323 protein-coding genes, 6 tRNA genes, 4 pseudogenes and 1 riboswitch (1 of these 334 running past the window's edge) are annotated in these 353,967 nt (G+C 45.3%); of the genes and pseudogenes, 134 read left to right on the forward strand and 199 right to left on the reverse strand.

Annotated features, from left to right (window positions below):
* Positions 1 to 181, reverse strand: the start of a protein-coding gene (gene folK, locus ATB78_RS03100; RefSeq protein WP_005436045.1) for a 2-amino-4-hydroxy-6-hydroxymethyldihydropteridine diphosphokinase. Its footprint begins 302 nt before the window's first position; the window shows 181 of its 483 coding nt (coding positions 1-181); the start codon lies at positions 179 to 181; its stop codon lies beyond the left edge, outside the window.
* Positions 178 to 537, reverse strand: coding sequence for a bifunctional dihydroneopterin aldolase/7,8-dihydroneopterin epimerase (gene folB, locus ATB78_RS03105; protein WP_005436044.1), 360 nt, complete (start codon positions 535 to 537; stop codon positions 178 to 180). Before folB ends, folK begins: the two co-directional genes overlap by 4 nt.
* A 265-nt stretch (positions 538 to 802) precedes the next feature.
* Between folB and plsY the strand changes: the two genes are divergently transcribed.
* Positions 803 to 1,414 (forward strand): glycerol-3-phosphate 1-O-acyltransferase PlsY, encoded by a 612-nt coding sequence (gene plsY, locus ATB78_RS03110; protein WP_009707765.1) that lies wholly within the window; start codon positions 803 to 805, stop codon positions 1,412 to 1,414.
* 39 nt (positions 1,415 to 1,453) lie between these two features.
* Here the strand turns inward: plsY and ATB78_RS03115 are convergent, their stop codons facing one another.
* On the reverse strand, positions 1,454 to 2,269 hold the full coding sequence (locus ATB78_RS03115) for an alpha/beta fold hydrolase (RefSeq protein WP_061007784.1): 816 nt from the start codon (positions 2,267 to 2,269) through the stop codon (positions 1,454 to 1,456).
* A gap of 186 nt (positions 2,270 to 2,455) precedes the next feature.
* On the reverse strand, positions 2,456 to 3,472 hold the full coding sequence (tsaD, locus tag ATB78_RS03120; RefSeq protein ID WP_009707767.1) for a tRNA (adenosine(37)-N6)-threonylcarbamoyltransferase complex transferase subunit TsaD: 1,017 nt from the start codon (positions 3,470 to 3,472) through the stop codon (positions 2,456 to 2,458).
* A 230-nt stretch (positions 3,473 to 3,702) separates the two neighbouring features.
* Between tsaD and rpsU the strand changes: the two genes are divergently transcribed.
* From rpsU to ATB78_RS03145, 5 genes are all read left to right on the forward strand, one after another.
* Complete coding sequence (gene rpsU / locus ATB78_RS03125) at positions 3,703 to 3,918, forward strand: 30S ribosomal protein S21 (protein ID WP_001145625.1); 216 nt, start codon at positions 3,703 to 3,705, stop codon at positions 3,916 to 3,918.
* Positions 3,919 to 3,946: 28 nt separating this feature from the next.
* The gene (locus ATB78_RS03130; RefSeq protein WP_061007785.1) at positions 3,947 to 4,390 is read left to right on the forward strand and encodes a GatB/YqeY domain-containing protein; all 444 of its coding nucleotides are present in this window, start codon (positions 3,947 to 3,949) and stop codon (positions 4,388 to 4,390) included.
* A 148-nt stretch (positions 4,391 to 4,538) separates the two neighbouring features.
* Complete coding sequence (gene dnaG / locus ATB78_RS03135) at positions 4,539 to 6,299, forward strand: DNA primase (protein ID WP_005436030.1); 1,761 nt, start codon at positions 4,539 to 4,541, stop codon at positions 6,297 to 6,299.
* Positions 6,300 to 6,398: 99 nt separating this feature from the next.
* The gene (gene rpoD / locus ATB78_RS03140; protein WP_061007786.1) at positions 6,399 to 8,261 is read left to right on the forward strand and encodes an RNA polymerase sigma factor RpoD; all 1,863 of its coding nucleotides are present in this window, start codon (positions 6,399 to 6,401) and stop codon (positions 8,259 to 8,261) included.
* 144 nt (positions 8,262 to 8,405) lie between these two features.
* Positions 8,406 to 8,481, forward strand: a tRNA-Ile gene (locus tag ATB78_RS03145).
* A 122-nt stretch (positions 8,482 to 8,603) separates the two neighbouring features.
* Here ATB78_RS03145 and ATB78_RS03150 read toward each other — a convergent pair.
* Positions 8,604 to 8,876 carry a hypothetical protein gene (locus tag ATB78_RS03150; protein WP_061007787.1) on the reverse strand — a complete coding sequence of 91 codons (273 nt, stop codon included), beginning with the start codon at positions 8,874 to 8,876 and terminating at the stop codon, positions 8,604 to 8,606.
* Positions 8,877 to 9,105: 229 nt separating this feature from the next.
* Positions 9,106 to 9,825 carry an SIMPL domain-containing protein gene (locus ATB78_RS03155; RefSeq protein ID WP_009707771.1) on the reverse strand — a complete coding sequence of 240 codons (720 nt, stop codon included), beginning with the start codon at positions 9,823 to 9,825 and terminating at the stop codon, positions 9,106 to 9,108.
* Between the two features lie 164 nt (positions 9,826 to 9,989).
* Here ATB78_RS03155 and ATB78_RS03160 point away from each other — a divergent pair, with 164 nt between their 5' ends.
* The 6 genes from ATB78_RS03160 to ATB78_RS03185 all read left to right on the forward strand — a co-directional run bounded on the left by ATB78_RS03160 (position 9,990) and on the right by ATB78_RS03185 (position 17,359).
* The gene (locus ATB78_RS03160) at positions 9,990 to 10,280 is read left to right on the forward strand and encodes a hypothetical protein (protein WP_061007788.1); all 291 of its coding nucleotides are present in this window, start codon (positions 9,990 to 9,992) and stop codon (positions 10,278 to 10,280) included.
* Positions 10,281 to 10,421: 141 nt separating this feature from the next.
* Positions 10,422 to 12,185 carry a GNAT family N-acyltransferase gene (locus ATB78_RS03165; RefSeq protein WP_061007789.1) on the forward strand — a complete coding sequence of 588 codons (1,764 nt, stop codon included), beginning with the start codon at positions 10,422 to 10,424 and terminating at the stop codon, positions 12,183 to 12,185.
* Between the two features lie 591 nt (positions 12,186 to 12,776).
* Entirely contained in the window at positions 12,777 to 14,729 is a 1,953-nt protein-coding gene (locus ATB78_RS03170; RefSeq protein WP_061007790.1) for a PTS mannitol transporter subunit IICBA, read from the forward strand.
* 113 nt (positions 14,730 to 14,842) lie between these two features.
* The gene (locus tag ATB78_RS03175) at positions 14,843 to 15,991 is read left to right on the forward strand and encodes a mannitol-1-phosphate 5-dehydrogenase (protein WP_042599767.1); all 1,149 of its coding nucleotides are present in this window, start codon (positions 14,843 to 14,845) and stop codon (positions 15,989 to 15,991) included.
* Between the two features lie 84 nt (positions 15,992 to 16,075).
* Complete coding sequence (locus ATB78_RS03180) at positions 16,076 to 16,606, forward strand: MltR family transcriptional regulator (protein ID WP_005437418.1); 531 nt, start codon at positions 16,076 to 16,078, stop codon at positions 16,604 to 16,606.
* 108 nt (positions 16,607 to 16,714) lie between these two features.
* On the forward strand, positions 16,715 to 17,359 hold the full coding sequence (locus tag ATB78_RS03185) for an HAD family phosphatase (RefSeq protein WP_061007791.1): 645 nt from the start codon (positions 16,715 to 16,717) through the stop codon (positions 17,357 to 17,359).
* Here ATB78_RS03185 and ATB78_RS03190 read toward each other — a convergent pair.
* The 6 genes from ATB78_RS03190 to ATB78_RS03215 all read right to left on the reverse strand — a co-directional run bounded on the left by ATB78_RS03190 (position 17,313) and on the right by ATB78_RS03215 (position 24,040).
* Complete coding sequence (locus ATB78_RS03190) at positions 17,313 to 18,707, reverse strand: heavy metal sensor histidine kinase (protein WP_061007792.1); 1,395 nt, start codon at positions 18,705 to 18,707, stop codon at positions 17,313 to 17,315. The two genes, ATB78_RS03185 and ATB78_RS03190, sit on opposite strands and share 47 nt — an antisense overlap.
* Positions 18,700 to 19,389, reverse strand: a complete 690-nt coding sequence (locus tag ATB78_RS03195; RefSeq protein ID WP_061007793.1) for a heavy metal response regulator transcription factor — start codon at positions 19,387 to 19,389, stop codon at positions 18,700 to 18,702. Before ATB78_RS03195 ends, ATB78_RS03190 begins: the two co-directional genes overlap by 8 nt.
* 94 nt (positions 19,390 to 19,483) lie before the next feature.
* Positions 19,484 to 19,861, reverse strand: coding sequence for a DUF3316 domain-containing protein (locus tag ATB78_RS03200; RefSeq protein ID WP_061007794.1), 378 nt, complete (start codon positions 19,859 to 19,861; stop codon positions 19,484 to 19,486).
* A gap of 131 nt (positions 19,862 to 19,992) precedes the next feature.
* Positions 19,993 to 21,108, reverse strand: a complete 1,116-nt coding sequence (locus tag ATB78_RS03205) for a DUF481 domain-containing protein (protein ID WP_038893925.1) — start codon at positions 21,106 to 21,108, stop codon at positions 19,993 to 19,995.
* A gap of 222 nt (positions 21,109 to 21,330) precedes the next feature.
* Positions 21,331 to 23,163, reverse strand: a complete 1,833-nt coding sequence (gene glmS / locus ATB78_RS03210; RefSeq protein ID WP_005437406.1) for a glutamine--fructose-6-phosphate transaminase (isomerizing) — start codon at positions 23,161 to 23,163, stop codon at positions 21,331 to 21,333.
* 115 nt (positions 23,164 to 23,278) lie between these two features.
* On the reverse strand, positions 23,279 to 24,040 hold the full coding sequence (locus tag ATB78_RS03215) for a DeoR family transcriptional regulator (RefSeq protein WP_005437403.1): 762 nt from the start codon (positions 24,038 to 24,040) through the stop codon (positions 23,279 to 23,281).
* A gap of 432 nt (positions 24,041 to 24,472) precedes the next feature.
* Between ATB78_RS03215 and pykF the strand changes: the two genes are divergently transcribed.
* Positions 24,473 to 25,885, forward strand: coding sequence for a pyruvate kinase PykF (pykF, locus tag ATB78_RS03220; protein WP_033005533.1), 1,413 nt, complete (start codon positions 24,473 to 24,475; stop codon positions 25,883 to 25,885).
* Positions 25,886 to 26,036: 151 nt separating this feature from the next.
* Positions 26,037 to 26,714, forward strand: a complete 678-nt coding sequence (locus ATB78_RS03225; protein WP_081096552.1) for a GntR family transcriptional regulator — start codon at positions 26,037 to 26,039, stop codon at positions 26,712 to 26,714.
* A 92-nt stretch (positions 26,715 to 26,806) separates the two neighbouring features.
* Here ATB78_RS03225 and ATB78_RS03230 read toward each other — a convergent pair whose 3' ends face one another.
* The 9 genes from ATB78_RS03230 to ATB78_RS03270 all read right to left on the reverse strand — a co-directional run bounded on the left by ATB78_RS03230 (position 26,807) and on the right by ATB78_RS03270 (position 40,944).
* Positions 26,807 to 28,687 carry a diguanylate cyclase gene (locus ATB78_RS03230; RefSeq protein ID WP_061007796.1) on the reverse strand — a complete coding sequence of 627 codons (1,881 nt, stop codon included), beginning with the start codon at positions 28,685 to 28,687 and terminating at the stop codon, positions 26,807 to 26,809.
* A 112-nt stretch (positions 28,688 to 28,799) separates the two neighbouring features.
* Positions 28,800 to 29,294: an acetolactate synthase small subunit gene (gene ilvN / locus ATB78_RS03235; RefSeq protein WP_009707783.1), complete on the reverse strand. Its 495-nt coding sequence runs from the start codon at positions 29,292 to 29,294 to the stop codon at positions 28,800 to 28,802.
* A 1-nt stretch (position 29,295) separates the two neighbouring features.
* On the reverse strand, positions 29,296 to 31,020 hold the full coding sequence (locus ATB78_RS03240; RefSeq protein ID WP_005437398.1) for an acetolactate synthase 3 large subunit: 1,725 nt from the start codon (positions 31,018 to 31,020) through the stop codon (positions 29,296 to 29,298).
* Between the two features lie 448 nt (positions 31,021 to 31,468).
* Positions 31,469 to 33,277: a long-chain fatty acid--CoA ligase gene (locus ATB78_RS03245; RefSeq protein ID WP_061007797.1), complete on the reverse strand. Its 1,809-nt coding sequence runs from the start codon at positions 33,275 to 33,277 to the stop codon at positions 31,469 to 31,471.
* A 299-nt stretch (positions 33,278 to 33,576) separates the two neighbouring features.
* Positions 33,577 to 34,536 carry a LysR family transcriptional regulator CalR gene (calR, locus tag ATB78_RS03250; protein ID WP_005437396.1) on the reverse strand — a complete coding sequence of 320 codons (960 nt, stop codon included), beginning with the start codon at positions 34,534 to 34,536 and terminating at the stop codon, positions 33,577 to 33,579.
* A gap of 531 nt (positions 34,537 to 35,067) precedes the next feature.
* A complete protein-coding gene (locus ATB78_RS03255; RefSeq protein WP_061007798.1) occupies positions 35,068 to 36,114 on the reverse strand; it encodes an MJ1255/VC2487 family glycosyltransferase in 1,047 nt (348 codons plus the stop codon).
* A gap of 3 nt (positions 36,115 to 36,117) precedes the next feature.
* A complete protein-coding gene (locus ATB78_RS29275) occupies positions 36,118 to 36,666 on the reverse strand; it encodes a phosphatase PAP2 family protein (RefSeq protein ID WP_009707787.1) in 549 nt (182 codons plus the stop codon).
* A gap of 200 nt (positions 36,667 to 36,866) precedes the next feature.
* Entirely contained in the window at positions 36,867 to 37,658 is a 792-nt protein-coding gene (locus ATB78_RS03265; protein WP_061007799.1) for an SH3 domain-containing protein, read from the reverse strand.
* A 217-nt stretch (positions 37,659 to 37,875) separates the two neighbouring features.
* A complete protein-coding gene (locus tag ATB78_RS03270; RefSeq protein ID WP_061007800.1) occupies positions 37,876 to 40,944 on the reverse strand; it encodes a thrombospondin type 3 repeat-containing protein in 3,069 nt (1,022 codons plus the stop codon).
* Positions 40,945 to 41,524: 580 nt separating this feature from the next.
* Here ATB78_RS03270 and leuA point away from each other — a divergent pair.
* The 5 genes from leuA (at position 41,525) to ATB78_RS03295 (ending at position 47,263) form a co-directional block, all read left to right on the forward strand.
* On the forward strand, positions 41,525 to 43,072 hold the full coding sequence (gene leuA, locus ATB78_RS03275; RefSeq protein ID WP_005437391.1) for a 2-isopropylmalate synthase: 1,548 nt from the start codon (positions 41,525 to 41,527) through the stop codon (positions 43,070 to 43,072).
* Between the two features lie 94 nt (positions 43,073 to 43,166).
* Positions 43,167 to 44,258: a 3-isopropylmalate dehydrogenase gene (leuB, locus tag ATB78_RS03280; protein WP_005430431.1), complete on the forward strand. Its 1,092-nt coding sequence runs from the start codon at positions 43,167 to 43,169 to the stop codon at positions 44,256 to 44,258.
* Between the two features lie 73 nt (positions 44,259 to 44,331).
* The gene (gene leuC / locus ATB78_RS03285; protein ID WP_038893917.1) at positions 44,332 to 45,732 is read left to right on the forward strand and encodes a 3-isopropylmalate dehydratase large subunit; all 1,401 of its coding nucleotides are present in this window, start codon (positions 44,332 to 44,334) and stop codon (positions 45,730 to 45,732) included.
* A gap of 11 nt (positions 45,733 to 45,743) precedes the next feature.
* Positions 45,744 to 46,346 carry a 3-isopropylmalate dehydratase small subunit gene (leuD, locus tag ATB78_RS03290; protein ID WP_061007801.1) on the forward strand — a complete coding sequence of 201 codons (603 nt, stop codon included), beginning with the start codon at positions 45,744 to 45,746 and terminating at the stop codon, positions 46,344 to 46,346.
* Positions 46,347 to 46,480: 134 nt separating this feature from the next.
* Positions 46,481 to 47,263, forward strand: a complete 783-nt coding sequence (locus tag ATB78_RS03295; RefSeq protein ID WP_061007802.1) for a DUF547 domain-containing protein — start codon at positions 46,481 to 46,483, stop codon at positions 47,261 to 47,263.
* A 141-nt stretch (positions 47,264 to 47,404) separates the two neighbouring features.
* Here the strand turns inward: ATB78_RS03295 and djlA are convergent, their stop codons facing one another.
* Positions 47,405 to 48,265 (reverse strand): co-chaperone DjlA, encoded by an 861-nt coding sequence (gene djlA / locus ATB78_RS03300; RefSeq protein ID WP_009707793.1) that lies wholly within the window; start codon positions 48,263 to 48,265, stop codon positions 47,405 to 47,407.
* 269 nt (positions 48,266 to 48,534) lie between these two features.
* Here djlA and lptD point away from each other — a divergent pair, with 269 nt between their 5' ends.
* The 6 genes from lptD to apaH all read left to right on the forward strand — a co-directional run bounded on the left by lptD (position 48,535) and on the right by apaH (position 55,295).
* Positions 48,535 to 50,880: an LPS assembly protein LptD gene (lptD, locus tag ATB78_RS03305; RefSeq protein WP_061007803.1), complete on the forward strand. Its 2,346-nt coding sequence runs from the start codon at positions 48,535 to 48,537 to the stop codon at positions 50,878 to 50,880.
* A 60-nt stretch (positions 50,881 to 50,940) separates the two neighbouring features.
* Positions 50,941 to 52,224 (forward strand): peptidylprolyl isomerase SurA, encoded by a 1,284-nt coding sequence (surA, locus tag ATB78_RS03310; RefSeq protein ID WP_005437385.1) that lies wholly within the window; start codon positions 50,941 to 50,943, stop codon positions 52,222 to 52,224.
* Positions 52,214 to 53,212 carry a 4-hydroxythreonine-4-phosphate dehydrogenase PdxA gene (pdxA, locus tag ATB78_RS03315; RefSeq protein ID WP_061007804.1) on the forward strand — a complete coding sequence of 333 codons (999 nt, stop codon included), beginning with the start codon at positions 52,214 to 52,216 and terminating at the stop codon, positions 53,210 to 53,212. The genes surA and pdxA overlap by 11 nt, the downstream gene beginning before the upstream one ends.
* Positions 53,209 to 54,018, forward strand: a complete 810-nt coding sequence (rsmA, locus tag ATB78_RS03320) for a 16S rRNA (adenine(1518)-N(6)/adenine(1519)-N(6))-dimethyltransferase RsmA (protein WP_009707797.1) — start codon at positions 53,209 to 53,211, stop codon at positions 54,016 to 54,018. The genes pdxA and rsmA overlap by 4 nt, the downstream gene beginning before the upstream one ends.
* Before the next feature lie 77 nt (positions 54,019 to 54,095).
* Positions 54,096 to 54,476 carry a Co2+/Mg2+ efflux protein ApaG gene (gene apaG, locus ATB78_RS03325; protein WP_005437382.1) on the forward strand — a complete coding sequence of 127 codons (381 nt, stop codon included), beginning with the start codon at positions 54,096 to 54,098 and terminating at the stop codon, positions 54,474 to 54,476.
* 12 nt (positions 54,477 to 54,488) lie between these two features.
* Positions 54,489 to 55,295 carry a bis(5'-nucleosyl)-tetraphosphatase (symmetrical) ApaH gene (gene apaH / locus ATB78_RS03330; protein ID WP_061007805.1) on the forward strand — a complete coding sequence of 269 codons (807 nt, stop codon included), beginning with the start codon at positions 54,489 to 54,491 and terminating at the stop codon, positions 55,293 to 55,295.
* Positions 55,296 to 55,362: 67 nt separating this feature from the next.
* Here the strand turns inward: apaH and folA are convergent, their stop codons facing one another.
* The 6 genes from folA to rplU all read right to left on the reverse strand — a co-directional run bounded on the left by folA (position 55,363) and on the right by rplU (position 59,218).
* The gene (gene folA, locus ATB78_RS03335; protein ID WP_061007806.1) at positions 55,363 to 55,842 is read right to left on the reverse strand and encodes a type 3 dihydrofolate reductase; all 480 of its coding nucleotides are present in this window, start codon (positions 55,840 to 55,842) and stop codon (positions 55,363 to 55,365) included.
* A 9-nt stretch (positions 55,843 to 55,851) separates the two neighbouring features.
* Positions 55,852 to 56,325 (reverse strand): threonine/serine exporter family protein, encoded by a 474-nt coding sequence (locus tag ATB78_RS03340; RefSeq protein ID WP_005437379.1) that lies wholly within the window; start codon positions 56,323 to 56,325, stop codon positions 55,852 to 55,854.
* Positions 56,325 to 57,125 (reverse strand): threonine/serine exporter family protein, encoded by an 801-nt coding sequence (locus ATB78_RS03345; protein ID WP_061007807.1) that lies wholly within the window; start codon positions 57,123 to 57,125, stop codon positions 56,325 to 56,327. Before ATB78_RS03345 ends, ATB78_RS03340 begins: the two co-directional genes overlap by 1 nt.
* Before the next feature lie 116 nt (positions 57,126 to 57,241).
* Entirely contained in the window at positions 57,242 to 58,417 is a 1,176-nt protein-coding gene (gene cgtA, locus ATB78_RS03350; RefSeq protein WP_061007808.1) for an Obg family GTPase CgtA, read from the reverse strand.
* Positions 58,418 to 58,628: 211 nt separating this feature from the next.
* The gene (rpmA, locus tag ATB78_RS03355; protein WP_005383095.1) at positions 58,629 to 58,886 is read right to left on the reverse strand and encodes a 50S ribosomal protein L27; all 258 of its coding nucleotides are present in this window, start codon (positions 58,884 to 58,886) and stop codon (positions 58,629 to 58,631) included.
* A 20-nt stretch (positions 58,887 to 58,906) separates the two neighbouring features.
* Positions 58,907 to 59,218 (reverse strand): 50S ribosomal protein L21, encoded by a 312-nt coding sequence (rplU, locus tag ATB78_RS03360; RefSeq protein WP_005437376.1) that lies wholly within the window; start codon positions 59,216 to 59,218, stop codon positions 58,907 to 58,909.
* 257 nt (positions 59,219 to 59,475) lie between these two features.
* Between rplU and ispB the strand changes: the two genes are divergently transcribed.
* A complete protein-coding gene (gene ispB / locus ATB78_RS03365) occupies positions 59,476 to 60,447 on the forward strand; it encodes an octaprenyl diphosphate synthase (protein WP_045482144.1) in 972 nt (323 codons plus the stop codon).
* A 75-nt stretch (positions 60,448 to 60,522) separates the two neighbouring features.
* Here ispB and ATB78_RS03370 read toward each other — a convergent pair whose 3' ends face one another.
* The gene (locus ATB78_RS03370) at positions 60,523 to 60,714 is read right to left on the reverse strand and encodes a hypothetical protein (RefSeq protein ID WP_020196546.1); all 192 of its coding nucleotides are present in this window, start codon (positions 60,712 to 60,714) and stop codon (positions 60,523 to 60,525) included.
* A gap of 133 nt (positions 60,715 to 60,847) precedes the next feature.
* The gene (gene mdh, locus ATB78_RS03375; protein ID WP_061007809.1) at positions 60,848 to 61,783 is read right to left on the reverse strand and encodes a malate dehydrogenase; all 936 of its coding nucleotides are present in this window, start codon (positions 61,781 to 61,783) and stop codon (positions 60,848 to 60,850) included.
* Between the two features lie 358 nt (positions 61,784 to 62,141).
* Here mdh and argR point away from each other — a divergent pair, with 358 nt between their 5' ends.
* The 4 genes from argR (at position 62,142) to ATB78_RS03395 (ending at position 67,323) form a co-directional block, all read left to right on the forward strand.
* Positions 62,142 to 62,612, forward strand: a complete 471-nt coding sequence (gene argR / locus ATB78_RS03380) for a transcriptional regulator ArgR (RefSeq protein ID WP_005430583.1) — start codon at positions 62,142 to 62,144, stop codon at positions 62,610 to 62,612.
* Positions 62,613 to 62,996: 384 nt separating this feature from the next.
* Entirely contained in the window at positions 62,997 to 63,965 is a 969-nt protein-coding gene (locus tag ATB78_RS03385) for a TAXI family TRAP transporter solute-binding subunit (protein ID WP_005437372.1), read from the forward strand.
* A 295-nt stretch (positions 63,966 to 64,260) separates the two neighbouring features.
* On the forward strand, positions 64,261 to 66,840 hold the full coding sequence (locus tag ATB78_RS03390) for a TRAP transporter permease (RefSeq protein ID WP_061007810.1): 2,580 nt from the start codon (positions 64,261 to 64,263) through the stop codon (positions 66,838 to 66,840).
* Between the two features lie 45 nt (positions 66,841 to 66,885).
* A complete protein-coding gene (locus ATB78_RS03395) occupies positions 66,886 to 67,323 on the forward strand; it encodes a universal stress protein (protein WP_005437370.1) in 438 nt (145 codons plus the stop codon).
* A gap of 94 nt (positions 67,324 to 67,417) precedes the next feature.
* Here ATB78_RS03395 and thiQ read toward each other — a convergent pair whose 3' ends face one another.
* The 5 genes from thiQ to mpl form a co-directional block, all read right to left on the reverse strand.
* A complete protein-coding gene (gene thiQ / locus ATB78_RS03400) occupies positions 67,418 to 68,122 on the reverse strand; it encodes a thiamine ABC transporter ATP-binding protein (RefSeq protein WP_009707804.1) in 705 nt (234 codons plus the stop codon).
* Positions 68,122 to 69,708 carry a thiamine/thiamine pyrophosphate ABC transporter permease ThiP gene (gene thiP, locus ATB78_RS03405; RefSeq protein ID WP_081096553.1) on the reverse strand — a complete coding sequence of 529 codons (1,587 nt, stop codon included), beginning with the start codon at positions 69,706 to 69,708 and terminating at the stop codon, positions 68,122 to 68,124. The genes thiQ and thiP overlap by 1 nt, the downstream gene beginning before the upstream one ends.
* Positions 69,709 to 69,722: 14 nt before the next feature.
* Complete coding sequence (gene thiB / locus ATB78_RS03410; RefSeq protein ID WP_061007812.1) at positions 69,723 to 70,715, reverse strand: thiamine ABC transporter substrate binding subunit; 993 nt, start codon at positions 70,713 to 70,715, stop codon at positions 69,723 to 69,725.
* 68 nt (positions 70,716 to 70,783) lie between these two features.
* Positions 70,784 to 70,933: riboswitch (TPP riboswitch) on the reverse strand.
* A gap of 32 nt (positions 70,934 to 70,965) precedes the next feature.
* Positions 70,966 to 71,604: a flavin prenyltransferase UbiX gene (locus ATB78_RS03415; protein WP_005450501.1), complete on the reverse strand. Its 639-nt coding sequence runs from the start codon at positions 71,602 to 71,604 to the stop codon at positions 70,966 to 70,968.
* A complete protein-coding gene (gene mpl / locus ATB78_RS03420) occupies positions 71,604 to 72,962 on the reverse strand; it encodes a UDP-N-acetylmuramate:L-alanyl-gamma-D-glutamyl-meso-diaminopimelate ligase (protein ID WP_045415359.1) in 1,359 nt (452 codons plus the stop codon). The genes ATB78_RS03415 and mpl overlap by 1 nt, the downstream gene beginning before the upstream one ends.
* Positions 72,963 to 73,275: 313 nt before the next feature.
* On the opposite strand from mpl, the gene fbp reads away from it, so the two are divergent.
* Positions 73,276 to 74,292, forward strand: a complete 1,017-nt coding sequence (gene fbp, locus ATB78_RS03425) for a class 1 fructose-bisphosphatase (protein ID WP_005430527.1) — start codon at positions 73,276 to 73,278, stop codon at positions 74,290 to 74,292.
* A gap of 125 nt (positions 74,293 to 74,417) precedes the next feature.
* The gene (gene ppa, locus ATB78_RS03430) at positions 74,418 to 74,948 is read left to right on the forward strand and encodes an inorganic diphosphatase (RefSeq protein ID WP_061007813.1); all 531 of its coding nucleotides are present in this window, start codon (positions 74,418 to 74,420) and stop codon (positions 74,946 to 74,948) included.
* A 65-nt stretch (positions 74,949 to 75,013) separates the two neighbouring features.
* Here ppa and ATB78_RS03435 read toward each other — a convergent pair whose 3' ends face one another.
* The 5 genes from ATB78_RS03435 to ATB78_RS03455 all read right to left on the reverse strand — a co-directional run bounded on the left by ATB78_RS03435 (position 75,014) and on the right by ATB78_RS03455 (position 81,822).
* The gene (locus ATB78_RS03435; RefSeq protein WP_061007814.1) at positions 75,014 to 75,373 is read right to left on the reverse strand and encodes a DUF2799 domain-containing protein; all 360 of its coding nucleotides are present in this window, start codon (positions 75,371 to 75,373) and stop codon (positions 75,014 to 75,016) included.
* Between the two features lie 30 nt (positions 75,374 to 75,403).
* Entirely contained in the window at positions 75,404 to 75,742 is a 339-nt protein-coding gene (locus ATB78_RS03440; RefSeq protein WP_020196538.1) for a DUF2799 domain-containing protein, read from the reverse strand.
* Positions 75,743 to 75,806: 64 nt separating this feature from the next.
* Positions 75,807 to 76,154, reverse strand: coding sequence for a gamma-glutamylcyclotransferase (locus tag ATB78_RS03445; RefSeq protein WP_061007815.1), 348 nt, complete (start codon positions 76,152 to 76,154; stop codon positions 75,807 to 75,809).
* Between the two features lie 32 nt (positions 76,155 to 76,186).
* Entirely contained in the window at positions 76,187 to 80,113 is a 3,927-nt protein-coding gene (locus ATB78_RS03450) for a translocation/assembly module TamB domain-containing protein (protein ID WP_061007816.1), read from the reverse strand.
* On the reverse strand, positions 80,110 to 81,822 hold the full coding sequence (locus tag ATB78_RS03455; RefSeq protein ID WP_061007817.1) for an autotransporter assembly complex family protein: 1,713 nt from the start codon (positions 81,820 to 81,822) through the stop codon (positions 80,110 to 80,112). The genes ATB78_RS03450 and ATB78_RS03455 overlap by 4 nt, the downstream gene beginning before the upstream one ends.
* A gap of 166 nt (positions 81,823 to 81,988) precedes the next feature.
* On the opposite strand from ATB78_RS03455, the gene msrA reads away from it, so the two are divergent.
* Positions 81,989 to 82,627 (forward strand): peptide-methionine (S)-S-oxide reductase MsrA, encoded by a 639-nt coding sequence (msrA, locus tag ATB78_RS03460; protein WP_020196535.1) that lies wholly within the window; start codon positions 81,989 to 81,991, stop codon positions 82,625 to 82,627.
* Between the two features lie 49 nt (positions 82,628 to 82,676).
* On the opposite strand, the gene ATB78_RS03465 is transcribed toward msrA, so the two are convergent.
* A complete protein-coding gene (locus tag ATB78_RS03465; RefSeq protein ID WP_009707816.1) occupies positions 82,677 to 82,877 on the reverse strand; it encodes a DUF1107 domain-containing protein in 201 nt (66 codons plus the stop codon).
* 216 nt (positions 82,878 to 83,093) lie between these two features.
* Here ATB78_RS03465 and ATB78_RS03470 point away from each other — a divergent pair, with 216 nt between their 5' ends.
* The 7 genes from ATB78_RS03470 (at position 83,094) to ATB78_RS03500 (ending at position 88,725) form a co-directional block, all read left to right on the forward strand.
* Positions 83,094 to 83,645, forward strand: a complete 552-nt coding sequence (locus ATB78_RS03470; protein ID WP_009707817.1) for a YtfJ family protein — start codon at positions 83,094 to 83,096, stop codon at positions 83,643 to 83,645.
* Between the two features lie 176 nt (positions 83,646 to 83,821).
* Positions 83,822 to 84,121 carry a DUF2607 family protein gene (locus ATB78_RS03475; protein WP_005437348.1) on the forward strand — a complete coding sequence of 100 codons (300 nt, stop codon included), beginning with the start codon at positions 83,822 to 83,824 and terminating at the stop codon, positions 84,119 to 84,121.
* A gap of 99 nt (positions 84,122 to 84,220) precedes the next feature.
* Complete coding sequence (locus tag ATB78_RS03480) at positions 84,221 to 84,943, forward strand: DUF2796 domain-containing protein (protein ID WP_061007818.1); 723 nt, start codon at positions 84,221 to 84,223, stop codon at positions 84,941 to 84,943.
* 52 nt (positions 84,944 to 84,995) lie between these two features.
* Entirely contained in the window at positions 84,996 to 85,724 is a 729-nt protein-coding gene (locus ATB78_RS03485; RefSeq protein WP_020196532.1) for an ABC transporter ATP-binding protein, read from the forward strand.
* Positions 85,721 to 86,980, forward strand: a complete 1,260-nt coding sequence (locus ATB78_RS03490; RefSeq protein WP_061007819.1) for an ABC transporter permease — start codon at positions 85,721 to 85,723, stop codon at positions 86,978 to 86,980. Before ATB78_RS03485 ends, ATB78_RS03490 begins: the two co-directional genes overlap by 4 nt.
* A 5-nt stretch (positions 86,981 to 86,985) precedes the next feature.
* Entirely contained in the window at positions 86,986 to 87,480 is a 495-nt protein-coding gene (locus tag ATB78_RS03495) for a DUF3299 domain-containing protein (protein ID WP_009707821.1), read from the forward strand.
* A gap of 339 nt (positions 87,481 to 87,819) precedes the next feature.
* On the forward strand, positions 87,820 to 88,725 hold the full coding sequence (locus ATB78_RS03500; RefSeq protein WP_061007820.1) for a TIGR03899 family protein: 906 nt from the start codon (positions 87,820 to 87,822) through the stop codon (positions 88,723 to 88,725).
* A gap of 90 nt (positions 88,726 to 88,815) precedes the next feature.
* Here ATB78_RS03500 and cysC read toward each other — a convergent pair whose 3' ends face one another.
* From cysC to cobA, 5 genes are all read right to left on the reverse strand, one after another.
* Positions 88,816 to 89,433: an adenylyl-sulfate kinase gene (cysC, locus tag ATB78_RS03505; protein WP_061007821.1), complete on the reverse strand. Its 618-nt coding sequence runs from the start codon at positions 89,431 to 89,433 to the stop codon at positions 88,816 to 88,818.
* A 24-nt stretch (positions 89,434 to 89,457) separates the two neighbouring features.
* Complete coding sequence (locus ATB78_RS03510; protein WP_061007822.1) at positions 89,458 to 91,182, reverse strand: SLC13 family permease; 1,725 nt, start codon at positions 91,180 to 91,182, stop codon at positions 89,458 to 89,460.
* A 210-nt stretch (positions 91,183 to 91,392) separates the two neighbouring features.
* Positions 91,393 to 92,823, reverse strand: coding sequence for a sulfate adenylyltransferase subunit CysN (cysN, locus tag ATB78_RS03515; RefSeq protein ID WP_005528550.1), 1,431 nt, complete (start codon positions 92,821 to 92,823; stop codon positions 91,393 to 91,395).
* A gap of 18 nt (positions 92,824 to 92,841) precedes the next feature.
* The gene (gene cysD / locus ATB78_RS03520; RefSeq protein ID WP_005430587.1) at positions 92,842 to 93,750 is read right to left on the reverse strand and encodes a sulfate adenylyltransferase subunit CysD; all 909 of its coding nucleotides are present in this window, start codon (positions 93,748 to 93,750) and stop codon (positions 92,842 to 92,844) included.
* Between the two features lie 59 nt (positions 93,751 to 93,809).
* Positions 93,810 to 94,685, reverse strand: a complete 876-nt coding sequence (gene cobA / locus ATB78_RS03525) for a uroporphyrinogen-III C-methyltransferase (RefSeq protein ID WP_061007934.1) — start codon at positions 94,683 to 94,685, stop codon at positions 93,810 to 93,812.
* Between the two features lie 275 nt (positions 94,686 to 94,960).
* Here cobA and cpdB point away from each other — a divergent pair, with 275 nt between their 5' ends.
* From cpdB to ATB78_RS03540, 3 genes are all read left to right on the forward strand, one after another.
* Positions 94,961 to 96,922 carry a 2',3'-cyclic-nucleotide 2'-phosphodiesterase gene (gene cpdB, locus ATB78_RS03530; RefSeq protein ID WP_061007823.1) on the forward strand — a complete coding sequence of 654 codons (1,962 nt, stop codon included), beginning with the start codon at positions 94,961 to 94,963 and terminating at the stop codon, positions 96,920 to 96,922.
* Between the two features lie 97 nt (positions 96,923 to 97,019).
* Positions 97,020 to 97,595 carry a Crp/Fnr family transcriptional regulator gene (locus tag ATB78_RS03535; RefSeq protein ID WP_061007824.1) on the forward strand — a complete coding sequence of 192 codons (576 nt, stop codon included), beginning with the start codon at positions 97,020 to 97,022 and terminating at the stop codon, positions 97,593 to 97,595.
* 205 nt (positions 97,596 to 97,800) lie between these two features.
* A complete protein-coding gene (locus ATB78_RS03540; RefSeq protein ID WP_009707828.1) occupies positions 97,801 to 98,148 on the forward strand; it encodes a hypothetical protein in 348 nt (115 codons plus the stop codon).
* A gap of 60 nt (positions 98,149 to 98,208) precedes the next feature.
* Here the strand turns inward: ATB78_RS03540 and dbpA are convergent, their stop codons facing one another.
* Entirely contained in the window at positions 98,209 to 99,588 is a 1,380-nt protein-coding gene (gene dbpA / locus ATB78_RS03545; protein WP_061007825.1) for an ATP-dependent RNA helicase DbpA, read from the reverse strand.
* Positions 99,589 to 99,734: 146 nt separating this feature from the next.
* On the opposite strand from dbpA, the gene ATB78_RS03550 reads away from it, so the two are divergent.
* Positions 99,735 to 100,187, forward strand: a complete 453-nt coding sequence (locus ATB78_RS03550) for a GNAT family N-acetyltransferase (protein WP_061007826.1) — start codon at positions 99,735 to 99,737, stop codon at positions 100,185 to 100,187.
* Positions 100,188 to 101,048, forward strand: a complete 861-nt coding sequence (locus tag ATB78_RS03555; protein ID WP_061007827.1) for a DMT family transporter — start codon at positions 100,188 to 100,190, stop codon at positions 101,046 to 101,048.
* 62 nt (positions 101,049 to 101,110) lie between these two features.
* On the opposite strand, the gene ATB78_RS03560 is transcribed toward ATB78_RS03555, so the two are convergent.
* Entirely contained in the window at positions 101,111 to 101,707 is a 597-nt protein-coding gene (locus ATB78_RS03560; protein WP_009707832.1) for a LysM-like peptidoglycan-binding domain-containing protein, read from the reverse strand.
* A 231-nt stretch (positions 101,708 to 101,938) separates the two neighbouring features.
* Here ATB78_RS03560 and ATB78_RS03565 point away from each other — a divergent pair, with 231 nt between their 5' ends.
* Both ATB78_RS03565 and ATB78_RS03570 read left to right on the forward strand, forming a co-directional pair.
* Positions 101,939 to 102,559 carry an FKBP-type peptidyl-prolyl cis-trans isomerase gene (locus ATB78_RS03565; RefSeq protein ID WP_005437303.1) on the forward strand — a complete coding sequence of 207 codons (621 nt, stop codon included), beginning with the start codon at positions 101,939 to 101,941 and terminating at the stop codon, positions 102,557 to 102,559.
* Between the two features lie 151 nt (positions 102,560 to 102,710).
* Positions 102,711 to 103,190, forward strand: coding sequence for a DUF2780 domain-containing protein (locus ATB78_RS03570; RefSeq protein ID WP_061007828.1), 480 nt, complete (start codon positions 102,711 to 102,713; stop codon positions 103,188 to 103,190).
* Between the two features lie 157 nt (positions 103,191 to 103,347).
* Here the strand turns inward: ATB78_RS03570 and rplQ are convergent, their stop codons facing one another.
* The 29 genes from rplQ to rpmE form a co-directional block, all read right to left on the reverse strand.
* A complete protein-coding gene (gene rplQ / locus ATB78_RS03575; RefSeq protein ID WP_005383141.1) occupies positions 103,348 to 103,728 on the reverse strand; it encodes a 50S ribosomal protein L17 in 381 nt (126 codons plus the stop codon).
* A gap of 26 nt (positions 103,729 to 103,754) precedes the next feature.
* Positions 103,755 to 104,747: a DNA-directed RNA polymerase subunit alpha gene (rpoA, locus tag ATB78_RS03580; protein ID WP_005383143.1), complete on the reverse strand. Its 993-nt coding sequence runs from the start codon at positions 104,745 to 104,747 to the stop codon at positions 103,755 to 103,757.
* 24 nt (positions 104,748 to 104,771) lie between these two features.
* Positions 104,772 to 105,392, reverse strand: a complete 621-nt coding sequence (rpsD, locus tag ATB78_RS03585) for a 30S ribosomal protein S4 (RefSeq protein ID WP_005383146.1) — start codon at positions 105,390 to 105,392, stop codon at positions 104,772 to 104,774.
* A gap of 27 nt (positions 105,393 to 105,419) precedes the next feature.
* The gene (rpsK, locus tag ATB78_RS03590) at positions 105,420 to 105,809 is read right to left on the reverse strand and encodes a 30S ribosomal protein S11 (protein WP_001118870.1); all 390 of its coding nucleotides are present in this window, start codon (positions 105,807 to 105,809) and stop codon (positions 105,420 to 105,422) included.
* Positions 105,810 to 105,827: 18 nt separating this feature from the next.
* A complete protein-coding gene (gene rpsM / locus ATB78_RS03595) occupies positions 105,828 to 106,184 on the reverse strand; it encodes a 30S ribosomal protein S13 (RefSeq protein ID WP_005435100.1) in 357 nt (118 codons plus the stop codon).
* 149 nt (positions 106,185 to 106,333) lie between these two features.
* Positions 106,334 to 106,447, reverse strand: a complete 114-nt coding sequence (rpmJ, locus tag ATB78_RS03600) for a 50S ribosomal protein L36 (protein ID WP_000868186.1) — start codon at positions 106,445 to 106,447, stop codon at positions 106,334 to 106,336.
* A gap of 38 nt (positions 106,448 to 106,485) precedes the next feature.
* Positions 106,486 to 107,820: a preprotein translocase subunit SecY gene (secY, locus tag ATB78_RS03605; RefSeq protein ID WP_005435093.1), complete on the reverse strand. Its 1,335-nt coding sequence runs from the start codon at positions 107,818 to 107,820 to the stop codon at positions 106,486 to 106,488.
* A gap of 20 nt (positions 107,821 to 107,840) precedes the next feature.
* Complete coding sequence (gene rplO, locus ATB78_RS03610; RefSeq protein ID WP_005435092.1) at positions 107,841 to 108,275, reverse strand: 50S ribosomal protein L15; 435 nt, start codon at positions 108,273 to 108,275, stop codon at positions 107,841 to 107,843.
* Positions 108,276 to 108,281: 6 nt separating this feature from the next.
* The gene (gene rpmD, locus ATB78_RS03615; RefSeq protein ID WP_000201159.1) at positions 108,282 to 108,458 is read right to left on the reverse strand and encodes a 50S ribosomal protein L30; all 177 of its coding nucleotides are present in this window, start codon (positions 108,456 to 108,458) and stop codon (positions 108,282 to 108,284) included.
* Positions 108,459 to 108,465: 7 nt separating this feature from the next.
* Positions 108,466 to 108,969 (reverse strand): 30S ribosomal protein S5, encoded by a 504-nt coding sequence (gene rpsE / locus ATB78_RS03620; RefSeq protein WP_005435090.1) that lies wholly within the window; start codon positions 108,967 to 108,969, stop codon positions 108,466 to 108,468.
* 14 nt (positions 108,970 to 108,983) lie between these two features.
* The gene (rplR, locus tag ATB78_RS03625) at positions 108,984 to 109,337 is read right to left on the reverse strand and encodes a 50S ribosomal protein L18 (RefSeq protein WP_005435088.1); all 354 of its coding nucleotides are present in this window, start codon (positions 109,335 to 109,337) and stop codon (positions 108,984 to 108,986) included.
* 9 nt (positions 109,338 to 109,346) lie between these two features.
* Entirely contained in the window at positions 109,347 to 109,880 is a 534-nt protein-coding gene (gene rplF / locus ATB78_RS03630; protein WP_005435087.1) for a 50S ribosomal protein L6, read from the reverse strand.
* Positions 109,881 to 109,892: 12 nt separating this feature from the next.
* Entirely contained in the window at positions 109,893 to 110,285 is a 393-nt protein-coding gene (rpsH, locus tag ATB78_RS03635) for a 30S ribosomal protein S8 (protein ID WP_009707834.1), read from the reverse strand.
* A gap of 29 nt (positions 110,286 to 110,314) precedes the next feature.
* Positions 110,315 to 110,620, reverse strand: a complete 306-nt coding sequence (rpsN, locus tag ATB78_RS03640; RefSeq protein WP_004410442.1) for a 30S ribosomal protein S14 — start codon at positions 110,618 to 110,620, stop codon at positions 110,315 to 110,317.
* A gap of 17 nt (positions 110,621 to 110,637) precedes the next feature.
* Positions 110,638 to 111,177, reverse strand: coding sequence for a 50S ribosomal protein L5 (gene rplE, locus ATB78_RS03645; RefSeq protein WP_004745887.1), 540 nt, complete (start codon positions 111,175 to 111,177; stop codon positions 110,638 to 110,640).
* A gap of 23 nt (positions 111,178 to 111,200) precedes the next feature.
* A complete protein-coding gene (gene rplX / locus ATB78_RS03650) occupies positions 111,201 to 111,518 on the reverse strand; it encodes a 50S ribosomal protein L24 (RefSeq protein WP_005435084.1) in 318 nt (105 codons plus the stop codon).
* Positions 111,519 to 111,531: 13 nt separating this feature from the next.
* Complete coding sequence (gene rplN / locus ATB78_RS03655) at positions 111,532 to 111,903, reverse strand: 50S ribosomal protein L14 (protein WP_004410450.1); 372 nt, start codon at positions 111,901 to 111,903, stop codon at positions 111,532 to 111,534.
* A 164-nt stretch (positions 111,904 to 112,067) separates the two neighbouring features.
* Positions 112,068 to 112,322, reverse strand: a complete 255-nt coding sequence (rpsQ, locus tag ATB78_RS03660; protein WP_005435082.1) for a 30S ribosomal protein S17 — start codon at positions 112,320 to 112,322, stop codon at positions 112,068 to 112,070.
* A complete protein-coding gene (gene rpmC / locus ATB78_RS03665; protein WP_004410456.1) occupies positions 112,322 to 112,513 on the reverse strand; it encodes a 50S ribosomal protein L29 in 192 nt (63 codons plus the stop codon). Before rpmC ends, rpsQ begins: the two co-directional genes overlap by 1 nt.
* Positions 112,513 to 112,923 (reverse strand): 50S ribosomal protein L16, encoded by a 411-nt coding sequence (gene rplP, locus ATB78_RS03670; protein ID WP_005379577.1) that lies wholly within the window; start codon positions 112,921 to 112,923, stop codon positions 112,513 to 112,515. The genes rpmC and rplP overlap by 1 nt, the downstream gene beginning before the upstream one ends.
* 11 nt (positions 112,924 to 112,934) lie before the next feature.
* Complete coding sequence (gene rpsC / locus ATB78_RS03675; RefSeq protein ID WP_005435080.1) at positions 112,935 to 113,633, reverse strand: 30S ribosomal protein S3; 699 nt, start codon at positions 113,631 to 113,633, stop codon at positions 112,935 to 112,937.
* A gap of 18 nt (positions 113,634 to 113,651) precedes the next feature.
* On the reverse strand, positions 113,652 to 113,984 hold the full coding sequence (gene rplV / locus ATB78_RS03680) for a 50S ribosomal protein L22 (RefSeq protein ID WP_005383164.1): 333 nt from the start codon (positions 113,982 to 113,984) through the stop codon (positions 113,652 to 113,654).
* Positions 113,985 to 113,994: 10 nt separating this feature from the next.
* The gene (gene rpsS, locus ATB78_RS03685; protein WP_005435078.1) at positions 113,995 to 114,273 is read right to left on the reverse strand and encodes a 30S ribosomal protein S19; all 279 of its coding nucleotides are present in this window, start codon (positions 114,271 to 114,273) and stop codon (positions 113,995 to 113,997) included.
* A gap of 21 nt (positions 114,274 to 114,294) precedes the next feature.
* Positions 114,295 to 115,119 (reverse strand): 50S ribosomal protein L2, encoded by an 825-nt coding sequence (gene rplB / locus ATB78_RS03690; protein WP_005435076.1) that lies wholly within the window; start codon positions 115,117 to 115,119, stop codon positions 114,295 to 114,297.
* A gap of 15 nt (positions 115,120 to 115,134) precedes the next feature.
* Complete coding sequence (rplW, locus tag ATB78_RS03695; protein WP_004398471.1) at positions 115,135 to 115,437, reverse strand: 50S ribosomal protein L23; 303 nt, start codon at positions 115,435 to 115,437, stop codon at positions 115,135 to 115,137.
* Positions 115,434 to 116,036 carry a 50S ribosomal protein L4 gene (gene rplD / locus ATB78_RS03700; RefSeq protein ID WP_005435074.1) on the reverse strand — a complete coding sequence of 201 codons (603 nt, stop codon included), beginning with the start codon at positions 116,034 to 116,036 and terminating at the stop codon, positions 115,434 to 115,436. The genes rplW and rplD overlap by 4 nt, the downstream gene beginning before the upstream one ends.
* Positions 116,037 to 116,053: 17 nt before the next feature.
* Positions 116,054 to 116,683, reverse strand: a complete 630-nt coding sequence (rplC, locus tag ATB78_RS03705; RefSeq protein WP_005435072.1) for a 50S ribosomal protein L3 — start codon at positions 116,681 to 116,683, stop codon at positions 116,054 to 116,056.
* Between the two features lie 14 nt (positions 116,684 to 116,697).
* Positions 116,698 to 117,009 (reverse strand): 30S ribosomal protein S10, encoded by a 312-nt coding sequence (gene rpsJ, locus ATB78_RS03710; RefSeq protein WP_004410492.1) that lies wholly within the window; start codon positions 117,007 to 117,009, stop codon positions 116,698 to 116,700.
* A 446-nt stretch (positions 117,010 to 117,455) separates the two neighbouring features.
* The gene (gene rpmE, locus ATB78_RS03715; RefSeq protein ID WP_005435070.1) at positions 117,456 to 117,677 is read right to left on the reverse strand and encodes a 50S ribosomal protein L31; all 222 of its coding nucleotides are present in this window, start codon (positions 117,675 to 117,677) and stop codon (positions 117,456 to 117,458) included.
* Positions 117,678 to 117,972: 295 nt separating this feature from the next.
* On the opposite strand from rpmE, the gene priA reads away from it, so the two are divergent.
* The 7 genes and pseudogenes from priA to rraA all read left to right on the forward strand — a co-directional run bounded on the left by priA (position 117,973) and on the right by rraA (position 125,985).
* Positions 117,973 to 120,174 (forward strand): primosomal protein N', encoded by a 2,202-nt coding sequence (priA, locus tag ATB78_RS03720; RefSeq protein WP_061007829.1) that lies wholly within the window; start codon positions 117,973 to 117,975, stop codon positions 120,172 to 120,174.
* Between the two features lie 203 nt (positions 120,175 to 120,377).
* Positions 120,378 to 121,388 (forward strand): annotated as a pseudogene (gene cytR, locus ATB78_RS03725) (DNA-binding transcriptional regulator CytR); the annotation flags it as partial.
* A gap of 151 nt (positions 121,389 to 121,539) precedes the next feature.
* Positions 121,540 to 122,091, forward strand: a complete 552-nt coding sequence (locus ATB78_RS03730; protein ID WP_020196517.1) for an SPOR domain-containing protein — start codon at positions 121,540 to 121,542, stop codon at positions 122,089 to 122,091.
* 290 nt (positions 122,092 to 122,381) lie between these two features.
* Entirely contained in the window at positions 122,382 to 122,933 is a 552-nt protein-coding gene (gene hslV, locus ATB78_RS03735; protein ID WP_005435051.1) for an ATP-dependent protease subunit HslV, read from the forward strand.
* Between the two features lie 29 nt (positions 122,934 to 122,962).
* On the forward strand, positions 122,963 to 124,294 hold the full coding sequence (hslU, locus tag ATB78_RS03740; protein ID WP_020196516.1) for an HslU--HslV peptidase ATPase subunit: 1,332 nt from the start codon (positions 122,963 to 122,965) through the stop codon (positions 124,292 to 124,294).
* A gap of 176 nt (positions 124,295 to 124,470) precedes the next feature.
* A complete protein-coding gene (locus ATB78_RS03745) occupies positions 124,471 to 125,388 on the forward strand; it encodes a 1,4-dihydroxy-2-naphthoate polyprenyltransferase (protein WP_061007830.1) in 918 nt (305 codons plus the stop codon).
* A 75-nt stretch (positions 125,389 to 125,463) separates the two neighbouring features.
* The gene (rraA, locus tag ATB78_RS03750; protein WP_039841359.1) at positions 125,464 to 125,985 is read left to right on the forward strand and encodes a ribonuclease E activity regulator RraA; all 522 of its coding nucleotides are present in this window, start codon (positions 125,464 to 125,466) and stop codon (positions 125,983 to 125,985) included.
* A gap of 109 nt (positions 125,986 to 126,094) precedes the next feature.
* Here the strand turns inward: rraA and zapB are convergent, their stop codons facing one another.
* Positions 126,095 to 126,337, reverse strand: a complete 243-nt coding sequence (gene zapB / locus ATB78_RS03755; RefSeq protein WP_005435037.1) for a cell division protein ZapB — start codon at positions 126,335 to 126,337, stop codon at positions 126,095 to 126,097.
* A gap of 346 nt (positions 126,338 to 126,683) precedes the next feature.
* Between zapB and glpX the strand changes: the two genes are divergently transcribed.
* From glpX to ATB78_RS03770, 3 genes are all read left to right on the forward strand, one after another.
* On the forward strand, positions 126,684 to 127,691 hold the full coding sequence (glpX, locus tag ATB78_RS03760) for a class II fructose-bisphosphatase (protein WP_039984690.1): 1,008 nt from the start codon (positions 126,684 to 126,686) through the stop codon (positions 127,689 to 127,691).
* A 146-nt stretch (positions 127,692 to 127,837) separates the two neighbouring features.
* Entirely contained in the window at positions 127,838 to 128,452 is a 615-nt protein-coding gene (locus ATB78_RS03765; protein WP_005443691.1) for a metalloregulator ArsR/SmtB family transcription factor, read from the forward strand.
* A gap of 120 nt (positions 128,453 to 128,572) precedes the next feature.
* A complete protein-coding gene (locus ATB78_RS03770) occupies positions 128,573 to 128,935 on the forward strand; it encodes a DUF3135 domain-containing protein (protein ID WP_081096555.1) in 363 nt (120 codons plus the stop codon).
* Here ATB78_RS03770 and ATB78_RS28185 read toward each other — a convergent pair.
* From ATB78_RS28185 to ATB78_RS03780, 3 genes are all read right to left on the reverse strand, one after another.
* Positions 128,932 to 129,219 carry a GIY-YIG nuclease family protein gene (locus ATB78_RS28185; RefSeq protein WP_081096556.1) on the reverse strand — a complete coding sequence of 96 codons (288 nt, stop codon included), beginning with the start codon at positions 129,217 to 129,219 and terminating at the stop codon, positions 128,932 to 128,934. The two genes, ATB78_RS03770 and ATB78_RS28185, sit on opposite strands and share 4 nt — an antisense overlap.
* Positions 129,220 to 129,447: 228 nt before the next feature.
* Positions 129,448 to 129,870, reverse strand: a complete 423-nt coding sequence (locus ATB78_RS03775; protein ID WP_005442827.1) for a DUF805 domain-containing protein — start codon at positions 129,868 to 129,870, stop codon at positions 129,448 to 129,450.
* Positions 129,871 to 129,933: 63 nt separating this feature from the next.
* Complete coding sequence (locus tag ATB78_RS03780) at positions 129,934 to 130,281, reverse strand: 5-carboxymethyl-2-hydroxymuconate isomerase (protein ID WP_061007831.1); 348 nt, start codon at positions 130,279 to 130,281, stop codon at positions 129,934 to 129,936.
* Positions 130,282 to 130,552: 271 nt separating this feature from the next.
* Between ATB78_RS03780 and tpiA the strand changes: the two genes are divergently transcribed.
* Entirely contained in the window at positions 130,553 to 131,323 is a 771-nt protein-coding gene (tpiA, locus tag ATB78_RS03785; protein WP_005428123.1) for a triose-phosphate isomerase, read from the forward strand.
* A 488-nt stretch (positions 131,324 to 131,811) separates the two neighbouring features.
* Positions 131,812 to 133,161, forward strand: coding sequence for an MBL fold metallo-hydrolase (locus ATB78_RS03790; RefSeq protein WP_061007832.1), 1,350 nt, complete (start codon positions 131,812 to 131,814; stop codon positions 133,159 to 133,161).
* Between the two features lie 74 nt (positions 133,162 to 133,235).
* Here ATB78_RS03790 and ATB78_RS03795 read toward each other — a convergent pair whose 3' ends face one another.
* The gene (locus tag ATB78_RS03795) at positions 133,236 to 134,402 is read right to left on the reverse strand and encodes a nucleotide sugar dehydrogenase (protein WP_061007833.1); all 1,167 of its coding nucleotides are present in this window, start codon (positions 134,400 to 134,402) and stop codon (positions 133,236 to 133,238) included.
* 173 nt (positions 134,403 to 134,575) lie between these two features.
* On the opposite strand from ATB78_RS03795, the gene wecA reads away from it, so the two are divergent.
* Positions 134,576 to 135,655, forward strand: coding sequence for a UDP-N-acetylglucosamine--undecaprenyl-phosphate N-acetylglucosaminephosphotransferase (wecA, locus tag ATB78_RS03800; protein ID WP_061007834.1), 1,080 nt, complete (start codon positions 134,576 to 134,578; stop codon positions 135,653 to 135,655).
* Positions 135,656 to 135,710: 55 nt separating this feature from the next.
* Here wecA and ATB78_RS03805 read toward each other — a convergent pair.
* From ATB78_RS03805 to ATB78_RS03895, 16 genes and pseudogenes are all read right to left on the reverse strand, one after another.
* Positions 135,711 to 136,868 (reverse strand): annotated as a pseudogene (locus ATB78_RS03805) (IS3 family transposase).
* 164 nt (positions 136,869 to 137,032) lie between these two features.
* Positions 137,033 to 138,086 (reverse strand): annotated as a pseudogene (locus ATB78_RS28190) (ISAs1 family transposase).
* A 162-nt stretch (positions 138,087 to 138,248) separates the two neighbouring features.
* Positions 138,249 to 139,520 carry a hypothetical protein gene (locus ATB78_RS03825; RefSeq protein ID WP_061007836.1) on the reverse strand — a complete coding sequence of 424 codons (1,272 nt, stop codon included), beginning with the start codon at positions 139,518 to 139,520 and terminating at the stop codon, positions 138,249 to 138,251.
* The gene (locus ATB78_RS03830) at positions 139,520 to 140,230 is read right to left on the reverse strand and encodes a WecB/TagA/CpsF family glycosyltransferase (RefSeq protein ID WP_061007837.1); all 711 of its coding nucleotides are present in this window, start codon (positions 140,228 to 140,230) and stop codon (positions 139,520 to 139,522) included. The genes ATB78_RS03825 and ATB78_RS03830 overlap by 1 nt, the downstream gene beginning before the upstream one ends.
* Positions 140,215 to 141,291 (reverse strand): glycosyltransferase, encoded by a 1,077-nt coding sequence (locus ATB78_RS03835; RefSeq protein ID WP_061007838.1) that lies wholly within the window; start codon positions 141,289 to 141,291, stop codon positions 140,215 to 140,217. The genes ATB78_RS03830 and ATB78_RS03835 overlap by 16 nt, the downstream gene beginning before the upstream one ends.
* 33 nt (positions 141,292 to 141,324) lie before the next feature.
* Positions 141,325 to 142,584, reverse strand: a complete 1,260-nt coding sequence (locus tag ATB78_RS03840; RefSeq protein WP_061007839.1) for a glycosyltransferase family 4 protein — start codon at positions 142,582 to 142,584, stop codon at positions 141,325 to 141,327.
* Positions 142,585 to 142,586: 2 nt separating this feature from the next.
* Complete coding sequence (gene wecB, locus ATB78_RS03845) at positions 142,587 to 143,681, reverse strand: UDP-N-acetylglucosamine 2-epimerase (non-hydrolyzing) (protein WP_061007840.1); 1,095 nt, start codon at positions 143,679 to 143,681, stop codon at positions 142,587 to 142,589.
* 1,393 nt (positions 143,682 to 145,074) lie between these two features.
* On the reverse strand, positions 145,075 to 145,992 hold the full coding sequence (locus tag ATB78_RS03855) for a glycosyltransferase (protein WP_061007842.1): 918 nt from the start codon (positions 145,990 to 145,992) through the stop codon (positions 145,075 to 145,077).
* The gene (locus ATB78_RS03860; protein ID WP_061007843.1) at positions 145,979 to 147,220 is read right to left on the reverse strand and encodes an FAD-dependent oxidoreductase; all 1,242 of its coding nucleotides are present in this window, start codon (positions 147,218 to 147,220) and stop codon (positions 145,979 to 145,981) included. Before ATB78_RS03860 ends, ATB78_RS03855 begins: the two co-directional genes overlap by 14 nt.
* An 8-nt stretch (positions 147,221 to 147,228) precedes the next feature.
* Entirely contained in the window at positions 147,229 to 148,296 is a 1,068-nt protein-coding gene (locus ATB78_RS03865; RefSeq protein ID WP_061007844.1) for a DegT/DnrJ/EryC1/StrS family aminotransferase, read from the reverse strand.
* Between the two features lie 8 nt (positions 148,297 to 148,304).
* The gene (locus ATB78_RS03870; RefSeq protein ID WP_061007845.1) at positions 148,305 to 148,886 is read right to left on the reverse strand and encodes an acyltransferase; all 582 of its coding nucleotides are present in this window, start codon (positions 148,884 to 148,886) and stop codon (positions 148,305 to 148,307) included.
* A gap of 46 nt (positions 148,887 to 148,932) precedes the next feature.
* Positions 148,933 to 150,207: a Vi polysaccharide biosynthesis UDP-N-acetylglucosamine C-6 dehydrogenase TviB gene (gene tviB, locus ATB78_RS03875; RefSeq protein ID WP_061007846.1), complete on the reverse strand. Its 1,275-nt coding sequence runs from the start codon at positions 150,205 to 150,207 to the stop codon at positions 148,933 to 148,935.
* 15 nt (positions 150,208 to 150,222) lie between these two features.
* Entirely contained in the window at positions 150,223 to 151,263 is a 1,041-nt protein-coding gene (locus ATB78_RS03880; protein WP_061007847.1) for a Gfo/Idh/MocA family oxidoreductase, read from the reverse strand.
* Between the two features lie 153 nt (positions 151,264 to 151,416).
* Positions 151,417 to 152,409: a Wzz/FepE/Etk N-terminal domain-containing protein gene (locus ATB78_RS03885; protein WP_061007848.1), complete on the reverse strand. Its 993-nt coding sequence runs from the start codon at positions 152,407 to 152,409 to the stop codon at positions 151,417 to 151,419.
* A gap of 305 nt (positions 152,410 to 152,714) precedes the next feature.
* Complete coding sequence (locus ATB78_RS03890) at positions 152,715 to 155,408, reverse strand: SLBB domain-containing protein (RefSeq protein ID WP_061007849.1); 2,694 nt, start codon at positions 155,406 to 155,408, stop codon at positions 152,715 to 152,717.
* A 68-nt stretch (positions 155,409 to 155,476) separates the two neighbouring features.
* Positions 155,477 to 155,992: a porin family protein gene (locus ATB78_RS03895; protein ID WP_061007850.1), complete on the reverse strand. Its 516-nt coding sequence runs from the start codon at positions 155,990 to 155,992 to the stop codon at positions 155,477 to 155,479.
* Positions 155,993 to 156,644: 652 nt separating this feature from the next.
* Between ATB78_RS03895 and ATB78_RS03900 the strand changes: the two genes are divergently transcribed.
* The 9 genes from ATB78_RS03900 to ATB78_RS03940 all read left to right on the forward strand — a co-directional run bounded on the left by ATB78_RS03900 (position 156,645) and on the right by ATB78_RS03940 (position 165,894).
* Entirely contained in the window at positions 156,645 to 156,866 is a 222-nt protein-coding gene (locus ATB78_RS03900; RefSeq protein ID WP_005535462.1) for a hypothetical protein, read from the forward strand.
* Between the two features lie 69 nt (positions 156,867 to 156,935).
* Positions 156,936 to 157,610: a YjbF family lipoprotein gene (locus ATB78_RS03905; protein WP_061007851.1), complete on the forward strand. Its 675-nt coding sequence runs from the start codon at positions 156,936 to 156,938 to the stop codon at positions 157,608 to 157,610.
* Positions 157,607 to 158,362, forward strand: coding sequence for a capsule biosynthesis GfcC family protein (locus ATB78_RS03910; protein WP_061007852.1), 756 nt, complete (start codon positions 157,607 to 157,609; stop codon positions 158,360 to 158,362). Before ATB78_RS03905 ends, ATB78_RS03910 begins: the two co-directional genes overlap by 4 nt.
* Before the next feature lie 2 nt (positions 158,363 to 158,364).
* A complete protein-coding gene (locus tag ATB78_RS03915) occupies positions 158,365 to 160,557 on the forward strand; it encodes a YjbH domain-containing protein (RefSeq protein ID WP_061007853.1) in 2,193 nt (730 codons plus the stop codon).
* Between the two features lie 158 nt (positions 160,558 to 160,715).
* Complete coding sequence (gene rfaD, locus ATB78_RS03920; protein WP_061007854.1) at positions 160,716 to 161,657, forward strand: ADP-glyceromanno-heptose 6-epimerase; 942 nt, start codon at positions 160,716 to 160,718, stop codon at positions 161,655 to 161,657.
* Between the two features lie 112 nt (positions 161,658 to 161,769).
* Positions 161,770 to 162,759 carry a lauroyl-Kdo(2)-lipid IV(A) myristoyltransferase gene (gene lpxM / locus ATB78_RS03925; protein ID WP_061007855.1) on the forward strand — a complete coding sequence of 330 codons (990 nt, stop codon included), beginning with the start codon at positions 161,770 to 161,772 and terminating at the stop codon, positions 162,757 to 162,759.
* Positions 162,756 to 163,814, forward strand: coding sequence for a lipopolysaccharide heptosyltransferase II (gene waaF, locus ATB78_RS03930; RefSeq protein WP_061007856.1), 1,059 nt, complete (start codon positions 162,756 to 162,758; stop codon positions 163,812 to 163,814). Before lpxM ends, waaF begins: the two co-directional genes overlap by 4 nt.
* A complete protein-coding gene (gene waaA / locus ATB78_RS03935) occupies positions 163,808 to 165,052 on the forward strand; it encodes a lipid IV(A) 3-deoxy-D-manno-octulosonic acid transferase (protein ID WP_061007857.1) in 1,245 nt (414 codons plus the stop codon). The genes waaF and waaA overlap by 7 nt, the downstream gene beginning before the upstream one ends.
* A 2-nt stretch (positions 165,053 to 165,054) precedes the next feature.
* Positions 165,055 to 165,894 (forward strand): glycosyltransferase family A protein, encoded by an 840-nt coding sequence (locus tag ATB78_RS03940; RefSeq protein ID WP_061007858.1) that lies wholly within the window; start codon positions 165,055 to 165,057, stop codon positions 165,892 to 165,894.
* An 81-nt stretch (positions 165,895 to 165,975) separates the two neighbouring features.
* On the opposite strand, the gene ATB78_RS03945 is transcribed toward ATB78_RS03940, so the two are convergent.
* The 12 genes from ATB78_RS03945 to ATB78_RS04000 all read right to left on the reverse strand — a co-directional run bounded on the left by ATB78_RS03945 (position 165,976) and on the right by ATB78_RS04000 (position 175,751).
* Positions 165,976 to 166,563 (reverse strand): galactoside O-acetyltransferase, encoded by a 588-nt coding sequence (locus tag ATB78_RS03945; protein WP_045402565.1) that lies wholly within the window; start codon positions 166,561 to 166,563, stop codon positions 165,976 to 165,978.
* A gap of 11 nt (positions 166,564 to 166,574) precedes the next feature.
* A complete protein-coding gene (locus ATB78_RS03950) occupies positions 166,575 to 167,297 on the reverse strand; it encodes an SDR family oxidoreductase (RefSeq protein WP_061007859.1) in 723 nt (240 codons plus the stop codon).
* The gene (locus ATB78_RS03955) at positions 167,297 to 168,652 is read right to left on the reverse strand and encodes a class I adenylate-forming enzyme family protein (RefSeq protein ID WP_061007860.1); all 1,356 of its coding nucleotides are present in this window, start codon (positions 168,650 to 168,652) and stop codon (positions 167,297 to 167,299) included. The genes ATB78_RS03950 and ATB78_RS03955 overlap by 1 nt, the downstream gene beginning before the upstream one ends.
* Positions 168,633 to 168,878: a hypothetical protein gene (locus ATB78_RS03960; protein WP_045402736.1), complete on the reverse strand. Its 246-nt coding sequence runs from the start codon at positions 168,876 to 168,878 to the stop codon at positions 168,633 to 168,635. Before ATB78_RS03960 ends, ATB78_RS03955 begins: the two co-directional genes overlap by 20 nt.
* A 195-nt stretch (positions 168,879 to 169,073) precedes the next feature.
* The gene (locus ATB78_RS03965; RefSeq protein ID WP_045402573.1) at positions 169,074 to 170,000 is read right to left on the reverse strand and encodes a hypothetical protein; all 927 of its coding nucleotides are present in this window, start codon (positions 169,998 to 170,000) and stop codon (positions 169,074 to 169,076) included.
* Positions 170,001 to 170,002: 2 nt separating this feature from the next.
* Complete coding sequence (locus tag ATB78_RS03970) at positions 170,003 to 171,094, reverse strand: DegT/DnrJ/EryC1/StrS family aminotransferase (protein WP_061007861.1); 1,092 nt, start codon at positions 171,092 to 171,094, stop codon at positions 170,003 to 170,005.
* Positions 171,091 to 171,654 (reverse strand): dTDP-4-dehydrorhamnose 3,5-epimerase, encoded by a 564-nt coding sequence (gene rfbC / locus ATB78_RS03975; protein ID WP_061007862.1) that lies wholly within the window; start codon positions 171,652 to 171,654, stop codon positions 171,091 to 171,093. Before rfbC ends, ATB78_RS03970 begins: the two co-directional genes overlap by 4 nt.
* Complete coding sequence (rfbD, locus tag ATB78_RS03980; RefSeq protein ID WP_061007863.1) at positions 171,651 to 172,535, reverse strand: dTDP-4-dehydrorhamnose reductase; 885 nt, start codon at positions 172,533 to 172,535, stop codon at positions 171,651 to 171,653. The genes rfbC and rfbD overlap by 4 nt, the downstream gene beginning before the upstream one ends.
* Complete coding sequence (gene rfbA / locus ATB78_RS03985; protein ID WP_061007864.1) at positions 172,528 to 173,409, reverse strand: glucose-1-phosphate thymidylyltransferase RfbA; 882 nt, start codon at positions 173,407 to 173,409, stop codon at positions 172,528 to 172,530. Before rfbA ends, rfbD begins: the two co-directional genes overlap by 8 nt.
* A gap of 19 nt (positions 173,410 to 173,428) precedes the next feature.
* On the reverse strand, positions 173,429 to 174,487 hold the full coding sequence (gene rfbB / locus ATB78_RS03990) for a dTDP-glucose 4,6-dehydratase (protein ID WP_061007865.1): 1,059 nt from the start codon (positions 174,485 to 174,487) through the stop codon (positions 173,429 to 173,431).
* Positions 174,488 to 174,642: 155 nt separating this feature from the next.
* Positions 174,643 to 175,347, reverse strand: coding sequence for a 3-deoxy-D-manno-octulosonic acid kinase (locus ATB78_RS03995; RefSeq protein ID WP_061007866.1), 705 nt, complete (start codon positions 175,345 to 175,347; stop codon positions 174,643 to 174,645).
* A gap of 8 nt (positions 175,348 to 175,355) precedes the next feature.
* Positions 175,356 to 175,751, reverse strand: coding sequence for a diacylglycerol kinase (locus ATB78_RS04000; RefSeq protein WP_061007867.1), 396 nt, complete (start codon positions 175,749 to 175,751; stop codon positions 175,356 to 175,358).
* 177 nt (positions 175,752 to 175,928) lie between these two features.
* Here ATB78_RS04000 and ATB78_RS04005 point away from each other — a divergent pair, with 177 nt between their 5' ends.
* Positions 175,929 to 177,053, forward strand: a complete 1,125-nt coding sequence (locus tag ATB78_RS04005) for a glycosyltransferase family 4 protein (RefSeq protein WP_038893823.1) — start codon at positions 175,929 to 175,931, stop codon at positions 177,051 to 177,053.
* Between the two features lie 60 nt (positions 177,054 to 177,113).
* Here the strand turns inward: ATB78_RS04005 and ATB78_RS04010 are convergent, their stop codons facing one another.
* Both ATB78_RS04010 and ATB78_RS04015 read right to left on the reverse strand, forming a co-directional pair.
* Entirely contained in the window at positions 177,114 to 178,160 is a 1,047-nt protein-coding gene (locus ATB78_RS04010; protein WP_061007868.1) for a glycosyltransferase family 9 protein, read from the reverse strand.
* Between the two features lie 28 nt (positions 178,161 to 178,188).
* Positions 178,189 to 179,103 (reverse strand): glycosyl transferase family 90, encoded by a 915-nt coding sequence (locus ATB78_RS04015; protein ID WP_061007869.1) that lies wholly within the window; start codon positions 179,101 to 179,103, stop codon positions 178,189 to 178,191.
* A gap of 122 nt (positions 179,104 to 179,225) precedes the next feature.
* Between ATB78_RS04015 and coaD the strand changes: the two genes are divergently transcribed.
* The 3 genes from coaD to ATB78_RS04030 are packed head-to-tail and all read left to right on the forward strand — an operon-like array spanning position 179,226 to position 181,520.
* Complete coding sequence (gene coaD, locus ATB78_RS04020; RefSeq protein ID WP_045415483.1) at positions 179,226 to 179,726, forward strand: pantetheine-phosphate adenylyltransferase; 501 nt, start codon at positions 179,226 to 179,228, stop codon at positions 179,724 to 179,726.
* A gap of 27 nt (positions 179,727 to 179,753) precedes the next feature.
* Complete coding sequence (locus ATB78_RS04025; protein ID WP_061007870.1) at positions 179,754 to 180,734, forward strand: glycosyltransferase; 981 nt, start codon at positions 179,754 to 179,756, stop codon at positions 180,732 to 180,734.
* Positions 180,735 to 180,755: 21 nt separating this feature from the next.
* On the forward strand, positions 180,756 to 181,520 hold the full coding sequence (locus ATB78_RS04030) for a glycosyltransferase family 25 protein (RefSeq protein ID WP_061007871.1): 765 nt from the start codon (positions 180,756 to 180,758) through the stop codon (positions 181,518 to 181,520).
* A 6-nt stretch (positions 181,521 to 181,526) separates the two neighbouring features.
* On the opposite strand, the gene mutM is transcribed toward ATB78_RS04030, so the two are convergent.
* From mutM to ATB78_RS04060, 6 genes are all read right to left on the reverse strand, one after another.
* Positions 181,527 to 182,336, reverse strand: coding sequence for a bifunctional DNA-formamidopyrimidine glycosylase/DNA-(apurinic or apyrimidinic site) lyase (gene mutM, locus ATB78_RS04035; protein WP_061007872.1), 810 nt, complete (start codon positions 182,334 to 182,336; stop codon positions 181,527 to 181,529).
* Between the two features lie 126 nt (positions 182,337 to 182,462).
* Positions 182,463 to 182,939 carry a hypothetical protein gene (locus ATB78_RS04040; protein WP_061007873.1) on the reverse strand — a complete coding sequence of 159 codons (477 nt, stop codon included), beginning with the start codon at positions 182,937 to 182,939 and terminating at the stop codon, positions 182,463 to 182,465.
* A 177-nt stretch (positions 182,940 to 183,116) separates the two neighbouring features.
* Entirely contained in the window at positions 183,117 to 183,287 is a 171-nt protein-coding gene (gene rpmG / locus ATB78_RS04045; RefSeq protein WP_004410866.1) for a 50S ribosomal protein L33, read from the reverse strand.
* Between the two features lie 13 nt (positions 183,288 to 183,300).
* Positions 183,301 to 183,537: a 50S ribosomal protein L28 gene (gene rpmB / locus ATB78_RS04050; RefSeq protein WP_005384783.1), complete on the reverse strand. Its 237-nt coding sequence runs from the start codon at positions 183,535 to 183,537 to the stop codon at positions 183,301 to 183,303.
* 303 nt (positions 183,538 to 183,840) lie between these two features.
* Complete coding sequence (radC, locus tag ATB78_RS04055) at positions 183,841 to 184,515, reverse strand: DNA repair protein RadC (RefSeq protein WP_009707940.1); 675 nt, start codon at positions 184,513 to 184,515, stop codon at positions 183,841 to 183,843.
* 113 nt (positions 184,516 to 184,628) lie between these two features.
* Positions 184,629 to 186,302: a methyl-accepting chemotaxis protein gene (locus ATB78_RS04060; protein WP_005428591.1), complete on the reverse strand. Its 1,674-nt coding sequence runs from the start codon at positions 186,300 to 186,302 to the stop codon at positions 184,629 to 184,631.
* Positions 186,303 to 186,509: 207 nt separating this feature from the next.
* Between ATB78_RS04060 and coaBC the strand changes: the two genes are divergently transcribed.
* The 3 genes from coaBC to ATB78_RS04075 all read left to right on the forward strand — a co-directional run bounded on the left by coaBC (position 186,510) and on the right by ATB78_RS04075 (position 189,416).
* Positions 186,510 to 187,709 (forward strand): bifunctional phosphopantothenoylcysteine decarboxylase/phosphopantothenate--cysteine ligase CoaBC, encoded by a 1,200-nt coding sequence (gene coaBC, locus ATB78_RS04065; RefSeq protein ID WP_061007874.1) that lies wholly within the window; start codon positions 186,510 to 186,512, stop codon positions 187,707 to 187,709.
* 160 nt (positions 187,710 to 187,869) lie between these two features.
* Positions 187,870 to 188,460: a nucleoid occlusion factor SlmA gene (slmA, locus tag ATB78_RS04070; protein ID WP_005434407.1), complete on the forward strand. Its 591-nt coding sequence runs from the start codon at positions 187,870 to 187,872 to the stop codon at positions 188,458 to 188,460.
* A 5-nt stretch (positions 188,461 to 188,465) separates the two neighbouring features.
* Complete coding sequence (locus ATB78_RS04075; protein ID WP_061007875.1) at positions 188,466 to 189,416, forward strand: Kdo(2)-lipid IV(A) acyltransferase; 951 nt, start codon at positions 188,466 to 188,468, stop codon at positions 189,414 to 189,416.
* 70 nt (positions 189,417 to 189,486) lie between these two features.
* Here ATB78_RS04075 and pyrE read toward each other — a convergent pair whose 3' ends face one another.
* A complete protein-coding gene (pyrE, locus tag ATB78_RS04080) occupies positions 189,487 to 190,128 on the reverse strand; it encodes an orotate phosphoribosyltransferase (protein WP_005379384.1) in 642 nt (213 codons plus the stop codon).
* A 104-nt stretch (positions 190,129 to 190,232) separates the two neighbouring features.
* Positions 190,233 to 190,949 carry a ribonuclease PH gene (rph, locus tag ATB78_RS04085; RefSeq protein ID WP_005430192.1) on the reverse strand — a complete coding sequence of 239 codons (717 nt, stop codon included), beginning with the start codon at positions 190,947 to 190,949 and terminating at the stop codon, positions 190,233 to 190,235.
* Positions 190,950 to 191,123: 174 nt separating this feature from the next.
* Between rph and ATB78_RS04090 the strand changes: the two genes are divergently transcribed.
* The 3 genes from ATB78_RS04090 to ATB78_RS04100 all read left to right on the forward strand — a co-directional run bounded on the left by ATB78_RS04090 (position 191,124) and on the right by ATB78_RS04100 (position 194,199).
* Positions 191,124 to 191,990, forward strand: coding sequence for a YicC/YloC family endoribonuclease (locus tag ATB78_RS04090; RefSeq protein ID WP_005434413.1), 867 nt, complete (start codon positions 191,124 to 191,126; stop codon positions 191,988 to 191,990).
* Positions 191,991 to 192,117: 127 nt separating this feature from the next.
* The gene (locus ATB78_RS04095; RefSeq protein WP_061007876.1) at positions 192,118 to 193,536 is read left to right on the forward strand and encodes a winged helix-turn-helix domain-containing protein; all 1,419 of its coding nucleotides are present in this window, start codon (positions 192,118 to 192,120) and stop codon (positions 193,534 to 193,536) included.
* Positions 193,537 to 193,722: 186 nt separating this feature from the next.
* Complete coding sequence (locus ATB78_RS04100; RefSeq protein ID WP_009698961.1) at positions 193,723 to 194,199, forward strand: hypothetical protein; 477 nt, start codon at positions 193,723 to 193,725, stop codon at positions 194,197 to 194,199.
* Between the two features lie 54 nt (positions 194,200 to 194,253).
* Here ATB78_RS04100 and ATB78_RS04105 read toward each other — a convergent pair whose 3' ends face one another.
* The 8 genes from ATB78_RS04105 to ATB78_RS04140 all read right to left on the reverse strand — a co-directional run bounded on the left by ATB78_RS04105 (position 194,254) and on the right by ATB78_RS04140 (position 202,208).
* Complete coding sequence (locus tag ATB78_RS04105; RefSeq protein ID WP_061007877.1) at positions 194,254 to 195,207, reverse strand: DMT family transporter; 954 nt, start codon at positions 195,205 to 195,207, stop codon at positions 194,254 to 194,256.
* Between the two features lie 198 nt (positions 195,208 to 195,405).
* The gene (locus tag ATB78_RS04110) at positions 195,406 to 195,783 is read right to left on the reverse strand and encodes a hypothetical protein (RefSeq protein WP_061007878.1); all 378 of its coding nucleotides are present in this window, start codon (positions 195,781 to 195,783) and stop codon (positions 195,406 to 195,408) included.
* Between the two features lie 167 nt (positions 195,784 to 195,950).
* Complete coding sequence (locus tag ATB78_RS04115) at positions 195,951 to 196,376, reverse strand: phosphate-starvation-inducible PsiE family protein (protein WP_005434423.1); 426 nt, start codon at positions 196,374 to 196,376, stop codon at positions 195,951 to 195,953.
* Between the two features lie 153 nt (positions 196,377 to 196,529).
* Positions 196,530 to 197,369 carry an ABC transporter ATP-binding protein gene (locus ATB78_RS04120; RefSeq protein WP_009707948.1) on the reverse strand — a complete coding sequence of 280 codons (840 nt, stop codon included), beginning with the start codon at positions 197,367 to 197,369 and terminating at the stop codon, positions 196,530 to 196,532.
* 36 nt (positions 197,370 to 197,405) lie between these two features.
* On the reverse strand, positions 197,406 to 198,263 hold the full coding sequence (locus ATB78_RS04125) for an ABC transporter ATP-binding protein (RefSeq protein ID WP_009707949.1): 858 nt from the start codon (positions 198,261 to 198,263) through the stop codon (positions 197,406 to 197,408).
* A 9-nt stretch (positions 198,264 to 198,272) separates the two neighbouring features.
* Positions 198,273 to 200,099, reverse strand: coding sequence for an extracellular solute-binding protein (locus tag ATB78_RS04130; RefSeq protein ID WP_061007879.1), 1,827 nt, complete (start codon positions 200,097 to 200,099; stop codon positions 198,273 to 198,275).
* A 38-nt stretch (positions 200,100 to 200,137) separates the two neighbouring features.
* Positions 200,138 to 201,181: an ABC transporter permease subunit gene (locus tag ATB78_RS04135; RefSeq protein WP_005434430.1), complete on the reverse strand. Its 1,044-nt coding sequence runs from the start codon at positions 201,179 to 201,181 to the stop codon at positions 200,138 to 200,140.
* A 1-nt stretch (position 201,182) separates the two neighbouring features.
* Positions 201,183 to 202,208, reverse strand: a complete 1,026-nt coding sequence (locus ATB78_RS04140; protein WP_061007880.1) for an ABC transporter permease subunit — start codon at positions 202,206 to 202,208, stop codon at positions 201,183 to 201,185.
* A gap of 818 nt (positions 202,209 to 203,026) precedes the next feature.
* On the opposite strand from ATB78_RS04140, the gene ATB78_RS04145 reads away from it, so the two are divergent.
* The 13 genes from ATB78_RS04145 to ATB78_RS04210 all read left to right on the forward strand — a co-directional run bounded on the left by ATB78_RS04145 (position 203,027) and on the right by ATB78_RS04210 (position 218,887).
* The gene (locus ATB78_RS04145) at positions 203,027 to 205,621 is read left to right on the forward strand and encodes a TonB-dependent receptor (RefSeq protein WP_038893796.1); all 2,595 of its coding nucleotides are present in this window, start codon (positions 203,027 to 203,029) and stop codon (positions 205,619 to 205,621) included.
* Between the two features lie 65 nt (positions 205,622 to 205,686).
* On the forward strand, positions 205,687 to 206,451 hold the full coding sequence (locus tag ATB78_RS04150; RefSeq protein ID WP_061007881.1) for a DUF3450 domain-containing protein: 765 nt from the start codon (positions 205,687 to 205,689) through the stop codon (positions 206,449 to 206,451).
* 3 nt (positions 206,452 to 206,454) lie between these two features.
* Positions 206,455 to 207,816, forward strand: a complete 1,362-nt coding sequence (locus ATB78_RS04155; RefSeq protein ID WP_061007882.1) for a MotA/TolQ/ExbB proton channel family protein — start codon at positions 206,455 to 206,457, stop codon at positions 207,814 to 207,816.
* A 9-nt stretch (positions 207,817 to 207,825) separates the two neighbouring features.
* On the forward strand, positions 207,826 to 208,353 hold the full coding sequence (locus tag ATB78_RS04160) for a MotA/TolQ/ExbB proton channel family protein (RefSeq protein WP_009707952.1): 528 nt from the start codon (positions 207,826 to 207,828) through the stop codon (positions 208,351 to 208,353).
* Between the two features lie 25 nt (positions 208,354 to 208,378).
* Positions 208,379 to 208,786 (forward strand): biopolymer transporter ExbD, encoded by a 408-nt coding sequence (locus ATB78_RS04165; RefSeq protein WP_005430119.1) that lies wholly within the window; start codon positions 208,379 to 208,381, stop codon positions 208,784 to 208,786.
* 4 nt (positions 208,787 to 208,790) lie between these two features.
* Entirely contained in the window at positions 208,791 to 209,423 is a 633-nt protein-coding gene (locus tag ATB78_RS04170; RefSeq protein ID WP_010650172.1) for an energy transducer TonB, read from the forward strand.
* A 9-nt stretch (positions 209,424 to 209,432) separates the two neighbouring features.
* Positions 209,433 to 210,656 carry a tetratricopeptide repeat protein gene (locus ATB78_RS04175; protein ID WP_045415512.1) on the forward strand — a complete coding sequence of 408 codons (1,224 nt, stop codon included), beginning with the start codon at positions 209,433 to 209,435 and terminating at the stop codon, positions 210,654 to 210,656.
* A gap of 354 nt (positions 210,657 to 211,010) precedes the next feature.
* A complete protein-coding gene (gmk, locus tag ATB78_RS04185; RefSeq protein WP_009707953.1) occupies positions 211,011 to 211,634 on the forward strand; it encodes a guanylate kinase in 624 nt (207 codons plus the stop codon).
* A gap of 163 nt (positions 211,635 to 211,797) precedes the next feature.
* Positions 211,798 to 212,070 carry a DNA-directed RNA polymerase subunit omega gene (gene rpoZ / locus ATB78_RS04190; protein WP_005379346.1) on the forward strand — a complete coding sequence of 91 codons (273 nt, stop codon included), beginning with the start codon at positions 211,798 to 211,800 and terminating at the stop codon, positions 212,068 to 212,070.
* A 39-nt stretch (positions 212,071 to 212,109) separates the two neighbouring features.
* Positions 212,110 to 214,230 (forward strand): bifunctional GTP diphosphokinase/guanosine-3',5'-bis pyrophosphate 3'-pyrophosphohydrolase, encoded by a 2,121-nt coding sequence (gene spoT, locus ATB78_RS04195; RefSeq protein ID WP_005434453.1) that lies wholly within the window; start codon positions 212,110 to 212,112, stop codon positions 214,228 to 214,230.
* A gap of 53 nt (positions 214,231 to 214,283) precedes the next feature.
* Entirely contained in the window at positions 214,284 to 214,967 is a 684-nt protein-coding gene (trmH, locus tag ATB78_RS04200; protein ID WP_061007883.1) for a tRNA (guanosine(18)-2'-O)-methyltransferase TrmH, read from the forward strand.
* A 212-nt stretch (positions 214,968 to 215,179) separates the two neighbouring features.
* A complete protein-coding gene (recG, locus tag ATB78_RS04205) occupies positions 215,180 to 217,261 on the forward strand; it encodes an ATP-dependent DNA helicase RecG (protein ID WP_061007884.1) in 2,082 nt (693 codons plus the stop codon).
* A gap of 234 nt (positions 217,262 to 217,495) precedes the next feature.
* Entirely contained in the window at positions 217,496 to 218,887 is a 1,392-nt protein-coding gene (locus ATB78_RS04210; protein ID WP_039985618.1) for a uracil-xanthine permease family protein, read from the forward strand.
* Between the two features lie 78 nt (positions 218,888 to 218,965).
* Here ATB78_RS04210 and envZ read toward each other — a convergent pair whose 3' ends face one another.
* Together envZ and ompR are read right to left on the reverse strand one after the other, a co-directional pair.
* Positions 218,966 to 220,258: a two-component system sensor histidine kinase EnvZ gene (envZ, locus tag ATB78_RS04215; protein ID WP_005430094.1), complete on the reverse strand. Its 1,293-nt coding sequence runs from the start codon at positions 220,256 to 220,258 to the stop codon at positions 218,966 to 218,968.
* A 125-nt stretch (positions 220,259 to 220,383) separates the two neighbouring features.
* Positions 220,384 to 221,103, reverse strand: coding sequence for a two-component system response regulator OmpR (gene ompR / locus ATB78_RS04220; protein ID WP_005430151.1), 720 nt, complete (start codon positions 221,101 to 221,103; stop codon positions 220,384 to 220,386).
* Positions 221,104 to 221,317: 214 nt separating this feature from the next.
* Here ompR and greB point away from each other — a divergent pair, with 214 nt between their 5' ends.
* A complete protein-coding gene (greB, locus tag ATB78_RS04225) occupies positions 221,318 to 221,803 on the forward strand; it encodes a transcription elongation factor GreB (protein ID WP_009707958.1) in 486 nt (161 codons plus the stop codon).
* A 72-nt stretch (positions 221,804 to 221,875) separates the two neighbouring features.
* On the opposite strand, the gene ATB78_RS04230 is transcribed toward greB, so the two are convergent.
* Positions 221,876 to 223,759: a RimK/LysX family protein gene (locus ATB78_RS04230; RefSeq protein WP_155647746.1), complete on the reverse strand. Its 1,884-nt coding sequence runs from the start codon at positions 223,757 to 223,759 to the stop codon at positions 221,876 to 221,878.
* A gap of 210 nt (positions 223,760 to 223,969) precedes the next feature.
* Here ATB78_RS04230 and ATB78_RS04235 point away from each other — a divergent pair, with 210 nt between their 5' ends.
* Positions 223,970 to 226,291 carry a Tex family protein gene (locus ATB78_RS04235; RefSeq protein ID WP_061007886.1) on the forward strand — a complete coding sequence of 774 codons (2,322 nt, stop codon included), beginning with the start codon at positions 223,970 to 223,972 and terminating at the stop codon, positions 226,289 to 226,291.
* 124 nt (positions 226,292 to 226,415) lie between these two features.
* Here ATB78_RS04235 and ATB78_RS04240 read toward each other — a convergent pair whose 3' ends face one another.
* Together ATB78_RS04240 and bioH are read right to left on the reverse strand one after the other, a co-directional pair.
* Positions 226,416 to 226,880, reverse strand: coding sequence for a hypothetical protein (locus ATB78_RS04240; protein WP_061007887.1), 465 nt, complete (start codon positions 226,878 to 226,880; stop codon positions 226,416 to 226,418).
* A 135-nt stretch (positions 226,881 to 227,015) separates the two neighbouring features.
* Entirely contained in the window at positions 227,016 to 227,780 is a 765-nt protein-coding gene (gene bioH / locus ATB78_RS04245) for a pimeloyl-ACP methyl ester esterase BioH (protein ID WP_039985659.1), read from the reverse strand.
* Positions 227,781 to 227,864: 84 nt separating this feature from the next.
* Between bioH and ATB78_RS04250 the strand changes: the two genes are divergently transcribed.
* From ATB78_RS04250 to cysQ, 4 genes are all read left to right on the forward strand, one after another.
* The gene (locus ATB78_RS04250; protein ID WP_061007888.1) at positions 227,865 to 228,590 is read left to right on the forward strand and encodes a ComF family protein; all 726 of its coding nucleotides are present in this window, start codon (positions 227,865 to 227,867) and stop codon (positions 228,588 to 228,590) included.
* 97 nt (positions 228,591 to 228,687) lie between these two features.
* Complete coding sequence (gene nfuA / locus ATB78_RS04255; RefSeq protein WP_005430072.1) at positions 228,688 to 229,272, forward strand: Fe-S biogenesis protein NfuA; 585 nt, start codon at positions 228,688 to 228,690, stop codon at positions 229,270 to 229,272.
* Between the two features lie 175 nt (positions 229,273 to 229,447).
* The gene (gene nudE, locus ATB78_RS04260; protein ID WP_005430103.1) at positions 229,448 to 230,014 is read left to right on the forward strand and encodes an ADP compounds hydrolase NudE; all 567 of its coding nucleotides are present in this window, start codon (positions 229,448 to 229,450) and stop codon (positions 230,012 to 230,014) included.
* Between the two features lie 47 nt (positions 230,015 to 230,061).
* The gene (gene cysQ / locus ATB78_RS04265; protein WP_005430183.1) at positions 230,062 to 230,889 is read left to right on the forward strand and encodes a 3'(2'),5'-bisphosphate nucleotidase CysQ; all 828 of its coding nucleotides are present in this window, start codon (positions 230,062 to 230,064) and stop codon (positions 230,887 to 230,889) included.
* 290 nt (positions 230,890 to 231,179) lie between these two features.
* On the opposite strand, the gene ATB78_RS04270 is transcribed toward cysQ, so the two are convergent.
* The 12 genes from ATB78_RS04270 to gspC are packed head-to-tail and all read right to left on the reverse strand — an operon-like array spanning position 231,180 to position 242,577.
* The gene (locus ATB78_RS04270; protein ID WP_050914435.1) at positions 231,180 to 231,941 is read right to left on the reverse strand and encodes a type II secretion system protein N; all 762 of its coding nucleotides are present in this window, start codon (positions 231,939 to 231,941) and stop codon (positions 231,180 to 231,182) included.
* A 1-nt stretch (position 231,942) separates the two neighbouring features.
* Complete coding sequence (locus ATB78_RS04275) at positions 231,943 to 232,434, reverse strand: type II secretion system protein M (protein ID WP_005430160.1); 492 nt, start codon at positions 232,432 to 232,434, stop codon at positions 231,943 to 231,945.
* Positions 232,435 to 232,441: 7 nt separating this feature from the next.
* Positions 232,442 to 233,644, reverse strand: a complete 1,203-nt coding sequence (gene gspL / locus ATB78_RS04280; RefSeq protein ID WP_061007889.1) for a type II secretion system protein GspL — start codon at positions 233,642 to 233,644, stop codon at positions 232,442 to 232,444.
* The gene (gspK, locus tag ATB78_RS04285) at positions 233,613 to 234,623 is read right to left on the reverse strand and encodes a type II secretion system minor pseudopilin GspK (RefSeq protein WP_005529099.1); all 1,011 of its coding nucleotides are present in this window, start codon (positions 234,621 to 234,623) and stop codon (positions 233,613 to 233,615) included. The genes gspL and gspK overlap by 32 nt, the downstream gene beginning before the upstream one ends.
* Entirely contained in the window at positions 234,616 to 235,332 is a 717-nt protein-coding gene (gene gspJ / locus ATB78_RS04290; RefSeq protein ID WP_155647748.1) for a type II secretion system minor pseudopilin GspJ, read from the reverse strand. The genes gspK and gspJ overlap by 8 nt, the downstream gene beginning before the upstream one ends.
* A gap of 22 nt (positions 235,333 to 235,354) precedes the next feature.
* Complete coding sequence (gene gspI / locus ATB78_RS04295) at positions 235,355 to 235,750, reverse strand: type II secretion system minor pseudopilin GspI (RefSeq protein ID WP_061007891.1); 396 nt, start codon at positions 235,748 to 235,750, stop codon at positions 235,355 to 235,357.
* A complete protein-coding gene (locus ATB78_RS04300) occupies positions 235,731 to 236,345 on the reverse strand; it encodes a prepilin-type N-terminal cleavage/methylation domain-containing protein (RefSeq protein ID WP_179946990.1) in 615 nt (204 codons plus the stop codon). The genes gspI and ATB78_RS04300 overlap by 20 nt, the downstream gene beginning before the upstream one ends.
* A gap of 22 nt (positions 236,346 to 236,367) precedes the next feature.
* Complete coding sequence (gene gspG / locus ATB78_RS04305; RefSeq protein WP_005434493.1) at positions 236,368 to 236,811, reverse strand: type II secretion system major pseudopilin GspG; 444 nt, start codon at positions 236,809 to 236,811, stop codon at positions 236,368 to 236,370.
* A gap of 60 nt (positions 236,812 to 236,871) precedes the next feature.
* Positions 236,872 to 238,092 carry a type II secretion system inner membrane protein GspF gene (gene gspF / locus ATB78_RS04310; protein ID WP_005430086.1) on the reverse strand — a complete coding sequence of 407 codons (1,221 nt, stop codon included), beginning with the start codon at positions 238,090 to 238,092 and terminating at the stop codon, positions 236,872 to 236,874.
* Positions 238,092 to 239,594: a type II secretion system ATPase GspE gene (gene gspE / locus ATB78_RS04315; protein ID WP_038890212.1), complete on the reverse strand. Its 1,503-nt coding sequence runs from the start codon at positions 239,592 to 239,594 to the stop codon at positions 238,092 to 238,094. The genes gspF and gspE overlap by 1 nt, the downstream gene beginning before the upstream one ends.
* The gene (gene gspD, locus ATB78_RS04320; protein ID WP_061007893.1) at positions 239,587 to 241,617 is read right to left on the reverse strand and encodes a type II secretion system secretin GspD; all 2,031 of its coding nucleotides are present in this window, start codon (positions 241,615 to 241,617) and stop codon (positions 239,587 to 239,589) included. The genes gspE and gspD overlap by 8 nt, the downstream gene beginning before the upstream one ends.
* Positions 241,618 to 241,653: 36 nt before the next feature.
* Positions 241,654 to 242,577, reverse strand: a complete 924-nt coding sequence (gspC, locus tag ATB78_RS04325; RefSeq protein ID WP_005430158.1) for a type II secretion system protein GspC — start codon at positions 242,575 to 242,577, stop codon at positions 241,654 to 241,656.
* 255 nt (positions 242,578 to 242,832) lie between these two features.
* Here gspC and hslR point away from each other — a divergent pair, with 255 nt between their 5' ends.
* The 4 genes from hslR (at position 242,833) to ATB78_RS04345 (ending at position 248,361) form a co-directional block, all read left to right on the forward strand.
* Positions 242,833 to 243,219, forward strand: coding sequence for a ribosome-associated heat shock protein Hsp15 (hslR, locus tag ATB78_RS04330; RefSeq protein WP_027726637.1), 387 nt, complete (start codon positions 242,833 to 242,835; stop codon positions 243,217 to 243,219).
* A 31-nt stretch (positions 243,220 to 243,250) separates the two neighbouring features.
* A complete protein-coding gene (hslO, locus tag ATB78_RS04335) occupies positions 243,251 to 244,126 on the forward strand; it encodes an Hsp33 family molecular chaperone HslO (protein ID WP_005434505.1) in 876 nt (291 codons plus the stop codon).
* 337 nt (positions 244,127 to 244,463) lie between these two features.
* Positions 244,464 to 246,092 carry a phosphoenolpyruvate carboxykinase (ATP) gene (gene pckA / locus ATB78_RS04340; RefSeq protein WP_061007894.1) on the forward strand — a complete coding sequence of 543 codons (1,629 nt, stop codon included), beginning with the start codon at positions 244,464 to 244,466 and terminating at the stop codon, positions 246,090 to 246,092.
* 160 nt (positions 246,093 to 246,252) lie between these two features.
* A complete protein-coding gene (locus tag ATB78_RS04345) occupies positions 246,253 to 248,361 on the forward strand; it encodes an AsmA family protein (protein ID WP_061007895.1) in 2,109 nt (702 codons plus the stop codon).
* A 60-nt stretch (positions 248,362 to 248,421) separates the two neighbouring features.
* Here ATB78_RS04345 and ATB78_RS04350 read toward each other — a convergent pair whose 3' ends face one another.
* The 3 genes from ATB78_RS04350 to ATB78_RS04360 form a co-directional block, all read right to left on the reverse strand.
* Entirely contained in the window at positions 248,422 to 249,339 is a 918-nt protein-coding gene (locus ATB78_RS04350) for a bifunctional GNAT family N-acetyltransferase/hotdog fold thioesterase (protein ID WP_005448516.1), read from the reverse strand.
* Positions 249,340 to 249,447: 108 nt separating this feature from the next.
* Positions 249,448 to 249,882 carry a D-aminoacyl-tRNA deacylase gene (dtd, locus tag ATB78_RS04355; RefSeq protein WP_005434513.1) on the reverse strand — a complete coding sequence of 145 codons (435 nt, stop codon included), beginning with the start codon at positions 249,880 to 249,882 and terminating at the stop codon, positions 249,448 to 249,450.
* On the reverse strand, positions 249,854 to 250,798 hold the full coding sequence (locus tag ATB78_RS04360) for a virulence factor BrkB family protein (protein ID WP_005434515.1): 945 nt from the start codon (positions 250,796 to 250,798) through the stop codon (positions 249,854 to 249,856). The genes dtd and ATB78_RS04360 overlap by 29 nt, the downstream gene beginning before the upstream one ends.
* 35 nt (positions 250,799 to 250,833) lie before the next feature.
* Between ATB78_RS04360 and ATB78_RS04365 the strand changes: the two genes are divergently transcribed.
* Entirely contained in the window at positions 250,834 to 251,475 is a 642-nt protein-coding gene (locus ATB78_RS04365) for a DUF2959 domain-containing protein (protein ID WP_038893771.1), read from the forward strand.
* Positions 251,476 to 251,565: 90 nt separating this feature from the next.
* Here the strand turns inward: ATB78_RS04365 and ATB78_RS04370 are convergent, their stop codons facing one another.
* Both ATB78_RS04370 and typA read right to left on the reverse strand, forming a co-directional pair.
* Positions 251,566 to 252,120 carry an AAA family ATPase gene (locus tag ATB78_RS04370; protein WP_061007896.1) on the reverse strand — a complete coding sequence of 185 codons (555 nt, stop codon included), beginning with the start codon at positions 252,118 to 252,120 and terminating at the stop codon, positions 251,566 to 251,568.
* 73 nt (positions 252,121 to 252,193) lie between these two features.
* A complete protein-coding gene (typA, locus tag ATB78_RS04375) occupies positions 252,194 to 254,023 on the reverse strand; it encodes a translational GTPase TypA (RefSeq protein WP_005434522.1) in 1,830 nt (609 codons plus the stop codon).
* Positions 254,024 to 254,552: 529 nt separating this feature from the next.
* Here typA and glnA point away from each other — a divergent pair.
* The 6 genes from glnA (at position 254,553) to add (ending at position 263,197) form a co-directional block, all read left to right on the forward strand.
* On the forward strand, positions 254,553 to 255,962 hold the full coding sequence (glnA, locus tag ATB78_RS04385) for a glutamate--ammonia ligase (protein ID WP_061007897.1): 1,410 nt from the start codon (positions 254,553 to 254,555) through the stop codon (positions 255,960 to 255,962).
* A 197-nt stretch (positions 255,963 to 256,159) separates the two neighbouring features.
* On the forward strand, positions 256,160 to 256,741 hold the full coding sequence (locus tag ATB78_RS04390; protein ID WP_061007898.1) for a DUF4124 domain-containing protein: 582 nt from the start codon (positions 256,160 to 256,162) through the stop codon (positions 256,739 to 256,741).
* Positions 256,742 to 256,871: 130 nt separating this feature from the next.
* Positions 256,872 to 257,918 carry a nitrogen regulation protein NR(II) gene (gene glnL, locus ATB78_RS04395; RefSeq protein WP_009707979.1) on the forward strand — a complete coding sequence of 349 codons (1,047 nt, stop codon included), beginning with the start codon at positions 256,872 to 256,874 and terminating at the stop codon, positions 257,916 to 257,918.
* A 60-nt stretch (positions 257,919 to 257,978) separates the two neighbouring features.
* Positions 257,979 to 259,382, forward strand: coding sequence for a nitrogen regulation protein NR(I) (gene glnG / locus ATB78_RS04400; RefSeq protein ID WP_009707980.1), 1,404 nt, complete (start codon positions 257,979 to 257,981; stop codon positions 259,380 to 259,382).
* A 112-nt stretch (positions 259,383 to 259,494) separates the two neighbouring features.
* Entirely contained in the window at positions 259,495 to 262,041 is a 2,547-nt protein-coding gene (locus tag ATB78_RS04405; RefSeq protein ID WP_061007899.1) for an EAL domain-containing protein, read from the forward strand.
* Positions 262,042 to 262,192: 151 nt separating this feature from the next.
* Entirely contained in the window at positions 262,193 to 263,197 is a 1,005-nt protein-coding gene (gene add, locus ATB78_RS04410; protein ID WP_039841133.1) for an adenosine deaminase, read from the forward strand.
* Between the two features lie 68 nt (positions 263,198 to 263,265).
* Here add and hemN read toward each other — a convergent pair whose 3' ends face one another.
* The 5 genes from hemN to ATB78_RS04435 all read right to left on the reverse strand — a co-directional run bounded on the left by hemN (position 263,266) and on the right by ATB78_RS04435 (position 267,930).
* Positions 263,266 to 264,657, reverse strand: coding sequence for an oxygen-independent coproporphyrinogen III oxidase (gene hemN, locus ATB78_RS04415; protein WP_061007900.1), 1,392 nt, complete (start codon positions 264,655 to 264,657; stop codon positions 263,266 to 263,268).
* Between the two features lie 185 nt (positions 264,658 to 264,842).
* Complete coding sequence (locus ATB78_RS04420) at positions 264,843 to 265,331, reverse strand: DUF2489 domain-containing protein (RefSeq protein ID WP_005430018.1); 489 nt, start codon at positions 265,329 to 265,331, stop codon at positions 264,843 to 264,845.
* A gap of 7 nt (positions 265,332 to 265,338) precedes the next feature.
* Complete coding sequence (gene yihI / locus ATB78_RS04425) at positions 265,339 to 265,881, reverse strand: Der GTPase-activating protein YihI (protein WP_038893765.1); 543 nt, start codon at positions 265,879 to 265,881, stop codon at positions 265,339 to 265,341.
* Positions 265,881 to 266,519, reverse strand: coding sequence for a class I SAM-dependent methyltransferase (locus tag ATB78_RS04430; RefSeq protein ID WP_038894009.1), 639 nt, complete (start codon positions 266,517 to 266,519; stop codon positions 265,881 to 265,883). Before ATB78_RS04430 ends, yihI begins: the two co-directional genes overlap by 1 nt.
* A 793-nt stretch (positions 266,520 to 267,312) precedes the next feature.
* Positions 267,313 to 267,930 carry a c-type cytochrome gene (locus ATB78_RS04435; RefSeq protein ID WP_005430024.1) on the reverse strand — a complete coding sequence of 206 codons (618 nt, stop codon included), beginning with the start codon at positions 267,928 to 267,930 and terminating at the stop codon, positions 267,313 to 267,315.
* Positions 267,931 to 268,089: 159 nt separating this feature from the next.
* Here ATB78_RS04435 and yihA point away from each other — a divergent pair, with 159 nt between their 5' ends.
* Positions 268,090 to 268,749, forward strand: coding sequence for a ribosome biogenesis GTP-binding protein YihA/YsxC (gene yihA, locus ATB78_RS04440; protein WP_061007901.1), 660 nt, complete (start codon positions 268,090 to 268,092; stop codon positions 268,747 to 268,749).
* A 757-nt stretch (positions 268,750 to 269,506) separates the two neighbouring features.
* Here yihA and polA read toward each other — a convergent pair.
* The 3 genes from polA to hemB all read right to left on the reverse strand — a co-directional run bounded on the left by polA (position 269,507) and on the right by hemB (position 274,541).
* Complete coding sequence (polA, locus tag ATB78_RS04445; protein ID WP_061007902.1) at positions 269,507 to 272,299, reverse strand: DNA polymerase I; 2,793 nt, start codon at positions 272,297 to 272,299, stop codon at positions 269,507 to 269,509.
* Positions 272,300 to 272,919: 620 nt separating this feature from the next.
* On the reverse strand, positions 272,920 to 273,354 hold the full coding sequence (locus ATB78_RS04455; protein ID WP_061007903.1) for a GNAT family N-acetyltransferase: 435 nt from the start codon (positions 273,352 to 273,354) through the stop codon (positions 272,920 to 272,922).
* Positions 273,355 to 273,479: 125 nt separating this feature from the next.
* Positions 273,480 to 274,541 (reverse strand): porphobilinogen synthase, encoded by a 1,062-nt coding sequence (gene hemB / locus ATB78_RS04460; RefSeq protein ID WP_009707990.1) that lies wholly within the window; start codon positions 274,539 to 274,541, stop codon positions 273,480 to 273,482.
* A gap of 186 nt (positions 274,542 to 274,727) precedes the next feature.
* Between hemB and ATB78_RS04465 the strand changes: the two genes are divergently transcribed.
* On the forward strand, positions 274,728 to 275,492 hold the full coding sequence (locus tag ATB78_RS04465; RefSeq protein ID WP_061007904.1) for a TatD family hydrolase: 765 nt from the start codon (positions 274,728 to 274,730) through the stop codon (positions 275,490 to 275,492).
* A 1,044-nt stretch (positions 275,493 to 276,536) separates the two neighbouring features.
* Here ATB78_RS04465 and tatC read toward each other — a convergent pair.
* From tatC to rmuC, 7 genes are all read right to left on the reverse strand, one after another.
* The gene (gene tatC / locus ATB78_RS04470; protein WP_005429982.1) at positions 276,537 to 277,286 is read right to left on the reverse strand and encodes a twin-arginine translocase subunit TatC; all 750 of its coding nucleotides are present in this window, start codon (positions 277,284 to 277,286) and stop codon (positions 276,537 to 276,539) included.
* A 68-nt stretch (positions 277,287 to 277,354) separates the two neighbouring features.
* A complete protein-coding gene (tatB, locus tag ATB78_RS04475) occupies positions 277,355 to 277,753 on the reverse strand; it encodes a Sec-independent protein translocase protein TatB (protein WP_005430029.1) in 399 nt (132 codons plus the stop codon).
* Positions 277,754 to 277,756: 3 nt separating this feature from the next.
* Positions 277,757 to 278,005, reverse strand: coding sequence for a Sec-independent protein translocase subunit TatA (gene tatA, locus ATB78_RS04480; protein WP_005429959.1), 249 nt, complete (start codon positions 278,003 to 278,005; stop codon positions 277,757 to 277,759).
* Between the two features lie 48 nt (positions 278,006 to 278,053).
* Positions 278,054 to 279,688 carry a ubiquinone biosynthesis regulatory protein kinase UbiB gene (ubiB, locus tag ATB78_RS04485; protein ID WP_038890193.1) on the reverse strand — a complete coding sequence of 545 codons (1,635 nt, stop codon included), beginning with the start codon at positions 279,686 to 279,688 and terminating at the stop codon, positions 278,054 to 278,056.
* Positions 279,685 to 280,320: an SCP2 domain-containing protein gene (locus tag ATB78_RS04490; protein WP_061007905.1), complete on the reverse strand. Its 636-nt coding sequence runs from the start codon at positions 280,318 to 280,320 to the stop codon at positions 279,685 to 279,687. The genes ubiB and ATB78_RS04490 overlap by 4 nt, the downstream gene beginning before the upstream one ends.
* An 11-nt stretch (positions 280,321 to 280,331) precedes the next feature.
* Positions 280,332 to 281,111 (reverse strand): bifunctional demethylmenaquinone methyltransferase/2-methoxy-6-polyprenyl-1,4-benzoquinol methylase UbiE, encoded by a 780-nt coding sequence (gene ubiE / locus ATB78_RS04495; protein WP_005434558.1) that lies wholly within the window; start codon positions 281,109 to 281,111, stop codon positions 280,332 to 280,334.
* A 78-nt stretch (positions 281,112 to 281,189) separates the two neighbouring features.
* The gene (gene rmuC, locus ATB78_RS04500) at positions 281,190 to 282,722 is read right to left on the reverse strand and encodes a DNA recombination protein RmuC (RefSeq protein ID WP_061007906.1); all 1,533 of its coding nucleotides are present in this window, start codon (positions 282,720 to 282,722) and stop codon (positions 281,190 to 281,192) included.
* 169 nt (positions 282,723 to 282,891) lie between these two features.
* On the opposite strand from rmuC, the gene ATB78_RS04505 reads away from it, so the two are divergent.
* From ATB78_RS04505 to ATB78_RS29305, 4 genes and pseudogenes are all read left to right on the forward strand, one after another.
* Entirely contained in the window at positions 282,892 to 283,800 is a 909-nt protein-coding gene (locus ATB78_RS04505; RefSeq protein WP_061007907.1) for a DMT family transporter, read from the forward strand.
* 196 nt (positions 283,801 to 283,996) lie between these two features.
* Positions 283,997 to 286,445: pseudogene (locus ATB78_RS04510) on the forward strand (EAL domain-containing protein).
* Positions 286,446 to 286,585: 140 nt separating this feature from the next.
* Positions 286,586 to 287,026 (forward strand): hypothetical protein, encoded by a 441-nt coding sequence (locus ATB78_RS04515; RefSeq protein WP_050908305.1) that lies wholly within the window; start codon positions 286,586 to 286,588, stop codon positions 287,024 to 287,026.
* Positions 287,027 to 287,858: 832 nt separating this feature from the next.
* Complete coding sequence (locus tag ATB78_RS29305; protein ID WP_155647749.1) at positions 287,859 to 288,014, forward strand: hypothetical protein; 156 nt, start codon at positions 287,859 to 287,861, stop codon at positions 288,012 to 288,014.
* A 95-nt stretch (positions 288,015 to 288,109) separates the two neighbouring features.
* On the opposite strand, the gene ATB78_RS04520 is transcribed toward ATB78_RS29305, so the two are convergent.
* The 13 genes from ATB78_RS04520 to ftnA form a co-directional block, all read right to left on the reverse strand.
* Positions 288,110 to 289,090 (reverse strand): hypothetical protein, encoded by a 981-nt coding sequence (locus ATB78_RS04520; protein WP_061007908.1) that lies wholly within the window; start codon positions 289,088 to 289,090, stop codon positions 288,110 to 288,112.
* Between the two features lie 145 nt (positions 289,091 to 289,235).
* Entirely contained in the window at positions 289,236 to 290,357 is a 1,122-nt protein-coding gene (locus ATB78_RS04525) for a hypothetical protein (RefSeq protein ID WP_061007909.1), read from the reverse strand.
* Positions 290,357 to 292,072, reverse strand: a complete 1,716-nt coding sequence (locus ATB78_RS04530; RefSeq protein WP_061007910.1) for an AAA family ATPase — start codon at positions 292,070 to 292,072, stop codon at positions 290,357 to 290,359. The genes ATB78_RS04525 and ATB78_RS04530 overlap by 1 nt, the downstream gene beginning before the upstream one ends.
* A gap of 240 nt (positions 292,073 to 292,312) precedes the next feature.
* Positions 292,313 to 293,716, reverse strand: a complete 1,404-nt coding sequence (locus tag ATB78_RS04535; RefSeq protein ID WP_061007911.1) for a restriction endonuclease subunit S — start codon at positions 293,714 to 293,716, stop codon at positions 292,313 to 292,315.
* Positions 293,713 to 295,266: an N-6 DNA methylase gene (locus ATB78_RS04540; protein ID WP_061007912.1), complete on the reverse strand. Its 1,554-nt coding sequence runs from the start codon at positions 295,264 to 295,266 to the stop codon at positions 293,713 to 293,715. The genes ATB78_RS04535 and ATB78_RS04540 overlap by 4 nt, the downstream gene beginning before the upstream one ends.
* Positions 295,267 to 295,332: 66 nt before the next feature.
* Positions 295,333 to 298,854 (reverse strand): type I restriction-modification system endonuclease, encoded by a 3,522-nt coding sequence (gene hsdR / locus ATB78_RS04545; protein WP_061007913.1) that lies wholly within the window; start codon positions 298,852 to 298,854, stop codon positions 295,333 to 295,335.
* Between the two features lie 78 nt (positions 298,855 to 298,932).
* A complete protein-coding gene (locus ATB78_RS04550; RefSeq protein WP_061007914.1) occupies positions 298,933 to 300,504 on the reverse strand; it encodes a TnsD family Tn7-like transposition protein in 1,572 nt (523 codons plus the stop codon).
* Between the two features lie 34 nt (positions 300,505 to 300,538).
* Positions 300,539 to 301,966 (reverse strand): ATP-binding protein, encoded by a 1,428-nt coding sequence (locus ATB78_RS04555; RefSeq protein WP_061007915.1) that lies wholly within the window; start codon positions 301,964 to 301,966, stop codon positions 300,539 to 300,541.
* Entirely contained in the window at positions 301,963 to 304,101 is a 2,139-nt protein-coding gene (locus ATB78_RS04560; protein WP_061007916.1) for a DDE-type integrase/transposase/recombinase, read from the reverse strand. Before ATB78_RS04560 ends, ATB78_RS04555 begins: the two co-directional genes overlap by 4 nt.
* Positions 304,088 to 304,915: a TnsA endonuclease N-terminal domain-containing protein gene (locus ATB78_RS04565; protein ID WP_061007917.1), complete on the reverse strand. Its 828-nt coding sequence runs from the start codon at positions 304,913 to 304,915 to the stop codon at positions 304,088 to 304,090. The genes ATB78_RS04560 and ATB78_RS04565 overlap by 14 nt, the downstream gene beginning before the upstream one ends.
* Before the next feature lie 131 nt (positions 304,916 to 305,046).
* Complete coding sequence (locus ATB78_RS04570) at positions 305,047 to 306,240, reverse strand: NAD(P)/FAD-dependent oxidoreductase (RefSeq protein ID WP_061007918.1); 1,194 nt, start codon at positions 306,238 to 306,240, stop codon at positions 305,047 to 305,049.
* Between the two features lie 154 nt (positions 306,241 to 306,394).
* Positions 306,395 to 306,718, reverse strand: coding sequence for a universal stress protein UspB (gene uspB / locus ATB78_RS04575; RefSeq protein WP_005448571.1), 324 nt, complete (start codon positions 306,716 to 306,718; stop codon positions 306,395 to 306,397).
* Between the two features lie 90 nt (positions 306,719 to 306,808).
* Complete coding sequence (gene ftnA / locus ATB78_RS04580; RefSeq protein WP_005434576.1) at positions 306,809 to 307,336, reverse strand: non-heme ferritin; 528 nt, start codon at positions 307,334 to 307,336, stop codon at positions 306,809 to 306,811.
* Positions 307,337 to 307,757: 421 nt separating this feature from the next.
* Between ftnA and uspA the strand changes: the two genes are divergently transcribed.
* Positions 307,758 to 308,183: a universal stress protein UspA gene (gene uspA / locus ATB78_RS04590; protein ID WP_005434578.1), complete on the forward strand. Its 426-nt coding sequence runs from the start codon at positions 307,758 to 307,760 to the stop codon at positions 308,181 to 308,183.
* 70 nt (positions 308,184 to 308,253) lie between these two features.
* On the forward strand, positions 308,254 to 309,132 hold the full coding sequence (locus tag ATB78_RS04595; protein WP_005434580.1) for a carboxylate/amino acid/amine transporter: 879 nt from the start codon (positions 308,254 to 308,256) through the stop codon (positions 309,130 to 309,132).
* A gap of 71 nt (positions 309,133 to 309,203) precedes the next feature.
* On the opposite strand, the gene ATB78_RS04600 is transcribed toward ATB78_RS04595, so the two are convergent.
* The 3 genes from ATB78_RS04600 to ATB78_RS04610 form a co-directional block, all read right to left on the reverse strand.
* Positions 309,204 to 309,803 (reverse strand): hypothetical protein, encoded by a 600-nt coding sequence (locus tag ATB78_RS04600; protein ID WP_061007919.1) that lies wholly within the window; start codon positions 309,801 to 309,803, stop codon positions 309,204 to 309,206.
* 207 nt (positions 309,804 to 310,010) lie between these two features.
* Positions 310,011 to 310,790: a class I SAM-dependent methyltransferase gene (locus ATB78_RS04605; RefSeq protein ID WP_009705451.1), complete on the reverse strand. Its 780-nt coding sequence runs from the start codon at positions 310,788 to 310,790 to the stop codon at positions 310,011 to 310,013.
* 103 nt (positions 310,791 to 310,893) lie between these two features.
* Positions 310,894 to 314,019, reverse strand: a complete 3,126-nt coding sequence (locus tag ATB78_RS04610) for an EAL domain-containing protein (protein WP_061007920.1) — start codon at positions 314,017 to 314,019, stop codon at positions 310,894 to 310,896.
* 115 nt (positions 314,020 to 314,134) lie between these two features.
* On the opposite strand from ATB78_RS04610, the gene asnC reads away from it, so the two are divergent.
* Positions 314,135 to 314,599 (forward strand): transcriptional regulator AsnC, encoded by a 465-nt coding sequence (gene asnC, locus ATB78_RS04615; protein ID WP_005430014.1) that lies wholly within the window; start codon positions 314,135 to 314,137, stop codon positions 314,597 to 314,599.
* 85 nt (positions 314,600 to 314,684) lie between these two features.
* Here the strand turns inward: asnC and prlC are convergent, their stop codons facing one another.
* Positions 314,685 to 316,727 carry an oligopeptidase A gene (prlC, locus tag ATB78_RS04620; RefSeq protein ID WP_033004906.1) on the reverse strand — a complete coding sequence of 681 codons (2,043 nt, stop codon included), beginning with the start codon at positions 316,725 to 316,727 and terminating at the stop codon, positions 314,685 to 314,687.
* Between the two features lie 424 nt (positions 316,728 to 317,151).
* On the opposite strand from prlC, the gene ATB78_RS04625 reads away from it, so the two are divergent.
* The 3 genes from ATB78_RS04625 to gorA all read left to right on the forward strand — a co-directional run bounded on the left by ATB78_RS04625 (position 317,152) and on the right by gorA (position 320,440).
* On the forward strand, positions 317,152 to 317,991 hold the full coding sequence (locus tag ATB78_RS04625) for a 23S rRNA (adenine(2030)-N(6))-methyltransferase RlmJ (protein ID WP_005434590.1): 840 nt from the start codon (positions 317,152 to 317,154) through the stop codon (positions 317,989 to 317,991).
* Between the two features lie 147 nt (positions 317,992 to 318,138).
* Positions 318,139 to 318,843, forward strand: coding sequence for a glutathione S-transferase family protein (locus tag ATB78_RS04630; protein WP_179946991.1), 705 nt, complete (start codon positions 318,139 to 318,141; stop codon positions 318,841 to 318,843).
* 241 nt (positions 318,844 to 319,084) lie between these two features.
* Positions 319,085 to 320,440 (forward strand): glutathione-disulfide reductase, encoded by a 1,356-nt coding sequence (gorA, locus tag ATB78_RS04635; RefSeq protein WP_061007921.1) that lies wholly within the window; start codon positions 319,085 to 319,087, stop codon positions 320,438 to 320,440.
* A 121-nt stretch (positions 320,441 to 320,561) separates the two neighbouring features.
* Here gorA and ATB78_RS04640 read toward each other — a convergent pair whose 3' ends face one another.
* The gene (locus ATB78_RS04640) at positions 320,562 to 321,173 is read right to left on the reverse strand and encodes a bifunctional 4-hydroxy-2-oxoglutarate aldolase/2-dehydro-3-deoxy-phosphogluconate aldolase (RefSeq protein WP_005430025.1); all 612 of its coding nucleotides are present in this window, start codon (positions 321,171 to 321,173) and stop codon (positions 320,562 to 320,564) included.
* Positions 321,174 to 321,182: 9 nt separating this feature from the next.
* The gene (locus ATB78_RS04645; protein ID WP_005434597.1) at positions 321,183 to 322,559 is read right to left on the reverse strand and encodes a GntP family permease; all 1,377 of its coding nucleotides are present in this window, start codon (positions 322,557 to 322,559) and stop codon (positions 321,183 to 321,185) included.
* Between the two features lie 152 nt (positions 322,560 to 322,711).
* On the opposite strand from ATB78_RS04645, the gene ATB78_RS04650 reads away from it, so the two are divergent.
* Complete coding sequence (locus ATB78_RS04650) at positions 322,712 to 323,233, forward strand: gluconokinase (protein ID WP_005434599.1); 522 nt, start codon at positions 322,712 to 322,714, stop codon at positions 323,231 to 323,233.
* Entirely contained in the window at positions 323,230 to 325,026 is a 1,797-nt protein-coding gene (edd, locus tag ATB78_RS04655) for a phosphogluconate dehydratase (protein WP_061007922.1), read from the forward strand. Before ATB78_RS04650 ends, edd begins: the two co-directional genes overlap by 4 nt.
* A gap of 177 nt (positions 325,027 to 325,203) precedes the next feature.
* Here edd and ATB78_RS04660 read toward each other — a convergent pair whose 3' ends face one another.
* From ATB78_RS04660 to ATB78_RS04675, 4 genes are all read right to left on the reverse strand, one after another.
* Positions 325,204 to 325,533 carry an SMR family transporter gene (locus ATB78_RS04660; protein WP_061007923.1) on the reverse strand — a complete coding sequence of 110 codons (330 nt, stop codon included), beginning with the start codon at positions 325,531 to 325,533 and terminating at the stop codon, positions 325,204 to 325,206.
* Between the two features lie 2 nt (positions 325,534 to 325,535).
* Positions 325,536 to 325,913 (reverse strand): SMR family transporter, encoded by a 378-nt coding sequence (locus ATB78_RS04665; RefSeq protein WP_005430013.1) that lies wholly within the window; start codon positions 325,911 to 325,913, stop codon positions 325,536 to 325,538.
* A gap of 203 nt (positions 325,914 to 326,116) precedes the next feature.
* Positions 326,117 to 327,043, reverse strand: a complete 927-nt coding sequence (locus ATB78_RS04670) for a LysR family transcriptional regulator (RefSeq protein ID WP_045413954.1) — start codon at positions 327,041 to 327,043, stop codon at positions 326,117 to 326,119.
* A 48-nt stretch (positions 327,044 to 327,091) separates the two neighbouring features.
* Positions 327,092 to 328,099, reverse strand: a complete 1,008-nt coding sequence (locus ATB78_RS04675) for a LacI family DNA-binding transcriptional regulator (RefSeq protein WP_047512689.1) — start codon at positions 328,097 to 328,099, stop codon at positions 327,092 to 327,094.
* A 231-nt stretch (positions 328,100 to 328,330) separates the two neighbouring features.
* On the opposite strand from ATB78_RS04675, the gene ATB78_RS04680 reads away from it, so the two are divergent.
* The 5 genes from ATB78_RS04680 to ATB78_RS04700 all read left to right on the forward strand — a co-directional run bounded on the left by ATB78_RS04680 (position 328,331) and on the right by ATB78_RS04700 (position 335,882).
* Entirely contained in the window at positions 328,331 to 329,683 is a 1,353-nt protein-coding gene (locus ATB78_RS04680; RefSeq protein ID WP_061007924.1) for a serine/threonine-protein kinase, read from the forward strand.
* A 31-nt stretch (positions 329,684 to 329,714) separates the two neighbouring features.
* Complete coding sequence (locus ATB78_RS04685) at positions 329,715 to 331,190, forward strand: hypothetical protein (protein WP_061007925.1); 1,476 nt, start codon at positions 329,715 to 329,717, stop codon at positions 331,188 to 331,190.
* A 2-nt stretch (positions 331,191 to 331,192) separates the two neighbouring features.
* Positions 331,193 to 331,765: a sigma-70 family RNA polymerase sigma factor gene (locus tag ATB78_RS04690; protein ID WP_005429961.1), complete on the forward strand. Its 573-nt coding sequence runs from the start codon at positions 331,193 to 331,195 to the stop codon at positions 331,763 to 331,765.
* A gap of 4 nt (positions 331,766 to 331,769) precedes the next feature.
* Complete coding sequence (locus ATB78_RS04695) at positions 331,770 to 333,314, forward strand: hypothetical protein (protein WP_061007926.1); 1,545 nt, start codon at positions 331,770 to 331,772, stop codon at positions 333,312 to 333,314.
* Positions 333,315 to 333,557: 243 nt separating this feature from the next.
* On the forward strand, positions 333,558 to 335,882 hold the full coding sequence (locus tag ATB78_RS04700; protein ID WP_061007927.1) for a hypothetical protein: 2,325 nt from the start codon (positions 333,558 to 333,560) through the stop codon (positions 335,880 to 335,882).
* 207 nt (positions 335,883 to 336,089) lie between these two features.
* Here ATB78_RS04700 and ATB78_RS04705 read toward each other — a convergent pair whose 3' ends face one another.
* From ATB78_RS04705 to ATB78_RS04725, 5 genes are all read right to left on the reverse strand, one after another.
* On the reverse strand, positions 336,090 to 337,079 hold the full coding sequence (locus ATB78_RS04705) for an SPOR domain-containing protein (RefSeq protein WP_061007928.1): 990 nt from the start codon (positions 337,077 to 337,079) through the stop codon (positions 336,090 to 336,092).
* 160 nt (positions 337,080 to 337,239) lie between these two features.
* Positions 337,240 to 338,196: an ABC transporter permease gene (locus ATB78_RS04710; protein ID WP_005533496.1), complete on the reverse strand. Its 957-nt coding sequence runs from the start codon at positions 338,194 to 338,196 to the stop codon at positions 337,240 to 337,242.
* Between the two features lie 2 nt (positions 338,197 to 338,198).
* Entirely contained in the window at positions 338,199 to 339,176 is a 978-nt protein-coding gene (locus ATB78_RS04715) for an ABC transporter permease (protein WP_020196664.1), read from the reverse strand.
* 146 nt (positions 339,177 to 339,322) lie between these two features.
* Positions 339,323 to 340,876: an ABC transporter substrate-binding protein gene (locus tag ATB78_RS04720; RefSeq protein ID WP_038877076.1), complete on the reverse strand. Its 1,554-nt coding sequence runs from the start codon at positions 340,874 to 340,876 to the stop codon at positions 339,323 to 339,325.
* A gap of 105 nt (positions 340,877 to 340,981) precedes the next feature.
* Positions 340,982 to 342,697 (reverse strand): ABC transporter ATP-binding protein, encoded by a 1,716-nt coding sequence (locus tag ATB78_RS04725; RefSeq protein ID WP_039841159.1) that lies wholly within the window; start codon positions 342,695 to 342,697, stop codon positions 340,982 to 340,984.
* A gap of 685 nt (positions 342,698 to 343,382) precedes the next feature.
* On the opposite strand from ATB78_RS04725, the gene ATB78_RS04730 reads away from it, so the two are divergent.
* Positions 343,383 to 344,108 (forward strand): HAD family hydrolase, encoded by a 726-nt coding sequence (locus ATB78_RS04730; RefSeq protein ID WP_061007929.1) that lies wholly within the window; start codon positions 343,383 to 343,385, stop codon positions 344,106 to 344,108.
* A gap of 872 nt (positions 344,109 to 344,980) precedes the next feature.
* On the opposite strand, the gene ATB78_RS04735 is transcribed toward ATB78_RS04730, so the two are convergent.
* From ATB78_RS04735 to ATB78_RS04755, 5 genes are all read right to left on the reverse strand, one after another.
* Positions 344,981 to 345,057 (reverse strand) — tRNA-Pro (locus tag ATB78_RS04735).
* A 64-nt stretch (positions 345,058 to 345,121) separates the two neighbouring features.
* Positions 345,122 to 345,197, reverse strand: a tRNA-His gene (locus ATB78_RS04740).
* A gap of 48 nt (positions 345,198 to 345,245) precedes the next feature.
* A tRNA-Pro gene (locus ATB78_RS04745) sits at positions 345,246 to 345,322 on the reverse strand.
* Between the two features lie 76 nt (positions 345,323 to 345,398).
* Positions 345,399 to 345,474: transfer RNA gene (locus ATB78_RS04750), tRNA-His, on the reverse strand.
* 34 nt (positions 345,475 to 345,508) lie between these two features.
* Positions 345,509 to 345,585: transfer RNA gene (locus tag ATB78_RS04755), tRNA-Arg, on the reverse strand.
* 361 nt (positions 345,586 to 345,946) lie between these two features.
* Here ATB78_RS04755 and ATB78_RS04760 point away from each other — a divergent pair.
* Positions 345,947 to 346,360, forward strand: coding sequence for a cytochrome c5 family protein (locus ATB78_RS04760; protein WP_061007930.1), 414 nt, complete (start codon positions 345,947 to 345,949; stop codon positions 346,358 to 346,360).
* Positions 346,361 to 346,432: 72 nt separating this feature from the next.
* Here the strand turns inward: ATB78_RS04760 and rep are convergent, their stop codons facing one another.
* Entirely contained in the window at positions 346,433 to 348,448 is a 2,016-nt protein-coding gene (gene rep / locus ATB78_RS04765; protein WP_009705430.1) for a DNA helicase Rep, read from the reverse strand.
* A 170-nt stretch (positions 348,449 to 348,618) separates the two neighbouring features.
* On the opposite strand from rep, the gene ATB78_RS04770 reads away from it, so the two are divergent.
* The 4 genes from ATB78_RS04770 (at position 348,619) to ATB78_RS04785 (ending at position 353,842) form a co-directional block, all read left to right on the forward strand.
* Complete coding sequence (locus ATB78_RS04770; RefSeq protein ID WP_009705429.1) at positions 348,619 to 349,200, forward strand: TetR/AcrR family transcriptional regulator; 582 nt, start codon at positions 348,619 to 348,621, stop codon at positions 349,198 to 349,200.
* An 18-nt stretch (positions 349,201 to 349,218) separates the two neighbouring features.
* A complete protein-coding gene (vmeC, locus tag ATB78_RS04775; protein ID WP_038893733.1) occupies positions 349,219 to 350,325 on the forward strand; it encodes a multidrug efflux RND transporter periplasmic adaptor subunit VmeC in 1,107 nt (368 codons plus the stop codon).
* A gap of 11 nt (positions 350,326 to 350,336) precedes the next feature.
* Positions 350,337 to 353,459, forward strand: coding sequence for a multidrug efflux RND transporter permease subunit VmeD (gene vmeD / locus ATB78_RS04780; RefSeq protein WP_005434659.1), 3,123 nt, complete (start codon positions 350,337 to 350,339; stop codon positions 353,457 to 353,459).
* Positions 353,460 to 353,590: 131 nt separating this feature from the next.
* Complete coding sequence (locus ATB78_RS04785; RefSeq protein WP_005427244.1) at positions 353,591 to 353,842, forward strand: accessory factor UbiK family protein; 252 nt, start codon at positions 353,591 to 353,593, stop codon at positions 353,840 to 353,842.
* Positions 353,843 to 353,967 lie beyond the last annotated feature (125 nt).

A 353,967-nucleotide genomic window follows, 5' to 3' on the forward strand; every position in this document is an offset into this window, starting at 1 on the left:
ACTCCGTGGAAAAACTAATCACGAAGTTGTAGAAGTTTTGGCTGCTAAAGCCGATTGGCTCGCATTCGTATATCGGCGAAACTCTCAGATCACATCCAAGCTTTTGCAGCTCTTGATAAGCCACAAGTGCGTGATGTTCTCGGTCAATATTGGTCCCTACACCGATATACGTTTTGATCATGCCTGACCTCGCTCAATCACAACGCCAACAGCGCGTGCTTGAGGAACAGCACCAGGTTTCGCTAAACGGATCTTCACCCAAGGAACAGAGAAACGTTGCATGATAAGCTCTGCGACTTCTTCTGCCACGCGTTCCACCAACAAGAAGCGACCATTTTCGATGTGATTCAACACCGCTTCGCTCACTTGTGAGTAATCCAACGCATCTTGAACATCATCACTCTTGCCCGCCGGCTTGTTGTCGTGCGCCATTTCGATGTCCAGAACCAGCTTCTGCTTGATTTGCTGTTCCCAATCGTAAACGCCGATGGTGGTGATCACTTCTAACTGTTCAATAAAAACTTTATCCAGAGCCATCTTATGTCCTTCTATTACAGAGGTCGGATACCCGATTTGGGCATTTTGATCGTACTATTCTATACCCAAGCAACCTGCTGCGGCCTTTAACCACGTCAATTGGTGGCAAATGTCGCTTGGGTATAAACTGCGAAGACTCTTTATATACAAGAAATCCCATAATGCAAGCTCTATCGCAGAGAGTATTTTTGCTCGCAGCCGAATCGCGGTATGATAGCAATTACTCAGGAACTGAGCATTAAATTCCAATCCATCAAGGACTTCTATGGACGCACTGGCACTAATAATGACAATGGCCGCCTATTTGCTGGGTTCGATCTCCAGTGCGGTTCTAATTTGTCGTTTGCTGAGACTGCCAGATCCACGCAAAGTTGGCTCGAATAACCCAGGCGCCACCAACGTATTACGTATTGGTGGTAAAGGGGCTGCGATTGCCGTATTGCTTTGCGATATGCTCAAAGGCACCATTCCAGTTTGGGGTGGCTACTTCCTTGGTATCGACCCAATAATCCTTGGTGTTATCGCCATCGCGGCCTGTCTTGGCCATATGTATCCGATCTTCTTTCACTTTAAAGGTGGCAAAGGTGTTGCAACGGCACTGGGCGCAATAGCACCTATTGGTTTGGATTTAACTGGGCTGGTGATGCTCACTTGGCTCTCTGTTGCGGCTCTATTCCGTTACTCTTCCTTGGCTGCCTTGGTGACGGTTCTGGTTACTCCTTTTTATACTTGGATGTTCAAACCCCAATACACTCTGCCTGTGGCCATGTTGTGTTGTTTAATCGTCTTTAAGCACCATCAAAACATCCGCCGCTTACTGTCCGGTGAAGAGCCTAAGATTGGCGAGAAGAAACTGATAGAAAAAAACTCGGCTTAGTGCCGAGTTTTTTGTATTTGAATCATGCCGTACAAGATTTTATGCATGTACTTTATTGAGGAAGTTCAACAGCATTTGGTTAACGAACTCTGGCTGTTCTAAAGAGCTGATATGTCCCGCTTCAGGAATCTCCACTAACTCACTGCCCGTAATGCAATCATTCATTAAGTAAGATTCAAACACTGGACGTGGCTTATCCTCACGACCAACCGCAATCAACGTTGGCAATGCAAACATCTCAGAATCTTCAATCACATCACGACGGCCAAACACCATACGTCCAATACGAGCAACTTCGACTGCACGCTCACCTTGTAGAGCTTCCAGACTTTGTTTGAATGAAGCCACTAACTCTGGATTCACTTGCTCGGCATTATTGGCAAAAAACAGCGGAGTGACAGCCTCAATAATTGGCGCTGGCACGGCTTGTACTTGGCTAATCGTATCTAACATCGCAAAGTACTTCTTGTGCGTCACTTCAGGCTCAAGCCCAATGAAGGTATCAATCAACACCAATGACTTCACACGCTGCGGCGCTTGAGAAGTCAACTCTGCACCCCACATGCCACCGACAGACAAACCAACAATAGAGAATTGTTCGATCTCCAAATGATCCATCAATGCCAGCATGTGCTGAGCGTAATCCACCAAAGAACGGGTTGAAGCTGGCGCAGAATCTGACTCACCATGTCCCCAAAGGTCTGGCACAATACAACGGTACGATTGGCTCAACACTTCAATTTGTGGAGCCCACATTTGGCAATCCCAAAGGTAGCTGTGACCAAACAGAAGTACAGGACCTTCGCCCTTGTCTAAGTAAGCAAGTTCTTGGCCTTCAATTTCAAACTTATTCATTGTTATATCCATTTCTTATTCTTGCGCATCATCCTATCACCAAAACAATATAGAACTGCTCGCATCAGTCAGACTTTCACATTAATTACACGAAGCCTTTCAAGTCGTTAGCTAAAAATAAAGGCCTCTGATGAGCAGAGACCTTTATTGTCGTGAATCTATTTCAAACCTTCAGCAGAAGTTTGCTTACGCGATTGGCGTCAGTTGGTCGATTGGCCAACGTGGGCGCGCTTCCACGGCCATGTCTGACACTTCGCCATTCTTCAGGCGCTGCATACCAGCGTAAGCGATCATCGCACCGTTGTCGGTACAGAATTCCGTGCGTGGGTAGTAAACTTCACCACCGACTTTCTTCGCCAGCTTCTCAAGCTCAGCACGCAAACGACGGTTAGCACTTACACCGCCAGCAATAACGATGCGCTTCATGCCTGTTTGCTCTAGTGCACGCTTACATTTGATTGCGAGTGTTGCACACACGGCTTCTTCGAATGCTAAAGCGATGTCCGCGCGTGTTTGCTCGTCATCACCGTTTGCCGCAATAGTATTAGCAGTAAAAGTCTTTAGACCAGAGAAGCTCATGTCCAAACCTGGCACATTGGTCATTGGACGTGGGAATTTAAAGCGACCCGGTGTGCCTTTCTCTGCCAGTTTAGATAGCAGTGGACCACCTGGGTAATCCAAGCCCATTAGCTTGGCAGTTTTATCGAACGCTTCACCCGCTGCGTCATCAATCGATTCGCCTAGGATTTTGTACTCGCCGATGCCTTTCACTTCCACCATCATTGAGTGACCACCTGATACCAATACCGCCACAAACGGGAACGGTGGTGGGTTATCTTCTAACATAGGTGCAAGAAGGTGACCTTCCATATGGTGAACAGGTACCGCAGGTACACCCCAAGCGTAAGCGATACTGCGACCAATCGTTGCACCAACAAGCAAAGCACCAACAAGACCAGGGCCTGCCGTGTACGCCACACCATCAATGTCTTTCGGGGTTAGGTTTGCTTCCTTTAGCGCCTCTTTAATGAGAGGAATGGTTTTCTTAACGTGGTCACGTGAAGCCAACTCAGGCACCACGCCACCGTAATCCGCGTGAAGTTTTACTTGGCTGTAAAGCTGGTGTGATAGCAGACCTTTTTCATCGTCGTAAATCGCGATGCCAGTCTCGTCACATGAGGTTTCAATACCGATAATGCGCATGGTTTTCTCAGTGGGCTTTCTATATAGAGGAAATTTGGGCGTCATATTACCTTGCCTTGGTGCTTCAAACAAATTTTGTACAGACAATAAGCGATAAAAGGCTTTACAAAGCTTATGTGATCGGATTAAAATTCCGCACCATTTTTGATCAAGCTGGTAATAGACCAAACAATTGTGATTTGGTTTACTGAAATCCAGCGTTAACGAATAACCCCTGAGGTGAAAGGCATATGCCAGTAGTTAAAGTACGTGAAAACGAACCGTTCGACGTTGCTCTACGTCGTTTCAAGCGCTCTTGCGAAAAAGCAGGTATCCTTTCTGAAGTGCGTCGTCGTGAGCACTACGAAAAACCAACTACAGTTCGCAAACGCGCTAAAGCAGCAGCTCAAAAGCGTCACGCTAAGAAGCTTGCTCGCGAAAACGCTCGTCGCGTTCGCCTGTACTAATAACTGAGCTCCGGAAAGGAATTTAGTTATGGCTCTGATTGATAAACTCAAAGAAGAGCAAAAATTAGCGATGAAAGCCAAGGACAAATTGCGCCTTGGTACTATTCGTTTAGCTCTATCAGCAATTAAGCAACGTGAAGTTGACGAACAGATCACTCTGGGCGACGACGACATTCTTGCTGTATTGACTAAGATGGTTAAACAACGTCGCGACTCTGTAACGCAATTTGAAGCAGCGGGTCGTCAAGATCTAGCTGATGCGGAACAAGCTGAAATTACGGCTCTTGAGGACTTTATGCCTCAACCACTGACAGACGAAGAAGTTGCAGCTCTTATCGAGAATGCAATTGCGGAATCTGGTGCAGCTGGCATGCAAGACATGGGCAAAGTAATGGGCGTTCTGAAACCGCAAATTCAAGGGCGTGCAGATATGGGTAAAGTAAGCGGTCTAGTTCGCGCTAAATTGGCTTAATACCCCACCCAATTGCAGCAAGCCGTGCTATCCTTTGGAACGCACGGCTTGTTTGTATCTGGCAGAATGGAATAACAAAAAGCCGTACACATGCTTTTCTCTGTAACCCATTCACACCAATCATGATTTTCTTTTTTTGTTAGGTTTTATGGCTGGACACATCCCTCGCAGTTTTATTGATGACCTCCTAGCTCGACTCGATATTGTCGATATTATCGACGCGCGCGTAAAACTTAAGAAAAAAGGCAAAAACTACGGTGCTTGCTGCCCTTTCCATAACGAAAAGACCCCTTCTTTCAGCGTTAGCCAAGAGAAACAGTTTTATCACTGCTTTGGTTGTGGCGCGCACGGCAATGCCATCGACTTCATTATGGAGTTCGAACGTTTAGAGTTTGTCGAAGCGATTGAAGAACTGGCGTCTTACCTTGGTTTGGACGTACCACGCGAACAGCGCAGTGGTGGCGGTGGTCAGTTTAAATCTGGCCCTCAAGCAAGCAGCAGTGAAAAACGCAGTCTTTACGATTTGATGGGCAGCATTGCTCAGTTCTATCGTAACCAACTCAAGCAGCCAGCAAGCAAAGTGGCGATTGAGTACCTGAAAGATCGCGGTCTATCTGGCGAAATCGTACAGAAGTTTGGCATCGGCTATGTGGCTGATGAATGGGATTTAGTTCGTAAGAACTTCGGCCAGAACAAAGACAACCAAGACATGCTTGTGACTGGCGGCATGTTGATCGAGAACGACAAAGGTAACCGCTATGACCGCTTCCGTGGTCGTATCATGTTTCCGATTCGTGATCGTCGTGGTCGAGTGATTGGATTTGGTGGTCGCGTTCTTGGCGACGGTACTCCGAAATACCTAAACTCACCAGAAACGCCTATCTTCCATAAAGGTAAAGAGCTTTACGGCCTTTATGAAGTTTTACAGGCATATCGTGAACCACCACGAATTTTAGTGGTTGAAGGTTACATGGATGTGGTGGCTTTGGCGCAATATGGCGTAGATTACTCTGTCGCTTCATTGGGCACGTCAACGACCGGTGACCACATTCAAATGCTGTTCCGACAAACCAACACCGTTGTGTGTTGTTATGACGGTGACAGAGCAGGTAAAGAAGCCGCATGGCGCGCGTTAGAGAACGCACTTCAATACCTAAAAACAGGTAACACATTGAAGTTCTTGTTCTTACCTGATGGTGAAGACCCGGACAGCTACGTTCGCAAATACGGCAAACAAGCCTTCGAACAACAAATTGAACAAGCGACACCGCTTTCGAGCTATCTTTTCGATAACCTGATTGAATTGCACCAAATCAACTTGGGCAACAATGAAGGTAAATCCGCACTGCGTGCCTACGCGAGTGCCTTAATCGACAAGATACCAGATCCCTACTTTCAGGAATTGCTCGAAAAGCTGCTTGATGAACGCACGGGCTTTGATAACCGCTTACGCCAGCCGCGTAAGAAGACGAGCGAAACTCGACCTCAGCCGCACAAAGAGATCAAACGAACTCCAATGCGCGAGGTAATCGCTCTACTTATTCAAAATCCGAGCTATGCTCAAATGGTACCTGATTTGTCTTCGGTAAGAGATTTATCAATACCAGGACTAAGTTTATTTGTTGATGTACTTGATAAATGTCAGGCACATCCCCATATCAACACAGGCCAATTATTAGAGCATTGGCGAAATAGCCAAAATGAGACCCTTCTGTCTCGTCTAGCGAGCTGGGATATACCCCTCGTAGAAGACAACCTAGAAGAAATATTTTTAGACTCACTGGATAAAATTATTGCCCAGTGCGTAGAAAAGCAAATTGAAAACCTGCAGGCCAAAGCAAGAAGTGTCGGTTTATCAGCCGAAGAGAAAAGGGAGCTGCTAGCTTTAATGCTAGATTTAAAAGCGTAACCCTGATTAATTAGTCAGCAACAATTAAATTTGCTATAGTAAGTGGTTTGCATTTCGCATACTAATTCCTTCACCAGATTACGAAGTTGGATACCGTCTATGGATCAAAATCCGCAGTCACAGCTAAAGTTACTTGTTATTAAAGGCAAGGAACAAGGCTATCTGACCTACGCCGAAGTAAATGACCACCTGCCTGCTGAAATCGTAGATTCAGAACAGGTAGAAGACATCATTCAGATGATCAACGATATGGGTATCAAGGTAGTAGAAACTGCCCCTGATGCCGATGATCTAGCACTGAACGATGACACAAACATTACCGATGAAGATGCAGCAGAAGCTGCAGCAGCAGCACTTTCTAGCGTAGAAAGTGAAATTGGTCGTACAACAGACCCAGTACGTATGTACATGCGTGAAATGGGTACTGTAGAGCTGCTGACTCGCGAAGGCGAAATCGACATCGCAAAACGTATTGAAGAAGGTATTAACCAAGTTCAATCGTCTGTTGCTGAATACCCTGGCACTATCCCATACATTCTTGAGCAATTTGACAAAGTTCAAGCAGAAGAACTTCGTCTAACAGACCTAATCTCTGGATTTGTTGACCCTGATGCAGACGACACAGCTGCACCAACAGCAACGCACATCGGTTCTGAACTGACTGAATCTCAGCTAGAAGAAGAAGATGAAGAAGACGTTGATGAAGACGAAGAAAGCGATGACGATTCAGATGATTCTGAAGAAGATGTTGGTATCGACCCAGAGCTAGCGCTTGAGAAATTCAACCAGCTACGCAGCACATACCAAAACCTTCAGCTTGCAATCAACGAGCACGGTTACGAGAGCCCGAAAGCAACAGTAGCTAACGAGTTGATGCTAGACGTATTCAGAGAATTCCGTCTAACGCCAAAACAGTTTGATCACCTAGTGAATGAACTGCGCACGGCGATGGATCGCGTTCGTACTCAAGAACGTTTGATCATGAAGGCTGCTGTTGAATACGGCAAAATGCCGAAGAAATCATTCATTGCACTGTTCACAGGCAACGAATCAAGCGAAGCATGGTTGGATGAAATCCTATCATCTGACAAGCCATACGCTGAAAAAATCAAACGTAGCGAAGAAGAAATCCGTCGTTCAATCACTAAACTAAAAATGATTGAAGAAGAGACTTCTCTAAACGTTCAAAACATTAAAGACATCAGCCGTCGTATGTCTATCGGTGAAGCAAAAGCTCGCCGTGCGAAGAAAGAGATGGTTGAAGCGAACTTACGTCTAGTAATTTCTATCGCGAAGAAATACACCAACCGTGGTCTACAGTTCTTGGATCTAATCCAAGAGGGTAACATCGGTCTGATGAAAGCGGTAGATAAGTTCGAATACCGTCGTGGTTACAAGTTCTCGACTTACGCAACGTGGTGGATCCGTCAGGCAATCACTCGTTCAATCGCGGACCAAGCACGTACGATTCGTATTCCGGTACACATGATCGAAACGATCAACAAGCTAAACCGTATCTCTCGCCAAATGCTGCAAGAGATGGGTCGTGAGCCGCTACCGGAAGAACTGGCAGAGCGCATGCAGATGCCAGAAGACAAGATTCGTAAAGTACTGAAAATCGCTAAAGAGCCAATCTCTATGGAGACACCAATCGGTGACGACGAAGATTCGCATCTAGGTGATTTCATCGAAGATACTACGCTAGAACTACCGCTAGATTCTGCAACTGCGACAAGCCTGAAAATGGCAACAAAAGACGTACTTGCAGGCCTAACGCCACGTGAAGCAAAAGTTCTTCGTATGCGCTTTGGTATCGACATGAACACTGACCACACTCTAGAAGAAGTTGGTAAGCAGTTCGACGTTACTCGTGAACGTATCCGTCAGATCGAAGCGAAAGCACTACGTAAACTACGTCACCCAAGCCGCTCAGAAACACTGCGCAGCTTCCTAGACGAGTAATCGAAGCGATTAAAATCAAAAAAGGTGACCAACGGTCACCTTTTTTATTATCCGTGAAGCTAAGTGAATAAAAACTAAGCGCAATTGCCCTACCTAGTGGCTAGACACCTTGCAACGCTTCCCCTATAATCGTTGACCTATTAAGGCCCCTTAGCTCAGTGGTTAGAGCAGTCGACTCATAATCGATTGGTCCCCAGTTCAAGTCTGGGAGGGGCCACCAAATTCAGAAGGCTCGTAGAGAAATCTACGGGCCTTTGTTGTATCTGGAAGGCAGAAATTCCATACAATACCAACGACTCACACCAACTTTAGAGGTAGTTTAGAACTGAGGTTTGTTTAGAGCTAAGGGCGATCTAACTCAAGCTTGCTGACTTGGTAATCCTCTGTCGCTGCAACTAAGTCAGGACGATTAATGACTTTCCACAAGAAATAAGGCGGGATCAGAAACGCGACGAAGTAAAACGATTCGTGGAAGAAGATATGCGCGATATTTTCTTGATGCTCGCACAGTGCCGCAAGGGCGCAGAAATCCAATAAGATACTCAAAACCCCGAACACCACAGAGACCACGATGGTCAAACCCAGTAACTCTCTGAGGTAATGTTTAAATGCCATTCTAGTAATTCCTTCTAGCTAATCAGTGCGGTCAAAATTACGCCTCTAACTCCTTCTCTGAATTGACTTTTATCAACTTCATCGCCAAACAAATAAGAACTTAGTTTTATAAAAGATCACTTGCACAAATCAGAAAAAGAGCGGCAATTAAAATGCAATTAATTGAACATTAAAAAAGCCAATCAAATGACTGACTTCTACTGTTATTCAGGGTTAGCAAGAAATAGAGTTAATCCGACAAGTAATACTGAACAGTTGAAACAACGCGTACTTTCTTAATATAAGGCGTGTTGCTATCACGATCATAAATAGAGAACTGGCCTTGCGTCGCACGCTTGATTTTACCAAGCGAGCTTTGCGAATCTTTGGCGAACTTCTCTGCCACTTCACGAGCGTTCTTGGTCGCTTCCTCAATCATATCTGGCTTGATGTCATTGAGCTTAGTAAAGCTGTACTCAACACGATTAGCATAAGGGTCTTGGTTAAGCAAAACGCCCTGTTTACCTAGCTCACCAATTTCATTGATCGCCGCTCTGACGACATCAATATTCTGGCTATAAACCGTCACCGTTCGATTGGCTAAGTAACGATACTCAATGTCCTGTTCATTGCCGTATTGCTGCGCTTTGCGGTCTGTTACAGCAGGAGAGGAAAGAGAAAAGTTTGATTCATCCAACCCTTTAGCAGCCAGAAAATCGAGCACCAATTTGGTTTGCTGATCAATCTCATCAAACATCGTCGGCATATCATTACTCGCAACAGTAAACTGAATTGGCCAAATCACCGTATCCGCTGGGTACTCACGCTCAGATAAACCCTTTACCGTCACGACGCGTTCATAAGCTTTGTATTTTACCGCGGTCTGTTGAATGAAAAAGCCCAACACACCTAACCCGATGATTAAGCACAACCCTAGCCACAGTGACGACTTATTGGAAATCCGCTCCACTCATCCTCCTAATTTCGTTAAACCAATCAATTTGTTATCTAGATAACATAGCCTAGATACCGCAGGAAAATAGCGACTGAAAGCTAAGTTTTTGTCATATCGCTCGAAATGATAAGCGCAATAGCATAAAATCGAACAGTGTTTTATTTTCGAGTTTCATTACTATGTTAAAAACAAAGTTGATGGTGTTGCTCAGTGGCCTACTCGTCTCTGCGTCTTGTTTGAGTGCTGACGAGATTTCCTCTGAAGAGATGAGTGAAGAACAAGTGGTCGAAAGCGCAGCTCTAGACGAGTCAGCGATTGCTTGTACTGAGGAACATTGCGAAGGCAAGGGCTTTGATGGGCGTATTCTGTTAGACAACGAGCCAACCAAGCAGGTATTGAGCTCTCTCGAAAGCCTGGGGGAAACACTGAACTCGTTGAGTTTCTTAATGTTCGCTGGAGATAAAACCTAACGCAACCATTAGGAACTCTCGCCTCAATGCCTTTGGTCAATAAAGCTTCATTGGTTTGTCACCAAAGGCTCATGCTTTTGCCTCTTAACTGTCATCTGTAATTTCTACTATCCAATCAGCAACTTGTACGCTGAGGTAAATATGGATAGTTCGCCCCCTTTTCGTCTCCCACGTAAAACGCCGTTTGGCATTGGTGAAAACGTTGCTGAATGGGCAACCGGTTTAAACCAACTTGATAAGTTCTACGCCCAACGCCCCGTTAATGCCGATACCAAAACTTTTCTTCGCTTCACGCTGGATATCTTAGGTATCGACTATCGCATTGCCCATGGTTCACTCGATTCAGTTCCTAAACAAGGAGCTACCGTCATTGTGGCGAACCACCCGCTTGGTTGTGTGGAAGGCGTGATCTTGGCTGAATTACTGTTGATGGTCAGAGGCGATATCCAAATCCTAGCCAATCAATACCTTAAAACCGTGCCGGAGTTAGATCAGCTCTTTATTGGTGTCGATGTGTTTGAAGGCAAAGACGCCGTCAAATCGAATATGAAAGCGCTCAGAGCGGCCAATAAACACCTCGCAAGTGGCGGCTTATTGCTTGTCTTTCCTGCTGGTGAGGTTTCCCAGTTAGTCGATGCCAAACAGCAACGCTTGGAAGACAAATCGTGGAGTCGAAGCGTAAGTAGCCTAATCCGCAAAAACAAAGCAACGACAGTTCCAGTATTCATCAGTGGTCAGAACTCGAAACGCTTCTATATGGCAGGGAAAATCCATCCACTTTTGCGTACCTTAATGCTTGGGCGAGAACTGCTGAATAAACAGGCGCAAACCATCGACTTATCTTTTGGCCAAGCAATCAAATTCAAAGAGCTCAGCACACTTAACGATGATCAAGTGGTGAACTATTTACGGCTCAACACTTACTTGCTCAATCGAGAGACCCAATCGGTGAAACCCTCTTCCTCATCAGAACGGCTCTCTCCAATAGCGGCAGGGTTACCCGTAGGCGAATTGCTTGAAGAGCTGAACAACTTACCAAAAGAGTCCAAGCTGCTAACAAGTGGTGAGTTCGATGTTTACTGCACGGAGTCGCAGAATATCCCTTCCCTACTGCATGAAATTGGTCGCCTACGTGAGCTCAATTTTCGACAGGTTGGCGAAGGGACGGGACTAGCAATAGACATTGACCATTTCGATCATGATTACCTGCATCTGTTTGTGTGGGACAGAGAGAACCAATGCTTGGTGGGCGCGTATCGTTTAGGTCTGGTTGATCAACTGATTGAAAAGTGCGGCGTAGCGGGTCTGTATTCACGAACCTTGTTTAACTATGACCAACGCTTTATCGCCCAAATGGGTAAATCCATTGAAATGGGACGCTCAGTGATTGCGCAGCAATATCAGAAGAGCATGAGCGCGCTACTGCTGCTGTGGAAAGGCATCGCAACCTTCGTACATCAAAACCCAGATTACACTCACCTATTTGGTCCGGTAAGCATTAGCAACGACTATAGCGATACTGCACGCCAACTGCTGGCTCAATCAATGACACTGCATCACTACGACAACAATTGCGCAGAGTACGTCACGCCTTCTAACCCACTTCCCGAGCACCACCGTAACTGGAACACCAGCATGCTTACTGCTCTGGGAGATTTACAGTTACTATCACGCGTAATTGCCAGAATCGATGAAGGAAAAGGTGTGCCCGTTTTACTGCGTCAGTACTTAAGCCTCAATGGCAAACTGGTGTGCTTCAATGTCGACCCTGCATTCAATAACGCGCTGGATGGATTGATTACGGTGGATTTGCGCGATGTTCAAGAAAAGACGTTGGCAAGGTATATGGGACGCGAACAAACTCATGAGTACCTCACCTACCATGCAATTAGCAGCCATAAGTAAGAACATTGAGTAAGAAGGGAGTTGTGAGTCAATAAAAAGCAGTGTAACGACTCTCTTTTACTTTTCTATCAATTAGATAAGAGCACTTCGTGAAGTTCGCCTAAAAGACTCTTATAAATACATCCTATCGAAGAGTCGCAATGACATTGATCACACCAATTCCGTCACAAACTTTCACAAAACACCAAAGCCGACTCAGATCACACTTTATATTCAGACCAAACCAACACAAAATGTGACATTGATCGCCACTGGTATTTAATTTGAATTTCAAAAGAAATCAAAAGTGATCAAAGTCACAAATTATTTTGATTTTAAATTTGTCAGAAGATCGAATTGATCACTAAGATTTTTATTGACAGATTTGAAAGTGGCTTTTTGTTATTAAGTTACAAGTTAATAAGTTGAACTTGGTCACTTAAAAACCGTTTCTCAGCCTAAGAAATGCGGGCGTAGATCACGAAAAACCCGTTGTCAGTTCCAATTGGAAAATGTGTGGTAAATTGATTGGGTACTAAGCAATCAAACAAACGGTTTTGGCGAACCGTTTACTACAACAAGATTCATCAGAACATCGAACGGGGAATTGTTATGATATCACCAGATGCCAAGATCAAGATACAAAATTTTGGTCGTTTTCTGTCAAACATGGTAATGCCAAACATCGGCGCGTTTATCGCGTGGGGCTTTATCACTGCTCTATTTATCCCAACTGGATGGCTACCAAACGAAACGTTAGCCTCTATGGTTGGCCCAATGATTACCTACTTGCTGCCACTACTTATCGGTTACACCGGTGGTAAATTAGTTGGTGGCGATCGTGGTGCGGTAGTCGGTGCAATCACAACAATGGGTGTGATTGTCGGCACAGACATCCCAATGTTTATGGGGGCAATGATGGTCGGCCCAATGGGCGGCTGGGCTATCAAGAAATTCGATAACTACATCGATGGTAAAGTAAAAAGTGGCTTCGAGATGTTGGTTAACAACTTCTCTGCGGGCATCATCGGCATGCTATGTGCGATCCTTGCTTTCATCTTTATCGGTCCATTCGTAAAAATTCTTTCTGGTGGCTTGGCGGCTGGCGTTAACTTCCTAGTTTCTGCTCACCTACTACCACTGACTTCAATCTTCGTTGAACCTGCGAAGATCCTGTTCCTAAACAACGCGATCAACCACGGTATCTTCTCTCCGCTAGGTATCCAACAAGCGTCTGAGACAGGTCAATCGATCTTCTTCCTAATCGAAGCAAACCCAGGTCCTGGTCTAGGTATCCTGCTAGCTTACATGGTGTTTGGTAAAGGTACGGCTCGTCAAACTGCAGGTGGTGCATCAATCATCCACTTCTTCGGCGGTATCCACGAGATTTACTTCCCATACATCCTAATGAACCCTCGCCTAATCCTTGCGGCTATCGCAGGTGGTATGACTGGCGTATTCGTTCTAACTATCTTTAACGCAGGTATCGTTTCTCCAGCATCACCAGGTTCAATCTTTGCAATCTTGTTGATGACTCAGAAAGGCTCAATCGTTGGTGTTCTAGCGTCTATCGCAGCAGCAACAGGTGTGTCATTCGCGGTAGCAGCACTACTAATGAAGACACAAACGTCAACAGAAGAAGACGGTGATGAAGCAGCACTAGAAAAAGCAACATCACAAATGAAAGACATGAAATCTGCATCTAAAAACGATGCGGTGGTAAACAGCCAAAGCAAAGGTGACGTAGACCTAGCGACAGTACAAAGCATCATTGTCGCTTGTGATGCGGGCATGGGCTCGAGTGCAATGGGCGCGAGCATGCTACGCAAAAAGGTTCAAGACGCAGGTCTGAACATCCACGTAACTAACCTTGCCATTAACAGCTTACCAGAGAGTGCAGATATCGTGATTACTCATAAAGACTTAACGGATCGTGCACGTAAGCATGCTCCAAACGCACACCACATTTCATTGACTAACTTCCTAGACAGCGAAATGTACAACCAGCTAGTCACTAAACTACTAGCAGCACAAAACCAATCCGCAGCCAATGACGACCAAATGGTAAAAGTGTCAGTCATGGCGGCGAACGACGACAGCTTTGAGCCACAACAACCATCGGTATTCCAAATCCAACGTGAGAACATTCACCTAGGTTTGAAAGCAGCCAACAAAGAAGAAGCCATTCGCTTTGCAGGCAACAAATTGGTTGAACTTGGCTACGCAGAACCAGAATACGTAGACGCGATGTTTGAGCGTGAAGCGTTGGTTTCAACTTACCTAGGCGAATCTATCGCAGTACCTCACGGTACGGTAGAAGCGAAAGACCGCGTGAAGAAAACCGGCATTGTAATCTGCCAATACCCATCGGGTATCCAATTTACTGAAGACGACGATGATGTAGCGAAACTGGTTATCGGCATTGCCGCTAAGAACGATGAGCACATCCAGGTGATTACCACCATTACAAACGCGCTCGATGAGCCGGAGGCAATTGAGAAGCTAACTAGCACCAAAGATGTAGAAGAGATTCTGAACATCCTTGGCGGCCAGCAAGCGGCTTAAACACTCCCTTTAATTTGCTCCTGAGCAAACCGAGGTCAGCTGTCACCCCCTATGCGGTTGGCCTCACCCTAAATTCGTTTAGTCAACATTTCAGACATTGGTAGGTAAGAATTATGAAAAACGCAGTTCATTTTGGCGCAGGTAACATTGGTCGTGGCTTCATCGGTAAACTATTAGCAGACGCAGAAGTCGAGGTGACATTTGCAGACGTTGACGCTCCACTCGTCGATCAGCTGAGCCACAAGCAAGAATACAAAGTAAAAGTGGTCGGTACTGAGTGCCAAATCGACACAGTAACTCACGTTACCGCGGTTAACTCAGCCAGTGAAGATGTCATCGACCGCATTGTAAAAACCGACTTGGTAACAACAGCAGTGGGCCCTAACGTACTGGACATCATTGCAAAAACCATCGCTACCGGCATTGCTAAGCGCTTTGCAGCAGGTAACGATAAACCATTGAACATCATCGCGTGTGAAAACATGGTTCGTGGCACCACACACCTAAAAGGTGAGGTGTACAAACACTTAGATGAATCATTGCACGCAAAAGCAGACGAGTTGGTTGGCTTTGTCGATTCAGCGGTTGACCGTATCGTCCCACCAGCAGAAGCGGCGAACGATGACCCACTAGAAGTGACGGTAGAAAGCTTTAGCGAATGGATTGTGGATGAACAGCAATTTAAGGGCGAAATCCCTGACATAGCTGGCATGGAAAGAACCAACAACCTAATGGCATTCGTAGAACGCAAGCTGTTCACTCTCAATACTGGTCACTGCATTACCGCTTACCTAGGTTGCTTGAAAGGCCATCGCACTATTCGTGAAGCGATCGAAGACCCAAGTATTCATGCTGAAGTAAAACAGGCGATGCAAGAGAGTGGTGAAGTGCTGATCAAACGTTACGGCTTCGACCGTGACATGCACAACGCTTACATCGAGAAGATTCTGGGACGCTTTGCCAACCCATACTTGGTGGATGAGGTTGATCGCGTAGGTCGTCAACCAATTCGTAAATTAGGTGCAAACGATAGATTAGTGAAGCCTTTACTCGGTACAATTGAGTATGGCACTGAAAATAAAACACTTTTGAAAGGCATTGCCGCTGCGTTGAAGTACACTAACGACACTGATCCACAAGCTGTAGAGCTACAAAACTCATTAAAAGAAGTGGGTGTGAAGAAGACGCTAGCGACATACACAGGTCTTGCAGAAAACAGTGCTGAAGTGACTCAAATCGAGACACTTTACAACCAACTTTGATTTACCTGGGGGAGCTTGGCTCCCCTTCTATATCCATCTCCATGAAGAGTTGGGATAGCTAATAATTAGAAATGTATTCAGTATATGGCAGATAACATCAACGAAACCGAGATCATTGAGCGATTAAACAGCGCACCATCGGTACGAGGCTTTTTCATTGCAGCAGTCGACGTTTTTAACGATTCGATCGACGGGTTAGTGCAAAGAATTTTTCGTAAAGATAACTTCGCTGTTCAATCGGTTGTCGGTCCGCTGTTACAAGACTCGGGACCGCTGGGCGATCTGTCTGTTCGTTTGAAGTTATTGTTTGGCTTGGGTGTGCTTCCCGATGATATTTACCACGACATCGAAGACATCATTAAGCTCAAAAACCATCTCAATAGTGACGCTTCTGACTACGAGTTCACTGACCCTAATATTCTAGATCCAATCAAAAAGCTGCATTTGGTGAAGAAGATGGGCATGGTGCAACTGGAAGTCAACGAACCAGATGACGACATCGACCTTGAGTTTTATCAGCTACAACTGCAACGTCAACAACAAATCATTAAGTCAGGGCTCTCGCTTGCGATTGTCGAGATCTGCAATGAACTCGGCAAAGAGAGCCCATTCTAACGCCACATTTTATACCCAAGCTACCTTCAAAAGGATTCGAGGTTGCTTAGGTATAACAAAATAACAATGTCAGCCGCTCTACACCCAAAAACGTAGGAGCCCTACCCAATGTTAAAAGCTGTACTTTTTGATATGGATGGACTGATTTTCGATACCGAATCCATCTACAAGCAAAGTTGGCAATACGCCGCGACCGAGCAAGGCTTAACCATCACCGATGATTTCTACCAACAGTTCATCGGTGTCCAAGATCCTGAGTGTGAAAGAATACTCGCCGAGCATTTTCAAGACACCATCGATATGCCTCGCTATAAAGCCGTGCGAGATGAACACTTCCATAATCTAAGAAATCAAGGCATTGCGCTCAAACCCGGGTTCGACGTGCTGTTTTATGCCATCAAACAACATGGCTTATTAACCGCGATTGTTACCTCTTCTCACCTTCCTGAGGTAAAACACAATTTCTCAGGCAGCGAGTACCTTGCACAGTTCGATTTAGTAATTACCGCCGAAGATGTAGAACGCGGCAAACCAAACCCTGATTGCTATCAAATGGCTTATCGCCACTTAGGTGTGGGCGCCAAGCAATGCTTAGTCTTGGAAGATTCGAACAACGGCATCAAAGCTGCACTCGCTGCGAAATGCCAAGCTGTAATGATTCCGGATTTACTTCCACCTCTGCCAGAGCTCGAAGACAAAGTCATCATTAAAGCGTCTCTTGAGGAAGTGATTCCACTGCTGAGTCAGCTTTAGCCGCTGGTAGTATCAAACAAAACTGGGTTTGGCCATCTTCTGAAGTGACGCTGATGCTTCCATCGTAGGCGTGAACAATCGACTGAGTGATCGACAAACCCAGCCCGGCTCCCACGCTACCTGAATGTTGGCGAGACTTGTCGACCCGATAAAAGCGGTCAAACAGATACGGCAGGTTTTGCTTGGGAATCGCCTCACCAACGTTGCTGACGGTTATCTTCACAAGTTCACCAACCTGCTCAATATCAACCGAAATAGTCGTCTCGTCATACGCATGGCGAATCGCGTTGGACAATAAGTTACTGATAGCGCGCTCAAACATGTTTCGGTCCATATACAGCATCGCCTCACCTGAAGTGGTAATGGCCAACGCTGAATCTTCCGCCAGTATTTCGAAGTACTCGATCAAATGAGCCACTTGCTCATGAGCCGCGAAGCGCTCGTTGTGTCGGTGAATCAGTTTGTTTTCCGCTTTGGCGATATACAGTAAGTCATTGATGGTCTTGGTTATCCGTTCAAGCTCTTCCAAAGTAGAAGCAATCGCTTCTTGATACTCCTCAGAACTGCGGGCAGCGCCAAGGATTACTTGGTTTTGAGTGGTGATGTTAGTCAGCGGCGTTTTAAGCTCATGAGCAATATCGGAGGAGAACTCACTCAAACGATGAAAGCCGGTTTGTAATCGATCCAACATCGCATTGTGCTTTATCGCTAACTCTCTTAGCTCGATCGGCAACGTCTCAGGGTCAATACGAATATCTAACTGTTCAGGGGTAATATGTTGGATGTGTTTGTTTAAGGTAAGAATCGGCCTCAAACCTCGATTTACTATGCTTCGGCTATACAGAGCAGAAGCTAAAAACGCAAAGCCCAACGACCAGAATAGAATCCACCCCAGTTTATTGAGGAACAATATATGATGGTTAATGCTGGTGCCTATCACCACAGTGACATCTTTAGCTTTAAAGGCGAAGGCTCGAATATCCAAAGAATCTTCATGCCATTCAATCGCATTGTTTTGATTCAAAATCTGCGGCGAACTCAAGGTGAGAGACAGTTTATTAGGAATAGAAAGCGTTGAATTTTTGTAGGTCTGCTTTCCCTCCTCAAACGCCCACATGTAAGCGGAGCTGTTGTCGATAAGCAGATAAGCCGACTCAGGAGAAACCATCATGGTCTTCTCTATCGCATTATATTTGCTGACCATTTCGTTATAGTCTTGAGTAAAGAAATGGCGCTCGATGGTGTAATAGAGGATAAAGGCTAAAGCGAGGTACACCACCAGCGTCGTGCCGACAAACATCAGCACGAGTTTGTTTTGCATGGATAGGTTGGCTGGGCGTTTAAACATCTGGCGCTTCCAGCTTATACCCCATCCCTCTAATGGTATGAATTAGAGGCGTTTCAAATGGCTTGTCGACTTTATTGCGCAGTCGTTTGATGGCGACATCAATCACGTTCGTATCGCTATCAAAGTTCATGTCCCACACCAATGACGCAATGGTGGTCCGCGATAACACCTGACCTTCTTTGCGCATCAGCAGCTCAAGCAGCGCATACTCCTTTGCCGTTAGCGTAATACTTTGCCCGCCTCGAGTTACCACTCGCTTCATCATATCGAGCTCTAAATCGGCAATTTGCAGTGTCTGAGGAGAGGTCTGTACACGAGAAGAAGTATGATGACGAAAGACATTCTGAATGCGCGCCAGCAGCTCAGCAAACGCATAAGGTTTTACCACGTAGTCGTTGGCTCCTAACTCAAAGCCACGCACGCGATCTTCTATCTGCTCTTTGGCAGTAAGCATAATAACTGGGGTATGAATGTCACTACTGCGCAGCGTATTGAGTACTTGCCAACCGTCAAGTTTGGGCAGCATGATATCGAGAAGAATAAGATCATAAGGTTCACTGGTAGCGTGATACAAACCATCGACACCGTCGCGAACCCAATCAACAACGTAGCCCGATTCCACTAGCCCTTTTTGCAAGTATTCCCCTGCTTTAACTTCATCTTCTACAATCAGTAGTTTCAATGTCAGCCCTCTATCTCAACGGGATGTACTCAGCATTGACGATCGCAAAAAGAGTACGACACAAATTGCATCATACTCTTTTCATTCAATGTTTTTATCGATTACTGTCGCGCTGTGCGTAGTTCACTTTCACGTTCACAGTACCCAGATATTCCAACTGTCCCTGCTCGTTCATGCGCTCTTGTACAGTAACAAAACCACCGTCCTGTAAGTGCGTGCTGTTTCTCGCGACATCGAAAGTCACGATGTTCAACTCTTTATTAAGCTCATGAGAAGACATGTCTTTTAAAGAGTTTAGTTCAGCTAACGCTTGTTGATAAGCTGCATCCGAGGTTGCCGTTGGCTCAACAGAAATGGTCTTCATTTCTTCACGGCTAATGTATTTTCCACTAGTGAAAGTCGGTTGAGCGAATGCTGATGCGCTAGTGATTGCCATTGTCGTTACAAGGAGAGCGGTTTTCAGTACTTTCATGTTGATGACCTTTGAGTGTGTTTGTTTTCAATGGCTTCATTATTCAACAACACACCTGACACCAACCTATCCAGAAGATGACATTTTTGTCATAAACCAAAATAGCGATTGATTACCGATAACCACCCAAACTACAGCTCGTAAGTCAGACCAAAATGGAACTTATAGTCGTCTTTCTCTGGCACCACACCTTCCGCATCGGCTTTGGTATCCGAAACATGATCCCAAATCGCTTTAATGCTTAGATCAAGATCATCGACAAGATCGATATCAAAACCGAGCTCGTTGGTATGTCGAGTACCGCCAGCATCGTTGCTCGCCCAGTTGAGGTTATAGGTATGACTGAAATCGATGTCATCGGTCAGTTCATACTCAAAGTTAGATTCGAAGGTTAAGGTGTTACTGGTCGCATCGCCAGATTCCCCTTCCTCTACCGTTTTAAAATCGGTGTACTGGTAACCCGGACCGATGGAGACATCCCATTCTGTCTGTGAATTAGCAATGATGAAGTAACCCATCTGCATCGAGGCATTAACTTGATAATCAATGTTTTGGAACTCATCCCTGAGCAACGAGAGCTTAAGTGGCCTAAAGAAGAGTCGGTTACTTAGATAAATGTCGTAGGAGCCATCAAACGAACTGTTGTTCGCTGTGGTCTCATCATTCGTCTTGGAGTTTTCGTGTTTGGCTTTCAGTTTAGTCCGCGAGCCCACGGTATTCCTTTCCGCTTCTACTTCACCAAGGAGTGAGAACTCATCAGTGTTGCCTTTGCTGATGTCCAAGCCCAAAAAGATCTCAGTCGTCCAGTGGTCTGAGTCTGTCTCTGAACCACGATAGATCGACACGACTTCTGTCACAGGGAATGCGATCTCTTCACCATCATTGCTGAGGTATAACTTGTCTTCGCGGATCGATAAATAACCATCGTAGATATCGCCACTGGAAGTTCGGATGGTAAAGAAACTTGCTGTCTCTAGCACCGCAATGTCTTCCAGTTCGATCTCTTGATCGCCAAGATCATCACTATCAAATTCAACTTCTTGATCGAACGAGTTAGTTTCTTCCTTGATCGTACCAGTCAGTTCCCCTTTGATCACTTCACCAGATTTGAGTTGTAACCAGTCATCGCTTTCATCGATGAATACTGTTTGGCTTTTGCGCTCTTCTGTTTGTGTTTCTTCCTCTGCCATCACTGATGGATGGTAAAGCGAGGACGCGATACATAAAGCCAAGAGTTTGATTTTCATAGTGACCTTTTCAGTTCAATGGAAACCACATCCGTTGGGCTTACGATAGTGATGCTCACCGCTCGGCGTGTCAGAAAGTAAACAATTGAATGTCAACGTATTGCGCATCATAACCATGTCTACAGACATAAAAAAAGCGAAGTCATGTGACTTCGCTTTAGGTTCTCGCTACTTACATAGCGCAACATAAACAAGTGTAATCTTAATCACACCTTGCGTTGCTTACTCTACCGTTACCGCTTTCGCTAGGTTACGAGGTTGGTCTACATCCGTACCTTTGATCAACGCTACGTAGTAAGACAGTAGCTGCATTGGGATGGTGTAGTAGATCGCCGCCGTGATTTCACTAACGTGTGGCATAGTGATGATCTTCATGGTCTCATCGCCTTCGAAACCTGCATCAGCATCTGCGAATACGTAAAGCAGACCGCCACGCGCACGTACTTCTTCAACGTTTGATTTCAGTTTCTCTAGAAGATCGTTGCTTGGTGCAACCACCACAACTGGCATATCTGCATCGATCAACGCTAGAGGACCGTGTTTCAGTTCACCCGCTGCGTACGCTTCTGCGTGAATGTAAGAGATCTCTTTCAGTTTTAGAGATGCTTCCATCGCGATTGGGTAGAACTCGCCACGACCTAGGAATAGTGTGTGGTGCTTATCAGCAAAGTCTGGTGCTAGTGCTTCGATTTCTTTTTCGAAAGACAGCGCTGCGTTGATTTGCTTCGGCAGAGCGTGAAGCGCTTCTACGATCTCTTTTTCTTTCTCTTTGCTGATGCGGTTTTGTTGCTTACCAAGAGCAGTTACTAGCATCAATAGCGCTGAAAGCTGTGTCGTGAATGCTTTAGTTGATGCCACACCGATTTCCACACCAGCACGGGTCATAAATGCAAAGTCAGACTCACGAACCAAAGAAGAACCCGCTACGTTACAGATGGTCATTGCCGCCATGTAACCTTTCTCTTTTGCTAGGCGAAGGGCTGCTAGCGTATCGGCAGTTTCACCAGACTGAGAAAGCGTGATCAATAGGCTGTTTGGACGCGTCACAAACTTGCGGTAACGGAATTCAGAAGCGATTTCCACGTCACAGCTTACGCCTGCAATGTCTTCGAACCAGTAACGTGCTGTCATACCTGCGTTGTAAGACGTACCACATGCAACGATCTGTACGTGCTCAACTTTGCTTAGGATTTCTGCCGCGTTAACACCGATTGCCTCAGTAACAACAGAATCAGCCGTGATACGACCTTCCATTGTGTTGATCAGCGCAGTTGGTTGCTCGTAAATTTCTTTCTGCATGAAGTGACGGTATTGGCCTTTATCGCCTGCGTCGTGTTCCGCGTTTGATTCTGTGATTTCGCGTTCTACGCGCTCACCTGTAGCATCAAATACAGTCACGTCACGACGAGTGATTTCTGCCACGTCACCTTCTTCTAGGTACATGAAACGACGTGTCACGTTAAGAAGCGCAAGTTGGTCAGAAGCAAGGAAGTTTTCACCCACACCAAAACCAATGACGATTGGGCTGCCTGAGCGTGCTACGACGATGCGTGAAGGATCTTTACGATCCAACGCTACCGTGCCGTATGCACCATCCAATTGTTTTGCTGTCTTTTGTACCGCTTCTAGTAGCGTTTCTGAAGTGCGAAGTTCCCACTCAACCATGTGAGCGATAACTTCAGTATCCGTTTGAGATTCAAACACGTAACCACGAGATTGAAGTAATTCACGTAGCTCTTCGTGGTTTTCGATGATGCCATTGTGTACCACTGCGATGTCACCTGACATATGTGGGTGTGCATTCACTTCTGAAGGTTCACCGTGTGTTGCCCAACGAGTGTGCGCAATACCAGTACCACCGATCACTTTTGCTTCGTCTACTGCGTCTGCCAGCTCTTGTACCTTACCTAGACGACGAATACGCGTTAGGTTTGTCTCACCATCAACAATCGCAACGCCCGCAGAGTCGTAACCGCGGTATTCCAAGCGACGTAGGCCTTCAACTAAAATTTCTGCAACATCTCGTTGTGCTACTGCACCTACGATTCCACACATGTGTTTATCTCCGTTTGTAGTTTTGTTCTTCCCTGACCATGATTTCAAATAGAGGCAGCAAGCAAAGGCCTTTATCCAGAGGGAAGTGAAATATGAAACTGTTTACATTATTAGATTAGGCGCAAATGACTTTAACGCCATGTTGTTCAATCTGTATTTTGTGTTCTGGCTGTAACTCTGCATCAGTAACCAACACATTAATTTGGTCCCAAGCGAGTTCTAAATTCGGGATCTTGCGTCCTACTTTTTCTGACTCAATCATGACGATGACTTCACGAGACACTTCTGCCATGACCTTGCTTAAGCCAACTAATTCGTTAAACGTGGTGGTACCGCGTTCTAAATCGATGCCATCAGCACCAATAAACAGCTGGTCAAAGTCGTAAGCTCTTAATACAGATTCGGCTACTTTGCCTTGGAAGGATTCTGAGTGCGTATCCCAAGTTCCGCCTGTCATTAACAGGGTTGGTTCGCTCTCTAATTCGTTAAGTGCATTGGCGACATGCAACGAGTTGGTCATAACAACCAAGCCTCGTTTGTCATTTAATTGCTGAATCAGCGCAGCCGTTGTACTGCCACTGTCGATCACAATTCGGTTATGTTCTCGGATCAGTGATGCTGCTGCTTTTGCCAGACTTAACTTTCGACTCGAAACATTCGGACTCATTTCTTCGTGGATAACTTCCGTTGGAATCGCAATTGCACCACCGTAACGGCGCAAAAGTTGTCCGTTTTTCTCTAAAGAAGCTAAATCCTTTCTAATCGTGACCTCTGAGGTTTCAAATTTCTGCGCTAGCTCATCTACGCTAACTTCCCCAAGCTCATTTACTAGGTTAGAAATGGCGTGTCTTCTTAGTTGAGTGTTTCGTTTCGACATTTAAATTTTGATTTTAAGTTTCGGTTTGAAATTTATTATAGTCAAAACGAAACTTTTAAGTCCATTTATTTCGATCCAAAAAATTAATATTTCTCGATAAAACCTTGTCCTAAGACAATTCTTAAACAGTGATATTGGATTCATTCGGTGGTAGAATTCGCCACCGAAAAGAAAAAAAATTACAGAATTGACGGTTATTTTTTTGCAACTTTCTGCATATAAAGTGGGATTAGTCACAAAAAGGTAACCATAATCGCCGATCTTTTAGTCATAAAATGACTAAACTTGGTGAAAGACTTTCAGAATCTGAAGTTCCAATAATGCGGCGGAAAATCGGTGGGTGGCAGGCACTAAATGTCATCAAAGCGCCCTAACTTCAGAGTAAACAACCGACTTTCAAATTGTAACTATACTTACCGGAGAGTATCTTCCATGAAAAAGACCAAAATCGTATGTACGATTGGCCCTAAAACTGAATCTGTAGAGAAGCTAACTGAACTAGTAAACGCTGGCATGAACGTTATGCGTCTTAACTTCTCTCACGGTGACTACGCAGAGCACGGCACTCGTATCGCGAACTTCCGCCAAGTAATGGAAGCTACAGGCAAACAACTTGCAATCCTTCTAGACACTAAAGGTCCAGAAATCCGCACTATCAAACTAGAAGACGGCAACGACGTTGATCTAGTAGCTGGTCAAGAATTCACTTTCACAACTGACATCTCAGTTGTAGGTAACAAAGACAAAGTTGCAGTAACTTACGCTGGTTTTGCTAACGACCTAAACGTTGGTAACACTATCCTAGTAGACGACGGTCTAATCGAAATGGAAGTTCTTGCAACTTCTGAAACTGAAGTTAAGTGTAAAGTTCTTAACAACGGTGCTCTAGGCGAAAACAAAGGTGTTAACCTTCCTGGCGTTTCTGTAAACCTACCTGCACTATCTGAAAAAGATAAGAACGACCTTAAATTCGGTTGTGAGCAAGGCGTTGACTTCGTAGCTGCTTCTTTCATCCGTAAAGCTTCTGACGTTCAAGAAATCCGTGAAGTACTTGCTGCAAACGGCGGCGAGAACATCCACATCATCTCTAAGATCGAAAACCAAGAAGGTGTTGATAACTTCGACGAGATCCTAGAACTTTCTGACGGCATCATGGTTGCTCGTGGTGACCTAGGTGTTGAAATCCCAGCTGAAGAAGTAATCTTCGCTCAGAAAATGATGATCGAGAAGTGTAACCGCGCTCGTAAGATGGTTATCACTGCAACTCAAATGCTTGATTCTATGATCAACAACCCACGTCCTACTCGTGCAGAAGCTGGCGACGTTGCTAACGCTGTAATGGACGGTACTGACGCAGTAATGCTTTCTGGTGAAACTGCTAAAGGTAAGTACCCAGTTGAAGCAGTAACTATCATGGCTCAAATCGCGAACCGTACTGATTCAGCTCTAAAAGCTGAGCTAGGTTCTCGTCTAGACAGCCCACGTCTACGCATCACTGAAGCAGTATGTAAAGGCGCAGTAGACACAGCTGAGAAACTAGCTGCTCCACTTATCGTTGTTGCAACTGAAGGTGGTAAGTCTGCGCGTTCAGTACGTAAGTACTTCCCAACTGCAAACATCCTAGCACTAACTACTAACACTAAGACTGCTGCACAGCTAGTTCTAACTAAAGGTGTTACTCCAGTAGTTGTTGACTCTATCTCGAACACAGACGCGTTCTACGTAGCAGGTAAAGAACTTGCTCTAGAATCTGGTCTAGGTAACAAAGGCGACATCGTTGTTATGGTTTCTGGTGCTCTAGTAGCTTCAGGTACAACGAACACTGCTTCTGTACACGTTCTATAAGACTGACGTATTCAATCATCAGTTAAATAAAAAAGAGGGCTTCGGCCCTCTTTTTTTATATATTTTATCTTGCCCTCATAATCAGTACGCTGTATTATCAACCACAACCGAACTACGTACTGTTTAGTTGTCGTCACGATAATAAAATTTCATGAGGTTGCTTGTGTCTAGTCCTACCCTAACCGATAAAGTTGCAAAAATGATCTGTCAGGACATCCTGACTGGTGAACTCAAACCAGGCCAAAAGCTTGTGGTTGCTGACCTGAAAGAGAAATACAACGTTGGTGCATCACCTATCCGCGAAGCCCTTGTGCAACTGTCTTGGAGCAAGTATGTAAAACTTGAGCCACAAAAAGGCTGTTGGGTTGCACCCGTGTGCAAAAAAGAATTGAACGACCTATACGAAAGTCTTCGTGTGGTTTCTTCTGTATTGCTTAAGAAAGCAATCTTGGCGGGTGATGAAAGCTGGGAGTTGGATGTACTGACCTCTTACCACAAGCTATCTCGTCTGAACTTTGATGAAACTTTCTGCTGGCAAGAGTGGGAAGAGCGTCATCACCAGTTCCATGTTTCTCTGCTTGAAGGCGCGGATTCAAAGAACATGTTTGAGTTCTTTAGTGACCTGATTACCCAGATCAAGCGTTACCGTTACTTTGCAATGCAAACGTTAAACTCAGAAAAAGACGCCTTGTTCAACATTGATGAACACGAGATGATCATGAAGCTTGTTCTTGCCAAGAACAGCGAAGAAGCAATGGACTTACTTGATAAGCACTTGTTGAGCTCAATGCAACGCATCGAAACAGCGTTAGAGCTAGAAACCGCTTAATTCGATTCAACAGCGAATAGAAAAAAATCGGGGTTATCCCGATTTTTTGTTTTGTAGAAAAGCTTCAGCCTATCTGCTTATCGCAACAATCTCTAAGCAATGTCATCGAAACTGTGACAAATCGACACTCGGTTGCGCCCTGCACTCTTTGATTCGTACAGGGCGATATCCGCACACTTATAGCTGCGTGTTCGGTCTCCAGTGAGATCACTGTAACCCACACTCACTGTCACTGCTTTTTCACTGTTTAACTCTACGGCAACTCGAAGTCGATTCAATACTACTTCCGCTTCTTGCGTCGTCGTGTGTGGCATGATCACGGCAAATTCTTCTCCGCCGACACGAGCAACAAAGTCGGTATTTCTTACCCCATTCGACAACGTGTTTGCCACGCCGCAAATCACTTTATCACCCTCATCATGACCCATTTCATCATTAATGCGTTTGAAATGGTCGATATCAAACAGTGCAAGACAAGTCGTTGGCGTATCCGGATAACGTTCAACCATATTGGCATATTGCGCGAGCTGCTCTTCAAACTTACGACGATTCCATAAGCTGGTTAAGCCGTCTTTCTCACTCAAGTTTCGCAGTTTCTCTTCTAGCTCTTTACGCTCAGAAATATCCACCAGCGAAGTAATGTAGTAGCTAACTTTGCCAGACTTCGCCATGATAGCCTGAATGCGCATGATAGCGGTAAATACGTGGTTGAGCTTAGTGCGACAACGCACTTCTCCTTCCCACACTTGCTCAATACCAAGCTTATTCCAAATCGCTAGAATCTCTTCAATGTCTTCAGGAATGAAGATTAGGTTATGTGCATTCCAACCACGCAATCGCGAAGAGGTATAGCCCATCATGTTTTCAAACTCTTGGTTCACCATCATGATTCGATGTGACGTATCCGAAATCATCACCGCCGTCATGCCATCCAATGCAGCACGAGCGAGCTTAGATTCAATACTATGACGACGATAATGCAGTGCCAGCGAAGTAATAGGCAGAGCAAACACCAACATTAAGCTCAGCACAAAGAAGGCTTCTTGGACTAAGTCATCGATATCTCGGTCAGCTCGCTCCAACAATTGCTCTTGAGAGAGGTCAATGAGTAAGTGAAGAGGCTCGCCAGGCACAAATTCAATCGTGTTGAAAGCAATCAGGTGTTTACCATCATACTTATAGCCCATCTTCTGTGAGCCTACGTTTTGCCAGACATCAGGATGGAGCAAACCAAAGTTAAATCGAGCGCGATCAGGGATAATATCGCCGTAAAGCTTGTCGCTGTGAGAGCTTGCTGCGTAATAACCCGATTGGTTTATCAGCTCGATGTTGAAATCTCTGACTGGGGAATAATTCAAACGAGAAGAAAGGTATTTTACGTCGATATTGAGGATCAAATAACCTTCACGAATATCATCCATCGCCACTGGCATCATAATGCGAACAGAAGGGCTGTACGGATAAACGAGATTGCCGTTCTCTTGCTCGAGTTCAATTCCCCAAGAACCGATTTGGTCATTTTTTAAATTCTGAGCATACTGGAAATACTCGCGCTCTGATTTGTCTTGCAGAGTACGAGCTGCAGCTGCAGTGCCAGTTTTGAAGTCGTAGTTGATTCTGACATTCTCTTGCCCATTGACGTTAAGGAAGCGAATCTGTCGATACCATTTCTGGTTAACCGCAACAGAACTCCACACCTCTTCTAAAATGGCGAGATTCTTTGGATTTGGGTGGCGCAGGTAGTCGTAAAGGCTTTGGCTATGGCCGAGCAGGTCACTGATGGAAGAGATTTGGTCTTGAACGTTGTTGTATTCACGCTCAGAGTAAGCCAGTTGATGAAGGGCTTCTTTCGCCGTATTTTCTACATTAGCTGCTAACAGAGTCTGGTATTTCTGGTAGTAGTAGGTAGAGATGAGCGCGCTAAAAAATAGCGTGGTTGCCAGCAAAGCGCTGACCAACTTCCTTACTTTCACGCGTCCTACTACCCAATTTGTTTACGAAAGCAGCAATTATATCATTAATTGTTATTTTCTAAACAAAAAGCCATCGATGAACGATGGCTTTTCTTAAATGTATTCAGTGTAATTACGGTTTGAGGCAACGCTCTCCTCGTGCAACACCCACTACACCACTTCGGGCTACTTCGACCACTTCGGTGACTTCAGAGATTGCTTGGATAAACGCATCCAGCTTTTCACTCGTACCTGCAAGTTGAACCGTATACTGAGCAGCCGTGACATCAACGATCTGACCACGGAAGATATCCGCCGTGCGCTTTACTTCTGCACGCGCAAAACCGCTCGCTTTAACCTTCACCATCATCAACTCACGTTCGATGTGATCAAACTCTGTCACCTCTTGCACTTTCAGTACATCAATCAGTTTGTGCAGTTGCTTTTGGATCTGCTCAAGCTGCATTTCATCCGAGTTCGTTGTGATGTTTAAGCGCGATAGCGTCTCATCATCGGTTGGTGAAACGTTCAGAGACTCGATGTTGTAACCACGCTGAGAAAACAGACCAACAACGCGAGACAAGGCACCAGGTTGGTTTTCCATTAACAAAGAAATAATGTGTCTCATATTAAGTACGCTCCGTTTTGCTTAGCCACATCTTGTCCATACCCTCGCCTTTGATCTGCATTGGGTATACGTGTTCGGTTTCGTCTACGTTGATGTCAACAAACACCAGACGATCTTTCATGTCTAACGCTTTTTGTAGACCCGCTTCAAGCTGATCCGGCGTTTCAATACGAATACCGACGTGACCATAAGCTTCTGCAATCGCTGCAAAATCAGGAACAGAACTCATGTATGAGTTAGAGTGACGGCCTTGGTAAATAATGTCTTGCCACTGTTTTACCATGCCTAAGAATCGGTTGTTCAAGTTGATGATCTTCACTGGAATGTCGTATTGCATTGCTGTCGACAGTTCTTGGATGTTCATCTGAATACTGCCGTCACCAGTTACAACTACTACTTCTTCTTCTGGCATTGCGAACTTCACGCCCATACCAGCAGGCAGACCGAAGCCCATCGTGCCTAGACCACCAGAGTTAATCCAACGGCGTGGCTTATTAAATGGGTAGTAAAGCGCAGCGAACATTTGATGCTGGCCTACATCCGACGCCACATAAGCATCACCATTAGTCAGTTTATGCAGTGTCTCAATAACCTGTTGAGGCTTAATACGTTCAGGCGACGTTTCGTATGCAAGACAGTTACGTTCACGCCAAACTTGAATGTCGTCCCACCATTGACCAATTGCTTCTTGGTCATTGTTGCTGCCCTGCTCATTCAGCAAGCCAACCATAGTCGCTAGCACTTTATCGGCTGAACCTACAATAGGCAGATCCACTTTCACGTTTTTAGAGATTGAAGATGGATCGATATCGATGTGCATAACTTTCGCGTTAGGGCAATACTTCTCAAGGTTGTTGGTTGTACGATCATCAAAACGAACACCAATACCGAAGATAAGGTCAGCTTCATGCATTGCCATATTGGCTTCATATGTGCCGTGCATCCCGAGCATACCCAGAGAGTTTTTGTGTGTGCCCGGGAATGCCCCCAAGCCCATCAAAGTACTCACAACGGGTAGATTCAATTCGTCTGATAGCGCTTGAATATGTTCATGGGCACCAGAAATAACGGCACCGCCACCGATGTACAAAACAGGCTTCTTCGCCTCAAGCAAGGCTTTAAGTGCTTTCTTGATTTGGCCTTTGTGGCCAGACGTGGTTGGCTTGTAGGAACGCATTGAGATGCTTTCCGGATACTCGTAAGGGAGCTTGATTTGCGGATTAAGGATATCCTTTGGCAAATCAATCACAACCGGACCTGGTCGGCCAGTCGTCGAGATGTAAAACGCTTTTTTGATCGTCTCTGGAATGTCTTCCGCTTTCTTAACTAAGAAGCTGTGTTTCACCACTGGGCGAGATACACCCACGATGTCACACTCTTGGAATGCATCATTACCGATGAGATTGTTTGGTACGTTACCAGAGATAACGATCATTGGGATTGAGTCCATGTACGCCGTAGCAATACCTGTGATGGTGTTGGTTGCACCTGGACCCGAACATACTAGTACCACCCCCGGCTTACCCGTTGCTCGAGCATAACCATCTGCCATATGCGTAGCAGCTTGCTCGTGTCTTACTAATACGTGTTTGATTTGGTCTGTTTTGGCGTGCAGGGCATCGTAGATATCTAAAACGGAACCGCCTGGGTAACCAAAGATTTGTTCTACGCTCTCTTCGATCAGAGATTGCACAACCATCTCTGCGCCTGACAACATTGCTGTCATAATTGCTCTCCTTACCAGTGTTCCTCACCGTAAGGCCAACGGTTTGGTCTGGTTTTACATAGTCTAGGTCTTATTCGTAGCCTAATCGAAATACTTCCACTTTTTCAGCTATGTCTTGCGTCTGTCATAACAAAACGCAAGGTAACACAACAAATGTAACGTTTTATTATCAACGGGTCTAATGAGATTTGAATCAAATTTTAAACAAGATGCTGTAAATCAGAACAAAGGTAGGGTTTGACGCTATCAAGCGCGTTCAATTTGGAATCAATAAAAGAAAGAAGAAGAAAATAAAGTGAATAATTTCACTCAAAATAGCCACTTCGAGTGATTATTTCTCTTTATCAAGGGGAAATAAGTGTGAAAGACAGTCATAAAAAATCCCCAGCAGCACAATATTAGGCAACTGGGGATAATTTCATCAATCTGAAATCTAAGTCAGCTTAAGTTACTTTTTATCTGACTTTTCGTTGTACATTTCTTCGATTTCATCTTGGTATTTGTCATTAATGACTTTACGACGAAGTTTTTGCGTTGGGGTCAACTCACCATCATCCATCGAGAACGCTTTTGGTAACAGTTTGAATTTCTTAACTTGTTCAAACTTAGCCAGTTCTTTTTGCAGGTCATTTACGCGCTTTTCAAGCATCTCAACGATTTGGTGGTGTTTGATCAACTCCACACGATCGTGATACTTGATGTTCAGCTCTTTCGCGTACTCTTCTAGCGAGTCATAACACGGAACAATAAGCGCTGATACAAACTTACGTGTATCGGCAATAACCGCAATTTGCTCGATGAAGTGGTCCTTACCGATCGCACCTTCGACAACTTGAGGAGCAATGTACTTACCGTTTGAGGTCTTCATCAGCTCTTTAATACGGTCAGTAATGAACAGGTTGCCATTTTCATCAATGTAACCTGCATCGCCCGTCTTCAAGAAGCCGTGCTCGTCGAATGTCTTCTCGGTTTCTTCTGGCATTTTGTAGTAGCCACGCATCACCATTGGGCCACGCACCAAGATCTCGTTGTTTTCGCCGATCTTAACTTGTGCACCTGGCATCGCCATACCGATAGAGCTTGGGTCAAAACACTGGTCATCCCAACAAGAAACCGTTGCCGTGGTCTCCGTCATGCCATAACCAAGCTTCACGTTGATGCCAATCGCATGGAAGAAACGACCAATGGTCTCATCCAACTTCGCACCACCACATGGCATGAAGTTAATGCGGCCACCCAGCAATGCACGTAGCTTGCTTAGAACCAGTTTATCCGCCAGAGCGTATGACTTACGCAGCATCAACGATGGTTTACGACCTTCTTGATGACAAGCCGCCATCTTGGCGCCCATGTTAACGGCCCAAGTGAACATGATCTTACGGTGAACAGGTGCTCGTGATACTTTCTCATGAATTGCTGAGAAGATTTTTTCGTAGAAGCGAGGTACCGCACTCATGACTGTAGGGCGTACTTCACTCAGGGCATCACGCACTTGCATGGTGTCTTGTAGATAGCAGTTCGTCGCGCCTTTGTAGAGCACGTAGAACGTCCAAGCACGCTCAAATACATGTGATAGCGGAAGGAAGCACAAAGACACGTCATCTTCAGTCAAACTTAATCGCTCATCGTGGCCTTCAAGCTGAGCCGAAATGTTCGCGTAATCCAACATCACGCCTTTTGGCTGACCCGTTGTACCAGAGGTATAAATCAACGTGAGAAGGTCTTCTTCTTGCGCCTGCTCTAAACGAGAAGTTAACTCAAGCTGCTGACTATCATCACCTTTGGCAATGAAATCATCCCACGTCATTACAAACGCGTGTTCGCCGAGTTCAATGTCATCCGACATCGCAACGATCAGTTCTAGCTGCTGGCATTCGTCAAAAATGCTAACGGCTGCGTCAAATTGAGGTTGCTCACCGACAAACAGCACTTTTACGTCTGCGTTATCGATGATGTAAGCAGACTGCGCTGCTGTATTGGTTGGGTAGATCGGAACGGTTACACCACGTAACTGCAACGCTGCAAAGTCAGCGATAGTCCACTGCGGCATGTTGTTTGAGAAAATACCGATCTTATCTTGAACGCCCAATCCTTGAGCCAAAAGTGCAAGCGACAAAGCATCCACTTGCTGACCAAATTGCTCCCAAGTAATACCTTGCCATGCGTCGCCTACTTTATGTTTGAGCGCAACACGAGTACCACCCTTCGCAATTTGTTCACGAATACGTTTAACGATATGAAAATCTAACTTGGCCATTCTTTACATTACCTTTTGGCTTACAGGCGTAAGCTATTTGAGCGCACAAGTGTAACCTCGACGCTTAAAAACGCAACTGACCATTATCAAACTTATCATTATTAAGAGAGCACTATCACTAATGAGAGCATAGCTCATGTTTAACTGATGAAGGTTTAATCAACTTAAGTCGCTGTTTCAGCTGTTATTTAGCGGATATAAAAAGACCCCGAGAGACGGCAATCTCTCGGGGCCAAGGAATTGTAAAAATTGATGATTACAAATCCAGTCTGACCAGTTAGTCAGGCTAAAAGTTAGGCTTATTTAAGCGCTACAACTTCACCACAAGTGATCATTAGTTGATCACGTAGCCAGATGTGGCCTTTGTCTTTCTCACTTGATTCGTGCCAGCTTAGGTAGCCGCTGATTTCTTTGTTTTCAAATGGGAAATCTAGGATTTGTAGCTGATCGCTGTTTACTGCGTTTTCAGCCATCCAACGTGGTGCGATAGTCACAAGCTCAGACTGGCTTACTACGTATAGTAGGTTGCTTAGGCTTGAACCTTCGTATGCCGCTTGGCAATCAAGCTCACGGTAAGCTTGCTCAGAGAAGCTACGTTGACCATGTACACGTGATAGTTTCGCGTGTTTCTCGTTGATCAGTTGCTCTGCAGATACACCACCTTGGATGCGAGGGTGTGTCTTAGATGCAATCACAACTAGCTCATCTTTGAAGATTTCAGTGCTTGAGAAGCCTTGGTCATCGAAACGAGCGTAGTCGATTACGAAGTCGATTTCTTGGTAGCGCATGCGCTCAGAAAGAAGACGATCAAATTCCGCATCTAGGTGAAGCTGTACGCTTGGCGCTTGCTCATTGACGTTAGCCATGATGCGAGGTGCAAAACGCATGTCACATGGGCTACAAATCGCTAGCTTAAATAGACGAGTTGAAGACTCAGGTTGGAATACTGAGCTTGGTAGTTCGTTGCGAATAAGCTGTAGTGCTTGGCGGATTGGGCCAAACAGTTGACGAGCGCGTTGAGTTGGTTGAATACCACGACCCTGACGCATGAATAGCTCATCATTAAACATTACTTTTAGGCGAGCAACCGCGTTACTTACCGCTGGTTGAGACATGCCTAGGTTGTGTGCTGCACGAGTGATATTTTGCTCTTGCATCACAGCATCAAATACAGTCAATAGGTTTAAATCTACACCACGCAATGTGCTTTCCATACGGTAGCTAGCAATTGCGCTCATCGCGTCTTTTTTATCTAACATGGAGTGCGCCTCTTATGTAATCGTCAACTTGGTTCAATGAATTCTTAACGAATAGAATCCCTTTGCGCACAAACGACCGTGGCTGGATTCAAATCATTTTTGAAGGAATAGAAAACCGAATTTGTATTATATTTATCGTCCGGATGTTTCCGGCTTGAACTGTACTATCAACTAATCAATCAAGGTTTCGCAACTAGATTGATATTTAATCATTAAATTTTAGCCAATTAGGTATTTAATCCATACTTATCATGACGTTAAGAAAAACATAAAAAAGTATAAAACAACTAAATCAGAGATTTCTGACAACCTATTTAGCACGTTAATGACAATCTACAGGGGTTATACAATCCATTTGCGGAAATTATTGTTTTCATTTCACTTCAAAAACCAGCATCAATAGTTCCGTTCACAAAACACACAAATCAGTTAAAGAGGCAGCAAAATCGCAGTGAATAGAAATGATTTTGAGGGCATAAAAATGCAGCCAATCAGGTCATGAATGACTGCAAGAGAAATATGGGGTGAGAGTTAAATATTGGCTACGTAACTTGGAAAATCGACTTGTTCCCAAAGTTGTTCAGATAGCTTCTCCGGCGCGTCCCATGCACCTTGTAATACCCAACTTGCGATGGCTTTGGCTACATCGGGATACTTTACGCTTTCGGCATGTTGCTCCTTCAGCCACTGACGTACGATAGAAATGTCCAGATTATCCATAGAAGTCGCCAAACCAAGATCTTCTAACGTGGCGACATTACTCTGTTGCTCAAATTGTCCCGCAAGTGGTTTAAGCAGTAACTTCTTACCAAGCGACAGAGCCTCTGAAGGAAGCTCAAACCCACCGTTGGCAATCACGCCACTACAACGCTGCAAATGATATTGGAAATTGGTGTGACACAACGGACGCAATTCAATGTTTTCGATACGCTCACACTCAATCACGTTTGGGTGGTAACAGACGAAAGATTGTTGATTAAGATGAAACAGCAAATCACTGATGTCTTCAATTGACTCAAACGGCAGGTACACCAGAACAAAATCTTCACTGCCTGAGGCGTGGTCAAGTGTATGAACAATAGGAGGAAGGATCGGCTGATCAAAGTGGTACCAATGCAAGCCTAGGTGATGTCGCGAAGGAGCAAAGTGTTCAATCACCGATTTATCAAACCAACTCGCTCCTTTCAATGGAACCGGATAGCGAAAAGCATTTTGATGACTGATACCAATACATGGCTTGTTTTGCTTGCGAGCCGCCCAAGCCGAAACGGGTTCAAAGTCATTGATAATTAAATCATAAGAAGAAAGATCAAGCTGCTTCACTTCTTTGAAAAACTGAATGAGATTATTGTTCAAAGCGGTTTTGGTGTAGTTCACCGATCCTTTTTCCGTCACAAAAGTGAATCCACGACGTGTCTGATAGTCCCCAAATGCTTCCATGGAAAAGTACTTTTCTGGCTCACGTCCTGAAAAAAGAAAATCGACCTGCACATCGTGCTCTTTGAATGCTTCACTCATGGCTCTTGCCCGAGCGATGTGACCATTCCCCGTACCTTGAACACCGTAAAGGATTTTCATCCACTAGCCTCCTACTATAGCAATTGCTAAAGAACCACAAAGGCTGCCCAACAAGGCGCCAATAATGATGTCCGTAAAGAAATGCACGCCGAGCAAAATTCGTGACGTGCCAATTAAGCTCGCCCATACAAAGGCGAAAGTTCCAAGCTCTGGGTAAAAGTGATTGATGATGGTCGCCATAACAAAACCGGCAGCGGTGTGACCAGAGGGTAAGCTATAGCGATCAGACGGCGTGATAAATGCAGGTAAAAGTGCACTCAATTCTTCAGGACGACGACGCTTGAAACTGTTCTTAAGCATCCAATAGATCGGCAGTTCAAACGCAAACGCGGTAAGCCCTGCGAGTAAAAACCATTGCCCATGCTGCTTATCAAGGAACCAAGCCAGTAAACCTAACACCAAGTAAAGGTGCCCATCCCCACTGTGGGAAACGCCTTTACTGATATTTGCGACTTGTTGGTTAAAGCGGTGCTGTAAGCACACACTAGAAAACGCCAAATCAAATTTAGCGATGCTTGCCATTGGCTGTGAAATTGTCTCTAAAGCTCGCATGTGACTTCCCTATACTTTGACAACGCCCTTGTATGAAAAGTAGGCGCAGAAAGTGACAGCTACATGACGAGAATTTGGACAATTAATGACACGTGATGGCTTAGGAGAAAGAGAGAAATAACCAATGATTAAACAGTACTAAAAAGCTCGGTGACAAATACATTGTCGACCGAGCTTGATCATTGAGAGGAGGCGGTGACTTAAGATCGGTTCGAGCTTGCCATCGGAACATCGATATACCAGACCTTTCTTTTTTTACGGCATGCCCTGAGTGAGCCTGCGGTAATATGGCCGTCTTTCGTCAGCTCATAACTCAAATCACGGCAGGTGTAGTTACCGAACAGCTCACTTTCGGCTGGCTCTACTGGCGCAGGCTCATCACCACATAATAAAGGGTTTGGCTTGATAGAAAGAATATCGTGATTGACCTGGTTAGTGCGCGCATAGTCCTTATGAACATAACCTCGAACCATGCCCTTTTGCTCGACTAACAGCCAAGGTTCACCCTCAACTTTTGCAATCGCATTAAACTCTTCATCCTTATTTAGCTCCCCGAGCTTTTCTCCGTCTAAGCTTGGCTTTGAGCGTAAATTCAGCGTGGCTTTAGAGCGGTATGACACATCCATAAACTCTAGTGTTTTGGAGGTGTCCACTCCGTCGACGATTGGGCGACTGACTTCCGCCTCTTTCCATTGGTTAGGCTGAACTCGGATCTTCCACCAAGAATATGTATCGGGGTCTTTGCCTTTGAACTTGTTACGGTTGTCAGACTCCAACGCCACCAGCATCTGATTCAGAAATGATGCTCGTCCATCTTCACTCAGGTACTGATCCATCTGTTGATTGATCACCATAACGCTTTCAGCATGATCATCCATCATCACAGAAGAAACCGTATGGGGCTGAGAACCAAACTGCAACAGTTGGCACCCAGATAAAGAAACCACAGCGATTGCCAGCGCAGAACGTCCAAATTGTTTTGCTAAATCCATTAATCCCTGACCTATTTACTTTGAAACTCTATAAATGCATCCGCTCTACTATAAAACGCTCTGATGGAATTATGCCAACCAATTGACCCCTTTGTGTGATACCTCGCAAAGCGTGCGGTATAAAAAGTCATCTCAACCGTGCTCCGCTTTCTTGTTCACCCAAGAAACAACTCGTTCTATAAAAAAGCGGCTACCGAAGTAACCGCATTCAGACTTATTAATGGTTGGTGGATGTTCGATTCCACACTTCTGTTGACCAGGTGTTATTGCTTCGCTCTCGCTGTACGATACCCTTGCTATCGTAGCTATCGATCTGTCGTTGCCACTCAGTCATATCGTTTAACTTTGTGCCTGATTCATCAAAGTATTCCGATGTGCTGTAGCTAAACTGTTGGCATACCTCAGCCTGATATTGCTGGCCGTCCACATCGTAATTAATCGTTTTCTTGCCCGCGTAGGTTTGGCTGTACATCACGTTACCAGTGCGCCAATCTACTAGCTTGTCGTCATCATTATCGCTGCCATACTGAGTGGAAGGATCATGGATGGAGAATTGACTGTACGTGACATTAGGAATTCGATAATAAGCATTTTCGCTCCACGCTAGTTGCTTAGTCGTTCGAGAACCCCATTTAATATCAACGTCACTATTCGGCTCATACCCTTCTACGCCCAGCCAATCTCCGTTTTGACTAGTGTGATAGTGCTCTTTAAACCAGGCAGAACTATCGAGTAACGTAGCAAACAGTTGCTCCAGACGAACATTCATGTCATTCCACTGATAGTTTTTATTCACTAACAGGTGCCACTCGTAATTCGCCTCTTGTTCAACATACTCATCAAACTCATTGAAGCGAGAGCGCTGCATTCGGTAGATGTTGATATCGCCAACCTCTGCGGCATATTCACCCTCTTCTAGAGATGCCAAACATTGATCGAAAGTCGCGAACTCACCTTCTGGGACTCTAGAGAGTATCGGGTCTTTACCATAAGCTTGATTATTGATGGTAAAGCCTTCCAATTGCTTGACGTAGTTACTCCATCCCCAGACAGGCGTCACTTTTGCCTCGTCTGCATACTCCATGTATGAACGTTCACTTTTCACCACAAGATTTTGGCCAGCGGTGTAGTTTGTCGTTGTCTCTGAAATATATACTGGCGCAGGCTCGCTGCTGCCATCGTTGTCTGCAAAGGCATAGTTGCCCTCATGTCCTGAAATACACACTTCAACTAGAGTGCCATCCACATTTAAAATATCTTTTCCTTTGTAGAACAAAGTGGTGGCATCTTGATTAAAGGTTGGAGACTCGGCATCGGTGTTCCATTTATGGATGCGAGTGTAATCAACAACTAGTGGAGTATTGAGTACCACGTCGTGCTCTTGCTGAATCGTAGGGACAAAACCCCACCAGCGGTAGTAGGTATCATGGAAGCCGTAATACATACCGCTTACCGCGTCGGTATACTCTAATTCTGCAATCGGGTCCCATTCGCTGACAGCACCACCAAAATCAGGAGTCACTTGGGTAACATGGAAAGTTCGCTCCGACAGTAATCCATTAGGTAACCCTGATTGCTGGCCAAGTAAGATTTCGGTTTGAGAAAACTGTTGGGTGTCGCCATTGTTCATTTCTCGCGTAATGGAATAAAGCTTACTGTCTCGCCTTTCATCAATCCCTACTGTAGAGAACTGATTCTCAGGTAAAGAAGCAACACATTGCGCTAACGTATTCGGTATGTTGAGGGCTTCAAGTGGTTGGTTATCTTCAGCATCTAAGTAACCATCACCATCATCATCTGTGTCAGCATTGTTACCTATTCCATCCCCATCGGTATCGAGTGTTTCCGTCGGGTCGTTTGGCAAAGCATCAGCATTGTCGCCTACACCATCTTTGTCACTGTCTTTCGATTCTGAGGCATCACTTGGGAAGGCATCATTGTTGTCACCAACACTGTCCTTATCGCTGTCTGTCGTTTCTGATGCATCAGTTGGGAAAGCATCGCTGTTGTCGCCCACGCCATCTTTATCGCTGTCTTTAGATTCTGTCGCATCAGATGGGAAAACATCGCTATTGTCACCAACACCATCTTTATCGCTGTCTTTAGATTCTGATGCATCAGTTGGGAAAGCATCACTATTGTTGCCGACACCGTCTTTATCGCTGTCTTTAGATTCTGATGCATCAGTTGGGAAAGCATCGCTGTTGTCGCCCACGCCATCTTTATCGCTGTCTTTAGACTCTAATGGATCATTTGGAAACGCATCGTTATTGTCACCAACACCATCCGTGTCACTGTCTTTAGACTCTGAGGCATCATTTGGGAAGGCATCGCTGTTATCACCGACACCATCTTTATCACTGTCTGTCGTTTCTGATGGATCGTTAGGGAAAGCATCAGCATTATCGCCAACAGCATCCTTATCCGTATCTTTGCTCTCACTTGGGTCGAGAGGGAAAACGTCTTGATTATCCCCAACTTTATCACCGTCGGTGTCGTACCATTCAGTATCATCATTAGGGAAGGCATCAAGCGCATCAATAATAAGATCCCCATCGCTGTCATGAATGGAAACCAGCATCAGCTCATTCGTTTCAGGATCTTTAATCACGATATGATCATCACTAGCATTCTCGACCAAAAGGGTCACTTGCTCAGAATCTGCGATAATATTTTGGGCTTGTTCAAGCTCTTGAACGGAGGCAGGCATAGCGCCAGAAGCAACTAAAGAGACCGCACTTTTTTGTACTTTCTTCGCCTCTTCTGTTTGAGATGCAATATAGTCAGACACTACCGATGCTTCACTTACCCCAAGTGCTTGTGCAACCTCGCTTACTGCCTGCTGATAAGCATCCGCTTCACTAGCGTTGGTAACGCCCATACGCATTTTAGCTTCAACCAATGTCGTTAATGGCGTAACAACCTTACCCTGATAAGCGACCATCAGCAGATCTTCAGCAATGGGTTTACCATGATCTAAGTCGATCGCGACACCTGCTTCTGCAAAGGTGATCAGTTGGTAGTCGTTAATGTCATCGATTTGAGTGAGATCCAGAGACACCGCACCTGTTTCATCAGTGGTACCACTTACCTCTCCGTCTTCCAAAATGTAGTTAACGCTGTCTTTTCTTTCTAACCACACTTTTGCATTTTGAATGTAACCATCTATCACCTTAACGGTTAACACATTGTCGGTAACCGTTGGCTGATTGGAATCGTCACCGCCACAGGCAGAAAGAACCAAAGCACTACTGATCGCCAATGCAACTCGGGATTTATAAAACATAACTCACCATCCTTGATTAATTTGCCCTCCATTTTAAATATCTCTCCGCTAGCCGTAAGGCATTCACCCAACTAATAACAAGAACTCGATCGAAAACAATTAAGAAATATTACGTAACTAAAACGCAGTAAAACAAACGGTTACATTTAGTATCAAAGTGCAATAAACACCTGCATTTAAAGCTATTATGAGACTGAAAAGTCGCACCCTCTGAGCAAAATAAAAACAATTCACGCTGCGAATGATCACCGAAGCTTGAGTCCTCCTAAAAACCATTAACAGAAATCCACTCATCCGATATGAATAAAAAATCGACTTTAGGGTTGACGTGTTCCATTGAGTGCGGTACTAATTTGTTAACTTAATTTTGTGGAATGCTTAACAACTATGTCAGCACGTTTTTCTATCCTGCTTAGCCTCCTCCTGATCGTGACCAATTCGCGCGGGTAGGCTGTGGAAGAAAAATAACCACACCAATTTCTAAGAAACCCGCATGCAAATGCGGGTTTTTTTATATCTAAATACCGGAAGTAAACGATTAAATTGCACGAAAAGTGCAGAAATCATGAAGGAAGCAAACATGAACGATCAGGTCATTATATTCGACACCACATTGCGTGATGGCGAACAAGCGTTGTCAGCAAGCTTGACGGTTAAAGAAAAACTGCAAATTGCCTATGCGCTGGAAAGGCTAGGCGTTGATGTTATCGAAGCGGGTTTTCCTGTTTCTTCTCCTGGTGATTTCGAATCCGTACAAACTATTGCAAAACACATTAAAAACAGCCGAGTTTGTGCCCTTTCGCGTGCCGTTGCGAAAGACATCGATGCTGCCGCTGAAGCGCTAAAAGTCGCAGACGCATTCCGAATCCACACTTTCATTTCTACCTCTACCGTCCATGTTCAAGACAAATTGCGCCGTAGCTACGACGATGTTGTAGAAATGGGCGTGAAAGCCGTAAGACACGCACGTAATTACACGGACGACGTTGAGTTTTCTTGTGAAGACGCAGGTCGCACGCCAATCGACAATCTATGTCGTATGGTTGAAGCGGCCATCGATGCTGGCGCAAGCACCATCAACATTCCAGACACCGTTGGCTACACCGTACCAAGCGAGTTTGGTGGCATCATTGAAACCCTATTCAACCGTGTACCAAACATCGACAAAGCGATTATCTCTGTTCACTGTCACGATGACTTGGGCATGTCTGTTGCGAACTCTATCGCAGCGGTTCAAGCAGGTGCTCGACAAGTAGAAGGCACCATCAACGGTATTGGTGAGCGTGCGGGTAACTGTTCTCTTGAAGAAATCGCGATGATCCTAAAAACCCGCCAAGAGTTCATGGGTGTGCATACCGGTCTAAAACACGACGAAATCCATCGCACCAGCAAGTTGGTGAGTCAGCTATGTAACATGCCAATCCAGAGCAACAAAGCGATCGTTGGTGCTAACGCGTTCAGCCACTCTTCAGGTATTCACCAAGATGGCATGTTAAAGAACAAGAACACTTACGAGATCATGACGCCTGAGTCGATTGGCCTTAAGAACCAAGCATTGAACCTAACCAGTCGCAGTGGCCGCGCTGCGGTTAAGAGTCACATGGACGCAATGGGCTACAAAGAAGAAGAGTACAACCTAGATGCGTTGTACGAGGACTTCTTGAAACTTGCTGACCGCAAAGGTCAGGTGTTCGACTACGATCTAGAAGCGCTAATGCACTTCTCGAACTTGCGCGAAGAAGACGACTTCTACAAGTTGAACTACCTAAGCGTGCAATCTGGCAGCGTAATGGCAACCACCAGCGTCAAAATGCAATGTGGCGATGAGGAAATGTGTGAAGCTGCCGTCGGTAATGGTCCAGTTGATGCGCTATACCAATGTATCTACCGCGTGACAGGTTACGAAATCGTCCTAGACAAGTTTGACCTAACCGCAAAAGGCGAAGGTGAAGACGGTCTTGGTCAAGCAGACATCATCGCTAACTACAAAGGCCGTAAGTACCATGGTACCGGCGTTTCTACCGATATCGTAGAAGCATCAGGCCAAGCGCTATTACACGTCATCAACAGCATTCATCGTGCCGATAAGATTGAAGAGATGAAGCAAAAGAGAATTGCGACGGTTTAATGATTAATTCATTGGAGCTTGAGCCTCACAGCTCAGGCTCCAACCAAATTCGTTTTAGACAAGCTCAAAAATTTAGAAAACTTAAAGGATTACCATGACAGACAAATCATACAAAATCGCCGTTTTACCAGGCGACGGCATCGGCCCAGAAGTAATGGCGCAAGCACACAAGGTGCTAGATGCAATCGAGAAGAAACACGGCATTGCGTTTGAGCGTGACGAACATGATGTGGGCGGCATTGCGATTGATAATCACGGTTGCCCACTTCCAGAAAGCACAGTAAAAGCGTGTGAAGAGTCTGATGCAGTCCTATTCGGTTCAGTTGGCGGCCCTAAGTGGGAACACTTGCCACCAAATGACCAGCCTGAACGCGGTGCCCTACTGCCGCTACGTAAACACTTCCAACTATTTTGTAACCTTCGCCCAGCGCAAATCCACTCAGGTCTTGAAGCTTTCTCACCACTACGTGCAGACATCTCCGGTCGCGGCTTTGACATCGTTGTTGTCCGTGAACTGACGGGCGGCATCTACTTCGGCCAACCAAAAGGTCGTGAAGGTGAAGGTCCAACAGAGAAAGCGTTCGACACTGAGGTGTACCACCGTTACGAAATCGAACGTATTGCAAAAATCGCTTTTGAGTCTGCTCGTCTACGTCGCAAGAAAGTGTGCTCTATCGACAAAGCAAATGTTCTACAAAGCTCTATCTTATGGCGTGAAGTGGTCGAAGAAATCGCAAAAGACTACCCAGATGTCGAGCTATCACACATGTACATTGATAACGCGACTATGCAGCTTATCAAAGACCCTGCTCAGTTCGACGTAATGTTATGTTCAAACATCTTCGGCGACATCATTTCAGATGAGTGCGCGATGATCACTGGCTCTATGGGTATGTTGCCTTCAGCGAGCCTAAACGAAAGCAAATTCGGTCTGTACGAGCCTGCAGGCGGCAGTGCACCAGATATCGCAGGTAAGAACATTGCTAACCCAGTGGCGCAAATCCTATCTGCGGCACTGATGCTACGTTACAGCCTAGGCGAAGAAACTGCGGCACAAGACATCGAAACGGCCGTTTCAAAAGCACTATCAGCGGGTGAGCTAACGGGTGACCTTGCTGGTGATAATCCAGCACTTTCGACGTCTGAGATGGGCGATAAGATCGCAGAGTACATTTTAAACTCTTAATACCGCACGAATTGATAATAATTATTTGCTCCTGATAAGCCGTTGTCGGGAGCTATACACGAGATAGCAAACAATGGGCAAAACACTATACGAAAAAGTCTACGACGCACACGTTGCCGTCGCAGCAGAAGGGGAAAACCCAATCTTGTACATCGACCGTCATTTGGTACACGAAGTGACGTCTCCGCAAGCATTTGACGGCTTGCGTGAAAAAGGTCGTAAAGTGCGTCAGGTCAGCAAAACTTTTGCAACCATGGACCATAACGTTTCGACAACCACCAAAGACATCAACGCATCCGGTGAGATGGCTCGAATCCAAATGGAAACGCTATCGAAAAACTGTGAAGAGTTTGGCGTTACGCTTTACGACATTAACCACAAATACCAAGGTATTGTGCACGTTATGGGCCCAGAGCTTGGTATTACCCTACCGGGCATGACCATTGTTTGTGGTGACTCGCACACGGCTACACACGGTGCGTTCGGCTCTCTAGCTTTTGGTATTGGTACATCAGAAGTTGAGCACGTATTAGCGACTCAAACGCTAAAACAAGCGCGCGCTAAAACGATGAAGATCGAAGTGAAAGGCAAAGTAGCTCCGGGCATCACAGCGAAAGATATCGTGCTAGCGATCATCGGTGAAACGACAGCTGCAGGCGGTACAGGCTACGTAGTTGAATTCTGTGGTGAAGCGATCACAGACCTTTCAATGGAAGGCCGCATGACCGTATGTAACATGGCAATTGAGCTAGGTGCGAAAGCCGGTTTGATTGCGCCAGATGAAACCACGTTCGAATACATCAAAGGCCGTAAATTCTCACCTCAAGGTGCCGATTTTGATGCAGCAGTAGAATACTGGAAGACATTAAAAACTGACGATGACGCTCAGTTTGATGCGGTTGTGACGCTAAACGCAGCAGACATTAAACCACAAGTCACTTGGGGTACTAACCCAGGCCAAGTTATCGCAGTAGACCAGCCGATCCCAGCACCAGAAAGCTTTGCCGATCCAGTAGAAAAAGCTTCTGCTGAAAAAGCGTTGGCTTACATGGGCCTAGAGGCAGGCAAAGCACTTTCTGATTACAACGTCGATAAAGTTTTCGTTGGTTCTTGTACTAACTCACGTATCGAAGACATGCGCGCAGCCGCTGAAGTAGCGAAAGGTCGCAAAGTCGCATCTCACGTTCAAGCGCTAATCGTTCCTGGCTCTGAGCAAGTAAAAGCGCAAGCGGAAGCAGAAGGCTTGGACGTTATCTTTAAAGAAGCGGGCTTTGAGTGGCGCCTACCAGGTTGCTCAATGTGTCTAGCAATGAACAACGACCGTTTGGGTCCTCATGAGCGCTGTGCATCCACATCAAACCGTAACTTTGAAGGCCGCCAAGGTCGTGATGGCCGCACCCACCTAGTGAGCCCTGCGATGGCAGCGGCAGCAGCAATTGCTGGTCACTTTGTAGATATTCGTGAACTAGACTAAGGAGCAAACAAATGTCAGGCTTTAAACAACATACAGGCTTAGTTGTTCCTCTAGATGCAGCGAACGTAGATACTGATGCCATCATTCCAAAGCAGTTCCTACAAAAGGTCTCTCGCCTAGGGTTTGGTAAGCACCTATTCCATGACTGGCGCTTCCTAGATGATGCTGGCGAACAACCGAACCCAGAGTTCGTGATGAACGCTCCGCGCTACCAAGGTGCATCTATCTTGCTAGCGCGTGAAAACTTCGGTTGTGGTTCATCTCGTGAACACGCACCATGGGCACTAGCGGATTACGGCATCAAAGCGATGATCGCACCAAGCTTTGCCGATATTTTTTACGGTAACTCGATCAACAACCAAATGGTGCCAGTTCGTTTGACTGAGCAAGAAGTGGATGAAATCTTCCAGTTTGTTGAGGCGAATGAAGGCGCAGAAATCGAGGTCGACCTAGAAGCGAATGTGGTTCGTGCCAACGGCAAAGAATATGGTTTTGAAATCGATTCGTTCCGTCGTCACTGCTTACTAAACGGTTTGGACAATATCGGTCTTACCCTTCAACACGAAGATAAGATTGCTGAGTACGAGGCGAATATCCCAAGCTTCTTAAGCTAATTAAAATCGCAATTTAAACAAATAAAAGGTTGGCTTATGCCAGCCTTTTTTCTTTTATTTTCATTGCCTCAAGAAAGAAACTTCGCCTTATGCAGGTCTACAATATCAATAAGGTTTAACCCAAAGGTATCTCTATGAAGCGTCTGTTATTACTCTTGTGTGCGCTCGTTTCTTTCTCGACATTTGCCGCACCTAAATCCGACTTATGGCCGTATTGGAAACAATCGAATCAAGCCAATCAAAGTCAAGTCTCTCATCAAGATTGGCAGCAATTGCTCGATGCTTATTTAGTTGAACAAGGTGAGAATACCTTGTTTCGTTACAACCAAGTCACCTCAGCCGATAAAACTAAGTTGAAACAATACATCCAACGTTTGGCAAAACTCGACCCTCGACAATATAACCAAGCAGAGCAATACGCCTACTGGGTAAACCTTTACAACGCCATCACTGTAGACTTAATCCTAGATAATTATCCTGTCGAATCGATTACCAAACTTGGTGGGCTATTTAGCTTTGGCCCTTGGGGAGACGATGTGGTCGTGGTCAACGGGAAAGAGCTGAGTTTAAACGATATTGAACATCGCATTTTACGTCCAATTTGGAATGACCCGAGAACACATTACGCGGTTAACTGTGCCAGCTTAGGATGCCCTAATCTGCAGTCTCAAGCATTCACTACTGACAACACGCAAGCTCTACTGGATAGTGCAGCTAAAACATTTATTAACAGCAGTAAAGGCGTATCTATCCAAGGTAACACGGCACAGCTGTCTTCTATTTATGATTGGTTTGCAACGGACTTTGGTGGAGAAAAACAAATCTTCAACCACATCGCAAAGTACGCACCGCAATACAAAAATTTCTCTGGTAAAGTGAAATACGAATACGATTGGGACTTGAATCAAGCCAACTAAACTTCGGAGATTTGAGGTCAATTAGCGTTAGGATCATGATAGGCCAAAAGCTAAAGACATCGGCAACTCAAAGACTAAGACATGAAAAAAAGGGCACTCTGTGCCCTTTTTTAAATCCAATACCTGATAGAAAACGTCCGACTACTTAAAGCCTTTGACTTTCTTAATAAGATCGTAAGCGTTTTGAATCTCTTGAGACTTCTCTTTCGCGACGTTCATCATCTCTGGTGGCAAACCTTTTGCCATCAATTTATCTGGATGATGCTCATTCATTAATTTACGGTAAGCACGTTTGACCGTTTTGCCGTCCGCATCTGAAGAGACATCAAGGATTTTGTAGGCATCCGCCAGTTGATCCGCTTGTGAAGCTTGCTGCCAACCTGCCCCTGAAGATTGATATTGCCCTTGTTGCTGACCATGGAAACCACCTTGGCTTTGAAAACGGAACGCCGCTTCTTGCATGTTCAGGCGACGTTCTAGTTGTTCAGAAGAGAATCCTAAACCACGGGCAATTTTGTGCAATACACTGCGTTCACTTGGGTGGATTGAGCCATCAGCAAATGCCGCTGAGATTTGTAATTCCAAGAAGAACTGCAACAAGTCAAAACGCCCTGCTGAAGAGATTTTCACGCGAACCAGTACATCTTCAAGTGGGAAATCACTCTCTTTACCATCACGGAACGCTTCTTGTGCTGCACGACGTTGATCGCCATGCAAACTCATGCGGTCCATCATTGCAGACGCAAGTTGAATCTCTTCTTTGGTCACTTGACCTTTGGCTTTTGCCACATGTCCCATAACTGCGAATGCAGCCTTAAAAAATTCTTCTTGGCGCTGGGCTTGGCTTGGACCTTTGCCAAAGCCTCCGGTAGAAAACCCTGCTTGACTTAAACGACGTGCTTTATCGAATTGGTGACCGATAAATAGGCCAAACAACAAACCGAATGGACCACCGAGTAACAAGCCAAAAAAGGCACCCAAAATTTTGCCAAAAATATGCATTATGTGTTCTCTATCAATGAATTTTTATCGACGACGGCGGTCTTATAGTGCCGGACGCAACGATTTCCTTTATGATAATGGAATTAGTTTTTTTATGATCAGGCTATTTCGCCTGCTTATCTTTGCAGCTATTTTATATCGGCATTATGCCACAGCGAATCCATGCTCTGGGATAATTGCAAACTATAGTTGATTCATTTGGCTATAAAGCGAGGGTACAACAAGCCCTATAGCCATCGAGTAGTAGTGACACAGGAAAGTTCAATTCAATGCAACATTTCTCCCGCACATGTTTAGCGGCCTCTATCAGCACCGCCTTGTTTGTACCCACCACTCAAGCTGAAGCGAATATCAATGATAGTGTGCAGGAAATGCCCACCACAGATCAATGTTTGGTCGAAACAAGTGGTGAGGAGGACGCGCTTAACTCCGAAGTCGTAGTACAAGCAGACCGCCTACAAGCCATCAATGGTGACAAAGCTCAGTACTCTGGCAACGTAGAAGTCACGCAAGGTCCGAAGAAAATCACCGCGGATAGCGTAACGCTTCACCAACAAGACAATGTCGTTGTCGCTGAAGGTAACGTAACCTTCAACGATGGCAAAGTAAAAGCACGCTCAGATCGCGTCACCAACGACATTAATCAAGATACTTTCTCGCTAGAAAACACCGATTACCAATTCCTCTGCCAACAAGGTCGCGGTACAGCTGCGTACATTGCACGCACGGGCCAATCTGTTTACGAACTAGAAGATGGTTCCATTACCTCTTGCCCACAAGGTGATAACTCTTGGCGATTAGTGGCATCAGGAATCGATGTTGATCAAGACGAAGAAACGGCAACCCTGCACCACCCTCGTTTTGAGGTGTTGGATGTACCAGTGTTCTACGTACCTTACTTGACCATGCCAATCGGCGATACGCGTAAAACAGGTTTCCTCTTCCCTTCTATGTCGTACGGTTCAAGTGACGGTCTGGAAGTCGAACTTCCATTTTACTGGAACATTGCACCTCAATACGACATGACAATTACGCCTCTGTACATGCAAAAGCGCGGTACTAAGCTAGATACTGACTTCCGCTACCTAACCAATGGTTGGGGTGACGGTGAGGTCAAAGGCGAATACATGGGCAGCGACAAAAAGTACGATGACGAGTCGCGTTGGGGTTACCAGTTTAAACACGATGGTATCATCAATAAACAATGGGTGGTCAGCCTTGATTACTCCAAAGTAAGTGACATCGACTACTTCCGAGATCTCGACTCTGATATTGGTAACCGCGAAGATGGTCAATTGCTACAAGAAGGCGAAGTTCAATACCGCTCTGACTTCTGGGATGCGTCATTGCGAGTGCGTGATTTCCAAATCCTACTGCAAGAAGATAACCAACCATACCGCTTGCTGCCTCAACTTGATCTTAACTACTACACGCCACTTTGGGGCAACTACGTTAACTTCGATGTGAAGAGCCAAGTGAGTAGTTTCGATACCGATGACACCGCGAAACCAAACGCAACTCGTGTTCACGTTGAGCCAGGTATTACGATCCCGCTGTCAAACTCCTGGGCAACTTGGACAACAGAAGCTCGCGTCTTGTCAACATACTACTCGCAAGACTTAGAGGGATTAACTGATACCGACTTGCGTAACACACTGGATGAAAACGTGTCACGTGTGATCCCCGAGTTCCGCACACATGCTCGCATGTACTTAGAGCGTGATACCAGCTGGATCGAAGGTTACACACAGACGTTAGAACCACAGTTACAGTACTTGTATGTACCTGATGAAGATCAGAGCAACATTTACAACTACGACACCACCTTGCTTCAAACCGACTATTACGGTCTATTCCGCAGTCGCAAATACAGTGGCATCGACAAAATTGCTTCAGCAAACCAGTTAAGCTACGGTGCAAGTACTCGCTTTTTTGATGATGACTACAAAGAGCGCTTGAACGTCTCGTTTGGTCAGATCTATTACTTCGATAAGAAGACTAAGATCAGTAACAACCCAAGCTTGCCAGATGAAACATCAAACTACTCATCGTGGGCGGTTGAGACTGACTTCAACTACAACGATTACCTGTTCTACCACGGTGGTATCCAGTACGACATCGACTTGAGCTCGATGCAGCTTGCAAACAGCACATTGGAATACCAATTTAATGGTGGCTTTATTCAAGGTAACTACCGTTATGTAACGCGTGAATACATTGAAGATACGATCATTGTCGAAAACCTAGATACGATCACTCGTAAAGGTATTTCACAAGCAGGTATCGTGGCGGCATACGAGTTCAACCCGAACTGGTCTGCAAGTGGCCAGTACTACTACGATCTGAATGAAAACATTGATATGGAATGGCTTGCTAGCGTTCGTTACCAATCAGATTGTTGGTACTTTGGTCTGACTTATTCGAACCAACTACTGGGTTGGGATGACAGAGCAATCGGCAGTGATGGTGCATCACCAGAATACGAAAACAACATCAGTGTGAACTTCGGTATTCAAGGCTTTGCAACCAACCAACGCGCAGATTCGGCCGCGAAAGAGCTTGATGGCTCAGACAACGCGATTAAATACGGTCGTCCATTCTATTTGAACAATTAATTGAATTAAGCGTCTTACCTATAACAAGACGCTTAAACACCATTACTGACGGAATTTTTAATGAAAATTTGGAAATCACTCTTATTCACCACCCTACTATCTTGTGGTGTAACAGCAGCGCCAGTAGAGCTTGATAAGGTTGCAGTCATCGTTAACGATGGTGTAATTCTACAAAGCGACATCAATACCGCGATGAAAACGCTGCAAGCTAATGCTCGCCAAAGTGGCAAGAGTCTCCCTTCAGCAAGTGTGCTGAAAGACCAAGTGGTAGAGAAACTGATCATCGACACATTGCAAGGCCAAGAGGCGGAGCGTATCGGTGTTCGTATTGATGACAACCGCCTGAACCAAGCGATCGCAGAAATTGCTCGCAACAACAATCAAAGCGTGGAGCAGTTAGCTGCGTCTGTTCAAGCAGAAGGTCTCAGCTACCCAGAATTCCGTGAGCAGATTCGTAAAGAGATTGCGGCTTCTGAAGCGCGTAATGCACTGGTTCGTCGTCGTATCAACATTTTGCCAGCTGAAGTCGATAGCCTTGCCGACCAATTAGCGACCGAAACTAACGCTACAGTTCAATACAAGATTGGCCACATTCAACTTCGTTTCTCTGACGATAAAGACAAGTCAGAAGTTGAAGCAGAAGCCAATGCATTGGTTAAGAAACTAAAAGACGGTGCAGACTTCTCTGAAATGGCATACACCTACTCAAAAGGTCCTAAAGCACTACAAGGTGGTGATTGGGGTTGGATGCGTAAAGAAGAAATGCCAACCATCTTTGCAGACCAGATCAAGATGCAAAACAAAGGCAGTATCATTGGTCCATTCCGCAGCGGCATCGGCTTCCACATCCTAAAAGTAGAAGATGTGAAAGGTCTTGAGACCGTAGCGGTAACAGAGGTAAATGCTCGCCACATTCTGATCAAGCCAACCGTTATCTTGAGTGATGAAGGTGCACAGAAAGAACTAAACGAGTTCATCCGTCGCATCAAAGCAGGTGAAGCAACCTTTGCTCAACTGGCAACACAGTACAGCCAAGACCCTGGTTCAGCGGCTCAAAATGGTGAGCTAGGTTACCAAACACCTGATTTGTACGTACCAGAATTTAAGCACCAAGTAGAAACACTACCGGTAGGCTCAATCAGTGAACCTTTCAAAACGGTACACGGTTGGCACATTGTTGAAGTTCTAGACCGTCGCCAAGTCGACCGTACAGACTCAGCAATGAAGAACAAAGCTTACCGCATTCTATTTAACCGTAAGTTTAATGAAGAAGCTGGCGCATGGATGCAAGAGCTACGCGCAAGCGCATTCGTTGAAATCGTGGATGACAATGATGGCAACTAATTCGATTCGCAGAATCGTCGTGACCGCAGGGGAACCTGCGGGTATCGGCCCGGATTTGGTACTGGCTCTGTCTAAGGAAGACTGGGCTCACCAAATCGTCGTCTGCGCAGACAAAAATATGCTGTTGGAACGTGCCAACTTGCTTGGCATTGATGTTCAACTGACTGATTACAATCAAGAAGAAGTACCAAAGGCCCAAAAAGCAGGCACCTTGATCGTTGACCATATCGAAATGGCAGAAAGTGTCATCGCGGGTCAACTCAATGAAGCCAACGGCCACTACGTGTTAAAAACACTAGAAAGAGCCGCTTTGGGCTGTATGAATGATGAATTTGATGCTATTGTCACCGGCCCTGTACATAAGGGGGTGATCAATCGCTCTGGTGTTGCGTTCAGTGGGCATACTGAATTCTTCGCTGAGAAGTCCAACACACCGTTGGTCGTGATGATGCTAGCCACCGAAGGGCTGCGAGTTGCTCTAGTAACAACGCATATTCCTTTGGCTTACGTATCTAAAGCCGTCACGGAAGAGCGATTAGAAAAAATCATCGATATTCTTCATAAAGATCTTGTAGAAAAATTTGCCATCTCCCAACCAAACATCTATGTTTGCGGGCTAAATCCACATGCGGGAGAAGATGGCTGTTTGGGTCGCGAAGAGATCGAGACCATCACTCCGACATTGGAAAAGATTCGACAAGAAAAAGGAATCAATCTGATCGGTCCATTACCGGCAGACACCATTTTCAATGAAAAGTATTTAAACGATGCTGATGCTGTTTTAGGCATGTACCACGATCAAGTATTGCCAGTTTTAAAATACAAAGGCTTTGGTCGTTCAGTAAACATTACTCTTGGTCTACCTTTTATAAGAACCTCGGTGGATCACGGTACTGCATTAGAACTGGCAGGGACAGGTCAAGCGGATACAGGGAGCTTCCGAACAGCGCTCACGCATGCGATAGAATTGGTAGAGAAGAAACAATGAGAAATGATGTCCATTTAGGACACAAAGCGCGTAAACGTTTTGGTCAAAACTTCCTGAACGACCCATACATTATTGATGGCATCGTATCAGCAATTAACCCAAGACCGGGGCAAAACCTGGTTGAAATCGGCCCTGGTCTAGGTGCAATCACCGAGCCTGTTGGTCGTGAAGTCGACAAATTCACGGTTATCGAATTGGACCGTGACCTAGCAGAACGTCTACGTAACCACCCTGAATTGGCAGACAAACTTACGATTCATGAAGGCGATGCAATGCGCTTTGACTTCACGCAGTTAGTGAAGCCAAACAACAAGCTACGTATCTTCGGTAACTTGCCATACAACATCTCTACACCATTGATGTTCCACCTATTTGAATTCCATAAAGACATTCAAGACATGCACTTTATGCTTCAAAAAGAAGTGGTAAATCGCTTAGCGGCAGGACCTGGTAGCAAAGCTTACGGCCGTCTAACCGTAATGGCACAGTACTACTGTAAAGTGGTACCAGTACTAGAAGTACCGCCAACGGCATTTGTTCCGCCACCGAAAGTAGATTCAGCCGTAGTACGCTTAGTTCCTTACGAAGAGCTGCCACACCCAGCAAAAGATCTACGTTTGTTGGAGCGTGTATGTCGCGAAGGTTTTAACCAACGCCGTAAGACTGTACGTAACTGCTACAAGTCGCTACTAAGTACTGAAGTACTAGAAGAACTGGGTATCAACCCTAGCATGCGTCCAGAGAACCTAACGCTACAACAATTCGTCGCCATGGCGAACTGGCTCGCGGACAACCCGCAGCAATAAAGAACTCAAACGATAAGCCAAACCCTTGCCGGTTTGGCTTATTATTATTGGGATACAACGTTTCTCGAGGAGTGCACATGGACGTCATTCAACCTTGCATTAAAATCCAAGTTCATACCAAATACATTGAAGAACAGTCCAACCCAGAACTACAGCGATACGTCTTCGCTTATATCATCACAATAAAAAACCTCAGCCAACAAACTGTCCAATTAGTTAGCCGTCGCTGGTTAATCACCGATTCAAACGGTAAACAAATGACGGTCGAAGGTGAAGGTGTGGTTGGTCAACAGCCTTTTATTCCGGGTAACGACGAATACACTTACAGCAGCGGAACTGCGCTTGAAACACCGGTTGGTGTTATGCAAGGACACTACATGTTGTTGGATGAAAAAGGACAGCAATTTATCACCGAGATTGATCCATTCCGTTTAGCGGTTCCAAACGTCTTAAATTAATCAGGAGATTCAGTGGCGACTTATATTGTTGGTGATATTCAGGGCTGTTTTGATGAGCTTCAGCAGCTACTGGAACGGGTTAGTTTCTCTTCACAACACGACCAGCTTTGGCTAGCGGGAGATCTCGTCGCTCGCGGACCTAAATCTCTAGAAACATTACGTTTTGTTAAGTCTCTGGGGGACAGTGCCAAAGTGGTACTTGGTAATCATGACCTACACCTCATGGCAGTGTCGCAAGGACTGAAAAAAGTCAAAGACAAGGACAAGACTGCACCTATTTTTTCCGCTCCGGATAAACAAGAGCTGCTTACTTGGTTGGCTCAGCAACCTCTTATGGCCGAGCATGACGAGTTCGTTATGTGCCACGCTGGTATCTCTCCACTATGGGATCTTGATACTGCAAGAGCGTGCGCACGTGAAGTTGAAAGCATCATACAAAGTAAAGAGCTACCTTGGCTGCTAGAAAACATGTACAGCAACCAACCCGATCTTTGGGATGAGTCCTTGTCGGGTCTCGATCGTTATCGCTACACCATCAATGCGTTTACTCGCATGCGTTTTTGCTTTACTGATGGTCGCTTAGACATGGACTGTAAACTGCCACCGCAAGAAGTGTCTGAAGATGAGCTTGTGCCTTGGTTTAAGCTGCCACAACGAGTCCCACTAGAAAAAGCAGTGCTATTTGGGCACTGGGCAGCACTACAAGGTCATATCGATGAAAGCATAATTGGTCTTGATACAGGCTGCGTTTGGGGCGGTTCATTAACCATGATTCGTTGGGAAGACAAGCAAGTCTTCACTCAAGAAGCACTCAGTTAACGGCTCTGATTGCCGGACGAGAAAACAAAAAGCACCGCATTTGCGGTGCTTTTCTCATTCCATCCGATTACTTTTCGAGGACAGTAAAACGCATGTTGTAAGCGTTTTTCTCATCCGCTTGATATGCTTCAGAGTACGTTTCTTTGAACTCACTTCCCCAATCTGGGAACTGAGTATCTCCATCAATTTCAGCTTCAATATGGGTAACATACAGCTTGTTAGCCATGGGTAGGCACGCTGCATAAATCGCCCCGCCACCAATGATCATGACTTCTTCTACTTCACCAGCAACCTCAAGTGCTTGCTCAATTGATGTGACCGTCGTAACACCTTCAATGGAAAGTGAAGCATCACGGCTGATGACAATGTTCAAACGACCAGGTAAAGGACGCCCAATAGACTCATAGGTCTTACGCCCCATCACAACTGGTTTGCCCATGGTGCAACGCTTAAACCATGCAAAATCGGCAGGAAGGTGCCAAGGCATCTGATTGTCTTTACCGATGATTCGGTTGTCTGCCATCGCGGCAATCATGCTGATGATCATATTGGATCCTTATACTATGGGTCTGCGGCGATAGAATAACAGCCCCGGAACCGCCAAGCCAACCGCTAAGCCAGCAATAATAAACATCGCCTTAAGAAAGTTTTCCATGCACGTAGCAATAAGTTCAGGTGAGTAGCCTAAGTGGTTTATCTCCACCATAGCGATCATCGCCTTATATGCGAATACACCCGGAACCATAGGAATCAAAGCAGCCACAGTGAAGACTTTAGGGTGAGCCAGAAAACGATGGGACCAATGCACACCAATCAAACCGACTAACGTCGCTGCAAAAAACGTTGCCCATTCAATTGGCAAGCCAAAGTGCATCATTAGGTAGCGACTGCCATGACCAATTGCACCACCTACCGCGCAGTACTTGAGTGCTTTTTGCGGCACATTAAACACCATAGCAAAACCAACGGCAGGAATAGCGGCGAAGAACATATCGTTCAACAGCCCTAAGATGAGTTCAAAGACGCTCATTAGCTCATCCACCCCCAAATCCCCGTCACTTCCATTGCCGCAACAATACCGAGGCAAGTCGCTAAGGTTAATAAGCTCGCCATGGTAAATCGCGCAATGCCCATGTTGATATGGCCTTTCAGCATATCGGCTACTGAGTTAATCAGAGGGAAACCGGGTACTAGCATCAATACCGATGATGCCATCGCAACGGTTGGCAGGTTACCAATATCAAAAATCACCGCTTGAGCAGAGATTAGTGTGGTCACAAACGCCGTGACAGCGAAGTTGAGAAGAGGATTAAAGTGGCGGTGGCCAATTTCTTGTCGGGCGGGCATACCGCCAGCAGAAGCAAGAAACGTCATGACAAACACACCTAAGTCTCCACCCGCCAAATGGCTGAAGGCCGCACAAGAAAGGCCGATCATGAACACTACTAACCAACGGTTATAGCGCTCAGGGCTAATGGTGTTGAGTTTCTTCTGCGCCATTCTCACATCGAGTAAGCCGCGCTCCATCATGATACAAATTCGTTGGATCTGGGTGATCACTCGCATATTGATCCCGCGATCGGCGCAACTTCTGGTCGTTGTAATGCAATGATCATCTTTGACTGTCGTGACAACCAAAGCATTCGCAGATAATGCGACTGCCACTTCGCTGACACCACAGGCAATACCAATGCGCTGCATGATGTCACTCACAAGCGTACTTTCTGCCCCGTGGGCTAAGAGCATTTGCCCTGCTTGGGCTACGAGCCGAGAAATGGCCCTTTGGTTGGATGCCGTCGTTGCACAAGACGGTATAACTTCCGATGTCATAAATACTTCCTAAGTCCGTTAAGCTCATTATTGTGCCGCAAATCACATCGTCTAAACATGATTTAGATACAAAAAAAGCCGCAATAAACATTGCGGCTTAATGAATTAGCTAGCGATTAGTCGCGGACGTAAACAACGTGACCGTCGTCTTCTTCATCGTCCCAATCATCCCAATCGTCGTCATATTCTTCAGTGATAACGTCTTTACCAGCGATTGCATCTTTATGGTAATCATCCCACATGAAGTTCACTTTATCTTCTTCAGCAACTTCTTCCTCTTCGCGAGGTAGGTTTTCCATAAAGTCAGCTAGCTTGTAGCAAAGCTCTTTTGTACCGTTACGGTTGATCGCTGAGATCTTAAAGAACTCGTCTTCCCAACCTAGCGCGTCCAAGATCTCTTGGATCTTTTTATTCGCTTCTTCTTCTGGCATCAGATCCGTTTTGTTGAAAACTAGCCAACGCGGTTTACCTGCTAGTTTCTCACTGTACTGCTCTAGTTCATCAATGATGGTTAGGGCATTTTGAATTGGATCTGACTGATCGATAGGCATGATATCAATCATGTGTAACAGTACGCGGCAACGCTCTAGGTGCTTAAGGAAGCGAATACCTAGACCAGCACCGTCAGCTGCGCCTTCGATTAGACCAGGAATGTCTGCAACCACAAAGCTCTTCTCAGGAACCACACTCACCACACCCAAGCTTGGGATTAACGTAGTAAATGGGTAATCTGCTACTTTTGGTTTTGCTGCTGATACTGCGCGGATAAAGGTTGATTTACCTGCGTTAGGTAGACCAAGCATACCAACGTCAGCCAATAGCAATAGCTCTAGACGGATTTCACGGATTTCACCTTTAGTACCTAGCGTTCTCTGACGAGGCGCACGGTTTACTGAAGATTTAAAACGCGTGTTACCAAGACCGTGCCAGCCACCTTTCGCGACCATCACTTTCTTACCGTGTTCTGCTACTTCTGCTACGATTTCGTTAGTGTGGATATCAACTGCGCGAGTACCTACTGGTACGCGAAGTGTGATGTCTTTACCACGTTTACCAGTACAGTTACCACCGCGACCGTTTTCACCGCGTTCTGCTTCGTAAAAGCGTTGGAAACGGTAATCGATCAGGGTATTTAGGTTTTCATCGGCTTGGATGTATACATCACCACCATCACCACCGTCGCCGCCATCAGGGCCACCTTTAGTGATGAATTTTTCACGCCAGAAACTTACAACGCCGCTACCGCCGTCACCAGCCTGAACTTTTACTACCGCTTCATCTACGAACTTCATCTTTTACTCCGACTACTTCGTGCGTGGATTAAATCTGATTTGCCATCAAACAATTTTAGCAGATGACAGATCTAAGCTCCCAGATTCCAACCGCTCAGGGATAAAACGAGAAACTTGAATATGTCGACTGCTACAAATAAAAAACCCCGCCGAATCGGCAGGGCTTTTGAATTCAGCTATAAAGCTTTAGTAATTAACCTAAAAGGTAAAATTACTCAGCTTCGATGCTTACAAACTTACGGTTCTTTGGACCTTTAACCTCGAACTTCACCTTACCTTCAGTAAGAGCGAATAGAGTGTGGTCTTTACCGATACCTACGTTGTTACCAGCGTGGAACTTAGTACCACGTTGACGAACGATGATGTTACCTGCAAGAACAGATTCACCACCGAAACGTTTAACACCTAGACGTTTGCTTTCTGAATCGCGGCCGTTACGAGTAGAACCACCAGCTTTTTTGTGTGCCATTGTTAAACTCTCCTAATAGATTAAGCGTTGATACCAGTGATCTTCACTTCAGTGAACCACTGACGGTGACCCTGTTGCTTACGAGAGTGCTTACGACGACGGAACTTAACGATTTTAACTTTATCGCCACGACCGTGTTGTACTACTTCAGCAACAACTTTGCCGCCCTCTACAAGAGGTGCGCCAACTTGGATTTCTTCGCCGTTAGCAACAAGAAGAACTTTATCAAATTCAACAGTTGCGCCCGTTTCAACGTCTAATTTCTCTAAACGAAGAGTTTGACCTTCGCTTACACGGTGTTGTTTACCACCAGATTGGAAAACAGCGTACATATTTTACTCCGCTTTTTCCGCACAGCCTTTTCATGAGGGTGTGCGCTAAACTAATCATCAATAGGGCGCAGATTCTACAGAAGAGATGCCCCTATGACAAGCCATATTTTGAAAAAATTGGCGAAAAGCTAATCGCCAAAGAAAAGTGCGGCAATCATGCCCTTTAGTAATGTATTAATCAACGTTTTTTAGTGTATTATTCGACAATTATATAAATCGAATAAGCCTTGCAGGGTCTAACTTCAGCCGGATATACGATGGATTTTAAAACTATCCAAGCGCTTACTGCCGATGACATGGCAAAAGTGAATGAAACAATTCAAGCCCAACTAAATTCTGATGTCTCTTTAATCAACCAACTCGGTTTCTATATCGTGAGTGGTGGAGGCAAACGCTTAAGACCACTTCTGGCGATATTGTCAGCACGTGCTCTTGGTTACCAAGGTAACGGCCATACAATGGCAGCTGCGTTTATTGAGTTCATCCATACGGCAACCTTGTTGCACGATGATGTGGTAGACGAATCAGACATGCGCCGTGGTAAAGCGACAGCAAACGCTGCGTTTGGTAATGCCGCTAGCGTGTTAGTTGGGGACTTTATTTATACTCGCTCATTCCAAATGATGACTGAGCTAGGATCAATGAAGATCCTTAAACTGATGAGCGACGCAGTTAATGTGATCGCTGAGGGTGAGGTTCAGCAGTTAATGAACTGCAATGATCCTGACACGACAGAAGAAAGCTACATGCAGGTCATCTACTCTAAGACCGCACGTTTGTTTGAATCCGCTACACAGATTGGGGCGATTCTTAACGATGCGCCAGAAGAAGTAGAAGTGGCATTCCAGAACTACGGTAAATATTTGGGCACAGCATTCCAACTGATCGACGACGTGATGGATTACACGTCTGACGGTGAGGATATGGGTAAGAATGTTGGTGATGATTTGGCTGAAGGCAAACCAACGCTTCCTCTACTTCATGCAATGCGCAATACCACGCCAGAGAATGCGCAGATGATTCGTGAAGCGATTGAGAAGGCCAATGGCATGGATCGACTAGAAGACATTCTAGCGGTAATGCAGGAAGCTGGCTCGCTAGAATACACCACACAAAAAGCGATGGATGAAGCAGACAAGGCGATTGCAGAACTCGCAATCCTTCCAGAATCTGACTACAAGCAAGCGCTGGTTACTCTAGCCCACATGGCGGTTAAGCGTACCAGCTAACAAAAGAAGACCCTGATGAAAAGGAAGAGTAGTACTCTTCCTTTTCATTATGTTTGGCGCTCAAGCGATGTTTCGTTAGTAATAACGGTCACAACTGTCGTGAAGCTGTGGATTGTCTTCTATTTCATCGAAACTAACCGCAAGTTGCTCTTCTGAACCTTGCTTAGCAAGCAGCACTGTCTCTGCCTCTTGGTCGATGACTAAAATCGTACCGACACCTTGCTGACACTCAACGACCATACCTTTACGGATTCGATTTGCTTCCATCACCCTCTCCTTCACAAAGTTACCCGATTCAGACTCTGTTACGCGAGATAAGGTGAAAGGATCAAAAAAGCCGATCATCAGATCGGCTTTCAATTAAAATTGTCTTCTTTATATAACGTATATAAAAAGACGCTTATTTCGCAAATTCAACACCAATGGTGATATCGCCATTTAGTGTTTCTAGCATGCCATCTAATGCTGATTTCTCGTAGTCACTTAGCGCACCGTAGCTTAGAACTTCCTCTACGCCGTCTTTACCTAGCTTCACAGGTTGTGCGAAGTATGGTGCATGTTCGCTGCCACCGTCTACATAAGCACACTCCACTACGCCTTCTTCACCTTGAAGAGCACGTACTAGCGCTAAGCCAAAGCGACATGCAGCTTGGCCCATAGATAGAGTTGCACTACCGCCACCCGCTTTCGCTTCTACTACTTCTGTACCCGCATTCTGGATACGTTTCGTTAGCGCTTCAACTTCTTCAGCAGTGAACTCAACACCTTCTACTTGAGATAGAAGAGGAAGAATTGTCACACCAGAGTGACCACCGATAACAGGAACGCGAACGTCACCTGGATCTTTGTCTTTTAGTTCAGCCACGAAGGTTTCTGAGCGGATAACGTCCAGCGTTGTTACACCAAACAGCTTGCGCTTGTCGTAAACGCCTGCTTTTTTCAATACTTCAGCAGCGATTGGCACTGTTGTATTTACTGGGTTAGTGATGATACCAACACATGCTGTTGGACATACAACTGCGATCTTTTCCGCTAGCGACTTAACAATGCCAGCGTTTACGTTGAACAGATCCGCGCGATCCATACCAGGTTTACGAGCTACACCAGCTGAAATTAGGACAACATCCGCACCTTCAAGTGCAGGTGTTGGATCTTCGCCAGCGTAACCTTTAATAGAAACCGGAGTTGGGATGTGGCTAAGATCTGCAGCCACACCAGGAGTTACTGGAGCAATATCGTATAGGGCTAAATCTGAACCTGCAGGAAGACGGTTCTTAAGTAGAAGGGCCAGAGCTTGACCGATGCCGCCAGCGGCACCAATAACGGCTACTTTCATGTAGTTCTCCTTGAGAGTATTTCTCTTATAAACGTATTCGTAGGGTATTTTGTAACCAGCTGAAACAAAGCTATCGGAATCACAACTTGATTACAATCAATTAACGCCAGCTTTGCGACCTCGCGCAACTCGCTGTTACCGTGCTACAAACAAAGGCTTGATTATTCGTTTATTCTGTTGAAATGACAAGAAATTCAGTGCAATAAATAGGTCAACAATTTCATACTTAAAGAACCCTATCCTGTTTAGGGTTTACAGTGATGGAATTAACATAATGTCGTGACTTTTTGGCACTGCATGAATATCTATGCGAGAATATGCAAAATTGCTGACCCTTGATAAGAGAATCATAACGACTATGCGCAATTCAGAAAAACAAGATAACTTAGTTCGCGCTTTTAAAGCCTTATTAAAAGAAGAGAGCTTTGGCTCACAGGGTGAGATCGTTGATGCACTAAAACAACAAGGTTTTGAAAGTATCAACCAATCCAAAGTTTCTCGCATGTTGACTAAGTTTGGTGCCGTACGTACACGTAATGCAAAAATGGAAATGGTTTACTGCCTACCAGCAGAGTTAGGCGTACCAACAGTTAGCAGCTCTTTGCGTGAACTGGTGTTAGATATCGACCATAACGCAGCTCTTGTCGTTATCCACACTGGCCCAGGTGCCGCTCAGTTGATTGCTCGCCTACTGGACTCATTAGGTAAATCAGAAGGCATCTTAGGTGTGGTTGCTGGTGATGACACCATCTTCATTACCCCGACAATGCCAGTTTCTACAGAACAATTGTTCAAATCTGTGTGTGAGCTTTTCGAGTACACAGGCTAAGTAACTGTTTGTGGGCTATGAAATTAGTTGAGTTTTGTAGCCCATGAAAAATGTAAATTTTTTGATTTTTTAGCTTATTTTTTACCCATCCTATTTGTGATTTACATCACGCTATTGGTTTTTTTAATACCCTCGCCAGCATGCAAGATAAGTAATTGTTCTAAAAAGAATTAGTCTACGAATTTATCCCCACATACCAATGCACGCTTTAGACTTATTCGCTATAGTTTTTAACAATCGGATAATTTTCTGCCAATTTTTTGTTATGATTCGCTCGCTTTTTCAAACGATTGGATTGGAAAAGATGCCGTTTCCAAATAGGAAACTCCTGAAGTAATTTTTGGTTATTTCCGGGTTAATAATGAATATAAGGAAGGGAAATTCATGGCATTTAACAAACTTCTTAAAGTAGGCGCTATCGCTGCAGCAGTTATGGGCGCAGGCGCAGTTAACGCTCAAGAGTTTATTACTATCGGTACTGGCTCTGTTACAGGTGTTTACTACCCTACTGGTGGTGCTATTTGTAAATTGGTGAACAAAGGTCGTAAAGATCACAACATCCGTTGTTCAGTAGAATCGACTGGTGGCTCAATTTACAACGTCAACACAATCCGTGCTGGCGAGCTAGACTTTGGTATCGTGCAATCGGATTGGCAGTACCATGGCTACAACGGTACGAGTAAGTTTGCTGAACAAGGCCCGTACAAAAAACTACGTGCAATGTTCTCTCTTCATACCGAACCTTTTAACATCATCGCACGTGCAGATTCTGGCATCGAAAACGTTCAAGACCTTAAAGGTAAGCGTGTAAACATCGGTAACCCTGGTTCTGGTGACCGCGCGACAATGGGCGTAGTGATGGACGCAATGGGCTGGACTAACGACAGCTTCAAACTTGCATCAGAACTAAAAGGTTCAGAACGTTCTCAAGCACTATGTGATAACAAGATCGACGCGTTTATCTACATGGTTGGTCACCCGAACGGTTCAATCAAAGAAGCAACAACCTCTTGTGATGCGAAGCTAGTTCCAGCGACTGGTCCAGAAATCGAGAAGATCGTTGCTGATAACCCTTACTACGCATTCAGCACAGTCCCTGCTGGCATGTACCGTGGTACAGACAAAGACGTAAACAGCTTTGGTGTTGCGGCAACAATGGTAACGACATCTGATGTTTCAGATGACGTAGCTTACAACGTTGCAAAAGCGGTATTCGAAAACTTCGATACCTTTAAGCGTCTACACCCTGCATTTGCAAACCTGAAGAAAGAAGACATGGTGAAAGCTGGCCTTTCAATCCCTCTTCACCCAGGTGCAGAGAAATACTACAAAGAAGTAGGTCTGCTTAAGTAAGCAACTACTAACTTCAAGCTCAGACAGAAAAGGATGGTTTTCTGTCTGATTGAGTATGCTGGTCGAGCACCTTCAACCAGCATACTTTGTTCAATTTTGCCGATTTCTCTCGGAAGTCGCGCTCACACACCTAAGAAAAAGAAAACGCACTTTTCCATACCTATGAATCAATGGGTTGAAGGATTGTAGCGATTCACTCGAAAGCAAACTTCGCTCTATTCACTACACTGTTATAGCGAAGCGCGGTTCTCGATACACAATACAGACAGGACCATCAATAATAAGGAAAAAGTACATGGCGACGAACAACACTCCGTCACAAGATGTGCAAGAGATGGTGGCTCAGGCAGATACAGGTGCGCGTAACCCAATGGGCATGCAAGGTCGAATCTTATGGTTCGTTCCGCTGTGCTGGTCGCTATTTCAATTATGGTATGCCTCTCCGCTACCATTTATTTTTAATTTTGGCGTACTCAACGACACTGAAGCGCGAGCAATTCATCTAACTTTTGCCACTTTTCTCGCTTTCACTGCTTACCCAGCAATGAAGAACTCTCCGCGTGATCGTATCCCACTCATCGACTGGGTATTAGCGCTCGCGGGTAGCTTTGCTGCGGCTTACATTTATATTTTCTATACCGAGTTAGCAGGGCGTTCCGGAGCACCTACGACGGTAGATATCGTCGTTTCGGTTACTGGTATGGTCTTGCTACTTGAAGCAACCCGCCGTGCATTAGGTCCACCGCTCATGGTGGTCGCAGCGGTATTCTTAACTTACACCTTTGCTGGCCCATATATGCCAGACGTCATTGCCCATAAAGGCGCTAGCTTAAACAAAGCGATGTCGCATCTATGGTTAACGACAGAGGGTGTATTTGGTGTTGCACTTGGCGTATCAACGTCGTTTGTATTCTTGTTCGTACTCTTCGGTGCGATGCTTGAACGTGCTGGGGCTGGTGCTTACTTCATTAAAGTCGCTTTCTCATTGCTTGGTCATATGAAGGGGGGGCCTGCAAAAGCGGCGGTTGTTGCTTCTGGTCTATCGGGTTTGGTTTCTGGCTCATCGATTGCCAACGTAGTAACTACAGGTACCTTTACGATTCCGTTGATGAAGCGAGTTGGTTTCCCTGGCACAAAAGCCGGTGCGGTAGAAGTTGCAGCTTCAACTAACGGTCAGCTTACACCACCGATCATGGGTGCCGCGGCCTTCCTAATGGTGGAATACGTTGGTATCTCGTACGTAGAGGTCATTAAAGCGGCCCTACTTCCTGCGCTTATCTCCTACATCGCTCTGATTTACATCGTTCACCTTGAAGCATGTAAAGCCGGTATGACTGGCCTTCCTCGTCGCCATAACCCAACCATGCTACAAAGCCTGTTGTCATTTACTGGCACTATTCTCGGCTTATGCGTGATTAGTGCTTTGGTATACTACGGTGTGGGTTGGACGAAAGATGTATTCGGTGATGCAGCAACGCCTATCGTAACCGTAGCACTACTCATTGCTTACATCGGCCTGGTGAAAATTTCAGCCAACCACGCCAAAGATGGCGCAATTGAAATTGATGCAGAACTCACTGAGGTTCCTGATCCAGGTCCAACGATTAAATCTGGCCTGCACTATCTGCTACCAATCGTTGTGCTGGTTTGGTGTTTAACCGTTGAGCGCTTCTCTCCGGGGCTATCGGCATTCTGGGCAACCGTGTTCATGATCTTTATCTTGCTAACCCAACGCCCATTGATTGCTTTGCTATCCAAACAAGGTGACTTGGTTGAGCAAACTAAAGATGGCTTTGTTGACCTAGCAGAGAGCTTAGTATCTGGTGCGCGCAACATGATCGGTATCGGTGTGGCAACGGCTGCGGCCGGTACGGTTGTTGGTGTAGTAACACTCACCGGTATTGGTCTGGTGATGACAGACTTCGTCGAGTTCATCTCTGGCGGCAGCATCATCCTAATGTTGTTGTTTACTGCAGTGATCAGCTTGATCCTTGGTATGGGTCTGCCAACGACGGCAAACTACATCGTGGTATCAACTCTGATGGCTCCAGTTATCGTAACTCTGGGTGCAGCTCATGGCTTGATCATCCCACTGATCGCGGTGCACTTGTTCGTGTTCTATTTCGGTATTCTAGCTGATGATACCCCTCCGGTAGGTTTGGCGGCCTTTGCGGCGGCAGCTATTGCTAAGTCAGACCCAATTCGAACGGGTATTCAAGGTTTTACCTACGATATTCGAACCGCAATTCTGCCATTCATGTTCGTCTTCAACACCCAACTCTTGTTGATGGGTATCGACAGTTGGTGGCACCTTGCTCTCACCGTTATCTCCTCAATCATTGCGATGTTGATCTTCTCAGCGGCCACGCAAGGTTGGTGGTTTACACGTAACAAGTGGTGGGAAACCATCTTGTTGCTTGTACTGACGTTCTCTTTCTTCCGTCCAGGATTCTGGTGGGACATGATCTACCCTGCAAAAGTTCTTTCCCCTGGGGTTGAGATAGCTCAAATCACGGAAGCGCTAAATGTAGGAGAATCCATTGAGCTACGAGTCGCAGGTGAAAACCTAGAAGGTGACTACGTAGAGAAAACGGTACGTCTTCCGTTCGAAGATAAAGCAAAAACTGCAGAAGAGCGCATCTCTTCTATGGGTCTAATGCTAACCGAGAACGACGGCAAAATGATCGTAGACATGGTCGAGTTTGGTAGTCCGGCAGAATCGTCCGGCGTCGACTTCGACTGGGAGATCAAATGGATTGTTCAAGACGCAGAGCGCCCAATGAAAGAATGGGTATTTGTGCCTTGCTTAATGATCTTGCTGGTACTTGCCATGAACCAAAAACGTCGTGCTCGTAGGGAACAGTTGAGCGCATAACCGATTAGGCCTCGAGGACAAAGGGGCCATGATGAGAGACACTGAATGTATAAACAAATTCTTGTTCCGGTTGATCTAAATGACCAAGGCTTCTCTGACCGAGCTGTTGAGCTGGCCGTTTGGCAAGCAAAACAAGCCAACGCGGAAGTTCACTTACTGACGGTACTGCCTGGCATCCATATGTCGATGGTCGCGACTTACTTCCCGAAAGATGCGGCAGCGAAGATGAAGCAAGACGTGAAGCAACAACTCAAAACGTTTGCAGACCAACACATCGATGATGAAGTGATTTACAAAGTACACGTTGCAGAAGGCAAAGCGTATGCAACCATCCTTGATTACGCTGAGCGCTTAGGTGCCGATCTTATCATCATGCCAAGCCACAAACGCTCAAAGATCAACAAAGTGATGTTAGGCTCTGTAGCGAGCAAAGTGGTAGAGAACTCCCCAATCAATGTGATGGTAGTGAAGCCACAAGGCTAACGTACTCATTCAAACTCCCAAAATAAAAAAAGGTTGATGCTCGCATCAACCTTTTGTTTTTCTTGCGCCTTATTCATCAAAGATAAACGGCGCTCTACCCTGCCGCTCGCACAAACGCTGTTAAAACATCGCTAGAGTGCGATACCGCTAATTCATCAATGTCACCTGACGCTTCGACCTGACCACCAGCAACAAAAGCAAAATGACTCGCAATCGCTCTTGCATCACTCAAGTGGTGCGTCACCATTAACACGGTAATACCACGATCAGTCGCAAGCTGTTTCACCAGTGTCAGCATCTCTTCGCGCAGCACGGGATCAAGTGCAGAGAAAGGTTCATCAAGTAGCCACATTGAATGCGGCTGAACAAAGCAACGAGCGAGTGCCACACGCTGCCGCTGACCACCAGAAAGGTGTTCAGGTAAGCGATCTAAATACTCAGCAACGCCGACTTGCTTCGCTGCTTGCTCGACAAGAAGCTTTTGGTCTGCCGTAAGCTTTAACCCCGGATGCAACCCTAAACCAATGTTGTCCCTCACTGACAGGTGAGCAAACAGATTGTGTTCTTGGAACAGCATTGAAAACGGGCGCTGGTACGGCTCTTTACTCACGATAGATGTGCCATCAACCAAGATATCGCCTAGGTCAGGGTTAATGAATCCAGCAACCAAAGCGAGCAACGTGGATTTACCTGCACCGCTCGGTCCCATCAGCGACACGATTTGTCCGCGCTTAATCTCTAAATCAAAGCGAAATAGCTCACGTTGATAGGTGTACTGAACATCATCCAACACTAACATTATGCTTTCCCCTTTGTTTTTAATACTTTTTCAATCACAGCAAAACAGCCTACGCTGAGTAACAGCAAGGTAACCGACACAACCGCTGCTGCATCCATTTGATAACTGCCGAGCAGCTGGAATAGGTATAGCGGCAAGGTTCTAAATTCTTGCCCGCCAAACAAGGCGATCGCACTTAAGTCACCAATCGCAAACATAAAACTAATAGCAAAAGCATGGGCAAATGGTTTACTTAGTGCTTGCCATTCCACGACTTTAAATCGTTGCCAACCACGCATGCCTAAACTGGCGCACACATACTGATATTGCTGCTCAATGTGCAACATGGGTTGAGATAAAGTTTTAATGACATAAGGCAATGCCATCAAGCCGTTAACCAAAATAACGACAAAAAACGCCAAGCTGAATACATCGGTAAACGAACGCAGCAGTAAAAACAGTCCGGTGCTAATCACCAAACCTGGCGTCACTAAAATGATGGTTCCGATAAGCTCAATTTGATCGGCGCGAGTATTTTTATACTGCAATCGCCAACGTCGACTTGTCAGCAAAATCGATACGCCTGCTGCAACGGTAAGAGAGCTCGCCAGTACCGCAACTTTGAGTGAATTAAGCAGTGCAGACCAAAAACGCTCATCGGTCAGTACCGACCAAACTTGCTGGTTGATACCACTGAACACCACCATCACAAGCGGCGGTATGACTAGTAAAAAGGCACCCATGATCCAAAAGCTATCCCAAGCTTTTGACCACCCATGATCCTTCGTTAAATATTGCTGTACCGATGTGCTACCAGCGCTTACGGAGACTGGCTTCGTCAACTTCTGTACGCCAATTGCTAACAAGCCACATAGTAGCATTTGCCACAGTGCCAAAAGCGCTCCAGCCTGCAGATCAAAATCGAACTTAATCGCCTGATAAATGGCGAGTTCAATGGTGGTCGATTTCGGTCCGCCGCCTAACGCCATCACGGTGGCAAAACTGGTAAAGCAAAGCATAAACACCAAGCCGCTTACGTGCGGTAATTGCTGCCTTAGGCGTGGCCATTCCACCCAACAAAACTTGTCCCAATGGCTCATTCCAAGGTGTGCACACAGTTTATGTTGTTCTGCAGGTATCGACTCTAATGCCTGCAAAAGGAGTCGCGCTGCATAAGGCATATTGAAGAACACATGCGCAAGCAAAATACCGTTCAGACCATAGATGGAAAACGGCAGCTCAGCATCGATACTTTTCAGCCATTGCGCTAATAAGCCGCTGTTACCGTAAATCGCCAATAAGCCAAATACACCAACTAACACCGGCAGAACTAAGGTAGACGCAAACAACTTGAGTAATAGAGACTTCCCAAAGAACTCACGTCGAGAAAGTGCATGAGCAACAGGAATAGCAAAGCCAACACTCAAAAGTGTAGAAAGGAAAGCTTGGTAGAAGCTGAATTTGGTGACGTGCTGATAGTACGGGTCTCCCCACACCATAGACACATCAAGTGAAGGCGCTTGAACAATCAAAGCACCTAGGGCAGAAACAACAAAGGTCGCGATAATCATCGCGACCCCTAACCCTATTTTCGGAACAGAACTCAAAAGTAGAACCTATATTAGAACGTCAATGCGCTTTGCCACTCGCGAATCCAAGTCTTGCGCATTTTCGCTACTTCGTCTGCACTAAAGCTAAGTGGTTTACTTGGTACACTCAGAGTTTCAAAACCTTTTGGCAACTCAACGTCAGTCACTGGGTACATCCAGTTACCAGTTGGCATTGCCGATTGGAACTCATCACTCAAAACAAAGTTCATGAACTCATCTGCTAGCTCAGCATTCTTTGAGCCTTTAACCTTAGCTGCTACTTCCACTTGCATGTAGTGCCCTTCAGCAAAATCTGCGCTTGCGTATTTCGCGTCATCTTCTGCAATCAAATGGTACGCGGGAGAGGTCGTGTAAGACAGCACTAAATCTGACTCACCGTTCAAGAACATCGAGTAAGCTTCTGACCAACCTTTTGTAACCGTAACCGTTTTAGTCGCCAGTTGCTTCCACGCTTGAGTCGCATCATCACCGTAGATGGACTTCATCCACAACATCAAACCTTGTCCCGGCGTCGAAGTACGAGGGTCTTGGTAAATCACTTTCAGATCATCACGCTCTTCCACCAGTTCTTTCATGCTCTTTGGAGGGTTCGCCAACTTCTCTTTGTTGTACACAAACGCGAAGTAGCCGTAATCGTACGGTACAAAAGTCTTATCGTCCCAACCATTAGGCAAGGTCGTCTTCGATGTATCAACGTTGTGCTCAGCCAGAAGCCCAGTCTTTTTCGCTTCCGCCATCAGGTTATTATCCAAACCTAACACGATATCCGCTTTGCTGTTGCTTCCTTCCAAACGAAGGCGGTTAAGGATTGAAACACCGTCATCCAGCGCAACGAAATTAACGTCGCAACCGCATTTGGCTTCGAACGCTTTTTCAACTTTAGGACCCGGTCCCCAATCGGCAGCGAAAGAGTCATAAGTGTAGACAGTTAGGGTGTTTTCAGCAGCAAACGCTGAAGTAGAAGTGATGGTTGCAAGGGCAATCAGACTAAGAGTGGTTTTCACTGCTCGCTCTCCATTTGCATTATTAACATGAGTTGAGCGGCACAGGGTTGAGGTGGTATTTAGGACTTCCAATATCCAGACTCAATTCCTACGCCAGCATTATCTGGTTCAGGTAATACGGGTCCCTGTCTGCTCAACAATGTTAAACAATTAGGTCTCAGCGCCCCTTGGCATTGATAAGGTCAATACCTGATGGGTTTGCTCCCCGATGAGTTGGATGGATTGTAAAGGTCTTTTATTGATTACACAATCAACGTTGGTCATAACCCCAACGTGGCACCAAGCCTTGCTCAATACCAAGGTGATCGAGAATTCTTGCCACCATAAAGTCAACCAAGTCTTCAATGCTCTTAGGCTGATGATAGAAGCCCGGTGCTGCCGGCATTATGGTGACGCCCATTTGCGAGAGTTTGTGCATGTTTTCAAGATGTAGCGTAGAGAAAGGCGTTTCACGCACCACAAGTAATAACTGTCCGCGTTCTTTCATCACCACGTCGGCAGCACGTTCAATCAAGTTATCCGACATGCCGTGTGCAATGGCCGCGACACTGCCCGCAGAACATGGACAAACCACCATTTGCTTTGGTGCCGCAGAACCAGAGGCCACTGGCGAGAACCAATCGTCTTTACCACAAACGGTGATGTTATCTGGATTGCAATTAAGGTGTTCAACCAGCGCCTTTTGCGCCGCTTCAGGGCCGCTTGGTAGTTTCAGGTCATGTTCGGTCGCCATTACCACTCGCGCAGCCGAAGAGATCAGCACATACACGTGGTAATCTGCGGCAACAAGACATTCAAGAAGACGGAGCCCATACGGGGCACCAGAGGCGCCCGTTAGTGCTAATGTGATGGCTTTTTTAGGGGTTACTTTTTGCTGCATAGATGTCATTAAGCTTTTTGTTTCAGTTGTTCTAGAAGCTTGCCGTGGATACCACCAAAGCCACCATTACTCATTACGAGGATTTGGTCACCCGGCTGTGCTTGTTCTACGATTTTTGCGACAAAGCTGTCCATCTCTGCGTCAACAAAAGCAGGTTGTTTACACTGGTCTGCAATCTCTTGTACCGACCAATCAATGTTATCTGGTTGGAAAAGGAACACCTCATCAGCACTGTGCAGAGAAGCCGCCAAAGTATTCTTATGAACACCGCGCTTCATCGTCGCAGAGCGTGGCTCCAAAACGGCAAGAATACGTTTTTCGCCAACTTTGTTACGTAAACCGCCCAATGTCAGTTCAATCGCCGTCGGATGATGAGCAAAATCGTCGTAAACCGTCACGCCCTGCTCTTCACCTTTCAGCTCTAAGCGGCGTTTGGTATTGATAAAACGACCGAGAGCCTGACAGGCTAACTCTGGAGCCACACCAACATGACGTGCAGCTGCAATGGCCATCAAAGCGTTATCTACGTTGTGGTCACCAACAAGATCCCAATCTACGATGCCCACTTTCTCGCCTTGCAACGACACTTCAAATTTAGAACCATCGATAACCAGTTTGTGTGCTTGCCAATCACCATCAACACCAGAGAACTGCTTTTCTGTCCAACAACCGCGCTCGATCACGTCTTGCAACGACTGATCTTGCTTCGGTGCCAAGATCAAACCGTTCCCCGGAACAGTGCGCACTAAGTGATGGAATTGACGCTTAATCGCCTCAAGATCGTCGAAGATGTCTGCATGATCAAATTCAAGGTTATTCATGATCAATGTGCGTGGATGGTAGTGAACAAACTTAGATCGTTTATCGAAAAAAGCACTGTCGTATTCGTCCGCTTCAACGACGAAAAACATACTTTCACCCAAGCGTGCCGACACACCAAAGTTACCCAATACACCACCGACAAGGAAACCAGGCTGGTAGCCACAGTCTTCCAAGATCCAAGCTAGCATGCTTGAAGTGGTGGTTTTGCCATGGGTACCCGATACCGCCAGAACCCAGCGATCATGCAATAAGAACTCTTGTAACCACTGTGGGCCAGAGGTGTAACGCATATTGGTATTCAACACATGCTCAACACATGGGTTACCACGGCTCATTGCGTTACCAATCACGACAAGATCAGGTTGAGGGTCAAGTTGAGAAGGGTCAAAGCCTTCAATAATTTCAATACCTTGAGACTCCAACAGGGTGCTCATTGGTGGATAAACGTTGGCATCCGAACCCGTCACTTTATGACCTAGCTGACGCGCTAAAATTGCCGCACCGCCCATAAACGTGCCGCAGATACCCAAGATATGAATGTGCATAAACTTAACCTTGTAATGCTTTCTTTAATCCTTTCATTATCGTGATAACCACCAGAAAAGCGAGTGCCTTTCGCCCTGTTCGTGCAGTCTCTTTCACAAATCTGACAGGGCTTAGTACTGACTGACCAAGCATTAACCAAGTGACAGACTTCTTATGCAATAAGACAAATAAATTGAGATCTCAGTCGGTTACTTCATTACCATTAATAAGATCCGCGTCATAAACTTACATCTAGCGCAATCGTTTAACATCCATAAAGAGATGACCCATTGCGCGACACCCCCAACGAAATGAAAAATGTAAGGATAAACCATGTCAGGACTGCGCACCCTAGGCGAATTCATTGTTGAGAAACAAGCGGATTTCCCCCACGCTAGCGGTGATCTTTCATCTCTCTTAGCTTCCATTCGTTTAGCTGCAAAAATTGTTAACCGCGAAATCAACGCGGCAGGTCTTGGTGATATCACCGGCGCTGTAGGTACGGAAAACGTACAAGGCGAAGATCAGCAAAAGCTTGATGTATACGCGAACGACAAGTTCAAAGCAGCACTTGAAGCACGTGACCAAGTGTGTGGCGTTGCAAGTGAAGAAGAAGATGAAGCGGTTGCGTTCAACAAAGAACTCAACCAAAACGCAAAGTACGTTGTACTAATGGACCCACTCGATGGCTCATCAAACATCGATGTGAACGTATCAGTCGGTACGATTTTCTCTATTTACCGTCGAGTTTCTCCTATTGGTACCCCGCCAACAGAAGAAGACTTCCTACAGCCTGGTCACAAACAAGTGGCGGCGGGCTACGTGATTTACGGCTCATCTACTATGTTGGTTTACACCACAGGTAATGGCGTAAACGGCTTCACTTACGACCCATCGATTGGCAGCTTCTGTCTTTCTCATGAAAACATGATGATCCCAGAAGATGGCAAGATCTACTCGATCAACGAAGGTAACTACATCCGCTTCCCGCAGGGCGTGAAGAAGTACATCAAGTACTGTCAGGAGAATGTGCCGGAAGATGGTCGCCCATACACTTCTCGCTACATCGGCTCACTGGTGGCTGACTTCCATCGTAACCTGCTTAAAGGCGGCATCTACTTATACCCAAGTACGCAAAGCCACCCTCAAGGCAAGCTGCGTCTGTTGTACGAGTGCAACCCAATGGCATTCTTAATTGAGCAAGCTGGCGGTCTGGCGTCTGACGGTGTAAACCGCATTATGGATTTGAAACCGACCGAACTGCACCAGCGTGTGCCTTTCTTTGTGGGTTCAAAGAACATGGTCAACAAAGTCGAAGAGTTTCTTGAGCTGAATCGCGAAGAAGACTAATTTCAGACCTTTGTCCAACGCGGCAGGTGTTTACCTGCCGCGTTTTTGTCGTTAAAGTGAACTGCGTAAATGTTAGCCAGATTAAGCCTCTAAACGCTTAATCCTCAATGAAAAGGAATATTCAAATGAGCTTAAACAACGTACCAGCAGGTAAATCACTGCCTGACGATATCTATGTCGTTATCGAAATCCCTGCTAACGCGGATCCAATCAAATACGAAGTAGATAAAGACACTGGTGCTGTATTTGTCGACCGTTTCATGTCTGCGCCAATGTTCTACCCATGTAACTACGGCTACGTGAACAACACCCTTTCTCTAGATGGTGACCCAGTTGACGTACTGGTTCCTACTCCTTACCCATTGATGCCAGGTTCTGTGATTCGTTGTCGCCCAGTTGGCGTATTGAAGATGACGGATGAATCAGGTGAAGATGCGAAAGTCTTCGCTGTCCCGCACTCTAAAATCTCAAAAGAGTACGAAGGCATTCAAGATGTGGACGATATTCCAGAGCTACTCAAAGCCCAAATCACACAGTTTTTTGAGCGTTACAAAGAGCTTGAAGCAGGTAAATGGGTGAAAGTGGATGGTTGGGCAGATGTTGCTGCCGCAAAAGCAGAAATCCTAGAATCTTACGAGCGTGCGCAAAGTAAATAATCGCGAACGTTAAAAAGCGAAAGAGCTGCACACAGGCAGCTCTTTTTTGTTTTCACGATATACCGTTAGTAACCACCAGCCGTCGATAGCCTGCCTGATTCATAATCGTTGTGAAAGAATGGATCAACATCATCGCAGATGCCAAAGTAAGGCGCGCCTTGTACACCAAGAATGTAAGCACTCTGCTCGCAATATTCTTGTTTGCCTTCTTGATAGCCAGTTTTGTATGCCGTGATGAGTTCAGGAGTAGCACGATTAGTGTCGTCTAACTTGGCGATGCGCTCCTCCGATAATTCAATCGCTCCATCTAACGCTGATTGCTTACCAAAAGCCTGCCAGTCTGTCACGCTCACAGAGGTTGGTAACGTTGTCTGAGCACAAGCGTTGAGGAAAAGTAACATAGCGCCGACCACGAATAATCTCATAATCACTCCTTACATCTTACTGATTGCTTGCTAGTAACGTTTACTGCCCTTTGCTGTGCGACCCAACTCGTATTCACGACGGAATCGGTCGTCTAGGTCATCACAGATACCACGGTAATAACGCCTACTTTCACCGAGTGTAAAAGCATCTTGAGCGCAGTAATTAGCTCGACCACTTTCGTAACCATTACTGTAAGCCATGTATAGCTCATCGTCTTTATTGAACTCTTGCATAGACAGTTTGGTATCGCCCGCTTCTGCACGCTGCATACCATATTGCTTCCATTCCATGCTGTCGTTGCCACTAGGTGGCGCGGTATTTGAACAACCGACCAGTAGCAGCAGTATGATTGGTGAAAGATATTTCATCGCAGACCTCCCAAGTCTTTGTTGTATATATCGTCAATGCATACGTTACTGGTCTAAGTATAGTTCACACGCGTTGGCACCAATCGCCAGATGCTATCTCTTCCGTAAGTTGTTCTGTGTCTTGATATAAGTAGATCCAAGCTTGGCCAAATGGTGTCGCAATGGTTTCTCTTCGATACTCAACCGGCACATCTTCCAGCTTATCTAGCTCAACCAAGGTGTCATTCTCAGTCAAGTACACTTCGCCTTGTATGACTTGCTGCCCCATCGACAAAGCGGGGTAAGGCCCCAAGTCATAAAGCGCGAACTGGGCATCGGTTTGATGATGCCCAAGAAATTCGGCAGTACTCAAAAAGTGATGGTTTTGCTCTCCTTTGCGCAAGGTGCCATACACAAAAACCAAATGCTGCATAACCACTCCTTAGTTATGTTTAAAAGCTAAGCTTAGTTGAATTCAAATTGGTAAAGCAGATCAACCGCACTATCGACACCGGATACCGCTTCTAAGTACAAATCTTTCATCAAACGGTAACGAACGGTGAATTCGCCTAAAGAGGTAAAGATACCCACGCCGTATTTCACTTGAAGACCCGGTAGAATGTAACCACTCACCGTCACCTGAGAGTCGTCCCCCGAACCTGCCGTATCCAATTGCAGGTCTTGTACACCAAAGGCTTCACCGATTTCACCCACGACTTTACCGCTCTTCGCCAAGCTGAGACCGATCAAGGTTGTGGTCATCGCGTTACCGCCCGACTCCGCATCGATATCTTGACCACGCAATAGGTAAGACAGCGCGTTTGCTTGTGGCATTGCAGGATCCGAGAAGATTTCTACTGTTGGATCACTCGCAGGGCCAGTCACTCGAACACCAGCCGTCACATCATCTTGCGTGTTGTCTGGGTTACGAATCGCTTTAATCGATACGTAAGGCTGATCCGCTGGACCATTCATCATGATCTTACCTTCTTCAATCACCAAGTCTTGGCCGAATGAACGGTAAGAACCGTCGACGATATTCACTTCACCGACAATGAATGGACCTTTGTCTTTTTGCGTCACGTTCAAGTTACCTTGCAAGTCGCCTTTTAGGCCAAATGCAGATAACTGGAAGTCATCGCCAATCTTAATGTTGATGTCGGTTTCGACATTAAACGGCAGCGCTGGCTCACCATCGACAGGCTGCATATCTTTGTTCAAGATAACCGTATCACTCGAGACACCAACTGCGCTTGGCGGTAATTCATCCACCAAAATACGGCCCCATGGTAGATTGATATTACCTTCTACCTTGGCAAGCTTCGGAGTGACATCAATAGTCATGTCTGGCTCGACTTTGATTCGCACCATTGGCGGCATATCAACTTTTAGCTCTTTAGCAAACACACGGGCTTTGGTGTGCCAGTTTTCTAAATCGCGCCAATCTGCGTCACCGTTAATTTCCAACTTGCCATCCGGCGTAATAATGCCAGCGTCTAAATCCGCTTGGTGACCTTTGAAGTTAATCGCGACTTGGCCAGAGTTGATATCGATTGGCGTCACGTCACCTTGCAGCTTCATTTGATCGATCAAGAATTGGCCGTTGACTTTCGGATGCATGACATCACCCGACAGAGTCAGATCCGTATTCATGTTCGCTTTGAATAGGCTGTATTCACCAATCAATGGGGCTAAGAAATCAAGATGGAACGTCGATAGCGACACTTTACCGTCGATAGTTGGCTTTTCTGACGAGACATCATTCAGGGCGACCTTACCAGACAAATCACCGTTATTCGTTACATCAAGCAACCACTCAGCATCTAGCTTGTCTTGTGCCAACTTGGCTTTAAAACTCACGCTTTCCCAACCGACCTTGATTGGTTGCTCTAACGTTTGCTCAACCTGACCTTTTGGCATATCCACATTCGCCGTGACTTCCGGTTTCATGTCTGGTGCCCATTTCGCAAACGCGTTCGCATTCACCGAACCTTGCAGTTTGGTTTCTGCAGGTAAGAATTGTTTGATTTGGTCAAAGTCAAAGTTGGTGATGGCTAACTTCGCTTCGCCGCTCTTACCAACGCTAATGTCTTCACTCAAACACACACTCGACTTAGACTGTAACCAACAGTGCGCTTGTACATCAGCTACTTGTTTGTCGATGTTCACTTTCACTGCTGTCGACTTCTGCAGCGCCCAAGGGCCTTGTGGCGTGCTTAGAGTAAGTCGGCGTAAGGCACCATCCCAGATCATTTCAGGTTTCTGCTTAAACGTCCCTTCAATTTCTAAGCTGCTTGAAACGATGTCTGATACCACATCCAATGTCAGTTGGTGCAACTTCTCATCGCCCGTCACTTCAAGATCTGCGCTGTCGATTTTGATGTCATCGTAAGTGATGTTTTTCGCAATCAAACTCACATCAGCTTTCGGCGCAGGCAGAGGTGTCACATCACCCTTCAGGGTAATCATCTCGACCTTCGCTTGTTGTTGCCAATTCACTTGGTTAAGCGCGAGATCTAAGTTGATGTCTGGCTGTTTCAGGCTACCGCGAAGTGCGATATTACCATTCATATTACCGCCAAGATCCGGCACGCTTTTCGCGAAATCAGGGAAATTAACCTCAACATCCATTAAGATTTGCTTGTCGATCTTACCTTTCGCTCGCAATGAGTTAGGGCCATGCGACAAGACTAAACCTTGAGTGTTCAGTTGAATGTCTTCGCCTTTGCCAGTCTTGTCCGCGGCATCTAATTGGCCTTCAATATTTAATGGGTAGCCACGTAGAATACCGTCGATATCCAGTTTAGGCAGACTCACTTGCCAGCCACCTTGATCGGTTAGTGAGCCTGAAGTCGATAGACTACCGCTGATATCACCTTCGGCTTCTGGCCACTGTAAACCAGGTTGAATGCTCTTCAGGTTCAGATCGGCTTGCCAATTGATTGGCGCCGCCCAGTTAGCCATGACCTTACCCGCTAACTCACCACCTAGCGTTTTGACTACAATGCTGTCTAAATCAATCTGCTCAAGCGTACCTTTGCCGTTCAACGCTACATCGACTGCTGGGATATCTTTACCCGATGCCTTCGTTTCTAGCGCAACGGTGTAGCCATCTAGTGAGCCTTTCGTCTCTAAACTCGGCACAGAGACTTGATAGTCACTTTTTCCACTTAATGGCCATTGTGCTTCGACATCTTTCAGTTTGATATCAAATGGTAACTCAGATTTAAGCGGTTGAACTCGGCCTTCAATCTTGGCTTTAACAAGATCAGAAAGCGTTGCTTGTAATGACAAATCTCCCACAGAACCAGAAGCAGATAACGATAACTTCTGGCCTTTTACGTCCGCTTGTTTAACCAAGGCATCAATCTGTGCTTGAATTGGGTAATCAGCCGATAATGTCACTTGCGTGCTGAGCTGACCTTCCACTTCCGGCATATCAAGTTCGAGCGTTTTAACATCGACTTTATCACCGCCTGCCGTCGCTTCGAGTCCTAAGTGATGAACGATAACCGGCGTGTCACCAGATAATTTAAAGTCATGGATATCAAGACGCTGCGCGTCGATGGTCAGTGGAATCCATACCTCTGGTAAAACAATACCTTCAGGCTCATATTCTGCCGTTGCTTGAGGCTGTGCCTTATCTTGTTGTTTTGCAGCAACCTCTTGAGTTGAGGCTTGTTCTGATGGTTGCGTTTTTTCTGTCGCTTCAGATGCTGTATTTGCTGACTGTTGAGCCACCTTGGTTTGTGACTCGCCTTTCTCGTCTGCAGCTTTGGCCTCTGTTGCTTGTGCAGATTGCTCTTCTGTCGCCTCTTCACTTGGTGCAAGAGCCACATTGATGGCTTTCAATGCCGTTGGTGCAATGACTAAACGGTCACCCTGCATCGACAACGCCGTCGAGAAATCTTGCCAGTCAATTTTGTTTCCTAAGATGTTTAGGTTGATGTCGTTAAAGCTGACTTTATTGACAAAGATTGGCACAGGAGTGCTGATGGAACGCAGTGGCGGGGTTTCTTCTTCCGGCTCTTCACTTGCAGGAGGCAGTTCCGGCATTTGGAAGTTCACACCTTGCAGAGCCAGCTCATCCACACACACTTTCGGATCAAAGAAACAACGGAAGTTGATCGCGAGTGTTAAGCTCTCAACCTTTGCATCAATATTCAGCGACTCGTCAACAAAGCTGACGTTGCGTAAAGCAAATCGAGGGAACAATGAACCTTGAATTTGCTCAACTTTAAGTTGTGGTAAAGCTTTCTCTGCGCCCCAAAGCGCCAGCTTTAAACCTGGATGCGTAAATAGAATGGTGCCGACGAAGATCGCCAGCAAAAGAATTAGACTCAGCAGACCGATTGAGAACCATTTCGTCCACTTCAAGGTAGTTTTCATCATAGCTCAGGCCCCAATGAGAAGTGGATGCGGAATTCAGGATCTGGCTCAGAGTCTAGACCCCAAGCAAAGTCAAAGCTGACCGGGCCAACAGGAGATGCCCAGCGAATGCCCACACCCGCGCCTGATTTCCAGACTGGGGTTTCATTAAATGCGTCACCGATATCGTAGAAGACTGCGCCCCACCAGTTACCAGTTACGCGATATTGGTACTCAAGCGTACTTGTCACCATGTACTTTGCACCGGTCAATGCGCCACTAGAGTCTGTTGGCGAGATCGATTCGTAGCCGTAACCACGAATGTTGTTGTCACCACCAGCGAAGAAACGCAAAGATGGCGAGAGTTTTTCAAATTCATCAGTGATGTTGGCGCCACCCTCTAGGCGGAATAAACCACGATGGTTCTGACCAATCCCACGAATCCAAGACGTACGTCCAAGAAGACGAAGAACGCGCGTTTCAGACAGCAATGCAGGGTCGCCGTATTCAACGGTCACACTCTGCTTATCACCCCACATCGGCATGTTGCCGCCACGAGTTCGTGTACGAGAAAACGACGCACCCGGCAGAACAAATTGCACACCATCTTCTTGCAAACCTTGCGAGAAGTTTTCGTACAAGTGGCGAACATACAGAGTCTTGTGCCAACCACCATCGGTGATCCAGTGACGCTCTACCGCAAGATTCGATTCCAAACTCTCCGTATCGCGGTTATCAAGGTGCTTCAAACCGAACTGAAGTTGGTAGTACTCATGCAGTACATCATCAAGTGGGATTTTGTAGCCAGCAGTGATGGTCTGCTCAGGTTTAGACAGAGAAAGGGCGGTATCAAAACTGTGGCCACGTGCGCTTACCCATGGTTTTTTCCATTTCAGCGTACCGCGCACACCGGTATCGGTAGAGTAACCAATACCCGTTTCTAATTGGTTTTTCGCAGCAGGAGCAAGAGAGACTTTGATTGGCAAGTCACGACCGTCATCCAACTTACTCAGATCCGGCTCGACAAAAACCGAAGAGAACCAATCGGTGTTAGAGAGATTTTGGTTGTATTCGCCAACTTCGGAAACCAAGTAAGGCTCACCAGTTTTAAATGGACGCAGAGAGTCCACGCGATCTTCCCAGATCTGACTGCCCAGAATTTCAACCGTACCAAAGTGATAGCGAATACCACTGTCATAGTGCAGACGGACATTCGCTTCGTTTAGTTCTGGTACCACCTCTAAACGGCTCAGTTTAAAGTCGCCATTGAAGTAACCACGTTGCAGCGCTAAGTTGCGAATTCCTGATTTTAGAGCGTCGTATTCCCCTTGATTGAGGATGCGACCTTCTTTCAATCGTGATTTATTGATGAGATTCGTGAACTCTTCATCTTTCTCGGCTTCACCCGAAATCACCACGTCCATCTTTTTTATTCTGACCGGCTCGCCAGGTTTGACGTTGACGATCAGTTCATCATTATCTTTCGTAATAGTGTATGAAATTTTCGCATGATAATAGCCGAGCGCATTCAACGCTTCAGTGATACTTTGTTCCAATCGCGCCTGAAAGCGCAAAGACGTAGAGTAGTCGTCTTCAGGAATTGAAGACAAATAAGCGTTCACATTATCTTCTAGCGCGCCATCGATGCCCTTGATCGTCAGGGAAACATCGGCGTAAGCGCTATGAGAAAAGGCAAGGAGGCTAGCAATTATCGGGGTAGCTTTTCTTATCATGCTTTTTAGCTGGACGAGGTTAAATAAACGTAAACAATAATAACGCCAATTAAAGGCTAAGTCTGTAATATTAATAGGTTTACTACGGTCTATGTCATCACAACATCATATTCAGACTGAATAAAATAATTCGCAAAATTAAGACACGTATTGAAGGACAAATACCATGCTCAACAAACAGACAATGATCAGTATAGAAGATGCACTGCCTGGTCGAGAGGCATCAATGCAAATCGATGACACTCATTTTGTAAATCAATCGAGTTTAACGGCTCAGCCACAATCTCACCAACAACAAATTTTATTCGGAATGGGCTGCTTTTGGGGCGCTGAACGCCTGTTTTGGCAACTTGAAGGCGTTGTATCAACATCCGTCGGCTACGCAGGTGGCTACACGCAAAATCCCACTTACGATGAAGTTTGTACAGGCAAAACTGGCCATACCGAAGTGGTTCGCGTCGTATTCGACGAGCGCATAATATCTCTGGAGCAATTACTGGCAACGTTTTGGGAAAGACACGACCCTACGCAAGGAATGCGCCAAGGTAACGATTTAGGAACTCAGTACCGTTCTGCGATTTATACCTACTCGCCAGAACAACAAGATGCGGCAGAAAAATCAAAAATCCAATATCAACAAGCGTTGCAAGAAGATCAGCGAGCGGCAATCACGACAGAAATCCAAGCAGCGGGCCCTTACTACTTTGCAGAAACCTACCACCAGCAATATCTAGCAAAAAATCCAAACGGTTATTGTGGATTGGGCGGCACAGGTGTTTGCTTCCCACCGAGCCTTCAAGGTTAATCCGAAACGAAAAAGAGCGACGAAAGTCGCTCTTTTACAAATCTTGTCATTATACCGGGAGCGATAATATCGCTTGGTTTACTTCTCTAAATACAGAGAGTTGTTTGGGGTTTTTGACGTCAGGTAATAGTACTTTGCCGTTATCAAAACGGAACTCACCCACACCTGCAATTGAAAACTGACCTTTGAATAAAGTCTTTACGAAACGCGCCACCTGACGTGGACGGTAAACAGCAAACTCACGTAGCATAACCAACCTCAACATCCTTTTGAGAAAACACTGATTGCTCTTTCCTTGGCAACCTTTTATGCGCAATTTGCGACGTGGTTCATTCTATCAAATTTCAACGTTAACGCAACAATATTAGACATCATACGTTAAAGAATTGTTATAAACGGTTCTACATTTTTATTCACTGTAAGTATATACTTGGGAAGTCTCACAACACATATGGAACATAACAATATGAAAACTAAGACTCTCCTCCCTCTTTTCCTTGCTCTTACTCCGGGTCTAGCGCTTGCTCACAACCTGTCTCTTGGAGAGAGTGTACCCGCAGCAAAAGTTGATGCTTACGGTGAAATCGTACTGCAAGGTGAAGGTGTGGCTTACCAACCTTGGGCAACTCAACAGATGCTAGGTAAGGTCCGAGTTATTCAGGCTATTGCAGGACGCAGCAGCTCAAAAGAAATGAATGCACCATTGATGGTCGCACTTACTGACGCAAAATTCCCAGCAGACGCTTACCAAACCACAACCATCATCAATCAAGATGATGCAGTTTGGGGAACAGGTTCGTTTGTGAAGTCTTCAGCACAAGACAGCAAACAAGAATTTCCTTGGTCTTCTATGGTTCTGGATGAAAACGGTGTAGTGGCAAGCTCTTGGGCCCTAAAAGAAGAAAGCTCTGCAATCATTGTGCAAGATAAACAAGGTAAAGTGTTGTTCATCAAAGAAGGCGCGCTAACTCCTGATGAAATAACTCAAGTACTTGGACTTATCAAACAAAACATCTAGCTGTTTTACGCTCCTTGCCACACTTGGCAGGGAGCCACTTCCTTATCTCTCCCAGATTACTCTTCTCATAAGCACTTCTTTCACCAAAGATAATTTGCTCTGCACTAACAAAAGAGTGAACTTTTAGCGAAAATGGATGTTATATTATAACACCAAGTATCATTTCGGGCTTTAAGATGCACTATCGCTGGCTAGCAACCACACATCATTGGCGTCGCACTGTTGTCTTGCTCAGTGTTGCGTTACTGATCGTATGGAATTTCGCTACCATTGCCCATGAACTTGACCTAATTCCAGAACATCACAGCCACCATCACTGCCAAATGTTTGCAGGAGCTCATCATGGTCTGGTTAAGGCTCTACCAGAAATTCTCGCTCCAACGTATCAACGTTCAACGCATTCTGACGTTATCGAAAAGCACTTAAATGTCAGTGATGTGCGCTACACAGCACGTGCGCCGCCGATATTTGCTTAAACTTAAGAAGTCCCCATACTAGAAACAAAACTGGTTGCTAACCTCATGATTTAATTCAGCAACCACAGCAAAATAATTAAGCAAATTAGGAAAAAGAAAATGCCATCTAAACACGCTCTAGCTCTTGTTATCGGCCTATCACTAGCAGCAACTGCTAACGCAGAAGAATACCGTCAGCACGAAGCGCACGTTCACGGTCACGTAGAATTCAATATTGCTCAAGACGGTAAAGACCTATTGATTGAAATCACTTCTCCAGGCGCTGACGTAGTGGGCTTTGAACACGCACCAGAAAATGCAGAGCAAGAGCAAGCACTTAAACAAGCGATTGCTGCGCTAAAAGATACAGACAAGCTATTTGCTATCAACCAACAAGCAAAATGTGTGATTGAAGATGTTCATGTCTCTCACACACTAGGCCAAGATTCTCACGAGGGTCATGACCACCATGATCATGAAGGCCACGACCACGATAAGCATGACCACGAAGGTCACGATCATGACAAACATGACCACGACCATGATCACGAACACAAAGACCATGATCATGATGAGCATGCGCATGATGACCATGACGGCCATGAGCACCACGATCACGAAGGTCACGACCATGAAGGCCACGATCATGAACACGGCGGCCACGGTGAGTTTACTGTTGAATACCGTTACCACTGTGATTCAGTCGCAGACCTAAACAGCATTGATACAACTTGGTTCAAGCAGTTCCCAGCGACAGAATCAATCAGCGCAAACCTATTCACTGACACCACTCAGTCAGCGACAACGTTGAACAAAGGCAACACAAAGATCGCAATTAAATAACTCACATGGCGTGTGAGTGCTTACTCACACGCCATTGCTTTGGTAATTTATTATGACTGAAACCACGTCAAACGTTGTTGAGCTTGCTAACGCCCAGTTTGTCTGGCCCGGCTCTGAAAACGCGACCATTAATATTCCACACTTACACATCGCTCAAGGTGAGCATGTCTTTATCAAAGGCCCTAGCGGCTGTGGTAAATCGACTCTGCTTGCCCTACTAACTGGAATCAATACTCTTACATCGGGTTCTCTGTCTGTACTTGATACCGATCTTGCAAGTTTAAGAGCAAGTCAAAGAGACAAATTTCGTGCCGATCACATTGGTTATATCTTCCAACAATTCAATTTGTTGCCTTACTTGAATGTGATCGAAAACGTCCTAATTCCATGCCAATTCAGCAAAATTCGTCGAGATCGCGTTGCACCAAACGCTTCGACTGCAACGCTTGAAGAGCAAGCAACATCACTGCTAGAACGTTTGCATCTTCCGAAAGCACTGCACAATAAGCCTGTCTCTGAGCTGAGTATTGGTCAGCAACAACGCGTTGCAGCTGCCCGCGCACTGATCGGCCAACCTGAACTGGTTATCGCTGACGAGCCAACTTCAGCCTTGGATCATGACAACCGCAAAGCGTTTATTGAGTTATTGATGGAACAAGCCAATCTTGCCAACGCCACATTGGTTTTTGTTAGCCATGATCCAACTCTGGAATCTCTCTTCCACAGAACACTAAACTTGCCTGAAATCAATCAAGCGCAAACCCTAGGAGCCGCATCATGAGTGCCGTAGTAAAGCTCGCTTGGAAAAGCCTGATGAACCGCAAAGCGACGGCGATTCTTACCATCATGACCGTCGCGATTTCTGTTGTCCTTCTGTTAGACGTAGAGCGAATTCGCACTCAAGCCAAAGACAGTTTTGCCAACACCATTTCTGGTACTGATTTAATTGTCGGCGGGCGTTCAGGGCAGGTAAACCTGCTGTTGTACTCGGTTTTCAGAATCGGCAACGCAACCAACAACATTGACTGGAAAAGCTATGAAGAATTTGCCAATCACCGAGCCGTTGACTGGGCGATTCCTATTTCATTGGGTGATTCCCATAAAGGCTTCCGAGTCATGGGGACCAATCACAGCTATTTCGAACATTACAAGTACGGAAGTAAGCAACCACTAACTTTCTCTGAAGGTCGAGAATTCAACGGTTTATTCGAAACGGTTCTAGGTTCTGATGTCGCCAAAAAGCTGGGCTATAAAATCGGTAGTGAGATCATCATTGCCCATGGCATCAGTGATGTTGGCTTTAGCCGCCATGACAATTTGCCGTTTAAAGTCGTCGGTATTCTTGCACCAACAGGCACACCCGTCGACAAAACCGTCCACGTCTCATTGGAAGCAATTGAAGCGATACATGTCGGTTGGGAAAGTGGCGCTCGTCTTGGTCCAACACCGAGCGCAGAAGAGCTCAAGGCAAGAGACTTCCAGCCTAAGCAAATTACTGCGATGTTGATCGGCTTGAAATCGCGCATTCAAACCTTCGCCTTACAACGACAAATTAACACCTATCCGCAAGAGCCGCTTAGCGCCATCATGCCGGGTGTCGCCCTACACGAATTGTGGGGAATGATGTCTATTGCTGAGCAAGCGCTAATGGCGGTATCAGGGTTTGTCGTGGTTGCAGGTTTATTGGGGATGCTGAGCAGTCTACTCACCAGCTTACAAGAACGTCGCCGAGAAATGGCCATCCTACGAGCAATGGGAGCAAGACCAAAACACGTGTTCTCTTTGCTGATCAGCGAAGCAAGCTTACTGACATTTGCAGGCATCATTGTTGGGGTCGCAGGCTTGTATTCTATGCTTGCCCTCTTGCAACCGATAATCCAACAAAGTTATGGTATACACCTAACATTAACGGCACTGTCGCCGTATGAATGGATGTTGCTTGGTTTTGTGCAGTGCGCAGGCATTGTGATTGGCTTCATCCCTGCATTCCGTGCTTACCGACAATCGCTCAGTGATGGAATGACAATTAGGATTTAGTAAAGATGTGGAAAAAGATACTCGCTAGCTGCTTGCTACTGATTTCGTTCACTGCGCCAGTATTGGCAAGTGATGAACCGTTGAAACTCGACTGGATTGATCTAGTCCCTGAGAATGAACGCAAGATGTTCGACAGCGTAGGCATGCCTGCGACTGACCACACCGGTGGAGCAGCATTACAGTCAAAGATTGGTAATGTTCGTCCAGAACTGAACGGCAGCAAGGTAAAAATCCCTGGCTTTGTGATCCCATTAGAGGGTGATGCGAATACAGTGACGGAATTTTTGCTGGTGCCATATTTTGGCGCTTGTATCCACGTTCCACCGCCGCCACCAAACCAGATCATCTACGTGAAGTTTCCGAAAGGAGCGCCAGTACAAGAGTTGTGGGATGTCATTTATGTAGTGGGTACATTAAAGACCGAGACCATAGAACATGAACTGGCAGAAACGGCCTACGTGATTGATGGCTCAGCAATTGAAGCCTACGATGACATGTAGCTTGAAGCTCAATGAGCTCGTATAGCTGATTAAGTAGATACACCAAGGCGTCGATTCGGCGCCTTTTTTCTTTCTGTTAGTTAAACAATGTAGCGCGACAAATACGCTAATACACCAACATATAAAACCAAAAGTAGCGCTATCGACAGGTGCTTTCTCAGTTTGCTTACGTCTGAATATTTCATCACCCCTCCAAAATAACGATAACAATTTTAACAACTCATTATCATTTTGAATAGCCTTTATTCTGTCAATTTCAAGACATGCCTCTCTGGTCGAGAAAACAGGAAAGGTGTAAATTTAAGCAAGCGCTAATCGCCAGTCTTGGTAGGAAATGAAATGGCAGAACCAACAAAGCAACCTGTTGTTATCGAACACGAACCCACACAACAAAAACATACTCAGCATGAAAAGAAGTCTGGCTACATTAAAGACAGTGCGAGCCGTGTTCAAAGCATTGCCCAAATCTACGGGTTAGACGCATTGTTGCAAAGTGATCCTCCAGCTAAAACCGCACTTGAGCGAGCCCAATTAAGAGAACAACGCCGCCAAGAACAAAGACAGAAGAACTTAGAGCAGATCCTCAAACTGGCGCACAGTTCATGTCGAGATGAGACCGCAGGTGAACCTGATCAAGACTGGTTGTATCGCTTTTTCGATATGGCTCAGGACATCCACAACAGCTCGATGCAAAAACTCTGGGCTCAAGTTATGAAACGCGAAGTCACCAACCCCGGTTCAACTTCGATGAAAGCACTTAAAGTGCTGAAAGACATGTCGCCGAGAGAAGCCCAAACTCTGCAACGTGCCGCGACGTTAGCGTGCAGTTTTGGTGGTGATTCAAGTAGAAAACTTTTGATTGGCTACAAAGCGCATGGCGGAATATTCAGTTTTGGCAAACGCGATACCACCAGCAATCTCAACATGGGTAGCTTCCAACTTCCTTATTCAAGTTTGTTAGTGTTGATTGAATTGGGGCTGCTACACAGTACCGAATTAGAGTCTGGCGAAATTGGTATTGAAACGCCTCTGATGCTCAGCTACCAAGGTAAGAATTTGTCCTTGCAGGTGAATACAAAGGGCGTGCGTCTGCTTTACTACCGCTTTACTCCAACAGGTAATGAGTTGTGTAAGCTGCTTGGTAACAAGCCTAACAATCAATACTACGACCAGATGCTAGCGCTTCTAAATCAAAGATTTAGCGTTCATAGTGAAGCAAAAACCACAGTAAACCACACCGTTTAGTACATAAAAAAGAGCTTTTGGTCACCTATGATCCAAAAGCTCTTTTAACTGCTCAGTGACTTTTTGGCCACCCATGATCCAAATGCTTTTTTATCGGATCACACCACGTTGTTTAAGGTCGATTAAACACAACTCCACCAGCTCTTCGACACTCTTTTCGCCCGCTGGCAAATCAATTTCTGGGTTTGCTGGAGCTTGGTATTCAGAGTCAATACCGGTGAAATTCGGGATTTCTCCTGCGCGTGCTTTCTTGTACAAGCCTTTCGGGTCACGGTTTTCACACACTTCTAAAGACGCATTTACGAACACTTCAATAAACTCCCCCTCAGGCAGTAGATCACGCACCAATTGACGCTCTGCGCGATGAGGAGAAATAAATGCCGACAGCACAATCAAACCCGCGTCTGCCATCAGCTTCGCCAGTTCACCAATGCGCCGAATGTTCTCGCGACGGTCTTGCTCTGAAAAGCCTAAGTCGCTGCACAAGCCATGACGCACATTGTCGCCATCGAGCAAATAAGTGTGGTAACCCAGTTCTGCTAAGCGATTTTCCAATGCACCAGCCACCGTTGATTTGCCCGCGCCAGACAGCCCAGTAAACCAAAGTACTGCTGGCTTCTGTTTTTTTAATCCAGCACGAAACTGTTTATCAACCGAGTGCTGATGCCAAACGATGTTTTCATCTTTTACCGGAGTTTCGGCAGTCATAACGTATCCTTGTAAATTTACAGATTAAAACGGAAAGAAGACCGGAATCAGCGTCAGTACTAGCACTGAATACACGATAGAAATCGGCACGCCAATTCGCACATAATCGGTCAATTTGTAATTCCCTACACTGTATACCAATAAGTTTGTTTGGTATCCGTAAGGAGAAATAAAACTGGCACTGGCGCCAAACAGCACCGCCATAATGAAAGGCATTGGGTCAACGCCATAACCTACCGCCATGCTATAGCCAATAGGGAAAGACAGCGCTGCCGCCGCATTGTTGGTCACGAGCTCGGTTAACACCAACGTCATGATGTAAGTGGCGACCAGCGCACCAAACACACCCCACCCATTAAAGGCTTCAATAAACATATCGCCCATTCGCACCGATAAACCAGACGAAATCATCAACTGTGCAATAGATAACGCTGAGCCGACAATCACCACAATATCAATTGGGAAACGACGACGAAGCTCTGACAGTTGAATCACGCCAAAGGCAAGCAGTGCTATCAAATAAGCTGCCAAACCTTTGATAATAGGGACAAGCTCCAACAACGCACAGCCAATCACTGCCGCAAAACCAAACAGAACTAAAGCGGATTTATTCGAGTCCAAGCGCGCGCTGGAATCCAGATCGTTGACTAAAACAAACTCTTTACGGTGCGCACGTCGCTCTGCCTCAAATCGTTTGCCGGGAACCAAAACCAATGTATCACCCGCCGCTAAAGTGATATTGCCTAAGCCACCTTCAAGGCGTTCATGACCACGACGAATCGCTACGACTACCGCATCAAATCGGTCACGGAAACGGCTTTCTTTAAGGGTTTTATGACAGAAGGTCGCCGATGAACTGACTACCACTTCAATGAAATTCTGACCATTGAGATGTTGATGACCAAACAGCGTTAACCCGGGAATCTCTTGTAATGTCGCCACGCTTTCTACATCACCACAAAATAGCAATCGGTCCTTGGCATTCAATACAAAGTCTGGACCAACAGAAGAAACCGTCACACCATCGCGAATCACTTCAGCAAGGAACAATTTTCTCAGTGCGCGTAAGTTATTTTCGGTAATGGTACGACCGACCAAAGGTGAACCAGGCTCAACACGAGACTCTAAGAAGTAAGGTAAGTCCTCTTGGTTTTGGTCATCGTAATTAGGTAATAGATAGCTCAGCGGGATGAGGATAAGCACACCGCCCACCAACACCGCTAAGCCAATCATGGTTGGAGTAAAGAAGCTCAAGCTTGGCAGGCCGGCATCTTCAACAAAACTGTTGATGATTAAGTTGGTCGAGGTACCAATCAACGTCAACGTACCACCAAAAATCGCCGCATAAGAGAGTGGAATCAGAAGCTTAGAAGGCGCATGTTGTTGGTTGCGTTTAATCGCACCAATTAACGACACCACAACCGCCGTGTTGTTCGTGAAAGAGGAAAGTAAAGCGGTAGAAAAGCCCAACTTGGCAATTACACTACCAAGATGACCTTCAGAAATACTGCGACTGACCCAGCTGATCAATAAGGTTTTTTCTAATGCGCTCGATGCGAGGATCAGCAGCACTAGGGTCAAAAGTGAAGAATTAGTAAAGTTTGCCGCAATGCTATTGAGCTCAATCATCCCCGCCATAAAGGCGATGAAAGCAGCTCCTGCAAATACGTAACTTGGTTTAATTTTGGTTACGAGTAAACAAGTGATAATGCCAAGCAAAATCGCTAATACAAATCCTTGTTCCCACATAGCCAATCCTTACCAATAAACCCGATACGGGCACAACAACGACTCGTGCAAACTTAGTTGCACGGAGTGACAAACGAGTAACCAGACAAAAAAGCAAAGCAAGCGAAAAAGAACGCCAGAATGCTCGGTTTCTTGGGCTTCCGGAGCATTCTGGATTCGGGGGAAATCAGCCTGATGGGTTTCGCAACCCCATCAGGCTAGGTGAACCAATTACTTCTTCAATAACTGGCTCAGGTCCTTAGCTTCCCAATGCGGGAAGTGCTTACGAACCAAAGCATTAAGTTCAAGTTCGAACGCTGAAACATCCGCAAGACCACGCTCAACAGCCGCTAGGCTTTCTTTCACCATGCCCGCACCAACCGTTACATTGGTTAGACGATCGATGATGATAAAGCCGCCGGTATCGGCACAATCTTGGTAGTTATCCAACGCGACAGATTCGTTCAGCGACCACTCACACAAACCAATGCCGTTGAGCGGCAATTCAGCTGCACCGTGAGTCGAAAGATTGTTGATGTCGTACTGGTGACGAATCGCTTCAACGTGACCAACCGTCTTCTTACCAGCAATCTTAATGTCGTAATCACGACCCGGTTGCAGCGGTTGCTCTGTCATCCAAACTACGTCAGCCAACAAGTGGTTAGTTGACTCCACTTGCGCATTTTCTAGCACCAGCAAATCACCACGACTGATGTCGATTTCGTCATTCAGCGTCAACGTCACAGCCAGACCTGCTTGTGCTTCCTGTACATCGCCATCGAAAGTCACGATACGTGCAACAGTTGAGGTTTTGCCTGATGGCAGCGCCTTAATCGCATCGCCTACTTTCACCGAACCCGATGAAATCGTGCCAGCAAAGCCGCGAAAGTCGAGGTTAGGACGGTTTACATACTGAACAGGGAAACGGAAGTCACCTTCGCCTTTCTCGTGGTCAACATCCACAGTCTCAAGTAGCTCAAGCAGAGACGGACCTTCAAACCAGCTTAGGTTTTGTCCTTTCTCTACTACGTTGTCGCCTTCTAGCGCTGACAACGGAATAATTTGGATATCCGTCTCACCCGCTAGGTTTTCTGAGAACTGTAGGTACTCATCACGGATCTCTTCAAAACGTTCTTGTGAGTAATCCACCAAGTCCATTTTGTTGATAGCAACAACGAAGTGTTTCAAGCCCAATAGGTTAGAAATGAATGAGTGACGACGCGTTTGGTCCAACACACCTTTACGTGCATCAACCAGAATCACAGCCAAATCACAGGTCGATGCACCTGTTGCCATGTTACGCGTGTACTGCTCATGCCCTGGCGTGTCAGCAATGATGAACTTACGTTTCTGCGTCGAAAAGTAACGGTAAGCCACATCAATGGTGATGCCTTGCTCGCGTTCTGCTTGTAGACCATCTACCAGCAATGCCAAATCTGGCTTTTCACCCGTGGTGCCTACGCGTTGGCTATCCGAGTGAACTGCTGCTAGCTGATCTTCATAAATTTGTTTTGAGTCATGGAGTAAGCGACCGATTAGGGTACTTTTACCGTCATCTACCGAGCCACAAGTCAGGAATCTAAGTAACGACTTGTACTGGTGTTGTTTTAAATAGCCTTCAATACCAAGCTCGGCTAATTGAGCTTCAACTGCACTGTTCATTATCTTTCCTTAGATCCTTTAGAAGTAACCTTGACGTTTCTTAAGCTCCATCGATCCTGACTGATCGTGGTCGATCGCACGACCTTGGCGCTCACTTGAGGTTGCCACCAGCATTTCTTCGATGATGCCTGTTAGCGTGTTGGCTTCAGACTCAATCGCGCCAGTCAGTGGGTAACAACCCAAAGTACGGAAACGCACACTCTTCTCTTCAATCACTTCACCTGGTTCTAGCTTCATGCGGTCATCATCTACCATGATCAGCATGCCATCACGCTCAACAACAGGTCGCTTGTCTGCAAGGTACAGAGGCACGATCTCGATGTTTTCTAGGTAGATGTATTGCCAGATATCCAGCTCAGTCCAGTTTGAAAGTGGGAACACACGAATGCTCTCCCCTTTGTTTACTTGACCGTTGTATGTTTTCCAAAGCTCCGGACGTTGGTTTTTTGGATCCCAGGTATGGTTCTTATCGCGGAATGAGTAAACGCGCTCTTTTGCACGTGACTTCTCTTCATCACGACGCGCACCACCGAATGCCGCATCAAAACCGTACTTGTTCAGAGCCTGCTTCAAACCTTGAGTCTTCATGATGTCAGTATGCTTTGAAGAGCCGTGCACAAATGGGCTACAACCCATTGCTAGACCTTCTGGGTTCTTATGAACCAAAAGCTCAAAGCCGTATTTCTCAGCGGTACGATCACGAAACTCGATCATCTCGCGGAATTTCCAATCCGTATCTACGTGCAGTAGTGGGAATGGAATTTTGCCTGGGTAGAAGGCTTTACGCGCAAGATGCAACATGACTGATGAATCTTTACCAATCGAATACATCATGACTGGGTTATCGAACTCAGCAGCAACTTCGCGGATGATATGAATACTCTCCGCTTCGAGTTGTTTAAGGTGAGTTAAACGTTGTTGGTCCATGTTTTGTCTTTCCTTTTTAAGCTTGAAGGCTCATTACGTCCCTAATCTTTGGTCTGAAATTATATGGAGCTGGCAATAGCACTTTTGTTGAATTCAGTACTAGACAAAAACCAGTCCAACTTTTGAGACAGACGCACAACTTCGCCGACAACAATCAAAGACGGAGCTTGAGCTTCTTTAGATAATTCAGATAGTTGAGAAAGTTTTCCGGTGAAAACTTTTTGCTGGATTTGCGTACCGCGTTCGATGATGGCGATAGGGGTTGAGGCTGCCCTACCATGTTTGATGAGCTGATTCTGAATATAGTGTGATTTCATCAGTCCCATGTAGATCACTAAAGTCTGATTCCCGCGCGCGAGCGTCGACCAGTCCATGTCGTCACTTTCTTCTTTAAGATGACCCGTAACAAACAGTGCTGATTGCGCGTAATCACGATGCGTCAGCGGGATACCTGCATAAGCGGTCGCACCTGCAGCAGCAGTAATGCCCGGAACCACTTGAAAACGCACACCAGCATCAGCCAAAACTTCCAGCTCTTCACCACCGCGACCAAACACAAATGGATCGCCGCCTTTAATGCGCACCACTTTGTAACCTTGCTTAGCAAAGTCCACCAGCAATTGGTTGGTCTTCTCTTGCGGTACACTGTGGTGCCCGGCACGTTTACCCACGCACACCAAAATGGTTTCGCTTGGGATTAACGCCATGATCTCGTCAGACACTAGGTAGTCGTAAAGCACGACGTCAGCTTGTTGTAGGCAGTTGAGTGCTTTCAGCGTTAATAGCTCAGGGTCACCTGGGCCGGCACCAACAAGGGCAACTTCACCTGGCTGAAGAGGTTGCTTACTGAAACGCGGAAGATCGGCAGCTTGGTTATCCGAAACCAGCCGAGGCTTATTGATTGGGAAATTCGTTACTGAATCGTTAACTGCCATGTGCTTGCTCATCATCCATTGATATCGTTATGGATGGCATTATGGCGGTGGGTTTATATTACCGGAAATTCTAAAATTTCATTTTTTATTCAAAAAACTGCTAAGAAGCTTTTGTTAGGTCTCATTCAAAATGGTGAAAAAGGCATCAGTCTGACACTTTCCTCCGCATTTAATTGCCTAATGTTCACAGTTTTCTGCATCTTAGCCTGAGCTTGCACTAATATTTGTTACATTACGCTGTACGACCCCTCTATCCCATTTAATTGGAGCACCTCATGAAAATGGCAGTTAATCCCGTATCCGTCGCAGTTTTAAGCGGTATGTTGACGCTTGCAGGTCCAGCAATGGCGGACACTATCAAGCTACGTATTATTGAAACCACCGACATTCACACCAATGTGATGGATTACGACTACTACAAAGATCAGCCTTCTCAGCAAATCGGTCTTAGCCGTGCGGCGACACTGGTTAAGCAAGCTCGTGAAGAAGCAGTGAACAGTGTTTTGGTCGACAATGGCGACTTGATTCAAGGCAGCCCAATGGGCGATTACATGGCAGCGAAAGGGATTAATGCTGGCGAAATCCATCCGGTATACAAAGCGATGAACCAGTTGGATTACGATGTGGGTAACATTGGTAACCACGAATTCAACTACGGTCTTGAGTTCCTGAAAAACTCTATCGACGGTGCAAACTTCCCTTATGTTAGTGCTAACGTTTTCGACAAGAAGACAGGTGAGCACTACTTCAAACCTTATCTCATTAAAACGCACACGTTCAAAGACATTGATGGTCAAAACCACGAAATCAAAGTGGGTTACATCGGCTTCGTACCACCGCAAATCATGGTATGGGATAAGAAAAACCTAGAAGGTAAAGTCTTCGCTGAAGACATCACTGAGACAGCGAAAAAGCTGGTTCCTCAGGTGAAGAAAGAAGGCGCAGACGTGATTGTGGCGATCCCACACTCAGGCATTTCGACTGATCCATACAAGCTAGGCGCTGAAAACTCGGTTTACTACCTCACAGAAGTTGAAGGTATTGATGCGATTGCCTTTGGTCACTCTCACGCTGTATTCCCGGGTAAAGACTTTGCCAAACTGCAAGGTGTCGACAACGCCAAAGGCACAATTAATGGCGTAACCGCAGTCATGCCAGGTCGCTGGGGTAGCCACGTTGGCGTAATGGACTTGATGCTGAAAGAAAAAGACGGCAAGTGGCAAGTGGTTGAAGGTCAATCTGAAGCGCGCCCTATCTTCGATAAAGCTAACAAGAAATCTTTGGCAGAAGCCGATAAAGGCATCGTGGATGCACTTGTTGATGACCATAAAGGCACGCGTGAATTCGTCAACCAACCAATTGGCAAAGCAAATGACGTGATGTATAGCTTCCTAGCGCTTGTACAAGATGATCCAACGATTCAAATCGTAAACCTAGCGCAGAAAGATTACGTGGAACGCTTTATCCAAGGCGACCCAGACCTTGAAGGCATTCCAGTATTAAGCGCAGCGGCACCATTTAAAGTCGGCGGACGTAAAGACGATCCAAATGGTTTCACCGAGGTCGAATCGGGTCAGCTGACTTTCCGTAATGCCGCGGATCTTTACTTATACCCGAATACGCTGGTAGCAATGAAGGTTAAAGGCAAAGAAGTTCACGAATGGCTAGAGTGTAGTGCAGGTCAGTTCAATCATATTGATGTTAACAGCACCCAACCTCAGTCTTTGATCAACTGGGATAGCTTCCGTACTTACAACTTCGACGTGATTGATGGTGTGAACTACCAAATCGATGTTACTCAACCGCCGAAGTACGATGCGGATTGTAAAGTGATCAACCCAGATTCACAGCGTATCGTGAACCTGACTTACAACGGTAAGCCAGTAGATCCAAAACAAGACTTCATCATCGCTACTAACAACTACCGTGCTTACAGCGCAACCTTCCCAGGCACTGGTCCGGACTTCATCGCGTTTGATGCTCCAGATGAGAACCGCTCTGTAGTGGCCGCTTACATCTCTCGCATCAGTAAAGAGCAAGGCGAAGTGACACCAAGCGCGGATAACAACTGGTCTTTCGCACCAATCAAATCGGATAACAAACTTGATGTTCGTTTTGAAACCTCACCAAGTGATAAAGCTGCGCAGTTCATCAAAGAGAAAGGGCAATACCCGATGAAACGTGTCGCCACTGACGAAGTTGGTTTCGCGATTTACCAAATTGACCTGAATAAGTAAGGCAAGTTTGGCAATGATTTCAAGCGGCTCTCATGAGCCGCTTTTTTGTTGTCAGTAAAAACCGTTAGAATGAGAAAAACCGTTTCTGAGTTATCACATGCACAGCGATCTTTTTTCTGACTTAATCAATCATGGCTTCCTCGAAGATGAAGCGAATCAGCTAATTGAACATGGGCAACAGCTAGAGTTGCCGACACGCCATATTCTCAATCACCAAGGTGAATCCAGTTCGCACATCTACTTTGTGTTAGAGGGTTTATGCCATGCCAGTTATCTAACCGATAAAGGGAAGGAGTTCAGTAAAGAGTTCTACTGGGAAAAGGATTGGGTGATTGGCTTTGAAGGGCTTATTAAGAATCAGCCCTCGCCGTACTTATTAGAAACGCTGACACCTTGTCATCTGTTTTGCTTGCCGATTGAAGTGCTACACCAATGGCGTGAAGAAAAGCATCCTATTTACTTAAAGCTGCTCGAAGCGCAATTAATGCATAAAGAAAACAAAGAACGCTTTATGTTGCTCTACTCACCAGAAGAGCGTTACCAACTATTTTGTCAGCATTACCCAGCCTTAGTACAGCGTATTACCGATAGCCAGATTGCCGCTTACTTGGGGATTACCGCGATCAGTTTAAGTCGAATAAAAACCCGTTTGAAGCAGCATCACGAAAAGTAAAACTAAAATAATATTGACAAAAAACAATCACTTTCAGTAGTCACACTCTTATTATTAACTAACGCTATTTGTTTGAAGTATAAGAAAAAATCTCAAATCCCATCTGGATATGCATAAGGATATACCACACCCTGCATAGCCAAATTTCATATCATTCGCCTCACATTGTGGGCGAGTGTTTCATCATGAGTTAAGGGAAAAGATTATGTTTGGAAAACTGAAAGCCGCCGCCGGTGATGCCGCAAACAATAAAGCAGCAACACTCATAACGACACACGTAGAACCCGTAATGGAAGAAATCCAAGGCTACTCTCCGGCAGTTATCATGGAAGATGAGACCTACCAGAGCCAAGTGATTGAGCCGACGCTCGTTGCACTTCAAGCGGCTTCGTCAGGCGTGACCTCAATGCTGCCAAACTTTAATGAGAAATTTAGCGCCTGCATGTTCCACCTTCGTGGCGAACTGCTCGAACTATCAGAAGATAAAGTCGCACTGATCGACGACTTCAAACAGCAGCTACCTGCAGCTGTTATGGAAGGCTTAAAGCTATAGCGGTGTACAAAAACAAAAAAACGGCTAAATCGTTAGCCGTTTTTTGCTGTATTGCTGATATTACTTCAATAAACGGGCACGGAACTGACGACCTTTCATCTTGCCGTTACTGATAGTTTGTAGCGCTTTCTTCGCCACTGACTTTTCTACCGCAACATAAGCACGCATTGGGAACAGGTGAATCTTACCCACTTGCGCGCCTGTAATGCCATTTTTACCCGTTAAGCAACCCAGAATGTCGCCTGCGCGCACTTTCTGCTTCTTACCGCCATCAATGTTAATCGTCACCATCTTCGCTTGATATGGCTGCTGATTTGATTTCGCTGGCAGTGTTGCCGGTACTACGTCCATATCTAGATACTCTTCGATACGAGCCACACGTAAGCCGTCTTTTTCACCAAAGAAGCTGAATGCTAAGCCTTTGCTGCCAGCACGACCGGTACGACCAATACGGTGAACGTGGACCTCTGGGTCACGAGACAATTCGAAGTTAAATACCGCATCTAGATTGTCAACGTCCAAACCGCGTGCCGCCACATCTGTTGCAACAAGGATCGAAACACTCTTGTTAGCAAACTGAACCAAGGCTTGGTCACGTTCGCGTTGTTCTAGATCCCCATGAAGATCGATAACACTGAACCCTTTGTGATGCAGTTCATCTGCTACATTCTGAACTTCTTTCTTCGTGTTACAGAACACCACTGCCGACTCTGGCTGGTGAGTCAGTAGTAGGTTAGCAAGGGCTTCATCGCGCGCTTCTGAACCTTCCACGTTGTAAAAGTACTGCGCAATGCTCGACGTATCGTGAGTGGATTCTACTTTGATCATCTCTGGCGATTGCATAATACGTTGAGCGATCTGTTCGATCTTTTCAGGGAACGTTGCACTAAATAGTAAAGTTTGACGCTGCTTTGGTGCAGCTTCAATGATCGCATCGAGTGCATCTTGGAAGCCCATATCTAGCATACGGTCCGCTTCATCCAGAACCAGCGTGTTTAGCTCTTCTAGGTTAATGCGACCTTTCTCTAGGTGATCAAGGATACGACCTGGCGTACCAACAAGAATGTGAGCGCCATGTTCTAGTGAACCGATTTGCGGTCCCATTGGCATACCACCACACAATGTCAGTACTTTAATGTTGTGAATGCTACGGCCCAAAGTACGAATTTCTTTTGCCACCTGATCAGCCAGTTCACGCGTCGGACAAAGCACCAAAGATTGTACACGGAAGCGCTTCACGTTTAGGTTGGACAATACGCCCAGACCAAATGCTGCCGTTTTACCTGAGCCAGTTTTACCCTGACCAATTACATCACGCTGATTCAAAATCGCAGGTAAGCTCAACGCTTGAATTGGCGTCATATGGGTGTAGTTCAATGATTCAAGCGTCTCTAGTAGCGCTGAAGTAAGCCCTACTTGGTCAAAAGTTTGTTTGCTCACAGGGAAATATCCTCAGGTGGGATGAAAAAGAGGGCACATTATCGCCAGATTTGTCACGAAGACCAGTGAAAATTAACCATTGTTAATGAGTAATAGCAGAAAACGACGTAAAGTCAGCTGCATTCGCTTATTAATGGATATTGGAAATGATCAACTGGACTGCCCTACCTTTCTCTCAACTGACAACAACACAACTCTACGAGATGCTGCGCCTGCGCGTTGATGTATTTGTGGTAGAACAAACCTGTCCATATCCAGAGCTGGACGGCAAAGATACGTTAGAAGGCGTGTATCACCTATTGGGCTATCAGAGCGATGAGCTGGTTGCCTGCGCTCGATTATTGCCTGCTGGTACCACTTACGACAATGTGAGCATCGGCCGTGTGGTAACCAAACAAAGCGCTCGCGGTGGTGGTCTTGGACATGAACTGCTTGAGCAAGCTTTACAACATTGCCAACAGTTTTGGACAGGCCAAACGATCGATATCGGAGCACAAGAACACCTAATGGCTTTCTATGCGAGCCATGGCTTTGAAGTGATTTCTGAAAGCTACCTTGAAGATGGTATCCCTCATGTCGATATGCGCCGAGTAAGCTAAATGTCGCCTCACCACCTGGCACTACTCTTACTGGTGATCGGAAATTTGGCGGCATCACTCTCCGATGTCGCCGTCAAACTGATTGAAGGCGGCATTAGCCCGTTCCAATATATGTTTGTTCGCCAACTGGCTTCACTGCTGCTCATCTTACCTTTCTATCTCAGACAACAACCGGATAAACGTAGCCTGAAGCAAGCGCCTATAACGATTTTACGTGCGCACCTGATATTGATTGGCAGTGGTTGTATGATGGTTGCGGTGACTCACCTCCCTCTGGCAACTGCCAACGCGGTATTTTACGCCGCCCCTATTCTAATGCTACCACTATCGATATTGTTTCTTAACGAGCACCCACCTCTGAGCAAAATTCTACTAACTTGCTTCGGGTTCCTTGGTGTCTTAGTGGTATTACGGCCGGATCACTTTCATTGGGCAGCACTGTTTGCACTCGGCACGGCGACCACACTGGCGATGTTCAATATATTGGTAAGAAAACTACCGAGCGAACAATCAGTCGTGACCACACTTTGGTGGACTACGCTGTTCTCGTTACCTATATCCGCAATATTAGCTGGGGTTTACTGGCAATCAATAACGTGGCAAGAACTGGCATTGGTTATCGCGAGCGCGGTTTGCATCTTAAGTTATAACGGATTGGCAGTATTGGCCTATCAAAAAGCGCCAGCGGGAGAGATTGCATTAGCTGAATACTCAGGCTTAGTGTTTGTCACACTCTTTGGGATATGGTGGTTTGATGAAATTCCAGATTGGCTGACTGCTGTTGGGATAATAATGATCGTATTACCGCTTTTACCATGGAATAAAAGAAAAACACTCGCTGGAAAACAAATTAAACGTTAACAAATCAACAGACATAAAAAAGGCGCGAATCATCGCGCCTTAAGAATAATGGTTATCTAACGTTATTTGTTGCGACCAAATGTGCCATCAGATAAACGGAAGAACATCACCGACTCGCCACTTTTCTCTAGCTGAAGCATATCTAATTTACCATCGTCAGCAAGCTTAAAGCGCACTAATTGACCTTGCTTAATGCGACTCAAAGGCTTGTCGCTGCCTTCAATTTTAACTAGGGCGTTTAAGTCTGCCATCGGCAATTGGTTACTGCGGAATACTTGGGCTAGTGTATCGCCGTTCTTCACCGTGTACTCTTTCCACTGCTCAGACTTAGGCTCTGAGTTTTGTGCAGAGCGCTGCTCACTTAAGCTTTGCGCGTTCAACTGAATCGCAACACGTTGATTCTCTACTTGGGTGTCTTCAAGTAGCACTTCTGTATCTTTTGGTACTGGGATGATCAAAAGCACCAACACCACTGGCACCAATACCATCAGTGCACGTTGATGTAGTTTTGGAAGACGATGCCAAAACTGAGTCACAGGCTGTAATCTTTCCTGCCACTTCTCTTTATTGAATGGCTGCTTCCAATCGATAGCAGCGAGCTTTTGTTTCATCAATTCGACATGGTCGACTTGCTGCTTTTTCTTTCTGCGACGATTCATTCTGATGAGTCCCTTAATACTTCTGATGTCAGTATAAAAATACCAGCGCGGAGAGTATATGTTTTTCGCCAAAGTAAAATGTAATTTGGCGTAAATTAGCAGAAATTTCACTTGGAGTAAGAGATAAGTCACACCCTCTACTCCTCATAGAGACATTCGAGCGCAATCATTTAAACCTAGCCTCGAACCTGATATCCTGTGCCTTTATCACTCCTAATAAGAGCGACATTCATGTCTGAAATTAAATTTGAAACTGCAGAACAAAAAGCAAGCTACGGTATTGGTCTGCAAATGGGTCAGCAACTTGCTGGTTCTGGTCTAGAAGGTCTTAGCGTTGACGCTATCGCTGCTGGTATTGCAACTGCACTAACTGGTGACATGCCTTCTATCGAAATCGACGAAATCAACAACGCACTGCAAGAGCTACACACTCGTGCAGAAGCAGTTCGTCAAGAAGCAGCTAAAGCTGCAGCGGCTGACGGCGAAGCGTTCCTAAAAGATAACGCTCTACGTCCAGAAGTAAACGTTCTTGAGTCTGGTCTTCAGTACGAAATCATCACTGAAGGTACTGGTGAAATCCCAACTGCTGCATCTCAAGTACGTGTTCACTACCATGGTGAGCTAACTGACGGCACTGTATTCGACAGCTCTGTATCTCGCGGTCAACCTGCTGAGTTCCCAGTAACTGGCGTAATCAAAGGTTGGGTTGAAGCTCTTCAACTAATGCCTGTTGGTTCTAAGTGGAAACTATACATCCCACAAGATCTAGCATACGGTGAGCGTGGCGCAGGTGCTGCTATCCCTCCATTTGCTGCTCTAGTATTCGAAGTAGAACTACTAGACATCCTATAATTGAGACTCTCCTCAATACAAATTCGAAGCGGCGCTCACTAGCGCCGCTTTTTTTGTCTAAAATAAACAGACTTAAGCTCAACAACCTTAATGTCTCTGTTATCTTAAGTAGTGAATAAACAATAATAATCGCAAGCCACACGGAGGTATTATGCGTAAAACACTTCTCACCTTAACGCTGCTTTCAATGAGCATTGGTACAGCCCACGCTTTTCTCGATGCTGTAACCGATAAGGAAAGCCAAGAAGGCTTAATGGACATGGTCAGCCAAGGTATGAATGCGGAATCATCTCCACTCACCGATTTACTCACTAGCCAATTGCCCGTGTCAACCGAGCAAGCAGCAGGTGGTACGGGAGCCTTGTTAGCACTTGCACAAAGTCAGTTATCAGACCAAAACAGCAGCGAGCTGAAATCCCTAATTCCAGGCATGTCGAGTCTAGATGGTGCGCAAAGCTTATTAGGTAATATTGAAAGTTTAAGTGCAGTACAAAGTACTTTTGATAAATTAGGACTAGACCCATCGATGATCAGTCAGTTTGCGCCAGTGATACTTGGCTATCTAGGTGACCAAGGCGCAAGTGAAGGCTTGCTGAATTCGTTAAGCGGATTGTGGGGTTCAGGCAACTAGACGTTTCGCCTAAACATAAATTAAGACTCAATATTCGATTATCGAAGATTAGCTTCGAGAGGGGAGACGGAAAAGTAAGTGTGTTTTCCCTTTCAAATACAACAGATACAAAAAAGCCGAGCTAATGCTCGGCTTTTTTTGTTCTTACGAACTGAGATTACTCAGCAGCTTCTTCAGCAGCTGGGCGATCTACAAGCTCAATGTAAGCCATTGGAGCTTTATCACCAGCACGGAAGCCAGCTTTTAGGATACGAGTGTAACCGCCCTGACGAGCAGCAAAACGTGGACCTAGTTCGTTAAACAGTTTTGCAACTACTTCGTTATCACGAGTACGTGCAAATGCTAGACGACGGTTAGCAACACTGTCAGTCTTAGCTAGTGTAATCAAAGGCTCAACTACGCGACGTAGCTCTTTTGCTTTTGGCAAAGTAGTCTTGATAACTTCATGACGTACTAGAGAGCTAGCCATGTTGCTGAACATCGCTTTACGATGTGAGCTGTTGCGGTTGAGTTGACGACCACTCTTACGATGGCGCATGACCTAATCCTTCTAACTAGTATCGATTAATCTTCAGCGATTGATGCAGGTGGCCAGTTTTCTAGGCGCATGCCCAGAGACAGACCACGTGACGCAAGTACGTCTTTAATCTCAGTAAGAGATTTTTTACCAAGGTTAGGCGTTTTAAGTAGCTCAACCTCAGTACGTTGTACTAGATCACCGATGTAGTGAATCGCTTCTGCTTTCAGACAGTTAGCAGAGCGAACTGTTAGTTCAAGATCGTCTACAGGACGCAGTAGGATCGGATCGAATTCTGGCTTCTCTTCCTTCTCCTCAGGTACACGTACATCACGAAGATCTACGAACGCATCCAATTGCTCAGCTAGGATAGTAGCTGCACGACGGATTGCTTCCTCAGGTTCTAGAGTACCGTTTGTTTCCATATCGATAACAAGCTTGTCTAGATCAGTGCGCTGTTCTACACGAGCTGCTTCTACAGCGTAGGCAATTTTGTCTACAGGGCTGTAAGTAGCATCTACTAGTAGGCGACCGATTGGACGCTCGTCTTCTTCGTTATGGATACGCGCAGAAGCTGGAACATAACCACGACCACGTTCAACTTTGATACGCATTGCGATCTCAGCGTTGTCATCCGTTAGGTGACAAATTACGTGTTCAGGGTTAGCGATCTCTACATCACCATCATGGGTGATGTCACCTGCAACCACAGGGCCCGAGCCTGATTTGTTCAAAGTAATGAACACTTCATCTTTGCCTTCGGCAACGCGCACAGCCAAACCTTTAAGGTTTAGAAGAATTTCAAGAATATCTTCTTGAACGCCTTCTTTCGTGCTGTACTCATGAAGTACGCCTTCAATTTCTACTTCTGTTACAGCACAACCTGGCATAGAAGATAGAAGGATGCGGCGAAGTGCATTACCCAGAGTATGACCAAAGCCACGCTCTAATGGCTCAAGAGTTACTTTTGCGTGAGTCGAGCTGATTTGTTCGATGTCAACTAGACGTGGCTTAAGAAATTCTGTTACAGAACCCTGCATTGTGTCCTCTCTTTAGTTTAAACCTTACTTAGAGTAAAGCTCGACGATCAATTGTTCGTTGATGTCAGCTGATAGATCAGAACGCTCAGGCATACGCTTGAATGTACCTTCCATCTTGCCACCATCTACTTCAATCCAAGTTGGTTTTTCACGTTGTTCAGCAACTTCTAGAGCTGCTTTGATACGAGCTTGCTGTTTAGCTTTCTCGCGGATAGAAACAACGTCATTAGCCGCTACTTTGAAAGAAGGAACGTTTACAACTTTACCGTTAACTAGGATAGCTTTGTGGCTAACTAGCTGACGTGCTTCTGCGCGAGTTGCGCCAAAGCCCATGCGGTAAACTACGTTATCAAGACGACCTTCAAGAAGCTGAAGCAGGTTCTCACCTGTGTTGCCTTTAAGACGTGCAGCTTCTTTGTAGTAGTTACGGAATTGTTTTTCTAGAACGCCGTACATACGACGAACTTTTTGCTTCTCACGAAGCTGAACGCCATACTCAGATAGACGACCGCGACGAGCGCCGTGTACACCTGGTGCGTTATCAATTTTACACTTGGTATCGATCGCGCGAACACCAGACTTAAGGAATAAGTCAGTGCCTTCACGACGGCTAAGCTTCAGCTTAGGACCCAAATATCTTGCCATGATCTTTCTCCAGTAATCTAAAAAACGTTATACGCGACGTTTCTTAGGTGGACGACAACCGTTATGAGGGATTGGTGTAGCATCAACGATGTTTGTGATGCGGAAACCAGCAGCGTTCAGTGCGCGAACAGTAGATTCACGACCTGGACCTGGACCCTTAACCATAACTTCCAAGTTCTTTAGACCGTATTCTTTAGCCATTTCAGCACAACGCTCAGCAGCAACCTGTGCAGCGAACGGAGTAGACTTACGAGAACCACGGAAACCAGAACCACCTGCAGTAGCCCAAGCTAGAGCATTACCTTGACGGTCAGTAATGGTTACGATTGTGTTATTGAAAGAAGCATGGATGTGCGCAACGCCATCTGCAACTTGCTTGCGTACGCGCTTACGAGCGCGAGTTGGTTGTTTAGCCATTGTACTCTACCTTCCCGATTATTTCTTGATCGGCTTACGCGGACCCTTACGGGTGCGAGCATTGGTTTTAGTACGCTGTCCACGTAGTGGTAGACTGCGACGATGACGAAGACCACGGTAACAGCCAAGGTCCATAAGACGCTTGATGTTCATAGATACTTCACGACGTAGATCACCTTCTACAGTGTACTTAGCTACACCATCACGCAGTTGATCGATCTGCTCTTCAGTTAGTTCACTGATCTTAACATCTTCAGCAATACCCACTTCAGCTAGGATAGCTTGAGAGCGAGTTTTACCGATGCCGTAGATTGACGTAAGTGCAATCACAGCATGTTTTTGATCAGGAATGTTAATGCCTGCTATACGGGCCATTATTCACTCCTAAGTGTTTCTATAAAAGAATTAGCCGCAGCAAAGCCCGTTATGGATACGCTGCGGAGTACTACTTCTTTTGCACGCAAAAGGTAGGCCGAGGAATATACTCGACCTAACCTTCGTTTTCAAGTAAAAATTTCTGCTAATTAGCCTTGGCGCTGTTTGTGCTTTGGCTCACTGCAAATCACGCGAACGACACCGTTACGCTTGATTACTTTACAGTTACGGCAGATTTTTTTAACGGAAGCACGAACTTTCATTGCTAAACTCCGTAATTGAAACTGAGTCTACCGCCGTATTAACGACCGTAGCCTTTCAGATTCGCTTTCTTCAACACAGAATCATACTGTTGAGACATCAGATGAGTCTGTACCTGTGCCATAAAGTCCATGATAACAACAACTACGATAAGTAGTGATGTACCGCCGAAGTAGAAACGTACGTTCCACGCGACCATCATGAACTCGGGAATCAGACAGATAAAGGTAATGTACAGTGCGCCCGCTAGGGTTAAACGTGTCATTACTTTATCGATGTACTTCGCTGTCTGCTCACCTGGGCGGATACCGGGTACGAATGCACCGGACTTCTTCAAGTTATCCGCTGTTTCACGCGGGTTGAAAACCAACGCCGTGTAAAAGAAACAGAAGAAGATAATCGCTGCTGCATAAAGCATTACATACAGAGGCTGACCTGGGCTAAGAGCCAAAGACACGTCAGTTAACCAACCGAACGCGCTGCTCTCACCGTTCTGACCAAACCACTGAGCCAGTGTTCCTGGGAACAGGATAATACTTGATGCAAAAATCGCTGGAATAACACCTGCCATATTAATTTTAAGTGGCAGATGCGAGCTTTGTGCAGCAAATACTTTACGACCTTGTTGACGCTTAGCGTAGTTAACGACGATTCGGCGTTGACCACGTTCCATGAAAACAACGAAGTAAATTACTGCGAAAGCTAATACCGCGATTAACAGTAGAAGAAGTACATGCAATTCACCTTGACGCGCTTGCTCGATTGTTTGACCGATTGCAGAAGGCAATCCAGCAACAATACCTGCAAAAATCAGAATGGAAATACCATTACCGATTCCTCGCTCTGTAATTTGTTCACCTAACCACATTAGGAACATGGTACCGGTTACTAAACTTACGGTAGCAATTAGCGTAAACATGGTTTGGTTCATTACAACCAGATTGTCGACCATGTTTGGTAAGCCAGTTGCAATACCAATAGCTTGGAATGTTGCAAGTACAAGCGTGCCGTAGCGTGTATATTGGCTGATCTTACGACGGCCTGCTTCACCCTCTTTCTTGAGTTCCGCTAACGCTGGATGAACTACAGTTAGCAATTGGACAACAATAGATGCCGAAATATACGGCATGATGCCCAATGCTAATATAGATGCACGCTCAAGAGCACCACCGGAGAACATGTTAAACATTTCAACGATGGTACCTTTTTGCTGTTCGAACAAATCGGCAAGTACAGCAGCGTCAATACCAGGAATCGGCACAAATGAGCCGGCTCGGAATACTAAAAGTGCACCAATTACGAATAACAAGCGCGACTTTAGTTCACTTAAGCCGCTCTGAGCACTACGAAAATCTTGTCCTGGTTTCTTAGCCATCTGTACCTCGTTCCTCGAGATTATTCCTCGATTTTACCGCCTGCAGCTTCGATTGCAGCTTTAGCGCCTTTAGTCACACGTAGACCTTTAACAGTCACTGCTTTATCGATTTCACCAGATAGAACAACTTTTACGAATTCGATGTTCTTAGTGATGATGTTAGCAGCTTTAAGGCTGTTTAGATCAACCACGTCACCAGAAACTTTCGCTAGTTCACCTAGACGAACTTCAGCAGACACTAGGCTCTTACGAGAAGTGAAACCGAATTTTGGTAGACGTTGTTTCAGAGGCATCTGACCGCCTTCGAAACCTGGACGAACTTTACCGCCAGAACGTGATTTTTGACCTTTGTGACCACGGCCACCAGTTTTACCTAGGCCAGAACCGATACCGCGACCTACACGCTTAGGAGCATGCTTAGAGCCAGCAGCCGGTGCAAGAGTATTCAAACGCATTTCTGATTACTCCTCAACTTTAACCATGTAGTAAACCTTGTTGATCATACCGCGTACGCACGGAGTATCTTCAAGTTCTACTGTGTGGTTGATTTTACGAAGACCTAGACCACGCAAAGTAGCTTTGTGCTTTGGTAGGCGGCCAATTGAGCTTTTAGTTTGAGTTACTTTAATAGTTGCCATGGTGTTCTTACTCCGAAATAGCTTCAACAGTTAGACCACGTTTAGCAGCAACCATTTCTGGCGACTTCATGCTACCTAGTGCATCGATCGTTGCACGAACGATGTTGATAGGGTTCGTAGAACCGTATGCTTTAGATAGTACGTTGTGTACGCCAGCAACTTCTAGTACTGCACGCATCGCACCACCTGCGATAACACCAGTACCTTCTGCAGCAGGCTGCATGTAAACTTTAGAGCCCGAATGGCGACCTTTCACTGGGTGGTGAAGAGTGCCTTCGTTTAGCGCGATAGTAGTCATGTTACGACGCGCTTTTTCCATTGCTTTTTGAATCGCTGCAGGTACTTCACGAGCTTTGCCGTAACCGAAACCTACACGACCGTTACCGTCACCAACTACTGTTAGTGCAGTGAAGCTCATGATTCGACCGCCTTTAACCGTTTTAGAAACACGGTTAACTGCGATTAGCTTTTCTTGCAAATCATTCGCTTGAACTTGTTGTTCTTTAGCCATCTTCCAACCCTACCTTAGAATTTCAGACCAGCTTCGCGAGCAGATTCTGCTAGCGCCGCTACTCGACCGTGGTATTGGAAACCAGAACGATCAAATGCAACTGCAGTTACGCCTTTTTCAAGAGCGCGCTCAGCAACAGCTTTACCTACTGCTTTAGCTGCATCAACGTTACCAGTGTATTTCACTTGCTCACGGATCGCTTTTTCTACAGTAGAAGCTGCTGCGATAACCTCAGAGCCATTAGCCGCGATAACCTGTGCGTACACGTGACGAGGAGTACGGTGTACAACTAGGCGAGTCGCACCCAGTTCTGCAATCTTACGACGTGCGCGTGTAGCACGACGGATGCGAGATGCTTTCTTATCCATAGTGTTACCTTACTTCTTCTTAGCTTCTTTAGTACGCACATTTTCATCTGCGTAACGAACACCTTTACCTTTGTAAGGCTCAGGTTGACGGTAAGAACGAATGTCAGCCGCAACTTGACCAACTAGTTGCTTATCACAACCAGTGATGATGATTTCAGTTTGGCTTGGACATTCAGCTTTAATACCCGCTGGCAACTCGTGCTCAACTGGGTGAGAGAAGCCTAGTGTTAGACCTACAGCGTTGCCTTTGATAGCAGCACGGTAACCAACACCTTTAAGAGTTAGCTTCTTAGTAAAGCCTTCAGTAACACCAACAACCATGTTGTTAACTAGAGCGCGAGCTGTACCAGCTTGTGCCCATGCGTTAGCAGCACCTTCTTTAGGACCGAAGGTTAGGTTGTTTTCTTCCTGAGCGATAACCACAGCGCTGTTAAGAACGCGTGATAGTTCGCCTTTAGCACCTTTTACAGTGATTTCTTGGCCGTTTAGTTTCACCTCTACGCCAGCTGGAATAGCGACAGGTGCTTTAGCAACACGAGACATATTCTACTCCTATTAAGCTACGTAGCAGATGATTTCACCACCAAGACCTGCTTTACGTGCAGCGCGGTCTGACATAAGACCCTTGGAAGTAGAAACGATAGCAATACCAAGACCACCCATTACAGAAGGAAGATCATCTTTCTTCTTGTAAACGCGTAGACCTGGACGAGAAACACGTTTAAGTTGCTCGATTACTGGTTTAGCTTGGAAGTACTTAAGTGTAACTTCTAGCTCAGGTTTTGCTTCGCCTTCAACAGCGAAGTCAACGATGTAACCTTCAGCTTTTAGTAGTGCAGCAATTGCAACTTTAAGCTTTGAAGAAGGCATTTTAACAGCAACTTTGTTTGCTGCCTGACCGTTACGAACACGGGTCAGCATATCCGAAATCGGATCTTGCATGCTCATATGATTTACTCCAAATGATTAAGTGGCAATTACCAGCTAGCCTTACGAAGACCCGGAATCTCGCCTTTCATGCAAGCTTCACGAACCTTAATACGGCTTAGACCGAACTTACGTAGGTAACCGTGTGGACGACCAGTTTGGTTACAACGGTTGCGCTGACGTGATGCACTTGAATCACGTGGAAGAGATTGCAGTGTAAGAACCGCATTCCAACGATCTTCTTCAGATGCGTTTACATCGCTGATGATAGCTTTTAGCGCTGCACGCTTTTCAGCGAACTTAGCTACTAGCTTCGCACGCTTTGCTTCACGTGCTTTCATTGAATTTTTAGCCATAACAGTAACCCTTCACCTTACTTACGGAATGGGAAGTTAAAGGCAGCCAGCAGAGCACGGCCTTCCTCATCAGTACCAGCAGACGTCGTAATAGTGATGTCTAGACCGCGTACTCGATCAACTTTATCAAAGTCGATTTCCGGGAAGATGATTTGCTCGCGAACGCCCATGCTGTAGTTACCGCGACCGTCAAAAGACTTAGCGCTAACACCACGGAAGTCACGTACTCGTGGAAGAGCGATGTTAATCAAACGCTCAAGAAAATCCCACATACGTTCGCCACGCAAGGTTACTTTACAACCGATAGGGTAGCCTTCACGGATTTTGAAACCTGCAACAGATTTACGAGCTTTAGTGATAAGTGGCTTTTGACCAGAGATCGTTGCCATATCAGCAGCTGCGTTTTCTAGCAGTTTCTTATCGTTGATTGCTTCACCAACACCCATGTTTAGGGTGATTTTCTCGATTCTAGGGACTTGCATGACGCTTGTGTAGCTAAACTGTTTGGTCAGTTCAGCGACTACAGACGACTTGTAGTAATCATGCAGTTTCGCCATAGTAGAACTCCAAATTACTTCTATTAGTTAGAAACGATTTCGTTGTTAGACTTAAAGAAACGAACTTTCTTACCATCTTCAAAACGGAAACCGATACGGTCAGCTTTACCAGTAGCTGCGTTAAAGATCGCCACGTTAGAAACATCGATAGCTGCTTCTTGCTCTACGATACCGCCTTGGATACCTAGTGCAGGAACAGGTTTCTGGTGTTTCTTAACAAGGTTGATACCTTCAACGATAACTTTACCAGTTGCTAGGACCTTAGTTACTTTACCTTTCTTGCCTTTGTCTTTACCAGCAAGAACGATTACTTCGTCATTACGACGGATTTTAGCTGCCATTTCTACGTGCTCCTTACAGAACTTCTGGAGCCAGTGAAACGATCTTCATGAACTTATCGCCACGAAGTTCGCGTGTCACAGGACCAAAGATACGTGTACCGATTGGTTGCTCAGTGTTGTCGTTCAACAATACACAAGCATTTCGGTCGAAGCGAATGACAGAACCGTCAGGACGACGTACGCCTTTACGGGTGCGCACTACCACCGCCTTCAGAACGTCACCTTTTTTAACTTTACCGCGAGGAATTGCTTCCTTAACAGTAACTTTGATAACGTCACCGATATGTGCATAACGGCGGTGAGAGCCACCCAGAACCTTAATACACATTACGCTGCGTGCGCCTGAGTTATCAGCTGCGTCCAGCATACTTTGCATTTGGATCATGTTAGTGCTCCGCTAAATAATAAAAAAACTAGACCCTCTCGGGTCGGGCTGCCTCTTTAAAAGGGACGCGAATTGTACCACCCTTTTTTCAGATTGGGTAGTCAAAAAATAAACGGCTCCAAAAATTATTTTTGGAGCCGTTTTTAATCATAGAATAAAGAAGATTAGATCTTCGCTTTTTCTAGGACTTTTACCAATGTCCAAGACTTAGTCTTAGACAGTGGACGACACTCAGCGATTTCAACTGTGTCGCCTAGGCCACACTCGTTGTTCTCGTCATGTGCGTGTACTTTAGTCGTGCGCTTTACGAATTTACCGTAAATTGGGTGTTTAACCATGCGCTCGATAGCAACTACGATAGACTTGTCCATCTTGTCGCTAACAACACGACCTTGTTGAGTACGTTTTACTTCGCTCATTATGCGCCTGCCTTCTCAGTCAAAACAGTTTTCACACGTGCGATATCACGGCGTACAGCTTTCAGAGTATGAGTTTGCTGTAGCTGACCAGTTGCAGCTTGCATGCGCAAGTTGAACTGTTCGCGTAGCAAATTCAATAGCTCAGCGTTAAGCTCTTCAACGCTTTTCTCGCGTAGATCTTGTGCTTTCATCACATCACCTGCTTAGTTACAAATGTAGTTTTGAATGGCAGTTTACGAGCCGCTAGGCGGAACGCTTCACGAGCCAATTCTTCAGGTACACCACCCATTTCGTACATAACCTTACCAGGTTGGATTTGGGCTACCCAGTACTCAACGTTACCTTTACCCTTACCTTGACGAACTTCAAGTGGTTTTTCTGTGATTGGTTTGTCTGGGAACACACGGATCCAGATTTTACCTTGACGCTTAACGTGACGTGTCATTGCACGACGTGCCGCTTCAATTTGACGAGCAGTTAGACGACCACGGCCAACAGCTTTAAGACCGAATTCGCCGAAGCTTACATCAGTACCTTTAGCTAGACCACGGTTACGACCTGTCTGAACCTTACGGAACTTAGTACGTTTAGGTTGTAGCATCTGTCGACTCCTTACTTACGGCCTTTACGCTGCTTCTTAGGCTTGTCGCCTTTAGGCTCTACAGCGTTAGCTGCTGGCATACCACCTAGGATTTCACCTTTGAAGATCCAAGTTTTAATGCCGATCACACCGTATTGAGTGTGAGCCGAAGAAGTTGCGTAATCAATGTCTGCACGTAGAGTGTGTAGAGGTACACGACCTTCACGGTACCACTCAGAACGTGCGATTTCAGCGCCGCCTAGACGACCGCTTACTTCCACTTTGATGCCTTTAGCACCTAGACGCATTGCGTTTTGTACCGCGCGCTTCATAGCACGACGGAACATAACACGACGCTCTAGTTGAGACGCGATGCTGTCACCAACAAGCTGTGCATCAAGCTCAGGCTTGCGTACTTCAGCGATGTTAATTTGAGCTGGTACACCTGCAATTTTAGCTACAGCTGCACGTAGTTTCTCAACGTCTTCACCTTTCTTACCGATTACAACGCCTGGACGAGCAGTGTGAATAGTCACACGGATGCTCTTAGCAGGACGCTCGATAACGATACGTGAAAGAGATGCTTTTTGTAGTTCCTTAGTTAGGAACTGACGTACCTTGAAGTCGCCGTCTAGGTTGTCAGCGAAATCTTTGGTGTTAGCAAACCATGTAGCATTCCAAGGCTTAACGATGCCAAGACGAATACCATTAGGATGTACTTTTTGACCCATTGCTTACTCTCCTAGTCTCTAGCGATCTGCTACAACAACAGTGATGTGGCTTGAACGCTTCAAGATACGATCCGCACGACCTTTAGCACGAGGCATAATACGCTTCATGGTTGGGCCTTCATCTACAAAGATTTTTGCGACATTCAGATCGTCAATATCTGCACCTTCGTTGTGCTCCGCGTTAGCGATAGCAGACTCTAGAACTTTCTTAACTAGAGCAGCAGCTTTTTTGTTGCTGAACGTTAGAATTTCTAGAGCTTGGTCAACAGATTTACCACGAATTAGATCCGCAACTAAGCGAGCTTTCTGAGGCGAAATGCGAGCAAAGTTATGTTTAGCAATAGCTTCCATTATTTACTCCTTAACGCTTCTTAGCTTTCTTATCCGCAGCGTGACCGCGGTAAGTACGTGTTGGTGCGAATTCACCTAGTTTGTGACCGATCATTTCTTCGGTAACGAAAACTGGTACGTGCTGACGACCATTATGGACAGCGATGGTCAAACCGATCATCGTAGGGATGATCATTGAACGACGGGACCAAGTCTTAATAGGCTTTTTGTCTCCGCTTTCCACCGCTTTCTCTACCTTCTTCAGCAAGTGTAGGTCAATAAAAGGACCTTTCTTGAGAGAACGTGGCATGGCGATTCCTCTTTATATAGATTACTTGTTACGACGACGTACGATGTACTTGTCAGTGCGTTTGTTCTTACGAGTCTTGAAGCCTTTAGTAGGCATACCCCAAGGAGATACTGGGTGACGGCCACCAGAAGTACGACCTTCACCACCACCGTGTGGGTGGTCAACCGGGTTCATTACTACACCACGTACGGTTGGACGTACGCCGCGCCAGCGTGAAGCACCAGCTTTACCAAGTTCACGTAGCATGTGCTCAGAGTTACCAACTTCACCGATTGTTGCACGGCCTTCAGAAAGAACTTTGCGCATTTCGCCAGAACGTAGACGGATAGTTACGTACGCACCGTCGCGAGCAACGATTTGAGCGTAAGCACCAGCCGAACGAGCTAGCTGACCACCTTTACCAGGTTTTAGTTCAACGTTGTGTACAGTTGAACCTACTGGGATGTTACGCATTGGTAGAGTGTTACCCGCTTTAATCGGTGCATCAACACCAGATTGGATAACATCACCCGCGTTAACACCTTTAGGTGCTAAGATGTAGCGACGCTCACCGTCTTTGTAAAGAACTAGAGCAATGTTTGCGCTACGGTTTGGATCGTATTCTAGACGCTCAACTTTCGCTGGGATGCCATCTTTAGTACGTTTGAAGTCAACTACACGGTAGTGGTGCTTGTGACCACCGCCGATGTGACGTACTGTGATACGACCGTTGTTGTTACGACCACCGTTCTTAGAGTTTTTCTCTAGAAGAGGTGCGTATGGCTTGCCCTTGTGTAGGTCAGCGTTAACAACTTTAACAACGTGACGACGACCAGGGGAAGTCGGCTTACATTTAACAATAGCCATTCTTAACTACTCCTGTTATTCCGCGCCGCCAACGAAGTCAAGATCTTGACCTTCTTTCAAAGTAACGTACGCTTTCTTAACGTCGCTGCGGCGACCTTGGCGTAGACCTTGACGTTTGGTCTTACCCTTAGTGATAAGAGTATTTACAGACTTAACTTCAACTTCAAAAAGCTTTTCTACAGCTGCTTTGATCTCTTTTTTAGTTGCATCTTTAGCTACTTTGAAAACGATAGTGTTCGCTTTCTCAGCTGCCATAGTTGCTTTTTCAGAGATGTGCGGAGCACGTAGAACTTTTAGGATACGCTCTTCAGTGATCATGCTAGCATCTCCTCAACTTGCTTAACTGCTTCTGCAGTCATTACAACTTTGTCGAACGCGATTAGTGAAACTGGATCGATACCAGCAACGTCACGTGCGTCAACTTTGTATAGGTTACGAGCAGCTAGGAATAGATTCTCATCTACTTCGCTAGTCACGATTAGAGCGTCAGTTAGCTCAAGCTCTTTAAGCTTAGCAACTAGCTCTTTAGTCTTTGGCGCTTCAACTGAGAAGTTATCAACAACGATTAGACGCTCTTGACGAACTAGCTCAGAAAGAATGCTCTTCATAGCACCGCGGTACATTTTTTTGTTTACTTTTTGGCTGTGATCTTGTGGTTTCGCAGCAAAAGTAACACCACCTGTACGCCAGATTGGGCTACGGATTGTACCAGCACGCGCACGGCCAGTACCTTTTTGACGCCATGGCTTAGCGCCACCGCCAGAAACTTCTGAACGTGTTTTTTGAGCACGAGTACCTTGACGAGCACCTGCTGCAAATGCAACAACTACTTGGTGTACAAGAGCTTCGTTAAACTCACGTCCGAAAGTAGTTTCGGAAACAGTTAGTGCATCAGCACCTTTAACCATTAGTTCCATTACTTACTCCTGAGACGTTATGCTTTAACAGCTGGTTTAACGATCACGTTGCCACCTGTTGAGCCTGGTACTGCACCTTTGATAAGAAGCAGATTGCGCTCAGCGTCAACACGTACGATCTCTAGGTTTTGAGTCGTTACACGCTCAGCACCCATGTGACCTGCCATTTTCTTGCCTTTAAATACGCGACCTGGAGTTTGACATTGGCCAATTGAACCCGGTGCACGGTGAGACAATGAGTTACCGTGAGTCATATCTTGAGTACGGAAGTTCCAACGCTTAACAGCGCCTTGGAAACCTTTACCTTTAGATGTACCAGTAACGTCTACTTTCTTAGTTTCGTTGAATAGTTCAACTGTTAGCTCAGCGCCAACTGCAAACTCTTCACCGTTTTCCAAACGGAATTCCCAAAGACCACGACCAGCTTCAACGCCAGCTTTAGCAAAGTGACCTGCTTCAGCTTTGTTTACGCGGTTAGCTTTCTTAGAACCAGCAGTTACCTGGATTGCAGCGTAGCCATCTGTCTCAAGAGTTTTAACTTGAGATACACGGTTTGCTTCAACTTCAACAACTGTTACTGGGATAGAAACGCCGTCTTCAGTAAATACGCGGGTCATGCCCACTTTACGACCGATTAGACCAATCATTCTTCTAATCTCCCTTAACCTAGGCTAATTTGAACGTCAACGCCCGCAGCAAGGTCTAGACGCATTAGAGCATCAACAGTTTTGTCTGTTGGCTCAACGATGTCGATTAGACGCTTGTGAGTACGAATTTCGTACTGGTCACGTGCTTTCTTGTTAACGTGTGGAGAGATAAGAACTGTGAAACGCTCTTTACGAGTAGGTAGTGGGATTGGACCACGAACCTGTGCGCCAGTGCGCTTAGCTGTTTCAACGATTTCCGCTGTAGAAGCATCGATTAGTTTGTAATCGAAAGCTTTTAGGCGGATACGGATACGTTGGTTCTGCATGAGACAGAGCTCCAATATTAAAAATTACACAAACAATATCGCCACTCAGACTCGTCAAGACGAGAGAATGCCGATTGATTTATGTGAAACCGTAGCGTCCAAGATTAGGACACATTGTCAGTTAATTTTCGATTAACTACCCCTATATGCCAGAGTCACGTCTGGGGATAGTTTTTCCGAAGAAAAGATAGCTAATTGTATTAACCGCGAACATAAGCTGAGTCTACATTACCTTGTAAATCCGAAGATTTACTCGCTCCTCACTGCTCATTGGTTCACAACTGGCTTAACCAGTGCGCTGCATTATACAGATCACACTTTAGGATGCAATAGCTGGATGAAAAATAATCGAACAAAAATTAACCATTCAACTTCTTCGTTGAGCCATAAACAAAAAGGACGCCGAAGCGTCCTTTTCTAAACTGTAATCGTAATAGCGTCTGCTATTATTTCTTACCGCTTGATAGTGCACCGAAACGCTTGTTGAAGCGATCAACACGGCCGCCTGTATCAACGATACGTTGCTTACCAGTGTAGAATGGGTGACACTTGTCACATACGTCTAGGTGGATAGAATCTTTACCTAGAGTAGAGTTGAACTCGAAAGAGTTGCCGCAAGAACAAGTAGCAGTTACTGCTTTGTATTCTGGGTGGATACCAGCTTTCATGGGATAACCTCAATTGTAGGCCGTGTCGCTATACGAATCTAAGCCGCACACCACACGTAATTAATAATAAAATGCGATACCGCATCGACCATTTGCCGAAGCCATATCTCAAGGCGCAGTATACTAATGAATCACTAGGCTAGGATCAACACATTTGGCAACTTTTTCGCCACTTTTTTCACCAGTACTTTAGTACTGAGAGTAATCACTTCCCCAAAAATGCGCAGCGCTCGAATTTTTCACTGCGTTTTAATAGACTATACCTCTCTTCCCTCTTTTATATAGTAAAGATTCTATGCGTCCATCCATCGCCCGAGTGGCACTACCGGTCCCTCTAGACAAGCAGTTTGACTATGTCATTCCTGGGCACCTGTTTCCGGTGATTGGAGGGCGTGTTTCTGTTCCTTTCGGCCGACAAACCTTGGTTGGCGTTGTCACAGCGATGGTTAATCATTCAGATTTTCCTAAAGAACAACTAAAACCAATTAAAGCCGTCTTGGATGCCCAACCTGTTTGGCCAGAGAAACTTTATTCTTTATTAATGTGGTGTAGCCAATTTTATCAGTACCCTCTTGGGGACACTTTGCACAATGCTATGCCAGCCGCTCTGCGAAAGGGTAAGCCCGCGGATTTCGCCACATTACAAGAGTGGCAAATCACCGCATCGGGCAAAGACAAGTTAATGCAGGGACTTGGGCGTGCGGTCAAACAACAACGCGCTTTGCAGATGTTGGTCAACGGTGCCGTCCCACATCAAGAGTTTATTGATCAAGAAATAGGCTCTGCGGTACTTAAGTCTTTGGAAGAGAAAGGCTGGGTTGAACGCATAGAGAAAAAGCCGACGGTAACTAAGTGGAGCACTCAGGTTGAACGTGACGTCGAAAAACCAAAACTCAACCATGAACAAGCACTTGCTATTGCCAGCGTAAACAGCCAAACCGGTTTTGCCTGCTATTTATTAGAAGGTGTGACAGGCTCAGGTAAAACAGAAGTTTACTTGAACCTAATCAAGCCAGTTCTTGAGGAAGGCAAACAAGCTTTGGTTTTAGTACCTGAAATCGGCTTAACCCCGCAGACCATCAACCGCTTTAAACATCGATTTAATGTGCCTGTTGATGTCATCCACTCTGGGTTAAATGACACCGAACGTCTTAACGCTTGGCTATCAGCACGAGATAAAGCAGCTGGTATTATTATTGGTACCCGCTCTGCCCTACTCACTCCCTTTGCGGATCTGGGCATCATTATTGTCGATGAAGAACACGACTCGTCTTATAAACAACAAGATAGCCTGCGTTACCATGCTCGTGATGTCGCGGTCATGCGTGCGCACAAAGAGCAAGTGCCTATTGTTCTTGGCTCAGCGACCCCTGCTTTAGAAACGCTGCATAATGCGCTATCGGGCAAATACCACCACTTAACATTGACTCAGCGTGCTGGCTCTGCGGTACCTACTACCAACAAAGTACTCGATGTTAAAGGGCTTTATTTAGACAGTGGCTTGTCCGCACCTTTAATTGCTGAAATGCGTAAACACCTTAAAGCTGGCAACCAAGTAATGTTGTTCCTAAACCGTCGCGGCTTTTCCCCTGCCTTAATGTGCCATGAATGTGGTTGGATTGCGGAATGTAAACGTTGCGATGCTTATTATACGTTCCATCAATACAGCAATGAGATTCGCTGCCATCACTGTGGCTCACAACAACCGGTAATTCATCAATGTCAGGGCTGCGGTTCTACTCAGCTAGTGACGATTGGCGTAGGTACTGAACAGCTTGAACTGCAATTGGCAGATCTGTTCCCTGAATACAAAGCAATTCGTATTGATAGAGACAGCACTCGCCGTAAAGGCAGCTTGGAAGATGCGCTCGAGTCCATTCGTAAAGGTGAATACCAAATTCTGATAGGGACCCAGATGCTGGCGAAAGGCCACCACTTCCCTAATGTCACCCTTGTTGCACTACTGGATGTCGATGGCTCTCTATATAGTAGCGACTTCCGCGCCTCCGAAAGGCTCGCTCAGCTATTTATTCAAGTTGCGGGCCGTGCAGGCCGCGCAAGCAAACCCGGTGAAGTGATTCTTCAAACTCACCATCCTGAACACAGCTTACTGCAAGCCCTGCTTCAGAAAGACTATCGTCACTTTGCTATGACAGCGTTGGAAGAGCGCAAACTGGCTCAGCTTCCACCCTATAGTTTCTTAACGCTGTTTAAGGCAGAAGCCAACCAAAGCGAGGTGGTTGAAGACTTTTTGCGTCAGGTTCGTTTTACTCTGGAATCACACCCGCTGTTCGATGATTCTTGTATGGTGTTAGGCCCAACACCATCACCTTTGGCTAAGCGTGCCGGTAAGTATCGTTGGCAGCTTTTACTGCAAACTCAACATCGCTCATTGATGCAAAAGTTATTAACCAGTGCCAAACCTGCTATTGAGTTGTTGCCAAATGCCAAGAAAGTCCGCTGGAATTTAGACATAGAACCACAGGATCTCAGCTAGCAAACGTTTAACTATGTAATGAATTACCTTTTAATGTGATGGAGTTCTCATTAGGATTGCAATTTTTGTTAAACAGACCGTAACTTTCCCTTTAGAAATGAATAGACTATTCAAATTAGTAAAGTCTAAAGTGGATCAGTCACATAGACTTCAATTAGAAAAATGATGAACGTCATCTTGGCAATTATTTTAAGAGGGTAAAAACTATGGCGACAATGAAGGATGTTGCCCAGCTTGCAGGGGTATCTACTGCTACGGTATCGCGAGCATTGATGAATCCAGAAAAAGTCTCTTCATCGACAAGAAAGAGAGTGGAAGATGCCGTACTAGAAGCTGGTTATTCACCGAATTCATTAGCTCGTAACTTACGCAGAAATGAATCAAAGACCATTGTCACTATCGTCCCAGACATTTGCGACCCGTACTTCTCTGAGATTATTCGCGGCATTGAAGACGCAGCAATGGAACACGGTTACCTTGTTCTACTTGGTGATAGCGGTCAGCAGAAAAAGCGTGAAAGCTCATTTGTAAACTTAGTCTTCACCAAGCAAGCTGATGGCATGCTGCTTCTCGGAACCGACCTGCCTTTTGATGTCAGCAAGCCAGAACAAAAAAACCTACCACCTATGGTGATGGCGTGTGAGTTCGCACCAGAGCTTGAACTGCCAACGGTACACATCGATAACCTCACCTCTGCGTTCGAGGCTGTAAATTACCTGACTCAACTTGGCCATAAGCGTATTGCTCAAATCTCTGGTCCTGACACTGCGGTACTTTGTCAGTTCCGCCAGCAGGGTTACCAGCAAGCACTTCGTCGCGCAGGCATTAATAAAGAAGAGCAATACAGCGTGATCGCAGACTTCACTTTTGAAGGCGGCGTGCAAGCAGTCCGTAAACTTCTTGAGTTACCGGAACCGCCAACCGCACTCTTCTGCCACTGTGACACCATGGCGATAGGTGCCATTCAAGAAGCGAAACGTCTAGGCTTACGTATTCCTCAAGATTTATCGATCGTTGGCTTTGATGACATTCAGTTCGCACAATACTGCGATCCACCGTTAACGACTATCTCCCAACCTCGTTATGAGATCGGTCGTCAAGCAATGTTGATGATGCTTGAACTACTAAAAGGTCATGACGTTCATTCCGGCTCTCGTTTACTAGAGACTAAGTTGGTTGTTCGTGGCAGCGCAGCGCCACCGCCATTGCGTTAATCGGTAAATAAACATGAAAGCGATGCTTCTGGCGTCGCTTTTTTATGCCTACTTTCCTGTACGTAGCTAACAAGAATGTTCGAATAGGGTGTTTTCTCATTGCGTTCTGGATTAACATATTTGCCAGAATCCTTGATGACCTGAAGTAACCGTGGCAAATAGAGATTATGTAAGACGCGGACGCGGCGCTCCGAAAAAGTCTACAAAAAAACAACCTTCAAGAAAAAAACCTTGGCGTAGTGGTCTACTGGCAATCTTGCTCGTGGGCGGCTTTGGCTATGGACTGTATTTGTTAAGCTCAGATCCAGAACCTGAGCAAACTGTTGTGGTTGAAAAGCCCGTAACGAACACCACCAGCAAACCAAAAGCGAAGAAAGACATCCCACCTCCACCAGAAGAAAAGTGGGAGTACGTGGAATCTTTACCGCAGCGTGAAGTGGAAGTCGTTGCGAAAGAAATTCAAGTATCCAAAGTACCTTACGTGATGCAGTGTGGCGCTTACAAAAAGCAAAGCCAAGCCGAAGAACGTAAGCTGGCTATCGCCTTCCAGGGCATGACGAGCCGAGTCATTAAGAAAGAAGGCAGCTCTTGGTATCGCGTTGTTCTTGGTCCATACAAGTTCAAACGAGATGCAGAAAAAGATCGTCACAAACTGCAACGCGCGAAGATCGAGCCATGTGCTATTTGGAAAGAGAATCTATAATTCTCACAGTTCGATGAAATACGGAGACCAACCGAGCGATCGGTTGGTCTTTTCTTTTAGCTAAAGGGCAGAAAAGCGAGATTCCCTACTCGATTATGCTTCACTCTAGGGAGTGACACAGATAACACGTCACTAGCACGCCTTATCTCCCCCAACGCCATCGCTCTCATTCTTGTTCAAAAAGACAAAACACACTGTCTATCATCGAAAAACAACTTCCCCTTGAATCCACAATTCATTTGCCCCATATACTTAATTAAATCCAAAGAGAAATAATTAAGAGGTCGACTGTGACTACCATTGTATCTGTACGTCGAAACAATAAAGTCGTCATCGCGGGTGATGGCCAAGTGTCGCTAGGCAATACCGTAATGAAAGGCAACGCGCGCAAAGTTCGCCGCCTATACAACAACCAAGTGCTTGCAGGCTTCGCTGGCGGTACAGCAGATGCCTTCACCTTATTCGAGCGCTTCGAAAGCAAGCTGCAAATGCACCAAGGCCATTTAACAAAGGCAGCTGTGGAGCTAGCAAAAGATTGGCGTAGCGACCGCGCACTTCGCAAACTAGAAGCCCTACTGGCAGTAGCAGATGAAACCGCTTCTTTGATCATCACGGGTAACGGTGATGTGGTGCAGCCAGAAAACGATCTGATCGCAATTGGCTCTGGCGGCGCGTACGCACAAGCTGCAGCAACAGCCCTATTAGAAAACACAGACCTAGATGCGCGTGAAATTGCGGAAAAAGCATTGAACATTGCTGGCGACATCTGTGTATTCACCAACCATCACCACACTGTAGAAGAACTAGAATCTACAGTAGAGCTCCCTAAGCCAACAGCTTAAGAGCAATCGTAACGAAGTAAGGAAAGAATATGTCTGAAATGACTCCTCGCGAAATCGTTCATGAACTGAACCGCCACATTATTGGTCAAGACAAAGCAAAACGTTCGGTTGCGATTGCATTACGTAACCGCTGGCGCCGCATGCAGCTTGAAGAAAGCTTGCGTGTTGAAGTAACGCCAAAGAACATTCTAATGATTGGTCCAACGGGTGTTGGTAAAACTGAAATCGCTCGTCGTCTTGCTAAACTAGCAAACGCACCATTCATTAAAGTAGAAGCAACTAAATTCACAGAAGTGGGTTACGTAGGTAAAGAAGTGGAAACCATCATCCGCGACCTTACCGATGTTGCCGTGAAGATGACTCACCAACAAGCGATGGAAAAAGTAAAATTCCGCGCTGAAGAGCAAGCGGAAGAGCGTATTCTTGATGCTCTACTTCCACCAGCTCGTGATGCTTGGGGTCAATCTGAGCAAAAAGAAGACACATCGAACACGCGTCAAATCTTCCGCAAGAAACTGCGTGAAGGCCAACTTGATGACAAAGAAATCGACATCGACGTAGCTGCACCGCAAATGGGTGTTGAGATCATGGCGCCTCCTGGTATGGAGGAAATGACCAACCAGCTACAGGGCATGTTCCAAAACCTAGCCGGTGACACGAAGAAGAAACGCAAGCTGAAAATCAAAGACGCAATGAAAGCGTTGGCAGAAGAAGAAGCGGCGAAACTGGTTAACCAAGAAGAGCTGAAAGAGTCTGCCATCTTCAACGTAGAGAACAACGGCATCGTATTCATCGACGAAATCGACAAGATTTGTAAGCGCGGTGAAAGCTCTGGTCCTGATGTTTCTCGTGAAGGTGTTCAGCGTGACCTACTACCGTTAATCGAAGGTAGCACGGTATCAACGAAGCATGGCATGGTGAAAACTGATCACATCTTGTTTGTGGCATCTGGCGCATTCCAAGTAGCGAAGCCTTCTGACCTGATCCCAGAACTGCAAGGTCGTCTACCAATCCGCGTAGAACTTGAAGCGCTGAGCAGCAACGACTTCAAACGCATCCTAACTGAGCCAAAAGCATCTCTGACAGAGCAGTACATTGCACTGATGAAAACAGAGAGCGTAGATGTTGAGTTCACAGAGGACGGCATCACGCAAATCGCGGAAGCGGCATGGACGGTAAACGAAACCACTGAGAATATTGGTGCGCGTCGTCTACACACTGTGATGGAGCGTCTGATGGATGAGATTTCTTACGACGCGACTGAAAAAGCCGGAGAGAAGTTCGTCATTAACGCGGCATACGTGAAAGATCGCCTAGGCGATACGATTGAAGATGAAGATCTAAGCCGCTTTATTCTTTAAGCGAGCTTCGACTCTCATCAAGGCTGCCATATTGGCAGCCTTTTTATTGCCTCAAATATGGAAACTGTGTTCCTTCTCCGTAACCCTTTGACTCTTAATTGACTTGCTTTAGGTCAATAGCGTATTGAGCGCTTTGTGCTTATACTGGGCACATTGGTTACTAGCACGAAATATCCATGAAACAATCATTGCAGATCTGGCTTGAAGCCGCTCGCCCAAAAACATTACCCCTCGCACTGGTGTCTATTTTGACCGGTAGCGTACTCGCCTACTCTGCGGGACACTTCTCTCTGACGATTGCCATTATGGCGTTTGTCACGGCAACCCTACTGCAAATTTTATCGAACCTTGCGAACGACTACGGCGATGCAGTGCAGGGCACGGATAACGACAACCGTTTGGGCCCTCAGCGCGCAATGCAGTCTGGCGCAGTCACAGCACAGCAAATGAAAATCGCGATCATCTTCAACATCATTCTGACTGCAATTGCTGGCTTAACTCTGGTGTTTTATGCGCTGAGCTCTTTTGAAAGCATCATTACCTTTATCGGCCTAGGCATTCTGGCCATTATCGCGGCGATTGCTTACACCATGGGTAGCAAACCATACGGCTACGTTGGTTTGGGCGACCTGTCTGTCTTCATCTTCTTTGGTTTACTTGGTGTGTCTGGTACCTACTTCCTGCATACCGGTCATGTGGATGCGACATTGTTCTTACCTGCATTGGGCTGTGGTTTGTTAGCGGTAGCAGTGCTGAACATCAACAACATGCGTGATATCGAGAACGACAGCGAATGTGGTAAGCGCACCATGGCTGTTCGACTTGGCCAACGTAAAGCAAAGCAATACCACTTCATTTTACTTGGTGGTGCGCTACTGGCTTTCGCAGCTTACCTGCTTATTCAAGACAAGCCAGTATGGATTAGTCTGCCCTTCTTGATCAGCATTTACGTGGTGGCTCATCACGGCAAAGCGGTTTGGGATACCGAAAAGCCAGCACAAATCGCACCTATGATGCCAGTTGTTGTGAAGTGCTCATTAGTGACTAACGTTTTATTTGCAACAATTGTGGTAGCTCAAACTCTGATGAGTTAAAAAAGGATTGTCATTGCATTGACTTAATGCCTAGATATACTCAAAGACAACAGTTTCTGTTTAGAAAGGTACGCTATGGAATACAATACCTCAGCACTCTGTGATATCTATCTTGATCAGGTAGATGTAGTTGAACCAATGTTCAGTAACTTTGGCGGCCGAGCGTCGTTTGCCGGGCAAGTGACGACAGTTAAGTGCTTTGAAGACAACGCACTGATCCGCGAAACGTTAGAACAAGACGGTATCGGACGAGTATTGTTGATTGATGGTGGCGGTTCCCTACGCAGAGCCTTAATCGATGCAGAAATCGCAACGCTTGCAGAAGAAAACGAATGGGAAGGGATTGTGGTTTACGGTTGCGTCCGTGAAGTGGACGAACTAGAAGACATGAATCTTGGCATTCAAGCACTCGCGTCTATCCCTGTAGGGGCAGCAAACCAAGGTATCGGTGAAATCGACGTGCCAGTTAACTTCGGCGGTGTTAGTTTCCTACCCGAAGATTACATCTACGCAGACAGCACTGGAATCATTCTCTCTCCTGAGCCTCTCAATGTAGATTTAGAGCTCGATGAAGAAGACGAAGGTGAGGAAGGTTAAACTAACCTCACTCCATGATTAGCGACTAACTCCAGCGCTAAAAAAACCATCGCCAAATACGCAAACACCCGCCGAAGCGGGTGTTTTTGATTCTGGATACTTAAGTGGATTATTCCACTTCGTCCATCTTGCCAAGTAGTGCACGAATGCGCTCTTGCCACTGAGCATGCTCTTGTTGAGCTTGCTGAGATTTTTGCTCAAGCTCTTCACGTTGAGAACGCATTTCGTTAGCTTCAGCTTCTAATTTCACTTTGTCTTCTTTCAGCTCTTCAACTTCCATCTGAAGAAGAGTGATTGTGTCAACTGCAGTTTGAATTTTCGCTTCTAGTTGTTCTAGTACTTCAAAAGACATCTTGGCCTACCTATTGTTATTCCGTGGGACGATGCGCGAGCGTTCGCTTGCACCTTACCTATGAGGTTCATTCTACTCAGCGTAGCGATGAGAAACACTTACTATATTCGATATTTTGCATCATTCGGTTAAAAAATCAGCGCAATCTCACTAAACGCTGACTTTTCTTATCCTCGAAGCATTTTTGAGCAATGTATTTTCCCATCACTACCCCATAAACTCACCCAAGTATTGATCAAATTCAACTTAGTTAAAGTAAAAGCTCAGCAAAAAGGCAAACGTTTAACTGACGATGTGATAAAATCGCCGCGCAAATTATTCTTCCCTCTTGTTACTTGGAGACATCATGAAACGCGATTTAGCAATGGCATTTTCCCGTGTTACTGAAGGTGCCGCTTTGGCTGGTTACAAATGGCTTGGCCGTGGCGACAAAAACGCAGCGGACGGTGCTGCAGTTGAAGTGATGCGCACCCTACTGAACAAAACAGACATCAGTGGTGAAATCGTTATTGGTGAAGGTGAAATCGATGATGCACCAATGCTGTACATCGGTGAGCAAGTAGGTATTGGTGGCGACGAAGTCGATATCGCGGTAGACCCAATCGAAGGCACACGCATGACCGCGATGGGTCAATCTAACGCACTAGCAGTATTGGCAGCGGGTGAGAAAGGCAGCTTCCTTAAAGCGCCAGACATGTACATGGAAAAATTGGTTGTCGGTCCTGGCGCAAAGGGCGTTATCGACCTAGGTAAGCCACTTAAAGAAAACCTAGAAAACGTAGCAAAAGCACTAAACAAGCCTCTTGATACGCTAGTCGTTATTACGCTTGCGAAGCCTCGTCACGATAAAGTGATCGCAGAGATGCAAGCAATGGGCGTTCGCGTATTCGCGGTGCCAGACGGTGACGTAGCTGCATCTATCCTAACTTGTATGCCAGACAGCGAAGTAGACATGATGTACTGCATCGGCGGCGCACCAGAAGGCGTCGTATCAGCAGCAGTGATTCGTGCACTGGACGGTGACATGCATGGTCGTCTTCTTCCTCGTCATGAAGTAAAAGGCGATACGGAAGAAAACCGCATCTACGGCTCAGCTGAACTACAACGCTGTGAAGAGATGGGTGTAAAAGCGAATGTAGTGTTGAAGATGGAAGACATGGCGCGCAGCGACAACGTAGTATTCTCCGCAACAGGCATTACTAAAGGTGACCTACTAGAAGGCATCTCTCGCCAAGGCAATATCGCAACAACAGAAACCCTACTGATCCGTGGCCGTTGTCGTACTATTCGCCGCATCAAGTCTACGCACTACCTAGAGCGTAAAGATCCAGAAGTACGCGATATTATTCTTTAATCTCGACGTAGATTAATTCCCAAGGGTTGGCTAAGTGCCAACCCTTTTTGTTTGTGATTCAACAAATCCATACACAAACTAAGTCAACACTTTTCTTTACTAACCCTATCGCGCATAATATGTACTGACGTATAAATGGTGGGTATATGAAGACCGTAGATAGGATTTTGCAAATCGTTAAGCGTGATGGCTCTGTCACCGCGAAACAACTCTCTTCTGAACTGGGTATGACAACCATGGGTGCGCGCCAGCATCTGCAAGGTTTGGAAGATGACGGCGTCCTGTCGATTCATGATGTAAAAGTCAAAGTTGGTCGCCCAACTCGTCATTGGTCTCTGACACAAAAAGGTCATGAGCAATTTGCTGATCGCCATGGTGAACTGACCATCCAGTTTATTGAGGCTGTAGAGCACATCTTCGGTAAAGACGGATTGGAGAAAGTCACGTCCGAGCGCGAGAAACTCACCTTACAAAACTACCAACAGCATCTTGAGCAGTGTGACTCTCTAGAGAGCAAACTAAAGACATTGGTTACTCTGCGTGAACAAGAAGGCTACATGGCCGAATTAGAGAAAGATGAGCACGGGTTTATTCTCATCGAAAACCACTGTCCTATCTGTAAAGCCGCGACTCGCTGCCCAAGCTTGTGCCAATCTGAGCTCAACGTCTTCCAGTCACTTCTCGGCCGTGACACCAAAATAGAACGAGCTGAGCACATCATCAGTGGTCAACGTCGCTGCGTGTACCGCATTCAAGCCTAATATCTCAACTCTCTTCTACTTCATTATGAACATACGCTCTTATTAATGAGACGATGTTGTAATTCTTTCTATCTCCGTTTCTGTATGGATTAAGCTTTTATCAACTAGGAGCAACATCCAATGGATTTGGAGATAGCCATGCCAAGCACCCACAAACCGCAAGTTTTGCCCTCATTCGATGAAATGGTAAAAATGGCGGAACGCGATCCCGAAGCCTTTGAACAGTTTCGTCATGACATGGCAAAAGAGATGATAGAAGGTGCCTCAGAGCAGATGCAGCCAAGGTTATGGGCGCAACAAAGCCACATAGATAGGGTCATCCACAACTGCAAAAACCCAAACCACACCAATGTCGTATTGATGAATGAGCTACAAAAACAGGTGGTGAAATTTAGAAAGGCATTACAAGGAGAGTCAGCACCAACTCAAAAAGCCGATGTAGTTGAGTTGAGAGCGTTTAAAGATAGGGGTGATTTTTACTAGAACTCATTGGATAAATCGAGAAAGTCAGGATTCGTTTTTCTTACTAAATCTAACTTCCACTCTCGCTTCCATTGTTTAAGCTGCTTTTCTCGGTTTATGGCAGTTGCCATATCTTCGAACTGTTCAAAGTAAACGAGCTTGTGAACGTGATATTTCTTGGTAAAACCTTCAACGACTCCGTTTTTATGCTGCCATATTCTATGGGGCAGTTGACTGGTAACACCAATGTAGAGAACAGAGTTATTTTTAGAAGTTAGGATGTAAACGCAAGGTGTTTTGTCGATGGTTCATTCTCCTTAATGAGTTGTTTTAGTTTCCTATTGTGGGCCACCAGCACAGCTAGCTTACTTCAAACTCGGAGCACTCGGTGAGTAGATTCTGAATCACGCTCGTCCCTCGCTGTTCAGAATGACGGTTAACTTAACTTACTATTAAGTAAAAGAAATCCGTCATTCTAGCGAGCCTCAGCGAGACTAAGAATCTACGTCCAACGAGTTCGGAACCCAAGGACCTTACTTCGGCTCAGGGCCGTAGTTGTTTTGGCCTGCCGTGCCTTTCAAGAAACCACACTCCACCAGAATCCACAGGCCACAAATCAGAGAAATCGAAGCGATCATCATTTGCGGTGTTGATGGGTCTTGTGCTGCTGGGTTCGTCATTGGCGTTGCAACTCGGCCAATGATCAACGGGATGTTTAACGCCAACCAGTAAATCGACTTATTTCGGTCGTGCCAGCGCTTAGTGGTGATCGCTAAGTCTGGGATAAGAAGAATCAATAAGAAGATAGGTAGAAGAATATAAGAAAACGCAGGGAACAACTTACTGATGCCCGCGCCGAAACCCAAGATCATGATGTAGTAGATGATATTCCACATCCAGTAAGTTTTACGGCCTATACGACCTTGGAAAGAAAACAGTAATTCTTTAATCGACATCGAAACACTCAACATATTGAAAGTGCGACAACTCCTTGGCCGCACTAAGTAAATCTAGTGTGTCTAATTTACCACCTTCTGGAAGCAATCAATATCCATATCTCGAACATTCACGGTCAAACTGCGTACATGACTCGCTTGTTCTTGCAGTACTACCATCAGTGCTCTTGATAATTCCCGCTTCTGTTCTGCACTTCTTCCTGCAAGCAAATCAAAGTTGATGTGAATAAAGTCCACACTATCGCCCTCTTCACCGACCAGCCAGTTGTGGCAGCGAAGCGCACGAGATTTTACGGACGCCTGCTCAAACAAACCACTGTCTAAAGTCACTTGGTGTAAGTCTTCTAATAGGCCTTGAACATTCACGCGCTCATCGACCGAGTTGGAATATTCTAAAACTAAGTTTGGCATTTTGATTCCTTTCTTATTACGGCTAACTTTTAACCCGTAGTAATACCAATCTAAGCGGCAATTTCCGAGGAATGGACTATCATTCTGTCTACGCGATCACCAATCGATTGCTTTTGACAAAAATAACAGAACAAATGCAGCGCCGACCAGATGAAGAAAGCCGAATAAGACATGACGCCAATCATGATCTATTCACATTATTCTGTTATATTCCTACGTAGATTTTTTACATTAATAGACTATTTACATTAAAGATAAGGGAGATATTCCTATGCGTCGTCCTGTAGTGATGGGTAACTGGAAACTAAACGGTAGCAAAGCAATGGTAACTGAGCTACTAACAGGTATTAACGCTGAGCTTGAAGGCGTTGAAGGTGTAGACGTAGCAGTAGCTCCACCAGCTCTTTACATCGATCTAGCTGAGCGCGTAATCGCTGAAGGCGGTAACAAAGTTATCCTAGGTGCACAAAACACTGACCTAAACAACAGCGGTGCTTTCACTGGCGACATGTCTCCAGAAATGCTGAAAGACTTCGGTGCTTCTCACATCATCATCGGCCACTCAGAGCGTCGTGAATACCACAACGAATCTGACGAGTTCATCGCGAAGAAATTCAACTTCCTAAAAGAAAACGGTCTAACGCCAGTTTTCTGTATCGGTGAATCTGAAGCTCAAAACGAAGCTGGCGAAACTGAAGCAGTATGTGCACGTCAAATCAACGCAGTTATCGACACTTACGGTGTTGAAGCTCTAAACGGCGCAATCATCGCTTACGAACCAATCTGGGCTATCGGTACTGGTAAAGCAGCAACAGCTGAAGATGCACAACGCATCCACGCTTCTATCCGCGCACTAATCGCAGCGAAAGACGAAGCAGTTGCAGCACAAGTAATCATCCAATACGGCGGTTCTGTTAAGCCAGAAAACGCAGAAGCTTACTTCTCACAACCAGACATCGACGGTGCTCTAGTTGGCGGCGCTTCTCTAGACGCTAAAAGCTTCGTAGCTATCGCTAAAGCAGCGGCAGCAGCTAAAGCTTAATTTCGCTTTTTATTAAGCAGAAATAACAAAGGGATGCATCACGCATCCCTTTTGTTTGCTTACGATCTAATGAGTTTTGTCATTCCGAGGAGCCTAAGCGACATCAGGAATCTACTCTCCGCACGCACCCAAATCAAACCAGCAAAACAACAAACATAACCTATAAGAATCCCGTCATTCCGAGGAGCCTAAGAGACGTCAGGAATCTACTCTCCGCACGCACCCAAATCAAATCAAATCAGCAAAACAACAGACATAACCTATAAGAATCCCGTCATTCCGAGGAACCTAAACGACATCAGGAATCTACTAACCGCATGTGTCAAACCCAAAGTTAAGTAACGAAAAATGCCTTACATCAAAACAAAGAACCTAATCGCACTTCCAGTTATTCCTACTTAATTCCATCCAACCAACGAACTCTATTCACTTACCCTACCCTCAAGATTTAGTATTGACCTATGCTTGTTCAAGGAGGAGCAATCGACATGACAACCCCAATATCAGACATCGCCAATGTGATTCACCATGGTGGGAAACATACCGTCACTGGCTCTTGTCATGAATTGAAACTGCCACACGGCAGCATCTTGATCGATTGCGGACTCTTTCAAGGCAAAGACATCCATTTTGGCAACCGCAAGGAGTCACTGGATATTGAGTTCCCGGTTAGAAACGTCAAAGCATTAGTCCTGACTCATGCTCATATCGACCATATTGGACGCCTACCTTGGTTACTGGCTGCTGGATTTAAAGGCCCCATCTACTGCACCAAAGCAACAGCCGAACTAGTACCGCTCATGCTAGAAGATGGATTAAAGCTGCAACTGGGTTTGAACTTCCACCAGCGTCAACAAGTCCTCAATGTTATTAAAAAACAGCTAAGACCCCATGACTACCAACAATGGCTGCCACTTGGTAAACAATATTACCTACGCTTTCAACCTGCAGGACACATTCTTGGCTCTGCTTATGTGGAATTCAAACTCCCCAATCATGAAATCATCGTGTTTTCCGGCGATCTAGGCCCGTCCAATACCCCTCTCTTACCCGATCCAGAGCCGCCAAAGCGTGCCGACTATTTGTTCATAGAGTCCACATACGGCAACAAAGAGCATGAAGACATTGCCACTCGAACTGAGCGCTTGAACGCCATTATCGATCACGCACTGCAAGACGGTGGTGTTATTCTGATCCCAGCTTTCAGCGTAGGACGTACACAGGAACTGTTATTCGATATTGAACAGCTGATTCACCAACGCGACTTGTCGTCTTCTTTGCCAATTATCCTAGACTCACTGCTTGCGAAAAGAGTCACGAAGACCTACCGCCGTTTCAAAAAACTGTGGGGAAAAGAAGCAAAACAAAAGCTCAACAATCATCGTCATCCCCTCGCTTTTGAACAATGCATTACTGTGGAAAGCCATAGAGAACATCAAGCATTAGTGAATCGACTAGCCTCCACCGATGAGCCTGCGATTGTCGTCGCGGCATCCGGTATGTGCGAAGGAGGAAGAATCGTCAATTACTTAAAAGCACTCTTGCCAGACAAAAGAAATGATGTGTTGTTTGGGGGCTATCAAGCGCAAGGAACCTTAGGCCGAGAGCTCCAATCAGGTAGCCACACGGTGGATATCGATAACCAACCAATCGAAGCCAACGCACAGATCCATACCATCTCTGGATATTCTGCACATGCAGACCAAAGCGATGTATTGAAGTTTGTTACTGGGGTTCCAACACAACCAAAAGCCGTGCATTTGATACATGGAGAGAAAGAAGCAAAAAAAGAGTTAGGAGAGAAGTTGGAAGCAGAAGGAATTGAGGTGGTTTATTGATTAGAGCGAAGTAAATACTTTAGCAAAAGCAAAGAGAGAAGGTCCTAGCAAGCTCGGACCTTATCGGATATTGATTAGTCGCTACCAAACAAGTCACGCGTGTAAACTTTATCCGCTACGTCGACTAACTCTTCCACCATGCGGTTAGAAACAATCACATCCGCACTTTGTTTGAACTCATTCAGGTCTTTAATCACTCGAGAGTTAAAGAAATCTTCTTCTTTGAGCACGGGTTCGTAAACTACGACCTCAACACCTTTGGCCTTGATTCGCTTCATGATGCCTTGAATAGAAGAAGCACGGAAGTTGTCAGAGCCAGCCTTCATGATAAGGCGGTAGATACCCACAACTTTTGGCTCACGCTTAAGGATTGATTCCGCCACAAAGTCTTTACGAGTGCGGTTTGCATCCACAATCGCGCCAATGATGTTATTCGGCACTTCTTGGTAGTTTGCAAGTAATTGCTTAGTATCTTTTGGTAAGCAATAACCACCGTAACCAAATGACGGGTTGTTGTAATGATTACCTATACGAGGATCTAAACCAACGCCTTCAATGATCTGACGCGCATCCAGGCCATGTGCTTCTGCGTAAGAATCTAACTCATTGAAATACGCAACACGCATTGCAAGGTAAGTGTTAGAGAACAGTTTAACCGCTTCCGCCTCTGTAGAGTCAGTAAAGAGCACTTGAATATCTTCTTTCACTGCACCTTCAACAAGCAGACCAGCAAACATTTCTGCACGCTCGCTACGCTCACCGACGATGATACGTGACGGATGAAGGTTATCGTAAAGCGCTTTACCTTCACGAAGAAACTCTGGAGAGAAAATTACATTCTCACAACCAAGCTCTTCTTTAATACGAGCCGTGTATCCCACTGGTACGGTAGACTTAATCACCATCACCGCATCAGGGTTAATTGTCATCACATCTTTAATAACTGCCTCAACTGAAGAAGTGTTAAAGTAATGCGTAACGGCATCGTAGTCAGTGGGCGTAGCAATCACAACGTATTCTGCATCTTGATAAGCTTTCTGCTTATCCGTTGTTGCAATGAAGTTCAGTTCCTTATTCTTAAGGAAATCTTCAATCTCAGCATCAGCAATTGGAGATTGTTTTTTGTTTAGTAATTCAACTTTTTCAGGAACAATATCTAGTGCAACCACTTCATGGTTTTGAGCTAGCAACATAGCGTTGGAAAGCCCTACGTAGCCTGTACCAGCAACAGCAATTTTCATGAATATCCCCTTATAAAAGTGACGCTAGAATACTCTTCCTCTTTGGTGACATCAACTCTAGTCGCACTTCTGTGAACACAGTAAACTATAAATATCCTATCACTAACTTTTTCATGCCTTAAGTTTGCGTTAGAATCGCACAGATTAAATTTAATATTACAGTTGGCTAATGTATGGTACTCGAACTCAGTTTTATCTTTTTCTCTTCTTTTGCCACTCTCTTTTTAATGCGAAAAGTAGCAAAAAGAGTAGGCTTAGTTGACAAGCCTAACGCTCGAAAACTACATAGTGGAGCAATCCCATTGGTTGGTGGAATCTCTATTTGTCTAGTTCTAGCACAGTACCTTACATTCAACCCCGAAACTATAGAATATAGCTGGCTATATCTGACTTGTATCTGCACCTTAACCATTATTGGAGCCGTTGATGACAAGATCGATCTGAGTTTCAAAATTCGTATGGGTATTCAAGCAGCGCTTTCTATTGCAATGATGAAAATCGCAGGTATTGAGCTACATAGCCTAGGAAACATGTTCGGTTTCGGTGAAATATCTTTAGGTTGGTTTGGAGGCATAATTACCGTTTTGGCCGTAATTGGCGCAATAAATGCGTTTAATATGGTAGATGGTATAGATGGTCTGTTAGGCGGCCTTTCTATTGTGACATTTGGTGCATTGGCATTCTTACTCCAAGTCGATAGCCAACACGGCCTTGCCTACCTGTGCGTCGTAATAATTGTTGCTATGCTGCCATATATATTTATGAACCTAGGAATTCTTGGAAGAGAGAGAAAGGTATTCATGGGGGATGCAGGAAGTATGATGATCGGCTTTACCGTCATTTGGCTACTTCTTGGCGTAAGTCAAACAGAACAAACGGAGCCATTAATGCGCCCAGTCACCGCACTTTGGCTTATTGCATTGCCCCTTATGGATATGGCCGCGATTATGATTCGTCGAGTACGCCGTGGTAATTCACCATTTAAACCGGACCGGGAACATTTGCACCATATATTCCAACGCTTAGGCCTTGGCCCACGCCAAACTCTAGTCGCCATCTGCACTATTGCCTTAGCATTTGCCTCTTTTGGTATCTACGGTGAAAGTTCCAACTTACCTGAAGTAGTGATGTTTGCTTTGTTTATTGGATGTTTTGTGGGTTACGCCACAACGCTGGCCTATGTGTGGCGTATTACTAGCTATTTAAGAAGCAAATTTGGTAAATCAACTCAAGCGCAAGGTTCAAGCACTTAATCTGCTTAAAGGGCGAAAAGTTCAACCAGTTAAATCACAAATTAAAATGTAGTGGTCAACAAATATCGGACACAGATTTAGGTCGATTTTCTGCATCGACTGGCGATAGCCCATCATTGACTTGATGAGGCCGCTGCCGATTGTAATAAGACATCAGTAATGGCTGATATCTCTTCTTGCTTGAGTTCGAGTAAGATATCCCGTTGTGGGTATCCATACGGTTTTTAAACTTCTAAATAGCCGTTCCATTGGTGCGTTATCCCAGCAGTTACCGCGTCGACTCATACTCTGAGTGATTCGATAGCGCCAAAGCCTCTGCCGATATTTGCGACTGCTGTATTGACTGCCTTGGTCTGAATGAAACATGACATTCTTAGGTCACCCTCGTTGCTCCCAAACCATTTCTAAGGCTCTGCAAGCCAAGTCAGCGTCAGGTTTGTCTGATAAAGACCAGCCCACAACGCGTCGGCTGAATAGGTCGAGAACAACGGCTAAATAACACCACTTCGAACCTGACCAGATGTAAGTAATGTCGCCACACCAAACTCTATTGGGCGCTGCCACTGAGAACTCTCGTTTCAACAAGTTTGGAATATCTGGTCGCTCTGATTTTGCATGCTTATATTTATGGGAGCCCGGTTGTTTGCTCACTGAGCCAGCTTCATGCATGATTTTCTGCACTTTAAATCGACCTACGTTGATATTTTCGGAGCACAGCATCGATACAAGGCTTCGACTTCCTGCTGAACCTCGGCTCATGCTAAAGAGCTCTTTTATTCGGCTAATCAGTCGGAGCCGTTGAGCATCTGGTTTACGCTGTTTAGACGCGTAGTAACAGGATGAGGCGACACTAAACAGTTCGCAGGGCATTTTGACCGATTCATATTCCCTCAATTGGTCAATTAACGAGAACGTTCGAGTTCGTCCGACATTAAGAGAGCTGTGGTCTTTTTAGTATGGACTTTTCTCTTTCTAAGCGACTAATTCGCGCTTCCAACTGTTGGATTTTCTGTTGCTCAGAAGTCAATGCTTTACTCATTGGTGTGGTACCAACACGTTCGAGTCTGAGTTGCTCGACCCAACGTCTCAAAGCCGTCTCTCCAACATCCATGGAGCGCGCAGCTTCAGGTATCGAGTATTTTTGGTCAAGAACTAAGCTTGCCGCTTCCATTTTAAATTCAGACGAAAATGTTCGTCGTTGTCGTTTTGTCATTGAACACCTCATTTATGGTGGAAACTTTACCACCTAACTTGGTGTCCGGGATCATTAAACCACTACAAAAAGACCTCTAACAAAATATTTAGAGATCTTTTTATTTCAACTACTGTAAGGTAAGCGCGCATATCGCAACAACGGAAATCGCATGAACATCCTCCTCATTCAAGGGTTTCGAGAACCTTACTTAAGTAGTTTACATCCATCGAACACTTCTTCGTTTACGCTGAATGCCTCCTTTAAAGCTCGTTTCTTGCTTTAAAAGGTTCAAACACGCCTGTCTGATCCTTGACAAAGCCTCTGCACGATCATCGGCTCGAATGCGACATGCAGCTCTTTCGTACTCAGTTTTTTCGAACTGACGTAGAAACGAACAGACATATCTTGCACTGCTGGATGCTCTTCTGTTTTACGCATGTTGACCTTGATGCCGACACTTTGCAGGTTTGGCCATTCAAGCTCTAAATCACTAAAAATGACAACTCATTTGTCGTTAATGCACAGTGTGTTTCCTCGTGACCATACGCTTTTTCTTGACACGCATAGCTATCTCCCTCTGCAAATTCCAGTAACATCGAAGGGCAATAAAACTCACCGATCGCTTTCTCTAACGAGCCTTGATTTCCCTTTACAGCAAGTAAGTATTCGGCATTTATATCAACTATCTTTTGGGCGATTTTCCTGTGACAACCCATTACATCAATAGTCACTAAGCAACCAGATATATTTAGCAACTCCAACAACTTGGGGATCTCTGTGATTTCATTTGTTTTGCAATCAACTTTAGATTACCCAAGACAAAGACTTTACGCCGCTGCAAAGGCGTTCACCATATGGATCGCAGAGCGCTCTTCAGATTTATTGTAAGAACCTCAAACAGTTTTCCGATCAATGGCAATGACTTCACCCTCTGTAATTTCATGGTAATCTTTCATCCAGTTGATGAATAGTCTTTGCATCGCAGACGGACTCACCATACCCATGACGCAAGCGATAGTATCTGCGATGGAATGCCATTCTCAAAGCTCCCCAGAAGCTTAAGAAAATCGGTACGGCTTTCTCCGAAATCACAGATACCCTCCCAAGTATCAAAACCCGATAGCACACCACAAATTGTCAACAAATAAGGCCTGACAATTTGTTTTCTACCTTAGCGCCTTGACGGTAATCTTTAATCACTTCGAAATGCATAAATGGGGTCGTTAATTGCGTCATAATTTGGCTCCGTTTAAGTACGGAACCATTAAAAATCACTCAAAATGATCTACAAATTGATCCTTAATGAGTTTCCAATGTTGTGATGAAAATAGAAGAAACACCTTGTACATTAGAAGGTACTAATTTGACGAAAGCACTTCAAAATTGGGCATGTACATGTCATTTCCCTGAAGAGACCATTTTTTCGGAAAAACGTACAGAATGACGAACGTACTCTTTGCAACTAACAGCAATAAAACTACCATATACAAAATAAAAAAAGTAAGATGCTTTGTTCGCATCTGTCGGAGATGCACCAAGGGCAAAAATAAAAACAGAAGCTGTAAAAGCGACCATTCCTATACCTAGTGCAACACCCAAAGAGTCATTCTGAGACATGCTCATTTTTAATCGAAAACACGAATCCCCAAAAAAACATAATGCTGAAAAAAAATAAACCAACATGCCAACGAAACCATAATTATAGAAGTAGTGCACGTATGCGTTTTCGATTACTAAATATTTAATGGGATAGCCCATCAGAAGGTTGTAGTCAAGAGTATACTCAGCGAACTGGAATTGCTTAATTCTAGTTGATGTGGAAGCATCTACTTCGCCAACGACTATTTTCTCGATAAATCCTATGATATGAGAAAACATATCCCAATACGTGGCGACTACTATAGAAGAAAAACAAAGTACAACTATAATTCCAAAAATCAACCTAAAGTTATTCTTATATACGAAAAGACAAAAACAGCACCAAATCATAGATAATGTTAACAGTGCAATATAAGCGGCTTTGGACTGGGAGAGAAGATACGTTGATAATACTAAAATCGTAATGCAATATACTAAAAGAGACCCTTCCCCTCTTACAAAGCTATGCATTCCCATAAATATAGTTGAGATCATACAAAAACAAAATATATATGACCATTCAAATGGTCCACCTATTCTGAAACCTAAGTGGTCAAGAGCAGGTTTTTGAGAAAGAAGCTCAACAATTGGGGAATTAGGAAATATAAGTTGAAGAACTACAAAAACAAACGAGAAAAAGGCAACAACATATAGTGAAGTCGCTAAATCTTTATTTCGAGCATTCATTTTGTAAGCTAAACCATAGCTCAAAGTTAATACTGTTGCATATGCAAAATATCGAAGATGATTTATAAACAGTGAACCGTTAATGAATGCTACCTTAGAGGCTAGCGTAAACAAGAATATACTACCAGCTCCAAACATTACTGCACCTAAAACTGGCATATTCAGTTTATAGTTTTTCTTAAGAGCAGATATAAGAATCCAAAGTATCAATAATATTACTGGAAACAAAAAAAATTGAACGACCTGGCCTTTTGCGGCATTATCCCCAAACAAATAAGTAGGGAAAAAAGCAATAACGCAAAGTAAACAAATGCATATAGTTTTATAGGAGATTTTTGTATTCATTATCCACGAATTTTTGCAAAAAGATAATTAAGTAGAAAGACAGGATAGTCTTTAACAACGCGTCGCCTTACATGACCGTGCATTATAACTCGTTGCAACCATCTGACACCTAACCGCTTGACAATTGGATGATAATAGTCTTTTTTGATTGATGTTTGAGTCAAAAATCCACCACATGTTATGACCAAAGATGTAGTCTCTAAAGACTCTTTCAATACTAGTGCCATTTTTTCTTGATTTGGCGCCCCCATGCCTAACAATACAACGTCAGGTCCAATTTTATTTAAAGAGGATACAAAATATTTTTGATCATCAATGTAGCCATCACGAAAGTAGACAACATTTAATCTAGGGTACAACTCCTTTAAATTAGAAACTGCTACTTGAACCTCTTGCTCTGTAGCACCAACAATTGCTAAAGAAAGTCCTTTGTCAGAAAGAAAAAGCAAAAAATCATTTGCGATTGAACTAAAGTCGAAACTAGCTCTTTCAACTTTGGTATAAAAAATACTATGTAACATAGAAAGCAAAGCCCCGTCAGAGAAAAAATAATCTACACCTCTGACCAAACTATCGTACTTTAAGACTTCTAAATATGAAAATGGGTTAACAAAAGAAATTGCACGACATTCCTTTTCGGCAACTATTTGCGACACGGTATCTAAAAATATAGAACCACAAAGTATTTTTTTATCTAGTTCGTTTTGCATAGTAATTTTTCAAATAGTGTATTATATCTATGACAGGAGTATGGCAAGGTAAACTCTGTAACATCAGCAGAGGGCAGAGTATAATTTCCTTCCAAGCTAATTATACAATCAGAGAATCTATTAACATCTCCAGTATCAACTAAGTAGCCATATTTGCCGTTCGAAGTTAATTCAAAAGGACCGTAGCGACAATTAAACGCAACAATCTGAGTTCCCAAAAAGGCAGCCTCTACAAGAACCGTTGGAAGACCTTCCCATCGAGAAGGCAGCAGAATTGCCTTCGCATTCTTTATATAAGGGTAAGGATTTTTGACTGAACCCAAAAGAATTATATTACTACTAAGCCCACGTTGCTCTATTCTTTCTTGTAATTCGGTCTTCCTTTCACCATCGCCTAATATTAGGATTTTTACATCTGGAACACTTTCTATTATTTTCGGCACAATATCAATCAAATAATCATACCCTTTTTGATAGTGAATGCGTCCAACACATATGTAATAATCACTATAATCCAAGTTCTCGTTTGAGAGCTCTCTAATCTCATCGTCAACAACAGGATTATAAATGGTTTCTAGTTTGTTTTTTGATAAGTAAATTCTTTCAACCAAATTCTGAGCGATTCCTTTTGATACACAAACTACACGATCCATTCGTCTGTAAAGAAATGCAGCGCCAAACCTTCTGATTAGGTTTTTAAATTTATTAGTCTCTGGCAGGTCTATTGGAACATGTTGAATGGCGACATGACTGATGGAGTTATAACTTTTAGAAAAAGGTTTATATTTAGAAAGCCCTCCTTTAGTGTAAACTACAATATTTGGTGAGACTTTATCTAATAAAACTTTGAACCTTGCTTTCTTTTCCCAATAATTTCTTCCATCCATATGATAGCAATCAAACGAACTAGTATACGCTTTTCTCAAGTCTCCCAAGTCACTCTCATAAACCACATGAAGCTCAATACATTGATAGATATCTTGTAAACCTTTAAGCAGTTGATATGTTACACGCTCAACCCCACCAAGTTCGAACGTCTCAAGAACAAATAGTATTTTCATTTACAACCCAATTTATAACAAAATCTCATTTATTTAAAAAAGAGAAGCAAAACGCTTAGCTAATGCAGACCGAGTATAATCACCTATGGGACCGAGATCTTGCCTACGAATCTGTGAACCTTTTTTCTTCTTCAATTTAAAGTAATATTCAATCGTATTTGCAAGTTCTATATCACACTTAAGTGAATAGGTATCCTCAAACTGCTTCAATAACTTTGCTAATTCACCGTTATCTGAAACGCCAATTGCGACTACCGGTAATCTTGTCGTTAGATATTCAAATACTTTTGTAGTTAAAACACCAGCTTCCTTAGAACTATCTATTAAAAACAACATATCAGATCGATTCTGTAGGGTTGCAACCTCACTCCTGCTTACACTTCCTTTAAATGAGATACAGCCAGAAAGACCATATTCACTGGCTCTTTCAGCGACCAGGTGCTCTCCGCTACCATAGAAATCAACTTGGAGCTCTGCTTTGTTTATCCGATCTTCATCGATCAACCGCTTTACTGCCTTACATAACACCTCCGGATCCCTGTAAGTTGGATAGAGAGCACCAAAATAAGACAATGTAAACTTGGTCTCAGCATAGCTTGACTGCTCTGTCTTCCGTGTGGAGAGTTCACTTTCCTCATAACCATTCTCAATTACAAAGACGTTATTAGCCCCCAAAGATCTTAACTTATCAGCTAAAGGACTACTAACTGTTACTACTGAATCCGCAAACTTCAAATATTTTCTTTCTGTAGTTCGCTCAAAGTATTTGAAAAAAGGTAGCCCCTGATACATATAGTTATCGCTCCACAAATCACGATAGTCCATAATCCACTTTTTTCCGATGCCTTTCTTCATGAGCCGATATGCTATGTGGTGGCATGTATAGGGACCATGACTAGAAACAATAACGTCAAATTTCTCTTTACCATTCAAGTCTTCGTAATTGATAAAAAATGGCCAGAGCGACGTAATATCAGGAAACCTGATCGAAGAAAAGGCGCCATAATCATTAATGAAATTAAATAAACTTTTCTTAATGCTAACTTTTGTTTGGCCATTTCTGAGTAAAACTTCACTTTTTACTTTTTGTATACGTTTGGCAGCTAAAGTGGGTAAATACTTAGTTTCAATTAAGTTGCAATAGTCTGGCTGAGACTCATTATTGCCTTTCTTTGTTGTCAAGACAGTAACTTGATGCCCACTCTCAGACCAATATTTAGCAAAACTCTTAATTCGTTGAGACGCAATAGCATTAGAGGGCGGGAAAAAATGAGAAATTAATAGTATCTTCATACTCAGTAAAACTCTTTAGATATTATTTCTATAATTTTAGATCCGGCTTTGCCGTCACCATATAAAGCACTAACTTCGAATAAATTCGGGTCAAAGTTACACATACCTTGAATATTTTGTATAATTTCTCGCCTATCAATTCTCACCAACTTGTTAACACCTGCTTCCACGAGTTCCACCCACTCCGTTTGATCTCTAAGCGTTAAACATGGTTTCCTAAAGAAGTATGCCTCTTTCTGCAACCCTCCACTATCAGTCATAATGAACTCACAGTTCGTTATCAACCACAACATTTCAAAGTAACCAACAGGTTCAATGATATGTGCTTTAATCTCAAGTCCTAATGTTTCTATGGCTTTCTTAGTTCTAGGGTGGATAGGACAAATAATTTCAAACTGTTCACTAACCTCGTTCACGGCGGATACTAACTCTGTTAGTTTTACTGGATCATCGGTGTTTTCCGCCCGATGAATAGTCATTAAAGCAAAAGGTTTATTAATATTTGACAATTGAGTTGGTCGACGAGCTTTAGGCTTATAATAGAAAGCAGCATCGAGCATGACATCTCCAACTTTTTCGATCTTACATGCTTTATCGCTGAACCCCTCACGATCAAGGTTAGCTAAAGCAGTATCAGTTGGACAAAATAACAAGTCGCTAACTTGGTCAGTAAGTATTCGGTTCACTTCCTCAGGCATCTTCATGTTAAAACTTCTAAGTCCTGCTTCTACATGAGCTACTGGTATGTGCATTTTAGCGGCCGCCAAAGCCCCTGCTAAGGTTGAGTTTGTGTCACCATATACGAGAATGTAGTCAGGCCTTTCTTCCATTAATACCGCTTCGATTTTTTCCAATTGACGACCTGTCATTGCACCATGAGTACCGCCACCAACACCCAGGCTATAATCAGGTTTAGGAATTTCCATTTCATCAAAAAATATATCACTCATATTTACATCGTAATGCTGACCAGTATGAATAATTATTTCGGTAATCTTTTTAGTTGGATTAATATTATTGTGTTCAACAATAGCTCGACTAACTGCCGCAGCCTTTACAAATTGAGGTCGTGCCCCAACAACAGTTACAATTTTCATAAGTGCTTTCCATCACTTGATAATTTTAGATCTAACAAACTTTCTCTCTTTTATAATAACATATGAAAGAAGCAGCGTAATTAAAGTGAAATATAGAGCTTGCGCACTATAAAACTCGTTTACCAACAATGTTACCACACCTACGAGGGTCATCAGATGTACACTTTTAACATCCAACTTTTTCCAAATATACTGTGACACATAGAGGCGAAGATAAAAGTAAACAACAAATGTTATCGCCGTTGAGATTGCAGCGCCCTTTGCCCCCAAAATTGGTATTAGAGCAAAGTTAGACGTTATATTAACTATAGCCGAGAAGAAAGATATTGGAACTAAATATTTTGTCTTTCGAGCTATCGATATACCAAAAGTCGATACTTCTGACGCAATATAGTATATTGGATAAATCAAAAGATATGGGAATATATCGATTGCATTTATATACATATCCCCTAACAATCTAATAAGAACATCTTTAGATAATATAGCTACTAGAAAGCAAACGCATAGAATCATTATTGCAAAAAATATAGAGCGCTCATAATATATCAACGCTCTGCCTTCTTTTTCCCATTTATAGGTTAAAGGCACCCAAAATGTCGACACAATTGTCTGCAGTAGTAATAATGGCGCGCATAATTTATACGACGCAGCATAGAGACCCAACTCCTCAAGATTACTTAAGTACCTTAACATATACTGGTCAGAGGAGTAAAGGACCCACATTAAAAGGCTCGAAAATAATAATGGTAAAGAATACTCTGTAAGTTGTTTAAATAATAATGGGTCCAGTTCGACCTTACTAAAATCGAACCGCCTTAACTTAGTAATAGATATTATTAACACTATGGAAATAGACAATAAATTGCTGGAGAGTACACTATGAAGAGCATTGCAGTCAAAAAATAGTATAAGGGCTAAGATTGACGTTAAATTAGTAATGGCCTGAATAATAAGAAAAATTGAGTAGGTTAGCCCCTTCTGAGCCATTCTTAGTGTCACATGTACATATCTAAGAATAACTGATACAACTACTATAGATAGGAGTAAAACAAAAGAGAGTTTATCAACTCGACCAAATATATAAGTAGATAGTTGCTCTGAATATATATAAAGAATAGATATTGCAAGCATTGTAATGGCCATGTTAAATACCATAGTATGAAGCAACAACTTTCGATTATCACTTACATTCAAGAATTCTCTTGCGTAGGCTTGATCATAACCAGCTAGGCAAAAGAATAAGAACAACTGAATAGTGACCTGAGCGAGCGAAACTAAGGCATATAGATCTGGGGCTACTAGCCTTGTCAACAATGGTACGCTAATAAAACCTATAAGTGCAGTTATAATCGGGCCCAAAGAGAAACCCAATATATTTTTGTATCGCATGCTAATTAGAAAAAAGTGACTTTAAGTTATTCTCGGACAGCTTGGAATTTACAAAGTTATCCTTAATAAAATCACTCCCTTTATGATTTATTATGTCTTCACCATTCTTCTTTTTATTAACGTATTTTTTTAGTATTTCTGCAAGATCATCTTTCGTAGAAACTCTATTTGTGTTTGGATAGTCATAAGTAAATATGACTTGCATTTTACGAGACATAGCCTCTAGTACGCTATATGACAAACCATCATGACTTGTCATTCTTACGAAGACATCTGTATTATCATAAAGATTATTCAGGTCTGACTTATCTAACCAACCATGAAATTTGACAGAGTCTGATTTATCAAAATTTTCACCATCATGAGCAACAACATTCAATTCCATATCAGACTGTCCTTTGAATGTATCTATAATTAAATCTAAGTTATATAAACGCTCGTTTCCTTTAGGTGCATACGTTGTTACGATAAGCTTCCCTGGTAAAGTCTCTTTCTCTTTTTCTGTATTGAATAATGAAGAAAACGTTATATAAGGCCCTACCTTTGAATCAACTGAAAGCTCTCTCAACTCGCGTTGTATCCAATCACATTCACATAAGTTTGTCGCAAGTTTTGATATCAAACGTGCTCTACATTTAGAATAGAACTTTCTTAAATCAATAACATCAGAACCTATCCATTCTATATAAACCTTTCTCCTTAACAAAAATAATGGAAGTAAAAACATAAATATAAACTTGTAGGAACTTCGTCCATAAGTAATAAAATAATAATCGTATCTAATAAGCAACTTAATATAACTAAGTATACTCACATTAATACGTTCATACGTTGCTTCTATACCCATCGCTTTCAATTCTTGCTCTATCTTAGCTGAATGATATTCAGTTCCAAGTAAAGCAACTTTACTTTTTCTCATTTTCTTTAACCAGATTCTTAGCTTCAATTATATTATCTTCTATTGAGCAATAGGTCCATGAACCATATCTACCTATAGAGTATACAGATCTGTCTTCCAAGTATTTTTTCTGTACAGTTTTATCTTTTTCACTATCACCATTAATGTGGACGTATGCGGGATCCATTTTTATAAATTGCCAGTCAACTAAGTTTTGTGTAGTAACGATACCTAGTTCCTTCAAGTCAGCCATAACTAAGTTCAATAAATCATTTTTGTTAACTTCAATATTGGATTTAGCACCTAGTTCAATATATAGACTCATATTGTCATCAGATAGTATGTTGTTATAATATCCTATTCTGTAAAATGATATATCTTTGCTAGGGAAATATACCCAATGATGATCGAAGTTTGCAGGTGCGTCAAAGCCTAAATTAAAAACAAGTACAGAGTTAGCAGTATATATACGTTTATCGTAGTCAATTTTTGCCATATCGAACAAGTTAGTAATCGGAGAAGTATTAATCAACTTGTCATACTTTATTTTTTCTCCCGTAGACAACTCTACAGTCTTTTCATCTAAGTCTACCGAAAGCACTTTAGTATCTAGCCTTACTTTCGTCATATCGACTTCGGACGCAATAGCTTTAACAAACTCTATAGCACCACCTTCCGGGTACATAAACTTACTATTATACGATTCATTTTTTGAAGCCTTCGCATTTAGAATTATTGACTTTACGTCCGCGTATGGAAAAAATCTACCCATTGCATTTGCATCTAAGCTATTAAGGTCTGTAGAGTAAAGTTTTTCGTTGTATGGAATCAAAAACTTATCAGATATTGGCTGACCAAACTTTCCGACGACCATTTCTTTAAACGATTGATAGCTATCTTTCTCATCCTTTTCGATCAATCCAACGAGACACTCAATATATTCGGACTTTTCCAATTGATGAATATTTTTTTGAAATGGAAAGTCGATATAATCATCTTTATATTTTATCTTTGTGATTTTATCTACTGAATAAATTTTTTGACTAGCCATTCTGTCAAATACATAGTTTTTAATTTCTATATCGTTAAAATGAAAGAAATGACCGGCATAGTCCCAAACAAAACCATTTCTTTTAGTCGTTTTGCAATACCCTCCAACTTCACTTTCAGCTTCGATAATCAAGTAATCTTCATTTGAAAAAGCAGCATAGCTCAACCCGCTAATGCCAGCACCAATAATAATATTCATTTTTCTCTCTACTTTAAATAACCATGCATAGGTAAACTAAGAACTTGCTTTGAAAGCATCTCAGCAACTGGAAAACTTCCTTCATTGTACTCTAAATGCGCAAAAGCCGTTTGTTGGTGCATACAAGTGCGGTAGTACACCATGGTTGGAATTCCTTGCTCAGAAAAACCTTGAATTGATGCATCGCGATCCTCACTTCGCACTGTATATTGTGCCCAAGAACTGGTATACCCTTGAGGTAATGTCGGTACAATAAATTGACCCGCGTACTGTGTAGCATATTCACCGGCTAATCGATTGCGAGCATCTAACTCCACTGGAAACTCCGCCAGTTTCTCTAATAGCACCGCTGCTTGAATGGTATCTAGTCGACTGTTTACACCAATACGCACGTTGTCATATTTATCTAAACCTTTACCGTGAATTCTTAGCGAGCGAAGTAACTCAGCATAATCATCATTGTTGGTAAAAATCGCACCGCCATCTCCGTAGCAGCCTAATGGTTTGGCTGGAAAAAAGCTCGTCGTCGCGATGTCACCAAACGCCCCCGCCATTTTGCCATTAAGCGAGCCACCAAAACCTTGAGCAGCATCTTCAATCAACTTTAAGTTGTACTTCTCAGCAATCGCTTCAATCTCAACGTAGTTTGCAGGTAGACCAAACAAATCCACAGACACAATCGCCTTCGGTACTAATTTACCTTCAACAATCACTTGTTGAATGCGCTTTTCTAAATCTACTGGACAAATATTGAATGTGCTTTCTTCTGAATCCACAAATACTGGCGTTGCATTCGCGAAAGCTATCGTCTCGGCTGTGGCAAAGAAAGTAAACGTTGGGCAGAAAACCGCATCACCCTCTTTAATGTCCAATACCATCATCGCCAGTGTTAAAGCATCGGTACCATTGGCGCAAGTAATGGCGTGTTTTACACCAACATACTCGGCTAGTTGTTCCTCAAGCTCGAAAACTTCAGGTCCCATAATATAATGACCATGGTCGAGTACTTTATGGATGCGAGCATCAATCTTAGTTTTTAGATGTTGGTACTGTGCAGCTAAATCAATAAATTGCATTGTTATTTTTACTCTTCAACAACAGTTAATATCGAACCATCAAGCTGATAAACAGTTTGAGTGTGAGGGCAGGTAGTGGTTAAGTGACCTTCTAATGGCAAATCAAGTTGTTCACCATATTGGCTCATCCAGCCGATTTGCTTGGCTGGAACACCCACCATTAGAGCAAAGGGCTTTACATTTTTGTTCACGACAGTACCAGCACCAATGAAGGCGTACTCACCAATCGTAATACCGCACACAACCGTACAGTTCGCACCCAAAGTGGCGCCCTTTTTCACGATAGTGTCACGGTACTGGTCTTTACGTTCAATAAGGGAGCGAGGGTTATAAACATTTGTAAAAACCATGCTAGGTCCACAAAAAACGCCCTCTTCTAAATGAACATTGTCATAAACAGAGACGTTGTTTTGAATTTTACACTGATCACCAATGGTCACCTTATTACCAACAAAGACATTTTGCCCCAGAGAGACACCACGACCAATTTTAGCTCCGGAACACACATGCGCCCAGTGCCATACTCGTGAACCTTCGCCGATGTTAGCACCATCATCTACAATGGCAGTTTCATGCTGAAAGAAGCTCATAGCTACTCCAAATGATTAAAGGGAGCATTCGCCCCCTTATTATGGATTAAAGACGGATGTCTGCTTCGCCGACACTTAAGACATGTTTCACATCGTATAAAACGTGGCTGCCTTTTCCGAAACGGCGTAAAGCCTCTACGCCCATCGCCTTCGTCTCACTATGGTCAACCGCCAGTACGATACCGTCATAATAACCTTCTTTCAGCTCATCAATGAGCTCAATACCATATTCATGGCGAACTTCTTCTTTTGACGCCCAACTATCGTATACATCAACCGACATATTAAAGTCTTGCAGCTCTTTGACGATGTTGATGATTTTTGTGTTACGAACATCAGGACAATCCCCTTTAAAGGTAAAACCTAATATCAGTACTTTTGCTTCATCAATATGGATTTTTTTACTCGCCAGCTTTTTCACTAATTGTGTCGCGACATATTCGCCCATACCATCATTGATACGACGCCCTGCCAAAATAACTTCTGGACGGTACCCCACCTCTTGGGCTTTATGAGTTAGATAGTACGGGTCAACACTAATACAATGCCCACCAACCAAACCAGGCTTAAATGGTAGGAAGTTCCACTTGGTACCAGCCGCTTTCAACACTTCTTCAGTATCAATGTCTAAGCGGTTAAAAATCTTCGCGAACTCATTAATTATGGCAATGTTCAAATCACGCTGAGTGTTTTCAATAACCTTAGCCGCTTCAGCAACTTTGATGGAAGAAGCTTTGTGCGTACCAGCCGTCACAATTGACGCGTACACTGCATCAACAAAATCAGCAACAGCATCTGTAGAACCTGACGTAATTTTCGTGATAGTCGTGAGCCGATTCACTTTATCGCCTGGGTTGATACGCTCAGGGCTGTAGCCAGCAAAAAAGTTTTGGTTAAAAACCAATCCTGACATCTTTTCAATGATAGGAATGCACACTTCTTCTGTCGCCCCTGGATACACTGTTGATTCGAAAACAACAATGTCCCCTTTTTGAATGACTTGAGCCAATGCTTCAGAAGCTTTCTTTAATGGAGTCAAGTCGGGCGTATTTTCTTCTGTGATTGGCGTTGGCACCGTAACCACATAGAAATTACATGCTTGCAAATCTTTCAATTGATGGGTGTATTGTAAAAGAGGTGCGCTTGCCAACTCTTCTGGCGAACACTCTAGAGTAGAATCTTTACCACTCTCAAGCTCTTGAACACGAGCTTTATTGATATCAAAGCCCAACGTTGGGTATTTCTTACCAAACTCAACCGCAAGTGGTAAGCCGACATAACCTAGACCGACGATACCGATATTCAAATTATCTAATTTCATTTGTTATCCAAAGTATTATAAATTCAGTGGCAAACCGATTTCTTTACCGTCACGAGCAGAGCGATAAGTGCTAATAAGCAGCTCTAGTGATTTTAAGCCTTCACGTCCATCGGTTTCTGGCTCCGCTTTACCTCGTAAAACGTCAGCCACATTTTGGAAATAAGGTGGGTGGCCAAAACCGTAAACTGATGTGGTCTGATAGTTCGCGCTGTGAATATCTTTGTCGTAGTCGCGCTCATCTTCAAACGTCCATTCTTGAATATCATTAACCGCAACACCACCGATTCTTACCGTGCCTTTTTCACCAAGAATAGTTATCGAACCTTCAAGGTTTTTCGGATAAGTACACATAGTCACAGCCATAGAGCCCAGCGCACCATTACGCCACTTAATATTCACCACCCCCGTATCTTCAACATCAATGTCGCGGTGGGTCGACGTCATGGCGTGGACTCTCTCTACCGGACCAATTAACCAATGCATTAAATCCACATAGTGTGTAGCTTGATTCATAAAGGCACCGCCATCCATATCCCAAGTACCAGACCAAGCAGCACGGTTGTAATATTCTTGGGGGCGGGTCCAAAAGACGTTGAGATGAACCATATGAATTTGACCAAAGCGCTTTTCGGTCACCGCACGTTTTAGCAATTGAAGTGTCGAGTTACGGCGATTTTGTTTCACAACAAATAGGCGAACACCTTCTTCGTCACAAGCGCGTACCATATCAAGACCATCTTGCCATTTTGTTGCCATTGGTTTTTCCGTCACCACATGCACTTTGGCTTTAGCTGCTTTAATGGTTTGCGAAGCATGCAAGCCACTTGGCGTGCATAACGTTACTAAATCAATTTGTTCAGATGTGAGAAGTTCGTCTAGAGATAGATAGCCCGGAACATTATATTGTTCAACATGTTCTGACAATACTCTAGGATCATTATCACATAACGCTACTAATTCAAATTCCGAGTCTAATTGTTCAATTGAACCAAAATGATTCTTAGATATTCTCCCACAGCCTACGACTGCAATTCTTATCTTTCTGTCCTTTATCATTGCTTATCCAACTCTTATTAAGTCCGCTCGCCTCAGTTGTTTACAGTCTGAGACATTTTTCATTCAAAACGAGACAGACAAAACTCACTATCTCATTGTAAGTAATTGATATCGTCTATCTTGCCAAACCGCCCCAATAGTTTTTTCAACAAACTAGGTTCTAGGTTCTAGCTCCTCTGTATCTTCTTTTCGAAACGCAAAACGTACCAAAACGAATACTACGCCTAGGATTCCACCAAGTAATGTCCCCAATACACAAATCAAGGCGCGCTTAGGGCCATCTTTCAGCTCTGGTACAACCGCTGGATCTACTACCTTGAAAATAAATTCTTCTTGTACTTCTGCCAACATCAAACTTTTGGTTTGCTCTTCAATCAACTTGTAAAACGTGCTTTGCATATCTGCGACTGCCGTTTTCTGTAGTTGAGTATTCAGGTAAGCTAGGTTTTGAGACGTTTCTGCAATCGTGCGCTCGCGCATTACTTTGTTGATGTCTTCAATTAGCCAGTTCACCCATTGCTGAGCTACATATGGTGAGTAATGTTTTACTGAAACGGTGTATAAGCCGCTCTCTTTGTCTTGGCTAATGCTTAAGACTTCTTTGTTGAATACTTGAAAGGCTTCTTGTGCGGTTGGTGTAGCACCTCGTAGGCCTTTTGCCTCACGCAGCCATTCACCCGTGTTTGGGTTATAAATTTCTTCATCTAAGATGAGTTTGTTATTTGCTAAATCCCAATCTTTTGCAGCCATAAGCGGAACAAGTAAGTCATGCTTGCTAATGAATGCTTCAATAAATTGGCGCGATTTCATTACTTGTACAGCTAACTCAGTTTGAGAAGACTCACTTCCCCCAAGGTTAACACCCGCCAAAGCAGCTAATCCGCCAAGCTGACCTGCCATTTTTGACAAACCACCACCATTTGAACTTTCTGTTGGAGCGAGTAACGCATCTGCTTTATAGGTATTTGAAAGACTCAAAGCATAAATAACAGAACTAACAGCAAAGACAAATGTGGTTACGATGATTATCCACTTCCCTTTCCATAGTGCTTTGAAAAGCTCACGCAGATCGATTTCATCGCCACCTTGTTGTGGGTTGGGCGGATATGGTAGGTAGTTTGGATTAGGTTCTTGTTGTGGTTCCATTAGTATTTAATCCTAAGCTCTAAGGTTCTTTATATTGGACTCAGAGATTGGTGAAATTTGAGAGATTATTCTCCGACATTCAAAACACAACCGCGCTGTGACAAGGTTCCTAGTCTCGCTTCGGATCGCTGGAATGACGGGCTACGGCTGAATAATGCCACTATTGGTGTTCAGAGTAGTATTTGCCGTTTTGATTAATAATGTTCATAAAATTGAGCTTATGTAACTTCAATCGTTACATAAGCTCTTACTATTATTGTATTTCTAACCTTGTTTTAAGCTGATTAGAATGACCTTGTCGTTCCTTACTTCAACGCGTTGATCGCTACACCAGTTTGGTAAAGGATCTGCGTTGCAGCTGTCCAAGTGCTTAACGCATCACGGTAGTCAGTATCGATTGGCACAACAATTGTATCGCCCGCTTTTAACTCTTCATGATTGTTACCGAACCAGTAACCAGACGTTGGTTTGTAAACTGAACCGTCTGCGCGTACAACGAATATACGGTCCTCATCTGCCTGCTTCTTCGCACCACCGGCTTTGTTTAGATAGTCATTTACGTCTAGCTTGTTATCTAGCAAGTAAGTGATTGGAACCTGAACTTCGCCCATGATTGAAACCGTATTACGGAAGGTCGGTACGAACAAGAAGTCTCCATCTTCCAACATAAAGTCAGCTGAGCGCTCATCTTTCAAGATGCGATTAAGCTGCACAACCATGCGACCAAGCGCTTTGCTCTTACTTGCTTCTTCTACAAACGCCAAAGTTTTTTCTGGGTCAGAAATAACCGAGCCTAAATTACTGTCTGCACGGAAGGTCTTCTTAGCGGTTTCTGCACGCATATCTGCAGCGTATTGGTTTAATAACTTCTGCTCTTGTAGACGAAGCGCTTCACGGGTGAAGATCGCACCTTGAGGGTGAGCAAATTCCGTCAAGCCACCAGCACGCTCAAGTAACTCGCCTAAGGTCTCCCCTTGACGAACCGTGTACGTGCCAGGGAAACGAACTTCGCCTTGCAGAGTTACTGTGCTTTGTAGTTTAACATTCGGTTTTTCAAGAATATTTAGACGGTCACGACCAACAAGGATTGCGTCATCTGCTCTGCTTCCCTGAATCGCTTTACGTAAGTCAATGCGTTCTACATCGATAGATGCACGTTCATCCTTGCTGCTAATCACAGTACGAGCCAACTCTGCATTAATGGTAAATGCATTGTACGTTAGGCCACCCGCCGCTTCGATTAGTGTAGATACCGACATACGTGGCGTGAGTGGGTAGCGACCAGGGTGTTTGACCTCACCAAATACTTCAGCTATTTGCGGTGCTAAGCCCAAGCGAGATTGCTGCTGGAGCTGCAAAAGTACTGGAGCAAGTAAAGTTCGACGAGTGTTTTGCTTCAACGCATCAAAATCTTCTTTCGTGATTTCTTTGCCACGGAATATGATTTTCGGCTGTTCTGGCTCTTCAGTTGAAGATTGGCCCATAGACATATTGTCTGTTGCTGAAGATATTGCAACAGAAGAGCTCATCACTTCTTGCTCTTTTTGTTGATCCAGTTCGGCTTTAAATTGTGCTTGCTCAAGCGTTTTCGCTTTCGTCACCGTATCTTGATCTGCAAGGGTATCTAAATCTTCATTATTGAAACGGTTAAATACCAGCACTCGGTCACGCGAGTTTAGCTTTAGGTTATCTTTACTGCTTGGAGAAAGAATCGCGTTAGCGAGGTTAACTTGATAAACCTCAATGTCACGCTGTGGATTAATCTCACGGACAACGACAGCATAGTTAACATCTGCAGTAGAGTTAAATGACGTATCTACAGATTGGAACAAATCAGCAATGCGTAGGCCATTCTTCCATTCGATAAAGCCAGGATGGCGTACGTCACCTTCAATCTGCACGTAACGGGTTAGTTCTTCACTCTTCTTCAGTACATTAACGGCGTCGCCATCTTTGACTTTAGTTTGTTGATCGTGTGGCTGACTGAAGTTAAGGGTTAATGCATCGCGAGCACCTTTTGCTGCATAACGTTTGACTTCAATTTGATCACTGTAAGCGTTAGCAGTAAAACCACCTGCCATTTGAATCGCTTGCTTGTAGGTTTCACCTGATTTCACTTCATAGATCGCAGGGCGATTTACCTCACCATCAATAGCGATGGTATTGCCGACAGCACCAATAAAGACCACATCGCCAGGTAACAGTCGAACATCGTTGCGCGCGTCGCCTTTCAGCAATAAGTCATACATATCAAGCTTGCGAATCACCTGACCATTGCGTTTTAACTGCACGTTACGCAATGCACCGCTCTCACCAAAACCACCACTGTAATAAATAGCTTGAGAAATGGTGGTTAGCGCACTGACCGTGTAAGCTCCTGGCTTGTAGGCATCCCCCATAACAAACACTTGCATGGTTCGCATTTCACCTAACGAAATATCGCTGCGCACACCAATCATTTGCTCTTTTACACGTTGGTTTAGTGAATCACGAACGTCAGAAAAGCTCATGCCTGCCACTTGAACTGGACCAAGAGATGGAAAGTTGATGGTACCCGCGCGATTTACTCGCAAACGGTGGGTAGTGTTCTCTTTACCAAAAAGCTGAATAACAATTTCGTCACCAGCGCCGACTGTGTAATCAGCAGGGACAGGTACATCGCTCACTGGGGCAAATGTTGTTGGTGAACCCGCAAACAGATCCAAGCCGAAGCGTTTTAACTCTTCGTCTTCTTTCGCTAAATCCATTTTATCCGTTTGATTGGCATTACTCACCTCTGGGCGAGGATCGATCACTTGAGGGTTTTGATAGTTACTCGGCTGAGAAGAAGAGCCAGAAGGGAGAGAAATGCCGTACTTACTTGCTAGTGCTTGTTGTTGATCAGCAGGTAGGCTTTGGAACATTTGCATTTGTTCCGGGGTTGGAGTTTGCGCATGACTGAATGGCGCAAAAACACTTGCCAATACACAAGCGGCAATCGAGAAATATCCTTTAAGCATGATAATTCGCTATTTAAATCGAGAGTTAAAAAATCCTAGTTACTAAAACTAGGCACTAGGTCTTTTAATTAAAATCGGTGCTGAAAGCCGAGTGTTAGGGCGTTCAGGCGAACTTGGTCTTCTGACGTACTGTCAACAAACTCGAAAACAACCGCATTGTGCTTATCTAGAGCGTAATGCATACCTAAGCCAAAGCTAAAGCCTTGGTCTTTGTTCGAACCTACGTTTTGTTGATCGATCTGGACACTGGAGTAACCCGCCAGTCCGTAAATTGCGAAACGTTCAGAAACCGGCATGTTCAACTTAACAAAACCACTTGCTAAGCTGTCTACTGCAAGTCCGCTTTCGCGCTGTACTGAGGTGCCGTAACGCGCTTCTAATGCGATATAATCGTTAAAGAAATAGCCTGCTTGCGCTTGAAGAAGGAATGGATTGCCTTCGGTTACGGAAGAAATAGAAGAGTGGTGGTATTCGGCATTAGAATAGCTCACTAACGCACCTGCATAAAAATCTGCTGAGGCCGTAAATGAGCACAAGCCTAAGCTGATTGCACTCAACGTCCCTAGCCATGGTCGTTTGTTCATCACGTAAGTGTTCCTTGGGTATTGACTGACCGCTGCACATGAATGACGCACGCAGTGAATGTCTGTTAACTCTTTAGCCTGTTTGCTTGTGCGTTTTCACGCTACCGCCCTGCGGCATTACGCGTAGCCACTGTTCGCTGATTACCGATTTGCTCGGCTTATTGATATAAGTGCTTTTTTCAAGCATCGCTTTTGTGACAAGATAATCAAAAAATCATACTTGAAAAGCACAGCATAAAAGCTGGCAAATTATGCATGGATTAGCGCAAAACGGCAAGGGGGCTCACTCTAAGGTTTGAGAATGGGCATTCTTGTTTTTGAGAGCAATGGCACTCTAGGCATCATTCCTCTATGTGTCACAAAGCGTAACGTTATACTTATCTCAAATGTCAATTCACTACTTACTTCGATATTTACGGGTTAGTGTTAGTTATTGTCGAGGTATCCTTCATTACTCCAAAGGGCTCTAGTTAAAAACACTAAAATCACCTGCAAATAAATTGTCTTTCCAATGAGACGTATTCTTTAGAAGTTGGTAAAATTCCATAGGAAACTATTTACATGCTGATTGTTTTTTAACTAAAATGAGAGATGGTATGTTCTAAACAGACCAAACATCGATGTTTTAAAATCTGAAATACAAGGATTAATAATGAAGAACACAGCTCTAGCTATTCTTATGGCTCTAAGCGCATCAACTGCATTCGCAGCTGAAGAAGCAGGTTCTGCTGGTGCAGCATCTGCATCTGCAACTGGTACAACTGCAGTAGCAGTAGGTGCAGCAGCAGCAGTAACTGTAGTAGCAGTTGCAGCGTCAGACAGCGATTCAACTTCAACGTCTACTTCTACTTCTACTTCTACTTCTACGAACTAATTCGTTTAAGCTGAACTAGATAAATCGCCCTGAACTGTTTCAGGGCGATTTTATTTGTACGAGGGAATAATGAATACCTTTCTATCACAAAAATGGATGCGCTTACTTGTTGTTTTACCTGTATTAAGCCTCACTTTTGGGTGTACTCAGAAATTCAATGATGTCTCGGCGACCGTTCAAGAAGCTTATGGCAACTACATCGATGTTGAACTGACACCAGAAGAAATTGAAGCCGTTCCTTATGCCAGCGCTTATCTAAAAATCGGCAGCCAAAAGCAAGTCTTTGTTGTTCTAGCCTTTGCAGAATCAAACCCACTAACGGGTCAAACCCAACTCAAATGGGTCAGTGCCGATAAAGCGATGGTGGTAACAGAGAATGGCCATATTGTTAAAACCATTGGATTACAAACCACTAACCTAGCCGGTGTCTACGGTGACGTGCCTGCTTACTCAAAATCATCTGCTCAATATGCTCTGTCTTACGATTGGTCTGAGCAATACCGTTACGGCTTTCAAGCTCAGGTAGAGCGATCACGTCAAGGCAAAGAGACGATAACCACTCCTATTTCATCGACAGAAACCAACGTTTATACTGAGCTCGTCACTTTTCCAAGCCTAGAGGAAAGCATAGAGAACACCTACTGGGTAGACAGTAATGGACAAGTGGTGAAAACACGTCAGCACTTGGGACCAAACATGGTGCCAGTTGAATTGACAATTTTGAAAGGGTACAGAAAATCATGAGTAAGCGACTGCTCTCTTTACTAAGCTTAGTGGGTGTTGTCGGTATTACCGCCGTACCTGCTTTAGCCCAGAACCAAAGTTTACCGCCACTACAAGTTGAATTAGTGGGTACTGGAAAAGCCTTACAATTTGAACAGCCAACTCGTTTAGACAACATCCTGAAACTCGCACAAGAGCAGAACCTTGTCTTGCAATATCCTCTTGCGATTAGTTTGTTTGATGATTCAGAACAGGCACAACAAGAAAGTTGGGCTTTAAAAAACGCCGTGTTGAACCAAATGATTCAATACAACCTCGTTGACCATCCATTTTACAAATTTATTCAGCAAAGTCAGTTTGCGCCTCGTGTTCTTTCCGCCGTTGATGTTGATCAAATTCGCTTAGACAAATTTGATAACCCGCTTTTAAAAGGTCAGTTTGCCTTAAGTGCGCCTCAGCGAGCTGAAAAAGTGTTGTATGTGGGCAATGTGGACAAGGTTTATGCGATCAAAAATCTAGCTGGTATCCCCCTACACGAACAGGTCGATAGCCTAAAAAGCAGTGAGGTTGGTGAACTGGCTCAGCCGCCTATTTTAATCTATCCAAATGGTGAGGTTGCTACCCCACATCATGGCAGTTGGTTACCCAAACAATATTATTTACCACCTTTGACCATGGTCTATATCCCATTTGACGATTTTGAACAGTCGCCAATGGATCAAGATATCGTCAAACTGTTATCACAACGTAAGCCAACCTCGTCGAAGAATTAAATATGAACCTGATAAGAACCAGTTTATCGCTTTCTTTAATGGGTCCAGCGTTGGTTTGGGCCCAAGATATGCCTTTTGAGGCGCCGCCACTGCAACCTTCACAGATGGATTTTGGTGGCGTGGGCTTAATGCAAATGCCAACTGGCCGCATGGCACCTGAGGGCGAGTTTAACTTTGCGGTCACTGGCAGCGATGAGTACCTATTTTACAACGTGTCTCTACAAGTGATGCCTTGGCTAGAAACAACGATTCGCTACACCATGGTGAATGATCTTTTCTATAGCAACGACCCGAACTTCTCTGGTGATACCAAATACACCGACAAAGGCATCGATTTTAAAATTCGCATGCTTGAAGAATCTGAATACTTACCAGAGCTTTCTGTTGGTATTCGTGACTTCGCAGGTACTGGCCTGTTTGATGGTGAGTTTGTTGCTGCAACAAAACGCTACTCTAACCCTAACCTTGGTACCTTTGATTTTACCTTAGGTATGGGCTGGGGTTACCTTGGAACGCGTGATAATATCAGTAACCCCGCTTGTAAATTGTCAGACAGTTTCTGTGAACGACCTTCTGATTATAAAGGTCGTGGAGGCAGCGTAGATTTTGAACGTTGGTTTAAAGGACCGGCGGCTCTATTTGGTGGTGTGGAATATCAGACACTTCATGCCCCACTACGCTTCAAGCTTGAATACGACAGTAATGACTATAGTGAAGATTTCCCAGTGGTACGCGGTGGCATAGACATGACGCCCCACACCCCTTGGAACTTCGGCGTGCTTTACCGTTTAGGCCACATGGCGGACTTGCGTGTGAGTTATGAACGAGGTGATACGTTAGTAGCAGGCGTAAGCCTTTACACAAACTTCAATGACATGCCGTCTTTCTGGCGTGATACACCAACGCCAGAAGTTGAAGACAAGCAACCAGAGCAACTGTCTGATGTAGATTGGGAACGAGTCACTGAAGAGCTTGATAAAATCGCTGGCTACCAAAATACGCAGCTTTATGTTGAAGACAACACTGTCTCCGTTGTTGGTGAGCAGAAGAAATATCGCGACCGCAACGAAGCTCATGAAAAAGCAGCTGCAGTTCTTTACAACGAGATGCCAGACAACATTGATACCTTTACTATCAATGAACGAAGCCGTGGTTTGCTCGGCGATCAAACGGTTATCTCTAAAGATAAATACCGTGATTTTGCTGAAGTCAATTACATAGACCCGAACATTGAAGATGCGACGTCTACATCAAGCAACAAGCCTCAGGGCAAACCTGCTTACGATGGATTTGAGCGTTTTGATTGGGGCTTTGCACCAAAACTTGCACAGACTTTGGGTAACCCAGAAGACTTCTACTTGTTCAGTGTTGGCTTAAGTGGCAACGCTTCTTACTGGCTAACGGACAATCTAGAAATCGGCGGTTCGCTGTACTGGGATTGGTACAATAATTACGACAAGTTTAACTACGTAACACCGCCAGATGGCACAAGTGTTCCTCGTGTACGTACTATGTTCCGTGCTTATCAGAATGAACACGCAGTAACTATGTCGAACCTTCAATTGACTTGGTTCCAAGAGTACTCCGATACCATGGACCAGCAATTCTACGCTGGTTACCTAGAAAGCATGTTTGCGGGTGTAGGTACGGAGTTCTTGTACCGTCCAAAAGGTGCAAACTGGGCAATTGGTGCTGATGTTAACTTAGTTTCTCAGCGTGACCCTGAAAGCTACTTTGGTGTTTACGATGAAAAGTGGCAGCATATCCCTGAATACGGCCGTCCATTCCAAGTGGTAGACAAAGGTTTTACTGGCTTCGTTTCTGGTTACTACTACCCTCAATGGGATTTCCTACAAGATTTGATGATTCAAGTCGATGTGGGTCAGTTCCTAGCAGGCGATGTCGGTACGCAAGTGAACGTGTCTAAGCAATTCAAAAGTGGCGTGATCGCTGGTGCGTTTGCATCGATTAGTGACTTGTCTGCAGATGAGTTCGGCGAAGGTAGCTTTACGAAAGGTTTCTACATTTCGATTCCATTCGACATCATGACGGTGAAACCAAGCAACAACCGTGCGAACTTTAGCTGGCAGCCATTGACTCGCGATGGTGGCCAGAAGCTAGGTCGTAAATACAGTTTGATTGAGCTGACGGATGAGCGTAATCCTTGGTACCAACGCCCAAATACGTCAGATTAAAAGTAATCTAACCATTAATAGATTATCTATCTAATACAAAGGAAGCTTCGGCTTCCTTTTTGTTTGTCTAATGACAACGGTTTCCCCCTAGTACTAGCACCTAAAGGCTTAACTCTGCTAAACTTCCTGAGAAAATTTTAATCTATGGTGGAAGTCTTATGATCATCGTAACTGGTGGTGCTGGCATGATCGGCAGTAACATTGTTAAAGCTCTGAACGAAGCAGGTATTAACGATATTCTGGTTGTCGACAACCTAAAAAATGGCAAGAAGTTTAAAAACTTAGTTGATCTTGATATCACAGATTACATGGATCGTGATGACTTCCTTACTCAAATCATGGCAGGTGACGACTTCGGCCCTATCGAGGCCATCTTCCATGAAGGCGCTTGTTCTGCAACAACAGAGTGGGACGGCAAGTACATGATGCTAAACAACTATGAGTACTCAAAAGAGTTGCTTCATTACTGTCTAGATCGTGAGATTCCATTCCTATACGCGTCATCAGCAGCAACATACGGCGAGACAGAAACGTTTGTTGAAGAACGTGAATACGAAGGCGCACTTAATGTATACGGTTACTCAAAACAGCAATTTGATAACTATGTGCGTCGCTTATGGCAAGATGCCCAAGAGCATGGTGAACAGCTTTCTCAAATCACTGGTTTCCGCTACTTCAATGTGTACGGTCCGCGTGAAGATCACAAAGGTAGCATGGCATCGGTAGCCTTCCACCTAAATAACCAAATCAATGCAGGTGAAAACCCTAAATTATTTGCAGGCAGCGAATCATTCAAACGCGACTTCGTTTACGTTGGTGATGTGTGCAAAGTTAACCTTTGGTTCCTAGAAAATGGTGTTTCTGGCATCTTCAACTGCGGTACTGGTCGTGCAGAATCTTTTGAAGAAGTGGCAAAAGCAGTGGTCAAACATCACAACAAAGGGGAAATCCAAACCATTCCATTCCCTGAACACCTAAAGGGCGCTTACCAAGAATTCACTCAAGCTGACCTTACTAAGCTTCGTGCTGCTGGCTGCGATGTAGAATTCAAGACGGTAGCTGAGGGTGTTGCTGAATACCTTGCGCTTCAGAATCGTTAATACTTGTCAAAGGTGGTAGTGAAGCCTCTACCACCTTTACTCTGATACATTTACGAGTATCATTTCTAAACGTCTCCAGTTCTCTCTTCCGAAAATAGGTGCTTAAAACTTCATGACTGTTCAACGTGATGATTTCGATCCAAAAGCTTATAACCCTGAATTTGAGCGTCACTTTCTTGCGCCTAAATACTGGGGAACTTGGCTCGGCGCCCTACTATCGATGCCGTTGGCGCTTCTTCCATTAGGGGTGCAAAAATGGCTAGCCAAAGCAATTGCAAAAAAATTGGCTAAATCACGCAAAGGTCCAGCCCACAGAGCTCGGGTTAACTTTGAGCTATGTTTCCCAGACAAAACCTTTGAAGAGCGTGAAGCACTCATCGAAAAGACGCTTTACACAGCCGCTTTATTCTTTTTCCGCTTTAGCCTACTTACCTTACGTTCTCCAAAGTGGTTACAGCAACGCTGCCAAATTCGCGGTTTAGATATTTTGCAGAAGCATATCGAAAATGATGAAAAAGTCATTTTGATGGTACCGCACTCATGGGCGATCGACATTCCAGCTATTTTGTTGGCCTCTATGGGAATGCCGGTTTCTGCAATGGCTAAAAAGCAGAAAAATGAAGTCGGCGATTGGTTGATGCACAAGCAGCGAGTGCAGTATGGCGGTCGAGTCTATGAACGCTCTGGTGGTATCAAGCCTTTCTTAAAGTCTATTCGAGATGGTTATATTGGTTACTACTTACCAGACCAAGACCATGGTCCAGAGCACAGTGTGTTTGTGGACTTTTTTGCCACTCGGAAAGCAACCCTTCCTGGTCTTGGAAAAATTGCAAAGCTATCACGCTCTAAAGTGCTCCCTATGTTTGCTTCTATGAATACAGAAGATGGGTCGTTCGATATCGAAATTTTGCCAGCCTTTGAGCTAGACAAAGGCGAAGAGCAAGACGCACGCACTTCGAATGAAACGATTGAGTACTTTGTTTCCACTAAGCCTGAGCAATATATGTGGGTGTTACAGCTATTACACTCTCAAGAAGATGGCAATAACTATTACAATCTCTTCAAGCCGAGATATGACACTGACTGGCAAGTAGAAAAATGAAAAAGATCTTAATTATCGGCCCATCTTGGGTTGGCGATATGGTGATGTCACAATCACTGTACATCGTTTTAAAGCAACAACATCCAGAAAGCCAAATTGATGTGATTGCTCCAGGCTGGTGTAAACCGATCCTCGATCGTATGCCTGAAATCCATCAAGCAATTGAGATGCCTCTTGGCCATGGTGAGTTCAATCTTCTTGGCCGCAGAGAGATTGGTAAGTCACTGCGTGAAAAGCAATACGATCATGCTTACGTACTGCCAAACTCAGCTAAGTCTGCTTTGATACCTTGGTTTGCAAACATCCCACAGCGTACGGGTTGGAAAGGAGAAATGCGTTATGGGCTACTCAATGATCTTCGCCCTAACAAAAAGTCTTTTCAATACATGGTAGAGCGTTATGTCGCTTTAGCCTACCCTGAGGTTGAAATGTTGAATTCGTCCTCCTTGGGAGGCTTAGAAACACTTCCTAGACCTAGCTTGTCTATCGATAAAAAGACTCAGCAAGGGACGCTTAACAAATTCTCTCTCGACCAAACGCTCCCAGTCATAGGCCTGTGTCCAGGTGCCGAATTTGGCCCTGCTAAAAAGTGGCCAGAAACACATTATGCTGAAATCGCTACTCAAATGGCGACGAGCGGCCATCAAGTATGGCTATTTGGTTCTCAGAAGGACCTTGATACCTGTAATAACATTAAGCAGCTCGTGCCGGCTGAACTTCAACAGAGAATTCACGTTCTCGCTGGTCAAACCAGCTTGATTGAAGCCGTTGATCTGCTGGCGGCATGTCAGACTGTTGTAGCCAATGACTCTGGTCTTATGCACGTAGCGGCCGCTGTTGGCTGTAATGTTGTTGCAGTCTATGGCTCAACGTCACCAAAGTACACACCACCGCTTGCGGAAAAGGTAGAAATTGTTCACACCGATATTGACTGCCGCCCATGCTTTAAGCGTGAGTGTGAGTTCAAGCACCTTAAGTGTTTAACTGCCTTATCACCAAAACAGGTGCTAGATAGCATCCAAAAACTTGAAGCGATAACGGTAAGTTCATGCTAATTCGCATTTTTTACACATTGCTGCTTGCCCTTGCCTCCCCTTTCCTATTGTTTGGTTTATATAAAAGCAAACCAAACAAGCCCAAGTTTGGTCAACGATGGAAAGAGCATTTTGGTATCACTCCAAAGCTAGACAAAACTGAACGCCCCATTTGGATTCATGCGGTTTCAGTAGGCGAAAGCATCGCCGCTATCCCCCTAATTAAAGAGTTGAAAAAGCAAAACCCAGCTCTACCTATTTTGGTCACCACCACTACCAGCACTGGTGCAGAACAAATTGCTAAGTTGGGCGAGTTAGTTGAACACCGTTATATGCCTATCGATTTCGGTTTTGCAGTAAAAGGTTTTCTAAAAGCAACACGACCAAAGCAAATGTTGATCATAGAAACTGAGCTTTGGCCGAACACTCTTCGTACTGTCCATGACTCAGAAATACCGATTACTGTTGTTAACGCTCGCCTTTCTGAAAAGTCCTGTAAGAACTACGCAAAAGTGCAGCCTCTATTTAACCTATTAGTTCCTTGCTTGGATAAAGTACTTTGTCAGACGGAGTCTGATGCAGAACGCTTCGAGCGCTTAGGTGTAGATAAGCACCGACTTTTTGTTACTGGCTCAATAAAGTTTGATATTCAGATATCTGACGACGTAAAAGAAAAGGCTAAAGCGCTAAGGGATGCCATTGGATTAGAGCGCCCCATTTGGATTGCTGCCAGTACTCATAAAGGCGAAGATGAGCAGGTATTAGAAGCTCACAAGAAAATCTTAGAACCTCACCCAACTGCACTTCTAATCCTTGTTCCTCGCCATCCGGAGCGATTTGATAATGTATTTGAGCAGTGCCAAAAGCTCGGCTTTGACGCCGCTCGACGCACAAGTCAAACAGAAGTAACGGAATCGACCCAAGTTTACCTTGGAGACACCATGGGTGAGATGTTGGTCTTGATGGGCGCTGCGGATATCTGCTTTATGGGTGGTAGCTTAGTTGGCGATAAAGTTGGTGGACACAATGTTTTGGAGCCTATCGCTCTAGGGCTACCTGTCATAAATGGCCCAAGCTACTTTAACTTTAAAGACATTGTAGAAGAATTTCGCTCTCTTAATAAAATCCATGTTATTGAAAACAGTTCAGTACTGGCAGAGCAGGTAACTGATTTACTGCGTCATTCTCAAATTGAGAGTAACGTTACATTCGATAACAATGCACTTCACCTTACTATGACTCACATAGGTAATTTCTAGAAATGAATGAACAAGGCACACTGTTAGTTGTTTTATATAACAAGCCAATTTCGGACTCGATAACACTTAATTCCTTGATGAGTCACCCTAATGACTTAGGTCATCTCGATTTATTGATTTGGAATAATGGCCCTCAACTAGTGGATAGCGAACTTGCTGATAAATACCATAAAAAGTTTGGCAGCATCACCGTGCACCAAGACATTAGTAATGCTGCGTTGTCTAAAGTTTATAACCATGCTTTAGGGCATAACAACAATGGTTATTGTGTCATTCTTGATGATGACTCTACCGTCTCTGACGACTACATATCTGCTATTAGTGAAATTACGAGCAACTCGTGCCTTGTACCTATTTTGACAAATAATGGCGAAGTACAAAGCCCTTTAATCAACAAGAAAAAGGTAGAATCACCAGACCACGTTGAGCCATGTCAAAAAATAAGGGCTGTCGGTAGTGGTATTGTCTTAGGAAGAGAGTTTCAAAATACGCTCAAGAAAGCTTATGGTAGCGTTTTTGATGAGAGATTTTTACTTTATGGTGTAGACGCAACCTTTTTCACTCGAGTTGAAACTGCAGGTCTATTGGACAACATTAAAGTAATACCCGGCTTTGAGCATTCCTACTCTAGACTTGAATCTGGCAAAGATTCGCTGTCTGAATTCAGAAAAAAAGAACGAGCATACGATAAAGGATTACGAATCCGTTACTATAAGTCTAAAAGTAGTCTTTTCGTATACGTGCTAAAGCTACTAAAGAATATATTGTTAAAATCAGACAATCAAAAAGAGAAGTACATATTAGATGCTATTATAACTGGCAAGCACTATAGGGATATTTAAGCTCCTCCCCTATTCAACAAACTATTAATCTAAATAAATCATAATTATAGCTTTCAATTTGAATAGGGGAATCTCACTCTCTTAATATTGGTCAAACTTAACATCTTTGAAGGATGCTTTTAACTTTTCTTCATGTTCCAATAACTTTTTAGAACGTCGGACTAGCTTTTTGACTGGATTCCCCATATAAACGAACCAACTCTCAAGAGAAGAAGATACGACGGACATAGCACCAACTGAGACCCCTTCCCCCAAAGTAGTTCCAGGTAAGAGAACAGAGTGCGCTCCTACAAGAGAATGTTTTTTTAATACTACTGGTATAGATTTCACTCTTTTATACTCATCAGGTACCATCGGATTTGTCATGCCATACCCTAAATAGTCATCAGATGATGAGAAAATAGACACCTTAGATGATATACCGACAAAATCCTCTAACTGGATTAACTCCGCCCCCATTAAACTAGAGTAAGCTGACATATGCACAAAATTACCCATTTTTATGCCCGACGCTCCAGCTGATAATATACAAAAATCATCAATTCTGACATGAGAACCAATTGAAATATTACCTGCATTATAAATACTAGCCTTATCTGAAATCAGAACGTTATCGCCTACTTCTTTAAAACCAATATTTTCAACTTCTTGTTTTGTTAGAAAAGCCATTTCCTTTCCTTTTAGGCCGTACTTCCGGCATCAACAGTAAAGATAGCTCCGGTGATACCAGAAGCATCTTCAGATAATAGAAACAATGCCATACCCGCCGCATCTTTGACGTTAGCAAGACGGCCTAAACAACTACGCCTTTTAATCTTTTCAAGCTTATCGCCAACTAACCCCTCAGTCATATTTGTTTCCATATAACCAGGAGCGAGAGTATTAACTGTTATTTGTGATTTGCCTAGTTCTCTTGCCAATGATTTGGTAAAACCTCCTAGCGCAGATTTAGTTGCACCGTACACACTCAAACCATTAAAACCTGTAGAGCCAATAATTGAACCAACATTTACGATACGCCCACTTCGATTTAATAGCATGGAACGAGAGACATACTTTGTCAGTAAAATAGGCGCTTCAATATTAACCTTAATCAGTGATGAGATATCAGACTCATGCATCGTAGCTAATACACCATCATGTCCAAGGGCGGCATTATTAACTAAACCAAAAATACGCCCATGCTCCTTAGTAATCAGCTTGACTAATGCTGATATACCCTTAACCTCAAAGAAGTCATATTGATAAAAAAACACGCTCTCTGGATAGGTTAATTGTAATTGTTGATATTCACCCGTTAGTGTTCTACTAACACCGAGCACCTTATAACCTGCCTCAGCAAGCATTTTGGAGATTTCCAGACCAAGCCCTTTTGCACAACCAGTAATAATGATATTTTTCATTAGTTTCTAACCTTTTTACCCGTTGCATTGGTTGTTATAGACTCAACAACTTTGAGCAAAGCAGGCACTTCAAATGATTGAAGCTCTTTTTTACAGAATAATAGTACGTCGCGTTTTATTTCTTTGTGAGATAAGCCCCTTGAACTATCCGCAATTACTACTTCACAAGCAACAAGAGAACCAAGGACGGGGTTTGCCTTGGAAAAGACTCTTGCCATAACAATGGACGAATGCTTTTCAAGTACCGACTCGACTTTTTCAGGCATTACTTTATTGCCACCGACATTGATTGAGCCACTTTCACGGCCGAGAAAAAGGACTCGATCTTTTATGAGACTGACCATATCTCCAGTGTTAATAAAACCTTCATCATTGATTTCTAAGTTGCCTTTCACAAACTTATTGCAACCATTGCTACTTTTTATCCACAAGGTGCCATCAATGATTTTTAGTTGGCATGCTAGGTTAGATTCACTTGTAAGATATGAAGAAGGAAACCCTTCTTTTTTATCCTTAACCACAAAGCCCACACCAGCTTCAGTCGACGCGTAAATATGGATAATTGTCGCTGCAGGATATTGAAAATCCAATGCTGAAAGCACATTTTGGTTGCTAATCTCGCCCCCCAATGTGATTCGTTTTAAAGAAAGGCGAGAATGTTCAGGTTCCATCAAAAGCTTACGCCAAAAAGATGGTGTTGCTGATATACAGTTCACTGAAGAATTTGCAAACAATGAGATGCTCTCAGCCATTGTTGCCAAATTTGACGGTACTGAAAGTGCAGAACCAGAAGCTAGAGCTTGAAGATATACCTGTAACCCAGCGAAGCGATTGACATCGTAGGTTAGGCCCCAAGTAAATTCTTCACCTCGTTCAATATCGTTTTTCGTTGTGACGAGTAATGTTGGCAATGAGTAACTAGCCAATTTTGGCGTACCCGTTGTCCCTGATGTCGCAAGGATATAGGCCCTTCCCATCTCATTTTCAGTATGACATTGATCTGGAAGCACCTTAATATCGCGAACTTGTCCTGCTGATAAATAGATAACGTAATGGATATTAGCAGAGCGATAGAATGCGTCTTCATGCCCTTCAGCATCTCTAGGCAACAGCAGAATACTGTGACAAATGCTGTCGATTGCAGGAAGAAGCAACGCCAAAGATTCACGATCATCAGAAATAATGGCACAGTTTTTATCGGCTAATTGAGGGTAGCTTAAACAAAAATTCTTACTGAGCTCAACAACGTCGTTATAGGTGTAAAACGACGTACATGTCGAAAGAAAACGTCTTTCTAATGGCACACGCTTTACAAGGCTAATCAAGCGTTCTTGTTCAAGCTGACTGTTTTTCATAAATCGCTACAAATTCACCAAAAGTTGTTGGATATACTGCATCTTCCATTTGTTGGAATGGGTCGAAATCTAGCTCCTCTTCAAGCAAAGCAACAAGGATTGCAAAACCTAACGAGTCCAATCCGCTTTCCAAAAGAACTTGCTCATCTCTGATATCTTCATAACGTTGATCTACATCCGTTTGCTCTAAAGCTTCATTGAATTTTTCTAAAATAATTTTTTTCATTTCAATACCCATTTATTATGATTTCGTAAGTAGCAGTTTAATGCTCTCACAAAAGGCGGTTTTCAAGGTGAACGCTATCTTTTACTCAAAAATTCACAATTTTGATTTTTAACAGAGCCAAAATCAAGCTACGAGACCACAAGCTGTCTACTCATAAACCAGTTAAGCTTTTACACATAATTACGTAAGAAAGCGCTAACTACCATTAGAGAAAAAATAGTTTTCTGTTTCTTGCACAAACTGACAAACTAGCTTAGTTGATTCATCGTTCAGTGACTCAATTCTCTCCTTCAACATAGGGACCGTCTCGCGTGCCCACTCCAGCTCGGACTCATCGGTACCGTAAGCAATACCATACCTCGAGACCTCATCTGGAAACCAAGCCTCTTTAGATACGCCGTCTTCGGGAACAACAATAGATTCAGCGCCACTCAACACAGCAAAGTGTGAGTATGCTGTATAATCGTCATAGCAAATAAAACGCTTAGAGCGCTTTAATAGTTTTGCTGTCTCTATATGGCTAAGACCATCAACACAAACAAAACTAGGGTCATGGATAAAAGGCTTTGATTTACCCTTCCTTACCATATAAGTAGAGATATCTCTATCTACTTCTTTATCTATCTCGTAAATGTCAGTAGGGAAGTACATAACTTTCAGAATCGTTTCAGACAACTTTGACTCAGGGTAAGTAAAATCACTAATAGCTGAGTGATAGCGAAAACAAAGTTCACCCTTCGTATAAAAGATATCTTTAATAATGTGTCCGGGGTGATGTAAATACCATCGTACAATATTTTTGGCGTTCAATGGATTGCCAAAGGCAATTTCTGAATAGACAACGACACTAGATTTATTCTTAATTAAATTTTTATCTCTCAGCACTGGCGTATTCCATGCTGGATTAACATGGAACTTCTTCAGTTTAGCTCGAGTTGCTTTAATAAACGAAGATAAGATTTTTCTAGGAGAATCAAGATTTACCTTTTCCATTACTCGCGGATGAAGAAAGGCTTGATGGTCTGTGTGCTCATTTATAAGGTGAACTAAGCGATGTAGTACAACACATCCTCCTGAGTTCTCATTATAACTTGGAGCATAAATAATAAAGTTAACTTTCATACTTAGTCATCCAAATTAATAACACTTACAATTTCTGCTAGTTTTTCATCTTCTAAATCATGATAAATAGGTAAACAAAGGATACGTTTACTTATGTCTCTGCTCACATCACACTGGATATTTAAGCTATTCAAAGCGTCAACCATATCTAAACTGGGGTAGAAATATCTTCTCGTTAATACCCCAAGGTTATCTAATCGACTCTTCACTTCTAATAACAGCTCTTCGTTATCAAATAGAACTGGCATATAAGCACCTAGATTTAAGGATTGCTCATGCCATGACTGGTATTTTACACTCGGCAACTTTAATTTTTCTTTATATAAAGAGATGATTGCTTTTCTTCTATCAATGATATTGTGTACATCATCAAGAACACATAAACCCATCGCAGCTTCAAACTCATTCATTTTAGCATTTGTCCCTAGCCCTTCAATTGTATCTGGACCAGTGATACCAAAGTTAATTAAGTTCCGAACCTTTTCGGCGACCTCATCATTTTCAGTAATAATCGCTCCCCCTTCAATAGAGTGAAATAGTTTCGTAGCATGAAAACTTAAAGTACTAATATCACCACATTTCAAGACACTTTGTCCTTTATATTGGACTCCAAATGCATGAGCTGCATCATAAATAACCTTGAGATTATGTTTATCAGCAATACTTTTTACGATATCAATTTCACAAGGATTACCAAAAACATGAACAGGCACGATCGCTGAGGTGCTATCTGTGATTAGGTCTTCTATACGCTCTGGATTTATATTGAACGAGTCATCTTTAATATCAGCATAGACTGGCGTTAAGCCTTCCCACATTATCGTGCTCGCCGTTGCTGCAAAACTAAAAGGAGTAGTAATCACCTCTCCTTTTAAATCCAAAGCTTTGTACGCGACCTGAAGGGCGAGTGAACCATTAGCGACAACAATGACGTTCTTTACACCTAAGAATTTTGCTAAGCGCGCTTCAAGCTCCGATACAAGTGGGCCCCTGTTCGTCAACCACCCAGCCTCATAGATTCTATCTATGTAACCTTTATACTTATCTCGGGAAGGTAAGTAAGGCTTTGTTACTGGTACAACATCTTTATTCATAACACAACGTCCAACGGTTGAATCTTACCAAACTGCTTACCATCGCTGTCTTTTGCAGAAAGCGAGGGAATGAAGCCATCTCGCAGCGGCCAATCAATACCTAACTCAGGGTCATTCCAAGCAATAGAAACCTCTGCCTCGGGGTTGTAGTAGTCGGTACATTTATATACAAATTCGGCTTCTGGACTAGTGACATAAAAACCATGCGCAAAACCAGCAGGTACCCAGAGTTGACGTTTATTTTCCGCAGACAGATATTCACCAACCCATTGACCATAAGTCGGAGAGCCTTTGCGGATATCGACAGCAACATCAAAGACTTCTCCAGATATCACGCGTACCAGTTTTCCTTGTATGTTCGCAGTTTGAAAATGCAGCCCTCGAAGGATACCTTGCTTTGACTTTGAGTGGTTATCTTGAACAAAAGGAGTGGATTGACCCGTAACTAGCTCTTCAAATTGCTTCTGGTTCCACGTTTCCATAAAAAAACCACGCTCGTCACCGAACACCTGAGGCTCGATAAGTTTCACATCAGGAATTGCAGTCGAAATTACCTTCATTCTTGGAATGCCTTTATATTTTTCAATGCGTTTTGCCACAAACTAGGGGTAATGGAGAAAACTTTCTCTATCTTTCTACAATCCAACCTTGTGTCTGGTGGCCGTTTCGCTGGTGTTGGGTATTCATGAGTAGGAATCGGGTTTACTACCATTTTTTTATCAGAACAAATTTGAGATGCGACATTAGAGAAAATTTCTTCTGCAAATTGAAACCAGCTTACATAAGGAGCGCCTGAGTAATGATAGATACCGGAGAGGTCATCATCGGACCTCAACATCTTATCCATCATAGTAATTAACACACTCGCTATATCTCCTGCATAGGTTGGTGCTCCGACTTGATCGTCCACGACACCAATTTCATCTCGTGTACTGGATAATCTAAGCATAGTCTTTACAAAGTTATTACCAACTTCACCAAATACCCAAGACGTCCGAAGAACAGCATATCGAGAACAAAAAGCGACGACATTTTTCTCGCCTTCAAGCTTGCTTTTGCCATAAACACTCTGAGGGTTTTCAGCATCGAGCTCCTTATATGGTTTGTCGCTTTCACCATCAAACACATAATCCGTTGAGATATGTAGCATAAGTGCATCCACTTTGGACGCAGCTTTAGCAAGGTTTTCAACAGCATCGGCATTAACGGCATAACACTGCTGCGAATCTTGCTCGGCTTTATCTACCGCAGTATAGGCTGCCGCATTAATTATCACATGTGGCTGCACGGACTCAACACAAGAAGTCACGCTATTTGAGTCTGTGATATCAAGCTCTTGCCGAGCAAACGTAAACAGCTCAACATCTGCTCTCTGCGTTAATTGAGATGCCAAACACGTCCCGACCTGCCCACGACTACCAATAACAACGACTCTAATCATCTTTGTTAGACTCCGATGCTAAACGTAATAGATACTGACCATATTCATTTTTAGACATCGGTGTTGCAATACGTACAAGGTCTTCACTAGATAACCAACGGTTACGCCAAGCAATTTCTTCCAAGCAGGCAATTTTTAGCCCCTGAACTTCTTCAATCGTTTGAACAAACGAAGAAGCTTGATGCAAACTCTCGTGGGTACCAGAATCCAACCAAGCAAATCCTCGGCCCAATAACTCAACATTAAGAGAGCCATTTTCTAGGTACATCTGATTTATCGCCGTGATTTCTAGCTCACCACGTTCAGAGGGCTCGATTGTTTTTGCCCACTCGACAACCCGATTATCGTAAAAATACAATCCTGTAACCGCGAAGTTTGACTTAGGCTCTTGAGGCTTCTCTTCAATAGAAAGTGCTTTCATATTTGCATCAAACTCAACAACCCCAAAACGTTCCGGATCTTTTACTTGATAACCAAAGACAGTCGCTCCAGATGTTTGGTTAGCGGCACTTCGTAATGTCTGAGAGAAAGATTGACCATAGAAGATATTGTCGCCTAACACCAAGCAAACCGAATCATTTCCGATAAACTCTTCGCCGATAATAAATGCTTGTGCTAATCCCTCCGGTTTTTCTTGAACTGCGTAGGTCAATGCAATACCAAAATCAGATCCATCACCAAGTAGACGCACAAAACCCTCTTGATCCTCCGGAGTCGTGATAATTAATATTTCTCGGATACCCGCTAACATCAAAACCGATAATGGGTAGTAAACCATTGGCTTGTCATAGACTGGGAGGAGTTGCTTTGAAACACCACGAGTAATTGGATATAAACGCGTTCCAGAACCACCAGCAAGGATAATACCTTTCATTTTCTTACCTTATTCTAAATTATTGACCAAGACGCTCTAAGCTGTAGGAGCCGTCTAAAACACGTTGCCACCATTCTTTATGCGCTAAATACCACTCAACAGTTTTGCGCAGACCAGTCTCAAAGGTTTCTTCTGGTGTCCAGCCTAATTCACGTTCAATTTTAGAAGCATCGATAGCGTATCGAACATCATGCCCTGGTCGATCTTTTACATAAGTAATTAAATCTTGGTAATGCGAAATGCCTTCAGGCTTATTTGGTACAAGCTCTTCTAGGATCTCGCAAATTGACTTCACAACATCAATGTTTGCTTTTTCATTGTGACCACCAATATTGTATGTCTCCCCAATAACGCCTTCTGTCACGACTTTGTAGAGCGCTTTGGCGTGGTCTTCTACAAATAACCAATCACGGATCTGCATACCATCACCATATACTGGCAGTGGTGAGCCTTTTAATGCATTTAAGATCATTAAAGGAATCAGTTTTTCAGGAAAGTGGTATGGACCATAGTTATTGGAACAGTTAGTTACAATGGTCGGAAAGCCATACGTTCTTAACCAAGCTCGAACAAGGTGATCACTCGACGCTTTCGATGCTGAATACGGTGAAGATGGTGCGTACGAGGTTTCCTCTGTAAACAAATCATCTGTTCCCTCTAAGTCACCATATACCTCATCTGTTGAGATATGGTGGAAACGAAAGGCCGCTTTGTTAGCGTCATCAAGCTGACTCCAATATCCACGAGCCACTTCTAATAGGGTATAAGTACCAACAATGTTAGTTTCAATAAAAGCAGCAGGGCCATCAATAGAGCGATCGACGTGAGACTCTGCCGCTAAGTGCATAACTGCGTCTGGCTGGTGTTCTGAAAACACACGCTCTAGTGCGGCACGGTCGCAGATATCCACTTGTTCAAAAGCATAGCGCGCGTGACTGGACACCTCGCTTAGAGATTCAAGATTACCTGCGTAGGTCAGTTTGTCTAAGTTAATCACCGAGTCTTGCGTATGATTAATAATATGGCGCACAACAGCAGAGCCAATAAACCCTGCACCACCTGTCACTAAGATTTTCATTTTAAATTTATATCCACATTTACGGGCTATCAGCTCCTTATCTTAAATCCTCCTAAAAAATAAGGAGGCAAAAATAAGACAAATCCCTATCGAAACGAATCTCCAACGGAAAACAGAGAAGTTTCGACACTCTTACTATAGCCCCGTTGTTTCACTTAAGACTGATTGTAACCTAACATCAGAGATTCAAAGTCACCTTCAGACCAATGAATCTCACGTTTAGCGAGTTCTTTTCTAAATGAGCGAAGCAGACGATCTAAGTTTCGTTCTTTCCATTGATTCCCAGATTGCTGCTTACACTTGTCAAAATCGATAATCCAGACCTTGCCTTCACTATCAAGCAGGATGTTATGAATATTCAGATCGGTATGATTAACACCAACATCGTGCATTTTACGGACTTCTACACCAATTTTTTGGTAGTCATCACTGGATAAGCGCTCTGCCTGTAATTTATCAACGAGATCGCTTGCTCCAGATATTTTCTCACTCAATAAATCTGCTCGATATAAGAAGCCGGTCTGCTCTACTTTAGCGGCAACAGGACGAGGAACATTAACGCCAGCGCTACGTAATTTTTGAAGCAGAGAGAACTCGGCGTAACTGCGAGTTCTCTCTAAGCTTAGGAACAAGTATTGGTCCCGGACGATCTTTCCGAACAAGCCACCTCGGTGGTAGTGTCGTAGCGCTGCAATCGTACTTTGAAGCTTGATAAACCACGTCGTACCTCGCCCACTAGCACTACCAACAATGGCATTACAACTGCGCCAGTAGTTGATATCAAACAAACTCTCAATGGGCTCAGTGATCAAGCTTTCGTCGTACCATACATGCGTATTGTTTTCTTGATAGTGCTTCATCACGCCCCTCAGAAAAAGAGAATATAAGACCATGTAAAGGCAGCAAATAGTAATGCTACAAAAACAGCAGCAGAACCAATATCTTTTGCTCGACCGCTTAATTCGTGTTTTTCCACACCAATCCTATCCACAACCGCCTCAATCGCAGAATTAATCAGTTCAACAATCAACACCAAAACAACAGTACCGAGCATCACGATACGTTGTATTTGCGAAACGTCTAACCAGCAGAGCAGCAACACAGCGGCCATCAGCAAAGCTAATTCTTGTCGAACCGCGGCTTCATGTTTCACTGCAGCCTTCAAACCTTGAAGTGAATAGACGCTGGCTTTTAAGATCCTTTGAATGCCCGTATTTCCAGGCTTTCCTGAAACGGTTTCTGTTTTCTTCTTGTCCTTATTCACTTGAATTTCTCGTGCTTACATCATAGCGCCATTTTACATTGTTCTATTGGGGGAACAATCCAGTAAGGAGCTTTTGCTGCTCTTCGTCGGTGCAAGACCTCGTCAACTGACTTCTTTCAGAAAATGAAGGCTTCAAGTAACATAACAGCCAATACCAAACGAATTACTGGATTACTTATGAAGATTGCATTGGTCCATTTAAGACACGCATACTCTGGCGGAGTTGAGCTGTACCTCAATCAAATGGCGAGATACATGGCAGAGAAAGGAGAAGAAGTCACCATTATCTGCCGCTCTCATGCCGATACACCTCCGCACCCTAATGTTAAGTTTGTGAAATTGCGCGGTTTTAGTATTGGTAAAAGCCATCGCCTTTGGAAGTTTGCGAAAGCGGTAGAAAAGCACGTCAATGAATCTGACTATGATCTGGTGTACGGCTTAGCTCACGCGTGGACACACGATGTATTAAGAATTGGAGCAGGTACAAGCCTTCATATGGCACGCTCCTTAAATAAGCCAATGCGAATTAAAGATAGAGTGACACATCTGATTGAGCAAAAAGCAATGGCCCCCGGAGCCTACTATCATGTCATAAGTAATTCATATAAAAGTGCTCAAGAAATCCAAGAAGCGCATCACGTGCCTAAAGAAAAAATCACGGTAATCCACAACTTTGTCGATACGAACCGCTTTGATGCACAACGAATCGAAAAAGGGGCGTTAGAGCTTAAGCAACAAATGGAGCTTGATCCTAACAAGCCAATTTTCTTATTTTTAGGTACTGGCTATGAGAGGAAAGGGCTAAAGCAAACCCTCACTGCATTTTCCAAACTGAACATTGATGCTCAATTGGTGATTGTTGGTCGAGAGACTCACGAGGGCGAGTACATTAAATTTGCGGAAAACCTTGGGATACAAGACAAATGTAAGTTTATGGGAGAAGACAAACGACCAGAGCTCTACTTTACGCTGGCTGATTGCTACGTACTACCAACTCTCTATGAACCTTTTGGCTTTACGGTGATCGAATCTCTCGCATGTGGCACACCGTCTATTACCACTGAAAACTGTGGTGCGAAGGAGGTCCTCAATCCAGAAGTGTCGAGCGTCATTGGAGCTGACGTGAACCCAGATGAACTAGCAAAAGCTATGGCGTTCTGGGCTGATAAAAAACGTACGACCAATGTTAGTGAACAATGCAGAGCATTGGCCTTAACAATGGATGTCGAGACTGTACTGGAGAAAAACTACCAACAGCTGTTGGCGGTATACAAAATGAAGCAGCAGTCAGCGAACACCTAATTTAGGGTTTAGCTGACGCACCTGTAAAATCGTATTACTCTCTTAGCCTATTATTGTTGGCTAAGAGAGATTCTCTAACATCTTATCGAGCTTTTCTTGCACCTGCTCAACGGTAATTGCAGCCATTAAGTTATCCCCTTTCGCACGCGTGCCCCACGTGAGTGAGTCTACGGACTGGCCTTTTTGTTCTTCAACGTGTTGTTGGTAAACACTTACGACGTCCTCTAAATCGTTATAAGGCCCAGTGCGTCTCGGATCACTATGCGCATATAAACCAATCACAGGTGTCATTTGAGTCGTTGCCAAGTGAGCAGGACCAGAATCAGGGCTAATGACAACCGTGGCTTCACGCAATACAGCTGTCAGTTGCTTTAAGCTTGTGTCACCGACAATATTAGTGACCGGTTGCTCACATAGTGACTCAATCTTATGTGCTAATTGCTTTTCTCTTTCCGCAGGTGAGCCACATAGGATCACATGAAGTCCCAAAGACGATGCATAATCGGCGATGGCCGCATATCGCTCCACTAGCCAGTTACGAGAGTCCTTGCTCGCTGCAGCAGAAATCACAATACACTTTCTACCTTGGGTAATGCTTTTCGCGTAATCGACTGATTCACTGGGTAATGGGATATTCCACGCTGGGTGGCTGAATGGAACACCAATGTACTTAGCAAATTCAGCCATGTTATCTAACACGTGCATTGCAGCTGTGTTGGGTAAGTGACGATTAGTGAACCACCACTGCCCTTCTCTCGTCCTATTCTTGCTAAAACCCACTTTATATTTTGCTTTGATCCCTAAAGACAAAACACTCGACCTCAAGGCTGCCTGCATGTGCAGCAAAACATCAAACTTAGTGCCTTTTAGTTGCTTCCACACGGCCTTCATTCCTTTAAGACCTTGTGACTTATCAAAAACAATCACGTCAATATTGGGCAGATCACTAATCAGTTGCGCCTCTATTTTGCCTGTAATCCAGGTTATCTTGGTTTGCGGCCAATGCTTTTGAATCGCCTGAACCACTGAGATCGCATGGCAAACATCGCCAATAGCCGACAAACGCAATACACACAAATGAGACGGAGGTGAAGTGAATAAACTCATGATAATTTAGGCTTTTGGTTTAAGAGCGTTACTGACATAGCTTGAAGTACTTCTCGAGCGTCTTGATACAAATTAAGCTTTCCAATTGTTCATCCTGAAATTGGGCCACATGTCGATGCGCATTTTCAATCATAGCTTCAGCTTTATCAGGGTTTTCAAGGTAATAATTAATTTTCTCGTCAAAGTCAGACCAATCATCTTTCACTTCAACATAATGAACTCCTGGTTGTAATGTGCCTTCCATAAACCACGTTTCAAAACGCATCTTAGGCGTCACTACGACAGAATTCGAAGACATTGCCCACTTTAAATTGGTTGCAACATCGTTACCTTCAAGACAAATGATAAACTTGTACTTCAATTGTTCTTGAATGGACATAAAGTCTTTTTGCCACTCAGGGTGCTCTTGAGAAGAATTGGATTGACCAGCATCCATCATCGGGTTATCAAACATGGCTTCCATAAAGCGAATTCGATGAACCCGTTTTACAAAACCACGGAAAACCGCCATATCTTTCTTATCGTGAAAGCCTAATGCATCGTTTACAAACTGGAAGTGCCTGCGTTTGTTAAGTTTGAATAGAACCGAATTATCGTTGTTACCCTCAATCGGCCTAGCCTTGTAAAGCGTTGGGCAGTCTTCTACGGCGACTTCGTCCCCAAAGTAATAACAAAACGGATTAGTATCAGGGAAGTAACGGAGGAACTCTTTAAGATCATACGTATATGCACTTTGCCCTTTGTGTGAGAAACGACTCAAACTAGTCGATTTACTGGAATCCAGCTCGCTCGGAGTATTTACCTTACAATAGTAATCCACTCGTTCTTGAACCAACTCCGTTTGACCTCGAAACTTCTTTTCTAGTTTGTTTTTGTTGTAAGCAAAATACGCTCGTGGAGCAATGGTCAACAGCAGGTTTTTTATATAGTAAAAAAGTTTCATTAAAACGTTATGCTCTTATCAAACCTATGTTTGTAGGTGTTATCTATTCTCGATTCGATGATGTATCATATTACTACTTTTAAGCGCTTTTTGACACTTTTGACAAACACAACGAGCTGCATATGAAACAACAAGGTCATAGTGCCACACACGTCATTTATCCGGGAACCTTCGACCCTATCACAAACGGCCACCTTAACCTCATAGAACGAGCAGCCCAAATGTTCGACTCTATCACTATTGGGGTTGCCGCTAGCCCTTCAAAGAAGACGATGTTCACACTGGAAGAACGAGTACAGCTGGTAGAGTGCTCTATTAGCCACCTTTCAAATGTCAATGTAGAGGGCTTTACTGGCCTACTCGTCGATTTTGCAAAAGTGCAAAACGCGAACATTTTAATTCGAGGCCTGAGAACTACTGTTGACTTCGAATATGAGTTTGGCTTAACCAGTATGTATAGAAAACTGCTACCTGGCCTAGAAAGTGTCTTTCTCACTCCGGATGACGAATACGCATTCTTATCCTCAACTATCGTGAGAGAAGTTGCTTTACATGGTGGTGAGATTAGCCGATTTGTTCCAGCTCCTGTTGAACTCGCACTTGCTCAAAAAACAAAGAAATAATTACTCGAATAAGAGAAAAGAATTGTTATGAACGTCTTAATTGTGTGCAAAGGCACGCTACCACCAGTGACATATGGCGGCACAGAGCGTGTTGTTTGGAGCCTTATCAAAGCGCTTCACCAACAAGGACATGGAGTTTTTATTCTTAACCCTGAACCTGTTGAATGCCCGTGGGCAACATGCATTACTCAACAGCCAAACCTGTCTATTGATGAACAAATTCCTGATGAAGTGGATATCGTTCACTTCCATGTTGGTGGTAGCTGCACTAAAAAGCCTTATGTTATTACCCGCCATGGTAATAACACTGTTACCAAGAAAAACGATCCCAACTCAATTTTCGTTTCTCAAAAACATGCCCTAAACCATGGTTGTGAGGCTTTTGTATATAACGGCTTAGATTGGAGTGATTATCGCCAGCCAAACCTAGATCCTAACAAGCGAATCAACCGTTATCATTTTTTAGGTAAAGCAGCGTGGCGCTTAAAAAACGTTCAGGGAGCGATAGACATTACGAGAAAAGCCAATGTCGCTTTAGATGTGCTAGGCGGACATCGCTTGAATTTCAAAATGGGCTTTCGTCTCACATTAGATCGCCATGTTAAATTTCACGGCATGGTAAATAACGAAGATAAATGTGACGTATTAGAAAAGTCTAAAGGGCTTGTGTTCCCTGTCACTTGGGAGGAACCATTTGGGCTAGCCATTACTGAAAGTCTGTTTATGGGGACACCCGTTTTTGCTACACCGTATGGTTCACTATCAGAGTTAATTAGTACACCTGATTTTGGCTCACTATCAAATATTGAAGATGAACTTGCAGACGCTATCCAACATGGTGATTACAATCCAACATTGTGTCACGAATATGCTCGAGATACTTTTGATCATATTTCGATGGCCAAGGCTTACATAGAGAAGTACGAAAAAGTACTCAATGGAGAGGCTCTAAATAAGTTTCTTTCTAAGCCAGCAAAACAAGTTAAAAAGTTACCGTACTTTAGATAGCACACCAATTTTTGAGTCAACATGAAAGCATTTTGTATCACTTTAAAAGGCTGTGAAGACAGGCAAGAAACAACATTAAACACCCTAAAGAGAATCGGTTTAGACTGTGAAGTTTTCTATGGTGTCGATGCACGCAAAGACACTCACCCATTGTTAGATCACTTAGATCGACGTCAATTTGAATTCAACATGGGACGCCCATGCATCATCGGTGAAGCGGGCTGTTATGCGAGCCATTATCTACTATGGCAAAAATGCGTTGAATTAAACGAACCTATTATCATTTTCGAAGATGATCTAAGCATTGAAGACGAGTTATTCCTAAACACATTAAAGATCGTTAAAGAGAATATAGAAAATTGTGGTTATATTCGCACCGAAAACACCAGTAGTCGCGGTATGTTCTACGATGTGAAACAATATGGTTCTCAAAGACTGGTTAAGTATCTAAAAGTACCACAATGTACAACCTCTTATGCCATAAGTCCCGAGGCGGCCCAAGCGTTTATCGAAGCAAGTAAGTCGTTCCAATTCCCTGTTGACGTATTTTTACGCAATACTTGGCTGCATAAACAAGCGATGTTCGGAGTAAGACAAGCAGGCTTACGTGGAGGCAATAAGCCATCGGTTATTGGTAATAGAAAACGCCAAGGCGATAAAGATTACCTCGTTGCTACAATGAAACTGCTTAATAAAGCAAAAAGTATGACGCTAAATTTAGTGATGAATGGTTATCACCTCATAAAAATGGGCCGAGAGTACGGCCCAAAGAAATTTAATGGCTAACACATTCTACTTCTGACATTCCCCGCAAAAGAAGGTATTACGTTGGCCTATCTTTTGTTCTTGGAGAGCTTCGCCGCATTCTGGGCATGGCTCTCCGGCTTTTCCGTAAACTAATAACTCTTGTGCGAAGTAACCCGGTTTGCCATCTGCTTGGGCAAAGTCTTTCAGTGTGGTTCCGCCTTGTTGGATGGCGATCTCTAGCGTGGCTTTAATGTTCTCCACCAGCAATTGCCACTCTTTCTTGGTTAGCTTACCTGCAGGGCGAGTGGGATGAATGCGTGACTTAAACAAAGATTCGTTGGCGTAGATGTTTCCGACGCCAACGACGATTTTGTTGTCCATGATGAACTGCTTAACCGCAACACGCTTACCTTTGGCTTTCTCTGCTACGTAGTCCGCGTTGAACTCTCCAGTTAAAGGCTCTGGTCCCATATGACCTAAAACTGCATGTGGCTCATTGGGCGCGCTCCACAGCCATGCTCCAAAACGGCGTGGATCGTTATAGCGCAGCACTTTGCCATTGCTCAGTTTGAGATCCACATGATCGTGCTTTGCTGGAGGAAAATCAGCATCAAGCACACGCAGTGAACCCGACATACCTAAGTGAACAATCGCAGTTCCTTCGTCTGTTTCTATCAACAGATACTTAGCGCGGCGACTGATATTACGAATCACCTGCCCTTCTAGCTTTTTAAGTTCTTGCGGGATATCCCAACGCAGTTTCGGGGTTCTGAATACAAATGCCTTGATCGTTTGGCCAATCATATGTGGGCTGATGCCCATTCGGCTTACTTCAACTTCAGGTAATTCAGGCATTTGATTCTCCTTACAACGCTAAGAACTTTGATACTGGGTGGCTAGCATAATCGAAAAAAGCCGAGACAAATACTGGTTATGCAAAGGGTTATTGGCAATAACGTTACTTGGTATCAAGCGACTAAATTACTTGGGCATGATGTAATTGCCATCGACAGAAATCGCAATCCATTTCCCTTGCCAGTTTTTAAACAACCAAAAATCTTCAAGGCGATAGAAAGTCACTCGCTGTGGCTCTTCCAAACCTTGATACCAAATTTCGATGCTTTCCGGTGATGATAAGCGCGGCTTTAACTGCTCGTATTGCTCTGGTGTCAGCTCAGTACCTTCCAATGACTGCCAACGAGTCACAAGCTCTTGTACGGGAATCTTGGCTTTAATGTTCGATTGCCATTGGCCATTCTGCTTATCTAATTCCCAACCCGCATAGTAGATAGCACTGACGTCATGATCAGAGCGCAGCAAGTTTGGATAAGGATCCGCCGGTTCTTCAATAAGATAAGATTTGATCCATGTTGGAGCATTGAGGATCAGCATAAATACGATGATGCCTAGGATAAGAATATTATTCCAACGACGGCGGCGAGCCGGACTTACACGCATAGTGGTTCCTAATCTCAAGTAGTTAGAGACAAACTATCAAAGCTCATCAATCTTGACTAGAACATCTGTATGCAAACGTGGTGAGGATGGAAATGAAGGAGAGTTGGAAGAATTTTAGGTAATAAAAAACCCAACTCGAAAGCTGGGTTTTTCAAATCATCAAAGAGATAAAACCAATTATTTGATTTTAGCTTCTTTGTACATAACGTGCTGGCGTACAACTGGATCAAATTTCTTGATCTCAAATTTGCCTGGCATGTTACGCTTGTTCTTATCAGTTGTGTAGAAGTGGCCTGTACCTGCTGAAGATACTAGACGGATTTTCTCACGAACGCCTTTCTTTGCCATTGCCTATTTCCTCTTAAACGTTTTCGCCACGTGCACGCATATCAGCAAGAACAGTATCAATACCCTTCTTGTCGATGATACGCATACCTTTTGCAGATAGGCGTAGTTTAACAAAACGTTTTTCGCTCTCTACCCAGAAACGATGAGTTTGTAGGTTCGGCAGAAAACGACGCTTAGTAGCATTTCGTGCGTGTGAACGGTTGTTACCCGTTACTGGACGCTTACCAGTTACTTGGCATACTCGTGACATGAATGTCTTCTCCAAAATCGTTTCAGCTCGATATCAACCTTGGTGGCCGAACCTCTCTATTTCTTGGAAAGAAGTTAGAGGTTAAGAACCGCTATGGAAAATCCATACAAGGCTATCAAAGGTCGCGCATTATACTAACTTGATATGCATTGCTCAAGACCCGAACAGATCCTTTTTACAGGTTTTCGTGATCTTTTTTTAGACAGCAGGTTTTTTCTAGCAGTCCAAGCTGAATTCAGTTAAAAATTTAGTGGCGAGGATGATAGCAGATTTTTAGCAACTAACAACCTAAAAAACGCACAGTTATATCCAACCTCTTTCGGCAAAAGAGACGCTTTCCCCATCTCCGATAACGAAATGGTCCAAAATTCGAATATCCACCAGCGCTAAAGCGTCGATTAAACGCCGGGTAATCCTTCTATCTGCTTGGCTAGGTTCCGCCACACCAGACGGGTGGTTGTGAGCCAAAATCAATGCAGCGGCGTTGTGGTGCAAGGCGCGTTTGACGACTTCTCTCGGATAAACCGATGCAGCATCGAGTGTTCCTTCAAATAAAATCTCATCTTTTATTACCCGATGTTGGTTATCTAAGAAAAGAATGTAAAAAGCCTCTCTTTGTCGGTCTCTTAATATAGAAGAAAGATAAAGTTTGGTTTGTTCCGGGCTGGTTAACGCGTCACCACGTTTTAATGTCTCGGCTAAATAGCGTTGTGTCATTTCCAAAACGGCTTGTAACTGGACGTATTTCGCTTGCCCCAACCCTTTATGTTGGCAAAACTCTTTCTCTGAGGCAGAAAACAACTGGCGAAGCGATCCAAAATCTTGGATCAGAAAGTCCGCTAATTCGATGACGTTCATACCTTGCGTGCCAGTGCGCAGGAAAATAGCCAGTAATTCGGCATCCGACAACGCTTGTGGTCCGCGTTTAAGCAATTTCTCTCTGGGCATGGACTCGTTGGGCAAGGTTTTCAGTGTCATTAGGCCGCTCTCTCTATATGTGAGCGCCTATTGCACAAAATAAAAAGCGAAAGTCGAACCTGACTTTCGCTTTTTTCGTTAACCACTGCTTTTCTATGTAATCGAGCGATCCATCAAAGCTTGAAGTTTCCAACCAGATCGTGAATTTCAGATCCTGACTGCGACAACTGAGTACTGATGCCTTCCGCATGCTGAAGCGTGTCATTAATGCGATTCACGATTTGCTGAATCGCCACTAGATTCTGGTTGATGTCCTCAGCGACCGCACTCTGCTCTTCTGCTGCAGAAGCAGTTTGGATACCCATATCTCGGATCGTACCAATAGAATGGTGCACGCCAGACAGCGATTGCTGAATCATAGAGGATTCTTCAACGGTCTTAGCTCCACGCTCCTGGCTCGCCGCCATGGTAGTGACCGCTCTTGATACGCCGGTTTGTAGCTGCTTGAGCATATCGCCAATCTCATGAGTACTGTTCTGCGTTCGGCTTGCTAGCGAGCGAACCTCATCAGCCACCACTGCAAAACCACGACCTTGCTCGCCGGCACGCGCAGCTTCTATCGCTGCATTCAATGCGAGTAAGTTGGTCTGCTCGGCAATTTCTCCAATCACATCGAGCACCTTGGTAATTTGCTCGGTTTGTTGGCTCAGTTCGGCAATCGCCTCAGAGGTACTGTTCACTTCATCGACTAACTTGCTAATGCCATCAATCGCTTGATCGACTTCGCGCTGCGCTTCGGTAACTTGTCCGTTCGCATCATCAATTGCCTGCGCAGTAGCATTGGTATTACTCGCAACCTCTTTTGCCGTCATGCTCATTTGCGTTACGGCCGTCACCACCTTATCGGTTTCTAGACAATGGTTTTGCATTTGAGCACTGGCTTGAGAGGTTTGCTGATCCAATTGTCCTGAGACGCTTTGTACTGTATCGGCAGAGCGCTGAATGTCCTGCATTAGCGGATGCAGCTTATCCATGAACTCATTAAATGCCGAGGCAACCTCACCGACTTCATCTTTACTTTCGATTTTCAGACGAGCCGTCAAGTCACCGCCACCCGCAGCCACATCTTGTAATGACGCCGCAATGTGTTGCAATGGTTGAATACCTTTCGACACGATAATACTGGTAAGCACGCTAGTGATAATAAGGCCAATGACCGAGATGGTTACCGCAGAGAGCGTATGTTCATTCAACTCTTGTGTACGCAGTTCACGCTGCATCGCCACTTGCTGATCAATATCATCAATATAGATGCCCGTACCCAGCACCCAGTCCCACTTAGACAAGTACTCGGCATAACCTAATTTTGGAGCTTGCGCATCGATGGTTGGTTTATGCCAAGAGAAATAAAGGAAGCCATCGCCATTCTTAGACGCATCAATCAATCCGCCAATTACTGCCACGCCATTTTCATCTTTCAAACCGATAAGGTTTTTACCTTCTAGAGACGGCTTAATCGCATGCAGCGTGTTAACCCCTTTCGAATCATAAGCGAAGAAATAACCGTCACTTTCAAAACGCATCGCTTTGAGAATTTCTTTTGCCGCTTGTTTGTTATTGCCGTTTACGTCCGTATCGTAAAGCGGCTTTATCGCTGTAACCCCCATCATCATGTAGGCTTGCAGCTCTTTCTTGCGTGTATCAATTAACTCTTGTCTATCCCGAGCCAATTCAGCTTCTAAGCTATTACTGCCGTTGATGTAATAGACCACCGAGATCAATGTGGTGATCAACAACAAAGGGATCAGAGTCACCAGCAGCAATTTACTTCGACTTTTCAGCACCATCTTATTCCACTACCTCATTATTGTTATTTTTCCTCCTCTATCTTGCAGAGCGGGCAAAGATTGTCTGTGAAGTAAGCAAAAGTTTTATATAAGGCTCAGCAATTAATATTCTGTAGTTTGATATGGATTAGCTTCTCATCAGATTTGCTTGGGCGATGAGAGATTCAGTTGTGCTAAACTCGTCGCCAGAAAAATTGGAGATCTCACATGCAAACACTAGCAGGAAAGAAAATTCTACTCGGCATCAGTGGCGGTATTGCCGCGTATAAATGTGCGGAGCTAACCCGTCGCCTAATAGAAAGAGGCGCGCAAGTTCAAGTAGTGATGACCAAAGCGGCGAAGGAGTTCATTACTCCCTTAACCATGCAGGCAGTCTCTGGGCGTCCGGTGTCGGACAGCTTGTTAGACCCAGCAGCAGAAGCGTCGATGGGTCACATTGAACTGGCAAAATGGGCAGATTTGGTTCTTCTTGCACCTGCAACCGCAGATTTGATTGCACGTATGTCGGCAGGCATGGGTAATGATTTGCTCACCACGTTAGTACTTGCGACAGATTCACCAGTAGCGGTATCTCCGGCAATGAATCAACAGATGTACCGCAATGTCGCAACTCAAGAAAACATCGCCACACTGGCACGCCGTGGTATGCACATTTGGGGCCCTGCGGCCGGTGAGCAAGCATGTGGTGATATTGGTCCTGGTCGAATGTTAGAGCCAATGCAATTAGTGCACCTGTGTGAGCAGTTCTTCCAACCGAAACTGTTGGCAGGAAAATCGGTATTGATCACCGCAGGTCCAACTCGTGAAGCGATCGACCCAGTGCGTTACATTTCTAACCACAGCTCAGGAAAGATGGGCTTTGCACTAGCAAATGCAGCTGCACAACTAGGTGCGAAAGTCACGCTAGTCAGTGGGCCTGTCAGCTTGAATACGCCAGCAGGTGTTGAGCGTATCAATGTTGCAAGTGCACAAGAGATGCATGATGCAGTAATGGCTCACGCGCCTAGCCACGATGCTTTCATTAGCTGCGCCGCCGTAGCCGATTACCGTCCAGAAAACGTGGCGTCTCAAAAGTTGAAAAAGACGGAAAACAACGATCAGATGACCATCAACATGGTCAAAAATCCTGATATCGTAGCGACCGTCGCCAATATGACAGAGCAACGTCCATTCACAGTTGGTTTTGCAGCAGAGACCAATGACGTAGAAACCTACGCTCGCGGTAAACTGGTAAAGAAAAACCTCGATATGATTTGTGCGAACGATGTTTCTGTTGAAGGCCAAGGTTTTAACAGTAACGACAACGCCATCACTTTATTCTGGCCAGAAGGCGAGCAGGCGTTGGCACTAGAATCCAAAGAAGCGCTAAGTTTCAGAATTTTGGAAAAAATGCACGAATTGATGTAATTGCCATTCGCTTTTCATAGAAAACTGGCACAAATTTGGTACAAACATGACAAGTGAGGGTGTTAAAGCTCCCATTACCTCCTCACTGGTCTAGTTTGATGCCAAAGAGCGTCTTATAATCCCCTCCGCTCAACTTTGTATTTTGAAAGGAAGTAACTAAATGGCCGGCAGTAAAAAATCCAATCGTCGTGAAGAAATCTTGCAAGCTCTCGCGCAGATGCTTGAATCTACAGAAGGTGCTTCACGCATTACTACGGCAAAATTGGCGAAACAGGTCGGTGTTTCAGAAGCGGCACTTTACCGCCACTTCCCAAGTAAAGCTCGCATGTTTGAAGGCTTGATTGAGTTTATCGAAGAAGCACTCATGACACGCATCAACCGCATTTTGGATGATGAGAAAGACACGCTGGAGCGTATTCGTATGGTAATGCACCTTATCTTGGCATTCTCAGAACGTAACCCAGGTCTGACACGCATTCTTTCTGGCCATGCTCTAATGTTTGAAAATGAGCGCCTACGCGATCGCATCAACCAACTGTTTGAACGCATTGAAACACAGCTTCGTCAGATCCTTCGTGAACGTAAGATCCGTGAAGGCAAATCGTTCCCAGTGGAAGAGCGCATTTTGGCGGCTCAAATCCTAGGACAAGTTGAAGGCAGCTTGAACCGCTTTGTTCGTAGTGATTTCAAATACCAACCAACCGCGAACTTTGACGAATATTGGGCACTTCTTAGCGCACAAATTAAGTAGAGATTATGAGTAAAGACAAATTCACTAAGCCGGAGTTTTCTCTTTCCCTTCTCCACCCTCGTAACTGGGGTGTTTGGCTCGGCTTTGGCTTTTTGGCTATCGTGGTCAATATCCTTCCATATCGCATGTTGCTGTCGTTAGGTCGCACACTTGGCCATATTGGTATGCGTTACGGCAAAGGTCGTGTCCATGTTGCGACACGTAACCTTGAGTTGGCTTTCCCAGATAAAACGCCTGAAGAGATCCAGCACATCGTTGAAGAGAACTTCAAGAACACCGGTATGGCGCTGATCGAAACCGGCATCACTTGGTTCTGGCCAACGTGGCGTTTCAAAACTCTGATTGTCGAGAAAGACCTAGGCGCTCTGCGTGAGAAAAATGCAGAAGGCAAAGGCGTACTGCTGTGCTGCGTGCACGCACTTAATCTTGAAATCACGGCGCGTGCCTTTGCAGTGCTTGGCGTGGCGGGTTACGGCGCATTTCGTCCGCACAACAACCCTGCGTACAACTTCATTCAGTACTGGGGGCGCACACACAACGGCAACAAGCTGATTGATCGTAAAGACGTTAAACAGATGATTCGCGTTCTACGTAGCGGTGAGCGTTTGTTCTACTTACCAGACCACGATTATGGTCGTAACAAGTCGGTATTCGTGCCTTTCTTCGCAGTTGAAGACGCTTGTACCACGACAGGCACCAGCATTCTGGCTTACACGTCTAAGTGCTCGATTATTCCGGGCTCTGGCTTCCGTAATGAAGATGGCAAGTATGAAATCATCGCTGATAAGTGCATTGAAGCCGACTACCCGAAAAAAGACGAAGTTGCGGCAGCGGCTTACATGAACACCTTTGTGGAAGAAGTGATTCTGCGTGCACCAGAGCAGTGGATGTGGCTGCACAAGCGCTACAAGACCATGGCTGATGAAACTGCGCCAAAAGGCATTCGCTACAAGTAAGTGATAAAGATAAAAGAAAGGGACTGATGGATATCTACCAGCCCCTTTTTCTTTAATGATGAAAGAACAATTAAATGCCGTATTCTGCGCGGTACGCTTTTACTGCTTCTAGGTGCTCTTTGTCTGTACCTTTCTCTTCAAGGAAAGTCACAAGGTCAGTCAGGCTTACAATTGAGATGATTGCACAACCAAAGTCACGCTCTACTTCTTGAATCGCAGACAGCTCACCTTTACCTTTTTCTTGACGGTCAATCGCAACCAACACACCTGCTAGGTCTGCACCGTTTGCTTGGATGATTTCCATTGATTCGCGAATCGCGGTACCTGCTGTGATTACGTCATCTACTAGCATGATACGACCTTCAAGCGCCGAACCTACAAGGTTACCGCCTTCGCCATGGTCTTTTGCTTCTTTACGGTTGAAGCAGTAAGGCGTGTCGATGTCGTGGTGATCCGCTAGCGCTACTGCAGTTGTCGTCGCGATGGGGATACCTTTGTACGCAGGGCCAAACAGTACATCAAACTCAATGCCTGAATCTGCAAGTGCTGCTGCGTAAAAACGACCAAGACGCGCTAGGTCACGACCAGTATTGAAAAGACCAGCGTTAAAGAAGTACGGGCTTTTACGGCCAGATTTCAAAGTAAACTCACCAAACTTAAGAACTTCTTTCTCAAGTGCAAACTCAATAAATTCACGCTGGTATGCTTTCATTATTTTCTCTCTATGTCCTTGGTTTCTTGTGTCTCTTCTCGACAACCATTCATTTCTCTATTGTCGAGATAAAAAAATAGCCCCCATAATGGGAGCTATTAAAATCAATTGGCTAACGCCGCCTTCTGCGCTGCGACAATTTCCGTAATGCCGACTTTCGCCGACTCTAGTAGAGCCATCAGCTGCTCGTGACTGAACGGTTCACCTTCTGCGGTGCCCTGAATTTCAATCATCTTGCCTTCTTCTGTCATCACAACGTTCATGTCTGTGTCTGCCGCTGAATCTTCAACGTACTCAAGGTCACACAGAACATCATCACCTAGCAAACCAACTGAAACTGCCGCTACGTGGCCTTTCATTGGGTTTGCTTTTAGCTTGCCGCTATCCACTAGGTGTTGGAACGCATCTGCCATTGCAACGCTTGCGCCGCTGATAGATGCAGTGCGAGTGCCGCCGTCAGCTTGGATAACATCACAGTCAACTGTGATCATAAACTCACCCATCGCTTGCAGATCAACCACAGCGCGTAGGCTGCGTGCGATCAAGCGTTGGATTTCCATTGTACGACCGCCTTGCTTACCGTTCGCTGCTTCACGACGCGTACGAGAGTGAGTCGCACGAGGTAGCATGCCGTATTCAGCCGTTACCCAGCCTTTACCTTGACCTTTTAGCCAACGAGGCACAGATTCTTCAACGGTCGCATTACACAACACTTTGGTGTTACCAAATTCAACTAACACTGAGCCTTCAGCGTAAGCTGTGTAGTTACGAGTAATTTTGATTGGGCGAACTTGATCCGCCTTGCGATCGTTTGGACGCATGGGCATCTACCTTAAGTAATGAGGAGAAGACGATTTGGTTGGGCGCAGATTATAACGGAATCGATTAAATAAAGCTATCTGGACAATCTCGACTCAGAATAGCAAAGCCACTGCCATCTTGCTGTGCTACTATTGCGGGGTAATTTTCAGCAAATTAGAAGACAGGAAAATTCAATGATTTACAGTATGACAGCGTACGCGCGTAAAGAAGTGAAAGGCGATTGGGGCAGCGCAGTGTGGGAAATCCGCAGTGTAAACCAACGCTACCTAGAAACTTACTTCCGTATGCCAGAGCAGTTCCGTGCTCTTGAACCAGTACTGCGTGAGCGTTTTCGTAAGCGCCTAGCACGCGGCAAAGTAGAATGTAGCCTGCGTTTTGAAGCGAACCCAGCAGCAAAAGCTGAACTAAGCATCAATGAAACACTGGCAAACCAAGTGATCAAAGCCGCTGAGCAAGTGATGCACATGACTGGCGAGCTAAGCCGCATCAACCCATTCCAAGTAATGCAATGGCCTGGCGTGATGGAAACTCCAGAGCAAAACATGGATGAAGTTAACAAAGAACTGCTTGGCGCTTTTGACGAAGCAATCAGCGAGTTCATCGAAGCGCGTGGTCGTGAAGGCGACAACATGAAAGCGCTTATCGAGCAACGCCTAGAAGCGATCACATCAGAAGTTGTGAAAGTGCGCGCACGCATGCCAGAAATCCTAGAGTGGCAACGTGAGCGTCTGTTCTCGAAATTTGAAGATGCGAAAGTAGAGCTAGACCCATCTCGCGTTGAGCAAGAGCTTATCCTTCTGGCACAGAAATCAGACGTAGCAGAAGAGCTAGATCGTCTTGATTCTCACGTGAAAGAGACCACAAACATCCTGAAGAAAGGTGGCGCAGTCGGTCGTCGTCTAGATTTCATGATGCAAGAGTTCAACCGTGAATCGAACACGCTAGCGTCAAAATCTATCAGCACAGACATCACTGCGTCAGGTGTTGAACTGAAAGTTCTGATTGAGCAAATGCGTGAACAGATCCAGAACATCGAATAATAAAAGACCTCGATGAGATATCTAAAGAGCCTCGCACTGCGGGGCTTTTTATTTGCTGATGCTTCACTTGCTTCCTATATATAAAACCAATAGTCTTGTGTGGTTACTTCTAAACCATTGAATCGCTATGACTCGTCCGCATTGCTTTGTCCTGCAACATGACTCCCCTATTTCTTTCTATCCTGACAAAAATCAGTTGATGATTGATAGTGAGAAGATTCATTTAGAGCCATTGCAAGCAAGATTGCTGAGCTACTTTATCGAGAACCGTGGGAAAGTACTGAGTCCCCAGCAAATCGCCGATGATGTCTGGCAAAGGACGCAAGTTTCCGACAACTTGGTAAGACAAGTCATTAGCTTGCTGCGCAGTCAGCTTCAAGATAAAACGCGTCCGTATCGCATCATTCAGACCATTCCTAAGCAAGGTTACTTATTTGATATCGAAGTGACTGAGCAAAACATAACGCACACTCCAATCCCTGAAGAATCTACTCCTCTTACTCGTACCGCCAAGCCTAAAAACAAGCGTATGGGTTTAGCTGTAGCGGTAATCCTGACGGTTGGACTTATTGTGGCTTGGACAGTACAAAATGGTGACACCATTGATGACACAACGGTGATAACAACACAACAAAGTGACGTAGTGCCCGTTTATATTCATGATATTACGCTTGACTCCACCAGCGACTTTGAAATGGCAGAAAGCGTATATAACTATCTCTTCTATGGGCTAAATTCAGACAAAAACCTATCCGGTTATCACTATTCTCAGTTATCCAAACAAAGTAAGCAGTCTCTTGCCAACCACGGTGTTGAGCTCAAAAGTTGGATTAAGAAAGCAGATGGCAATTATGTGCTTAGCGTCTTGGTGCAAAACAACCATCAACCCAACCAGAGCCAAAAGGTTGAAAAGACCTTTAACCAAGATAATTTCTTCGATGCTATAGGCGATGTGATTTTAGAAATCAAAGCCATCATTGCACCAATGAGTTCCGATTACGAAGTGGCTAGCCACCGCGTGACGTCCATCAGTAACTATGACGATTGGAAAGTGATCTCTGAAGGGATTTCTCTTTTCTATCAAGGTAAGGGTGGTCCCGCTTTTTCGGATATTGCTCAGCAGTTAAATACGATTCAACAGCAAGGGCGAGACAGCTATTTGGTTAGCGCTTTGTTGTCTTACTCTGAATCTTTAGCTTACTTACGCGAGCACAAACAAGAAGACCGAGAACAGGCACTTCACTCAGCTAAGCAGGCGTTCGAACTGAACCCACGTTGTGATATTGCCAACCTCACTTTGGGGCTCGCTTTGCTTATCAACCAGCACCCTAATCAAGCCTTCCCGTACTTGTTTTACGCAGCAGAAAGCACGCCAAGCCCAATCAGTTTTTACTTACTCAGTGTGGCGGATAAACTCGCAGATAACCCGAAAGGCTCGCAATACAATTACCAACGCTATACTGAGATGAAAAAAGAGAATAACGGGCAACTGTTTGATCTTATTGAATCTTCACAAAAAGCAAACCTATTCCAAACAGCCAAATAGCCTCTAATAAGCCAGAGCGAAAAACCGCTGCTCTCACCGATTGTTCGGTCAACCTCCTCAATGCTGATGGGTATTCTGGATGTTTGATTTTTGTTTGGAGTTCAACTCGCTTGCCTTGCATCAAGCGTAAAAAACACGCCTTCCACATACTTGTAAACCAAATCATTCATTTCTTGGGATACACACATGTTGAAGAAGTTTGCCTTTCAGATCATTCCAATCCAGATCTTTCTGTTCGTCTTTTGGTTCAAAAATGGCTTTATCGATAAAGTGATGGGCGTGCTACTTGGCATCATTACACCTGATACCGCCTATGCCGGTGATACTTGGGCTGGCTGGAAAGGTTATATCGTTGGAACGTGGGATAAGAGCCAAGTCGGTCATGCACTACTAAGCCCAACGTTTGACTTTATGTTCCCGATTCTCATTGCTTTGCAGTGCTTACCGTTTTTATTGGTGATTCGCTCGGTACTGGCAGGTGAGTTTATGGCTGGTAAAGAACGTCCGTGGCTACTCTATGCGGCTTTTGCATCTCTGTTCGTAACGGGTTGTATGGCTTTCACCCAAACCATTACAGGTGCAAGTGATGGACAATATCTATGGCAATTTATTGGCTTTAGCATGGTTGCCATCATGTATCTGCGTAACGAGCAAGGTAAATAGCATTACGTCAAAAGCCCCAATCAAATGGGGCTTTTTCATGGTGTTTCGTCGGTGTTAAGCGTTGATGTTCTTCATACAATGCTCACATAGCACAGGCTTTTGCTCTGCAGACTTGAGGCGAAAACGCTGCCAGAATGCAGGCTCAGCTTTGGTCACAAGAATACCTCCGAGCAATGGCAGCAGCAGAGCGACAGAAACCAACGACAAACTGTTACCCGCAATCCATATTGAAAGACTCAGCGCAATCAACGGGAAAAACAGAAAACAGATCGAGGCAGTAAACGGAGTCGACACTTGTCCAAGCTTAAAGTACGCCACGATGCCACCGACGCTAGCAAACATACCGAGATAAATCACAGCGGTAATCGAATCCATCGAAAACTGAGAGAGATCCGGCTGCTCGACAATCAATGAGGTCATAAAGAGTAACGCCGAGGCAACAAAGCTTGGAAAGGCGTTATAAGTCAGCACTGGAATGCCTTTACAGAACTTTTCAACAAACACGTACATCACCGAATGAATCGCGACCGCCCCACCTAAAGCGAGAAAGCCCAGCAGGTAATCCTCTCCACCCAAACTCATCTCTTTCGCTAAAATCAAAACTAAGCTCAACACCGCGACTAAAAGACCAGCAATCTGAGATTTACGCAACCTAAGCCCAAGGAACAGGCTTGATGTCACCATCACCGCAATCGGCATGTTGGCGAAGATGATCGAAGCAAGACCCGATGAAATGTATTGTTCACCAAAAATCATCAAGGTAAACGGAATCGCGAAATAGAAAATCGCGACGACAAACATCCAGAACACTTTGCCTTTCGGGAAGAACAGAGGTTGTTTGAGGTGTTTCGCCAACATGATTAATAGCGGCGCGGCAATCAGAAAACGCAGTCCGGTCGCAAAGATAGGCGGAATAGTTTGCACTGCCACTTCCATCGCAAACCACGTGGTGCCCCAAATCAAGCACACAGACACAAACAAGATAATAGGTAGATGCTTATACGTCATGGCGACCTCCCGCTTGTCGGTTGATAACAAGGTTTGGTAGGCACGCAGCAAGATGCTCGGTACGAGCAATTAGATTAGTTTTCATTTTTCATTCCCATCACAGGATGGTGCAAATAGAGAGCTATTTACACACGTAACAAATTCGCACGGCAATTCGTGCAGTAACATTGTTGGCAGCGAAACGCTGCGAGATAGGAATTAAGCTATCGGAGGACGATAGTGAGAGTGCATGTCTGCACTGGTGTAGAGCGCGGCTTTGCTTACCGCCAACTCATCTCGAAATGGAGCTTCGTAAGATCTTGGCTGGGTCTCAACAACAGCCGTACCCGATGCGTGACCATGGGAACAACACTGCTTCTCAAAGCATGTTCCGCCCGGTTCGCAACACCCCGGCTCACTCTTTTCTGCCGAGCTAAAGGTCAAATCACAATAACTGATATGCAAAGGCTCTGTTGCTGATATCATGTGATTTGCTGCGATTGATGGCATTTCTGCACGAGCAATACCACTTGAAAGCACAAATGCAATCAAGACACTCAGCAGAAAATACATTGTCGATGTGCGTTTCGCTAGCATCACAATCTCTCATCAAAGCAGTTAAAAAAGGTTAGCGTGAAGATACTCATCAATAAGGCAAGAAACAAGATGGCATGAGATGACTTTACACTTTTTTACCCCCGAGCTATTGGGATGTGATTTCCCTTCACACAAAAACAAAGCCTCGCACTGGGCGAGGCTTCATACTATTCGTCTTTTTCAGCGGTTTGATTATCTATATACGGCCAATAATGATGGCCGACTCGAATAACCAAGGTTGCCGCCGCCAAGATAAATGCGGCTAACGAGAGCCATACTATCATCACCGAATCGAGCTCTTTCATACCAAGCGTGATATAGCGAGCAATCGCCATCATGGCAATGTAGATCGGGTATCGAACCGGTATCTTACCGTTCATCACGAACTGCCCAACCATCGCGAGCACTTCCAAGTAGATAAACATCAATAAGATGTCATCAAGTGAAACACGCTTCTGGACGTAAATGTGGACAAACTCTTCCACCATCGCCCACACAGTCGCCAAAGTAATGGCCACCAAAAGTACGGCTTCAAGCAGATGAAAAAGTTTCAGAAAGGGACGACTAAATGATTTAGGTAAATGCGACGGCATGGTCAACTATCCAAACAAATCAAAGGAATAAGTTTGCAGTGTAGCACGCTAATTTGAATTAGCTGAATATAGAAAGTCTCTCCTACAACAAAAAACGCACCAACAAAGTGGTGCGTTTTTATCTTATAAGTTGGTTTTATTTGGGTGGTGGCGTTACGCCACTTGCTGCTTTTTTTCTGCCAAGCGCTTTTTCTTACGATACTTAGGATGCGTAATTGGAATCGCCGACAACAGCTTCTTGGTATAATCGTTCTGAGGGTTCGCGTAAATTTCTTTCGCGTTACCCGCTTCCACGACTTTACCAAAGTACATCACTGCAACTTTATCAGACACATGTTTCACGACAGACAAGTCATGCGAGATAAAGATAATCGCAAGGTTCATCTCTTGCTGCAGTTGCAATAGCAGGTTTAGGATTTGCGCTTGAACCGATACGTCCAACGCTGATACCGACTCATCACAAATCAGCAATTTAGGCTTAAGGGCAATCGCACGAGCAATACCAATACGTTGGCGCTGACCACCGGAGAACTCATGCGGATAGCGGTTTACCGCGGTTTCTGGCAAGCCAACTTTAACAAGTAGCTCTTTCACCCACTGTTTGCGCTCTGCAGACGTACCGATGTTGTGAATCACGTACGGCTCTTCGAGAATCATGCCGATAGTATGGCGTTGGTTTAGCGATTCCATTGGGTCTTGGAAGACAATCTGCATGTCTTTACGCAATGAGCGCATTTGCTTCACAGACAATTTGGTGATGTCTTTGCCTTCAAAGAAAATCTTACCTTCAGTTGGCTCGTACAATTTCAAAATAGTACGACCTAGGGTACTTTTACCACAGCCTGATTCACCTACTAGGCCAAGAGTTTCCCCCTCACCTACTGATAGCGACACACCATCAACGGCTTTAATGGTGTAGCCTTTCTTAAACAGTCCCTTACCAGATACAAAGTGCTGCTTAAGATCTTCAATTCTTAATACTTCTTTTGCCATAACATCCTCTTTTATGACTTGTTCACTTTGCACCAGTTAGCTAGCAAACATACTGGCATCGATCGGTTTAATATCGATCATCTGCTTAGGCTCATTATCTAAGCTTGGCATCAAACCCATCAAACGCTCTGTATATGGGTGCTGTGGGTTGTCAAACAGCTCGAAAATCTCGGCCTTTTCAACAATACGACCACCGTACATCACGGCTACGTCATCACACACTTCTGCAACCACACCAAGATCGTGAGTGATGAAGATCATCGCCATGCCCGTTTCTTCTTGAAGCTCATTCATTAATTCAAGAATAGACGCCTGAACCGTTACATCCAGTGCAGTGGTTGGCTCATCACAAATCAAAATGTCAGGTTTACACGCCAATGCCATCGCAATCATCACACGCTGACGCATGCCGCCGGATAGATTATGCGGGTACTCGTTCAAGCGTTTCTCCGGCATCGGAATTTTTACTTTCGCCAGCATTTCAACAGCGTAAGATTCGCGCGCTTTTTTATCCAACTCAGGGCGGTGCAGCTCTAGCACTTCGCAAAGCTGACGACCAATAGAATGCACTGGATTCAGCGCGGTCATTGGATCTTGGAAGATAATTGAAATGCGATCACCGCGCATGGCGTACATTTCTTCTGCTGGTAGCGTGACCAAGTTCGTGCCACGGTAATCAATCTCGCCATTGACGATATTACCGTAAGGTTTCGGCAACAAACCCATGATGGACATGGAGGTGACACTCTTACCACTACCGGATTCGCCTACAAGACCAAGGGTACGCCCAGCGCGAACATCAAAGTTCACGCCATGCAGCACTTTTACCGGACCATCGTCCGTGGTGAACTCAACTTCTAGATCTTTAACACTCAGGATTACATCGTTTTCCATAACACATCCTTACAACTTGTACGTGTCATCAACGACAACAACCGGTTCAAAAGTCTTACCCGACTTCATTGCCTTTTGGGTTTCTTTCTTGATGTCTTTATCAATCCAGTACGTACCATCACCAATAATACCGCCGCTAAATAGTGCTTCGGTCATACGGTTCATTGGTTTCTCTGGCAACTTCAACCAACGCCAATGGCCGTAACGAACGTAAGGCACCATGTAACCCGGAACAATCACATGTGCATCAATGATGTCACGTTGGATTTCATGACCCAGTTGGATCTTCTTATCCATATCCATGTTGAAACGGTACTCAATGATTTTCTCATCAAGCTCTGGCGTGCTGTAGTTTGTGAAAGAGTTAGTTTGTGGCTTGTTGGCATTCACTGAGTGGAAGTATTCCCAATACGTTGGGATCTCAGAAGTACCCATATCTAGGAACGCTAAATCGTGCTTTTTCTCACGTACGTATTTAAACATTGATGAGCCATCGATCAGCTTAAGTTCAATGTCCAAACCAGCCAACTTCGCTTGTTCACGCACAAATGCAATACGAGGCGTGTGCACTGGCGTTGCATAGGTCAACTCGAAGCTCAAACGCTGGCCTTTGTCGTTAACACGGATACCATCTGAACCAATCTTATCGAAACCAGCTGCTGCAAACGCCTCTGCCGCTTTTTCTGGATCAAACTTTGGTGCTTTCGCATCTGGCAGGGTGTACTTACCATGCCCGTAACCTGTTGGATTAGGTTTACGACTGTAGTCACCACGCATGATGTTTTCGATCATGCCATCAAAGTCGATCGCGTAAGTGATGCCTTTACGAATGTTTAGGTCATCCAATAATGGCATCGCGGTATTCATCCAAACGCCGCCAGCACCTACAGGGTATTGGTTGTAGCCCCAAAACTTCTGAATGTAGCCCTTTTGGTAAGGCGCAGTATCAGACTTGTCGTGCCAAAGGTTAGGTAAAACCAAGCCAAAGGAATCTAGGCTACCTTTTTCAAAGTGCTTCTTAGCAATGTCGTTGTCACGAATAACCGTGATACGAATCTTGTCGACGTTATAACGATTCTCGTAGTACTTATTGGTGTATCCCCACCAATCTTCACCAACGTGCTTAAAGGTAACACTCTTACCTTTCTTAATATCAGCTAGATAGTAAGCGCTAGTGGTTGGCTCACTTTTGAAGTTGTAATAGCGAACGAAGTTGTCATGAATGCCATCGCCGTTTTCATCTTTCTTAGGGTTGGCATAGAAGTGAGCAGGACGAGGACGCAGCGCCCCCATTCTTAACAACAGTTCTTCAGGGTTAAGTTCTTTCGCTGCTTTCACCGCAAACGTTAGGTCATCGAACTTAATCACATCTTCAACAGTCTTGTTGTAGTAATCGTTGTACCAAGGCTCGAGAATGTCTTTCGAGCGGTAAAACTTCAACATAAAGACAAAGTCGTCGGCAGTAACAGGTTTACCATCCGACCATTTTGCTTCTGGATTCAGTTTGAAATAAACGGTTTTGTTATCACCCGCTAACGCCCACTCATTCGCTAACTCAGGGATGAATTCCAGAGTATCCGGGTGACGCACCACCAAGCCCGGCGTTTCATCCAAGATATAAGAACGTAAACCTGAGTTCGCATCAGGACCAACGCTGCGCAAAGTCTGCGGAAAGCTCGACATGTACGCTCGGAAAGTGCCACCGCGTTTTGCTTCGGGAGAGCCGTATTGTGGCTCATCCCAGTTTGTTTGCCAGTTTAAGTCAGTCGGAAGCGTTGCTGACATCGCACCAAAACTCAGGGCGCTCAGCGTTGACGCTAGTAATAATTTTTTCATAAAACTTCCCTTTTTTATGTTTTGCTCACAATGCTTGCTTAAACATAGCGTGTGAATTTTTTCGGGTCGAATGCCGCTCGGATCGCTTCACCAATGAAGGTCACCATCACCAATACCAATACGATAGAGCTTACTACTGAAGAAACAATCCATGGCGAGTCTAAGTTTGACTTACCTTGTTGTAGTAACTCACCCCAACTTGGCGTTGGTGGCATCAAACCAAGACCTAGGTAATCAAGAGCGGTCAGAGCGGTGATGTTGGCTGCAATGGTAAACGGTGCGAGTGTCACGATCATTACCATGGTGTTTGGCAGGATGTGGTTAAACAAGATACGCCCAGTCGATGCACCTAATGCACGCGCTGCCATTACGTATTCACGCGCCGACTCTTTGTAGGTCATGGTACGCATGTACCAGGTCATCCCCATCCACCCAAAGAGTACGTTAATACCGACGAACAGAGTAAAGGTTGGTTGCACTATCGAGACGAGGATCATGATGACGTATAAAAAAGGCACCATTGACCAGACCTCGATCAAACGCTGAACAAATAAGTCGAACTTGCCACCCCAGAACCCCATCGCACAACCAACAGCAGTACCAATCGCGTACGAGATCGCCATTGTAAGTAGCGCGAATCCCATCGCAGTACGGAAGCCGTAAACCAATCGAGCTAAGATGTCTCGACCAATCACATCAGTGCCTAGGTAGTGCTTATCTTCGGCACTTGGCGCTGTCGGTGGGAAATCACCGCTAAAGTCTTGCTCATATGGGTTCCAAGGAACAATCGGTAGAATAACGAAGTTATCGCCGCCTTCCGCTTCAAATACTTTCTGCAGCTCTCGGTAATCCGCTTCACTTGAAGACGCTTGTCCAAACTCGCTACCTAGACGTACATCGCTTACGACCGGAAAGTAATAGCTGCCATCGTATTTAACGACCAAAGCTTTACTGTTGATCAACAGTTCAGCAAAGAGAGACAAGATCAACATGGTTGATAAGATCAAGAACGACCAGTAACCACGTTTGATTTCTTTAAAGTGACGGATTTTCTTTTGAGTTAACGGGCTCACTTTAATCATATTACGCTCCAAACTTCACACGTGGGTCGACTAAAGCAACACAGATATCTGAAATGATATTGCCGATCAGTAGCAATACCGCGTTGATAGCTACGATCCCCATTACTACTGGGTAATCGCGCTCCATGATGGATTCATAACCAAGCAGACCGATACCATCAATATTAAAGATTACTTCGATAAGGAAAGCGCCCGTCATGAAGAACAGCAGCGAGTTACCAAAGTGGGAGGCAATCGGAATCAAGCTGTTACGCAGGGCATGTTTACGCACTGCTTTCTTAAATGGCAGACCTTTAGCAATCGCGGTTCGGATGTAATCAGATGACAAGTTTTCCATTAGGTTATTTTTCATTGTCATCGTTAGCGTAGCGAAGTCACCAATGAGGTAACAGATCAACGGCAATACAGCGTGCCACATGATGTCTTTTGCGCGCTCGAAGAAGGTTTCATAGTCATCAAAGTCGTCTCCGACAAAGCCCCCCATCGGGAACCACTCTAGGTGGTAACTGAACAAGGTAATAAGCAGGACACCAACGACGTATCCGGGTAATGCGTACCCAACAAAGATGAGGATAGAAGAGGCGGAATCAAATACGGAGCCGTGTTTAAGCGCTTTATAGTAGCCGAGCGGAATCGAAATAAAGTAACTGATAAAGAAGGTCATTCCGCCATAGAACAAAGACACCGGTAAGCGCTCTGCGATCATGTCAGATACAGGCTCGTAGTATCGAGTCGATTCACCTAAATCTAACGTCACCAAACGGCTTAACCATTCTACGTAGGCTTCCATCACGGGTTTATCCAGTCCGTAAAAAGCGTTTAGCTCTGCAATTTGGTCATCAGATAAGGCGGTGTTGCCACCAGCTGATGTCATAGACGCGGCACCATCACCTTGCACCTGCATTTGTGAAAGCATGCGCTCAACCGGCCCACCAGGCACGAATCGAGTGATAGCAAAGATAAGAATGGTAATCCCGAGAAACGTTGGAATAACCAACGCTAAACGGCGTAAAAAGTACGACAGCATATACAACTTGCTCCTTGTCTACTGTCCATTATTAGGCGGCGTTGGAGAGGAGAATTCCGGCCCAAAATGGTGCATCTCTATCCCGTAGTAACTAAAGCTGTTGAAACACACTCCCTGAGTTTCAAAAGCTAGTTTTTTCCACTACTGCAATAATTTCAGCGTCATATTTATCTTGAATCCAAGTAAGCTTCAAGTGTTTGAATCCAAAACATGACAAACTTCCTCCGATGTCCAAAAACAGAAATGTTTTTGTAAATAATTATAAAAAACCACAAAACCAATTCATACAGAATATCAATCTAGGCACTTTAGAGCCAAAACCCTATATAAACATGCATATATGCAGAATAATTAGACAAAACACCCCCACTACCATTTGACCTCAAAATACGAGTGAGCCCTTTTATAACGGTGGGTATCATATTCTGATACCACCTTGTGCGATCGAGTTAACATGCCCAGCATTCCATAAAAACCCTCAAGCAGAACAATTATCTAGATTTACACTTAAATTCAGTGCCAATCGCCCACTTAAAAAGCATAGGCGATATAAGTCATTAGACTTTACAAGAAACACAAAATACGGTGTTTTATTAAAATTTAATCTCAATTTATAAACGTCATGCAGTAAATTATTCTGTGATTTATGTCACTTTTGGTTTTTTACATCTTTTTTACATTTCTTTATCTCTGTTTACCACTGGTTTGACTTCCTTTTTTCATCTCAGGTATACATGTCCGGAACGTTAACGAAATATTAACGTCATAATTGGCCGTTATGGCCAGACATAGGAATAATAATAATCGGAGCAACAAGGATGTATAAAAACACAACCGCTTTATCTGTTGCGATCAGCCTTGCACTGGGGACGGCAGCAGTGGCCCCTCTAGCAGCGCAGGCAGAAGAGCAGCAAGTTGAACAACTTCAGAAGATGAAGGTAACAGGTTCACGAATCTCCACGACGGATATGGAAGGTCCATCGCCAGTAACAGTAATCAGCAGTAAAGATATTGAATCGAAAGGTTTCAATAGCGCTCAGGACGTTTTAAATAGTTTGACTCAAAACACCGGTGGTGTGATGGCGCAAACGAACTCATTCTCTTTCACTCCTGCAGCTCAATCGGTAAACCTGCGTGGCCTTGGGGCTTCTCGTACGTTGATTTTGATTGACGGTCGTCGCTTACCTCAATACCCATTAGCAGAAAACGGCACTTCAAACTTCCAAGACATTGGTCAAATCCCTGTGGCAGCTATCGAAAGAGTCGAGGTTATGACTGACTCAGGTTCTGCAATCTACGGTTCTGATGCGATCGGTGGTGTTGTTAACTTCATCCTGAAAAAAGACTTTGATGGCGTCTCTGTCAAAGTTCGTGCTGGTGATGCAACAGACGGAGGTTACCAAAATGGCCGCCTAGATGTTGTTGCTGGTAAAGATTACGAAGATAAACGCATCTTGTTTGTCGGCCAATTCGCGGGCAACGAAATGCTAAAGCAATCCGATCGCGACTGGGCGGGTAATGATGCTTCAAATCGCTCACAGCTAAGCGGATACTCTAGCTACGGTTCTAACTTTTACGGTGATGACGGCACACATCTAACGCCGGCAGATGTAGGCTCATCATGTAAAGAAGTCGTTGGTGAACACGGTGTCGATCGTGCTGATGGTAAGTGTGGTTTCAACCGCTCTGCATACCGAACTTTGAAGCCAGAAAACAAACAAGTTGACCTACTAGTCCGTGGTGAACTTGATGTGAATGATGATGTTACAGCTATGGCTGAAGCGCGTTTTGGTTACAAATCAACAGAATCTGAGTTCGAACCAAATCCATACAACGTTGTTGTTGATGACACACACTTCCGTGGTGCAGGTGAGTACACGCGTCGAATGGTTGAGTTTGGTCCACGTGAAAGCAACACAGAAGCAGATTCTTACGGCCTAACAGTAGGCCTAACTGGCTTATTAGCTGACGCTTACGATTGGGATGTTTACGCTAGTTACTCTGAACAAACAGTTGAAACTGATAACCCAGCAATTTACACAACTCTAGATGAAGCTGTTCAAAACGGTGATGTAGACCTACTAGGTCCGATTTCTCAAGATGTTGTAAATAAGTACTCAGGTACGTCAACCAAAGAAGCATACTCAAAACTTTACTCTCTTAACAGCTCACTTTCTGGTGATCTAGTAGAACTTCCTGCGGGTATGTCTGGTTTCGCTGTTTACGGTGAGTGGAACCGTACAGACTACAACGAAAGTATTGATGCTACGACTGCAGCAGGCGGATTCTCTGGCCTTGGTGGTACATCTGGTGGTGGCGAACGTGATCAGATCGGTCTTGGTGTAGAAGCATTGATTCCTATCATTGAAGATCTAGAAATGACTATCGCAGGTCGTTACGACCACTACTTTGATGATTCAGCGACTGGTGGTGCTTTCACTCCTAAAGTAGCTCTAGCATACCGTCCAATCGACACACTTCTACTTCGTGGTAGCTACGGTCTAGGCTTCCGTGCTCCGGACCTAAAACGTCTATTCGGTCAAGAGACTCGCGGATTTGGTTCTGGTTTTGACCCAGTTCTTTGTGCAGCAGCTGGCGGTAGCGGTCCTCAAGACAAAGACAAGTACCCAGAGTGTGATACTCAATACTTCGATACAGTAAACGGTCCAAACTCAGAGCTCAAAGAAGAGACAAGTACCAACATTAACTTAGGTCTTGCTTGGGAGCCTGTTGATGATCTTGGTCTAACGGTTGATTGGTACCACATCAAAATGGAAGACGTCGTAACAGCGCCTAGCTACCAGGATGTAATCAACGATCCAGGCAAATACCCTGGTACAGAAGTGGTTCGTAATGCAGACAACACTATCGCATCTGTTTCATACGGCCCTGTAAACCAAGCATTTGAAGAGCGCTCTGGTATTGACCTAGCAGTATCTTATGCATACGACACTGATGCGTACGGCTCTTTTAACTCGCGTCTTGCTGTTACAAAGATCCTAGTTGCGGAATACCAAGAAAACGATGCTGAGCCTGTTGTTGATGAAACAGACTTCCTACCTGAGTACACAGCAACGCTAAACCTAGGCTGGGCGTACGAAGATGTAGCAGTAAACGTGTTCGGTAAATACCGTGACCGTATGTGTTCAAGCTTTGCAAACCGCTACTACTTCGACGACTGTGATGCAGCAAAAGATGCTGGTTACAAAGCAGAAATTGCAAGTATGACTACTTGGAACCTAACTGCGTCATACCAGTTCACTGAAAGCGGCCGAGTAACACTTGGCGCAATTAACGTCTTTGACAAAGTTCCACCTGCGGATCCTCTAAGCGACACATCTCCGTTCTACGCAAGTGGTTACGATGACCCAATCGGTCGCCAACTATACATCGAAGCATCATACGACTTCTAAAAACTATTTGGCGCGGAAATTTCCGCGCCCTTTTCGACTGACTTAAACACTGACAAGGATGCAACATGAAATTTAAGGAATTTGGCCTTAGTGCCATAGCTGCAGCATTGCTCACGATCAGTAGCAGCTCTTTAGCAGCAAACTCAGGAGCAGTTGTTTCAACACAAGCAAAAGCAAACAAATCCTCAGAAGTTTCACAACAAAAAATCGACACCTATGCTGAAAGCACTGAAGGCATGTTGGCTGAATACAAAGGCCTACTGCGCCAAATCGACAGCATGAAAGTCTACAACGAGCAAATCAATCGTATGGTTCAATCGCAACAAGGCGAATTGGATTCATTAAACAACCAGATTGCTCAAATCGACCAAACAGCGACTGAGGTTGTGCCTTTAACGCTGAAAATGATCGATGCACTTGATGAATTCGTCGTGCTTGACCTTCCTTTCCAAAAAGAAGAGCGTACCAAGCGTGTCAATGAACTGCGCGACTTAATGGACCGTGCGGACGTAACGACTTCAGAAAAATTCCGTAAAGTGATGGAAGCGTATCAAATCGAAGAAGGCTTCTCTCGCTCGATTGAATCTTACAAAGCTAGCCTAGAGCGCAACGGCGAGACCGTGACTTACGACTTCCTACGTATTGGTCGTACTGCGCTTCTATTCCAATCTCCGGATGGCGGTGAAACAGGTATGTGGAACCAACAAACTCGTCAATGGGAATCACTACCTGAAAACTATCGTATCGCTGTACAGCAAGGCCTTCGTATCGCTAAGAAACAAGCACCACCAGCGCTGATCAAACTGCCTGTATTTGCTGGGGAGGAATAAGAAATGAAAGGATTCAAAACTCTAGCCGCTGGTTTGCTAGCGAGCTTATTCATGATTTCTGGTGCGCAAGCTGAAGCACCTCAGAACCTATCTGAGCTACTGAAAAACGTAAAATCAGAAAGTATCGTCGAATCAAAAGAGAACAAAGCTCGTGAAGCTGAGTTCAAAAACAACCGTGACCAACAAGCTGCACTTCTTGAAAAAGCTCGTGCAGAACTTGCTGCGCAACAAGCACTTGGTGATGAACTAAAAGCCACGTTTGACGAAAACGACAAACAGCTAACCGAACTGACAGAAACACTGCGAGTTCGTTCAGGTACTTTAGGTGAGATGTTTGGTGTGGTTCGCCAGTATGCTGGTGAGTTTAAAGGTCTATTTGCCGCTTCGCAAAATGCCGTTCTTTTCCCTGAGCGTGATGCACTGCTGTCTAAACTAGCAGAAAGTAAAGAGCTGCCATCAACGCAAGAGCTTGAAGCATTTTGGCACACCATCCTACAACAGGTAGTTGCATCAGGTGATACAACTACAGCTGAAGCAACAGTTGTTTACGGTGAAGGTAAAGAAGCGGTCCGTGACGTAACCCTAGTTGGTGAGTTTAACGCAATTGCAGATGGCAAATACGTCACTTACGTACCTCAAACAGGTAAGTTCGAAGAGCTATCACGTCAACCAAGCAAAAACATCACTCGTCTTGTGGGTGGTTTTGAATCAGCAGACGGCACATACGAACCACTGTTTATCGACCCATCTCGTGGTGTGATTCTGTCTCTATTAGTACAAAGCCCTACTGTTCAGGAGCGTATTGACCAAGGTGGTATCGTTGGTTACGTCATCCTAGGTATGGGTGCAATTGGTGCACTTATCGCTCTCGTTTGTTACCTACGTCTATTGGTTATCGGTGGCAAAATGCGCAAACAAGCGAAATCTGACACTGTTATCCCTGGTAATCCATTGGGTGAAGTTATCCAAGCTTACCAAGAACATAAAGGTGACAACCTTGAAGATCTTGAAGCGAAACTGGATGAAATCATCCTGCGTAACGCACCGAGCATTGAACGCTTTATCAGCTCAATCAAACTGTTCGCTTCTGTAGCACCGCTTCTAGGTCTACTGGGTACGGTTATGGGTATGATCGGTACGTTCCAAGCAATCACACTATTTGGTACAGGTGATCCGAAGCTAATGGCTGGCGGTATCTCAGAAGCACTTGTTACTACGATGCTTGGTCTGGTTGTCGCAATTCCTCTGCTGTTCCTATACACAATCGTACACAGTAAAGGTCGTCGTTTGGTTCAAACTCTTGAAGAACAGAGTGCAGGCTTCATCGCTCGCTATCAGGAAAAACTGCATAAAGCCGAAAGCTAAGGAGGCGTTATGTGGTGGTTAGTTGGAGAACTTGAATCAATTAGGCGCTTCTTGGGAATGGGTGGTGATGTACTTGTCGCCATCTTTATCCTCAGCTTCATGTTATGGGCAGTCTTACTAGAACGTTGGTTTTACTTCGCTGCCGTCGCTCCCAAAGCAATGAAAAAAGCCGTTAGCTTTTGGGAAGAGCGTTCAGAACATAAAAGCTGGAACGCAAAGATGATCCGACAAGAAATGGTTTCTCGTCAGGATATTGAGAATAAAAAGGGACTGCCAATCGTCAAAGTATTGATTGCACTTTGTCCCCTACTTGGCTTGCTCGGCACCGTTGTCGGCATGATTCAAGTATTCGACATCTTAGCGGTAACAGGAACAGGAAGCCCTCGAGCAATGGCCTCGGGGATCTCAAAGGCAACAATCCCAACACTAGCGGGAATGGTGGCTTCACTATCAGGACTTTTCTTTAGTACACGTCTTGATCATTTAGCCAAAGTCACCACGCAGAAGCTTGAAGACAAGCTAAAGCACATTGCCTGAGTAAACGGAATTAGAGGTATAGGTCATGAAGAGACGCTATAGCAATGACAGCAGCGACGAAGCTGCTATCGATATGACCCCGATGCTAGACATCGTGTTCATCATGTTGATCTTCTTTATCGTAACAACATCGTTTGTTAAAGAAGCAGGTCTTGAAGTAAATCGTCCGACGGCGAGCTCAGCGCAAACCGTTAAGAAAGGTAACATCATGGTTGCCATCGGTGCTGCGGGTGATGTTTGGGTTGATAAACGTCGTATTGAAGTTGACGCCGTACGTGCCAACATCGAACGTCTACGTGCAGAAAGCCCAGATGGCGCGGTTGTTATCCAAGCGGATACAGAAGCTAACGCTGGCGTAGTCGTGAAGGTTATGGACCAGATTAAGATGGCAGGTGTAGAAAGCATCTCCATTGCCGCAACCAATAAGGATTAAGCCTATGCGGTATCTGGCCTCAATTGCACTGGCGCTCATTGTCTCCCTCGGATTGTTCTGGGGGATGGACAAGCTAGTAAACAAAGAGCGCCACGAGCTAGTGTCGAATGATGACCTACGTATGGTTGAATTCATTCGCATTAAACCGGACGAAAAAATACAGGAGAAAAAACGCGAACTTCCGAAACCGCCACCACCGAAGCGTCCGCCACCACCTCCAGAAATGAAGGTGACGTCAACGGTAAAACCGGTGATGGATCAAATCCCGATGGACATGCCAAAACTTGATCTTCCAGTTAACGTAACTGGTGGTTCAGTACTTGGACACTATTCTCAAGGCGGCGGGGCACAAATGGCTGGTAGCGGCGGTCCAACACCGCTTGCAACATTCCAACCCCAAATGCCAAGAAAAGCGGCTAAAGCTGGTATTGAGAAAGGCGTGGTTTTACTTGAGTTCACAGTAAACGCGAGAGGCGCCGTTGAGGATATTAAAGTCCTTAAAGAAAAGCCTCGTCGTTTAGGGCTAGGAAAGGCTGCAAGAAAAACGGTTTCTAAATGGACTTTCAAGCCAAAACTGGTTGATGGAAAACCTGTCAGCACGCGCTTGTCGCAAGAAATAGAGTTTTCAACCAACTAAGGAGTCACCATGAAAAGTTTATGGAAAAGCAATGTGGCTTCTTTAATTCTCCTTGTTGGGGTGGCAGCTGCCACTCCTTCAATGGCGAAGGAAGCACCACAATTATCGGATCGCACATTTCGTACCGTAAATAAAGTACAAGAGTTAATTGCGACCGAGAAATACTCAGCTGCGAAAGAGAAGCTTACTAGTGCTTTAAACAGCACAAAGTCAAAAAAGTACGACAGAGCAGTACTACTTCAACAAACGGGTTTTCTCTATTCTTTACAGGATAATTACACGCAGGCAGCTAAGTATTTTGCTGAGGCACTCAAGCAGGACGCCCTGCCCGTCCCCGTTGCTCAGCAAGTTCGATACAGCTTGGCGCAGTTATACTTGGCTGAAGAGAAGTTTAAGTTATCAGTAAAAACAATGAATGAGTGGTTTAAAGTTGCAGAGACAACCAAAGAAAAACCACAAGCTCATGCTTACATCACTCTAGCTAGTGCATACATTCAATTGGAAGATTACAGAAATGCAATTCCTCCAACGAAGAAAGCAATCTCGATGACGAAGAATCCAAGTGAATCTTGGTACTTGATTCTGGTCGCTTCTCACTATGAACTAGGCCAACTGAAGAGTGTTGCAAGCGTACTGAAAACGCTAACCTCTAAATACCCAGAGAAAAAGCGTTATTGGATGCAGCTTTCCGGCGTATATATGGAGCTTGGCCAAGAGCGTAACTCTTTAGCAGCCCTAGAAGCTGTATATAAAATGGGTAAGCTCGAAGGCGAAAAAGAGTACTTGAGACTTGTTAACTTCTTGGCATACCAAGGCATTCCTTATAAAGCAGCTAAAACGCTTGAAAAAGAGATGGCTTCTGGAAATATCGAGAAAACAAAGGCGAATTACGACCGCTTAGCAAGTTTTTGGCAGCAAGCGAAAGAGCTAGACGAATCGATCATTGCATACAAGAAATCGTATGAGATGGCACCATCAGCAAAAACCCAGATTCAGATTGCTCGCTTAATGATTCAAGATAAACAGTATTCACAAGCAACAAAATTTGCTCAAAAAGCAGCCTCAAATGCGACGAGGGAGCAACAAGCAGAACTCGAATACATACGTGGTATGGCTTTCTTCGAGCTTAAACAACCTCAAAAAGCACTGCAGGCAATGAAAGGGGCGGCAAAATCACCAACCTTCAAGCCTACGGTGAGCCCTTGGATAAACTTCTTAGAGTCACAAGGCTAGTCACTGAAAAGCAGTAACGTGCAACGCTAAAGTTGCTCCGAAGATTAAGTGTGAGTCAGTCGCACGCCTGGGGAAGTGAAAGCTTCCCCTTTTTTCGCCTCTATATATAAAGGGAGAAGTCATCCCACACGTCAAAGATCAAAAAGATCGGCTAGCAACCACAGGGAGTTCATGATACTCTTCGCCTCCATTTTTCTGGCGGGTTTATCACCAATCCTGAGTGGTTTGGTGGAGAAATCATCAACGTCAGTGCTATCGTTATACCAATCTCGCTGATAAGCATCATTGGCATAACTACAAGGTCGAGACTTCTTTTCGGCATTCACTCAATCCAACCAAAAGTGGAACAGTACAATGGGCAAAGGTACTCTCTATATCGTATCTGCACCTAGCGGCGCAGGTAAATCTAGCTTGATCTCAGCAATGTTGGAACGTAACCCAACATACGCAATGAAAGTGTCTGTGTCTCATACTACTCGTGGCATGCGCCCTGGCGAAGAAAACGGTATCCACTACCATTTCGTCGCAAAAGAAGAGTTCGAAGCTCTGATTGCACAAGGCGACTTCCTAGAATACGCGGAAGTGTTTGGTAACTACTACGGCACATCACGTGTATGGATTGAAGAAACGCTAAACAAAGGCATCGACGTTTTCCTAGACATCGACTGGCAAGGCGCGCGTCAAATCCGCGAGCAAATGTCAGAAGCGAAAAGCATCTTTATCTTGCCGCCATCAAATGGCGAACTTGAGCGCCGCCTAACCACTCGTGGTCAAGACAGCGATGACGTTATCGCAAAACGCATGGCAGAAGCAAAGTCAGAAATCTCGCATTACAACGAGTACGATTATGTGATCGTAAACGACGATTTCGATACTGCATTGATGGACTTTAAAGCCATCCTACGTGCGGAAAGATTGAAGGAAGAAAAGCAAGCTGCTAAATATAAAGGTATGCTTGACGCACTTCTAGCAGAGTAATTCTGCGCAGAAACACAAATTTTCGCTTCTTTATTACGGTAAGGAAGCTTATATTGCTTATATAGAAAGTCATTGTTGTTGCACGTCTTATCGCTAGTAAATATTACGCTGAGACTGTATACTTTCTCGTCATTCAAAATTTAGTTAACTATTTGGAGTCCTCATGGCACGCGTAACTGTTCAAGACGCTGTTGAAAAAGTTGGCAACCGTTTCGACCTAGTACTGATTGCGGCTCGCCGCGCTCGTCAAATGCAAACTGGCGGTAAAGATGCACTAGTGCCAGAAGAGAACGATAAGCCAACGGTTATCGCTCTACGCGAAATCGAAGAAGGTTTAATTACTAAAGAGGTTCTAGACGCTCGTGAACGTCAAGAACAGCAAGAGCAAGAAGCGGCAGAGCTAGCGGCAGTAAGCAGCATCGCTCACAACCGTTAATTCTGACTTTAGAATTCAACAACCTCCCGGGCCTATAATTTGTATCTATTCGATAGCCTCAAAGACGTTGCCCAAGAATACCTAACAGAGCCTCAAATTGAGGCTCTGCGTCAATCTTATGTGGTAGCAAGAGATGCCCATGAAGGGCAAACCCGCTCAAGCGGTGAACCATACATCATCCACCCAGTCGCTGTGGCTCGAATCTTGGCCGAAATGCGCCTCGATATCGAAACCCTCCAAGCTGCTTTGCTGCATGACGTCATCGAAGACTGTGACGTTACAAAAGAAGATCTCGAAGAGAAATTCGGCAATACCGTCGCTGAGCTGGTTGATGGTGTATCTAAACTGGACAAACTCAAATTCCGCGATAGGAAAGAGGCTCAAGCCGAGAACTTCCGTAAGATGGTTCTGGCGATGGTGCAAGACATCCGCGTTATCCTGATCAAACTGGCTGACCGTACGCACAACATGCGCACGTTAGGTGCCCTGCGCCCTGACAAAAAACGCCGTATTGCTCGCGAAACACTGGAAATCTACGCGCCACTGGCTCACCGTCTTGGTATTCACAATATCAAAACGGAACTTGAGGAGCTTGGCTTCGAAGCGCTTTACCCGAACCGCTACCGCGTTCTAAAAGAAGTGGTAAGAGCGGCACGTGGTAATCGTAAAGAGATGATCCAACGTATTCACAGCGAAATTGAAGGTCGACTCGAAGATGTTGGCTTGAATGCGCGCGTGTTAGGTCGTGAAAAAAACCTGTTCTCCATCTATAACAAGATGAAAACCAAAGAACAGCGTTTCCACACCATCATGGATATCTACGCTTTCCGAGTGGTTGTTGATACTGCCGATACTTGTTATCGCGTTCTAGGCCAAGTACACAGCTTGTATAAGCCGCGTCCTGGTCGTATGAAAGATTACATTGCGGTACCAAAAGCGAACGGCTACCAATCGCTACATACTTCTATGGTTGGCCCACATGGCGTGCCAGTTGAAGTTCAGATCCGTACCGAAGATATGGATCAAATGGCGGACAAAGGTGTCGCTGCGCACTGGTCATACAAAGACAAGGGCGATAAGTCTGGCACAACAGCGCAAGTGAAAGCTCAGCGTTGGATGCAAAGCCTGCTTGAGCTACAACAAAGCGCTGGTAACTCATTCGAATTCATCGAAAACGTAAAATCGGATCTTTTCCCAGATGAGATTTACGTCTTTACACCAAAAGGTCGTATCGTTGAATTGCCATTAGGCGCAACGGCTGTCGACTTTGCCTATGCCGTACATACTGATGTCGGTAACTCTTGTGTTGGTGCTCGTGTTGACCGCAACCCTTACCCACTAAGTAAGGCACTGAAGAACGGTCAAACAGTAGAAATCATCAGTGCACCTGGCGCTCGTCCAAACGCGGCTTGGTTAAACTATGTCGTGACTTCTCGCGCTCGCACTAAGATTCGTCAAGTATTGAAGACCATGCGTCGTGAAGAGTCGATTACCTTAGGTCGTCGTCTACTGAATCACGCTTTGGGTCGTCATTCGATTGATTCAATCTACCCTGAAAACATCCAAGAAGTGCTGACTGATCTGCGCCTAGAAAGCGTCGATGATCTGTTAGCAGCCATTGGTTTGGGTGAATTGATGAGTATCGTCATCGCACGTCGCTTATTGGGTGACACTGATGAATTAACCACCACAAGCTCAATTCCAAACGAGTCTAACAAGAAACTGCCAATCCGTGGTGCAGAAGGTCTGCTACTGACTTTCGCAAATTGTTGTCACCCTATCCCGGATGACCACATTATTGCTCACGTATCGCCAGGTCGTGGTCTTGTGGTTCACCGTGAAACGTGTCCAAACGTTCGCGGATACCAGAAAGAACCAGACAAATACATGGCTGTCGCTTGGTCTGAAGAGTACGACAAAGAGTTCATTGCTGAACTGAAAGTCGATATGCTCAACAACCAAGGTGCGCTAGCGGAATTGACCAATGTGATTTCGAAAACCGGTTCGAACATTCACGGTCTTTCAACCGAAGAACGCGACGGTCGCTTATACACCGTTACCGTTCTGCTAACCACCAAAGATCGTGTTCACCTTGCTGGCATCATGCGTAAGATTAAGACCATGCCACAGGCGACTCGAGTCAGACGAAGAAAGAACTAAACTCTATCGCCACCCACACTCTGGGTGGCGATTTTTTTATATCCCTATTTATTATGAATTTAGAACGTTACAACCGCATTCATCAGGTGCTAAAAGCACGCCAAACCGACCTCACTCTGTGTCTTGAAGAAGTTCATAAGCCGAACAACGTTTCCGCCGTGATCCGCACAGCAGACGCAACAGGCTTACACAAAGTTCATGCGATTTGGCCCGACAAAATGCGCACACTGACCCACACCTCAGCAGGTGCTCGCAATTGGGTTGAAGTGGATACTCACGATTCAATTGAAACTGCGATTACCGAGCTCAAAGCACAAGGCATGCAAGTTCTGGTCACTAACCTTTCGGACACCGCGGTCGACTTTCGTGAAATCGACTACACCAAGCCAACGGCAATCATTCTGGGTAGCGAAAAAATTGGTGCTTCAGAGCAAGCGAAGAAACTCGCAGACCAAGACATCATTATTCCAATGATCGGTATGGTGCAGTCTTTGAATGTCTCAGTCGCCAGTGCTGTGATTCTTTATGAAGCGCAGCGTCAGCGTGAAGCCGCTGGTATGTACGAACGTGAAGAGAGCGCTCTACCAAAAGAGACCATCAACCGCATTTTGTTTGAGCGTGGCCATCCAGTCTTAGCAAAGGTAGCGAAACGCAAAGGGCTAGAATATCCACAACTTGATGAAGAAGGCCAAATTATGGCTGACGAATCATGGTGGAAAGAGATGCAGAAGAAATAAATAGCCTCGAGAGGCGAGAACGCTTTGCTTCGAGATAACATTATATCGTCAATCGATATGGCTCTTTCTCGCCTCACTGGTTAAGTTTGTTTCCGCGTTCTCGAATCTCAGAGCGTAAGCGTTCCCATATCCCTTTCTCTAACTTAATCCTGTACAAAAACACAGCTTAGTGGTTAACATACTGCTATGTTAACTATTTTCTTGAGCCCACTATGTCTGCCCAAATGTTATCTGCTGTTCCTTTAACCTCTCTGTCTGGAGTTGGCGCCAAAGTCGCAGAAAAACTCGCCAAAGTTGGCTTGCATAGCGTTCAAGATCTGCTGTTTCATCTTCCTCTTCGTTACGAAGATCGCACTCGCATTTACCCAATCGCCAAACTGCATGCCGGACTTTGGGCGGCAGTACAGGGCAAAGTCATGGCTGTCGATACTACTTTCGGCAAACGCAAAATGCTGACGGTAAAAATCAGCGACGGCAATGGCACCATTACCCTACGTTTTTTTAACTTTACTGCCGCGATGAAGAACAATTTCTCGAATGGTAAGTTAGTACACGCTTACGGTGAAATAAAGCGTGGTGGTATGGGCTTAGAGATTGTTCACCCTGACTACAAGTTTTATGTAAGTGAACAAAAGCCGGATGTGGAACAAAGCTTAACCCCCGTTTATCCAACCACCGATGGATTACGCCAAATCACTTTGCGTAACCTGACGGAACAAGCTTTATCACTCCTCGATAAAGCTGCTGTACAAGAGTTGCTGCCTTCTGGTTTGTACAATCACCAGATCACCATGTCGCAAGCATTGCATACGATTCATCGACCGCCTCCAACCATTAATTTGGATGAGTTTGATGAAGGTAAACACCCAGCTCAAATTCGTTTGATCATGGAAGAGTTACTGGCGCAGAACCTCTCTATGTTGGCAGTGCGCAGCAAAGGACAACAAGATGTTGCATTGCCTTTAGCGTCGTGTGACTCATTGAAAAAGCAGCTACTGGCTCAATTACCTTTCTCACCGACCAATGCCCAAGCACGAGTCGTCAAAGAAATTGAAGCTGACTTAGAGAAAACACACCCAATGATGCGCCTTGTTCAAGGTGACGTAGGCTCGGGGAAAACTCTAGTTGCTGCGCTTGCTGCCGTCAGAGCCATTGAACACGGCTATCAAGTCGCTTTAATGGCACCTACCGAATTGCTCGCCGAACAGCACGCGATTAATTTCGCCAATTGGTTCGAGAAAATGGGTATTCAGGTCGGTTGGCTTGCGGGTAAATTGAAAGGTAAAACCAAAGAAGCCGAACTAGCCCGAATTGCCAGTGGTGAAGCGAAAATGGTAGTGGGCACTCACGCTCTTTTCCAAGAGCATGTTGAGTTTCATCATCTTGCTTTGGTCATTATTGATGAACAGCACCGCTTTGGTGTCCACCAGCGCTTAGAGCTGCGCGAGAAAGGCGCGAAACAAGGCGCTTATCCACATCAGCTCATCATGACAGCAACGCCAATTCCGCGAACGTTAGCCATGACAGCTTATGCTGACTTAGAAACGTCGGTGATTGATGAATTACCGCCAGGTCGAACACCAATTCAGACGGTCGCAATTCCAGACACCAAACGCGATGATATCGTCGAACGAGTGCGCAATGCCTGCTTAAACGAAGGCAAACAAGCTTATTGGGTATGTACCTTAATTGATGAGTCTGAAGTCTTGGAGGCTCAAGCCGCCGCCGATACTGCAGAAGAGCTGCAACGTAAACTGCCTGACGTAAAAATTGGTCTCGTGCATGGACGAATGAAGCCCGCAGAGAAACAGGCGGTGATGCAAGATTTCAAAGACAACAAGCTGCATTTGCTGGTCGCAACTACGGTGATTGAAGTGGGCGTGGACGTGCCCAATTCCAGTTTGATGATCATCGAGAACCCAGAGCGCTTAGGTTTAGCTCAGTTGCACCAGCTTAGAGGTCGTGTTGGTCGAGGTTCAGTGGCGAGCCATTGTGTGTTGCTGTATCACTCACCACTATCAAAAACCGCCCAAAAACGTTTAGGCGTATTACGTGAAAGCAACGACGGCTTCGTGATTGCACAGAAAGACTTAGAGATTCGTGGACCGGGTGAGCTTCTTGGTACCAAACAAACTGGCTTGGCAGATTTTAAAATTGCCGACTTAGTGCGAGATCAGCGCTTAATTCCGGAAGTTCAACGCATTGCGCGTTACATTCATGACAACTACCCAACGAATGCGACAGCAATTATTGACCGTTGGTTAGGTGAGCGTGACATTTACTCTAAAGCATAAGAGATTAAGGCGAACAATTTAGTTCGCCTTTTCTTTTTAGCTCAAAGCAAACGTTTGCTTTTTGAATAAATCCCTCTATAATCGCGCTCAAAATTTATGGTGTGCACCTTGTCACATCAAACCAACCTGAGTTGACACTGATTAACAGCAATCACAGGTCATAACGTCAACTCCACCCAGCACTCCCATTCAGCGAGCTCTGGGGCAAGAATTATTGCGACTAGCGAGACAAACATGACAACTTCAAACCGAACTTCGGAACTGGTCTATCAGTTAAACGATCGTCCACCACTACCTCAGACCATTTTTGCTGCACTTCAGCACTTATTGGCGATGTTCGTAGCCGTTATCACCCCTTCTCTGATCATTTGTCAGTCTTTGGGTGTGCCTGCTGACCAAACCAACACCATCATCAGCATGTCACTGTTTGCATCTGGCGTGTCTTCCTTTATTCAAATCCGTACCTTTGGCCCTATCGGCTCTGGTTTGCTTTCAGTGCAAGGCACTAGTTTTAACTTCTTAGGTCCAATCATTGGTGCGGGTCTTTCTCTTAAAGCAGGTGGCGCTGATCTTAGCACCATGATGGCAGCGATTTTCGGCACTATCTTGGTGGCGTCTTTTGCTGAAATCCTGCTATCTCGCGTCCTAGAACACGCACGCCGCATCATCACGCCATTGGTATCTGGCATTGTCGTGACGCTTATCGGTCTAACACTTATCCAAGTAGGTTTGGTGTCAATGGGCGGTGGCTACGCGGCAATGAGCGACGGATCTTTCGGTAGCCTAGACAAGTTAGCTCTCGCTGGCACAGTACTTGGCTTGATCGTAATTCTTAACCGTTCAAAGAACCCTTACCTACGCGTAGCTTCTATAGTGATTGCAATGCTAGTTGGCTATGTCATGGCGTACTTCATGGGCATGGTCGACACCTCAACACTGGGCGAAACTGACCTCATCGCGCTGCCAATCCCAATGCAATACGGCTTAAGCTTCGACTGGTCGCTGTTTATTCCACTGGTTCTGATTTTCTTTATCACGGCACTAGAAGCGATCGGTGACATCACCGCGACGTCTGAAGTTTCCGGTGAGCCAGTGAAAGGTCCGGTTTACATGAAGCGCATCAAAGGTGGCGTATTGGCTGACGGTCTGAACTCAGCGATTGCTGCGGTATTCAACAGCTTCCCAAACTCTACCTTCAGCCAAAACAACGGCATCATCATGCTCACTGGCGTAGCAAGCCGTTACGTGGGTTACTTCATCTCAGGAATGTTGGTGATTCTGGGTCTTTTTCCGGGTGTAGCAAGCTTTGTTCAGCTGATTCCTGAGCCTGTACTGGGCGGCGCAACTATCGTGATGTTCGGTACCATTGCCGCTGCAGGCGTGCGCATCATCTCTCGTGTCGATCTCGATCGCCGCGCAATCCTTATTATGGCGCTGTCGTTCTCGATGGGTTTGGGCATTGCACAAAAACCAGAAATTCTGCAATTCATGCCTGAGTTTATTAAGAGTATTTTCTCAACGGGCGTGGCAGCAGGCGGCATCACCGCTATCGTACTGAACCTACTGCTTCCAGAGAAGCTGGAAGAGGAAGACGAGCTGGTTGCTCAAGAGGTAAAAGAATCCTAACCTTGCACTAGGATGATCGGAAAGCCCAACCAAACTTTGGTTGGGCTTTTTTATTGGAATCAATTGGACAAAGAAAGCTTACTTGGTTGGGAAGCTGATTTGTGCGCTTAACCCGCCTTCACTGCGGTTACGTACCACAACCGAACCAGAATGTTGGCTGACGATACGCTTCACAATGGCTAAGCCCAATCCGGTCCCTTCACTGCCTCGCGCCGTGTCACCACGAGTAAAAGGTTCAAACAGCTTGGCGATTTGCGACTGCTCGATGCCCGGGCCGTTGTCTTCAACGCACACCCACACCAACTGTTTGTCGGCAGTGACGCCCGTACTGATTTTCACCCAGCCATTACCATAACGCAGAGCATTGACCACGAGGTTACTCACCGCACGTTTGATCGCGATTGGGCTGCCTTTTGCGGTTGGCATCGTTGGGTTGAGATCCGTTTCAATTTCGACTTCATAACCCCCTTCCGACGTTGCGACATCGCTAGTGATAGTATTGATGTCCACCTGCTCAAACGACTCTTTATTTACTGGCTTGAGGTAGTCCATAAACTGACTGATGATCTCGTTACACTCTTCGGTATCACTGATGATACCTTCGGCTAAGTAACTGTCTTCAGGTGACATCATTTCTGTCGCAAGGCGAATACGCGTCAGTGGCGTACGCAAGTCGTGACTGATGCCTGCCATCAGTAGCGCACGATCTTCTTCCAGTTCTTGAATGCCTTTCGACATCTGGTTGAATGCGCGAGTTACAGAGCGGATTTCTGAAGCACCTTTCTCCGGTAACGGCGGCGGAATTTCACCTCGACCGACTCCTTTCGCAGCTTTTTCTAGCGCAATCAAAGGTCGGTTTTGTAAACGGATAAACAACCAGCCACCAGCAATGATCAGAAGCGCCATGATCAAGCTATTACGGAACAGCGGAGCAAAGTCTTCTTCTTGCAGTTCAGAAAGCGGAATACGGATGATGGAGTTAGGTAACTGATCGATGCGCATCCACAGAATGTAGCTTTCACTGCCAAGCAGCAAACGCACTTCTGTTGGTGAGCCGAGCTCTTGCGTCATCTCTTCCGACATCAAATCAATCGACATCGCATGATTGAACTCATTCATCATCTCGCTATCAACGCTGTGTACCGTCACACCCAAGTTTTCCAGCAGTTGGTGGCGCAGCGGAGCATCAGCTTTGAGTAGACCATCTTCATCGAGTACTAGATTCAACTCGTGGGCGAGAATTTTGTTGAACTGCTGCAAACTTGGCATCAACGCGTAGTTAAAAACGGCGTAGTAAGAAAAGACTTGGCTAGCGAGAAGCAAAGAGATGAACAGCAAAATGGATTGTGTAAATGAACTTCGGATTCGCATGGAGGATCCCTAATGGACTGTTCCTAGTGAACAACATTAATTGCGAGTTTCCAGCCCTCAAACAGGAAGGAGGCTTGAGGGTGGAATATGAGCAGCCGAGTATTATCGGCAGGCCTTAGAAGGTATTACGCTTCTTTGCCGTCTGGGACGAACACGTAACCCAAGCCCCATACCGTTTGGATGTAGCGTGGCTTGCTTGGGTCGTCTTCTAGCATGCGGCGTAGACGTGAGATTTGAACGTCGATAGAACGTTCCATCGCTGAGTACTCACGACCACGAGCCATGTTCATCAGCTTATCACGCGACATCGGCTCACGAGCGTTGGTCACTAGCGCTTTCAGCACTGCGAATTCACCCGAAGTCAGTGGCATCGCTTCATCACCACGGAACATTTCACGCGTACCTAGGTTCAGACGGAAGTCACCGAATTCAACCACTTTCTCTTCCGTGCTTGGCGCACCTGGCAGTTCAACCGTTTGTCGGCGAAGTACTGCTTTAATACGAGCCAGCAGTTCACGCGGGTTGAACGGTTTTGGTAGGTAATCGTCTGCACCCACTTCAAGGCCAACGATACGATCGACTTCATCGCCTTTCGCTGTCAGCATCAGAATAGGTAGCATGTTGTTAGCATGACGTAGACGACGACAAATCGATAAGCCATCTTCGCCCGGCAACATTAAATCCAACACCATAAGGTGGAAGTTTTCACGGGTCAGAAGACGGTCCATCTGCTCGCCGTTAGCGACACTTCTCACTTGAAAACCTTGCTCAGAAAGGTAACGCTCCAACAGAGCACGCAAACGAGCATCGTCATCAACCACTAATATTTTATGATTTTCCTGCATTGAAACATCCTTTCAGAGGCATCTATAGTCAAAAATGTATCACTGTTTTTTCAAACGTGCTTGTTCAAATTGTTACTCTTTTTATCTTAGCCACGGTTTTGATGAATTATTTCGATGTTTCGCATTATTTTTCTCCTCATCACAATAATTTACAGTCAGACAAAATCAAGGCTAATATGATCAACAGAATCCAATAACGGCTGATTTGCTTCTAATGAAAACCAATTTAATTACCCGTGAAGGCTACAATCGCCTAAAAACAGAACTCGACTTTTTATGGCGAGAAGAACGCCCAGAAGTCACCAAAAAAGTCACTTGGGCAGCAAGCTTGGGCGACCGAAGTGAAAATGCAGATTACCAATACAACAAAAAACGCCTGCGTGAAATTGACCGTCGTGTCAGATACTTACGAAAGCGTCTAGAGCAAGTCAAAGTGGTGGATTACTCACCTCAGCAAGAAGGCAAAGTGTTCTTTGGCGCTTGGGTGGAAATTGAGAATGAAGCGGGAGATGTGAAGAATTTCCGTATCGTTGGTCCCGATGAAATCTATGGTGATGCAAAAGGTTATATCTCGATTGATTCCCCAATGGCGCGTGCACTACTAAAAAAAGAAGTCGATGACGAGTTCGCAGTGAGAACGCCGGAAGGCTACAAAGAATGGTTTATCAATAGTATTCGCTACCAAGCCGAAGAAAACTGATTGAGTGACCCGATAAAAAGAAAGCCGCACTCTTTAGTGCGGCTTTTACGTTTTGGATATCAACCTTGAAGGTTACTCTTCGTAGTCAGGCTTCTCGGTCACAATGTAGTTGGTATCGCTGGCAACGATCGCACCGTGCTTCAAGAAGTTCTTACCCAGAATCATGCTGTAATGGAAGCGGCTACGGTCTTGTAAGTTAACGCGAATCTTCTTCTCTAGTTCGCCAAGCTTGACGTGCATTTCTACTACAGGGCGTACGTTGGCTTTCTCACCTTTCTTGGCTTTAATGCGCATCACGTCGACAACGGGCTTGGTAAACTCTTTCTTCATACCGCTGTCATTCTCGTAGGTGAAGCTCACCATGTCTTTGCCATCTTTCTTGAACTGTTTGATGTTCTTGGCATTAATTGAGCTCACATCCGCGCCTGTATCCAATTTCACAGGGAAAGACATGCCTTCCACTTCTGCCACTTCAATGTGACCAGCTCTGAACAGTGGACGCGCATCAAGTAAGTGGTCAGCGCGAGTATTCAGCAGCACTCCGCCTTTGGCCATGTTGTGGCCGAATACAAAGAACGGCTGCTCTTGGTCGTCTTTCTCTAAAACATCAATCGCGAAGTCGATGGTCTTCTCTTCGTCACCAAACAGGAATTCCCCCTCAACAACTGGGCGAACCGAATCACCGACTTTAAGCTTCTTCAGTACGCGTTTGGTAATTTTCTCTTCCTTGCCTTTCGAGCTTGGCAGGTAGAAGGTCACAACTTCTTTTTTGTCTTTCTCGGTCAGTTCAAAACCATCCACACGCAGCAACGGAGTCTTCACCGCAAATGTCGGATAAGCAGATAACACGTGACCATCGATATTCACTGTCTCTTCAGGAGAGATAACAAGAGGCTTCGATTTAAGCGCGCTCTTGAATGATTTCTCGACCCCGCCTAGCAAGTTCTCTTTATCGGTATCAATCACGAAGTGCTGACTTGCCACGTCTTTGCCCAAACGGATTTGCGAACTAAAGCCGCTGCGATCACGCAGATAGACCAGCCATTGTTGAGTCTCGGTTTCACTCACTTGCACTGGAAGGTAAACCAAAGGACGCTCACTCTTGCTGGTTTTCAGCATGCGAACAAGTGGCAGTGTCATTGGGTGACGCTTACCGTTTTCGCCTTCAAGGGTGAAAGAGACTTGTTTTTTCTTCTTATCGACCTTGATGTTCAGCGCATGGACGTTGGTGTAGCGACTGGTAGTAGAAATACTGATGCGATATGGCACGCCTTCAACATTCACCGTTTCTTTCTTACCGATCATTTGTGCATTTGGCTGCTCTTGCAGGTAATCATAACCAGCAAACACCCACGCGTTGTTATCGAGGTAAGTTTTACCAATCAAAATCGGCGCTGAAAATTGAGTACGCTTGGTCAGGTTGACTACGGTATCGACAGTGTGTCCTGCAATGGTCATCGGCATTTTTACCGTCGGGCGCAAAATTGGTTTTTCACTGGTACGGCTACGGATCGCACTGATGCGTTCAAGATCATCGGTGATCTTAATTTCTTTACCTGTGTACGGATGATGAATCGTAAAGCTCACGGTCACTTGGTAAGGTTTGAAGCTGTCTGAATCCCACTTGGCTTTCGTCCCACCAAGGTCATCGATGATCGCCCACATCAATTTGTCGTCTTTCAGACTTTTGTATTCAGGTTTGCTACTGCTCACGTGGATGTTTTCAGCGTGCATTGACGTGGTATCGGCGCCAGTATCAATCTTACCGATAAATGGCACATCGCTTAGCTCAGGAATGTCGCTGTAGTAAACACTTTCTACACGACCTAAAACCAGTTTGTCATCAAGTTGATAGATAGGATCTTGAGTGGTCGCAGAAAGGGGTTGCGACCAAGCGAACGGCGTCGCTAATAAGGCACTAGAGAGCGCCAAAGCCAAAGACATTTTCTTCATCATTGTTTTCCGTATGAGCTAAGGTACAGGGGTTAGTCGATAACCAAATGTATAAGTTCTCAATTTAATTACAGTTTTGACACAAATCTGACTGATGTCCACCAGCGCTCGGTAAATTTTTGAGTTACTAGTTTAAAACATTGCAAATTCCATGAATGACCCCAATGTTCTATACACAACCAATACCCAAACAGAATTAAAGAGAATACACGGATGAGCCAAGCTATCTGTCGCATGATTGCTCAAGAGCTGAATGTTCGCCCTGAGCAAGTCAACGCTGCTGTAACCCTTATTGATGACGGTAACACGGTCCCATTTATTGCACGTTACCGTAAAGAGGTGACGGGCGGCCTTGATGATACCCAACTGCGTACTCTAGACAGCCGTCTGTCTTACCTTCGTGAACTGGACGATCGCCGTCAGACCATCCTGAAATCGATCCAAGAGCAAGGCAAACTTACGCCAGAGCTAGAACAAGAGATCACTCAGGCAGACAGCAAGACTCGTCTTGAAGACTTGTACCTACCTTACAAACCAAAGCGTCGCACCAAAGGTCAGATCGCGATTGAAGCCGGTCTTGAGCCGCTCGCAGACCAGCTTTGGAATCATCCGCAAACTGAGCCAGAAAGCGAAGCAAGTAAATACCTTGATGCAGACAAAGGCGTGGAAGACACCAAAGCCGCACTGGATGGCGCTCGCGCGATCATCATGGAGCGCATCGCGGAAGACGCAAACCTGCTAGAAAAAATTCGTGGTCACCTAAACCGCAATGCGGAAATGGGTGCTCGCGTCGTTGAAGGCAAAGAGCAAGAAGGTGAGAAGTTTAAAGATTACTTCAACCACAACGAGCCATTAAGCAAAGTACCATCGCACCGCGCACTGGCGATGCTACGTGGTCGTAACGAAGGCTTCCTGACATTGGCAATGAATGCCGATCCAGAACAGGAAGAAGGCGCTCGTCAGTCTTACTGCGAAACAATTATCGCTGACCACTATGGCGTGACACTTAGCAGCGCACCTGCGGATACATGGCGTAAGCAAGTGATCGGCTGGGCATGGCGCATCAAAGTATCGATGCACATGGAAACCGAGCTAATGGGCGCAATGAAAGAGCGCGCAGAAATCGAAGCGATTGAAGTATTTGCCACCAACCTAAAAGACTTGTTGATGGCTGCGCCTGCAGGTCCTCGTGCAACACTTGGTCTCGATCCGGGTCTGCGCACGGGCTCTAAAATCGCTATTGTCGATCCGACTGGTAAAGTGCTTGCAACCGAAACCATCTACCCTCACCCACCACAAAAGCAATACGACAAATCAGCGCAAATCGTTGATCACTTGGTGCGCAAGTACAACGTGGATTTGATTGCGATCGGTAACGGTACGGCTTCACGTGAAACCGACAGTTTTGTCGCAGACGTCATCAAACGTGGCAACCTGAAAGTTCAGAAGATCATTGTGAGTGAAGCGGGTGCATCGGTTTACTCAGCATCCGAGCTTGCAGCGAGAGAATTCCCAAATATGGACGTGTCTCTGCGTGGTGCAGTGTCGATTGCTCGTCGTCTGCAAGACCCACTGGCTGAGCTAGTGAAAATCGATCCTAAGTCGATCGGTGTGGGTCAGTACCAGCACGATGTTAGCCAATCAATGCTAGCAAAACGCCTAGATGCGATTGTGGAAGACTGTGTAAACGCGGTCGGTGTTGATGTGAACACCGCTTCTGCGGCGCTACTGACGCGCGTAGCGGGCTTGTCGAGCACCATCGCGCAGAACATTGTCGACTTCCGCGATGAAAACGGTCGCTTCGAAGCTCGTACAACCTTGAAGAAAGTACCTCGTTTAGGTCCTAAGGCATTCGAGCAGTGTGCAGGCTTCCTACGAATCATGGATGGTAAGAACCCTCTTGATGCGTCTGCGGTTCACCCAGAAGCGTACCCGGTGGTAAAAGCAATTTCTGAAAAGAACAACAAAGACATCAAAGCACTGATTGGTGATTCAAGCTTCCTAAAAGGTCTGCATGCGGTCGATTACACCGACGATAACTTCGGTGTGCCAACCATTACAGACATCATCAAAGAGCTAGACAAGCCGGGTCGTGACCCGCGTCCAGAATTCAAAACGGCAACGTTCGCAGAAGGCGTAAACTCAGTTTCTGACTTGGAACCGGGCATGATTCTAGAAGGCGTGGTGTCTAACGTAGCCAACTTCGGTGCCTTTGTTGATATCGGCGTTCACCAAGACGGTCTCGTACACATTTCTGCACTGACAGATCGCTTTGTGTCGGATCCACGTGAAGTGGTGAAAGCAGGCGACATAGTCAAAGTCAAAGTAATGGAAGTGGACGTGCAGCGTAAGCGTATTGGTCTATCGATGCGTATGAACGACGAACCGGGTCAAGACAACCGTAGCCAACGCTCATCAGCAGCGCCGCGTCGTAATGACCAACCGCAACGTCGTCAGCCTCGCCGTGATGACTCGTCATCTAACAGCTCAATGGGCGGTGCTTTTGCGGCGGCGTTTGCTAAAGCGAAAAAGTAATCTCGTCTAAGCTTCACCACTAATAACGAGGCTTCACCGCTAACTCGTGTTCATAGCTAAAAAGAAAACGCTCCAATCAGTTGATCTGCTTGGAGCGTTTTTATTTGAGTAGGATATTGAGTCGTCATAATACTGCTATCACTTCTGACGGTGTATGGGGCGCGACCGAGTGACCATAATGAAACTTAATCACCTTCCTGCGCTTTTCCATCAATCCCTCTTTGACCGCAGCATCCAAAATGCGCTTAGGTAATCGAAAGCGTATCGCGTAACCCTTACCCTGATCTTCGCTGTAACTCTTGAGCGCAAGCAAACCGAACAGACGTTCTAGCGTGTCTTCCGGTTCTTCGTGATAACGGGTATCCACCTCGGGTTCCACTTCGTAGTCTGGATGCTCCGATGGGTCCCACGAGGATTGGCGTCGCCGCTTCTCATCACTTTTTACTTTGCGCTCCGCATTGGTTTTCGCCAGTGCGACTGTTGGCGTCACAGGTTCTCGGACTTTATTTTCACGAGCAGCTTGTTCCGTCTGCACATTAACGGATGGGGCGATCAGTGGCACGCTTACGTTAGCCGATGACACAATCATTGCGAACCCTCCTCAGAGTCGCCCAACTCGTCAATACAGCAAACTCCTCCCACAAGAAGAGTTCGCTAAAACTTATATCGACCAATTTTTAAGCAGCTTTAGGGTTTTATTCGCTTAGATTTGTAGGCTCGCTAATTAAGCAGCAAATTCTCGCACTTGGAGACAAAACGCTTCATGTTCGGTCATGAACGGCGCATGAGAAGATTGGTTGAAAACAAACTGCTGAGTACTCGGCAACTGCTCACTCAAGTCACTTGCCACTTTGATTGGTACTAAACCATCAAGTCGACCATAAAGGCGCAGCATCGGCATCGAAAGAGAGGCCAAAGCATCGCGCAAATCCACATCGGCAAGAATATTCAAACCAACCAACAAGGAATCAGGGTTTGGCTGCGGACGCGATAGTACGGCTTGTTTGAGTTGTTTTACGTCTTTGCGCGCAGACGGACTGCCCATCGCTTGCAGCGCCATAAAACGCTCAATAGTGACAGAGAAGTCTTCCAGCAATTGATCGGTGAATGCGGTTAACACGTTAGGTTGAATGCCACGCCAAGGACGTTCAGCAGCAAATTTTGGTGAACTGGCTACCGTGATTAACTTACTTACACGCTGCGGAGCATTAAGTGCAATGTGGGTTGCCACCAAGCCACCTAATGACCAGCCAAGCCAGACTGCTTTCTCTGGTGCGTCTTGCAGAACAAGGTCAGCGATTTTTGCTAAGTCTTCGGCGTGGGATTCTGCGCTGTGTCCGTACCCCGGAAGATCGACCACATGCACTCGGAAATAAGGTTGAAGAGACTCGACGGTCTGCTGCCATACCGCACCATTCATACCCCAACCATGAAGCAACACCAAATCTGGTCCTTGACCAAATGACTGCCAGTGTAAATTCGTGCTCATGCTCTCGTTCTCTCCCACTTATCTTATTCCTTACCACGCAATCCAAGCTTTAGTCTGGTGACTCGCTCACCTCGGATGGATTGTATGTTATCTCATCAATGGCAAAACATCATGCATCGCGTACTTGGCAGCCAATGTGGTTTGTGTCGATTTCCCATGCCTCACCGCCAAACGCCCAACCTAATGCGTTGGTGTGACAGCTGTTTTGACCACCTCACACCAATTGAGCGCTGTATGCGTTGTGGTTTAAAAATGACAGAAAAGGAATCACAAGCCGCAACAGAGTGTGGAGAATGCCTGAAAGAACCACCACCATGGCAGCGTTTGTATACCTTGGGTGATTATGACTTCCCGCTCTCTCAACAAGTACAGCGTTTTAAAGATCACGGCGAAGTCTGGCATGTGGGCGCGCTCACTCAATTATTAGCAGAGCGAGTTGAGCAGCCTGCCCCAGTGATTACAAGTGTGCCCGTTCACTGGCAGCGCTTCTTAAAACGAGGTTTCAACCAGAGCCACATCTTGGCCAAACACCTCGCCCATCATTTAGATGTGCGCTATGAAAACAAGGTATTTAAACGCGTCAAAAACGTCCAATCACAACGAGGAAACAAAAAAGCCAGTCGCGAGCAAAATTTGCAAGGGGCATTTGCCCTACAAGGTGAGGTGGACTTTTCCCACGTCGCGATTGTGGATGATGTGGTTACAACAGGTAGTACGGTCCGACAATTATGTCATTTACTACTTGAAGTTGGCGTAGAAAGCATCGATATTTACTGCATCTGCAGAACTCCTGCGCCCGGTTCGCTCTAGATCGCTTCGCCATGTCTTAGCATCAAAAAGACTAGACCGAGGCGTTAACAGGAGTAGAATAGCAGCAATAGCCTACAAATTTACTCAGGTATTCGTCGTGTCAAATATTACTATTACAGAAACTGCGCAAACGCATTTCGCCAACCTTTTAGGCCAACAACCTGAAGGCACTAACATCCGAGTTTTCGTTGTTAACCCAGGAACCCAAAACGCAGAGTGTGGCGTATCTTACTGCCCACCAGAAGCGGTTGAAGGCACTGACACAGAAATCCCTTACAGCGGTTTCTCGGCATTCATTGACGAGCTAAGCCTACCGTTTCTAGAAGACGCTGAAATCGACTTTGTGACAGACAAAATGGGCTCTCAGCTAACGCTAAAAGCGCCAAACGCAAAAATGCGTAAAGTGTCTGACGATGCACCGCTTGTAGAGCGTGTTGAGTACGTAATCCAAACTCAAGTGAACCCGCAACTTGCAGGTCACGGTGGTCATGTAAACCTAGTTGAAATCACAGACGATGGCATCGCAATCGTTGCATTTGGCGGTGGTTGTAACGGCTGTTCAATGGTCGATGTGACACTAAAAGAAGGCATTGAAAAAGAGCTTCTTAATCAATTCGTTGGTGAACTGACAGCAGTTCGCGATGCAACTGAGCACGATCGTGGTGATCACTCTTACTACTAAGTCGTTCATGGCTTGCTAGTAATGCATATCGACGAGAAATGGGAGGCGTTTGCCTCCCATTTTTGTTTTCAATTGAGTTAAGCTGAATCATCACGCTAGAAACTCGAGCTTTCTTCTCATATATTAAGAAATCTCATTTCCCTCGATGAGTTAACGACACTAAGGAGCCAGCGTTATGTCGAAAAGGACCCCACCAGAGATTCTCTCTTGTCAGACGGTCGCACAATCTAAGCTGTTTGCTGTGGAAGCCCTCGACCTTCGCTTCTCTAATGGCGAGCTGCGTACTTATGAACGCATGAAACCAAGTGGTCGCGATGCCGTGATGGTTGTGCCTGTCACTGAGCAAGGTGACTTACTGTTAGTACGCGAGTACGCGGCAGGCACAGAACGCTACGAACTGGGCTTTCCGAAAGGTCTTATCGACCCAGGAGAGACACCATTACAAGCGGCCGATCGAGAGTTAAAAGAAGAAATTGGTTTTGGCTCTCATGAGCTAACGCCATTAAAACAGGTGATCCTTGCACCTTCTTACTTCTCCAGCAAAATGACACTGTTCTTAGGACAGAGCCTATACCCTGAGAAACAAGAAGGTGACGAGCCAGAACCATTAGAAATCGTTCGCTGGCCATTAGCGCAAGCGGAAGAACTATTAACGCACTTAGATTTTTGTGAAGCACGAAGCATCACAGCGTTGATGTTGGCACTGAAACACTTACAAAACACCACTCACAAACAAAACTAATCGCAGCCGAAGAGCTGGACCATAATTGTGAGAAAGGACCATTACTTATGCCAATGACAAAAGATTTATCTCACCTGCTCCCGCAAGTCATCGAAATTGCTCGCAGCGCGGGACAATTGATTCTCGATATTTACGAGAAAAAGCAGTACGAAGCTTACACCAAAAGTGACGAGACCCCAGTCACCAGTGCTGATATCGCAGCGCACAAATTGATCACCGAGCGTTTAAGCGAACTTACGCCAGATATCCCCGTGCTTTCTGAAGAAGCCGCGGACATCAGCTTAGAGCAACGTGCGCAATGGGAACGCTACTGGTTGGTTGACCCACTTGATGGTACACAAGAGTTCATCGCGCGCAGCGGTGACTTCGCGACCATTATCGCCCTTATCGACAACAACAAGCCAACCATGGGTGTGGTTTACGGTCCGGTTTCTGGCGTGACTTATTATGCATACAACGGCAAGGGCGCGTGGAAGATTCCAGACATGTCTGAGAGCGTGAAAATCCACACTCACAAACATGAACAACCTGGGCAAAACATCGCTATCGCAATCAGCCGTCGCCAAGACATCAACCGCATCACGAGCCGCATGAGTAGCGCTTGGAACTATGATTTAATTCCACTCGGCTCTGCCGCACTTAAAGCGTGCCTTGTCGCTGAAGGTGCAGTGGACTGTTACTTACGTCTAGGTCCAACTGGCGAGTGGGATACCGCTGCTACACAATGCATTGTAGAAGAAGCGGGCGGGCGAATTCTTAGTACGCAACTTGAACCGCTGTCTTACAATGAGCGCGAGACGTTGGAGAACCCGAACTTCATCGTACTGGGTGACGCGGATTTACCTTGGGATGAGATTCTCCAGCGCAAAGATTAACCCCAATCCAATCAGCCCCATTGCTAGATTTTAAAAGGCCACGAATCGAGTTCGTGGCCTTTCTTTTTTCTTCTTGTACAGCGATAGAAGTATTTGGCCTACTATGATCTAAATACTTCCTTAGCTGTACACACTTAAATTATTCAATTAAAAATCAATAATTTACTCCAAGACCCATAATCAGCTGGATTTCTTGTACAGCGAATAGAGGGTTTGGCCTACCATGATCCAAAAGCAAAAAGAGCTGCACACTGGCAGCTCTTTGATAATGTTCTGAATGACAGATTTGGCTAGAAACGCCCTTTGTAATCAAACTCGTATTGCCCTTGAGCGTTTGGATTACCTAACCATTTCAGCTGGTCACTCATGCCTGATGGGAACTCTGCTCCTGGCTTAAACCACGCTTTGGTAGAGTAACGTTGATTTGGCATTAGCTCAGCAGAAAACGCCGCCGATACTTGCTTGCTCTTTTGCTCACCCGATGCCGAAAGCACACTGTCTTTACAGTTTAAATCAGCAATGACAGGGCCTAGTTCAAGACTGCCAAGTGGGCTTTGAATACCACTTGCGCTCCAAACTAGCGTGCCTTCAGCCGTCTTACACCAAGGTGCCGCATACGTCGCATGACGGATGTTCAACTCAAGCTGCCCATCCACACCAACAGGTACAGGAAGGCGAGCTTGCTCCACCACTCTGGCTGCTGGAATCGACGCCACTAAGTTTTCTGCGTATGGACCGCTGGTAAGACTGTAGCCAACCAAGCCACGTCCACGCACGTCCATATCGCTCCCACGACCAAAACGTACCGCGAATTCTGCTTTACCAGTAAATAGACCTGAAAGTTGGAAGTCCCAGTTCACTTCACCTAAGTTTTGACGCTGCCAACGCACATTGGATGCACTGCCTTGCCAAACCGTGCCTTGCGCACCTTGAATATCCAAACCTCTTACCGTCGGCACTTGTTGCAATACCCAAGAGATTGGCAAGCCAGCGATCAAACTGGTCGAGAAAAAGGCAATAAAAATCACCACATAAAGAACGGCTTTCTTCACCTTAACCTCGCTTAAATTGCAGGCGGTTTACGTCAATCATACCGGCTTGGTCGGTACGGTCGATGTCTAGGAATTCCACCTCAATCCCTTGTTGTTCTTTTAGATAACGCAACCAATCCACCATCTGGTTAAACGCCAATGGTTTGATCCACACTTGGACACTGTCATTACGCGGCTGTACGCGAATGAGCTCAACTTTGTAACGGCGAGCCGATGAGGAGACTACTTGGTTCAATGGTTGATTAGAGAAGCTGACACCACCGCTTTTACGTAGTGCGGTAATATCATCGGCTTTGTTTTGCACCCACGTTAATAGCTGCTTTTCACTTTGAATTCGAGACTGCGCTAGCTCTGCACGTTGATTCATTGGCTGCAAGATGCCCCAATAAATGATACCTAGCACAGCAATTGCGCCACAGCCCATCACCAAACGTTGTTCACGCTGTGAGATGCTACTCCACCAAGTTTGAGCTTGTGCGATTAAGTTTTTCATCATCACCTCACTGACGCTTCAACACGAAGCTGCCCATCACAACATTGCCGTTGCGGTTCAGCTGACCTTGTTCAACGTTAAACTTCTCTGCCAATTTCACACGAGCTTGCTCGAATGGCTGGAAGTCAGAGCTGCTCGCTTGAATACGAACTTCGCCACGTTGACCATCATATTTGAAGCTAGTGATCTGAAGATCATTAACCTGACCTAATGTCGAAGGCAGTGCCGCGATCCAAGATAGCATCGCCACATCACTCGAACCACCAGACAGACGACGCTCTTCATCGGTCATCTGACGCTTCAAGTAACTAACGGTAGGAATGCGTTTTTTATTCGGGAAAACTTGGCGGAAGATACGTTCACTCTCTTCACGATACGCTTGGGCCTGTGCTTCGTACTTATGCACCATCAACAACTGCTGACCAACCAACACGACAAGTAATACACCCGCAGCAATCGCGGCCTTTTGCCAAACCTTAACGTACTTACCCCAAGAGGATTTTGGCTTGAAAGTACCAGTCAGTAGGTTGACCTTGCTTTCTGTCGTTCCTTTCGCCAGAAGCGCCATCGCCATTTCTTCTGGCTTAGCGATCCAAATGTCTGACACTGCAGATTCAGGCACAGAACTGTAGCAATCGAGCTTCCAGCCTTCATGACTTTGTAAGTAAGAGGATAAGTACAGGTCAAGCCAAGACGCATCGACAACCGCACCTTGATTTTGAGAATGACGAATCAGCCATTGCTCGCCCAGTTGGACGGCAGAACTGCTTTCTTCGTCAACAGGCATCGCAAGAACATCAGGCAGCATGCGCTTGATAACAAGGCCTTGGCTGGAGAAACGCTGCAAAATGGTTTGAATCCAAGCACGCTCGACAGCACACACTCGTGCTGCTTCCGCTTGCTTGTCTAATACTGTGAAATGCAGGTTGTCCACGTCTTGCGCGACTTCATCTTCCACCAAATAAGGCAGCATGCTGTCAAACTGACGCGCAGCACCTGGCGGAATATCCACTTTTGTTAACACAACATCATTACTCGCCAGTAGCGCCACAATTTGTCGCTGATCGGCGTAAGCAACCAGTTCGTCCAGATGTTCCCATCCGGCAAGCTCACCACTGGCAATCACTTCTTGCTGTTGTGTCGACCATACCAACCATGGAATGGTACTTTGTTGTTCGCTACTCAGCCGAACGGTCAGAAACTCGCTCACTGATTCCTCCAAAACGACGGCGAACGACAGTCACCGTTTCTCTATCTGTACTTTGTAAAAGGCTACGGAGGCGTACTCGGGATTCATCCACCAGTACTTGAACATCCAGCTCAAAGAAAGCGCTGTCGACTCCTAAGTAACCTTTGGCATTTTTCTTTACGTCATCGCTTAAGCCAGCTAATTCTGACTCAGACAAAAATTCATCTACGCTGTCCCAACCATCAAAAGGACGCTTTTCTATCAACTGCACCGCATCGCTGCTGCTAAGGCCCGGCGTGAACATTGCCACCAAAATAGGCGCTTGTTCGACTTCAATGGTATTGATGTTCAAGCGCCAGTCATCGCTAGGGAGCGCACAGACCATTGGGGCTATCTTCTGGTAAATATCCCCACTCACTTGGTAAACCGCTCGCAGTTCACTGGCATCGGCCATCCAACCATTCGGTGGCAGGTATTGCGGTTTCATCGCTTCATAAGTGCTGTCTTCAACACCAGCCGTAGAGCGCACCGTGCTGTCACTATCCACGTATTCCCACGTCGAGTCTGCAATCACTTCAGCTTGATAAGGTTCAACGTCTTTCTCTTCCATCAATCGTTGGAAGACTTGTACTAAGTATGGACGATTTGTCGAATCCCCGGAGGGTTGTACACTCGCTAACACGTTCAAATTGAAGCAGGCTTGTTTATCGATGATGCGGCCAGCGGCTTGACCATAATCCAACGGGTAGACCTGCTCTTTTATCGCCCAGGGCTGACTTAAGTTGATGTTATCGTCGTCTTCATAGCTCTGTTCGATACCAATCTCAGCCAACGCTTCTACCCCCAAGCTATACCAGTAAGCTTGTTGGTAATTAATTTGATTCGAACCACGCTGAAACTGCAGAAACAATCGCTCTGACATGCTTGCGGCTATCGTGGTCATGATGGCAAGTAACATCAGCACGATAAGGAGCGCGACCCCACGTTGACGACTAGCCATTACTGCCTCCAGATGAATCGTTCCCATCAGATGAACTGTTACCACCGGATGAGTTGCTGTCTCCTGATGAATTGCCACCACCAGAGTTATCTTGACCACTTGATACCAGTTTTCCATTTGGTGTCAGGTAAGTACGAGAGATCTCTCCGTAGTCTTTCAGCTTCAATATCACAGACACAGCTTTGGGTAACTCACTGCCGTTTTCCCACGTTTTCTTCCATGATTTTCCATCAAAGAAGCGCATATCGAATTCTTCGACATTGGTAAGCAATGGCGTCACAATGCCTTCTTGCCCTGTTGGCGTATCTGGGTAGCGCCACCACACACGTTGCAGCACTTCATCTTTAATGCGGTAGCCCACTTTCGTGACTTCACCACGTGGAAATTGCTGTTGTGGGTTGTGCCAACCCAAACGCGCAAACAGCACGCCTTTCGCATCCGAATCCAGCAGGTATTCGGACCAAAACAGCAGCTGCTTTGATGGCTCTTCACCATTGGTGCGCACCTGGCGCATGGCCATCTGACGGAAGTCATTATCCATCATCACCATCGCACGCTGCAGTTCATTCAAGCGTTGGGTGCGTTCTTGCGACAGAACATTACTGCGCTGCACTTGCGATACGACTTGGTAAGCGGCCACGCTCATGCTGGCAAAAATCGCAATCGAAACCAGTACCTCAATCAAGGTAAAACCTCGATTTGATTTCATTGTTGGCGCCTTATATCGCTTATTACTCAGCAACATAACTTCTCACCGTGACAACAGGGCTCGCTTCTTTCTCAGTTGCGACGCTGACATCAAATGCTTTCAGCAATGGCTGCGCGGTGGCAACAGGAGTGACCTTCCAATACCAAGTACGCCCCGCCAACTCTTCAGTGCCTTTTTTGGCTTTGAGTTTTTCCGTCGAGAGCATCACATTGGCCATTTGGTTATCCACAACCATGGCTGCAAACATTTTTTCTTCTAAATAACTGACGGTATTGATGTGCTGGCTCACTGAGCGAATCACACTGATCGCTGCCGTTGCGAAGATCGCTAGAGCGACCAACACTTCAAGTAATGTCATACCTCGCGTGTTGCGGTGCGACGAGCCAATACGGCTTGGCTTAGAATATCGAATTGTCATCGTCTTCCGCTTCTTCCCCAGGCGCTAACAATTTGATTTCGCCTGTTTCTTTACCAATGATTCGCCAACCATCGTTGAATGCATCTCCTTCTTCAGGAAAGAAAGATAGGGTGAATGGCGTAATCTCAGCACTTGAGAAAATGAACACTTGAGGTGGTTTCACTTTCTTCTTCTCTTTGTCCTCTTCCTCGGCAAACATGTCTTCATCAAACAGAGAGCCAGGTTCGAACAATCGATCGTCTTTATCCCAAGCACCACCGCCTAAATCCAATTGCAATGAAATATCCCCTTCGAGTTTTGTCTCACTTGGGATTTGCTTTAACTCAAGTGGTTGCCAACCATCTTGGGTCAAGCTCAACAAGGTGTAGGTGGATTTAACATCATCAACGCGCAGACCAAAGTCTTTGCCACTTAACACGGCTTCTTCATTGAGCAGTTGTAAGCGTTGAAAAAAACTGTGCGCGTATTGTTTGGAAAGGTCTTTCTGACTAGTAGGCAAGGTAGCGATCACCGCCACGGCGGTAAGAGATAACAAAACCAGCACCAATAGAATTTCTATCAATGTAAAACCGAGATGTTTTTGCATTTGCTTCATTAGTGCTGGTTTCAGCTAGCGCTTATTGGAAATCTTGCATGTTCCAGTTGCCGATATCTGCAGCTGGACCTTCACCGCCCTCTTGGCCGTCAGCGCCTAGAGTAAAGATATCAATCGTGCCATTGTCCCCAGGGCTTAGGTATTGGTACTCGTTACCCCATGGATCAGATGGAAGACGTTTGATGTAACCACCGTCACGGTAGTTGCGCGGCTCTGGGTTAGATGGTTTGTTCACCAATGCATCTAAACCTTGGTCAGTCGTTGGGTAAACGCTGTTATCCAACTTGTACATGTCCAACGCGTTTTCCAATGCCACGATGTCTGTGATCGCTTTCTGTTGGTCTGCTTTTTCTTTGTTACCTAGCAAGTTAGGAACAACAACACTCGCCAAAATACCTAGGATAACCACAACAACCATCACTTCTAGAAGTGTAAAGCCTTGTTGCTTACTGCGTTTAAATTTCATTATTTTCTCCGAAAGTTAGATTCAAGCCATGCCTTCAATAGACACGTCTTAACTCGAATTCTATCCGCTCATTAAGTTATTCATTTCCAACATTGGCATCAATGTCGCCATTACGATGAAAAGTACCAAACCCGCCATCAGTGCAATCAATACTGGAGTAAAAATGCCAAGTGCAATGTTGACCGTCGATTCAAAGTTTTGGTCTTGGTTATCCGCCGCTCGCGTCAACATGCTTTCAAGCTCACCACTTTGCTCACCACTGGAAATCATGTGTAGCATCATTGGTGGGAACAAGCGAGTTTGGTCGAGCGCTTTACGCAGACTTGCCCCTTCACGTACGTTGTCTGCCGCCACTAACACTTGTTGTTTCACATAACGGTTCGACATAACGTCAACTGCCACACGCATGCCTTCAAGAATAGGAATCGCACTTGAAGTACAAATCGATAAGGTGCGAGCAAATCGCGATGTGTTCAGACCGCGAGAAATCTTGCCAATTAGCGGTAAGCTAAGAATTTTTTGGTCCCAAGCCAAGCGAAAATTTGGTTTCTGTAGTGCCAGTTTTAAACCGTAAAAGAACACCACAAAGACAACAAAAATGATTAAGCCCCATTCTTGGACAAACTCACTCGCAGACAATAGCATTTGCGTAGACTGTGGTAGCTCTTGCCCCATTTGAATGATTGGCTCAATGATTTTCGGCACCACTGAAGAAAGCAGCAACGACACAATGCCCACCGCAAACACCACCAGCACCACTGGGTAAATCATGGCTTGAAGCAGTTTAGAGCGCATCTTTTGGCGGTTTTCTACATAATCCGCCAAACGCTCTAGTACCGCGTCTAAATGACCGGACTTTTCACCAGCCGCCACCATAGATCGAAATAGCTCGTCAAACACATGTGGGTAATCACCCAAACTGTCTGCAAGCGGATAACCCTCAGTGACTTTCGAGCGCACGGCCGCAATCATTGAGCGAATACGTGGCTTTTCAGCCTGCTCTGAAACGGCTTTCAAACACTCTTCCAATGGCATGCCAGATTGCACAAGCGTTGATAGCTGACGCGTAATTAGGGCAAGCTCTGCGGTTTTGATACCACGTTTGAATCCAACTGATGCACCTGAAGACTTCGCAGCTTTGGCTTTGGCTTCCATCACCTCTACAGGGATCATGCCCTGTTCTTTTAGGCGTTGGCGCACCTGACGAGCATTATCCCCTTCAATGGTGCCTTTCTTTTGTTTGCCTTTCGCGTCTAGCGCTTTGTATTCAAATGCTGCCATTACGCTTCCTTGGTCACTCGCATCACCTCTTCAAGAGAAGTGATACCACGACTGACTTTGCTTAGGCCATCACTACGAATGCTTGGCGTGTGCGCTCGTACGGCTTTTTCAATTTCTTGTTCACCCGCTTCACTGTGGATCAGTTCTTGAACTTTCTCATCCACCATCAGCAGTTCGTGAATACCAGTACGACCGCGGTAACCTTTTTGGTTACACACTTCACAGCCTTTTGCACGATGCAGAACCAGCGATTCGTGCTCTTCCAGACCGAACAGTTTCTTCTGTTCTTTATCCGCTTCGTATGGCTCTTTACAGTCAGAACAAAGGGTACGAACTAGGCGCTGTGCTAGCACGCCCAATAGCGAAGAAGAGATCAGGAAGGGTTCAATACCCATGTCACGCAGACGAGTTATTGCGCCAACCGCGGTGTTGGTGTGTAACGTTGACATCACTAAGTGACCAGTCAAAGAGGCTTGCACGGCAATTTGTGCAGTCTCCAAGTCACGGATCTCACCAACCATCACTACATCCGGGTCTTGACGAAGAATCGCACGTAGACCACGCGCAAAGGTCATATCAACCTTAGGGTTTACCTGTGTTTGGCCGATGCCATCGATATCGAATTCGATAGGATCTTCAACAGTCAGAATGTTGCGTTCGTTGCTGTTGATCTCTTGCAAGCCCGCGTACAAGGTCGTCGACTTACCCGAACCTGTCGGACCGGTTACCAAGATAATGCCGTGAGGGCGACCAATCAAATGACGGAAGTTGTCATGCACTGAAGGGGTCATACCCAAACTATGCAGATCAAGACGAGTCGCGTTCTTATCCAGTAGACGCATTACCACACGCTCACCATGCGATGAAGGCATGGTCGATACACGCACGTCCACCGCACGACCACCGATACGCAGTGAAATACGACCATCTTGAGGTACGCGTTTTTCCGCAATATCCAGCTTCGCCATAACCTTCACACGAGAAACCAGCAAAGGTGCTAGCTTGCGGCTCGGGGTTAAGACTTCACGCAATACACCATCGACACGGAAACGAATCGAAAGGGTTTTCTCGAACGTCTCAATATGGATATCCGACGCCCCTTCTTTGATCGCTTCACCCAACATGGCGTTAATCAATTTGATGATTGGCGCATCATCTTCCGATTCCAACAAATCTTCGTCGTGAGGCAGTTCTTCTGCTAATGAGAAGAAGTCATCACTGTCTGCGCCAATGTCTTCCATCAACTGACGGGCTTCAGAAGAATCACGTTGATAAGCTTCAGTGAGCTTTTTATCGAACGCTTCTTTGTCCATCACTTGAGGAATAAAGTTTTGTTTCAGTACTCGACGTACTTCAACCAGAGCCGCAGGGTTAAGCGGCTCTACGTAATACAGAATTGGAGGGCGCTCAGGGTGCTCCGTCTCCAAAACCAGTTTAAAGCGATTGGCAAAACTGAATGGCAGACGGCGCATACTTGGCGCTGTGTCTAACATATCAACCATTATTCTTTACCATCTGATCAATGAACGCTTGGATTTCAGCAGGATGCTTACGATCTTGACCAAACTCAGGAATCACTGGGATATTTGAGTCGTCCATTAGCTTCAAGCCTTCTTGCGCTTTGTATAACTGCTCTGCACGAATGAAGTTGTATTTACGCTGAGTAATACCATCTGCCGTCATACCATCACGGATGATGGTTGGTTTGATGAATACCATCAGGTTGCGCTTCTCAGTTTGCGTACTGGTTGATTTGAACAGTTGACCAATCACTGGGATATCACCCAGTAGCGGTACTTTAGATTCACTCTCCAGAGCACGTTCATCGACGAGACCACCAAGCACAAGCATTTGGCCATCTTGGATCATCACAGAGGTGTTTAGCTGACGCTTAGCAAAACGTACGTCAACCGCACCATTTGCACCCAAAACGTTAGACACTTCTTGCTCAATGTTTAGCTGAACTGAGTCACCTTCGTTGATTTGAGGAACCACTTTCAGTTTAATACCGACTTCTTTACGATCGACCGTTTGGAATGGGTTATCGTTGTTTGAGCCAGCTGTCGAGCCTGTAATTACAGGCACCTCTTCACCAACGATGAAGGACGCTTCACCGTTATCCATCACTGTAATGCTTGGAGAAGATAGGATGTTTGAGTTTGAATCCGATGACACAGCGGTAATCAACGCCGTCCAGTCACCCATCATGATGCTCATTGCCGCACCATTAACACCACCAAGTGCAGCGGCTAGTGTCGAATAGTCGCCCTCTTCCGTGTAGTTTCGGGTTTCCCATTTATTGGTGTCACTATTCCAATAACTCTCTTCTTTAGTTGTGTCTTTCGCTTCTTCAAGACCAACCATGACATTACCGATTTGTGCGCCAGTGTTGCCGTATTGGATCACTGCGCCGGTTTCTAGGTTACCCCATTGGACACCTAGGTTGATGCCGTCACCTTCTGACATTTCCACGATGAGCGCTTCAATCAGAACCTGTGCACGACGAATATCAAGCTGAGCGATCACATCTTGCAGTGCCATCATAATATCTGGCGGCGCAGTCAAAACTAGCGAGTTGGTTGCTTCGTGAGCGGCAATCACCACTTCACCACGCTGTGCACTTGATGCGCCTTTTTGACCTGCTTGCTTCTCAGCCTGTAGGTTGTCAGATACACCTTTTAGTACATCAACTAGGTCTTCCGCTTTCGCGTACTTTAGGTAAACCACGCGGTTATTGCCTTTGGTCGCCATTTCAACGTCAAGTTGACGAATCAAACGCTTCAGACGTGCACGAACTTTAGGGTCACCAGAAATCAGGATGGAGTTAGTACGCTCATCCGCTACGATTTTTGGTTCTAGGAATTCAGGCGTACTCTTTTGGTTGGTCGTTTTGTTCAGGGCATCAACGATACGCACCATCTCAGAAGCAGACGCATTGCGCAGCTCTACGACTTCAATTTCTTTGTCACCCGCTTGGTCAACGCGCTTGATGATTTCCGCTAGGCGGTTTACTACCGCAGCGCGACCCGTGATCAAGATGATGTTAGCTGGATCGTAGTGCACCACGTTACCGGCACCTGCGTTATCAATCAGTTGACGCAGTAGCGGAGAAAGTTCACGAACCGACACATTACGCACCGCAACCACACGGGTAATCACGCTGTCGCCTTGCGCACTGTCATCACCCAAAACCGGGATTGCTGACGTTTTTGAATCTTTCGCTTTGATGACTTTCAACACACCATTGTCCATTTCGACAACGGCATAACCGTACACTTCCAGAACGTTCAAGAAGAAGCTGTAGTACTGCTTTTCGTTAAGAACGTCGTAACTACGTACGTCAATCTTACCGCGTACAGACGGGTCAACGATGATGGTCTTCTCTAGATTGCGACCAACAATATTGATGAATTCTTGAATATCAGTGCCTTTGAAGCTGGCACTAAACTCGTTCGCCATCGCACCCGGAGCGCAGAGTAGTGTCCCTGCAAGTAACCAAGTACTTTTGCTAAACCAATGTTTCACGTATGTCTCCCTGAACTTACGCAGCTTGCCTAAGTATTACAATTGGATATAGATGTCGTACTGCTGGCCATCGCGCTCAACAGTCAAATTCAGTTCTTGCGGATCGTTCATCACTTGCATCAGTTCTACTGAAGATGAAGGATCACTTAAATCGATCCCATTTAATTGCACCGCAATATCACCAGGTTTTAGACCGACATCATTAAACAACGCCGCATCACGACCTGGTGAGACGCGATAACCGACGATTCCTCCATCCTTTTTGACTGGAGAAATGTTGATGTACTTGAATACGCTTTGCGGATCTTTGGAAATCTCCGCACGAATTTGGTCGACCTTCTCACTCACCGCTGATGATTTATCCGCTTTCGCCGCTTGCGGGCGGGCTGCTGGACGTGTTTCAGACAGTTTGCTGTACTCGATACCTTCGAGCATTAGGGTTTCATCACGGCCTTGGTTGTCAATGATCACACGATCGACCAATACCGCTTTTAATTCTGCACGTGTGCCATCAATTTCTTCGCCGATCCCATAAGTGGCTTGCTTGCCTCGATTGGCGATCACCGCTAGGCTCGTTTTTGCGTTGCTGCTCGCAACTGCACCAACAAGTGTTAGGTTTAAGCGAGTTTTAGGCGCATCTTGCACAACAGGTTGTTCTACTACGACCGGCTTTTGCTCGGTGTACTTTCCGAACAAGTTCGCATTTTGAAGGGCGTTGAAATCAATCGCGTCCTTTTTATTCGTAGACGCAACAGCACCTGCTGATGGCTTCCATTGAGTCACATCAGAAGTTTGAGGCATTGCTAGCCACACCACTTTACCCAATATCCAACCTGTCATTGCTATGAATAGACAAGTTAAGAACAAACTGAGTTTCGCTTGTATGGTGTGATTGTTGGACTTAATCTGAGCCAGTAGCGGGCTGCTTGCTAATCCTGCACTTAGCTCTAAACGCTTCACTGAATTGATTCCTTTATTCTGACGTCGGCCGACCTTAAGTATAAGTAAAGATTGTCGACTCTATCTTGCTAAAATTGCAATAAAATTACTACTCAACAAAGAGCAGTGAACTATATCACAAGTTCCTTTTCATACCTTTTTCTTATGCAGTTTTTGCCAACTCCCTTGAAAAAAAACAGCCTTGGCTCCATCTGTAGGTGAATAATCCACCAGTCACTGCATCATTCTTGCAGTGATTAGATAGTGTAGAGTCGTATGAGTTCCACAAATGAAGCCGTAAGGCTAGATAAATGGTTATGGGCTGCCAGATTTTATAAGACCCGTTCCATCGCACGCAATATGGTCGATGGCGGTAAAGTCCACTATAATGGGCAACGAAGCAAACCAAGCAAAATCGTTGAGTTGGGTGCTGAGATTCGTCTTCGCCAAGGTAATGAAGAGAAGACGGTGATCATCGAGAAAATCTCTGATCGTCGAATGGGCGCGCCAATCGCTCAAACGCTCTATCGCGAAACTGACGAGAGCGTTAGCCAACGCGAAGAGTTCGCGAAACAGCGTAAACTCAACGCCCACAACCCTAGTCCGGAACGCCGCCCAGACAAAAAGCAGCGCCGCGACATCATTAAGTTCAAACACCAATAAAAGCCGGAATTACCGACGAGGAAAGCACTCCATGGCAAATAATGTTTTAAACCGCTACCTATTTGAAGATCTTTCTGTACGTGGCGAGTTGGTTCAATTGGATGAAGCATACCAACGTATTATCTCCAGCAAGGAATATCCGGCAGCACTGCAAAAACTGTTGGGTGAGCTACTCGTTTCAACCACACTTTTAACTGCAACTTTGAAGTTCGAAGGCTCAATCACTATCCAACTACAAGGTGATGGCCCTGTATCTTTGGCAGTCATCAACGGCGACCACGATCAGAAGATCCGTGGCGTAGCTCGTTGGGAAGGCGATATTGCTGATGACGCAACGCTGCATGAAATGATGGGTAAAGGTTACCTAGTGATCACCATCGAGCCGAAAAAAGGCGAACGCTACCAAGGCGTGGTTGGCCTAGAAGGTGAAACACTGGCTGACGTTATCGAAGGCTACTTCGCAAACTCAGAGCAGCTAAAAACGCGTTTGTGGATCCGCACTGGTGAGCACGAAGGCAAAAAGCATGCGGCAGGTATGATGATCCAGGTAATGCCAGACGGTACAGGTACACCTGAAGACTTTGAACACCTAGAGCAACTAACAGCAACGGTTAAGAACGAAGAGCTGTTCACGCTACCAGCAAATGAACTGCTTTACCGTCTATACAACCAAGACTCAGTTCGTCTATACGAGCCACAACCTGTGGAATTCCACTGTGGTTGTTCTCGCGAGCGCAGTGGCGCGGCGATCATCACAGTTGATAAAACTGAAATTTATGACATTTTGGCAGAAGAAGGCACAATTTCTTTACATTGTGATTACTGCGGCACGTCATACACGTTCGACGAACCTGAAATTACCGAACTGTATACGCAAGCAACTTCCGGCAATAAAACCGTGCATTAATTTTCATAGCTTAACAAGCATGTAATTTACCCATCAAAAGGCCAGCATCACGCTGGCCTTTTTGTGATCAAACCCTCGTATAACTTAGCCTCCCACGTAATAAAGCAACCGCTTAATTTTAAATAATTAATAATTCTTTTGCCCTAGCGCAAAGGTTTGCGGCCACGATAAACTATTCGCACCAATATGTGACGGGTTACCTAAAACCACACTGAAATCATGGATAATTTTTGAACTATATCCCTGTTTTCTCCCCGCCCCGTTGCTAGCATGGTGAGCAGATAAAAATTAAAACATTCTTACAAAATCCCTACAAAAATCCTTATAAGGAGCACCTATGACCGTTATGGAACATACAAAGGCTGCAACACTTGATCTAACCAAACACGGACTGCACAACGTTAAAGAGGTTGTTCGCAACCCAAGCTACGAAATGCTGTTTGAGGAAGAGACCCGTGCTGACCTAACAGGTTATGAACGTGGTGTGGTTACAGAACTCGGCGCGGTTGCCGTAGACACTGGTATCTTTACTGGTCGCTCACCAAAAGATAAGTACATTGTTAAAGATGCAACGACAGAAGAACACATGTGGTGGACTTCTGACGCAGTGAAAAATGACAACAAACCAATCAACAAAGAAGTATGGGACGACCTAAAAGAGCTAGTGACCAACCAGCTTTCAGGCAAGCGTCTATTTGTGATTGACGGTTATTGTGGTGCAAACCCAGACACTCGTTTGAGCATTCGAGTGATCACCGAAGTAGCGTGGCAAGCACACTTCGTGAAAAACATGTTCATTCGCCCAACAGAAGAAGAGTTGGCAACGTTTGAACCTGATTTTGTGGTAATGAACGGTGCGAAGTGCACCAACGAGAAGTGGGAAGAGCATGGTCTGAACTCTGAAAACTTCACTGTGTTCAACCTAACAGAGCGCACTCAGTTGATCGGTGGTACTTGGTACGGCGGCGAAATGAAGAAAGGCATGTTCGCAATGATGAACTACTTCCTTCCGCTAAAAGACATCGCATCAATGCACTGTAGTGCAAACATGGGTGAAGAAGGCGATGTTGCGATCTTCTTCGGTCTATCTGGCACAGGTAAAACTACCCTATCTACCGATCCTAAACGTGCACTAATTGGTGATGACGAGCACGGTTGGGATGACGACGGCGTGTTCAACTTCGAAGGCGGCTGTTACGCGAAAACCATCAAGCTATCGAAAGAAGCTGAGCCTGATATCTACAACGCCATCCGCCGTGACGCACTACTAGAGAACGTAACGGTTCGTAGCGATGGTTCTATCGACTTTGATGACGGTTCTAAGACTGAAAACACTCGTGTGTCTTACCCACTGCATCACATCGACAACATCGTTAAGCCAGTATCGAAAGGCGGTCACGCAAACAAAGTGATTTTCCTATCGGCTGATGCATTCGGCGTTCTTCCTCCGGTTTCTAAACTGACTCCTGAGCAAACTAAGTACCACTTCTTGTCTGGCTTTACCGCTAAGCTAGCGGGTACTGAGCGCGGCATCACTGAACCAACGCCAACCTTCTCAGCATGTTTTGGTGCAGCATTCCTAACTCTACACCCAACTAAGTACGCAGAAGTGCTAGTGAAACGTATGGAAGCAGCAGGCGCAGAAGCTTACCTAGTCAACACCGGCTGGAACGGCAGCGGCAAACGTATCTCTATCCAAGATACACGCGGCATCATTGATGCGATCCTTGATGGCTCGATTGAAGAAGCGAAAACTAAGCACATTCCAATCTTCAACCTAGAAGTGCCAACTTCGCTACCAGGTGTGGATCCAGGCATCCTTGACCCACGTGATACCTACGTTGACCCACTACAATGGGAAAGCAAAGCGAAAGACCTAGCAGAGCGCTTCATCAACAACTTTGATAAGTACACTGACAACGCAGAAGGTAAATCACTAGTGGCAGCTGGCCCTCAGCTAGACTAAGCCACTCGCTAAGCCTTCGTGACTTAGCTACAAAAATAATCTTCAAGCCCCTCTTTTGAGGGGCTTTTTATTGAATCCAACCTGAGATTGATACAAGCTTAAGCCTATCTAAGTAAGTCGATACTCACTTACTCCAATTTACAGACAGGTTTTGGCAGGGATGAAAACAGCAGGTCGAATTCTACTTCTTATCGTCATACTGGCGATCGCGATTCCAGCCGTCTTTGTGGGCATGCTGACCACCTCTTATTCTCGCCAAACGTGGAACCTGTTTTCCGATCTAGTCGACTTGCCACTGCAAGCAGACAACGTTCAATACGAGTTTCCTTACCACCTAACCCTTAGTGGGATAGCGATCAAACAAGACAAATTACCCTTCATCGAGCAAGTCGATCTATGGCTAAACCCTGATGTTCGTCGCGATGGAAAATGGATTGTCGATAGCCTGTTGATTGATGGACTGAGCCTGCAGCAAGGTATGCCAACAATGCCAAAGCTCAACAATGTCTACTTCCACCAAATCGCCTTAAAGAACATCGATTACGCCGATGATGCATTCAGCATTAATGGCTTGAACGTCCAAATCCAAGACCCTACTTGGTCAAGTGACACGCAGCAAATGCCTTATGGCGAGGTTCAACTCTCTGCCGAACAATTGTATTGGAATGGTGAAGCTTTCAATAAACTGCTTGTCGATGCGGACTACAAAGCGCAAGACAGCACACTTTATGGCGCATCGTTTAAATGGCGTGGCAGTGAAGTCTCTGGTCAAGGCGAACAATACCCACAAGGTTGGTCGTTGATTAACGTGACCGTTGATAAGCTGAAAATCGACAATCTACAACTGCAATCCTTACTTGCCAAACCATGGCAAGCGTTGCCCGTTAATATCAACCATATAAACAGCCTCGATCTGCTCAATGCAGATATCGAATACGGAGACTGGCATTGGCAAAACCTTGAGTTATCGGTAGAAAACGCCTCGCTCCCGTTGTCATTGTGGAGCACAACGGCACAGATTTCTCTGCAAGCTGACAGTGTCAGTTTCCAAGACCAAACCGCGGTTGAGCCTCGTTTAAACGCCCAACTCAAGCCAGGGGCTGTCAAATTGCAAGAACTGAGCTTGGATTGGCAGCAAGGTAGCGTTCAGGTATCTGGCGACTTCGAACCTGACCATTGGAAAATCAACAATGCGACCATCAGCGGCTTAAAATGGGCTATCCAACCAGATGACAAGACCGACTGGTGGCAAAAAGCCACAGAGAAGCTCCAGCAAGTCGATGTGAAGCAGTTAGAGATAGAACGCAGCCAAGTTATCCAGTTATCCAAACAACCTTACTGGCAGCTTTCTGGCTTGAATTTGGAAGGTGACCAGCTCGAAGTTAAACACAGCAATGGTCACTGGGGCATTTGGAGCGGCAAGCTTGATGCCAGCGTCGTCAACGCGAGTTACGACCAAGTCATCACCTCACACGCAGCGATTTCAACCCAGAGTGACAATGGCTTCTGGCAACTGACACGCTTATTTGCCCCGTTAGAGCAAGGCTATATCGAAGGCCTAGGGCAAATCGATCTCAGCACCACCAGCCAACCTTGGGCGCTTAACCTCAATGCGGATGGTATTCCACTGCAGTTACTTCATCCATACTTACCAACGGCACTAGCGGTCAATGGCTTCTCTGACTTAAGTCTTGATTTAAAAGGCTTGGCAGGCGATCAAAACATGCTTGCTTACAGCTTATCGGGAGAAGTGGAAGCTAACCTACGCGATACCACCTTGAAGTCACAAGCAAATGAGTCGCTCAAGGCAATCACCTTCAGCCCATTGCGCTTAAAGGCTCAGCGCGGCGAAGTGAAGCTAGAACCCGTGACCATTTCCGGCAAAGCTATCTCAGGTAAGCTATCTGGAGAGTTTGATATGGCGAACAACCCACTGAGCGGCGTGAGCTATCAACTTAGAGAATCGTGTGGAATGCTCAAAGGTGATGTGCTGAGTGGCGAAGTTGCAACAAATGAGTGCCTAAACAAACCAAAGCAGACAGAGCCAGTGGAACCAAAACAGAGCGCTCCCGAAGCAACCGGCGTGACAAACATCGACGCAATCAACATCGAACAACCTGAAGAAGAGTTAAGTGAGGAAGTGGCAGAAGAAAAAGAGTCGACCACAGCTGCGCACTCTGAAGAGCAACTTATCACAGAACAAAAAGGCTCAGACCTTGTAGAAAAATCATCGAAAGAAAGCGAGAACTCAGCTATCGATGAAACCTAGGCAGAACAAGGCGCATCTGAAAACCAAGATGCGCCGCAAGAAATACCAAAGTCTGAGAATCTAACAGCTGAGTAGCTTAGAGTAATTTGGCAGCAGCATGTACGTACCGACAAAATCCACCGCTGGCACATCTCCACTGTAAATCACTACGTGGATAACAATACGCGCTTTACGACCTGAAGCGAGCCTATCCAAGTCGCCACTGATACCATCTAATGACGTGCTTGCGACTGGGTTCTCTTCAACAGGATGGCGATAACGAATCGAGCTATCCGCCAACACAATATCACCGTGTAAACCGCGTTCTTTCATCAGCAACCACGTCATGCCCCAGCCAGTTAGCGTTGCTAAGGTAAACGCAGAACCAGCAAACATGGTGTTGTGCGGGTTCAGGTTAGGGTTGAGCTGCGCGCTGCATTCAAACTGATAACCAGTGTACTGGTTGATTTTGATGCCCATTTTATCCGCAATCGGGATCTGCGCTTCCCAACGTTGTTGCAACTCGGTACACCAATCTGGGCGACGCAATACATCGGCCATTGGATCAAGCTGTTTGACCATTTGTTGGTGGCGCACGGGGCCGCGCTCGTCGGTCAGTTCGCCGCGACGCTCAAAGCCATTTTTCTCATAGAACGCAATCGCGTCTTCACGAGCATTACATACCAGACGCTTCGCCCCTTCCTGACGAGCTAACGACTCAAGCGCCACCAGCACTAATGAGCCCATGCCTTTGCTACGACGATTGTTCTTCACCGCCATGTAGCGGATCTGACCATCATTATCAGGGGTAATGTATAAACGCCCAATCGCCATCGGACGACCACGACTGTCGGTAATCATGCGGTGATGGCTCATGCCATCGTACTCATCACGCTCGGAGCCTACTGGCATACGCCAAGGTTCGCGCAGCAACTGCCAACGAAATTGATAGTACTTGTTGAGCTGATTTTCTGTTTTTGGAGTTATGAGTTTGAACATATCAATCCTTTGAAAGTACAAATCAAATGAAAGCCTTAGAGGAAAATACCCAAGCAAATTCAATTCACTTGGGCTTAAAGCTTAGACCATGATGTTGTGGTTGCCAGATTAGACCTGTAGCCAAAAAGTCACTGGACCGTCATTAATTAATGACACTTTCATATCCGCTGCGAAGCGGCCGCGTTGTGTTGGCAGTTCTTGCTCACACAAGTCAGAGAAGTAGTCATACAGACGTTCTGCATCCGCAGGGTGCGCACCACGAGAAAAGCCTGCGCGAGTGCCTTTTTTGGTATCCGCTGGTAACGTAAATTGAGACACCACCAAAACCTTACCGTTCACTTGTTTGACGTTAAGGTTCATTTTGCCTTCATCGTCTTCAAACACACGATAGGTGGTTACGCGCTCCATCAAACGTTTTGCTTTTGCTTCATCATCGTCCTTCTCTACGCCAAGTAGGACAAGTAGACCTTGGTCGATTTCACCGACAACTTCACCGTCTACACGAACGGCGGCTTCACTGACTCGTTGAATTAGCGCTATCACGACTCTCGCTTCCTTCATCTGTTAATTGCAATTCAGCGGTCGAGTGTATCATTTCTAGGTCGTCACTCCAGTGCTCTCTTTCGCCCAGAGCAGCAGTGACTTCCGCGCCAATCAATACGATCAGCCAGCACAGATACACCCACACAAACAGGATCGGAATCGCAGCGAGCGCACCGTAAATCAGCTGATATGACGGAAATTGAGTAATGTAGAAGGCAAAGCCTTTCTTGCTCAATTCAAACAGCACAGCGGCAATGGCAGCACCAACCGCACCATGGGATAGATAAACCTTTTTATTTGGTACTAAGAAGTACAGCCCCATGAACGCAAAGAAGGACAACAATAGAGGCAACCAGCGTAAAAACAGGTTATATGCGCCCGATAAGGTTTCGTTTTCAATCAGCTTTAGCGATGTCACATAGGAAGTTGCAGCAATACTCGCGCCCACTAAGATAGGGCCAAGCGTCAACACCATCCAATACATAGAGAAAGAGAACACAGGACGACGTTTGTCTTTCACTCTCCAAATGTAGTTTAAGTTTTTGTCGATATTCGAAATCAGCATCAAAGCGGCAACAAACAAAAATGCACCACCCACGGCGGTCATTTTGCCTGTGTTTGAGACAAACTCTTGTAGCGCAGTTCTTACTGCATCTCCAGAAGCTGGGACAAAGTTATCAATGATGTAACCTTGCAAGGTTTCACCCACATTCTCAAACACCGGAAACTTCGACAATATCGATAAAAGTACCGTCAACATTGGCACAATAGACAACAAAGTGATGTAAGCTAGATAGCCTGCATTAACGTTAACGCGATCGTGCGTCATACGCTTGAGCAAATATTTGAAAAACGCGACGCTCCCCGGCACGAGCTTGCTCAATCTCACCTTGTAACTCTCTGATAACTGGTTCATAGTTCATCCCATAAATTAGCGTCGAGGACATAAGAATGCCTTATTTATTAGCAATTGTACTATCAATTTTCACTTTGACAGGATGTCAGTCCGCATATTATTCAGCAATGGAACAAGTGGGTTACCACAAACGTGACATTATGGTTGATCGCGTAGAAGACGCCAAAGAATCGCAACAAGACGCACAAGAAGAGTTCACCAGTGCTTTAGAAGCCCTTTCTGCTCTAACCAACTTTGACGGCGGTGAACTAGAAAGCGTCTACAACAACATTAACGATAAATACGAAGACAGCGAAAAAGCGGCGCAAGATGTGCGTGACCGCATTGCTGCAATTGAAGATGTATCGGATGCTCTGTTTGAGGAATGGCAAGGCGAATTAGACCTGTACACCAGTGCCAAACTACGTCGCTCTAGCGAACAGAAACTGCGTGAGACAAAAGCATCTTACAAAACCATGCTTAGCGCGATGAAGCGTGCGGAAGACAAGATGACGCCAGTATTGAACACACTGCGTGACAACACGCTTTATCTAAAGCATAACTTGAACGCAAGCGCGATTGGCTCATTGAAAGGTGAATTCTCTAGCCTAGAGAAAGACATCCAATACGCGATTAAGCAGATGAATGCTGCGATTGCTGAGTCAGATAAGTTCTTGCAGCAACTGAATCAAAAGTAATTCGATAAAGCCTCCTCCTCGTGAGGAGGTTTTACTATCTAGCGACCAAAACTCATTTCTTCGCTAGGTGTGCTGAATACCTACCGAGCTCTAATCACCTTTCTCACCTTCCACCTCGGCCACTAAGCCCATTACTTGTCGAACAAACGCCACTCGTTCTTCCACACTTCCCCATGGTACTTCGACTACTTCGTAACCCAGTTCCACATAGGTATCGACTAGGGTTTGATGGATTTGTAGCGCCTCTTCAAAGCTATGTGGACGCACATCGTCTTGAACATAGATTGATGCCTCAGGCCGACAAGTAAGCACCTTACTCTGGTACCCAGCACTCTCAGTCAAGAATGCCTGCTCAACAGGACAACCGCCTACTTGTAGGTATGCCACGATGTCTGGGATAGCACGGTCAACGAAAGCGACCGGATGATTCAGCGCTTCTTGCTTTTGCTTGCCCATTAACTCAAGGCATAAGTTGGCAAACTCAGGTAGGTTGGTCCAAGACAAGACGCCGTTGTCCAACTGACTTTGCTGCTCGATCAAGGTACGAGAACCTTCTGAGAAGGTGGCGTAACCCAACTCTCCCAACGCGTTCAATAAGGTAGTTTTGCCCGCACCAGGGCCACCGGTAATCACAATTGGCTTCATAGCCTCATTCCTTTAGATACAAAAAAACCCGAGCGAAACTCGGGTTTTTCTTAATAGAATCCGTTACAGCAGATTATTTTGCTGAACGTGAAGCACGCTTACGATCGCTTTCCGTTAGGAATTTCTTACGGATACGGATGCTTTCAGGTGTTACTTCTACTAGTTCGTCATCATCGATAAACTCTAGTGCTTGCTCAAGAGTCATCTTGATTGGCGGAGTAAGAACCTGTGCGTCATCTGTACCAGATGCACGAACGTTAGTTAGCTGCTTACCTTTCAGTGCGTTTACTGTTAGGTCGTTGTCGCGGCTGTGAATACCGATAACCATGCCTTCGTAAACTTCAACACCGTGACCGATAAATAGACGACCACGTTCTTGTAGGTTAAACAGTGCGTTTGTTAGCGCTTTACCCATCGCGTTCGCGATTAGTACACCGTTAACACGTTGACCGATGTTACCGCCTTTGTGTGGGCCGTAGTGGTCAAATGTATGGTATAGAAGACCAGAACCTGAAGTCAGTGTCATGAATTCAGTTTGGAAACCGATAAGACCACGTGATGGCATTTCGAAGTCCATACGTACACGGCCTTTACCATCTGGAGACATGTCTTTCAGCTCACCTTTACGTAGGCCGATGTTCTCCATGATGCCGCCTTGGTGCTCTTCCATAACGTCGATCGTTACAGTCTCGAACGGTTCCATTAGCTGACCATCTTCTTCTTTGATGATTACTTCTGGACGAGATACAGCAAGCTCGAAGCCTTCACGACGCATGTTTTCGATCAGGATAGAAAGGTGAAGTTCACCACGACCTGATACGCGGAATTTGTCTGGATCGTCTGTTTGCTCAACGCGTAGTGCAACGTTGTGTACCAATTCTTTCTCTAGACGCTCAAGGATGTTACGTGAAGTCACGAACTTACCTTCTTTACCAGCGAATGGAGACGTGTTTACTTGGAACGTCATCGTTACTGTTGGTTCATCAACAGAAAGCGCAGGTAGTGCTTCTACTGCGTTTTGTGCACAGATAGTGTCAGAGATTTTTAGCTCACCAAGGCCAGTGATTGCAACGATATCACCCGCGTTCGCTTGCTCAACTTCGTGACGATCTAGGCCTAGGTAGCCCATTACTGTGCCCACTTTACCGTTGCGAGTTTTACCGTCAGCACCGATAACTGTTACTTGTTGGTTTGGCTTAACGCTACCACGAGTTACACGAGCAACACCGATAACACCAACGTAAGAGCTGTAATCTAGCTGAGAAACTTGCATCTGTAGAGGACCGTCTAGGTCAACTTGAGGTGCAGTTACTTCTTCAACGATAGTTTGGAACAGTGGTTCCATGTTCTCGCCAGTTTCGCCTTCTTCTAGTGCAGCCCAACCGTTAAGTGCTGAAGCGTAAACTACTTTAAAGTCTAGCTGTTCGTCAGTTGCACCTAGGTTGTCGAATAGGTCGAATACTTGGTCCATAACCCAATCAGGACGAGCACCAGGACGGTCAATCTTGTTGATTACAACGATTGGCTTAAGACCGTGAGCGAATGCTTTTTGCGTTACGAAACGCGTTTGCGGCATTGGGCCGTCAACTGCGTCAACGATAAGTAGTACTGAATCTACCATCGACATGATACGTTCTACTTCACCACCGAAGTCCGCGTGTCCCGGAGTATCTACGATGTTGATGCGGTAGTCATTCCAGTTAATTGCTGTGTTTTTAGCAAGAATGGTAATGCCACGCTCTTTCTCAATGTCGTTCGAGTCCATGACTCGCTCTTCAGCTTCACCGCGAGACTCTAGCGTGCCTGATTGTTGTAGCAGCTTGTCAACCAACGTTGTTTTACCGTGGTCAACGTGCGCGATAATCGCGATATTTCTTAATTTATCAATCTGTGGAGTAGCCATGGATATTGATTCACTTAGATAGATGAAATGCCCCCATGCCGAGAACGGGTGCTCTCTGGCGACATTTGCTGATTAAAAAAACGGCCATAATGTACCAGATTTTAGCAAAAAGCCTAGAAATATGTGATCTACTCCTTAGCTTTTCTATCAATTTTACGCTTAGCGCCCACTTTCTTCCGTTACTCGAATTGATTCAACGCAATTTTATTCCAATCGTTGCTTATTACAAATTGACTCTTGCTCAAAATCTGGGCTAGATAAGCAACGTGATTGTCACATTGTGGTGCAATAATTTAAATTAGCACCAATATGGTGCAATCAGAGATCATTTTGGTGCAAACGTTTGCACCAAACTAGTATCTAAAAACTTAATTCCTTGAAATTAATGGAATAATTTTTTTGGCACGGTTTTGGCTTTAGAGAAACCAGCATCGATTAATAAAATGTCAAACAGATTAATCAATGCTGGATTTAATCAAATTTTCATAAATCGAGCTTACCGCTTTATTAACACTGGAGGTTATCCAAGATGTCAGTAGAAAACGTTTTATCACTGATCCAAGAAAACGAAGTTAAGTTTGTTGACCTACGCTTCACTGATACAAAAGGTAAAGAGCAGCACATCTCTATCCCTGCTCACCAAATCGACGCAGACTTCTTCGAAGAAGGTAAAATGTTCGATGGTTCATCAGTTGCTGGCTGGAAAGGCATTAACGAATCAGACATGGTTATGATGCCAGACGCATCTTCTGCAGTGCTTGACCCATTCACTGAAGATGCAACGCTAAACATCCGTTGTGACATCCTTGAGCCTGCAACAATGCAAGGCTACGACCGTGACCCTCGCTCTATCGCTAAACGCGCTGAAGACTTCATGCGTTCTACTGGTATTGCAGACACAGTACTTATTGGTCCTGAGCCAGAGTTCTTCCTATTTGACGACGTTAAGTTCGCGACTGACATGTCTGGTTCTTTCTTCAAGATTGACGACGTAGAAGCAGCATGGAACACAGGTTCTGATTACGAAGAAGGTAACAAAGGTCACCGTCCAGGCGTTAAAGGTGGTTACTTCCCAGTAGCTCCTGTAGATTCATCTCAAGACATCCGTTCTGCTATGTGTCTAGTAATGGAAGAGATGGGCCTAGTTGTTGAAGCGCACCACCACGAAGTAGCAACTGCGGGTCAAAACGAAATCGCAACTCGCTTCAACACGCTAACAACGAAAGCTGACGAAATCCAAATCTACAAGTACGTTGTACACAACGTTGCCCACGCGTTTGGCAAGACGGCAACATTCATGCCTAAGCCACTAGTTGGTGACAACGGTAGCGGTATGCACGTTCACCAATCTCTAGCAAAAGACGGTGTAAACCTATTTGCTGGTGACAAGTACGGCGGCCTATCTGAAACTGCACTTTACTACATCGGCGGTATCATCAAGCACGCTCGCGCAATCAACGCATTTGCTAACCCAGCAACTAACTCGTACAAGCGTCTTGTACCAGGCTTCGAAGCACCAGTAATGCTAGCTTACTCAGCTCGTAACCGTTCTGCTTCTATCCGTATCCCAGTGGTACCAAGCCCTAAAGCGCGTCGTATCGAAGTTCGTTTCGGTGACCCAGCGGCTAACCCATACCTATGTTTCGCAGCAATGCTAATGGCTGGTCTTGACGGTATTAAGAACAAGATCCACCCAGGCGAAGCGATGGATAAAGACCTTTACGACCTACCAGCTGAAGAAGCAGCAGAAATCCCAACAGTTGCATACTCACTGAAAGACGCACTAGATGAACTAGATGCTGACCGTGAGTTCCTAACAGCAGGCGGCGTATTCTCTGATGACTTCATCGATTCTTACATCGGTCTTAAGTCTCAAGATGTAGAGAAAGTAAACATGACAACTCACCCACTTGAGTTCGAACTTTACTACTCTGTATAAGGTCTCAACTGTGTAAAATGTAAACACAGAAACAAAATATTAGGCTCGCCTCGCAGGCGGGCCTTTTTTGTATTCGCTCGCCCTATATGGGCGTTTAACATGGAGGGATAACTAAAATACGCTCAAACTCTTTTACTTGATAAGTCAAAGAGCTAAGCAATCCAAACGTGAAATCATCTATCAAAAGAAGGTGAGCAATGAAAGTTCAGCTTTTACCATCGCTATGCGCCTTAAGTGGCTTACTGATCGCCGCAACAGCCTCTGCTCAAGTCGCTTACACTTGGGTCGATAAAGACGGCGTTGTGCATTTTAGCGATACTCCAAACCAAGGCGCAAAAGCCATTTCGCTACCTAATCTAGAATCCAGTGCGCCAGCACCAAAAGTAGAAAGTACCGAGTCTCTGGCACCACAAGCAAAAACGACATCAGAGCCGACAACAGATGAGCAAACAAAGGCAGAAAAGCCACTGCCTCTTTCCCTTTCTATGCTCACGCCACAGCATGATGAAACCATTCGCAGCAACCCTGGCTCCATCAATATCCAACTCGAAGCCAACCGCAAACTGGGCATTGGTGAGCAGCTACAACTCTTCCTTGATGGTAAGCCATATGGTGCGCCACAAAGCCGTTTAACTTGGCAATTGAAGAACATCGATCGTGGTACACACACCCTTGCAGTACAAGCCAAAAGAAGCGGCAAGCTTATTGCATCTACTAGCCCTATAACGGTGCATTTACATAGAGCGAGTATCAAGCCGACCATTAAAGGGGCAAAGTAGAATATTAAGTGAAAAAAACCGCACTCTGATGGCGCTTTTCACTTTTTCTTCTGAGGTTTATTCGCCATACTTACGTTCTATTGCACCAATATAGTGCAGCGCACAATCACAACGCAAACAAGGACGTAATGTGGATACTAGTCTCTCCAGTGCCATTCTCAATAACATGGTGACAGCGACGCTGATTCTCGATGATGGATTAGCCGTGCGCTACGCCAACCCAGCGGCTGAACTCTTGTTCTCGCAAAGTGCTAAGCGCATTGTTGAGCAGTCGTTGTCTCAGTTGATTCAGCATGCGTCACTGGATCTCGCCTTGCTCACTCAGCCATTGCAGAGCGGACAAAGTATCACTGACAGTGACGTAACCTTTGTGGTTGATGGCCGCCCTTTGATGTTAGAAGTGACTGTCAGCCCGATCACATGGCAGAAGCAGTTAATGCTGTTGGTTGAAATGCGTAAGATTGACCAACAACGCCGGCTTACTCAAGAGCTTAACCAACATGCCCAACAGCAGGCGGCGAAGCTTTTGGTGCGTGGTTTGGCGCATGAAATCAAAAACCCACTTGGCGGTTTACGCGGCGCAGCACAGTTACTGGAGAAAATGCTGCCCGATCCTTCTTTGACGGAATACACCCACATCATTATTGAACAGGCCGACCGCTTGAGAGCATTAGTCGATCGCTTGCTAGGACCTCAAAAACCGGGCAAAAAGACCCAAGAGAACCTACACCAAGTGCTTGAAAAAGTGCGTCAATTGGTTGAGTTAGAATCTCAACATTCGGTTGTGATTGAGCGCGATTACGATCCGAGCTTGCCAGAGATTTTGATGGACGCTGACCAAATCGAACAGGCGATGCTCAACATTGTTAGCAATGCGGCGCAAATCCTCTCTCATCAAGAGCATGGCAAAATAACCATACGCACCAGAACGGTGCATCAAGCCAATATTCATGGTCAGCGTTGCAAACTCGCGGCGCGTGTTGAGATAACCGACAACGGTCCGGGGATCCCGCCAGAACTACAAGACACGCTTTTCTACCCGATGGTCAGTGGCCGTGAGGGCGGAACGGGACTTGGCTTGTCTATTTCACAAAATTTGATCGACCAGCACAACGGCAAGATTGATGTCGAAAGCTGGCCAGGTCACACGACTTTTACAATTTATCTGCCAATCTGACTTGATTAAATGGCTTTTCGATTCGTCAGTTTTTAGGCTTTTGCTGCAAGGATTTATTACATGAGTAAAGGATATGTTTGGGTCGTCGATGACGACAGTTCGATTCGCTGGGTAATGGAGAAAACCCTCTCCTCTGCCAACATAAAATGCGAAACCTATGCGGACGGAGAAAGCGTGTTAATGGCGCTAGAGCGTGAAGTACCAGACGTTTTGGTCTCGGACATTCGCATGCCGGGTATCGATGGCTTGGAGCTGCTAAAGCAAGTTCAGCGTGATTACCCCGACCTACCCGTGATCATCATGACCGCGCATTCCGATTTGGATGCGGCGGTGAACGCTTACCAAAAGGGCGCTTTCGAATACCTGCCAAAGCCATTTGATATTGACGAGACGCTAACGCTTGTCGAACGTGCGATAGCTCATAGCCAAGAGAACAAGCGCGAGCAGCTTCTACCAGATGATATTCCAACCGACACACCTGAAATTATCGGTGAAGCCCCTGCGATGCAGGAAGTGTTTCGCGCCATCGGTCGTTTATCGCGTTCTTCGATCTCTGTTCTGATCAACGGTGAGTCCGGTACTGGTAAAGAGCTGGTTGCTCATGCCCTACACCGCCACAGCCCGCGCGCCAACAAACCTTTTATAGCCCTCAATATGGCCGCGATCCCAAAAGATTTGATTGAATCGGAACTGTTTGGTCACGAAAAAGGCGCGTTTACTGGTGCGAATAGCGTCCGCCAAGGTCGTTTTGAGCAAGCTAATGGCGGTACCCTGTTTTTGGATGAAATTGGTGACATGCCGCTGGATATCCAAACGCGTTTATTACGTGTTTTGGCGGACGGTCAGTTCTATCGAGTCGGCGGCCACTCACCAATTCGTGTTGATGTTCGCATCGTGGCGGCAACCCACCAAAACCTAGAAAAGCTGGTTCATGAAGGCGATTTCCGTGAGGATTTATTCCACCGTTTAAACGTCATTCGAGTACAAATCCCAGCACTTAGAGAACGTAAGCAAGACATCGAAAAGCTGACGCAGCACTTCTTGGTTCGAGCTGCTGATGAGCTTGGTGTCGAAACCAAAACACTGCATCCTTCTTCTGTCGAAATTCTTAACCGTCTCGATTGGCCGGGTAACGTACGTCAGTTAGAAAACATCTGTCGTTGGCTGACTGTGATGGCAAGCGGTAGCGAAGTCTTGCCAAGTGACTTGCCTGCAGAGCTGCTGGAAGAGAAGAAAATCGTCACCGAAGCCACCAGCGGCAGTTGGCAAGAACAATTAGCGGATTGGGCACGCCATGCGCTAGAAGCTGGGGATAAAGAACTGCTTTCCTACGCTTTGCCAGAATTTGAACGCATTTTATTGGAAGCGGCGTTAGAACACACTAAAGGTCACAAGCAAGATGCCGCTAAAGTACTTGGATGGGGACGCAATACCCTAACCCGGAAATTAAAAGAATTGTACTGATCTCGAGCGGTTACGAGTTTGACAAATGGTTATCAAGCGCACACTTTTTCGCTCGCTTGATAACCTAAGTGTCAGTACAATTATGGTACGACACCCCTTATGTGACTAGGCAATGTCAAACGCGACGACTCAAATTACACTACGCACTGCTGTTCTCATCCCATTTGTGATGATTTTTTTGCTGGCTATCAGTGTGATTGTCTACGTCCAAAAACAGAGCTACGAAGAAGTCGTCACCGACATCAGTGACAAACAGCTTTCTGTCCTCACGGAGAGTGTTCACGACCACCTTAATGACTACCTGCGCAAGCCTTTCACTGCCGTTAATGCTCTAGGGCATAATGTCAGTTATCACAACCTTTACCACCCAAACGACACCAAAGACGTTCAAGCTTATCTGCTTAGTGCCTTCAAAGACTTGTACCACTCGATGCCGCAGCTGGATGTGATTGCCTTTGGCTCAGAAACGGGTGACTTTACCGGCTTTCGACGTGAGTCAGCTGACACCTATACCCTTATGGTGCAAGACCACCGAACCGATGGCAATTTAGTGATTTACGGCAGTGAAGAAATCAGTGACGACATTCGCACGGTTATTGCGTCGTATGACCCTCGCACTCGCCCTTGGTATCAGCCTGTTGCTCAAGATAAAAAGCCACATTGGTCACCGATTTACGCCAATGCTGACGAGCGCCAAGACATTACGCTATCTGCCATGACTCCGGTTTTTGAGCAGGGCAAATTTGCTGGTGTGTTGGTAACCGATGTGCGCATTAATACCTTCAATCAGTTTCTACAAGAGCTCAAACAAGAGACCAACGCCTCTGTTTACATCATGGACCAAGCACATCGCTTAGTCGCTCATTCAGGGCAAGGCAGCGTGATTTCATGGGGAACAAAGTTTTCAGACAAAGGGCAGCGCCTGCTAGCAGAAGAAAGCATCGATCCGATTATTCAAATGAGCGCTGCTCGTGTAAGTGGACAATCACTCACTTACAGCGACCAACCCTATACATTCGAATTCGATTTTAATGGCCAACGTACCTTTAGCCGCATCACACCGTACTATGATGCCAATGGCTTAACTTGGTTTATTGGCACTTCAATCTCAGAAACAGAGCTACTCGGTACGCTTCCGAAAAGCCAACAAAAGAGTTGGATAGTCGGCTTTTTAGTCAGTTTGTTTGGCATCGTTATTAGCATGCTGATATTTAATCGGGTTACTCGCCCGATCAATGCCACCGCAACAGCCGCACAGCATTTAGCCAAAGGGGATTGGGATAGCACCATGCCTAAGCCGGGCTACGTGTACGAAACTACCGTCCTGGTACAAGCCTTTAATGAAATGAAGGGAAATCTAAAAGCCTCATTTAAAGCGCTACGTGAACAGCTTGAATTTGATTCTCTTACCCGCTTATACAGTCGCCAAGGTTTGATAGAAGTGAGCGAAACGTTGACTCACTCGGGCCAAGGTAGTTTGTATCTTATTGGGATCAACAAATTTAGGGATATCAACGACAGTATCGGCCATCACAACGGCGATCAGTTGCTGATTCATATTGCAGAGCGACTCAAACAGCAACTTCATGACGAAGCGACACTCGCTCGAATTGGTGGTGATGAATTTGCGGTATTCATGCCAACGACACACTCAGATGAAGACATCAGTTTAATGGAGCGACGCTTACAACAGCTGCTGGCAGCCCCATTCATGCTTGATGGTGAAACCGTTGTCGTCAAGATTTCTGTTGGTGTCGTTCGCACACAACCAGAGCAAACCATGTCGCTATGGTTGCGTAACGCCAGTATTGCGCTCAGCTATGCCAAACAGGATTCCCGTACCAGCGTTTGCCATTACAGTCCTGAGATGGCGAGTGCTTCTAAGTTCAGAACTCAGATGTTGGCGAAGATCCAGACGGGTATTGATAACCGAGAGTTTGTACCTTTTTATCAGCCGATCATTGACCTCGCAACGGGCAACATATGCGGAGCAGAAGCTTTGGCACGCTGGCACAGTGAATCAGGCATGATTTCACCACTCGATTTCATTCCTATCGCAGAAGAAAGCGGTATGATCAAAACCATTGGTCAGCAAATCCTTTTCCAAGCTTGTAGTGACACTCGCAAAGCCATCGACAATAAGCAATGGCCGCAAGACTTCCAACTGCACGTGAATGTGTCAGTTCATCAGTTGTCGAGCCCTAACTTCGTTGAGTCCGTTGCGAAAGTTCTGCGCACAACTGGCCTTGCAGCAAACAACGTGACGTTAGAGATTACCGAGTCGCGCATCATCGACAGTGCACCAACAACGTTGGATAACCTTCTCAAACTAAGAGAGATGGGGCTGGGTATTGCGATTGATGACTTCGGTACAGGATATTCGTCATTAGCTTACTTACATGCGGTGCCGTTTACCTGCTTGAAGATAGATCGCACCTTCATCAATCGCCTCACTAAAGAGAATCTAGACAGCTCTGTAGTTGCAGCGATCATCAACATTACCAAGGGCATGAAGACTAACGTTGTGGCAGAAGGGGTAGAAACCGCTGCGCAAGCACAATTGCTCAGCTCGCTTGGATGTAATCAAGTGCAAGGCTTCTATTACAGCCGTCCTATGCCGATGGAAGAGTGGCCAACACATTTGGTTAACATGAAGTAGAAAACAACGGAAATCGTTGAATTCCTAGTCATCCTCTACTGACAATCTACCTAACTGTTATTTATACTTAACTGCAAATCTTCCCCATGTATTGTCATTGATAATGTTTGGGCTGAGTTCCTGTTCACAACAAACAACCCGGATCGACATAATGATAACTAAGAATCTTCCCCTAACTGATTTGCACCGTCACCTTGACGGTAACATTCGTACTAAGACTATTCTTGAGCTTGGTCAGCAATTTGGTATTGCTCTGCCTGCTTACGATATCGAATCGCTAACACCACACGTTCAAATTGTTGAAGCTGAGCCATCTCTTGTAGCCTTCCTTTCTAAGCTTGATTGGGGTGTGGCGGTGCTGGGCGATCTAGACGCATGTCGCCGCGTTGCTTACGAAAACGTTGAAGACGCACTGAACGCGCAAATCGACTACGCCGAACTTCGCTTCTCACCTTACTACATGGCAATGAAACATAAACTGCCAGTAGCAGGCGTGGTGGAAGCCGTGGTTGATGGCGTGCAAGCGGGTATGCGCGACTTCGGTATCAAAGCAAACCTAATCGGTATCATGAGCCGTACTTTCGGTACTGATGCTTGCCAACAAGAGCTAGATGCAATCCTTAGCCAAAAAGACCACATGGTCGCTGTTGACCTAGCTGGTGATGAGCTTGGCCAACCGGGTGATCGTTTTGTTTCTCACTTCAAGCAAGTGCGCGACGCAGGTCTGAATGTGACTGTCCACGCTGGTGAAGCTGCGGGTGCAGAAAGCATGTGGCAAGCGATTCAAGAGCTAGGTGCGACGCGTATCGGTCACGGCGTGAAAGCAATTCACGACCCTAAACTGATGGACTACCTTGCAGAAAATCGCATTGGTATTGAATCGTGCCTAACGTCTAACTTCCAAACCAGCACGGTTGAGTCATTGGCAAACCACCCACTGAAGCAGTTCCTAGATCACGGTGTACTTGCGTGTCTGAACACGGACGATCCAGCAGTGGAAGGTATTGAACTGCCTTACGAATACGAAGTAGCTGCACCAGCAGCAGGCCTGACTCAAGAACAGATTCGCCAAGCACAAATCAACGGCCTAGACATCGCTTTCCTATCAGACGCAGAAAAAACTGAGCTGAAAGAAAAAGTGAAAGATCGCGTTTAATTGCCGCTAAAGACATAAAAAATGCCAGCATCTGCTGGCATTTTTTGTATTCGAAATCTGCTTAGAGATTAGATAACGCGAGAAAATTGCTGCTGACGCGCTTTTGCTCGTAGGTACTTATCGAAACACATACAGATGTTGCGAATAAGAAGGCGGCCACGCAGGGTAACGCGAATTTCGCTGTCATCCACTTCTACCAACTGATCATTGATGAAGGTTTGCAGTAGACCTAAGTCTTCTTTGAAGTATTGATCGAACTTCACACCAAACTCAGGCTCAATGGCCTTCTTGTCCAACTTGAAGTTACAGATAAGCTGTTTGATCACTTCACGGCGTAATAGGTCATCCGCATCCAGTGATACGCCTTTCCACAATGCATGGCGAGATTCATTCACTTGTGCGTAGTATTTCTTCAACTCTTTTTGGTTTTGCGCGTACGCATCACCAATCATTGAAATCGCCGAAACACCAAAGCCAACCAAGTCGCATTCACCTTGTGTAGTGTAGCCTTGGAAGTTGCGGTGCAAAATGCCTTCACGCTGAGCCACAGCAAGCTCGTCATCAGGCATAGCAAAGTGATCCATACCGATAAATTGGTAGCCAGCGCCCGTTAGCGTTGCGATGGTATCTTGCAGAATCGCCATCTTCTCTTCCGCTTTTGGCAGATCTTCATCTTTAATCTTACGCTGCGCAGCAAACAGTTGTGGCATGTGCGCGTAGTTAAACACCGATAAACGACCCGGCTGCATTTCTAGCACTTGCTCTAGTGTCTTCGCAAAAGATGCCTTGGTCTGCTTCGGCAAGCCGTAAATCAAATCAAGGTTAGTAGAGCGGAAGCCAAGCTCTTTTGCACGAGCAACCATCGCAAAGATAAATTCCTCATCTTGCTCACGGTTCACAAGCTGCTGAACTTCTTTGTTGAAGTCTTGCACACCAATACTTAGGCGGTTAAAGCCTTCACTGCGTAAGTGATCCAGCATAGTGAGCTCAATCTCACGTGGATCAACTTCAATACTGATTTCCGCATCGGCACTGAAAGTGAACTCTTGGCGCAACAAGTCCATCACACGCGTAATCTGCTTCTCAGATAGGAAAGTTGGTGTACCACCACCAAAATGCAATTGAGTCACTTGGCGTTCACCCAATAGTGACGCGCGTTGGCGGATCTCGTGCTCAAGTACATCCAAATATTCGTCAGCTTTGTGCGAATGGCGAGTAATCACTTTATTACAGCCACAGTAGTAGCAAAGCTTATGACAGAACGGAATGTGAACGTACAGAGACAGCGGACGATCTGGGTACTGAGTGCATGCCATATCGTAGTCCGAAATGGTAAACGCTTCATGAAACTCCAGTGCTGTCGGGTACGACGTGTAACGCGGACCGGAATAGTTGTACTTATCCAATACCGCTTGATCCCAGACGATTTGCTGTTTCGATTCAGTATGTTGATTCGACATGGTGGTACTTTCCGTAAAATGCGAGGGAGACGAAAGCCGTCCCCCAATATTCAGAAACCGTTATTCTGCCATACGACGATGACAACTACGGCAGCCACAGGCGGCTTTTTAAGTATAAAACTAAAGAAGTGCTAGCGTGATCACGATACCCCTAATAGTTATAAGGAAACCATTAGGGGCAGCAATTAGATCATCTGAATATTGATTTGGTTATTCAGTGGCTTAACGTTTTTTTGCAACACTTTGAGCTCTTCGATGATCGCGTCTGTTAAGCGCTGTTCTGCTTTATGACGCGTCAGGTTCTGCTGCATACGTTCTTTCTTGGCAAGCTGCTGACGATCTTCGCCACGCGCCATATCTTTCACGACATGGTAAAGCTCTGAAATCGCAGGATATGTGGCGTCAAAATCAACACGGTCTTCACCTTGAACATAGTCCATGATGTTGTAAACACGAATACTGATTTCCGACAAATCACACTGGCCTTGGATGCCCGCCTGACACAAGGTATGCACGTTCTCAAAAATGTTGGCGTTACGCTTATCGATCGCCAATTTTTGATGCTTCAGCTGCAATTCCTTTTGCTTTTTCAATTGAAGCAGAAGGTAACCTGCATAAGAAGCCAGCGCGATAATGATCACTGCACCCGCAATCGCTAATAAGGTTACGTTCATGAATTACTTATCCTTTGTAGTCGTCGAAGTTGATATCGTCGAAGTCTGCTAGCAGATCATCGTCGTTACGAGTACCTTTAGCAGCCGGAGCGGTAAAGTCTTCCTCTTCTTCCGGCTCAAGCAGACCCAGTTGATCCATCAGTCTTTCGATACGATCTAGCTTCTCATCTACGTATTTCTGTAGACCTGTGCCTAGGTTCTCACCCGCTTCAATGCGATCCAACAATACGTTCAATTGCGCATCGTTTTCTAGCATCTCTAGCTCTTGTGCAGCTGATAGACGACGCTCTTGCTTCGTTTGCTTCTTCACAGGCTCAACGATCAAAGGAATCTTCTTCTTGCTACCTAAACGCGGATCGCGATTTTGTGCAGCAGATTGCTTCTTCTGTTCGTTTACTTCTGAGTTACGGTTACCGGTCTTCAAGCCTTTACGCTTTTTAGCGCGCTTGCGCAGACGGCCTTGAACGTCAGATTCTGTACGGTTACGAGTTACAACAAACTCAGGTGCGCCAGCGGCACCTGGCTTTCTAGATTTTTTACTACGGCTCATTACTGGGCTTTCCTCAGTAAAATTACATCATTACCAATAAATTCGAGTTCGAGCTTATCCCGCTCAGCTAGGAACTGGAACGTTTCACGGCTAAAGAACACCACATGAGTTGGATCGTTCTTGTAGTGCCATGATTGAAAGGCTTCAACATCGATGACCATTTTCGTCATCAGGCCTATCCAGCCACCTGGCTTAACTAAATTCAACCATTGCTTCCACACCATATCAGGGTGGTAGAGGTGTTCGATCACCTCTGTTGCTGTCATGAAGTCATACTGCCTTTCTAGCACCGATGTATCAGGGTGATAGTAAAGATCATACAACGCCATGTTGTGCCCCGCCTCTTCTAACATTAATGAAAGCGTTGGGCCTGGACCACAACCAAAGTCGATTCCGTTCGATTGTGGTGAAATTCGCTCTGCGATTGGGTCAGCAATTCGCGACAAAAAATGTCGATATCCCATATCTTCGGGATTGTTCTCATGCAGATCATAGTGAGCTTTTTCAGTTTCCGCATCCAAACGTTGGTCTGGATTGACGAACACCAAACTGCACTGCTCACACTGAAGATACTCGCGTCGCTTGTCTTCAAAAAAGTGGTGAGTGCGCTGATTCTGGCATAAAGGACAGGTGTGCATGCTGACTTCCTCAAACAGGGATGCGAAACATACCAGAAAGTGGACACAGATTGGAGTGTTGTTGGATACTTTTTCAGCAGTTTTTGTTAAAAAACTTTGATTGGCAAAAATGAATATAAAAAAAGCGACAGTGAGACTGTCGCTTTCTGAATGCCACCGATAAGTGGCGAAACTGTGTTGCACACATCGGGTGCACCAAGAATCCTTTTGTTTTTCGAGCTTTCCCTGCCAAAAAGTGTTGTTCTTCATCGTCCTGATGAGTTTTGGCTATCCTTTCACTTCCTGTTTACTGAGCTACTTCCTGAAGCCTGATCCGTTTCGCTGTCTTAACCGTTAGACTAGATGACCATCCATATCTGATAGGCTCCTTGCCTATCTAAGTCCCTTTTCCGACTACCAAACGTCCTTCGTTTGCGTCCTTGGAGACCTTATATCCATGGTCTAAATTCCTGAGATTCACTCCTTGTGAACAGCTTCTACTTTACGGATTGGATAAAAACCAACAAGTCATTGAAAGAAATTATTGATAGGATTTTTTTCGTCAAAAATAATTAACTATTTTTATCAATAACTTAAAAACAAAAGAGAGAAATAGTATCGACCAAGTATGGCAAATGTCTCACAAAGCACCGAGCTAACTATCTCTTCATACCCAAAAACCATGTGTGATTGATATCACTAATAAATAGGTATTAAGAAAATAAGACCGTGATTAAGTAAGGTCACTAACAAAAATGCCCCAGCGAAAGCGCTAGGGCATTTTTGTGTAACTGTGCTCGAACTTTGTAGGGGTTTAGTGCAGACCGCCAACGTATTTCGACAGAACTTCGATGTCTTCGTCTGTCATTTTCTTCGCGATGTCACGCATCATGGCATTCATGTCGTTACCACGGTTACCATCACGGAACTTCTCTAGCTGAGCTTTGATGTAGTCAGAGTGCTGACCAGAAATTTTAGGGAAACCTGAAAGCTCAGTGCCGTTACCACGAGGGCCGTGACATGCGATACATGCGGTTAGACCGCGCTCTGCATCACCAGCGGTGTACAGTACTTTACCTTTCTCAACAACGTCTTCTGGTGTTGAGCTCTCTGAGATTGGTAGAGAGGCGTAGTATGCAGACAGATCAGCGATATCTTCATCGCTCAGTGGCATTGCCATACCACTCATTACAGGGTCGTAACGACCTTGTTTACCACCACTAGTCATACCTAGTTTTAGATCTTTTAACTGCTTCTCAAGATACTTAGCGTGTTGGCCTGCAAGTTTCGGGTACATTGCGATTGCACTGTTACCGTCCGCTCCGTGACAGGCGACACAAGTTTGTGATTTTGCTTTACCAGCTTCAATATTACCTTGGGCCCATACTGAGCAACTGGCTAAAAGACTCAAAATTAGCGCTAATTTCTTCATGACATTCCATTATAATTATCAAGCTTCCAGTACCACGGAATGTGAACATACCGCGTACACTCATGGTACAATAGGCGACCTTATGCCGAGCACGGTTATTTTACACAATTTCACAAAAAAGTAATCAATCGACTACACAAAGTCGAGATGGAGTTAACAGTGAGCGTAAAAATTCATTACCAAAACACGCATTTCATCACCAGCGCACCCGATATTCGTCACTTACCTGAGGACGAAGGTGTCGAAATTGCGTTTGCAGGACGCTCAAACGCTGGTAAATCGAGTGCACTTAACCGTCTTACTAACCAAAAAAGCTTAGCGAAGACATCAAAGACCCCAGGTCGCACTCAATTGATCAACCTTTTCAAAGTGGAAGAAGGTTGTCACATTGTCGATTTGCCAGGATATGGCTTCGCTCAAGTACCGATTGAGATGAAGAACAAATGGCAAAAATCATTAGGTGAATACCTACAGAAACGCGAGTGCCTAAAAGGCTTGGTGGTTCTGATGGATATCCGTCACCCAATGAAAGATCTCGACCAGCAAATGATTTTCTGGGCGATCGACAGCCGCATCCCTGTTCAAGTTCTTCTGACTAAAGCAGACAAACTGAAAAGCGGTGCTCGCAAACAAACGCTACTGAAAATCCGCAAACAAGTAGAAACTTTTGGTGGTGACGTATCGGTTGATGTGTTCTCTTCGCTAAAAGGTCTAGGCGTAGATCAGCTACGTGCCAAACTCGACACATGGTTTGCACCAGCATTTACGCACTTGCTTGAAGAAGACGAGCAAGACGCTCACGAGAGCGGCGAAGAATAATTAACAAAATTTGTTAAATTTTTTCGACACAGCCCTGCCTTTTGGTGGGGCTTTTGTTTATTCGTCATCCAAAACCGTGAATTTCAGGCAATAAAAATCCCCACCTTCCTGGCAGGGATAACGGGAGAGAAAAATTGGTAATTATTGTTATGTGGCGAAGCATTACTGAACTGAGATTCGATTTCAATAGGTTAAAAAGCAATCTTATTTCCTGCCCACCGACAAATAGTTACTCCCACATCTCTCAATAGCTTTAATATTCAGATAGTTAAGTTAAATAAAGCATCAAAAAGAAGTAACTTAGTTTCTTTCAAGAAAAAATAATAGTGTGACTGGCGTAAATTTACAGGATGAATAACGCAATAAATTTGAAGGAAAAATCGAGATTTTGCAGTGACTTAGAGAGGTCAAAAGAGAAGATTTTTGAGGGTTTATTTTAACTTACTGATCTAAAAGAAAAATTTTCTTTCGCCCAATAAAAAACGCCCCAGTCAAAAACTGACTGGGGCGGCTGAATCAGCCTAATCCAATAACGTGAAACAAAAGGTCTGAAAGATAGAACATCTTACCTCTGTACCCTACGAGAGATAATGTACAACAATTGGTCAGATTTGCAAAGAACTTTTGTAGTTTTTTTTCATGAAGGTTTTATTAAGCAACATTAAATCTCAGATGTGATTTGCTTTTTTAATGACACAAAAAAGCCAGCGTTTGTGCGCTGGCTCATACTAAATAGGCTAAATTGGCTTAAAAATGACTAGTGTGCTTGATCCCAGTTGTCACCGTGACCCGCTTCCGCCACTAGAGGCACTTTCAGTTCTGCTGCAGATTCCATCAAATTCTGTACTTTACTTTCAATTTCGGACAAAGACGACTCTTCAACTTCAAATATCAGTTCATCGTGTACTTGCATCAGAAGTTTCACTCGACCATTGCCTTCTTCTTGAATCCACTGATCAACTAACAACATCGCTTTCTTGATGATATCCGCAGCGGTGCCTTGCATCGGTGCGTTGATCGCTGCACGTTCTGCCGCCTTACGACGCATGCCGTTACGAGATTGAATTTCAGGAAGGTGTAGACGGCGACCAAAGATAGTCTCGACGAAGCCTTGCTCTGAAGCCGCACTGCGCGTGTCTTCCATGTACTGCATCACGCCAGGGTAGCGCTCGAAGTACTTGTCCATGTACGCTTGTGCTTCACCACGAGGAATACCCAGTTGCTTCGCCAAGCCAAACGCACTCATGCCGTAGATTAGACCGAAGTTAACCGCTTTCGCACGACGACGTTGCTCACTTGAAACGTCCTCAATAGAAACGCCCATGATTTCTGCTGCCGTTGCCGCGTGGATATCTTTGCCGTCACGGAACGCATCAAGCAACGCTTGGTCACCAGATAGGTGCGCCATAATACGCAGTTCAATCTGAGAGTAGTCGACTGCCAGAATCTTATAACCCGTAGGTGCAACGAATGCCTGACGAATACGACGACCTTCTTCATTACGAATTGGGATGTTCTGCAAGTTAGGATCGGTTGAAGATAGACGACCCGTTGCAGTCACCGCTTGGTGGTAAGAAGTATGCACACGACCCGTTGATGGGTTGATCATCTTCGGTAGTTTGTCGGTGTACGTTGATTTTAGCTTCGCCAGACCACGGTATTCCAAAATCAGTTTTGGTAGTGGGTAATCCAGAGCCAGCTCTTGCAGCACTTCTTCATTAGTAGAAGGTGTGCCTGATGGCGTCTTCTTGATAACTGGTAGACCCATTTTTTCAAACAGAAGCGCTTGCAGTTGCTTCGGTGAGTTCATATTGAACTCTTGTTCTGCAATCTCGTACGCCTTTTGCTCAAGCTCATCCAGACGTGCCGCGATCTCTACCGACTGCGCGCTAAGCTTCATGTCATCAATCAATACACCAGTACGCTCAATACGAGACAGCACTGGCACGAGTGGCATTTCGATTTCTTCATATACCGTTTTTAGCTTTTCATCTTGTTCGATGTTGGCAAACAAACGGTTATGTAGACGAAGTGTCACGTCCGCATCTTCTGCAGCATATGGTGAAGCTTCATCCAGATCGATTTGGTTGAAGGTCAGTTGGTTTTTACCTTTACCTGCGATTTGCTCGAATGAAATGCAGCTGTACTGTAGGAAGCGCAGTGCCAAGCTGTCCATATCATGTTTGCCACCTACACTGTTGTAGACGTAAGAAGCCAGCATGGTGTCATGCTTGATGCCTTTCATCTCGATACCGTAGCGAGCCAGCACAGACGCATCGTATTTTAGGTTTTGACCGACTTTCGCCTGAGCATCATCTTCAAGAATCGGCTTAAGCTGTTCAAGTACCCAATCACGATCCAACTGCTGAGGCGCATCTAGGTAGTCGTGAGCCACAGGTACATAAGCTGCAATACCTTCATCAGTTGCAAATGACAAACCAACCAAGTTTGCCACCATGTAGTCTAGGCTGTCTGTTTCAGTATCAAACGCAAATAATTCAGACGCTTTTAGTTTGTCTAACCAAGCATTAAATGAAACTTCATCTAGTATGGTTTCGTACTGGCTACGGTCGATTTTTACTGCTGAGGTGTCCATATCTGCTTTAGATGAAGCAGAACCTCCACGCGCTGCGCCGGTTGATTCATCCGCTTCCACTACACCTGTGCCACCTTCTAATAGCTCATTCAACCAAGACTTAAACGTCAACTGACCGTACAGTTTGATCAGTTCATCTGTGCTTGGTTCTGCTTTTAGCAATGATTCTGGCGTCTCTTCCAGCTCCACATCCAGCTTGATGGTCGCTAGCTCGTAAGACAGCATTGCGTTGTCTTTGTTATCCACTAACTTCTTCGCCATGGTTTTTGAACCACGAAAGCCAAGCGCTGCAATATCGTCGAGGTTTTCATACAGCTTTGTCAGACCGCCAATACCTTGTAGCAAAGCAGTTGCTGTTTTATCACCCACACCCGGAACGCCAGGAATGTTATCGACTTTATCGCCCATCAACGCGAGGTAGTCGATGATCAATTCTGGTGGGATACCAAACTTCTCAACCACGCCTTCGCGATCCATCACGACGTTCGTCATGGTGTTGATCAACGTAACGTTGTCATCCACCAACTGCGCCATATCTTTATCGCCAGTACTGATCAAAACAGGCATGCCTTGTTGCGATGCTTGATAAGCCAGAGTGCCAATTACGTCATCGGCTTCTACGCCTGGAATACAGATCAATGGCAGACCCATCGCACGAATAACGTTATGCAGAGGTTCAATCTGGCAACGAAGATCGTCCGGCATTGGTGGACGATTCGCTTTGTATTCCGGGTACATATCGTCACGGAAGGTTTTACCCTTCGCATCGAAAACTACTGCGATACGATCAGAAGCAAACTGACGCATCATGCTGCGTAACATGTTCACTACACCGTAAACTGCGTTAGTTGGAATTTCACCGTTACTCATCGTGCCTGGGTAAGCGTGAAAAGCGCGATATAGGTAAGAAGAGCCGTCGATCAGAATCAACGGATTTTCAGGAATACTTGCCATAATTGTCTGTATCCAAATCAGTACTTAATAGATCTGCTTAGAATGCCATGACTGCTGATCCGAATCTATCTTGTTCGCTCGATCGAGGTCGCGGAAATTTTCCGATGTTATTCACGAAATTTGCACCTTCTTGTGGATAACTCTGTTTATAGAAATTATCCACTGGTTATCCAACGGAAATAAAACCTTCAAACAACAAACATAAGATACTGTTATTAAAGAAAATAAATACCAACAGGTGAGAAGATCAACGATCCTGAAATGATCATGACATGTGGAAAAGTTGCCAAGAGAGGCGTCAATTAGAAATCTCAGAAAAGAAAAAAGCGACCCAATTGGGTCGCCTAGCAGAAGTGGTGAAGCTATTTCCATTTGTATGGCAGCTTTACCAAGAAGCTATAAATTACACTGGAAGCAATGTGAGCAATGTCGTGTCAAAAAGAATTCGTGCAAGTTCTGGGGAAAATGTTTCATTACCTTCTCAACACTCAGTTAATAAACCGCAGTTAATTAGCAATTCAACGTCCTTGTGAACTATCCTCATTCCCTAAGACAGACTTAATAATAATGATTCTCATTTAACAGTCAACACCTAAATGAGAAAAAATCTCATTTATTTTTTATAGTGCCTTAATGAAGTGCACACGAGATTCACGTAGGTTCGGTTTTTCTTCAAACTTTTCAATGATGTATTCATTTCTTAGCAACAAGCGAAGCATAGCTGGAAATTGGTTACGAGATTTCACTTTTAACGTTTTGTAGCCTTGCTCAGCGACCCAATCTTCTTGTGCTTCCAACAACATCTGTGCCACACCTTCATTACGCGCTTCTGGGGCCACGCCACCAAACCAGCTGTAGAAGGTGTAATCATCTAATTCGTAGCCAATTTTAAAACCAAGGATCGCCCCAGCTTTCTCAGCCACTAAGATTAGGCTCTTTTTCTCTCCAAGGCGCTCCGCCATGGATTCAATCGTCTCACCACGTGCAAACTCAGTAACACGAGCCACCACTTGGATCGCTTCTTCCAGCGTGCCTTCACGAATCAGCATTGTCATTGTCTTACTCTCCAGAAATAAATATACCCAAGTAACTTCAAGCCGTGTGTATTCCGTCTTGAGGTTACTTGGGTATATTCAGACCGACAACAATTGTCGGTCTGGTTTTTCTCATTGAGCGATAATTACTCGTCTGTCGCTTCTTGAGTCTTTACTAGGTGCTCTGCAGTTTGTGCGTTTTCTTCCGCTAACCACTCTGCTACATCTTTCGCGAAGTAAGTCAGGATGCCATCCGCACCGGCACGTTTGAAGCAAAGCAGAGATTCCATCACGGTCTCACGCTCTTTCAGCCAGCCATTCATGATGGCTGCTTTATGCATCGCGTACTCACCAGAAACTTGGTAAGCGAACGTTGGAACTTGAAGCTCAGTCTTCACGCGGCGAACCACATCAAGGTAAGGCATGCCTGGCTTAACCATGACCATATCCGCGCCTTCATTGATGTCGAGAGCCACTTCATGCAGCGCTTCATCCGTGTTCGCAGGGTCCATTTGGTAGTTTTTCTTGTTGCCACCTTTAAGGTTCGCTGATGAACCAACTGCGTCACGGAATGGACCGTAGTAGTTTGATGCGTACTTCGCAGAGTAAGCCATGATTTGAGTATGGATGTGACCCGCTTCTTCTAGTGCTTCACGGATTTTACCAATACGACCATCCATCATGTCTGATGGTGCAACCACATCTGCACCCGCTTCTGCATGAGACAGCGCTTGTTTTACAAGTACTTCAGTTGTCTCATCATTCATCACGTAACCATCTTCATCAATGATGCCGTCTTGGCCGTGAGTCGTGAACGGGTCGAGTGCCACATCTGTGATCACACCGATTTGAGGCACGTGCTCTTTTAATGCACGTACTGCGCGCTGAACCAAACCTTCAGGGTTGTAAGCTTCAGCAGCACATAAGCTTTTAGCGTCTTGGTTTACGACAGGGAAAAGCGCGATTGCTGGTACGCCTAGGTTTGCTAGGTATTGTGCTTCTTCTAGCATTAAATCAATCGACAAACGTTCTACACCCGGCATCGATTCAACACTTTCACGACGATCTTTACCCATCAGAATGAACATTGGGTAAATCAAATCGTTTACTGAAACTTGGTTTTCAGCCATCAGACGACGACTAAAATCGTGCTTACGCATACGACGCATACGGCGTGCAGGGAATGGACCTTGAATTGATACAGACACCACTTTCTCCTTGTCTGGAAGGTTACGATGATCAAATCATCTGGTGGCAAAATCATATCACTCTTGATGCACCTTGCGAGCAGCAATATGGAAAAACGGCATGAAAAAAACCGAAAATGACCCAGCACTCACACTCAAGTATACTTCTCACTAATTCCATGCACCGATAACCCATAGAGACCAACCATGATCGATACTCACGCTCATATTTACGCTAGCGAATTTGATAACGACCGCGACGAGGTGGTGAAGCGCGCTTTAGAACAAGGCATTGATAAAATTCTGCTGCCGAACATCGATCTTGAATCTATTGAGCCGATGCTAAAAACCGAGGCGGCTTATCCTGAGATTTGTCGTTCTATGATGGGTTTGCATCCATGTTACGTAGATGGCAATGTCGAGCAAACACTAGCAATCATTCGTGGCTGGTTTGAAAAGCACAACTTCATTGCAGTGGGTGAAATCGGTATCGATCTGTACTGGGATAAAACCTTCCGCGCAGAACAAGAGATGGCGTTTGTGACTCAGTTAAACTGGGCAAAAGAGATGGATTTACCTGTCGTAATCCATACTCGTGATTCGATTGAAGAAACGCTGACCTTACTTAGTCAAGAACAAGACGGCAGCTTGCGTGGTGTATTCCACTGTTTTGGTGGCAGCGTAGAAGAAGCGCAAGCGATCAATGAGCTTGGGTTCCACTTAGGTCTGGGTGGTGTCTCTACGTTTAAAAATGGCGGTATGGATAAGGTTATCCCGCATCTGGACATGAATTGGGTGATCCTAGAAACAGACTGTCCTTACCTTGCACCGGTACCGCATCGTGGTAAACGCAACGAGCCGGCTTACACTTCTCTGGTGGCAGCGCGAGTAGCGGAATTACGCGGAGAGAGCGTTGAAGCAATTGATGCGATTACAACCAAAAACGCTGAGGCATTGTTTAACCTAAGCTAATACCCGCACTTATATAAGTTACAATCAAACAACTTCTTATATTTCATGGCATTATATTTGAAAGTATAAATAATGTGCTATTGAGATGTAACACTTGCCCTTCCTAAAATATTGCCCACACATTCAACACAGTGGGCAACCTATGAATACTTGCCAGCATGGTATTTACCTAAAACGTCAAAAGCGCACGCTACTGCAAAGACTGATAGGCATTAAAGAGATCTACATTTGCACTAAATGCGGACATATCATTAAAGTGAAACCATAATGAGATGGCAGTTCAAATTTGCAACTCAAGTTACTGACAAACAAAACATTTACACAAAATTTTTATAAACATCGCATACGTTAAGATGAACGTTTAACAAGTTTTTCAATCTCAAAAACAAGACAAAATCTCTGCCTATACTTGTTGACGCATACTCATAAAAATGAATATGGAAGTCATAAAATGTGTGAACACGGAATCTATTTACAACGTCGGCAACGAACTTTTTTTGAAAAAATCTTAGGCATTAAGGAAGTGTATGTCTGCTCGAAATGCGGCCACGTCCTTAAGCTGAGATAATTGGCTCAGTCCAATCCAACCGCAATAAGGCGACTCTTTATGGGTCGCCTTTCCCCTCATCGTTAACTCAACAAGTCACAAGTCGTTACACAGTTGAAATTGCTTCACTTTCCCTCGATTTAAACCTCACTCCGAAATTTCAACATTCTCTTCCTACGCTTAATCAGAATTTTATTCCTCTCAATTTTGCCGTATTAATTTGACCTATAAGCTGTTGAATTTCATATCGAGAGAGCATTTAACATAGAGAGCAGCATTACTTAAGGTCATACCAAATAAACAACAAAAGTAGGGACACTTGTGTGTAACCATGGAATTTACTTGCAACGCCGGCAGCGTCATTGGTGGGAGAAACTACTGGGAATTAAAGAAGTGTATGTCTGTTCTCGATGCGGGCACATCAGACGAATCAGGTGATGATTGAAGTTAAACAAAAAAGCGGCTGTACGCCGCTTTTTCAATATTGATGTTTGGAATTACTCTTCCACTTCTTCTTGTTCGTCGTCTTTACGTGTGTAGAAACGCGCGAAGAACAACCCCACCTCAAACAGCAAACACATCGGGATTGCCAGTAGAGTTTGCGAGATCATATCCGGCGGCGTGAGTAGCATACCGACAATAAACGCACACACGATGATGTATGGGCGCTTCTCTTTCAGATCTTGTGGTGTGGTCGCGCCAGTCCAACATAGCAAGATGATCGCCACAGGTACTTCAAACGCAATACCAAACGCCATAAACAGCGCCAGTACAAAGTCGAGGTAACTCGAGATGTCGGTTGCGAATTCCACCCCACCAAGAGAGATGGCGGTAAAGAAGCCAAACACCAGTGGGAATACCACGAAGTAAGCAAACGCCACACCGCAGTAGAACAACAGTGAGCTAGAAAACAGCAATGGCATGATCAATCGACGTTCATGCTTGTATAAGCCCGGTGCAACAAATGCCCACACTTGGTACAAGATAAACGGCACCGCAATAAACACCGAAGCAATCAAGGTTAGCTTCAAAGGCGTGAAAAACGGTGAAGCCACATCTGTTGCAATCATCGTGGCACCTTCAGGTAGACGCTCTACCAAAGGCGCTGAGACAAACTCATAGATGTGGTTAGAGAAGTAAATTAGTCCAACAAACACCACCAATACTGCAGCAATGGCTTTAAGCAGTCGGTTGCGAAGTTCTAATAAATGACTAATTAAAGGTTGTGTCTGCTCGACGGTAGACATGGCAAACCTCTTTTTTAAAACCTGATCAAAAAGGAGCTACCAATCACTAGTAGCTCCTCCTAATGAGACTATTCGGCTTTCTTATCTGCCGCTGTAACCTTAATCTCTTCCGCTTTCTCAACGGTTTCAGTCGCAGGTGCCTCTTGTTTAGGCTCCGCTTCTGATTTGGTTGGCTCCGCGTAAGGGCGGTTTACAGATTGCGCCGCTTTCTTCAATTCTTCGACCGAAGATTTCAGCTCAGGAGACAGATCATCCATCCCCATTTGCTCAGCTTTGCGCAAGTTTTCTTGCAGTTCTTGAACTTTCAGCTCGTGTGACAACTCGTCTTTGACGCTGTTTGCCATACTCTTCGCTGCACCGACAAAACGAGAGACACTGCGGATGGCATGTGGCAAACGCTCGGGACCAAGAACAACCAGACCAACAACAGATATTAATACCAGTTCCCAAAAACCGATATCAAACACGTTTTACGCCTGCTCTTTGTCTTTTTTCGATTCAGGAGCTGCTTCTTTCTTTTGCTGCTCTTCTAGACTTTTTGGCTCGAAGTCTGCGTCTTTGTCGTCTTTCTTCGCAGGCTCATCTTCGCTCATTGCTTTTTTGAAGCCCTTAACGGCACCACCCAGATCGCCACCGATACCGCGTAGTTTCTTAGTTCCGAATAGCAATACAACAATTACAGCAATGATTAGAAGTTGCCAAACACTGATACCACCCATTCTTTTTACCTCGGGTCTTTAAACAAAATTATTTCAAGAGTTTAACGTCTATCGACGATAAGCTCGCCAACTAAGCAGCCAAAATGTGACCCCTGCGATACCGCTAGCGATCGATAGCTGCTCATAAGCGTTATCCACCAATATTGCCGAGCATACGACTAAAGTGGCTCCAACGCCAAATAAAAACTTTCCTGTCGCCTGCTGACGCTTGCTGTGACGGTAACCTTGATAAAGCTGATCCATGCGTTGATTCATGGCTTTACCTTGTCTCAGGCTATCGTAAAGCAGCTCCGGCAGTTCCGGTAACTTTTCTGCCCAAAACGGCGCGCGGTCTTTAATGGCATTCACTAAAGCTTGCGGACCAACTTGGTTCATCATCCATTCTTCAAGGAAAGGCTTCGCGGTCTCCCACAAATCAAGTTGCGGGTATAACTGGCGGCCCAGACCTTCGACGTACAACAGCGTTTTTTGTAGCAATACAAGCTGCGGCTGCACTTCCATATTGAATCGACGCGCTGTGTTGAATAGGTTCAACAATACGTGACCGAAAGAGATCTCACACAGTGGCTTGGCAAAGATTGGCTCACACACAATGCGAATCGCAAATTCAAATTCATCGACATTGGTATCAGCAGGTACCCAGCCCGAATCAACGTGCAATTCCGCTACGCGGCGGTAGTCACGATTGAAGAAAGCGAGGAAGTTTTCCGCCAGATAGCGTTTGTCTTCACTATTAAGTGTACCAACGATCCCGCAATCCAGCCCAATCCACATCGGATTCTCTGGATGCTCCGGTTTAACGAACACGTTGCCCGGGTGCATGTCGGCATGGAAAAAGCTGTCTCGGAACACCTGAGTGAAGAACACACTCACACCGCGTTCCGCGAGCAATTTCATATTGGTGCCATTCGCTTCCAAGCCTTCAATATCAGAGACTTGGATGCCATATATTCGCTCAGAAACCATGACAGTTTCATTACTAAAGTCAGGAAAAACTTCTGGTACGTAAAGCTCTTCGCTGCCTTCGAAGTTGCGACGCAGTTGAATCGCGTTCGCCGCTTCACGACGCAAATCGAGTTCATCAAGTAAGGTTTTTTCGTACTCACGAACCACTTCAACTGGTTTCAAACGACGTGCTTCAGGCATCGCTCCGGCGACTATACGCGCCATTCGGTGCATCAGTTTTAGATCTGAATCAATGACCGGACGAATATCTGGACGGATGACCTTTAATACCACTTCTTGGTTAGTGTCTTTTAATCGAGCCGTATGCACCTGAGCAATCGACGCAGACGCTAACGGTTTGATATCAAATTCAGTAAACCAGTTTTCTAATGGACCGCCCAGAGCGAGTTCCATTTGTTCTTTCGCTAACTGCCCATCAAATGGCGCAACTTGGTCTTGCAAAAGAGCAAGAGGATCAGCGATATGCGGAGGGAAAAGGTCACGGCGAGTCGACATCATCTGACCGAACTTAATCCAAACCGGACCAAGTTCTTGCAGAGCGAGACGAAGGCGCTCACCCAGCGGTTTCTCTGGGTGCTTGTTCTTAATCCAGAATAGGCTTTTGCGCATCAAAAGCGGCGCTTTGGTCAGTTGATGATCAGGTAACAACTCATCCAAGCCGTATTCCAGCTGAACTTTAATGATTTGGTATAAGCGCTTTATTTCTGCTGGCGTCATGAGTTCTCCAGCGCAGACTTATCCGAGTCGAATTTGTTTAGTAGTGCGTTTAGGCGCGCTTCAACGCTAGAAGCTTGGCTGCGAACGTCATCCACTTGGTCACAGAAGTGGGCGATTTCCAGCGGTGCTGGCGCCAGTTTCCACTCTTCTGTTACTACTTGAGCAAGATGGCGTTGATGTTTTTCTGCTTGAGAAGCAAAGAAGCCGCCGACGTTTTTGGTGCCTTGCACAAAAGTATGCGCCACAACATCGCCTGTCACGCGAGATAACCACTCTTCGATGTCGGGTTTGCAATCCACCATCAATTGAGAGAACTTCTGCGCCAATTGGATATCACCTTCAAGCTCAAGCTTATCTTGCTTGATAAGGCGAGTGATGTTGGCTTGATCGCGCAGCTCAGGCAGTACACTTAGATTCAACGACAGATAACAATCTGGCTGACCTTCGTAGTTGCCCAAAACATCGATTTGCTGGCTGAAGATGAACGTCAGTGTCTTATTGATTTCTTTCAGATGAATTTGAATCACCTGACCTTTAAGACGTGACAAACGACGACCCAATTCAGGATCGTCTTTAATCAGCGTATTTAATGTCGTTTCAATAACGGCAGTGATAAGAGGTTCAAATGGCATACCGCTTATCCTTAGAATTTGTAGCCGCGGTGCAGCGCCACAATACCACCCGTTAGATTGTAGTATTTGGTGTTTTCGAAGCCCGCTTCTTTCATCATGCCTTCCAGCGTGTCTTGGTCTGGGTGCATGCGGATAGATTCGGCTAGGTAACGGTAGCTGTCTGCGTCATTCGCCACTAGTTCACCCATTTTTGGCAATAGGTGGAATGAGTACGCGTCGTACACTTTGGATAGGGGGTCTAGGATTGGTTTTGAGAACTCAAGCACCAACAGACGACCACCTGGCTTCAATACGCGGAACATAGAGCGCAGCGCTTTGTCTTTATCAGTGACGTTACGTAGACAGAAGCTGATAGTGATCACGTCGAAGTAATCATCTGGGAATGGCAGTTCTTCTGCGTTCGCTTGAACGTAATGTACGTTACCAACAATGCCGTTGTCGCGTAGTTTGTCACGCCCCACATTTAGCATTGAGTTGTTGATGTCCGCTAAGATCACGTGACCTTGGTCGCCAACAATGCGCGAAAACTTCGCCGTTAAATCGCCAGTACCACCACCTAGGTCAAGAACACGTTGTCCCGGACGAGCGCCACTGCAATCAATAGTAAAACGCTTCCAAAGGCGATGAACGCCGCCGGACATCAAGTCATTCATGATGTCGTATTTTGCTGCCACTGAGTGGAAAACTTCGGCAACTTTGGTCACTTTTTCGTCTTTTGCCACTGTGGTAAAACCAAAGTGGGTAGTGTCGTTATCTAACGCTGTATTTGATTGCACACTTGTGTCCGTCATTCTGATTCCTCTTGGGCAGCACTTTCTCACTTCGGGGCGGTTGATAACAAATAGGGTCGCCCACTGTACTGCGGGCGATTAGTTTACTTTATCCTCAGCCGGATGTCTTTCTACTAAAGAAGCATTTTCCGAAAATGACTCTGTCTGCGCCAACTGAGCAAGATCTGGCGAGATTGGACGTTTTACTTCCACTCCTAGTTGCTTGAAGCTTTCCGCTTGACGGATCACGTTGCCACGTCCTGTCGCTAGCTTATTCATCGCCCCTTGGTACGTTTGGTTGGCTTTGTCTAATGCACCGCCCAGTCCTTCCATATCGTCAATGAACAAACGCAATTTGTCGTACAGCTTCGCCGCTCGCTCCGCGATCAATTGGGCGTTTTCGTTTTGGCGTTCGTTGCGCCACAAGTTATCTATCGTACGTAGCGCCACCAGCAAAGTGGTAGGGCTGACCAAAATAATGTTTTGTTCCATCGCATCTTTAACCAAGCTCGGGGCAGCTTGAATTGCGACTTGGAATGCAGGCTCCACCGGAATAAACATCAACACATAATCTAAACTCTGGATGCCTTTTAACTGGTGGTAATCCTTAAGGCTCAAGCCTTTGATGTGCGCGCGCAGCGCGGCTAGGTGATCACTCAGCGCCCGCTCTCGTTGAATGTCGTTCTCTGCGTTGAAGTAGCGCTCGTACGCCACCAGCGCCATTTTCGAATCGACCACCACTTGTTTGTTTTGCGGTAAGTGAACTATCACATCCGGCTGATAGCGTTTTCCTGCTTCGTTTTGCAAGCTCACCTGAGTTTGGTACTCGTGCCCTTCACGCAAACCAGATTCTGCCAATACACGAGCCAGAACCACTTCACCCCAGTTGCCTTGCTGCTTGTTGTCACCTTTCAGAGCTTGAGTCAGATTGACCGCTTCTCGGGTCATATGTTCGTTCAAGCGTTGCAGGTTCTTCAACTCATGCACCAAGGTGTGACGCTCTTTGGCTTCTTGGCTAAAACTGTCGTTAACTTGTTTTTTGAACCCTTCCAGCTGCTCTTTTAGTGGAGACAGCAAACCTTCCAAGCTCTGACGGTTTTGCATATCGACTTTGGCGGTTTTCTCTTCAAACAACTGATTCGCTAAGTGTTCAAATTGCTGCTTCAAACGCACTTCTGCTTGCTCAAGAATTTGCAGCTTTTCTGCATTAGCTTGGTTAATTTGCTCGTGGCGCGCTTGCTGCTCACCAAGTTGTGTTTCAAGGCGCGATTTGTGCTCTCGCATCTGCCCTAGCTCATCAAAATACTGCTGACGCTCCTGTTTCACTGCTTCGAAATAGCGCAGTTTTTCCATCGCCGCCATCAATTTACCGTGAGTTTGGCGCACCTCGAATGCCGCTTTATCGCGCTCGTCATCAAGCTCATCCAATTCTTGCTGTGCTTCAGCGAGGCTTTGCTTCACTTGTTCAAGTTGTTGTTGATGAAGCTGTTTTTCAGAGGAGAGCTGTTGTTCGAGCAATTGAGTTTGCGTGGCAAAGCGTTGTTTAACCCACCAACCCACTGCAACACCGCTGATGGTCGCGGTAAAAAGAGAAGACAGAATGAGAGATTGATGCTCAAGAATCCATTGCATAATAGCGAGTTAGCCTGTGTTTTTTATCTTTAATAATGGTATTTACATACTGGATAAATGTCCAGTTTGTTGGATGAAAAATCCTCGCATACACTAGGCGCTCCGTACAACATACTCACACCTGCTCAAACCAACAGCGATGAGCGGTACATCATCAAACAGAGGCATCATGAACGAGCGTCGCGCCCTAGGATTTGGGCTATCAGCGGTATTACTTTGGTCAACAGTAGCGACCGCATTTAAATTGACTTTGGCGGAATTCTCACCGATTCAGATGCTGACCATGGCGAGTATTGTCTCGGCTATTGCGCTCATCGTGGTATGTGGCGTGCAAGGCAAGTTGAATCAGCTCAGTTCAACGTTTCTTGCCAATCCTTGGTACTACTTACTGCTCGGATTGATTAACCCACTGGCGTACTACCTCATCTTGTTTAAAGCATACGACTTATTGCCAGCCTCCCAAGCGCAGGCGATCAACTACAGTTGGGCGATCACGCTCACCTTGATGGCGGCGGTTTTCTTGGGGCAGAAGATCCGCAATAAAGACTGGATTGCTTGCGGCTTTAGTTACTTGGGTGTCATCGTAATTGCCACCAAAGGTAACGTGTTAGGAATGGAATTCGAAAGTCCGCTTGGGGTGGGATTAGCGCTCCTTTCAACATTACTTTGGGCAAGCTACTGGATTCTCAACACCAAAAACAAAGCCGATCCTGTAGTAGGCGTATTATTAGGATTTCTGGTTGCGATTCCGTTTGCGATTGGCTTAAGCGTTTATGAAGGCGCAGACTGGAGCCAAATCACCGCGAAAGGTTGGGCAGCAGTGACTTACGTTGGCCTGTTTGAGATGGGCGTAACTTTCGTGTTGTGGCTAACGGCACTCAAACTCACCGAGAACACCGCACGCATCAGCAACCTGATTTTCGCTTCACCATTCATCTCGCTCATGCTGCTTGCCACCATCATTGGCGAAGAGATTCACCCATCCACTTTGATTGGGTTAGTGCTGATCATCAGCGGCTTGGTGATTCAACAAGTGAAGTTCGGCAAAAAGCAAAAACAGACGAATACCGCTCAATGATGACGTCCGAAACTATTGCAAAAATGAGACACGATTTATAAAAAAGAGAGCTAGCTAACAGTTTACTCGATTAATGAAGTTTTCCTTGCTTGGATTTGTTCGGGCTTTGGATACGATATAGCCAAAGCCCGATATGAACGCTGAGTCAGATGTTCACCATACTATTCCAAGGGCGTTTCAGGATGCTTTATTAATTATGTTTCGCTTCGCTATCTCCCCTGCATTGATGACAGACTGGAAACAGGCTCTGCAACAATGCTGTGATGCCACACAGGCGCACGGTCAGCTTTATACTTTCAGCTACACTCGCCAATGGCGCTTGAGTGAGGTGGCGACATCGCCGCAACATCATCGTGAAATCGTCGCGATTCTCGAACCTGCCACTGAGCACTTTATCTATCCTCAGCTTGTTGTTGAACAAACACCCTTTCAAAACCAAACCTTGAGTTACTGCCCGATATGGCTCCCAAGCGGTGAGCTGTTTGCTGCCTTTGCATTGGTTCATCCAGTCGAGCAAGATACTGTCATTTCTGGATGGTTAAGCGCATTGGCTGGACGTGTCGGCTTTGATGTTGCTCAAACTTACCATAATGAGCAGCAGCGTCACGATGTTCAATTGCCAGACTTACTGCCATCCCTGCAAGAATTCATTGATTGCTTAGAAGACCACACGTGGATAAAAAGCACCGATGGTCGCTACGCGATGACCAACCGAAGCGTTGAAGACTCTTGGCAAATGACCGGCAGTGAAATCGTCGGCAAGAATGATTTCGAGTTGTTCAACAGCCGTCGAGCGAAGAAGTTCATTGATACCGACCAGTTGGTGATCGCTACGGGCAGCCAAAACACGGTCGAAGAGTGCACTCTCATTGATGACAACAACAACCCAACCTGGTTGGAGACCATCAAGTCACCAATCCGCAATCAAACCGGAGAGCTGATTGGTATTTTGGGTATGACACGCAACGTTACTCGCCGAAAAATGGTGGAGACTCAGTTGTCATTGGCGTCGAAAATCTTCGATAACTCCCACGAAGGGATGGTAATCACCGACCGCAAAGCCAACATTCTCGATGTGAACAGTGCCTTCACCCACATCACCGGTTACGCAGCAGAGGAAGTGCTCGGTAAGAATCCGAATATCTTGCGTTCTGGGCATCACGACCGCGAATTTTATCAACAGTTGTGGCGTCAGCTAGAAAGCAAAGGTCAGTGGAAAGGCGAATTCATCAACCGCAAAAAAGATGGCAGCATTTACCCACAGCTCGCCACCATCAGTGCGGTGATGGACGATAAGAACCATCTGATCCAACTATATCTGTGTTTTTGAAGACATCTCGGTACGTAAAGCGCACGAAGAAAAGCTACAACGCATGGCGTTTTACGATCCATTGACCAACCTTCCTAACCGTACTCATTTGATCAGCTTGCTAGAACAGCACATTGAGAATGGTCAGAAGCATCAACACGCCTTTGCTACTCTCTTCCTCGATATCGACCACTTCAAGCACATCAACGACAGCATGGGGCACTTCTGTGGCGACCAGCTCCTGACTAAGCTCGCTGAACGTCTGCAAGATGTGTTGCACTTACGCGCTCATGTAGCACGTATTGGTGGCGATGAGTTTGTGATTATATTGCCGAATATCGAGTCGGATTCGCAGCTGATCGACACTATTGAGGACATACTCTGCCTGTTCAACCGTCCTTTTGAAGTCAGTAAGAGCGAATCTTTACGTATCTCCACCAGCGTAGGCGTGGCACGTTATCCTCAAGACGGACAAGACAGCGAAACCTTGCTCAAGAATGCCGATACCGCCATGTATTTAGCGAAGAAAAACGGTCGTAACGGCTATGCGTTCTACTCACCGGATTTGACCGATAAATCCGTGTCTCACGTGCGTATGCAGTCTGCTCTGCATGAGGCGATTGAGAAGAACCAACTTCATTTAGCTTACCAACCGCAATACAACTTAAGCGCTAACGAACTGGTGGGCGTAGAAGCCCTGCTACGCTGGCAACATCCTGATCTTGGAATGATTTCTCCGGCAGATTTTATCCCGATTGCAGAGAAAACGGGCCTGATTCAAAGCATTGGTAAATGGGTCTTGGAACAAGCTTGCTTGCAAGGTCGCGCATGGCTGGATAACGGCATTGAATTTGGCAAGCTCGCGGTGAACGTATCGGCTCTTCAGCTACAACAATCAGACTTCATCAGCAAACTTGGGGTGATTCTCAAAGAGACCGGATTCCCGGCGCACCGTCTAGAGCTAGAAATCACCGAAAGCTTCCTACTGATCGACCCACAACAAGCCATCGCATCACTCAACTTGCTGCGCGAGCTTGGCATTGAGATCTCTCTTGATGACTTTGGTACTGGTTACTCGTCACTGTCTTACCTCAAAGGTTTGCCAATCAACAAATTGAAGATCGACCGCTCTTTCGTAAGCGATGTTCCAAGCAACACCGACAGCAATGCGATCGTGAATGCCATCATCGCGATGGGACAAACCCTGTCATTGAAAGTGGTCGCAGAAGGCATCGAAACCGACGAGCAAGCCCAATACTTATTCGAGCGTGGCTGTATCTACGGACAAGGCTTCCGCTTTAGTGCCCCAGTTCGTGCCGAGAAGTTGTTTCGTTAGAGATCGCTCTCAAAAGTAATCTGCTCGGATAAAACATCAGCATGTTTTATCTGGGCTTTCTCGAAACTTCTTCTGATTAATTCGACATCCAAGCCCAAACTGCACAGGCTTGTTGAATTGCGAAGGGGAAGAAGCAAAAAATGAAGAACTCAATATTACTCTTGCTCAGTATCATGGGCTTTACCATTGTGCACGCCCAACCAACACCGCCCTCATTACTCGCAACCTATGCTAACTATTTGGCAAACGCATCAGAGGAAAATATCTCAGAGACTTATTGGCAGTATTTCTCGAAGGAGGCACTCACAGGTATCGAGGTAAGCTCTCCAACAACAAAAGAGCAGTTACTGTTCAAACACTTGATGAGGTCAACAAGCAGTGTCTATGAGGTGCATTTCAACGACTATGGCTGCCTTAGCGTGAATGGCAAAAACTCGAACGATGAGCCCATCACGTTCAATATTGAATATGAGATAGAAAATAGCCGGGCGTTGATATCACACATCGATGTGCAGCTGCATAACTCAGAAAAAGAGTTCCCGACCAAAGCAACATGCCCACGAGACTATATGGTGTTTTGAAGTGAAGGATAGGCTGAGCTGAGACAACGCTCAGCCTGCAGAAAATTTTGCTTATGTGCAGCAACAATAAAGATTGCCCGTAAGAATATTTTTAGACAATAAAGTTGGCCCATAGTAACAACTCTACCTGAAAGCATCTCCTTTCTTAGGCTTTCTCCAATTTGGCGCCCACAGTGAGGCATATGAAAAATTGCGATGACCAATGCTTTCTACTGCTAAAAATACATTTAGCTGAGTGTCGGCAGCATGGGATGGGACAAGGCTAGTTTACGAAATGACTTGTTCCGCAATTGTGCAATAGCCTCTTGCACAATTGAGTACTAGAGTTTGCCCAACAGATTGTTGGACAGTTAGGAAGCAACTTGTCTCGCGAATAAGCGCACCCTGATTTTAGCCAAAATAACCGCAGACTTTCCTAATGGAAGTTATTGACTGCTCAAACACGTTTAGAGGGAAAGTTTACTTTAGCCCCCACAATTTTGAGGCCAAAGTTTTTCAGTAAGAACGTAGTCACTAAGGCAACTTACAACGGTCAATTGTCGTGCACTTTTTCAAACTATCGTTTATGTTGGGGGGTAGTGTAACGTTCATGGTCCGTGGCATGATACTGACTCTACCGAAAATCAATCACCTTCAGTGGTCTCGGGTATACTCAACAAACTTCAGCTAGCACAAAAGCTTGTTGTACTAGTAGCTCAAATCACCGATCCTTAATAGTAATCACTTCTAGAAACTCGATATTATCAAAAAGAGCTCTCGAGAAGAAAGTCATCTCTAATCAGTAACTAATCATTATACTGCCGTAAATAGATGAAGTGTAAGGATACCTATTATGAAAAAGTTCGAACTTGCAGATGCTCCAAAAATCAATGTTGAAGAGGTTATCGAGAAGCGTAGACTTAGCAAAGCAAAATTGCTCAAAAAGAAGAACAAAACCTCTCTCACAACAAGATCCCAAATAATAGTCAAGAGAATGAATCTGAATTAGAACCTTTGCTTTATTATTTTAGTCAACATCAAACTCTGAATAGTTCTCATTATTTTTCTAAATAAACTAACTAAAATATATTATATTTTTAAACTTTACCTAAAAAATAATTTTTCGCATATGTTATTAACTTTACTTGAAGATATTTTACTCTCACCTAAATAAAAGGTTTGAATAATAGAATCTAAAATACAATCTTCAGATAAAAACATACATTTTGAACAATTATGCCGCTCACTCTTCAATATTCTTTCTGATAAAGAGTAAGGTTGACTTATGCCAAACCGAAAGTTTTTTATTTCTACCCTATCTAATAAAAAATCAAAAAACTGGCTTGAAAGATCTTCTCTAAATTTTTCAAAGAAATATTCAATTCTTTCATTTGATAGTTCTTTCCTGACTCCATTGTTTTTATAGAAAATAGTATGACTAAATTCCAAATAGTCATCTTTTCTAATCATCGAAGCCCACCAATAAAAATCATCTAATAGGCAAGGCATTATATGAAAAGAGCCTTCCTTATTGTAACTCTTTTTAAGGCTCATATATTGTGTAGGACTTTCAATTCTGTTTATTTCGAGAGGACGAGCTGACATTATGGATTTTAAGCTATCTAAAGCCTCATTATATGTTACTGCCTTAATCTGTATAAGATTTATATTATGATGATTACATCTTACACTATAAAGCCATGCCGACTTAAAATATGCGAACCCAAACTCTTCAATAGATATTTTAATACAAAGAGGGCAGTAGCGAATAAAAAGACTTCCTTTTACACCATTACCATAAGTATGGTGTTTGAAAATCCGGTCAACACATGATAAATGATCTATTGGATTATCAAACTCTCCCGCAGTTTTAATTGCGACTCCAGATTTTCTTAAAAAAATCAATAGGTCAACATCATCGAATTCATCTAGTTCAATATGACATTGACGAGTAAATTGCGGTTCCGCAATCCATTGTCCATTTTTCCCAATAACAGAAGAAAAACTTAAACTGCCAGATACTATTAAGTTTCGGAGAATCCAACTATGGACTGACTCATCACTTAAGTACTTCAACGCAAGCATCGATTTACTATTAATCCGTACTCTATATAAAATACAAAAACATATCTATTTTAAAATCAATATAAAGATAGATACCCACGGGTAAACCCGTAGTACTTACTGTTACAACACTTAAGTGTTGACCAAAATAACAAACAGATAGAGCTTAATGGTTCAGAATGTACTCTCCGCCTTCGACTGCTTGCTGCTGCACAAAGTCCCATTTAGCAACAAAGGGGCTCATATCTACTTGTTCAAGCGCCGAAAATAGCTTCTGATACCAAAACGCCCACTCTTTTCTTTTTAGCGTATCAATCGACTTGGGGCGTGCTTCATCTCGTATTCTCATTTCAAGATGCGTTTGATCCATTGGATTAATTTCATCTTCAATGATTGCTTCAAGCGAACGAAACTGACCTTCCACTCGATTTCGTATTTCATAAACCTCGTCCCACGTTTCAAGTTTGTTTAGTTGTTCATGATCACCTGTTGCCCACCTGACTTTGATAGTAGGCTCAGGATCTCGCAAGTTTTCAAATTGAACTTGTATCAATCCCTTTGCCTCTTCCTCGAATGGATAGAAGGCAAGTCGCTCAGCATTATTTGAATCTCTAAATAAATCCTTTGCTTTTTTGGCATCTTGGTTGCAAACATCGCATAAAGGGATCAGGTTATCTGGATGAACAGCAAAAATCGGGTATTTGGACTTGCAAAGCTGATGGTCATAATCCGCACGCCACTGGTCGCCATCTGCTACTCCAGCCCTGAAAGCAGCAAGCTTCTCCATCCCACAAGCCTTACAGATATTTCCATTCACATCATGTGCGCGAAACACATTGAAGTGGGCCGTAATATCATTGCCACCACATGCTGTAATTACTGGCCCCAAATCTTTCGTTGCACAGTAAAGGTGAGTTGCCACATTTCTCAATTCATTAAAGCAAGGTTTTGGAAGAAAAATCAGAAGGTCTCTGTTCGGGTTTAAGAAGAAGTCACGCATGTTTTGATGGTCACGTACTGCTTCGACCAGTTGTTGTTTAACCGCTTCTCCTGAATTGTTTAAGGCGATAAATAGCTTTTCAAACTTATCCCTAGTTAAGTCGTTTGTTGCTCTAACATTGTTCGCCCTCGCGTTATCCCAGCAGGATTGACCAATATCACCACCAGAGAACAGAGTTCGGTCAAAGTCATTCCTATTTAATGAATGTTCAAGGAAGTGAAACAATTCAGCATTCAGCTGCCTGAACACATCGAATTTAGGTGTATTGGGTGACAAACGAAATAACATTACTGGCTTAATTTCCTAATCAAATAGGCTTTTTCAGCGGATAACCCTAAGTTTTCTTCTATCCATTCTGCGGCGTGCCTATCACCATGTTTTAGCTGCTCTCGGATCTCATCTATCACACTCTGAGAAATGAGTGAGCGAAGCTCAAACAAGTCTTTAATCAACACATCAAATGAAGCACCGTAGGTCTCATTTCTAGCCATGTTCATATCTATCGAACCATTTTCAGCTCGATGAAATTGATAGACATTGCTTCTCTTCAGTGAAGAGACCATGAAGGGTGAGTGGGTTGATATGAATAGCTGACCTTTCTCATTATCTTCGCCTACAACACCTTCTACAAAAGAGTGGAAGTACGTGCGCCAGGATGGATTGAGGTGGGTTTCTGGCTCATCAAGTAAAAACAGTGCTCTACTGTCTTTGTAGATATAAGCCATAGATAAAATCTGAATCAGCTGAGCTTCACCATCGGATAAGTCATCAAATTCAATACACTGGTGACCATCCGTCAACTTTAGAGATAGAGCATGAATGGGCGATTTCCACTTTTGTGGCCTTTTTGCTGAACGGTCGAAATTATCTTGTCTAAGCTCTCGTTTGGTTTCACCCTTCCAAAAATCTGCTGCCAGTAGATGTAAGCGATACAGCTTTTCAAACAACACTTGTGAAGTAAAAAAGCTGCTTTCCAAAACATCTCGCACACGATGATCGCTAAAATCAATCGTGAGTTCGCCCGCCAAGTAGTCCAACTCGAACTGGTCAAAGAACTCTTCTGAGGTTTTACTCACCATTGGCAACGGCTGAAAATTACAAGATGACAAATCCGCTAAACATTCAATCAATTTAGCGATGTCCAACAGTGCACCTGCATCGTGAGTGAACTTGCGCAGATCATAACGAAACTTAACGGAATGAATTTTGTTGAAGCGCTGTTTGCCTTTCCAAATATCTAACTGCACTTCTTCAGGCAACATCCCCATGCTTGCCAACATTAAGGCTGTTGTATCTTGGTCAAAATATTTAAGACGTGGGAGGGGGGTAGCCCTCAGACCAATATCGGTAATATCTGCTATGGTTGAGCCTTGCGGTAAAAGGGGAAATATAGCAGGGTATCGAGTTTGATAGTAATCATATGCCTCTGAAGATTGACGACCAATTAAATCGATATCCTCTTCGGTTAGATACTTCCCTTTTTCATCTCGAGATTGATTAATCGAAGAGAGTCGTCGCTCCCAAGCCCGCTTAACATTCATTACGTCTAAGTATTGCACCGTATTCTTCATGAAAGCACGCTGCAAATTTTCGTTTAAACCTGATGAATAACCAATAATTTGGCTTGGTAAAATCTGTTCTTCTATCCCTGAGTTTTCGTCACTATCCACATCAATCAAGATGTCATCGCGATAGACAGTTACAGTACCGTGCTCATTGATGTTGACAGAATAACGGTTAACTTGACCTTCAGCGTCATAGGGTTGGTTTGTATAACAAATTTCGATAGCTAGTGATGGGAACCAATTGCGACACTTAAAATCTTTGCGTAAATCACGCTCTAAGTAGCCAAATATTTCCGCCACTAACTCAAGTAACTGGGACTTACCAGAGCCATTTAAACCAATGAACGCAACTATATTCCCCTGAGTCAGGGAGAAATCAAAACTTTGATCTTTAAGGCCTTTGTACTGGCCGTTCAGATTTAACGAGAGTAACTTCACAAGTATTATCCTAAGCACTTTCTCAATCTTTCCTCAGAAAGGAAGGAAAGTGCTTCTTATATAATATGGAGCCTGAGCCGTCTCAAAATCGCCTCATTGCACGTTTGTTAATGGGTATAAGGAGTCTGGACGAGGCTAAAGCCCCCAAAGCGAAAACCAAGGATGCATTGAACCACAGTAGACCGTACCCATGACCACCTTTAGATTGCCATCTTAAAAAACACTGTATTGGGTTCTCTGTCATGCTCTGGCTTTACCTGCTTTGCGCTTGGGCTTTGCAGCCGCTCGCTCTGCTTTAATCTTTTTCAGCAGCGCTTCTGCTGAGTTTTCACCAGAAATTAGATCCGGATTTTCTTTGCGCCATTGTTCCGTTAGTTCACCGCGGAAAGCCTTGGCAAGTATAGACTGGGTGAGGTTATTAACTCGCTTTAAAGCTTGATTAACTTGTTGTTCGGTAGTGTCGGCACCAGCCAATAAATTTTCAACACGACGAATAATTGTGTCCACCTCTTCAGAGGTAGTCGGCTTAGCAAATTCAACATCTTTTATGTTTTGCAAATTTAAGCCAGGTTTTCCACCACCATATGCCATTGCTTGGAGCTTTTTTCTACCGGCATTTTGAGCTTTCAAAACAAGTTCAAAGAAAGCTGCTTCACCTGAAGACTTTAACCTAACCAATGCAACATGTTGGCTAATGTATGCATCCTCAAGATTACATTTTATGCGCGCACATTTTGTAACATTTGCACCAGTTATAGTAATGAGCAAATCATCTATTTGAACCTTTGTTCTTTGGCCTTCGACTTTCTCAGGTAATCTCACATAAGCAGCATCTTGGATTTTAAGTTCATCAGAGTTTATATCCTGAGAACGAATAAAAAGAGACCCGCTTTCGGAGTAATATTTTGCCCACCCACGGGAACCACTTGTTACATACTCACATTCTTTGCCAATAGAGCTTTCAAGCCAAGATGAAGGAACCATATAACCAGCAAACTCAGTGTACTTATCTTTCGGACTTCGCAAATCCTCAGTCAGCTTGCCACTCACTGCGGCAGCCAAAACCGATTGACGGAACTGCTTGAGCGTTTCAAGCGCACTTTCTAGTCGAGCTTTGGTCGCTTCAACTTGTGCTAGCAGAGTATCTAGCTTTTCCGCGATGATTTTTTGTTCGGCGAGAGATGGAAGAACAATTTCAATAGCCTCAATGGCTTTACCAGAAATGTTAGGTTGTGCACCACCATAGGCTATATCTAATATTTGCTTGCTTAATGCTGATATCAGATAGTTGCGATAGTTAGTATTTCCATATTCTTCAGAATGTAATTTAATATTGCCAACTCGCTGATTCTGATAGGCTGGTTCTTTGCCTCTATATATACCGACTTTGCCAGTAGTTGCTCCTGACATTGCAATTAACAAGTCATTTTGATGAACCTCAAAACCGTCAATACCGTTTAAAACATGGGCGGCATTATCATCAGAAGCAATATTACCGTTCAGGTCGGATATTCGAATAATTGGGACAGATTGGTTAGACGCCTCAACATAATCCTTACTCTTGAACGCATAACCATTTTTCAAGTACAAGTAATCACCAATAGTTGCACTAACCCAACCTTGGTCAAAAAGTTCATTACTCATCTTTCAGCTCCAACATCCAGCTCAACGAGTAATTTATCTAGCTCTGACAAAGCATCATTCAATTGCTGCTTGGCTTCTTTTGCCAACACACTAGGCTCAGGAAGACTTGAGGCATCGACACTGTCTTTGTCTTTTAGCCAGATAATATCAAGAGAATCGCCTTTACTTTGACGAATCCAATCACGGCTAAAACAACGCCAACGACTGTGCGCTAAATCATTGTCAACGTTTTGGTTTTCTTCGCTAGCGGACTTATCTACTTCAATTTCAAATGCATCGAATGACCATTCCCCTTCTTGACGCGGACTTTGACCATTGGCAACTTCACCATAGACCTTTTCAAAAGGCGCAAGATGGCTGTCATTAAATGGGTTGCGCTTACCAAAACTCGGCATATTAGTGCGAAGATCGTATACCCACACATTCTCTGTGCAGTTTTCTTCTTGCAACTTGTCCTTTGCGCTGCCCTTGGTAAAAAAGAGCACATTGGTTTTAACGCCTTGAGCATAGAAAATGCCGGTTGGTAGTCGCAGAATAGTATGAAGGTTACATTTGTTCATCAGGTCTCGACGAACATCTGTTCCTGTGCCTGATTCAAATAACACGTTGTCAGGCAGCACAACCGCAGCACGTCCGCCTGGCTTCAAATTGCGATAGATATGCTGTAAGAAAGCCAGTTGTTTGTTGCTCGTTGGGTAGGTCAAATCATCGCGGGTGATAGATGCCTCACCACCTTTGCTGGTACCAAATGGTGGGTTGGCCAGAATCACATCCGCTTTTTCTAGGTTTGCACCCACCAGACCTAAGGCGTTACCCAAGTGAACCACACCTTCATCATCACCTTCCATACCATGCAGCAAACAGTTCATTAGCGCTAAGCGACGAGTCGACGGCACAAGTTCCACACCAATAAATGCCTTGTTTTTTTGGAACGCTTGCTGCTTTGTATCGAGGTCGAAATACTCATCGGTCAGCTCTTTCATGTAGCGATCAGCGGCAATCAAGAAGCCTGCTGTACCTGCTGCTGGGTCTTGAATCACTTCTCCTGGCTGAGGTTTGATACAGCGCACCATAGAATCAATCAGGCTTCTTGGTGTGAAGTATTGCCCTGCACCAGATTTAGTTTCATTGGCGTTCTTTTGTAATAAGCCTTCATATAGGTTGCCAAGGCCATCTTTTTCATTGCTAAACCAATCTTTAATCTGATCGAGTGACTTAACGAGCTGCTCTAGATGGCGAGGCTCACGCAGGCGGGTTTGTGCATCGGCATAAATCGCGCTGATCAGCGGATCTGTGTCTTTAGAGAGGTCGAGCAACATTTGCTTGTAGTGGTTGAGCAAGTTAATACCTGACTTGCTGTTCAAATCCGTCCAACGACAACCCTCTGGTAGAGTATGCTTATCCAACGTTTCGGCTTCGGTATTCTCATGCACCATTTTAATGAACAGCAGCAGTACTAGTTCAGTTACATAGTCCGAGTAGTTGATACCGTCATCACGCAGCACGTCACAGAGGTTCCAGAGTTTTTGTACGATGTTATCGTCAGTCATGTTGTTTCCTAGTTCTCTTTCTTAGCTCATCGATAAAATGTGCCAAGTGATTTAATTTGTTTCTGATTAACTGGCGCTTTGTAATGGCCACATAGCTTCACTGAGCTCAGAGAGTACGGTATCCAGTCGGTTTACCAAAATTTTGTCTAATTGTTTAGCACCACCATGATCCGCAAAGCGCAGATTCACAAATTCACGGTCGACGATGACTTCATGAACAAGCTGTTTGGCAAGCCGGTCAAGCCATTTTCGCTGTGCTGGTGTCCACTGATGATTGGTATAAATCCGGTCCATCGCCAGGGCAACACGTTGTTCAAATGGTAATAATGGTTCACCAAAAGCTGCACGGCGAATGTGTCCAATGATACTGGCTGCAATGTCTTGGTTGGTTTGGTTACGCACTGCACTTTGTAGTTTCGCTTCGGCGTAACCGGCTCCATCCAGAAGTAAGCGCACTTCTTTAAGCTGCTCTCGCGTTAAGTCTCTAGGCTTATTGACCACTACCGCTAGCGCAGCAGATTGATTTAACTGTTCTTTAATGAACTGGTTAAAACTATCGAGATAATCTTCAGGGCGTTGGTAAGCACCATAGCTTTGATTGCGCTCTCGTAATTCATCTTCATGGTTAGAGATCACAGGTTTACGTTCACTGCCAATCAGCACTGACACTTCCGCCAGTTGATTCAGCATGCCGCTTTGCTGAGTTACAAACTGCGCCGCCTGTTTGGGCCCCAACTGATGCAAGTGTTTATGCAGCAATTTAGGTTCAACACCCCATAGCTCCTGTAATTCCCCTAGCTTCTCTTTCAGTTTTGGGTTTGATTCGGATTTTTTCTCGGCCTTGCGCAACACTCGCATAAGCTTTTGGCTTAGTTGGCTAAGAATGACGTCCGCGTGCGATTCACCTTGTTGCTCACCAGGACTATTTAGCGCTTTATCCAACGTTTCGGGATCCGTCAGCTCATCCACTAACTGCTCGATAGTGACATTCGGATCTTTCACCAAAGGCTTCATGGTGTTGACCTCGCTCAACGCTGCATAAATATCGACGGGGTCATAAATCCGAAATACGGTTTTACCGATCTCGTCACAACGGCGAGTAGCGCGCCCAATCATCTGCTCATATAAGATGCGTGATTTTACGCGACGAAGAAAAACAAGGTTAGCTATTTTGGGAACATCGATGCCTGTCGTCAGCAAATCAACTGTAATGGCAATGTTGGGATAACGTTCATTCTTGTATTGGCGGATGAGCGTATCGACTTTGTCACTTTGGCCGGTAATCTTAGCGACTGCAGCTTGATTATATTCGCCGTTGTAAAGCTCTTTGAATGCGTTGTCCAACAGACGTTTCACCATATCGGCATGCAAGTCCGTCGCACAGAAAACCATGGTTTTTTCATCACCAAATGGATCAAGTTCCTGTACCAGCTGCTCACAGATGACTCGATTAAAGTTCTCATTTATGACTCTGCGGTTAAACGCATCAACCTCAAACTTAAGCTCATCTTCCAGTTCAGAGGATTCAATCTCACCTGTTTGGGTATTGATAGCTGAGACTTGAGACCCTTTATCAAAGGCAATGCCATTCTGGGTTAGCAAAGTTTCATAACGAATTGGCGGCTCGTGGTCAATTAGCCAGTCATCTGCGACCGCTTCACGATAGGAATAGGTATAAACGGGCTTACCAAAAATCTCACTTGTATGTTTCGCTGGCGTGGCTGTTAAGCCAACCTTAACAGCATCAAAGTAGTCGAGTACTCGACGGTAACTAGACAGATACTGACTTGCATCTCTTGTTGCTAATTCACCCTCGCTCATCTCTTGATCTAGGGTATAGCCACGGTGGGCTTCGTCGACAATTATACAATCATATTGATCGATTGACGGTGGGTTATCCGACATGAATATACGCTTCACCATAGCCTGAACTGTTGCAACTTGAATTCGTGTTTCAGCCTCCGCTGCCATATCACCCAATTCTGCGATATCGTAATTATTAAAAAGGGTTTTATCTTGCTCCAGTTTAGTTTCTCTGAACGAGCCAATTGCTTGATTACCTAGAGCTGTTCGGTCAACCAAAAACAGAATACGTTTGAAACGTTCAGCTTTCAAAAAGCGGTACATCAAGCCAATAATAGTTCGAGTCTTGCCGGTACCAGTCGCCATGGCCAGTAGCGCACTGCGAACATTTTTCGCCAAGGTGCTTTCTACCGCAGTAATAGCCTTTACTTGATAACTACGCAGCTTGAGATAGGCAAACCCTTCTTGTTGTAGAACTTGCTCCGCTTCCTGCTTACTTCGCTTCAGTAAGTCAAATAAACCATCAGGTGTGTGGAACTGCTCTAAAGCACGCTTAGTATTACTAGAGTCACGAACATCTCGGAACCAAGTGCCGGACTGTTCAGCAAGCTGCGGTATATATGGGCGACCATTGCAGGAGTAAACGAATGGAACTTTGTATTGGTCATCGAGCTCGCCTGACCATGCAACCGTTTGCCCTTCAATTTCCCAAGCGCCTAGCATTTGTCCTTCGAGCTTAAAACCTTTGCTGTAGCGCTCAGCTTGAGGGATCTTACCCGCGACATTGGTATTTTCTTTTTTTGCTTCTACTACAGCTATTGGTATCAGACCATGGAATAATACATAGTCAGCTCTGCCGCCTTCTCCATTGTATTTTGTTGGCCATTCTGCAATCGCTTTATTAACGCCTTTTTCTGGACGGGCCCCGTTTTGGTATGTTTGTTCTTGGCTATCAGCAGGCCACCCCGCTTCTGTAAGCTGTTGGTCAATCAGAATACGTGTGAGCTCTTCACTTAAAGCTATGTGCTGACTTGCTTTGCGCGTATTGGCGCTTACTTTTTGCTTTTGAGATACCGAGGCTTTTTCATCCTGCTGCTCTAACTTTTTCTGAAGAGCGCGCAGCTTGGATTCGTATTCTTTTTTTTGTACAGTTAACGCCAACTCGTGCTCTTGGGCAAGTTCGGCAAGTTGTTGAGATTCCTCATCCATAGCCAAAGCCAACGCTTCAAACTCCACTTTTTCTTGTTGGATAAGGTCATTTAATTGCTTGCTGGAATCCAACTCAACGTTGGCATTGGTGAGGTCAGCCTTGAGTTTCTCAATTTCAGACTGCAGCTGACGCAACTGGCTACTAGGGTCTTGTGGTAAAATGAACGGCCCAGGTTTAAAGCTTGAGCCTTGCTTTCCAAAAGATTGATGAAACCAGATCGCGAGTGCTCTCGCCACTTTAAGACCGTCAAGAGCTTCTCGGTGTTGAGTTCTGAACTGGTGAGTCGCTTTGTTGCCTTCAATACGGAGAGTATGGAAAAGCTCACGTACAACAGGCTCAAACTTCAGTTCGCGATTAAGACGGTATAACAGATCGGCTTGATTGGTTTTTTCATCATATTCAACACCAATTAGCACCGCGATATGTTGCGCTAATGCTTCACCTAGCTGTCTGAGCTTGATTAACGTTGTATTGGGATCACTGGAAAAAACACGCTCAGCTCCCAAAGCTAACTCAACGAAAAGTGGGTCGTGTTCTGCAAGAAAAGAGAAGCTACTTGTGTTTTTTATATCCATGAGCGATATCGGTCCGTTATTCAGCAACACCGGACATATTATCATGAATCGATTTTATCGGTAGGTGACCAGCATTAACTATTTAAACAGATAAAACTTCTGCTTAAGTAATTCTTTAGTCTTCGGCAATTTGTCTATCTTGGATGTCAGCCAGCCATGTCCTCCTAAGAGCTTATCCAACTCAGTACGAGATGGCTTGCGGTCGGAATTAGATAGTATTTTTACCACTTGCTTCGAAAGCTCGTTATCTCGTTGTTCCCAATCAACTCTATCAACATGTTGCGTCTTACTTGCAGTTGGAAGCACAGTTTCAAACCACGTATACTCGTGATTATACAGCCAGTAATAAGCAGCTTCATGGGCTCTCTTTATCTCTTGTCGACTCACATTAGGGTTCACATTAATAAACCGTACTATCTGGCAACGATATTTGCGCCTTAGAGACTCAACTTTGCATTGCTTACGCCGCTCAACAAGACCAGTTGTCGTCGATATAATCTGTTCGACACTGCCAGAAGAGATATAATGCTTTTTTGCTATAACGTCTCTATGAAAGCCTTTTAACGCCAGTTGTACTACCAATTCCTTGATACTTTCCGTGATTTTCCTAGGCTTCAAATTGACCGAAATATCATTCTTCAGAGCAACGCTTTTGACATAACAACGACTCTTACCAACCTCGCGACTTACAGCAGCCATTGATAAGCCCGACTTCAATAAATCGCAGCATTGTTTTTCTCTGTTTATAGCAGTTCGAGGGCTTAGATTCTTGCTTGTCACTCCTTTGAAGGATCGGCAACGAGATAGGAAAAACTCAAAAAGTAAGTGCTTAAATGGATGCTGAGGGTACTGACCAGAGAGCAATGTCGATACAAAGCTGAAATCTGAATTTGATCTGACAGACAGAAGTGTTGGTGAGAGAAATAAGCCTTCGGATAACTCATACAGCCCCTCTAAGATACTCTTTCTTCTCACCCGACCAGTTGCCGTCAAAAAACCACTCAAGCCTAGCTGATTTTTGTAGTCCTTTCTCAATTGGCTATCGTCTTGACTCCGAGTCTGTAACACTAGCACTCGTTGAGTAGCAAAAGATGCGAAGTCAGCTGCGACATCAGTGCAATGCAAATGCATAAGTATCGTATTTTGGTTAGGCAGAAAATGACAACACACATGACTGCGACCAGGCAACTCTTGATGAATTAGCCACGTTTTATGTGTTGAACATGCCTCCACGCCTGGAATCTGATGATTCAGGTGCCAATAAGCAACGCCATACTCATGCAAATCATTTTGTGCGCACACAGGGCAGTACTTAGCAGATAAGGTATCTTTTCCACGAAAGGTTGAAAGCTGGCTCGCTCTTATAACCTCATTTGTGCTGGCAGCTACATCTTCAATCGTGTTTCTATATTGTGGCAGATAATAGGAAAACAATGGACGCAGTGTTTGTGAGGATAAGAGTGTCTTTGATGATTCATCAGCTGATTGAGCGAGAAAGTGTAAGTTTGATGTGAGGTACGGATGAACAGTTGCTCTCTTATCGCCCAAAAGCAGCTCTAAAGCTAGCCCAGTAGAATGCTCACAAACTGATAAGTAACGGCATATCCGGCTGTGTAAGGACTCATCAGGGAGTGCGTTTGGCAACTGCATGATGAGCCTCCTATATATTGAGAGTTCCTGTATCTTAACTATAGGATAATTCTGAAAGAGGGTCGTCTAGCATAACATTGCGAGTCCTTAAGTAGCCCATAGGGTCTTCTAGGCCCGCCGCTTGTTGAAATAAGTCAGGGTCTTTAATCCTATCTAGCAAATCTACAGCTCCAACCAACTCGACAAGCTTAGTCGCAAACTCTGGATGCTGTGGTTTGGTAACATCACCTGTTTTATCGACTGCCTTAACAATCGGCACTTCTTTGTTCTGGGGGATACGGTGCTTGCCTTTCGGTAAAGGAATAAGAACAGCCTTTAAGCTATCCACTTCCTCTGTTTGTCTAGAAAGGCCACAAGCAACTGCATTACCGGCAGATAAGGTTGCAGGCGTAATGCGTTCATCATCTGAGCCAATAACCAGACGTTGGGCTTCTCTATAGGTGCGACTTGCCATATCGATATTACCAACAGACAAAGAATGAAGAGCATCATTCAGCTCTTCTGTAAGATCTGTATATACGTTGGTCCATTGGTATTGCCAGAGTTGGTCTATAAACGCATTCCACGACACACTGTCCCTTGTTAAAACAGACATAGTGTGGTGATAACCACTCTCAGCGCGTCGGGCTGCTTTGAGCTCTTTAATCAGAGACTGATCAAACGGAGGATTTGCTACGAAGAAAAGAGGAACCCCTAGTTTGTTCATTAGTCGATGCAAAAACCTCAATAAATTATTCTCGCCACCAGTTCTTTTAAACTTTAAGTTTTGCATTTCATCAATCACGAGCATGCCCAGAAAACTCGATTTGATTGAACGCTCTAACTGCCTAATTAGTTGCCCGATGGTCCCAGCAGGCTTTGTTCTTTCTCTGTCTAAAGTTAAATCAAGTGTTGAAAGTATCTCTTCACAAAGATCCCTCACGCTAGAATTGCTGGGGCAGTCCACTTTTATCCAGACAACTTGTTTTCTTAGCTCAAGTGGTTGGCCTTTATAAGACTCGTGCACAATTACAGTCGGAAAATATCCCAGAACTTGCTCAACCATTGAGGTTTTACCAACACCACTTTCACCGATTAGAGTCAGTCCATCCCCTTTAGGTTGAAAGTACCCTGTTCTCGGTTCAATATCTGGCCTTTCATCAACCAAATAATGCAAATACTGAGCAGTTGTAGGACTCAGTGGATTCTTGGCCGAGTAACCCTTTTTGATAGCCCTTTCAACAGCGCGGAAACATGCTTCATAGTCAGTCAGTGGCTGTCTAATCTCTTCAATGCGATTTAGGTATTCATCACGAACTAATGGATCGGGATGATCAGCGATTTCTTCTGAGTAATCTGGATAGTTACTAAACTCCTCCATAACGCTTACCCATGCTTTTTTAGCTGGAAGGGCCTCTATTATTGGATTACCGCGATGCTCAGGAAGAATTGCATCTTGATACACTGCGGGTTCAATTCTCATGACTCACCTCTACTCACTCTTCTCTTGGGACCTTTTGGTAATGGAATTACTTTATCGCTAACGGGCGCAGTATCAGCCGTATCATTACCACCTGAAGCTAGTGACTCTGGTGTAATCATATTTGTTGTCGTTTCTAACTCGTCATTGCGTCGCTGACGGGTGTTTTTCGTTCTATCCTGTAAAGAAAGTTTACCCGCTTCTTTATTTCTGTGTTTAGCTTGTCGAGTAACATCCTGTTGATGCTTATGATCATCAATAGAAGTTACTGAAATTGGTGTTAGCTCTTTTTTGGAGTCGAGCCAGTCTTGGATAAAATTAGACTCAAATATCGATTTATCACTGAACATCCTGCTGCGAGGTAGAAGATCACATCTAACAAAACCTTTATTTTTGTCCAAACGGACATAGATGTAATTGGTTGTATTTTCGTCAATTCTCGCTTCAAGCCTCCAACGACCTGAAGACCTAGCTACAGAGGCGAGGCTTAGCTCTTCGACCTCTGCACATGAGTAGTACAAACCATTAAAATATATACCACTTCGAGTCATACTTACTTCTGCTGAAGGTAACAACCTAGCGATAACTTCATCACTTCTAGCAAACTGAAGGTCGTGTCTATGTTTCGCAAGGTGTATTTTCCAGTAGTTCAGAGGTGTTGGGGATAGATCATGCTCAATGAGTAAAGGGCTGGCAAAAGCCAAGTCATCGAAAATTGAACGGTTATGCTCTAGGACAGTTTTAATTAATTCGGCAGTTACTTCTTTCAGGGTATAAAGTGCAACTTTTCTTGGGTCTTCATTACCTCTAACAACTGGCCCACCTCTTGTTGAACCTAGCAGATCATGAAGTAGTTCTTTATTAAGAATATCAAAACGTTTCTCCACAACCCCTTTGCAATCAGGCCTATATGGTGGGGTAAATGATAATTTCGTCATTGGAGTCAGCGCTTTTCTGGGCTGCACTCCAATCATTTCACCATTGTCGCAAACCAACTCTTTAGGGATGTGGGCACAAGGCCACTCTGAGTCTTCTATGTCGATCCCGAAGCTCTTACAGTAATCAGATTTAGGTAAGAAAGCATTGGTTAATGCCTGTCGAGCTGCACGCCATGAAGCATGATATAGAGATACATGCATACCAACTATCATTCGGCTTGCTCTATCCGCTACAATGTAAATCGTCGGTCGCCCTAAGACCTCTTCTGGCTTAAGCTCAGATACGATATGCACGTCAGCAACAGTCGCATCTATTTCAAAGTGAGTACCAGGCAAATAGCTTCGATCTGTAATGCTGCCTAGGACTCCTCTTTTATTTCTGAGGTAGTCATTTTCTGACGTTCGTTGCTTAATTATCTGCTCTTTACTAAATAGCTTTGTACGCCAGTAGCTGAACTGTTTTTCTGTTGGCACCAAAGGAGGTCTACCCATAACCCCTGCTTGCCTGATTTCTTTTGAATAACTATCTTTAAGCAGATTTTTATAAGTTTTTGCCAACGTGAGGCCAGCTTCTTTAAGGTAGTACTTCTTTAAAGCTTTCTTGAATTTCTTCTTGTCATCATTGCACACAATATACTTAGCCGCTCGATCTACAGCTATCGTTCTAGGTTGTTTCGGTGCACCTAATGGTTTCGTTGTTGGAACTTTCTCCCTCCCAAAGCCGCCACTATTTGCAAATGCCGGTAACAGAGCCATCTTATCCTGACCATTTCTCCAATATAAAGTGAGCAATCTGGCTAAAGATTTGCGATCCACTCCCAACTTCCGCGCATGTTCGCTTAACTTAGGAAAGCGCTTCTTGGTCGCGTAGTCGAAAATAAAGCTCTGATCGAATATTACACCTTCGATTAAATCGTAATTTTTATCTCGACGAGCGATGTACTCTTCTGAAAGATTTTCTTCATCGACCATTAAATGAGCTGGCAATTTATATTGTGTTTTTTTCGCTTCATGACTAGAAATGGACTCAAGGAAACCCTCCAAGGAAACTGCTACAGGTCTTACTACTGTAGAAGAATCCTCTAGTGAGAATAAAATGACAGACTCAACATCATGTAATAAATCCAACAATCGATAGAGGCCGTCTTCAAGCAAGTTCGAATTACTCACTCTCCAAACACTGTTTTTAGGAAGCTCCATATAGGATACCTCCCCGTTGTTCAGTTACATACGTTATGTCAATAAGCCCTGATTCAACAATGTTTTTAGAAAGATCTACTTCAATATATCTATCAGCGATTAGGAAACGAATTAGTAATAGAGCATCTTCATGCGTAGTAACATTCAGTGAGATTAGTTGATTACAAATGTCTTCAATAAAGTACTGCCGAACAGTTAAAATAGAGAGCGCACAATTAACCTGCTCGGTCGAAAAGCTCACCGGGTTCTTACGGAACGGTGACGTAGCCCATAGAAGGTTACTACTTTGAACTCTTGTTAATTCATTCCCAGTAAAGTAACTAAATTTAATCCCAAGCAACTCCCAACAAACCCTCTCGATATCATTTTTTTCCAGTACACGTGGATCACTAGAATCATCTTCAGATTTAACAGAAATAGCATGGTATGTTGTGCCTTGAGAAGAGTCTATCGTGAGCAACTGATCTGTTGTCATGATAATCGGTTCTTTTGTATGAGGATGGGTAGGGTGTTGTACCCCAAGGGTTTTAGCTACTTTCTGCGTAAAATTTAGAGGGAAGAGGGGAAATTGCTCCCTGATATCAACAACACGGTTCGAAAACTCAGCAAGATAAAAGTGCTCACTTTCTATAGAAGACATCATATGGTGGTCTCTTTGAGACTTCCTACCATAAATCAGTGAGCGTGTACCTTTAGATTTTACATCCTGAATCCTAAGCCAAGGTTTGTAGTTAGCACCTTGACCCAGCCCATATTTGTTCCGCAAGTGCCGTTGATAGTCATCTAACGACTCGATTTTTCGGCCACGTCCCATACTTAATCCAATAAAGCTTCACTGTATAAAGCATAGTAGTACGCCTCACTATGGGCAAACTTTATTGTCTAAAAATGTCGTTGTGGGCAAACTTTATTGCTTATGGGCGAACTTTATTGTTTCTACACAGCTTACACCCACTGACCAGCAACAAAACCGCTCGACCAGCACCATTGGAAGTTATAGCCACCCAACCAACCAGTTACGTCCATCACTTCGCCAATGAAGTACAAGCCTTTGATGTTCTTACATTCCATGGTTTTTGAAGACAGGTGATCGGTATCTACGCCGCCTAGGGTCACTTCTGCAGTGCGGTAACCTTCTGTGCCGTTCGGTGCGACTGCCCAGTTTTCTAGACGCTCAACGATGGTTGCCATTTCTTTCTGGTTGAACTGCTTAAGAGGTTTGTCTGCCAATTCTTTACGCTCAATCAGCACTTCAACCAAACGCTTTGGTAGCACTTTTGCTAGCGTGTTCTTCAACGATTGGTTTGGATGCTTCTCGCGGCTGCGTTCTAGTAGCTCGGCGATGTCGTCGTTTGGTACAAGGTTAATCGTAACCCTCTGACCCGCTTTCCAGAATGACGAGATCTGCAGAACCGATGGACCAGACAAACCGCGATGAGTAAACAGCAACGCTTCTTTGAACATAGTACCGTCTTGCGCGGTGATTTCCGCCGGGATCGCAATGCCCGATAATTCAGCGAAATCTTCTTTGTCTTCTTTGTGCAGCGTAAACGGCACCAAACCTGCTGTAGTCGCAATCACCGGAAGCTCAAACTGCTCAGCAATCTTGTAGCCGAATGGCGTCGCACCCAATTTAGGCATCGACAGGCCGCCCGTTGCTACCACCAAAGATTCACATTCGATATTTTCAGTACCAGCATGCAAACGGAAACCCGCATCGGTTTTCTCAATCGAATGTACATCACATTGGTAGCGTTGTTGGATGTTTGGCATATCGCATTCTGCTAGTAGCATCTTAACGATGTCTTTTGCAGTAAACGCATCAACACAGAACAACTGTCCGTGATCGCGCTCTTCAAACTCGATGCCATGTTTGCTGACCATCGAGATAAAGTCCCAGTTGGTGTACTGAGACAACGCCGATTTCACGAAGTGTGGGTTTTGGCATAAGTAGTTGCTCGCTGAGACGTCGTAGTTAGTGAAGTTACAACGACCACCACCTGAGATAAGGATTTTACGTCCTGGCTTTTTCGCATGATCCAGCACGAGCACACTGCGTCCGCGTTTGCCTGCTTCTGCTGCACACATCAAACCCGCCGCACCTGCGCCGATTACAACAACATCAAATTTCTTACTCATGGGTAACGCTCAATTACTTATTTAGATTGGTTTGTCCAAAATCCAAAAATAAAAAAGGATGTGCGTAATGCACATCCTTGCTTTCTGCGGGCGCTATTCTAACGACAAAAGTCGAGCGGGAAAAGCGCTTAAATTCCAAGCACAGCTTGCTGGCTTAAAGAATGAAGGCAGCCAGTAGGGTCACACCAAGTAAAGCGGTCGATAAAATGAATAACCCGCGCACCCTTTCGCATTTGCCAGTAAAGATCTCATCGTGATGATGGTGATACTCTTTACTCTTAATGTAATGGTAGAGCCGCACCTGTTTGGTGACGTTACCATGGGTGGTGAAAAATCCATTGCCATCCACTTGCTGATAAAGCAAAGGATGCGCTTCACGCATGATGTAAATTAAAGAACGAAGAGCGGTGAGATAACGGACCATGTTTACTCCCGTTACTACCATTAGCGCAAATAAGATTGTGTCTCCACTGATCATCTTTTCCTCCCTACATCTTCAACGATGCTCAAGAGATAAAGACGACCAATGCTTCGTCCTTAACCCGCTGCTTACCGCGTCGGGAACACGTTATGCAGCTGGAGCACCCATAATTGAAGATGAACCTTCTTTTGCCATTTGTGCTAGATCTTTATCGATGAAGAACAATGCTTTACCGTCTTCACCAACTAATTCGATCTTATCTAAAATCCCTTTAAACAACTTCTCTTCTTCGTGCTGTTCAGCCACGTACCACTGTAGGAAGTTAAACGTTGAGTAGTCTTGGCTTGTAAATGCAACATGCGCCAATTTGTTGATCTTTTCCGTGATCATTTGCTCATGTTCGTAGGTTTCACGGAAAACATCGCCAAGGCTAGCAAAGTCATGCTTAGGTGCTTCAATTGCACCTAGGATTGGCATTGAGCCAGTTTCACTTACATAAGTGAAAAGACGTTGCATGTGCTCCATTTCTTCTACGGCGTGAGCGCGTAAAAATTCAGCCGCACCTTCAAAACCTTTGTCTTCACACCAAGCACTCATTTGTAAGTATAGATTGGATGAGAAAAATTCTAGGTTAATTTGCTCATTCAATTGTTCAACCATAGTTTGAGACAGCATGTTAACTCCTATTTATGTGCATGCAATATACCCAAGTAACCTCAAGATGGGTGGGTTCAGCGAGAATAGCTTGGTTTGCAGACGAGGCGACGGTTTGAAGATCTAGTGGTTCTAAATCAATAATCGTCAACAATGTTTGCAAGCCAAGATAACTCGCCCTTTGGGAGCTTGTCACTGAACCGATCTCTTCGTCAAACATTTTGGTAAGAGCGAACTATTACGCTGCAATGTTTTCCTTGCGCTCGAATCAGTGACAAAGCTCTGAATCCCACGTCTTGAAGTCACTTGGGTATAACGCCACTATAACATGATTACTGTGGCAACACTTTGTACCTACGATATTGATATGAGATCACTTCAGCAAAATTATCTGAGACTTAGTGCTAATCTGACACTATGACCTTATCAAGGAGATAGCAATATGAGTTACAAACACGTACTTGTGGCAGTCGACCTCTCAGACGACAGTAAAGTGTTGATTAAGAAAGCCGTGTCACTGGCTAAACCTCTGGATGCGAAAGTCTCTTTCATTCATATCGATGTGAATTACGCCGAGCTTTACACCGGGCTTATCGACATCAACATGGCGGAGGCGCAACACCAAGCGATGGAAGCGTCTCGTACACAGTTAGCGAATTTTGAAGAATACGCAGAGTACCCAATCACGCATACGTTAGTTGGTAGCGGTGATTTGAGTAACGAGCTGTGCGATACCATTCAGGACTACAACATTGATTTAGTGGTTTGTGGTCATCACCAAGATTTCTGGAGCAAGATTCTTTCGTCGACGCGTCAGCTTATTAACTGCTCACCCGTCGATATGCTGGTCGTACCGCTAAAAGACTGATTTGCGTTGGCGTGACCTTAAAACTTGGTTAGACTGCGGGCACATTTGTTGTTGATAAAGATTCTCATCCATGGCTTATCTATCCGCAGTTACCCTACTTTGGGCATTCTCATTTAGCCTGATCGGCGTTTACCTTGCCGGTCAGGTTGACTCTTGGTTCTCTGTTTTCATGCGCGTTGCGCTGGCGAGCCTAGTCTTCATTCCTTTCTTAAAATTCCGTGGCGTAAGCAAATCTCTGATCGCGAAATTGATGATCGTGGGCGGCTTCCAACTCGGCTTAATGTATTGCTTCTACTACCAGTCTTTCCTACTCCTTTCTGTACCAGAAGTACTGCTGTTCACCGTATTTACCCCTATCTACGTCACCTTGATTTATGACTTCTTGAAAGGTCGATTCTCGCCTTGGTATTTGGTAACGGCGGCAATTGCTGTGCTGGGCGCGGCGTGGATTAAGTTTGCGGGCATCAATGAAAACTTCTTGATGGGCTTTTTGGTCGTACAAGGAGCGAACCTGTGTTTTGCCATCGGTCAGGTCGGCTATAAATACATTATGGAAACCGAGTCGGTTGAACTGCCGCAGCACACGGTATTTGGCTACTTCTACTTAGGCGCATTGTGCGTGGCGACCGTCGCTTTTGCTCTGATGGGGAACTTGGACAAGATGCCAACCACAGCAACACAATGGGGCATACTGACTTACCTTGGTTTGATTGCATCAGGCTTTGGTTACTTTGCGTGGAACAAAGGCGCAACCATGGTCAACGCGGGTGCACTTGCGGTAATGAACAACGCACTCGTCCCTGCTGGTTTGATTGTGAATATCGTGATTTGGAACCGCGATGTTGATGTGACGCGACTTGCCATTGGTGGTGCAATCATCATGCTATCGCTGTGGATTAACGAAACTTGGGTGAAAAAACGCGTAGAGATGAGTTACGCCAACAAGTAACACGGCTAATCCTACAAACATCTCGATAATAAAAAACGCTCTCCAACTGGAGAGTGTTTTTTTTGATTCGATTAATGCACTTTGGCTTGCGAGTTTGTGCTCAACAACGTGTTTGGTGGCGTTGGCAGTAACACCTCTAGTTTGGCATTTCGCGCTTCAAGCTTGCGCTGGCGTTTGAGCAATTTTTGCTGCTTTTTGGCTAACTTAAGCAACTTCTTCTGCTGCTTGTAATGTTTCTTAACCGCTTTCTTCGCCTTCTTCAGCGCTTTCTTATCTGACAAATCAAACATAGCTGGCGCCTCTAGCTTAGTGGTTGAGGTTACAGATGCGACTTTTGCTGCCAGTTTTTTCTCTTTCACTCGTTCCACAACACGTTTAACGATCGCGGCTTTCTCTGCGCTTTGCTCAGACGCCATGATGATTGGGGTATCTTGAGTAAGAGATGAGGTTGGCAGTGCTTCCGCCAATAGACCACAAGCCTGTTGCTCGGATAGCGGTTTGTCTTGGCACTTTTGAGGTGGAATCGCGGCAGGCTTACACAAGGTGTTTTTCGAGGCAGAAGAACGAGCACAAGAGCGGCAGACAAACTTAGGTGCTACCACCAAGCGGTGAATGTCACCCAAACTCTCAGCAATCTGTTTGCGGCTCATCTTACATAAACGTTTCGCCATGCTACTACTCCAGCTTCCCAATTCTCGACTGTTTTACTCTACGGCATCACACAAGTGAAATAATAATAATTCTTAGTTAGATATACAGTCAGTATGCCGAATTAGCAAGAGAAAAGTATCAATAAGCAGAGCAAACACCAGATACAAACACAGCGCCAAATTAGGCGCTGTGAGAAGAAGTTTTTTGTCGTCAGACGTTTAGTCGAATTACGCCATTGATGCCTTCACATACACATCAAAACGGTTCTTTTTGGTTTCGATTGCCATGCTCGGCTTTTGCTCATCAAGCCAGTTGGCGTAATCAGGGCGTTTGACCACCACACGCTTGCTCGCCAATGCCATAGCAGGCGCCAGCAAACCATCTGCATCAAGATCTGCACCAACCAAAGATTGGAAGACGCGCATCTCTTTCTTCACTAATGCCGATTTCTTTTTGTTTTCAGGGTGCGGGTACATTGGGTCGAGATAAACCACATCTGGCTGAACGAAGTCTTTATCTTGCGCCAATTGTTCTAACGCATCATGGCTAGAAGCGTGAATCAAAGACATGCGCTCTGATACCCAAGTACCGATTTCTGGATCGTGTTTCGCACGAGCCAAACCGTCATCCAACAATGCAGCGACCACTGGGTGACGCTCAACCATCTGGACTTTACAGCCTAACGACGCCAATACGAACGCATCACGCCCTAAGCCAGCGGTGCCATCAAGCACCGTTGGGGTTGCGCCTTTGTTCAAACCCGCCGCTTTCGCGATTGCCTGACCTTTACCGCCACCGAATTTGCGACGATGACCTACTGCACCACCAATCAAATCCACAAAGATAGCACCCAGCTTTGGCTCATCCACTTTACGCAGCTCTAAACGCTCTGTCGTGAGGACTAAGGCAAAGTCACTGTCATCAGTGTGAGAAAGCTGCCAACGCGCAGCGAGTTCATCAAGGTGAGACTGTTGAGATGGGTCTTCACAAATCAATTGCAGTTGCAAAAGGAGGCTCCAGTAAAAATCGGTTTAACTGGCGCTGAGTGTATACCCAACCCGCCTCTAATTGCTAGGTTGGGGAGAAGTTAGATGAAGTTCGTCTGGATAGCTAAAGCTGCTGGAGTTCGTCGACCAGTTCAGCCAGAGGTTTAGGATGCCCGATGCCATAACCTTGCCCATAGTCGACACCAAGCTCGATCAGCAGCTCTCTGACTTGGTCATTCTCAACAAATTCCGCCACCGTGACTTTGCCCATCTGCTTGGCTAAGTCGTTGATTGAACGCACCATCACGCGGTCCATCTCGTTTACGTTGATATCTCGCACGAAAAGACCATCAATTTTCACGATATCGACTGGAAGCTGCTTTAAATAGCCGAAAGAAGACAAGCCAGAACCAAAATCGTCCAACGCAATCAAACAGCCCAGCGTACGCACGCGAGTAAAGAAGCCGAGTGCTTGGTCGATGTTGCTCATCGCTGCAGTTTCAGTAATTTCTAAACAGATCTTCTCACATGGAATCGAGGACGATTGCAAACGCTCTAACAGGAAGTCGATAAACTCTTGATTCCCCATCGACTGACCGGACAAGTTGATCGCGCAACGTCCGAGTTTTTCTACTATCTCTGGGCGAGCTTCAAACCACTCTAAGGTTTGAGTAATCACTTGTTTATCAATCCAGTGCGCAATGTTGTAGCGCTCAGAAGCTGGGATAAAAACACCAGGGGACAAGTAATTGCCCTGTGCATCACGAATACGCACCAGAATCTCAAAGCACAATGGCGAGCCTTCACCGCTCAAGTTAACAATGCGCTGAGCAAACAGTTCAAGACGCTTACTCGACAGCGCCTCGTGCACTAGATTAACGCTCTGCATCTCTAACTGACGACGTTGCAGCTCTTCGTTATCTAAGCTGAATAGGTTATAGCGATTGCGCCCCTGCTCTTTGGCAACGTGACACGCTGAATCTGCTTGAGCGTGAACCATTTGTGGCGTTTCGGCGGTGTGGTCGATAATACGAATGCCCACCGAGCAGCTCATAAACAGCTGCGTGTCTTCCCAACGGAAAAGCTGTTCGCTCAAGGTCGTGATGATCTGCTTGGCAACGTTAATTGCACCGTGCTCATCGCAATCTTTCAACAACACAGCAAATTCATCCCCGCCCATGCGCGCCAAGACTGCATTGTATGGCAGCACTTCTTCCAACATGCTGGCACAGAACTGAATAGCCGCATCACCGGCATCATGACCCACGGTATCGTTAAGCACTTTGAGCTGGTCAAGATCGAGGTACAACATTGCATGCACACGACGGTGGCTTTCTACTTCTCGCAGTGCGGTTTGCAGCTCTAACTCGAAGTAGTTGCGGTTGTAGGTGTCAGTCAGCAAGTCATAGCGTGCTTGGTACTCTAACTGCTTGGCGAGCTTCTTTGTCTCGGTGATGTCTTCACCGACGATCAGCAGTTGGTCGGAATCTCTTAATGGACGAATGTTTTCACGTACCCAAACGCGATGACCATCCGCATGACGATATTCGATTTCGCGACGCCAAACGCCATGCATCACTTGCTGAGGTTGCAATAACACTTGGCGCGGGATCAGTGCTTTTTCGTCCGAATAGAACTCACGTAGGCGATGCCCCAGCATATCCAATGGCTGATAACCCAAAAGCTGCTGAGCAAAACGGTTCACTTCCTGAATGCGGTTATTGTTATCTAACGTCACCATCATTACCGGCTGCTGCTCGTAGTAGTTACGCAAACTCGATTCACGTTGGTAGAGCTTGTCTTCCATCGCCTTACGACTGGTAATGTCACGCGCTTCAAACAAGTATTGCTCTTGGTTTGCCACCTGCTGAGAAAACGGTTTGAGCGACACTTCCAGCACCATAGCGCCATGTTCTTTACTCCAGATCTCCGTTTCAAAAGTGGAGACTTGGCGATGGCTGGACTGGAAGTAATTGGCAAGTAACTGGCGTGCTTCTTCGCTCCAATTTTTATGATGCCAAAGCGGACGATCGACACGCATATCCTGATGATTAAGTAACGATTGCAGACGATCGTTACCGGATTTAAGCAAACCATGCTGGTCGAGAATGCCCATGTACTGCATGCTTTGGTCAAACACCGATTCCAAAATCGTCTGGCTCTCGCGAGCAATACTTTCGCTGCGACGAATTCGATGCAGGTAGTAACTAAGCAGCATAATCACGATGGTCATCGCCACCAACACACTACCAAACAGCTTAATTTCTCGGGCGTAACGCTCAGTAAATTCCACTGGCTTATTGAAGAACACCGACGAGGCTTCTTGTTCTGCGCCTAAACCCCAACGCACAACCGATTGATAGTCGAGTTTGATGTCCGATTCTGCACGCACAATTGCAGGTAAAGGTTGCTGTGGGTTATCCAGCACTTGCGCCAATAACTTCGCAGCTTCAAAACCTTGCCGATAACCGGTTTGAATCACACCGCCGACTGCACCATGCCCAAGTCCAATATCGTGCACCATAAACAGCGGTGCGTTAGAGGCTTGGTTGATGTCACGCCAGTCTTTATCGGTCGCAACGTTACCGTGAATATCGCGGTAGTAAGTCCAAAACAGCACCACCTTGTCGATGCTCATTTGCGACACTTGTTGTTTTAGGTCATCGACCGTTTCCGGCACTAAATGACGGATTTTGTCGCGATATGCTGGGTTATCATCAAGAAAGTCTTCGATCTGAGCGCGAAGTGCGGCACCCGTAACAGAATGATCACTGACGATAAGGATTTGTTTGTGGGTCGGATGCAAACGCTCAATCAAGGCGAGGTTGGCGGACAGATCGACATCCTCAATCACACCTGTCGCCTTCAACCCCTGATGCAGTGCAGGATGATAGTTGTTGATGCCGCTGAAAATCACCGGCGTGTCTTTAATGACAGAAGATAAGCGCTGCATCAAAGCAAGTGCATTGTTATCACTAACAACGATCGCGTCGAAATGCTCTTCGCTCAGTTTGGTACGATAAAGAGACTCCAGCTGACTGAAGAAGTGCTGGCTTTGACTGCGCTTAGAATCGAGATACAACACGCGCGTATCGAGCTGATGCCCTTCAAGCTGCTGATCGAAGCCACGCTGGATAGAATCAGTCCAGAAGAAACCTTGATGGTAAGAGTGAACAACGAGGACTTTTTGCTCTTGCGCCGAAGCGACTGCACTGAACATGATCGCTATGCAAAACAGAAAAAATGGCACATCAACTCCATGACTTCAGAGCTACCTCGCGGTTATCCCTGCGTAAACCTTGTGAATCCTGTCCGCTGTGAGTATAAAATGAACTTTAAACCTCATACCCAACGGAAATAATTGTATGAATGCGAGCTTGCCTAAACTCGACGATCTCGATCGCGCGATTCTTAAAACTCTGATGGCGGATGCGCGTAAACCTTACGCGGAAATGGCAAAACAATTTAATGTCAGTCCAGCGACCATCCACGTTCGTATCGAGAAAATGAAAGCGGCAGACATCATCGAAGGTACTGAGGTAATCGTCAATACCAAAAAGCTAGGATATGACGTATGTTGCTTTATCGGCATCAACTTGAATGCCGCGCGCGACTATCATTCAGCGCTAGAAAAGCTCAACGCCCTCGATGAAGTGGTAGAAGCTTACTACACCACGGGCGCGTATAACATATTCGTCAAATTGATGTGCAAGTCGATTGAGGAGCTGCAATTTGTATTGATTGATAAGCTTCAAGCGATCGACGAAGTGCAATCCACCGAGACGCTGATTTCACTGCAAAACCCGATCAATCGCAGCGTAAATCCATAACAGTCTGAATCAGATACTAAAAGCTGAATCTATGAATAAAAAAATGGGCAGCCACTTGGCTGCCCATTTTCATTCTCAATCGAGATTACGCTGCGATACCAGAATGGCGCAGTAGCGCATCGATTTCTGGCTCACGACCACGGAAGCGCTTAAATAGCTCCATTGGTTCTTCACTGCCACCCATTTCTAGGATGTTGTTCAAGAAACTCAGACCGGTTTCTTTATTGAAGATGCCTTCTTCTTCAAAGCGAGAGAACGCATCTGAAGACAACACTTCAGCCCATAGGTAGCTGTAGTAACCCGCGCTGTAACCACCAGCGAAGATGTGACCAAAGCTGTGTGAGAAACGCGCCCACTCAACCGCTGGTACAACTGCCACTTTCTCTTTCACTTCTGCCAAAGTTTCAAGCACACGAGCACCCACTTCTGGGTCGTATTCTGTGTGCAGAGTGAAGTCGAACAAGCCGAACTCTAGCTGACGTAGGATGCCCATCGCCGACTGGAAGTTCTTCGCGGCTAGCATTTTATCTAGCATCGCTTTTGGTAGTGGTTCGCCAGTCTCATAGTGACCAGAAATAAACGCCAGCGCATCTTCTTCCCAACACCAGTTTTCTAGGAACTGACTTGGTAGCTCAACCGCATCCCAAGGCACACCGTTGATGCCTGATACCGCGCCTGTTTCTACTTGCGTCAACATGTGGTGGATACCGTGACCAAACTCGTGGAACAGAGTCACCACTTCATCATGCGTAAACAGTGCAGGCTTGTCACCCACAGGGCGGTTGAAGTTACACGTTAGGTAAGCAACTGGTGTTTGTAGCTCGCCTGATAGCGTCACACGACGGCCACGGCAATCATCCATCCACGCACCGCCACGTTTGTGTTCGCGTGCGTATAGATCTAGGTAGAAGCTGCCACGTAGTGTGCCTTCGCCGTCGAAGATATCGAAGAAACGCACGGATTCGTGCCAAGTATCCACGCCTTCACGCTCTGTCACTGTCATACCAAACACGCGGTTTAGTACTTCAAACAGACCACTTACCGCTTTTGATTCAGGGAAGTAAGGACGCAGTTCTTCATCCGAAATTTGGAATAAGTGCTGCTTTTGCTTCTCGCTGTAGTACGCAATGTCCCATACGTTTAGCTCGCTAACACCAAATTCCGCATTCGCAAACTGGCGTAGCTCTTCAATTTCGCGCTCACCTTGTGGTTTCGCTTTGGTTGCCAAATCGTTCAAGAAGCCAAGAACTTGCGCTGGGTTCTCTGCCATTTTGGTTGCCAGAGATTTCTCACTGTAAGTGTTGAAACCCAACATACGAGAGATTTCATGACGCAGTTTTAGCTGCTCAGTGATGATTTCTGTGTTGTCCCACTTGCCTGCATTTGGACCACGGTCAGAGGCGCGCGTTACGTACGCTTCGTACACTTCTTTACGTAGGTCTTGGTTATCACAGTACGTCATAACTGGTAGGTAAGATGGGATATCTAGCGTGATTAGGTAGCCATCGAGCTCTTTGGCTTCTGCTGCCGCTTTTGCTGCTGCAAGTGCAGATTCTGGCATACCCGCTAGGTCTTTTTCGTCGACAACGTGCTTAGTCCAACCCATGGTTGCATCCAGCACGTTGTTGGAGAATTTTGAGCTCAGCTCAGACATGCGCTTACTGATTTCGCCGTAGCGATGTTGCTCGTCTGATGGTAGACCGATGCCCGAAAGCTCGAAGTCGCGTAGTGAATCCGAAATGGTCTTTTGCTGTGCACGCGTCAGTGTCGCGTACTCTTCGCTGGCTTTGATCGCTTTGTACGCTTCGTAAAGACCTTTGTGCTGACCAACCCAAGTACCGTACTCAGACAGGATTGGCAGACAGCTTTCGTAAGCTTCACGCAGCGCTTCGCTGTTCACTACTGAGTTCATGTGACCCACTGGTGACCAAATGCGGCTCAAGCGGTCATCCGCTTCCTCAATTGGCGCGATCACACTGGTCCAGCTTGGGTTTGCGTTGTCTTTTAGTACCTCGTCAATCTTGGCACGACAATCCGCAATCGCCTGCTCCACTGCAGGTTTAATGTGTTCTGGTTTGATTTGCGAAAACGGAGGAAGATCCGTAAACGTAAGAAGTGGATTAGACATGAATAATTCCTTTTGTGTTTTGGCTCTGTATTTGCCTATTCGCATTTGCAAAGATTCTATTGGTATTTGCAAAACAGTAGGCGAACTCAATGCACAGGCAAGCCGACAACATGGATGGGGGGATTTCCGTTCCCTTTCTCGATGCAGCAATGACCGAATGGGTCAAAGAGCGCTTACTCTGTCCTTGAGTCTTGTTATGCCTAAGTTCGGTTTGGCACTCTATTGGAGCGGCACAATCCCACTTAGGTTCAATTTGTTTACTCATACTAAGTATGGGTGACTTAAAGAAATTTCAATAGCGAATCCCTATCAGTGATACTGATTTGAATCGAAGTTCTACTTCTTCAAGTTACTTGAGTATAATACCGCCATATCGCGAAAATCACAGACCACACTCAGTCAAAGAGTGTTTCGAGAGTTTAATTTGTTAAGTTACCGCCACAGCTTCCACGCTGGCAACCATGCTGACGTGGTAAAACACATCGTTCAAAGCCTCATTCTTGATGCACTAAAGCAGAAAGATAAGCCGTTTGTTTATCACGATACCCACTCGGGTGTGGGACGTTACGATCTGACTCACGAATGGTCTGAGAAAACGGGCGAATACAAACAAGGCATCGCGCGCATTTGGGATAACTCAAACATCCCTGAAGAGATCGCAAGCTACATCGACTCAATCAAAACGTTGAACAACGGTGAGAATCTACGTTACTACCCAGGTTCACCGCGTGTTGCACGTGCGCAAATTCGCCCGCAAGACCGCATGGTTCTAACTGAGCTGCACCCAGCCGATCACCCGCTACTAGAGCAAGAGTTCCACCGCGATCGTCAAGTAAGCATCTACAAAGAAGATGGCTTTAAGCGTCTGAAAGGCAGTCTGCCACCGCAAGAGCGTCGTGGTTTAGTGCTGATTGACCCACCATACGAGCTAGCGAAAGAATATCGCGACGTCGTGCAAGCGATTTACCAAAGCCACAAACGTTGGGCAACGGGCATCTACGCGATTTGGTACCCAGTCGTAAACCGCCATGACATCGAAGACATGATTGAAGGTTTAGAAGGGCTTGGCATTCGCAAAATTCTGCAAATCGAATTGGGCGTATCTCCAGACACCAACGAGCGCGGCATGACTGCATCGGGCATGATCGTGATTAACCCACCGTGGAAACTGGAAAGCCAGATGAAAGAAATTCTGCCATTCCTGCAAGAAGCGATCGCGCCAGCAACGGGTCACTGGAAAGTCGACTGGATCGTTCCAGAATAAAAAACACTGAATTTCATAACCTTAAAGCGCAACGATGACCTCGTTGCGCTTTTTTTTATTTATTTTCTAAAAAATTTTCGCCTGCGCTTCGTCTTTTCTTTTTTGCCTGCGTCTTAGGGATGTAAACAAGCTAAAACATAGAGAGAAATGACCATGCTTAAAGTTATCAGTTTTAAAATTTGCCCATTTGTTCAACGCGTAACTGCGGCACTAGAAGCAAAACAGATCCCTTACGAGATTGAATACATCAACCTAAAAGACAAGCCACAATGGTTCCTAGACATCTCACCAAACGGTCAAGTGCCTGTGATGGTGACAGAATCTGGCACGGCACTGTTTGAGTCTGATGCGATTATCGAATACATCGAAGACGAATACGGTCCGTTAGAGCAAGGCGTGACAAACGAACAACGCGCACTAGACCGAGCATGGAGCTACCTAGGCTCTAAACATTACTTGGCACAATGCGGCACGATGAGCAGCAAAGACCAAGCAACCTTTGAAGAACGTGCAGAGAAACTGATCAAAGCGTTCCAAAAAGCAGAAAACCAACTGTCTGGTGAGACCAAGTTCTTCAAATCCGATGAACTAAGTAATGTAGACATGGCTTGGCTGCCGCTTCTGCATCGCGCTGCCATCGTCAAAGCGCATTCTGGTTACGACTTCTTCTGTGGTCTCCCAAAAATGCAGGCATGGCAAAAGCACATCTTAGAATCAGGATTAGTAGAGAAGACTGTATCGGAAGACTTCGCGCAGCTGTTTAGTGATTTCTACCTAACCAACACTTATCTTGCGGACGGCAAAGACGTGCAAGCCCAGTCAGGCTGTGGTACATCAAGCTGCTGCGGCTAATGGTTTTCCCTTCCCCTGAGGATGAAAAACACCAAGCGGAATAGCGCCTTATTCCGCTTTACTATCCTTTCATCGCTATTTGTCATAAGCAATGTCACTTTTTCCCATTTAGGAAATTGCTAGACTCGATTTATGATAGGGACATGGAATTAACAACAATTCCGTTGGGCTGTTGAGTTCATCACCCACCACCCCAATGTAATTATTGTCAGACAAAATTAATAAGCTCTTGGAGAAAGTAATGGCGACTCATTTTGATTATATCTGTATCGGCGGCGGCAGCGGCGGGATCGCATCAGCAAACCGTGCAGCAATGTACGGTGCTAAAGTAGCGCTTATCGAAGCTCAAGACCTTGGCGGTACCTGTGTAAACGTTGGTTGTGTGCCTAAGAAAGTGATGTGGCACGGTGCGCAAGTTGCAGAAGCAATGAACCTGTACGCAGAAGACTACGGCTTCGATGTAGATGTAAAAGGTTTCGACTGGAGCAAACTGGTTGAGAGTCGTCAGGCTTACATTGGTCGTATCCATCAATCTTACGACCGCGTTCTTGGCAACAACAAAGTAAACGTGATCAAAGGCTTTGCTAAGTTTGTTGACGAGAAAACAGTTGAAGTAAACGGTGAACACTACACAGCGGATCACATCCTGATCGCAGTGGGTGGTCGTCCAACGATTCCAAACATCCCAGGTGCAGAATACGGCATCGATTCAAACGGCTTCTTCGAGCTTGCTGAGCAACCAAAACGCGTTGCAGTGATCGGTGCAGGTTACATCGCGGTAGAAATCGCTGGTGTTCTGCATGCGCTTGGCACAGAAACGCACCTATTCGTTCGTAAAGAATCACCACTACGTAGCTTCGATCCAATGATCATCGAAACGCTAGTAGAAGTGATGGACGCTGAAGGTCCAACTCTGCACACCCACTCTGTTCCAAAAGAAGTGGTAAAAGAAGCAGATGGTAGCCTAACTCTACACCTAGAAAACGGTGAGAGCCAAAACGTTGATACCCTAATCTGGGCAATCGGTCGTCACCCAGCAACTGACACTATCAACCTAGCATCCACTGGCATTGCAACGAACGATCGTGGCTACATCAAGGTAGACGAATACCAAGAAACTAACGTGAAAGGCATCTACTGTGTAGGTGACATCATGGAAGGTGGTATCGAGCTAACACCAGTGGCTGTTAAAGCGGGTCGTCAACTTTCTGAGCGTCTGTTCAACAACAAACCAAACGCGAAGATGGACTACGATTTGGTACCAACCGTGGTATTTAGCCACCCACCAATCGGCACTATCGGTCTAACGACTCAAGAAGCAGAAGAGAAGTACGGTAAAGACAACATCAAAGTCTACACGTCTGGCTTCACTGCGATGTACACAGCGGTTACTAAGCACCGTCAACCATGTAAGATGAAGCTAGTATGTGCTGGCGAAGAAGAAACGGTTGTTGGTCTTCACGGCATCGGCTTCACCGTTGATGAAATGATTCAAGGCTTCGGCGTAGCAATGAAGATGGGCGCAACCAAAGCAGACTTCGACTCTGTTGTGGCTATCCACCCAACAGGCTCTGAAGAGTTTGTGACGATGCGTTAATCACGCGCGAATCGCTTTGCTGATTTAAGCAGATAAACAAAAAGGGTCATCAATTACTTGATGACCCTTTTTCTATTCACGTTTTAAAACGTTCGGGGGTATTTCGGAGCCGTTTGCGCGTTTACTTAACTGCGCGAACCAATTCAGCAATACCTTCCCAATCGCCGTTGTCCATCATAGCGGTTGGCACCATCCAAGTACCGCCACACGCTACAACCGATTTCAGCGCTAGGTAATCTTCCACGTTAGATGGGCTTACACCACCAGTTGGCATGAATTCCACAGGGTAAACCGCCGTTAGTGCTTTAAGCATGTTTACGCCGCCTGATGGCTCAGCAGGGAAGAACTTCAGGGTACGTAGACCCATTTCCATCGCTTGCTCAACCAAGCTTGGGTTGTTCACACCCGGTACGATTGTCACGTTGCGTTGCTGACAGTATTTCACTGTCGTTGGGTTGAAACCTGGGCTCACGATAAAGTCCACGCCCGCTTCAATCGCGATGTCCACTTGCTCTGTTGTCAGTACTGTACCAGCACCGATCAGCAGTTCTGGGTACGCTTCACGCATGATGCGGATCGACTCAGCCGCCGCTTCAGTGCGGAATGTTACTTCCGCACATGGTAAACCGTTTTCTACCAACACTTTTGCCAGTGGCAGAGCGTGTGCTACATCGTTGATTGCGATAACTGGGACGATTTTGATTTCTCTTAATCGTTGTTCAAGTGTTGTCATGGGTAACCTCTAAAGAATAAAGCTTAATGTTGCTACGATAATAAATGCGATACCACCAAGTAAAGTTTCCATTACCGTCCAAGTTTTTAGCGTTGTTTTCTCATCCATCTCTAGTAGACGAGATACTAGCCAGAAACCAGAGTCGTTGAAGTGAGAAAGCACTGTTGCACCACCTGCAATCGCGATAACGATAAAGCATAGGTCTAGCTCGCTCAAACCAGTTGATGCTGCCACTACTGGCGCGATAAGTGCTGCAGTTGTCGTTAGTGCCACGGTTGCTGAGCCTTGAGCAACACGCAGACAGGTAGAGATAACAAACGCAGCTACGATCACTGGCATACCTGTGTCAGTCAGAACGTCTGCTAGTGCATCACCGATACCACTTGCACGCAGTACGCCACCAAACATGCCGCCCGCACCTGTTACTAGGATAACGCCACAGATCGGAGCCAATGAGTCGCCACACAGCTTCTCAAGTTTTGCCATGCCGTAGTCTTTCGCGAATACAGCAAGAGACACAAGCAGAGTAATCAGAAGTGCTACTGGCGTTTTACCTAGCATACGTAGGAACTCAACCAGTGCTGTTTTGCCATCAATCACACCCGCAACTGCTAGCGTGTTCAGTACTGTGTCTAAACAGATTAGCAGTACAGGCAGCACTAGGATGGTCATTACTGTGCCAAATTTTGGCAGCTTAGATTCATCAACTTGTGTTTCACCGTTGAAGAACGCTTTTGATAGTGGGATATCGAATTTCTTGCCCGCGTACAGACCAAATAGGTAAGCGCCTAGGTACCAAGTTGGGATAGCCACTAGGATACCAACAACAAGCAGTAGACCAATGTTTGCGCCTAGGAATTCTGCTGCTGCAACTGGACCTGGGTGCGGAGGAACAAAGCCGTGCATTACTGCGAATGCACCCGCTGCTGGTAGTGCGTATTTGATTGGCGAACCACCAAAGCGTGCTGCCACACTTAGGATGATTGGCATCATTACCACTAGACCAGCATCAAAGAAGATTGGGAAACCGAACAGTAGTGAAGCCACACCCAATGCAAATGGTGCGCGCTCTTTACCGAAGCGTCCAATCAAAGTATCTGCCAGCACTTGCGCACCGCCAGTTACTTCCAAAATCTTACCGATCATTGCGCCAAGACCAACCAGCAATGCTACTGAAGCCAGTGTGCCACCAAAACCACTCATCATGGTTGGGACAACTTGGTCAGAAGAAACGCCAGTCGCAATCGCAGTACCTAAACTCACCATAGTTAGGGAAGCGAAAGCGTGCACTTTTAGCTTAATAATCAATACAAGTAACGCCGCAATCGCGAGGACTGCAATCGTTAATAGGAACGTAGGGTCTGGAGCTTGGGTTAGCTGTTCCATGGGTTCACCTTTAAAAATTATTGTTTGTGTTGTGGTTCACATTTATTTGAGTTACCGGTAACATGTTACCGATAACATGAATAAGATAAACCCATATTTTAAAGTGAATTCAAAAATTGAGATCACGCGCAAATTTGTTATGAGGATAAGTTATGGCTGGTAGTAGTGTCGTCGTTATGGGCGTTTGTGCGAGTGGCAAAACCACAATTGGTGAGCACTTGGCGAAAAAGCTGGGACGTAAATTCATTGATGGTGATGATCTTCACCCACGAGCAAACATTCAGAAGATGGCGTCAGGTCAACCTCTGAACGACGACGACCGCAAACCTTGGCTAGAACGTATCCGCGACGCTGCTTATAGCTTAGAAAGCAAAAACGAGCACGGCATTATTGTCTGTTCGGCACTAAAAAAGATTTATCGTGACCAAATCCGCGAAGGCAACGAAAACGTGACCTTCCTTTTCCTAGATGGCAGCAAAGAACTGATCCTTGAGCGTATGCGTGCTCGCCAAGGTCACTTCATGAAAGAGAACATGGTCAACAGCCAGTTCGAAGCCCTAGAGCGCCCAGAAAATGAGCCTCGCACCATTTTCGTCAGCATTGACGCTACCATCGAAGACGTTGTGTCGAATGCCGCTGAGTTAATCCTAGTGCAAGACGAGGCAATGGCATGACTCATCAAGTAATTTTAGACGTTACTCAACGCTTAGTTGAGCGCAGCCAAGAGGCGCGTGCGGCGTTTCTTGCTCGCACTGAAGTCCAAGCAGAAGCAGGTAAAGGTCGTGTCGGTCTGTCTTGCGGTAACTTGGCTCACGCTGTTGCAGCATCATGTTCTTCAGAAAAGAAAAGCATTCTGGATTTCACTCACTCGAATGTGGCGCTAATCAGTGCTTACAACGATATGCTGAGTGCCCACCAGCCTTACCAACACTACCCTGATCAAATCAAACAAGTGCTGTCTGGTTACGGTCACACTGCGCAAGTCGCGGGTTGTGTTCCGGCAATGTGTGATGGCGTGACTCAAGGTCAAGCGGGCATGGACATGTCACTGTTTTCTCGTGACTTAATTGCTCAATCAACAGCGCTTTCACTGAGCCACAACGTATTCGATGCGACCTTGCTTCTGGGTATCTGCGACAAAATCGCACCGGGACAATTGATGGGCGCGCTGTCTTACGCACACCTACCAACGGCGTTTGTGCCAGCAGGTTTGATGGCAACGGGCATCAGCAATGAAGAGAAAGTCGACGTTCGCCAAAAATACGCGGCGGGTGAAGTAGGCAAAGACGCACTGCTTGACATGGAGTGTCGTGCTTACCACTCGGCAGGCACGTGTACCTTCTACGGCACGGCAAACACCAATCAGCTTGTATTTGAAGCTATGGGTTTGATGCTGCCAGGTTCGGCATTCATCCATCCACATACTGAACTACGTAAGGCGCTGACCGATCATGCAGCTCTGAAAATTGCGGCTATGAATGCAGGTTCAGCAAACTTCCGTCCATTGTCTGAAGTTGTCACAGAAAAGAGCCTGATCAACGGCATTATTGCGCTGTTGGCATCGGGCGGCAGCACCAATCACACTATCCACATGTTGGCTGTGGCACGTGCAGCAGGTTTGATTCTGACATGGCAAGACATCAGTGACTTATCTGAAGTCGTGCCACTATTAGCGCGCGTTTACCCGAACGGTCCAGCAGACATGAACGCGTTCCAAGAAGCGGGCGGCGTACCTGCGCTATTGCATCGTTTGGACGAGGCAGACTTGCTTCACCGTGACGTGAAACCGGTATTCGGCGAATTCGAAGACCAAATGACGCTACCAACACTAGTCGACGGCAAACTGACTTGGACACCATGTGATGGCAGCCAAGACGGCGAAGTGATTGCTGCGCCAACGCAAGCTTTCCAAAACACTGGTGGTACTCGCGTACTTAACGGTAACTTGGGTAAAGCGGTGGTGAAAGTGTCTGCGGTGAAAGAAGATCAGCGCATCATCGAAGCGCCTGCAATCGTATTCCAATGCCAACACGAAGTGGAAGCAGCGTACAAACGCGGTGAACTAAACCAAGACTGCATCGTGGTTGTAACGCACAACGGTCCTGCTGCGAACGGCATGCCAGAGCTACATAAACTGATGCCAATCCTCGGCAACGTGCAGAAAGCGGGCTTTAAAGTCGCGCTAGTGACGGACGGTCGACTATCGGGTGCATCCGGTAAGATTCCATCAGCAATCCACGTTTCTCCAGAAGCAATTCGTGGCGGCGCGATTGGCTTGGTGCGTAATGGCGACATCATCCGCGTTGACTGCCAAACTGGCGAGCTGAACAACCTAAGCGATGTTACTGGTCGTGAATTGTTAGAGATGGATACTGAAGCCAAGCAACAGACTTGGGGTCGTGGTTTCTTTAGCGTGATTCGTCAGAGCGTTTCGAGCGCAGAAGAAGGCGCAAGCTTTATTGTTTAGGACGGGAAGAAAGACCCCGTCATTCCGACGAGCCTAAGCGAGATCAGGAATCTAATATCAAAGTGCTGTGAAGCGAGAGGAAACACCTCTGCCACAGCACTTTTTGTTGGTAGATTCTGAATCATGCTCGTTCCTCGCTGTTCAGAATGACGATATCTAGGATTCAGGCAAAGAACATCAAGCCGTCTTCATCACCACAACCGCAGCAATCACCACGAAGATACCAAACCAGCCAATCGGCTTAAGCTGTTGTTTGAACAGCAAAGCGCCACCAATCGCGGTACCTAAAATACCTATCGCACCCCAAGAGGCGTATGCGATCGCAAGGTCGATTTCTTTTACCGCTTGAGCAAGCAAAGTAAACGCCGCCATCACCAAGACAATCGCAGTGATGCCCCACCCTTTGTGCTTAAAGCCTTTAGAGCGAGTCAGTGCCATGTTCGCCATGATGTCGACCAACGCCGCCATAACAACAAATCCGAATGAAACAGTAAAAAATTGGCTCATGATTAACACCTCGCATTTGATGAGCTTGGCAACTCATCTTTCTGTTGAGGCTGACCGTGTGATTCGCCGAGCGTCACACACACGATACCGACTACCGCCAGCGCCAAACCAAGCAACTGCTGCGTGCTTAAGTTGGCATCAAACAAAACGATAGAAACTAGGGTAATCAAGGCGATACCCAAACCTTCCCACGTTGCGTACGCGACACCGATAGAGATTTTCTTTGCCGCTTTCGACAAGAAGTAATAGGAAATGGCGATCAGAACGTACATCACCAGATAGCCTTCCCACGCATTACTTTCACCAATAAACGACATCGTACTGGTACCGGCAACTTCGGCAACGATGGCGAGCAATAAAAATAGACGTGCAATGAGCATGATTCATCCTCCCCAGAAATTAAAAAACTGCATAACGGAGAATGGTGAACGTCCTTTAAGAATCAGACATTCAAAGAATTGATAAGATAAAAAGAGCCGCTTCTCCTGACTATTTGTAGTCAGATTAGCCCTTCTTTAGTAAAACAGACAGGTAATTGAGATATTCATTTTTGAATATCTAAAAAGGCAGTTTGCCTATCCGATCACGTTAATGGTGTATTGAGGGTTTGCTGCACCACTTGGTGCAAATGGCGGTGCAATGGGTGGTTACGGTAGGTCTGTAAATACCCCCCAGAAACAACAAATTGGCTGAACTCTCGGTTGACCATCGGCATAGGATAAGAGGCAAGCTCATGCATCAAGTGCGCGGTGCTTTGGCTGGCGTACATGATGGCATCGGTCTCAAGCAGCATTTGGCAAGCGACGCGCAAGTTGTAGGATTTAAGTAGTACGACCGGCTCGTAACCCATTCGGCGATATTCTGACTCCACCGTGCACAGCGGATTGTAGGATGCTGGTGCAGGCAAAGAGACCAGTGGCAATTCCGACACCGTATCCCAATCATTGCTGATTTGCGACAACGTCGGGTGGTCTTTACGCGCCAAAATCACTCGCTTTTCAACAAACAATGGGCGCATATAGATGTCTTTCGACAACTCGGTTTCTTGGTCGAGAATGCAGTAGTCGTGCTCGCCCTCTAACATCTCGTCTTGGGAATAAATGTTCCAACTTGAGAAAGCGAACGAGGCTTGAGGGAAGGCTTGATGGCAACCGCGCAATAAACGCTGACCTTGTTCGTCCATCAAGTAAGGGTCAGTCACTATCGCAATCTGACCTTGGTATTCGAGTGGGTCAAAGTCCGAAAACTCCTGCACTACTTTTTCTAGCGGCGACAGCATGTTATCGAACTCCGCCGCTAAACGAATCGCCATTGGGGATGGCTCTACCCCGTGGGCTTTACGCACAAACAGCGGATCATCAAACACATCTTTAAGTTTCATCACACCACGGCTGGCACTGGGTTGCGAAATGCCAAGCTGCATCGCCGCCAACTTGATACTGCGGTTATCCACCACGGCTTTAAGTAAGCGCATTAAATTCAGATCTAACGCATCAAGTTGATGTGGCATGCCCGTGTCCTTATCAGAAACGAATGATGAAAAATAAACGTGAGTGAGTTAGACGCTTTCGCCCGCCGTAATTTGGTAGCCCATGTCGACTTTGGTCTCTGTTTGCTCTTCACCCTTTAGGCGTGCAATCAGTAACTCGGCACTTTTCTCACCAATCTCGAAACGCGGTGTATCCACACTAGTCAGTTTCGGGCTAATAGTTTGCCCGATGTCTAATGCGTTGTAGCCCACCACCGCAAGTTGATCTGGCACTTTGATGCCACGTTGCTGAGCACTCAACAAAGTACCAATCGCGATGTCGTCGTTGGTGCAAAATACACCATCAAGTTCTGGGTAGGTTGCCAGTGCGCGCTCCAGTAAATCATGCGCTAACGAGAAGCTTGAGTGATCGCCCGTTAGCACGTGCTTTGGCTCCAATCCAGCTTCTGTCATTGCGCGATCATAGCCTTGCATACGCAATTTAGTACGCGTATCCAAGCGAGCACCGAAGTAAACAATAGTACGTTTGCCCGACTCCAACATACGTTTTACAACGCTATAAGAAGCGTCTTCGTGATCCATACCAACCGCCATATCAATCGGCTGCTCTGGCAGTTCCATGGTCTCTACCACAGGAATACCTGCGTTTTTGATCATCTGCAAAGTGCGTTGAGTATGGTGGCTTTCGGTTAGGATTAAACCATCAACTTGGTAAGAAAGCAGCGACGCGATTTTGCGTTCTTCTTCCAGTTCGTCATAACTAAAGTGCGCAAGCAGTGTTTCATAGCCATTGGCTTTAGTGACCGTTTCAATGCCCTGAACAAAAGACGCAAAAATTTGGTTGGACAGTGAAGGCAGTAAAATACCAATCGCTTTACTGGAAGACTTCGACAACATCGCCGGAGCACGGTTTTCAATGTAGCCCATCTCTTCAATTACAGCGGCAATTTTCACTCGTGTTTTTTCTGCCACTGAGTCTGGATTGCGCATGTAACGCGAGACGGTCATCTTTGTTACGCCAACTTTGTCTGCGACATCCTGCAATGTCGTTCGTGCTTTCTTATTCTGCTGAGCCATAAATATCTAATTTATCAGTAATGTTACTAGTAACATTATGACGAATAGACTCCTCGTCGACAAGCTTAGTAAAAACCATCCACTACATCATTAATAAAATCATAACCTTAGTGCTTAAATAACCATCAAGATGCAAACTAAACATTGTGACTCAAAGCCGAATAAATAAATGACATTAATATTGAGTTTCTTATAAGATAACGCACCTAAAACAATAAGATATAAAGCACCGTGCAGTTAGGCTCCAGCGAAACCCAGATTTACTATCACCTGCTTGATCTGGACGACTCTCAAAAGCAGCAATACCTCAAAGAATTGCAGCAGAGTCAGCCTGAGCTTTACCTCCAAGTCGCCCCTCTTTTAGCCAGTGAAAACGAAGAAGAACACCTCACAGAGTTGCTCGGCTTCGGCGCTAGCTTGGCCACCACACAAGAGGTCGACCTAACAGGCGAAGTGGTCAGCAAGTACCGCCTTACCCATGAGTTAGGGCGTGGAGGTATGGGGGTCGTGTATGCGGCACTGCGCGCTGACGAGACGTTCGAGCAAGACCTTGCGATCAAGTTCATTCAAACCAATCTCAGTAATGTATTAGGTAAACGCGCCCTGTTTGATGAAGCTCAGCTTCTGGCTCGCTTAAACCACCCTTACATTGCCAAAGTGTTTGATGGCGGCTTGCACGGTGATTCGGTTTACATCGTGATGGAACGCGTTTTTGGTCAGACTCTAGACACGTATTTGTTGCTCACGCCAATGGAAGACGATGACAAGTTATTGCTGTTCAAGCAGATTTGTCAGGCAATGGAACACGCCCACCAGCATCAAGTCCTGCATGCGGATCTTAAACCAGAAAACATCCTAATTGATCGCAATAAACGGCCAAAGCTGCTCGATTTCAACCTGACACAAAAGGTGCAATCAAGCAGTGATGATTCGTCTCCCGCATTGATTGCCTTCAGTGAAAAATACGCCAGTCCAGAGCAACAAGCCGGACAGTTTTTAACCGAGCAAAGTGATGTGTATTCACTGGGTAAGATTCTGGCGTTGATGTTTCCTGATCAGCCCATGTGGTCAGACATTTATTGGGTGGTGAGACGCGCGACGCGAGCGAAAGCAAAGCAGCGCTACCTCAATGTTCGGGCACTGCGCCAAGATATTGAATGTATTTTGGAACGACGCCCGATAGAGCAAAAGAAGCACTGGCCGCTGTACAGTACGCTTCGTTTGGTACAACGCCGACCGCTGCCATCGGTGTTGTCCGCGATCTTAGTGTTATCAGGCGTGCTATTTGGTAACACTCTGATTCAAAAGAACATACAACTGCAACAAGAGAAGAAGATTGCAGAAGACATCATGTACGAAGTGACGCGCCTTGTCTTTCACGCCAAGGGGCAAAACGTCGAGCATATGTCCGTCAGTGCCATGATGGAGCTGACACGTAGGCGGATTCTGTCTAACCCAGATATCCCCAAACACATAAAACAGAAAATGTTGTTGGCGATGATGACGCCGGTGCCAGAGAAGCACCTTACAAAATCAATAAGTTGTCAGCCAAATTGTGCACCAAAGGACCGCACTCAACAGTAAGGCTAAACACGAAAAAGGCTTAAAATTTAAGATGTACACACGTTCCGTTGCGATCTGGCTATCGGCTTTAGCGATAGCACCAGCATGGGCGAGCTCCACTTCTACGACTCCGTCGGCAGAAGCGACAGCGCCTACCATAAAGCAAGGTTTCTTCATCGATTCACCGGTGACTGGTTTGTATTACAAAACCAGTTCCAACCTATCTGGCCACACCGATAAAGGCGCATTTCAATATCGCCCTGGTGATGTCATCAGCTTCTTCCTAGGCAATGACGATAACGGCTACTTGCTCACGACGATGTCGAGCCAGGAAGTGCTTACTCCGACGATGGCGACCACCAAGCCAAGTCGCAGCATCAACATGACCCGCTTGTTGCTCTCTCTCGACAGCACACCAGAAAACCGCCAAGAAATCGTACTGGCTAACAAGGTGTTATCCGACCCTGCCTTCCAAGCGCAACTCAAGCGTCTTGATCTCAACTTCTTAGATGACGCAAAACACCAATTCAATTTGGATTGGGTTTCGGTACAAGAAGCGGTTGAACACTTGAATGAAAGCCAACGCTACATCGAAAAGAACTTCGCCTCAGATGAAGTCATTTTCGAGCCTCGTGATGTGCGCTTTAAGAACATCATCATCAAGAAAAAGGATTGGCAAGGTCGCGCCTGCGCGTTCGATATTCGCTACCAACATCACCCGCGTTACCGCCCACCGATTGGTGAGGTCAACTTTACCATTACAGAAGAGAACCTAATTCAGCACCCAAGCATTGGCGACTACTTCCAAGGCTGTTTCTTGGCTCTCAATCAAAGCGTCACCGAAGACATTATCGAACCAATTGAAAAGTTCTCAGAGTGGGAGAGCTTTGTCGGCTGCGCGGATACAGGTTGCAACCGCAATGACCTAAATGGCTTCTCGCTGGAAGATTATGATGATGAAGGCGACTGGAAATATCGCTCGGTCGCACTCAACTTCGATCCAAATACCCAACTGTTGATGGAAAAAGTGCAAGGCTTGGGGCCAAATGAACACGTTAAGCACCATAACCGCACTGAAATGCTGTGGTTTACCTATCCTGATTCGGTTGATAACCAAATTGCCTACCAAGGCGTGTGGCAGCAAACTCAATACCTACAAGACTCGATGAAACAATCGTGTCTTCTAATGCGCCATAACCAAGTATTGCGTTTACCTGTCGATGCCGTTAAATGCCCTACAGATATCAGCCTATACACCCAAGACGTCACTAACGAATACTTAGATATGTGGTGGGTCAACAACGATCAGGAAAACGCCGAATTAGCACAGATGAACGTGATGGTTCGCTGGTCACCCGCCCCTTCAGAAATCAACTACACCACGTGGGAATACCTGCCAGCAGGCAAAACGTGGGAGCAAGGCATTTTGTATCGTTACCAGCAAGACATCAGTCGTAATCGCGATGGCTCTGATCGTATCGAAACCCATTCTATCTCTGAGTTTGTAAAAGTAAGTGAGGACGTATAGCCATGGCTTCTAAATCTACCCTGACGCAAATCATCCAGCAGTGGCAAGCCGGCGATAAACAGGCGGAAAGTGAGTTGTACCAATTCGCTTACCTACAGCTGCGTAAAATCGCCCAACAGGAACGTGAACGCAACGCAGAGAAATACGGCACCGACAACAAGGTGCTTTCTGACAGCGTAAACAGCACCACGGCGCTCATTCATGATGCTTATTTGAAAATGTCTAACTGCGACATGAGTGAGATTGAAACCAAGCGCGACTTCTTCTTAATGGCAGCCAAAGTGATGCGCCAAATCTTGATCGACAACGCACGCGCCCATCAAGCGCAGAAGCGCCAACACATCACCTTGATGAAGGAGGAAGAAGATCGCTTCGAGCAACTCATCATCATGGATAAAGCGCTCGACAGCTTCAGTGTGCGTTACCCGCGTCAGTCTAACGCTTTGAAGCTCAAGTACTTGATGGGTATGAAAAATCAAGAGATCTGTGAACTGCTGGAGTGCAGCGCCAGTTTGATTGAAAAAGACTTAAAGTTTTCACGCAGTTGGCTGCACTCAAGAATGGCGCACGCGTAACATCATGACAAAAAAATACTGGATTGCAGGCGCACTGGGTATCTGCTTGATGGCAAGCTATTGGCTTTCAGATGAACAAACGACAGCTGTCGCTGCCAATATCAAACCTGCACAAAATAGTACTGATAAGAAAGACGCCGCTCATGGTGAGCGCGCTTCTTTGATTGAAGTAAAACAAGCTTTAACCTCGTCAGCACTAGAGCGGAGCAACGATCTCGCCTTTGAAAAAGCTCTCGAATCAACCTTGTCAGAGCATCCTGAACAGGTTCCAGATGCTTTTGGATCATCGGTGGTCAATTACTCCGGAAGTCTGACTCAAACCTACGTTAGCAACAACCCAAACCATGATTCGACAGACAACGGCAAACCGATCATTAACCTTGCGGTGGAACAGCAGCTTCAAACCATCATCTTTGGTTGGGAGCTAGCACAGAACAACCCGATCAACTATTCGTTGGGGTTGGAGCAGCTGTTTGAAGATCCTGAAGGCGACCTTCTCACCACCCGAATTTGGTTGGAAAACGCCAATGGGTTAAGTGTCCTTAATCAAGGACAGATCATGTTGCAAGGCGCACCAAAGTCCTTCAACCAAACGACCTTTCTGGCTGTATCAGCTCGTGATGACCACCACGGCACAGAAGACCATGCTTGGGTAACGACACGCTTTGAGCTACCAGCAGTAATCGAAGAACAAAATGATACCGAGCACCCTCTCATTGATGGCATTGTGTATCGCCTGGAAACCACAAACTTACTTGGTGGGAAAAAATACGCCTATGAAGTGGTGTACTGTGAGGCATTCAAATTTGTCGAAGAAGAAGTCTTCTATGCGGCTGCCAACAACAAAACCCATTGCCCTGAAGAGCATGAATTAAAGAAAGTCGGTCAGTATCAGATCAGCGATGAATCATTAATAGTGCAAACAAGCGACTCACAACAAATCTGGACCACCAAAAAGGTCTACACCTCACGCGTACACAAAGAAACCGAAAACTACTTCATCACTGTTTTCGACAATAATCGCTTCGAAAGCTACACCATGCAGAAGAACAAACGATCAATGGAAGAGCGTTTGAACGTCAATACAGGAGAGAAGCTGTATCAATCCGCCCGATTTGATCTGCTTATTCCGACTGCCGGTGGCTATCGCCATGCGCTTGCTGGTAACTATATTTTTGACCGACGCTTCGCTCAAGGTAATGAGTATTACGACGGTTTCGACTCAGATCTCAACATAGTCGCGTCTAATAGCGACTTATTTGCTCATGAATTCTGTCAGTTTTGGGACACCTCAATCATCGCTGGTGAAGGGATGTTTAGCGATGTGATTTCTTACTCCAACAATACCTATTGCGCGACTGCTCCTAAACCGTCGGCATACGCTTATGTCTATTTCAACAATGACTACCATGCCAATGACGTTTTTCTTCAGGGTGAAGCTTATAGCTACATCTTGCGCCCACTTCCTCAATACGCCAATAGCGTAGAGGAGTTGAAAATGAATATGACTTATTACGAACCTATTAGTTCAAAAACCACTCACAAATGAGAAAAAAGTCAAAATATGTATCTGTATTAAATAGCAGCCACCTCAAACCGCCATTCACTCCACTAATCAAGGCTACAAAAAATATTCAAAGTTTTTTACGGTTTTTTTGTGGCTTTTCGTGTCTTGAAGCCGCTTCCAAAACCGATCCAAAATGCGCTGCTTTTTCAATCTCACTAGTGAGATTGAAAGATAAAACGATAAAAAGCGACTTTCTCATTCGGAAACGAAACAAGGATTAAAACAATGAATAAGGTGAGTTTACTAGCAGCGTCAGTGGCTATCGCGCTAACAGGTTGTGGTGGTTCAGATGGTGGTTCAAACGGTGGCAACTCTGGTGTAGTGATCACAGGCTTCGATGGCTACTTCAAAAATGCTGTGGTATTTGAAGATCTGAACAACAATGGTCAATGGGACACCAATGATACATTCCTTGGCCTAACCGATGAGAAAGGTCAGCTTAAAATCAAAGCAAAACCAGAGAGTACTCTGGCACTGCAAACTATCACGCCAAACGGTGCAAAACAGAAACAGCTTATCGCTTTAGATCCTGCTTACGCAGGTACTTACACTGTAGATATGGATCACCCAAGCCAAGCGATGGCACACGAACTGGTTTTCCGCGCACCAAACTCTTCTAACGTTATCTCACCAATCACTGACCTTGTTGCAATTGAAATGGCAAACGACAGTGCGCTAACGGAAGAGGAAGCAGTAGCAAAAGTAAACCAAGCTCTTGGTGGTACGGAAGAAGCCCCTATCGACCTATACAGCGATTTCGTTTCGGGTGTAGATAAAAGTGCCGAACTACATAAAACCGCTCAGATTCTGACGGAATCTAAAGCGCAAAACCCGGCAAACTACGAGAAAAAAGCAACTGAATTCGCGCAAGCAGCTGATCAAGAAGTAGACCGTCTGGTGGAGTCTGGTGCAGATATCAATGATCCAAACCTACGCCCAGTAATCACTGACAGCACACCAGAAAGCGAAAACCTAGCGCCAGAAACCGTAGTCAACAATAAGCTTGTTGTTAGCGAAGACGTTGAAGAAGTTGCCGAAGAGAAGCTAGATAACCTACCTGAAATCGTTAAAGGCGCGAGCTTCGATGGTGTTGAACTGAACATTGAAGGTCTATTTAAAGACAAAGACCAAAACCTGGTGACGCCTAAACTGTCTCACAATCTAGGTGGAACTGGCATCGACGTTCGCATTGAAGGCAACCAATTGATTCTTTTGCCAGCTGCTGAAGTCACCAAAGCAGGTGAGTTCGAAATCATCCTAACAGCAGAAGATAAAGACTCTGCAGGCAAAGCGCTTTCTACTGTAAGCACTGTATTTGAGCTGGACATCGAAACAGCAAACCAAGCACCAATCGTCATTGAAGAAGAGCAAAAACGCCTTCAAAGTATCGTTGATGGCTGGCAGCTACAACAAGGTGAAGCTTTCGAGCAAACTCTTGATATCTCTGGTCTATTTAAAGACGAAGATGGCCAACTAGAAGAGTATTCAGCGGAATCGATCTCTATCGACGGCTTGTCTATCGATGAAAACGACAACGCAATCATCACTATCGAAGGTACACCAGAAAAAGCTTACGCTGCAGGCCAAACTTTTACCGTTAACGTAGAAGATAACGAAGATGGCAAAACTCGCGTAACCTTTAAACTACCAGAAGTGAAAGAAGGCGCTACGCCGCCGCCAGTTGTACCAACGCTAGGCTTCACTATCGACCACTTTAACGGCAAAGCGGCAAAAATGGGCAGCTTCGCACGCAACGATGGTGAAATCGGTCATGCGATTCTTATGAAAGATACCGAAGGCCTACTATGGTGTTGGGGTTCAAATGATGATGAGCAAGGCGAAGAATACTCGGCAAACATCAGTGATAACCTAAGCAACTCTTGGGAATCAGAGTACGACCCATACGCGATTTTGGCAAAACTGGACAAGCTACCAAACTACGCGGCTTACCAAAACAAAGATTGTTGGGACGTAGAGCTCAAAGACGGCAAATTGTACGACGATGAGGGTTCTGAGTACGAAATGCTTTACCAAAACAAAACCACACAAGGCGAATACCAAATCCTTGTGAAAATCGATGGTGATGAGTTGTTCTGGTTTGATTCAACCAATGCACCTTTCGCACAAGCACTACCAGTGAGCGAAAAGGTCACAAACGGTAAGGTTGAATTTGATATGACGGTAGAGAGCGAGACCGTTGCTCAAGACGAAACTGAACTATTCTATGCTGCAGGTAAGTTTGAGTACGCTAACGGTGTTTACGAGTACGAGTCTATCAAACCAGAAGGCTTCTACACTCCAGGTAACTGGACTATCTCTCTAGATAGCGAAACAAATCGCGAAACTTTGATTCTAGAAGAAACAGGCTCAGAGTCTGATTACAAAACTCGTCACCGTAATGTAAACCGCGAGTTTGGTGACTTCTACATCGGCATCAACTCAAGCGCAGAGCAAGATGGCTCAGTGTCTGCTCCTGAGTTTGGTCTGTACTCAGACTCTCTAGAAGCAATGGAAAAAGTGATGGAATCACTACCTTTGATAGAAGACTAATGAGTAAAGACAAACAAGTACTATCGAAACCTTGTTGTAGCCAGATTCATCTGCATCGCCGACGCAGAACCTTCTGGGAAAAGTGCAAAGGCATCAAAGAAGTATACTGTTGCGCTAACTGCCACAAGGAAACCCAACTCAAATAGCTCCTCTATTTGAGGCCGCAAAAAAGCCCCGCTCAAGCGGGGCTCTTTTGTATCTGTTTAATTACTTCACACAAATCACATTGAGTAAGGATGTACCCGTGAGCTGATTCGGTTCTCGGTCGGCAAACAAGCCCTTCTTATCTTTACCCCAGTAAGGCAACTGCAGCGGCCAGTTGTTTTTCTCCATCACTCCAGACGCACGCAGCGTTTTGAATTCCGAGGCACTCGCCAAGTCCATACTTAATTGCTGACATACCTTTTTCGAGCTCGCATAGTTTAAGCGGTTCCAAGGCTTCCCATGTTCCATGTAGAACTGGTTGTTGTTCTCGACCAAGTAAGGCACCACAAACGTTTTACCTTTCAGAATCGTCTTCAATCGTACCTGCACTGTATCGTTACTGATAATAGGCTGAGCAGGTTTAGGCGCTTGAGTCGGTTTCGCCGCTGGTTGAGAAGCTTGCTTCGGTACTGCCTTAGCAGGCGCCTCTTTCGCTTTAAAAGCGTCCGTATTCGGGCGAGTCGCGGCAACTGGAGCAACGGGTGTCACAGGCTTTGCCTTCGCGGCAGGTTTCGGCGTCGGCTTAGTTTGCTTCACTGGCTCTGACGTACCTTTGCCAACCACACGAATAAAGGCTTCTTTATAGGTCGACAAGGTTTTGACTCGCTGTAAATCCTGCGAGGCTTTGGCAAATTCAGTATAAGGACCAATAAGACATCGGTAGCCTTTTTGCTCTGGCTTCATCCAAACATCGGTGGTGATTTTGCCGTAGATCGGTTTGGCTTTGGCTAAAGACATCGGTTTTGGCAACAAACCACATTGAATCCAGAAGAAATCATTGCCTCCCTGCGGCACTTTCTTTCCCCATACCCCTTTCCCGATCGGACAAGATTGCTCAAGTACTGGCAGTTCTTTGTTACTCGCTTGAGAAGCTTGGCAAAGAAAACCCTCCGCGAATACCGGTGTCGAAAATTGGGCGCACGCCAACAGCAATCCAAGGCTCAAGCCGGATTGGACGATACGAGAGGAGTGTTGTGCCTTCTTCATTTCCATACGCTTCACTCTGAACAGTAGGTGATGAAATTATCGCGACAAAGCGTCAATAAAACATGAATAAAAAGTGATAAGCAAAAAAAGAGCCGGAATTGCATCCGGCTCTCAGTTTAGAAAGAATTTTATGAAATAGGCAACGTATAGGTGCGTATTTTAGTGATTAACCCTTGTAGATTTTCGGGTTGAACACGTCACGCAACCAGTCACCTAATAGATTGATAACCAGTACCAGCGTTACTAGCACGATACCTGGGAAGGCCGTAATCCACCATGCACCAGAGAAGATGTAGTTAAAGCCGATGCTGATTAGCGCGCCTAAAGATGGCTGATCTACCGGAAGACCTAAACCTAGAAATGACAATGCCGCTTCCGACATGATCGCGTTCGCTACCTGCACTGTCGAGATAACCAAGATTGGCGATAGACAGTTCGGCAGAATATGACGGAACATGATGCGCGGCGCTTTAAAGCCCATCACACGCGCCGCTTCGACGTATTCTTTCTTCTTCTCTGCCAATACCGAGGCACGAATAGTACGCGCGTATTGCGGCCATTCTGCCACACCAATGATCACCACCAGCATGACTACTGCATATTGGCTGTAGAAATCACTGCCAAAGCTGGCTTTGAAGATTGCCGAGACGATGATCGCCACCATCATGGTCGAGAACGACAACTGCACATCAGCAAAACGCATCAAGAAGCTATCAATACGGCCGCCGAAGTAACCTGCAGACAAGCCTATGATGATGCCCAGTACCAACTGAAGACCAACCGCAAGGAAGCCAATGGTCAAAGACAGGCGAGAGCCATAAAGAATGGTCGATAAAATATCGCGACCTTGCTCATCAGTACCTAACACAAAGCGCTCATCGCCATCTTCCATCCAAGACGGTGGCAACTCAGAATCCATGATGTCGATGGACGTCAGATCGTACGGATCTGTCGGTGCCAGAATTGGTGCGGCCAACGCCAACACTAAGAACATCATAAAGACGGTAAAACTTGCCATCGCAACTTTGTCGCGCTTGAAGTAATACAGAAAATCTGACTCTTTAAAACGCTGCCACGCTGACGGTGCGGCTGCAGGAGCTGGTGTTACATTTGATTGGCTCATGATTAAGCTCCTTTTCCAGTTAGGTTCACAGTTGGGTTGATGATGCCGTACAACAAGTCAACGATGGTATTGGTTACCACGAAGATCAGACCAACAAAGATAACGTAGGCAGTGATCAGCGGTGTATCTACACGGTTGATTGCCTCTAGGAAAAGGAAGCCTGTACCCGGCCATTGGAACACGGTTTCAGTAAGAATGGTGTAAGCCACCATAGTACCAATCTGCACACCACCGACCGTCAATACAGGTAACATGGTGTTCTTAAGTGCATGTTGGTAATAAATCTTTTGTAAGTTCAGGCCTTTTGCTTTGGCGAACTTAATGTATTCCGAGCTCAGTACTTCCAGCATTTCTGAACGTACCAGACGGATGAACAACGGCAGCATGATAGACGCTAGCGCAATACACGGCAGGATAAGGTGCTTGATACCATCAATGGTAAAGAAGCCAGATTCCCAACCAAGCACATTAGCGGTCTCGCCCCGTCCGTAGGAAGGTAGCCAACCAAGTTCTATGGAGAAGACATACATCAGCATGATTGCGGTTAAGAACACCGGAATCGAGATACCGACACTACTCATCGCCATGACGAATTTCGTAAAAATACTCTTCGGGTGAATCGCGGAATACACCCCAAGTGGTATAGAAAAAACAATAATGATGAGCGTCGCACCAAACACGAGCTCTAGCGTCGCCACCAGCTTATCGAGAATCACCTCAACCGCAGGTCGCTTGAAGAAGTAAGATGTACCTAAATCACCTTGTAGCGCATTGCCCACAAAGCGAGTGTACTTTGTGATAAAGGGATCGTTCAGGCCCAGTTCGTCACGCAGCGCTTGACGCTCCGCTTCTGAAACCGACTGACCTACAAGCTCACGCAGCGGGTCACCCAGGTTATCCTGAATGGCAAACGCCACCAAACTGATCACAAACATCACTATCAGTGCCTGAAACAGGCGCTTGACCAGAAACGAAAACATTCCTTGCCCCTTAACTATCCATAGATCTCTATTCAGAGAGAAAATTCAGTCTGTAAAACCAACTCAGTCCGACTGAAACAAAACTGAGTCGAGTGCTTTAAGTTGAGGAGGGACATCCATCCCTCCTCAAAATCGACTAACCGTGATTATTCAACCACTAGGTCACCGAAGTAAGGCATTACCATTGGGTTAACGATGTCTGCCGCTTTCACGTTAGACTTCGCGCCCCACGCTTCACTTTGCCAGTGTAGCGGTACGAATGCTGCGTCGTTGTATAGCGTTGCTTCTACACCTTTCAGCATTTCTGCACGTTTCGCAGGATCCGTTTCTACGTTCGCAGCTTCAACCACTTTGTCCATTTCTGGGTTTGAGTAGTAACCACAGTTGTACTGACCACGACCAGTATCTTCGTTACGAGTCATGGTTAGGAACTCGTTGAAGTTCGCTGAATCTTCCGTATCTGAGTGCCAACCGATCATCAACATGTCTGCCGCACACTTGTCGAACTCTGGCCAGTATTGCGCTTTTGGCATGGTCTTCAGATCAACCTTGATGCCGATCTTAGACAGCATTGCCGCCGCTGCTTGCGCGACTTTCGCATCGTTCACGTAACGGTTGTTTGGCGCGATCATCGTTAGCGTTAGGCCATCTTCGTAGCCCGCTTCTTTCATCAGTTCTTTCGCTTTCTTCAGATCGTAGCGAGGAACCAGTTTGTCATCGTGACCTACGTAACCTGCTGGGCTTTGCTGACCAGCTGCCGTTGCGAAGCCTTTCATGATTTTCTTCACGATGCCTTCGTTATTGATTGCGTGAACAATCGCTTGGCGAACGCGAACGTCTTTCAGTGCTTCGTTGCTGTTTTGGTTTAGTTGGAACGTGATGATACGAGTACCAGGTAGCGTTACTAGGTCGATGCCGTCTGCATCTTTCACACGTTTGTGATCGTTTGGCGCAACAGGGTGAATCATGTCAACACCGCCAGAAAGTAGCGCAGCTACACGAGTTGCGTCTTCTTTAATTGGTACAAGCGTTAGCTTATCAACGTTACCTTTCGACTCTTTGTCCCAGTAATCTTTAAAGCGTTCGAATTCCACTTTTACGCCCTGCTCACGAGAAGTCACAATGAATGGACCCGTGCCAGATACGTTAGTCGATGCAAATGAGTTACCGTGCTTCACTAGCTCAGACTTGTCTTTGCCATCTTCTGTCTTACCAGAGTAGAACTTGCTGTCCATTGGGAAGATGTAAGTCGCCGTTTGCAGCACAAGTGGGTAAGGACCTTTAGTCACTAGATCCACTGTGTAGTCGTCAACCTTCACGATTTTTTCGTACGGGTCGAAGATAGCTTTGAAATCTGGAGAGCTTTGTAGACGTTCGAAAGTCCATACTACGTCGTCCGCCGTCATGTCGTTACCAGAGTGGAACTTAACACCTTGGCGTAGCTTGAAACGTACCGTTGTATCGTTCACACGTTCCCAGCTTTCTGCTAGACGAGGTTCAAAGTCCATGTCTTGTGTGAAACGAACTAGTGGATCAAATACCATGTGTGACATTTGCAGCGTACCGCCTGATAGCTGCTCATGCGGGTCTAGCGATACTGGGTCAGCTGCGTAGCCAACTTTGATATCTGCTGCCATTGCGTTAAAGCTTAGGCCCGCTGCCATTAGCGCCACTGCTAATTTGCTTTTCATGGTTTTCATTTGCATAACTCCTTCATGCGGGAATTCGAATCCCTTGTTGTGTTTGCGTCTTTGTTATGACTAAGGTTTGTTGACCTTGATGGTCAGCCAAGCGAAAAACTTGGTTTATGCCGTTTTGATTTCTTCTCTCAAACCTGTGAATTCAGGCATCAGAGAAATCAGTTTCTTGCTGTATTCATGCTGAGGAGCGGTAAATAGCTGCTCAGTTGGCGCCACTTCCAGTAGCGTACCCATCTGCATCACACCCACTCGGTCACACATTTGGCGAATAACCGGTAAGTCGTGGCTGATAAACAACATGGTGAGGTTGAGCTCACTTTGCAGATCTTTTAGCAAGTTCAGAATTTGTGCCTGTACCGATACATCCAACGCTGATGTCGGTTCGTCACAAATCAGTAGTCGAGGACGGGTCGCCAGTGCACGCGCAATAGAAATACGCTGACGCTGACCACCGGAGAATTCATGAGGGTATTTGACGCCCGCCATTTTGCCCAAACCTACGTGATCAAGCAGGTCATTCACAATCTGACGCGTTTCCGCTTCATTCTTAGTGAGCTTATGGAAACGAATTGGCTCCGCGATGATGTCGAAAATCTTCATACGCGGGTTCATTGAAGTATATGGGTTTTGAAAGACCATCTGCATTTGACGACGCAGTGGACGACGCGCTTTTTCTGATTTCAGCGCCGTTAGGTCAATGCCTTCAAAACTTACTTGGCCTGAGTTTGGTTCATACAAACCTGCAATCACACGTGCGATGGTCGATTTACCTGAGCCAGATTCCCCCACCAAGCCAAACGTCTCGCCTTCGTGCACTTCAAAGCTGACATTGTTTGAAGCCTGTACGTATTCACGGCGGCTTTCAAACAACGAATCTTTGGTCACGAAGCGTAGGTTTACGTTCTTCACATCCAATAGAGGGCCGGCGTAGTCGCGTTGGTCTTGGCTTTGACCTAGCCAGTGGTTCTTGATGTCCAGTTCTTGTAGCTCTGTTGCTTCTTCGATGTAGCTCACTAGTGGGAAGCGATCGAGTTTAATGTCAGAACGAGGAACCGCAGAAATCAAGCTGCGTGTGTATGGGTGGTCAGGATCGCCCAATACCTTAGCGGTTGGGCCAAATTCAACCAAATCACCACGATACATAACTGCCACACGGTCAGTCACGTTTGAAACCACACCCATGTCGTGCGTCACCAACATACAACCTACGTTGTTCTTGATACACAGTTCACGGATTAGGTTTAGGATTTGGTCTTGGATTGATACGTCGAGTGCCGTAGTTGGCTCATCGGCAATGATCAGATCTGGCTCACCAGCCAGTGCGATAGCAATAACCACACGCTGACGCATACCGCCAGAGAATTGGTGTGGGTACTGTTTAAGACGGTTTTCAGGTTGAGGGATGCCAACCTGCTGCATAAGAGAAAGCGCACGTTGATACGCCTCTTCATCCGACACCTTCATGTTGGCGTGGATGGTCTCTTTCAATTGCTGCTCAACCGTAAATAGAGGGTTAAGCGAGGTCATTGGGTCTTGAAAGATAAAGCCAATCTTAGAGCCGCGAACCTTACGCATCGCTTCTGGCGTCAAACCAGAAATTTTCTCCCCATCAAGGTACACATCGCCGCTGGCAACACGACCCGGAGGACTAAGCAAATCAATAACGGCGTTACCAACGGTGGATTTACCCGCACCTGATTCGCCAACAACACCCACAATTTCGCCACGATCGATATGAAAGGAAAGCGATTTCACGGCCGCATGGACACCGTGACGGGATGGATATTCAATACGAAGGTTTTTCACCTCTAATAGTGACATTTCAGACCTCTACTGCCTTGTCTGTGGTATCGAATCGCGCAATGAAAGCGCCATTCATCACCTGAATGAATCCGTTCAAATTCAGAATAATACTCTGAAATCTTAATGCGGAGACAATTTGGCAAAAATTACACAAAAAAGCAACAATTAAAGTATATTCCGCCTAAAAAACATTATTTACACGCACAATGAGCGAATAGAAATGCATTAACAAGTATTTAACCATTTTCATAGCACACCATTTTTGTGCGTTACGCACCAATAAAAACAGAAAAATGCTCTAAATTTACGCATAAACTCACTATTGATAGTATCCCTATTATTCACACGCTATTATTAACATTTACCAAACAATATTCCGTTCTTATTGGGATTTTCGACATAAAATGTTACTAACAAAATAGTCTGCATACATAAAAAGCCAAAATTCCCCTACACACATAGAGGTGAAAACGTGAGCAGATCTGCAAAACAAATGAAATCTGTCACCTAACCTAGGTTATGCGTCAGTTATGCGATTTTGTGATTAAGCTAATTTTCTATCGATTGAAAACGCTCTCTGAACTGGGGGCTTTGGTAGGGGAAAAGAGAAGATCAGCCACCAGTTTTGCGCTTTCCACTGTCATTTTGAGTGAGATAAGAGATAATCAAACTCTAACGTCGAGTAGTGAATGAAGGAGCCCCTGTGCTTAAAGCGATATTTTTTGATATGGACGAGACTTTATGTGGCACATCTCAAGCCGATAAAGTAGCAGGACAAGAGTTTGCCGATTGGATTGCTCAAACTTACCCTCAGGTCGCTGACTCCACAGCCTTCGTGCAACGCTACTTACAAGGTGTGTATAAGAAGCTAAACGACGAATTCCCTCAGCTTATTGCTCTACTGCCAGATGAAAATGCGTTCCGCTGCGGTTTAATCCAAACCATCTTGGCAGAACAAGGTATCGAGATCGATGCAGAACAAGCGCAGCAGGCACAAAGCTTCTTCGATTCAGCTCGAATGGGGGCTTTTACCTTCTTCCCAGGCGTGAAGGAAATGCTGACTGAGCTACGCCAACACTACAAATTGGTGGTAATCACTAACGGCCCTATCTTCTCCCAGCATCCAAAGCTCAAAGCGACACAAATGAGTGAGTGGGTGGATCACATCATCGTCGGTGGCGAAGAGCCCGAAGAGAAGCCTGCTGCAAGTATCTTCCATAAAGCACTCAACCTTGTTGACGCAAAACCAGAAGAAGCGATTCATATTGGTGATTCTCTACCAGCCGATATTGCGGGTGCCAACAACATGGGCATTCTGAGTGTGTGGGTTAACGAGGCAGGCACAGCAAATCCAACCGATATCAAGCCAAACTACGAAGTGAAAGAGACGGTTGAGCTCAAAGAAATTCTAAAAACGCTCGCTCAATAAAACGCTTAACTCAAGAAACACAAAGCCCTAGCTATCGTGCTGGGGTTTCTTTTATCAGCTCGAAAAGCATTTGGATCATGGATGGTCAAAAGCTCCCAGAGCTGTACATTTTTGGCAGAATTGAAAGTGGTGTGAGAGTTTTTGAGGATGAGAAACGTAAAAAAGCCCCTGTCTTTCAACTGGGGCTTTAAATCGTAGTCGGTCAAGAGCCATATTCTAACTTCAGGCGAACCCCAGTTGGGTTCAAACCCATTGAAATATTGCCGACTCATCTAGTCCAAGCGATATCACTAGCTCTAAAACGACGAAAGCCTGCTAAGAAGCAGGCTTTCTAATGGTGGTCGGTAAAGAGGATTCGACGCGGCAGGGCTCCCGGCGGACTGGCGTTCCAGCCCACGCCCCTCAGATCCCAACATTCTAAATTTCAAATGTAAAAAAGCCTCAGTCTTTCGACTGAGGCTTTAAATAGTGGTCGATGAAGAGCCATATTCTAACTTCAGGCGCCCCCCCTCTTGGGTTCAAATCCATTGAAATATTGCCGACTCATCTAGTCCAAGCGATATCACTAGCTCTAAAACGACGAAAGTCTGCTAAGAAGCAGGCTTTCTAATAGTGGTCGGTGAAGAGAGATTCGATCGGACTGGCGTTCCAACCCACGACCCTCTGGTCCCAACATTCTAAATTTCAAATGTAAAAAAGCCCCAGTCTTTCGACTGAGGCTTTAAATAGTGGTCGATGAAGAGCCATATTCTAACTTCAGGCGAACCCCCACTTGGGTTCAACTCCATTGAAATATCGCCAACTATATAGTCCAAGTAAAATCATAAACTCTAAAACGACGAAAGCCTGCTAAAAAGCAGGCTTTCTAATGGTGGTCGGTGAAGAGGGATTCGAACCCCCGACCCTCTGGTCCCAAACCAGATGCGCTACCAAGCTGCGCTATTCACCGAACTGTATTTGCTGATTCTCTCAAATCAGACAGGATACTTCAACTAAGAAGTCACCTTAATTAATGGGGTGGCTAACGAGATTCGAACTCGCGACCACCGGAATCACAATCCAGGGCTCTACCAACTGAGCTATAGCCACCATCAATTTTTGCTGTTTACCGCTCTATTATAGCCATAAACTAAATAGTGGTCGGTGAAGAGGGATTCGAACCCCCGACCCTCTGGTCCCAAACCAGATGCGCTACCAAGCTGCGCTATTCACCGACGAATTTTGTTTCGACTCTTGGGATATCTGAATCAAAACTGGAAACTTCATTAACTTAATGCGTTACCGAAATAATGGGGTGGCTAACGAGATTCGAACTCGCGACCACCGGAATCACAATCCAGGGCTCTACCAACTGAGCTATAGCCACCACTATGTTCGTGCCTTTGATTTGTATTCCGGAATGGCACGCCCGAAAGGATTCGAACCTTCGACCTTTGGCTCCGGAGGCCAACGCTCTATCCAACTGAGCTACGGGCGCATGCCCCATCGGCGGAGAGGAATAATACGGATATCACACTATGCCGTCTAGTACTTTTTTTACTTTTTTTCTCGTTTGGTCTCTTTTTCGACAGTTATCTGCCTTTAAAGAGAATTTTTGATGTGATTCACGCCCTGTCATGGATAACTTGTTGTTTATTGCAACAAGTTATCGGGATATAATCACCCATTATTTACATTGATTTAACAGCTGCAACTTGGTTGTTTAATCACTCTAGACCGTTAGATAAGGTTTTCTGCTCACTATAGAAGCAATCGCGTAAAACTTTCTCCAACGGCTCTAAATACTCTAACTATATAAATAGGTAAGTCACTTACCTCGGGAATGTGAAGTGGGTTTAATGGATATGTCTCGACGAATGATTAGCGTTTTGTTCGCTGCCTTAACTTTCTCTACGGCAGCTTTAGCTTCTGACATCAGCCAAACTGAATACGATGCGATCGCAGAACGCATCAAACCTGTCGGTGATGTTTATCTTGCAGGAGCAGAACCAGTAAAAGCAGAGCCAACTGGTCCACGTGATGGTGCGTCAGTTTACGGTACTTTCTGTATTGCTTGTCACGCATCTGGCGTGAACGGCGCGCCGAAAACTGGTGATGCGACAGATTGGGCACCACGTATTGCACAAGGCAAGGACGTGTTGACCAACCATGCAATCCAAGGCTTCAACGCGATGCCTGCTAAAGGTACGTGTATGGACTGTTCTGATGACGAAATCATCGCAGCCATCGACCACATGATTGAAGGTCTATAATAAAGACATCAACGAAAAAGGCTTGCCACATGGCAAGCCTTTTTGTTTTTAGTCCGCCGTAACAACGCTGCACTACTTCTTAAACATTGCTCGAATATTGGCGATGTGTGCTTGGCCTTTTGCCATACGCTCTTCTGCCGATACTGGCTTTTTGTTTACTTCCCATTCAACGTCATCAAATGGCAGCTCATCTAAGAAGCGGCTTTGCGTCGGCTTGATCAATTCACCAAACTGTCGACGTTCCTTACACATGGTAAAAGTCAGCTCGCGCTGTGCACGGGTAATACCCACGTACATTAGGCGGCGTTCTTCTTCAACGTTGTCTTCATCAATACTGGTTTGGTGCGGCAGAATGCCCTCTTCCGAACCAATCAAGTACACGAACGGGAACTCGAGGCCTTTCGAAGCGTGCAGTGTCATTAATTGAACCGCATCGCTATCTTCATCTTCTTCACCACGTTCCATCATGTCGCGTAGGGTAAGACGTTGAACCACCTCTTTTAACGTCTTCTCTTCTTGGTCGTAGTTGTCGCCTTCTAGATCGGCCACAATCCAAGAATAAAGGTCAGAAACGTTCTTCATACGCATTTCAGCCGCTTTCGGGCTTGCTGACGTTTCGTATAGCCAATCTTCGTAATGAATATCACGTACAAGCGAACGCACCGCTTCAACCGTATCACCTCGCTCAGCTTGATCAGCAATAGCTACCAACCATTGCGTGAAACGGCGTAGGTTCTCTAGGCCACGGCCGGTCAGGTGCTGCTCCAATCCCATTTCAAAGCTGACTTCAAACAAACTCTTACCACGCATGTTGGCGTAGCTACCCAACTTCTCTAGAGTTACGGGACCAATTTCACGACGCGGCGTATTCACAATACGTAGGAACGCGTTGTCATCATCTGGGTTCACCAATACACGTAGGTACGCCATAATATCTTTGATCTCTGCTCGAGCGAAGAAAGACGTGCCGCCAGACAGTTTGTATGGCACACGGTTTTGCATCAATGACTTTTCAATCAAACGTGATTGGTGGTTACCACGATATAAAATAGCATAGTCTTTATATTCGGTGCGGTTTAGGAACTTGTGCGCAATCAATTCACCCGTTACGCGCTCCGCTTCGTGCTCTTCATTTTTAGCTAGCAACACTTTGAGCTTTTCACCGTCAGGAATTTCCGAGAACAGCGATTTCTCATACACGTGTGGGTTATTCGCAATCAAGATGTTAGCTGCACGCAGAATACGGCTAGTCGAACGGTAATTCTGCTCCAACTTAATCAAGCGCAAATTTGGATAGTCTTCACCAAGCAACACCAAGTTTTGCGGCTTAGCGCCACGCCATGAATAGATGGATTGGTCATCGTCGCCTACAACAGTTAAACGACCGCGCTCGCCAACGATGAGCTTCACCAAATCGTATTGGCTAGTGTTGGTATCTTGATATTCATCCACCAATAAGTAGCGAATGCGATTTTGCCAGCGTTGACGCACTTCTTCGTTATTACGCAGCAGTTGCACGGGTAGGGAAATCAAGTCGTCAAAATCAAGCGCGTTATACGCCTTCATCTGCTTTTGGTACATCTCGAAGCAGAATGCAAAGAGCTGTTGTTGCTCACCTTGAGCCAGCGCTTTGGCTTGCTCCGGTGTCAGCATGTCGTTCTTCCAGTTTGAGATTGAACTCAAAAGTTGGCGCAACAAGTCTTTGTCACCATCAAGCTGCTTCTCTGTTAGCTCTTTGAGTAGCGCGAGCTGGTCTTGGTCATCAAACAATGAGAAGCCAGCTTTCAAGCCAAGGTGCTTGTACTCGCGCTTGATGATGTTCAACCCTAACGTGTGAAACGTCGAGACCATCAGGCCTTTCGATTCAGATTTACCTAGCGTTTGGCCAACACGCTCTTTCATCTCGCGTGCCGCCTTGTTGGTAAAGGTTACCGCAGCAATATTGCGTGCCTTGTAGCCACACTGCTGAACCAAATAAGCGATTTTATTGGTAATAACACGAGTTTTACCCGAACCAGCGCCCGCTAGCACCAAGCATGGGCCTGATACGTACTTAACGGCTTCGTCTTGTCTGGGGTTCAGCTTCATAAAAATTCTCTGCGGGTGGAAATAGTGGCGCCTATGATAAAGGGGTGAGTGTGTGAAAGCTACGGTCATTTTCACGTAATTTTTACACAGAGAGTTGCAACATTTTGTTACATAACTGACCAGTCTTTGCGCTATAATGAATGAACGTTCATTCATTGGGTGGTGTGGTTATGACCTATAACACTACTGGAGATAAATACGAGCAAATCATCGCAGCTGCCGAACGCTTAATTGCTGAATCGGGTTTTCATGGTCTATCCATGCAAAAGCTCGCAACTGAAGCAGGTGTCGCAGCAGGCACGATTTATCGATATTTCTCAGATAAAGAACATCTTTTAGAAGAAGTCCGCCTTACCGTTACCAAACGTATCGCGGAGGCCGTTCAAGCGGATGTTCATGACGATATGCCCCTGAAAGAGCGTTACCGCACTATGTGGCTCAATATTTGGCACCTTGCTGGATCAAATTTAGACACCTTAAGTAATCGTGTCCAATATGAATCACTGCCTTGTGGAAATCGTAAAAGTACTCGGGAACTTGAAAGGCAAATGTTTGCCCAAGTAGATCGTCTTTTTAATCAAGGCAAAGTGGAAGGGGTATTTAAACCTCTCGATAACGAAATTCTTTCAGGGTTAAGTTTCGAAGCTAGTGTTGCGCTTGCTAGAAAACATGCTTTGGGATTTTATCAGTTGGATGAAGACGCGTTGGAAGCAGCCGTTGAAGCCAGCTGGGATGCAATTATTAAACACTAACTTGGAGTTCTTAATAGAATGAAAAAGTGGACTTTCTTTATGTTACTTATCGCGATTCTTCTGTTCGGAAGCGTGATAGGTTTCAACTTATTCAAGCAACAGAAAATTGCTGAATACATGGCGAATCGTCCGGAACCAGAATTCCCAGTAACCGTAACAGAAGTACAAGCGGTTGATTGGGTTCCTGTTATCGAGGCGATCGGCTTCATTGAACCTAACCAAGGTGTCACTGTTGCGAACGAAACCAGCGGTGTGATCGACAAGATTTCTTTCGACTCTGGTACTCAAGTTGAAGAGGGCCAGCCTTTGGTTCTTCTAGACTCTGAAGTAGAAATCGCAAACCTTAAGAGCTCTCAAGCTAAACTACCAGCGGCTCAAGCTAAGTACAAACGCTACCAAGGCCTTTTCAAAAAAGGTTCTATCTCTAAAGAAGCGTATGACGAAGCAGAAGCAAACTACTTCTCACTGAAAGCGGATATCGAAAGTCTTAAAGCGACCATCGACCGCCGTGAAATCAAAGCGCCTTTCGCTGGTGTAGTTGGTATTCGTAACGTTTATCTTGGTCAATACCTACAAGCAGGTACTGACATCGTGCGTCTTGAAGACACAACGGTAATGCGCCTGCGTTTCACCGTGCCTCAAACAGACATCTCTCGCATCAAGCTAGACCAAGAAGTAGACATCTTTGTTGATGCTTACCCTGATAAGCCATTCAAAGGTTCTATCTCTGCTATCGAACCTGCGGTTAACGTTCAAAGTGGTCTGATCCAAGTTCAAGCTGACATTCCAAACAGCGATGGCAAACTTCGTAGTGGTATGTTCGCTCGTGCAAACATCATTCTACCGAAGTTAGAGAATCAAGTAACACTGCCACAAACGGCTATCACCTTTACCCTATATGGCGACAACGTGTACATCGTAACTGAAGAAGACGGTGAAAAACGCGTTAAGCAACACGTGGTAAAAGTGGGCGAACGTACTAAAGACATCGCGCATATTCTAGAAGGCGTGAAACCAGGTGATGTAGTGGTAACGTCGGGTCAAATCCGTCTAAGTAACCACGCGAAAGTGACCATCGTTGAAGATTCGGCACTGACACCACCTGCTGAAACACCAATGCTTTAATTGGAGGCATCATGCGCTTTACTGATGTTTTTATTAAACGTCCAGTTTTAGCGGTATCGATCAGCTTTTTGATTGCGTTGCTTGGCTTACAAGCCGTATTCAAGATGCAGGTTCGAGAATACCCTGAAATGACAAATACGGTGGTTACTGTAACCACCAGTTATTACGGTGCAAGTGCTGACTTGATCCAAGGCTTTATTACTCAGCCTTTGGAGCAAGCCGTCGCGCAGGCCGATAATATCGACTATATGACTTCATCCTCGGTTCTAGGTACGTCTACCATTACCGTAAACATGAAGTTGAACACCGACCCGAATGCGGCGCTGTCTGACATTCTGGCGAAAACCAACTCGGTTCGTTCACAGCTTCCAAAAGAAGCAGAAGATCCGACAGTAACCATGTCGACAGGTTCGACTACCGCGGTACTGTACATTGGTTTCACCAGTGATGAACTGTCTTCGAGCCAGATCACCGACTACCTTGAGCGTGTAATCAACCCGCAGCTATTTACGGTAAACGGTGTATCGAAAGTTGACCTATACGGTGGTATGAAATACGCACTGCGCGTATGGCTAGATCCAGCGAAAATGGGTGCACTTAAGCTGACAGCGACAGATGTGATGGGCGTGTTGAATGCCAACAACTACCAATCTGCAACTGGTCAGGCAACAGGTGAATTCGTTCTTTACAACGGTAGCGCAGATACTCAGGTATCCAACGTTGCTGAGCTAGAAGCTCTGGTTGTTAAAACTGGCGACGGTGATGTGATTCGTCTTGGCGATATTGCGAAAGTAACGCTAGAGAAGAGCCACGATATCTACCGTGCAAGTGCGAACGGTCAGGAAGCAGTAGTTGCAGCAATTAACGCGGCACCGAGTGCTAACCCGATTAACATCGCAGCTGATGTTCTTGCGCTATTGCCTCAATTAGAGCGTAACTTGCCAAGTAATATCAAAATGAACGTGATGTATGACTCAACCATCGCAATCAACGAATCAATTCACGAAGTTGTGAAAACCATTCTTGAAGCAGCGGTGATCGTACTTGTGGTTATCACCCTATTCCTAGGTTCATTCCGTGCGGTTGTGATTCCTATCGTTACCATCCCGCTATCACTGATTGGCGTAGCTATGGTGATGCAGGCAATGGGTTTCTCGTGGAACTTGATGACACTTCTGGCAATGGTACTCGCCATCGGTCTGGTGGTGGATGACGCGATCGTTGTTCTTGAAAACGTCGACCGTCACATTAAAGAAGGCGAATCCCCGTTCCGTGCAGCCATTATCGGTACACGTGAAATTGCGGTACCAGTAATTGCAATGACCCTAACGCTGGGTGCGGTATATGCGCCAATCGCGTTGATGGGTGGTATTACAGGTTCGCTATTTAAAGAGTTCGCGTTAACCCTAGCGGGTGCGGTATTTGTATCCGGTATTATCGCATTGACTCTATCACCGATGATGTGTTCGAAGATGCTTAAGGCCAACGAAGAGCCAAGCAAATTTGAGCAGAAGGTACATCACGTATTGGATGGCATGACCAACCGTTACGAGAAAATGCTGACATCAGTGATGGCACACCGTCCTGTGATCATCGCGTTTGCGATCATTGTATTCGCAAGTTTGCCGATTCTGTTCAAGTTCATTCCAAGTGAACTGGCACCTTCGGAAGATAAAGGTGTAGTTGTACTAATGGGTACAGCACCATCAAACGCGAACTTGGACTACATCCAAAACACCATGAACGACGTAAACAAGATTCTATCTGACCAACCAGAAGTAGAATACGCTCAGGTGTTTAACGGTGTACCAAACTCAAACCAAGCATTCGGTCTAGCAACTCTGAAACCTTGGAGTGAGCGTGAAGCAAGCCAAGCTGACATCACTAAACGTGTAGGTGACCTTGTTTCTCATGTACCAGGTATGTCGGTAACTGCATTCCAAATGCCAGAGCTTCCTGGTGCAGGTTCAGGTCTACCGATTCAGTTCGTTATCACTACACCAAACAGCTTCGAAAGCCTGTTTACTATCGCGAGTGATATCTTGACTGACGTATCGAAGAGTCCAATGTTCGTCTACTCGGATCTGGATCTGAACTACGATTCAGCAACGATGAAGATCAGCATCGACAAAGACAAAGCAGGCGCATACGGCGTGACCATGCAAGACATTGGTGTGACGCTAAGTACCATGATGGCGGATGGTTACGTAAACCGTATCGACCTAAATGGACGTTCATATGAGGTTATCCCCCAAGTAGAACGTAAGTGGCGTCTAAACCCAGAGTCGATGAAGAACTACTACGTACGCTCAGTTGACGGTAAAGCAGTGCCACTTGGCAGCTTGATCACGATTGATGTTGTCGCAGAGCCTCGCTCACTACCTCACTTCAACCAGCTAAACTCAGCAACGGTTGGTGCAGTACCAGCACCTGGTGTAGCGATGGGTGATGCAATCAACTGGTTCGAAGACGTGGCACAAAACAAACTGCCATCAGGCTACAATCATGACTACATGGGTGAAGCTCGTCAGTTTGTAACGGAAGGTAGCGCACTATACGCAACATTTGGTTTGGCACTGGCGATCATCTTCCTAGTACTGGCGATTCAGTTTGAATCTATCCGCGATCCAATTGTAATCATGGTATCGGTACCGCTAGCGGTATGTGGTGCATTGATTGCTCTGGCGTGGGGTACGGCATCGATGAACATCTACTCGCAGGTTGGTTTGATTACCCTGGTTGGTCTGATTACCAAACACGGTATCTTGATCTGTGAGGTAGCGAAAGAAGAGCAGTTACATAACAAACTGTCTCGTATCGATGCGGTAATGGAAGCTGCGAAAGTTCGTCTTCGTCCAATCCTGATGACAACAGCAGCGATGATTGCAGGTCTTATCCCACTGATGTACGCAACAGGCGCAGGTGCTGAACAGCGCTTTAGTATCGGTATCGTAATCGTTGCTGGTCTGGCGATCGGTACGCTGTTTACGCTATTTGTACTGCCTGTGATTTACAGCTACCTAGCTGAGAAACACAAGCCACTGCCGGTGTTTGTTGAAGACAAAGACTTGGAAAAGCTAGCTCGTGTGGATGAAGCAAAAGCCGCTCACCGCGAATTAGCAGATAACAAGTAAGCATAAAGCACTAAGAAAAAGGTCACTTCGGTGACCTTTTTTATTGCTGCTCTCTTTTTTGCCATCTAAATGGCGACTTTCCCGTATCATTTACATAGAATGTGGGCAAATCAAAAGGAGTTTTAGCCACTATGTTTGACCCAAAGAAATTAGAGCAAATCGCTAAACAAATTCACGAATCAATGCCACAGCCAGTAAAAGAGCTAGGCGCGGATGTTGATCAAAAAGTTCGCCAAGTAATCCAAGGTCAGCTAAACAAGCTAGACGTTGTTAGCCGTGAAGAATTCGACGTACAAACTCAAGTTCTACTGCGTACACGTCAAAAGCTGACAGAGATGGAAAAGAAATTGGCTGAGCTTGAAGAAAAGCTAGCTGATAAATAAGCGAGAAGCGAGAAGCGAGAAGCGAGAAGCGAGAAGCGAGAAGCGAGAAGCGAGAAGCGAGAAGCGAGAAGCGAGAAGCGAGAAGCGAGAAGCGAGAAGCGAGAAGCGAGAAGCGAGAAGCGAGA

It is taken from the genome of Vibrio sp. CUB2 (assembly GCF_001557945.1).
In the GTDB taxonomy this organism is placed as follows: Bacteria; Pseudomonadota; Gammaproteobacteria; order Enterobacterales; family Vibrionaceae; genus Vibrio; species Vibrio owensii.

Bases quoted from the DNA above. Each gene is read 5' to 3' on its own strand.
- folB (WP_005436044.1), bottom strand. From the start codon at position 537: ATGGCTCTGGATAAAGTTTTTATTGAACAGTTAGAAGTGATCACCACC.
- plsY (WP_009707765.1), top strand. From the start codon at position 803: ATGGACGCACTGGCACTAATAATGACAATGGCCGCCTATTTGCTGGGT.
- ATB78_RS03115 (WP_061007784.1), bottom strand. From the start codon at position 2,269: ATGAATAAGTTTGAAATTGAAGGCCAAGAACTTGCTTACTTAGACAAG.
- tsaD (WP_009707767.1), bottom strand. From the start codon at position 3,472: ATGCGCATTATCGGTATTGAAACCTCATGTGACGAGACTGGCATCGCG.
- rpsU (WP_001145625.1), top strand. From the start codon at position 3,703: ATGCCAGTAGTTAAAGTACGTGAAAACGAACCGTTCGACGTTGCTCTA.
- ATB78_RS03130 (WP_061007785.1), top strand. From the start codon at position 3,947: ATGGCTCTGATTGATAAACTCAAAGAAGAGCAAAAATTAGCGATGAAA.
- dnaG (WP_005436030.1), top strand. From the start codon at position 4,539: ATGGCTGGACACATCCCTCGCAGTTTTATTGATGACCTCCTAGCTCGA.
- rpoD (WP_061007786.1), top strand. From the start codon at position 6,399: ATGGATCAAAATCCGCAGTCACAGCTAAAGTTACTTGTTATTAAAGGC.
- ATB78_RS03150 (WP_061007787.1), bottom strand. From the start codon at position 8,876: ATGGCATTTAAACATTACCTCAGAGAGTTACTGGGTTTGACCATCGTG.
- ATB78_RS03160 (WP_061007788.1), top strand. From the start codon at position 9,990: ATGTTAAAAACAAAGTTGATGGTGTTGCTCAGTGGCCTACTCGTCTCT.
- ATB78_RS03165 (WP_061007789.1), top strand. From the start codon at position 10,422: ATGGATAGTTCGCCCCCTTTTCGTCTCCCACGTAAAACGCCGTTTGGC.
- ATB78_RS03170 (WP_061007790.1), top strand. From the start codon at position 12,777: ATGATATCACCAGATGCCAAGATCAAGATACAAAATTTTGGTCGTTTT.
- ATB78_RS03175 (WP_042599767.1), top strand. From the start codon at position 14,843: ATGAAAAACGCAGTTCATTTTGGCGCAGGTAACATTGGTCGTGGCTTC.
- ATB78_RS03180 (WP_005437418.1), top strand. From the start codon at position 16,076: ATGGCAGATAACATCAACGAAACCGAGATCATTGAGCGATTAAACAGC.
- ATB78_RS03185 (WP_061007791.1), top strand. From the start codon at position 16,715: ATGTTAAAAGCTGTACTTTTTGATATGGATGGACTGATTTTCGATACC.
- ATB78_RS03190 (WP_061007792.1), bottom strand. From the start codon at position 18,707: ATGTTTAAACGCCCAGCCAACCTATCCATGCAAAACAAACTCGTGCTG.
- ATB78_RS03200 (WP_061007794.1), bottom strand. From the start codon at position 19,861: ATGAAAGTACTGAAAACCGCTCTCCTTGTAACGACAATGGCAATCACT.
- ATB78_RS03205 (WP_038893925.1), bottom strand. From the start codon at position 21,108: ATGAAAATCAAACTCTTGGCTTTATGTATCGCGTCCTCGCTTTACCAT.
- glmS (WP_005437406.1), bottom strand. From the start codon at position 23,163: ATGTGTGGAATCGTAGGTGCAGTAGCACAACGAGATGTTGCAGAAATT.
- ATB78_RS03215 (WP_005437403.1), bottom strand. From the start codon at position 24,040: ATGTCGAAACGAAACACTCAACTAAGAAGACACGCCATTTCTAACCTA.
- pykF (WP_033005533.1), top strand. From the start codon at position 24,473: ATGAAAAAGACCAAAATCGTATGTACGATTGGCCCTAAAACTGAATCT.
- ATB78_RS03225 (WP_081096552.1), top strand. From the start codon at position 26,037: ATGAGGTTGCTTGTGTCTAGTCCTACCCTAACCGATAAAGTTGCAAAA.
- ilvN (WP_009707783.1), bottom strand. From the start codon at position 29,294: ATGAGACACATTATTTCTTTGTTAATGGAAAACCAACCTGGTGCCTTG.
- ATB78_RS03240 (WP_005437398.1), bottom strand. From the start codon at position 31,020: ATGACAGCAATGTTGTCAGGCGCAGAGATGGTTGTGCAATCTCTGATC.
- ATB78_RS03245 (WP_061007797.1), bottom strand. From the start codon at position 33,277: ATGGCCAAGTTAGATTTTCATATCGTTAAACGTATTCGTGAACAAATT.
- calR (WP_005437396.1), bottom strand. From the start codon at position 34,536: ATGTTAGATAAAAAAGACGCGATGAGCGCAATTGCTAGCTACCGTATG.
- ATB78_RS03255 (WP_061007798.1), bottom strand. From the start codon at position 36,114: ATGAAAATCCTTTACGGTGTTCAAGGTACGGGGAATGGTCACATCGCT.
- ATB78_RS29275 (WP_009707787.1), bottom strand. From the start codon at position 36,666: ATGCGAGCTTTAGAGACAATTTCACAGCCAATGGCAAGCATCGCTAAA.
- ATB78_RS03265 (WP_061007799.1), bottom strand. From the start codon at position 37,658: ATGGATTTAGCAAAACAATTTGGACGTTCTGCGCTGGCAATCGCTGTG.
- ATB78_RS03270 (WP_061007800.1), bottom strand. From the start codon at position 40,944: ATGTTTTATAAATCCCGAGTTGCATTGGCGATCAGTAGTGCTTTGGTT.
- leuA (WP_005437391.1), top strand. From the start codon at position 41,525: ATGAACGATCAGGTCATTATATTCGACACCACATTGCGTGATGGCGAA.
- leuB (WP_005430431.1), top strand. From the start codon at position 43,167: ATGACAGACAAATCATACAAAATCGCCGTTTTACCAGGCGACGGCATC.
- leuC (WP_038893917.1), top strand. From the start codon at position 44,332: ATGGGCAAAACACTATACGAAAAAGTCTACGACGCACACGTTGCCGTC.
- leuD (WP_061007801.1), top strand. From the start codon at position 45,744: ATGTCAGGCTTTAAACAACATACAGGCTTAGTTGTTCCTCTAGATGCA.
- ATB78_RS03295 (WP_061007802.1), top strand. From the start codon at position 46,481: ATGAAGCGTCTGTTATTACTCTTGTGTGCGCTCGTTTCTTTCTCGACA.
- djlA (WP_009707793.1), bottom strand. From the start codon at position 48,265: ATGCATATTTTTGGCAAAATTTTGGGTGCCTTTTTTGGCTTGTTACTC.
- lptD (WP_061007803.1), top strand. From the start codon at position 48,535: ATGCAACATTTCTCCCGCACATGTTTAGCGGCCTCTATCAGCACCGCC.
- surA (WP_005437385.1), top strand. From the start codon at position 50,941: ATGAAAATTTGGAAATCACTCTTATTCACCACCCTACTATCTTGTGGT.
- pdxA (WP_061007804.1), top strand. From the start codon at position 52,214: ATGGCAACTAATTCGATTCGCAGAATCGTCGTGACCGCAGGGGAACCT.
- rsmA (WP_009707797.1), top strand. From the start codon at position 53,209: ATGAGAAATGATGTCCATTTAGGACACAAAGCGCGTAAACGTTTTGGT.
- apaG (WP_005437382.1), top strand. From the start codon at position 54,096: ATGGACGTCATTCAACCTTGCATTAAAATCCAAGTTCATACCAAATAC.
- folA (WP_061007806.1), bottom strand. From the start codon at position 55,842: ATGATCATCAGCATGATTGCCGCGATGGCAGACAACCGAATCATCGGT.
- ATB78_RS03340 (WP_005437379.1), bottom strand. From the start codon at position 56,325: ATGAGCGTCTTTGAACTCATCTTAGGGCTGTTGAACGATATGTTCTTC.
- ATB78_RS03345 (WP_061007807.1), bottom strand. From the start codon at position 57,125: ATGACATCGGAAGTTATACCGTCTTGTGCAACGACGGCATCCAACCAA.
- cgtA (WP_061007808.1), bottom strand. From the start codon at position 58,417: ATGAAGTTCGTAGATGAAGCGGTAGTAAAAGTTCAGGCTGGTGACGGC.
- rpmA (WP_005383095.1), bottom strand. From the start codon at position 58,886: ATGGCACACAAAAAAGCTGGTGGTTCTACTCGTAACGGCCGCGATTCA.
- rplU (WP_005437376.1), bottom strand. From the start codon at position 59,218: ATGTACGCTGTTTTCCAATCTGGTGGTAAACAACACCGTGTAAGCGAA.
- ispB (WP_045482144.1), top strand. From the start codon at position 59,476: ATGGATTTTAAAACTATCCAAGCGCTTACTGCCGATGACATGGCAAAA.
- ATB78_RS03370 (WP_020196546.1), bottom strand. From the start codon at position 60,714: ATGGAAGCAAATCGAATCCGTAAAGGTATGGTCGTTGAGTGTCAGCAA.
- mdh (WP_061007809.1), bottom strand. From the start codon at position 61,783: ATGAAAGTAGCCGTTATTGGTGCCGCTGGCGGCATCGGTCAAGCTCTG.
- argR (WP_005430583.1), top strand. From the start codon at position 62,142: ATGCGCAATTCAGAAAAACAAGATAACTTAGTTCGCGCTTTTAAAGCC.
- ATB78_RS03385 (WP_005437372.1), top strand. From the start codon at position 62,997: ATGGCATTTAACAAACTTCTTAAAGTAGGCGCTATCGCTGCAGCAGTT.
- ATB78_RS03390 (WP_061007810.1), top strand. From the start codon at position 64,261: ATGGCGACGAACAACACTCCGTCACAAGATGTGCAAGAGATGGTGGCT.
- ATB78_RS03395 (WP_005437370.1), top strand. From the start codon at position 66,886: ATGTATAAACAAATTCTTGTTCCGGTTGATCTAAATGACCAAGGCTTC.
- thiQ (WP_009707804.1), bottom strand. From the start codon at position 68,122: ATGTTAGTGTTGGATGATGTTCAGTACACCTATCAACGTGAGCTATTT.
- ATB78_RS03415 (WP_005450501.1), bottom strand. From the start codon at position 71,604: ATGACATCTATGCAGCAAAAAGTAACCCCTAAAAAAGCCATCACATTA.
- mpl (WP_045415359.1), bottom strand. From the start codon at position 72,962: ATGCACATTCATATCTTGGGTATCTGCGGCACGTTTATGGGCGGTGCG.
- fbp (WP_005430527.1), top strand. From the start codon at position 73,276: ATGTCAGGACTGCGCACCCTAGGCGAATTCATTGTTGAGAAACAAGCG.
- ppa (WP_061007813.1), top strand. From the start codon at position 74,418: ATGAGCTTAAACAACGTACCAGCAGGTAAATCACTGCCTGACGATATC.
- ATB78_RS03435 (WP_061007814.1), bottom strand. From the start codon at position 75,373: ATGAGATTATTCGTGGTCGGCGCTATGTTACTTTTCCTCAACGCTTGT.
- ATB78_RS03440 (WP_020196538.1), bottom strand. From the start codon at position 75,742: ATGAAATATCTTTCACCAATCATACTGCTGCTACTGGTCGGTTGTTCA.
- ATB78_RS03445 (WP_061007815.1), bottom strand. From the start codon at position 76,154: ATGCAGCATTTGGTTTTTGTGTATGGCACCTTGCGCAAAGGAGAGCAA.
- ATB78_RS03450 (WP_061007816.1), bottom strand. From the start codon at position 80,113: ATGATGAAAACTACCTTGAAGTGGACGAAATGGTTCTCAATCGGTCTG.
- ATB78_RS03455 (WP_061007817.1), bottom strand. From the start codon at position 81,822: ATGATAAGAAAAGCTACCCCGATAATTGCTAGCCTCCTTGCCTTTTCT.
- msrA (WP_020196535.1), top strand. From the start codon at position 81,989: ATGCTCAACAAACAGACAATGATCAGTATAGAAGATGCACTGCCTGGT.
- ATB78_RS03465 (WP_009707816.1), bottom strand. From the start codon at position 82,877: ATGCTACGTGAGTTTGCTGTTTACCGTCCACGTCAGGTGGCGCGTTTC.
- ATB78_RS03470 (WP_009707817.1), top strand. From the start codon at position 83,094: ATGAAAACTAAGACTCTCCTCCCTCTTTTCCTTGCTCTTACTCCGGGT.
- ATB78_RS03475 (WP_005437348.1), top strand. From the start codon at position 83,822: ATGCACTATCGCTGGCTAGCAACCACACATCATTGGCGTCGCACTGTT.
- ATB78_RS03480 (WP_061007818.1), top strand. From the start codon at position 84,221: ATGCCATCTAAACACGCTCTAGCTCTTGTTATCGGCCTATCACTAGCA.
- ATB78_RS03485 (WP_020196532.1), top strand. From the start codon at position 84,996: ATGACTGAAACCACGTCAAACGTTGTTGAGCTTGCTAACGCCCAGTTT.
- ATB78_RS03490 (WP_061007819.1), top strand. From the start codon at position 85,721: ATGAGTGCCGTAGTAAAGCTCGCTTGGAAAAGCCTGATGAACCGCAAA.
- ATB78_RS03495 (WP_009707821.1), top strand. From the start codon at position 86,986: ATGTGGAAAAAGATACTCGCTAGCTGCTTGCTACTGATTTCGTTCACT.
- ATB78_RS03500 (WP_061007820.1), top strand. From the start codon at position 87,820: ATGGCAGAACCAACAAAGCAACCTGTTGTTATCGAACACGAACCCACA.
- cysC (WP_061007821.1), bottom strand. From the start codon at position 89,433: ATGACTGCCGAAACTCCGGTAAAAGATGAAAACATCGTTTGGCATCAG.
- ATB78_RS03510 (WP_061007822.1), bottom strand. From the start codon at position 91,182: ATGTGGGAACAAGGATTTGTATTAGCGATTTTGCTTGGCATTATCACT.
- cysN (WP_005528550.1), bottom strand. From the start codon at position 92,823: ATGAACAGTGCAGTTGAAGCTCAATTAGCCGAGCTTGGTATTGAAGGC.
- cysD (WP_005430587.1), bottom strand. From the start codon at position 93,750: ATGGACCAACAACGTTTAACTCACCTTAAACAACTCGAAGCGGAGAGT.
- cobA (WP_061007934.1), bottom strand. From the start codon at position 94,685: ATGGCAGTTAACGATTCAGTAACGAATTTCCCAATCAATAAGCCTCGG.
- cpdB (WP_061007823.1), top strand. From the start codon at position 94,961: ATGAAAATGGCAGTTAATCCCGTATCCGTCGCAGTTTTAAGCGGTATG.
- ATB78_RS03535 (WP_061007824.1), top strand. From the start codon at position 97,020: ATGCACAGCGATCTTTTTTCTGACTTAATCAATCATGGCTTCCTCGAA.
- ATB78_RS03540 (WP_009707828.1), top strand. From the start codon at position 97,801: ATGTTTGGAAAACTGAAAGCCGCCGCCGGTGATGCCGCAAACAATAAA.
- ATB78_RS03550 (WP_061007826.1), top strand. From the start codon at position 99,735: ATGATCAACTGGACTGCCCTACCTTTCTCTCAACTGACAACAACACAA.
- ATB78_RS03555 (WP_061007827.1), top strand. From the start codon at position 100,188: ATGTCGCCTCACCACCTGGCACTACTCTTACTGGTGATCGGAAATTTG.
- ATB78_RS03560 (WP_009707832.1), bottom strand. From the start codon at position 101,707: ATGAATCGTCGCAGAAAGAAAAAGCAGCAAGTCGACCATGTCGAATTG.
- ATB78_RS03565 (WP_005437303.1), top strand. From the start codon at position 101,939: ATGTCTGAAATTAAATTTGAAACTGCAGAACAAAAAGCAAGCTACGGT.
- ATB78_RS03570 (WP_061007828.1), top strand. From the start codon at position 102,711: ATGCGTAAAACACTTCTCACCTTAACGCTGCTTTCAATGAGCATTGGT.
- rplQ (WP_005383141.1), bottom strand. From the start codon at position 103,728: ATGCGCCATCGTAAGAGTGGTCGTCAACTCAACCGCAACAGCTCACAT.
- rpoA (WP_005383143.1), bottom strand. From the start codon at position 104,747: ATGCAGGGTTCTGTAACAGAATTTCTTAAGCCACGTCTAGTTGACATC.
- rpsD (WP_005383146.1), bottom strand. From the start codon at position 105,392: ATGGCAAGATATTTGGGTCCTAAGCTGAAGCTTAGCCGTCGTGAAGGC.
- rpsK (WP_001118870.1), bottom strand. From the start codon at position 105,809: ATGGCTAAACAACCAACTCGCGCTCGTAAGCGCGTACGCAAGCAAGTT.
- rpsM (WP_005435100.1), bottom strand. From the start codon at position 106,184: ATGGCCCGTATAGCAGGCATTAACATTCCTGATCAAAAACATGCTGTG.
- rpmJ (WP_000868186.1), bottom strand. From the start codon at position 106,447: ATGAAAGTTCGTGCTTCCGTTAAAAAAATCTGCCGTAACTGTAAAGTA.
- secY (WP_005435093.1), bottom strand. From the start codon at position 107,820: ATGGCTAAGAAACCAGGACAAGATTTTCGTAGTGCTCAGAGCGGCTTA.
- rplO (WP_005435092.1), bottom strand. From the start codon at position 108,275: ATGCGTTTGAATACTCTTGCACCGGCTGCTGGCTCTAAGCATGCTCCT.
- rpmD (WP_000201159.1), bottom strand. From the start codon at position 108,458: ATGGCAACTATTAAAGTAACTCAAACTAAAAGCTCAATTGGCCGCCTA.
- rpsE (WP_005435090.1), bottom strand. From the start codon at position 108,969: ATGGCTAAAGAACAACAAGTTCAAGCGAATGATTTGCAAGAAAAGCTA.
- rplR (WP_005435088.1), bottom strand. From the start codon at position 109,337: ATGGATAAGAAAGCATCTCGCATCCGTCGTGCTACACGCGCACGTCGT.
- rplF (WP_005435087.1), bottom strand. From the start codon at position 109,880: ATGTCTCGTGTTGCTAAAGCACCTGTCGCTATTCCAGCTGGCGTAGAG.
- rpsH (WP_009707834.1), bottom strand. From the start codon at position 110,285: ATGAGCATGCAAGATCCGATTTCGGATATGCTGACCCGTGTTCGTAAC.
- rpsN (WP_004410442.1), bottom strand. From the start codon at position 110,620: ATGGCTAAAAATTCAATGAAAGCACGTGAAGCAAAGCGTGCGAAGCTA.
- rplE (WP_004745887.1), bottom strand. From the start codon at position 111,177: ATGGCGAAACTGCATGATTACTACAAGTCGTCTGTAGTCGCTGAACTG.
- rplX (WP_005435084.1), bottom strand. From the start codon at position 111,518: ATGGCAGCTAAAATCCGTCGTAATGACGAAGTAATCGTTCTTGCTGGT.
- rplN (WP_004410450.1), bottom strand. From the start codon at position 111,903: ATGATCCAAATGCAAAGTATGCTGGACGCAGCTGATAACTCAGGCGCA.
- rpsQ (WP_005435082.1), bottom strand. From the start codon at position 112,322: ATGAGCGAAGTAAAACGTACTCAACAAGGTCGTGTTGTTAGCGACAAG.
- rpmC (WP_004410456.1), bottom strand. From the start codon at position 112,513: ATGAAAGCACAAGATCTACGCGAGAAAAGCGTTGAAGAGCTTAACGCT.
- rplP (WP_005379577.1), bottom strand. From the start codon at position 112,923: ATGCTACAACCTAAACGTACTAAGTTCCGTAAGGTTCAGACAGGTCGT.
- rpsC (WP_005435080.1), bottom strand. From the start codon at position 113,633: ATGGGTCAAAAAGTACATCCTAATGGTATTCGTCTTGGCATCGTTAAG.
- rplV (WP_005383164.1), bottom strand. From the start codon at position 113,984: ATGGAAGCTATTGCTAAACATAACTTTGCTCGCATTTCGCCTCAGAAA.
- rpsS (WP_005435078.1), bottom strand. From the start codon at position 114,273: ATGCCACGTTCTCTCAAGAAAGGTCCTTTTATTGACCTACACTTGCTG.
- rplB (WP_005435076.1), bottom strand. From the start codon at position 115,119: ATGGCTATTGTTAAATGTAAGCCGACTTCCCCTGGTCGTCGTCACGTT.
- rplW (WP_004398471.1), bottom strand. From the start codon at position 115,437: ATGATCACTGAAGAGCGTATCCTAAAAGTTCTACGTGCTCCGCACATC.
- rplD (WP_005435074.1), bottom strand. From the start codon at position 116,036: ATGGAACTAATGGTTAAAGGTGCTGATGCACTAACTGTTTCCGAAACT.
- rplC (WP_005435072.1), bottom strand. From the start codon at position 116,683: ATGATTGGTCTAATCGGTCGTAAAGTGGGCATGACCCGCGTATTTACT.
- rpsJ (WP_004410492.1), bottom strand. From the start codon at position 117,009: ATGCAGAACCAACGTATCCGTATCCGCCTAAAAGCTTTCGATTACAAA.
- rpmE (WP_005435070.1), bottom strand. From the start codon at position 117,677: ATGAAAGCTGGTATCCACCCAGAATACAAAGCAGTAACTGCTACTTGT.
- priA (WP_061007829.1), top strand. From the start codon at position 117,973: ATGCGTCCATCCATCGCCCGAGTGGCACTACCGGTCCCTCTAGACAAG.
- hslU (WP_020196516.1), top strand. From the start codon at position 122,963: ATGTCTGAAATGACTCCTCGCGAAATCGTTCATGAACTGAACCGCCAC.
- ATB78_RS03745 (WP_061007830.1), top strand. From the start codon at position 124,471: ATGAAACAATCATTGCAGATCTGGCTTGAAGCCGCTCGCCCAAAAACA.
- rraA (WP_039841359.1), top strand. From the start codon at position 125,464: ATGGAATACAATACCTCAGCACTCTGTGATATCTATCTTGATCAGGTA.
- zapB (WP_005435037.1), bottom strand. From the start codon at position 126,337: ATGTCTTTTGAAGTACTAGAACAACTAGAAGCGAAAATTCAAACTGCA.
- glpX (WP_039984690.1), top strand. From the start codon at position 126,684: ATGAAACGCGATTTAGCAATGGCATTTTCCCGTGTTACTGAAGGTGCC.
- ATB78_RS03765 (WP_005443691.1), top strand. From the start codon at position 127,838: ATGAAGACCGTAGATAGGATTTTGCAAATCGTTAAGCGTGATGGCTCT.
- ATB78_RS03770 (WP_081096555.1), top strand. From the start codon at position 128,573: ATGGATTTGGAGATAGCCATGCCAAGCACCCACAAACCGCAAGTTTTG.
- ATB78_RS03775 (WP_005442827.1), bottom strand. From the start codon at position 129,870: ATGTCGATTAAAGAATTACTGTTTTCTTTCCAAGGTCGTATAGGCCGT.
- ATB78_RS03780 (WP_061007831.1), bottom strand. From the start codon at position 130,281: ATGCCAAACTTAGTTTTAGAATATTCCAACTCGGTCGATGAGCGCGTG.
- tpiA (WP_005428123.1), top strand. From the start codon at position 130,553: ATGCGTCGTCCTGTAGTGATGGGTAACTGGAAACTAAACGGTAGCAAA.
- ATB78_RS03790 (WP_061007832.1), top strand. From the start codon at position 131,812: ATGACAACCCCAATATCAGACATCGCCAATGTGATTCACCATGGTGGG.
- ATB78_RS03795 (WP_061007833.1), bottom strand. From the start codon at position 134,402: ATGAAAATTGCTGTTGCTGGTACAGGCTACGTAGGGCTTTCCAACGCT.
- wecA (WP_061007834.1), top strand. From the start codon at position 134,576: ATGGTACTCGAACTCAGTTTTATCTTTTTCTCTTCTTTTGCCACTCTC.
- ATB78_RS03825 (WP_061007836.1), bottom strand. From the start codon at position 139,520: ATGAATACAAAAATCTCCTATAAAACTATATGCATTTGTTTACTTTGC.
- ATB78_RS03830 (WP_061007837.1), bottom strand. From the start codon at position 140,230: ATGCAAAACGAACTAGATAAAAAAATACTTTGTGGTTCTATATTTTTA.
- ATB78_RS03835 (WP_061007838.1), bottom strand. From the start codon at position 141,291: ATGAAAATACTATTTGTTCTTGAGACGTTCGAACTTGGTGGGGTTGAG.
- ATB78_RS03840 (WP_061007839.1), bottom strand. From the start codon at position 142,584: ATGAAGATACTATTAATTTCTCATTTTTTCCCGCCCTCTAATGCTATT.
- wecB (WP_061007840.1), bottom strand. From the start codon at position 143,681: ATGAAAATTGTAACTGTTGTTGGGGCACGACCTCAATTTGTAAAGGCT.
- ATB78_RS03855 (WP_061007842.1), bottom strand. From the start codon at position 145,992: ATGAGAAAAAGTAAAGTTGCTTTACTTGGAACTGAATATCATTCAGCT.
- ATB78_RS03860 (WP_061007843.1), bottom strand. From the start codon at position 147,220: ATGAATATTATTATTGGTGCTGGCATTAGCGGGTTGAGCTATGCTGCT.
- ATB78_RS03865 (WP_061007844.1), bottom strand. From the start codon at position 148,296: ATGCAATTTATTGATTTAGCTGCACAGTACCAACATCTAAAAACTAAG.
- ATB78_RS03870 (WP_061007845.1), bottom strand. From the start codon at position 148,886: ATGAGCTTCTTTCAGCATGAAACTGCCATTGTAGATGATGGTGCTAAC.
- tviB (WP_061007846.1), bottom strand. From the start codon at position 150,207: ATGAAATTAGATAATTTGAATATCGGTATCGTCGGTCTAGGTTATGTC.
- ATB78_RS03880 (WP_061007847.1), bottom strand. From the start codon at position 151,263: ATGATAAAGGACAGAAAGATAAGAATTGCAGTCGTAGGCTGTGGGAGA.
- ATB78_RS03885 (WP_061007848.1), bottom strand. From the start codon at position 152,409: ATGGAACCACAACAAGAACCTAATCCAAACTACCTACCATATCCGCCC.
- ATB78_RS03890 (WP_061007849.1), bottom strand. From the start codon at position 155,408: ATGCTTAAAGGATATTTCTCGATTGCCGCTTGTGTATTGGCAAGTGTT.
- ATB78_RS03895 (WP_061007850.1), bottom strand. From the start codon at position 155,992: ATGAACAAACGACCATGGCTAGGGACGTTGAGTGCAATCAGCTTAGGC.
- ATB78_RS03900 (WP_005535462.1), top strand. From the start codon at position 156,645: ATGAAGAACACAGCTCTAGCTATTCTTATGGCTCTAAGCGCATCAACT.
- ATB78_RS03905 (WP_061007851.1), top strand. From the start codon at position 156,936: ATGAATACCTTTCTATCACAAAAATGGATGCGCTTACTTGTTGTTTTA.
- ATB78_RS03910 (WP_061007852.1), top strand. From the start codon at position 157,607: ATGAGTAAGCGACTGCTCTCTTTACTAAGCTTAGTGGGTGTTGTCGGT.
- ATB78_RS03915 (WP_061007853.1), top strand. From the start codon at position 158,365: ATGAACCTGATAAGAACCAGTTTATCGCTTTCTTTAATGGGTCCAGCG.
- rfaD (WP_061007854.1), top strand. From the start codon at position 160,716: ATGATCATCGTAACTGGTGGTGCTGGCATGATCGGCAGTAACATTGTT.
- lpxM (WP_061007855.1), top strand. From the start codon at position 161,770: ATGACTGTTCAACGTGATGATTTCGATCCAAAAGCTTATAACCCTGAA.
- waaF (WP_061007856.1), top strand. From the start codon at position 162,756: ATGAAAAAGATCTTAATTATCGGCCCATCTTGGGTTGGCGATATGGTG.
- waaA (WP_061007857.1), top strand. From the start codon at position 163,808: ATGCTAATTCGCATTTTTTACACATTGCTGCTTGCCCTTGCCTCCCCT.
- ATB78_RS03940 (WP_061007858.1), top strand. From the start codon at position 165,055: ATGAATGAACAAGGCACACTGTTAGTTGTTTTATATAACAAGCCAATT.
- ATB78_RS03945 (WP_045402565.1), bottom strand. From the start codon at position 166,563: ATGGCTTTTCTAACAAAACAAGAAGTTGAAAATATTGGTTTTAAAGAA.
- ATB78_RS03950 (WP_061007859.1), bottom strand. From the start codon at position 167,297: ATGAAAAATATCATTATTACTGGTTGTGCAAAAGGGCTTGGTCTGGAA.
- ATB78_RS03955 (WP_061007860.1), bottom strand. From the start codon at position 168,652: ATGAAAAACAGTCAGCTTGAACAAGAACGCTTGATTAGCCTTGTAAAG.
- ATB78_RS03960 (WP_045402736.1), bottom strand. From the start codon at position 168,878: ATGAAAAAAATTATTTTAGAAAAATTCAATGAAGCTTTAGAGCAAACG.
- ATB78_RS03965 (WP_045402573.1), bottom strand. From the start codon at position 170,000: ATGAAAGTTAACTTTATTATTTATGCTCCAAGTTATAATGAGAACTCA.
- ATB78_RS03970 (WP_061007861.1), bottom strand. From the start codon at position 171,094: ATGAATAAAGATGTTGTACCAGTAACAAAGCCTTACTTACCTTCCCGA.
- rfbC (WP_061007862.1), bottom strand. From the start codon at position 171,654: ATGAAGGTAATTTCGACTGCAATTCCTGATGTGAAACTTATCGAGCCT.
- rfbD (WP_061007863.1), bottom strand. From the start codon at position 172,535: ATGATTAGAGTCGTTGTTATTGGTAGTCGTGGGCAGGTCGGGACGTGT.
- rfbA (WP_061007864.1), bottom strand. From the start codon at position 173,409: ATGAAAGGTATTATCCTTGCTGGTGGTTCTGGAACGCGTTTATATCCA.
- rfbB (WP_061007865.1), bottom strand. From the start codon at position 174,487: ATGAAAATCTTAGTGACAGGTGGTGCAGGGTTTATTGGCTCTGCTGTT.
- ATB78_RS03995 (WP_061007866.1), bottom strand. From the start codon at position 175,347: ATGAAGCACTATCAAGAAAACAATACGCATGTATGGTACGACGAAAGC.
- ATB78_RS04005 (WP_038893823.1), top strand. From the start codon at position 175,929: ATGAAGATTGCATTGGTCCATTTAAGACACGCATACTCTGGCGGAGTT.
- ATB78_RS04010 (WP_061007868.1), bottom strand. From the start codon at position 178,160: ATGAGTTTATTCACTTCACCTCCGTCTCATTTGTGTGTATTGCGTTTG.
- ATB78_RS04015 (WP_061007869.1), bottom strand. From the start codon at position 179,103: ATGAAACTTTTTTACTATATAAAAAACCTGCTGTTGACCATTGCTCCA.
- coaD (WP_045415483.1), top strand. From the start codon at position 179,226: ATGAAACAACAAGGTCATAGTGCCACACACGTCATTTATCCGGGAACC.
- ATB78_RS04025 (WP_061007870.1), top strand. From the start codon at position 179,754: ATGAACGTCTTAATTGTGTGCAAAGGCACGCTACCACCAGTGACATAT.
- ATB78_RS04030 (WP_061007871.1), top strand. From the start codon at position 180,756: ATGAAAGCATTTTGTATCACTTTAAAAGGCTGTGAAGACAGGCAAGAA.
- mutM (WP_061007872.1), bottom strand. From the start codon at position 182,336: ATGCCTGAATTACCTGAAGTTGAAGTAAGCCGAATGGGCATCAGCCCA.
- ATB78_RS04040 (WP_061007873.1), bottom strand. From the start codon at position 182,939: ATGCGTGTAAGTCCGGCTCGCCGCCGTCGTTGGAATAATATTCTTATC.
- rpmG (WP_004410866.1), bottom strand. From the start codon at position 183,287: ATGGCAAAGAAAGGCGTTCGTGAGAAAATCCGTCTAGTATCTTCAGCA.
- rpmB (WP_005384783.1), bottom strand. From the start codon at position 183,537: ATGTCACGAGTATGCCAAGTAACTGGTAAGCGTCCAGTAACGGGTAAC.
- radC (WP_009707940.1), bottom strand. From the start codon at position 184,515: ATGACACTGAAAACCTTGCCCAACGAGTCCATGCCCAGAGAGAAATTG.
- ATB78_RS04060 (WP_005428591.1), bottom strand. From the start codon at position 186,302: ATGGTGCTGAAAAGTCGAAGTAAATTGCTGCTGGTGACTCTGATCCCT.
- coaBC (WP_061007874.1), top strand. From the start codon at position 186,510: ATGCAAACACTAGCAGGAAAGAAAATTCTACTCGGCATCAGTGGCGGT.
- slmA (WP_005434407.1), top strand. From the start codon at position 187,870: ATGGCCGGCAGTAAAAAATCCAATCGTCGTGAAGAAATCTTGCAAGCT.
- ATB78_RS04075 (WP_061007875.1), top strand. From the start codon at position 188,466: ATGAGTAAAGACAAATTCACTAAGCCGGAGTTTTCTCTTTCCCTTCTC.
- pyrE (WP_005379384.1), bottom strand. From the start codon at position 190,128: ATGAAAGCATACCAGCGTGAATTTATTGAGTTTGCACTTGAGAAAGAA.
- rph (WP_005430192.1), bottom strand. From the start codon at position 190,949: ATGCGTCCAAACGATCGCAAGGCGGATCAAGTTCGCCCAATCAAAATT.
- ATB78_RS04090 (WP_005434413.1), top strand. From the start codon at position 191,124: ATGATTTACAGTATGACAGCGTACGCGCGTAAAGAAGTGAAAGGCGAT.
- ATB78_RS04095 (WP_061007876.1), top strand. From the start codon at position 192,118: ATGACTCGTCCGCATTGCTTTGTCCTGCAACATGACTCCCCTATTTCT.
- ATB78_RS04100 (WP_009698961.1), top strand. From the start codon at position 193,723: ATGTTGAAGAAGTTTGCCTTTCAGATCATTCCAATCCAGATCTTTCTG.
- ATB78_RS04105 (WP_061007877.1), bottom strand. From the start codon at position 195,207: ATGACGTATAAGCATCTACCTATTATCTTGTTTGTGTCTGTGTGCTTG.
- ATB78_RS04110 (WP_061007878.1), bottom strand. From the start codon at position 195,783: ATGCTAGCGAAACGCACATCGACAATGTATTTTCTGCTGAGTGTCTTG.
- ATB78_RS04115 (WP_005434423.1), bottom strand. From the start codon at position 196,376: ATGCCGTCGCATTTACCTAAATCATTTAGTCGTCCCTTTCTGAAACTT.
- ATB78_RS04120 (WP_009707948.1), bottom strand. From the start codon at position 197,369: ATGGCAAAAGAAGTATTAAGAATTGAAGATCTTAAGCAGCACTTTGTA.
- ATB78_RS04125 (WP_009707949.1), bottom strand. From the start codon at position 198,263: ATGGAAAACGATGTAATCCTGAGTGTTAAAGATCTAGAAGTTGAGTTC.
- ATB78_RS04130 (WP_061007879.1), bottom strand. From the start codon at position 200,099: ATGAAAAAATTATTACTAGCGTCAACGCTGAGCGCCCTGAGTTTTGGT.
- ATB78_RS04135 (WP_005434430.1), bottom strand. From the start codon at position 201,181: ATGATTAAAGTGAGCCCGTTAACTCAAAAGAAAATCCGTCACTTTAAA.
- ATB78_RS04140 (WP_061007880.1), bottom strand. From the start codon at position 202,208: ATGCTGTCGTACTTTTTACGCCGTTTAGCGTTGGTTATTCCAACGTTT.
- ATB78_RS04145 (WP_038893796.1), top strand. From the start codon at position 203,027: ATGTATAAAAACACAACCGCTTTATCTGTTGCGATCAGCCTTGCACTG.
- ATB78_RS04150 (WP_061007881.1), top strand. From the start codon at position 205,687: ATGAAATTTAAGGAATTTGGCCTTAGTGCCATAGCTGCAGCATTGCTC.
- ATB78_RS04155 (WP_061007882.1), top strand. From the start codon at position 206,455: ATGAAAGGATTCAAAACTCTAGCCGCTGGTTTGCTAGCGAGCTTATTC.
- ATB78_RS04160 (WP_009707952.1), top strand. From the start codon at position 207,826: ATGTGGTGGTTAGTTGGAGAACTTGAATCAATTAGGCGCTTCTTGGGA.
- ATB78_RS04165 (WP_005430119.1), top strand. From the start codon at position 208,379: ATGAAGAGACGCTATAGCAATGACAGCAGCGACGAAGCTGCTATCGAT.
- ATB78_RS04170 (WP_010650172.1), top strand. From the start codon at position 208,791: ATGCGGTATCTGGCCTCAATTGCACTGGCGCTCATTGTCTCCCTCGGA.
- ATB78_RS04175 (WP_045415512.1), top strand. From the start codon at position 209,433: ATGAAAAGTTTATGGAAAAGCAATGTGGCTTCTTTAATTCTCCTTGTT.
- gmk (WP_009707953.1), top strand. From the start codon at position 211,011: ATGGGCAAAGGTACTCTCTATATCGTATCTGCACCTAGCGGCGCAGGT.
- rpoZ (WP_005379346.1), top strand. From the start codon at position 211,798: ATGGCACGCGTAACTGTTCAAGACGCTGTTGAAAAAGTTGGCAACCGT.
- trmH (WP_061007883.1), top strand. From the start codon at position 214,284: ATGAATTTAGAACGTTACAACCGCATTCATCAGGTGCTAAAAGCACGC.
- recG (WP_061007884.1), top strand. From the start codon at position 215,180: ATGTCTGCCCAAATGTTATCTGCTGTTCCTTTAACCTCTCTGTCTGGA.
- ATB78_RS04210 (WP_039985618.1), top strand. From the start codon at position 217,496: ATGACAACTTCAAACCGAACTTCGGAACTGGTCTATCAGTTAAACGAT.
- envZ (WP_005430094.1), bottom strand. From the start codon at position 220,258: ATGCGAATCCGAAGTTCATTTACACAATCCATTTTGCTGTTCATCTCT.
- ompR (WP_005430151.1), bottom strand. From the start codon at position 221,103: ATGCAGGAAAATCATAAAATATTAGTGGTTGATGACGATGCTCGTTTG.
- greB (WP_009707958.1), top strand. From the start codon at position 221,318: ATGAAAACCAATTTAATTACCCGTGAAGGCTACAATCGCCTAAAAACA.
- ATB78_RS04230 (WP_155647746.1), bottom strand. From the start codon at position 223,759: ATGATGAAGAAAATGTCTTTGGCTTTGGCGCTCTCTAGTGCCTTATTA.
- ATB78_RS04235 (WP_061007886.1), top strand. From the start codon at position 223,970: ATGAGCCAAGCTATCTGTCGCATGATTGCTCAAGAGCTGAATGTTCGC.
- ATB78_RS04240 (WP_061007887.1), bottom strand. From the start codon at position 226,880: ATGATTGTGTCATCGGCTAACGTAAGCGTGCCACTGATCGCCCCATCC.
- bioH (WP_039985659.1), bottom strand. From the start codon at position 227,780: ATGAGCACGAATTTACACTGGCAGTCATTTGGTCAAGGACCAGATTTG.
- ATB78_RS04250 (WP_061007888.1), top strand. From the start codon at position 227,865: ATGTTATCTCATCAATGGCAAAACATCATGCATCGCGTACTTGGCAGC.
- nudE (WP_005430103.1), top strand. From the start codon at position 229,448: ATGTCGAAAAGGACCCCACCAGAGATTCTCTCTTGTCAGACGGTCGCA.
- cysQ (WP_005430183.1), top strand. From the start codon at position 230,062: ATGCCAATGACAAAAGATTTATCTCACCTGCTCCCGCAAGTCATCGAA.
- ATB78_RS04275 (WP_005430160.1), bottom strand. From the start codon at position 232,434: ATGAAAAACTTAATCGCACAAGCTCAAACTTGGTGGAGTAGCATCTCA.
- gspK (WP_005529099.1), bottom strand. From the start codon at position 234,623: ATGGCTAGTCGTCAACGTGGGGTCGCGCTCCTTATCGTGCTGATGTTA.
- gspJ (WP_155647748.1), bottom strand. From the start codon at position 235,332: ATGAAATCAAATCGAGGTTTTACCTTGATTGAGGTACTGGTTTCGATT.
- gspI (WP_061007891.1), bottom strand. From the start codon at position 235,750: ATGACAATTCGATATTCTAAGCCAAGCCGTATTGGCTCGTCGCACCGC.
- ATB78_RS04300 (WP_179946990.1), bottom strand. From the start codon at position 236,345: ATGAAGCAAATGCAAAAACATCTCGGTTTTACATTGATAGAAATTCTA.
- gspG (WP_005434493.1), bottom strand. From the start codon at position 236,811: ATGAAATTTAAACGCAGTAAGCAACAAGGCTTTACACTTCTAGAAGTG.
- gspF (WP_005430086.1), bottom strand. From the start codon at position 238,092: ATGGCAGCATTTGAATACAAAGCGCTAGACGCGAAAGGCAAACAAAAG.
- gspE (WP_038890212.1), bottom strand. From the start codon at position 239,594: ATGGTTGATATGTTAGACACAGCGCCAAGTATGCGCCGTCTGCCATTC.
- hslR (WP_027726637.1), top strand. From the start codon at position 242,833: ATGAGTTCCACAAATGAAGCCGTAAGGCTAGATAAATGGTTATGGGCT.
- hslO (WP_005434505.1), top strand. From the start codon at position 243,251: ATGGCAAATAATGTTTTAAACCGCTACCTATTTGAAGATCTTTCTGTA.
- pckA (WP_061007894.1), top strand. From the start codon at position 244,464: ATGACCGTTATGGAACATACAAAGGCTGCAACACTTGATCTAACCAAA.
- ATB78_RS04345 (WP_061007895.1), top strand. From the start codon at position 246,253: ATGAAAACAGCAGGTCGAATTCTACTTCTTATCGTCATACTGGCGATC.
- ATB78_RS04350 (WP_005448516.1), bottom strand. From the start codon at position 249,339: ATGTTCAAACTCATAACTCCAAAAACAGAAAATCAGCTCAACAAGTAC.
- ATB78_RS04360 (WP_005434515.1), bottom strand. From the start codon at position 250,798: ATGAACCAGTTATCAGAGAGTTACAAGGTGAGATTGAGCAAGCTCGTG.
- ATB78_RS04365 (WP_038893771.1), top strand. From the start codon at position 250,834: ATGCCTTATTTATTAGCAATTGTACTATCAATTTTCACTTTGACAGGA.
- ATB78_RS04370 (WP_061007896.1), bottom strand. From the start codon at position 252,120: ATGAAGCCAATTGTGATTACCGGTGGCCCTGGTGCGGGCAAAACTACC.
- typA (WP_005434522.1), bottom strand. From the start codon at position 254,023: ATGGCTACTCCACAGATTGATAAATTAAGAAATATCGCGATTATCGCG.
- glnA (WP_061007897.1), top strand. From the start codon at position 254,553: ATGTCAGTAGAAAACGTTTTATCACTGATCCAAGAAAACGAAGTTAAG.
- ATB78_RS04390 (WP_061007898.1), top strand. From the start codon at position 256,160: ATGAAAGTTCAGCTTTTACCATCGCTATGCGCCTTAAGTGGCTTACTG.
- glnG (WP_009707980.1), top strand. From the start codon at position 257,979: ATGAGTAAAGGATATGTTTGGGTCGTCGATGACGACAGTTCGATTCGC.
- ATB78_RS04405 (WP_061007899.1), top strand. From the start codon at position 259,495: ATGTCAAACGCGACGACTCAAATTACACTACGCACTGCTGTTCTCATC.
- add (WP_039841133.1), top strand. From the start codon at position 262,193: ATGATAACTAAGAATCTTCCCCTAACTGATTTGCACCGTCACCTTGAC.
- hemN (WP_061007900.1), bottom strand. From the start codon at position 264,657: ATGTCGAATCAACATACTGAATCGAAACAGCAAATCGTCTGGGATCAA.
- ATB78_RS04420 (WP_005430018.1), bottom strand. From the start codon at position 265,331: ATGAACGTAACCTTATTAGCGATTGCGGGTGCAGTGATCATTATCGCG.
- yihI (WP_038893765.1), bottom strand. From the start codon at position 265,881: ATGAGCCGTAGTAAAAAATCTAGAAAGCCAGGTGCCGCTGGCGCACCT.
- ATB78_RS04430 (WP_038894009.1), bottom strand. From the start codon at position 266,519: ATGCACACCTGTCCTTTATGCCAGAATCAGCGCACTCACCACTTTTTT.
- ATB78_RS04435 (WP_005430024.1), bottom strand. From the start codon at position 267,930: ATGAAGAAATTAGCGCTAATTTTGAGTCTTTTAGCCAGTTGCTCAGTA.
- polA (WP_061007902.1), bottom strand. From the start codon at position 272,299: ATGGCAAGTATTCCTGAAAATCCGTTGATTCTGATCGACGGCTCTTCT.
- ATB78_RS04455 (WP_061007903.1), bottom strand. From the start codon at position 273,354: ATGACAATGCTGATTCGTGAAGGCACGCTGGAAGAAGCGATCCAAGTG.
- ATB78_RS04465 (WP_061007904.1), top strand. From the start codon at position 274,728: ATGATCGATACTCACGCTCATATTTACGCTAGCGAATTTGATAACGAC.
- tatC (WP_005429982.1), bottom strand. From the start codon at position 277,286: ATGTCTACCGTCGAGCAGACACAACCTTTAATTAGTCATTTATTAGAA.
- tatA (WP_005429959.1), bottom strand. From the start codon at position 278,005: ATGGGTGGTATCAGTGTTTGGCAACTTCTAATCATTGCTGTAATTGTT.
- ubiB (WP_038890193.1), bottom strand. From the start codon at position 279,688: ATGACGCCAGCAGAAATAAAGCGCTTATACCAAATCATTAAAGTTCAG.
- ATB78_RS04490 (WP_061007905.1), bottom strand. From the start codon at position 280,320: ATGCCATTTGAACCTCTTATCACTGCCGTTATTGAAACGACATTAAAT.
- ubiE (WP_005434558.1), bottom strand. From the start codon at position 281,111: ATGACGGACACAAGTGTGCAATCAAATACAGCGTTAGATAACGACACT.
- rmuC (WP_061007906.1), bottom strand. From the start codon at position 282,722: ATGCAATGGATTCTTGAGCATCAATCTCTCATTCTGTCTTCTCTTTTT.
- ATB78_RS04505 (WP_061007907.1), top strand. From the start codon at position 282,892: ATGAACGAGCGTCGCGCCCTAGGATTTGGGCTATCAGCGGTATTACTT.
- ATB78_RS04515 (WP_050908305.1), top strand. From the start codon at position 286,586: ATGAAGAACTCAATATTACTCTTGCTCAGTATCATGGGCTTTACCATT.
- ATB78_RS29305 (WP_155647749.1), top strand. From the start codon at position 287,859: ATGAAAAAGTTCGAACTTGCAGATGCTCCAAAAATCAATGTTGAAGAG.
- ATB78_RS04520 (WP_061007908.1), bottom strand. From the start codon at position 289,090: ATGCTTGCGTTGAAGTACTTAAGTGATGAGTCAGTCCATAGTTGGATT.
- ATB78_RS04525 (WP_061007909.1), bottom strand. From the start codon at position 290,357: ATGTTATTTCGTTTGTCACCCAATACACCTAAATTCGATGTGTTCAGG.
- ATB78_RS04535 (WP_061007911.1), bottom strand. From the start codon at position 293,716: ATGAGTAATGAACTTTTTGACCAAGGTTGGGTTAGTGCAACTATTGGT.
- ATB78_RS04540 (WP_061007912.1), bottom strand. From the start codon at position 295,266: ATGACTGACGATAACATCGTACAAAAACTCTGGAACCTCTGTGACGTG.
- hsdR (WP_061007913.1), bottom strand. From the start codon at position 298,854: ATGGATATAAAAAACACAAGTAGCTTCTCTTTTCTTGCAGAACACGAC.
- ATB78_RS04550 (WP_061007914.1), bottom strand. From the start codon at position 300,504: ATGCAGTTGCCAAACGCACTCCCTGATGAGTCCTTACACAGCCGGATA.
- ATB78_RS04555 (WP_061007915.1), bottom strand. From the start codon at position 301,966: ATGAGAATTGAACCCGCAGTGTATCAAGATGCAATTCTTCCTGAGCAT.
- ATB78_RS04560 (WP_061007916.1), bottom strand. From the start codon at position 304,101: ATGGAGCTTCCTAAAAACAGTGTTTGGAGAGTGAGTAATTCGAACTTG.
- ATB78_RS04565 (WP_061007917.1), bottom strand. From the start codon at position 304,915: ATGGGACGTGGCCGAAAAATCGAGTCGTTAGATGACTATCAACGGCAC.
- ATB78_RS04570 (WP_061007918.1), bottom strand. From the start codon at position 306,240: ATGAGTAAGAAATTTGATGTTGTTGTAATCGGCGCAGGTGCGGCGGGT.
- uspB (WP_005448571.1), bottom strand. From the start codon at position 306,718: ATGATCAGTGGAGACACAATCTTATTTGCGCTAATGGTAGTAACGGGA.
- ftnA (WP_005434576.1), bottom strand. From the start codon at position 307,336: ATGCTGTCTCAAACTATGGTTGAACAATTGAATGAGCAAATTAACCTA.
- uspA (WP_005434578.1), top strand. From the start codon at position 307,758: ATGAGTTACAAACACGTACTTGTGGCAGTCGACCTCTCAGACGACAGT.
- ATB78_RS04595 (WP_005434580.1), top strand. From the start codon at position 308,254: ATGGCTTATCTATCCGCAGTTACCCTACTTTGGGCATTCTCATTTAGC.
- ATB78_RS04600 (WP_061007919.1), bottom strand. From the start codon at position 309,803: ATGGCGAAACGTTTATGTAAGATGAGCCGCAAACAGATTGCTGAGAGT.
- asnC (WP_005430014.1), top strand. From the start codon at position 314,135: ATGAATGCGAGCTTGCCTAAACTCGACGATCTCGATCGCGCGATTCTT.
- prlC (WP_033004906.1), bottom strand. From the start codon at position 316,727: ATGTCTAATCCACTTCTTACGTTTACGGATCTTCCTCCGTTTTCGCAA.
- ATB78_RS04630 (WP_179946991.1), top strand. From the start codon at position 318,139: ATGACCATGCTTAAAGTTATCAGTTTTAAAATTTGCCCATTTGTTCAA.
- gorA (WP_061007921.1), top strand. From the start codon at position 319,085: ATGGCGACTCATTTTGATTATATCTGTATCGGCGGCGGCAGCGGCGGG.
- ATB78_RS04640 (WP_005430025.1), bottom strand. From the start codon at position 321,173: ATGACAACACTTGAACAACGATTAAGAGAAATCAAAATCGTCCCAGTT.
- ATB78_RS04645 (WP_005434597.1), bottom strand. From the start codon at position 322,559: ATGGAACAGCTAACCCAAGCTCCAGACCCTACGTTCCTATTAACGATT.
- ATB78_RS04650 (WP_005434599.1), top strand. From the start codon at position 322,712: ATGGCTGGTAGTAGTGTCGTCGTTATGGGCGTTTGTGCGAGTGGCAAA.
- edd (WP_061007922.1), top strand. From the start codon at position 323,230: ATGACTCATCAAGTAATTTTAGACGTTACTCAACGCTTAGTTGAGCGC.
- ATB78_RS04660 (WP_061007923.1), bottom strand. From the start codon at position 325,533: ATGAGCCAATTTTTTACTGTTTCATTCGGATTTGTTGTTATGGCGGCG.
- ATB78_RS04665 (WP_005430013.1), bottom strand. From the start codon at position 325,913: ATGCTCATTGCACGTCTATTTTTATTGCTCGCCATCGTTGCCGAAGTT.
- ATB78_RS04670 (WP_045413954.1), bottom strand. From the start codon at position 327,043: ATGCCACATCAACTTGATGCGTTAGATCTGAATTTAATGCGCTTACTT.
- ATB78_RS04675 (WP_047512689.1), bottom strand. From the start codon at position 328,099: ATGGCTCAGCAGAATAAGAAAGCACGAACGACATTGCAGGATGTCGCA.
- ATB78_RS04685 (WP_061007925.1), top strand. From the start codon at position 329,715: ATGTACACACGTTCCGTTGCGATCTGGCTATCGGCTTTAGCGATAGCA.
- ATB78_RS04690 (WP_005429961.1), top strand. From the start codon at position 331,193: ATGGCTTCTAAATCTACCCTGACGCAAATCATCCAGCAGTGGCAAGCC.
- ATB78_RS04695 (WP_061007926.1), top strand. From the start codon at position 331,770: ATGACAAAAAAATACTGGATTGCAGGCGCACTGGGTATCTGCTTGATG.
- ATB78_RS04700 (WP_061007927.1), top strand. From the start codon at position 333,558: ATGAATAAGGTGAGTTTACTAGCAGCGTCAGTGGCTATCGCGCTAACA.
- ATB78_RS04705 (WP_061007928.1), bottom strand. From the start codon at position 337,079: ATGGAAATGAAGAAGGCACAACACTCCTCTCGTATCGTCCAATCCGGC.
- ATB78_RS04710 (WP_005533496.1), bottom strand. From the start codon at position 338,196: ATGAGCCAATCAAATGTAACACCAGCTCCTGCAGCCGCACCGTCAGCG.
- ATB78_RS04715 (WP_020196664.1), bottom strand. From the start codon at position 339,176: ATGTTTTCGTTTCTGGTCAAGCGCCTGTTTCAGGCACTGATAGTGATG.
- ATB78_RS04720 (WP_038877076.1), bottom strand. From the start codon at position 340,876: ATGAAAACCATGAAAAGCAAATTAGCAGTGGCGCTAATGGCAGCGGGC.
- ATB78_RS04725 (WP_039841159.1), bottom strand. From the start codon at position 342,697: ATGTCACTATTAGAGGTGAAAAACCTTCGTATTGAATATCCATCCCGT.
- ATB78_RS04760 (WP_061007930.1), top strand. From the start codon at position 345,947: ATGGATATGTCTCGACGAATGATTAGCGTTTTGTTCGCTGCCTTAACT.
- rep (WP_009705430.1), bottom strand. From the start codon at position 348,448: ATGAAGCTGAACCCCAGACAAGACGAAGCCGTTAAGTACGTATCAGGC.
- ATB78_RS04770 (WP_009705429.1), top strand. From the start codon at position 348,619: ATGACCTATAACACTACTGGAGATAAATACGAGCAAATCATCGCAGCT.
- vmeC (WP_038893733.1), top strand. From the start codon at position 349,219: ATGAAAAAGTGGACTTTCTTTATGTTACTTATCGCGATTCTTCTGTTC.
- vmeD (WP_005434659.1), top strand. From the start codon at position 350,337: ATGCGCTTTACTGATGTTTTTATTAAACGTCCAGTTTTAGCGGTATCG.
- ATB78_RS04785 (WP_005427244.1), top strand. From the start codon at position 353,591: ATGTTTGACCCAAAGAAATTAGAGCAAATCGCTAAACAAATTCACGAA.